Below are 417038 nucleotides of genomic sequence, written 5' to 3'. Positions count from 1 at the left end.
CTGATCCACCCCGAAGGGCTTCACCGTTCGACTTGCATGTGTTAAGCACGCCGCCAGCGTTCGTCCTGAGCCAGGATCAAACTCTCCGTGAATGTATACTCGGCCCCACAATCAAGCAGAGCCGGTCCACACCCGCGTTGAGCGGCACGGCAACCACCGGAATAGGGTGATCCCGCGCACTGCGTCCTCGCTAGTGTTTGTTTCAAAAGGAATCTCCAACCCCGATCAGACGATCGAGGCCGGGGATGTCAACATATCTGGCGTTGACTTTTGGCACGCTGTTGAGTTCTCAAGGAACGGACGCTTCCTTCGGACCGCCTTCCAGCGGGCCCTCCGGGCGCTTCGTTCTTTCGTGTTTCAAGCTTATCAGATGTTTTCCGCTCCGTTTTCCGGAGTTTCATTCATCGGATTCGCTTTCCGCTTTGTCGCCCCGGTCTCCCGCGGCGACTCCGGAACTGTACGGGGACCGGCCCACCACATGCAAATCGCCTCCGCCCGGGGCTCCGGGCGGAGGCGATCCACTGTCAGGTACGCCGTCAGGCGCGGCCCATCTCCTCGGCTATCGCCGCCGCGAAGGCGTCGATGTCGGCCTCCGTGGTGTCGAAGGAGCACATCCAGCGCACCTCGCCGGTGTGCTCGTTCCAGAAGTAGAAGCGGTAACGCTTCTGCAGCCGCTCGCTGACCTCGCGCGGGAGGATCGCGAACACCGCGTTGGCCTGGGCCGGGCGCACGACCTCGATGCCGTCGATCTTCCGGACCGCCGCCTCCAGCCGGCTGGCCATCGCATTGGCGTGGCCGGCGTTGCGCAGGTAGAGGTCGCCCGAAAGCAGTGCCTCGAACTGAACGGAGACGAAGCGCATCTTCGAAGCGAGCTGCATCGAGGTCTTGCGCAGGTACTTGATGTTGCGCACCCGCTCCGGGTTGAGCACCACCACGACCTCGCCGAGCAGCAGGCCGTTCTTCGTACCGCCGTAGGACAGGACGTCCACGCCCGCGTCGGTGGTGAACTCCCGCATCGGGCGGCCGAGCGCCGCGGCGGCGTTCGCCAGGCGGGAGCCGTCCATGTGGACGAGCATGCCGAGCTGGTGGGCGTGCTCGGTGATCGCGCGGATCTCGTCGACCGTGTAGAGGGTGCCGAGCTCGGTGCTCTGGGTGATGGAGACCGCGAGCGGCTGCGCGCGGTGCTCGTCGCCGAAGCCCCAGGCCTGCTGGTCGAGCAGCTCGGGGGTGAGCTTGCCGTCCGGGGTGGAGACGGTGTGCAGCTTGATGCCGCCCATCTTCTCCGGGGCGCCGCCCTCGTCCACGTGGATGTGGGCGGTGTCGGCGCAGACCACGGCGCCCCAGCGCGGCAGCAGCGACTGGAGGGCGACCACGTTGGCGCCGGTGCCGTTGAAGACGGGGTAGGCCTCGGCCTTGTCGCCGAAGTGGCGACGGAAGACGTCCTGGAGGTGCGCGGTGTAGTCGTCCTCGCCGTAGGCGACCTGGTGGCCCCCGTTGGCGAGGGCGATCGCGGCGAGGACCTCGGGGTGCACGCCGGCGTAGTTGTCGCTGGCGAAGCCGCGGACGGCGGGGTCGTGCCGCCGTACCGCGTCCGTACGGGTGAGGTCGGTCATCGGGCTGTCAGCCACAGGTGCTGTCCGTTCAGTTCTGCTGCGGGGCGGTCCCAGAGGTCCGCCAGGTGTCCGGCGAGGTCGGCGGTGTCGGTGAAGCCCGCGAACTTGGCCTCCGGCTTCTCGGCCCGCATCTCGGGGCTGACCAGCGCCTTGATGACCAGGATCGCAGCCGCGGCGGTGGGCTCGCCGTCCGGGGAGGTGGTCTCCTTCTTGAAGGAGTCGGCCATGGCGAGGGTCCAGGCCTCGGTGGCGGCCTTGGCGGCCGCGTAGGCGGCGCCGCCCGCGGTGGGCTTGTGGGCGGCCGCGGCGGAGACCATGGCGTAGCGGCCGGCCGGGCTGCGGACCAGCGCGGGCTGGAAGGCCAGCGAGGTGTGCTGGAGGGTGCGCACGACGGTGTCGTGCAGGAAGTCCCAGTCGTCCAGGCGGCTGTCGAAGAAGGTCTTGCTGCCGCGCCAGCCGCCGACCAGGTGGAACAGGCCGTCGACGTGGCCGTGCTCGGCCTCCAGGTGGTCGGCCCAGTCGTGGACCTCCTGCGGGTCGAGCAGGTCGATCACCTGGCCGCTCACCTTCGCTCCGCGCACCGCGACCCGGGTGGCGTCCAGGGCGGACTCGAGGCGCCGGGGGTCGATGTCGGCGCCGATCACGGTGGCGCCCTCGGCGGCGAGGCGGCGCAGCACGGCCTGGCCCGCCGGGCCGCTGGCTCCGGCGACGGCGATGACCTTGCCGGCCAGCTTGGTGGTGGGGTTGGTGGTCACGCGGCGACTCCCTGGATACCGGTGCCGGTGATGCCGGCGGTGGCGGCAATGACGCCGCGGAGCTTCTTGGACAGGGCCTCGTAGAACATGCTCAGCGGGAACTCGTCCGGGAGCACGGCGTCGCACAGCGCCTTGTTCAGGGCCTTGCCGTCGGTGATGTCGAGCGGGAGGGCCTCCGGGCCCTTGGCCCAGGTGGAGGCCGGGTGCGGGGTGAGGTAGCGGGAGACCAGCTCGTAGGCGGCGATCCAGTGGGCCGGCTTGGGCCGGTCGATGCCGTCGCGGTAGAGGGTCTCGATGTCGGCGCAGAGGGCGTTGGTGACCTGCGGGGCGCGCTCCCAGTCGATGGTGAGGCGGTTGTCGCGCCAGCGCAGCGCGTCGTGCTTGTGCAGGTACGCGAAGAGCAGCTGGCCGCCCATGCCGTCGTAGTTGCGGACGCGGTCGCCGCTGACCGGGAAGCGGAACAGCCGGTCGAAGAGGATCGCGTACTGGACGTCGCGGGCGTGCGGGTTGCCCTCGGTCTCCAGCTGCACCGCCTCCTTGAAGGTGGTGAGGTCGCAGCGGAGCTCCTCCAGGCCGTACATCCAGAACGGGCTGCGCTGCTTGATCATGAAGGGGTCGAACGGCAGGTCGCCGTGGCTGTGGGTGCGGTCGTGGACGAGGTCCCACAGCACGAAGGTCTCCTGCGCGCGCTGCTGGTCCTCGAGCAGGCCCTCGGCGTCGGCCGGGATCTCGAGGCCGAGCTGCTGGACGGCGCTGGTGGTGACGGCGCGGAAGCGGGCGGCCTCGCGGTCGCAGAAGATGCCGCCCCAGGTGAAACGATCCGGCGCCTTGCGCACGGCGACCGTCTCGGGGAAGAGGACGGCGGAGTTGGTGTCGTAGCCGGCCGTGAAGTCCGTGAAGGTGATCGGCACGAACATCGGGTTGTCGAAGCGGGTGCGCTCCAGCTCGTCCAGCCACTCGGGCCACACCACGCGCAGCAGGACGGCTTCCAGGTTGCGGTCCGGGTTGCCGTTCTGGGTGTACATCGGGAAGACGACCAGGTGCTCCAGGCCGTCCTCGCGCTGGTCGGCGGGCTGGAAGGCGAGCAGCGAGTCCAGGAAGTCGGGCTCCCGGTAGCCGGTGTCGGCCCACTTGGCGAGGTCCGCGTCGACGGCGGCCAGGTAGGCGGCGTCGTGCGGGAAGTGCGGGGCGAGCTCCTCGATGGCCGACCGGACGGTGGCGACCAGCGGGTCGACGGTGTGGCGCTGGACCGCGGACAGGTCGATGGAGCCGTCCTTGGACTGCAGCGGGCGCAGGGTCTCGACGGCCTCCTTCAGGCGCAGCCACGCCGGCTGGGCGGCGAGGGTCGAGACCGGGGCGTCGGCCGCCGCAGCGAGCCTTGGCGAAAGATTCTGCATCGTGGACTCACTTCGACAGGAGTTATTTCAACGAGGACACCATAAGTACGAGAGGTTCTCCCGTTCAAGGGGGGTCCGACCGGCAAAACTTCCGTGCGGTGCCGTCCCGGCGCCAAAAGCTCCGTCGGCAGGCCCTGTTGTCCGGCATGTGGACGGTTTCCTGGATGTTCTGGACAGGTGCGCCGTTCTGATGCGAATCTCCCCGCATGCTCGCGGAGGTGATCACGGTGGCCGAGCGCCACGACGGCCCGTTCCGGGCGCCCTCCCGTCAGCAGGCCTGTTGTCGCCGCCGCTGTCGCCCGCAGGGCCGCTGTCGCCGCTGTCGCTGATCCGGCCGCAGCGGTCGCCCCGGCCGCGGCCGGCCCGCCGCCGCTGACCGGCTCGGGGCGCCGCGGACGCGGGCCCGTACGCCGACCATGCCGTGTGTGTTCCGGCGCCGCCACCGGGGGGAAGTGACCCGCCGGGAAGCGGCCCGCCCGGCTCGGCTCCCCCAGCGCCGCGCCCGATCCCGCCCCTCCCCCGTCCCGCCCGGTCCCTCGCCCCCTGGAGCCCTGCCATGAGCCTCCGCAAGCCGTCCGCCGTCCTGCCCTTCGCCGCGCTGGCCGTCGTCGCCGCCGCGCTCTCCGGGTGCGCCCCGCAGGACGCCAAGTCCGACGGGGCCGCCACCGGCACCTCGGCCACCGCCGGGTCGCCGGCGAGCTGCGCGCCCGGGGCGCTGGCGACGCGGACCGCCGGAAAGCTGACCATAGGCACCGACAAGCCGGCCTACGACCCGTGGTTCTCCGAGGACAAGCCGGAGAACGGCAAGGGCTTCGAGTCGGCCGTGGCGTACGCGGTGGCCGGGAAGCTGGGCTACCCCCAGGACAAGGTCGGCTGGGTGGTCGCGCCGTTCGGCAAGGCGACGGCGCCGGGCGCCAAAGACTTCGACTTCGACATCAACCAGGTGTCCATCAGCGACGAGCGCAAGCAGGCGGTGGACTTCTCCTCCGGCTACTACGACGTGCGCCAGGCGGTCATCGCGCTCAAGGGCTCCAAGGCCGCGGGCGCGAAGAGCATCGCCGACCTCAAGGGCGCCAAGCTGGGCGCCCAGATCGGCACCACGAGCCTGGACACCATCACCGGCACCATCAAGCCGAGCAGCCAGCCGGCCGTGTTCGACTCCAACGACCTGGCGAAGGCCGCGTTGAAGAACGGTCAGGTCGAGGCGCTGGTGGTGGACCTGCCGACGGCCTTCTACATCACCGGTGCCGAGGTGCCGGAGGCCCAGGTGGTGGGGCAGTTCGAATCGGCCTCCCAGGGCGAGCAGTTCGGCCTGGTGCTGGACAAGGGCTCCAAGCTGACGCCGTGCGTGTCGCAGGCGGTGGACGCGCTGCGCGCGGACGGGACGCTGGCCAAGCTGGAGAAGCAGTGGCTGTCCGACGCCGTCTCGGCGCCGGTGCTGAAGTGAGCGCGGAGGGGGGCCCGGCCGGGCCGGTCGACACGGTGAACGGCCCGGCGGGCCCGGCCGGTGCGGCTTCCCCGGCCGGGGACGACGGGTACCGCCCGTCCGAGCGGCGGCTGGCGCACGAGGCGTACCGGCGGGCCCGGGCCCGCCGCTCGGCGCTGGTCGCCACCGCCTCGACCACGGCGACGGCCGTCGTGCTCTACCTACTGGTCGTCAACTCCCCCGGCTGGGAGGTGACCCGGCGGACCTTCTTCAACCTGGACTACGCCCGCCAGGCGCTGCCCGACGTGCTGCGCGGGCTGCGGCTCAACCTGGAGCTGATGCTCGGCTGCGGCGTGCTGATCCTGGTGTTCGGGCTGCTGCTCGCGGTGCTGCGGACGCTGCGCGGGCCGGTCTTCCTGCCGGTGCGGCTGCTGGCCACCGCGTACGTGGACTTCTTCCTCGGGCTGCCGATGATCATCTGCCTGCTGGTGATGATCACCGGGGTGCCGGCGCTGCGGCTCACCGGGGTGACCACCGATCCACTGCTGCTGGGCGGGGCCGCGCTGGTGCTGACGTACTCGGCGTACGTGTCGGAGGTGTTCCGCTCCGGCATCGAGTCGGTGCACCCGAGCCAGCGGGCTGCCGCGCGCTCGCTGGGGCTGACCAATGCGCAGGCCATGCGGTACGTGGTGCTGCCGCAGGCGGTGCGCCGGGTGGTCCCGCCACTGATCAACAACCTGGTCAGCCTGCAGAAGGACACCGGGCTGGTCTCGATCGGCGGCGCGATCGACGCGGTGTACGCGGCGAAGATCCTCGCGGCGCACTCCTTCAACTTCACGCCGTACCTGGTGGCGGGGCTGGTGTTCATCGTGCTGACCGTTCCGCTGACCCGGGTCGCCGACTGGCTGACCGGGCGGATGAACCGTCGGCAGCTGCAGGGAGGTGCGGTGTGAGCGGGACGCAGGTGCTCCGGCTGGAGTCGGTGCGCAAGAGCTTCGGCGGCCAGGTGGTGCTGCGCGACGTGGACCTCGCCGTGCCCGAGCACTCGGTGACGGCGCTGATCGGGGCGTCCGGCTCCGGGAAGTCCACCCTGATGCGGTGCGTCAACCTGCTGGAGGGGATCGACGACGGCGCGATCTTCCTGGACGACGAGGAGATCACCGACCCGCGGGCGGACCAGGACGCCGTGCGGCGCCGGATCGGGGTGGTGTTCCAGTCGTACAACCTGTTCCCGCACATGACGGTGCTGGAGAACATCACGCTCGCCCCGCGCCGGGTGCACCGGGTCGGACGGGCGGAGGCGGAGGCGAAGGCGCTGGCCCTGCTGGACCGGCTCGGGCTGGCCGCCAAGGCCGGGGAGTACCCGGACCGGCTCTCCGGCGGACAGCAGCAGCGGGTCGCCATCGTGCGGGCGCTGGCGGCCGGACCCCGGCTGCTGCTGCTCGACGAGATCACCGCGGCGCTCGACCCGGTGCTGGTCGGCGAGGTGCTGTCGGTGGTGCGGGACCTCAAGGAGCAGGGGATGACGATGGTCCTCTCCACCCATGAGATGGGGTTCGCCCGCGAGGTCGCCGACCAGGTCTGCTTCCTGGACGGCGGGGTGGTGCTCGAACAGGGGCCGCCGGAGCAGGTGTTCGGCGATCCGCAGGAGGAGCGGACCCGGCAGTTCCTGAGCCGGATCGTCGCCTCGGGGCGGCTCCAGGGCTGAGGAACCGCCGGCCCGGCGGGCGCCCGGCGGGCGCTCGGCGGGGGCGCGGGTCTCCCGGGGTGGAACGCACAACGGCGGTCACCACAGTGCGCCCCCGTACGCGCCCTGGCCGCGCCGGGGGCGGAGCGGTGATCGTGGACGGGACGATCGTCCGCGCCCCGGGAGGCCGCCGTTGCACGGTCCCACCCTGGTCAACTGGCTCCTCGCCCTCCTCACCGCCACCGCCGGCGCCTACTGCCTGACCCGCCTGCGGCAGTCCCCCTGTGCCCCCGCGGCCCCCGGGCCGCACCGCCCCCACCCGGCGCTGGCCCGGGAGTCCGACGCCGCCGAGGCGCTGATGGGGCTCGGCATGGCGGCGATGGCCGTCACCGGGGCCACCGTCCCGGCGGCCGTGTGGGCCTGCCTGTTCGGCCTCCCGGCGGCCGTCTTCCTGCTGGCCGCCCTGCACACCCCCAGCGGCCGGGCGCACCGGCTGCACCACGCGGTCGGCGCGCTCGCCATGACGTACCTGGCCCTCGCGATGACCGCCTCCCCGGCCGGGCACCACCACGCCGCCGCCCTCGGCGCGCCCCTGTTGACCGGCGCGCTGCTGCTCTACTTCGGGGGCTACGCGCTCTGGACCGGCGCCCGGCTGCTGCGCACCCCGGCCGGCACCCTCGCCCTCGGCACCACCGGCCTGCCGCGGGCCTGCCGGCTGGCCATGGGGATCGGCATGTTCGCGATGCTCCTGACCATGTGACGCGCCCGGCCGCGGCCGACCCCCCAGCCGCCCCCGCCGCCCGTACCGGACCCGCGCGTGGCGTTGGTCACTGGCCCGTCGAAAGCCGTTCCACCGGGCGTTGGCAGCGCATAGGTTGGCGGGGAGCGCGTTGTCGCGTTCCGTGCGTACTCGGGGAGCCCATGCGATGACTGCCCTGATCGGCCTGCTGCTGCTCGGCCTGCTGCTCGCCACCGTCGTGCCCCGGCTGCTGGCCCGGGCCCGCTGGGTGGAGCGCGAACCGGTGCTGGCGCTGCTGGTGTGGCAGTGCGTCGTGGTGGCCGTCCTGCTGTGCTGCGCCCTGGGCCTGGTCCTCGCCGCCTCCGCCGCCGAGCCCGCACTGCGCGCCTGGGTGTTCGCCGGCGCCCCGCACGGCGTGGAGGCCGCGTACGGCCTGCAGGACGCCGAGGGCTGGGGCCGGCTGTGCGCCGCGGTGTTGGCCGCGGGTGCGCTGCAGACGGTGCTGGCGCTCACCCGCGAGGTCCGGACGGCCAAGGCCCTGCGCGACCGCAGGCACGCCCAACTGGCGACCCGGGCACCCGAGTTGCCCGAGGCCATCGAGGCCGCCCGGAGCCGCCGGGAACGGCTGGTGGTGCTGGAGAACGTCCGCCCCGAGGCCTGGTCGCTGCCCGGCCCGGACTCCCGCCTGGTGGTCACCACCGGCGCCCTCCAACAGCTCACCGACCGGGAGTTGGCGGCCGTGCTGAGCCACGAGCGCGGTCACGTCCGGGCCCGGCACCACTGGCTGCAGCAGTTCGCCCAGGCGCTCGCCTCCGGCTTCCCCGGCATCGGGGTGTTCCGCGCCTTCCGGGACCAGGTCGCGGAGCTGGTCGAGCTGGCCGCCGACGACCGGGCGGCCCGGCGGCACGGTCGGCACACCACCGCCCTCGCGCTGGCCGAACTCAACCTGGACCGCGGGGTGTTCGGCTCCTGCCCGCCCGGCCTGGCGCAGTCCCCGAAGCGGGTGGACCGGCTGCTCGCGGGCCGCCCCCGGCTCTCCGTGCCGCACCGGCTGCGGCTGACCGCCGTCGCCCTGGCCGCACCCGCCGCGGCCGTCCTGCTGGCCGTCGCCCCGGGGCTCCACTCGCTGCTCTGACCGCACCCGTCCGTGAGCTACCCGCCGTACCGAGCACGGAAGTTGACTAGGCGTCAGACAGAAGCGGAGGACTCTCCGCAGAGCGGGGCGAACCGGCCGCCGAGCGTCAGTCCGAGCACCTCACGGTGGAGCGGCCGGGCCTGATCGTAGCGCTCCCGCCCGGCCGGGGTGAGGGCGATCATGATGCCCCGCCGGTCGCTCGGGCACATCTCCCGGGTCACCAGCCCGCCCTTCTCCAGGCGGGCGATCAGCCGGGAGAGCGCGCTCTGACTCAGATGGACGGTGGGCGCCAGCTCGCTCGACCGCAGGGCCGCCCGGCCCTCGGCCTCGCAGCCCTCCACCAGGCGTTCCAGCACCTCGAACTCGCTCATGCCCAGCCCGTACTTCTCGCCGAGCTCGCGGTCGAGCGCGCAGACGGCAGCGGCGTGGCGGGCCAGCAGCTCGCGCCATTCCGCGATGAGACCGGCCTCCGCCGAGGCTTCGTGGGGGTCGGGTTCAGCCACGCCGCCAGATTAGCACGTGCATCGTAAATTTATGCGTTCACATCTTATTCATTTGCATTGGATGCATGTGCATGTACTGTCCTCCCCATGACCACCGCGACCGCCACGTCTCCCGACGCTCCGTCAACCAGCGGGCTGAACTGGACACCCCGCCTCTGGGGCACCCTGATCGTGCTCTGCGCCGCCATGTTCCTGGACGCCCTGGACGTCTCGATGGTGGGCGTCGCCCTCCCCTCGATCGGCTCCGAACTGCACCTCTCGACCTCCACCCTGCAGTGGGTGGTCTCCGGCTACGTGCTCGGCTACGGCGGCCTGCTGCTGCTCGGCGGCCGCGCCGCCGACCTGCTCGGGCGCCGCCGGGTCTTCCTGGTCGCCCTCGGCGCCTTCGCCGCCGCCTCGCTGGTCGGCGGGCTGGTCGACGACGGCGGCCTGCTGATCGCGGCCCGCTTCCTCAAGGGCGTCAGCGCCGCCTTCACCGCCCCCGCCGGACTGTCGATCATCACCACGACCTTCGCCGAGGGCCCCGCCCGCAACCGGGCGCTGTCGATCTACACCACCTGCGGCGCCAGCGGCTTCTCGCTCGGCCTGGTGCTGAGCGGACTGCTCACCTCGGTCGGCTGGCGCTGGACCTTCCTGATGCCCGTCCCGGTCGCGCTGCTCGCCCTGGTGTTCGCCGTCCGTCTGCTCCCCCGCCCGACCGAGGAGCCCGCCAAGGGCGGGTACGACGTGCTGGGCGCGATCACCGGCACCACGACCGTGCTGCTGCTGGTGTTCACCGTGACCGAGGCCCAGGGCGCCGGCTGGCTGAGCCTGCGCACCCTCGGCTCGCTGCTCGTGGTCGCCGCGCTGGCCGCCGCCTTCCTGCTGGTCGAGAGCCGCGCCGCCCATCCGCTGGTCCGGCTCGGCATCTTCCGCAACGGCTCGGTGGCCCGGGCCAACATCGTCGCCTTCGCGATGACCGGCGCGTACGGCGGCTTCCAGTTCGTCGTCACGCTCTACCTCCAGCACCTGCTCGGCTGGTCGGCCCTGCAGATGGCCCTGGGCCTGCTGCCGGCCGGCGCGTTCATCGCGCTCTCGGCCCCGTTCATGGGCCCGATCGTGGACCGCTTCGGCACCGGCCGGCTGCTGCCGATCGGCCTGCTGGCCCTGGCCGCAGCCTTCGCCCTGTTCCTGCGACTGGACGAGCACAGCTCGTACCCGGTCCTGGTGCTGCCCTCGATGCTGCTGCTCGGTGTGGGCTTCGCGCTGGCCTTCCCCTCCGTGAACATCGCCGCCACCGACGGGGTGGCCGACGAGGAGCAGGGGCTGGCCTCGGGCCTGGTGAACACCGCGATCCAGGTCGGCACCGCGGTGGTGCTGGCCGGGGCGACCGCGATGATCACGGCCGGGAGCGCGGGCGGCGACAGCCCGCAGGCCCAAATGGACGGCTACCGGCCGGCGCTGGTCCTGGTCACCGCGGTCGCCGTGGTCGGACTGGCCGTGGCCGCGATCGGCGCCCTGGTGGACCGGCGCCGGACGGCAACTCCCGTATCGGTGCCGGATTATGATTATCCGTCTGCCGGGCCGTCCGTCGCCCGGACCGAAGTCCTGAGCGAGCGCTGACCCACTGGCCCCCGCCCCGGCCGACCCCGGCCGTCGGGCACTGGCGCCGGCTCCACCAAACCCCCGTGTTGGTGGAGCCGGCCGTCTTTTGTACCGGCTGGCCCGGACGGCGCCCGCCAGGGCACGGTTCCACGGCGCGGCTGCCGGCTCCGCAAGTATATTGGCCCGGAGTCAACGAACGTTCGGAGCAGACACGATGGCACCTCGCGGGGATTCGGTCAACGAGGAGATGCGGCAACGCTCCCGCCGACGCATCATGCGGGCCACCGTCGAACTGGTTGACCAGCGCGGTTACGCCGGCACCACGCTGACCGACATCGCCGAGCGGGCCGGCCTCGCCCGCGGCCTGCTCTCCTACTACTTCGACGGCAAACGGCTGCTGATGCAGGCCGCCACGCACCGGCTGATGCACCAGGCGCTGTCCGGCGCCCTGGCCGAGCTGCCGCCGGACGCCACCCCGGAGTGCCGGCTGGCCCGCGCGATCGACGCCGTCCTCGGCCTGGCCATGGACCACCCCCGGGTGATGCGCTCGCACCTGGCGCTGATCCTCGACCCGGACACCGGCGCCTTCGTCCAGGAACCCGAGCAGCAGCAGCTCGGCGCGATCCTCCAGGGCCTGCTCGTCGACTGGGGCGCGACGGACCCGGTCGCCGAACACGCGGTGCTGCGCAGCGCGCTGATGGGCGGCTGCATCGGGGTGCTGCTGCCGGGGGCGGAGATCCCGCTGGCGCCGATCCGGGCCGACCTGTTCCGCCGCTACGACCTGGCCTGGGAACTGGGCCGCCCGCCGCAGCCGCTGCCGCCGGAACGCGAACGGCCGCGGGCCCGCGGTTGACGGGGCCTGCGGCCGAACGGTCTCTCGAGCGCTCCCCGGAACACGGGGACCGGGGAGATCCCCCGCTCCCCGCCCGGGAGTTGGTCAGCGCTCCTTCAGGATCGAGGACAGCAGGTCTATGGTGCGCTCCGGCGTGAGGCTGTCCACGCAGAGCCGCTCCATGACCTGGATGTACGCGTCGACGTCGTCCCGCTTGTCCAGGTACAGCGCACTGGTGAGCTGCTCCAGGTAGACCACGTCCGCGAGGTCCTGCTCCGGGAAGCGCAGGATCGTGAACGCACCGGACTCGCCCGCGTGCGCGCCGAAGCGGAACGGCATGACCTGGATCACCACGTTGGCCTGTTCGGCGACGTCGATCAGGTACTGCACCTGACCGCGCATCACCTTGGGCCCGCCGACCGGCCGGCGCAGCGCCGCCTCGTCGATGACCGCCCACAGGCGCGGGCTGGTGCCCTCGGTCAGCAGCTTCTGGCGGCGCAGCCGCAGGCTGACCCGCCGCTCGACCTCCTCCTCGCTGATGACCGGTCGACTCTGGCCGAAAACCGCCCGTGCGTACTCCTCGGACTGCAGCAGTCCGGGGATGAACTGCACCTCGTAGGTGCGGATCAGCTGGGCGGCCTCCTCCAGGCCGACGTAGGTCTGGAACCAGCCCGGCAGCACGTCGTTGAAGCTGTGCCACCAACCGGACTTGTTGGCCTCGCGGACGAGGCCGAGCAGGGCCTCCCGCTCCAGGCCGTCGTCGACGCCGTAGAGACTCAGCAGGTCGGCGACGTCACGCTCCTTGAAGCTGACCCGGCCGAGCTCCATGCGACTGATCTTGGACTCGGACGCGCGGATCGCGTAGCCCGCGTCCTCTCGGGTGATGCCGCGTGCCTCGCGAAGGCGTCGCAGCTGCGAGCCGAGGAGGATCCGGCGGACCATCGAGCCGCCGCCCGGCTGAACTGTGGTCATGCGGTCGAAACCTCCACCTAGGGCAAACAGCGCACAGTCTGCCATCAGTTGAGCGCTCACGGTGCCGATACTGACGGATGTTCCTATCAGTTCCGCACTCCGCACACCAGGATGCACGTGCATCCGGCGCTTGCATATGCCAATAGTGCGACTGCACGTGAATCGACTCTTGCATCTGCAGTGAGCGCACACCACCATGGTGCACGTGCACCTGCACATCCCTGGCAATCCCGCGGGCTCCGCGTCGACCCCACGCGCGACTCCGTGCACCGGCCCGACGGCGTCCCCCGCGCCATCGGGCGTTCGAGTGCGCGCGCGCCTGGTCGAGGGGGCGGCCGAGCGGCCGAGCGAGTCGGAGGTGACCGGCATGACCCCGGCGGGTCCAGCCGTGTCCGCCCCCTTATGGGAGGAGCTCTTCATGAGCACCGGTACGGCTTTGGCGGTTGACCCCCATGTGGTCACCTGTACGCTCGCTCCTCGCTTCGAAGCCGTGAGAACCGCGCGCGACTTCGCCCGGACCGCTCTCCAGCGCTGGGGCCTGATGGAGCTGTTCGACGACGTCGCACTGGTGGCCTCGGAACTCGTGACCAACGCGCTCCGGCATGCGATCGGCGCACGGCCCGACCCGTCGGGCGGCGCCCTGGGCGAGTACGACTTTCCCACACAGCCGACCCCGGAGGGGCGGCTGCCGATCCGAATAAGCCTGGTGCACCGCGCACCCCAGGTGGTCTGCGCGGTGAGCGACCCGAGCAGCATCGGCCCGGTGGCCCGGGAGGCGGACTTCGTCGCCGAATCCGGCCGCGGACTGCACCTGGTGGAGTCGTTCAGCCGCTCCTGGGGCTGGCACCCGCTGGGCAGCGGCAAGGTGGTCTGGGCCATGTTCGAGGCGGAGCCCGGCCACGGAAACGGACTCGACGGCGGTCGGCTGGACGCCAGCGGGCTCAACGCCAGTGGGCTCAACAGCAGCGGGCTCGACGGTCACGCCCTGGACGGTCGGGTCGAAATCGGTGGACGACACCGGCGCTCGGCCTAGCGCCGCACGGCGCACGGCCGGCCGAGGGACGACCCGGGAGGACCACACCCCGGGCCCTTCAGCCCGCCCCGGCTCCGGAGGGCCGGCCGGATCTCCGCGCCCGCCCGACCCGTGCCCCACCGGCCCGCACCCGACCGGCCAGCGGCCCCGGCACCCCGGCAGGCCCCGCCGGACGGTCCGCCGTGGGACCGGTCACGAGCGTGACGGGCCGCCGGACCGCACGAAAGACAAAGGCCGTCGTGGTGTCAGCACCCACGACGGCCCCCCGATGGTGAAGCTGCGGCCGGTCAGACCGCCAGGTGGTCGAACTCCCCGTCCTTGGCCCCCAGCAGCAGGGCGGCGATCTCGGCCCGGGTGTAGATGAGCGCCGGGCCGTCCGGGAAGCGCGAGTTGCGCATCGCGACGTCGCCGCCCGGCAGGGCCGCGAACTCGACGCAGTTGCCCTGGGAGTTGCTGTGCCGGCTCTTCTGCCAGACCACCCCCGTGAGCTCGGCGGCGGCCATCCCGTTGTAGGTGTGGTTGGAGCCGTGCGTGTCCTGCGAGTCGTGCATAGAAGTCTCCCGAAGAGCTCCGGAGTTGTCGTCCAGCGCGGCGCCCCGGCACCCGCCGAACGAACGGACCGGCCCCGTACCGGCCCGGCACAACGCCTCACTTGACGCGATGATAGCCGCAGTGCACGTGCATCAGCACGGGACATTGCAGGTGCATAAGGCCTTTTACCCGCCGCCGCGAACTCTTCACGGACCCTTCTCCTGACGGTACGTAAACGGACATAGCCGACTGAATCGACGGCCCGTCCATAACCGGCCGTGAGCGGCCCCCCGCTGAATGTTGATCTTCGAATGCCGGGAGTCGCACCACTGTGACGCTCCGTCAGACCGTCCTCGGCCTGTGAGACATCTCACGCACTTCTCATGCAACGGCCCGCCCCTCGGGACACGTCTGGGCAACTGCGCGGGTTCGTCCGGGGCTTGGGCGAAGAATGTCCGGATTGTAGGCAATCGGCCCGGACCGGCACGACGGGGACACGGCCTCCGCACCACGGCCGCCCGAAACCCGTACGGCAGCCGACTGCAGGCCTGACGGGCAGATGTCCTACGATCTCCGGCATGAGCACCGCAGCCATCCCGGGCGCGCCACTGCCCGTCCGCACTCCAGGCTCCCGTGCGCGGGGGCGCCACCGCCGCCCCGAGCGCCCCGAGATCCGCACCGGCTCGCCGGCCCTGGTGCTCGCCGTTCCGGCGTCCGCGGGGCCCGAGTCCCGTTCGGTCGTCGAGGAGCTGCTGTCGATCGTCCGCAGCGAGCACACCGGCGTCCAGGCCGCGGTCGGCTACCTCCCGACCGCCGGCACCGAGGCCTCGGAGGAGCGCACCGTCGCGGAGCTGCTGGCGACGGCCGCCGAGGCCGGACTGCCGACGCCCGTCGTGGTGCCGCTGGTCCCGGGCCCGCACGACTTCCTGACCGGACTTCACGCCCTCGCCGCCGAGTACGGCGCGACCGTCACCGACGCCCTGGGCCCGCACCCGCTGCTCGCCGAGGCCGTCCACGTCCGGCTGTCCGAGGCCGGGCTGGCCCGGGCCGACCGGGCCCGGCTGTTCGCCATCGCGACCGCCGCGGACGGCGTGGTCCTGACCACCGTCGGCGGCGAGGACGCGGCCGCCGCGGCCGGGATCACCGGCGTACTGCTGGCCGCCCGGCTGGCCGTCCCGGTCGTCGCCGCCGCGCTCGACGTGCCCGGCTCGGTCGCCGCGGCCGTCAACCACCTCAAGGAGACCGGCTCCGAGCGCCCGGCACTGGCCCCGCTCGTCATCGGCCCTGAGGCGGACTCCGAACTGCTCGCCACGGCCGCCGAGGAGACCGGCTGCCCGTCGGCGGCGCCGCTCGGCGCCTACCCGACCGTCGGCCAGCTGATCGCCTCCACCTACCTGGCCGCGCTGCCGACGCCGACGGCGGAGGAGCTCGCCGAGGCCGAGGCGGAGGCCGCCGCCACCGGCGGGGCCGGGGAGGGCTCCCGCCGCGCCCACGCGGCCGCCGAAGGGCCCGTGGAGGGCTGACACAGGCCGGTCGTACCCCCGCCGGCCACCGCCGGCGGACCCGCACCACCCAAGGGCCCGGAACGACTTCGTTCCGGGCCCTTTCGACGTGTTCTGATTCGCCCCACTGCAGAACTAAAGGGAGCTAAGCGGGCAATGCCATGCAATGTCCGTTTCCGGCACATTTGTCGATGAAGGGCCGGCGCATTGCCCGGCGCTCGATTCACTGCCGCTCCCCCCGGCTCACCGGCGCACCCCTGTTGCACTCCAACGCTCCGTCATCTCGTTTCTGAGGCGGAGCCAGTTGCAAGAATCCGCCGCGATATTGCTGGAAAACGATCATTTCCGATCATGAATTTCGCGCCATTTGGAGTTTCTCACTAAACCGTGATGTGCATCACAGGTATTTGCAGTTTGAACTTAAGTCTGCTTAACGTGCTCCCCGTTCGTGACCACACGGACCCAGTTCATCCGCGACGCCGAGTCCTGCCGTCGGATGTCCTGGCAAGCGCGAAAACGCATCACGGCAGGAGCGGGGGAACCACAGGTAAGCCGCCCCGGACCGATTTCCGAAACGGTCCAGGGCTAGGGGTGAAGCCGCGCCCACAGCGCGGCCGGGCAACTCCAGCCCGAATCCGACAGCTCACCTCGCAGGCGTGGGAGAGGACCGCGTCTTCATGCTGCCTTCCAACGGCAACCGCCTGTCCAGCCGCACCCGTCGCGTGATCGCCGCCCTCGGCGTCGCGGGCGTCGGCCTCACCATCCCCTGCCTGACCACCGGCACCGCGAACGCCGCCCCCGTCTCCACCTGGGACAAGGTCGCCCAGTGCGAGAGCAGCGGCGACTGGAGCATCAACACCGGCAACGGCTTCTACGGCGGCCTCCAGTTCACCTCCAGCACCTGGGCGGCCTTCGGCGGCAACGCCTACGCCCCGCAGGCCAACCAGGCCACCAAGGACCAGCAGATCGCCGTCGCCGAGAAGGTCCTCGCCTCGCAGGGCCCCGGCGCCTGGCCGGTCTGCTCCGTCCAGGCCGGGCTGACCAAGGGCGGCGCCGCCGCCTCCGTCGACACCTCGGCCGGCTCCGCGGCCGCCAAGCCCGCCGCCAAGCCCGCCCAGACCGGCACCCCGGCCGCGAAGCCCGCCAAGCCGGCCGCGCCCGCGCAGGACCAGGCGCAGGCCTCCGGCGACTCCGCCAACAGCACCTGGGCCAAGAAGCAGCAGGCCCAGGCCCAGGCCGCCGGCTACACCGTGGTCGACGGCGACTGGCTGTCCTCGATCGCCGACAAGCACAACGTCCAGGGCGGCTGGCAGCGGCTGTACGAGCTCAACCGCAGCACCCTCACCGAGGGCCCGGACACCATCTACCCGGGCGAGCAGCTGACCTTCGGTGACGACGCCTCGGCCCAGGCCGACCAGTCCGCCACCAAGTCCGGCTCGGACTTCACCTGGTTCAACCGCTCGCAGAAGGCCGGTCAGGCCTCGAACGGCGGTGCCGTGAACGCCAAGCCGGCCGCCCAGAAGCCCGCGTCGAAGCCGGCCGCCCAGGCGCAGACCCCGGCCGCGGCCCCGGCCGCCTCCGGCAGCATGGCCGCCGCGGTCTCCTTCGCCGAGTCGAAGGTCGGCCAGGCGTACGTCTACGGCGGCACCGGCAACGGCGGTTGGGACTGCTCCGGCCTGACCCAGGCCGCGCTGCGCGCCGCGGGCATCAACATCCCGCGCGTCGCCGCCGACCAGGCCGCCGCCAGCACCCACGTGTCGCTGGACAGCCTGCAGCCGGGCGACCTGCTGTTCTGGTCGAACAACGGCCAGGACTCCGGCGTCTACCACGTCGGCATCTACGTCGGCAACGGCCAGTACGTCGAGGCCGCCAACCCGAGCGTGGGCGTCCGCCTGCAGACCGTCGCCAACTGGGCCCCGGACTTCGCCGGCCGGGTCTGACGTATCTGAGTAACCGCGAACAGCTGACGCCGAAGCCCCGGGAAGAGCTCGCTCGCTCCTCCCGGGGCTCCGGCGTACCCGCGGGAAGTACCCACGCGACGCACCCGCGCGACGCGCCGCCGCCGGAAGCCGAACGCCCGGATTCCGCATGGTCAAACTCCGGCCCGCGGGGCATGCTGCTGCTCTGCACCCGAGGAGGAGTCACCATGGCCCAGGTCACCATCACCCTCGACGCGAACCTCGCGATCGACGCGATGCTGCTCTCCGGCACCAAGAACCCGCAGGACGCCGTCGAACTGGTCGTGCGCGACTACCTGGCCCGCGGCCGCCGCACCGAGACCCGGACCGGCGAAGCGGCCGACGGCCACCGGGTCTCCACCGACCGCCCGGCCGCCCAGGAGGGCTGACCGCCCGCCGGCCGCGCGACCGCCCGAGAAGGCCGAGCCGGCCGCGGGAGCCGAAGGGCCACCACACGCCGACGGGCCCCGGAGAGCAACCGCCCTCCGGGGCCCGTCAGTTGGCCCGGTCCGCCCGGCCTCAGCGCGCGCAGGCCCCGGTGGAGCCCCGCATCACCAGCTCCGGCTGGAACATGAACTCCCCGCGCTGGGCGGAGTTCCCGCCGACCTCCTCCAGCAGCGCGTCCACCGCCGCCGTCGCCATCGCCTCGACCGGCTGGCGGATCGTGGTCAACGGCGGCTCGGTGAAGGCGATCAGCGGCGAGTCGTCGAAGCCGACCACCGACACGTCGTGCGGCACCGACAGCCCGCGCTGGCGCACCGCCCGGATCGCCCCGAGCGCCATCATGTCGCTGCCGCAGACGATCGCCGTGCAGCCCTTGTCGAGCAGCGCGCCGGCCGCCGCGTGCCCGCCCTCCACGCTGAACAGCGTGTGGTGGACGAGCTCCTCGGCCTCCTCCCGGCTGCGCCCGAGCACCTCCCGCATCGCCGCGGTGAAGCCCTCGATCTTGCGCAGCACCGGCACGTACCGCCGCTGCCCGACCGCCAGGCCGATCCGCTCGTGCCCGAGCTCGGCCAGGTGCTGGACGGCCATCCACATCGCGGACCGGTCGTCCGGCGAGATGAACGGCGCGTCGATCTTCTCGCTGTAGCCGTTGATCAGCACGAACGGCACCCCGCGCCCGGACAGCCGGGCGTAGCGGTCGTGGTCCGCCGTGGAGTCGGCGTGCAGCCCGGAGACGAAGACGATGCCCGCCACGCCCCGGTCGACCAGCATCTCGACCAGTTCGTCCTCGGTGGACCCGCCGGGCGTCTGGGTGCACAGCACCGGGGTGTACCCGTGCCGGCTGAGCACCTGCTCGATCACCTGCGCCAGGGCGGGGAAGATCGGGTTGCTCAACTCCGGTGTGATCAGCCCGATCAGGCCCGCACTGCGCTGGCGCAGCCGGGTCGGCCGCTCGTAGCCGAGCACGTCGAGCGCGGCCAGCACGGTCTGCCGGGTCGCGGCGGAGACGTTCGCCTTGCCGTTGAGTACGCGGGAGACGGTGGCTTCGCTGACCCCCGCCTGCGCCGCGATGTCTGAGAGTCGCGCCGTAGTCACGGGCCCAGAGCCTATTGCACCCACGTCAGACCGCCCACCAGCCGGTGCTGTCCGGTGCGAGCACGGTCTCGCCGCCGTCCACCACGAGTTCGGTCGAGGCGAGCAGCAGTCGGCCGGGGGCGGGGATCCGCACCGGTTCGCCGGTGGTGTTCACCGTGCAGACGAAGTCGCCGCGCCGGAAGGCCAGGGTGCCCTCGGGGCCGTCCAGCCACTCGACCTCCGTGCCGGCGCCGAGGTCGGACTGCGCCCGCCGGACGGCCAGCGCGCTGCGGTAGAGCTCCAGGGTGGAGGAGGGGTCGCCGGTCTGCGCCTCGACGCTCAGCTCGGCCCACTCGGCCGGCTGCGGCAGCCAGGACGGCCCGCCCGCGACCGGTCCGAAGCCGTACGGGGCCTCGGTGCCGGACCACGGGATCGGCACCCGGCAGCCGTCGCGGTAGCCGTCCTGGCCGGCCTGGCGGAAGAAGGACGGGTCCTGGCGGACCTCGTCGGGCAGGTCGGTGACGTCCGGCAGGCCGAGCTCCTCGCCCTGGTAGACGTACGCGGAGCCGGGCAGCGCGAGCATCAGCAGGGTGGCGGCGCGGGCCCGGCGCAGGCCGAGCGCGCGGTCGCCGGGGGTGCGGATCTGGGTGCCGAGGCCGGGCTCGTTGGCGAAGCGGGTGGCGTGCCGGGTGACGTCGTGGTTGGACAGCACCCAGGTGGTGGGGGCGTCCACCGGGCGCATCGAGTCGAGCGAGAGGTCGATCACCGAGCGCAGCGCGGCGGCCTCCCAATCGGTGCCCAGGTACTGGAAGTTGAAGGCCTGGTGCAGCTCGTCGGGGCGGACGTAGTTGGCGGTGCGCTGGACGGTCGGGGTCCAGGCCTCGGCGACGCCGATCCGCTGCCCCGGGTACTCGTCGAGGATCTTGCGCCAGCTGCGGTAGATCTCGTGCACGCCGTCCTGGTCGAAGAACGGCATGACGTCGTTGCCGAGCAGCTTGAGCTGGTCGCCGCCGCCGAGGTCGGGCAGGCCGGGGGCCTTGACCAGGCCGTGGGCGACGTCGATCCGGAAGCCGTCCACGCCCATGTCCAGCCAGAACCGCAGGATCGAGCGGAACTCGTCGGCGACGGCCCGGTTCTCCCAGTTGAAGTCGGGCTGCTCGGGGGCGAACAGGTGCAGGTACCAGTCGCCGGGGGTGCCGTCCGGGTCCTCGGTGCGGGTCCAGGCCGGGCCGCCGAAGATGGACTCCCAGTCGTTGGGCGGCAGTTCGCCGTTCCCGCCCTTGCCGGGACGGAAGTGGTAGCGGTCGCGCAGCGGGGAGCCGGGGCCCTCGCGCAGGGCGCGCTGGAACCACTCGTGCTGGTCCGAGGAGTGGTTGGGGACGAGGTCGACGATGATCCGCAGCCCCAGCCCGTGGGCGTCGCGGATCAGCGCGTCGGCGTCCAGCAGGGTGCCGAACATCGGGTCCACGGCGCGGTAGTCGGCGACGTCGTAGCCGGCGTCGGCCTGCGGCGAGGCGTAGAAGGGGGAGAGCCAGACGGCGTCCACGCCGAGGTCCCGCAGGTAGGGCAGGCGGCTGCGGATGCCGGGCAGGTCGCCCATGCCGTCCCCGTTGGAGTCGGCGAAGCTGCGCGGGTACACCTGGTAGATGACCGCGTCCCGCCACCAGTCTCTGGACGCGCCGACGTTCGCCTCGTGAGCGGCGTCGGCGGCAGGCCGGGAGGTGTCGGCCAGGTTCTGGGTCATGGACGGTATCCCTTGGGGACTAGAGGAGCGGGCAGCGCCGGTTCGTCGGGCGGCGCTGGAACGGCGGTGGGCCTCAGGACTTGGAGGCACCGGCGGTCAGGCCGGTGACCAGGTGGCGCTGCACCAGGTAGAAGAAGGCCGCGGACGGGATCGCGATCAGCACGGCGGTGGCGGCCATCAGGTTCCACTGGGCGTCGTGCTCGCTGACGAAGCTCTGCAGGCCGACGGCGAGCGTGTACTTGTCGGAGCTGAGCATGAAGGTGGAGGCGAACGGCACCTCGGCCCAGTAGGTGAGGAAGGAGTAGAACGCGGCCACCGCCAGGCCCGGGCGGGCGAGCGGCAGCACCAGCCGCCAGAAGGTGCCGAACGGGCTGAGCCCGTCGACCCGGCCGGCCTCGTCGATCTCCACCGGGATGGTGTCGAAGTAGCCCTTCATCAGCCAGGCGCAGTACGGCACGGTGGTGGTGGAGTAGACCAGGATCAGCCCGGCGTAGCTGTCCAGCAGGTCGAGCGCGGAGAGCATCGTGTACATCGGCACGATCAGCACCGCGATCGGGAACATCTGGGTGACCAGCAGCGACCACATCAGCGGCTTGTGCCCGGGGAACCTCATCCGGGAGACGGCGTACCCGGCGGTCGCGGCGAGCAGCACGCCGAACACGGTGGTGACGCCGGCGACCAGCAGGGAGTTGCCGAACCAGGTGAAGAAGTCGGTGTCGCCCAGCACGTGCTGGTAGTTCGACAGCGTGAGCTTGCCGAAGATGTCGCCGGGGTGGAGGTAGTCGTTCTTGTCCGGCCCGAGCGAGACGAAGAGGATCCAGCCGATCGGGAACAGCGCGATCAGGCTGGCGAGGATCAGGACGCCGTGGGACAGCGCCTTGGACAGCGGGCTGCTCTCGCCGCGCGGCCGGTGCTTGGCCGGCCGGGCGGCCGGGGCCGCGGCCGCCGCGGGGGCGGGGCGTTCGGTGGTGGTGCTCATCGGGTTACCTGCCTTCGTGGGTCAACTGGGTCCGGGGCCTGGGGCGAGACGGGCCCCTAGGGCGTGTCAGACACGCCTTAGCCGTTGGCCTGCTCGTTGCGGGCGAGCCAGCGCCGGTAGAAGGCGGTGAAGACGATCAGGATGGACAGCAGGATCACGCCGTACGCGGCGGACCCGGCGTAGTCCCGGGGGATCTGGCCGAAGCCCAGGCGGTAGGCCCAGGTGACCAGCAGCTGGGCGTCCGGGGCGCCCTTGCCGAACAGCAGGAAGATGACGTTGAACTGGTTGAACGTCCAGATCACGCCGAGCAGCACGACGGTCGAGGAGACGCTGCGCAGCCCGGGCAGGGTGATGTGGCGGAACTGCTGCCAGCGGGTGGCGCCGTCCATCTCGGCGGCCTCGTACAGCTCGGCCGGGATCGACTGGAGGCCGCCGAGCAGCGAGATCATCATGAACGGCACGCCGGCCCAGGTGTTGACCAGGATCGCGGCCGCCTTCTGCGCCCACGGGTCGGTGAGCCAGCCGGGCTCGGGCAGGTGCAGCGCGGAGAGCACGGTGTTGACGACGCCGCCGTCGGAGAGCATCAGGCGCCAGGAGAAGACGGTCACGAAGGTCGGGACGGCCCACGGGAGGATGAGCAGCATCCGGTAGGCGGCGCGCCCGCGCAGCTTCTTGTTGAGCAGCACGGCCAGGCCGAGGCCGAGGGTGTAGTGCAGGCTGACGCAGATGACCGTCCAGGCGATGGTCCACACGAAGTGGGACCAGAAGCGGTCGTACGAGCCGGGGCCCCAGAGGATGTCGGCGTAGTTGTGGAAGCCGATGTACTGGTAGCTCGCCGGGATCTCGTTGACGCCGATCTTGCGGGCGACGTTGAGGCTGTTGGCGTCCGTGAGGGTGAGCCAGATGCCTTCGACGAGCGGGTAGAACACCAGCGCGCCGAGCACCACCACGACCGGGGCGATCATCGCGTAGGCGTACCAGTGCTTGGCGTAGGAGCGCTTGAGGCGTTCCAGCGGACCGGGACGCTGATCGCGCTCCTGGCTGCCCTTGCCGGTGGCGCCCTGCACGGCGACTGACATCGTTTGCACCTTCTCGGGATCTCTCGGGGAGGCCGGCGGCCTCCGGAAGCCGACGGCCTCGGGGGAGCCGACGGCCCGGCCCGCCGGGGTCGGCGGGCCGGGCTGCGGGGACTACTTGGCGAAGCCCGGCAGGAGCTTGGCGTAGTCCGTGGCCACGGTGTTCAGCGCGTCCTGGGTGCTGGTGCCCTGGACGGCCTTGCCCAGGTTGGTGCCGAGCGAGTCGAACAGCGAGCTGTACTCGGGCAGTTCGGGGCGCGGCTTGGCGCTGCCGAGGATGGCCTGGAAGCCGGCGATGCCCGGGTCGGCCTTGACGTCGGCGGTGAAGGCGTCGGTGCGGGTCGGCAGGGTGGAGTTCTTCTGCGCGATGAAGGCCTGGCTCTCGGCCGAGGTCATGAAGGCGGCGAACTTCTCGGCGGCGGCCTTGTGGGCCGCGTCGGCGCCGGCGTAGACGGCGATGTTGTGGCCGCCGGTGGGGGCGCCGGCCTTGCCGCTGGAGCCGCCCGGGACGGGGGCGATGCCGAGGTTCTTCTTGTCGGCGAAGGCGGAGCCCTTGTAGATGTTGGTGATCTCCCAGGGGCCCTGGATGATCGCCGCGACCTTGCCGCTGTTGAAGGCGTCCATCATGTGGGCGTAGGCGTCGGTGGTGACGTCCGCCTTGACGGTGCCGGGCGAGGTGAACATCGACTTGTAGGTCTCGATGCCCTTGACGGCCTCGGGCGAGGTGACGGTGATCTTCTTGCCGGCGGCGTCGACGGTGTCGGTGCCCTCGCCGAACAGGAACGGCATCGCGTAGTAGCCGTCGGCGGCCTTCATCCAGAAGCCGTCCACGCCCGCCTTGTCCTTGACGGCGGCGGCGTCGGTCTTCAGCTCGTCCCAGGTCTTGGGGGCGTCGGTGATGCCGGCCTTGGCGAAGAGGTCCTTGTTGTACAGGAGGCCGAGGGTGTCGGTGACCAGCGGGACGCCGTACAGCTTGCCCTCGTACTTGGCCTGCTGGATCAGGCTGGGCTGGAAGGCCGAGGTGTCGGCGGCGGCGGGGGTGCCGTCCAGCGGCTCCAGGAAGCCGGCCTTGGCGAAGGCGGCGGTCCAGCCGACCTCGGAGCGGAAGACGTCGGGCGCGCCCTTGGCCCCCATGGCGGTCTGCAGCTTGTTCTGCGCCTGGTCGAACGGCACGTTGACGAAGTTGACCTTGATGTCCGGGTTGGCCGCCGTGAACTTCTTGGCCAGTTCCTCGTAGTTCGGAGCCTCGTTGGTGGCGTTCGACGTGTCCCAGTAAGTGAGGGTGACCGGGCCGCCGGCCTTTCCGTCGGAGCCGGAGCCGCCACTGCTGCCACAGGCAGCCATCGAGACCGCGAGGGCCACAACGAGGGCAGAGGCCGCGATGCCACGCCGCATGAGAACTCCTTGGGAGGGTGGGGGTGCCCGAGATGTTCCGAGACAGGCGCATAATGGCTGCCTCGTGCCGACCGCACCGTTGCTGCCGTCGGGCTCGGGAAGGAAGTTAACAGCGGCGCGAGATCGACGGAAAGGTCTTGCAGCAAGTTTCTGCAAGAAACCGCGATCGTTACACCCGCGTGTCCGGGACGTGGCCGCACGGTAGTGGACAGTGCGGCGCAGTGTTCATCTTTGTCCGTTTCGCCCCGCCCCGGGGTGGCCGGCGGAACCACCGTCCGTGACTGAAAGCCGCTTGCAGCAGACTGGGCGCATGCGCATCAGAGCCGTCACGAAGGACGAACTGCCCCTGCTGACCGAACTGGAGCGGGCCGCCGGAGCCCCGTTCGCGGAGATCGGGATGCCGGAGGTCGCCGAGGACGAGCCCCCGGCGCCGGAGCAGCTGGCCGGCTACCTGGAGCACGGCACCGCCCTGGTCGCCGAGGCCCCCGACGGGACGATCGCCGGCTACCTGCTGGCCGAACCGGTGGACGGCGCCCTGCACGTCGAACAGGTGTCGGTCCACCCCGACCACGCCCGCCGGGGCATCGGCCGGGCCCTGATCGAGCACCTCGCCGCGGGCACCGACGCCCCCGCGCTCACCCTGACCACCTTCGCGGACGTCCCCTGGAACGCCCCCTACTACGCCCGCTGCGGCTTCCGCCCGCTCACCGACGCCGAGCTCACCCCCGGCCTGCGCCGGATCCGCCGCCAGGAGGCCGAGCACGGCCTCGACCGCTGGCCCCGGCTCTGCATGCGCCGGGACCTGGACCCGCACGTCCCCTAGTTGACCCCGAGCCGCAGCACCGTGGTCGAGCGGAACTCCTCCCCCGGCCGCAGCACGGTGCTCGGGAACGCCGGGTGGTGCGGGGAGTCCGGGAAGTGCTGGGTCTCCAGCGCGATCCCGGCGAACGGGCCGTACGGCACCCCGCGCGCGCCGGTGACCGCGCCCTGGAACTTGTTCGCGGTGTAGACCTGGACGCCCGGCTCGGTGGTCAGCACCTCCAGGGTGCGGCCGCTGACCGGGTCCTCCAGCAGCGCCGCCCGCGCCGGGCCGCCGTCCGCCGGGCGGGCGCGCAGCACCCAGTTGTGGTCGTAGCCGCCCGGACCGGCCAGCTGCGGGTGCTCGTCGTGCACCGACTTGCCGATCGGGGTGGCCACGGTGAAGTCGAACGGCGTGCCGGCCACCGGCTCGGTCCGCCCGTACGGGATCTGCCGCTCGTCGGCCGGGGTGTACTCGTCGGCGTCCAGGGTGAGCAGGTGGCCCAGGACGTCGCCGCTGCCCTCACCCGAGAGGTTGAAGTACGCGTGGTTGGTCAGGTTGACGACCGTCGGCCTGGTGGTGACGGCGCGGTAGTCGATCACCAGCTCGCCGCCCGCTCCCGGGGTGTGCGACAGGGTGTAGGCGACCGTGACGTCCAGCGCGCCCGGGAAGCCCTGGTCGCCGTCCGGGCTGTGCAGCCGCAGCAGCACACCGCCCTCGACCGGCTCCGCCGCCCACATCCGCTGGGCGAAGCCGTCCGGCCCGCCGTGGAGGGTGACCCCGCCGCCGGTCGGGGCGAGCGGGTGGTCCTCGCCGTCGATGGTGACGACGGAGCCGTCGATCCGGTTGGCGTACCGGCCCACCACCGTGCCGTAGTGCCGCGCCGGGCCCAGGATCTGCGCCAGCTCGTCGGTGGAGAGCAGCAGTTGGGCCGGGCGGCCGGCCCGGTCCGGGGCGCTGAGGGTGTGCAGGGTGGCGCCGAGGCTCAGCACACTCGCCTCGTACGGGCCGGAGTTCAGCGTCCAGCGCTGGATCGCCGCGCCCGCGCCCGAGGGGTCGAGGGGTTCGCGGCGCACAGTGGTGGCCTCGCTCGCCATGGCCTGCTCCTCACTGGCGGCGGCGGTACCGCCCCGCCCGGTGTCCCGATCCGTCCGGGGCGGCGTCGCGGCGGCCCCCCGTGGTGTCCGTCAGCCTAGCGAGGGCGGCCGTGGCGGGGGCGCTCCCACGCCACCGCGCGCCGCCCCGGCGCCCCCGTCCGCCGGGGGCGGCCGTGGGCCGCTACTCCCCCGGAATCACGCCCGGCTCCTCGCCCGGCTCCTCCCCCGGCTCCAGGCCCGAGACCTCGTCCGGCCCCGCTCCCGGCTCCGGCCGCAGCCCCAGCGCCGACGCCAACCCGTCCGGCCCGGTGCCCGCCTTGCGGTAGACCGCCGCCAGCCGCCGGTTGACCAGGCTCAGGTGCACCCCGAGCCGCTCCGCGATCCGCTGCGGCGGCACGCCCTTGACCGCCAGGTCGGCGACGTCCCGCTCCGGCCCGCTGAGCGCCTCCAGCGTCTCCCGGAAGTCGTGCACCCCCAGCCGGTTGGGCCGCAGGCCGTAGTTGGCCAGTTCCCGCCGGGCCCGGTCGACCAGCTTCTCCGCCGAGCAGTGCTGGGCCAGTTCGATGCCCTGGTACAGGTGCTCCTGGGCGTCCTCCAGCCGCCCGACCCGGCGCAGCGCCGCGCCCAGGTCGACCAGCGCGACGGCGTGCTCGTACCCGGCCGGGGACTGGCCGAGGTGCTCCACGGCCTGCTCCAGCAGCTCGACCGCCTGCTGGCCGTCCTCGATCCGGGCCTGCAGCCGCAGCGCGCTGCCGATCGCCGAGGCGGTGCCGAAGGTGCGGGCGTCCCGGACGGCCTTCTGGGCGTAGTCGCGGGAGCGCTCGGGCTCGTCGGCCGAGATCGCGATGGCGAGGTGCCCGGCCCAGGGCGCCCAGACCGTGTTGTGCCAGCCGCGGACCTCCAGTTGGGCCCCGGCCTCGGTGAGCGCGGCTGCCGCACCGGCGTACCGCTTCTTGGCGACCAGCAGCTTGCCGTACAGCGAGGCCGCGTCCGGCAGCACCATGACCGTCGCGTGGTACGGCGGGTGGAAGCCGAACTCGTTGGCCAGCTCCCAGGCCTCGTCGACCCGGCCGCGGGCGATCAGGGTGTCCACCAGCACGCCGACGGCGTCCCAGGCCAGCGGCAGCTTGGCGCCGATCCGCTCGGAGATGCGGTACGCCCGGCGCAGGAAGTCCTCCGCCTCGGCGAGCAGCCCGCGGCGGAACCGGGCGAGCCCCATCAGGAAGTACGCGAAGCCCCGGTGGGCGCCGCTCCAACCGGCCAGCTCGAACTGGATGATGGCGTCCGCGGCCAGCCGCTCGGCCTGGGCGATGCGGTCGTTGTAGATGTACGTGAGGCAGAGCATCGAGGGCAGTTCGAAGCCCCAGGTGGTGTCGGTCCAGCCGAGGCCCTTGGGCAGCCGGCCGCCGTCCAGGACTTCGTCGGCGAGCGCGAGCGCGTCGGTGGAGGGCTCGCCGCGCAGGGTCAGGTCCCAGGCGCGCATCACCAGCACGGCCCGGTCGGCGGCCTCCCGGCCGGCCAGGTTGCGGTACAGCTCCTCGAGCCGGGCGGAGCGGCCGGGCCCGTTCTCCTCGGACTTGCGGAAGGCGTGCCACATGAAGGACGCCGCCTGGAGCCGCTGGCGCCGGACCGGGTCGGTGGTCTGCTCGGCCTCCTCCTGGCAGACCAGCGCGGCCTGGCCCAGCTCGCCGCTGTGGGCGAGCACCTCGGAGAGCCGGAAGGTGGCGTCCACCCGCAGTTCGGGGCGCAGCGGCCCCTCGTCGGGGTCGAGGGCGAGCCTGAGCTGGTTGACGGTGGCGCCGGGGTCGGTGAGCAGGGCGGAGCAGCCGAGTTCGTACAGCACCTCGGCCTTGATGTCGTCGGCGGGCGGCTCGTTGAGTGCGCGGTGCAGGCAGCGCTGGGCGGCCTCGGGGGCGCCGATCAGCTGGTGTTCGACGGCGGCGCGGCGCAGCTTCCGGACGATCCGGTCGTCGCCCTCGCCGGAGTGGGTCTCGACCAGGTGGCGGGAGGCGGCGAGCAGCCCGAGTCCGGCGTTCTCGATCTCCACGGCGGCGATGCCGTGCATGCCGAGGCGGGTGGCCTCCGGCATGGTGTTGTAGATGGAGCTGGCGATCAGCGGGTGGACGAACTCGAGGTTGCCGTTGGGGGCCTGGGTGAGCACGCGCTGCTTGCGCAGCTGCTTGATGGACTCACGGGCGCCCTCGCCGCTCTGGGTGGAGATCCGGGTGGCCAGGTCGATCCGGATGTCGGTGCCGAGCATGGCGCAGGCCCAGGCGAAGCGCAGGGTGGCCGGGCCGAGCCGGTCCAGCCAGCTCTTGAGGGTCATCCCGGTGGCGTCGACGGCGAGTTCGCGCAGCTGCCGGGAGTTCTCCTCCACGGGTTCGAGTTCCTGCTCGCGGACCTGGTCGAGCAGGCGACCGGCCTCGAAGGGGTTGCCGTTGACGACGTTCCAGAACTCGTAGCAGAAGGCGTCCTCGGCCCGGTCGCCGAGTTCGGCGCGGATCATGTCGGAGACGGAGTTCAGGGTGAGCCGGCTGAGTTCGTGCTTGCGGCGGGCGAAGTCGAGGACGCCGCGGCGCAGTTCGTGGGTCTCGCCGGGCCAGTCGTTCTCGTCCTCGCGGAAGGCGAAGACCAGCAGGACGGGCAGTTCGCCGGAGCGGACGGCGAACTTGGCGAGCCAGGACAGGGATTCGGCGTCCGCCCAGTGCAGGTCGTCGACGATCATCACCATCGGCGCGCGGCGCGGTGCGAGCTGGGTGAGGACGTAGTCGAGGCCGTCGCGGACGCCCTGGGGGTCGAGGCGGCGGGCGCCGGCCTTGGGCTGCTTGAGACCCATGGCCGGTCCGACGACCTCCTCCCAGGTGCCCATGACCTGGGCGAACTCGTCGGCCTCCAGCCTGGTCAGGACGGGTTGGAGGAGCTGGCGCAGCACGTGGTACGGCTCCTTGAACTGCCGTTCGCCACCGCGGGCGAACAGCACGGTGGCCCCTTCGCGCATGCTGGCGATCCGTCGGACCTCGTGCAGCAGGCTGGTCTTGCCGATGCCGGGGCGGCCGGAGAAGGCGAGGAGTTCGCCGATCTCGGTGCCGCCGGCGGCGAATTCGCGGCAGAGCCGGTCGACGGCGGCTTCCACGGAACGCAGTTCGTTGTCGCGGTCGCGCAGCCTGACCCGGGGCGCGGGGCCGTCGTCGTCCCGGTCGGAACCGCTCCCCGTCCGAAGTTCGTTGCCCTGATCGGTCACCGTCGCGCCTCCGCCTCACCCGCTCGCCGACTCGACTCCGCACCGCGCGCGGGGAGCCGGCCCATCACAGTCCGTGGAGCCGAGGTTAGCGCCGTGTACGGCTCGCCGTGCGGCATTCGCGCAGGCTGGGACGGACGGCGAGGGTTTGGATAGCTTGCCAAGGGCAATTGCCCTATATCCCTAACGTCCGATCATTACATCAGATACCCTACGGCCCGCGAGGCGCTGATGATCTTGCGCAACCACCCTCACCCCCAGCGCCCCGCCGCGTCAACTCCCCCCACACTCAGTGCTCGAACCACAAGCGCCCCCACTCACCGCTGCACCGGGAGTCCGATGTCTGACGACAACTCACTTCAGATTCCGTTCCCGCACCGCCGCAGTCCGCACGGCCCCTACGCCACCGCGGTGCACCGCGACTGGCTGACCCGCCACCCGCTGCTCCCCGACGCCGACCACCCCGGGTACGCCCACTGGGAGGTGGTCGACCTCGCCGCGCTCGGCTACCCGGACGCCGGACCGGAGGAACTCGCCCTGGCGGCCGACCTGATGGGCTTCTACTTCCTCTTCGACGACCAGTTCGACGGCCCGCTCGGCCGCCGTCCGACCGAGGTCGCCCCGATCTGCGAACGGCTCATCGCCGTCCTGCACGGCGCCCGCCCCGACCAGCGCTCCCCGGTCGAGACCGCCTTCGCCGATCTGTGGAGCCGCAGCGTGCGCGGCATGCCCGCGCGCTGGCAGGCGCGCGCCGCCTACAACTGGGAGTACTACTTCGCCAGCCACCCGGCCGAGGCGGCCGGCCGGATCTCCGCCCGGCCGCCCGACCGGGACGGCTACCTGGAGCTCAGACGGGGCACCGCGGCGATGGAGACCATCTTCGACATGGTCGAACGGCTCGGCCAGTTCGAGGTCCCCGCCTCCGTGCTGCACCACCCGGTGCTGCGGCAACTGCGCCAGCTGGCGGCCGACATACCGTCACTCAGCAACGACGTGCGCTCGTTCCCGCTCGAAGCCCCGCGCGGCGACGTGAACAACCTGGTCATGATCGTCCAGCGCGAGCGCCACTGCTCGGCCGAGGAGGCCTGCTCCGCGGTCATGGCGGAGGCCCAGCTGATGGTCGAGCGCTGCGCCGAGCTGCACGGCCGACTGCCCGACGTGTACCGGGAGTTGGGCCTGTCCCGGATCGAGAGCACGATCGCCCAGCGGTACGCCGACGGGCTGCTCACCTGGCTGGCCGGCTACCTGAGCTGGGAGGCCCGCACCGGCCGGTACCACGCGGTCTGACGGTCCCCGCCCCGGCCGGCGCCATCCGGGGCGCGCCCGGGACCGCGCGCCGTCGAACGCGCCCGCGCGCCGGGGCGGTGAACGTCCGGAACGCACACCGTCCGTACGAGCCGGTCGTACGGACCGTAGCCGCATCGCGCGCCCGGCGTTATCGTGCTCGTCGGCGGGCGCCCCGGCGGGGCGCCGGCCCGACTGCGTGTCCGCACCCTCCCGCCGGACCGCCCCCACCGGGCGGCGGTCCGGCGTGCCGCCCCCGGCCCGATCGGCGCCGGGGGCGCCCGACGTCGCGAGGAGACACTGAGCATGACGGTCTACCAGCCCCCCGGCGCGCCCGGCAGCATCGTCGCCTACCGCTCCCGGTACGACCACTGGATCGGCGGCGGTTGGACGCCCCCGGCGCGCGGCGAGTACTTCGGCGACCCGACCCCGGTCACCGGCGAGGTCTTCACCGAGGTCGCCCGCGGCACCGCCGAGGACATCGAGGCCGCCCTGGACGCGGCCCACGCCGCCGCCCCGGCCTGGGGCCGCACCTCCGCCGCCGAGCGCGCCCAGGTGCTGCTGCGGATGGCCGACCGGATGGAGGCCAACCTCGAGCAACTGGCGGTCGCCGAGAGCTGGGAGAACGGCAAGCCGGTGCGCGAGACGCTCGCCGCCGACCTCCCGCTGGCCGTCGACCACCTGCGCTACTTCGCCGGCGCGCTGCGGGCCCAGGAGGGCAGCCTCTCCCAGCTGGACGAGGACACCGTGGCGTACCACTTCCACGAGCCGCTCGGCGTGGTCGGCCAGATCATCCCGTGGAACTTCCCGATCCTGATGGCGATCTGGAAGCTCGCCCCGGCGCTCGCGGCCGGCAACGCGGTGGTGCTCAAGCCCGCCGAGCAGACCCCGGCCTCGGTGCTGCTGCTCGCCGAGCTGACCGCCGACCTGGTGCCGCCGGGCGTGCTCAACATCGTCACCGGCTTCGGCGAGGAGGCCGGCGCCCCGCTGGCCGCCAGCACCCGGGTCCGCAAGCTCGCCTTCACCGGCGAGACCAGCACCGGCCGGCTGATCGCCCGCGCCGCCGCCGACAACCTGATCCCGGCCACCCTGGAGCTCGGCGGCAAGAGCCCCAACCTGTTCTTCGCCGACGTCGCCACCGCCGACGACGCGTTCTACGACAAGGCCGTCGAGGGCTTCGCGATGTTCGCCCTCAACCAGGGCGAGGTCTGCACCTGCCCCAGCCGCGCGCTGATCGAGACCCCGGTCTACGAGCGGCTGCTCGGCGACGGCCTGGCCCGGGTGCGCGCCATGCGCCAGGGCAACCCGCTCGACACCGAGACCCAGGTCGGCGCCCAGGCCAGCGCCGAACAGCTGAAGAAGATCCTGTCCTACTTCGAGATCGGCCAGGCCGAGGGCGCCAAGGTCCTGGTCGGCGGCGAACGCGCCGACCTCGGCGGCTCGCTGGCCGGCGGGTACTACGTGACGCCGACGGTCTTCGAGGGCGTCAACAGCATGCGGGTCTTCCAGGAGGAGATCTTCGGCCCGGTCGTCTCGGTCACCCGCTTCGACGGCTTCGACGAGGCGGTCGCGCTCGCCAACGACACCCAGTACGGGCTCGGCGCGGGCGTCTGGACCCGCAACATCAACACCGCCCACCGGGCCGGCCGCGCCATCCAGGCGGGCCGGGTCTGGACGAACTGCTACCACGCCTACCCGGCGCACGCCGCCTTCGGCGGCTACAAGAACTCCGGCATCGGGCGGGAGAACCACAAGGCGCTGCTGGAGCACTACCAGCAGACCAAGAACCTGCTGGTCAGCTACTCCCCCGACGCGGTCGGCTTCTTCTAGGCCGATCCGCCGTGAACAGAAGTGGAGCGGGAGACCTCATCCGGTCTCCCGCTCCACCGCCACTCCCCGCGGCGGGTCTACTGGGCAAATCGCCTGTTTCGGGATCTAAGCACATGAATCAGCCGATTTTGCCGACGCGCCGCCGACATGCCCGGACGGCCCGCGCGAACCCCCTAAACAAGGACTCCCGTCCCTTCTCCACTCCGGGAGTCTTCGATGACCATCGCCACCAGCAAGCTCTCCGACCCCGCCGTCCGCGCCTTCGTCACCGCGGTCAACTCGGGCGACCGCGGCGCCTTCGCGGCCGCCCTCACCCCCGACGCGACCATGTCCGACGACGGCTCCGAGCGCGACCTCGCCGACTGGACCGAGCGGGAGATCTTCTCCTCGAACGGCCACATGGACGTCCAGACCGAGGCGAACGACGGCCGCGCGCTGGTCGCCAACTTCACCAACGAGACCTGGGGCGAGATGCGCACCGCCTGGCGCTTCACCGTCAACGGCGGGAAGATCAGCCGCTTCGACACCGGCCAGGCGTAGGCCGCGCCGCTCAGGACAGCCCCAGGCACCCCCGCACCGCGCGGATCAGGTTGCGCGAGCGCACGTCCCCGGTGACGCCCGGCTGCATGCCGTTGGTGACGTACCCGAAGCCGAGCCCGAGCTCCGGGTCGGCGAAGCCCAGCGAGCCGCCCCGGCCCGGGTGGCCGAAGCTCGCCGGGGAGGCCATCGGCGCGGTCGGGCCGTGCCGCCAGAAGCCCAGGCCGAAGGTGGAGTTGACGATCAGCACCCGGTCCGGGCCGTTCACCACCGGCCCGACCGCGCGGGCCAGCACCTCCGGGCCGAACAGCGGCGGCAGCAGCACTCCGGAGCCGTCCGGGCGGTCGGCCTCGCCGATCAGCGCCGCGTAGAACCGGGCCACCGAACGCGCCGTGCCGATGCCGTTGGCACCGGGGATCTCGGCGGCCTGCACCGCCGGGTCGTTCATGTCCACCCCGGGCAGCACCGAGGCGAAGGCGCGGGCGGTCAGCGAGGTCGGGTCCTGGTAGGCGTCCCGGACGGACTGCTTGGGCCGCAGCCGCAGCCCGCTCGGGCCGGTCCGGGCCGCCTCCGGGGCGGGCAGGTCGACCAGCTTGCCGACCCTGGGCGCGGCACCGGCCGGCAGCCCGATCCACAGGTCCAGCCCGAGCGGCCGGGCGATCTCCTCGGCGAAGTACTGGCCGATCGTCCGACCGCTCACCCGGCGCACCACCTCGCCGACCAGCCAGCCGAAGGTGTACGGGTGGTAGCCGTGCGCCGTCCCCGGCTCCCAGGCCGGTTCCTGCGCGGCCACCGCGGCGGCGGCTCGCTCCCAGGTCAGCACATCCTCCAGGCGCAGCGGCACGTCCAGTGCCGGCACCCCGGCCTGGTGCGACAGCAGCCAGCGCACCGGCACCTCGCCCTTGCCGGCCGCCTTGAACTCCGGCCAGTACGAGGCGACAGGCGCGTCCAGGTCGAGCAGCCCGCGCTCGGCCAGCAGCAGCGCGGTCGCCGCGCTCAGGCCCTTGGTGACCGAGCGCAGCACCTGGGCGGTGTCCGCCGTCCACGGCACCGCGGGCGCGGGCCGGCCGCCGACCTCGGGCCGGGCGTCGCCGCCCCACAGGTCGACCACCTTGCGGCCGCGCAGGTACAGCGCGAAGGCCGCGCCCAGCTCGCCGTTCCCGGTGAAATTCCGCGCGAAGGCCTCCCGTACGGGCTCGAACCCCTCGGCCGTCTCGCCCCAGATCTCCACCACCGCGTGCCTGCCCTCAGGTCGTTCGTCGCCGTCCGATTCATCGATCCCGCGTTCGAAGCGGGCCCCGAAACCCTAACCTGTCGCTCATGACCGAACCTGTGACCAACCCCGCCGAAGAGCTGCTGGACATCGTCGACGAGCACGACCGGGTGATCGGGACGGCGCTGCGCGGAGAGGTGTACCGCCGGGGGCTGACCCACCGCTGCGTCTTCATCATGGTCCGCGACCCGGCCGGCCGGATCTTCGTCCACCGCCGCACCGACACCAAGCTGTTCTCCCCCGGCGCGTACGACATGTGGGTCGGCGGTGTGGTCGGCTCCGGCGAGAGCTACGCCGAGGCGGCCGTCCGCGAGGCCGAGGAGGAGCTCGGGGTGCAGGGCATCGCCCCGCGCCCGCTCTTCAAGTTCCTGTTCCGGGAGCCCGACGGCGGCAGGTTCTCCTGGTGGTGCGACATGTACGAGGCGGAGTGGGACGGCCCGGTCTCCCCCCAGGTGTCCGAGGTCGCCTGGCACGCCTGGCTCACCCCGGCCGAGCTCGCCGAGCGCCTCGCCCGCGACACCTTCGTCGTCGACGGCCTGGAGGCCTACCGCCGCTACCTGGAGCTCCGCGCCGGGTAGCACCGCGTCGGGTAGCACCGCGCCGGGCCCGTCCCGGGCGGAACGCCGCAGGACAGGCCGCATGGGCCCGCCGACGGCCGCCGGATAGGCTGACGAGCATGGCCTCCCGTACGCCGTCCCCGACGGCCGACCGCGCAGCCCGTACCGCCGCCGCACCCGAGCGGGGGGCCGCGGGCGAGCGGCCGCGCCGACGGCTGAGCGTGGACGAGCGGCGGGAACAGCTGATCGCCGTGGCGCTGGAGCTGTTCAGCCGGCGCCCGCCGGAGGAGGTGTCGATCGACGACATCGCCGCCGCCGCGGGCGCCTCCCGGCCGCTGGTGTACCACTACTTCCCGGGCAAGCAGGCGCTGTACGAGGCCTCGCTGCGGCGCGCCGGCCGGGAGCTCTCGGCGCGCTTCGAGGAGCCGATGGAGGGCCCGCTGTCGGAGCGGCTGTTCCGGGTGATGGGCCGCTACCTGGACTTCGTGCAGAGCCACGGGCCGGGCTTCGCCGCGCTGCTGCGGGGCGGCTCGGTGGCGGCCAGCCCGGGCACCTCGGCGGTGATCGACGAGGTGCGCCGGGCCGCGCACGACCAGATCCTCGCCCACCTGGCGGTCCCGGCGCCGAGCCCCGGGCTGCGGCTGACCGTCCGGGCCTGGATCGCCAACGCCGAGATCACCTCGCTGGAGTGGCTGGGCGAGCGGTCCGTCCCGCTGGAGGAGCTCCAGCTGCACCTGGTGCAGGAGTTCGTCGCCTCGCTGACCCTCACCGCCGCCCGGGAGCCCGCGCTGGCCGCCGAGCTGGCCTCCTTCTTCGCCGACGAGCGGCCCGACGGGCCGTCCGGGCGGCTGGTCCGGGACCTCGCCGGGCTGTTCGCCGTGCCCGGCATCCTCGACGCGGTCACCGCGCTCGCCTCGGGTCGGGCCCCGGCGGCCGGAGCGGCGGCCGCGGAACCCGTGGACGAACCGTCCGCGCAGCCCACGGAGGGTCCCGCCGGGACCTCCCCGGCGTGATCATCGGGTGATCCTGCGGTTCGGTGACGACGGTGGGCTCTGATAGGAATGGGCGGGGACCTGACGACCCGCCGTCCGGGCGGGTCCGGTCCGTCCGAACCACCGACGGCAGACGGAGCAGAGCGGGGGGCTCACCAGTTGACCCAGGACGTCCAGTTCAGTGCGGAGGCCAACCCCTTCGCGGCAGCCGAGCAGGTCAGCGCGACCCTCGGCACGCTCACCGACGCCCTCTTCGACGAGCACACCTCACGCCACCCGGCGGCCGCGCTCAGCACCCTGAAACCGGCTGAACACCCCGCCGCCGAGGCGCTGTTCGGCCTGCCGCTGGCACCCAACGGCCCGGTGCACGAGGCCCTCGACCGGCTCGGCACGGTGCTCACCGCCGGAACGGCCCGGCCCGGCACCGGCGCACCGGTCGCCGACCGGGTGACGACCGCGCTGCACCACCGCTACGGCGGCGGAGCGGTGCGCGGCGCCATCGCCGACCGGGGCACCACCTCGGCCGCGCTGTTCCAGCTGCCGGTCACCGGCGAGTTCGCCGACGCCAAGCTGCGCCCGCCGTTCGCCCCGGCCCTGGCCGCACTGGCGGCCGGCCAGCAGACCCGGCAGCCGGTCGAGCTCGCCACCGGCGCGGGCGCCGAGGTCCGCCTGGTCGTCCCGCCGGGCTTCCACCCGCTGACCTCCCCCGGCGGGCCCGCCGGGGTCTCCGCCCGGACGGTGCCCGCGCTCGCGCCGGACGCCACCGGGGACGCCGACGGCACCGAGGGCACCGCCGGCGCCGACCGGGCCACCGTGGCGGCGGCCGCCGAACTGACCGGGCACCTCGCCGAGGTCGCCGAGGAGCTGTTCAGCGCCACCGGCCCGGAGCCCCGCCGCGACTTCGCGGTGATCACCGCGACCCTGACCGACCTGATCCAGGACGCGGGCGTCCGCTACGCGGGCGTGTGCGCGCTGGAGCGGGACGGGCGCGCCTCGGAGGCCACCCTGGTCATCTCGCTCGCCCGGCACCCGCTGCCGATCACCGCCCTCGCCACCGAGCTGGCCACCGTACGACGGCACGCCGAGGTCTGGACGGTGCTGCTGCCCGCCGGGCCGGCCGCCGTCCTGGTCGAGGGCCGGACCGTCCCGGTGCCCGGGGCGCTGGCGGCCGACGGGCAGCGTCGCTGGGTGGTCACCTCGGCCGTCCAGGCCTTCGTACCGCTGCCGGACGGCGGGACGGTGCTGTGCGCCCAGCTGTCCACGGCCCGGCCGGAGGACTGGGAGCTGTACACCGAGGCGTTCGCGGAGCTGTTGAAGAGCATCCAGTTCGGCTGGGACGGCGAAACGCTCCGGGCACCGGTCGCACCCGCGCCGGTGGCCGCTCCGCCGGTCCCGGTGCCCGCGCCCTCAGCCCCCTCAGCCCCCGCCGCGACGGAGCCGGAGGAGCGGCCGGTGCACCTGCGCGGCACCCCGGTGCGCATCCCGCCCGCCGACTTCAACCCCTTCGCCCCGGTCGCGGAGGAGCCGGCCGCGACCGCCCCCGCGGCGGAAGCGACAGAACCCGCGCCCCGCAAGGGCACCCCGGTGATGATCCCGCCGCCGGACTTCGACCCCTTCGGCATCTCCGGCACCACCGCTGGCACCACCGCTGGCACGGACGCACCCGCCGCACAGCCCGCCGGGGGCGCCCCGGCCCCGGACCCGTTCGGGACGACGGTCGCCGCCGAGCAGAAGCCCGACCCCTTCGGCACCACCGTCGCCGCCCAGGGCCCCGCCGTGCCGCCCCCGCCCTCGACCCCGCCGCTGATCCCGGCCCAGACCGCCCCGGTCGCGGCCCCGACGGCAGCCCCTACGGCGGCATCGGCGGAGCCGGCCCCGCGCAAGGGCACCCCGGTGATGATCCCGCCGCCGGACTTCGACCCCTTCGGCATCTCCGGCACCGCCGCGGCCACGGACGGACCGGAGGCAGCGGCCGAGCCCGAGGCGGACGCGGCACCGGAGCACCGGCCGTTCGGCTGACCGGCAGCCACCGACGGATGCACCTCACGGCTGACGGATGTCAGATTTCGTTCGCTGAAATCTGACATCCGTCAGCCGTCCGTCGGGTCAGCCGCCGCCCGTCCCCCGCGCCGCGATCAGCGCCCCGACCCCGTCCAGCATCCGTGCCAGCCCGAACTCGAACAGCGCGTCCAGGCTCATGTCGATCTCCGGCCCCCGGTTCAGCGCGTCGAACATCGGGAACCGCTCCGGGTCCGTCATCAGCCGGTCGTGGTCCTGGTCGTCCAGCCGGTCCATCCACTCGTCCGCGGACATCCCGCTGTCCTGCTCGGCCTGCGCCTCCCGCTCGAAGTGGACCGCCAGCCCGCAGGTGAAGGCCGCCAGGCTGACCGAGGCCTGGGCCATCTCCGCCATGCTCAGCCCCGTCCCGGCCAGCGCCGCTATCGACCGCTCGGTGTGCAGCGCCGCGTCGGGCGCCAGCACCGGCCGGGTGAAGGACATCGTGGAGGCCAGCCACGGGTGGCTCCGGTAGATCCGCCACTGCAGCCGCGCGATCCCGTCCAGCCCCGTCCGCCAGTCCGGCGCCGGAGCCTCGGGGGGCGGCTGCTCGCCGAAGGCCTTGTCCAACATCAGCCGCAACAGCTCGTCCTTGCCGGGCACGTGGCGGTAGAGCGACATGGTCGCCACGCCCAGCTCGGTCGCGACCCGACGCATCGACAGCGCCGCCAGGCCCTCGGTGTCGGCCACCCGGACCGCCACCGCGACGATCCGCTCCCGGCCGAGCTCCCGTTCCCCGCCCTTCCCCCGCCGCCCGCCCGCCGCGGCCGGAGCCGCCGCCGGAGCCGTCGGAGCAGCCGCCGCTGCCGGAGCGGTCACGGGCGGCCGGGCCGCCGGACCGCCGGCGGCCGTCGGCCCCTCCGCCACCACCGTCCCCACCCCCGGGAGGGCCCGCACCAGCCCGTCCTCCCGCAGCCGGTTCAGCACCTTGGTCGCGGTGGCCATCGCCACGCCCCACTCCTGCATGATCCGCCGCGTCGAGGGTACCCGGGCGCCCGGCTCCAACTCCCCCGCCACGATCCGTCGCCGCAGCTCGTCCGTGATCCGCTCCGAAGGCGACCCGCTCCCCACCACAACCACCACCGCCCGCTCGACCGCACTAGTGCACCGTGGCCGCCCACGCTAGCAGCGCCGGGCGCCGGCCCCGACCGTCCTCAACCGGCGTGCGCGGCGCCCCGGTTCAGCCGGCCCGCCGCGCCAGGTGCACCACGTCCGGGACGCCCCGGCTGACCGGGATCTCCTCGGTGGCGACGTCCGAGAACCCCGCGACCCGCAGCGCCTCCTCGAAGGCCGCCGACGGCTGGGCGCTCCACACCGCCAGCACCCCGCCGGGCCGCAGCCGGTGCCACAGCACCGCGAGCCCGTCCGCCCCGTAGAGCCCGGCGTTGGAGTCGGTGACGGTCCAGTCCGGCCCGTTGTCGATGTCCAGGCACAGCGCGTCGTAGCGCTCACCGTCGGCCGCGGCCAGGTGGTCCAGCAGGTCGGTGTGGATCACCGAGACCCGCTCGTCGTCCAGCGCACCGTCGGAGAAGCCGCCCAGCGGGCCGGAGCGGTGCCAGTCGATGATCGCGCTCTCCCGCTCGACGACGGCGATCCGCCCCCAGCGCGGCTCGGCCGCCGCGTACGCGAGCGAGAAGCCGACCCCGAGCCCGCCGATCAGCACGGACGGCGCGGGCACGTCGGCGCCGGTGCGGTCCAGCTCGTCCAGGGCCGCCTGGATCAGCAGGCGCTCGGAGCGCCCGTCGGCGGTGTCCATCAGGAAGCAGCCGTTGGCGATGATCTCGTAGTGCCGTCCGCGCCGCCGCAGTACCACCTCGCCGAACGGGCCCTCCCGCCGGTCGAGCGTGACGACGGCCTCGTGGCCGTCCCGTTCGGGCAGTGCGGTGGTCATGGTTCCTCCTCAGTGGGCTCGGCGGCAGCTTCGCCCCCGTGAGGGCGATCACCCGCCCGACAATAACCGAGTCCCCCCGTGAACCGGGCCGGTGAACGAGCCGGGCCGGACCCCGAAGGAGCCCGGCCCGCCCACGCGATCACGCCGGCCGCACCGCTCACGTCGTGAGCAGCACCCCCGCGTACGACACGCCCGCGACCACCACCCACGACCCGAGTCCGAGCAGCGCGATCCGCCCGCCGGTCTTCGCCATGGTCGGCAGGTGCACCGCGCTGCCGAGCCCGAACAGCGCGGCGGCCAGCAGCAGTTCCTGCGCGTCCCCGGCCAGGGCGAGGGCCCGCTCGGGGAGCACCCCGGTGGTCCGCAGCACGATCATCGCCAGGAACCCGGCCACGAACAGCGGCACGATCGGCGGCCGGCTGCCGCTCTTCGCCGCGCCCTCCGCTCCCGCCCGGCGCGCGCTGCGCAGGTTGCGCCGCGCCACCACGGCCACGCCGGCGACCAGCGGCGCCAGCAGCACCACCCGCATCAGCTTGACCAGCACGGCCTCGCGCAGCGCGCCGGGCCCACCGGTCTGCGCGGTGGCGACCACCTGCCCGACGTCGTGCACGCTCGCCCCGACCCAGCGCCCGAACTCGAGCTCGCCGAGCCCCAACGGGTGCTGCAGCAAAGGGAGTACGGCGATCGCCAGGGTCCCGCACAGGGTGACCAGCGCGACCGAGGAGGCGACGTCCTCCTCCTCGCTGCCCGCCGCCTGGCTGACCGCGCCGATCGCCGAGGCCCCGCAGATCGAGTACCCGGTGGCGACCAGCAGCGGCTGGTCACCGGGCAGTCCGAGCCGTCGGCCCAGCCAGAGCGTGCCGGCGAAGGTGGCCGCGACCACGATGAGCACCATGGCGACGGTGGCCCAGCCGAGGCCGAGCACGTCGTCCAGGCTGAGCTTGAGCCCGAGCAGGACGATCCCGAGCCGCATCAGCCGCTTCCCGGCCGTGGACAGCCCGGGCCGGGCGACCCCGCGGACCACCGGGCGCAGCCCGGGCAGGTGGGCCGCCGCCATGCCGAGCACGACGGCGGCGGTGAGCTTGGGCACGGCGGGGACGGCCGCGTGGACGGCGATCGCGGCGGCCACCCCGACCACCGCGAGCAGCAGGCCGGGGGCGTCCCCGCCGAGCGGGGGGAGGGAGCGGGTGCGGGTGGCCCGCTCCCGGAGGGTCAGTGCCACGCCGCCGCTCACCGCTCCTGGTCGGCGGGGAGCCGGTAGACCCGCCGGATGCTGGTGCCGAGCCGGGAGACGTCCGCGCCGTACACGTGGATGGAGATGGCGGTGGTGCTGCAGGCGTTGCGCACCAGGTGGATGTCGCCGGGCGGGGCGAAGGCGGCGACCGTCCCGGCCGGGCCGGCCACGTGCTCGGTCTCGACCAGTCGGGAGCTGCGCCCGTCGGAGATCAGCCGGTAGCGGGTCTCGCTCTCCTGGCCGCGGTGGACTCCGGCCACGCACCAGGAGACGTGGTCGTGGATCGGGGTCTGCTGTCCGGGCAGCCAGACCAGGGCGACGACGGAGAAGCTGCCGTCGGCCTCGGCGTGCAGGACGTGCTGGCGGTAGCGCTGCGGGTCGCCCTCGCACTGGGCGGGGGTGAGCAGCGCGTCGGGCCCGTCGGGGGCGGCGAGCAGGTGCGGGGCGAGGCGTTCGCCGACCAGGTACGCGGTGAGTTCGGGTGGCAGTCCGCGGTCCACGACCGCGCGGATGCCACTGACCAGGGCGGTCATCCGCTCGGTGAGCCGGTCGCTGCCGACCGTGGCTGGGGGTGTCATGCCAGCAGGTTCGGACCAAGCGACCTATCACGTCCAACGAGGGTTTCTAAGCATCACCCCCACTGGTGCTTATGGATCGCGCCCCGGGATCAGCACCCGACCCGGCTCGCCGCCGCCTGCCGCAGGTGGTCCAGCACCAGCGCGGTGGCCGGGATCCGCCGGTGCTCGCGCAGCACGTACGCGCTCACCTGCCGCCGCAGGTGCGGCTCGACGGCCCGCCCGGTGACCTTGCGGTGGCACATGAAGGAGAGCACCAGCGCGGGCATCAGCGCGATCCCGACCCCGGCGGCGACCAGGCTCTGCACCGCGAGGTTGTCGTCGGTGGAGAACACGATGTCGGGCGCGAAGCCCTCCTCCGCGCAGACGTGCAGCAGGTTGGCCCGGCAGCGCGGGCAGCCGGCGATCCAGCGCTCGCCGTCGAGGTCGGCCAGCCGGACGGCGTGCCGACGGCCGAGCGGGTGCCCGACCGGCAGCAGCACCGTGAGCAGGTCCTCCATCAACGGGATCTCGTCCAGCCCGTCCGGCACCTCGGTCGCCGCGCCCGGATAGCGGAAGGCCAGCGCGATGTCGCACTCCCCGCGCAGCAGCCGCTGGACGGAGTCCGGCGGCTCGGCCTCCAGCAGTTCGACCCGGACGCCGGGGTGCTCCGCGAGCAGCCGGGCCATCGCCTCGGGTATCAGGGTGGCGTTGGCGCTGGGGAAGGCGCAGACCCGGACCCGCCCGGCGCGCAGCCGGGCGAGCGCGGCGAGCTGCTGCTGGGCGGCGGAGAGGCTGCCGAGGATCAGCTCGGCGTGCCGGGAGAGCGCCTCGCCGGCCTCGGTGAGCCGCAGGCCGCGCCCGGCGCGGGTGAACAGCGGGACGCCGACGGTGCGTTCGAGGGCCTTCATCTGCTGGGTGATCGCCGGCTGGGTGTAGCCGAGTTCCCGGGCGGCGGCCGAATAGGACCCGGCCCGGACGACCTCGTGGAACGTCCTGATGTGCCGCGAGTCGAACACCGGCTCCATGGCCCCTCCGCCCGGTCGTCTGCCGCCTGCCCTCGCAATCATAAGAGGAATTTGGAGGTCCCGACCTCGACCCCATCCGTACCTATGGTTCAGTCCCGAACCACCCGTCCCAGCGCTGCGGGCGCCCGCGCCTCACTGCGCCGACGGCGGCAGCCCCAGTGCCACCCCCGCCTTGGCCACCGGCGCCCCGCCCCGCACGCTCGGACTGCGCCGGCTGCGCCGCTCGACCCAGCGGGCGAGCCAGGACAGCAGCAGACACATCCCGATGTAGATCGGCGCGATCACGATCACCACCGGGATGAACGGCAGGTCGTAGTCCAGGTTGGTGGCGATCAGCTTCCCCGCGTGCAGGAACTCCTCGAAGGTGATCAGGAAGCCCAGCGAGGTGTCCTTGAGCGCGACCACCAGCTGGCTGATGATGGCCGGCAGCATCGCCCGGTTGGCCTGCGGCACCAGGACGTAGGTCATCACCTGGGTCTTGCGCATGCCCAGCGCGTACGCCGCCTCCCGCTGCCCCTTGGGCACCGCGAGCACGCCGGCCCGGAACACCTCCGCCAGCACCGAGCCGTTGTAGAGCACCAATCCGGCCACCAGCGCCCACAGCGGCTGCACCTTGAGGGCGACGAACACGAAGAAGATCATCACCAGCACCGGCATGGCCCGGAAGAACTCCACCACCAGCGTGGAGAACCAGCGCACCACCCGGTGGTCGGACAGCCGCCCGGCCGCGAACAGCGCGCCGAACGGCAGCGCGAACAGCGCCGTCCAGCCGAAGGCCTGGAGGGTGTTGCCCAGCCCGCGCAGCAGCAGGTCCTGCACGCCCCGGTACTCGAAGGGCTCCCACTTGGCGTAGGTGAACTGGTGGGTGTGGAACAGCATGTAGACGACCCAGCCGATCAGCGCCGCGATCAGCACCAGCGCGATCCCGCCGTACAGCCGGTGCCGGGCCAGCGCCTTGGGGCCGGGGATGTCGTACAGCGCCGAGGATTCGACCGTCATCGGGACACCGCCACTCGTCGTTCCAGCAGGTTGAAGACGGCGCTGATGGCCAGGGTGATGATCAGGTAGCCGACGGCGATCCAGACGAAGGTCCAGATGATGCTGTAGCCCAGCTCGTTGATGGTCCGGTAGGTGCCCAGCAGTTCGGTGACGCTGAACGAACCGGCGATCGCCGTGTTCTTCGCCAGCGCGATCATCACACTGCCCAGCGGCGCCACCACCGAGCGGTACGCCTGCGGCAGCACCACCAGGCCCATCGTCTGCCCGAAGCTCATCCCCAGGCTGCGGGCCGCCTCACCCTGCCCGGACGGCACCGTGTTGATGCCCGAGCGCATCGCCTCGCAGACGAAGGCCGAGGTGTAGCAGCCGAGCGCCAGCACGGCGAAGGTGTAGAAGGGCAGCGTGATGTCGAACCGGGGCAGCCCCAGCACCACGATGAAGAACAGCAGGGTCAGCGGCGTGTTGCGCAGCAGCGTCACCCACACCGTCCCGAACACCCGCAGCGGCCGGACCGGCGAGACCCGGAAGCCCGCGATCAGCACGCCCAGCAGCAGCGACAGCACGGCGCTCACCGCGAACAGCGAGAGCGTGCCGAGGAAGCCGTCCCAGTAGGTCGACCAGTTGTCGGTCAGCGTTTTCACGGCGCGGCCCTCTCAGTACCGGTTGATCGGCGGCGGGGTGGGCGCGGCTTCCCCGGACAGGCCGAGGGTCGCGTCGAAGGCCTTCTTCCAGTCGCCGTTCTGCTCGTGGTGCGCCAGCGCGTCGTTCAGCGCCCCGCGCAGCACGGTGTCGTTCTTCGGCGTGCCGATCCCGTACGGCTCGGTGGAGAACAGCGGTCCCACCACCTTGAGCTCGTCCGGGACCTTGGCCGCGTAGCCCAGCAGGATCGCGTTGTCCGTGGTGACGGTGTCGACCTGGCCGGTGATCAGGTTGTCCACGCAGGCCGAGTAGGTGTCGTAGCCGATCAGGTGCGCCTTGGGGTACTGCGACTGGATGCGCTGGTACGGCGTCGAGCCGGCCGCCGAGCAGACCTTCTTGCCGTTCAGGTCCTGCGGACCGTGGATGCTGTTGTCGTTCTTGCGCACCAGCAGCGACTGCCCGGCGATGAAGTACGGACCGGCGAAGCCGACCAGCTTCTTGCGGTTGTCGTTGATCGTGTAGGTGCCGACGTAGTAGTCCACCTGGCCGTTCTGCAGCGCGGTCTCGCGGTTGGCCGAGGCGATGGTCTTGAACTGGATCTTCTCCGGCGGGAAGCCCAGCGAGGCACCGACCATCTTGGCGATCTCGATGTCGAAGCCGGAGTACACGCCGGTGGCCGGGTTCTTCTGACCCAGGTACGGCTGGTCCTCCTTGGCACCGACCACCAGGTGGCCGCGGCCGCGGGCCGCGTCCAGGGTCGACGAGCCGGTGATCGAGGAGGCGTCCTGCACCTGGTAGCTGGGCAGCGCGCTGGGCTGGGGGCCCTTGGGCGGCGGGGTGCCGGCCTTGCCGCAGCCGGTCGCCAGCACGGCGAGCAGCAGGGCGGCGGCGGTCAGGCGTCCGCGCGCCCGCGCGGCGGGCGTCGTCATACGGTTCACGGCGCCGCCCTCAGTGCTTCAGGATCTTGGACAGGAAGTCCCGGGCGCGCTCGCTCTCGGGGGCGCTGAAGAAGTCCTCCGGGGCGCGGTCCTCGACGATCCGGCCGTCGGCCATGAACACCACCCGGTTCGCCGAGGCCCGGGCGAAGCCCATCTCGTGGGTGACCACGACCATCGTCATGCCCTCGCTGGCGAGCTGGCGCATCACGTCCAGCACCTCGTTGATCATCTCGGGGTCGAGGGCCGAGGTCGGCTCGTCGAACAGCAGCGCCTTGGGGTCCATCGCCAGGGCGCGGGCGATCGCGACCCGCTGCTGCTGGCCGCCGGAGAGCTGGGCCGGGTACTTGTCGGCCTGGGACGCCAGGCCGACCCGCTCCAGCAGCGCGCGGGACTTGGCCTCCGCCTCGGCCTTGGCACGGCCGCGGACCTTGATCTGGGCCAGCGAGACGTTCTGCAGCACGGTCTTGTGCGCGAACAGGTTGAAGGACTGGAACACCATGCCGACCTCGGCACGCAGCATGGCCAGCCCCTTGCCCTCCTCGGGCAGCGGCTGGCCGTCGATCAGGATGGTGCCGCGCTCGATCGGCTCCAGCCGGTTGATCGCCCGGCAGAGCGTGGACTTCCCCGAGCCGGACGGGCCGATCACCACGACGACCTCGCCGCGGCCGACCGTCAGCTCGATGTCCTGCAGCACGTGCAGCTCGCCGAAGTGCTTGTTGACCCCGCGCATCTCGATCAGCGGGGTGAAGGCCGGGGAACCGGTCGAGGCCGGTTCGGGGGCGGTGGTCACCGGCCGCGCCGTCCCTTCAGCAGCCAGCCCAGCACGCCGCCGGCGACCAGCGTCGCCAGCAGCGCGATCCAGAGCGGCGCGGTCACGGTGAACACCCAGAACTGGATCTTGACCTTGTCGAGGTTGGCGAACAGGAACCACACCGCGAGGATCACGATGACGCCGATCCCGATGTACCGCGTGGGGATCCCGCCGATCTCGCTGCGCTGCGCCCGGGATGAGCCGTCTGAAGTCTTGGTCACCGGAGCAGTCTGCTGGCCGGGCCGGCGATTTGCCCGGTTACGCGCCCTTGCGGGCAAGGGAGTAACCCGCACGGGGCAATCCGGCCCCGTACGGGTTTCGAACCCGCGTTACACTCCCGCGCCCGAAGCCGACCGCCCGCCCAGGGCCGCCCGACGCCGCCCGACGCCGCCCGCTAGCGTTCGTCCCGCCAGGAGCGCCAGAGCGCCGCGTACGGGCCGCCGGCCGCGACCAGCTCCGGGTGGCTGCCGTACTCGCTGATCCGCCCGCCCTCGACCACCGCGATCACGTCCGCGTCGTGCGCGGTGTGCAGCCGGTGGGCGATCGCGATGACCGTGCGGCCCTCCAGCACCCGGGACAGCGAGCGCTCCAGGTGCCGGGCGGCCCGCGGGTCCAGCAGCGAGGTGGCCTCGTCCAGCACCAGGGTGTGCGGATCGGCCAGCACCAGCCGGGCCAGGGCGAGTTGCTGCGCCTGCGGCGGGGTCAGCGCGGTGCCGCCGGAGCCGACCTCGGTGTCCAGCCCCTCCGGGAGGGCGTCCACCCAGGCCCCGGCGTCCACCGCGTCCAGCGCGGAGCGCAGTTCGGTGTCGTCCGCTTCCGGCGCGGCGAGCCGCAGGTTGTCCCGCAGGGTGCCGACGAACACGTGGTGCTCCTGGTTGACCAGGGCGACCTCCGCCCGCACCCGCTCGGCCGGCATCCGGGACAGCGCCGCCCCGCCGAGGGTGACGCTGCCCCGGCCGGGGGCGTAGATCCCGGCCAGCAGCCGCCCGAGGGTGGACTTGCCCGCCCCGGACGGGCCGACCAGCGCGACCCGGCTGCCCGGGGCGACGTCCAGGCTGATCCCGTGCAGGACGTCCGCGCCCTCGCGGTAGCCGAAGCGGACGTCCCGGGCCTCGACCCGACGGCCGTCCGGGCGGGCCGACTCGTCCCCCTCGTGCTCCGGCACCTCGTGCACGCCGACCAGCCGGGCCAGCGAGGCCTGCCCGATCTGCAGCTCGTCGTACCAGCGCAGGATCAGGTCCACCGGGCCGGTGAGCATCTGCGCGTAGAGCACGCCGGTGGTCAACTGGCCGACGGAGAGCCAACCTTTGAGGGTGAACAGCCCGCCGACCACCAGGGTGACCAGCACCGCCGAGGTGTACACGGCGTCGACGGTCGGGAACCAGACCGAGCGCAGCCACAGGGTGTAGCGCTCCCAGGCCAGCCACTCGCGCAGCTTGCGCTCCGTCAGCCGGACCCGCTGCTCGCCCAGGCGCAGCGCCTCGACCGTCCGCCCGGCGTCCACCGTCTCGGCCAGCACGTTGCTGACCGCCGCGTACCCGGCCGCCTCGTTGCGGTAGGACTGCGGCGCGCGCCGGAAGTACCAGCGGGAGCTGGCCAGCAGCAGCGGCAGCCCGACCAGCGAGGTCAGCGCGAGCAGCGGCGAGGTGACCAGCAGGGCGCCGAGCACCAGCAGCAAGGAGACGACCGCGACGGCGAGTTCGGGCACCGCCTCACGCACCGACTTGTCCAGCCGGTCGATGTCGGTGGTGCCGCGGGAGACCAGGTCCCCGGTGCCGGCGCGTTCCAGCACGCCGGTCGGCAGCGCGACCGAGCGGACCAGGAAGTCCTCGCGCAGGTCGGCCAGCACCCGCTCGCCGAGCACCGCCCCGCGCATCCGCGACCAGCCGGTGAAGGCGGACTGCACCGCCAGCGCCAGCAGGTACCAGCCGACCGCCACCGCGATGGTGGCGCCGGCGGTGCCGGTGGCCAGGGACTCGACCAGGCTGCCGAGCACCCAGGGCCCGACCAGCCCGGCCAGGGTGGCCGTCGAGTGCAGCGACACCACCGCGGCGAACCCGCCCCGGTGCCGCCTCGCCAGCACCCCCAGGTACCCGCGCACGGCGGCCGGGGTGCCGACCGGCAGGGTGGTGGTCGGCCCCTGCTCCTGATGGACGGGGGGCTTCATGACGTACTCCTCGCGTGCGGGGCCCGACGGTTGACGGTGGTGCTCCCACCGGTGGTGCTGACGGCGCCGCCGCTCACGGCGACGCCTCTCGTACCGACACCGCTCATACCGGCGCCGCCTCCTCGTCCCGGGTGACCACGGCCCGGTAGGCCGGTTCGGTGCGCATCAGCTCGCGGTGCCGCCCGGCCGCGACCGCCCGGCCCCCGCGCAGCAGCACCACCCGGTCGGCCTGGTCGAGCAGCAGCGGGCTGGTGGCGAACACCACCGTGGTGCGCCCGGCCCGGGTGTCCCGCAGGCCGGCGGCGATCCGGGACTCGGTGTGGGCGTCCACCGCGCTGGTGGGCTCGTCCAGCACCAGGACGGGCGGGTCGGCCAGCAGGGCGCGGGCCAGCGCGAGCCGCTGGCGCTGCCCGCCGGAGAGCGAGCGCCCGCGTTCGGTGATCCGGGCGAGCATCGGGTCGCCCGCGCAGTCCGGCGAGCCGTCCACCAGCGCCTCCAGCACGTCCTCGGAGCGGGCCGCGGCGAGCGCCTCGGCGACCGGGACCCGGCCGGAGGACGGGACGTCCAGCAGCTCGGCCAGCGTGCCGGAGAGCAGCACCGGCTCCTTGTCGTGCACCAGCACCGCCGCCCTGGCCTCGGCCAACGGCACGGTGTCCAGCTCCGTGCCGCCGAGCCGCACCGAGGGCTGGGCCTGCTCGCCCTCGGCCAGCGGGACGTGTCCGCCGAGCCGCTCGGCGAGCGCCCCGGCGAAGTCCGGGTCCCCGCAGACCACCGCGGTCAGTTCGCCGGCCCGGGCGGTCAGCCCGGTGGCCGGGTCGTGCAGGTCGGACCGGCCCGGCCGGGTCAGCACGCCGTCCGCCTCGCCGCTGGTCCGGCTGAGCGAGAGCACCCGCACGGCCCGCCCGGCGGAGACCCGGGCGACGCTCCAGGCGTGCGCCGCCTCGCCCAGGATCCGCAGCGGCGCGGCCAGGAAGGCGGTCGCGCCGTACACCGCGATCAGGGTGCCCACGCCGAGCTCGCCGGAGGCCGCCAGCCGGGCGCCGTACCACGTCACCCCGACCACGAACAGCCCGGGCAGCAGCACCTGTTGGGCCTGCATCAGCGACCACAGCCGGGCCGAGCGGACCGCCGCCGCACGGACCTTCTGGGAGGCCGCCCGGTACCGCTCCAGGAACAGTTCCTCGCCGCCGATGCCGCGCAGCACCCGCAGCCCGGCCACCGTGTCGGCGGCCAGCTCGGTCGCCTTGCCGCCGAGCTCGCGCTGTTTCTCGTAGCGCCGCTCGAACGGCCCGATCAGCGGCCAGACCGAGGCGGCCAGCACCGGGACGCCGAGCAGCACCCCGATCCCGAGCACCGGCTGGACCACCAGCACCACCGCGCTGACGGCCAGCCAGACGATCACCGCGGCCCGCACCCGGGCGACCAGCTCGACGTACCAGCCGATCCGTTCGACGTCCCCGCTGCCGACCGCGACCACCTCACCGGTGGCGATCCGCCGGGACAGCCCGGCGCCGAGGTGCGAGGCCTGACCGGCCACCAACTGCCGCACGTGGCAGGCGGCGTGGATCCAGTTCCAGACCGCCTGACGGTGCAGCAGCACGGTGCCGAGCGAGGCGGTGGCGGCCAGCAGCAGCGCGACCGCGCCGGCCCGCCAGATCCCGCCGGCGTCACCGTCGACGGCGGCCTGCACGCCGCGCCCGAGGGGCACCGGCAGCGCGGCCTGGGCGCCCATCTCGAGCAGCGCCCAACAGGTGGCGCGGACCTGCCCGCGCCGCTGGGCGCGCTGCAGCCAGCGCAGGAAGGCCAGCGGTGAGGAGAGGTCGGGACTGCCGGGGTCGGCCAGCGGCAGTGGGGTGAGCGGCATGACACTCCGATGCGGGGGGTGCGAAGGGTGCGGGAGCTGCGAGGTGTGCAGGAGGTGCGAGCGGAGGGGGAGATCCGGGCGGTCCGAAGTCGCGGGGGAACGGACACCCGGAGGCGCGGCGCAGCGGCGCGGCGACGGCGACGCGTCCGGCGGGGAGGCCGGACGGGCGGTGGAGGGGTACGAAGGACCCAGGTCTCAGGAGGTCATGTCCGCGAGCCTGCCAAGCCCGGTGTGATCCACGCAACAGGTTTTCCGCCGACCCCGTCGCACTCCCGTCGCGCTCCCGCCCCGCTCCCCGGCGCACCACCCCGGAGCCCGGCCCCGGCGCACGCCACGCCGTCGTAAAGCTTCGCCAAAGATTCGCCCGAACGGCGGGAACAATCGTGCCGGGGCACCAGTTGCCCCCTCTGGAACCAACGGACAACCAGGAAGGCACCCCTTCCCGTGAGCAACATCCCCAGCGTCACCCTGAACGACGGCGCTCAGATCCCGCAGCTCGGCTTCGGCGTGTGGCAGGTGCCGGACGCCGAGGCGACCCCCGCCGTCCGCACGGCGCTCGAGGCGGGCTACCGCTCCATCGACACCGCCGCGGTGTACGAGAACGAGGCCGGCACCGGAGCGGCCGTCACCGAGGCACTGGCGGGCGGCCTCGCCCGCGAGGACCTCTACGTCACCACCAAGCTGTGGAACTCGGGCACCCGCGACTGGTCGGGCGAGCAGGGCCGCGACGCGGTGCTGCGCGAGTTCGACGCCTCCCTGGAGAAGCTCGGCCTCGACTACCTCGACCTGTACCTGATCCACTGGCCGCGCCCGATGCACGGCACCTTCCTGAACGTCTGGAAGGCCCTGGAGCAGCTGAAGGAGGGCGGCCGGGTCAAGTCGATCGGCGTGTCCAACTTCGGCCCGGAGCAGCTGACCCGCCTGCTGGACGAGGCCTCGGTCGTCCCGGTGCTGAACCAGGTCGAGCTGCACCCGTACTTCCCGCAGGAGGAGCTGCGCGCCTTCCACGCCGAGCACGGCATCGCCACCGAGGCGTGGAGCCCGCTGGGCCAGGGCGGCGAGCTGCTGGCCGAGCCGGCGCTGGCGAAGATCGCCGGGAAGCACGGCCGCACGGTCGCCCAGGTGGTGCTGCGCTGGCACCTGCAGAACGGCGTGATCGCCATCCCGAAGTCGGTCACCCCGTCCCGCATCCGGGAGAACCTGGACGTCACCGGCTTCGAGCTGGACGCCGAGGACGTCGCGGCGATCGCCGGTATCGCCACCGGCAAGCGGATCGGCCCGGACCCGCAGGGGTTCGACTGGAACTGATGACCGCCGCGGGGGCGCGGGCCGACCTGGCCCGGCGCCCCCGGGAACGGCAATGACACCGACGCAATCCTGAGCGCCGGTCATATCGAAGTACCGCTCGTTCCGGTCAGGGACGAGCGGCACTTCGGCGTGCCCGGATTCACCGGCCCCGACGGTCAGCAGCTGCCGACGGCCGTGGGCTTCAGGAGACTTGGTGAATCGTTTTGGCTGTTGTTACCAAAGCTTGGGCTAGAGCCTGCCCGCCTTGGCGATGAGCGCGAGTGCCACCTCGTGCTCCTCCTCCGCGAGCGGAGCGAGCAGCAGCCGCTGGACTTCGGCCACTCCGGCGGCCGAGCGGTGCAGCAGGTCCTGACCCGCCGGAGAGAGCGAGAGCAGGTTGCGCCGCCCGTCCGAGGGGTCGCGCCGACGCTGCACCAGACCGCGGCGCACCAGCCGGCTGACCATCTCGGCCATCGTGGCCTTGTCCAGCGAGGCCAGCTCGCCGACCGTGCGCTGGTCCGCGCCCGGCTCCAGCTCCAGGGCGTCCAGCACGGCGTACTGCGGAGCCGTCAGCTCCGCACCGACGTGCTCGGACCAGAGCTTGGTGTGCACCTGCTGGCCGACCCTGATCAGGTAGCCGATCGCCCGCTGGGCGTCCAGTATCGGCCGCGCGTCGGTGAAGACGGCCACCGCCGCGGGTTCCAGCCTGGCTATCTTGGCCATCACCCGGACGATTTCGACCTGCTCGTCCGGCGTGAGCGGCTCGAACAGCACCCGCTGGACGCGGACCACACCACCGGTGGCCTCGCGCACCGCCTGGGCGCCGCTCTGCGAGAGGGCGAGCAGTTTGCGCCGGCCGTCGGCCGGGTCGCGCCGTCGCAGCACGAGGCCGCGGCGGACCAGCCGCGCGACCATCTCCGCCATCGTGGCCTTGTCGAGCGAGGCCCGCTCGCCGACGGTCCGCTGGTCCGCGCCCGGTTCGAGGGCGAGCACCAGCAGGACCGCGAACTGCGGAGCCGTGAGATCGGCTCCGACGTGCTCGGACCACAGACGGGTGTGAACCTGCTGTGCAACGCGAATGAGGTGTCCGGGCGACTGCTGCAGTCGCGCGGACACGCGGGTTGTCGGGATCTCCCCCAGCACCATGTATCCGTCCCGATGTCACACCCGGTGTGTGTGGGACACCCGGGTGGGGCAGTAACGGCGAGTGGGCGTCCAGCTATGAGGGAGGGCGCTCCAGCCGTGCAGCCGGTGGCTGCTGGCGGACACTATACAAACGGCGGGCCCTTGCTGGCAGGCAGGGGCGGATAGTAGACGCAGGTTCGGCAACATTGGCATATTTACGCGCTGCCACACCCTTGCAGTAACCCGTTCTCAGCAGAAAGCCGACCGGTCGGTCCTTACCGACCGTCACCTGGGCCTCTCCACCCTGGCCGCCGCCCCTACCCGCCGGTAGGGTGTGGGCTCCCTCCCCGGGGGCACTCCCCCGGAGGCACCCCCGAGAGAGACGAGAGCGAGCATGACCGAGCAGAGCACCGCCACCCGGGTAGCGGTCGTCACCGGCGCCGCCCGCGGCCTCGGCGCCGCCACCGCCGTCCGACTGGCCGCGGACGGCTACGCGGTGGCCGTCCTGGACCTGGACGAGGCCGCCGGCAAGGACACCGTCGACCGGATCACGGCCGCCGGCGGCCGGGCGCTGGCCGTCGGTGCCGACGTCTCGGACGCCGAGCAGGTCCAGGCCGCCGTCGACCGCGTGGCCGCCGAGCTCGGCGCCCCGGTCGTGCTGGTCAACAACGCCGGCGTGCTCCGCGACAACCTGCTCTTCAAGATGTCCGAGTCCGACTGGGACACGGTCATGAACGTGCACCTGCGCGGCGCCTTCCTGATGACCCGCGCGGTGCAGAAGCACATGGTGGACGCCGGCTTCGGCCGCATCGTCAACCTGTCGTCCTCGTCCGCCCAGGGCAACCGCGGCCAGGCCAACTACTCGACCGCCAAGGCCGGCCTGCAGGGCTTCACCAAGACTTTGGCCATCGAGCTGGGCAAGTTCGGCATCACGGCCAACGCCGTGGCCCCCGGCTTCATCGCCACGGACATGACGGCGGCCACCGCCGCCCGGGTCGGCATGGACTTCGAGGACTTCAAGCGGGCCGCGGCCTCCCAGATCCCGGTCCAGCGGGTCGGCGAGCCCGAGGACGTGGCCAACACGATCTCGTTCCTCGCCGGTGAGGCCGCCGGCTTCGTCTCCGGCCAGGTGATCTACGTCGCGGGCGGCCCCCTGGACTGAGCACTGAACCTACACAGGGTTACCACGGGGTGGGAAGCCGGGCGGACCGGCCTCCCGCTCCGTTTTCTTTACCGGGGCTTTTGCAGAATCATTCGAAGACCACACTGGCATTCGATCCGAGAATCGTGGAAATCACTCCCCGGGTCACCCGGGGCGGACGCAATTGTCGATTTCCCGGGAAAATGACAATTCCCTCCGGAATGGCCCCGGCGGGATGGGTATGGTCACCCCGTGCAATCCAGAAGTACCGCCGCTCGCATTCCGCGACAGGAGCCGGATCGACGCACCGCCGACCGCCGGGAACTCCCCGGCCCCGACCGCGCTCCCGCCCGCACCGCCCACCGCGCTCCCGACCGCCGGGAGCTCCCCGGCCCCGACCGCGGGGAGCTCGGCTGGCCCCCGATGAGCCGCCGCCGGGCCGCCCTGTTCGCCGCCACCTTCACCGCCTACCTGCTGGTGCTGGCCGGCGTCCTGCTCAACACCGACCTGGTCGACCTCGACTGGTCGGTCCGGCTGCTGCGCCCGTACGAGCGGTGGCCGAGCCTGGAGCCGCTGCTCGACAGCTGGGTGGTGGCCGGGCAGCGCGGACCGAGCGCGATCGCCGCCTTCGCCTGGCTGTTCTGGCGCGCCCACCGCCTCGGCCGGCTGCGCCCGCTGCTGGTGATGGGGGTCGCCCTGCTGCTGCTCAACATCACGGTCGGCGCCGTCAAGATCGTCACCGGCCGGCTCGGCCCGCACTACGCCCAGTACGTCGGCTCCCCCGAGCTGTTCTCCGGCGGCACCATCTTCCCCTCCGGCCACACCGCCAACGCCGTGGTGACCTGGGGCGTGCTCGCCTACCTCGCCGTCCGCTGGCGGCGCACCGGCGCGGTGATCGCCGCCGCCACCGCCTGCTCGATCGGCCTCACCACGGTCTACCTGGGCACCCACTGGGTCTCCGACGTGCTGGCCGGCTGGGCCGCCGGGCTGCTGGTGCTGCTCTCGCTGCCCCTGCTGGAGCCCCTGGTCGCGGTCGCCGAACAGCGGCTGCACCGACGGCTCGCGCGCTGAGCCCCACCGCCCGACCCCGCAGCCCGGCCGCGCCGCCCGACACCGACCTGGCCCCGACCGCTCCCGCCCCCACGAGCGGCCCTACCCCTCCCAGCTGCGCTCGACCAGGCCGTCCCGCACCGCGAGGTTCAGCCGCCCCTCCCGGTACTCCATGGTGATCATCTGCCCGGGCTCCAGCACCCGGACCGAGGCCCAGCCGTGCCGCCGGGCCAGCTCCCGGGCCCGCTCGGTCCGCAGCCCCGCGTAGCCCTCGGCGTCCTCCCCCGTCGTGCCCGCTCCCACGGCGTCCGACCCCGTCATCGTGCCTCCCCGGCTCTCCCCCTCGGACGTACGCTGGAATCGTAGCCCCCACCCGCGCGGCCCGGAGGTGAACGCGGATGCGCACCACGACCCCGCGGCGGTGGCGCAGCGGCACCGAGCCGGCCACCGCCCGCAGCGACCTCAAGCTCCGCTACCTGCTCTCGCTGACCTTCACCCCGCTGTTCGCGCTGGGCACGGCCGGTTTCGCGTTCTGGGCGGCCTCCTCCCCGGTCGACGGCGCCCCCAGCCGGGGCACCCTCACCGGCTTCGCGATCGCCCTCGGGCTGCTCACCCTGTTCGCCGTCGTCGATCTCGTGGTGGTCGTCCGGCGCCGCCGGACCGAGCTCTGACGCGGTGTCTCCCACGGAGTGGGAAGCCGGCCCGCCCGGCTCCCCACTCCGCCGCGCGCTACCTGCTGCCGACCGCCTGCTTCACCAGCGTCCGGCCGAAGTCCCACATCAGGCCGTTGCCCCGGTGGGCCTCGTCCATGATCTCGGTGAACGCGTCGACGAACCGGTCCACGTCCTGATCGGTGATGATCAGCGGCGGGATCAGCTTGATCACTTCCAGGTGGTCCCCGGACACCTGGGTCAGGATCCGGTGCCGCTGCAGCAGCGGGACGACCACCATCTGCGCGAACAGCCCCTTGCGCGCCGCCTGGAGGGCCGTCCAACCGGTGCGCAGCTTCAGCGACTTGGGCCGGCCGAACTCGATGCCGATCATCAGCCCGCGGCCGCGCACCTCGGCGAGCAGCTCGTACCGGTCGACCAGCGCCGTCAGCCGCTCGCGGAACCGGTCGCCGACCTGCCGGGCGTTCTCCACCACCTTCTCGTCGCGCATCACCTCCAGGGTCGCCAGCCCGGCCGCCATCGCCTGGGCGTTGGACCCGAAGCTGGCCGAGTGCACCAGCACCCGGTCCATCGAGGAGTACACCTTCTCGAAGATCCAGCTCTTGCCGAGCGTCGCCCCGACCGGCACGTACCCGCCGGAGAGCGCCTTGGCGGCGCACACCAGGTCGGGCAGCACGCCCTCCTCGTGCTGGTAGGCGAAGAACTCGCCGGTGCGGCCGATCCCGGTCTGCACCTCGTCGCAGATCAGCAGCGCCTTGTGCTCGTGCAGCAGCGCCTGGGCGGCCCGCAGCCAGCCGGGCGGCGGCGCCTGGACGCCCTTGCCCTGGATCGGCTCGACGATCAGCGCCGCGACGTCCCCGCGCTTCAACTCCTTGGCCAGCGCCCCGATGTCGCCGAGCGGGATGGCGGTGTCCGGCAGCAGCGGGTCGAAGCCCTTGCGGAAGCCGCTCTCCCCGTTGACGGACAGCGAGCCGGTGGTCAGCCCGTGGAAGGCGTGGTCGGCGTAGAGGACGCGCCTGCGGCCGGTGGCGTAGCGGGCGAACTTCAGCGCGGTCTCCACCGCCTCGGTGCCGCTGTTGCCGAAGAACACCCGGTCCAGCCCGGGCGCGTACGACAGCAGCCGCTCGGCCAGCAGCCCGGGCAGCGGCGAGCAGTCGAAGCGGACCAGGTCCGGCAGGTCCAGGTCCATCACCTGCTGGATCGCCGAGCGCACCGCCGGGTGGTGCCGGCCGAGCGCGAAGATGCCGAAGCCGGCCAGCATGTCGAGGTACTCGTTGCCTTCGGCGTCGTAGAAGTACTGGCCCCGCGCGCGCTCGTAGTACTTGTCGAAGCCGATGGTGTGGAGCATCCGCGGCAGCTGCGGGTTGAGGTGGCGGCTGTGCAACTCGTAGCGCTCGCCGCCGCGTTCGGCGAGGAGGGCGGCGAGGTCGAAGGCGGGGCGGTCGGGGTCAGCCGGCATGGCGCGGGTTCGCTCCTCGGGTCGGTAGCAGGTTCTTGGCGAAGACGGCGGTCTGGGCCGCGACCCCGGTGCCGGTGAGGCCGGTCTCCTCCAGGATCTCGCCGCGCGCGGCGTGGCCGAGGAACTCCTGCGGCAGGCCGAGCACCCGTACCGGGACGTCCACGTCGGCGTCGCGCAGCGCCTGGGCGACGGCCCAACCGACGCCGCCGGTACGGCCGTTGTCCTCGACGGTGACCACCAGCCGGTGGCCGGCGGCGAGTTCGACCAGCGCCGGATCGACCGGCTTGACCCAGCGCGGGTCGACCACGGTCGCGGTGAAGCCCTCGGCCAGCAGCAGCCGGGCCGCGTCCAGGCAGGCGGAGGCGGTGGCGCCGACGGCGACCAGCAGGATCTCCGGCGCCGGCCCGGTGCGCAGCAGCACGTCCGTCCCGCCGATCCGTTCGACCGCCTGGACGACCGGCCCGACGTTGCCCTTGGGGAACCGGACCACGGTCGGCGCGTCCTCGACCTCGACGGCCTCCCGCAGCTGGGCCCGCAGCTGCTCGGCGTCGCGCGGCGCGGCGAGCCGCAGTCCGGGGACGACCTGGAGGATCGACAGGTCCCACATGCCGTTGTGCGAGGCGCCGTCCGAGCCGGTGACCCCGGAGCGGTCGAGCACGAAGGTGACGCCCAGCCGGTGCAGGGCGACGTCCATCAGGACCTGGTCGAAGGCCCGGTTCAGGAAGGTCGCGTAGACCGCCACCACGGGGTGCAGCCCGCCGGTGGCCAGGCCCGCCGCGCTGGTGACGGCGTGCTGCTCGGCGATCCCGACGTCGAAGGTCCGGGCCGGGTACGCCTTGGCGAACGGCGCCAGCCCGACCGGCTGGAGCATCGCCGCGGTGATCGCCACCAGGTCGGGCCGCTCGGCGCCGAGCGCGAGCAGTTCCTCGCCGAACACCGAGGTCCAGGAGACCCCGGCGCTGGGCGAGATCGGCAGGCAGGTGTACGGGTCGATCGGGTTGACGGCGTGGAAGCGGTCCGCCTCGTCCTGTTCGGCGGGCCGGTAGCCGCGCCCCTTGACGGTCAGGCAGTGCACGATGACCGGGCCGCCGAAGTTCCTGGCCTGCCGCAGCGCCTGCTCGACCGCGCCCAGGTCGTGGCCGTCGATCGGCCCGAGGTACTTGAGCCCGAGGTCCTCGAACATGCCCTGCGGGGCGAAGGCGTCCTTGAAGCCCTTCTTGGCGCCGTGCAGCGCGTCGAAGATCGGCTGGCCGACCAGCGGGGTGCGCTGCAGCGCCTCCTTGCCGAGCGCGAGGAAGCGCTCGTAGCCCTGGGTGGTGCGCAGGGTGGCCAGGTGGTTGGCGAGGCCGCCGATGGTCTTGGCGTAGGAGCGCTCGTTGTCGTTGACGACGATGACCAGCGGCCGGTCCCGGGCCTCGGCGATGTTGTTGAGCGCCTCCCAGGCGAGCCCGCCGGTGAGCGCGCCGTCGCCGATCACCGCGACGGTGTGCCGGTCGTGCTGGCCGAGCAGCTGGGCGGCCTTGGCGAGCCCGTCGGCGTAGGAGAGCGCGGTGGAGGCGTGCGAGTTCTCGACCAGGTCGTGCTCGGACTCGGCCCGCGAGGGGTAGCCGGACAGCCCGCCCCTCATCCGCAGCCGGGAGAAGTCCTGGCGGCCGGTGAGCAGCTTGTGGACGTAGCTCTGGTGGCCGGTGTCGAAGACGATCCGGTCGTACGGGGAGTCGAAGACCCGGTGCAGCGCGATGGTCAGCTCCACCACGCCGAGGTTGGGTCCGAGGTGGCCGCCGGTGCGGGTGACGGCGTCGATCAGGAAGTCGCGGATCTCGTCGGCGAGCAGCGGCAGTTCGGCGGCGGGGAGCTTGCGCAGCTCGGCCGGGGACGTGACGCGGGAGAGCAGTGACACGGGTACACCTCACGACTCGGAGCGGTGGTGCCTCCGCCCGGCGAGGGGGCGGGGCCGGCCCGGGCACGACGGCCCGGGCCGGACGGGAGCTCAGGACGGAGCGGCTGCGGTACCGGGCGGCGCCGGCCCGGCTCAGCGCCCGCGGTTGGAGCTGACGGTCTCGGTGATGGCGCGCAGCGACTGCTGGAGCGAGCCGATGGTCGCGAGGACGGCGGTCGGCTCGTAGCCGCAGTGGGCCATGCAGTTCTCGCAGCGCGGGTCCTTGCCGCGCCCGTACTTGCTCCAGTCGGTCTTCTCGACCAGCTCGCGGTAGGTCGGCACGTAGCCGTCCGCCATCAGGTAGCAGGGCCGCTGCCAGCCGAACAACGAGTAGTTGGGGATGCCCCAGGGGGTGCACTCGAAGTCGGCCTTGCCCTCCAGGAAGTCCAGGAAGAGCGGGCTGTGGTTGAGGCGCCAGCGCTTGCGGTTGCCGCCGGCGAAGGCTTTGCGGAAGAGCTCCCGGGTCTGCTCGACGCCGAGGAAGTGCTCCTGGTCGGGGGCCTTCTCGTAGGCGTAGGCCGGGGAGATCATCATCTCGTCGACCTTCAGCTCGTCGTTGAGGAAGTCCAGGACGTCGATGACGGTCTGCGCGGTGTCGGTGTTGAAGAAGGTGCTGTTTGTGGTGACCCGGAAGCCGCGCCGCTTGGCCTCCTTGATCGCCGCCACCGCCTCGTCGAAGGTGCCCTCCTTGGCCACCGACTCGTCGTGCCGCTCGCGCAGGCCGTCGATGTGCACCGCGAAGGTGAAGTACGGCGAGGGCTTGAACTTGTCCATCTTCTTGCGCATCAGCAGCGCGTTGGTGCAGAGGAAGACGTACTTGCGGCGCTCCACCAGCTGCCGGACGATCTCGTCGATCTGCGGGTGCATCAGCGGCTCGCCGCCGGCGATCGAGACCATCGGGGCACCCGACTCCAGGACCGCGCCGACCGCCTGGGCGACGGGCATCCGCTGCTTGAGCACGCCCGCCGGGTGCTGGATCTTGCCGCAGCCCTCGCAGGCGAGGTTGCAGGCGAACAGCGGCTCCAGCTCGACGATCAGCGGGAACTTGTCCCTTCGCTTGAGCAGCTTCTGCTGCATCAGGTAGGTGCCGACCCGCACGGTCTGGCGCAACGGCATGGCCATGGCTAGCTCGCCTCCTGGGGGAGCGTCGAGGATGTGGGGTGGTTCAGGACTGCGGAGCGGGTGTCGAGCTCCTGTCGGTACCAGTCGACCAGGGCGGGTACCGTCGCCCGCAGGGTGCGCCAGGCGCGCACCCCGGCCGGCAGCGTGCCCGGCCGGAGCAGCTCGTGGTCGGGGGTGTCCACCACCACCCGCAGCACGGCCACGGGCAGTGCCGGGCGCATCTCCCGCAGCGCGGCCAGGACGGCGGCGGCCTCCATGTCGACGGCCAGCGCCCCCTGGAGGTGCAGGGCCCGCCGCTCGATGCCGCGCACCACGTGGTCGGCGGTGTGGTGCACCCCGGTGTGCGCGGTCAGACCGTGCTCCTTGAGCGCCCGGGCCAGTTCCGGCCCGGAGTCGACCGGGTAGAGGTGGCCCTCGGCGTCGCGCACGCCGTCGGCGGCCACCACCTCGCCCGGCGCCACGCCCGGTCCGACGGCGGCGCCGAAGCCGGCCACCACCACCGCGCCGTAGCCGCCCGGGGCGGAGCCGAGCACGCGCCGCACGGCCGTCCCGGCGCGCCGCCGGCCGACGCCGGTGCGCACCAGGACCGGGGAGCCGCCGGCCGCGCCGCGCCAGTCACCGCCGCGCAGGGCCCACACCTCGGGGCCCAGGGCGCAGAGCACCAGCAGCGGGGCGGTGGTCACCGCCCCGCCCCGATCGACGGGGTGCCGCCCGGCTGCACCATCCCGGGGCTGCCGTTGAGGTAGCGGCCGAGCGCGGTGACCGGGAAGACCAGCCGGTACAGGTGGTAGTTGATGGAGAAGTCCCACGGGAAGCCGGTGCCGGTGAACTGCGGCTCGTCCCAGGTGCCCTCGGGCAGCTGGGTGCGCACCAGCCACTCGACCCCGCGCTCCACCGCCGGGTTGGCCCGGCCGTCCGGGCCCTCGCCCGCCGCGAGCAGCGCCATCAGCGCCCACGCGGTCTGCGAGGCGGTGGAGTCGCCGCGGCCGGCCCAGCGCGCCGGGTCGTCGTAGGAGCGCATGTCCTCGCCCCAGCCGCCGTCGGCGTTCTGCCGGTCCTCCAGCCAGCGCACCGCCCGGCGGATCGCCGGGTGCTCGTCCGGGACGCCGGCCGCGACCAGGGCGGGCAGCACCGAGCCGGTGCCGTAGATGTAGTTGGTGCCCCAGCGGCCGAACCAGGAGCCGTCCGCCTCCTGGTCGCGCAGCAGCCACTCGATGCCGCGCCGGGTGCGCGGGTCCCGGGCCCGGCCGGTCTCGGCGAGCATCTCGACCACGTGGGCGGTGACGTCCGCGGACGGCGGGTCGACCACCTCGCCGAAGTCGCAGAACGGCAGCTTGTTCGGCAGCAGGCTGGTGTTGTCGACGTCGAAGGCGCCCCAGGCGCCGTTCTTGGACTGCATGCCGAGGTTCCACAGCACGCCCCGGTCCACCGCGGCGTCGACCCTGGGCTGGTCCGGATGGGCGACCCGGCGCAGCGCCAGCACCACCTCGGCGGTGTCGTCGATGTCGGGGTAGGTGTCGTTCTCGAACTCGAAGGCCCAGCCGCCGGCCGGCAGGGCGGGCCGCTGGACGGACCAGTCGCCGCGCTTGCGGATCTCCTCGCCGAGCATCCAGTCGACAGCGGAGACCAGCGCCGGGTGGTCGGCCGGCACCCCGGCGTCGACCAGCGCGATGGTGGCCAGGCAGGTGTCCCAGACCGGGGACTGGCAGGCCTCCATCCAGCGCATGCCGTCCTCGGTGTGCACGGTGAAGCGGTCGAAGGAGGAGAGCCCGGCCTTCATCACCGGGTGCTCCAGCTCGTAGCCCTCCAGGTGCAGGGCGATCAGCGAGTAGACGGCGGGCGGCTGGATCCCGCCCCAGCAGCCGTCGGCCTCCTGCCGCTCGACGATCCAGCGGCAGGCCTGCGCGACGGCGAGTCGGCGCAGCGGCCGGAAGGCCCGGTGGTGGTAGGCGTGCAGCGCCTTGTCCAGGCGCTCGAACAGGCCGTCCCAGCTGGTGGCGGGGGCGAGCGGCCGGTCGGGGTACGGGTGGTCCGGGTCGGTGTGCAGTTCGGTGAGCGCGAAGGGGGCCGGACGGACCGGGCGGTGGGACGAGACGATGGTCAGCGGGACGATGGTCTGCCGGGCCCAGCAGCCGAAGGCGTAGATGTTCAGCGGCAGCCACTTGGGCAGGAAGATGATCTCGGGCGGCATCTCGGGCAGCCGGTCCCAGGGCCACCAGCCGAAGAGCGCGAGCCAGATCCGGGTGAACACCCGGGCGGCCGCGATGCCCCCGGCGGAGCGGACGTAGCGCGCGGCGGCCAGCATGTGCGGGGCGTCCGGGTCGTCGCCGGCGAGCTTGAGGGCGACGTAGGCCTCGACGGTGGTGGAGAGTTCGGCCGGTCCGCCGTGGAAGGTGGCCCAGGTGCCGTCCTCCCGCTGCTGGGAGCGGATCCACTCGGCGGCGGCCCGGGTCAGCTCCTCCGTCCTGATGCCCAGGAACTGGCGGAGCAGTAAGTCCTCGGCGTCCATGGTGACGTTGGTCTCCAGGTCGCCCTTCCACCAGCCCTCGGAGGACTGCAGCGAGAGCAGGTGGGTGGTGGCGCGCGCGAGGGCCTCGCGCGCGTCGCCGGGCTGCCGGTCCGCCTCACCGGCCGGCCGCGGCCGGTCGGTGTCCTCGGGCTGCCACCGCCCCGCACCCAGCAGGGTCGGGGGGCGGTCGCCCACCGCGACCGGCTCGGGATCGTACTCAGGGTCGAGCCGGCCGTCCGCGGTTGCTGTCAACGTAACGTCACCTCTCTCGTACCACCACGAATTCGGCGAGTGCGACGAAGTGCTCGCGCACCCCGTCGGACATGGGCACCTCGTCCAGGGCGGCGAGGGCAGTCGTGTGCTGGCGGCGGGCCTCCTCCTGAGTCCAGGCGCGGCCGCCGGCCTCCTCGATCAGCCCGGCTCGGGCGGCGAGCTCGGGCTCGCCCTCCTCGCCCCGGCCCTTCGGGTCCGCGAGCTGTTCGGCCAGCCGGCGCGAGGCGGCACCGCCCTCGGCGAGCGCGGCCGCGACCGGCAGGGACTTCTTGCGCTGGCGCAGGTCGCCGAAGTGCGGCTTGCCGGTGACCTCGGTCGCGCCCCAGATGCCGAGCAGGTCGTCCACCGCCTGGAAGGCCAGGCCCAGGTGGTGGCCGTAGCGCTGGAGCGCGTCGGAGACCTTGTCGTCGGCCCCGGCCAGGACGGCGCCGATCGCCGAGGCGGCGGCCAGCAGGGCCGCCGTCTTTCCGCCCTCCATCTCCAGGCATTCGGCGACGGTGACGCTGTCGCGCTGTTCGAAGGCGACGTCCATGGCCTGGCCGTCGATCAGTCTGCGGGTCGCGGTGGTGAGCAGCCGGACGGCGCGCGCGGCGTCGGTGGGGCTCGCCCCGCCGGTCTCCCCGGCGTCGAGCAGCACCTCCGTGCCGAGCGTCGCCAGGGCGTCGCCGACCAGGATCGCCTGGGCCGGACCGAAGACCGTCCAGGCGGTGGCCCGGTGCCGGCGGGTCTCGTCACCGTCCATCAGATCATCATGGAGCAGGGAGAAGTTGTGCACCAGTTCAACGGCCACCCCGCCGGGCACCCCCACCTCGGGCGCCGCACCGGCCGCCTGGGCGGACAGCAGGGCCAGCGCGGGGCGCACGGCCTTTCCGCCGTCGCCCTCCACCGGGGTGCCGTCCCGGTCGATCCAGCCGAAGTGGTAGGCGGCGACGGTGTCCATCGGTGCGGCCAGACGGGCGACGGTGGCCCGTAGCGGCGGGGCGCAGAGCGTCCGGCTGCGGGCCAGCAGCTCCGGCACCGAGACCGGTTCGGCGTGCGCCGTGCCTCCGACGGCGAAGCCGGTGCGTGACTCCACGTGCGTTCCCTCTCCCTCGTGCTGCCGGACCGCACGGGGCGGCCGGGTGCTGTCGGTGCGGCTGGTGTCGACCCGGACCGGGTCGACGCGGGTGGTGCCGCAGCGATCGGTGTCGGTACGGCCGATGGGGCCGACGGTACGCCCGTCGGCTCTGGCGGGCTCTCCGGCGGCGGGCCCCGCCGTCACCGGGGCCACCGTCCGTCGCCCCGGTCCACCGGCACCCTGGCGCCGGCCGCGGCCAGCGCGGCGTCGGCGGCGGCGTGGCCGCTGCGCACCGCGCCCTCCATGGTCGCGGGCCAGCCGGTGGCGGTCCACGCCCCGGCCAGCAGCAGGCCGGGGACCCCGGTCGCGGCCGCGGGGCGCAGCGCGGCACTGCCGGGCGCCCCGTCGAAGGTGGCGGTGCGCTCCCGGGTGACGAAGAAGTCCAGCACCTCCGCGCCCGCGGCGGCCGGGAGCAGCCGGGCCAGCTCGGGCAGGTAGCGGTCGCGCAGTTCGGCGACCGGCAGGTCGATCTCGTCCTGGACGGCGGACTGGGACAGCGCCAGGTACTGGGCGCCGGGGTGGGCTCGGCCGATCGGGGTACCGGCCAGGCCGGAGTGGGTGGTGCGGTCGAAGACCCACTGGACCGGGCTGCCGAGCGCGGCGAAGAACGGCCGGCGCAGCACCTTGCGGTCGTAGACCACGTGCACGTTGAGGATCGGCGTGGTGCCGAAGTCCTCCAGGCGGTGGGGGACGGCCCCCGGCGGCAGCAGGGCGGCCGCGGTGTCCTGGGCGCCGGCCAGCACGACGGTGTCGGCGGTGAGCAGCTCGCCGCTCTCCAGCCGGACGGCGTGCTGGGGCGCGGCCGGCTTGAGCTCCGCGACCCGGGCGCGCAGCAGGACCCGCACGCCGGCGCGTTCCAGCTCGGCGAGCGCCCGGTCGTGGTGGATCACGCCCAGCGGGACGGCGGCGATGCCGATGTCGGAGGCTCCCGGGTCGGAGAGCAGTCCGGTCTTGAACACCATCGCGGCGAGCGCCAGGGACACCTGGTCGGCCCGGGCGTTCAGGGTGGCGACGCCGACCAGGTCCCAGAGCGCGGCCGTGGTGGCGTCGTTCTGCCCGTTGCGGCGCAGCCACTCGCCGAAGGAGAGCCCGTCCAGCGCCGGGTCGGCGAGGTCCAGGCCCTTGAGGGCGAGCGCGCCGCGGACCACCCGGGCGCGGTCGGCCGGGGACAGGTGCGGGTAGCGGGCGAGGCTGCCGACCAGGTGCAGCGGGACGGGCAGACCGGCGCGGCGCAGTCGGCCGAGGGTGCGCACCGGGGCCTCGTCGGGGCCGGTGACGGAGAGCACCGGGACGTCCAGCCGGTCCTGGAGGTGGGTCATCCGGGTGGCGCCCAGCCGCTCCAGCAGGCCGCGGTAGGCGGTGCAGCAGCGCAGGAAGACGTGCTGGCCGTTGTCCACGGTCAGGTCGCCGCGCTGGAACGAGAAGGCCAGGCCGCCGAGCCGGGGGCGCCCCTCGGCGAGGGTGACCCGGTGACCGGCCTCGGCCAGTCGCAGGGCCGTGGTGATCCCGGCCAGGCCGCCGCCGACCACGACGGCGGCCGGGCGCGCGGCATCGGCTCGCCCGGTCATCGGCTCTCCCCCTCGCAGTCGCCGGACCGCCCGGCGACGATCGCTGTGGCCGGCCCGCTCGCGGCCGGCACCGTCGTGGACGGCACCGTGGTCAACACGGCTCCACCCGGATGTGATTCCCCGCTGACACAGCGTGACAGAACCGTGGCGAGAATCAAGAACGCCCCCCGGCGAGCCCGGAAAGCGCCACGTACGCCTTCTCCCAGCCCGGGAGCGACACCCGACCGCGCAGCACCGACTCCGGATCGGCGGCGATCCGGCCGAGCAGCCGGTGGTAGATCCCGGCCATCGCGGCGGTGCAGGCGCGGCTGCGGCGGTCGAGCAGGGGCAGCAGGCGCAGGCCCTCCTCGAAGGCGGCCTGGGCGCGGGCGGCCTCGAACGCCACCAGTCCGGTGAAGTCGGCGCCGACCGGCGGCTTGGGCAGGGCGAAGCCCTGCTCGCAGCCGAACCGGACCAGGTCCTCGGTGGGCAGGTAGGTGCGGCCGGTCAGGGCGTCCTCGCGCAGGTCGCGCAGGATGTTGGTGAGCTGCAGGGCCAGGCCCAGGGTGTCCGCGTACTGCGCCCCGCGCTCCGGGTCCTCGCAGCCGTAGACGCCCAGCGAGAGCCGGCCGATGGCGCCCGCCACGCAGCGGCAGTAGACCTTGAGCTCCTCGTACGTCTGGTACTCGGCGCCCTTGAGGTCCATCTCCACGCCGTCGATCAGCTCGTCGAAGCCGCCGAGCGGGATCGGGAAGCGCCTGGCCGCGTCGGCCAGGGCGACCTTGATGGGGTCGGTGTCGTCCTCGGCGACCGCCCCGGAGCGGACCTCGTCCACCAGTTCCCGGGTGCGCACCAGGGCCTCGGCCTTGCGGTCGGCCGGGAGGTCGCCGTCGCCGATGTCGTCCACCCGGCGGGCCAGGGCGTACAGGGCCGACATGGCCAGCCGCTTGGGTTCGGGCAGCAGGCGGATGCCGTAGCTGAAGTTGCGTGCCTGCAGTCCGGTGACTGCCTCGCAGTACCGGTACGCCGCCATGACCGGGGCCGACGCCAGTGGTGATGCCGCCACTCGGGCGTTCACCTTCCCTTCGCGAAGATGGCCGCCGCCTTCGCTGCGAGGCGGCGCTTGTCCGGCTTCGCCTGCCGGGCGAGCACGTCGTACCCGGCGTCCTCGACGGCAGCCAGGGCCGCGTAGCCGCCTGCGGTGAATCCCGCCAGGAGCAGTCGAAGCCTTCCCCGAACCGTACCTACCAATGGTGCGCCGCGGTCGAGCAGGGTGCGGGCCCGTTCGGCCTCGAAGGCGATCAGTTCCCGCACCGCACCGGTCGCGGTGGGCTCGGCGAGCTCCTCCTCGGAGACGCCGAAGCGTTCGAGGTCCTCGGCGGGGAGGTAGATCCGGCCGCGGGAGAGGTCCTCGGCCACGTCCTGGAGGTGTTCGACCAGCTGGAGGGCGGTGCAGATGGCGTCCGAGAGGGCGATCCGCTCGGGGGTGGAGACGCCCGCGATGGCCAGCACCAGGCGGCCGACCGGGTCCGCGGAGAGCGTGCAGTAGCCGACCAGGTCGTCGTAGCTGGCGTAGCGGACGGTGGTCTGGTCCACCCGGTTGGCCTCGATCAGACGGCGGAACGGCTCGGGCGTCAGGCCGTGCCGGTCGACCAGCGGGACGAGGGCGCCCAGCAGCGGGTGCCGGGGCGGCTCGGCGTCGCCGGGGTGCAGGGCCGTCTCGAACACCCGGTCGAGGTCGTGCTCCAGTCCGTCGAGCAGCGCGAGCCGGAAGGAGACCTCCGCCGGGCTCGGCGGGCCGGACTGGGCCGAAGGGGTGGCGGGGGGCCGCCGCTCGACCCCGAGCAGGGCGGCGGTGGCGGCCGGGTCGGCGAGGTCGCCGTCACCGGAGTCGTCGACCAGCCGGGCGAAGCCGTAGACGGCCATCAGGTCGTCGCGCCAGGCCGCGGGCAGGAAGAAGGGGGCGACCGGGAAGTTCTCCGCCCCCGCCTTGTCCAGGGTCTGTCCCGCGGAAGGGTTCACCGGCGTATCTCTGGGCTGGGCCGAAGCCGACACTGCAGTCACTCCCCCGTTCTACACCGCTCGGTACCACCGGTCCGACTCGGACACGCGTCCGAGCGCGGGCGTCACGTCCGGCACACCGCCCCCGCGCCCCCAGCCTGACACCACGCGGCGCGCCCGAGAAGAGCGCCCCGCCCGGCGCACGGTGGCGCTCACCCCCGCGGCGGCGGGCCACCCGGGCTAGGACCCGGCTCCGGGGCGTACGACGAAGGGCCGGCTCCGGAGTGTTCCGGGGCCGGCCCTTCGGTGCCAGGGGTTCGCTACGGGCGCTCGCCGCGCTCGTAGCGGCCGACGACCTCGTCGGTCGGGCCGTCCATGACCAGCTCGCCGGCCTCGATCCAGATGGTCCGCTCGCAGACCTCGCGGATCGAGTTGTTGTCGTGGCTGACCAGGAAGACCGTACCGGCCGAGCCGCGCAGCTCGTCGATGCGCTTCTTGCTGCGCTGCTGGAAGGCCTGGTCACCGGTGGCGAGGGCCTCGTCGATCAGCAGCACGTCGTGGGTCTTGGCGGCGGCGATCGAGAAGCGCAGCCGGGCGCCCATGCCGGAGGAGTAGGTGCGCATCGGCAGGGAGATGAAGTCCCCCTTGTCGTTGATCCCCGAGAAGTCGACGATGTCCTGGTAGCGCTCCTTCACCTGGGCCGGGCTCATGCCCATCGCCAGGCAGCCCAGGATGACGTTGCGCTCACCGGTGAGCTCGTTCATCAGGGCCGCGTTGACGCCCAGCAGCGAGGGCTGGCCGTTGGTGTAGATGCCGCCCTTCTCGGTCGGCAGCAGGCCCGCGATGGCGGCCAGCATGGTCGACTTGCCGGATCCGTTGGAGCCGATCAGGCCGACCGCCTCGCCCTTGTACGCGGTGAAGCTGATGCCCTTGACCGCGTGCACCTCGCGCACGCCGGAGCCGCGCTTGCGGCTGAGGATCCGGCTCATCGCCGAGGTGGCGCTGCCCTTGCCGGAACCGGCGCCGTGCACCCGGTAGACGATGTGCACGTCGTCGACGACGACGGTGGGCTCGCGGGCCACGCTCGTGGCCGGGACGGCGTCGCGCTTGCTCAGGTCGGTGTCAGCCACGGCCGTACTCCTCCTCGGCCTTCCAGAAGAAGACGTATCCGATGACGAACATGCCGACCGCCCAGCCGATGCCGTACGCCCACTGGTGCGGCGGCAGGGTCTGGTGGACGGGCTGGTGCTTGTTGTAGATGATCGGCGCGAAGGCGTGGCGCACCAGGTCCATGTAGACCGAGGCCGGGTTGAGGGCCATGATCTTCTGGATGACGGGCGACCAGCTCTGGATCTTGTCCTGGATGCTGAACATCACGCCGGACAGGAACATCCAGGCCCGCATCACGAACGGGATCAGCTGGGAGATGTCACTGGTCTTGGACCCGATCCGGGCGAAGATCAGCGAGATGCCGGTGTTGAACAGCGTCTGCAGGAGCAGCGCCGGGATGACCAGCAGCCAGGTCTTGCCCGGCTTGATGCCGCCCGCGAGCACGGTGACGATCAGGACCACCATCGAGATCAGCAGCTGCTGGAGCTGGATCACGGTGAAGGCGATCGGCAGGCTCGCGCGCGGGAAGTGCAGCGCGCGGATCAGGCCGAGGTTGTCGGAGATCGCCCGGGTGCCGGACTGCACCGCGTTCTGGGTGAACTGGAAGACGAAGACGCCGATGCACAGCCAGGAGATGTAGGTGTGCCCGGGGAAGCCCTGCTTGCTCGCCAGGATCACGCCGAAGACCAGGTAGAACACGCCGCAGTTGAGCAGCGGGGTCACGACCTGCCAGAGCTGGCCCAGCTTGGCGTCGGTGTACTGGGCCACCAGACGGGCGGTGGCGAAGGCCCAGATGAAGTGGCGCCGGGCCCAGAGCTGCTTGGTGTAGGCGAACAGTCCGGGTCGGGCGCCGCTCACCGACAGACCGTACTTGTCCGCAAGCTGCTTGGGGGTCAGGCCCGCGTCCGCCCCCGTGGGGGCGGAGAGGCTGACGGGTTCACTCACTGTCGACACATTCGTCCTTCGCGCGGGATCGGTCGGGGCGGCCGGTCGGCGGGGGTCCGCCGGCCTTGCGCCGATGGGGATCCTGGGATCACGGGGGGTTCCGGCCGGTGTGTGGTCACCGGCCACGGCGATCGATCATCTGATCCAATCAGATGATCGGAGGTCGGCCCATCCTGGTCAGTCGCCAGACGGTCCGCCATCGCATGGGCCGCCGCGCACCGCACGGTTCGCGGAAGCCCGCCCGGAATCCGCCGAGCCAGGCCTTCATCCCCTCCGCGGAGGGACGTCGGGCCATGGTCAGCAGAAACCAGGTTCCCAGATAGAGAGGCACCAACGGGGCCGGAAGGTTCCGCCTCGCGAGCCAGACCCTGTTTCGGGCCACGTTGTGGAAGTAGGCGGCGTGCCGGGCCGGCGAGGTGGCGGGGTGGTGCAGCACCACGTCCGCCCGGTAGTCGATGGCCCAGCCCGCGTCCAGGGCGCGCCACGCGAGGTCGGTCTCCTCGTGGGCGTAGAAGAACTCGGCCGGCAGCTGCCCGGCCTGCTCGAACACCTTGCAGCGCACGGCGCTCGCGCCGCCCAGGAAGGTGGTCACCCGGGAGGAGCGCAGCGGGTCGCTGGCGCGCAGCCGGGGGACGTGCCGGCGCTGGGTGACCCCGGTGTCCGGGTCCTCGATCCGGAAGGACACGATGCCCAGCTCCGGGTCGGCGGTGAAGGCCTCGCGCAGCAGCCGGGCCGAGTCGGTGCGCGGCAGCAGGCCGTCGTCGTCCAGGAAGAGCACGGCGTCCACGTCCCGGCCGTCCGGACCGAACAGTTCGATGCCGACGTTGCGGCCGCCCGGGATGCCGACGTTCTCCGGCAGCTCGACGGTGCGCACGCCCGCCGGCAGCGGGGGCAGCTTGGCGCCCTGGGCGACCACGGCGAACTGGACCTCCGGGCCCTCCTGGGCGCGGACGGACTCGATCAGGGCGTTGAGCTCGGCGGGCCGGTTGCCCATCGTGATGATGACGACGCCGAGGCGGAAGTTCTCCGCGGTCGCCGCGTTCATCGGAGCCTGCTCGAGAGGACGATGCTCAGCAGGTGCAGCACGGTCTGCAGCATGGCGATCGCCGCCAGCACCACCACCGCGAGCCGGGTGAAGAACAGCCCGCCGTGCACGGCGTCGGCGATCCCGGCCGCCAGGATGAACAGCGAGGCCTCGACCGCGCCGACCAGGCGGTGGAACTTCAGCAGCGAGGCCGCCCGGCGGGCCTTGGCCACCGAGGCGGAGCGCGGCACCGAGGCGCTGTCCTCGACGGCCGTCAGGCCGCTGCGGGCGCGGGCCACGTCCACCAGGTCCGTCTCGGACTTGATCAGGATCGCGCCGAGCGCGGCCAGCGTGCCCAGGAACGCCCACTCCCAGTGCGAGCCGCCGCCCTCGCGGTGCAGCAGGTCGGTGGCGCGCAGGCCGAGGCCGGTCAGCAGGGCCGCCTCGGACATGTAGTGGCCGACCCGGTCCAGGTAGACGCCGGTGAGCGAGGTCTGCCGGCGCCAGCGGGCGACCTCGCCGTCCACGCAGTCCAGCAGCAGGTAGACCTGGATCAGCAGGGCGCCCAGGACGGCGCCGGTGATGCCCGGCACGACCAGCGCGCCGCCGGCCAGGATGCCGGTGAACATCATCAGGTAGGTCAGGCCGTTGGGCGTGATCGCCGTCATGGTGGACAGCACGCGGGTGATCCGCAGCGAGATCTTCCGCATGTACAGGCGCCCGGCCCAGTGCTCGGCGCTGCGGCGCTGGAGCATGCCCTCCGGGTGGATCACCGCGCGCAGTTCCTCGATCGAGGGCCGGCGGGTCAGGTCCACCGGGGGCCGCTCGGCGCCCGCGGTGGAGGGGTCAGCTGTTGACGGCTTGGACATAGTCGGCGTACGCGTCCCTGATTGCGGAAGGGGAGAGGTCGAGGTGTTCCAGGATCGTGAAGCGCCCCGGGCGGGTGTTCGGAGCGTAGTGCACCGCTTCGGTGAACTCCGCCTCGGTGAAACCCATTTGAGCGGCGGTCACCGGTAGGCCGTGGCTCCTCAGGCGCTCCACGATCAGACCGGTCAGCTCGCGCTCGCCCCGCAGGAAGCTGGCGAACGCGGCGCCGAGGCCGACCTGTTCGCCGTGCTGGGCGGAACGCTTGGGGTACAGCACGTCCAGGGCATGCGAGATCTCGTGGCAGGCGCCCGACGAGGGTCGGGTGCTGCCCGCGATGTTCATCGCGATGCCGGACAGTACCAGGGCTTCCGCGAGGGCCGTCAGGAGGTCCTGGTCCTGAATGTTGCCCGGGTGCCGGAGCAGGTTCTCGCCGGCCGAGCGGGCCATCGCCACGGCCAGTCCGTCCACCGGCTCGCCGGTGACGGCGTGTGACAACTCCCAGTCCGCGCAGGCCGAGATGTTGGAGACCACGTCGCCTATCCCGGCCGCCACGAAGCGCTGCGGGGCCTGCCGGATCACGTCCAGGTCGACGATGATGCCGATCGGACCGGGCACCCCGTAGGAGCCCCGGCCGGCGTCGTTGTCGAGGGTGGACACCGGCGAGCAGATGCCGTCGTGGGCCAGGTTGGTGGCGACCGCGACCACCGGCAGGCCGACCCGGGCGGCGGCGTACTTGGCGGCGTCGATGATCTTGCCGCCGCCGAGGCCGACGACCGCGTCGTAGTGCTTGCCGCGCATCTCCTCGGCGAAGCGCACCGCGCTGTCGAGGCTGCCGTCGTCCACGTTGTACCAGTCGGCGCCGGGCAGGGCCGGCTCCAGGCGCTCGCGCATCGCGGCGCCGGAGCCGTTGCTGATCGCCACCGCGATCCGGCCCGAGGCCGACAGCCGCTGGTCCGCCAGGATGCCGCCGAGCGAGTCCAGCGCGCCCGGGCGGATCTCGGCGAACAGCGGCGACGGGACCAGCCGGGTCAGTACTGGCACGCGATCTCCCGCGCCTTCGCCAGGTCGTCGTGGTTGTCGACCTCGACCCAGGAGACCTCGCCGATCGGCTGCACGTCGATCCGCAGGCCGCGGTCGACCATCTCCTGGTAGCCGTCCTCGTAGTACAGCTGGGGGTCGCGCTCGTAGGTGGTGCGCAGCGCGTCGGTGAGGTCGGCGGCGGCGGCCGGGTTGATCACCGTGACGCCGATGTACTCGCCGCTCGCGTCGGCCGGGTCCATCAGCTTGGTGATGCGGCGCATGCCGGCGGCCGGGTCGACGACGACCTTCATCTCCTCGTCGGCGAGCTTCTTCACCGTGTCGAGGGCGAGCAGGATGCCGGGGGCGGCGCCGGCCTCGGTCAGCCGCCGGTTGCCCTCCAGCATGGTGCGCTGCACCGAGGCGGGGTGGACGGTGTCGCCGTTGGCCAGCAGCAGACCCTCGGCGAACAGCTCACGGGCGCACCAGAGCGAGTACGCGTTGTTCCACTCCTCGGCCTTGTCGTTCTCGACCAGGTGGAGCTTGACGCCGTACTTGCCCTCCAGGGCGTCCTTGCGGTCGTACACCGCCTCCTTGCGGTAGCCGACCACGATCGCCGCGTCGCTCAGTCCGACCTCGGCGAAGTTGCGGAGGGTGAGGTCCAGGACGGTCCGCTCGCCGTCGACCGGTACCAGCGCCTTCGGCAGGGTGTCGGTGTACGGGCGCAGCCGGCGGCCGGCGCCGGCTGCCAGAACGAGGCCGATCATGCGGGGTCTCCTGATCCGTCGTGCGTGGTGCGGTTCGCGCGGGGATGTGCCGACGGGCCCGGCCGCGCTGTTGCCCTTCGGACCGGCGTACGGCCGGGTCCGGAGGCGGCGCGCCGGACCGGCACAGATCCGGGCAGCGTGTCCTAAGCGATGGTAGGCGACCGGGGCGACCCGCCCGAACGCGGCCGGAGACGCCGGGGTGACGGCTCGGTGGAGGAGAAGTGATCGAACGGGATGGGAACGGATACCGAACTGGTCTTCGGGGCGGATGACCCTTCCGGGGGTGTCCCGGACCGTTCTTTACCAGGATCCGGACGCCCCCGCGTCATGATCCGCCCGGTTGTGCGTGGGACCCGTCCGGACCGCCACCCATACGGCAGACTGGAGCGCGGCGCCGGTGCCCGCGATGCGTCCCGCGCACCCCGACGGGTTCCCACGACGCACTCGTTGCTCCCGTTGCTCCCCCTCCCGAAAGAGGCCCCATGCCCCAGAGTCCGCCGACCGACCCGACCCACTTCGCCGCCGAGATCGACAGCGGCCTGGACGTGGAGACAGACGTGCCGGTCGACCCCCGGGCCACCGCCGCCTCGGGCTCCGAGATCCTGCTGGAACTGGTCGACGACGAGGGCGGCACGATCGGCACCGCCGAGAAGCTCTGGGCCCACCAGCAGCCGGGCCGGCTGCACCGGGCCTTCTCGGTGTTCCTCTTCGACCGCCAGGGCCGGCTGCTGCTGCAGCGCCGGGCGCTCGGCAAGTACCACTCCCCCGGCGTCTGGTCGAACACCTGCTGCGGGCACCCGTACCCGGACGAGCCGCCGTTCGTCGCCGCCGCCCGGCGCACCGCCGAGGAGCTGGGCATCGCGCCCGCGCTGCTCTGCGAGGCCGGGACGGTCCGCTACGACCTGCCGGACGAGGCGTCCGGGCTGATCGAGCGGGAGTGGAACCACCTGTTCGTCGGGCTGGTCACCGCGCCGGTCCAGCCGGACCCGGAGGAGGTCGACGACTTCGCCTTCGTGACCGCGCAGGAGCTGCGCGAGCTGCGGGCCGAGCGGCCGTTCTCGGTCTGGTTCGAGACGGTCTTCGAGGCCGCGCTGCCGGGGATCCGGGAGATCGCCGGGCGGGACTGGTAGCGGACGCGTGTCCGTGCGGGTGGCCGTCCCCGTCCCGGGGGCGGCCGTCCTTGTTGGGGCAGCCGTGCTGATGGAGGCACCCGTCCTCGTGGGGACGCCCCTCAGGGCCCGGGCTCCGGGGGGACGGGCAGCGAGGCCCAGATGACCTTGCCGCCCTCCCCCGTGCGCTCGACGTCGCACACCCCGCCGGCCTGGAGGGTGACGCTCTTCACCAGCAGCAGACCGCGCCCGCCGGTGCGGCCGGTGTCGCTCTCCAGGGCCTTCGGCCGGTACGGATCGCCGTCCTCGACCGAGACCCGCACCCAGCCCCGGCGCACCGAGAGCTCGGTGGTCACCTCGGGCGACAGCTCGGCCGCGTGCCTCACCGCGTTGCCGACCAGCTCGGAGACGATCAGCAGCACGTCGTCCACCAGCTCCTGGTAGCGCACCCCGGTCATGCCCTGGGCCAGCAGGCGGTCCCGCACCGCGTGGCGGGTGCGCGGCACGGAGGCCTCGACGGCGGGCACCCGGAAGCGCCACACGCCCTCGACCGGACCGCCGCCGGTCGGTCGGACGCCCGACCGGGCGCCGCGTCTCGGCTCGGCCTTCGCCGCCCCGCTGATCTGCTCCACGTCCAGCCGCCCTTCGTCCGCGACCCGGGAATCAGGCGATCCGCATCATGGCGCCCTCGGTCCACAGAGGCTAGGAGAGCGGTCGGTGCGGCCGTGGCACCGTCGACAAGTTGCCCGTGTCGGATCGGTTCCGATCGGGATCGATCGCGGGTGGGGGCGAATCCGATCGTTTGCTTCGCGCTCATCACCGCTTCGCCCGGCGTTCGAGCGCCCTCGCGAGCCGTCCCAGCCAGTCCGGAGGGGCCGGGCGTCCCACCGGACCGGCGCCGTCCCGGCGGCCTCACGGCCGGGCGCCGACGCCGTCCCGGCCCGGGTCCGCGCCCGGGTCCGCGCTCGGGCCGAGGAAACGCAGGTGAGAAGCACTCCGGAAGCCTGGTAATGTTCTCTCTGTCGCCGAGGGGGCGAGAGAAAAACCCCCGAAGCACACACCCTGTCCGGGTGGCGGAATGGCAGACGCGCTAGCTTGAGGTGCTAGTGCCCTTTATCGGGCGTGGGGGTTCAAGTCCCCCCTCGGACACAGCAGAAATTCCCCGTGGAATCCGAAAGGATCCCACGGGGAATTTCTTTTTTCCGGCCCGGAGCCGGCCCTCCCCCCTGATCCACCGCCGGTGGCGGTGTGGCGCCGGTCTCGTTGAGCGGTCCCGTCCGTCCGAAAACCGGACACGAGATGGCAACGATCGAGCGGTTTGAGCTTCCTCTGAGGTATTCGCCCCATTTGGAACCATAGGCTGCTGGGGTTTGTCCGGAATACCGACTCAAAACCGTAAAAGCGCCGACACCATCCGCTGAACCCCGAGCGAGAGGACCGATACGTTGAGTGAGCCAGCTTCGTCGACGGCATCACACCAGAACTACCGCCGATCGCTCGGGACGATCAGCCTGACCGCGGTCGGGCTCGGCTCGATCATCGGGTCCGGCTGGCTGTTCGGGGCCGAGCGGGCGGCCAAGCTGGCCGGCCCCGCCTCGATCCTCGCCTGGGTGATCGGCGCCGCCGTGGCGCTCACCATCGCCCTCACCTACAGCGAGCTCGGCTCGATGTTCCCCAAGGCCGGCGGCATGGTCCGGTACGGCCAGTACTCGCACGGCTCGCTGGCCGGCTACCTGGCCGCCTGGGCCAACTGGATCGCCATCGTCTCGGTCATCCCGGGTGAGGCCACCGCCTCCGTCCAGTACATGAGCTCCTGGCACTTCGGCTGGGCCAAGGGCCTGTACGACGGCAAGGAACTCACCCTCAGCGGGGTGGCACTCGCCAGCGTGCTGCTACTGGTGTACTTCGCCCTCAACTGGTTCGCGATCACCCTGTTCGCCAAGACCAACACGGCGATCACCGTGTTCAAGGTCGTCGTGCCGACGCTGACCGCCGGCGCGCTGCTCCTCGCGCACTTCGACACCTCGCACTTCACCCAGCCGGGCGGCTTCGCGCCGAACGGCTGGAGCGCGGTGTTCACCGCCGTCGCCGTCTCCGGCATCGTCTGGGCCTTCAACGGCTTCCAGTCCCCGCTGAACCTGGCCGGCGAGGCCCGCAACCCCGGCAAGTCGCTGCCGAAGGCCGTCATCGGCTCGATCCTGATCGCCCTGGTGATCTACGTCGCGCTGCAGATCGCGTTCATCGGCGCCATCCCGGCCGCCGACCTGTCGCAGGGCTGGAGCAGCCTCTCCTACACCTCGCCGCTCGCGGACCTCGCGATCGCCTGGGGCATCAACTGGCTCGCGCTGCTGCTCTACGCGGACGCCTTCGTCTCGCCGTCCGGCACCGGCATGATCTACGCCGCCACCACCTCGCGCATGATCCACGGCGTGCAGGAGAACGGCCACCTGCCGAAGCTCTTCGGCAAGGTCGACGCCAAGACCGGCATCCCGCGCCCGGCGCTGCTGCTGAACCTGCTGGTCGCCTTCCTGTTCCTCGCGGTCTTCCGCGGCTGGGGCTCGCTGGCCGAGATCGTCTCGGTCGCCACCGTGATCTCGTACATCACCGGCCCGGTCGCCGTGATGGCGCTGCGCCGCCTCGCGCCGGACCTCCAGCGGCCGGTGAAGCTCAAGGCCATGCCGGTGATCGCGCCGATCGCCATGGTCTTCGGCTCGCTGGTCCTGTACTGGGCCCGCTGGCCGCTCACCGGCAAGGTCATCCTGCTGATGGCCGCCGGTCTGCCGATCTGGGCCTGGTACGAGCTGCGCAAGCCGTTCGGCGAGCTGAAGCCGCACCTCAAGGCGGGCGCCTGGATGGTCGCCTACCTGTTCGTGATGGCCGGGATCTCCTGGGCCGGCAGCTCCGACTTCGGCGGGCACGGCTACCTGCCGGAGGGCTGGGACCTGCTGATCGTGGCCGCGATCGGGCTGGTGTTCTACTACTGGGGCGTCGCCAGCGCCTGGGCCAACCCCTCGCTGGCCGAGGTGCGCCGGGAGCTGGCGGCGGAGGCAGCGGCTGAGGCCTCTGCCGAGGCTGCCGGGACCGCGGAGCCTTCGCGGGTCTGAGCGGGTACGTGCTTCGAAGGGCCGGTCGGGTTTCCGACCGGCCCTTCGGCGTCTGTGGGACCGGTGCCGGGGCGGGGTGCCGGGGCGGTTCCGGTCAGGCGTAGCTGTTCCGGTCAGCCCCGGCGGGCGCGGCGGATGGCCGAGGTGACGACCGGGGGCAGCAGGTCCTTGGCCGCGCGCTTGGCGACGTTGACCGGGCGGCGCGCCTCGGCGGCGCGGGTGCGGCGGGCGGCGAGCTCCAGCGCGGCCTCGTCCATGGCCGTCCGGGACAGGCTCTCGGGCTCCGGCGCCTCGACGGCCCGCGGCTCGTGGCGGGAGGGGCGGAACGGGTGGATGCCCTCCGAGCCGCCGGCCATCCGCAGCACCTGCCGGCGGTTCAGCGTCTCGGTGGCCAGCTCGCAGCCGACGGCGAGGTCCACCCGGTCGAGCAGGTCGCGCTGGAACGGCTCCGGGTCGCCCCAGGTGCCGTAGAACTTGCACTCGGTGAGCATGATCGGCTTGAGGCCGTGGTTGAACACCGCCTCCCAGGTCGCGGCCGCGACGCCGGGGGTGTGCTGGGCCCGGTAGTCGTCCAGGACCACGACGCCCTGGTCCTGCAGCGCCACCCGGGCCACCTGGAGGTCGCCCACCACGTGCTCGTAGAGGTGCGAGGCGTCGATGTGGATGAAGCGGTACGCCCCGGCCGGGACCCGTCCGCCCGCGAGCACCGAGGTCGGGGCCTGAATGATGTCCGGCAGCTCGTCGTGGAAGGACAGGTAGTTGGCCTCGAAGGCGGAGCGGGTCAGCGTCTTCCGGTAGGAGAGGTCCATCTCGTCGGAGTTCTCCTCGTCCGGTGCGTCCGAGTCGAACAGGTCACAGACGGTGAAGGCCTCACCCGGCTGGAGGTGTTCGCCGATCACGATCGCACTGCGGCCGAGGTAGGCGCCCATCTCCATGAGGTCGCCGGTGACGCCCTGCTTCGCCTGGCGCCCGAGGAACCACTCGAAGGAGTGCCGGTCGTGGTCCCAGAACCATCCGGGGACGTCCTCCAACACGGCGGGTTCGACGGGCTGCTGCGGTTCGCCCTTCAACGCGGTGTCGGTCACGGCATGCTCCTTAGCGGTACGGATGACCTGCGGGTTCTGAGCCACACCTCGGCGTGGTGGCGGCCTACCCGGCCCCCGGGACGCGCCGGATCACCGGCCGTACACGAGTCGACCCTCCACCGACAGTAGGCCCCACCACGGAGTTCGCTGCAATCTACAGCGGGTGCCCGGGGGATGAGGAGGGCTTTCGGGTCTCGAATTGTGGAACCGCCGGTGGTAGCGGCCCCCGCGGCCGGAGGTGAACACGGCCCGGCGGGTGGCGTACGTCCATTCTGTCCCGAAAGGCCACCCCGTGTCACCGGTCTTGCGGATGATCTTGGTCGCATCCGCCGCGCCTAGCGTTGTCACGGGCGGCCCGGACGGCGGGCCCGTACGCAGGGAGCGGATCGACATGACGACGACGCAGGCCGGCCGGATGGACCTTCAAGACCCTTCACTGTCCGCCGAGTTGGTCGCCATGATGACCGAGGACAACGCGGCCGCCCGGCTGGCGCACAGCCCCGACCTGGCCGAACAGGCCGTCTGGCGGCGGCTCACCGCCCGGCACGGGGACCGGCTCGCGGAGATCATGGCGGCGCACGGCTGGCCCACCGAACGGGCCGTCGGCGCCGAGGGCGCCCGGGCCGCCTGGCTGATCGCCCAGCACGCGGACCGCCAACTGGACGTCCAGCGGCGCGCGGTGGAGCTGATGGCCGGGGCCGTCGAGGAGGGCGCCGCGAGCGCCCGTGACCTGGCCTTCCTCCAGGACCGGCTGGCCGTCAACGAGGGGCGCGAGCAGTGCTACGGGACGCAGATCGGCGCGGTGGCGGACGGCCGGCCGGTGCCCTGGCCGTGCGAGGACCCGGAGCGGCTGGACGAGCGCCGGGCCCGGGTCGGGATCGAAGCGTTCGACGCGTACACCGCGCGGTTCGCCCCACGATGACCGGACCCACGCAACCGGCCGGTCACCTCGGCGGGATTGGCTCTTGCGCGGGGCTGTCCGGCCGCCTTGACTGACCCTCCGACGAGCGCGACCGGCCGAAGAGCGGCTGACCGGCTGAGAGGAAGACCCGTGCAGCAGCAGGAGTACCCGGAGTACGGCGACCAGTACATCGACGGCGCCTGGCGGCCCTCCGGGGACTCCGGAACGATCACCGTGCTCAACCCGGCGACGGAACAGGTGCTCGCCACCGTACCGGCGGGCGGGGCGGCCGACGTCGACGCCGCGGTCGCGGCGGCCCGCCGGGCGGCCCGGGACTGGGCCGCCGCCACCCGCGAGGACCGGCTCGCGCTGCTGACCCGGCTGCGGGACGGACTGGCCGCCGCCCAGGCCGAGATCACCTCGACCGTGGTCGCCGAACTGGGCGCCCCGGTCGGCTTCGCCGGGGCCGTGCACGCCGGACTGCCGCTGACCGTGGCGAGCTCGTACCTGACGCTGCTCGCCGGGCACCCCTTCGAGGAGCGGATCGGCAACTCGGTGGTGCTCGCCGAGCCGGCCGGGGTAGTCGCGGCGATCACGCCGTGGAACTACCCGCTGCACCAGATCGTGGCCAAGGTCGTCCCGGCGCTGGCGGCCGGCTGCCCGGTGGTCCTCAAGCCGGCCGAGGACACCCCGCTGGTGGCCCGGCTGTTCGCCCGGCTGGTGGACGAAGCCGGCTTCCCCGCCGGGGTGTTCAACCTGGTGACCGGCACCGGGGCGGTCGCGGGCGCGGCGCTCGCCGCCCACCCGGAGGTGGACGTGGTGTCCTTCACCGGCTCCACCGCGGTCGGCCGGCAGGTCGCCGAGACAGCAGGGCGCGGGCTCAAGCGGGTCGCCCTGGAGCTGGGCGGCAAGTCCGCCAACGTGGTGCTGCCGGGCGCCGACCTGGCCCGGGCGGTGAACGTCAACGTCGCCAACGTCTTCGCCAACTCCGGCCAGACGTGCAGCGCCTGGACGCGCCTGCTGGTGCACCGGGACCAGTACGAGGAGGCGGTCGCGCTCGCCGCCAAGGCCGCCGAGAAGTACGTCCCGGGCGACCCGACCGACCCACAGACCCGGATCGGCCCGCTGGTCAACGCCAAGCAGCTGGCGCGGGTCCGGGGCTACCTGGAGGGCGCGCTCGCCCAGGGCGCCCGGCTGGTGGCCGGCGGCCCGGAACCGCTGGCCGGACTCCCCACCGGCTACTACGTCCGCCCGACCGTCCTCGCCGACGTCACCCCGGAGATGACGGTGGCCCAGGAGGAGGTCTTCGGGCCCGTCCTGGCGATCCTCCCCTACCGCGACGAGGACCACGCGGTCGAGATCGCCAACGGCACGGCCTACGGGCTGTCGGGCGGCGTCTGGGCGGCGAACACCGACACCGCCGCCGCCTTCGCCCGCCGGCTCGACACCGGCCAGGTCGACCTCAACGGCGGCCGCTTCAACCCGCTGGCCCCGTTCGGCGGTTACAAGGACTCCGGGCTCGGCCGCGAACTGGGGCGGCACGGGCTGGAGGAGTTCCTGCAGTACAAGTCGCTTCAGTACTAGTGGGGTTGGGATCCGGAGTAGTGGGGTTGGGCTCCGGGCCGCCGAACTTCCGTTCGGCGGCCCGGAGTCACGGCCGGCGCTTCCGGTCCGGTCAGACCAGGTCGACGCCCGGGTAGAGCGGGAACGGCGCCAGGAGGTCGGCGGCGCGCTTGGCGATGCCGTCGCGGAGGGCCTCGTCGAGGGCGTAGTTCGCCTTGGACGGGGCACCGTTGGCGGTGGTGGCGGGGGTGGTGGCGCGCAGGACGGTGTCGATCAGGGCGGCGATCTCGTCCATCTCGACGGCGCCCAGGCCGCGGGTGGTGAGCGCCGGGGTACCCAGTCGCACACCCGAGGTGTACCAGGCGCCGTTCGGGTCCTGCGGGACGGAGTTGCGGTTGGTGACGATGCCCGAGTCGAGCAGCGCTGCCTCGGCCTGACGGCCCGTCAGGCCGTAGCCGGAGACGTCGGCGAGCACCAGGTGGTTGTCGGTGCCGCCGGTGACCAGCTTGCCGCCGCGGCGCAGCAGGCCCTCGGCGAGCGCCTGGGCGTTGTCGACCACCGCGCGGGCGTAGGCCCGGAACTCGGGGCGACGGGCCTCGGCGAGGGCGACGGCCTTGGCGGCCATCACGTGCGAGAGCGGGCCGCCGAGCACCAACGGGCAGCCACGGTCGACGTGTTCGGCGAGCTCGGCGGTGCTGAGCACCATGCCGCCGCGCGGGCCGCGCAGGGACTTGTGGGTGGTCGTGGTGACGATGTGGGCGTGCGGCACCGGGTCGTGGTCGCCGGTCAGCACCTTGCCCGCGACCAGGCCGGCGAAGTGCGCCATGTCGACCATGAGGGTCGCGCCGACCTCGTCCGCGATCTCCCGCATCTTGCGGAAGTTCACCAGTCGCGGGTAGGCGGAGTAGCCGGCCACCAGGATCAGCGGGCGGAACTCGCGGGCGGTCTCGCGCAGCGCGTCGTAGTCGATCAGGCCGGTGACCGGGTCGGTGCCGTAGCTGCGCTGCTCGAACATCTTGCCCGAGATGTTGGGCCGGAAGCCGTGGGTGAGGTGGCCGCCGGTGTCCAGGGACATGCCGAGCATCCGCTGGTTGCCGAGCTCCTGGCGCAGCCGGGCCCAGTCCTCCTCGGTGAGGTCGTTGACGTTGCGCACGGCGGCGCGCTCCAGGGCCGGGCTCTCTACCCGCTGGGAGAGGACGGCCCAGAAGGCGGTGAGGTTGGCGTCGATGCCCGAGTGCGGCTGGACGTAGGCGTGTTCGGCGCCGAACAGCTCGCGGGCGTGCTCGGCGGCGATCGCCTCGACGGTGTCGACGTTGCGGCAGCCGGCGTAGAAGCGGCGGCCGACGGTGCCCTCGGCGTACTTGTCGCTGAGCCAGTTGCCCATGGCGAGCAGGACGGCCGGGGAAGCGTAGTTCTCGCTGGCGATCAGCTTGAGCGAGGCGCGCTGGTCCTCCAGCTCCCGGCCGATGGCGGCGGCGATCCGCGGTTCCACGCCGGCCACGACGTCGAGGGCGCTGCGGAAGGCGGTGTCGGCCGCCGGGCTCGCGGTGGTGTGCGGCTGCTGCGCGGGACTCTGGTCGAGTGCGGGGGTCTGGGCCATGGCGGTCTCCTGGTGGGGATGCGGGCGGCCCAGGCGCTCGGCAACGACGTGAGGATTCACGGGACCGCTTCCCGATGGTCGATTCCATCCCTACGCGCCAGTCGCGGTCCACCGGGATCGTACCAACACCCCGGGGACTGTGGCGGAGGTCTCAGAATGCGGAACGGCCGGTCCGGTTCGGCGGGTTATGTCCGTTCTCCTGCAACGGCCGTGTTGCGGGGAAATGAAGCCGCCACAATTCCCGAAACAGTCCGGAAGGAATTCCCGCGGAGCGCCTTCCGGTGATTTGCGGAACGTCGGACGCATCCGATCTGATGTCGCCAGAACGGCTCCCGGGAAACCCCCTGGCGCCGATCGGTAAATGCCCACCAACGCACCCTCACCCACGGGGCGGCGGAGAATTCGGGGAGTACGCCTCTCATGGCAGCGGTCGACACAGTCGCAGTTACCGGCCCGGCCCCCGGGCCCGCCGCACCGGGCCTGCTGCGCCGGGTGCTGCGCGACCGGGTCGGCGCCGCCGCCTCCGCCGTCGTCCTGCTGTTCCTGCTGCTCGCCCTGGCCGCGCCGCTGGTCGCCGCCCTGTACGGGAAGAACCCGGTCGAGCACTACGGCCAGAACACTCCGGGCCTGCTCAGCGACGGCGGCCTGCCGATGCTGCCGAACGGCGGGATCTCCGGCGAGTTCTGGTTCGGCCTGGAGCCCGGCCTCGGCCGGGACGTGCTGACCCAGCTGCTGTACGGCATCCGCACCTCACTGCTGATCGCCTTCGCCGCGGCCGCCGTGACCACCACGCTCGGCGTGCTGGCCGGGGTCGCGGTCGGATACCTCGGCGGGATCGCGGACCGGCTGTTCGGCTTCCTCGCCAATGTGCTGCTGGCCTTTCCGACGCTGCTCCTGCTGCTCGCGCTCAGCCCGGTGATCCAGTCCCGACTGGTCGATCCGGGCGCCGCGGAACCGGAGTGGATGCAGTTCCTGGTGCTGATCCTGGTCTTCTCCGCGTTCGGCTGGATTCCGCTCGCGCTTTCCCTCCGGGCCACCGTCCGATCGCTCCGGGAAAGGGATTTCGTGCAGTCCGCCCGGGCGCAGGGAGCGGGCCGGTTCCACATCGTCGTCCACGAACTGCTGCCGAACGTCCGCTCCCAGCTGATCGTGCACGCCACCATGGCCGTGCCGACCTTCGTCGCCTCCGAGGCCGCGCTGTCCTTCCTCGGCGTCGGCATCACCGAGCCCGTCCCCGACTGGGGGCGGATGATCGCGCGCGGCTCGGAGGTCTTCCAGGCCGACCCCACCTACCTGGTCTTCCCCGGCGTGGCCCTGCTGGTGTTCGTGCTCGCCTTCAACCTGCTCGGCGACGCCGTCCGGGACGCGCTGGACCCGCGCCGCGGCCGCTGAGCCTGCTTCCGTTCCGTCCGATTCCATCGGATTCCATCGGACTCCGTCCACTTCCGTCCACTTCCGTCCGATCGACCCGATCAACCTTCCGAGCCCGCCCCGGCCCGAACGCGCCGGGGCAAGGAGAGATTCGCCATGCGCTGGACCAAACCGTCGCTCGCCGTCATCGCCACCGCCCTGCTGGCGACCTCCTGCTCGGCCGGCGCGGGCAGCACCGGCTCCGCCGCCGGCCCGGCCCCGGCCAAGGAGACCTCGCCGCTGACCGCCGCGCTCGGCACCGAGAAGGACAGCGCCGGCCCCGCCCCGGCCGTCCCCGGCGCCCGCCCGGGCGGCACGGTGAACGTGTACAACAGCGTCGAGTTCCGACACCTGGACCCGCAGAAGGTCTACGCGGGCGCCTCCTACAACGCCTCGCTGCTCTGGGGCCGCCAGCTGACGCAGTACCAGATTGTCGACGGGAAGGCCAAGTTGGTCGGCGACCTGGCCACCGACACCGGCACCTCGACCGACGGCGGGCGCACCTGGACGTACCGGCTCAAGGAGGGCGTGGCCTGGGAGGACGGCAAGCCGATCACCGCCCAGGACGTCAAGTACGGCATCGAGCGCACCTTCGGCAAGGGCTACGAGGTCGGCCCGCCGTACTGGCCGCAGTGGCTCACCGGCGAGCCCAGTTACGAGGCGGCCCGCGCCAAGTACGCCGGCCCGCAGGACGGCGACCTCGCCGCGATCGAGACCCCGGACGAGCGCACCCTCGTCCTCCACTTCCCGCAGCCGCAGGCCGACGTGCCGTACATGGCCGCGCAGTCCTCCTCCTCGCCGGTGCGCCGGGACAAGGACACCGGCACCGACTACGACCGGCTGCCGTTCGCCAGCGGCCCGTACCGGATCGCCGAGCACGTCCAGAACACCCGCATGGTGCTGGAGCGCAACCCGGCCTGGAAGGCAGAGACCGACCCGATCCGCAACCAGTACCCGGACAAGTTCGTCTTCACGTACGGCAAGGAGGCGCTCAACGGCAACCAGGAGATCCTCTCCGGGCGGGACGGCGGCGCCAACGCCACCACCGCCTCCGACGAGCTCTCCCCCGAGCTGTACCAGGCCGCCGACACCGACCCCAAGGCCAAGGACCTGGTCGTCTCCGGCCGCCGGGGCGCCTTCGTCAGCCAGCTGGTGATCAACAACGAGCGGGTGCCGGACGTCGAGGTGCGCCGCGCGCTGAACCTCGCCTACCCGCGCCAGCAGGCCCGGCAGGTCCAGGGCGGCTCCCGGACCGGCGAGCTCGCCACCACGCTCAGCTCGCCCGCGCTGATCGACTGGCAGAAGTACGACCTGAACCCGGCCAAGCCCGAGGGCGACCCGGAGGCCGCCAAGGCCGCGCTCGCCAAGGCCGAGCAGGCGCCGGCGAGCCTGACCTACGGGTACAAGAACACCCCGGACGGGCAGCGCGTCGCCCAGGTGCTGGTGGACGGCTTCGGCAAGGCGGGCATCACCGTGGTGCCCAAGCCGATCGACCCCAAGGCCTTCCTGGACGAGGTGCACCGGGCCGACTCGCCGTACGACCTGTTCGAGGAGACCAGCTCCGTCGACTGGCCGACCCCGTCCACGCTGATCCCGTTCTCCTTCGACGGCCGGGCGGGCGGCGACATCAACGCGGCGCGCTACCGCAACCCGGCGGTCGACAAGGAGATCGACCGGATCAACCAGATCGGCGAGCCGCGTGCCAAGGCCAAGGAGCTGTACGCGCTGGAGCAGACCGTGATGAAGGACCTGCCGGTGCTGCCGCTCACCTACCCGACCGTCAACCAGCTGCGCGGCAGCAACGTCGGCGGGGCGTTCATCCACCCGATCTACGGGGCGGTCGGGCTGACCTGGCTGTACCTGAAGTCGTGACGGCTCGGGGGCCTCTGACCCTGACACTCCGAGGCCCCCGGCTCCCGCCCCCGCTCCGTCCCCGTCCCCGTTCCGCCCCCGCCCCGTCCCCGTCCCCGTCCCGTCGACCCCGGATCGGCCATGCTCTCCTTCGCCCTGCGGCGGACCCTCCAGGCGCTCGGCGTCCTGGTCGCGGTCTCCGCCGCCGCCTTCGCCCTCTTCTACGCCGCGCCCGCCGACCCGGCCCGGGCCGCCTGCGGCCCGCGCTGCGACAGCGGGCAGATCGCGGCGGTGCGCCAGAGCATGGGCCTGGACCAGCCGCTGCTCACCCAGTACACCGACTACCTGGTCGGCGTCGTCGCCGGGCGGGACATCAACGACGTGGACGGCTCGGTCATCCACTGCGCGGCCCCCTGCCTCGGCTACTCCTACCGGCTGCACCAGCCCGTCACCGAGGCGCTGGCCGAGCACCTGCCGGTCACCTTCTCACTGACCGCCGGGGCGCTCGCCGTGCTGCTGGTCCTCGGCCTCGGCACCGGATTCGTCTCCGCGCTGCGGCACGGCCGACGCACCGACCGGCTGCTGTCCGGCTTCACCCTGGTCGGCGCGAGCGTGCAGATCTACTTCCTCGGCTACCTCGCGCAGTGGGCGCTGGTGTACTCGACGGGCCTGCTGCCGCTGCCCTCCTACACCCCGCCGGGCGAGGACCCGGCCGCCTGGGCGGGCGGGATGCTGCTCCCCTGGCTCGTCCTCGGCTTCGTCAACTCGGCCGTCTTCGCCCGGCTTTCACGCTCCCAGCTGCTGGAGACGATGAACGAGGAGTACGTCCGCACGGCCCGCGGCAAGGGGCTGGGGCGGCTGCGCGCCCACCTGAAGTACACCTCGCGCGGGGCCGCCGGTCCGCTGGTGCAGTTGCTCGGGCTGGAGGCCGGGGTGCTGCTCGGCGGGGCGGTGATCACCGAGACGGTGTTCGGCCTGAACGGGGTCGGGCGGTTCGCCGCCCAGGCGGTGTCCGGGCAGGACCTGCCGGCCGTGGTCGGCGCGGTGCTGCTCGCCGCCTGCTTCGTGGTGTTGTTCGTCGCGCTGGCGGACCTGGCGGTGGCCTGGCTCGACCCGCGCATCAGGCTGGGCTGAGAGGAGCCGGAACGATGAAGTCTCTTGATCCCCGGGGAGGTCGTGCGGTGGATGCCCAGACGGCGGATGCCCGGGCGGTGGCCGCCGAGCCGCTGGCTGCCGATCTGGTGCTCAGTGTGCGGGACCTGACGGTCGAGTTCGCCGACCCGCGCGGCGGCGCTCCGGTGACCGCCGTCCGCGGCCTGTCCTTCGACCTCGCGGCGGGTGAAGTCCTCGGCCTGGTCGGCGAGTCCGGCTCCGGGAAGTCCACCGTCGGACTGGCCGTGCTCGGCCTGCACGACCCGCGGACCACCACCGTCAGCGGCTCGATCCGGCTGGGCGGACGGGAGTTGGTGGGCGCCGAGGAGTCCGTGCTGCGCGGGGTGCGGGGCGGCCGGGCCGCCCTCGTCTTCCAGGACGCGCTCACCTCGCTCAGCCCCTTCCACGGCGTCGGCGCCCAACTCGCCGAGATGTACCGGCTGCACCACCCGGAGGCCGGGCGCGCCGAGGCCCGTCGGCGGGCGGCGGCGATGCTCGACCGGGTCGGCATCCCGGCCACCCGACTGCGCGACTACCCGCACCGGTTCTCCGGCGGGATGCGGCAGCGGGTGATGATCGCGATGGCGCTGATGAACGACCCGCAGTTGCTGATCGCGGACGAGCCGACCACCGCGCTGGACGCCCGGGTCCAGCGCCAGGTCCTCGACCTGCTGGGCGAGTTGCAGCGCGAGCACGGCACGGCGGTGCTGCTGGTCAGCCACGACCTCGGCGTGGTCGCGGGGACGACGGACCGCACGCTGGTGCTGCGTGACGGGGCCGAGGTCGAGTCCGCGCCGACCGCCGAGCTGCTGGCCGCCCCGCGCCGGCCGTACACCCGCGCCCTGGTGGGCGCGGCGCTGCGACTGGACTCGGTACCGGGCAGTGCCCTGCCGACAGTTGACGATCCGTCACCGACGCGGAGGTTCGCACCCCGGCCGGCGGCGGTCGGACACCCCGAGCGGTGGCTGGTCGAGGTGGCGGACCTCTCCGTGCACTTCCCCGGGCGGCGGCGCCTCCCCTCGCTGCGGGCCGAGCCGGTCCGGGCGGTGGAGGGGTTGAGCCTGCGGATCGCACCGGGCGAGACGGTCGGACTGGTCGGCGAGTCCGGCTCCGGCAAGTCCACCACCTCCCGGGTGCTGGCCGGACTGCAGCGCCCCACCGGCGGGCGGGTGCGGTACGACGGCCAGGACGTCACCCGCCCGGACCGGGAGCTGCGGCGCCGGCTCAGCCGGGAGATCCAGCTGGTGTTCCAGGACCCGTACGCCTCGCTCAACCCGCGCCGCACCGTCGCCCAGACCCTCGACACCCCGCTGCGGCTGCACACCGCCCTGGACGCGGCGCGGCGGCGGGAGCGCGCGGCCGAACTGCTGGAGCAGGTCGGGCTGCCCGCCGGGTACCTGGACCGCTACCCGCACGAGTTCTCCGGCGGGCAGCGGCAGCGGATCGGCATCGCCCGGGCGCTGGCGCCCGAGCCGCGCCTGATCATCGCGGACGAGCCGGTCTCGGCGCTCGACGTGTCGGTGCAGGCGCAGGTGCTCAACCTGCTGATGGAGCTGCGCGAACGGCTCGGCGTCGCCTTCCTGTTCGTCTCGCACGACCTCGCGGTGGTCCGGCACTTCTGCGACCGGGTGGCGGTGATGCACCGGGGGCGGCTGGTCGAGTCGACCGACCGGGAGCGGCTGTTCGCGGCGCCGCACACCGAGTACACCCGGGAGCTGCTGGCTGCGGCGCACTGAGGGCCGGCGGGGGTGGTGGACCTGCCGCCGGAGACGTACGTCCGGGCCGACCAGCAGGAGGACTGAGCCGGGCGGCGGCGGGCGCCGGCGTTCGGCTGTCGTTCGGCTGCGCGAGCGCGGTTCCAGGCGTTAGCGTGCTGGCGACGTGCCGTCACTCGACGTGCCGCACGGATGCCACCGGAGGGGGCACATTGTCGGACGACCTGCTCATCGCGAAGATCAATCACGGTTTCGACCACCTCGACGCCGACGGGGACGGGCTGCTCACCGAGCGGGACCACGTGCTGATGGGCCACTCGGTGGCCCGCTCGCTCGGCCACCAGGAGGGCTCGGAGGCGGAGGCCGTCATCGTCCGCGCCTACCTGACGGTCTGGCACGACCTGCACCTCGCCGGAAAACCCGCCGGGACGGAGGCGATCACCCGCGAGCAGTTCGTCGCCGCGACCGCCACCCTCGCCGACGACGCGGAGGCCGCCCGGGAGATCTTCGGCGCCCTGGCCGGGTCCTTCCTCGCCGTCGCCGACGCCGACCGCAGCGGGACGGTGGACGCCGGCGAGTTCTTCGTCTTCCAGCGCGGCCACTTCGCCGGACTCTGCCGCGACGACGCCGAGGAGGCCTTCCGCCACCTCGACCTCGACGGGGACGGCACGCTGTCCGCCGAGGAGTTCACCGGCGCCATCATCGAGTACTGGACCAGCCGCGACCCGGAGGCGCCGGGGAACTGGTGGACGGGGAAGCCGCCGCACACGCTCTGACCGGCAGCCGGGTCCGCCCCGGCCGACCGGGGCGGCGAGCCCGTCGCGCCGACCGGCTCAGCCGCGCCCGGACCGCTCCTTCACGGGACGCTCCGGGCGCTCCGGGCGCTCCGGGCGCTGCCCGGCCGGACGCCGGCTGACGCTCACCACCAGGCAGACCCCGACCACCACGATCGCCCCGCCCGCCAGGGTCGAGCCGGTCAGCGGCTCGGCCAGGACCAGCCAGCCCAGCAGCACCGCGACCACCGGATTCACGTACGCGTAGGTGCCGACCAGGGTCAGCGGGGCCGAGCGCAGCAGCCAGGCGTACGCGGTGAAGGCGAGCAGCGAGCCGAACAGCACCAGGTAGGCGAGCGCCAGCCAGGACCGGCCGGAGACGGCCGCCGGGTCGAAGCCGTGCTGCTCACCACGCGCGAGCCCGACCAGCAGGTCGCACAGGCCGCCGACCAGCATCTGGTACGCGCTCGCGGCGAGCACGTTGCCCGGCATCGGGATCTTCTTGCTCGCGAACGAGCCGAGCGCCCAGCTCAGCGTGGCGCCGATGATCAGGACCACGCCGAGCGGCGCGATCGACCCGCCGATCGCCGGGGCGGACAGCACGCCCAGGCCCACCAGGCCGAGCAGCACCCCGGCAAGCTCGGCGCGCTTCGGGCGTTCCCCGCCGCCGAAGGCCGTCAGCACGACCATCCAGAGCGGCACGGCGGCCACCAGCAGGGCGGTCAGTCCGGAGGGGACGGAGGTCTCGCCGAGCACCACCAGGCCGTTACCGCCGGTCAGCAGCAGCAGGCCGACCAGGCCCGCGGAGGCCAGCTGGCGGCGGCTCACCCGCAGACCGGCCGGGCCCTGGCGGATCAGCAGGTAGCCGACCAGCAGCAGACCGGCGGTGAGGAAGCGGGCGGCGGCGGAGAAGAAGGAGGGCATCGTCTCGACCACGATCCGGATCGCGAGGTAGGTCGAGCCCCAGACCACGTAGACCACCGCGAGGGCCGCCCAGACGGCGCCGGAGAGCCGGGCGGTGGCGGGCCCGGGAGTGGGGGTGCCGGGCGCGGGAGTGGCGGGAGCCGCGCCGGTGGGGCCGGCCGGGGTGCTGCCGGGGGTCGTTGCCGGTGACGGGGAGGCGGGCGATGTCATCTGTGTCCCCCTAGGACGGTGCTGGCCGAACATCCGATATGACAGCGCATCGACGGCCTGTCGCGCCAGTCGGTTCCACGGACCGGTCGGCGCGACGTACCGTGGGCGCTCCCCGCAGCCAGGAGGTCGAACCCGTGTCCGCGCCCGAGCAGGCCCCGCCGGTGGAGCCGGCGCTGCCGTTCTTCGTGTACGGCACCCTGCGCAGCGGCGGCCGCAACCACGCCGTCCACCTGGCCGGACGCTGCGCCGGAATCCGTCCGGCGGTGCTGGAGGGCGCCGCCCTGCACGACGGACCGGGGTACCCGTACGCGGTGCCGGACCCGGCGCCCGGGCGCCGGATCGTGGGCGAGCTCGTCACCGTCCGCCCCGGCGCGTACCCCGGGGCGCTGGCGGCACTGGACCGGCTGGAGGACTGCCGGGCGGACGGGACGGGGCTGTACGTACGCCACCGGCTGACGGTCCGGACGGCGGCAGGCGAACCGTGCGAGGCCTGGGTCTACCTCGCCGGACCGGCGGCAGAGGCGCGGCTGCGGGCCCAGCCCGCGCTGATCCCCTCGGGGGACTGGGCCGACCGGAGCGGGCTGACAACTGACAGCTGACAACTTTCAGATTTCAGATATTGAAAGTTGAAAGATGAAATCTGAAAGTTGAAACCTGTCAGCCGGCCGGCGGCCCGCCGCCCAGAACCCGTCACCTCGCCGGATCCCGCCCGGATACCGCCAGGTAGGCTGCCCCGGCCAGCAGGAACGAACGACGAGGAGCCACCCGGTGCCCGAGCTGCCCCCTCCGATCACCGTCGTCGGGATCGGGGCCGACGGCTGGCCCGGACTCGCCGCCGCCTCCCGGGCCGCGCTGCAGTCCGCCGAGGTCGTCATCGGTGGCCCCCGGCAGCTGGAACTGCTCCCCCGGGACGCCGTCCCCGCCGAGCGCCTCCCCTGGCCGTCCCCGCTGCGCCCGGCCGTCCCCGGGCTGCTCGCCGAGCACGCCGGGCGCCGCATCGCCGTGCTGGCCAGCGGCGACCCGATGTTCTTCGGCATCGGCCGCACCCTCGCCGAGGTCGTCGGCGCCGAACGGCTGCGCGTCCTGCCGCACCCCTCCTCCGTCTCCTACGCCTGCGCCCGGCTCGGCTGGCCGCTGGAGGCCACCGAGGTGGTCAGCCTGGTCGGCCGGCCGCCGGCCACCCTCGCGCTCGCCCTCCACCCCGGCCGCCGCCTGCTGGTGCTCAGCGCCGACGCCGCCACCCCGGCCACCGTCGCCGCGCTGCTCACCGAGCGCGGCTTCGGCACCGCCCGGCTGCGCGTGCTGGAGCAGCTCGGCGACGACGCCCGCGAGCGGGAGCTCGACGGCCGCGCCGACGACTGGCCGCACCCGCCCGGCGACCCGCTGAACCTCATCGCCGTCGAACTCGGCGACGGTCCGCGCAGCTCGCTCGTCCCCGGCCTGCCCGACACCGCGTACGCGAGCGACGGCCAGCTCACCAAGCGGCACGTCCGCGCCGCCACCCTGGCCGCCCTCGCCCCCTCCCCCGGCGAACTGCTCTGGGACGTCGGCGGCGGCTCCGGCTCGATCGCCATCGAGTGGCTGCGCGCCCACCGCGACTGCCGGGCCGTCAGCATCGAGCGCGACCCGGTCCGGGCCGAGCGGATCGAGCACAACGCCGCCGCGCTGGGTGTGCCCCGGCTCCGGGTGGTGACCGGCCGCGCCCCCGCGGCACTCGCCGAACTCCCCGTCCCCGACGCCGTGTTCATCGGCGGCGGCCTCACCGCCCCCGGCCTGCTGGACAGTTGCTGGGCCGCCCTGCGCCCCGGTGGCCGGCTGGTCGCCAACACCGTGACGCTGGAGTCCGAGGCGCTGCTCACCGAGTGGTACCGGCGCCACGGCGGCGAGTTGGTCAAACTGGCCGTCGCCCACGCCGTCCCGGTCGGCGGCTTCACCGGGTGGCGGCAGGCCATGCCGGTCACCCAGTGGTCCGCCGTCAAGCCCGAAACCCCCCAGGAGGACGCCTCGTGACCGTCTACTTCATCGGAGCCGGCCCGGGCGCCGCCGACCTGATCACCCTGCGCGGCCAGCGCGTCCTGGCCCGCGCCGAGGTCTGCCTCTACGCCGGCAGCCTCGTCCCGCGCGAGCTGCTGGACGAGTGCCCGCCCGGCGCCCGCCTGGTCGACACCGCCCAGCTCAACCTGGACCAGATCATCGCCGAGCTGGTCGCCGCGCACGAGGCGGGCCGGGACGTGGCCCGGCTGCACTCCGGCGACCCGTCCGTCTTCTCCGCCGTCGCCGAGCAGATGCGCCGACTGGACGCGGCCGGCGTGCCGTACGAGGTGGTCCCCGGGGTGCCGGCCTTCGCCGCCGCCGCGGCCGCGCTCAAGCGGGAGTTGACGGTGCCGACCGTCGGCCAGACCGTCATCCTCACCCGGATCGCCAAGCGCGCCACCCCGATGCCGGAGGGCGAGGACCTCGCCACCCTCGGCCGCAGCGGCGCCCTGCTGGTGCTGCACCTGGCCGCCGGCTACGTGGACGACGTGGTCGAGCAGCTGCTCCCGCACTACGGCGCCGACTGCCCGACCGCCGTGGTCGCGATGGCCAGCCGCCCCGACGAGCTGGTGCTGCGCGGCACGCTGGCCGACATCGCCGGGCAGGTCAAGGAGGCGGGCGTGGTGCGCACCGCCGTCATCCTCGTCGGCCGCACGCTCGCCGCCGAGCAGTTCCGCGACAGCCACCTCTACTCGGCGGACCGCGAGCGGCCGCACGAGCCCTGCGGCGCATGACCCCCGACGGCCGTACTCGCACCCCCGCCCACGTGCTGATCCTCGGCGGGACGACCGAGGGGCGGACGCTGGCCGCCGCGCTGGACGGCCGGCCGGGCCTGCGGGTCACCAGCTCGCTGGCCGGGCGGGTCGCGCAACCCCGGCTGCCCGTCGGGGAGGTGCGGATCGGCGGCTTCGGCGGACCGGACGGGCTGGCCGACTGGCTGCGCGCCGAAGCGGTGGACGCCGTGGTCGACGCAACCCACCCCTTCGCCGCCGGGATGTCGCACAACGCCGCCCTCGCGGCCGCCGCCACCGGTGTGCCGCTGCTGGTGCTGCGCCGCCCCGGCTTCGCGCCCATCCCCGGGGACCGTTGGCACCCCGTCCCCTCGCTGGCGGCCGCCGCCGAGCTGCTGCCGGGGCTCGGCCGGCGGGTCTTCCTCAGCTCCGGCCGGCAGGGCATCGCCGCCTTCGCCCACCTGGACGGGCTGCACTTCCTGGCCCGCTCGGTGGACCCGCCGGAGCCGCCGCTGCCGCCCTCGCTCGAAGTCCTGCTGGACCGCGGCCCGTTCACCCTCGACGGCGAGCGGGCGCTGCTGCGCGAGCACCGGATCGACGTGGTCGTCACCAAGGACAGCGGTGGCGCCGCGACCGCGCCCAAGCTCACCGCCGCCCGTGAACTCGGGCTGCCGGTGGTCGTGGTGGAGCGCCCGCCGGTACCGGAGGGCCTGCCGGTCGCACCGGACGTGGCGGGCGCGGTGCGCTGGCTGGAGCAGTTGCCGTAGCCGCGTCCACCCAGTGGAATTGCGGGCCGGCCGCGCCGAGCGCCCGGCACGATGGCCCGATGACCGATGATCAGCGCACCGAAACGCTACGAACCGCCGACGAGCGGGCCAGCCTGGCCAGCTTCCTGGACCACCAGCGCGACACCCTGGCGCTGAAGTGTGCCGGCCTCAGCGCCGAACAGCTGCGCACCCGGGTGCTGGAGCCCTCCGGACTCTCCCTGCTCGGGCTGGTCCGCCACCTCGCCGAGGTGGAGCGCAGCTGGTTCCGCAACGTCCTCGCCGGCGAGGCCAGGCCCGGCTTCTGGAAGCACCCCGACGGCTCCCTCGCCGAGTTCGACGTCGAGACCGCCGACCCGGAGGAGGCCTTCGCGGTCTGGCGCCGCGAGTGCGACCACGCCCGGGAACTCGTCGCCGCCGCACCGTCGTTGGACGTCCTGGGCCACTACGGCGAGGAGGTCTTCTCGCTGCGCTGGATCCTCACCCACATGATCGAGGAGTACGCCCGCCACAACGGCCACGCCGACCTCCTGCGCGAGCACCTCGACGGCACCACCGGCGAGTAGCCGCGCGGCGGCGGGCCGGCGGAACCGGACAGACGGAACCGGATGGACGGAACCGGACGGGCCAGGGCTACAGGGAGCCGCAATGCGAACCCGCCAGAAGGAACGCGACACCCCCGGGCCCTCCGAGCCCTGGAACGAGGTCTTCCCCGGGCTCTGGATGGGCGGGCACTACTACACCCCGCCCGGCGGGGAGCTGGAACCCGCCGTCGTCCGGGGCGAGTTCGACCTGGTGGTGAGCCTGTTCACGCTCCCCGGGCACGGCCCGGAGCCGCGGGTGGAGCACCTCGTGCGGGAGGTGCCGGACGACCGGCTCTCCGCCGCTCAGCTGCTCGCCGTCCAGGAGGCGGCCGAGCTCACCACATCCGCCGTGCGCCGGGGCCGCCGGACGCTGGTGCGCTGCCACTCGGGCTACAACCGCTCGGGCCTGGTGGCCGCGCAGGCGCTGGTCGGCCTCGGGCACGACCCGGCCGGGGCGATCCGGGTGGTCCGGGAGCGGCGGTCGCCCTGGGCACTGAACAACCCGGTGTTCGTGGAGTACCTGAACACCGGGTTGGACGTGGCGATCCTGCTGACCGGTCTCAACGAGCCGGACCGGTCAGCAGGGTGACTGGCCGTCAGATCTGACCGTCAGATGTCGCGGAAGGTCTCGATCTGGGCGCCGATCGAGTTGAGGCGCTCGGCGAGGTCCTCGTAACCGCGGTTGATGACGTAGACGTTGCGCAGGACGGAGGTGCCCTGGGCGGCGAGCATCGCGAGCAGGATGACCACGGCCGGGCGCAGCGCGGGCGGACACATCATCTCGGCGGCGCGCCAGCGGGTCGGGCCCTGGACCAGCACGCGGTGCGGGTCGAGCAGCTTGACGTCCGCGCCGAGCCGGGTCAGCTCGGTGAGGTAGATCGCGCGGTTGTCGTAGACCCAGTCGTGGATCATCGTGGTGCCGTGCGCGGCCGCGGCGATGGCGGCGAAGAACGGCACGTTGTCGATGTTGATGCCGGGGAACGGCATCGGGTGGATGGTGTCGATCGGCGCGGTCAGCTTGGAGGGGCGCACAGTGAGGTCGACCAGCCGGGTGTGGCCGTTGTGGGCCCGGTACTCCGGGGTCCGGTCGTAGTCGAGGCCCATGCCCTCCAGCACCGCGAGCTCGATCTCCAGGAACTCGATCGGCACCCGGCGGATCGTCAGCTCGGAGGAGGTGACGACGGCGGCGGCGAGCAGGCTCATCGCCTCCACCGGGTCCTCGGCGGGGGTGTAGTCGACGTCGCAGGTGATCTGCGGGACGCCGTGGACGGTGAGGGTGGTGGTGCCGATGCCCTCGATCCGGACGCCCAGCTTCTCCAGGAAGAAGCAGAGGTCCTGGACCATGTAGTTGGGCGAGGCGTTGCGGATGACACTGACGCCGTCGTGCCGCGCGGCGGCCAGCAGGGCGTTCTCGGTGACGGTGTCCCCGCGCTCGGTCAGCACGATCGGACGGTCCAGCGGGGTGCCCGGCTCGACCGAGGCGTGGTAGGCGCCGCCGGTGGTGGCGACCTCCAGGCCGAAGCGGCGCAGCGCGGTCAGGTGCGGCTGGACGGTGCGGGTGCCGAGGTCGCAGCCGCCGGCGTACGGGATGGCGAAGCGCTGGGCGCGGTGCATCAGCGGGCCGAGGAACATCAGCACGCTGCGGGTGCGGCGGGCGGCCTCGACGTCCATCGCGGCGAGGTCGAGCTCGGCCGGCGGGGTGAGTTCGAGGTCGCGACCGTCGTTCAGCCAGCGGCTCTTGACGCCGATGCTGGTGAGCACCTCGAGGATCCGGTAGACCTCCTCGATCCGGGCGACGCTGCGGATCGTGGTGCGGCCGGTGGTCAGCAGCGAGGCGCAGAGGATCGCGACGCAGGCGTTCTTGCTGCTGCGGACCTCGATGGCGCCGGAGAGGCGGGTGCCGCCGGTGACCCGCAGGTGCATCGGGCCGGAGTAGCCGAGGGAGACGATCTCGCTGTTGAGGGCGTCGCCGATGCGCGCGATCATCTCAAGGCTGACGTTCTGCTTGCCCTGCTCGATGCGGTTGACCGCGCTCTGGCTGGTGCCGAGCGCCTCGCCGAGCTGCGCCTGGGACCAGCCGCGGTGCTGGCGCGCGGTACGGATGAGGGTGCCGATACGGGTGAGGTAGTCGCCTGTCACTCGGCAGACCATATCTCATGGTTGAGATGGCACCAGAACCAAGAGCGGGCGCGGCGTCACTTTTGTCCGTTTCCCTCCCCGTATGAGTCGCGGATCTTCACATCACCGCACGATAGTTCTGAGCTTCCGCTGGTTCCGCTGCACGGGTGAGCCAACGGATGAGCCAACCGGTGAGCCGGTCGAGTTGACGCCGCTCAGGCCCCGAGCGGTTCCGCCCGGCCGACGACGGTGCCCGCGCGGTCGATGCAGATGACGTCCACCGCGACCGGCGAGCCGCGCAGCACCCCGAGCGCCGTCGCCCGGGCCGCCTCGGCGACCAGGTCCCCCAGCGGCACCCCGGCCGCCCGGCACAACTGCACCGCCTCCAGGCCGGTGTTGGCCGCCGCCACCGCCGCGGCCAGCCCCTCGTCCGCCCCGCCCCGCCGGGCCAGTTCGGCCAGGTAGCCCTTGTCCACCTGGGAGCGCGCCGAGTGCAGGTCGAGGTGCCCGTGGGCGAGCTTGGACAGCTTGGCGAAGCCGCCCGCGATGGTCAGCCGCGGCACCGGGTGGCGCTTGAGGTACTTGAGGACGGCCCCGGCGAAGTCGCCCATGTCGAGCAGCGCGTCCTCGGGCAGTCCATGCACCGCGACCGCGACCTTCTCCGAGGTCGAACCCGTGCAGCCCGCCACATGGGTGCGCCCGGCCGCCCGCGCCACGTCCACGCCGCGGCGGATCGAGTCGATCCAGGCCGAGCAGGAGTAGGGGACGACGATCCCGGTGGTGCCGAGGATGGACAGCCCGCCGAGGATGCCGAGCCGGGGGTTCCAGGTCGAGCGGGCGATCTCCGCGCCGTGGTCGACCGAGACCTCGACCACCACGTCCCCGCCGCCGCCGTGCGCCGCCGCCACCTCGGCCACGGCGTCGCGGATCATCTGCCGGGGCACCGGGTTGATCGCGGGCTCGCCGACCGCCAGCGGCAGGCCGGCCTTGGTGACCGTGCCGACCCCGGGGCCGGCCCGGAACACCACGCCGGCACCCGGTTCGCCGAGCCGCACGGTCGCGCGGATCAGGGCGCCGTGGGTCACGTCGGGGTCGTCCCCGGCATCCTTGACCACCCCGGCCATGGCGGCGGCCGGCTTCTCGGCAATCGACTCCCCGGGCTTCCCGGCGACGGTCGACTCCGCGGCGGTCGACTCCCCGGTGACGATCAGCTCCTCGGCAGCGATCAGCTCCTCGGCGGCGAGGGCGAAGGCGGGCTGCTGGCCCTTGGGGAGGGTGACGGTCACCGGGTCCGGGAACTCGCCGGTGAGCAGCGCCGTGTACGCGGCCTTGGTGGCGGCGGTGGCGCAGGCGCCCGTCGTCCAACCGTGCCGCAGGCCGCTGCTCCTCAGCTGGCCGGCCCGGCCTCCCGCCCCGGCTCCCGCTGCGGCCACCTGCGCCTCGCTTCCGCACTTCCGATCACGCCCGCCCCGGCCACCCCGGCCGGACCAGCCGATTCTCCCCCATCGACCCGGCCGCGCGGCGGCCGGGGCGGGGGCGCGCGGCTGGCCTCGGCGGGAGCGGGGAGCCTCCCGGCGTTCTCGAACTGTTCTTCGCACGGGTCTCGCTCCGTGCGACTACCAGCGAGTAATCTGTCGCTCCGTTATTTAGCGGGTTCATGACGCGACCCGGCGACCGGGGCATCCGGCCGGGGCGCCAGTATGTGGGGGTTTCTGTGGCAGGCATGAGACGTCGCACGTTCCTGACCGGCACCTCGGTGGCCGCCGCCTGGTCGGCGCTGTCCCTGGGCGGCGCGCAGTTCGCCTCGGCCGCCGGCCGGGAGCAGGCCCTGGCGACCACGGCCGCGCGGGCCGTCAACGTCGCCGGGACCACCTTGGAGCAGGTGGCCACGCCGACCGGCACCGGTTCCTACAAGCGCCTGGCGGCCGGGCCGGGATGGCCGCTGGTGGTGCGCGGGGACCTCGCGGCGCCGGGCTCCGGCCGGGACGACCGCCGGACCGGGCTGGCCAGCTTCGTCCAGTTCAGCGACCTGCACCTGGTGGACACCGAGTCCCCGGTGCGCTTCGAGTTCCTGGCGAAGTTCAACGACAGCGCCTACCGGCCGCAGGAGGCCCTGAACGCCCGCGGCGTGTCGGCCCTCGTCGAGCGGGTCAACTCGCTCGACGGCGGCCCCTACACCGGGATGCCGTTCAGCCTGGTGATGGCCACCGGTGACAACACCGACAACCACGAGCTGGCCGAACTCGACTGGTACCTCACCGTCATGGGCGGTGGCCGGATGGCCCAGAACACCGGTGACCTGACCCGCTACGAGGGTGTGCAGAACTCCGGCAACTCGGCCTTCTGGAACCCCGAACTCGCCTACGACGACGTCTACAAGGCGAAGGGCTTCCCGCAGGTGCCCGGCTTCCTGTCCGCGGCCGGCCGGCCCTTCGACGCCCCGGGCCTGAACACCCCCTGGTACACCACGGTCGGCAACCACGACGACAGCATCGAGGGCTCGCTGCCGGACTTCGGGCTGCTCAACGAGCTCTACACGGGCGGGCTCAAGCTGGAGGGCTGCGACGACGCGACCGCCGCCCAGCTGATGGACTCGCTGCGGCGCGACCCGGCGGGCGCCGTCCTGCTGCTCGGCAAGCTGCTCGCGAGCGGCGACGCGGTGCGCCGGATCACCCCGGACGAGCGCCGGCATCCGTTCACGCTCAAGCAGTTCGCCAAGGCCCACCTGGACCCGGCCGTCACCGGCGCCGGTCCGTACGGGCACGGCTTCACCTCGGACATGGTGAGCAGCGGCAAGCTCTACTACACCTTCCGGATCTCGGAGAAGGTCCTCGGCATCAGCCTGGACACCACCAACCAGGCCGGGTTCGCCGACGGTTCGCTGGGTACCGCTCAACTGCGCTGGCTGGAGCAGCAGTTGAAGAACCACAGTGGGCACTGGTACGACACCAACGGGAGCCGGGTCAACGGCGGCAGCACCGACGAGCTGATCCTGGTGTTCAGCCACCACACCAGCGGCTCGATGGGCAACCTGCTGCCCGACCCGCGCAACATCTTCGAGAAGCGGCACGACGGCAACGAGCTGGTCGCCCTGCTGCAGCGCTACCCGAACGTGGTCGGCTGGGTGAACGGACACACCCACATGAACAAGATCACGGCGCACGGCCACGCGGTGCCGGAGCGGGCGTTCTGGGAGATCAACACCGCCTCGCACATCGACTACCCGCAGCACGGGCGGATCATCGAGATCGCGGACAACGGGGACGGCACGCTGTCGCTGTTCACCACGCTGATCGAGTCCTCCGCGCCGTACGCGACGGACTTCGGCAGCACCTCGGACACCAACCTGGCCTCGCTGTACCGCGAGTTGGCGTACAACGATCCCAACGGCCGGGTCTCGGCCCTGCTGGGCGCCGGGGAGGACCACAACACCGAGCTGCTCATCACCAAGCCGACCCGGTGACGGTCGGCGGGCGGGGCGACGGATGACGGATGACAGCTGACGAATGACAGATAACAGCTGACAGATTTCATCATCTGTCAGCTGTTATCTGTTATCTGCTCGCTGTCATCTGTTCGCCGACACCTGTCGGCGGTCAGCCGTCGACCGTCACGCCTCCGGGTACCGCCGGGGCGTCCAGACGACCTCCACCTCGCCGCCCCGCTCGACCGCCTGGGTCTGCGAGGAGCCGATCAGCAGGATGGTCCGCATGTCGACCAGCGCCGGGTCCAGCTCGCCCAGCCGGACGATCCGGATCCGCTCGGTCGGCCCGCCGACGTCGCGGGCCATCACCACCGGGGTCTCCGGCGCCCGGTACTCCAGCAGCAGGTCCCGGGTCAGGCCGACCTGGGTGGTGCGGGACTTCGAGCCCGGGTTGTACAGCGCGAGCACCAGGTCCGCCTCGGCCGCGGCGCGCAGCCGCTTCGCCACCACGTCCCAGGGCTTGAGCCGGTCCGACAGCGAGACCACCGCGTAGTCGTGCCCGAGCGGGGCGCCGGCCCGGGAGGCGGCCGCGTGCGCGGCGGTCATCCCGGGGACGATCCGCACCGGCACGTCCCGGTAGTCCGCTTCGCAGGCGACCTCCAGCACGGCGGTGGCCATCGCGAACACGCCCGGGTCGCCCGAGGAGACCACGCAGACCCGGTGCCCGCGCCGGGCGAGGTCCAGGGCGTACTCGGCGCGCTCCGACTCGACCTTGTTGTCCGAGCCGTGCCGCCGCTGCCCCGGCCGCTCGGGCACCCGGTCCAGGTAGGTGGTGTAGCCGACCAGGTCAGTGGCCTCGGCCAGGGCGCCGCGCGCCTCGGGGGTGAGCCAGAGCGGACCGGCCGGCCCGGTGCCGACCACGGTCACGCTGCCCACGCCGTCCGAGAGCCGTACGGTCGGCTCCAGCGGCGCGACCTTGCTCGGCAGCACCGCGACGGAGAAGTAGGGGACGCTCTCCCCGTCGATCTCGGCGAGCGGGGCGATCCGCTCCCCCTCCATGAAGGCGCGCTCGACGTACTGGGCGTCCTCCAGCCGGCCCGCCCGCTCCAGCGCCCGCCGGACGGTCGGGAAGGTGCGGCCCAGCTTCATGATCACCGCGGAGTCGGCGGAGGCGATCCGCGCCGTGAGCTCCTCCTCGGGCAGCGTGCCCGGGATGACGGTGAGGGTCTCCTCGGCCTCGGTCAGCGGCTGCCCGAGCCGGGCGGCGGCCGCGCTGACCGAGGTCACGCCGGGCACCACCTCGGTCGGGTAGCGGTGCGCGAGGCGCTTGTGCATGTGCTGGTAGGAGCCGTAGAACAGCGGGTCGCCCTCGGCCAGGACGACGACGTCGCGCCCGGCGTCCAGGTGGGCGGCCAGCCGGGCGGCGGCCTCCTCGTAGAACTCGTCCAGCGCGCCCCGGTAGCCGCCGGGGTGGTCGGTGGTCTCGACGGTGAGCGGGTAGACCAGCTTCTCCTCGATCTGACCACCCGTCAGGTAGCGCTCCGCGATCGAGCGCGCGATGGAGCGGCCGTGCCGGGCGCTGTGGTAGGCCACCACGTCGGCCTTGCCGATGAGTTCGGCCGCGCGGACGGTCACCAGCGAGGGGTCGCCCGGGCCGAGCCCGACGCCGTACAGTCGGCCGGTCCCCTCGGGTCCGGCGGAAGCGATCTGACGGTCCGTCACTCTTCTTCGCTCGCAATCGCGTTGATGGCGGCGGCGGCCATCGCGCTGCCGCCGCGTCGGCCGCGCACCACCAAGTGCTCCAGACCGGAGGGGTGTTCGGCCAGCGCCTGCTTGGACTCGGCGGCGCCGATGAAGCCGACCGGCACGCCGATCACCGCGGCCGGGCGCGGTGCGCCCGCCTCGATCATCTCCAGCAGCCGGAACAGCGAGGTCGGCGCGTTGCCGACGGCCACCACCGCACCCTCCAGCCGGGGCAGCCACAGCTCCATGGCCGCCGCGCTGCGGGTGTTGCCCATGGCGCGGGCCAGCTCGGGCACCGAGGGGTCGGTGAGGGTGCAGACCACCTCGTTGTCGGCGGGCAGCCGCTTGCGGGTGACCCCGCTCGCCACCATGTTGACGTCGCACAGGATCGGCGCACCGGCGCGCAGCGCAGCGCGCGCCGAGGCGACCACGCCGGGCGAGTACACCAGGTCCTCGACCAGATCGGTCATCCCGCAGGCGTGGATCATCCGCACCGCGACCTGGGAGACGTCCGCCGGCAGGGCCGCCAGATCGGCCTCCGCGCGGATGGTGGCAAAGGACTGGCGGTAGATGGACGCGCCGTCCTTCTCGTACTCGATCACTTCGTGGTCCTCCTGGCCTCGACGACCGCCGCGGCCATCTCCTCGTTCGTCACGTCCACCGGAACGCCCGCGGGGGTGCCCGCGGTCGTGGCCGGCCCGTTCACCGTCACCCGGTAGCCCTGCCCCGTGGCGAGCACGTCCACCCACTGCCCGGCCGGGTGGCCGCAGCGGCGTTCGCAACCCGACCAGTGGACGGGCAGTCCGCCGCCCCACGCCCCGCCGTCCAGCGCCACGGCATCCAACGCCACGGCATCCAACGCCCGGGCCGCGTCGGCCCGTACGTCGGCCAGCGACTTGGCGCAGCCCGGCAGCCCGGTGCAGGCGGTGGCCCGCTCCCAGGCCGAGCCGGGCTCGGTCCGGAACCCGGCCGCCGCCAGCGCGGGCAGCCGGTCGGCCGGCGCACCGGGCAGCACCGCGCCCCGCCAGGGGGTCAGCCGCAGCTCGCCGGCCGAGGCGGCGACCAGCGCGCGCCACTGCGCGGCGCTCGCCCGCCCGAACCGCAGGCCCACCGAGAGCCCGCCGGGCAGCGCCCCGACCGGGGCGGCGACGGCGGTCCCGGCGAACCCGGGCAGCGGTACGGTGCCGGCCGGCAGCAGTTCGGGCACCTCGCGCAGGTGCCAGGCCGCGCGGCCGGCGCCGCGCAGCGCGTCCAGGAAGGCGCGGGCCGCGTCCAGCACGGCCGTCACCTCCCGCCCGGCCTCGACCGGATGCCCGTGGTCGGCCCGGCCGAGCCGCAGCAGGGCGGGGCCGCGCGAGGCTGCGATCAATGTCACATCGGCGTCGAGCGCGGCGACGTCGCCCCGCCCGTCGTCCAGCGCGAACAGGAACTTGCCGGAGAGCCCGGCCGCCCAGTCGCTCGCGCACAGCCGTGCGTCCAGCTCCCGTACCCAGGCCTGCACATCGGCGGTCCCGGCCGCGTCCAGCCCGGCCAGCGGCGAGGCGACGATGTTGCGCACCCGCTCGTGGGTGTCCGAGGGCAGCAGTCCGACGGCGCGCAGCCGGTCGGCGAGTTCGGCCCCGCAGTCCGGCGCCAGGCCGCGGAGTTGGACGTTGCCGCGCGAGGTGGTCTCCAACTCCCCGTCGCCCAGGGCTTCTGCGGCCTCGACCAGGGCCAGCGCCTGACGGTCCGTCAGCAGTCCGCCGGGCAGCCGGACCCGGGCGAGCCCGCCGTCGTCGGCGGTGTGCAGGCGGAGCGCGCCGGGGCAGGCGTCGGCGCGCCCCCGGTCGGGCACGGCGGCGCCCGGCGCGGTGGCGTCGGGTGTCGGTGGCATGGCGGCGAGCATACAGATGATCCGATCGCTTGCCTCCGTCCGTTGCATCACACCCCGCAGCACGTCCGGCAGCACGGCGGCGGCCCGCCCGGGCCCCCGTCCGGCACCCGTGAGCACCGTGCGCCCGCCCGTGCGCCGGGCGTCAGCCCGTCCGTGCGCCGGGCGACAGCCTGCCCGTGCGCCGGGCGACAGCCTGCCCGTGCGCCGGGCTGGGCGGAGCTGGCCCTCCCCCAGGTCAGCCGTACCCCGTACGATGCAGGCGGACGGTCCCCAGCGGGCCGTCCGACGCCAGCGACGGCGCAGGGGAGGAAACCGGTGCGAACCCGGTGCGGTCCCGCCACTGTGACCGCGGCTCACCGGGAAACCGGTCGGCCGCGGGAGCCAGGAACTCCCGCCGTCCTCCACCGGCCCGGGGCGCGGACCCCGAGGAAGGCAGAAATGCACCAGCGCTGTCGCATGCCCGCGCCCGTTCCACCGGCCACCACCGCGGCCGACCCGGCCACCACCGCGGCCATCCTGGCCACCGAAGAGGCCGGGAGGGCCTTCGCATGATCCTGCTGCTGTCGACGTCAGACACCGACCTGCTCAGCGCCCGCGCCGCGACCGGACCGGTCCCGTACCGGCTCGGCAACCCGGCCCGGCTGACCCCCGAGGACCTGCCCGCACTGCTGGAGGGCACCGAACTGGTCGTGGTCCGGCTGCTCGGCGGTCGCCGCGCCTGGCAGGAGGGCCTGGACGCACTGCTGGCCGGCCCCCGCCCGGTGATCGTGCTGACCGGTGAACAGGCCCCCGACGCCCAGTTGATGGAGCTGTCCACCGTCCCGGCCGGCATCGCCGCCGAGGCGCACGCCTACCTCGCCCACGGCGGCGCGGCCAACCTGGCCGAGCTGGGCGCCTTCCTCTCCGACACCGTGCTGCTCACCGGCCACGGCTTCGCCCCGCCCGCCTCCGCCCCGGCCTGGGGCCCGCTGGAGCGCGAAGCCCGTACGGGTGACGGCCCCACCGTCGCGGTGCTCTACTACCGCGCCCACCACATGAGCGGCAACACCGCCTTCGTGGAGACGCTCTGCCGGGCCGTCGAGGACCAGGGCGCCCGGGCGAAGGCCTACTACTGCGCCTCGCTGCGCGGCGCCGAGCCCGAGCTGCTGGCCGCGCTCGGCGAGGCCGACGCGATCGTCACCACGGTGCTCGCCGCCGGCGGCACCCGCCCGGCCGACGCCCAGGCCGGCGGCGACGAGGAGGCCTGGGACGCCGGTGCGCTCGCCGCCCTCGACCGCCCGATCCTCCAGGCGCTCTGCCTGACCTGGTCGCGCGCCCAGTGGGAGGCCAGCGACGACGGCCTGTCCCCGCTGGACACCGCCACCCAGATCGCGGTGCCCGAGTTCGACGGCCGCCTGATCAGCGTCCCGTTCTCCTTCAAGGAGCTGGACGAGGACGGCCTGACCGTCTACGCCGCCGACCCGGAGCGCGCCGCCCGCGTCGCCGGCACCGCCGTCCGCCACGCCCGGCTGCGGCACGTCCCGGCCGCCGAGCGCCGCCTCGCCCTGGTGCTGTCCGCCTACCCGACCAAGCACTCCCGGGTCGGCAACGCCGTCGGCCTGGACACCCCGGCCAGCGCGATGCGCCTGCTGGAGCGGCTGCGCGCGGAGGGCATGGACCTCGGCTCCGAGCTGCCCGGCTTCAACGCCGCCACCGACGGCGGCGAGGACACCTCCCACGAGGGCGACGCGCTGATCCACGCCCTGATCGCGGCCGGCGGCTACGACCAGGACTGGCTGACCGAGGACCAGTTGGCCCGCAACCCGGTCCGCATCCCCGCCGCCGACTACCGCCGCTGGTACGCCACCCTCCCGCAGGGCCTGCGCGAGCAGGTCGAGCAGCACTGGGGCCCGGCCCCCGGCGAGCTGTACGTGGACCGCTCGCAGAACCCGGACGGCGACATCGTGCTCGCCGCGATCCGCTCCGGGAACCTGCTGGTGCTCATCCAGCCGCCGCGCGGCTTCGGCGAGAACCCGGTCGCGATCTACCACGACCCGGACCTGCCGCCGAGCCACCACTACCTGGCCGCCTACCGCTGGATCCAGGCCACCCAGGAGGACGGCGGCTTCGGCGCCCACGCCGTCATCCACCTCGGCAAGCACGGCAACCTGGAGTGGCTGCCCGGCAAGACCGCCGCGCTGTCCGCCGAGTGCGGCCCGGACGCCGTCCTCGGCGACCTCCCGCTGATCTACCCCTTCCTGGTCAACGACCCGGGCGAGGGCACCCAGGCCAAGCGCCGCGCCCACGCCACCCTCGTCGACCACCTCGTCCCGCCGATGGCCCGCGCCGACTCCTACGGCGACATCGCGCGCCTGGAGCAGCTGCTCGACGAGCACTCCAACATCGCCGCGATGGACCCGGCCAAGCTGCCCGCGATCCGCGCCCAGATCTGGACCCTGATCCAGGCCGCCAAGCTGGACCACGACCTCGGCCTGGACGAGCGCCCCGAGGACGACGGCTTCGACGACTTCCTGCTGCACGTCGACGGCTGGCTGTGCGAGGTCAAGGACGCCCAGATCCGGGACGGCCTGCACGTCCTCGGCCAGGCCCCGGCCGGCACCGACCGGGTCAACATCGTGCTCGCCATCCTGCGCGCCCGGCAGATCTGGGGCGGCGTCAGCGCGCTGCCCGGCCTGCGCGAGGCGCTCGGCCTGGACGAGGCGGCCCTCACCCTCGGCGCCACCGACGCGGCCGAGGCGCAGGCCCGCGCCCTGGTCGAGGCCATGGAGGCGCAGGACTGGGCCCCCGAGGCGGTGGAGAAGGTCGCCGCCGAACTGCCCGAGGCCGTCCAGGAGGACGTCCGCGCGGTGCTGACCTTCGCCGCCACCCAGGTGGTGCCGCGACTGGGCGCCACCACCGACGAGCTGGACGCCGTACTGCACGCGCTCCAGGGCGGCTTCGTCCCGGCCGGCCCCTCCGGCTCGCCGCTGCGCGGCCTGGTCAACGTGCTGCCGACCGGCCGCAACTTCTACTCCGTCGACCCGAAGGCCGTCCCCAGCAAGCTCGCCTGGGAGACCGGCCAGGCGCTCGCGAGCTCGCTGGTCGAGCGCTACCGGGCCGACAACGACGGCGCTTTCCCGCCCTCGGTCGGGCTCTCGCTCTGGGGCACCAGCGCGATGCGCACCGCCGGTGACGACATCGCCGAGGCCTTCGCCCTGCTCGGCGTCCGCCCGGTCTGGGACGACGCCTCCCGCCGGGTCACCGGCCTGGAGCCGATCCCGCTCGACGAGCTCGGCCGCCCGCGCATCGACGTCACGCTGCGCATCTCCGGCTTCTTCCGGGACGCCTTCCCGCACGTGGTCGCCCTGCTGGACGACGCGGTGCGCCTGGCCGCCGCCCAGGAGGAGCCGGCGGCGGACAACTTCGTCCGCGCCCACGTCCAGGCCGACCTCGCGGTGCACGGCGACGAGCGCAAGGCCACCGTCCGCGTCTTCGGCTCCCGCCCGGGCACGTACGGCGCGGGCCTGCTCCAGCTGATCGACAGCCGGGACTGGCGCACCGACGCCGACCTCGCCGAGGTCTACACCGTCTGGGGCGGCTACGCGTACGGCCGCGGCCTGGACGGGCGCCCGGCGCGCGAGGAGATGGAGACCGCGTACAAGCGGATCACCGTCGCCGCGAAGAACACCGACACCCGCGAGCACGACATCGCCGACTCGGACGACTACTTCCAGTACCACGGCGGCATGGTGGCCACCGTGCGCGCCCTCACCGGCAAGGCCCCGACCGCCTACATCGGCGACTCGACCCGCCCGGAGACGGTCCGCACCCGCACCCTGACCGAGGAGGCCGCCCGCGTCTTCCGCGCCCGGGTGGTCAACCCGCGCTGGATCGAGGCCATGCGCCGCCACGGCTACAAGGGCGCCTTCGAGATGGCCGCGACGGTCGACTACCTGTTCGGCTACGACGCCACGACGGGCGTGGTCGCGGACTGGATGTACGAGAAGCTGACCCAGGAGTACGTCCTCGACCCGGTCAACCGCGAGTTCCTGGCGGGCGCCAACCCGTGGGCGCTGCACGGGATCAGCGAGCGCCTGCTGGAGGCGGCGAGCCGCGGGCTGTGGGAGCAGCCGGACCCGCAGCTGATCGAGCAGCTGCAGGCCGCGTTCCTGGAGACCGAGGGCGACCTGGAGGGTGACGAGGGCTGACGCCCTCCGCCCGGTCGACGGCCGGCCGCGCTCCTCCGGGGGCGCGGCCGGCCGTTGTCGTGTCGGGGGCAACCCGCCGCAGTTGAGTGCGGGATCAGCCCATTTGTTCCAGTGACCGGCACCGTTCCGAGGACCGGCGTCAACCGCGTGTGCCGCCATCTGGCACCGGCCGTCGCCCGAGCGGACAATACGGGGCATGTCGCGCCGCACCGCTCCCGCCAGACCAGCCCTGAGCACGGCCCCGACGGACGAACGGGAGCCGCACGCACCGCACCGGTACCGGGCGCGGCTCGCCGCGCTGGCGGCCGGGGCCGTACCGGTGCTGGCGTTCCCGGCGCCGGGGCAGGCGTGGCTCGCCTGGGTCGCGCTCGTCCCCGGACTGGCGCTCGCCCAGCGGGCACCGTCGGGGCGGGAGGCGGCGGTGCGCGGGTGGTGGTTCGGGGCGGGGTTCATCCTCACCGCGATGTACTGGCTGGTCCCCTCCGTCGGACCGGCGCTGCCGGTACTCGCCGTGCTGTTCGGGGCGCTGCAGGCACCGGTCGGGTACGCGGTGCACCGCCTGCTGCGCCCACCGCTGACCACCCGTCGGGCCCTGCTCGCCCTGCTGGTCGTCCCCGCGGTGTGGGTGAGCACCGAGTACGCGCGCTCCTGGCACGCGCTCGGCGGGCCGTGGGCGCTGCTCGGCGCCACCCAGTGGCAGCACCCGGCGATCCTCGGACTCGCCTCGGCGGGCGGGATCTGGCTGGTCAGCGCCGCGGTGGCGGCCGTCAACACCGGGGTGCTGATCATCCTCACGGCGGTGCCCCGGCGGCCCCGGGCGGTCGCGGCGCTGGTGACCGTCCTGGTGCTGGCCGCCGGTCCGCTGCTGTTCGCGCTGCGCCCGGCACCGGTCGGGGCCGGGGCGGTCACGGTGGCGCTCGTCCAGCCCGGCATCGTCGAGGACCCGCAGGCCCGCTTCGACGCGAGCGCCCGGGCCACCGCCGGCCTGGTCGGCCAGCCGGTCGACCTGGTGGTCTGGGGCGAGAGCAGCACCACCGCCGACCTCGACCGCGACCCGGCCGCCCTGGACGCGCTGCGCCGGCTCGCCGTCACCACCGGCGCCGAGCTGATGGCCGGGGAGGACGCCCGCAAGGCGGACGGGCGGATCTCCAAGGACGCGGTGCTGGTCTCCCCGGCGGGGGTGGTGGACCGCTACCGCAAGATCCGGCTGGTGCCCTTCGGCGAGTACATCCCGCTGCGGCCCGTCCTCGGCTGGATCGCCGGGGTCAGCCGGGCCGCGGGCGAGAACCGGGCCCCCGGCACCGCCTTCCACGTGCTGCCGGCCACCGACCGCTCGGGCCGGCCGCTGCCGGTCGGCGCCCTGATCTGCTTCGAGTCGGCCTTCCCGGACATGGCGCGCACCGCCGCCCGGGACGGCGCCCGGGTGCTGGTCTACCAGTCCTCCACCTCGACCTTCCAGCACACCTGGGCACCCGAGCAGCACGTCTCGCTGGCCGCGATCCGGGCCGCCGAGACCGGGCGCCCGGCCGTCCAGGCCTCGCTGACCGGGGTCTCCGCCGCCTTCGACGCCCAGGGCCGGCAGCTCGCCCGGCTCGGCACCGACTCCACCGGCGCGCTGACCGTACGGCTGCCGCTCACCGCGCCGGGGACGCTGACCTGGTACGACCGGATCGGCGACGTGGTGCCGCTGGGCGCGCTGCTGGTCACGGCCGGCGCGGGGGCCGCGGCCTGGCGCTCGCGCTCCGCCCGGCGGCGCGCGGGTGGGCCGGACGCTCAGACCTCCGCGCCGTCGCGGTAGATCCCGAACGCGGCGCCCTGGGCGTCGCGCAGGACGGCGATCCGGCGGCCGCCCGGCATCGAGTAGGCCGGCATCAGCACCTCCGCGCCCATCAGGACCGCCCGGCCGACCGTGTTGTCGACGTCGCCGACCGCGAAGTACGGCAGCCAGTGCGGCGGCACCTGGGGCGGGAAGCGGTCGCCCATCACCAGCATCCCGCCGAAGTCCCGGCCGTCCAGGCCCCACTGGGTGTAGTGCTCGGACGGCGCGACGGACCAGCCGAAGACCGCCGGGTAGAAGGCCGTCGCCCCGGAGGCGTCCCGGGTGGCCAGTTCCACCCAGCCCAGTGAGCCGGGCTCGTTGAACACCCCGGCGCCCGCGAAGGCCCGGGCCTGCCAGAGGATGAAGACCGCGCCGGACGGGTCGGCGGCCACCGAGAAGCGGCCGAGGTCGGACACGTCGGTGGGCTCCTTGCGGACCGCTCCGCCGGCCGCCTCGATCCTCGCCACGGTGGCGTCGGCGTCCGCGACCGCGAAGGCGACCGTCCAGGCCGTCGGCTGCTGCGGGGCGTACCGCGGGGTGACGGCGGCGGCCGGGGCCGTGCCGAGGAACATCTGGGTGTAACCGGCGTCCTCGGGGCGGACGTCGCTGTCGGGGCGCCAGCCGAACAGTTCGGCGTAGAACGTCCGCGCGGCGGCCGGGTCGTCGGTGCCCAGCTCGACCCAGCAGGGGGCGTTGGTGGTGACGGAGGTCTGCTTCATGGCTCTCGGCTCTTGACTCTCAGGGGCGGGCTCGCGGGGGCCGGGCTTTCGGACTGGGCTCTCGGGCGGTGCTGCGGCACGGACTTGACGAAGCATCAGATTGCTTGCATCTCACGAGACTTCGAGGACGACCTTGCCGCGGGCGTGCCCGGACTCGACCTCGGCGAGCGCCTCGCCGGCGCGGCCGAGCGGGTAGCGGGCGGTGACCTGGGGGTCGAGGTCGCCGGCGGCGACCAGGGCGGCGAGGGCGGCCAGGGTCTCGGAGGTGGTCGAGCGGGTGACGTAGCGGCCGCCGAGCTCGGCGGCGGTGGCCGGGTCCGCGGCGCTGACCAGCTCGGTACGGTCGGCGCGGACACCGGCCACCGCCCGCAGGGCGTCGCCGCCGACCAGGTCGAGGATGCCGTCGACGCCGTCGGGGGTGGCTTGGGCGATCCGCTCGGCCACGCCGTCGCCGTAGCGGATCTGCGTCGCGCCGAGGGACTCCACGTACGACCGGTTGGTGTCGCTCGCGGTGCCGAGCACGATCAGGCCCTGGCTGCGGGCGATCTGGGCGGCCGCGCTGCCGACACCGCCGGCGATGCCGAGGATCAGCAGCGTACGCCCGGCGCCGAGGGCGAGTTGGCGCAGCGCGTCGTCGGCGGTGGCGACCGAGACGCAGAGCGCGGCGGCCAGGTCGAAGCCCACGGCCTCTGGCTTGAGGGCACTCAATTCGGCACGCAGCAGCGTCTGTTCGGCGAAGGCCCCGGCGGCGACGAGGCCGAACACCTCGTCGCCCGGGGTGAAACCGGTGACCCCGGGACCGATCCGCTGCACCACGCCGGCGGCCTCCTGGCCCATGACGGCCGGGAGTTGGCGTTCGCGGCCGAGGAGGCCCCGGCGGATCTTCCAGTCCACGGGGTTGACCCCGGCGGCCCGGACAGTGATCGCCAGCTGGCCCGGACCGGGGTCGAGCACCGGACGGTCGAGGAACTCCTGCGTCTCCGGTCCGCCGTAGTCGACGAAGCCGAATGCCTTGGCCATCGGTGATCCCACTCCTCGGGTAGCGGCCTGCGGCCCCTGCCCCCCGCCCCAGCATGCGGGGCACGGCGGGGCGGGGCGGGCGCTGGTGGGCCGAACGGGGGTGGGCGAACAAAAGACAGCTGACAGATAACAGATTTCAAATTTCGAAATCTGTTATCTGTCAGCTGTTATCTGTCAGCTGTTATCTGTTCGCTGTCAGCCGTCAGCTGTCACCCGTCAGTCCCGCGCGGCCCGCGCCACCGGGAGCCAGAGCTCCGCCTCCGCGTCACCCGTCCCCGGGATGAACCGGGTCTTCAGGATCTCCGGGCCCCGCCGGGTCTCGTACGGGTTGGACGGGAACCACTGGCTGTAGGTGTCCCCCCACATCTCCTGGAGCGCCTGCGGGAACGGACCGGTGTTGGTGAACACCGCCCACGTCCCGGCCGGGACGTGCAGGACGTCCAGGTCGTCCGGAACGACGGCGTCCTCCCGTGCCACCACCGCGTGCCAGTAGTCGACCTCGGACCCCTCCTCCCGGTTGGGCGAGAAGTCGTCCGTCACCGACACGATGCCGAGCGGGTCCTTCACCGTCAGGGCGTTGATCCGCTCGACGGTCTCCGTGCCGATGCCCCGGATGAACTCGGCGATGTGCGGGTTGACCCCCTGGAAGATCAGGGGAACCCGCGCCTTCTTGCCGACGATCCGGAAGTCCGGCTTCTCGATGATCCGGTACTGCATGCTGCTGCTTCCCTCCACGATGAGTCGGAAGGACATCCGGGGCTGGGAGATGAGCGTCGCACCCTCGCGCCGGGCCTCGCCGGGCCCGACCCCGTGCATCGCCCGGAACGCCCGGGCGAACGCCTCCCCCGAGGTGTAGCCGTAGCTGACCGCGATGTCGAGCAACGTCCGCCCGCCGTCGAGGACTTCGGCCCCGGCGACGGTCAGCCGCCGACGCCGGACGTAGTCCGACAGCGGCATCCCGGCGAGCATCGAGAACAGCCGCCGGAAGTGGTACTCCGACGTCATCGCGATCCGCGCCAGCTCGGCCACGTCGATCTCCTGGTCCAGGCTCCGTTCGATGTGGTCCATCGCCCGGTTCAGGTGCTCCAGCACTTCAACCCCGTCCTTCCCTTGCTGATCACCACCGTAGGAAGGACCCACCCTGCCGTACCCGACGATCGGTGCCCGCTCCGGTCGGGTACCGATCGCCGGATGACCGGCCTCAGCCAGCCGTGACCAGGCCTCAGACCAGGCCCTGGGCCAGCATCGCGTCCGCGACCAGTTCGAAGCCCGCGATGTTCGCGCCCACCACGTAGTCGCCCGGGTGCCCGTAGCGCTCGGCGGTGGTGAAGCAGGAGTCGTGGATGTGCTTCATGATCCCGGCCAGCCGCTCCTCGGTGCGCTCGAAGGTCCAGGAGTCGCGCGAGGCGTTCTGCTGCATCTCCAGCGCGCTGGTCGCGACGCCGCCAGCGTTGGCCGCCTTGCCCGGGCCGAAGGCCACCCGGGCCTCCTGGAGGACCCGCACCGCCTCGGGGGTGGTGGGCATGTTGGCGCCCTCGGCGACGGCGAGCACCCCGTTGCGGACCAGGGCGAGCGCGTCGGCCTCGGTCAGCTCGTTCTGGGTGGCACAGGGCAGCGCGACCTCGCCGGGCACGCTCCACACGCCCGGCCCCTCGACGAACCGCACGTGGCTGCCGCGCAGTTCGGCGTAGTCGGAGACCCGGCCGCGCCGCACCTCCTTGACCTCCTTGAGCAGGTCGAGGTCGATGCCCTTCTCGTCCACCACGTAGCCGGAGGAGTCGGAGCAGGTCAGCACGGTCGCGCCGAGCTGCTGGGCCTTCTCGATCGCGTACACGGCCACGTTGCCGGAGCCGGAGACGACCACCCGGCGCCCGTCCAGGCCCTCGCCGCGGCTGGCCAGCATCTCGGCGGTGAACAGCACGCAGCCGTAGCCGGTGGCCTCGGTGCGGACCTGCGCGCCGCCCCAGCCGAGGCCCTTGCCGGTGAGCACGCCCGCCTCGTAGCGGTTGGTGATCCGCTTGTACTGGCCGAACAGGTAGCCGATCTCCCGGCCGCCGACGCCGATGTCACCGGCCGGCACGTCGGTGTGCTCGCCGAGGTGGCGGTGCAGCTCGGTCATGAAGGACTGGCAGAACCGCATGATCTCGGCGTCCGACCGGCCCTTGGGGTCGAAGTCGGAGCCGCCCTTGCCGCCGCCGATCGCCAGCCCGGTGAGCGCGTTCTTGAAGATCTGCTCGAAGCCGAGGAACTTGACGATGCCGAGGTTCACCGAGGGGTGGAAGCGCAGGCCCCCCTTGTACGGGCCGAGGGCGCTGCTGAACTCCACCCGGAAGCCCCGGTTGACGTGGATGTCGCCGGAGTCGTCCGTCCACGGCACCCGGAACATCAGCTGCCGCTCGGGCTCGCAGATCCGCTCGATGATGCGGGCGTCGAGGAGTTCGGGGCGGTGGGCGAGCACCGGGGCGAGGGTCTCCAGCACCTCGTGGACGGCCTGGTGGAACTCCGTCTCGCCCTTGTTGCGGCGGACCACGTCCGCGTAGAGCGACTCGATCGCGCGCTGTTCGGCGTCGAGGCGGGACCGGTCGGCGAAGGGGGTGACGGGAGTGGGGGCGGAGGGGGTGGTGGCGCGGCTCGTGGGCATCTGATCAGGACCTTCCGTGGTCGTCGGTGGTCGTGCGCGAGGCGTTCCCGTGCCCAGGAAACGGGAGGAAGTGTCGCAGTGTCCACACCTCGGGTCCGGTCCGTTCCACATGTTGGAACGCCGTACGGGAACAGTAGGGGCGGGTGGGGTGTTGTTCGCCTCCGTAGTCAAGGAGGTCACCGAAAGTAGGCAGTTGTTCAAATTGGAACAACCGAGTACGGTCGACATCCGACCCGACCGGATCCCTCCGGATCCGGAGCGATCAACCCGGTCCACCCCCGATCGACGGAGGCCCAACCATGCCTCAGCCCGGCTCCGCCACGGTGCGCTCACGTGTGCGCATCCCGCTGACCTTCCCCGACGGCTACCGCGCCGACGCCGAGGTCTCCACCTTCCACGGCCTCGCCGACGGCGCCGAGCACCTCGCGCTCGCCCTCGGCACCGTCCCGGACGGCGGGACCCCGCTGGTGCGCCTGCACTCCGAGTGCCTGACCGGCGACGTCTTCGGCTCGGACCGCTGCGACTGCGGCCCGCAGCTGCGCGAATCGGTGGAACGGATCAGCGAGGCCGGCGGCTACCTGCTCTACCTCCGCCAGGAGGGCCGGGGCATCGGCCTGTACAACAAGCTCGACGCCTACGCCCTCCAGGACTCCGGCCTGGACACCTACGACGCCAACACCGCGCTGGGCCTGCCCGAGGACGGCCGGGACTACACCGCGGCCGCCCAGATGCTCGCCACCCTCGGCGTGGAGGGCATCGACCTGCTGAGCAACAACCCGGACAAGGCCGCCCAGTTGGCCGGGCTCGGGATCACCGTGCGCCGGCGGGTGCCGACCGGCGTCCACCTGTCCGCGAGCAACGTCCGCTACCTGACCGCGAAGGTGGAACGGACCGGGCACTCGATCGAGCTCTCCCGACTGGTCGGCTGAGCACGGCGGGTGGCCGACCACGGCCGCCCGCCGTCACCCCGCCCCGTCACCCCCCGCCCCGTCACCCCAGCGCCGCCCGCCCCCGCACCGCCCGCAGCACCCCGTACGCCGCCAGCGGCAGCGCCACCAGCAGCGCGGCCCAGAAGGCGCCGTGGCCCCACCAGCCGGCGACGGTGCCGAACAGCCCCTCGAACACCGGGATCCGCAGCGCCTCGACCGGCCCCAGGACGCCGGGCCAGGCGCCCAGGAACAGGGTGCCGAGGATCCAGCCGACGAACAGGACGCGGGCGGTGACCAGCGTCCCCAGGGTGCTCAGCAGCGACACCGCCGCCAGCAGGACGACGAATCCCGCCTGGTAGGCCGCACCGGTCTGGCCCGTCCCCCAGGACTCCGGCGTCCGGTGCACCCCGGTGGCCGCGAGCCGCACCTCCACCGCCGCCCACAGCAGCAGGACCAGCACCCCGGTGCTGGTGAGCGCGAACCGCAGCCGGTCCCGGGTACCCGCCCGGCCCGTCCGCCACGCCCCGGCGACCTCCGTGCCCGACCCCGTGCCCGCCTTCGAGCTCGTCTTCGAACCCGAACCCGCGCCCTGCCTCGCGCCCGAGCCCGCGCCCGCGCCGCCCCCCGCGACCCGGGCGGCCCGCGCGGCCCGCCGGTCGAGGTCCCGCCAGGCCTCCCGGACCCGCCGCCGGGCCTGCTGGGCCGGCTTGAGCAGCCGGTTGGCCCCCCGCTCGATCAGCACCACGGCGACCACGACCGCGACCACCGCCGCTATCCCGGCCCAACTCCCCATCCCGCCCTCGAACATGACCACCCGGTCGGCCACCGGCTGCGGCGCCTCCACCGCCGTCATCGGCGGCCCGAGCCGCAGGTAGCCGATCGCGAACGCGCCCGCCCCGGTCAGCAGCGCCGTGCCGAAGCCGACCGGGGCCGGGAAGAAGGCGAGCACGGCCGCCGCGGTGAAGGCCGCGCCCAGCTTCCCGGCCGCCTGCTCGGCGGCGTGCCGCCCGGCGAGGCGCAGCGGCCCGCCGAACAGGTCCGGCGAGAGGTCGAGCTGGTGCCCGGCCTCGACCGGGAAGCGCACCACCGCCCCCGCCCACAGCAGCAGCCCGAGGCCCACCACCAGCAGCGCGACCGCCGCCGCCCGCCGCGGCAGCATGGTGCGGGCGTACGGCCACCAGAGCCGCAGCCGGGCCGGCCAGTCCACCGGCGGGCGGCGGCGCCGTTCCGCCCACAACCGGGCCACCCGGCCGGCCCGCGCCCGGCCCTCCCGCAGCACGCCCGGCTCCTGCTCGGGCCGCTCCGCCCGGCCCCGGCCGCGCCGCCGCACCGCCTCCGCGGCCACCAGCGCCGCCCGCCCCGCGACCTGCCCCGGATCGGCGCCCACCGCCTGCCGCCGCAGCGCCGACCAGCGCCGCCGCACCACGTCCCGCGGGGTGGCCGCCGCCGGGTCGGGCGCCGGTCGCCGGGCCGCCGAGCGCACCGCCGTACGCACCCCGGCACCGGCCGTCAGCGCCCCGTCCACCACCGCCGAGGCGACCACCGCGGCCAGTTCCGACACCCGGACGGGCAGCGGCAGCCGGTGCAGCGCGGCGGGCAGCGGGGAGAGCCGGCCGAGCAGCCGGTACCGCTCCTCCGGGCGGATGCTCAGCCAGACCGCCAGCCGGTGCGCCTCCTCCCGCTCCTCCGGGCTGAGTCCGCCGTCACCGCGCCGGCCGCCGCCGACGGTACGGGCGGTGCGCTCCACCTCGGCGAGCACCTCCGGGAGCGCCGCGAGGGCGAGCAGCCGCGAGCAGTGCTCGCCGGAGCACTCGGGGTGGAAGCAGTCGTAGCGCGCGGCGACGGCCGGAGCCCCGCCGCGGACCAGTTCGTCGATGAACGCGGCGCCGTCCGGCTCGGTGGCGACCCGCTCCAGCCCGACCGGGTCGACCGGGCGGTCACGGTAGTGCGGGACGGCCGACGGCGCGTACGCGGCGCCGAGGGCGAGCACGGCGACGCCGGCCACCGCCTCGCGCCGGGAGCCGGGGGTGCGGACCACGTCGGTGAGGTAGTGGAGGTCGAACACGGGGTCCTTGACCTCGTCGCGCAGCCAGTCGCGCAGTCGCTCCGCCCCGACCGCCGCCAGCCAGCGCGCCGCGGCACCGGAGTTGCGCAGCAGCACCTCGGTGAGCCGGACCGGGTCGGTGAACGGGTCGCCGAGGAAGGTGATCGGCCGACGGGCCTGCGGCCGACGCCGGATCACCTCCGGGCTGCCGCCGGCCAGCCAGCTGCGGACCTCCGCCGCCGTCCAGCGGTCCTCCGGCTTCTTGGTGAACAGGCCCTGGAGCAGCAGCAGTTGGCGCTGGTCGGTGACGGCGGCGAGGTCCACCTCCTCGCCCATGACCAGTTCCAGCTCCAGGTCGTGGTCGGCGGCCCGCTCGCCGTCCGCGCCGACGAACCGGGGCCGGCCGACGAACAGTTCGTACAGCACGTTGCCGAGGCCCCACCAGGGCCCGGCCTCGTGGTTCTTGCCGGCCAGCTGCTCGGGGGCCATGTAGGCGACGGTGACCATCATCGTGGAGGTGAAGCGGCGGCTGTCGGTGAGCCGGTCGACGCCGCCGAAGTCGGCGATCACGAACTCCCCGGGCCCGCGGCCGGGGCGCACCAGGATGTTGGCCGGCTTGAAGTCCAGCGGGTTGCGCTGGATCCGCCGCTGCCAGAACTCCAGCAGCGAGACCAGCTCGTAGACGATCTGCTCGGTGGTCCGCGGGTCGGCGTGGGCGCCGGACCGGCGCAGCGCGGCGACGTGCGCGGAGAGGGTGACCGGCAGGTACTCCATCGCCACCCAGTCGACCAGCGCGCCGTGGTGGCGGACCCGCCCGTAGTCGATCAGGTGCGGGACGTGCCGGCGGAAGCCGTCGTTGCGCAGGTGGGCGAGCAGGTCGTGGTCCATCGGCTGGCCGACCGCGGACACCTTGACCGCGGCGTCGGCACCGCCGTCGGTGCGCCGGACGTACCAGACGGTGCCCTCGGCGCCGGCGCCCGCCCTGCCCAGCGGGGTGAAGCGGTCGCGCAGGGCGTCGGGGAAGTCGTCCTCGACGGGGCCGCCGCGGGTGGCGGGCCCCGGCCCGCCGTCCGGCGCGGGTCCACCCTCCGGCGCGGGTCCGCCACCGGGGACGGGTCGGCCGCTCGGGCTGGGCCCGGGGCCGATGTTGTCCTGCCAGGACGGGCCGTCCGAGGAGCGCGGCCGGACCACCTCGGTGTCGGCCTCCGGGTCGAACCGCCCCGCGCCGCCGCCGGGCCGGACCTTCGTCGCGGCCTCCGGGTCGTGGCGGGGCCCGGGCACGCGGCGGGTCTCCGCCTCCGGGTCGTGGCGGGGCGGGGGCATCCGGCGGGTCGCGGCCTCCGGGTCCACCCCGCCGGACCGCCGGGCACCGAGCCGGGACGGCCGGTCCGTACCGGAGCCCGCACCGGAGCCCGCACCGGAACCCGCACCGCCCCCGGCCCCGCCCTGGTCACCGCGCCGCGGCTCCCACGCCCCCCGGAACCGCGATCCCCGCTCCCGCGACCCCCAGTCGACCCTGGTCCGCGGCGACTCCCCGGTCCACCCCCGGCCCCGGTCCCCCTCGGCCGGACCGGAGCCCTCCGTTGCGCCCATCGCGGCGTTCCCCTCCCCGCTCCCCGGGGCCGGTGCGAAGGCCGTGACCACGGGCGCACCGGTGCCGGGTGGTGATTTTGACGCGCCATCATCCCGCATACCGGGCAGGGCCGCAGGGCGCTTTCCGGAACGGTTCCGCAACCCTTGCCCCAACCCGTGCCGCAGCCGTTGACGGAACCGTTGCCGGGACCCCTGCCGGGGCGGGGACCGGGGCGGGGACGGGAGCGGGGCCGGGGCGGGGGTCACCCCTCCTCGACCGGGCGCCCCTCCGGCTCCTCGACGATCCGGCGGTCGATCTCGGCGGGCCGCACCGGGCGGCCGAAGTGCCAGCCCTGCGCCCAGTCGCAGCCCATCTCGCGCAGCCGCTCGGCGTCCTTGCGGGTCTCCACGCCCTCGGCGGTGACGTTCAGGCCGAGCGCGTGCGACATCGACACCAGGCCGCTGACGATCCGCCACCCGGTGGCGCCGTCCTTCGCCGGGTCGTGCAGGTCGCCGACGAAGGAGCCGGCGATCTTGAGCCCGGAGACCGGCAGGTCGCGCAGGTAGGCGAGGTTGGACCAGCCGGTGCCGAAGTCGTCCACCGCCAGCGACACACCGAGGTCGACCAGCCCGTGCAGGGTACGCAGCGCCTCGTCCTCGGGGCCGACCACGGTCGACTCGGTGATCTCCAACTGCAGCCGGGCCGGGTCCAGTCCGGTGTTGTCCAGGATCCGGCTGAGGTCGGTGACCAGCGCGGCGCTGCGCGCCTGCCGCACCGCCAGGTTGACGTTCAGCTGCGGCGCGGCGTCGCCGTAGTGCTTGATCCAGTCCGCGGCCTGGCCGCAGGCCTGCTCCAGCACCCAGCGGCCGAGCGGCATGATCAGCCCGGTCTCCTCGGCGGTGGTGACGAACTCGTCCGGGCCGAGCACGCCGAGCTGCGGGTGGCGCCAGCGCACCAGCGCCTCCACGGCGGCCATCCGGCCGTCGGCGAGGCGGTAGAGCGGCTGGTAGTCGATGAAGAACTCGCCGCGGTCCAGGGCGGCCGGCATCCGGACCGAGACCGCGTAGCGGCTGACCGCGCGGGCGTTCTCCTTGGGGTCGAACAGCGTCCAGCGGCCGCGGCCGGCCTCCTTGGCGCGGTACAGCGTCAGGTCGGCGGCCCGGACGGCGGCGCCGGGGGTGGTGGTGGACACCCGCCGCTCCAGCACGCCGACGCTGGCGCCGACGGCGAGCTTGTGGTCGCCGATCAGCACCGGCCCGGCCAGCGCCCCCAGCACGGTCTTGGCGGCGGCCACCGCCTCCTGCTCGCCGCGGCAGTGCTCCAGCAGCACGACGAACTCGTCACCGCCGAGCCGGGCGACCAGGTGGCCGAGCGGGGTGAGGGCGGCCTTCAGCCGGGCGGCGACGGCGGACAGCAGCTGGTCGCCCATGTCGTGCCCGAGGCTGTCGTTGACCACCTTGAAGCCGTCGAGGTCGACGTAGCAGAGGCCGAAGCGGGCGCCGGGCTCCGGATCCTCGAAGAGCTTCTCCAGCCGCTCGAAGAAGGCCGCGCGGTTGGGCAGGCCGGTCAGCGGGTCGTGGGTGGCCTGGTGGCGCAGCCGCTCCTGGAGCCGGTAGCGGTCGGTGACGTCCTCCAGCATCGCGACCTGGTACTGCGGGGTGCCGTCGTCGTCGCGGATCAGCGAGACGGTCAGGTGGGTCCAGACCACCTCGCCGTCCTGGCGGTAGTACGGCTTGTCGAACTGGAAGTACTCCCGCTTGCCGCTGATCAGCTCCTCGTACGCCTCCCAGACGCCGGGGGTGTCCTCGGGGTGGACGAGGTCGTCGACCCGGCGCCCGACCATGTCCTCCGGCCCCGCCCCGAACAGTTCCTGCACGGCCTTGTTGACCGCCAGGATGTTGCCGTCGGTGTCGCCGATGGCGATGCCGATCGCGGCGCTCTCGAACAGGGCGCGGAACCGGGCCTCGGAGGCGCGCAGGGCGCGTTCGGCCTCCAGGCGGGCGGCGTCGGCGGCGGTGCGGATGGCCTCCTGCTCGCGCAGCGTGCGCTCGCGCAGGGCGTTCGCCCAGCCGGCCGCGAAGGCGCCGGTGAGGGCGGGGCCGCGGCCGTCGTGGACCGGCTGGGCCTGGAGCAGCTCGACGGCGCGAGCGAGCAGGACGGGGTCGGTGAAGTGCCCGTCGACCAGTTCGGCGCCGGCCTGGGCGGCCAGCCGGGGCTCGAAGGGGTCGTCCTGCTGGGCCCGGTGCAGCAGCGCGGCGGTGCGCGCGGCCAGTCGGCCGAGCAGGCCGGGGTGGACGGCGATGCCGTGGTCGGCGGACAGCAGCCGGGACCAGTCCTCGTGGAACCGCTCGGCGGCGCCGCCCGCCGGGGTGGGGCCGTCGGCCGGGGTGGGACCGTCCGCCGGGGTGGGACCGTCGGCCGGGATCCCGCCGTCCGCCGGGGCCGCGCCGCTCATCGGACCACCCCGGTCCCGGCCGCCCCGGTCCCGGCCGCCGCGCGGGGCGTGCGGCCGTCGGTTGCTCTCGCGTCGCGACCGCTCAAGGGCGGAACCCCACGCCCGCCACCCCGGCGATCCGCTCGGGGTGCTCGCCGACCGTGCCCGGCTGGTCGGGGCGCCACTGCGGCAGGTGGACCACGCCCGGCTCGACCAGCTCGAAGCCGTCGAACATCGCGGTGACCTGCTCACGGGTGCGCATGGTCAGCGGGGTCGGGGTCATCCGGTAGAGCTCCTGGTGGTTCTCGGCCTGGTCCGGACGGGCCTCCAGGGAGGCGTGCGAGAGGACCAGCGCGCTGCCGGCCGGGAGGCGGTCGCGGACCGTGGCGATCAGCTTCCAGGGGTCCTCGTCGTCGCTGACGAAGTGGGCGACGGCCACCAGCAGGACGGCCACCGGCTCGCCCCCGGCCAGCAGTGCGGCCACCTCGGGGCGGTCCAGCAGGTCCTCGCCGTCGCGCAGGTCGGCCTGGACGACGGCGCTGCGCGGGTCGTCCTGGAGCAGCAGGCGGCTGTGCGCGACGGCGACCGGGTCGCGGTCGACGTAGACGACCTCGGTCCCGGGGCGGATGGCCCGGGCGATCTCGTGCACGGCGCCGAAGGTCGGGATGCCGGAGCCGATGTCCAGGAAGCGGGTGACGCCCTGCTCGGCGAGGTAGGTCACGGCGCGGCGCAGGAAGGCCCGGTTGGAGCGCATGATCTGGGGCAGCTCGGGCCACATGGCCATCGCCCTGCGGGCCATCTCCCGGTCGACCTCGAAGTTGTGGGAGCCCCCGAGGTAGTAGTCGTAGACCCGTGCGGCGTTCGGTTTGTCCAGGTCCGTACCTTCCGGTACCCAGCTCGGTCGCCGCATGCCTGTGACTCCTTCACTCCGGTTCCGGGGGCGCAGCGCCTGGGGCGACTGCTGTGACTGATGAGACTACAAGCACACAAGATCCTCCCCCGCACCCCGAACGGGTGCAAGCGGAGTGCTCCCCTCCTCACGAATGGCACTCTTTGCCCGGTATTTGCCGGGCGTTCGATCCCGAGCGGGGTCGACCGGGCGGCGGGATCCGGACGGCTGCCGCCAACTCGACGGCGAGCCAGTCCCGTTCACCCCTCGGGCGACGGGCGCCCCACTAGGGTGGACGCGTGGATCCCAACCACTACCGCTTCCGGGGCGTGTGGCGGCTCGCGGCACCCGCCCCGGCGGTGTACGCGGCCCTGGAGGACGTCCGGAGCTACCCGCTGTGGTGGCCGGAGGTCCTCGAGGTCCGGGAGACCGGCGCACGGAGCGGCCAGGCGGTGGTCCGGGCACTGCTGCCGTACCGGCTGGTGATCGACCTGGAGGCGCGACGGCAGGACCCGGCGGCCGGAGTGCTGGAGGCGACGATGCGGGGCGACCTCGACGGGTGGTCGCGGTTCACCGTCACGGCGGACGGCCCGGGCGGCACGCGGTGCCGGGTGCTCTTCGAGGAGGACGCCCGGCCCGGCAAGCCCCTGCTGCGGCGCCTGGCCCTGCCGCTGCACCTGCTGTTCCGGGCGAACCACGCGGTGATGATGCACCGGGGACGCCGTGGGCTGGCGGCGTACCTGACGGGCGGAGGCGGCGAAGACGGCGGCGACGACGACGACGAACGAGGAACGGCGAACAGATGACAGAAAACAGATTTCAGCGAACAGATAACAACTTTCGAAATCTGTCAGCTGTCAGTTGTTCGCCGGGCTCCGGCCCGGGCTCCAGCCCGGCCCCGGCCCCGGACCCCGCCCCCGCCCCGGACTTCGGCTTCGACGCCCCCTTCGACCGCACCGGCACCGGCAGCAGCAAGTGGGCCCGAGCCACCGCCCCCGGGGTCATCCCGATGGGCCTGGCGGACATGGACCTCCCCGGCCCGCCCGCCGTCGCCGAGGCCCTGGAGCGGCGCGCCCGCCACCGGGCCTACGGGTACACCGTCTGCGACCCGGCCGGGCGGACCCTGGTCGCCGACTGGTACCGCGCCCGGCACGGCGCCGAGGTGGACCCGGACTGGGTCCTGCTGCTCCCCTGCGGCCCCCGCACCGCCCTGCGCCTGCTCCTGGAGACCGTACGGCCGCAGGCCCCCGTCCTCTTCCCCACCCCCGAGTGGGGCGGCTTCGCCCAGCTCTGCCGCGCCATGCGCCTCGCCCACCACGAGCTGCCGCTGCACCTCGCCCCGGGCGGCTACCGACTGCCGCGCGGCCCGCTCCCCCGCCCGGCCTCCGCCGTACTGCTGAGCAACCCGCACAACCCCTCCGGCCGGGTCTGGCCGACCGGCACCGTGCGCGGTCTCGCCTCCTGGGCGGCGGAGAGCGGTGCGCTGCTGGTCTCCGACGAGGTGCACGGCGACCTCACCCACCCCGGCCGGGCCCACCCCGTCGCCGTGACCACCGCCGATCCGGCGGACCGCCCCTCCGTCGTCACCCTGAACTCCGTCGGCAAGACCTTCAACTGCTCCGGCATTCCCAGCAGTTTCGCCCTCGTCCCGGACCCCGGGCTGCGCGCCCGGCTCACCGACACCCTGGCCGGCTACGGCCTCTGGGAGGGCGGCCTGCTGGAGCAGACCGTGCAGCGGGCCGCGCTGGGCGAGGGCGGCCTGTGGCTGGACGCGCTGCTCGCCCACCTCGCCGCCGCCCGCACCCGGCTCACCGACCGGCTCGGCCCCGCCGTCCGCTCCGCCCCGCAGGCCTCGTACCTGCTCTGGCTGGACGCCGCCGCCCTCGGCCTGCCGCCGGAGGACGCCCGCGCGGCGCTGCTGGAGCGCTGCGGCCTGGAGGCCTCCGACGGCGCCGACTTCGGTCCGGGCGGCGCCGGTTCGCTGCGCCTCAACTACGCCCTGCCGGGCCCGCTGCTGGACACCGTCCTGGCGCGACTGGACCGCCTGGACCGCCCGTGACCGGGGCACGTGCCCGGGTCGGCCGCCGTGTGCCGAACCGCCCCGCAAAGCCCGCATTCACCCTTTCGCCACGCCCCTGACCTGCGGAAACGAACATTCACGCGATATTTGCGAAGCGCCTCCGCATGCTCCGTAGCAGACTGGGCAAAGTAGACCGGGCCGCAATCGTGATCCCGAGGATGGTGAGTCCGGTGATACCGATATCCCGCACCACTCCGCCCGACCGGCAGAGCGCAGCACCGCCCCCGACGGGGGTGACCCCGTTGACCGAATCGGGGGCGCGCAGCCACGTGTCGGGCGTCTGTTTCAAGATCGGACCGCCCCGCCTGGTGGGGGTCGAGGTCGAGTGGTTCGTCCACGACGACCGATGTCCCGGTCGGCCGGTCGCCCCGGAACTGCTCCACGCCGCACTGCGATCGCTGCCCCTGGGCGGCGCCGACGGCACCTCGCTCCCCTCCGGTTCGCGCCTCACGCTCGAACCCGGCGGACAGGTAGAGCTCAGCTCCCCGCCCGCCACCGGCCTAGTGGCCTGCGTCGAGGACACCCGACGCGATCTGACCGCCCTGCGGGCCGCCTTCGCGGCACAGGGCCTGCGCCTCACCGGCACCGGGACGGACCCGCTCGCCCGCCCCCGGCAGATGGTGCTGGACCACCCCCGTTACCTCGCGATGGAGCGCTTCTTCGACTCGGCCGGGCCCTGGGGCCGGGTCATGATGACCGGCACCGCCTCGGTCCAGGTGTGCCTGGACGCCGGTGACGCGGCCGGTCCGCACGCGGTCGAGCGGCGCTGGCAGCTGGTCCACCGGCTGGGCCCGGTGCTGGTCGCCGCCTTCGCCAACTCCCCGCTCCTGGACGGGAAGCCGACCGGCCACCGGTCCACCCGGCAGACCGTGTGGTCCCGGATGGACCCGACCCGCACCCTCGCCCCCGAGCCGGACCACGGCGACCCGCGCGAGGCCTGGGCCCAGTACGTGCTGGATGCCCAAGTCCTGTGCGTGCAGAGACCGGAAGGGCTGCCCTGGACGGCCCCGGCCGGCCTGACCTTCCGGGACTGGACCCGCGGCGCGGGTGAACGCCCGCCCACGCTGGCTGACTTGGACTACCACTGCACCACCCTGTTCCCCCCGGTGCGCCCGCGCGGCCACCTGGAGCTGCGGATGATCGACGCCCAGCCCGGCGACGGCTGGGTGGTGCCCACCGCCCTGGTCACCGCACTGCTGGACGACCCGGTGGCCGCCGACACCGCGCTGGCCGCGCTGGAGCCGCTCGACTGCGCCTCGGGCCCGCGCCCGCCGCGCAGCGGGGTCTGGCGCCGCGCCGCCACCCTGGGCGTCGCCGATCCCGAGCTGCGCCGCGCCGCCCTCACCTGCTTCGCCGTCGCCGACGCCGCGCTGGGCCGCCTGCCCGGCGCCGGGCGACTGCGCGCCGCCGTCGCCGAGTTCGCCGAGCGCTACCCCGCGCGCGGCCGCTGCCCGGCCGACGACCAGCTGGACGCCCTGCGCTCCGGCACCCGACGCACTCCCCCGGAGGAGGCATCATGACCGACGTCCGACCGCCCACCCACCCCGGACCGGGCACCGCCGCCCCCGGAACCGGCACCGCCACCCTCGGAACGGGCACCGCCGCCCCGGCGGCCGGGACCGAGGCGCTGCGCGAGAGCATCGCCGCCGAGCTGCTGGCCGCCCGCGCCCGGACCGCCGCGCTGACCGACTGCGTCGAGGACGCCGACCTCACCGCCCAGCACTCCCCGCTGATGTCGCCCCTGGTCTGGGACCTCGCGCACATCGGCAACCAGGAGGAGCTCTGGCTGCTGCGCAACGTCGGCGGCCGGGACCCGATGCACCCCGAGATCGACCCGCTGTACGACGCGTTCCAGCACCCCCGGGCGGAGCGCCCCGGCCTGCCGCTGCTGCCGCCCGCCGAGGCCCGCGCGTACGCCCACGAGGTGCGCGGCCGGGTGCTGGACCTGCTGGCCGCCAGCCCGTTGGAGGGCGCTCCGCTGCTGGACGCCGGGTTCGCCTTCGGGATGATCGCCCAGCACGAACAGCAGCACGACGAAACGATGCTGATCACCCATCAGCTCCGCCGGGGCGAGCCCGCCCTGGCCGCTCCCCCACCGCCGCCCGCACCCGCCGACGCGGCCGCCCTGCCCGCCGAAGTCCTCGTCCCCGCGGGCCCGTTCACCATGGGCACGGACACCGAGCCGTGGGCGCTGGACAACGAGCGCCCGGCGCACCGGGTCGATCTGCCGGCCTACTTCCTGGACACCACCCCGGTCACCAACGCCGCCTACCAGCGCTTCATCGCGGACGGCGGCTACGACGAACCGCACTGGTGGACCCCGGAGGGCTGGGCGCACCGCCTGCGCGCGGGCCTGACCGCCCCGCTGTTCTGGGAGCGGCAGGACGGCCAGTGGCTGCGCCGCCGCTTCGGCGCGGTCGAGCCCGTCCCACCGGACGAGCCGGTGCTGCACGTCAGTTGGTACGAGGCGGACGCGTACGCCCGCTGGGCCGGGCGGCGGCTGCCGACCGAGGCCGAGTGGGAGAAGGCGGCCCGGCACGACCCGGCCACCGGCCGCTCGCGCCGCTACCCCTGGGGCGACGGCCCGCCCGGCCCCGAACACGCCAACCTCGGCCAGCGGCACCTGCGCCCGGCCGCCGCCGGCAGCTACCCGGAGGGCCAGTCCCCGTACGGCGTCCGCCAGTTGATGGGCGATGTGTGGGAGTGGACGGCCAGCGACTTCCACTCCTACCCGGGGTTCCGGGCCTGGCCGTACCGGGAGTACTCGGAGGTGTTCTTCGGGCCCGAGTACAAGGTGCTGCGCGGCGGCTGCTTCGCGGTGGCGCCGGTCGCCTGCCGGGGCACCTTCCGCAACTGGGACTACCCCGTGCGGCGGCAGATCTTCTCCGGCTTCCGCACCGCCCGCAGCCCGGAACTCGACGCCCGCGACCCGCAGCACGACGCCCGCGGCCCGGAGCGCGATCGGGAGGGGCTCTGATGTGCCGTCATATCGCCTATCTCGGTGAGCCGGTGGCGCCGCAGGAGCTGCTGGTGCACCCGCCGTACGCGCTGCACCGGCAGTCCTGGGCGCCCCGCACCCAGCGGCACGGGACGGTCAACGTGGACGGCTTCGGCCTCGGCTGGTACGCGGACGGCGACGAGCTGCCCGCCCGCTACCGCCGGGCCGGGCCGATCTGGGCGGACGCGACCTTCGCCGACCTCGCCCGGGTGATCCGCACCCGGGCACTGCTGGCGGCGGTCCGCTCCGCCACCGAGGGCTGCGCGGCGGGCGCGGCCGCGGCCGCGCCGTTCGCCGCCGGGCGCTGGCTGTTCAGCCACAACGGCGCGGTGGCCGGCTGGCCCGGCAAGCTGGACGCGCTCGCCGCCCTGCTGCCGCCCGCCGAGCTGCTGGAGCTGGAGGCGCGGACCGACTCGGCCCTGCTGTGGGCCCTCACCCTGCACCGGCTGCGCCGCGGCGAGGGCCTCGGCGAGGCGCTCGCGGGCACGGTGGCGGACGTCGCCGCGCACACCACCGGGCGGCTCAACCTGCTGCTCACCGACGGCACCGCGATCGCCGCGACCGCCTGGGGCGACACCCTGCACCACCGGAGCCTGCCCGACCTCGGCACGGTGGTGGCCTCCGAGCCGTACGACGACGGTCCGGGCTGGACTCCCGTCCCGGAGGGCTCCCTGCTGCTGGCCGACGCCGGGGGCGTCGCCGTCCGGCAGCTCCCCAGCCACTACTGACCCTCCACCCTCCCTTCATCTTCTGAACAGAGGAACCACCCTGTCATGGACACATTCGATCTCACCCGACTGCTGCCCGCCGACCACTTCAGCACCGCGCTGCACCACGACGTGCGGCACGGACTGACCGCCGACCCGAAGTGGCTGCCGCCGAAGTGGTTCTACGACGCACGGGGCAGCGAGCTGTTCGAGGAGATCACCCGGCTGCCCGAGTACTACCCGACCCGCGCCGAACGGGCCATCCTCGCCGCCCGGGCCGGCGACATCGCCGCCGCCACCCGCGCCCGCACCCTGGTCGAGCTGGGCTCCGGCTCCTCCGAGAAGACCCGGCTGCTGCTGGACGCGCTGCGCTCGACCGGCGACCTGGAGACGTACGTCCCGGTGGACGTCAGCGAGAGCGCGCTGGTCGCGGCCGGCACCGCGCTCGCCGCCGAGTACCCCGGACTGGCCGTGCACGGCGTGCTGGCCGACTTCACCGCCCGCCTCGGCCTGCCCCCGGACGGCGGCCCCCGCCTGGTCGCCTTCCTCGGCGGCACCCTCGGCAACCTGCTGCCGAAGGAGCGCGCCGCCTTCCTGCGCGGCCTGCGCGCCGCCCTCGACCCGGGCGACTTCCTGCTGCTCGGCACCGACCTGGTCAAGGACCCGGCGGTGCTGGTCGCCGCGTACGACGACGGCGCCGGGGTGACCGCCGAGTTCAACCGCAACGTGCTCAACGTGCTCAACCGCGAGCTGGGCGCCGACTTCGACCCGGAGGCCTTCGAGCACGTCGCGCTCTGGGACCCGGAGCAGGAGTGGATCGAGATGCGGCTGCGCTCGCTGCGGACCCAGACCGTGAAGATCCCGGCCCTGGACCTGCCGGTGCACTTCGACCGGGGCGAGGAGCTGCGCACCGAGGTGTCGGCCAAGTTCCGCCGGGAGCGGGTGACCGGGGAGCTGGCCGCGGCCGGGCTGCGGCTGACCCACTGGTGGACGGACCCCGAGGGCCGGTTCGGGCTCTCGCTGTCCGCCCCGGCCTGAGCCGGGCGCCCACAGCGGAACGGGCGGAGCGCCGGGAAGGCCCAATTTGCTTGTTCACCTTACGAATTCTCAGAGCAAGGCTTGGGCCTCCCCGCTTACAAGGCTTGAATGAATAAGGGTTACGATCTCGGCTACCGAGCTCAGCGTTGAGTACCAGGAGTCAAGATCGTGAGCGTCACCCAGAAGCCCTCCGGGGCGGCCGAGGCCACCGCGCCCGGCCGCCTCGGCTTCGTCGTCTTCATCACCGCCGCCGCTGCTCTCGGCGGCTTCCTGTTCGGCTACGACAGCTCCGTGATCAACGGCGCCGTCTCCGGCATCCAGGGGAAGTTCGGGGTCGGCAGCGGCGAGACGGGCCTGATCGTCTCCTCCGCGCTGCTGGGCTCGGCGGTCGGCGCCGCGCTGGCCGGCCGGTTCGCCGACCGGTACGGCCGGATCAAGGTGATGAAGGCGGGCGCGCTGCTGTTCGCGGTCAGCGCGGTCGGCTCGATGCTGCCGTTCTCCCCCTGGGACCTCGCCGCGTGGCGCGTCCTCGGCGGCGCCGCCATCGGCATCGCCTCGGTGATCGCCCCGACCTACATCGCCGAGGTCGCGCCGACCAAGTACCGCGGCCGACTGGCCTCCTTCCAGCAGGCCGCGATCGTGCTCGGCATCGCGATATCCCAGCTGGTCAACTGGGTGCTGGCGGACGCCGCCGGCGGCGACACCCGCGGTCGGCTGCTCGGCCTGGAGGCCTGGCAGTGGATGCTCGGCATCTGCGTCGTCCCGGCCGCGGTCTACTTCGTGCTCGCCTCGGTGATCCCCGAGTCCCCGCGCTACCTGATCCAGGCCGAGCGCCTGGACGACGCCCGCAAGGTGCTGGCCGAGGTCGAGGGCGAGGGCATCGACACCGACGCCCGGATCGCCGAGGTCCAGTCGCTGATCGCCTCCGACCACCGCCCGCGCTTCCGCGACCTGCTCGGCGGCCGCTTCGGCCTGCTCCCGATCGTCTGGGTCGGCATCGGGCTGTCGGTCTTCCAGCAGCTGGTCGGCATCAACGTGATCTTCTACTACTCGTCGATCCTGTGGCAGTCGGTCGGCATCGACCAGAGCAACTCGCTGCTGATCAGCTTCATCGGCTCGGTCATCAACATCCTCGGCACCGTGATCGCGATCCTGCTGGTCGACCGGATCGGCCGCAAGCCGCTCGCCCTGATCGGCTCGGCCGGCATGGCCGTCACCCTCGCCGCCGCCGGCTGGGCGTTCTCCTCCGCGACCGGTTCCGGCGACAACGTCACGCTGCCCGACCTCCAGGGCACCGTCGCGCTGATCTCCGCCAACGCCTTCGTGCTGTTCTTCGCGATGTCCTGGGGCGTGGTCGTCTGGGTGATGCTCGGCGAGATGTTCCCGAACCGGATCCGCGCCGCCGCGCTCTCCGTCGCCGCCTCCGCGCAGTGGGTCGCCAACTGGGTGATCACCGTGTCGTTCCCGTCGCTCTCGCGCTGGAACCTCTCCGCGACCTACCTGGTGTACGCGGCCTTCGCGGCCCTGTCGCTGGTCTTCGTGGCGAAGTACATGAAGGAGACCAAGGGCGTCCGCCTGGAGGACATGGGCTGACCGAGGCCCGCGCCCACCGGTCGTACAGTCCGACCTTCGGCCCCCGCACCCTAGCGCGCTGAGCGCGGGTGCGGGGGCCGAATCGTTCACTCTCTGCGCCGAACCGGGCACCTCCGGTACTCCTGTTCGCCAGGAGGGATGTGTCCTTGATCTTCAACCGGCTCCGTACCCGCAGAACCGCCACCGCCCCGAGCGGCGGCTGTCCGTACGCCCACGCCCACACCCATGCCCAGGCACCGGGCGCGTTCCCGCAGACCGTTCCGGCGTCCGCGCAGACCGTTCCGGCCTCGGTGCAGACCGTTCCGACGTCCGCGCAGACCGTTGCGACGCCCACCGCACGGCAACCGGCGGACCTTCAACTGCCCCCCGCACCACCGCCGTTCACCGATCCCGAGCAGGCCGTCGAGTTCATCCGCCAGTTCCACCGCGAGCAGCCCGCCGCCGGTGACCCGGAGCCGAGGCTGCGCGCAGTCCGGGAGGAGATCGACCGCACCGGCAGCTACCACCACACCCCCGCCGAACTCGCCCACGGCGCCAAGCTCGCCTGGCGCAACGCCGCCCGCTGCATCGGCCGGCTGTACTGGCGCAGCCTGGTGGTCCGCGACCTGCGCCACCTGTCCGCCCCCGACGACATCGCCGCCGAGTGCTTCGAGCACCTGCGACTGGCGGGCAACGGCGGCCGGATCCGCCCGGTGGTCTCGGTGTTCGCCCCCGACCGCCCGGGCCGCCCGGCCCCGCGGATCCTCAACCAGCAGCTGGTCCGCTACGCCGGGCACCGGGTCGACGGCGCCGTGGTCGGCGACCCGGCCGGCACGGTGCTCACCGACCGGGCCCGCGAGCTCGGCTGGAAGTGCGCCGAGGACCGCTTCGAGGTGCTGCCGCTGCTGATCCAGGAGCGCCCGGACGAGCGTCCGCACTGGTACGGGCTGCCGGACGACACCACCCTGGAGGTGCCGCTGAGCCACCCCGAGCACGCCTGGTTCGCCGAACTCGGGCTGCGCTGGTACGCGGTGCCCGCGATCAGCGACATGACCCTGGAGATCGGCGGGGTCCGCTACCCCACCGCGCCGTTCAACGGCTGGTACATGGGCACCGAGATCGGCGCCCGCAACCTCGCCGACGCCGACCGCTACGACATGCTCGGGACGGTCGCCGAGCGGCTGGGCCTGGACACCTCCAGCGACCGCACGCTCTGGCGCGACCGCGCCCTGGTCGAGCTCAACCTCGCGGTGCTGCACTCCTTCCAGGAGGCCGGGGTGACGATCGCCGACCACCACACCGAGTCGGAGCGCTTCCTCAAGCACGTGGCCCAGGAGAAGCGGCTCGGCCGCCCGACCCCGGCGGACTGGAGCTGGATCGTGCCGCCGGTCTCCGGCGGGCTGACGCCGGTCTACCACCGGTACTACGACCCGGTGGACCCGGAGCAGCGGCCGGCCTTCCTGGCCCGCGAGCCCTGGCGAGCCCGGTCGGCCCGGGGCGGGCCCGGTGGGCCGCCGGGGCTACGACGACGGCACGGCGAGGCGCTCGAAGCGCAGCGCGAGCCCGTCCAGCAGCGCCTCCAGCCCGGTCTCGAAGGCCCCCTCGTCGACCGCCCCCCGGTGCCCGGCGAGCCGGTGCGCCTCGCCGAGGTGCGGGTAGTCCGCCGCGTCGTAGACCTCGGCGTCCGCCGGGAAGCCGGCCGCGAAGGAGGCCAGCGCGGAGCCGGTGACGAAGTAGCGCATCAGCGCGCCGATCCGGGTGGCCTGGCCGCGCGGCCAGCCGGCTCCGACCAGGTGCCCGAAGACGGCGTCGGCCAGGCGCAGCGCGTTCGGCCGCCGCCCCGGCCCCTGGGCGAGCACGGGGACGATGTTGGGGTGGGCGGCCAGGGCGGCGCGGTAGGAGCGCGCCCAGTCGCGCAGCGCCCGGGTCCAGGGGGTGTCCTGAGATTCGAACATCGATAGGTCGACTTCGCCGATGACGCTGTCCACCACCGCGTCCAGCAGCTCGTCCTTGGTGGCGAAGTGGTTGTAGAGCGAGGGCCCGCTGACCGACAGCTCGGCGGCGAGGCGGCGGGTGGAGAGTGCCTCCAGCCCCTCGTCGTCGATCAGCCGCAGGGCAGCCGTGACGATGCGCTCACGGCTGAGCAGCGGGGTGCGCGGGCGAGCCATCGGGTCGCTACCTCCGGTCGGGTGGGGTGGGGACCGATTCTGGCAGGTGCCCCTTCCCAGCGCGGGCTGGTGGGGTCTACAGTCCCCTCGTAAAACTTGCAGCGCTAGTTTAACGAGGTGGGCACCGTCGTGAACCTGGAGTTGTCCGAGGAGCAGGCCGCCGTCCGGGAGCTCGCCGCCTCCTTCACCGACCGCGAGATCGTGCCGTACGCCGCCGAGTGGGACCGCGCCGAGCAGGTGGACCGCGCGATCATCGGCAAACTCGGCAAGGTCGGCTTCCTCGGCCTGACCATCCCCGAGGAGTACGGCGGCAGTGGCGGCGACCACCTCGCCTACTGCCTGGTGCTGGAGGAGCTCGGACGCGGCGACTCCGCCGTGCGCGGGATCGTCTCGGTCTCGCTCGGCCTGGTCGGCAAGTCGATCAACGCCTACGGCACCGAGCAGCAGAAGCGGCACTGGCTGCCCCGGCTCACCTCGGGCGAGGCCCTGGCCTGCTTCGCCCTCACCGAACCCGGCACCGGCTCGGACGCCGCCAACCTCACCACCCGGGCGGTGCGCGACGGCGACAACTGGCTGATCAGCGGCGCCAAGACCTTCATCACCAACGGCACCTGGGCCGACGTCGCCCTGGTCTTCGCCCGCACCGGCGGCGACCGGCCCGAGCAGCGGGGCCACCGGGGCATCACCGCCTTCCTCGTCCCCACCGACCTGCCCGGCTTCGGCCGCACCGAGATCCACGGCAAGCTCGGCCTGCGCGGCCAGGCCACCGCCGGACTCGCCCTGGACGGCGTCCGGGTGCCCGACAGCGCCCGGCTCGGCGAGGTCGGCAAGGGCTTCACGGTGGCGATGGCGGCCCTGGCCAAGGGCCGGATGTCGGTCGCGGCCGGCTGCGTCGGCATCGCCCGGGCCTGCCTGGAGGCCGCCGTCCGCTACGCCGGCGAGCGCGAGCAGTTCGGCAAGCCGATCGCCTCGCACCAGCTCGTCCAGCAGCTGCTGGCCGGCATCGCGGTCGACGTCGAGGCGGCCCGGCTGCTCACCTGGAAGGTCGCCGACCACATCGAACGCGGCCTCCCGTTCGCCACCGAGTCCTCCGTCGCCAAGCTCTACGCGAGCGAGGCCGCCGTCCGGGCCGCCAACAACGCGCTCCAGGTGTTCGGCGGCTACGGCTTCATCGACGAGTACCCGGTCGGCAAGTACCTGCGCGACGCGCGGGTCATGACCCTCTACGAGGGCACCAGCCAGATCCACCAACTGCTCATCGGACGCGCCCTGACCGGCGTCAACGCCTTCTGACCCACCACCCCGAACACCCGATAAGGAGCACGACGTGCGCCCTGTCTACTTCGCCGCAGCCCGTCGCACACCCATCGGCCGACTGCGCGGATCGCTCGCCACGGTCCGGCCGGACGACCTCTCGGGCACCGTGCTGCGCGCCCTGCTCGCCGACGTACCCGCCCTCGACCCGGCCCGGATCGACGACGTCTACTGGGGCGCCGCCAACCAGGCCGGCGAGGACAACCGCAACGCCGCCCGGATGGCCGTCCTGCTGGCCGGCCTGCCGGAGAGCGTCCCCGGCGCCACCGTCAACCGGCTCTGCGCCTCCGGCCTGGAGGCCGTCACCCTCGCCGCCCGGGCCATCGGCTCCGGCGAGGCCGACGTGGTGCTGGCCGGCGGCTGCGAGTCGATGACCCGCGCGCCCTTCATCCTGCCCCGCCCCGACGAGGCGCTGCCGCACCGGATCGAGACCTACGACACCCGGCTCGGCTGGCGGCTCACCAACCCGCGGATGGCCGAACTGCACGGCGTGCTCAGCATGGGCGAGACCGCCGAGGAGGTGGCGGGCCGGTACGGCATCGGGCGCGAGCGCCAGGACGCCTTCGCGCTGCGCAGCCACCAGCGGGCCGCCGCCGCCCGCAAGGACGGGCACTTCGACGCCGAGCTGATCCCGGTCGAGCGGCCGGACGGGGTGACGGTGAGCCAGGACGAGGGCATCCGCGAGGACACCAGCCTCGAGAAGCTCGCCCGCCTCAAGCCGGCCTTCCGCCCGGGCGGCACCGTCACGGCCGGGAACGCCTCGCCGATGAACGACGGCGCGGCCGGGCTCGTCCTGGTCGGCGAGGAGGCGCTGCGCGACCTCGGGCTGCAGCCGCTCGGCCGCTACGTGGCCGGGGCCTCGGCCGGGGTGCACCCGGACGTCATGGGCATCGGCCCGGTGCCGGCCACCGCCAAGGTGCTCGGCCGGGCCGGGTGGAACCTCGCCGACCTGGACACCGCCGAGCTGAACGAGGCCTTCGCCGCCCAGGCGCTGGCCTCCGCCGACGGCATCGGGTTCAGCCCGGAGCGGGCCGACGAGGTGGTCAACCCCAGCGGCGGGGCGATCGCCCTCGGCCATCCGCTGGGCGGTTCCGGCGCCCGCATCCTCACCACCCTGCTGCACCGCATGCGCCGCACCGGCGCCCGGCGCGGCCTGGCCACGATGTGCGTGGGCGTGGGGCAGGGTACGGCCGTGCTGGTCGAGAACGTCTGACGGAAGCATCAAGTGAGCGGAGGAACGGACATGACGCGGTTCGCAGGGAAGGTCGCCGTGGTGACCGGCGCGGCGCAGGGCATCGGCGCGGCCACCGCCCGCCGGCTGGCGGAGGAGGGCGCGGCCGTCGCGGTGCTCGACCTGACCGCCGAGCGGGCGGCCGGGACGGTCGCCGAGATCACCGCCAAGGGCGGCACCGCCCGGGCCTACGGCTGCGACGTGGCCGACTACGACGCCGTCGAGGAGGTGTTCGCGCGGGTCGCCGAGGAGCTCGGCGGGCTGCACATCCTGGTCAACAACGCCGGGATCACCCGGGACAACCTGTTCTTCAAGATGGCCAAGGCCGACTGGGACACCGTCCTGACGGTCAACCTGACCAGCGCGTACAACTGCAGCCACGTGGCGCAGAAGTACATGGTGGCGCAGAAGTACGGGAAGATCGTCTCGCTCAGCTCGCGCTCCGCGCTCGGCAACCGGGGCCAGGCCAACTACGCGGCCGCCAAGGCCGGCATCCAGGGGCTCACCGCGACCCTGGCGATCGAGCTCGGGCCGTTCAACATCAACGTCAACGCCGTCGCCCCCGGCTACATCGCCACCCCGATGACCGCGGCCACCGCCGAGCGGGTCGGCGCCAGCACCGAGGACCACCAGACCGAGGTGGCGGCCCGCACGCCGCTGCGCCGGGTCGGGCAGCCGGAGGAGATCGCCTCGGTGGTGGCCTTCCTGGCGAGCGAGGAGGCCTCGTACGTGAGCGGGCAGACACTCTACGTCAACGGCGGGGCCCGGTAGTTCCGCTCGAGGTGGCATTTCCGGCATCCTCGATTGAAATGCGTGGGCGCCGGGTAGATACGGTTAATATTCATTGAATATTACTGACGCGTCATCACAAGGCCGTCCCAGGTGCATGGTTACTTTTCCCTGGGACGGCCTTTACCTTTTCGCGTGGCCGATCATGACCATGCGCCTGGTCAAGTGACCCCACCAAATGACTATGGCATGATCATGCGGCACTCGATGGGATGTCCGAACCGACCCGACCGGACCTGGTCGGGCCCTCTGCGTCCCAAGGAGTCCCATGGGCAGCCCCGCCTCCCTCCGCCGTGCCCTGGCTCTGCTCGCCGTGGGGGCCACCGCCCTCACCGCCGGCACCGTTGCCGTACCGGCCGTCGGCGCCGCGACCGCAGCCCCCGCGCACGACCTCTCGGGCGTCCACGTCCGCCCGGCCTCCTTCGGCCACCACCTCGCCACCACCCGCCCGGCGCCGCTGACCACCACCCAGTGCGTCAGCCAGATCGGCATCCACTGCTACTCGCCGGTCCAGTACCAGGCCGCCTACAACCTGGCGCCGCTGTACAAGGAGGGCATCACCGGCAAGGGCCGGACGATCGTCATCGTCGACTCCTTCGGCTCGCCGACCATCCAGCACGACCTGGAGGTCTTCGACAAGCAGTGGGGCCTGAAGGACACCCAGGTCGAGGTGCGGAAGTGGGGCAACGTCCCCGCCTTCGACCCGAAGAACCCCGACCACACCGGCTGGGCCGGCGAGACCACCCTGGACGTCGAGTACGCCCACGCCATCGCCCCGGACGCCCACATCGTCCTGGTCGAGACCGGTGTCGCCGAGACCGAGGGCACCACCGGCCTGCCCGAGATGATGGACGCCGAGAAGGACCTGATCAAGAAGGGCGTCGGCGACGTCATCTCGCAGAGCTTCGGCGCCACCGAGAACACCTTCCCGGGTTACGACAAGGGCGACTTCAAGTCGCTGACCGACCTGCGCTACGCCTTCAAGGCCGCCGCCGACCGCAACGTCACCGTGCTCGCCGCCTCCGGCGACAACGGCGCCACCGACTCGCAGTCCAACGGCACCGACCTGTACAACTTCAAGGTCAACTCCTGGCCGTCCTCGGACCCGCTGGTCACCTCCATCGGCGGCACCCAGCTGACCCTGGACGACAACGGCAAGCGCACCGCGGCCGACAAGGTGTGGCACGACAAGTCCGGCGCCGGCGGCGGCGGCGTGTCCGGCATCTTCTCCCGCCCGTGGTACCAGGCCGGCGTCTCCGACGTCACCGGCGAGCACCGCGGCACCCCGGACATCAGCATGAGCGCCGCCGTCGACGGCGCCGCCTGGACCTACGAGTCCTACGACCCGACCGCGGTCGGCTGGCACCTCACCGGCGGCACCAGCGAGGCGACCCCGCTGTTCTCGGGCATCGTCGCGCTCGCCGACCAGCTCGCCGGCCACCGCCTCGGCCAGCTCAACCCGAGCCTGTACGGCCTGAGCCTGCTCCCGAGCAAGTGGAGCGGCATCGTGGACGTCAAGGAGGGCGACAACGGCTGGGGCGGCGTCACCGGCTACAACGCCACCGAGGGCTACGACCTCGCGAGCGGCCTCGGCACCATCGACGGCGCCAAGTTCGTCCACGCGATCGCCGGCGACGTGCAGTTCGACGACAACAGCCAGGGCGACGAGCAGTAACAACGAGCGGTGCGCGGCGAACGAGTCGCGACTGCTGGTTGACGGCTGACAGCTGACGGCTGACGGCTGACAAGTAACAGCGAACGGATAACAGATTTCATCATCTGTTATCCGTTCGCTGTTTTCTGTTATCTGTTTTCTGTGATCTGTTCGCCGTCGGCTGTGCGCTGTCAGCTGCTTTAGCCGTTTCGGCTGCTTCCGCTGTTTCAGCTGTCTCAGCTGTGCGCCGTGCCGCGTCGGCTGCCGACCGGCGGTCGGCAGCCGTGCAGGCGTGACGTCAGGCCTGGTCGGCCACCGCCGGTGCGGCGGCGGCCAGTTGGGCGAGGTAGCGCTCGGCGGCCCGGAGCTTGCGGTTGTCCGTGCCCGGGAGGAAGGCGCGCAGTTCGATGATCTCCGGGGCGATCCGGATGGCCTCCGCCCGGTCGGCGATCGAACGCCAGCAGGCCTCGGCGTTGGTGGCCGCCCGCTGGGTCTCCGGGTGGTCCGCGCCCTGCGAGCGCAGCAGCGTCATCGCCACCTCGCGGTAGATGGCGGCCGCCTCGGCGGGTCGGCCCGCGAGCCGGCACACGTGGGCGCGCACCTGGCGCACCTGGAGAACCGGCTCCGAGACGGCCCCGTGCTCGGCGATCGCCTCCAGTTCGAGGGCGAAGGCGAGATCGGTGGCGGCGGCGTGGTCCCCGGCGTCGGCGCTGCGGACGATCCGTCCGATGACCTCGCGATAGTCCTCACGCGGCGCGTTGGCGGCCGGGGTCTCGGCCTGCTCGGCGGGCACCGCGTCGGCCGGCACCGCGTCCTGGGGCGCCTCCTCCGTCGTCCGGGCCTCGGCCGGAACGGCGTCCCGGGGCTCCTCGGCCGGCTCGGCGACCTCGGTGACGTCAGTGTCCTCGGCGACCTCGACAGTGGCCTGGAGGACCGCCTCGACCGCCTCGACGGCCTCCACCGGCTCCGGACGGGCCTTGCGCAGCGTGACGCCCGCCGCGGGCACCGCCTCCGCCGACACCGCGGCATCGGCCTCGACGGCGGTCGCCTTGCGCAGGCTCACGCTGGACGGTTCCTCAAAGGACGGCTCGACGGGCGCCTCAACAGGCTGCTCCACGGGCTGCTCTCCGGCCTTGCGCAGGCTGACCGGGCGGGCCGCTCGGGGCGGCGTGGGCGGCACGCCGGGCTTGACCAGGTTCACCGGCCCGCCGACGGGTGTGACCGGCGCCGGGGCGACAGCCGCCGACGCCCGCTCGACCACAGCGTCCTGCGGCTCCGCCAGAGGCGGCAGCGGCGGCACGGTCGGCAGCGGCAGCTCGGACGGCACCGCGTCCGAGACGGGCACCGCGTCCGCGAGGGACGGCGCCTCCGGCACCGGCAGCACGACGTCCGCCACCGGGGCCTCGCCCCGGCGGGCGGTGTTGCGGAAGACCGGGCGGTCCGGGGTGTGGGTGGCCAGGATGACCACGTCCGGCCGCAGTACCGAGTACACCTGCTGGCGCAGCTGCTCGGGGGCGAGCACCTCGCCCGCGCCCGGGCGGCCGCCGTGCAGCGCCTCGATCAGGGCGCGGGTGAAGGTGCCGATCTGCTCCGGGTCCGGGCTGACCACCGCCCACAGCGGGATGCCCTCGCTGAGCGGCGAGACGGTGCCCTGGAGGTAGGGCCAGGCGTTCTGGTCGGCGCTCAGGTCGGCGATGACCAGGGTCTGCCACTCGGCCGGCCGGTGGCTCAGCTCGGCGGCGATGGCCTGCCAGGGCAGGCCGTCCTGCTTGGCGTCGCGCAGGGTCAGCTGCAGCTGCCCGCCGCGCTTGTCGGCGACGACGTGCCCGCCCAGGTGGACCAGCAGCGGGCCCGGGTGCCGGGAGGCGGCGCGCAGGTGGGCGAGGACGGTGTGCGGGTCGCTGGCGCCGGGGAGGTGGACGGCGTCCACCCCGTCCGCGGCGAGCAGCACCTGCGGCGACACGGCCGCCAGCATGGCGGACAGCACCGGCGCCTGGGCCGCGCCGCCCCGACCCCAGGTGCGGCGGCCGGAGTTGCCGTAGCCGCCCTCGACCACCAGGATCCGGCCGCGCGGTGTCGCACCGAGCCCGCCCTGACCCGCCGCAGCTGCAGCCGCCGGAACCGGAGCCGGAGCGGCGGACGGAACCGCCGCCGGAGCCGGGGCGCCCGCGCCCGCGGCGGGCAGGCCGGTGAGGGTCCATCCGGTGGGCGCGACCGGCGGCGCGGGCGGCACCACGGCGGCGAAGGCCGCGGGCGGTACCGGAGGCACGGGCGGCGGCTCGTACAGCGCGGCGGGCCCGGGCGGGTGCTCCTCGGCGGGCCGGTCCGCGGGCGGCGGCGGTACGGCGTCCCAGGGGCCCGAGTCCGCTGTCGGCTCGGGACCTCCGGAAACAGCTGTCGTCTCCGCCATCTTCTGGTCACCGCCCCGCCCCGCCGCGTCCACGGCGTCTGATGCCCTTGCCTTCGTGGTGCCTGCCACCACGTCCCGTGCGCGCCACCCTACGAGATCCCGGCACGCCCGAGCCAGGCCGGGTGGCCGATCGGCGTGCCAGGCCCCGGGCACCGGCCGCTATCGTGCCGTCATGACCGGCCCCGGACTGCCTTTGCTGTTCCTCGACGTCGACGGACCCCTGATCCCCTTCGGTGCCCCGCCCCCCGGCGGCTACCCCGCCTACCCCGGCCCGGGCGCGGGCCCGTCCGGCAATCCGCTGGTGGCCCGGGTCGACCCGGGGCTCGGGCCGCGGCTGCTCGACCTGCCCTGTCAACTGGTGTGGGCCACCACCTGGTTGGCGGACGCGAACGACTGCCTCGCGCCCCGGCTGGGCCTGCCCCGACTCCCCTACGTGGACTGGCCGGTCTCCGAGGAACCGGGCGACGGCACCGGCACGGACGCCCAACTGCACTGGAAGACCCGAACCTTGGTCGCCTGGGCGGCCGGACGCCGGTTCGCCTGGGTGGACGACGAGCTCACCCGGGCCGACCGCCACTGGGTCGCGGCCCACTCCCCCGCCGCCACGCTGCTGCACCGCGTCGATCACCAAGTGGGCCTCACCGACGCCGACTTCGCGGCCCTCGAGGCCTGGCTGCGCACCGCCTGACCCACCCGCCCCCGCTACACTCCCCCGCCATGGAGTACGAGGCCGGACCGCCCACCCGCTGGCACCTGACCCTGCGGGACGGGGCCCTGCTCGAACTGTGGGCGGACGGCTACCGCGTCGAGGACGGGGCGTACGAGTTCAGCGTGCTGGTCCGGGCCACGGCGGAGGAGCAGGCGGGCGCCGAGGTGCTCGCGCGGACCCCGGCGGACCCCCGACGGGTCATGGTGGCCGTGGCCAGGCTGGCGACGGCATCCGTGCAGGACGTCCACACGGCCTCCGCACCCGCGCGGGACGGCGCCTGCGCCTGCCGCCCGTTCTCCTGGGAGGAATGACCACCGCCCGGCGGCCTACGGGAGGTCTCGCGCGGGACACCGGTCCGGCTGGGCAGCAGGGGCGAAACCGTCAAAGGCCCCGCCGTACATCCAGTGCACATCGAGACTGGGCGTGTAGAACCTGCCGGCCGGGCCCGGCCGCACATACACCTCTCCCTGCAGCAGCTGGAGGGCCTGCCGGATGATCGCGCCCTTGGCCTCGAAGCGGATCGAGAGCTCGCGCACCGTCGGGAGCGCCTCGCCGGCGCCGATCCGGCCGTCGAGGATCTCGGCACGCAGTGCGTCCGCGATCCGACGGGCTGCCGAGGGCTCCTTGGCAGCGGCACGCTTGGCCATTTCGTCAACTCCCCTCCGAGGAACCCTGCTCACGACCCGGCGAGCAGGTCGCGCAGCAGGGCGACCGTGTCGGCGTCCAGGTCCCGGCCGGTCCGGCGGCTGAGCGCGTCGAGGCGGTTGACGGCGCGCAGCAGCTGGTCGCGCGCGCCGGCCGAGGCGTAGGCGTAGAAGAGGTCCCGGTGCAGGAGTTCGACGTCCGGGGCGACGGCGAGGCCGCGGAAGACGGCGGCCTCGGCGCTGCGGTGGTCGCCGTACTGGAGCCGGCGGGCGGCGAGTTCGTGGGCGGTGTCCACGATCGCGGCGATCATGTCCTGGCGCTCGGCCTCGGCCCAGCCGTAGGAGGCGGGCGGGGCCTCGGCGAACGGGGCGCCGCGGACCAGGGCCAGGGCGTGGGCGAGGGCGGCGTCCGCGGTGGCGCTGGTGCTGCGCATGCCGCGCCGGTAGAGGCTGCGGAACTCGTCCCAGTCGCAGGTGACGGCGGGGGCGAAGGCGTAGCCCTCGGTGGTGTCGGTGGGCAGGTAGGCGCGGCCGTCGGGGGTGCTGCCGAACCAGGCCGACAGGTCGGCGAGTTTGGCCGGCAGCGGGCTCCCGGCGTCGGACGCGGTGGGGTGCGGGTCGAGGTGGGCGGCGCCCGGGTGCAGGTCGTGGTCGAGCGCGTGGTGGTCGGCGCCGGGGCGCAGTGCGAGGTAGACGGCGAGTTCGGTGAGGCGGGGCAGCGCCCCGGGTTCGACGGTGCCGGGGGTACCGGCCACGTCGACCGGGCCGAGCAGCCGGATCCGGGGGGCGTTGCGCGGGGTGTGCGCCTCCGGGGAGCGCAGGATGGCGAGCAGGTCGTCGCTGTCGCTGCGGCCGGGGGTGGTCCGGGCCACGGGTGCGACGGCGGCCGGGCCGGGCTCGACCACGGCCGTTCCCGTCGTCGGCGCCGTACCGCCGGAGGTGCCCTCGGGGCCGGGTCCGGAACCGACGCCGGGCTCCGGCCGGGCCGGGACGCGCGGGTCGGCACCGGTGGGCGCGGGCGCGCTCTGGTGCGTCGGCACGGGCTCGGCGGGTACGGCGGGCACCACAGGCACCACGGGCCGCACCGGCTGGACGGGGAGCACCGGCGCCGAGGCCTCCGCCGGCGCCGACACCGTACCGGTGGCCTCCGGATCGGCGGCCTCCGCCTCACCGGGCTCGACCGGCTCGGCCGGTTCCGCCGACTCGACCGACTCGACCGGCTCCGCGGGCCCGCCCGGCAGCCGCAGGTCGCGGGTGGCCTCGTCGGCGGGCTGCTCCGTACCGGTGGCCGCCTGCCGCCCCTGGCCGTTGACGGCGAAGCGCGCGGGACCGGCCGGCGTGGGCACGGGTACGGGCGCGGGAGCGGGCGTGACCGGGTCGGTGCCCGCGAAGGGGCTGGCGCCGGTCCCGATGACCCGGGCCAGCAGCCGGGGCCCGGCAGCCGTCCCCGCCTCCTCCTCGGCCGTCCCGCCCGGAGCGCCGACGGCGGCCAGCACCGGTACGGCGAGCGGGAGTTCGGTGGTGTCGGGGTCCTCGTCCGGATCCGGGTCGAGGCCCGGCCCGTCCAGCGTCCAGGCGGGCGCCGGGTGCTGGGTGGTGTCGTCGGCGGCCCGGAGCAGCTCGGCGACCTGGTCGTACCGGTGGTCGTCCAGCCGCTGGAGTTCGACGGTCAGGTGCAGTCCGGGGATGGCGGCCTGGCCGGTGGTCGGCAGGGTCCAGCGGGCGACCGGCCCGGTGCCGCGCTCGGGGGCCCGGGTGATGACGGCGACGCAGGTGCGCGGGCGGGCGTCCAGCAGGCGGCCGAGCTCGGCGGGGGTGTCGCCGCCGGGCTGCTGGGCGCAGAGCACGATCTCGGGCACCCAGGACTCGTCCGCCTGGCCCCGGCTGCGGGCCTCGCGCGGGCTGGTGGCCTCGGCCGCGACCAGGGTGGCGCGGGCCTTGGCGGTGCGCGGGCCGAGGGCGGCGAGCGCGGCCTCCAGGGTGGGGTGGCGGTGGACCCGCTCGGCGGCCGGTCCGGTGATCGACACCTCCTCGGCGAGGTCCACCAGGTGCAGGTGGAGCCGGTCGGCCAGCGGGCTGTGGGCGAGCTCGATGGCGAGGGTGCGCAGCACGTCGCGGGCGTCGTCGGGGTGCCCGGACAGGTGCAGCAGCCGGACGGCCTCCAGGTCGGCGAGGACCACCGAGCCGTCCGGCGAGGTGCCCAGGGTGACCAGCGCGGGGTAGGGCGCGGGGGTCTTGCGGGCCTGGGCGGGGCTCAGCAGGTCGCCGGACTCCTCGCTGCACCACCAGACGTTGGCGGCGTGCGCGGCGCGGAACGGCGCGATCGGGGTGGCCGGGCCGGACAGGTGCAGCTCGATGGTGTGGTCGGGGGTGATCCGGGTCGCGACGATCGCGGGCAGCCGCTTGCCGCCCCGGGTGGTGTTGCGGGCCAGGGTGCGCAGGGCGCGGTCCAGCAGTTCCAGGCCGGCCTGGTCCTGGCGGACCATCAGCTCGTTCTCGAAGGCGGCGGCCTCGGCCTCGGGCATCGCGATGCGGTGGCCGGGGCGGCGGCCGCGCTGCTGGGTGCCGCGCTTGTAGGCGACGGTGCCGACCATCACGGCGGCGAGCAGCACGCCCACGGTGGAGGCGGTGAGGGCGACGCCGTAGTCGCCGCTGGGTGCCGGGGCGGCGTGCGCGGCGGGGGCGGGCGCGGGCGTGTGGGCGGGCGCGTGGGTCGGCGCCGGGGCCGGCTGCGACGCGCCCTGGGAGGGGGCGGGAGCCGGGGCCTGGGTGGCCGGGGCGGGCTCGGGCGTGGTCGCCGGACCGGCGCCGGTGCCGGAACCGGAACCGGCGGCCGGGGCCGGGGCAGGCGCGGGGGCCGGATCGGCCGGGGCGGCCGTTCCGGGGACGGTGAGCACCATCCCCGGCTCCACCACGTCGGGGTCGGTCAGCCGCTCCCCGTCCGGCGCCTGGACGCCCTTGTTCGCCTCGAAGAGCTTCGGCCAGGCCTCGGCGTCCCCCAACTCCCGCTGGGCGATGGCCGACAGGCTGTCCCCGGAACGGACGGTCACCGTCTTCGGTCCGCCCGCCCCCGGCTCCGTCCCGGCCTGCGGCACCTGCGCCGAGGGCGACGGGGCCTGGGCCTGTCCGGGCGTCTGGGCCTGTCCGGGCGTCTGGGCCTGTCCGGGCGTCTGGGTCTGAGCAGGCGCGGGGGCGGGCGCCGGAGCCGGGGCCTTCGCCTCGTCCGGCTTGGCGTCCGCCGGCATCAGCAGCTCCCAGCCGGGCTGGATCGGCCGTTCCGCGTCGAAGCGGATGCCCGAATCGTCCATCGCCCGGCCGTCGTTGAGCTTGGCGATCTCCACCCAGCGTTCCCCGGAGCCCAGTTGGCGCTCCGCGATGGACCACAGGCTGTCCGCCGGCCGGCTGTCCCGCACCGTGTACGTGGGGTGCTGGTCCGCCGCCTGGACCGGTGCGGCCGCGGGCTGGGCGGCGGGCAGCGCGGCCCGCTGCACGCCCGGGGTCAACTGCGCCTGGACGGACGGGCCGTGGGCCGTCTCGGGCACCGCGGCGAAGGCCGAACCGGCCACCGGCAGCAGCGCCAGCACCGAGCCGACCAGCCCCGCCGCCATCCGCTGGCTCCAGCCGAAGGCCGGGATCCGGCGGGCGATCCGGCCGCGCAGCTGGGCGGGGACCTCCAGCAGGACGGAGAGCGCGAAGCACGCCCAGGCCAGCCAGCCGACCACCACCAGCAGCCAGAGGAACAGCCGCCCGTCGTCCGGACTGGTGAGCGCCTCGCCCACCCCGCCGGAGGCGACCTCGCCCATCGAGGCGACCGCCTGGGTGCCGTACAGCAGCAGGGCGGGGACGCCGAACAGCAGGGCGAGCAGGGTGACCAGGGCGGCGAGCGCGCCGAGCAGCGCGCCGCCGCGACCGCGGCCGGGTCGGCGGCGCCCGGACCGGGCATGCCCCCGCACGGTCGGCTTGCCGGCCTTCCCGGCTCGGCCGTTCCCGGCTCCACCCTTCCCGGTTCCGCCGTTCCGGTTTCCGCCCGGGCCGGTACCGGCCCCGCCCGTACGGGCCTGGGCGGTACCGGCCTGGTCCTTGGCACGTGGCGCGGCCATCAGTGGTTCTCCGCTTTCTCGACTCCGTGGACGAGGGTCGCACTGCCCCTGCCCGTTACCTTCCGCTGCCCGAGGGCGCCCAGCAGGACCGGCCGGTAGTCGGCCTGCACGGTGACGGTGACGACCTTGTCGTCATCGGAGAAGACGACGTCGTCGACCTGGAGCCCGTACCGGCCGAGGTAGCTGCCGGCGGCCTGCCGGACGTAGTCCTGGCGGACCTTGAAGCCCGCCCCCTGCAGCACGGCCGCCTGGTCGAGCTGCTGTCCGCCGACCCGCGCGGCCTCCTGGGCGTACGCGTCGGTGCGCTCGGCCACCCGCAGCCGGCCGCCCGCGTCGATCACCAGCGCGATGACGAGCACCAGGTAGGCGGCGCAGATCGCCACGAAGAGGGCGACCGCGCCCCGGTCGGACCGTCGCCCGGCCGTACGCCGACGGCGGTCCCTCAGCCCGCTCAGCCCGCTCAGCACCCGCACCCCCTCCCCCTGATCCGCACGATGTCTCCCCACCGGCTCCCCACCGGACGCCCCTCGGTGCCGTTGCGTCATCCCCCGAGCGCTCTCCGCTTGCGTCTCCCCCGCGCGGGCCGTCCCCAATCCCCCTGCCGCGCCCGTTGCGGCCCGCGCGCCGCCCCGTGCCGCCGTCATGTGCCGCGGTAGCGGTCCATCACCGAGGTGAACTCCCCGACGAGGTGCTTCGTCACGGGCAGCCCGGACGGTCCGCCGAGCAGGTCGGCGAGTTCGACGTCGCAGGTCACCCTGACCGTCACGGTCGCCACCGGGCCGCCCGGCAGGTCCAGGGTGCCCTCGTCGACGTGGACGTCCGCGGTGCGGCAGGACACGCCCTGCTGGCGCAGCGCCGCCAGCGCGGACTCCTTGGCGGGCCCGTCCGCCCCCGCGACGCTGCGCTGGAGCGAGCCGGTCCGGGCCCCGGTGCGGGCCGCGGCCTCGACCGTGCCGGCCGCGGTCTGCACCCGTCCGGCGGCGATCGCCAGCAGCACCAGCCCCACCACGCCGGGGACGACGATCGCCGCCTCGATGGCGATCCCGCCCCGGTCCGGGCGCCGGAGCCGCTGGGGCCGCCGGGGTCTCCCGAGCCGTCGTCTCACGGCTTCACCTCCGGGGGGATGAAGCGCTCGCGCGGCGCCTCGGCGAACTGGCGGATGCTGGGCCCGGTGAGGCCGGGTATCAGCAGCGGCGGCGTCAGTTCCACGGTGACCTTGATCGTCTTGTCGGTGCTGTCGCCCGTCCCCACCTGGTACGCGTGCACGCCCTGCCGGTCCAGGAAGTCCCGGGCCTGGCGCGCGGCGGCCTCGTCCGCCGCCTGCTTCGTCGCGTTCCCCTGCACCCGGCCGGCGTCCACGCCCTCGCGGGCGGCGGTGAGCGCGACCTGCCGGTCGTACCAGATCAACGCGGCCTGGACGACCAGCAGCAGGAGCAGCAGGACGACCGGGAAGACGATGGCCAGACTGATGCTCATCGATCCCCGGTCGCCCCGGCGGCGGAGCGGACGACGACGGGCCCGGATCACTTGGAGGCGCCGCCCGCGCCGCCCGCGCCACCCGCGGCGCCGCCGCCGGGCAGGTTCGGGTCCTGCTCGACCTTGGTGACCACCTTGTCCTTCAACAGGTACAGCGCGGTCGCGACGGCCCCCGCGACGAACACCAACGCGATGATGGCGAGGGCGAGTTCGATGCTGATGGCACCCCGGTCGCCGCGCGCCCGGGCGGCCCGCAGCCGGCCCAGCCGGAGCGTGAACAACAGCAGGGCGAACTGCACGGGCAGCAGGACGGGCCGCAGCACCCGGCCTGCCAGCTGGGCGAGTCGTACGGTCATCGGGGTCTCCCGGGGGTGTGGTGTGTGGTGTCGGCTGCTGGGGACAGCTCATCGGGCACGGTTTCGAGCACGGTCTCGGGCACGTCGTCGGGCACGGTCTCGGGCACGTCGTCGGACCCGTCAGTCGAGCATCTGGTGGAGCGCGGGGAACACGATCAGGACGGTCATCAGCAGGGTCAGAGCGGCGCCCGGCGCGACCATCCGTTCGCTGTCGGCGTTGGCGCGGGCGAGGTCCTCGGCGAGCAGCTCGCCGCGCAGGCCCTTGGCGCGGGCCCGCAGGGTGTCGTACACGGCGGCGCCGTCGGTGCCGGACAGCCGCATGATGTCGGCCACGTCCTGCAGCGGGCTGAGGCCCAACTCCTCGGCCAGCGCGTCGAGTCCGGCCCAGGGCGGGAGCCGGTCGGTGGCGGCGCGCTCCAGCGCGTCGCGGATCCGCCCGAACACCACGCCCTGCCCGACCGAGGCCGCCCGGCGCAGCGCCTCGGCGGGCCCGCAGTCGGCGGCGCGCTCCATGGCGACGAGTTCCAGGTAGGCGGCGATGCCGTGCAGGTACTCGGTGCGCGCCTCCTTGGCCTCGCCGCGCACCACGGCGTCCGGGACGAACCAGAGCAGTCCGGCCAGCAGCGGCCCGACGACCAGCGGCAGCGCGAACGGCAGGCCGACGTCCACCAGTACGGCCATCGCGCCCAGGTAGGCGGGCAGCAGCAGGCCGAGCGCGGCGAACAGCAGCTTGTGCACCATGAACCGGGCCGGGGTGCGGCCGATCAGGGCGAGTTCGCGGCGCGGGATCGTCACCCCGCGCAGGGTGAGCGAGCGCTCGCCGATCCGGTCGTACCAGCTCGGCCGCTCGTCCGGGTCCTGCTCGCGGTCGGCCGGGGTGCGGTGCAGCCGGTCCAGCGCCTGGCGCAGGTCCGGTGGCGCGGGCCGCAGTTCGGCGACCAGCAGGGCGAGGCCGCCGGCCGCGACGGCGCCGGCCAGCACGGACCAGGGGGAGATCACCGGACCTCCCCGAGCTGCTCGACCGGCTCAGGACCGGCACCGCGCAGCCGGCGCCCGCCCTTGCTGCGCCGGTCCGGGGCGAGCAGCCGGGGCACCGGCGGGTGCGAGGCCAGGGCCCGCATCCAGGCGATGATCGCGACGAACAGGGCGGCGACCACGGCCAGCACGATCTGGCCGAGGAAGGTCCCGTACGGGCGGGTGTACTCGGTGTTGAAGGAGCCGACCGTGACGACCAGCACGATGATGCCGACCAGCCAGCGGATGGTGGTGCGGTGCTTGGCCCGGTCGGCCTCGATGGCGCGGCGCTGGCGGACCTCCTCGCGCACCGAGTCGGCCATGTCGGAGAGCGTCCGGGCCAGGCCCGGGCCGCTGTCCCCGGCCCGCAGCACCAGGGCGGCGAGCACCTTGTCGGCGGTGGCGTCGGCCAGGCTGTCGGCGAAGGCGTGCAGCGCCTCCTCGGGCCGCCAGCGGGCCTGCAGCCGGGCGGCCAGTTCGGCGATCTCGTCCTCCAGGGCGGCGGGGGCGGTGCGGCGGCTGGTGACGATGGCCTGGTTGAGGCCGACGCCGAGCAGCAGCACGTCGGCGATCCGCTGGGTCCACTCGGAGAGCGCCTCCAGCCGCTCGATCCGGTGGGTGTCCGGGCGGGTGGTGTCGAACAGCCAGGGCAGGCCGAAGACGGCCAGCGGCACCAGCAGCGCGGTCAGCGGGATGCCGGTGAACAGCCAGGCCAGCGGGGCGCCGACGAGTGCCAGCGGCAGCTGGATCCGGCGCAGCCGCACCATCCGCAGCGAGGCGCTGCCGGGGGCGCCGTACCAGAACACGTGGGCGCGGCCGGCCAGCGGGTTGGCCGGGGCGGCGGGCTCGTCCTGGTCGGCGGGCTCGCTGCCGCGCACCCAGACCACCAGGGCGACCAGGCCGCCCGTGAGCGCCAGCCCGCACAGGGCGAAGAGCAGCATCACCGCGCGCCACCGCCGATCCGCAGCTGCAGCGGGGCGGCCCAACTGCCGTACCGGGAACCGAGCAGCGCGGCGTCGAAGCCGGCCCGGCGCAGGTCGTCCAGGCACTGCGGCGGGGTGTGCGGGACGGCGCGCGGCTCGCCCAGCTCCGGCCGGGGGCCGAAGACGGTGTTCAGCGCGGGCCGGCCGCTCTCGCCGAGGCCGGTGACCTCCAGGACGTGGGAGACGAAGCGGTGCCGGCGGCCGCCGACGGCGGTCTCGTCGACCATGGAGACGTGCACGATGAGGTCCAGGGCGTTGGCGGTCAGCCGGTAGGCGAGCGCGTCGGTCATGTGCGAGCCGTACTCCAGGCAGAGTTCGGCGATGCGGTCGACCACCATGTGCGGGCCGCGGGCGTGCAGGGTGCACATCGAGCCGCCCTCGCCGTTGGTCATGACCCGCAGCATCGGGACGACCTCGCCGGAGCGGACCTCGCCGACGATGATCCGCGAGAGGGTCATCCGCAGCGCGGCCGGGATGAGGTCGCCGATCGACAACTCCCCGGCCAGACGGCCCTCGACGCGCTCGCCGTTGCCCTCCCGGGCCTCCATCGGGACGACCTGGCGCAGGTGGCCGAGGGTGTGCAGCCAGAGCTCGAACTCCGACTCCAGGGTGCCGATCCGCTCGTCCGGCGGGATCTCGGCGGCCATCGCGCGCAGCAGGCTGGTCTTGCCGACGCCCTGGGTGCCGGTGATCATCACGTTCTTCCTGGCCCGGATCGCGGCGGCCAGGAAGGCCGCCAAGGTCCCGTCCAGGGTGCCGAGTTCGACCATCTCGGGCAGCGTCGCCGAGGCCACCCGGTGGCGGCGGATCGCCACGTACGGGCGCGGCGTCACCTCGGTCAGCGCCTGGAGGCGCATGCCGCCCTCCAGCCGCAGGGCGAGGGTCGGGCTGGCGGTGGACAGGCTGCGCTCGCCGCCGCCGTGCTGCCGGGCCAGGTCCTGGAGCAGTTCGACGAGTTCGGCGTCGCTGTCGGCCACCGGCGGTACCTGGCGCAGGGGTTGGTGCACCTTGGAGACCCAGACGTCGTCGCAGCCGTTGACCAGGATGTTCTCGATCTCCGGGTCGTCCAGGTAGGGCTGCAGCCGGCCGGCCCGGAACAGCAGGTCGAAGACGGCCTCGGCGAGGGCGCGGTCCTGGTCCCGGGTGGGCGGGATGCCGTGAGTCTGGGCGTAGGCGTCGGACCAGCGGGCGACCGCCTCCTCGATCAGCGCGCGGCCGCGCTGACGGCGGGTGGCCCGGTCCGGCTCGGCGCCCGAGGTGGTGGTCAACCGGGTGATCTGCTGGTGCAGTTCGGCCGCGACCTGGCGCTTGAGCTCGCGCGCGACCTGCGGGTCGACGGCCGGCCGGGTGGCGGTCCCGCGCACGTCCAGCGAGGGCAGCTGGGCGGGCACGGCGGTGGGCCCGGCGGCGGGGGCGACGGGCTGCGGGGCCACGGGCTGGGGCGCGACCGGGCCGGGCCGGTACGCCTGCGGCTGTGGTTGGGCCTGCGACTGGGGCTGCGACTGGGGCTGGGCGGCGGACGGTACCGGTGCGGCCCAGGGCAGGGCGGCCGGGTCGGCCGTCGGATGCTGGTGCAGGGGGCTACCGCGCACGGAGCACCTCCCCGGGGTTGTACGGGTACTGGTCGTCGTCCTGACGATCCGTCACCGTGGGCTGCTGGAGCTGGTACGGGCCGTCCTCGTCGGCCCGCCCGGCCCCCTGGACGTGCGCCGGGAACGGCGCCGGGGCGGCGGGCTGCGGCGCCAGTCCGGCGAGCGGCGCGACCGGACCGGTGGTGATCACCGGCGGGGCGTACGAGGGCGGCTCGGCCGCGCCGGGGCCGGGGGCCGCCTGGCCGTACGCGGGCTGGGCGTAGCCGGGCTGGCCCTGGGGCTGCGCCCGGTGTCCCTGGTGCGCCTGGTACGCCTGATGCCCCTGGTACGTCTGGTCCGGGTAGGTCGGCTGCCCGTACGGGGTCGGCACGGGCACCGCCGGCGTCGGCGGCACCGGGGCGACGGGCCCGACCGGCACCGGCCCGGCGGGTACAGCCGCAGGCGCGACCGCGGCGACCGCGTTCGGTGCGAGCCGCTGCCGCCGTCGGCGGACCAGCGCTTGCACCTCGTCCGCCGCCGACCGCGCCGTGCGCATCAGCTCCGAGCGGATGAACCGCCGGTCGGTGGTGTCCCCGCCGTCGGAGAGCACCCGGGCGGTGCGGGTGGCGTACGGCAGTTCCCCGAGCACCGGCAGGCCGAACTCGCGGGAGACCTCCGCCCCCGAGTACGGCCCCTCGGCGATCAGCAGCAGTCCGAGCGCGTCCGTCCCGGTCCCGGCGGCGGCGAGGTCCTCGCCGAGCGCGGCGAGCCGGGGGCGGGCCGCGCTCAGTCCGCGCAGCGTGCTGCGGACCGTCACCGCCACCACGTCGGCGCGGCGGGCCAGCACCGCGCTGGTCCCGGTGGCGCCGGAGCGGCCGAGGTCGACGATGACGTCGTAGCCCTGCTGCTCGATGCCGTGCAGCAGTTCGGCGAGCGGCTCCCAGGTGTAGGCGAGACCGGAGGCCTGGGCCGGGTCGGTGAGCCCGGGCAGCAGCAGCCGCTCGGCGTTGCCCTCGGGCGAGAGGTCGATCAGCTGCTCCCAGATGGTCTGGGCGAGCAGTCCGCGCCGGTCGGCGACGGCCAGGTTGCGCAGCCCGTACACCGCCTCGACCCGGCCCTCGAGGGCTCCGGCGAGCACGGCGCCGCCGTCCGGGTCGGCCTCGACCAGCAGGATCCGCCGGCCGGGCTGGAGCGGCCAGGCCAGCAGCAGCGCCAGGGCGGTCGTGGTCGCACCGGGCGCGCCCGGGCCGCCGACGACCGCGATCACCGCCATCAGGCGCCACCCGTTCCGGCCTGGGTCGAGGGCGCGCCGGCCCCTCCGGAGGACGCACCGCCGGAGGGCGTCGTACCCGAGGGCGCCGTGCCGGAGGGGGCCGCCGACGGGGAGGCCGGGGCGCCGCCGGCCTGGCCGCTCCCGCCCGCGGCGGCGCGCGGCGCCAGCAGCACCTGGATCCGGCCGCCGGCCACCCACTGCGCCAGCCGCGGCCCGTCCGCCGAGCCGACCGCCACGTCGACCACCTGACTGCCGTCGGTGTCCACCCGGCCGACGGTGATGACCGTCGCGGCGAGCGAGTCCGGCCGGCCGTTGTCGGGGGTGTTGACCACCACGATCTGCACCCCGGGCTGGAGCCGGCTGGCGGGCAGCTGGGTGCGCTTGGCCGACACCCCGACCACGATCTGCCCCGGCAGCACCGACAGGCCCTGCGCCAGGTCCGAACCCGTCAGCATGGCACCGCGCTTGAGGTCGGTGGCGGCCCGCAGGCCGACCGCCCTGCTCCGGTCCTGGGCGGCCACCGGATGCAGCGCCGGGTCGCCCGCGATCCGGGCCACCACCAGGTCGTCGTCGGTGATCACCTGCCCCCAGGGCACGTCCCGGGCCAGCGCCAGCACCGCGACCCGCTGGCCGGTGCTGTTGTAGAGGACGGCGCCGCCCAGCCCGCCGGCCGCGATCAGCGCGACCGCCATCGCGAGCACCGCGGGGCGCCGGCGCCGGGCCCGCAGGGTGCGGCCGGGCGCGTGCGGGGTGGCCCGGCCGCGGCCCTGGTCCTGCTGCTCCGGTACCGTCACGGACACCGCGGCGCCCGCCGGTGTGCCGGTCCCCGGCGTCGCGAATGTACGGTTCTCCACCGGGTTCCGCCCTTCCTCTTTCGCTTTCCGGATCGTCAGTGGCCGAACGGCCGGTGTGGCACGGTCAGTTGAGGACCTGGACCTCGGCGACCTTGAGCGCGAGGTCCGATCCGCGCGGCATGTCGATGTCGAAGGTCTTGGCCTGCGGCCCGGTGATCACCACATGGGCCCGCCAGTGCGCGGTCACGGTGCCGGTGAAGACACCGCCCTTCCGGGTGCCCGAGCCGGACGCGAACTCGTAGCCGCAGTCGGGGGACTTCGCGTCCTTGTACACGGGGTCGTACGGCGTCCCGGCCGTGGCGCAGTCCACCGTCATCCCTTGGCCGAAGTCCCAGGTCATGCCGTCCAGTTGCGCGGTGACGGTGACGGAGGCGCCCGGCACCGTGAGCGAACTCGGCTTGGGCGCCACCATGCCCTCGGCCCAGAGCCAGACCGGCGCCTTCACCACCGCGGTCTCCTTGGGCGCGAGGCCCGCCTTCGGGGCCGGGAAGACCATCCGGTCGGCGAGCAGCTTCGCCTGGACGGTCAGGTTGATCACCGGGGTCGCGCCCGCCGCGTTGCTCACGAACTGGGTCTGCAGACCGTCCTGCCCGCCGGCGGTCTGCGGGCAGACCTTGGAGTAGACCGTGCCCTCCGACGGCTTGTGCCCCTCCCAGGCCTTGTCGCCCTCGGCCGGCTGCTGGTCCAGGGGCCGGAAGTAGCACCCGACGTCGCTGTTGAAGTAGCCGCGCTCCGGGTCGTAGCAGGCCCACTGGGTGTCGTGGTAGCTGCACAACTGCGGCCCGCTGCCCCCGGTGTCGCCCCCGCCCTGCGAGGTGCCGGGCGTGCTGGTGCTGCTGCCGCCGGTGCCGGTGTGCGAGCAGATCACGTTCAGGGAACACGTCTCCGCCCCGGTGCCCGGTGGTTCGTCCGCCGCCGCCGTCAACGCCGAGGACAACAACAGCCCGGCGGACAACGAAGCGACGACCGCGAACCGCCGGGCCGGTTTCCGTGAGTTCAGCATGTCCGGTCCACCTCCCGCTTGAAGTCGTAGATCAGCCAGTGCGCTTGGAACCATCGCAGGGACGCGGTCGCGGCATAACGGTTCAGTCGGCCGACCGGATCCTTCGCGGTGCGGGTGACGGCATCGACGCTGTGCCAGTCCGAGAGGTCGACGCAGTCCTCGATCACGGCGGTCTGCGGATCGGCATTCAGGTCGACGGCCTTCACCACGGCCGAATTCCGCGGCATTCCGGTCATCACCAGTTTGGCGTCGTGGAGTTGGCGGAGGTCGACCAGGGCATCGGACAGGGCCCGTCCGGAGGAGTACGCCTCGAGCGCGGAACCGTCCGAGTCCGTACGCCCGTAGGCCGTGGCCTGGGCCTGCCACCAGTCCTGATACGTCCTCAGGGCCAGCCGCCCCCGGGCCCCTTCCGGCCCGTCGGTCGGCGCGATCGAGCCGTTTGCCGAACCACCCGAAGGAGTTAACGGATCCACTCCCGCAACCGTGGGCACGGGCGACCCCAGATGATCGACGGAACCGCCGCCACCACCACTCGCACAAGCGCCGAGCAGCAGCATCAGAACCGCCCCGCCAGTCCCAACCGCCCCAGGGCGCAACACATTTCCGCGCTGCCGCATCGCCCCACCTCGTCGCGACCGAGCCGATCCGTGATCAACGGCCGCCAGGAGAATTCCGAAGTCCCGCCGATGTTTCCGCTGGGGATCGATTCTTCGCCAACCCACCCCATCACGGCAACACCTCAGGCCCCCTGACCTTACGCGGAAGGCGGTTCCGTCGGGGCGTTTTCCCGCCACAGAACGGCCAACAGTTCTTCGGAAAGCGACAATCCGGCCAATGCGCCCCGGACGGCGGCCCGATTGCGCATCAACAGGCGCCCACCGTGCGGCGGAACGAGCAGGCGCGCGCCCGGCGCACCCGAACTACCGGGCGGATCACCCCCGTCCAGCAACCCGGCGACGGCGGGCTGGAGGTCCAGCGGGGAGACCGCCGCCGGGGCCCCAGGGACGCCCTGCCGCAGGACGGCGGTGAGCGCCCGGCTGAACGAGCCCTCCTCGCCCGGCAGTACGGCGTCCCGGCCGCGTCTGCCCGGGGCGTAGCGGCCGATCCGGCCCCACAGCGGGACCCTGGAGTAGCTGAGCAGCTCGCCCGCGCTGTCCTCGCCGGAGCGCTCCAGCGCCGTCCAGGTGTCCCGGTCGGCCACCGCGTCGACCAGCAGCAGCGCCTCCTCCTGGTCCCCGTGCACCATCGCGCTGACCACCCAGTCCCAGGCCAGGCCGCGGCGGTAGGCGTTGCCGGGGGTGCTGCCCCGGGTGACCAGGGCGAGCCGGCGCCCGCGCGGGTCGGCCACCAACTGGCCGACCAGGCAGACCACCAGCCAGCGGCCGGGGTGCTGGGCGGCGTCCCGCACGGCCGTCAGCATCGCGTTGGCGTCCGCGTCCGGCGCGACGGACGTCACCCGGCAGCCCGCGGCACCGGTGTCGAAGCACATCCCGGGCAGCACCTCGGCCAACAGCCGGGCGCCCGCCGGGGCGTGCGCCGACCCGCCGTAGGCCCGGTCGGGCCCGCCGTCCGCCCCGAGCACCACCAGATCGACTCCGCCGGCCATCCGTCCGCCCCCTCCTGCGCCCGCCCCTCCACCGATCCCGCCGCGGGGCAGGCTACCGCTCCGGGCGGGCGCCGACGGGGCTCCCGGCCCGTCCGCCCAGGGACCATGGGCCCTATCGACGCCCGCGCCGACCGAGGACGATCGGACGCATGGAGCGTGAGGACCGTGTGGAGACCCTGAGCGAGGCCGAGTGCCTGCGGCTGCTCAGCACCGTGCCCGTCGGGCGCGTGGTGTACACCGAGCACGCGCTGCCGGCCGTCCTGCCGGTCTCCTTCGAGGTCCTGGACGGGCGGCTGGTGCTCGCCGTGCGCCGGGGAAGTGCCACCGCGCGCGGGCTTGACGGCACGGTGGTGGCCTTCCAGGCGGACCAGCTGGACCCGGTCACCCGCACCGGGTGGAGCGTGCTGGTGCACGGGCGGGCGGACGCGGTCAGCGAGCCCGCGCAGGTACGGCGGGTGCTGCGCTCCGGGCTGCGGCCGTGGGTGGGGGATCCCGAACCGCTGTTCATCGCCCTGGTGCCGGAACTGGTGAGCGGCCGTCGGCTGTTCCCGGCCGGACAGGGCTCGCTCGGCCGACCGCTGCTGCGGCCCTGAGCTCGGCTTTCGCACTCCGCTCCTGACAGGTACCGGCGGGTAGGCATACGCTTCCGGCGTCCTGCCCCCGTGACCCCTCCCCGGGGCCGTCCCCACCAGGAGCGCACCGTGACGACCTTCGCCTCCCTCGCCGAGCTGACCGCCGCCGTCGGCACCGAGCTGGGCACCAGCGAGTGGCACACCATCGACCAGCGGAGGATCGACCTGTTCGCCGAGGCGACCGGGGACCACCAGTGGATCCACGTCGACCCGGAGCGGGCCAAGGAGAGCCAGTTCGGCTCGACCATCGCGCACGGCTACCTGACCCAGTCGATGATCCCGGTGCTGGCCAAGGAGTGCTACGGCGTCGAGGGCGTGCGGATGGCGCTCAACTACGGCTCGGACAAGGTGCGCTTCCCGGCCCCGGTGCCGGTGGGCACGGCGATCCGGGCCACCGCCGAACTGCTCTCGGCCACCGAGGTGCCGGGCGGGGTCCAGGCGGTGGTCCGCTTCACCATCACCAGCGAGCGGAGCAGCAAGCCGCACTGCGTCGCGGAGGCGATCACCCGCTTCTACGCGTAGCGGCGGGAGCGCGGGGCACGGGCCCGGCGGCGGGCCCCGGGTACGCCGATTGGACCGTGCCGGGCTCTTCACCGGGTCCGAACGGCCCACGGCGAGTAACGTCCGACGAGATGGTTGTCGTACCCCAGTGACCCCACGGTCCCCGGGGTACGCGCCCCGGCCTGCCCGGTAGCCGTGACCGTCCCAGGAGGAGCCGTGCCCCGCCCCGTTCCGTGGTTCTCCCGCCTCGCCGGTCTGACCTCACAGTTCGCACCGCCCCCCACCGCACCGGACGCCGACCGTGCCGCGCTCGGCCGCGGCACCCCGGACCGCACCGTCCCCGGCCTGGCCGGGCTGCCGCGCGCCGCCTGGCACCGGGTCCGCACCGACGCCTTCGGGGCCGACCCCCGGGGCGAGCGGCTGGCCCGGATCCGCCGCTCGCCCCAGTTCGCCGACGGCGCCTTCCGCAACCCGGTGCCGACCCGCCGCCTGGTCTACGAGCGGAGCCCGCTGGAGATCACCCTCGCCCAGCTGAGCGGGGACAAGACCCGCCGCGCGCCCGCCGCCGCCGTACCGGTGCACCGGCTGCTCCCGGTCGACCTCGCCGCCCCGCCGACCTCCGGACTGCGGCTCACCTGGCTGGGGCACGCCACCGTGCTCGCCGAGATCGGCGGACGGCGCGTCCTGATCGACCCGGTCTGGGGCGAGCGCTGCTCCCCGTTCGGCTGGACCGGCCCCAAGCGGCTGCACCCGGTGCCGCTGCCGCTGTCCGAACTCGGGCCGGTGGACGTGGTGGTGATCTCGCACGACCACTACGACCACCTCGACATGCGCACCGTGCGGGCCCTGGCCGGCGGCGACGCGGTGTTCGCCGTACCGCTCGGGGTCGGGGCGCACCTGGAGCACTGGGGCGTGCCGACCGGGCGGATCGTCGAGCTGGACTGGTGGGAGTCGGCCGAGGTCGCCGGGCTGACCCTGACCGCCACGCCCGCCCGGCACTACTGCAGCCGCGGCCCGCGCACCAGCGCGCTGTTCCTCTGGGCGTCCTGGGTGATCGCGGGCGGCGGTCACCGGATCTTCCACAGCGGGGACACCGGCTACTTCCCCGGCTTCGCGGAGATCGGCCGCCGGCTCGGCCCGTTCGACGCGACGATGATGCAGGTCGGCGCGTACAGCGAGTTCTGGCCCGAGGTGCACATGACCCCCGAGGAGGGCGTCCGGGCGCACCTGGACCTGGGCGGCGAACTGCTGCTGCCGATCCACTGGTGCACCTTCAACCTCGCGATCCACCCCTGGGAGGAACCCGCCGAACGCGTCGTCACCGCCGCCCAGGCGCTCGGCGCCCACCTGGCGGTCCCCCGCCCCGGCAAGCCCTTCGAACCCGCCGACCCACCGGCGCTGCGGCTGTGGTGGCGCGCCGTCGCGGCCAGGCCGCGCGGCATCGAGCCGCTGGTCGCGGAGTGGACGGAAGTGCGGGAACAGGCGACGGGTTTCAGCGAACAGATTTCAAACTCTGTTCGCTGAAATCTGTTATCTGTTTTCTGTCATCTGTTCGCCGTCATCTCTTCGCCCCCGGCCCCCGCCGACGACGGATCACCGCCCCCGCTCAGCCCGCGAGGACGTCCCGCAGCGCCCGGGCCTCCTTCACCACCCGGCCCGACCCGCCCCTCCCCGCCGCCGCCGTCACCTCGGCCACCGGCCCGCGGGCCCGGGTGCGCCGCGCGCAGTCCGTGGCGAGGGCGAGCAGGTCCCCCAGCCCGCGGACGGACGGCTCGGCCGGGCCGAGCAGCCCGGGCAGCGCCGCCCGCAGCACCGTCCAAGCCGTCCGGTAGGCGCCGGTCTCCGCCGCCAGGCCGAGCGCCGCCACCAGCCGGGTCGGCTTGACCGTGCCGCGCGCCACCAGTTCGCCCAGTTCGCGCCCGAGCAGCCCGCCGTCGAGTTCCCCGCGCGCGGCGAGCACCAGCAGGGCGTCGACGGCGCCGGTCCGGTCCTCGGTGTGCCGGGCGCCCAGCCCGTACGCGAGCGCCAGGTGCAGCGCCAGTCCGGCGGGGCCGCCGGCTTCGGCGAGCAGCGGGAGGTGGCGCCCGGCCCCGCGCTCGTTCCGGTCGGCGCCCATCGCGAAGTGGTCGAGCCAGCGGGCGGCCAGCTCCTCACGGTGGTGGGGCAGGACGGCCGCCCAGTGCGGGACGGGCCGCCAGACCCACTCCTCGACGGCGCGGGCCCGGGAGACACTGGGCTCGGTCGGGCTGAGCAGCCTGCGGAACTCCGGGGCGAGCCGCTCGCCGGCCGGACCCGTCGGCCCGGCGCCGATGCCCGGTTGGGCGACGACGGTCCGCTGGACGTCCTCCCACCAGCGGTCCGGGTAGGTCCGACGGCTCTTCAGGCCCTGGCCGGGCGCGAACAGCACCCGTTCGGAGGGCTGTCCGGGCAGGCCGCCGGTGCGCAGCCAGTGCGCCAGCCACCGCCCGGCGGGCGAGCCGAGCGCCTCGGCGGCGGAAAGCACCGCCGGTTCCGCCTCCGGCCGGACCCGGAGCAGGGCCGCGCTCAGGTCGGCCTGGCCCGGGGTGATGCCCGCCGCCTGGTACCCGGCGAGGCGTTCGACCAGCACCGCCGCCTCGATCGCCCCGGTGGCGTCGGTCGGGACGGCGAGCAGGTAGGGCGGCCGGTGGGCGGTCACCTGCCAGGCGGCCTCCTCCAGCCGGGCGGCGAGGACGGCGCCGTGCAGGGTGGTGCGGGAGCCGCGCAGCGGCGTGCGGCCGCTGCGGCTGAGCGCGTCCCAGAGCCGGCGCGGCGGTGTCAGGCCCGCCACCGCGGCCACCACGTAGGTGATGTCCCGGGGCGTGCAGTCGCTCCAGTGGCCGCTGCCCTGCCAGGGGTGGGTGCGCCGGACCGGTTCCAGTGCCGCGAGCAGCGCGGCCCGGTCCAGGTGGGCGTGGCGGACCAGCCCGTCCAACACCCTTTCGAAGGAGGCGACTTCGGGTTCCCGGGCCGCGAGCAGCGCGGAGAGCTCCTCGGCCAGTTCGGCCGCCGAGCCGATCGGTGCCCCGAGCGGGCGCGGCGGGGCGACCGGCGGCAGGACTTCGTCCCACCCGGTGTCCGGCTCGTCGCCCTCGCCGCCGCCGACCGGCGCGCCGAACAGCTCGCCGGCCCGGGCGTGGTGGGCGGGGTTCAGCAGTTCGGCGGCGGTGCGCAGCTCGGGCAGCACGGCCTCGCCCGCCGCGACGAGGTGACGGGCCACCACGTTCAGCGCCCGCTCCTGGACGCCGGGGTCGGCGTGGCCGAAGGCCTCGGCCGCCGCGAGCACCACCGGTCCGGAGCGTTCGGGCGCGCGCCGGGCGCCTTCTCCAGCCAGGCCAGTTGGGCCCGGACCAGCTTCTTCTCGGTCCGGAACAGCACCACCGCGGAGGCCTCGGTGAGCGTCTCCGGCTCGATCAGCCCGGCCTCGTCCAGTCCGGCGAGCACCTGCTGGGCGTGGCCGGCGAGCACCGACAGCCCGTCCAGCAGCGCCAGGACGTCCCGCACCCGGGCCGCGTACTCCTCGGGTGTCGGGTCGAGCGCGCGCAGCAGTTCCAGGAAGGCCCGCTGGTCGGCGGGCTTGCCGCCGCGGAGCAGCCGGGCCAGGCAGCGGTCGAGCAGTTCGACCCGGTCCACCGCCCCGGCCGCGGCCAGGTCGGCGATCGCCTCGGTCCAGACGTCCCCGCGGCGGGGGCTGTACCGCCAGGTCAACGAGCCGCCGATGTCGGCGAGTTCGAGGAGCCGGGGCAGCAGCACGGGTGCGAGGGCGTCGACCCGCAGCCGCTCGACCAGCGGCGGCCGGGGGCCGGACTCGCCGGGCAGGCCGTCGAACCAGCCCCGGACGAAGGGCTCGCCCACCGGCACGGCGCAGCCGGTGCGCCGGACGATCGCCTCGACCAGCGGGTGCATCGACCAGCCCCAGGAGCGTACGGGCCGCTCGGCGAGACGGGTGGCCACCGCGATCTGCCACTCCCGCGGCTGGGCCTCGACGACCGCGTGCAGGGCCGGGTGCCGGGCCCAGTCGCGGCCGCCGAAGTCGGTGCCGGCGAGCCAGGTGGCGGCGCCCGCCGGGCCGGGGTGGCAGCCGGCCCCGGCGACCAGCAGCGCGCCCTTGGTGTCCGTCGCGTTCGGCGACCAGTCGACGCGCAGTTCCTTGCGCCACCGCCTGAGTTCGGCCAGGCAGTCCCGCCGTTGGGCGCGGTCCAGCCGGGCCAGCAGCTCCGGCACCGCCCCGACGAACCCGCCCCGGACGGCCTCGAACAGCTCCGCGACCGGCCCGAGCTCCCCGAGCTCCCCGACCGGCCCGACCTCCCCGAGCTCCCCGAGCTCCCCGACCGCTCCCGTCATCTCCCCCACGACCTTCTCCCGCTCGCTCACGCCCCCGCCTCCCGTACCATGCCGACCGCCAGCGCGTGCTTGCAGGGCCCGCGCCCGCCCCGGTACTTGGCCCACCACAGGCAGGTGCAGCTCACCCGCCCCGCCTCGTCCGTCCGCACCCGCTGGATGTGGTCGTCCACCGTGACGACGGCCGTCGCGCCGTCGCCCTCCAGCCGTACCGCGCCCGCCGCGACCAGCTCCCGGGCGGCCCGCAGCCGGGGGTTGGCCGCCTCGGCGCGCCCGGCGTCGTACGGGAGCCGGCGGTGGAAGTGGGCGGCCTCGGCGGTGTCGTAGCCGATCTGCCCGGCGGTGCCGAGCCGGGTGAGCGCGGCGCGGACCCGTTCGGCGCTCAGCCCGGACTGCTCGGCCAGCTCGCCGACTTCGATCCGGGGCTCCCAGGCGAGCAGCACCGCGATCAGTTCGGCGTCCTGCTCGGCGGTCGCGGTGGCGAGCGCGCCGAGCACGCCGCCCTCGCCGGAGAAGCCGCGTGAGGCGTCGGGCGAGAGGGTGAGGGTCAGCCGCATGCCGGGCAGCACGACCTCCCAGGCGGAGGCGGTCGGGGCCGGGCCCGCGACCGGCCCGTACACCCGCAGGGCGAGCGCGTGCCGCAGCACGCGCTGCAGGGCGACCAGCCGTTCGGGCCCGGGCAGGCAGACCGCGCCGGGCACCGGGCGGGTGGTGGGCCGCAGCGTGCGCCCGGCCGGGAGGACCCAGCCGACGCCGCCGCGGCCGCCGCGCGGCAGTGCGCGCAGGAAGCGCACGGCCTCGGCGGCGCCGAGCTCGGCGCGCAGGTCGAAGCCGGCGGCGACCACCTGGGTCTCGGCGAAGCCGCGCAGCCAGCGTTCCGGCAGCGGCACCTTCTTCTCCACCAGCGGGCCGTCGAAGCCGGTGACCTCCAGGGCGTCCGGCCCGACCGCGAGGTGGAGGGGGTCGGCCGGGCGGATCCTGCTCAGCGCCTCCCGCAGCGGGTTGTTGACGTCCACATTGGTGGTGCCGCGGCCGATGTCGTCGCCGTCCAGCCCGGCCCGGAGCACGTCGAGCCGGGCGTAGACGCCGCAGCAGCCGGAGAAGGACTCGAAGCGCAGCCGGTCCCCGTTCGCGGTGACCACCGGGTCGAGCGAGGCGCGCAGCTGCGGCTGGTGGTAGCGGGCGGCGGCGACGTCCGCGACGGCGAGCAGCGCGGCGGCGGCCGGGGCCGGGTCGGCCAGGAAGCCGGCGAAGAAGCGCGGGTTGGCGGCTGCGCCGAGCGGGGTGGCGCCGCCGGAGGTGGCCAGGTCGAGGCTCCGGCCGGCGGCGGTGTCCAGGACGGCCGACGGCCGCAGATAGGCGTACGCCTGTGCGGATCGCATCATGCGCAGCACGCTAGGTGACGGGTCCGACAGTCCCCCGACCGCGCACCGTAATGAAACACGTTCTACCTGAGCCGGGCGTTGCCCAGGTCACACCGCCGCACGGTTGGCTTCTGCCACTATGGGCCGGTGACCGACCTGAGAGAAGAGCAGATCGCGGCCGAGCAGGCCCCCGGCCCGGCCGCCCCGTTCGCCGAACTGCTGGAGATCGAGCAGCTGGACGAGAACACGTTTCGGGGCCATTGCCACGCCGGGGCCCCGATGCGCGCCTTCGGCGGCCACGTCGCCGCCCAGGCCCTCGTCGCCGCCGGACGCACCAGTGCCGCCGAGCGCGCGGTGCACTCGCTGCACGGCTACTTCCTGCTGCCCGGCGACCCGACCCGGCCGATCGAGTACCACGTCGACCGGCTGCGCGAGGGCTTCACCTACGCCACCCGCCGGGTCCGGGCGGTGCAGGACCGGAAGGAGATCTTCAACCTCAGCGCCTCTTTCAAGCGCCCCGAACCGGCCTCCGGCGGCGAGCGCCAGCGCGAGGTGCCGCCACTGCCCGCCCCGGAGACCCTGCCCGACGCCTTCTCCCACTCGGACGAGGGGCTGCGCACCTCGGTCAAGGCCTCCAACGGCTTCCGCGGCCTCGAACTGCGCTTCGTGCCGCCGGACGCCCCCGACCTGCCGCCGGCCGTCCCCGGGATGCCGCAGCAGTTCGTCTGGATGCGCGTCACCGGCCGGCTGCCGGACACCGACCCGCTGCTGCACACCTGCGCGCTCACCTACCTGTCCGACCTCACGCTGGCCTCCACCGCCGGGCTGCACGAGCAGCCGAACTTCTTCCAGCGCACCGGGCCGTCCCGGCTGCTGATGACCTCGCTGGACCACGCGATGTGGTTCCACCGCCCGTTCCGGGCCGACGACTGGCTGCTGTTCGCCCAGCGCAGCCCCTCCGCCTCGGACGGCCGCGGCCTGTCGCTCGGCGAGTTCTACGACCGGGACGGCCTGCTGGTGGCCTCGGCCGTCCAGGAGGCGCTGATCCGCAGGATGCCCTGAGCCGGACCCGTCCCCGGACCCGCCCCCCGGCGCTCCGACGGCCGCCGGGAGCCGCCGGGAGCCGCCCGGAGGTCCGCCGGGCGCCCCGGCACGCGCTCCGGAGGACCGCGGTGACCGCCGGGCGAACGGAAGGGGGCCGGTCGGCGTCATACTCCTGAGCGGTCCCGGCCCGTATCATGGTGCGGGTGACCAAGGTTGACCTGTCACCACGGCCGGTGGAGGCGATGTCTCCGCGTCAGCTCGAACGCCGCGAAAGCCTGATCGCGGCCGCCCTCGCCCTGGTGAACGAGATCGGCGTCGAGCGGCTGCAGATGAAGCAGGTCTGCGAGCGGTCCGGAGTCGCCCTGGGGACGGCGTACCGCTACTTCTCCTCCAAGGACCACCTCCTGGCGGCGGCGATCGCCGAGTGGCACCGCCTGCTGCTGGCGGACCTGGTGGCCGAGCTGCGGGGACCGCGCGCCGGACTGGGAGCCACCGACCGGGCCGTCCGGTACGTCCGCGGCGGGATGCGGGCCTACCAGCGCCAACCCGAGCTGGCCCGGCTACGGGTCGCCGTCGCCGCCTCCACCGACCCCTTCGCCAGCGAGGCCCTGCAAGGCATGGCCCGGGCCGACAGCGCCGCCCTCCAGGCGGTGACGGCCGAGGTGCCGGCGGCGGCCAGCGACCTGGTGCGGCACATCGTGGCGCACGCCTGGCAGGGGGAGCTGACGGCCTGGGTGACCGGCCGCACCACCCTCGGGGACGCCCGACGGCGACTGGAGGACGTGGTGCGGCTGGTGCTGACCCCGTACGAGACCCACTACCCGGCCCCGTACGAGGTCCAGTCCACCGGCTGAGCCGGGGCGGCCGGACGGCTGCCCGGACGGCTGCCGGTGCGGCCCGGACCCGCCTCAGACGACCGTCACCGGGTGCGCCACCACCGCGCCGAACAGGTAGCCCTCGCGGTTGAACGCCGCCCGCTCCGGCTGGGTCGCGCCCCCGCGGTCGGTCGCGCGGGCGCGCAGCTCGTACCGGCCGGGCCGCGGGGGGCGCCAGTCGACGCTCCAGCGCGTCCAGTCACCGGCGGGCGGCTCCTCGTCCAGCTCTGCGGGCCGCCAGCTGCGGCCACCGTCCGTGCTCACCTCGACCAGCCGCACCGGGGCGGTGCCGGACCAGGACCGCCCGTGCAGCCGGTGCGCGCGCCCGGCCTCCAGCCGCGCGCCCTCGGCCAGTTCGAAGGCGGACTTGACCACCTGGGTGGTGAGCGCGGCGCCGCCGCCCGGCGGGTGGCCCGGGCCGAACATCCGGTAGAAGACGGTGTTCCAGGGCGAGTGGAGCGGGTGGTCGGCCACCTCGATGCTGCCGACCCACTTGATCGAGGCGATGCCGACCCAGCCGGGCACCACCAGCCGCACCGGCGCGCCGTGGTCGGGGGTCAGCGGATCCCCGTTCATCTCGTACGCGAGCAGCGCGTCGTCCAGCGCCTTGGCGATCGGCAGCGGGCGGCGCACCGGGCCGTGGTTGGTGCCGTCGAGGACGTAGTCCGGGTCCAGGCCGGTCGGCAGCACGTCGACGGCGGCGTCGGTCAGCCCGGCCGCCCGCAGCACCTCGGCCAGCCGCACGCCCCGCCAGGCCGCCGAGCCGATGCTGCCCAGCGTCCACGGCGTGCCGGGGACGCGCTGACCCTGCTGGCGGTGGAAGTAGCTGCGGCCGTTGCCGGCGCACTCGATCAGCGCGTCGGTCCGGGTGGCGGGCAGCGCCCGCAGGTCGTCCAGGCCGAACTCGACCGCCCGCTCCGGCGCCGGGGCGCCGCGCAGGCCGCTGCCGAACAGCCTCAGCCGCCAGTCGGCCGGGTCGATCAGCGGGGTGCCGGTGTGGTTGCGGACGAAGAACCGTTCCACCGGGACGTGCCGGCCGACGGCGGCCCCGCCGTCGGCGTCGCGCAGCGCGTCCCAGCGCATCTCGGCGTTGGTGCCGCGCCGGACGAACCACCGGGCCGGCAACGGCTTGACGATTCCGGGCAGTTCGATGGCCTCCGGCATCTCGATGCGCACCGGCGGATCGATGCGCACCGGCGGGTCGACGCTTCCGGGCACGGGCCTGGCACCTCCTCGGCGGCCGCCCGGCCCGGGGCGAACACCGGCGCGGCCAACGCGGGCACGCGGGCGCCCCGGCGGAGCGCGGCGGCATCCGGACGGCACTGTCCGGATGGCGCTCCGTCTCCCAGCGTAGGGGCTCCGGCGCGTTCCGTGACCACGGCGGCGGGCGGGAGTTTCCGCGGGCCCCGGCCTTGACCTTCCCACCGGTGTGAACTCCTAGCGTTCCCGGCGTCGGAACAAGCCCCGCCGCACCGAACCCGAGGAGCCCCCGTGCCGTCCGCCACCCCCGCCTTCGCCCCGCTCGCCCGGATCGTCCAGGGCTCCGGCCCCGGCCTGCTGCTCGCGCACGGCGCCGCCGGGAGCGCCCGGGACAACTGGGGCCCGCTGCTGCCCGACCTCGCCGCGCACCGCACCGTCGTCGCCCCCGACTACCCGGGCTCCGGCGACAGCCCGTACGAACCGGGTGAGCCCACCCTGGACGAGTACGCCGACCGGCTGGTCGCCGCCGCCGACGAGGAGGGCCTCGACACCTTCGACCTGGCCGGCTTCTCGCTGGGCGCCGCCGTCGCCGTCCGGATCGCCACCCGCCACCCCGGGCGGGTCCGCTCGCTGCTGCTGATCGCGGGCCTGGCGGGCGGCTCGGCGCGGCAGAGCGCGCTGTCCGAACTGATGGTCCGGCTGCGCGACCGGCCGGCCGAGCTCGCCGACCTGATGCTCACCGTCGTCCTCGGCCACAGCTGGGTGGACGCGCTGCCCGCCGACCGGCTCGCGGCGCTGCGGAAGGGGCTGGAGTCCCCGCTGCCGGCCGGGTTCCCGCAGCAGTTCCGGCTCGCCGCCCGCACCGACGTGCGCGCCGAACTGGCCTCGATCACCGTGCCCACCCTGGTCGTCGGGGCCGCCGAGGACATGCTCGTCCAGCCGGCCCAGCACCGCCTGCTGGCCGAGGGCATCCCCGGCGCGCGCTACGTCGAACTGCCCAGCGGGCACCTGCCGATGGCCGAGGCGCTGCCCCAACTGCGCGAAGCCGTGCTCGAGTTCGTGACGAGCTGAGCCACGCGACCGCGACGAGCCCCGGGAACACCCCCGCCCCGGCCCGCGTTGGCCCGGTCATGCGCATCGGAGAACTCGCCCGCCTGACCGGGGTGTCCGCCCGGCTGCTCCGCTACTACGAGGAGCAGGGGCTGCTCCAGCCCGCCCGCACCACGGCCGGCTACCGCGAGTACCAGGAGGAGGACACCGTCCGGGTGTGGCAGATCCGCAGCCTGCTCGCGGCCGGCCTGCCCACCCGGGTCATCGCCGGGATCCTGCCCTGCGCCACCGGCCCCACCCCCGCCCTGACGGCCTGCCCGAACCTGCTCGCCACCCTGCGCGGCGAACTCGCCGACCTGGACGCCCGGATCGACGACCTCAGCCGCAGCCGCCGGGTGCTCTCCCACTACCTCGCGACCGCGCACGCGCCGGGCGAGGAGGAGCAGGCGGCCTGACGGGGCGTAGGTCCGCACGCCTCCCCGGGACGCAGGCCCGCATGCGCCCCGGGGGCGTAGGTCCCCACGCCTCCCCGGGACGTAGGTCCCCACCCTCCGCCTGCCCGGCGCGCCCTCCCGCCACTCGCGCCACCGACTGGACATAGTGCGACATACATCTTGAATCCCCGTATTCCGAGTATGTCGAGAGGTCCGCCCGATGAGCAGCCAGCCGCCGCAGCCCTCCCCTCGTGTGAAGGAGCCCGACGAGCCCGGCGAACCCGCCGCCACCCTCCCCACCGACCGGGCGGTGTTCGGCATCAGCGCCGTCCTGGTGCTGGCGGTGGTGGCCTGGGGCGTGTTCGCCGACGACTCGCTCGGCCGCACCTCCAGCACCGCGCTCGGCTGGGTCCTGCACAACTTCGGCTGGCTGTTCGTGGTGGCCGCCGACGTGTTCCTCGCCCTCACCGTGCTGCTCGCGTTCAGCCGCTTCGGCCGGATCCGGCTCGGCCGCGACGACGACGAACCCGAGTTCTCCACCCTCGCCTGGGTCGCCATGATGTTCAGCGCCGGCATGGGCATCGGCCTGATGTTCTACGGCGTCGGCGAGCCCCTGCAGCTGTTCGCCGCCCCGCAGCCCGGCTCCGGCCTCGAACCGCAGAGCGCGGCCGCCGCCCAGCAGGCACTGGAGTTCTCGCTCTTCCACTGGACCCTCCACCCCTGGGCGATCTACGCGGTCGGCGGCCTCGCGCTCGCCTACACCACCTTCCGCAAGGGCCGGGGCAACCGGATCTCCGCCGCCTTCGTCCCGCTGATCGGGCAGCGCGGCGCGGACGGCTGGGCCGGGCGCACCATCGACCTGCTGGCCGTCTTCGCCACCGTCTTCGGCTCCGCGACCAGCCTCGGGCTCGGCGCCCTCCAGGTCGCCGACGGCCTCGGGTACATCACCTCCGTCCGCAACACCCAGAACGCCCAGCTCGTCATCATCGGCTCGCTGACCGCCGCCTTCGTGCTCTCCGCCTTCTCCGGCGTCCACAAGGGCGTCAAGTGGCTCTCCACCGCGAACGTGGTGCTGGCCTCGCTGATCATGGCCTTCGTCTTCGTGTTCGGGCCGACGGTCTTCGCGCTGGACTCGATCCCGGCCACCGTCGGCGGCTACCTCTCCGACCTGCTCGCCATGTCCACCCAGACCGGCGCCTTCACCGACGAGAGCTGGCTCGGCTCGTGGACGATCTTCTACTGGGCCTGGTGGCTCTCCTGGGCGCCCTTCGTCGGCACCTTCATCGCCCGCATCTCGCGCGGCCGCACCATCCGGCAGTTCCTGCTCGGCGTGCTGCTGGTGCCCAGCGGGGCGACGGTGATCTGGTTCTGCGTCATGGGCGGCACCGCGATCCGCCTGGTCGGCACGGGTGCCGCCGACCTGGTCGCGACCATCCCGCGCGGCGCCGAGGCCTCGCTGTTCGAGATGCTGCGCTCGCTGCCGCTCGGCTCGGTCACCAGCGTGATCGCGGTGCTGCTGGTGATGACCTTCTTCATCACCAGCGCCGACTCCGCCTCCCTGGTGCTCGGCTCGCTCTCCAGCCGCGGCTCGCTGCACCCCCGCACCCCGCTGGTGGTGGTCTGGGGCGTGCTGATGGGCGGGGTCGCCGCCGCCCTGCTGCTGGCCGGCGGGCTCACCGCGCTGCAGAACGCCACCATCCTGGTCGCCCTGCCCTTCGTCGTGGTGATGCTGCTGCTGTGCGTCTCCCTGGTGAAGGAGCTCCGCGAGGACCCGGCCGCCGGACCCTCCCGCTTCCACCCCGCCCACGGCCTGCGGGACGCCGTCCGGGTCGCGGTGGGCGAGGCGCTCGCGGAGCGCGGCCGGGGCCGCTGAGCCCGCTGAGCCCCGCGCTGACCAGCGCATACGCCCCACCCGGCCGTCCGGTGGGGCGTATGCGGCCAACCGACGCCCGATCCCCGTCCGGACTTCACCCGCGCGTACCGACCGTTCACACCGCACTGGGAGCCTCCCTGTCATGAACGCCAGCCCTCAGGCGCCCTACCAGGAACCGCGCTTCCCGCTCCCCCAGCGCCACCGCCGCCTCCTCGCCTGCATCGCCGTCCTCGCCTCCATCGCCCTCGGCACCCTCGGCGTCGGCGCCACCGTGGAGACCGTCCAGCACGGCCCGCTCGCCACCGCCAGCGCGAGCAAGTAACCGACCGACCCCGCCCCACCCCAGCACCGCCGTCCGGCTCCGGACGCGGTGCTTTCGCCTTTTCCGGCGCCGTACCGGAGTGGAGTGGGGGGGCATGTCAAAGCGAAGATCGGCAAGCCCTATGATCGTTCCGCAACACGACGCAAAGGGGATGCAGTGGCGCGGGTTGCAATCATCGGTGGCGGGATCAGCGGGCTGGGAACGGCCCTCATGCTCGGCCGAAGGGGACATGCTGTCACCCTGTTCGAACAGGACACCCGGCAGGCCGGAACCGACCCGGACCAGGACTTCTTCCGCTGGAAGCGCCCCCGCGTCCCCCAGGCCGACCAGCCCCACTCCTTCCTCGCCCCGGTCCGCACGGTGCTGCGCGCCGAGGCCCCCGACGTCTACGCCGACCTGCTGGCGCGCGGCGCCCGGGAGTACCACGACTTCGACTGGTTCGACCGGCACCCGCCGCACCGCGACGGCGACGAGGAACTGATCACCCTGCGCACCCGCCGCATCGTGCTGGAAGCCGCCCTGACCGAGGCCGTACGGCGGGAACCCGGCGTCGAGGTACGGCTGGGCCGGCGGGTCAGCGCCCTCACCCTCGAGGACGGCCGACCGCCCCGGGTCACCGGCCTGCGGGTCGACACCGAGACCCACCCGGCCGACCTCGTCGTCGACGCCGCCGGCCGCCGCTCACCGGTACCCGGCTGGCTGGCCGCCGCCGGCTGCCGCCCGCCCGTCGTCGAGAGCCACCGCACCGGCATCACCTACCTGTGCCGCTGGTACCGCCTGCGCGCCGACGGCCCGCGCGACCCCGGACGGGTGAAGACCGGCTCGGCCGCCGGGTTCGCCCTCGCCGGCGTCTTCCCCTCCGACAACGACACCTTCGCGCTGAGCATGGTGCTCTCCACCGGCGACCCGACCCGCAGCGCACTCCTCGACCCCGAGGTGTTCGAGGCCGTACTGCGCCGATTCCCCGCCTGCGCCGCCTGGCTCGACCTCGACCCCGAACCCCGCTCGCCCGTCCTGGCGATGGCCGGCCTGGACAACCGCTGGACCTCCCTCACCGACGACGCCGGCCCCGTCGTCACCGGCCTGGTCAACGCCGGCGACAGCCTCGTCCACACCAACCCCACCCTCGGCCACGGCGTCGCCCTCGGCCTGCTCGCCGCCCAGCACCTCGCCGGCCACGCCGACCGGGTCGCCGCCGACCCCACCGGCTACCACGCCTGGGCGACCCGCACCCTGCGCCCCTGGTTCGACGCCCAGGTGACCGCCGACCGCGCCAACGAACAGCGCCTCCTGGACACTTCGGCCCTCCCCGACCGCCGCGCCGCCGCCCTCGCCGCCTGCGCCTTCGACGACCCGGTCGTCATGCGCGCCCGCGCCCACGTGCGCCACCTCGTCCGCACCCCCGACGACGCCTACGGAAGCGAGGAGGTCGACCGCCACCTCACCGCCTGGCTGGCCGCCCGCCCCGACTTCACCCCCGCCCACGACGGCCCCACCCGCGCCCAGTGGACCGCCCTCATCCCGGCCTGACCTTCCCCGGCCCGCCGCCCAGGTGTCGCCCGACACCTGGGCAGCGGGGAGCAAGGCAGACCCAAGGCCACTGGCACGCCGGAGAGTTGTCGACCGGACGCACCCGACGGCGAGCACCACCAGCCGGCAGACGAGGGCCCACCCCCTCCCTGCCGTGCGGCATAGCGATCAGGGGCCGGGACGCCACGAACGGGGCCTCGCCTCACGGGCCACGCCGCCCCATCCGCCGACACCAAGCGAAGGCCGGCGGCCAACGGGGTCGGCGGAGCCGGGCTCGCGGTCCGCGCATCGGGTCAGGACCAGCCTCCCCGGGTCCGTCATCGAACTCCCGGCCACGGGGGGGTGCCCCCTACGCCCGGGTGCCCTCGCGGGGTGGGGTGGTGGGGCGGGAGTGGCGGCCGGTGCCGGGGGTGGGGTGGAGGTCGGGGGCCGGGGCGTAGCGGGCGGCCGGGGGGCGGAGGAGCCAGGTGGTGCGGGGGGTGGGGGTGATCAGGCCGAGGCGGTGGAGCAGGTCGAGGGCGTCGCGGCGCAGGGCGGTGCGGTCGGCGAGGTAGCGGGCGGGGAGGTCGTGGTCGTCGGCGATGTCGCCGAGCAGGCCGTCTATCAGCGCGTCGGCGATCGGGACGTCGCCGTCGGCGGCCTCGCCGGGCAGCGGCCGGACCTCCTCGACCAGGCGTTCGACCAGCAGCAGGGTGGCCTGGGCGAGGGTGCCGGTGCCGGGGAGGGCGAGGTCGGTGAGTTCGGCGGCCGGGTCGAGCAGGGCGACGCCCTCGGCCCGCAGTTCGGCCTCCAGTCCGAGGAACTCCGCGAGGGCGGCCGGGCCGCTGAGCCGGTGCTCGTGCAGCCAGGCGCGCCGGTCCTCGGGGAGGTCGGCGGCGAGGACGGCGGGCGTCTCGGCGAGGAGGCGCCGCACGGCGGTGGCGGGTTCGGCCTCGGCGGCGCGGCGGATGAGGTCGGCGGCGTCGTCGGCGAGCGCGGGCGGGCCGGCCGGGACGGCGCGGGCGAGTTCGCGGTCGACGGTCAGCACGAAGGCGGTGTCGGCGGGGTCGGCCGGCAGGTCGCCGAGGACCTGCCACTCGGCCAGCGCGGCGAGCGCCATCCCGAGGGCCGCGCGGTCCGGGGGCGTCGCGGCCCCGGCCGCGAGCTCGGGTGCGAGCTCGGGTGCGAGCTCGGGTGCGAGCTCGGGTGCGGCGGCCCGCATCGCGTCGAGCAGCTGCCCGTACGGGAGTTGTTCGGGCGCGTCGACGAGCAGGGCCAGGGCGAGGGTGAGCTGGGCGTAGTCGGCCGGGGTGAACGGGGCGCCGGTGGCGGGGTGTTCGAGGCGGCGGGCGGCGCCGGGCCCGAGGCCGGCCTTGCAGAGCCGGGCGTGCCAGGGGCCGACGACCAGGCGGTAGCCGAGCAGGGTGTCGAAGCGTTCGGTGAGCCAGTCGCGGTGACGGCGGATCAGCGGGAAGCCGTCGGCGTGCGGGCCGGAGGCGGTGACCAGCGGGTGGGCGAGCAACAGCCGGGCGGCGATGCGGCGTTCGGCGTCCGGGAGTTCCACGGCCACCGGGTCGGGGAGGTCGCAGGGCAGCTCCGGGAGGGCCCGGGTGCGTTCCGGCCTGCGGTGCCGGCCGGGCCTGCCGGGCTTGGCGCCCGACCGGACGACGGGCAGGGCGGCGGCGTCGCGCCGGGCGCGCCGCAGACCGCCGTCGGCACGGTCCTCGCGGGCGCGCGGGGCGGAGGCGGCGTGGGCGGTCGGGCCGTGCCACCAGCTGACGGCGGGGTCGCCGGGCTCGGCGGCGGCGCCGAGGTGGCGGGCGGGGTAGAGGCCGAAGGAGGCGGTGCAGAGGTCGTCGGCGTCGGCGGGGGCGGCGGCGGCGAACCAGTGGGCGAGCCGCAGCAGGCCCGGGTCGGGCGAGAGCCCTTCGGCGGGTTCCTGCGGGCCGTCAGCACGGCTCCCGCCCACGGCATCGGCCGGGTCGGCGAGCCCGGTGGGGTCGGCGCCGACAGCGGTCCCGGCGGCACTCTCGGCGACGCTCTCGGTGTCGGCGGCGGCGGCGAGTTCAGCAGCGGTCCCGGCTGCGCCGGCGGCTTCGGGTCCGCGTACGGCGAGGACGGCGGCGGCGGTTCCCCGCCCTGCCCCGCCCGTGCGTCCGTCCGGCCTGCCGGCGGCCACCCGGGTGGCGCCGACCGCGTACTCCTGCTGCTCCATGTCGGGGTCCAGCGTAGACGGTGACCGCTCACCCGGTGGCAGCAACCGTCCTCCTGAGGAAGTCTCCGCAGGAGCCCTGGAAGCGGCCGCCGGCGCTCCGCTCTCCCGGCCGCGCCGTCAGCCGCCGCGCCCGGACCGGGTTACGCACCGGTAACCTGCTCTTCCCCGGCTTCACCCGGTCCTCTAGGGTCGGTGAACACCGCCCAGGGTCCCTGAACACCGCCACCCCCGGAGGAACGCGCCGAATGAGCGAGCGCAGCGAGCGAATCATCAAGAGGTGCGCATGGGCGAATGCCCCTGCCGAGCGCAGCGAGGCGGGCGCATGAGTATCAGCACGACCATCACCCGCGCCACCGGCCTCGGTGGGCGCCTGCGTTCGGCCACCGGCCTGCTCGGCGGCTTCGCGGCCACCTCGGCGGTGCACCTGGGCTCGATCCTGTCCGGGTCCTCGGTGCTGCGGAACGCCACCAAGCCGGCCCTGATGCCGCTGCTGGCGGCGCACAGCGTGGCGGCGGCGGCCCGGGCCGAGCGCGAGGCCCCGAAGCTGCTGGCCCCGGCGCTGCTGGCGAGCGCGGGCGGGGACGTGCTGCTGCAGTTGAACGACGACACCGCGTTCCTGGCCGGGATGGGCTCGTTCGCGGCCGCGCACGTCTGCTACGTCACGATGTTCGTCCAGCGCGGGGCGTTCACGGACCGCCGGCGCGCCCTGGTGGTCGCGGCCGCGTACGCGACGGCGTGGGCGGGCATGATCGGTCAGCTCTGGCCGGACCTCGGGGACCTCAAGGCCCCGGTGGCCGGCTACAGCCTGCTGCTCGCCTCGACGGCGGTCACCGCGGCCGGGCTGGGCTGGCGGACCGGGTTGGGCGGGGCGCTGTTCCTGCTCTCCGACACGCTGATCGCCACCCAGCTGGCGAAGTGGCGCGAGCTGCCGGGGCATCAGTTCTGGATCATGGCGACGTACGTGCTGGCCCAGTACCTGCTGGCCACCGGCCTCCTCCAGCACGAGGAGCGGCAGGAGCGCGCGGCCCTCTGACGCACCGCCGCACCGCCCGTCCACCGCCGCACCGCCCGTCCGCCGACACACCGCCGCGCCGCCGACCCGCTCAGGGTCCGGCGGCGCGCGCGTGCGGGGCGGGTGGGCCTTCAGGCACTGCGCCTCCGGAGCAGCCAGAAGCCGCCGACGCCGCCCGCGACCAGGGCCAGCCCTCCGGCCAGCTCCGCCGGGTTCGCCGCGACCGAGCCGCCGAGGCCGGTCTTCACCGCTCCGTGCGGGGCCACCTGCTGACTGCCGGCGCCGGACTGGCCGAGCGAGCCGGCCCACTCCCCCGCCGCTTTGCCCCAGTCGCCGAGGCCCTTGTCCGGGCCGCTCGCGGTCACCGTGGAGACCGTGACGGTGGTGGAGAAGGCGCCGCCGTCCGGACAGGTGCCGTCGACCTTGCTGTCCCCGTTGTGCTGGGAGGCCAGCCGGGCGGATCCGCTGTGCTTGCCGTCGGCACCCAGGGTGAGGGTCGCGGGGCCGCCCTCGAAGGCGGCGGAGTGGGCGGTGATGGTCTTGCCGTCGGGCTTGTCCGACTTCTCGCAGGAGACCGTGACCGTCACGGTCTGGCCCGGTGCGGCCTGGGACGGGCTGACCGAGGCCGCGCCGTCCCTGGCTGCTGCGAGGGGGGCCGTCAGACCGGTCAGCACCGTCGCGCCGATCAGGGCGGCGGCGGCCGTACGCGTGGAGCGCATGCCGGAACCTCCGGGATTCTCGGGCGCGGCCGGGGACTCCCATGTCCACGTGGTGTGTCAACCGCACCCGGTCATTCACCGACGGTAGGGAGGCCCGTCGGGCCCGGCCACCGCTCAGGACCGTTCGGGCGACGGCCCGTCACTCGGCGTAACCGTCACCTAGTGTCACCACCGCCGGTTCCGCCGCCGCTGTCGCCACCGCGCGGGGCCGCCGCCCGGGGCCGCTCAGAGCTCCAGGTCGACCACGACCGGGGCGTGGTCCGAGGTCCCCTTGCCCTTGCGGGCCTCGCGGTCCACGTAGCTGTCGGTGACGGCGTCGGCGAAGGGCTTGTTGGCGTAGGTGAGGTCGATCCGCATGCCGCGGTTCTTCGGGAACGCCAGCTGGCGGTAGTCCCAGTAGGTGTACGGGTGGTCGTACTTCAGCGGGCGCGGCACCACGTCGTGCAGGCCGATCTCACCGAGGGAGTCCAGCGCGGCGCGCTCGACCGGGGTGACGTGGGTGAGGCCCTCGAAGGCGGCGACGTCGTAGACGTCCGCGTCGGTGGGGGCGATGTTGAAGTCCCCGAGGACGGCGAAGGGGCGGGGGCCGGCCGCGTCCTCGGCGGAGGCCTTGCGCAGGGCCTCCAGCCACTCCAGCTTGTAGTGGTAGTGCGGGTGGTCGACCTCGCGGCCGTTGGGCACGTAGACGGACCAGACCCGGACCGGGCCGCAGGTGGCGGCGATGGCGCGCGGCTCGACGTCGGGCAGCAGGGCGCCGTCGGCCAGGTACCCGGGCTGGCCGGGCAGGTCGCGCACGACGTCGTCCAGGCCGAGCCGGGAGACGATGGCGACGCCGTTCCACCGGCCGTTGCCGTGCGCGGCCGTCTCGTAGCCGAGCTCGCGGACCTCCTCGTACGGGAAGGCGTCGGCCGCGCACTTGAGCTCCTGGAGGCAGAGCACGTCGGGCTTGGCGCTCTCCAGCCACTCCAGGAGCTTGGGCAGCCGGGCGGTGACGGAGTTGATGTTCCAGGTGGCGATGCGGACGGTCACGGCGGGCGGCCTTCCCGGTGGTTCGGTCGTACGGACGGGGGTGGGCCCCCGAGGGAGGCCCACCCCGAACATACCGCCCGGCACCGACAACCCGGCCCGACCGGCGCCCCGGCCGGGCGGCCGGCACTCCGGTCCGCGGGGCGTACGGCCGCGGCGCTCCGGCCCGCAGGGTGTCAGCCCGCGGGGCGTACCACCGCGGCCGAGCCGCCGCCGCGCCGCACCGGTTCGGCGGCGGCCACCCAGCGGCCGTCCGGCAGGCGTTCCACGCCGGTGGCGGCGCCGATCTCGCCGCCGTCGGCGAACCGGTGCCCGAGGGCCTCCAGGGCGCTGCGCTCCGGCAGCGCCAGGAAGCCCGGCTCAGCCTGGGTGACGGCACTGTTGCGCTGGCTGGCGCGCGGCGCGGCGATGGCCTGCTCCAGGCTCAGCCCCCGGTCGAGGCGGCCGAGCAGCACCTGGAGGGTGGTGGTGATGATGGTCGCGCCGCCGGGGCTGCCGGTGCCCAGCAGCGGCTCGCCGTCGCGCAGCACGATGGTCGGGGACATCGAGGAGCGCGGCCGCTTGCCCGGACCGGGCAGGTTGGGGTCGGGGACGCCGGCGGCGAGCGGGGAGAAGTCGAAGTCGGTCAGCTCGTTGTTGAGCAGGAAGCCCCGGCCGGGGACGGTGATGCCGCTGCCGCCGGTCTGCTCGATGGTGAGGGTGTAGGAGACGATGTTGCCCCAGCGGTCCGCCACCGTCAGGTGGGTGGTGTTGGGGCCCTCGTACGGCTCCGGGAGGGCCTGGCCGGTGTCGGCGCAGTCGGCCGGGTGGCGCGGGTCGCCGGGGGCGAGCGGGCTGGTGAGCGCGTGGTCGGGGCTGATCAGGCAGGCCCGGGAGGCGGCGTAGCGCTCGGACAGCAGCTGCTTGGTCGGGACGTCGCTGAAGGCCGGGTCGCCGACCCAGCGGTTGCGGTCGGCGAAGGAGATCCGGGAGGCCTCCAGGAAGTGGTGGTAGTACTGCGTGCTGCTGTAGCCGGAGAGGTCGCCGTCCTCCAGGATGTGCAGGGCCTCGCCGACGGTGGTGCCGCCGGAGCTGGACGGGGCCATCGAGTAGACGTCGTAGTCGCGGTAGGCGACGTGGGTGGGCGCCTGGCGGCGGACCTGGTAGGCGGCCAGGTCGGCGGTGTCGACCTTCCCTGGGCGGGCGTTGCGGCCGGAGGCCGGGTCAACTGGCGGCCGCTGCACGGTGTTGGCGATGTCCTTGGCCAACTCGCCCTGGTAGAAGGCCTTCACGCCGTCCTTGGCGAGCAGCTTGTAGGTCGCGGCGAGGTCGGGGTTGCGCAGGACGGAGCCGACCTCGGGGAGCTTGCCGTTCGGCAGGAAGATCTTGGCGGTGGCCGGGAAGTCCTTGAACCGGCTGTAGTTGTCGGAGGTCTGGCCGCGGAAGGTGCCGTCGACGACGAAGCCGTCCTCGGCGATCCGCTCGGCGGGTTCGAGGTTCTGCGCGAGCGAGCGGGTGCCCCACTGGCGCAGTGCGGAGTCCCAGGTGGCGGGGGTGCCGGGGACGCCGACGGACAGTCCGCTGGTGACGGCGTCGGCGAAGGCGAGCGGCTTGCCGCCCTCCAGGAACAGTCCGCTGTCGGCGGTGCGGCCGGCCGTCTCGCGGCCGTCGATGGTGTGCACCCGGCCGGTGGCGTGGTCGTAGTAGACGAAGTACCCGCCGCCGCCGATCCCGGAGGAGTAGGGCTCGGTCACGCCGAGCGCCGCAGCGGCGGCCACGGCCGCGTCCACGGCGTTCCCGCCCTTGCGCAGCACCTCGATCCCGGCGGCGGTGGCATCGGCGTCCACGGAGGCCACCGCCCCGCCCCAGCCCACCGCCTCCGGCGCCTTGGGCGGCGGTGCCGCGGCCCCGGCAGGCCCGGTGGTGGCCCAGACCAGTGCGGTGGCGAGCAGCAGTGGTGGTGCTAAACGGGTCAGAGCCCTCATCCGAGTCCTCCTGAGTCGACGTCATCCCAGTTGTTCCACAGGAGGCATGACTCCGACAACCACAACGCACAGCTACCAACGGGTAGTTGACGTGACGGAGGGGGCGGACGAGGCGAGTGCGACGGATGACGGCCGACGGGTGACAGCTGACAGATTTCAACTTTCAGATTTCAGCGAACAGATAACGTTATCTGTTATCTGTTCGCTGAAACCCGTTCGCCGAAGGCCGTCACCCGCCCCACCCCTACAGCGCGCGCTCCACCCGCCGCCGCTTGATGGTGCGGAACCGCCGCGCGACCTGGCGCGCCAGGTCCGCGGCACCGACCAGCCCCGCCTCGTTGCCGAGGGCCGCGTGGACGATGCTGGCCTCGGGCCGGAAGCCGCGGCCGGTCAGGGTGCGGCGGAAGGTGTCCCGGGCCGGGCCGAGCAGCAGGTCGCCGGCCTCGGAGACGCCGCCGCCGATGACGAAGCGCCCCGGGTCGAGGCCGGCGGCCAGGTTGGCGATGCCGACCCCGAGCCAGGTGCCGACCTCGTAGAGCAGCTCGGTGGCGGTCGGGTCGCCCTCCCGGGCGGCCTCGGTGACCAGCGGCCCGGTGATGCCCTCGACCGTGCCGCCCGCCCGGGCGAGCAGCGACTGCACCACCGGGGACTCCTCGGCGACCAGCTCCCGCGCGTCCCGCACCAGGGCGTTGCCGGAGGAGTACTGCTCCCAGCAGCCGCGGTTGCCGCACGGGCAGCGGTGGCCGCCGGGCACCACCTGCATGTGCCCGAACTCGCCCGCCAGGCCGTACTTGCCGCGGTCGACGTAGCCGTCCCGGACGACCGCGCCGCCGATGCCGGTGCCCAGGGTGAGCATCACCATGTGGTCCTCGCCGCGCCCGGCGCCGAAGCGCCACTCGGCCCAGGCCGCCGCGTTGGCGTCGTTCTCCACGATCACCGGGAACCGCAGCCGCTCGCTGAGCACCTGCTGGAGCGGCTCGTTGCGCCAGTTGAGGTGCGGGGCGAAGAGCACCCGGGAGCGGTCGGCGTCGACCCAGCCGGCCGCGCCGATGCCGACCGCGTGGACGTCGTGCCGGTCGGCGAGCTGGAGCACCAGCTCGACGATCACGTCCTCGACGACCTTGGCGCTCTTGCTCTTGTGCGGGGTGTCGGTGCGGAGCTTCTCCAGCACCTTCCCCTCGCCGTCGACGACCCCGGCGACCACCTTGGTGCCGCCGATGTCGACGCCGATGGTGGGCAGCCGCAGTATGCCCGCGGGCAGGGCGCGGCGGCGGCGCTCGGCGCGCGGGCCGAGGCCGAGCAGGGTCGGCAGGACGGCCGGCCGAGTGCTGCCTTGGGGGCTGTTCACGGCTTCGGACGCTCCTCACGAGAGTCGGGTTCGGTGATGCCGGGTTCAGTATTGCCGGGTCCGGTATCACCGGTTTCGGTGGTACCGGGTACGGACGGACGGGCCAGCTCGTGCGAGAGTTCGGCGAGGTCGGAGCCGCCGGCCATCTCGGTGGTCAGCTGTTCGAGGCTGATCTCGGCGCGCGGGTGGCTGCCGGCCATCCGCCCCCGCTTCAGCAGGGTGAAGTGGTCGCCGACCAGGTAGGCGTGGTGCGGGTTGTGGGTGATCAGGACGACCCCGAGCCCGGCGTCGCGGGCCGCGGTGACGTACTTGAGCACCACCCCGGACTGCTTGACGCCGAGCGCCGCGGTCGGCTCGTCCAGGATGAGCACCTTGGCCCCGAAGTGCACGGCGCGGGCGATGGCCACGCACTGGCGCTGTCCGCCGGAGAGGGTGCCGATCGGCCGGTCGACGTCGTGCAGGTCGATGCCCATCCGCGCGAGCGCCTCGCGGGTGGTGGCGCGCATGCCCTCGGCGTCCAGCCGCAGGCCGCCCCAGCGGCGGGTGCCCCGCTCGGAGCCGAGGAAGAAGTTGCGCCACACGGGCATCAGCGGGACGACGGCGAGGTCCTGGTAGACGGTGGCGATGCCGCGGTCCAGGGCCTGGCGCGGGGAGTCGAGCCGGACCTCCTCGCCGCCGACGGTGTAGACGCCCTCGTCGTGCCGGTGCAGCCCGGCGATGATCTTGATCAGGGTGGACTTGCCGGCCCCGTTGTCGCCCAGGACGCAGCTGATCTCGCCGGCCCGCAGGGTCAGCGAGACGTCCTGCAGCGCGCGGACCGTCCCGTAGGTCTTGCCCACGCCCTCCAGCGCCAACAGCTCCGTACCGGAGCGGAGTTCGTCGTTCAGGAGTTCGTCGTTCATCGCGGACCCCGTTCCGCCCGGCGCTTGACGTAGGCGTTGAGCAGCGCGGCCAGCAGCAGCATCGCGCCGAGGAAGAACTTGAACCAGTCCGGGTTCCACTGGGCGTAGATGATCCCCTTGCTGGCCATGCCGAAGATCAGCGCGCCGAGCGCGGAGCCGGCCACCGAGCCGTAGCCGCCGGTGATCAGGCAGCCGCCGATCACGGCCGCGACGATGTAGATCAGCTCGTTGCCGACGCCCTCGCCGGACTGCACGGTGTCGAAGGAGAACAGCAGGTGCTGGCCGAGCACCCAGGCGCCGAAGCCGACGCCCAGGTAGAGCACCGTCTTGGTCCGGGCGACCGGCACGCCGACCGCGCGGGCGGCGGCCGCGTCGCCGCCGACGGCGAAGACCCAGTTGCCGAAGCGGGTGCGCAGCAGCACCCAGCTGCCGATCACCAGCAGGCCGAGCCACCACCAGACGGTGGCCTTGACCGTCAGCCCGCCGATGTTCACCTCGGAGGCGAACAGCCACCGGCAGGTCTGGTAACCCTGCATGTCCGAGATCGACTTGGTGGAGACCGTCCCGGAGACCGCCTTGGTGACGCCCAGGTTGGCGCCGGTCAGCATCAGGAAGGTGCCCAGGGTGACGATGAAGCTGGGCAGCCTGGTGCGGCCGAGCATCCAGCCGTTGAACCCGCCGATCGCCAGCGTGGTGGCCAGCGAGACCAGGACGCCGACCCAGGTGACGGCGGTGAACTGGTACGAGACCATCGAGGAGGTCAGCGCGGCGGTGGTGACCAGCACGCCGGCCGACAGGTCGAACTCGCCGCCGATCATCAGCAGCGAGACCGGCACGGCCATGATCCCGATGGTGGACGCCGCGTAGAGCACGGTGCCCAGCGAGGAGACCCGCAGGAAGGGTTCGGCGGCGGCGGCGAAGACCGCGAACACCGCGACGGCGGCGATCAGCGAGCCGAGCTCCGGGCGGGCGAGCAGGCGCCGCAGGGCGGCCGGGCGGTCCTGGACGAGCAGGTCCGGGGTGGTCGAGCCGCTCACCTGGTCCCCCTCGCCACGTACTCGGCGAGCGCGTCGGCGTTGTCCTTGGTCAGGATCTGCGGGCCGGTCGCGACGGGCTTGCCGCCGCCGAGCATGTCCAGGTTGGACTTGTACAGCCAGAGCAGGTCGACGCCCTCGTAGCCCTGGAGGTAGGGCTGCTGGTCGACGGCGAAGCCGACGCTGCCGGACTTGAGCCCGGCGACCACCTGCGGTCCCAGGTCGAAGGTGTCCAGCTCCACGCCGCGGTGCGCGTCCTGGACGGCCTGCAGTCCGGTGGCGGCCATCGGGCCGGAGAGGGTGAGCACGGTGTCGATGGAGGGGTCGGCCTGGAGCTTGGCGGAGATCGACGCCCGGGCGTCGGGCATGTCGACGCCGTTGACGTAGAGCACCTGGAAGCCGCCGCCCGCCTTGGACTGGGCGCCCGAACAGCGCTGCTCCTGGCCGACGTTGCCCTGCTCGTGGATCACGCACAGCACGTTCTTGCGGCCGCGCGAGGCCAGCTCGGCGCCGGCCGCCTGACCGGCCGAGGACTCGTCCTGGCCGATGTGGGTCAGCGCGCCGAACTTCGCCGAGAACTCCTGACCGGAGTTGATCGTGATCACCGGGATGCCGGCGGCCTTGGCCTTGCCGAGGACGTCGGCCATCGCGTCGCCCTTGGCGAGGGTGACCAGCAGGCCGTCGACCTTCTGGTCGATGGCGGCCTGGACGAGCTGGACCTGGTTCTGGGTCTGCGCGTCGTTGGAGTACAGGAAGGTGATGTTGTCCTTGGCGGCGGCCTGCTCGGCACCCTTGCGCACGCTGTCCCAGAAGGCGTCGCCGGCGCCGGCGTGGGTCACCATGGCGACCTTCCAGCGCGGGGTGGTCACGGCGCTGCCGCCGGCGGCCGCGGCCTTGGCGCGGGCCTCCTCGGCGCGTCTGCCTCCGGTACTGCTGCAACCGGCCGCGGTGACCGCGAGGGCCAGGACGGCGCACACGGGCCAGAAGCGGCGGGACGGGCGAAAGCGGGTAGTGCTCATCCCCATAGTCTCTCTGGCCCGGCCGCGCGGGATCGCACCGCCTCGCCCGGCAGTGCGATCGGCGCGGCAGGTAAGGTGCCCCGGGGGACCTTCCTGGAAGTTCGCTGAACATCTGGTCCGGACCACGACCGTCCGGGTGACAGACTAGGCGCCGACCCGAAGCGGGAACAGCTCGGAAACGTGATGTTCCTCTCAGGTTCCGCACAGATTCGGACGGCAACCGATCATCCGTCGACTGCCGTCTGATGCCATTGACGTGCGTTCGGGCGAGTGGGGCCCGGGCGGCGAGCGACCCGGATACGAGAACTTGATGGAACTGACAGGTACGCCATTCTTCATCCTCACCGTCATCCTGGTGCCGGTGTCCATCACAGTGGCGCTGCTCTTCTGGGGGAAGGTGCGCGGCCCCCAGCCGGTGCGCACCCTGTCCCGGATCGTCATGATCATGTTCTGCCAGGTCACCGCCGTCCTGATGGTCTTCGTGATGGTCAACAACGCGAACCTGATCTACGGCAACTGGGACGACCTGCTCGGCACCGGTGACCACGTCCGGGCCGTGCCCTCGGTCCCGCCGGTGGACCCGGCCGGCAACGGCCAGAACGGCCAGTCCGGCGACGCCGCCAAGCAGCCGCCGAAGGTGCTGCAGAAGTTCGGCGGCGTGAACGACCCGGCGGTGCCCGGCGACGTCCAGAAGACCGACCTCAAGGGCCAGGTGTCCGGGGTCGACGGCGAGGTGCTGGTCTGGCTGCCGCCGCAGTACAACGACCCGGCGTTCAAGGACAAGAAGTTCCCGGTGGTCGAGCTGATCCCGGGCTACCCGGGCTCCTCCTCCACCTGGTACGGCACCCTGAAGGTCTCCGAGCAGCTCAAGCCGCTGATGCAGCAGGGCAAGGTCGCGCCCTTCATCCTGGTCTCGCCGCGCACCCTGCTGCTGGGCAGCCACCAGGACGCCGGCTGCACCGACATCCCCGGCAAGATCAACGCGGACGCCTGGATCACCCGCGACGTCCCGCAGATGGTGATGGACAACTTCCGCGCCGACCCGTCCGCGGACCGCTGGGCGATCGCGGGCTACTCGGCCGGCGCCCACTGCGCGGCCAAGCTGTCGGTCGCCCACCCCAACCGCTACCGCGCCGCCATCGCGATGTCCGGCTACAACGACCCGGCCACCGAGGGCGACTCGCTGGTCGGCAAGGACCCGAAGCTGCGCGAGGCGAACAACCCGGTCAACATCCTCAAGTCCGCCCAGCAGCCGCCGAAGGTCGCCCTGCTGGTCAGCGGCGCCAAGGGCGACGGCTACGAGGACGGCCAGGCGATCGCCGCCGCCGCCAAGGAGCCGACCAAGGTCCAGGTCGAGGAGAGCACCGGCCCGCACACCACCGACATGTGGAAGCGGATGGTCCCGAGCGCCTTCGAGTGGCTGACCACGATCATCCCCGTGCAGTGACCGACCGCCACCGCCGAGGGCCCGCCGCGAACGTTCGCGGCGGGCCCTCGGCCGTTCTGTCGGTTCTGTCGGCTCTGTCGGCGACTTCCCAGGAGAAGCCCCGAAACGGTCGGGAAACGACCAGGAACGGGTCAGGAACCGGTCAGGTCCGTACCGGCCCGAGGAACGGTCAGGCCAGCTCCAGCGCCAGGTAGAAGTCCACCCGGTCCTCCAGGCGGGAGAGGTCCCGCCCGGTCAGCTCCTCGATACGGCCGATCCGGTAGCGCAGGGTGTTGACGTGGACGTGCAGCTGCCCGGCGCAGCGGGTCCAGGAGCCGTCCGAGCGCAGGAAGGCCTCCAGGGTGCGGACCAGGTCCGCCTGGTGCTCGATGTCGTACGCGATCACCTTGTCCAGCAGCCGGCTGCGGAACGCCCGGCGGACCTCGTCCGGGACGGCGGCCAGCAGCAGCACGTGCGAGGCCAGCTCCTCCGGGCCCGCCACGCAGACCCGGCCGACCCGGGCGGCGGCGATCCGGCGGGCGTGCCGGGCCTCCTCCAGGGCGCCGCGCAGGCCGCCCGCCTCGGAGGCGGGGGCGGAGACGCCCAGGGTGATCCGGCCCTCCGAGCCCAGCCCGGCCTCCAGCGGGGCGAGCAGCTCGCGCAGGGTGTCGGCGGGCACCGGGCTGTCCAGTACGGGCAGCACCACCACGGCGCCGTTGCCCGCCCCGGCGACCAGGGCGCGGTCCGTGGTGCCGCCGAGCGCCTCCTCCAGCACGGCCCGCACCGTGCCCTCCGGCAGGCCGGTGCCCTCGGCGCTGAGCACCAGCCAGGAGGCCTCCTGGGAAGGGGACTTGGGCTCGGGGCTCTCGTAGCGGGCGGCCATCGCCGAGGACGCGTACAGGGTGCGGCTGATCTCGGCCGGGTCGGCGTCGCGGCGCAGCAGGGCGAGCAGCTCGTCGGCCAGTCGGCGGCGCAGCCGGCGGCCCTCGTCCCGGCGCTGGCGCTCGGCGGCGACCAGGCGGGCCAGGTTCTCGGCGAGCTGCTGGCGCTTGGTGGTCCACTCGGTGACGTCGCCGGCCACCGCGAGCACCCAGTCGACCAGCGGCGCCTCGTGCTCGGCGGAGGCCGCGGCGGGCAGCAGCGAGTAGGCGCCGGCGGCCAGTCGGGCCCGGTGCGGGGGGCGGCGGCGCTGGCGCTGGGCCGCCAGGTGGGCGCGGACCAGCTGGTCGCGGTCCTCGGCGGTGAGCCGGTCGGCCGGGCCGGCGATCACCGCGCCGGTCGGGGTGAGCACCCAGCAGTCCAGGTCGAGGTCGCCGCCGAGCAGGTCCAGCACGGCGTCCAGGCCGCCGCCGCCGGCCGCCGAGACCAGCAGCCGGTGCCGGTCGACCAGGGCGGCCAGGTCGGCGGCGCGGTCGGCGGAGACCTGGCGGCCGATGAACTCGGTGACGGTGCCGAAGGCGATGTCGTCGGGGACGGCCAGCAGTGGCATCCGGTGCCGGCGGCAGGCCTCGACCAGGTCCTCGGGCACCGGGCCGACCTCGGCCTCGCCGGCCGCCAGGGCGACCGCGCCGCCGGCCGCGATGGTCCGCACGAAGCGCTCGGAGTCGGCGGGGCCGCCGCGCCAGAGCATCCCGGTGAGCACCAGCTCGCCGCCGTGCAGGTAGCGGCCGGGGTCGTGCAGGTCCGTGGTCATCACGCCGCTGACCTGCCGGTCCAGCTCCTCCTCCGCCGCGAGCAGGCGCAGTCGGGGGGCGCCGGGGGCGAGCAGGTCACGGACACGCATCCGCGGACTCCTAACGGGGGCTGGAACAGGGGGTGGGACGAGCGGGTGGGGCTCGGGGCCGGTGGGCGGGGTGGGGGCCGGATCGGGGGGTGGAGGCGGCCGGGCACGCGGTCCGGGGGTGACAGTGTGCCCGAACATACGTGCTCGGCGTTACGTACCAGCGAGCGGTCGGGTTACGGGCCCGTAGCCCGCGAATCACGGCCGGATTACGGTCGTAGGTAGCACTCGGCGAACACCTGGGCTGCGGATTCTCCTGCTTAGAGGAACGTACAGGATGCCGGGCGGGCTCACAGCCGGGGCTTCATGCCATCGGTGACTGCCAGTGGGCCGCGTCACAGGAGTTCACTGGGCGAAACGCCACCGGACACCCGGCCGGCGAAGACTTGAGGAGAAACCCGCATGGAGTTCCTTCGGCCCGCCACCTGGGACGAGGCTCTCGCGGCGAAGGCTGAGTACCCGACCGCGCTGCCCATCGCGGGCGGCACGGACGTCATGGTCGAGCTGAACTTCGACGTGCACCGGCCATCCGCGATTCTCGACCTGAACCGCGTCACCGAGCTCACCGAATGGACGAACGACGGCAGCGTCGTCCGACTCGGCGCCTCCGTCCCGTACGCCCGGATCATCTCGGAGCTCGCCGGGCCGCTGCCCGGGCTCGCCCTGGCGGCCCACACCGTCGGCTCGCCGCAGATCCGCAACCGCGGCGGCGTCGGCGGCAACCTCGGCGGCGCCTCCCCGGCCGGTGACGCGCACCCCGCGCTGCTGGCGGCCGGCCGCGACGTGTTCGTCGAGGCGGCCTCGGTGCGCGGCACCCGGCTGATCCCGATCGACGAGTTCTACGTCGGGGTGAAGCGCAACAGCCTGGAGGCGGACGAGCTGATCCGCGCCGTACGCATCCCGGTCGCGGACGGCCCGCAGCAGTTCTCGAAGATCGGCACCCGCAACGCCATGGTGATCGCGGTCTGCGCCTTCGGTTTCGCCCTTCACCCGAAGAACGGCACCGTCGGCACCGGTATCGGTTCGGCTGCCCCCACGCCGCGCCGCGCCGTCGAGGCCGAGGAGTACCTCCAGGGGGTGCTCGCCGAGCGCGGGCTCTGGGAGTCCGGGGAGCTGCTGGGCACGGAGGTCATCCAGCGCTTCGGCGAGCTGGTGAAGGCCGCCGCCTCCCCGATCGACGACGTCCGGGGCACCGCCGACTACCGGCGCCACTCCCTGGCCGTGATGGCCCGCCGCACCCTCACCTGGTGTTGGAACGACTACAGCAAGCAGATCAGGAGCGCGGCATGAGGGTCACGTTCACCGCCAACGGCAAGCCGGTCGAGGCCGACGACGTGTGGGAGGGCGAGAGCCTGCTCTACGTGTTGCGCGAGCGCGTCGGCCTGCCCGGCTCGAAGAACGCCTGCGAGCAGGGCGAGTGCGGTTCCTGCACCGTCTACCTGGACGGCGTGCCGGTCTGCTCCTGCCTGGTCGCGGCCGGCCAGGTGCAGGACCGCGAGGTGCGCACGGTCGAGGGCCTGGCCGACGAGAACGGCGAACTGGGCCTGGTCCAGCAGGCGTTCATCGACGCCGGGGCCGTCCAGTGCGGCTTCTGCACCCCCGGGCTGCTGGTGCAGACCGACGCCCTGCTGGAGCAGGACTCCCAGCCGAGCGACAACGACATCCGCGAGGCGCTGTCGGGCAACCTGTGCCGCTGCACCGGCTACGAGAAGATCATGGACGCGGTGCGGCTCGCCTCCGCCCGCAAGTGCTCGGGCAAGGGGGCTACGGCATGAGTACCCGGACGATCCAGGGCCAGAAGAACCTGCAGAACATCAACCAGGCCTCCAAGGACGGCATCGGCGGCTCGCCGCTGCGCCCGGACGGCAACCTGAAGGTCAAGGGCGAGTTCGCCTACTCCTCGGACATGTGGCACGAGGACATGCTCTGGGGCATGGCGCTGCGCTCGCCGCACCCCCGGGCGAACATCCTCTCGGTGGACATCTCCGAGGCGCTCAAGGTGCCCGGCGTCTACGCGGTGCTCACCCACGAGGACATCCCCGGCGCCAAGTACTACGGCCTGGAGATCCAGGACCAGCCCGCCCTGGCGATCGACAGGATCCGCTACCACGGCGAGGCGATCGCCCTGGTCGCGGCCGACCACCCGGAGACCGCCCGGCGCGCGGTGAAGAAGATCAAGGTCGAGTACGAGGTGCTCACCCCGATCGTCACCGAGGAGCAGTGCCTGGACCCGGAGACCCACGGGTACGTGCACGAGCCGCACGAGTACAAGTCCCACGCGTACGGCAACATCTGCCACGAGCAGCGGCTGGTCTCCGGCCTCGGCGTGACCGACGAGGTGCGGGCGCTGGCGGACGTCATCGTCAGCGGCGACTACGAGGTCGGCATGCAGGACCAGGCCTTCCTCGGCCCCGAGTCCGGCCTGGCCGTGCCCGCCGAGGACGGCGGCATCGACCTCTACATCGCCACCCAGTGGCTGCACGTGGACCGGGAGCAGATGGCCCCGGTGCTGGACCTGCCCGAGGAGAAGGTCCGGCTCACCCTGGCCGGCGTCGGCGGCGCCTTCGGCGGCCGCGAGGACATCTCGATGCAGATCCACGCCTGCCTGCTGGCCCTGCACACCGGCAAGCCGGTCAAGATCGTGTACTCCCGGGACGAGTCCTTCTACGGGCACGTCCACCGCCACCCGGCGCGGATGCACTACGAGCACGGCGCCACCCGCGACGGCAAGCTGGTCTTCGCCGACTGCCGGATCGTGCTGGACGGCGGCGCGTACGCCTCCGCCTCCCCCGCCGTCGTCGGCAACGCGGCCTCGCTCGGACACGGCCCGTACGTGATCCCGAACGTGAAGATGCACGCCATCGCGCTCTACAGCAACAACCCGTCCTGCGGGGCGATGCGCGGCTTCGGGGCGGTCCAGGCGGCCTTCGGCTACGAGACCCAGATGGACAAGCTGGCCGCCGAACTCGGCATGGACCCGGTCGAGTTGCGGCAGCTGAACGCGATGTCGGAGGGCGACTTCATGCCCACCGGCCAGCAGATCGACTCCCCCGCCCCGGTGGCCGAACTGCTGCAGCGGGCCAAGGACATGCCGCTGCCGCCGCCGCTGGACACCGAGCACCTGGACGTGCGCGCGCTGCCCGGCGCACTCTCCAACACCTCGCACGGCGAGGGCATCGTGCGCGGGGTCGGCTACTCGGTCGGCATCAAGAACGTCGGCTTCTCCGAGGGCTTCGACGACTACTCCACCGCCCGGGTGCGCCTGGAGGTGATCGGCGGCGAGCCGGTCGCCATGGTGCACACCGCGATGGCGGAGGTCGGCCAGGGCGGCGTCACCGTGCACGCCCAGATCGCCCGCACCGAGCTGGGCGTCGAGCAGGTCACCATCCACCCGGCCAACACCGAAGTGGGATCGGCCGGTTCGACCTCCGCCTCGCGCCAGACGTACATGACCGGCGGCGCCGTGAAGCTCGCCGCCGAGGCCGTCCGGCGGGAGCTGATCGAGAAGGGCCGGCGCCGCTACGGCTGGACCCACAAGGACATCACGCTGACCGGCGGCAAGGTCGTCTCGGAGAGCGCCGGCGTGCTCGTCCCCATGGTGGACCTGCTCGGCGACGAGGCCATCGACCTCACCCGCGAGCACCACCACCGGCCCACCCAGGCCTTCGACAAGGAGACCGGCCAGGGCTTCGGCCACGTCCAGTACACCTTCTGCGCCAACCGCGCCGTGGTGGACGTCGACGTGGAGCTGGGCCTGGTCAAGGTGGTCGAGCTGACCGCCGTCCAGGACGTCGGCAAGGCGCTCAACCCGCTCTCCGTGGTCGGCCAGATCCAGGGCGGCTGCACCCAGGCGCTCGGGCTCGCCGTGATGGAGGAGATCATCGTCCGGGACGGGAAGGTGCGCAACGCCTCCTTCACCGACTACCTGATCCCCACCATCCTGGACACCCCGCCGATCCCGGTGGACGTCCTCGAACTGCCCGACCCGCACGCCCCGTACGGGCTGCGCGGCGTCGGTGAGGCGCCGACCGTGTCGGCGACCCCCTCGATCGTGGCGGCGATCCGCAACGCGACCGGGCTCGCGCTCAACCGGATCCCGGTCCGGCCGGAGCACCTGACCACCGAACAGCCCGGCTGATCCCGGGAGTTCGACCAGCCAGGCTCCACAGGCCCCACCACGGCCGTACTTCCCGGGGCGGCGACACGTCTTCCCCGCCGCCCCGGGACCCCCCACATCCGCTGCCCTGCCCACGCCGGGGTTCCGCAGTGGTGCGCACCACCCGCACCTGCACCACCCGTACGTGCACCACCCGTACGTGCACCTGCACCTGCCGTACCGCAGCACCCCACCCGCACCGCAGGCACTCTCCGACGAGTGCCTCCAGTGAGTCGATACCGTCCCCCTGTGCCAACTTCGTTGACTGGCAGTCAGGTCGGCTCGCCCACCCCAACCCCCTTTGACACTTGGGAGTGGACATGACCAGGATCCCCACGGAGCCCGGCACCACTGAAGCAGACAGACCCGCCGAGGACGAGACCCACCCCTCTCCCCCGGCAGCGGAGCCCAAGGGCGCGCTCGACGCGTACTTCAAGATCTCGGCCCGCGGCTCGACCCTCGCCAACGAACTGCGTGGTGGCCTCACCACCTTCATGGCGATGGCGTACATCATCCTGCTCAACCCGCTGATCCTCGGCGGCGCGGACGTCAACGGCGTCAAGCTCGACCACGCCGCGCTGACCACCGCCACCGCCCTCGCGGCCGCCGTCACCACCATCCTGATGGGCGTGGTCGGCAACGTGCCGCTCGCCCTGGCGGCCGGGCTCTCGGTCTCGGGCGCGGTCTCCGCGCTCGTCGTACCCCACACCACCTGGTCCCAGGCCATGGGCCTGTGCGTGATCTACGGCCTGCTGATCGTGCTGCTGGTGGTCTCCGGACTGCGCGAGAAGATCATGAACGGCATCCCACTGCCGCTCAAGCACGCGATCACCATCGGCATCGGCCTGTTCGTCACCATCATCGGGCTCTACAAGGCCGGCTTCGTGCACACCGGCGGCCCCACCCCGCTGTCGCTCGGCCCCTTCGGCGAACTCTCCGGCTGGCCCGTCCTGATCTTCTGCCTCACCGTGCTCACGATCTTCGTGCTGATGGCGCGCGGCGTGCGCGGCGCGATCCTGATCGGCATCGCCGGCGGCACCGTGGTCGCCGTCGTCGTCAACAAGCTCGCCGACGTACCCGCCAAGGCCTGGGCGAACTCCGTCCCGGTGTGGCCCGGCAGCCCCGTCGCCGCCCCCGACTTCAGCCTCTTCGGCCACGTCGACCTGTTCGGCGCCTTCGGCGGCAAGGGCCTGGGCGCGATCAGCGCCTCCGTGGCCGTGTTCACCCTGGTGCTGGCCGGCTTCTTCGACGCGATGGCCACCATCATCGGCGTCGGCACCGAGGCCGGGCTCGCCGACAAGCAGGGCCGGATGCCCGGCCTGTCCAAGGCCCTGTTCATCGACGGCGCCGGCGGCGCGGTCGGCGGCCTGGCCGGCGCCTCCGGGCAGACCGTCTTCGTCGAGTCCGCGACCGGCGTCGGCGACGGCGCCCGCACCGGCCTCGCCTCCACCGTCACCGGCGGCCTGTTCGCCCTGATGCTGTTCTTCTCGCCGCTGGCCGGCATCGTCCCGGTCGAGGTCGCCTCCGCCGCCCTGGTGGTGATCGGCTCGATGATGATGAGCCAGGCCCGGCACATCGACTGGTCCGACCGCGAGGTCGCCATCCCGGCCTTCCTGACCTGCGTGCTGATGCCGTTCACCTACAGCATCACCGCGGGCGTCGCCGCCGGCGTCGTCTCCTACACGGTGATCAAGGCCGGCCAGGGCAAGTGGCGCGAGCCCGGAGTGCTGATGTGGATCCTCACCGGCGTGTTCGTCCTGTACTTCGCACTCAGCCCGGTCAAGTCCTGGCTGGGCGTGCACTGACCGCTCCCCGGGCGTCACCGTCCTCGGCCGTCACCGGCCTTTGACCATCACCGGCCTTTGATCACCACCGCCGCCGTACGGGATCGTTTCCCGTACGGCGGCGTCCCCCGCTACTGTCGAAACCGTGTAAGGAGCATCCGACATGCAGGACATCGCCGAGCAGCTGCAGACCTGGCACGCGTCCGGGCGCTCCTTCGCCGTGGCCACCGTCGTCGGCGTCTCCGGCAGCGCCCCGCGCGACCCCGGCGCGGCCCTGGCCGTCGACGCCGCCGGGGAGGCCGTCGGCAGCGTCTCCGGCGGATGCGTCGAAGGCGCCGTCTACGAGCTCTGCCAGGCCGCCCTCGAATCCGGCGAACCCGTCCTGGAACGCTTCGGCTACAGCGACGAGGACGCCTTCGCCGTCGGCCTGACCTGCGGCGGAGTCCTCGACGTGTTCGTCCAGCCGGTCGTGCCCGGGACCGACCCGGGGATGGACGCCGGCCTCGCCCACATCGCCGACGGGACGCCCGTCGCCCTCGCCCGGGTGATCGCCGGACCGGCCGGACTCCTCGGCGCCACCCTCGCCGTCACCGCCGACGGCGCCGTCGGGGCGCTCTCGGTCGGACCGTCCACCGTCGGCGCGCTGGAGCGGGCACTCATCGCCGAGGCCCGGGCCATGCTGGACGCCGGGCACACCGGGCGGATCGTCCTCGGACTCGACGGCCGGCCCTGCGACGAGGAGGACCGCGGCACGGTCACCTGCTTCGTCGAGTCCTACGTGCCCGCGCCCCGGATGCTCGTCTTCGGCGCGATCGACTTCGCCGCCGCCGTGGTGCGGATCGGCAAGTTCCTCGGCTACCACGTCACCGTCTGCGACGCCCGACCCGTCTTCGCCACCACCCGGCGCTTCCCCGAGGCCGACGAGGTCGTCGTCGACTGGCCGCACCGCTACCTGGACTCCCAGCTCGGCCGGCTCGACGGCCGCACCGTGCTCTGCGTGCTCACCCACGACGCCAAGTTCGACGTCCCGCTGCTCGAACGCGCCCTGCGTCTCCCGGTCGGCTACGTCGGCGCCATGGGCTCCCGGCGCACCCACCGCGACCGGCAGGCCAAGCTCCGCGAAGCCGGACTGACCGACACCGAACTCGCCCGGCTGCGCTCCCCCATCGGCCTCGACCTCGGCTCCCGCACCCCCGAGGAGACCGCCGTCTCCGTCGCCGCCGAGATCATCGCCCACCGCCGCGGCGGCAGCTGCCTGCCGCTGAGCGCCGGCGACGGACCGATCCACCACGACACCGCCGCACCGGAGTCGCAGGAGTCCCAGGAGCCCGCCGACCGGCGCTCACCGCACGCGGCGTGACGCCCTCGCTCGTCCTAGTGCACGTACTTGTGGGCCTCGAAGACCTTCGGCGGGACGGCCGGGATGCCGACTCCCGCCAGGATCGGCATCAGCACGGCCGTGAAGGCGTTGAAGGCCGCCTGGGACTCCCAGACGTCGGTGACGTGCCAGCCGCCGGGGCGCGGGCCGGCCACGTGCGAGATCAGGCCGGGCACCGGCAGGTCGGACGGCACGTTGAAACTCTTGCCGGGGCCGACCAGTGCGGCGATCGCCGCGTCGTACTGGGCCTGGGTCGCACCGGGGATGTCGAAGACCACGACGATCGCCATCAGAGGCTCCTTCGGTTGGGAAACGGCGTACCCAGTGCAGCCCGGACCGTCCGCACCGGCCACTCGCTGCGACCGCCCGGGTGACGTTGCGGACGGTAGTCGGCAGCGGGAGTCTGGAGGTGCGGACTCACCCCGAGCCCGGGGAAGGAGCAGCGGCCATGCGTGTGCTGCTCGACATCGAGATCGACACCCCGACCACCAACCGGCAGATCGCCGACGGGACGGTGGGCGAGAAGTTCGAACGGATCATGGCCGACCTCAAACCCGAGGCGGCCTACTTCTTCAACCGCAACGGCCGCCGCGCCCAGATCATCGTGATCGACGTTGCGGACGAGGCCGCCCTGCCGTCCATCTGCGAGCCGTTCTGGCTGGAGTTCAACGCGACCGTCCAGACCCACATCTGCATGAACGCCGAGGACCTGCGCGAAGGCCTGTCCCGGCTGGGCCGCTAGTCGGCCAGGGCGAGCTTCACGCCGAAGCCCACCACCACCACGCCGGTCACCCGGTCCATCAGGCGCCGGGCGGCCGGACGGCGCAGCCAGCCCCGCAGCACCTGGGCGAAGGCCAGCAGGACCGTCGACCAGAGCAGGCCCTCCACGACGTGCACGCAGGTCAGCGCCACCCCGGCGGCGAAGTGCGGGGCCCCGGCCGGGATGAACTGCGGCAGCACGGCCACGTAGAAGACGCCTACCTTGGGGTTCAGCAGATTGGTGAACGCGCCACGGCGCCAGCCCTGCACGAACCCGCCGGCGGCCGCGTCCTCGCTCGCCGCCGTCTCCTCGCCCCGGCTCCGGAGCAGCTTCACGCCGAGCCACAGCAGGTACCCGATGCCGACCCAGCGGACCACCTGGTAGGCCACCTGGGAGGCCGTCAGCAGCGCCGTCACCCCGGCCGCCGACGCCGTCCCCCAGATCAACGTCCCGGTCTGCACCCCGAGCACCACCCCCCACGCCTCACTCCGCCGCCCGAGCGCGGAAGTCCGCAGGATCACCGCGGTATCGGGCCCGGGCGCGAGCGTGAGCAGCCCCACGACGAGGGCGAAGGACCACAGGGCAGTCGTCATCTCCATGGACCGCGATGCTCTCACAGCCCCGCGCGGCCGCTGCGGGCCGCCCGAGTCCGGGCCGGGGTACGGACCTGGGTACGGACCGGATACCGGGCCGGGTACCGGCGGAGTTGCGGGGCAGCGGAGTTGCGGGGCAGCGGAGCCTCGGGCGGCGGCTCAGGTGACGTTGAGGCGGGCGGCGAGGCGGAGGAGGCCGGGGCTGAGGCGGGAGAGGAGGCGGGCGGCCTTGGCCTCGGGGGTGACCGGGACGACGGGCTTGCCGGTGCGGACGGCGGTGACGATGGCGGTGGCCACCTTCTCCGGCGGGAAGCCGCGGCGGGCGTAGAGCTTGGCCGCGCGGGCCTGCTTGGCGGACTGCTCGGCGGCGGTGGTCGCGGAGAAGGTGGAGGTGCGGGTGATGTTGGTGTTCACGATGCCCGGGCAGATGGTGGAGACGCCGATGCCGTGGTCGACGAACTCGGCGCGCAGGCAGTCGGAGAGCATGAACACGGCGGCCTTGCTGGTGGCGTAGGCGGTGAGCGCCTTGGCGGGCAGGTAGGCGGCGGCCGAGGAGACGTTGACGATGTGGCCGCCCTGGCCGCGGTCGGCCATCAGGGTGCCGAAGGCGCGGCAGCCGTGGATCACGCCCCAGAGGTTGACGTCCAGGACGCGCTGCCACTCCTTCTCGGTGGTCTGCAGGAACGTCCCGGAGTGGCCGATGCCGGCGTTGTTGACCATCACGTCGGGCACGCCGTGCTCGGCGGCGACGCGCTGGGCGAAGGCGTCCATCGCGGCGCCGTCGGAGACGTCCACCTGGTGGGCGTGCGCCTGCGGGCCGATCAGCGAGGCGAGTTCGGCGGTGCGCTCGGCGGCCGCGAGGTCGAGGTCGCAGACCACCACCCGGGCGCCGTCCTCGGCGAAGGCCAGCGCGGTGGCCCGTCCGATGCCGCTGCCGCCGCCGGTGACCACCACCAACCGGCCGTCCCCGTCCGGCTCTTGGGCCCCTCCGGCGCTCCCGGTCTCGATCCGGGCGGTGAACTCGCGGACCATTCCGGCCACGGTGGCTCCCTTCTCCAGCAGCGCCGACCAGTGGCCGGCGTGCAGCGTACGGCGGGTCAGGTGGGGCACCCAGCGCTCCAGGCCCTCGGAGAGGTAGGTGCCGACGTAGCGGTCCCGGGTGAGGGTGACCAGCTGGACCGGCACCTCGGTCCGCCGCTCGCGCGGACTGCCCAGCGTGGGGCGGAAGTTGGCCCGGTACAGCTCGATGCCGCGGACCGCGTCGCGGCGCAGGGTGCGCTGCGGGTGGTCGGCGCGCGGGGTGACGTGCTCCAGGTCGCGCAGCACCCGCGGCCAGGCCCGGGCGAGGCCGAGGCGCCAGACCGCCGGGGCGAGGAAGGGCAGGTGGAAGGCGGTGATGTACCAGGAGTGCAGGCCCTGGTGCAGCAGTTGGCCGAGGTGGCGCGGGGTGGGGCGGCGCATCCGGTGGCGCAGCCAGTGGCCCATGTGGTCCAGGCTGGGGCCGGACAGGGTGGTGTAGGAGGCGATCCGGCGCTCGGCGCCGGGGGCGGTGACGGCCTCCCAGGACTGGATCGAGCCCCAGTCGTGGGCGACCAGGTGCACCGGGCGGTTCGGGCTGACGGCGTCCGCGACGGCGAACAGGTCGTCGGCGAGCCGCTCGAGGCGGTAGTCCTCGCGGCGCGCCGGGGCGCCCGACTCGCCGGCGCCGCGCACGTCGTAGCGGACCACGTGGTGGTCGCGGGCGAGGTCGGCGGCGATGTCGTCCCAGACGGTGTGGGTGTCCGGGTAGCCGTGCACCAGGAGGACGGTGGGGGCCTCGGGGTCGCCCTGCTCGAAGACGGCGAGCGGGAGGCCGCCGGAGTGGACGGTCCGGCGGCGGGTCGGGGTCGTCATCGGGTGGCCTCCTGGGCGGTGGGCTCGGCGGCGGACGGCTCGGGGGCGGGCTCGGGGGTGGCGGACGGCTCGGCGGCGGGCTCGGCCACCGCGGCGGGCTCGGCGGGCGCGGTCCAGCGGCGGACGTGCGGGAGGTCGTCGTCGAGCCAGTAGGCGTCGTCCTCGGTGACCACCAGCAGTTCCTCGAACTTGATGCCCACGCCGCGGAATCCGATGTGCGGCTCGACCGCCCACAGCCCCGGGGTGGGCGCGTGCCGGGACGCCCGACCGTCCGCCCACAGCGGCGAACGGCCGTGCAGGCGCTCGGAGATGAGCTCGCGGCCGAGGGTCTGCAGGGTGCGCACGCCGAAGCCGAAGACGTTCACCCCGGCCGGGCCGCGCGCGGTGTTGCGGGTGACCTGGTGGCCGATCACCCGGCCCGGGTAGACCTGGTGCCGGTTGTCGTAGCCGTGCGCGGCGATCTGCGCGTCCACCGCCGCGTACACCTCGTTGAGCGGCTTGCGGGCGCGCACCTCGGCGAGGATCAGCGCGCGGTAGACCTCGAGGTCGGCGGCCAGCCGGTCCCAGACCTTGTTCTCGCCGACCTTGCCGCCGTAGCCGATGTCGGCGGTGTAGCCGTCCACGACGGGCGCGCAGTCCAGCACGTACGGCATGCCCTCCTCCAGGCGGCGGTTGCCGGCGAAGAACTGCAGCGGGGTGTGGAAGTGCCGGAAGGCCGTGCGGTCGCCGAACCAGGCGAAGGGGACGTGGAAGAAGTCCTGCACCCCGGCGGCGACCAGGCGGCGGCGCAGCTCGGCGGTGGCCTGGCGCTCGGTGACGCCGGGTTCGATCCAGGCCGCGACCTGTTCGGCGCAGTCGTAGGCGAGTTGCTGGGTCTCGCGGAAGCGGGCGAGGTCGCGCTCGGTGTAGCGGAACGTCGGCATCGCGTGCGCCGTCGGGGGCATCGGGGGCTCCTTCTAGACGTCGAGGTCGAGCACGAGGGTCTCACCCTCGGCGGCGCGGGAGACGCAGGGCAGCAGGGCGCCGGCGGCGCGCTGCTCGGGGGTGAGGCGGCGGTCCCGGTGCTCGGGCGTGCCGGCCAGGAGGCGGACCTCGCAGGTGCCGCAGAAGCCCTGGTGGCAGGAGTACGGGAGGTCGGGGCGGGCCTCGCGCAGCACGTCCAGGGCGGAGCGGTCGGCGGGGACGTCCAGGGTCGGGCCGTCGGCGCCGAGCCGGACGGCGAAGGGCTCGCCGTCGGCGATCGGGGCGGCGCCGAAGCGCTCGAAGTGCAGGGCGGTGGCGTGGGATTCGTCCAGTGCCGCCTGGACGGCGGCGAGCATCGGGGCCGGGCCGCAGCAGTAGACGGCGGCTCCGCGCGGGGCGTGGGCGAGCAGTTCGGCGCCGGTGGGGACGCCGCCGTGCTCGTCGTCGGTGCGCAGCACGACCCGGTGCGGGTCGAGGGCGCGCAGCTCGTCCGCGTACGGGAGGGTGTCGGCGCTGCGGCCGACGAGGACCAACCGCCAGTCGAGGCCGTGCCGTTGGGCCTCGCGGGCCATCGGGAGGAGCGGGGTGACGCCGATGCCGCCGGCCAGCAGCAGGACGGCGGGCTCGGCGCAGAAGGCGAAGCCGTTGCGCGGGCGGCGGGCGGTGAGGCGGGTGCCCGGGTGCAGGGTGTCGTGGACTTCGACGGACCCGCCACCGCCTCCGGGCAGCCGGCGGACGGCGATCCGGTAGTGCCGGCGGTCGGCGGGGTCGCCGCTGAGCGAGTAGTGGCGCTCGCGGCCGGAGGGCAGGGCGAGGCGCAGGTGGGCGCCGGGCTGCCAGGGCGGCAGGTGGCCACCGGAGGGGTCGGCGAAGGTCAACTCGATGACGGCCGCGGCTAGTTGGCGGCGCTCGGCGACGACCAGCCGGAGCGGCGGGGTGGGGCGGCTGAGCGGGCGGCGGGGGTTGCGGCGCAGCAGGGGGCCGCCGAGGGCCTGTACGTAGCGGTCCTGCATCGCGGTGAGGCCGTGCAGGAAGCGGTCCGCGCGGGGGCGGCCGTAGAGGTCGGGGGGCGGGGTGAGCTGGTCCATCCGGCGGGTCCTTGGCGTGGGAGGGGGTGCGGGTGACAACTGACAGAGTTCAGATTTCAGAATTCAGATTTCAGCGAACAGATAACGTTATCTGTTATCTGTTCGCTGTCATCTGTCATCTGTTCGCTGAAACCCATCAGCCGTCAGTGGCCCGCGGTCGCCGCGGCCCGGGCGGCCGGGGAGGTGGCCAGGTAGCCGAGCGCCTGGCTGGAGGAGCCCTCCTGGGTGGGGTGGTAGCCGGGGCGCAGGTAGCGCAGGCCGGAACGGATCGACTTGACCGGATCGGGCAGCAGCCCGCGCCGGGTGATCCGGTACGCCTCGCGCCAGCTCGGGCGCAGCCGCCCGTCCAGCGTGGGGTCGGCGGCCAGCAGGAAGCGCACCCCGCGGACCCAGAGGTGGACCAGCAGCGGGCCGGCCATCGCCATGGTGCGCACCCGGCGCACGTACCCGGGGTCCAGGTGGACGAGCAGGTCGAAGGCGACGCTGCGGTGCTCGACCTCCTCGGCGCCGTGCCACCGCAGCAGGTCGAGCATCGTCGGGTCGGCCTCGGCCCGGTCCAGCCCCGGGGAGTTGAGGATCCAGTTCCCGAGGAAGGCGGTGTAGTGCTCGATCGCCGCGATGGCGGCGATCCGCTCGATGAGGGCCTCGCGGCGCTTCGCCGGGCTCAGTCCGGGCCGGTCCCCGAGCACGCGCTGGAAGACCCAGGCGACCTGGCGCACATACGGCCTCGGGTCGAGCCCCTGGCCGAGCAAGTGATCCAGGACCTCCTGGTGGGCCTCGGCATGAATGGCCTCCTGGCCGATGAACCCGAGTACCTCCTCCCGGAGTTGCTCGTCCCGGACGAGCGGCAGCGCCTCCTTGAACACCTTGACGAACCAGCGCTCACCCTCGGGGAGGAGGAGGTGGAGGACGTTGAGGATGTGGGTGGCCATCGGCTCGTCGGGCACCCAGTGCAGCGGCAGCCGGGCCCAGTCGAAGCGGACGTCCCGGGGCTCCAGGACGAGGCTCTCGTGCACCCGCGCGGCGGGGGCGGCGACGGCGGGGACGGGGGTGGGGCGGGGCATGGCAGGCCCTCCTGACCTGGGGGCGGCGGCTCGACCCTGCGAAACGTACTCGCCGGTAGCCACCGCGACAAGGGTTTGGACAACTCCTATCGACATCGAGTCTAATAAGTGACGTGCACCGGCGGAGGCCCCCGGAAACCCCTCCCCGGAAAACGGCCGGGCCCCGCCGGACGTGACACGTCCGGCGGGGCCCGTCAGGGGCGGCCACCCGCCCCGGCTGTCAGGTGCGGTGGCGTCAGACCGCCATCGCCAGCATCAGCGGCGCCGCCCGGGCGGCCAGCAGCTCCGCGGCGGCCTTGAGCTTGTGGATGTTGTCCACCGGCATCGAGGTCGCCAGGCAGCCGACCGTGCTGCCCGCCGTGATCGGCACCGCCGCGCAGACCGTGCCGAGCGCGTACTCCTGGATGTCCAGCACCGGCACCGTGGCGGGCTGGCGCTCCAGCCGGTGCATCAACTGGTCGGCGTCGGTGACCGTCCGGGAGGTGAGCCGGGCGACCGGGTGCCGGGAGAGGTGGTCCCGCCGGCCGTCCGCGTCGAGCTGGCTGAGCAGGCACTTGCCGATCGCACTGGCGTGCGCGGTGGCGCGGAAGTCCACCCACTCCTGCACGGCGGGCGCGTAGTCGGCGGCCGAGACCGCCTCGACCGACAACTCCCCGTCGTGGTACCGGCTGAAGTACACCGCGGCGCCCAACTCGTCCCGGAGTTCGGCGAGTTTGCGGTTCAGCCGGGCCTTGACGAGCTGTTCCCGGTTCTGCTGCCCGAGCAGGGCGAAGGTGCCGCCGAGCACCCAACCGCCGTCCTGGCACTGGAGATAGCCCTCGATCTCGAGGATCTCGGCGAGCCGGCGCACGGTCGGCAGGCCCAGCGAGGTCTCCCGCGCGAGGCCGACCAGGGTGGCTCCGTCGGGGTGCCGGTCGACGGCCTCCAGCAGTCTGAGGGCGTGCTGCAGGGAGGTGAACGGGCCCGTCGGGCCCTGGTCCAGCGCGGCGTGACGACCCGGGGCTGGTGTCGACATGTCGTCCCCTTCCGATGTCCCCCCACGGAGCGACCGCGGGCGGTCTCCAGCCTATCCACCCCGGGGCTCGGGCGGCTGCTGTCCGTGAATATCCGTGAACATTCCGTGGAGCACGGCCGGTCGGCTGGTACAAGGGGCCCCGCGCACACGCACGAACGGAACCCGCACCCGGCACCCCGTCCGCCGCAGCGCCCCCACGAAGCCCGACGGGCCCCTCCCCCACTGCCCAGGGGGAGAGGCCCGTCACGGGGCCGCCGGGGTGCGGGCCCCGGCGGTCCTGAGGGTGCGGAAGGTACGGAGTGCGTCGACCCTGCGGTGGATCAGCCCTCGTCGCCCGCGCGGAGCTTGGCGACGGCGGCCTCCAGGCGGGCCCCGTACTCCTCGTCGGCGGCGTGGAAGTGGGCGAGGTTCTTCTCGACCACGTCGTCCCGGGTGACCTGCGACAGGAAGCCCGCGATGTTGCCGATCAGCCGGGTCCGCTCGCCCTCCGACATCAGCCGGTACAGCTCACCGGCCTGGAAGAAGTCGTCGTCCTTGGTGTGGGCCGGCGTGGTGTAGGTGCCGGTGTAGCCGTCGACCTTGACCGGCGCGGCGAGCGCGGCGTCGCTCTGGGCCGGGCCGTCGTACGAGTTGGGCTCGTAGTTCTTGCCGCGGCCGGCGCTGTTGGCGGCCATGAAGCCGTCCCGGCCGTAGTTGTTCGCCTCGGTGGCGTGCGGGGCGTTCACCGGCAGCAGGGTGTGGTTGACGCCGAGGCGGTAGCGCTGGGCGTCGGCGTAGGCGAACAGCCGGCCCTGGAGCATCTTGTCCGGGGACGGGCCGATGCCGGGCACGAAGTTGTTCGGCGAGAACGCGGACTGCTCGACCTCGGCGAAGACGTTCTCCGGGTTCTTGTTGAGCACCAGGCGGCCGACCTTGACCAGCGGGTAGTCGGCGTGCGGCCACACCTTGGTGAGGTCGAAGGGGTTGAAGCGGTAGTCCGCGGCCTCGGCGACCGGCATCAGCTGGACGTAGAGGGTCCAGGACGGGAACACCCCGCGCTCGATGGCCTGGTGGAGGTCGCGCTGGTGCGAGTCGGCGTCGGCGCCGACCACCTCTGCGGCCTGGTCGCCGTCCAGGCTGCGGATGCCCTGGTTGGTCTTGAAGTGGTACTTCACCCAGTAGGCCTCGCCCTCGGCGTTGACCCACTGGTAGGTGTGCGAGCCGTAGCCGTTCATGTGGCGGTACGAGGCGGGGATGCCGCGGTCGCCGAACAGCCAGGTGATCTGGTGGGTCGAGGCCGGCGAGTGGGCCCAGAAGTCCCAGACGTTGTCCGCCTCCTGCACGCCGGTGTACGGGTCGCGCTTCTGCGAGTGGATGAAGTCGGGGAACTTGACCGGGTCCTTGATGAAGAACACCGGGGTGTTGTTGCCGACCAGGTCGTAGTTGCCCTGCTCGGTGTAGAACTTCAGCGCGAAGCCGCGCGGGTCGCGCACCGCGTCGCTGGCGCCGAGGTTGCCGGCCACCGTGGAGAAGCGCAGGAAGACCTCGGTGCGCTTGCCGACCTCGGACAGGAACGCCGCCCGGGTGTACTTCGAGACCTCGTCGGTCACCTCGAAGTAGCCGTACGCGCCGGAGCCGCGGGCGTGCACGACGCGCTCCGGGATGCGCTCGCGGTTGAACCGGGCCAGCTTCTCCAGCAGCTGCTGGTCCTGGATCAGCAGCGGGCCGTACTCGCCGGCCGAGGCCGAGTTCTGGTTGTCGGCGACCGGGGCGCCGGACTCCGTGGTCAGGATCTTGGACATGGAGGGTCCTTCAGGTGTCGATAAGGCGGTGCGTGGAGAGGTGGAGCGGGCGAGCGGGCGGGCGGGCGGACCGCTCAGACGCCCAGCAGGCGCCACAGCGCCGAGCGGCGGCGGGCGGAGTGCTCGCCGTCCGGGCCGTCGGTCGGCTGGAGGGCGGCGACCGCCGCGGTGGCCGCGGCCGGGTCCGCCAGCGGGCGGGCGGCGGCCAGGGCGGCGGACTCCTCCGCGCTGAGGCCGGCGTCGACGAGGGCGGCGGCGGCCTCGGCGGCCGGGACGGCGTTGAACCAGCGCAGCGCGAGGGCCGCGCGGCCGGCCTCGGTGAGGCGGCCGGTGAGCCGGAGGCGGGCGAGGCCGCCGTCCGGGTAGACGTTGATCCGCACGTGGGTCACCGGGCGGCCGACGTCGAGCCGGAAGCGGTGCCGGGTGTCGGGCTGCAGGCGGGTGCGGGGCAGGATCTCGAACCACTCGCCGTCGGCCGGGTCGTGCCCGGTCGAGGCGTCGAAGCCGATCAGGTCGGCCCAGCCGGGGGCATTGGCGACGAAGTGGGTGGTGTCCACCTCGGCGGCCAGGACCTCACCGCCCCCGGCCAGGGCGATCTGAACCCAGTCGTTGGCCTTGTCGCGCCGACGCCGGGTCTCCCAGCCCTCGCCCATGACGGAGGCGCGACCGGGAGCGTTCAGGTTGTGCGGGGAGGAGAAGTAGCGGTCGGACGCCGCCTCGGCCACGCCGCCGTACTCCTGGGCGGCCAGGTCGAAGGTGAGGCCGTCCAGTTCGCGCGGGTCGGGCAGCACCTCGCCGTGCACCCGGAGCCGGGCGACGCCGCCGTCCGGGAAGATGGCGAGCCGCACGTGGGTGTAGCGGGTGTCGTCCTGGACGGCGAACTCGTGGGCGGTGTCGCCCCGCAGCGGGGTGCGCGGTACCAGGACGGTCCAGTCGGCGGCCTGCAGCTCCTCGGGCGAGGGGTGCCCGGGTACGGAGGCGGCCTCGACCACGGCGCTCTCCGGGTAGTTGCCGGTGAAGTGGGCGGTGTCGACGATCACGCCGCGGACCGCGCCGCCGACGCCGAGCCGGACGATCGCCCAGTCGTGGTCCTGGTCGGTGGGGTGCGGCTGGTCGGCGGAGACGCCGCGGCGGCGCTTGGACTCCCAGCCGTCCATGATCTGGCCCTTGTGGCCGAAGGTGTGCGGGCGGAACTCGGCGGGCTTGGCCACCAGCAGGTTCTCGGCGTCCGCGAAGGTGTCCTCATTGGTGGCGACGACGCCCGCGCCGAGCAGCCGGGAAGCCAGGTTGACCAGCTCGGTGAAGGGAGCGCTCGGGGTGTCGGCAGTGGTCACTGACTCTCCTCGGAAGACGGTGGCGGTTCGGTAAGCCCAGGGGGACGGGAGGCCCGGTGGTACGGGAAACCCGGTGGTTCGGGAGGCGGGGGCGGCTCAGGAAGCACCGGTGGAACGGGAGTCGGCGGGGCGCACCAGCTGGCGGCCGAAGGGCTCGGCACCGGTGTCCACCGCCCGGCCGCGCAGCCAGGTGGTGCGGACGGCGCCGCTCAAGGTCCGCCCGGCGTACGGGGTCACCGGGTTGCGGTGGTGCAACTCGCCCGCGTGGACGGCGAATTCGCCGTCCGGGTCGAAGGCGACCAGGTCCGCGTCGCAGCCCGCCGCGATGGCGCCCTTGGTGCCGGTGAGGCCGACCAGTTCGGCCGGTCCGGCGGACATCCAGCGCACCACGTCGGCCAGGGTGTGACCGCGGCGCCGGGCCTCGGTCCAGACGGCGGGCAGGCCCAGCTGCAGCGAGGCGATGCCGCCCCAGGCCGCCGCGAAGTCGCCGCTGCCGCCGAACTCGGGCAGCAGCTTGAGGTCGGGGGTGGACGGCGAGTGGTCGGAGACGACGGCGGTGAACTCGCCGTTCGCCAGGGCCTCCCAGAGCGCGTCCCGGTTGGCCTCGTCGCGGATCGGCGGGCAGCACTTGAAGGCGGTGTCGCCGTCCGGCACCTGCTCGGCCGCGAGGGTCAGGTAGTGCGGGCAGGTCTCGGCGGTGACCGTCACGCCGTCCTCGCGGGCCTGGCGCAGCAGCGGCAGCACGGCCGCCGAGGAGACGTGCAGGATGTGCACCCGGGCGCCGGTGCGCCGGGCGGTGTCGAGCAGCCGGGCGACCGCCGCGGTCTCCGCGCCGGCCGGCCGGGAGGCGAGGAAGTCCCGGTAGTGGACGCCGGGTTGCTGCGGCGCCGCGGCCAGCACGGCCGGGTCCTCGGCGTGGATGATCGCCAGGGCCCCGATCCGGGCCTGCTCGGCCAGCGCGGCCTCCAGGTCGGCGGCCTCGACGTGCGGGAACTCGTCGACGCCGGACGGGGCGAGGAAGCTCTTGAAGCCGAACACACCAGCCCGGTGCAGGGGTTCGAGGTCCGCGACGTTGCCGGGGATCGCCCCGCCCCAGAAGCCGAGGTCGACCCAGGCCTGGCCCTCGGCGGTCTTCCGCTTGACCTCCAGCCCCGCCACCGTGGTGGTGGGCGGGACGGAGTTGAGCGGCATGTCGATGATCGTGGTGACGCCGCCGGCCGCGGCGGCCCGGGTGGCGGTGGCGAAGCCCTCCCACTCGGTCCGGCCGGGCTCGTTGACGTGCACGTGGGTGTCGACCAGGCCGGGCAGCAGGGCGGTGTCGCCGAGGTCGACGAGCTCGCTGTCGCCGACCACCAGCGATCCGTGGGCGGCGACCTGCTCGATCCTGCCGTCCCGGATCAGCACGTCCGCGGGGCGCTCCCCGTCGGGCAGCACCGCCCGGCGGGAGCGGATCACCGCTGGCTGGCTGAACGGCATGGGAACCTCCGAAACCTGGGAGTTGGGGGTGGCGGAACACGGGTGGAACCGAAGGATTGCCGGGAGCCTAGGCTCGCCTTCAACAAAACGTCAATGGAGGAACGTACGGAGGAACGTCCAGCGGAAGGCCCGAGGGCTCAGCCCGGCAGCAGCTCTTCGGCCAGCCACTCCCCCGCCACCTCGGCCAGCTCACCGGCCTTGGTCATGCTGTCCCCCGGCTGCTCGGCCAGGTCGGTGAGCGCTATCGCGGCGGTGAAGCCGGCCGCCCGCCACTCGGGCTCGGACAGCTCCAGCCGACCCGCCACAGCGGCCACCCGAACCCCCGCCCGGGCAGCCGCCGCGGCGACTCCGGCGGGGGCCTTGCCATGGAGCGTCTGAGCGTCCAGGCAGCCCTCACCGGTGACGACGAGGCGTGCCCCACGCACGGCCTCGTCGAAACCCAGCAGTTCGAGCAGCAGCTCGATACCGGGTCGCATGGTGGCGCCGAGCAGGGCGAGGGCGCCGAAGCCCACCCCGCCCGCGGCCCCGGCGCCGGGGGCCTCCCGCACGTCCCGTCCGGTCGCCGCGGCGACCTGGTCGGCGAAGCGGGTCAGACCCTGCTCCAGGACCACCAGGTCGTCCCCGTCGGCGCCCTTCTGCGGGCCGTAGACGGCGGTGGCGCCGCGCGGGCCCAGCAGCGGGTTGTCCACGTCGCAGGCGACCACGACGTCCACGCCGGTCAGCAGCTCGGCCAGCGGGCCGAGTTCGATCCGCTCCAGCCGGCGCAACGCGGCGCCGCCGGGCGGGAGTTCGACGCCGTCGCCGTCCAGCAGCCGGACCCCGAGCGCCTGCACCATGCCGGCCCCGCCGTCGGTGCCGGCGCTGCCGCCGAGGCCGAGCACGATCCGCTTGGCGCCCATCGACACCGCGCGGCCGATCAGCTGGCCGACACCGTAGGAGCCGGCCGCGAGCGGGGCGGTCCGGCCGCCGGGCAGCCGGGCGAGGCCGGAGGCCTGGGCCAGCTCGACCACGGCGGTGTCGCCGCGGACGGCGATCGCGGCGTCCACCGGCAGGCCGGTCGGGCCGGCCACCTTGGCCGGGACGCGGCTGAATCCGGCCGCGAGCGCCGCGGCCAGGGTGCCCTCGCCGCCGTCGGCGACGGGCAGTTCGCGCACCTCGGCGCCGGGCGCCGCGCGCCGGATGCCGGCGGCGATCCGGGCGGCGACCTCGGCACCCTCCAGGGTGCCCTTGAACTTGTCCGGCGCTACGACCACGTGGCCCTGGAGGGGGGTGGGGGGCATCGGTGGTCCTCACTTCCGTGCGGGTCGGGCAGTGTTCGACGAACATGTGTCCGGACCAGCATGGGTCCGGTGGTGCCGGGGATGCGACCCCCCGGCCGGGTGGTGCGACCCGGCCCGGGACGCGGCCCCCGGAGGAGCCACGTTCCGAAGAGGGGTGCGCCCCCTCCCCGCCGTTCCCCTCGACCCGCTTCCGACGTTCGAGGGGCTCCCCTCGGCGAGGGAGGGGGCCAGGCGACACGCAGCGGGCACGACCGAAGTGCCCCCGTGGGAGGGAGTGCGCGTCACCGGCTTGGATCGACCGGCGGGCGGGCGGATGAGCCCCTGCCCGCACGCCGGTCGGGTCTGGCCTCCTGGTGGCGCGGGCACGACCGGATCAGGTACACGCCACCAGGAGGAGTCTGTCGGGGCCCGGGGCCCCTTCGGTCGGCCGACCGCAGATCAGGCGACCCGCGGAGCAGCCGACCGCGGGTCAGGCGACCTCGCGGCCCGAGAGCCGCTCGACGCCGCGCAGCAGCGCCGAGTGGTCGAGCGAGCCGTCGCCGTTGGCCCGGGCGGAGGCGACCAGCTGGGCCACCACGGCGCCGACCGGCAGCGCGGCACCCACGGCGCGGGCGGCGTCGGTGACGATGCCCATGTCCTTGTGGTGGAGGTCGATCCGGAAGCCGGGGGCGAACTCGCGGTTGAGCATGTTCCCCTTCTTGCGGTTGAGCACCGTGGAGCCGGCCAGGCCGCCGCCGAGCACGTCCAGTGCGGCGGCGAGGTCGACGCCGGCGTTCTCCAGGAACACCACGGCCTCGGCGAGCACCTGGATGTTGACCGCGACGATCAGCTGGTTGGCGGCCTTGACGGTCTGGCCGGCGCCGTCGGGGCCGACGTGGATGACCGTGGTGCCCAGCGCGTCGAACAGCGGCTTGGCCTCGGCGAAGTCCGCCGCCTCGCCGCCGACCATGATCGACAGCACCGCCTCGACCGCACCGGCCTCGCCGCCGGAGACCGGGGCGTCCAGGGTGCGCACGCCCTTCTCCCGGGCGGCCTTGCCGACCTTGATGGAGGTCTGCGGGGTGATCGAGGACATGTCGATCACCAGGGTGCCCGGCCGGACGCTCGCCAGGACGCCGCCCTCGCCGAGGATGACCGCCTCGACGTGCGGGTCGGCCGGGACCATGGTGATGACGACCTCGGCGTCCTTCACCGCGTCGGCGATGCTGGCGGCGCCGTGGCCGCCGGCCTCGACCACGGTGTCGATCGAGGCCTGGGAGAGGTCGAAGCCGGTCACGTGGTGGCCGGCCTTGACCAGGTTGACGGCCATGGGCTTGCCCATGATGCCGAGGCCGACGAAGGCAATCTTGCGGGAGGCGCTCATCGCGTCGGGTTCCTTACGTGTGCGGGTGGGGAGGGGTGGCGGGCCGGACGTTGCCGTCAGCGAGCGGCGAACCGGTCAGCGGGCCGCGCGCAGCTCGCGCGGCAGCCAGCCGAAGCTGTCGGCGCTGACGCCCGTGGAGGGGCGGTACTCCAGGCCGATCGAGCCGGTGTAGCCGGCGGCGCTGAGCCGGGCGAACAGGTCCTCGAAGTCCAGCTCGCCGGTGCCGGGCTCGTTGCGGCCCGGGTTGTCGGCGATCTGCACGTGGCCGATCCGGTCGGCGTAGGTGTCGATGACCGCCGCCAGGTCCTCGCCGTTCTTGGCCAGGTGGTACAGGTCGCAGAGGAACTTGGCGTTCCCCAGGCCGGTCGCGGCGTTGACCTTGTCGACCACCTCGACCGCGGCGGCGGCGGAGACCAGCGGGTAGTCCGGGGACTCGGCCGCGTTGAGGGCCTCGATCAGCAGGACGGCACCGATCTCGTGCGCCGCCCCGGCCGCGAGCACCAGGTTCTCCAGCGCGACCGCGTCCTGCTCGGCCGGCTCCACGCCCTCGACCCGGTTGCCGTACAGCGCGTTGAGCGCGGTGGCGCCGAGCGAGGCGGCGAGTTCGGCCGCGACCGGGACGTTGGCCCGGAAGCGGTCCCGCTCGGAGGGGAGCGAGACGGTGCCCCGGGCGCCCTGGCTGAGGTCGTCCAGGAAGTTGAGGCCGGTGAGCCGGACGCCCGCGTCGCTGAACGCCTTGCGCAGCGCGTCGAGTTCGGCCCGGCTCGGGCTGTGTTCGGTGCCGAAGGGCCACCAGAGCTCGGCGGCCGTGAAGCCCGCCGCGGCCGCGGCCGCGGGGCGCTCCAGCAGCGGGAGTTCGCCGAACAGGATCGACAGGTTGACCGTGAAGCCGTGCTTGGCAGCCGCCGTCACGTCCATCACCTCTCACTCTCTCTTCCTTCATCCGCAACTTCCACGATCCGGAAGAGGGATTCTGTGTGGTGGAAGCATCTCCGGCCCGCCGAGTGGGTGTCAAGGCTGCCGCAACATTTTGTTGAAGCGACCCCGGGGGGCCCGCCGACCGGACCGGCGACTGTTCGATCACCCAGGTCCGACCGGTTCGGATCCGGCCCCTGCCCCCGCCGACCCCCGCTCGATACAGTGAGCACGTGCGATTGATGGTGGAGTTCACGACAGAACCGTTCGAATTGGACACGTTCCCCGAGCACGCCTCGGCGGCCCGCAAGGTCGTCGACGAGGCCGGCCTGGACGTGTCGGTCGGCCCCTTCGGGACCGGCGCCGAGGGCGAGGCCGACCAGGTCCTCGCCGCGGTGACCCGACTGCTCAGGGAGACCCTGGACGCCGGGGCGACCCGCATCTCCGTCCAGGTGAGCGTGCTGGGCGAGGAGGGCGGTACGCCGTGACCGAGCACGTGGAGCACCCGCTCGCCGCGGCGGTCAAGCCGCTGCTGGACGCGGTCGGCGCGACGCCCGTCCCGCTGGACGAGGCGAAGGCCGAGGACGTCGTCCTGGAGTGGGAGGGCACCCCGGCCCTGGCCGTCCGGCTGCCGCACCTGAGCAGTGCGCTGGACCGGCTGCTGACCGAGATGACCCGACAGTTCGACGGCCGCCCACTGGCCGAGCTGGACCGCTGGGAGAAGCAGCGGGTCGTCGCCCTCCTGGAGGAGCGCGGCGCCTTCACCGTCCGCCACGGGGTCGAGACGGTCGCCTCGGCCCTGGGCGTCAGCCGCTTCACCGTGTACAACTACCTGAACCGCCAGGACGGCTCCAAGCCGTCCTGAGCGCGACTCGGAGCCGTACCGGGGCGACTCGGACCCGCACCGGGGGCGACTGGAAGCCGTCCCCGGGGGCGGCTCGCGAGGAGCCGCCGACCGGGTGACCCCGCCGCTGTGGACAGTCTTGATCGGCCCGCGGCGGGGCACACTTGGCGAATCGCACACGAAAGGGCCCCGCAGCGCGGGTCGGTTCAAAACGTAACCACCAACCGTTCAACAAACTGTTGACGGCAGGGTGGGGTCGATCTAGCTTTTCCGGGTGGCACCACTCTTCAGGAGGTCCACCCGTGACCAACCACCCCCACGCCCTTGACACCCTGGCCGCGGCCGATGCCGCGGAGCTGGAAGAGATCCTGCTGGAGGTATGCTCCAGCCCCCGTTGGGCCGCCGCCGTCGCGCAGGCCAAGCCCTGGTCCAGCCGTGAGGCCCTGCTCGCCGCCAACGCGGCGGCGATGGCCGGGCTGACCGCCGCGGACCTGCGCGACGCGATGGCCGGACACGCCCGGATCGGACAGCCCAAGACGGGCGACGCCACCTCCGAGCGCGAGCAGGCCGGCATCCAGGGCGTGGACCGAGCGGTCCTCGACGAGCTGCGCGAGGCCAACACCGCCTACGAGGCCAAGTTCGGCCACGTGTTCCTGATCTGCGCGACCGGCCGCACCGCGGTCACCATGCTCGCGGCCCTGCGCGAGCGCCACCCCAACGACCCCGCCACCGAGGCGGAGATCGTCCGGGGCGAGCTGCGCAAGATCAACGACATCCGGCTGAACCGCCTCCTCGACGCATCCTGACGCATCGTCAAGAATGCTTCGTGGACGGGCCGTCCCCGACCCCGACCCCGGGCCAGGCCGTCCGGGCCGGGTCGCCCCGCGCGACCTGACGCACCATCACCTCTGCCATCAGTAAGGTCACTTCACCCATGACTGGCATCTCCACCCACGTGCTCGACACCAGCCTCGGCCGCCCGGCCGAGGGCGTCCCGGTCGAGCTCGCACTGCACACCGAGGGTGGCTGGAAGGTGCTCGGCACCTCCGCCACGGACTCCGACGGCCGGGTCAAGGACCTCCCGGCCGTGGAGGCGGGCTCGGTCGTCCGGCTGCTCTTCGACACCGGCGCGTACTACGCGGCGAAGTCGGCGGAGCCGCCGTTCTTCCCCGAGGTCTCGATCGTCTTCACGGTCGCGCCCGAGCAGCACCACTACCACGTGCCGCTGCTGCTGAACCCGTTCGGATACTCGGTCTACCGCGGAAGCTAGTAGACCGACCTGGAAGCTTAGGAGCCTGTCATGGCCCACGTGCTCGGTCAGAACCAGTACGGCAAGGCGGAGAACCGCATCGTCCGGGTCTACCGCGACTCCACCCGGCACGAGATCAAGGACCTGAACGTCTCGGTCTCCCTCCAGGGCGAGTTCGAGGACGTCCACCTCACCGGGTCGAACGCCAACTGCCTTCCCACCGACACCACCAAGAACACCGTCTACGCCTTCGCCAAGGAGTACGGCATCGACTCGGCCGAGGCCTTCGGCATCCTGCTGGCCCGGCACTTCGTCGACGACACCGAGCGCGGCGTCGTGCACAGCGCCCGGATCCGGATCGAGGAGTACACCTGGGACCGGATCCGCACGCCGGACAGCTCGGCCCGCTTCATCGGCTCGGAGGAGGTCGGCCACTCCTTCGTCCGCAACGGCCAGGAGACCCGCACCACCGAGGTCGTCTACGACGGTGAGAAGGTCCAGGTCATCTCCGGCCTCAAGGACCTCGTCGTCATGAACTCCACCAACTCGGAGTTCTGGGGCTACATCAAGGACAAGTACACCACCCTCCAGGAGGCGTACGACCGCATCCTCGCCACCCAGGTCACCGCCCGCTGGAAGTACGGCTACAGCGGTCGCGACGGCGAGGCCCAGCCCAACTGGAACCGCTCCTACACCCACGTGAAGCGGCACCTGCTGGAGGCGTTCGCCGAGACCTACTCCTACTCGCTGCAGCAGACCCTGCACTCGATGGGCACCCGGGTCCTCAACAACCGCGCCGAGGTGGACGAGGTACGCCTCGAACTGCCCAACAAGCACCACTTCCTCGTCGACCTGGAGCCGTTCGGCCTCAAGAACGAGAACGAGGTCTACTACGCCGCGGACCGCATGTACGGCCTGATCGAGGGCACCGTGCACCGCGAGGGCGTCGTCCCGGTCATCCCGGTCGTCTGACCGCCCCCACCCCGCCCATCCAGCGCACCCCATGGACTCCGCCCGGGATCGCCGCACCCTCCGGCCCGTACGGGCCGGTCGAGTTCGGGCGGACCGCAGCACCCGTACTGCCCGTAGCACCCGTACACGTTCCACCTGCTCCACCCGTTCCACCTGTTTCTCCACCCCCACCAACCGGAGTTCGTGCTCGCCTCGCGGCGGCCGGCCCGGGGCACTGGAGAAGCGTCCCGAGGGATCCTTGCTCCGCCGTCCCGCCCTCGGGGGATCTCCAGCGCCACGGGCGCGCCGGGAGCCACGGGCACAAGAGGGGCTCGACATGGCACCCAGCAACACCAGCAGTAACGACGGCGGTTCCACCCCTGCAAGAACCCCAGGCCCGGACGGCACGTCGGCCCGCCTCCCCGGCGGGCCGTCCGGGTCAGGGTCCGGTACCCACCCCGTGGACGAGGTGCTGCCCCCGGTGAAGCTGATCTCCACCGGGCTCCAGCACGTCGCCGCGATGTACGCGGGAGTCGTCGCACCCCCGCTCATCGTCGGCGCCGGCGTCGGGCTCTCCGCCACCGACCTCGCCCTGCTCATCTCGGCCAGCCTGTTCACCGCCGGACTGGCCACCCTGCTCCAGACCCTCGGCATCTGGAAGATCGGCGCGCGACTGCCGTTCGTGAACGGCGTGTCGTTCGCGGGCGTCGCGCCCATGATCGCCATAGCCAAGGAACACGGACCGAAGAACGCCCTCCCGGTGATCTTCGGAGCGGTGATCGTCGCGGGGCTCCTGTGCTTCCTCGCGGCGCCGTACTTCTGCAAGCTCATCCGGTTCTTCCCCCCGGTCGTCCAGGGCACCGTGATCACCCTCATCGGGGTGTCCCTGCTCCCGGTGGCGGTGAACTGGGCGCGCGGCGGCTCGCCGGGCGCCCCCGGGTACGGGTCCGTACGGGCCATCGGCCTCGCCGCGATCACCCTCGTCGCGGTGGTGCTCTGCAACCGGCTGCTGCGCGGTTTCTGGCAGCAGCTGTCCCTGCTCGTCGGCCTGGCGTTCGGCACCCTGATCGCCTTCCCGCTGGGGCTGGCCGACTTCGGCGCGGTCCAGGACGCGAAGGTCTTCGCGCTCCCCTCCCCGTTCCACTTCGGCGCGCCCGCGTTCGACGCGGCCGCGATCGTCTCGATGTGCATCGTCATGGTGGTCTCGATGACCGAGTCCACCGCCGACATGCTCGCCCTCGGCAAGATCGTCGAGCGCGAGGCCGACGAACCCACGCTCGCCGCCGGCCTCCGGGCCGACGGACTGGCCACCGCGCTCAGCCCCGTCTTCAACGGCTTCGCCGCCAGCGCCTTCGCCCAGAACATCGGGCTGGTGGCGCTGACCAAGATCCGCAGCCGCTTCGTGGTCGCGGCCGGCGGAGGCATCCTGATCGTGTTGGGGCTCTTCCCCGTACTCGGTTCGGTCGTCTCGCTGGTGCCGCAGCCCGTCCTCGGCGGTGCCGGGATCGTCCTCTTCGGCACGGTCGCGGCGAGCGGGATCCGCACCCTCGCGGAGGCCGGCATGGAGTCCAGCGCCAACACCATCCTGGTGTCGGTCTCACTCGGTGTCGGCATCGTCCCGATCGCCGTACCGACCTTCTACGACGCCTTCCCGGAGGCGGTCCGGACCCTGATGCACTCGGGGATCTCGGCCGGCTGCGTGATGGCCGTCCTGCTCAACCTGCTGTTCCACCACGTCGGAGCCACCCGCCGGTCCGGATCGGAGTCGGGGTCGGGGTCTGGGTCGCAGTCCGGGTCCCACCCCGGGACCCACCCCGGATCCGGCCAGGCCTCCGGCGCGACGGTGCCGACGGCGACACCGTCCTGACCGGTCCGGCGGGGCGCGCACCACTCGGTGCGCGCCTCCCGGCCCTCCCCCATAGGAGTCACACCATGGCAGTCCAGCCCCCGCCCGCCGACCAGCGGACCGTGATCGAGAACGTCGCGATCGCCACCGTCGACGCCGTCGACACCGAGTACTCCCGCGGCCACGTGGTCATCCTCGGCAACCGGATCGAATCCGTCGGCAACGGCCCCGCCCCGGCGTGGCTGGACAACGTGGTGCGCCGGATCAACGGCGAGGGCCACCTGCTCACCCCGGGCCTGGTCAACACCCACCACCACTTCTACCAGTGGATCACCCGCGGCCTCGCCCAGGACAACATCCTCTTCGACTGGCTGGTCGCCCTCTACCCGACCTGGGCCCGGATCGACGAGAAGCTCGTGCACGCCGCCAGCCAGGGCTCGGCCGCCGCCCTGCTCAAGTCCGGCTGCACCACCGCCTCCGACCACCACTACGTCTTCCCCAAGGACGGCGGCGACGTCCTCGGCGCCTCGATCGAGGCCGTCCAGGAGCTCGGGCTGCGCTTCACCGCGCTGCGCGGCTCGATGGACCGCAGCAAGAAGGACGGCGGCCTGCCGCCGGACCACGCCGTCGAGGAGCTGGACGACATCCTGGCCGCCTCCGAGGCCGCCGTGGACCGCTACCACGACTCCTCCTTCGGCTCGATGCTGCACGTCGCGCTGGCGCCCTGTTCGCCGTTCTCGGTCTCCACCGACCTGCTCCGCCAGTCCGCCGAACTCGCCCGCCGCAAGGGCGTCCGGCTGCACACCCACGGCTCCGAGACGGCCGAGGAGGAGCAGTTCTGCAAGGAGCTGTTCGGCATGGGGCCGACCGACTACTTCGAGTCCGTCGGCTGGCTCGGCGAGGACGTCTGGATGGCGCACTGCGTCCACATGAACGACTCCGACATCGCCAAGTTCGCCGAGACCGGCACCGGCGTGGCGCACTGCCCCTCCTCCAACGCCCGGCTGGCCGCCGGGATCGCCCGGGTGCCCGACATGCTCAAGGCCGGTGTACCGGTCGGGCTCGGCGTCGACGGCACCGCCTCCAACGAGTCCGGCGAGCTGGGCACCGAGCTGCGCAACGCGCTGCTGATCAACCGGCTGCACGGCTACCCGACCGCGCTGACCGGGCGCCAGGCGCTGCGGCTGGGCACCATGGGCGGCGCCCGGGTGCTCGGGCGGCAGAACGAGATCGGCTCGATCGAGGCCGGCAAGCTGGCCGACCTGGCGCTGTGGAAGATCGACGGGGTCATGCACTCCTCGATCGCCGACCCGGTCGCGGCCCTCACCTTCGGCGCGCTGCCGCCGCTGGCGACGCTGTTCGTCAACGGCAACGCCGTGGTCGAGAAGGGCGAGCTGACCACCGTCAACGAGGACCGGATCGCGCGCGCCTGCGCCCGCGCGGCCAAGGAGCTCGCCTCCCGACCGGTCTGACGGTCCGCCGGTCGGGCCGGAGCTGCCCTCCGGCCCGACCGGCCCACCGACTCCGGGGCGCGCCCAGGGACGGTGCGTGACCCGGACTCCGTACACCCGCCAGGGCGTACGGACCGCGGCCCCGAACCCACGGCGAGGGTTCGGGGCCGCGGCGTGTGGTGGGGGCGGGGGGGGGTGGGGGCGGGGAGCAACGCACAGCGAACAGATAACAGCTGACAACTTTCGTCATCTGTTATCTGTTCGCTGTTATCTGTTTTCTGTTAGTTGTCAGCTGTCATCTGTTACCCGCTCGCCGCCGTCGGCCCGCACCTCAGGCCGTGCGCCCCAGCGTCGCCAGGTAGGCGCGCCAGCCGCCGTGGTGGGTGATCTCGCGGTGCACGCCGCGCTCGACCTCGCCGCGGGCGAGCAGCATCGAGAAGCACGCGGAGCCGTCCTCCAGCGCGATCACGCCGAGCTCCAACTCCCTGGGCTCGCCGGGCAGGATGACGTCCCGCAGGCGCTCCAGGCTGATCTCGTACAGCTCGCCCTCGATCGCGCTGTCGACGGTCGGATCGGCCAGCAGCCCCGGGCAGACGTCCGTCCCGCCGCTGTGGTCGATGGAGAAGAAGCGGTAGCCGGGGGCGGTGCGGGCTGGGCCGATCAGGGCGTCGGCGACCTTGTCGTGGAACGGTCCGCCGACCATCGCCTGGCCGTTGAAGAAGATGCGTGCCATCAGTGAACTCCTCACGAGGAAAAGGCCGTACAAGGCCATACATGGCCGTACAAAGAAAAGACCGTTCCGTACGGCGACGAGAGGACAGGTGGATTCGTCGCCGTACGGAACGGAGCAAAGGGCGGCACGACTGCTACGGCCCGGCAGGCGGCAGCGGTGGCGCCGGCGGATAGATTGGTGCTCAGCCCAGCAGGGGAAGCGCGGGGAGGGTCAGGAAGTCCGCGAACTCCTCGGCCAGGGCGACCTGTTCGAAGAGCTGGGCGGCCTCGCGCCAGCGGCCGGCCTGGTAGGCCTCGTCGCCGAACTCGGCGCGGAGCTCGGCCAGTTCGGTGGCGACCAGGGTGCGGACCAGCTCGGCGGTGGCCTTCTCGCCGGTGTCGGACAGCACGACCCCGTTGTGGATCCACTGCCAGATCTGCGAGCGCGAGATCTCGGCGGTGGCGGCGTCCTCCATCATGTTGAAGATGCCGACCGCGCCGAGCCCGCGCAGCCACGCCTCGATGTAGCGGACGCCGACCTGGACGGCGTTGTGCAGCCCGGCGCGGGTGCAGGTGCCGCCGGCGCCGGCGATGTCGAGCAGTTCGGCGGCGGTGACCGGCTCGGCCGGGCCCGGGTTGTCCTTCTGATTGGGGCGCTCGCCGAGCACCGCGTCGAAGGAGGCCCGGGCGACCGGGACGAGGTCCGGGTGGGCGACCCAGGAGCCGTCGAAGCCGTTGCCGGCCTCGCGGTCCTTGTCCGCCTTGACCTTCTCCAGCGCGGCCGCGTTGACCTCCGGGTCCCTGCGACTGGGGATGAACGCGGCCATGCCGCCGATCGCGTGGGCGCCGCGCTTGTGGCAGGTCCGCACCAGCAGCCGGGTGTAGGCGGCCATGAACGGCGAGGCCATGGTGACGCTGTTGCGGTCCGGGAGGATGTAGTGCTCGCCGGCGTCGCGGAAGTTCTTGACGATCGAGAACAGGTAGTCCCAGCGCCCGGCGTTGAGCCCGGCCGCGTGGTCGCGCAGCTCGTAGAGGATCTCGTCCATCTCGAAGGCCGCGGTGATGGTCTCGATCAGCACGGTGGCCCGGACGGTGCCGTGCGGGATGCCCAACGCGGCCTGGGCGTGGGTGAACACGTCGTTCCAGAGCCTGGCTTCGAGGTGGCTCTCGGTCTTCGGCAGGTAGAAGTACGGGCCGGAGTTGGGGTCCTCGGCGCCCTTGGCGATCAGCCGGGCGGCGTTGTGGAAGAAGTACAGGCCGAAGTCGACGAAGGCGCCGGCCACCGGGACGCCGTCGACCAGCAGGTGGTTCTCGTCCAGGTGCCAGCCGCGGGGCCGGACCACGACGGTGGCGAGTTCGGCGGCGGGCTTGAGGGTGTAGGCCTTGCCGGCCGAGCTGGTGAAGTCGATCCGGCCCTCGAAGGCGTCGATCAGGTTGACCTGGCCGCTGACCACGTTCTCCCAGGTCGGGGAGGTGGCGTCCTCAAAATCGGCGAGCCAGATCTTCGCCCCGGAGTTGAGCGCGTTGATGACCATCTTGCGGTCGGTGGGGCCGGTGATCTCGACCCGGCGGTCCTGGAGGGCGCGCGGCGCCTCGGCGACCTTCCAGTCGCCGGCCCGGACGTCGGCGGTCTCGGGGAGGAAGTCCAGCGTGCCGGTGCGGGCGATCTCCGCCCGTCGGCCCTTCCGCCTCGCCAGGAGCTCCTGTCGGCGGCCCTCGAAGGCACGATGCAGGCCCACCACGAAGGCGACCGCCTCCGGGGTGAGCACCTCCTCGGCCCGATGGACGCGCGGTCCGGCGACAGTGACGACCGGAGCGGCGGGGGAGGCGCCGACGGGCCCCTGAGCTGCAGCCATGAGCAGGACACTCCTAAGACGGTTGAGCCTGGCGAAGGGAGCTCCGGTGGGAACTTCCTCGGGAACTTCCTCGATCGTTACCCACCTGTCGGCGGGTTCGATTCTGTAAGGTGGAGACTAGTTTCCGCGATACAGAATTTCAACGGTTTGTTGAAGAGGTCGCCGGGACTCTACTCCTCCCCGACAGCGAAGGGAACGCCGGTGGTTGCGACCCCCGACACAGCATCGACGACAGGCGCCGACCGCGCGAGCGGCGGCGTGCAGTCCGTCGAGCGCGCCTTCCAACTCCTGGAGGCACTGGCCGACTCGGGCGGCGTGGCCACTCTCAGTGAGCTCTCCACCAGCTCCGGCCTCCCGATGCCGACCATCCACCGACTGGTTCGTACCCTCGTCCAGCAGGGCTATGTCCGCCAGGACACCGCGCGCCGCTACACCCTCGGCCCCCGGCTGATCCGGCTCGGCGAGACGTCCGGCCGCCTGCTCGGCAGCTGGGCCCGCCCGTACCTGGCCGAGCTCATGGAGGCCACCGGCGAGACCGCCAACCTGGCGGTACTGGAGGGCGGCGAGGTGGTGTACGTCGGACAGGTGCAGTCCCGGCGCTCGATGCGGATGTTCACCGAGGTCGGACGGCGGGTCCAGCCGCACTGCACGGGCGTCGGCAAGGCGCTGCTCGCCCAGCTCCCCGAGGACGAGGCACGCGCGGTCCTGGGCCCCAACCCGCTGCCCGCGCACACCGAGTACACCCTCACCGACCCGCAGGAGCTGATGGACCAGCTCGCCGAGGCGCGCGAGCGCGGGTACGTGGTCGACGACCAGGAGCAGGAGATCGGCGTCCGCTGCATCGCCCTCGCCGTCCCGGGCGCGCCCACCCCCACCGCGCTCTCGGTATCCGGCCCGGAGGCCCGGATCCGGGCACTGGAGGAGCAGGCGGGGGCGTCCGCGCTGGTGCCGGTGATGCACCAGATCGCGGCCCGGCTCGGACAGGTCCTGGCGCCCTGACGTTACGTCAACCCCCTTCAGGTGAACGGTAGATCCGGCGAGGGCCGGTGCCCGCCGTTCGAGTGGCGGCGGGCGAGTTGTGCCGCTCTCGCGGCCACGGCTCGGACACCCTGGTGCGGGCGCGGCCCGCGACGGCGCGGGCCGCCGGAGCACGGGAGCAGGGTGGACGGCGTGGAGCAGCACGGAGTACGGGGCGGCGCGGGGCGCAGGAGGTTCGGCCGGGCCGGATTGCTGGCGGCGGTGACGGCGGGCTGCGCGGTGGCCGCGCTGGCCGTCGGCCCGTCCTGGGCGGTGCGGCATCCGGTGGCGCGTCCGGAGTTGGGGGGCGTCGCGCCGGGGGCGCCCATGGCATCCACGCTGCCTGCCGTGGTCGCCGCGACGTCCCGCTCCCACCTGGAGGTCGTCCGGATCGACCCGGATCCGGCGCCACCCGGCGGCGCCACCACCATCCACGCCTTCGTGGCCAATCTGGGCCCGGACACCACCGCCTCGCCGCTCACGATCACGGTCACCCTGCCGCACGGGGTGATCCCGGAGGGCCCGTACTTCCCCGAGGACTGTGCGGTCGTCTCGCGCGGCAGGCAGGTGCGCTGCGTGTTCGGTCCCGGGCTGCCGGACGGGCGCAGCGTGACCGCCCTCGTCCCGGTCCGACTCTCCGACGACCTGCCGTTCGGGGTCCTGGAGGGCGGCTCGGTCGAGGTGCGCAGCGCGGACGACCCCGGTGGCAGGGGCCACCGGGAGGAGTTCGACATCAGGGTCATCGAGACGCCGGGCGACTGACGGACCGGAACGCCCCACCGGTCACCGGGCGCCGGCGAGCGGCTGCCGGGCTTCCGGTGACCGGTGGGGCGGGTTCGTGGCTACCGGTGGAGGCGCTCACCGGTGGACGTGGCTACCGGTAGACGCGGACGTAGTCGGCGGCCATGGTGATCGGGGTGTTCCCCTGCGGGGCCGGGTGGTACTTGCCGGCGCTCACCGAGAGGTTGAGGATCAGGTACGCCGAGAAGTTGGCGCCCACGCCCTTGCCGTCCGAGAACACCTTGACGCCGTTGACGTACCAGTCCACCGAGTTGGCGCCGTAGTAGGTGCCGATGGTCACCCACTGGTCGGCGGCGACGGCGCTCGGGTCGGTGTAGTAGTCGGGGTTGCCGGGGTTGACGTGGTTGGTCAGCTCCAGCAGGTTCGGGTTGTCGGGGTGGTACTCGAAGGAGTCGATCTCCCCGTTGCCGTTCTTCCAGGTCCACAGGGCGGGCCAGGCGCCGGTGCCGGCGGGCAGCTTGACCCGGGTCTCGGCGTAGTCGCCGGTCTTGACCTGGAAGCCCTCGGCGGAGCCCTCGGTGGTCAGGAAGCCGGTGTTCCAGGACTGCTGGCCGTTCTCCAGGGTGGGCCCGCCCGGGGTGGCGGTGAAGGTGGCGACGCCGTTCGCGACGGTGACGTTGTTCTTGTTCAGCCAGTCGAGCTTGTTGTCGTCCGGGTTGTGGTTCCCGTACTTGTACGCGCTGCTCTTGTCGCCGACCCAGCGCTGGCCCCAGTCGATCGGGCTGTTGAACTCGTCGGACCAGGTCAGCGACTTGCCGGCGATCGGGGAGGACGGCGCCGGGGTGCTCGGGGTCGCGGTGGCGCTCGGGCTCGCGGTCGGGCTCGGGGCCGTGGTCGGCGCGGTGGTCGGCGCCGTCGTCGGGGTCGGCTTGGCGGTCGGCGTCGCGGTGGCGGTGGGAGTGGGAGTGGGGGTGACGGTGGCCGTCGGGGACGGCTTGGCGCTCGGGGTCGCGGTGGCCGTGGGCGTCGCGGTGGCGCTCGGCGTCGGAGTCGCGGTCGGAGTCGCGGTCGGCGTCGGCGCACCGGTGCGGGAGACCACCAGCTGCTGCGAGGGCAGGTTGTGCCAGCTGCCGCCGAGGTCCTGCCAGAAGCCGAACTGGGTGTACGTCCCGGCGGGCAGGGTGCGCGCGCCGCTGGTGAAGCTGAGCCCGCTCGGGCAGAGCTGCACGTTGGTGGCGTTGCCCGGGAAGTCCAGGTTGGTGCCGCGCGCGTCGCGCACGCCGACGCCGACGGTCCTGGCGGTGAAGCAGGACGAGGAGTGCAGGCTCAGCGAGGCGGTGGTGGCCCGGCCGGCGACCATGGTGGCGGGCCCGAGCCGGTCCTGGGTGACGGTCGGCCCGGTGGCGGCCTGGGCGCCGGAGACGGACGGCAGTCCGAACAGCCCGGCGCCGGCGATGGCGAGCGCCCCGGTGGCCGCGAGGGCGGCGTTGCGGCTGCGGTGTGACGGAAGGGCGTGGCGGGGCGCGCGACGGCGCCGGGCAGGCTGGTGCATGGGGTGTCCTCTGCCACGCCTGCGAGGTGAGCTGTCGGATTCGGGCTGCAGTTGCCCGGCCGCCTGTGGAGCGGCTTCACCCCTAGCCTCGGCCCGCACGACGATGCGTACGGGCCGGGCGCTGACCTTGGTTCCCCCGCTCCCGTCCGCTGTGGTGCTCGGGTGCCCGCCGGCGGGTGGACGGGACTCGGCGTCCCGGCGGCGGGGTCCGCGACAGCGGACGACGGTTGCAGGCTAGGCAGGCCGTCCGTGAACGGACAACCCGATCAAGCCGGTTGTCGCACAGCTCACAGTGGTGTCGATCAACGACACTGCGTGGCGGCCGAGTTGATCAAACGCGTCGCCCCCTGGTCCGCCGCCGCGGCGGTGGGGGTTCAGCCGAGCCAGGCCGCCACCTGGGCTTCGGCGTCCGGCGACCAGGCCAGCTCCAGGTGGTTGAGCCCGGTGAGCAGCCGGGTGCCGCCGACCGTGCCGATGCCGGTGGTGTCCAGGGCGCTCGCGGTGAACACGATGCCGTCGCTGGGCCCGCGGTTCTCGTCGAGCACGCCCGGGATGTCCGCGGCGCCACCCGCGAGCAGGTAGGTGGGCACCGAGGCGGGGATCCCGGCCCGCTGGAGCGGGGCGATCAGCGAGCCGGCGTCGATGGCCGCATGGATGCCCTGCCCGGAGGTGTAGAAGCCCTGGCCGCCGTAGTAGGTGGTCCACCAGTCCTGGGCGGTGGTGTCCACCCCGTAGACGGCGTCCCAGCGGGCGAGCAGCTGGCGCTGGCCCGGGTAGCAGTCGCTGCCGCCGGTCGGCAGCACCCCGAGGCAGGGCTGCGCGGTGTACGTGCCGTAGCAGGTCATGGTCAGGTGCGGGGACGGCGCGTTTGCCGTGCCGCCGCAGGCCGGCCAGATCGCCGGGTCGAAGTCCCAGCCGTGCGCGTACACGTAGTCGAGCCCGCCGTGCGGCCCGCCGAGGGTGACCAGTCGGCGCACGTCGCCCGCGTACGCCCGCCCCCAGGACGGGCGCACCGAGGACACGTACGCCCGGGCGGCCACCTCGCCCTTGCTCCAGGCCACCACGTCGACCTGGGGCACCCCGAGCCGGGCCCGGATCAGCGCGATCGCGTCCCCGACGGCCTGGGCCTGGAGCAGGTTGTCGCCGTGCTTGTGGGCGAACCCGATGGCGAACACCCGGTGCCCGCCGCCCGCCAGGTACTGGGCGAGACCGGTGGACGGGCAGGCGGACGCCCCGCAGGTGCCGCCCTCCCCCGGGTTCGCCCAGGCGCGGTCGGCGTTGTCGTTGGCGCCGTGGACCAGCAGGACGGGGGTACCGGTGCCGCCGGCGTCCCATCCGGCGGCGGAGTACAGCAGGAAGCGGCCGGAGGAGGGCTCGCCGGTGCCGAAGTAGGTGCGGCGGGCGCCGTCCTGGTCGCCCCGGCCATCGGCGGGGAACTGCTCGGTGCGGAAGCCCGGGGTGGGGTCGAGGTAGCGCTCGACCCTGGCCCAGCCGTTGCCGGGGGTGGGGAAGGTCGCTTCGAGGGTGAGGGGGGCGGCGGGGACGGCGGGGACGGCTGCGGTAGCGGGGGTGGCCGCTGCTCCGGCGGTGGGGGCGCCGAGGAGCAGGGCGGTGAGGGTCAGGAGCAGCGCGGCGAGCGCGGCGGGGACGCGGCTACGGGTGGGGGTACGTCTCATGGGCGTGGACGGTAGGACCGGCGCCCGGTCCGCGCCCATGTGCCGGTCGCACACGGTGAGCAGTACGGCGGTGGCGGACCGTACCGTGGCCGCCGTGGCGCGGGGCCGCCCGAAGTCCGCCCGGTCGGATAAATTGGAACCCTGGGATTTTCCGCGGTGCACAAGAGCACCGGGGCCCGCACTGTACGACCTGTCCCACCCGCAGTACCCGCACCACCCGCACGGTCCGCACCACCCGTCCCCCGCTCCAGAAAAGAGGTCCCGCCCCACCATGACCGCGTCCCTGCCCGCCTTCGCCGGCCGTACCTACGTCTTCCGGGCCGACAACGGCGCAGCCTTCCGCAACTCCTACTCGGCCGACGGCACCCGGCTGCGCTGGGAGGGTCTCGGCGAGTCGGCGGGCCAGTGGGAGGACGTGCGGCTGCACGTGGCCGAAGTCGCACCGGAGATCTACTTCATCAGCTGGACGGAGCAGAGCGGGATCACCGTGAGCCACGTGATGGACCTCAACGCACTGACCGTACGGGCCTTCTGGACCTTCGAGGGCGAGGGCGGCCGGGTCGGCCAGCTGCACACCGGGACGCTGGAGCGGGTCGCCTGACCGGCGCCGGAACGGACTGAACCCCCGGGAGCCGCGGCTCCCGGGGGTTCGGTGTCGTGCGCGCTGTCGTGTGCCAGCCGTGGTGTGCCCCGCCGGCGTGGGCGCCGTGGACGGCTCAGACGGCCTGGCCCGGCTGGTTCGGCTGATTCGCCTGACCCGGGTGGCCCGGCTGGTTCGGGACCTTGAGGTGCTGGGACAGCCACTCCAGCGAGGACGGCAGCAGGGCACTCCAGGTCTCGAAGTTGTGGCCGCCGTTCTCGAGCATGCTGTAGGAGACCTTCATCGGGCTCTGCACCGCGTCGATGAACGCCTCGGTGTCCTGCTTGTAGTTGCCGTCGCCCTTCTTGGTGCCGGCCAGCAGCACGGAGATGTTCGGCTGCGGCATGTTCTTCAGCCGCCACATCAGGTTGGCCTCGTTGCGGCGCTGCTTGCTGCCGCCGAAGAGGTCACCGGTGGTCGGGTCGTCGGCGGCGTCGTAGTAGCCGGACAGGGCGACCGCGGTCGGGAAGACGTCCGGGTGCCGCATGGCCATCTTGACCGCGCAGTAGCCGCCGGTCGAGTTGCCCATGAACGCCCAGGCCTGCGGATCGGTCGAGACCCGGTAGCTCGCCTGGATCGCCGAGGTGACGTCCTTGGTGAAGTAGGTGTCGGACTGGGCCCCGCCCGGGATGTCCTCACACTCGGTGTCCTGCGGCAGAGCGGGTGAGGGCTGCAACATCACCATGACGGTCGGCTGCATCCGGCCCTCCTGCAGCAACTTGAGCGCTGCGCCGGGGTAGTTGAAGCGGGTGATCAGGTTCTCGGCGATTCCTGGGAACCCGGTGCTGACGATCACGGCCGGGAACTGCTTCTGCGCGTACTCGGGCTGGAAGTACTGCGGCGGCAAGTAGACGTAGCCCTCGGTCGAGAGCCGGCTCTCCTTGCCGTCGATCCGGACCTTGCGGATCTCGCCGGACTGGCCGGGCTCACGGCCCATCGCGCCGCCGCCCTTGACCGAGGCCTGGCCTATGGTCTCGACCAGCAGTCGGCCGGAGGCGTCGGCCTTGTTGTGGATGACCACCGGGCCGGTGCTGCCGGTTCCCAGCAGATCGTCCCAACTGCTGTAGAAGGCGAAGTAGTTGTTCGCCACCAGCCCGAGCGCGGCGAGCACCGCCAGCTGGGTGGCGAGCAGCGTGCCGATCCGGCCGAGCACCGCCTGCCAGCTCTTCCGGGCGAGTCTGGGCCACAGCCAGACCGTGCCGACCATCATCACGACCGCTATCAGTACGGCCAGTGCCAGCACCTTGTGGCTCGTCAGACCCATGTCCCAGTTGCTCCCACGCTTCGAACTCCACGCCCCCTCCGCTCAGGGACATCCGAGGAGGTCACCCCGGTTCCCCCACCGGGGCGCGAGCACCAACCCTAGCGGGAGCTGGGAGGAAGCTGATGGGGGGCTGCGGGGGGCGGGGACGGGGGGACGGGCGACAGGGGCCAGCGAACAAATGACAGAGTTCAGATTTCAGATAACAGATTTCGAAAGTTGTTATCTGTTAGCTGTTATCTGAAATCTGTCAGCTGTCAGCTGCCACTCCCCTGCCGGCGCCCCTCCCAGAGCCGCAGCCCCGCCGTGAGCTCGCGCATGCAGCGGGCACCGAGGTCCTGCGGGGAGCCCGGGCCGGTGACCGCGGCGTCGGAGCCGGCCCACTGCTCCAGCGCGACCCTGATCGCCGCCGTGGCCGCGGCGGCGGCCAGCCGGATCTCCAGCGGGTCGGCGCCCTCCGGACAGCGGGCGGCCAGCACCTCCCGCAACCGCGCCTCCGACCCCGCGTGGACCCGCTGCCAGGTGCCCTCCAGCCGTGGGTCGCGCAGCAGACTGCGGGTCCAGTGCATCGCCTCGACGGCCCCGTCGTCGGCCGGGGTCAGCGATTCGACGGCCGAGCGCTCCAGCGCCTCGCGCGGCGGGAGGTCGGTCGGGCTCTCGGCCAGCAGGTCCACCCAGCGCTGTCCGCCAGCGGCCAGGAGCGGGGCGACGGCGTCCTCCTTGACGGAGAAGTACCGGTAGAAGGTGCGCAGCGAGATGCCCGCCGCGGCGGCGATCTCCTCGGCGGTGGTCGCCTCGGCGCCCTGCTCGGCGAAGAGCGCGGCGGCGGTGCGGGCGATCTCCAGCCGGGTGGCGTCACGGCGGCGCTGGGTCAGGGTCGGGCGTCCGGTCACAGGGGTCAGCGTACGCAGCCGATCACCCACCTGACACACCGCGCCGCAATGTCCCATTGAGACTTATTGGCACAACGTGCCATCCAGGCGTACCGTGTCTCTTGAGGTCGAGAGACCACGAACGAAGGAGTACCACCATGGAGCGCTTCAGCGGACGGAACGTCCTGATCACCGGCGGCGGCTCTGGCATCGGCCAGGCGACCGTGCACCGGATCCTCGCCGAGGGCGGCACGGTCGTCGCCGTCGACGTCAACGAGGACGGCCTGAAGAAGACCCTGGACCGCGCGACCGCCGAGGGCACCGCCGACCGTCTGACGATCCAGGTCCTGGACATCTCGGACGAGGCCGCCGTGGTGGCGGGCGTCGCCGAGGCCGTCGCGGGCCTGGGCGGTCTGGACGTCCTGGTCAACGCGGCCGGCATCCTCCGCTCCTCGCACACCCACGAGACCACCCTGGAGTTCTGGAACAAGCTCCTCGCGGTGAACCTGACCGGCACCTTCCTGATGACCCGCGAGGCGCTACCCGCGCTGCTCGCGACCGGCAAGGGCGTGGTGGTCAACTTCAGCTCCACCTCGGCGAGCTTCGCCCACCCGTACATGGCCGCCTACGCCGCGACCAAGGGCGGCATCCAATCCTTCACCCACGCGATCGCCTCGGAGTACTCGAAGCAGGGCCTGCGCGCGGTCTGCGTCGCGCCGGGCAGCATCGACAGCGGCATGACCAACAACCCGGGCCTGCCCGCCGACGCCGACTTCAGCCTGCTCGCCAAGCTCGCCCCCGCCCTCGGCCACGGCTTCGCGGGCCCGGAGACGGTGGCCGGCGTGATCGCGATGCTGGCCTCCGACGACGGCGCCTTCGTCACCGGCACCGAGCTCCGGATCGACGGCGGCACCCACATGTGAGCCGCCGGTCCGGTCGACGGCGGGGCCTGTGCCATCCCCCATCTGGCACAGGCCCCGTCGGCGGCCTCAGCGTTCGTCGGCGGCCTGAAGGCCTCAGCCGGTGGTCCGGGCCCGGGCGTGGCGACCGTTCGGCGCCGCGCCCCGCCGGGCGGCGCGATGCGCGGCGAGGGCGTTGCCGACCGCGGCGACCGCGGCCCCGACCAGCAGGAACGCCACCGCCAGCAGGAAGCTCGCCCCGGCGATCCGGCGGTAACCGCCGTGCCGGGCGGGGTCGAGGAACGGGTACGGGTACCAGTCGGCGGCGCGGCCTCGGAGCAGCGCGTACGCCAGGTAGACCAGCGGGAACGCCAGCCAGCCGAGCACGACCCGGGGGCGGACGGGCCGCGCGGGCGGGTCGATCAGCCAGTCGGCGAGCACGAGCAGCGGCATCACCCGGTGGAGCACGTCGTCCACCCACGGGATCACCAGCGGCGCCGGGTACGTCGCCAGCAGCGTCCCGTAGGCCAGACCGGTGACCGCCAGGTAGAGCACCACCGCCCCGCGCACCGCGTCCGGTACGGGCCGGCGGCCGGTCAGCCCGGCCCAGCCGCCGTAGCCCAGGACGGCCAGCCCCGCGAGGTTGGCGAGGTTGGTGAAGTAGCTGAGGAAGTTCACCACCCCGGAGCCGTCGGTCGCCGCGTGGTAGCCGGAGAAGCAGAGGGCGACGGCGAGGAAGGCCGCGACGGCGAGCCTGGCGGGAGCGAGCCACGAGTGCATCGTCGGAACCGCCTCTCTGGGGCGTGGTCCGGGCAGGGGCTCTTCGGATTCAAACCCCGACGGGCGGACTCGGCCACAGGAGGCGCGGGGGTGCGCGCCGGTCGACGTTCCCCGGTCGGCGCTCTCCGGTCGGCGTACCTCAGCCGGCGTTCCTCAGGGGGTGCGCCAGTCCGCGGCCAGGGCGGCCGCCGGGTTGGCGACCAGCAGCCGGTCGCACAGCTCGGGTCCGAAGGCGCGGGCCAGTCGCGGGACGAGGTCGGTGAGCAGCCGGGCGGGGCCGCCGACCTCGCGGGCCGTCCGGGTGGTGGTGTCGGCGCCGAGCAGCAGTCGGTCGGCGTGGCCCGCCTCGACCAGGTCGGCGATCACCTCGAAGGCCTGGAGGTCCGCGGGATGGCCGATCCGGGAGGGGCTGTCCAGGGCGAGGAACACGCCCTCGGCGGCGAGGCTGCGGTGCAGCGACCGGTCGGTGAAGCGGGTGAGGTGGCCGAGGACGATCCGGTCGGGGCTGACGCCGTGCCGCCCGTGGAGCCGGTCCAGGACGCCGTGCGCGTCGCCGTCGGGTTCGAGGTGGACGGCGATCGGGGCGCCGGTGACGTGGTGGGCCTCGGCCGCGGCGGCCATCGTGCGGCGGGTGTGCCCGGTCAGCGGGCCCGCGTCGTCGGCGATCTTGATCAGGCCCGGCCGGACGCCCTCGGGGGCGCCGGGGAGCCCGGTGCTGAGCTCGGTGACGAAGCGCGCGGCGAGGTCGGCGTACGGGGCGCGGGCCGGTGCGGCTTCAGCGGAGGAGCCGTCGGGGGCCCCGGCGACGGCGGGGGCGGCGGCGGAGAAGTGACCCGGGGCGTAGTGGGCCTTCTGGTGCGCGCCGGTGGCGGCGACGATGTGGACGCCGGTCGCGCGGGACAGCGCGGCGAGGGCGTCCGCGCCGCGGCCCATGCCCCACGGGGTCCACTGGACGAGGGTGCGGCCACCGGCGGCGGCGTAGGCGCGCAGCACCTCCTCGGCGGCGGCCGGGTCGTCCAGCTCCTGACCGGGGAGGAGGAGGCTGCGGATGAAGAGGTGGTCGTGGGAGTCGGTGACGCCCAGCTCGGCGGGAGCGAGGTCGCCGAGGACGGTGCGTACGGTGCGGGTGCCGGCGGCGGCGCTCATGCCCGGGCCTCCTTCGGGGCGTCGTCCGCTGCGGGGGTCCCGGTTGCCGGGGATTCGGTCGACGGGGTTCCGGCCGACGCGGATTCGGTCGACGGGGCGTCCGCGGCGGCGAAGGTGGCGGTGGCGGCCCGGAGGCCGGCCAGGGTCTTGGGGACGCCGACGTACGGGGCCAGGTGGACGATCACCTCGATGATCTCCTCACGGCTCATCCCGATCCGCAGGCTGTTGCGCACGTGGTCGCCGAGCTGGGGCTCGACGCCGCCGAGGGCGGTGAGCGCGGCCAGGTTGGCGATCTGGCGGTCGCGCAGGGCGAGCCCGGGGCGCTGGTAGGTGCCGCCGAACAGGCTGGTGACGATCCAGTCGGCGAAGCCGGGGGCGAGCGAGTCCAGGCCGCCGAGGGTCGCCGCGGCGGCCGGGCCGGCGAGTTCGGCGAGCAGGGCGTAGCCGGCCTCGCGGTCGAGCGGGGCGCGGGTGAGGTCGGCGGGGACCAGGGACGGAGTCGCGGGCGGGGTCGCGGGCTGGGCCGCGGGCGGGGCCGTCGGGGGGATCACGGCGGGGGTTGCGGAGGGGATCACGGCGGACATCGCGGCGGGGAAACCTTTCACCAGTGGCGGCCGGCGGGCAGCCGGTCGAGTTCGGGGCGGGACAGGTGCAGCACTTGGTAGCGGGTGCCGGGCGCGTCCTCCGGCGCCGGACCGTGCCAGAGGGCGAGACTGAGCAGCTCCCAGCGGCTCGGGTCGACGGCGACGGCGGCGGTGTGCAGGGCGGGGTGCGCGGGCAGGGCTGGGCGAGTGGGGAGGCCGGGGCGCGCGAGGAGACCGGGGAATCCGGGGAGTTCGGCGAGGGCACGTTCGACGGCCTCGGCGGGGTCGGCGGTCTCCGGGAGCGGGACGGTCGTGCGGGTCGCGGTCGTCGGGGCGTCGGTGCGGGCGCCCTCGACCAGGCCCGCGCCGAGCCAGTGGCGGACGACCGGGCGGCCGAAGTCGGCGCTCAGGCCGCGGAAGCCAGGGCCCCAGAGGAAGCCGTTCATGCCTTCGGCGGTGCGCCAGAGGTAGAACGGCGCGTACTGGTTGACCGGCGAGCCGTCCCGGCCGCGCTCGCGGACCAGGTACGCCTTGAGGCCGAGGCCGGGGTGGTCGTCCATCAGGTGGCCCTTGTCGGCCACCCGCCGGCGGATGACGGCCATGTCGTAGTCGGCGGGGAGGGTGATCTCGTACTGCATCGCGTGCACGGCGGGGCTCCCGGGGGTCGGGGCGTCGGCGGTCTTCCTCGGTCGCGCTTCCTCACCCGGGCTTCCGCGCTCGGGCTTCGTCGCTCAGGGCCGACGGTGGTGAACGGGCGCGGTGAACAGGCGCGGCGGGTTGCCCCTCGTCAGGCCCGGCGGTGGACGGCGAGCAGGCCGAGGGCACCGCGGACGGCCTGCTCGAAGGGGGCGGCGCTGACCGCGGCGCGGGCCAGGACGTAGCCGCCCTGGACGACGGCCACCACGGCGGCCGCGGTGTCCGCCGGGTCGAGGTCGGCGGCGAACTCACCGTCCGTCTGGCCCTCGGCGACCAGTTCGGCGATCCGGCCGCGCAGCCAGTCGAAGGTCTCCTCGACCGGGGCGCGCAGCTGCGGGTCGGCGACCACGTCCGGGTCCTGGGCCATCCGGCCGATCCGGCAGCCGCGCAGCACCTCGCGGTCGCGGCGCAGGTAGGCGGCGATCCGGTCGTACGCGGTGCCGGGCGCCGCCAGGTCGGCCTCGGCCATGCCCCGCAGCTGCTCGGCGCTGCGGCGCAGGGCGGCGGCGGCGAGGCCGGGCTTGCCGTCGAAGTGGTGGTACATGCTGCCCTGGCCGACGCCGGAGCGCTGCTGGATGGCCTTCGGGCTGGTGCCGACGTAGCCACGCTCCCAGAGGAGGGCCTGGGTGCTCTCGATGAGGCGGTCCTGGGTGGTCATGGGACCACTGTACATACCAGTAGGTACAGAGGGAAGGGGTTGCGCCGGACCGGGGGCGAGGTCGGCAGATCGGGTCCGCGGATCAGGCCGGCGGATCAGGGGCGACGGGCCGGGGCGGGGCGGGGGGTGCGGCGGGGACCCGGCAATGCGGACTCGGCGGTGCGGACTCGGCGGCTGGTCGCCGGAAAGACCGAGGGCCGTGCGCCGCCCCCCGGCGGCCACGGCCCCTCGACCGTTCGTCATCCCCCGTGCCGCCGACGCCCATTCGGCCTCAGCCGGTGGCGCACGTCACGTTACGCACGGTGGCGGGCGTCACGCCGCGTACAGGGCGCGCGGCGCATTGCGCGGGCGGGCGCTCAGGGCAGTTCGCGCCGGACCACCGGTGCCACCTCGGCCGCGAACAACTCCAGTTGCTCCCGCTGCGCATCCTCGGTCAGTGCGTCCACGCCGATGCCGACCACCTCGTTGCCGAAGGCCTCGTGGTAGCGGTGGATCTTCTCGATCACCTGCTGCGGGCTGCCGACCAGGGCTGAACCCTGCTCCAGCGCGTCCTCCAGCGAGCGGAACGGCGAGTTGTTGTGCTTGCCAGCCGCCGAGTTGACCATCGCGTCCCAGTACGGGCGGAAACCCTCCACGGCGTCCTGCGAACGCTTGGCGACGTACAGTCCGCCGAAGCCAGCGCCCACCCGGGCCTCCTTCGGGTCACGGCCGTAGTGCTCCCAGCGCTCGCGGTAGTGCTCCACCAGGGCACGGTACTTGGCCAGCGGATGGAAGGAGTTGGCGGAGAACAGCGGATCGCCGTAGCGGGCGGCGAGGTCGGTCGAGCTGGTGCTGGTCGCACTGCCGTGCCAGACCGGGATCGGGTCCTGGAGCGGGCGCGGCGAGACGGTGGCCTCCGTGAGCGGCGGGCGGGTCGTGCCCTGCCACGTCACCTCCTCCTCCCGCCAAAGCCGGTGCAGCAGACCGTAGTTCTCGGCGAGCGCCGCCCACTGGCGCTCCTCGGGGAGGCCGAACAGGCCGAAGTGGCGCGGGTCGTTGCCCTTGCCGATGATCAACTCGATCCGCCCGCCGGAGAGTTGGTCGAGCATCGCGTAGTCCTCGGCGACCCGGACCGGGTCCAGGATGCTGAGCACCGTCACCGTGGTGAACAGCCGGATGGTGGTGGTGCGGGCGGCGATCGCGCTCAGCAGCACGGGCGGCGCCGGGGAGAGGAACGGTTCGCCGTGCCGCTCCCCCACCCCGTAGCCGTCGTAGCCGAGTTGTTCGGCGAGGACGGCCTGGTCGATCACGTTCCACAGCTTCTGCTGCGGGGTGCGGTGGATGCCGGTGACGGGGTCGGGGGCATTGGCGACGAGGGACGAGACGGTGAACCGCACGGCGGTCTCCTTGGGCGCTCGATGATCGGACGACGGGAGGCGCTGGGCCGCCCGGAGCGCTGCGGGTGCGGGACACCCGGTACGGGGCTGACGCGCCGAACTCGCGGTGCGGGATTCGCGGTGCGGGATTCGCGGTGCGGAGTTCGTGGCGCGGGGGTCGTGGTACCGGAGACGCGGGTACGGCGGCGCTGCGCTCGGGCGGGCAGCACCGGGGGGACGGACCGGGGCGGGCGTGGCGGCTCGGAGGCGGCGTCAGCGCACGGTGCTGCGGCGGTGACGGCGACAACAGCGGGGCGGGGCGGTCACGACGGCCTCAGCGGCCTCGGAGGTCACGGCGGCGGCCACCGCGGTCACAGTTCGGACTGCCATCGTGCTCCCCCTCCGCCTCGTCAGCGCGGGCCGCACCCGGCCCCTCGCCGTCCCACCTGGTCCTCCGCGAGGATAAGCAGCCATGGGAGGCAGGGCAAGGGCTTGATCGGGCGGGGCCGGCTGGCAAGATGTCCGCCATGAGCTACCTCGCCGCGGATGACCGCTATGCCTCGATGACCTACCGGAAGGCCGGCCGCAGTGGCGTGCAGCTGCCCGCCGTCTCGCTGGGGCTCTGGCACAACTTCGGTGACGCCCAGCCGCTGGAGGTGCAGCGGGCGGTGCTGCGCCGGGCCTTCGACCGGGGCGTCACCCACTTCGACCTGGCGAACAACTACGGCCCGCCGTACGGCAGCGCGGAGCGCAACTTCGGCTACCTGTTCGCGCAGGACTTCCGGCCGTACCGCGACGAGATGTTCATCGCGACCAAGGCCGGCTGGGACATGTGGCCCGGCCCGTACGGGAACGGCGGCAGCCGCAAGTACCTGCTGGCCAGCCTGGACCAGTCGCTGGGGCGGATGGGGCTGGACTACGTCGACGTCTTCTACTCCCACCGCTACGACCCGGACACCCCGATCGAGGAGACGATGGGGGCACTGGACAGCGCGGTGCGCTCGGGCAAGGCGTTGTACGCGGCGATCTCCAACTACCCGGCGGAGCAGCACCGGGAGGCGGTGGCGATCCTGCGCGAGCTGGGGACGCCGGTGCTGATGAACCAGTCGGCGTACTCGATCCTCAACCGGAACGTGGAGGAGGGCGGCGTACTGGAGGCGGTGGGCGACACCCAGACCAGCCTGATCGCCTACTCGCCGCTCGCCCAGGGACTGCTGACGGACCGCTACCTCTCCGGACAGGTGCCGGCCGGTTCGCGGATGTCGGTCGGGAAGTTCCTCACCGAGGAGGTGCTGACCGGGCCGAAGCTGGAGCAGCTGCGGGCGCTGAACAAGGTCGCCGAGGAGCGCGGGCAGACCCTGGCGCAGCTGGCACTGTGCTGGGTGCTGCGGGACCCGCGAGTGGTCTCGGTGATCATCGGGGCGAGCAGCGTGGCCCAGTTGGACCAGAACCTCGAGGCTCTGGCCGGTGGCCCGCTGACGGAGGAGCAGCTCGCGGAGATCGACCGGCTGAGTGTGTGAGGGGAGCGGGTGACGAATGACGGATAACAGCTGACAGATTTCGAAATCTGTCAGCTGTTATCCGTTATCTGTTACTTGTTATCTGTTCGTCAACATCTGTCAGCCGCCAGTCGCCAACCGTCAGCGCTCAGCGGCGGATGCCCAGCGCGGGCAGGACCGTCTCCGCGACCCGGTGGGCCTCCTCCAGCAGCGGGTTCCCGGAGAGGATGAAGGTGTCGACGCCCAACGCCTCGAACTCCTGCAGCCGTTCGACCACCTGGGCGGTCGAGCCGACCACCGCCGTCCCCGGACCGGGCCGGAACAGGCTCATGCCCGGCCAGAGGTTGGGATAGGCCTCCAGCTCCCGGGCGCTCGCCGGGACCTTGCCGCCGTGCTGGCGGAACTGGCGCTGCCAGCCCACACCGTCCTCCCCCACGGCCGAGCCCAGCTGCCGGGCGTAGGTCGCCTCACTGGTCACGTCCAGCAACCGGTCGGCGGCGGCCCAGGCCTCCGCCTCCGTGTCCCGGACGATCAGGTGCAGCCGCAGCCCGATCCGCAGGCTCCTCCCGTACGCGGCGGCGCGGTCGCGGACCAGGTCCAGCTTCTCCTTGAGCAGGTGCGGCGGCTCGCCCCAGGTCAGGTAGACGTCCACGTGTTGGGCGGCCATCTCGATGCCGGCCGGCGAGCTGCCGCCGAACCAGAGCGGAACGCCGCCGGGTTGCACCGGGGTGAGCTCGCGCAGGCTCGCGCCCGCGTTCTTCAATCGGTAGAACTCGCCCTCGTGGTCGAATACTTCACCGGCCGTGAGGCGCTTGACGATCGACCAGTACTCGGCGCTGAGCCGGTAGCGGTCGTCGTGCTCGACGTCCAGGCCGTACTCGCGCAGCTGCGCGGTGGAACCGTTGACCACGTTGAAGCGCAGCCGTCCGCCGTGCAGGTGGTCGAAGCTGAGCGCCATCTTGGCCAGCAGGGTGGGCGAGACCAGCCCGGGGTGGACGGCCAGCAGCGGCTTGAAGGCCGGCCCGGTGGCGGCGGCGAGCGCGCTGCCGAGCGTCCAGACGTCGTGCAGGTCGGTGGCGAGCAGTGCGCCGGTGTAGCCCAAACGCTCGACGCTGCCCGCCAGTTGCTGGAGGTACCGCAGGTCCACCGGGCGGCGGCCGGACGGCTCCCAGGGGTAGTGGCCCTCGCGCGGGATGATGTACCAGAGGACTTCGGAGGCCATGGCTCAGCTGTCCTTTCCGAGCGCGGCGGCCACCGGGGCCTCCAGGGCGGACAGGTGGGCGTCCGCGACGGTCACCACGCGGTCGATGAAGCCGACCCGGTGGAAGATGTCCGCCGCCTCCTGCTGCTCGGCCACGAACTCCGCGGTGGCGGGCTCGAGTTGCCAGGGAAGCGCGGCGAGCGCGGTGCGCCAGTCGGCGCTCATGCCGCCCAGCTCCCCGGCCGCGATCGCGGCGGCCTCGGCCGGGTGGGCGGCCACCCAGGCGTCCGCCCGCCGCAGTGCGGTGGCGATCGCGGCGACCACCTCGGGGCGTCCGGTGGCGAAGTCCCGGCGGGTGAAGAAGACCGAGCGGTCGGTGATGACGTCCCCGGTGCGGATCAGCTCGCGGAACTCCCCGCTGCGACAGGCCGCGGCGAGTTCGGCGCCCTGGGCGATCCAGCCCGCGATCTCGCCCTCGCGCAGCCGCCGCGCCTGGTCCTCCCCCGCCGCCGGACGCGCCGGGGTGACGTCCTCACCGTACGAAAGCCCCTGTGCGTCCAGGGCCTTGGCGAGCAGATGGGTCTGCCAGGAGCCGACGCCGAGGACGACGGTGCCACCCTTGAGGTCGGTGACCGTACGGACCGGTCCGGCGTCCAGGACCAACAGGGCGCCATGGTCGGGGCGGGGCGCGGATACCACCGCGTACACCAGGTCGTGGCCTGCCGCCTGGGCGGTGATCGGCGGGGTGGAGCCGGTGCCGCCGAAGTCGATGGTGCCGTCGGCGAGCAGCTCTCCGGTGCGGGTGCCGTCGGTGTAGTGGTGGAACGCGCCGCTCTCGCCGAGCGGCGCCAACTCCTCCTCCAGGTAGGGCAGTCGGGCGAGATAGTAGAGCGAGGGGTTGCTGGCGTGGACGCCGAGGGTGACGGTCATTGGGTCAACTCCGGTGGTGCGTACGGGATCTTGCGAGTGATGTGCGGGGCCCTGCGGGGCTGCGCGGGGTTACGTGGCGCCGTTCAGTGGACGCCGAGGTCGGCGAGCAGTCGGTGGCGCAGTTCGGCGAAGGCCGGGTCGGCGGGGTCGCGCGGGCGATCGACGCCGACGACCTCGTCCCGGACCAGCAGGCCGTCGCGCAGCACGGCGACGCGGTCGGCGAGCCGCACCGCCTCGTCCACGTCATGGGTGACCAGCAGCACGGCCGGGCGGTGGCGGCGGACCAGGTCGCCGACCAGGTCCTGCATCCGCAATCGGGTCAGGGCGTCCAGGGCGGCGAACGGTTCGTCCAGGAGGAGGAGTTGGGGCTCGCGGACGAGCGCCCTGGCGAGCGCGACGCGCTGCGCCTCGCCGCCGGAGAGGGTGGCCGGCCAGGCCTCGGCATGCCGCTCCAGGCCCACTTCGGCGAGCGCCTTCAGTCCGGTCTCCCGGGTCGCCGCGCCGCGCGGCAGGCCGACCGTGACATTGGCCAACACTCGCTTGGACGGGACGAGTCGGGGCTCCTGGAAGACCACCGTACGGACCGGCGGCACGAGCACGGTGCCCCCGTCGGCCTGGTCCAGCGCCCCGAGGATGCGCAGCAGGGTCGTCTTGCCGGTGCCGCTGGCGCCGAGCAGGGCGACGAACTCGCCCCGGGCGATGGAGAGGTCGACGCCGTCGAGGACGGCCCGGGTACCGAACACCCGGCGCAGACCGCGCAGATGGACGGCGGGGGTCGCCGCTTCGGAGGCCTCGGCGCCGACGGGGACGGCGGCCGCGGTGGCGTTCACGGTGGGGGCCAGGGTGGTGGGGACCGGGGTGGTGGGGACCGGGGTGGTGGAGACGGTCATCGGGCGACTCCTCGGACGGCCGGGCGCCAGGGCATCAGCAGTCGTTCCAGGATCCGGACGATGCCGTCGGCGGCGAGGCCGAGCAGCCCGTAGATCAGGATGCAGACGGCGAGGACGTCCGTGCGCGAGTAGTTCTGCGCCTGGGCCATCAAGTATCCGATGCCTTCGGTGGAGTTGATCTCCTCGGCGGCGATCAGGGCGATCACGCTGAGCGTCATGGAGAGCCGCAACCCGGAGAGCAGCGAGGGCAGCGCCCCGGGCAGGACGACCGTCCGTACGATCGCCCAGCGGCCCAGGCCGAAGCTGCGCATCGCCTCGACCAGCTTGCGGTCGGTGTTGCGGACCCCGCCGGAGGCCGAGACGTACATCGGGAAGCTGGTCGCCACTCCGATCAGGGCGACCTTGGCCGTCTCGGTGATGCCAAACCAGACCATGAAGAGCGGGACGAGCGCCAGGAACGGTACGGTGCGGAGGACTTGGATCGCGGAGTCGAGCAACTCCTCGCCGAGCCGGGTGAACCCGGTGACCACACCGAGCACCAGGCCCGTGGTGGCGCCGAGGAGCAGTCCGAGCCCGGCCCGGGTGAGCGAGACGGTGAGGGCGTCGTCCAGCTGGCCGTTGCCCCACAACTCACCGACCGCTTCGGCGACCTGGGCAGGCGAGGCAAGCACGTCCTGGGTGAGGGCGCCGGTGGCGGAGGCGAGCGCCCAGGCGCCGAGCAGGGCCAGCGGACCGAGCGTGCGCAGCAGCACGGCGAGCAGGCGGGGGCGGGGCCGCCGAAGCTGGGCGCGCGGGGTCACCAGGCCTGCGGCCAGGGCGGCCCGGGTCTCCTCGGGGGCCTGTTCCGTTGCGAGGGAGGTCACTTGGCGCCGCCCCCGAACGCGTCGATGTCGATCAGGTACGGCTTGACGTCGACCAGCTGCTTGGTGACCTTCTGGTCGGCGAAGAACCGGGCGACGGTGCCGAAGCGCGCTGTGTCGGCCTCCGAGATGCCGCCGGCCGTGGCCGCCTGCCGACTGACGTTCACCGCGACGTCCTTCTCGGCCGGGGTGACGGCGGTCGGGCCGGAGTCGGTGAAGACGTTGAGGTAGGCGGCCGGATCGGCCTTCTCCTTCGCACCGCTGTCGCGCAGGTAGGCGTAGAAGGCCTTGACCACCTCGGGGTGCTTGTCGGCGAAGCCGTTGCGCACCGCCCAGACCGCGTAGTTGTCGGAGCCGATCGCCCTGCCGTCGACCAGGAAGTGCGCGCCCGCGTTGGCGATCGTGGGTGTGGAGAAGGTGTTCCAGGTGGCCCAGGCGTCCACCTGACCGGAGTTGAAGACCCCGGAGGTCTGGTCGGCGCGCAGGTAGACCCGCTGGACCTGTTCGGCCGGGACGCCGTTCTTCTCCAGTGCCTTGAGCAGGAGGTACTCGCTGGTGCCGCCCTGGGAGACGGCGACCTTCTTGCCGACCAGGTCCTGCACGGTCTTGATGGGAGAGTCGTTCTTGACCAGGATCCCCTCGCCGACGCCGTCGGGGGCGGTCTGGGCGAACAGCTTGAAGCCGGGCTTCTGGGCGAGCGCGGCGACGGCCGAGGTGATCGAGCCCTGGGCGACATCGAGTTGGTCGGCGGAGAGGGCCTGCGCGGCGGGGGCGAAGGGGCCGGCGCTACCGGTCCAGGCGACCTTGGCGTGGACGGCCGACAGGGCCTGGTCCAGCGAGCCGTCCTTCTTTCCGCGGGCGAGGAACCCGTTGTTCCCCGGGTCGGGCAGGCGAAGCACGATGTCGGCCTTGCCACCGGCCCCGCCGGCGGCGGAGGTGCTGCCTCCGTCGGCGGACGAGCCGCAGGCGGCCAGGGCGGTGGAGGCGAGCAGCGCGGTGGCGGCGAGGGCGAGGCGGGCGGTGTTCACGGGGTCTCCAAAACGGGTGACAGATGACAACTGACAACTTTCGAAAGTTGTTCGCTGAAATCTGTTTGCTGAAATCTGTTCGTTGAAAGTTGTTCGCCGGGCGCCGGGCGCCGGGACCGGCGGCCTGCCGTGCGGGACAGCCGGACGAACGACGGGAGGAACGACCGGTTGGTCAGCCGGTCACGCCCGTCCGCCCCTCACCGCCGCCCCTCACCGCCGCCGCTCGCGCAGCAGCTCCCGGGCGGCGCGGAGCGGCTCCGGGTCGGCCCACGCGTGGACGTCCACCGGCGCGGCGAGGAAGCCCTGCCCAGCGAGGAAACGTTCCTGCTGGGCGAGCAGCTCCAGACGCTCCTCCGACAGGTCCAGCTGCAGGGTCCGATGACTGCCCGCCGCATAGGCCCCCGCGACACCCTCGGCACCCGCTCCGGTCTCGGCCCGGAGGATCCGGGCCACCTCCTCCGGACGCCCAGCGGCCCAGTCGGCGGCCTCCAGCAGGACCGCCAGGAAGCGGGCCACCAGCTCCGGATGCTCGTCGAGCAGCCGCTGATGGACGGTGACCGGCCGGGGCGTCCCGTTGTTGACCCGCACCCGGCGGTCCGGCGCGTCGTCCAGCTCCACCGCCACCTCCGCGCCGAACCGGCGGGCCGCCTCGACGGCCAACGCCCCCTTCACGTACACCGCGTCCACCACCCCGTCCCGCAATGCGGACAGTTCGGCGGACCACTGCCCGCCCCCCGGGATGGCCGGAACGTCGACCAGCTCGGCGTCGTCCAGCCCGAGACCGGCGAGCGCCAGGGCACCCCGGAAGCCGGCCAGGGCCATAGCCCGCCAGAAGTCGATGCCGATCCCATGATGTGGAATCGCCAGCCTCAGCCCGCGCAGCTGCCCGGGCTCACAGACGCCGCTCCCGGCCCGGACGAGGACGACCTGGCGCTCCTCGATCCAGGTCAGCCCGATCAGCCGGGTCGCCTCACCCCGCGAACGGGCCCACAGCGCGGGGACGTTGCCGCCCTCACGGAAGAGCCCGGTGAGCGCGTGGGTGTAGTGGTGGTCGGCGGCCACCTCCGGCGGGGCGTCCTGGAGCGAGCGGACGGCGATCCCGTCGGCGGCGAACTCGCGGGCGAGCCAGCCCTGGTCGGCGGCGATCCCGGTCGCGGTGGGCACCGGGCAGCGGGTGAACCAGAGGGTGTCGGGGACTGCGGGGGAACTCGGCGAACGACTGGGCACGAGACGGGGTCCTCTTCGGGGGCTCCGACGGTGGTCGGAGGCATCGGGGATCGAGTACGCCGGCATCCCACGACGGGATGCGGCGCTCGGGGCGCTGGACTCAGGTCACGGAGCGCGAAGAAACAGTGAGCAAGTGAGCGGGAAGGCAGGGAAGTTGCGCAGCCTCAGCGACAACAGAGACGAGGAGGGAGACACCGGTGGGACGGCACGGCGCTGCTCCTTCCTGTTCCGGCGCACGGGGATCCACGCGTCGCAGCGCACGAGCGCGCCGCGAGTGGCGTGGCGGGATGGCGCGCCGCCCGTACCGAGGAGCCGGGCGGCGCGATGCGAGGAGCGTTCCACGGCGGCCGAGCCGGAAGCAAGCCTTTGCCACATGGTGGGATCAGCTGTTCATCAACGCCATTCCATTGCAACGTCGTTGACACATGGCCGCAGCACTGGCTGCCCTACGCTGAGACTCCCTCCGGCGGTCCGCCCGGAGTCACGAACCGAACGCGAGGTGTCATGCCCGAGGCCGCCACCGCCGTCCAGAGCCCCCCGGCCGGTGCGCAGGCCGTTCAGCGCGCACTCGGGCTGCTGCACTGCTTCCACGACAACGGCCCCGATCTCAGCGCCTCGGACCTGGCCCGCCGGATGGACCTCTCGGTCTCCACGGCGCACCGGCTGGCCCGCACGCTGGTCAGCGCCGGGTTCCTGGAACAGGACGAGCAGACGGCCCGCTACCGGCTCGGTCCGGCGGTCGCCGAGCTCGGCCAACTCACCTTCCACCAGCGCGGACTGCACCTGGCCGGGCCCGAGTTGGAGCTGCTGTCCCGGCGCACCGGGACGACCGCCGACCTGGCGATCCGCAGCGGCCAGCACGCGGTGATCCTGGTCGGCGGCTCGGTCCGCCCGGACACCGGTCTCGGCCTGCGCCGGCCGCTGCACTCCACGGCGCTCGGCAAGGTGCTGCTCGCCTGGCCGCGCGCGGGCGAGTCGGCGGTGTCCGCACTCGGCCCGCTGACCTCCTTCACCGACCGTACGATCACCGAACCGGCCCTCCTGGAGGAGGAGTTGGCGAGGGTGCGAGCCGCCGGTCACGCGCTCAACGACGGCGAGTCGGCCGCCGGGGTGCGGACGGTCGCGGTGCCCGTCCTGGACGCCGCGGGCCAGGCCAGGTTCGCGCTCGCGGTCCGCTCGACCCCGGCGCACCTCACCGACGACCGGCTGGACCGTTTCCTGGCCCATGCCCGGACCTGCGCCGACGCCCTCTCCGTCCTCCTGCTGCCGCCCGACCAACGGGCCTGACCGAAGCACCCGTACGGTCGGTGCGACGCCAAAGCGCCGCAGCGGGCCGCCCGTTCACTAGAGGAACGGACAACCCGCTGCGGTGAAGGCCGACTTGGCGTCGGCCCCTCGCTCCTACGGTCAGCCGGTCAGCCGGCCGACCAGTCGGCCGGTTGCTCAGCTGACCGGCGTGTACTTGTACCCGACCCGGCGCACCGTCACGATCGAGTCCCGGTAGGCGGGGCCGAGCTTGCGGCGCAGTCGGGCGACGTGCACGTCGACCGTGCGGCCGTCCCCGACGTGGCCGTAGCCCCAGACCGCCGAGACCAGGTGGTCCCGGGTGTGCACCCGCTGCGGGTGCTCGGTGAGGTGGGCCAGCAGCTCGAACTCCAGGTACGTGAGGTCGAGCAGCCGCCCGTCGACGTAGGCGTTGCGCCGCTCGGCGTCGACCGCGATGCCGCGCCCGGCGGGCCGGACCGGCCGGACGGCGGCCGGTGCGGCGCCCGGCAGTGCTCCCGGCACCGCACCGGGTGCGGCGTGCCCGGGCAGGCCGACCGGCGCGGCGGCCGGGTTCTCGGCCGGCACCAGCACCAGGTACCCGACCATCGGGTGGCCCGCGGCCGCGCCGGTCTGCGCGCTGTACTGGGCGAGCAGCCCCTGCGGCAGCACGCCCTGCGGCAGGGCGGCGACGACGGCAGCCCCCTCCGGCAGTGCGGCGAGCAGCGAGGCGGGCGCCGCCGGTGCGACCACACCGGACTGCGGGCCGATGACCGGGCCCACGCCCGGCCGGAGCGACCCGATCGACCCGACCGGGCCGTTCGCGCCGGCCCCCGGGGAAGTCGGCTGGACGAAGGGAACTCCGGAGACGGGCGGGATGCCGGCCGGAATGGTCGAGGGGACGGCGGAGACGGGAGGAACGGAGCGGACCGCGCGCAGGTGCGGGGTCGCGGTGGGCAGGGGCAGGGTGGCCGTGGAGGAGGAAGACATGGTGTGCCGCTCATTTCGCGCGTGACGGACGGGGTGGAGTCGTCTGCGCGTCGACCGGGCGTACTGCCGGGGCTGGACCGGGTGGACCGGGTTCAGCGGGCGGAGCGCCGGGACGCGCTGGGCGAGCCCGGACACGTCTGATCGAACAGGTACGGCTGCCGCGACGGCCAGAACGGTTCGAGGTCGAAACGACCCCGTCGCCCGTCCGTGGTGCGGTCGGCGCGGTCGGCACGGCCGTTCCACCGTCCGGTCCGCGGACCCGCGCACATCGCGGGAGCCGGCCCGGGCGGACGGGAACGGCCGGCGATGCCGGGGGGATTGCTGGGGCAGACGATGTTCACTGGTGGTCTCTCCGCGAGGCGGGGCCGGATCGGTCGGCCGCGGGCGCTCCTGACGGGCGGTCCGCTACGGCCTGGTCGACGGGGTCGGTGGTGCGTCGGACGGCGGCCGGGTGCGGGCCTGGGGTGCCGGGGACGTACCGGGGTGGGACGAGGCGGTCAGCGACAACAGGCGCTGCAGATCAGCGCGTGGTCGATGTAGCGGCGAACGGTGAGCACCGGCATGACGGGGCCGGGCACGGCGGTGATGCGTCGCTGGCCGACGGTCATCCCTGCTGCCCTCCCCCTTCGTCCTGCCTCGTCGCGCTCCGTTGCCCGCGCGGCCACGCACCCGTGGTTCGGTGCGCGCCGGGACGGCTTTCGTCCACAGAGCCTTCCACGCCGGAGCCTGTCTAGGCAACCTTCCGCACACCGCCTGTCCGGCATGTGGACCGCCGAATGAGACGTCGGGTGTACGAAGCGCCCCTGACCAGGAGCGATCCCACGGAGCCTCAGGTCCGGGCGGCGGCCCGGTGGCGGAGCGCGGCGGCGTGCTCGACCAGGGCCACGAGCAGCTCCCTGCCGTCCTCCCGCAGCCGGGCGTCGCACAGCACCACCGGGATCCCCGGGTCGAGGTCCAGCGCGTCCCGGACCTCCTCCGGGGCGAAGCGCTCGGTGCCGTCGAAGCAGTTGACCGCGACCAGGAACGGGATGCCGCGCTGCTCGAAGAAGTCCACCGAGGGGAAGCAGTCGGCCAGCCGCCGGGTGTCCGCGAGCACCACGGCGCCGAGCGCGCCGCGCGCCAACTCGTCCCAGACGAACCAGAAACGGTCCTGCCCGGGCGTCCCGAACAGGTAGAGCGCGAGGCCGGGCCGCAGGTCGATCCGGCCGAAGTCCATCGCGACCGTGGTGGTCCGCTTGGCCTCCACGCCCGAGGTGTCGTCCACCGGGCGGCCCAGTTCGCTGAGCTCCTCCTCGGTGCGCAGCGGCCGGATCTCGCTGACCGAGCCGACCAGGGTGGTCTTTCCCGCGCCGAACCCACCCGCCACCAGGATCTTCACCGCGACGGCCGGACCGCCGCGCCAGTGCGGGTCGTTGGCGCCCCCGCCCTGCCCCGCCGGATCGCTCGACGTCGGAGGACCGCTCGGAGCAGCGCTCGGCGGGGTGCCCTGCGGAGTGCTCGGCTGGGTGGGGTCAGAGCGCACGGAGTCCATTGATCACGTCTCGCAGCAGGCGCTCGTCCGGGAGCTCGGCGAGCGGAACGGGTCGGGTGACGCTGATCAGGTCGGCGTCGTAGAGGTCGCCGAGCAGGACGCGCACCACGCTGACCGGCAGGTCGGTGTAGGAGCCGAGCTCGGCGACGGACAGCGGCTCGTGGCGGCACCAGGCCAGCAGGGTCTGGTGCTCCGGGTCGAGGACGTGCGCGGGCACGGCCCCCGCGTCCGGGCCGGGCTCCTTGGCGGTGACCAGCGAGATCAGGTCGAACAGCCCCTCCTCGACCGGCCGGGTGCGGCCCCGGGTCATCGAGTAGAGCCGCACCACCGGCCCGGCCTCGTCGTCGAACCACCGGTCGTCGACCGGGGTACGCGGTCGGAACAGGTCGACCTCGGGTCCGTCCGGGGCGTCCTGCTCCGGTGCCGCGCCGTCCAACCCCGCGCCGTCCAACCCCGCGCCGTTTGACACGGCGCCGCCCGGCTCCGCGCCGTTCGACTCCGCGCCGTCCGGTGCCGTCTGGCCTTCCGATGCCGTCGAGCCGTCCGCCTTCGGATCCGCCATCGACCCGCTCAGCCCCTCGGCGCGGCGGTTTCGGTGCGCGGCTCGGCAGCCATGTGCTCGCCGACCCGCTTGACCAGCAGGGCCATCTCGTAGGCGATCTGGCCGATGTCCGCCTCGGCCTCGCTCAGCACGGCCAGACAACTGCCGTCGCCCGCGGCCGTGATGAACAGGAACGCCTCGTCCAGCTCCACCATGGTCTGCCGGACCCCGCCGACCTTGAAGTGTCCGCCGGCGCCCTTGGCCAGGCTGTGGAACCCGGCCGCGACGGCGGCGAGGTGCTCGGCGTCCTCACGCTCGAGGTCGCGCGAGGCACCGGTGGCCAGCCCGTCGCTGGAGAGGATCACCGCGTGTCGCAGGGCCGCGACCCGGCCCACCAGGTCGTCCAGGAGCCAGTTGAGGTCCCCGGACGGCTGCGTCGAAGTGGTCATGAATCAGTTCCTTCCGCTGGAGCGGGTGATGCGGGCACTGCGGATGCTGCGGGTCCTGCGTGTGTAGCGGGTGCTACTGGTCCTACGGGCCCTGCGGGTGTTGCGGGTCCTGCCGGTGCTACGGGTGCTGAGGGTTCCACTGGTGGTACGGCCGGGACGGCCGCAGGGTTCCGCCGCACCGGCTGGCCCGGCGGGATCCGGCGGGCGAGCGGCGCCCGGGCGGCGTCCCCGGGCGCGGGTGCGGGCAGCGCCGCGGGGGCGGGCGCCGGGGCGATCGCCCGCCGGGACGGGTCCGGCGGCTGCCAGAGCGGTACAGCGACGGGCCGGTCGCCCGGCTGGGCCGTACGGTCCGTACGGTCCGTACGGTCTGTCGGGACGGTCGCCCCGCGGCCGCGGGTGAAGCCGCGCTGGAACGAGGCGAAGGTGGCCCTGGCCTCCTCCGGCGAACGCTCCCGGACCTCCGCGGCCTCGCCGGCCTCCCGCGCCCCGGTGCCCTCCACCGCTGACTGCCCGGTCCACATCCCGGCCCCAGCCCCGACCCCGGACTCCCCGCGGAGCCGGTCCTTCGCCTGCTCCTTGAGCTGCGGCGCGAGGTTCGCCTGCCGGACCCGTCGGGGCAGCCCGCCCGGCGTCCGGGGCGCGGTGTCCGCCGGAACGGCGTCCACAGGAATGGCGTCTGCCGGACCGGCGTCCACGAGGGTGCCGTCCACCGCGGCGCCGGCCGCCCCGGCCGCTGCCGCGTCCGCCGCGTCCCGCCGGTGCCGTCCCGTCCCCGGCCCGCCCTCGACGTCCGGCCCCGGCGCGGGCACCAGCACCGGCCCGCTCTTGGTCCGCGCCGCCCGGCGCGGCAGCCCGTTGGCGGTGCGCCCCACCTCAGGCACGGACGGCCGCGGACCGCCGGTCCCCCGGTGCCGCCCGCCCGTACCCTCGGCAGGCGCCGAGCCGGCGGACGTGCCCGAGGACGTACCGGAGGACGTGCCCGAAGACAGACCCGAAGCCGTTGTCGAAGCAGTGCCCGTGAACCGGCCCGCGGCGCCGTCGGACGCGTTGTCGGGCACCGCGACCAGGTCGCGCCGCCCGGCCGAACGCCCGGCTGCCCGGCCCACCGGCCGTCGTCCTCCGCCGGCCCCGGCGGCCCCACCGGCCCCGGCGGCGGGCGGTTCGGGCAGCCCGTCCGGCGCCTCCGCCAGCAGTTCGCGCGGGATCAGCACCACCGCCGTCGTCCCCCCGTACGGGGACGGCCGCAGGTGGACCCGGATGCCGTGCCGCCGGGCGAGCCGGCTGACCACGAACAGCCCCAGCCGGTCGGTATCGGCGAGGTCGAACTCCTGCTCCACGGTGATGCGTTCGTTGATCTCGGCGAGCAGCTGTTCGCTCAGCCCGAGTCCGCGGTCGTCGATCTCCAGCGCGAAGCCGTGTGCCACCACCTCGCCCTGGACGGTGACTTGGGTGGTCGGCGGGGAGAACACCGCGGCGTTCTCGACCAGTTCGGCGAGGAGGTGGGTCACGTCGGCGACGGCGCTGCCCAGCAGGCCGGTGCCGGGGAAGGGCCGGACGATGACCCGGGCGTAGTCCTCGACCTCGCCGACCGCCGCGCGGACCACGTCCACCATCCGCACCGGCTTGCGCCAGGCGCGTCCGGGTGAACCCCCGGCCAGGATGATCAGGCCTTCGGCGTGCCGGCGCATGCGGGTGGTGAGGTGGTCGACCTTGAAGAGGTCCGCCAGCTCCGCCGGGTCCTCGGTGCGGCGCTCCATGGTGTCGAGCAGGGTGAGCTGGCGGTGCAGCAGCACCTGGCTGCGCCGGGCCAGGTTGACGAAGACCGCCGCGACGCCGCGGCGCAGCTCGGCCTGTTCGACGGCGGCCTCGACGGCGGCCCGCTGGACCGCGTTGATGGCCTGGCCGACCTGCCCGATCTCGGCCTGGCCGAAGCGCAGTTCGGGCGCTTCGACGGCGACGTCCACCGGCTCGCCGCGGCGCAGCCGCAGCATGACGGACGGCAGCCGGGTGCTGGCGAGTTCGTTGGCCGCGTTGCGCAGGTTGATCAGCTCGCGGGCCAGCCCGCGCCCGATCCGGAACGAGATCAGCACCGACAGCACGACGGCGACCAGGCCGATGGCGCCGGCGATGCCGCCGCGCCACAGCGCCGCGATCGCGGCGGAGCGTCCTCGGTCGTCCAGCCCGGCGGCGATCCGGGAGTTGATCGAGGAGAGGTCGCCGAGCGAGCGGTCGGCGGTCTCCCGCCAGTTGTCGCCGTTGAGCGCCTGGACCACCCGGTCGGGGCCGCCGGCGCCGACGAAGTCCGCCTCGGCGCGGGCCAGCGCTCCCCAGGCCTCGCCGCCGCGCAGCGCGATGTAGTCGGCCTGGTCGGCGGGTTCGAGCTCGGCGATGTAGACGGTGAACAGGGCCTGCTGGTTGTGCAGGGCGTCCAGCGCGGTCTGGTACTGCTCGGCGGTGGGCCGGGCCGCGCCGGTGCGCAGGCCCTCCATCGCCGCGTCCTCCTGCGTCAGGTACTCGCGGGCGCGTACCAGCTCGATCAGGATGGTCCCCTGGCGCGGGAGTTGGCCGCTCTGCCGGGCGACGTAGGCGGACCGGAAGCCGAACACCGGCCGGACCAGGTCGCTGTACTGGCCGAGTGCGAACTCCCAGTTGAGCGCCAGCCGGCCGACCTGGGCGCGGAGCGGGCCGAGTTGGTCGGCGGCGGCGATGATCTGCACCAGGCGGGCGCGCTGGGCGGCGGAGAGCCGGTCCCCGGCGCTGTCCTTCTTCTGCCGGAGCACGGCGAGGCTGCGGTCGGTGGCCGCCTTCGCGTGCTCGAAGCCGTCCCGGGCGACCGGCGAGTTCGGGTCGGCCAGGTGCTGGACCGCGGCGCGGCGCTCGTTCTGCAGATCGCTCGTGTACTGGTCCACCGCCGTCCCGTAGTCCTTGTACGTACGGCTGATCGCCAACTGACTCCAGGCATCCCCGGTGGCGGCGAGCGTCGCGTACGCCCACAGGGCGATGAGCGCGACGATGGGCACCAGGAGCAGCGCGATGATCTTCGCGCGGATCGAGCTGCTGCGCAGACGCATGGAGTCCTCGGTCGGGAAGTGCCAGGCGCGGACGGGGAGCGGTTCGGGGGGCTTTCGAGGTACTGGGGACAGGGGCGGGACGGCGGATCGGGCGGTATGCGGGGAGGCCCGGGAAGGGAGCAGCGGAAGGCTCCCGGTCACAGGTCTGCGAGACTCTACTACGCCCTGACCACACGTTCGAGGGTCGAACCATTCCGCTTCTCCACCTTGCCCCGGACACGTCAGAGCGCAGCCCTGATCCGCCCCGTCCCGAGCCGTCGGCAGGCACTGCGCCGGGCACTCCGGAGGCATTCCGCGGGCGCTCTCCGGAGGCGTTCCGCAGGCGCCTCGCGGAGGCACTCCACGGGCACCATCCGGAAGCGCCCCGCACGCGCCTTCCGGAGGCCTCCCGGACACCTCCGACCGGCTCCCGGCCGGCCCGGGGCGCCTCCCCGAATCCTCCTCAACTGCGACACCATTCGTGCGGAACGGTGCCGATCTCGTCGCGTCACCGTCACAACCCTGGGCAGTGACAGGCCGATCCGATAGTTTCGCTCCACCCCGCGCGACCGGGCGCCGCCACCCCGGCATCCGTGCGCCGGGGCCGGCGGACAGCGCCGCGAGACGCGAACTGGGGAGGACTGTGCGCGAGTTCACCACCCCCGCCCCGGCCGGGCCCGAGGCGACCGGAGGACTCGCCGACTCCTTGTACGACACCGCCGACCGCCTCCCCGACCTGGTGCAGCTCTCCCGGCGGACCCGCGACGGAGGCTGGCAGGACGTCACCGCACGGGAGTTCCGGGACGAGGTCCTCGCCCTCGCCAAGGGCCTGCTGACCCACGGCGTGCGCTACGGCGACCGGGTGGCGCTGATGTCCCGCACCCGTTACGAGTGGACGCTGTTCGACTACGCGCTCTGGTCGATCGGCGCGATCACCGTCCCGGTCTACCCCACCGCCGCGCCCGAGCAGGTCCGCTGGATCCTCGCCGAGACCCAGGCGGTGGCCTGCCTGGTCGAGGACGAGGACGCCGCGATGACCGTCGGCGCGGTCTGCGACGCCCTGCCCGACCTGGCCGGGATCTGGCAACTCGACCGCGACTGCGCCACCGCGATCGCCGAGGACGGCCGGGACGTCCCCGACGCCCTGGTGCACCGCCAACGGCTCGGCGTCACCGCCGGCAACATCGCCACCGTCGTCTACACCTCGGGCACCACCGGACGCCCCAAGGGCTGCCTGATCAGCCACGCCAACCTGGCCGCCGAGGCCGACTCGCTGCTCGCCGGCTGGGGCGAGGTGCTCCGCGACACCGGCGGTGGCGGCCAGCCCGCCACCCTGCTGTTCCTGCCGCTGGCGCACGTGTACGGACGGGCGGTGCAGATCGCGGCGATCCGCGGCGGCTTCCGGATCGGCCACATCCCCGAAGTCTCCACCGACGCCCTGCTGCCCGCCCTGGAGAGCTTCCGTCCGAGCTTCCTGCACGCCGTCCCGTACGTCTTCGAGAAGATCTTCCAACGGGCCCGGCGCGCCGCCGAGGAGGCCGGACGCGGCGAACTCTTCGAGCAGGCCCGGCAGGTGGCCGTCGACTGGGCGGCCGCCCGGGAGCAGAAGGCCTTCGGCCGCGGCCCCGGCCCCGGCGCGGCCCTGCGGCTGCGCCACCTCGCCTACGAACGGGCGGTCTACCCGAGGCTCCGCGCCGTGCTCGGCGGCCGGGTGCGCACCGTGATGTGCGGAGGCTCCACGCTGCGAAGGGAGTTGGGCCTCTTCTTCACCGGCGCCGGGCTCCAGCTCTACGAGGGCTACGGCCTCACCGAGACCAGCGCCGCGATCACCGCCAACCCGGCCGGTCGACAGAAGCTCGGCACCGTCGGGCAGCCGGTGCCGGGCGCCTCGGTGGCCATCGCCGACGACGGCGAGGTCTGGGTGCGCGGCGGCTCGGTCTTCGGCGGTTACCTCAACCACCCGCAGTGCACGGCGGAATCACTGGTCGAGGGCTGGTTCGGGACGGGCGACCTGGGCCGGCTGGACGAGGACGGCTACCTCACCATCACCGGCCGCAAGAAGGACCTGATCGTCACCAGCAGCGGCAAGAACCTCGCCCCGGCGGCACTGGAGGAGCGGGTCGAGGCGCACCCGCTGGTCTCCCAGTGCCTGGTGGTGGGCGACGACCGACCGTACGTGGCCGCGCTGATCACGCTCGACCCGGCCGCACTGGCGCACTGGTTGAAGAGCCACGGACGGGAACAGCTGGACGCCTGGGCGGTGCTCGCGGACGAGCAGCTGCACACCGAGATCCAGCGCGCGGTGGCGGCCGCGAACACGGCGGTCTCGCGGGCCGAGTCGATCCGTGCGTTCCGTCTGCTGCCGCGGGAGTTCAGCCTGGAGCAGGGGCTGCTGACGCCGTCGCTCAAACTGCGCCGGACGGCGATCGCGGAGTACTACTCGACGGACATCGAGGAGCTGTACCTCTCCTGACCTGCCGCGACGAGTGCGTGAACCACCGTTCTCCAGAAGCTTCCTGACTATCCGTCTTGCCCCGTTCAGAGATGGATTGTTCGACGTGCGGTTCACCTGCCGTTCCCTTGACGGGCTGATTGGTCCAGTCCATTGTTGCTCTTCGGTCCGAGTGCGGCGCACCAGCACCACCCGCTCCCGCCCCTCCGGGAGCGCCCTGGTTCCACGGTCCAGATCCGCGTTCACGCCCTCCCCACGGGCGTGCCCCCACCTGCTGGAGTCCTCACGTGTCGATGTCCACGCGCCTGTCCGCGCTGGCCGCTTCCGTCGCCCTGCTCACCGCGTTCACCGTCCCGGCGGCCTCCGCCTCCACGGGCACCTCCGGCGTCCCGACCGTCAACCTGGTCACCAACCCCGGGTTCGAACTGCCCTCCCCCAACCTCGCCGACTGGGGCAGCATCCCCGGCTGGAGCTGCACCGGCGGCCCGGCCGAGGCGGCCGTCACCACCACCGCCGCACACTCCGGCACCTCGGCGCTCACCGTCACCCCCGCGAACGACGACTCCACCGGCGAGTGCGCGCAGACCGTCGCCGTCCAGCCCGACACCACCTACACCGCCTCGGCCTGGGTACGCGGCACGTTCGTCCACCTGGGCGCCACCGGCACCGGCCGGGACGTCGCCCCCGCCTGGACCGAGACCACCTCCGGCGGCTGGCAGCAGCTGACCACCCGCTTCACCACCGGCCCGAACGCCCACAGCATCCGGCTGTACGTGCACGGCTGGTACCAGCAGGGCCCGTTCTCGGTGGACGACGTGCGGGTCGACGGCCCGGCACCCGCCCCGGCGGTGGCAGCCGGCTCGATCCCGACCACCGACAAGGTCGTGTTCTTCACCGTGGACGACGGCTGGCAGCGCACCCCCGAGGCGGAGCGCTTCATCGCCGACCACCACCTGCCGATCACGGCCTTCCCGCTGCCGATGCCGGCCGGCATGGACCCGGACTTCTTCAAGCGGGTCACCGCCGTACCCGGCTCCTCCGTGCAGGACCACAGCGTCTCGCACTCCGACCTGAGCAAGCTGCCGCTGGAGCAGCAGCAGGTCGAGATCTGCGACGCGCGCGACGCCCTGACCCGGCTGTTCGGCACCGCGCCCGTGGTGTTCCGCCCGCCGTCCTTCTCCTGGAACGCCGACACCCTGCAGGCCGCCGCGAACTGCGGCATCCGCACCGTGCTGACCGCCGACGCCGACTTCAGCTGGGGCGCCTCCAACATCTGGCACCCGGGGCTGCTCCAGCCGGGCGACGTGATCCTGATGCACTGGACCGACACCCTCGCCACCGACCTGCCGCGCGCCCTCGCCGCCGCCGACGCCGCCGGCCTCAAGCCGGCCGGGCTGGTCGACTACCTGCGCTGACCCGACAGCAGGCCCGGCAGCGAACAAATGACAGATGACAGCTAACAGATTTCAGATGATGAAATCTGTTAGCTGTCATCTGTTCGCGGTTATCCGTTCGCCGTTATCCGTCCGCACCGCGCTCAGCCCCCGAACACCTCGCCCGTCCAGCCGACCAGGCGAGCCTCGAAGTCGTCGGCCGACGTGATGTCCTGCGCCGGGAACGTTCCCACGCCCCCGTCGTCGTCCCGGTCCGCCCAGCCCGCGACCAGATAGTCCACGTCCGCCCACCCGCCGCAGAAGAGAACCACGTGCAGTTCGGCGCCGGTGCGCGGGTCCGAGAGCTGGAGCCCGACCGACGCCGGGATCTCGACCCGCGTCCGATCCGTCTCCAACGGCTGGGACCAGGGGGCGAGTTGGTCCCACCAGGTGAGCGGGGCAACCATCAAGCCGGCGTCGCGCCAGCGCGGGATCCGGGCGGTGATCCGAGCGGCCGCCCGGTCGAGGTCGACGACGTGCTCCACCGCTGGGTCCGCTCCCGTCCGTGCGCTTCATAGTGATCATGCTCGTTGACAGGACGCCCGCGCCCTGGCTCTAATGGGGCCGTGCAGCGCGGCGTCGGCCACAGAGTAGTGGGCCGGCCGACAGCCGAGCCAGCACCTTATGTGCAAAGGGACGATGCGCGATGAGTACCTTCTCCGCTGCCCTGATCTGACGCAGGCGGTCACCACGGTGTCCGCCCGTTGTCGCGCGATGCCGTGTGTGGCCGCGATTCCCCTCACTCGCAGGAGACTTCACCACACACCCATGCCCATGTCCTTCAATCTGAATGTCATCGATGAGTTCCGCGCCAACAGCGGCCGGGTCGGCGGCCCGTTCGAGGGCGGCGACCTGCTGTTGCTGACCACCACCGGGGCGTCCTCCGGCCGACCGCACACCGTGCCGCTCGGGTACGTCCGGTCCGAGGGGCTGCTCCTGGTCGTCGCCTCGGCGGCCGGCGCGCCGGAACACCCGCAGTGGTACCGCAACCTGCTGGCCCGTCCTGTGGTCCGGGTCGAGCTCGGCACCGAGACCTTCGACGCCATCGCCGTACCCGCCGAAGGCCCCCGCCGGGAGCGGCTGTTCGCCGCCGCCGTCCGCAAGGCGCCCGGGTACGGCGACTACCAGGCCCACACCAAGCGGGAGTTGCCGGTGGTCGCCCTGGAACGGCCCGAGGCGCCGCCGGGCCACCCCCGCGAGGTGCGCAGCCTGGCCGACAAGCTGCTGGAGGCGCACAGCTGGCTGCGGGCCCAGCTGCGCCACGTCCGCGAGGAGGCCCACGCCCACACCCCCGGCCGCCCACCCGGGCTCGGGCTGCAACTGCGCCAGCACTGCCTGGCATTCTGCGAGGGGCTGACGCACCACCACACCGGCGAGGACTCCGCGGTCTTCCCCGCCCTCGCGCGCAGCCACCCCGAGCTCGCCGGGGTGCTGCGGCGACTCGGTGAGCAGCACCGGGCGATCGGACGGATCAAGGAGGAGCTGACGGCACTGCTGGCCGGAATCGAGGTCGCCGATCCGGAGCGGCTCAGGTCCGAACTGGACCGCATGTCCGTCGAGTTGGAGGCCCACCTCGACTTCGAGGAGGCGGAGCTGCTGCCCGCGCTCGCCGGGATCCCCTTCCCGCCGACGCGGCCGGCCCGGACACCGGACACCAACTCCGGACACCGACGCGCAGAGCACTGACGCGAAGCGCTGACGCCGGAAGCCGACGCGGCGGTGCCGCCGTCCCCTCCCGAACCATGGGAGGGGACGGCGGCACCGGTGTCACGCCAGGAGCCCGACGGGACGGTGGAGCGGTGAACCTCAGGACTGGCTGAAGACCGGGAGGTAGCCGTTGGCCTGGCCCGAGTCGTTCGGGTGGTAGCTCTCGTCGATCGGCAGGGTCGTGCTGTGCAGCCAGGTGTCCTGCGAGCCGCAGATCTCGTGCCCGGCGAAGATGTCACGCACGTCGCCGAAGGTGAAGCCGGCGTTGGCGACCTCCTTGGCGATGACGCCGTCGAGCGTGTCGGCGGCCTCGTTGATGGCGGCACGCTTGGTGTCACCGATGCCGAAGAGGCAGAAGCCGCCGATCTGGTACAGGTGCGGGTAGCCCATCACCACGACGTGGGCGTTCGGGGCCTTGGCGCGGATGGCGTTGTACACCTGGTCCAGCTGGCCGGGCAGGGTGTTGGTCGCGTAGCTCTCGGCCGTGTTGACGGCGTTGAGGCAGTCGCTGTCGGAGCCCAGCACGCAGGTCTTCATGGTGCTGGAGAAGCCGGCGTCGTTGCCGCCGACCGAGAGGCTGACCAGGGTGGTGTCGGAGCTCAGCGCGGAGATCTGGCTGTTGAGGATGTCACCGGTTCTCGCCCCCGAACAGGCGACGAAGGTGAAGGAGGCGGGGGAGTTCGCGTTCGTCCAGAGCGAGGCGTACGCGTTGGCGCTGCGCTTGCAGCTACCGCTGTCGCCAAGGTAGTTGCCGGCGCCGACACCGGCCGAGTACGAGTCGCCCAGGGCGACGTAGTTGACGCCGGCCGCGTTGGCGGCGGAGGCCGCGAAGAGCGTCGTCATGGTGAGGACGGCCGCTATCGCGGCGACGGAGAGGGCACGGGCAGGGCGGAGCATTGCACCTCCAGGTATGACGCGGGTCACAGAAAGGGATACCAAGCGGTAATCGAACACGGAAGCGTTCATGCCAAAGACATTGACGGACCGTCTGATAGCGAAGAAGTGAACTTCCCAGGCAGCGCCGTGAGTTCACACCGACCGTCACGGACGGGCGCCGGTGCGCACGCCGGTGCGCACCGCCACACCCGGGGCCGCCGACTCAGGAGCGACTGAAGACCGGGAGGTAGCCGCCGGCCTGGCCGGCCGAGTTCGGGTGGTAGCTCTCGTCGATCGGCAAGGTGGTGCTGTGCAGCCAGGTGCTCTGCGAACCGCAGATCTCGTGCTCGGCGAAGGCGCTGCGCACGTCGCCGAAGGTGAAGCCCGCGTTGGCGACCCGCTTGGCGATCACACCGTCCAGCGCGTCCGCCGCGCCGTTGATGGCGGCCCGCTTGGTGTCGCCGATGCCGAAGAGGCAGTCGCCGCCGACCTTGTACAGGTGCGGGTAGCCCATCACCACGACGTGGGCCTTCGGCGCCTTGGCCCGGATGGCGGAGTACACCCGGTCCAGCTGGCCGGGCAGGGTGTTGGTCGCGTAGCTCTTCGCCGTGTTGACGGCGTTGAGGCAGTCGCTGTCGGAGCCCAGCACACAGGTCTTCATGGTGTCGGCGAAGCCCGCGTCATTGCCGCCGATCGACAGGCTGACCAGCGTGGTGCCGCTGTTCAGCGCGGAGATCTGACTGTTGAGCACATCGCCGGTTCTCGCCCCCGAACAGGCCACGAAGGAGAAGGACGAGGGCTTGTTCGCGTTCTTCCACAGGTACGCGTAGGCATTGGTGCTGCGCTTGCAGCTACCGCTGTCGCTCAGATAGCCGCCGGCACCGACACCGGCCGAGTACGAGTCACCGAGGGCGACGTAGTTGACTCCCGCCGCGTTGGCGGCTGACGCCGTGAAGAGCGTCGTCATGGCGAGACCGGCCGCCATGGCGGCGACGGACAGAGCACGTGCAGGGCGGAGCATGGCACCTCCTGATATGACGTGGGTCACAGAAGGGATACCAGGCAGTAGCCCGACGCGGAAGCGCTCATGCCAAGGACATTGACGGGCAGTCTGATAGCGCAGAAGTGAACTGGCCCCGACAGAGCGTGAGTTAGCCCAGGTGGGTGCGGGTGTATGTCGACGCGCGTCGGTCATCGCGTGTAGACAAAAAACTTCCGAGAAGTCAGCTCGGCGTCAGCCACAGGTCAGCGTGCGGCCGCCGGTGCGTCAGTTCTGCGGCGGCTGCCAGCCGCTGCCACCCCCGCCGCCGCCACCCCGACAGCAGCCTCCCGGTGATGACGCCCCCGCGAGGGCCTTCGAGGGCGCGGCTGAGCACCCCGAGGGCGCGGCTCAGTACCCCGGGGCGCGTCCGCCGCCCGGGTACACGGGGCCGGGGAAGACCGTGCAGCCCTCGACCGGAAGCTCCTCGATCGCCTCGTTCGCGGCGGCCGGCACGCCGAGCCAGTGGGTGGCCATGGCGACCGCCGCCCGGGCCTGGCGCAGCCCGGGCTCGCCCCAGCCCAGCAGCTCGACCGCGAGCCCCGGCGCGACCAGCAGTCGCCGGTAGTGCCGGCCCGAGGCCGGATCGGCCGCGCTCGGACCGACCGCCCGCAGCGCCGCCGCCATCCGGACCCGGGCGCACTCGTGCCCGCCGTTCGCGGAGCCGACCCGGTCGTACAGGTAGCCGAGGTAGTACGGCCGGCCGATCACGGCCTGGGCCTCCTCCCCCGCCTCCCGGGCCAGGGCGGCCGCCGGGTCGCCGTCGTCCTCCGGCTCCAGCGAACCGCCGGGCAGCGAGCAGATGCCGTCCTTGGGGTTCACCAGGGTCAGCACCCGTCCGTCCGGGGCGAACAGCCACCCCCAGGACTGCTTCACCGGCAGTCCGTCCGGCACCTGCTCACCCGGCCGCCACGGCCAGCCCGCCGTGGGACGCCGGCGCACCTTCCCGAGCAGCTCGGCGATCTCCGCCGTGAACTCGATCCGGCCCATGCCGCGCGCCCCCCTCTCGCTGTCGGGCTCGCCGGACCTGCGGAGCACGGTTCGGAGCGGAGCGACCGGAGCGGCGGCGTGGGGTACCGCGCGCTCCTGCTGTTGATCTTCTCCGATCTTCCCCGAACAGGCGGTCGATGAACAGTCCCCAGCGCCGCATGGTGGATGCGTCGGCCACGAACGCCCTGATCACCCCAGCGGCCCACCCCCGCCCCCGGCCTCCGGGAAGCCCGGCAGCGGGAACCCCGGCTGCGGGACCACGCCGGGCGGGAAGGCCAGCCCGCGCGCCGCGTCGTCGGCCAGCTCGTCGAACACCTCGTGCGCGGTCATCGGCCGCAGCCGCCCGCCGGCCAGCGCCCAGCCCCGCACCCGCGGTCCGGACCCCTCCCCGCCCGCGGACGTGCCCCGGAGGGCGCCCGCGGGCCACGCCGACTCGCCCGGCGACCTGCCCGGCACCCGGCCCGGGAACCTGTCCTCCGGCCGGCCCGGCGGCGCGGAGGGATCGCCGTGCAGCAGCAGCGCCCCCTCCCCGCCGGAGGCCACCCCGGCCGCGAGCGTGACGCAGAACGCCTCCACGTCCCGCCCGGCGGGCAGCAGGCGCCCCGCCTCCACGCAGACGTCCACCGCCGAGGTGAGCTGCTCGCCGTCCTCCGGCCCGTGGCAACGCAGCGTCAGCAGGTGGCAGCCCTCGCCCGCGCCCTCGGCCAGCGCCAGGTAGACCGAGGTCACGTACCGCATCACCGCCGCCATCCGCCGCTGGCCCGCCAGGTCGTCGCCGACCGCGTGGAGCAGCGACGCGCAGGCGAGGGACATCCGCACCCGCGCCCGGTGGTCGTCCAGCAGCACCGGGAGCAGGTCCCCGATCGGCTCCCCCGCGTAGACGAAGGGCTCCCCGGCCAGCTCGGGATCCCCCGCGTACGCGACCCGGGCGGCCGGCGCCCGGGGGTCGAGCCCGAGCGCGGCGCAGTAGTCCTCGAAGTCACCCGCCTCCAGCACCCTCAGGTGCACCTCCAGCCCCTGCTCGTACAGGCCCCTGAGCTGCTCCTCCGCCCGCACCAGGTACTCCTGGTGCCCGAGCGCCCCGAACAGCCCGTACTCCGCCAGCCCGGCGAAGTCCTCCGCCTCGACGGCCAGTGCCACCGCCACCGGCTGCGGCGGCGCTCCTCGGGCCCGGCCGCCGCGCCGCCCGCGCGCACCGGAGCCGCCCGACCCGACGGCCCGCGCGCCCGGCGGCCGACCTCCTCCCGGCGGCACCGCCCCGCCGGGACCGCCGACCGGCCCCCGTCCGAACCCGGACCAGGCCCCCGGACCGGGCCCGCTTCCCGCCCCGGCGCCCGACCCGGGCCTGCGCCCGCCGAACAGCAGCGCCCCCGGCTCCCGCAGCGGCCGCTTCCGCACCACCACGACGCCCAGCACCTCGTACACCGACTCCCGCACAGCCATGGGTTTCCTCCCGTCCGTTCGGCCTCCGACCTCCGGAGTCGCCGACGCCACGGAACATACACAGAGCCACTGACAATCCACCCCGAGTAATCGAACACCAGCGTCCGCGACCCTATCGAGGAGCAATATTTGCCCCTACCGAGCGGCATCACAGCAGGCCAAGGGGCAAAAATGCGCCCTCCCTCCACGCCCCGATCCACGCCCCGATCCACCCTCCATCCACCCCCCGGTCCACCCTCCGCCCGCTTCCACCCGCCCCTCCGCCCGCCCCCTTCGGCCCGGCAACCCCCGTGGCCACCGAGCACACCGGGATTGTCGGTGCCGGGCGTTAGGGTCGGGGACCATGCGACTGCTGCATACCTCCGACTGGCATCTCGGGCGCTCGTTCCACCGGGAGAGCCTGCACGACGCCCAGCGCGCCTTCCTGGACCACCTCGTGGACGTGGTCCGGTCCGAGGGCGTGGACGCCGTGCTGGTCGCCGGGGACGTGTACGACCGGGCGCTGCCGAGCCTGGACGCGGTCGCGCTGTTCGACGACGTGCTGCACCGGCTGGCGGACCTCGAGGTCCCCACGGTCTTCATCAGCGGCAACCACGACTCGGCCCGCCGCCTCGGGGTCGGCGCCGGCCTGATCGGGCGGGCCGGGATCCACCTCCGGACGGATCCCGACGGGTGCGCCGAGCCCGTGCTGCTGGCGGACGAGCACGGACCGGTGGCCGTGTACGGGCTGCCGTACCTGGAGCCGACCCTGGTCCGCGAGCGGTTCGGGCTGGCCAGGGGCGGGCACGCGGCGGTGCTCGGCGCGGCGATGGAGCAGGTCCGGGCCGACCTGGCGGCCCGCCCGGAGGGGACCAGGGCGGTGGTGCTGGCGCACGCCTTCGTCACCGGGGGCAAGGAGACCGACAGCGAGCGGGACATCGCCGTCGGCGGGGTGGCCTCCGTCCCGGCCTCGGTGTTCGACGGGGTGCACTACGCCGCGCTCGGCCACCTGCACGGCTGCCAGACGCTCGCCCCGCACCTGCGCTACAGCGGCTCCCCGCTCGCCTACTCCTTCTCCGAGGTGCGCCAGCGCAAGACCATGTGGCTGGTCGACCTCGCCGCCGACGGCTCGGTGGCGGCCGAGCGGGTCGACTGCCCGCAGCCGCGCCCCCTCGCCACCCTGCGCGACACGCTGGAGGCGCTGCTCACCGACGAGAAGTACACCGAGGACGAGCAGTCCTGGGTACAGGCCACGCTCACCGACGCGGCCCGCCCGAGCGAGCCGATGGAGAAGCTGCGCCGCCGCTTCCCGCACACCCTCCAGCTGCTGTTCGACCCCGAGGACGGCGGGGCCGAGCCGTCCCGGTCGTACGCCTCCCGGGTCAGCGGCCGGGAGGACCTGGAGATCGCCGAGGGCTTCCTGCGGCACGTCCGCCCCGGGGCCGAGCCGGAGCCGGACGAGCTCGGCTGGCTGCGCGAGGGCTTCGAGCAGGTCCGCGAGGACGCCGACCGGAAGGCGGACCTGCCCCGATGAGGCTGCACCGGCTCACCGTCACCGCCTTCGGCCCGTTCGCGGGCAGCGAGACGGTGGACTTCGACGCGCTCGCCGCCGGCGGGCTGTTCCTGCTGCGCGGGGCGACCGGCGCGGGCAAGAGCAGCGTGCTGGACGCGGTCTGCTTCGCGCTGTACGGCGAGACGCCGAACGCCCGCCGGGCCAACCGGCTGCGCAGCGACCACGCCGACCCCAAGCGGCTGACCCAGGTCGAGCTGGAGCTGACGCTGGGCGGGCGGCGGCTGCAGATCACCCGGCTGCCCGAGCAGCGCCGGCCGAAGAAGGTCGGCACCGGCACCACCGTCGAGCGGCCGCAGACCCTGCTGCGCGAGTGGGCCGCCGACGCGGGCGACGGCGCGCCCGGCTGGCGGCCGGTCAGCAAGTCGCACCAGGAGGCCGGGGAGGAGATCCACCGGCTGATCGGCATGAGCCGCGAGCAGTTCTGCCAGGTGGTGCTGCTGCCGCAGGGCGACTTCGCCCGGTTCCTCAAGGGGGACTCCGAGGAGCGCGGCAAGCTGCTGCGCCGGCTGTTCGACACCGAGCGCTACGGGCACGTCGAGGCCTGGCTCGCCGACCGGCGCCGCACCCAGGAGACGGCCGTCCAGGCCGGGCGGCGGCGCCTGCGCGACCTCGCCAGCAAGGCCGAGCAGGCCGCCGGCCCCGGAGCCGAGCCCGCCGGGGCGTGGGTGCCGGCCGAGGACGGCGACGCCGACCTGGCCGCCGGGCTGCTCGGCTGGGCGGCGATCCTGCGCAGCGGTGCGGCCGAACAGCTCGCCGTCGCCGAGGCCGCCCTCGCGGGTGCCGAGGCGGCCCAGCGGGCGGCCCAGCGCGAACGTGAGGGCGCCGAGGAGCTGGCCGGTCGGCAGCGCCGGCACCGCGAGGCACTGGCCGAGGCCGAACGGCTGGCCGGCTTCGAACCGGCCGCGGCACGGGACCGGCAGCGGCTCGCCGCCGCCCAGGAGGCGGTCGGCGTGGAGTCCGCGCTGCGCCTGCGGGAGAACGCCGCCGAGGCGCTCGGGCGGGCACGGGAGACGGAGCAGCGGCGCCGGGAGGCGCTCGCCCGTGCGGACCTCGGGGAGCACCTCCCGGCCGGTGCCGAGGCCGGGGCCGGGGCCGCCGAGCTGGCCGAGGCCGAGCTGCGGCTGCGCGCCGAGGTGGTCCGGCTGGAGGCGGCCCGGGCGGAGGAGCGTCGCTGCGCCGAACTCGCCCGCGAGCAGCTCTCCTTGACCGGGGAGCGGCGCGGCGCGGAGGAGCGGGCCGAGGAGGCCGAGGACTGGCTGGCCGAGTTCGACGGCGAGCTGGCCCGCCTGGAGGAGCGGCAGGAGCTGGCCCGGACGGCGAGCGCCCGGGTCGAGCAACTGGACGGGCAGCGGGCCGAATTGACCATGCGTCTGGGCGCGGCCCGGGAGCGGGACGGCCTGCGGGCCGAGATCGCGGCCGCCGAGCCGAGGGTCGCCGAGCTGCGCACGGCCGCGCTGGACGCCCGCGAGTTCAGCCTGGACCTGCGGGACCGCCGGCTGGCGGGCATGGCCGCCGAGCTGGCCCGGCAGCTGCGCTCGGGCGAGGCCTGCCGGGTCTGCGGCTCGGCCGAGCACCCGGCGCCCGCCGAGGCCGCCGACGGCGCCCGGGTGAGCGCCGAGGACGAGGAGCGGGCCGGCCGGGCCCAGGCCGCCGCCGAGAAGCTCTGGGGCGAGGCCGACCGGTCGCTGACCGCGCTGCGGGTGCGCGAGGCCACCGCCACCGGTGCGGCCGGCCCGGAGGGTACGGACGTGCTCGCGCGCTCCCTCGCCGAGCTGGAGCAGGAGCACCGCACCACCCTGCAGCAGGCGGAGGCGCTCGGCCGGGTCGGCCGGGAGATCGCCCGGCTGTCGCAGGACCGCGCCCGCCGGCTGGACGAGCTGAACGAGGCCAAGGAGCGCGCCGCCGTCCTCACCGACCGGCTGCAGAGCCTGGACGACGAGCAGCGCACGCTGACCGCCAAGGTGGCGGCGGCGCGCGGCACGGCGGCCTCGGTCGCCGACCGGGCCGGGACGCTGGGCCGGCTCGCCGAGGCCGTCGCCGCCGTGGCCGCGTCCGCGCGGGCGACGGCGGAGGCGCGGGGCCGGCTCGGCGAGGCCGAGGAGGAACTCGGCAAGGCCGCCGCCGCGGCCGGGTTCCCGGACGCCGGCGCGGCGCTCGCCGTCCTGCTGCCGCGCGAGGAGCGGGACCGGCTGGAGGCCCGGCTGGAGCGGCACCGCGCGGAGTCGGCCGCCGTCCGGCACGAGCTGGCGCTGCCCGAACTGGCCGAGGCCGCGGCCCGTCCGCCGGTCGACCTGCCCGCCGCCGCGGCCGCGCTCACCGCCGCCACCGACCGGCTCGGCCGGGCGCACGCGGCCCGGTCGGCGGCCCAGGAGCGCTGTGCGGCGCTGGCCGCGATCGGGCGCGGGCTGGGCGAGCTGGCCGCCGAGCTGGCCCCGGCGCTGGAGCGGTACGGCCGGATCAACCGGCTCGCCGCCCTGGCCGCCGGCACCTCCACCGAGAACCGGCTGCGGATGCGGCTGGAGTCGTACGTGCTCGCGGCCCGGCTGGAGCAGGTCGCGGCGGCGGCCAGTGACCGGCTGGTCCGGATGTCGGGCGGCCGCTACACGCTGATCCACAGCGACGACCGCGGCACCGGCAACAAGCGGTCCGGCCTGGCGCTGCGCGTCGTGGACGCCTGGACGGGCACCGAGCGGGACACCGCCACCCTGTCCGGCGGCGAGAGCTTCTTCGCCTCGCTCTCCCTCGCCCTCGGCCTGGCCGACGTGGTCACCGACGAGGCGGGCGGCATGCCGCTGGACACCCTCTTCATCGACGAGGGCTTCGGCACCCTGGACGAGCAGTCCCTCGAGGAGGTGATGGACGTCCTCGACGGCCTGCGCGAACGGGACCGCGCCGTCGGCATCGTCAGCCACGTCGCCGACCTCCGCAGCCGCATCCCCGCCCAGCTCCTGGTCCGCAAGGGCCGCCACGGCTCCACCCTCGCCCTGGCCGGCCGGGAGGACGCCTGACGCCCGCCCCCGCCAAGTCCGCCCAGTCCGCTCAGCCCGAGCAGGCGATCCGCTGGGCCTGCTGCCAGGCGCAGGTCGGGCACAGGGTGCTGCCCGGCTGGTTCGCGGGCAGCACCGTCGGCTCACCGCACAGCACGCAGTCGGCCCGCGGCCCCTCCGCCGCCGGATCCTCCCGCAGCGCCGCCTCCGCCGCCCCCACCGACGCCGGCCCGCACACCGCCGCCTCCTCACCCACCACGGCACCGCCCGTCCCGGTCTCACTCATGCCGCCTTCCTACTCCCCACCCCCACCCCGCCGCAAGGCGGGCCCGTGGGCGGGGGCTAGCGTGGCCGGCATGGTTGGCACGGATGGCGGGGTCGGGGATCTTCAGCGGCGGTTGCGGGCTGCTCAGGCGGGCGCGCCCACGTACCGGGAGGTGGGGGCGACCCGGGGTGGGCGGTTGCCGGAGGGGTACGGGCACCTGCGGCGGCGGGTGCACCTCGGGCGGGGGCCGGAGGTGCTGGAGCGGGCCGGGCGGTACGTGCTCGGGTGGGGCAGCCAGTTGGGGACCGGGTTCGCGGTGTACCCCGGCGGGCCGGTCCGGGACGGGGCCACCGTGCTGCTGCGGCTGAGCCTGCCGGGCAGCCGGTGGCCGGGGCTGGTGATCCCCTGCCGGGTGGTGTGGACGGTGTCGGAGCCGGACCGGATCGGGTTCGCGTACGGGACGCTGCCGGGGCATCCGGAGTGCGGGGAGGAGTCGTTCCTGGTGTCGATGGACGCCGAGGGCGAGGTGTGGTTCGAGGTGGCCGCGTTCTCCCGGCTGTCCGCCTGGTACGCCCGGCTGGGCCGGCCGGTCGCGCTGCTCTGCCAGTACCTGGCGATCGAGCGCTACCTCGCGGCCGTGGCCGGCCACGTGGCCTAGGCGCGCCAGGGCGGCCGGCCCCGACCCGGCCCCGCCCTGACCCGCCGCCGGGCCGCGGCTCAGCCGAGGAAGGACAGCCGGACGGTGCGGCGCGGGTTGTCCCCGTTGGTGTCGATCAGCACCACCGACTGCCAGACGCCCAGGGCCAGTTGGCCGCCGAGCACGGGCAGGGTGGCGTGCGGGGCGACCAGGCCGGGCACCACGTGGTCCCGTCCGTGGCCGGGGCTGCCGTGCCGGTGGCGCCAGCGGTCGTCGGCCGGGAGCAGTTCGCGCAGCGTGGCGAGGAAGTCGTCGTCGCTGCCCGATCCGGTCTCCAGGACGGCGATCCCCGCGGTGGCGTGCGGGACGAAGATGTTGAGCAGTCCGTCCCGCCCGGGGGCCCGTTCGTCGAGGAAGGCCGCGCAGCGGTCGGTGATGTCCAGCGCGACCTCGCGACTGCCGGTGGTGATCTCCAGGGTGGTGGTCTGGAACGGCCCGGTCGACCCGGCTGACGTGGAGTGGTTGTGGTCCGCCATGGCGCCATCCTGACCCAGGTCAGCGGGTCGGGCGTACTGCCTCGCCGACTGCCCGCGCCGGGGCGGCGGCCTCGCGTAGGGTGAAAGGTTCAGACCAAAACGGCGGTTCCGGGCGCCGGATACGCCGACGACCCGACGGACCGGTGGTCCGTCGGGTCGTTCGGGAACCGAACCCGGGCCGAGGCCCGCGGTCCTGGTCCCAGGGCCTTAGCCGCGCCCGCCGAAGAGGCTCCGGCGCAGCCGGCGCAGCGGCGCCAGCAGCGAGACCCGGGTGTGGCGACGACGGGCCGCCGCCGGGGCGTCGGCGCCGCGCGGCGTCAGTTCCCTTATCAACCCGAGCGCCTCGGCGGTGTCCACCGCCGAGAGCGCGGGTGCGCCGAGCACGGCCAGGTGTCGCTCGATCCGGCGGCCGGTCGCGCCGACACCGCACTGGATCGCCGGCACACGGGGCCGAGTCCGCACTTGCATGTGTTCCATCAGTTTCCCACCCCTACGAGGCGCCAGGGCCGTGAGGCGAAGACTATCCGTGTGGGACGGCCTCCGCGCAACCGTCCTCGGTGTTGTGCCACCGTACCGTGCGGCGTCAACTGACGATGCACCAGGGGCAGCTCGGGCGGTCACGACTAGGCATCAATGATGGTGCACGACCCGCCATCCGTCACCAGGGCCAGGAGGCGCGGACCCGGCGCCCGTTCGCGCCGTGTGCGCCGGGCGCAGGGGGCGTCCGGCGGGCGTCCAGCGGCTCTTCCGGCGGGACTTCCGGCGGTGTCGACGAATCGCCCCCATATAGGGGACAGTCGCAAGGTCGACAAAACGATCACCGACCGGTGGCCGAACCGCGGGCGGCCGGGTTCATGAAGTGAACACATACGAGGGATTGACTCCCGCCAATCCTCCAAGCAATATCTGAGGCAACACGAAGGTGCCTGCACCGCACCCACTCGTGTGTTCGAGTCATGAATGGCTCGGACTCGAAGGAACTCCGGCTCCTGCGGGCCACTGCCCGGCCACCTCGACGCTGCGGTGGCCAGGCCCGCCCGGTGCCCGGACCGGCGGCCGGCCGTAGAGGGTCGGCCCGGCCGCCACCCAACTGCCGGTGCCGCCCCGCTCGGGCCCGGCACCGGCGGTTCCGGGCCCGCCCGGACCGTTACCGCCGCACCGCCCGGCCAGGTCCCACCACACCCCCCGGGCCGCCCCCTCCGCACCGCCCGAACCACCCGTCCCACCGCCCGGACCGCCCGCCGTCCCGGCCCGCTGCGCCCGGCCGGACGTCCCCGCAGGTCGCACCGTGTGGATCGGTAGACTCGGCCAGCGTGTCCCTCCTCCTCAGCATCGTGCTCCCGGTCCACGGCGTGGAGCGGTACCTGCCGCGCTGCCTCGACTCGATCCTCGGCGAGACCCCCGCCGCCGAGACCCGCTTCGAGGTGATCGCGGTCGACGACCTCTCCCCCGACGGCTCCGGCGCGATCCTGGACGCCTACGCCGCCCGCGACCCCCGGCTGCACGTGATGCACCTCACCGAGAACCAGGGCCTCGGCGGCGCCCGGGCCGCCGCCCTGCCGCGGGTGCGCGGCGAGTACGTCTGGTTCGTGGACAGCGACGACTGGCTGCCCGAGCGCACGGTCGGCGTGATCCTGGACGAGCTGGCGCAGGAGCGCCGCCGCGAACTGCCCGCCGACGTGCTGCTCACCGACTTCACCCACGTCTACCCGGACGGCGGGAGCGAGCCCAACCCCTGGCGGCACGTGCTGGTCGGCTCCCCGCTCGCCGAGGGCTGCACGGTGGCCGAGCACCCGGCGCTGTTCCAGACCGTGATGTCGGTCTGGAACAAGGTGTTCCGCCGCGCCTACCTGGAGGGCCTCGGCGTCGCCTTCGGCCGCGGCTACTACGAGGACATCTCGGTCACCTACCCCGCGCTGCTCGCCGCCCGGCGGCTGCGCTACCTCGACCGCCCCTGCTACAACTACCGGCGCGGCCGGGACGGCGCGATCACCGCCACCGCCTCCCCCAAGCACGCCGACGTGTTCGCCCAGTACGACGCGATCTTCGCCTTCCTGGACCGGTGCGAGCGCCCGGACGGCCCCGGCCGGCCCGTCCCGCCGTCGCTGCGCACCCTGGTCTTCGACCGGACCGTCCGCCAGGCACTGAACGTCTACGACACCCCCGGGCTGGTCCCCGTCGACCGGCGCAGGGACTACTTCCACCGGCTCGCCCTGCACTTCGAGCGACACCGCCCGGCCGACTACCGCTTCCCCGGCGGGGTGCGCGGCGTGCAGTACCGGCTGGCCGCGCGCGGCGCCCGGATCGCCTACGCCGAGCTGCGCCGCACCGGCCGGCTGCCGCGCGAACTCAAGCGCGGGGCACGGGCGGTGGCCCCCGCGGTGAAGAAGGGCGTGCGCAGCGGCGCCCGGTTCACGGCGTACAACGCGTTCCGCCGCCTGCCGCTGGACGAGCACCTGGCGGTCTACGCCGCGTACTGGCACCGGGGTTACGCGTGCAGCCCGGCGGCGATCTACGAGAAGGCGAGGGAACTCGCCCCGCAGATCCGGGGCGTGTGGGTGGTGGAGAACCGCCGGCAGGCCGACGCGATGCCGCCCGGCGTCCCGTACGTGATCGTCAACACCCCGGCCTACCTCAAGGCGATGGCGACCGCGAAGTACTTCGTGAACAACGTCAACTTCCCGCGCACGATGGCGAAGCGGCCGGGCACGGTGCACGTCCAGACCCAGCACGGCACCCCGCTCAAGGCGATGGGCATGGACCTGCGGGGCCGCCCCGAGGCCGCCGAGGGGATGGACTTCGACCGGCTGCAGGAGGCCGTCGACCGCTGGGACTTCCTGGTCTCCTCCAACCCGCACACCAGCGAGCACTTCACCCGGGCCTTCCCCGGCCGCTACGAGATGCTGGACACCGGCTACCCGCGCAACGACCGGCTGGCCACCACCACCCCGACGGAAGTCCGGGCCATGCGCGAGCGGTTGGGGCTGCGGCCCGGCACCACGTCGGTGCTGTACGCGCCGACCCACCGCGGCGGCAAGGGCGGCTACGTGCCGCTGCTGGACGTCGCGGAGCTGGCCCGGCGACTGGGCCCGCGGTTCACGCTGCTGGTGCGCACCCACTACTTCCACACCGACGGCCCGGGCGACCTGACGGCCGGTGAGGACGCGGCGGAGATCGTGGACGTGTCGGCGCACCCGGTGGTCGAGGACCTCTACCTGGCGGCGGACGCGCTGGTGACGGACTACTCGTCGATGATGTTCGACTACGCGGTGCTGGACCGGCCGGTGGTCGTCTTCGCCCCGGACTGGGAGGAGTACCGGCGCGAACGCGGCGTCTACTTCGACCTGTTCGCGGAGCCGCCGGGCGCGGTCACGGTCGACGCGGCCGGGCTGGCGCGGGCGCTGCGCGCGGGCGATCCGGAGCCGGAGGCGCGGAAGCGGTTCCGGGAGAAGTTCTGCGTCTGGGACGACGGCGGGGCAGCGGAGCGGGTGGTGCGCCGGGTGTTCCCGGTGGCACCGGACGACCGCACGGACAACTAGGCCCGCATGGGCCCCAGCCGCCCCGGGCGGACCCGCGAGGGCCTCCGGACGGGGCCGGTGCCGCCGGTACGGCGACCGGCCCCGTCCGGCCGGGCTCAGCGCTGGCGGGCGGCCAGGAACTCCTCGAAGTCCAGGTAGCCCTGGTGGCGGGTGTCCATCGAGTGGACCAGCGCCTCGGCCATCGAGAGGGTGACGCTGTGGTCGCCCATCTCGTTGGCGGCCAGCGCGTACTCGGCCGGGGTGATCTTGCCGTCGCCGTTCTTGTCGATACGGTCGAACATCTCCTTGATGGCCTCGACGCTCTCCATCGTTCCTCCTGGGTACTGCAATGCGGTGCTCGGTTCGGACGGCCGTACCCTACCCGGCCGTGGTGTTCGCCACGGTCGGCGGGAGTGGACGGGCGCCCGGGTGGGTGTCGTAGTCTGCGGGTCTGATTGCTGACCCGGACGCCTCCGGGGCGGTCGTTCGTCCAGGGAGGGAACCCGTGCTCGACCTCGCCACCAGGCTGGTGCTGAAACCCGTTTCACGGGGGATCTGGCGTCCGGCCATCGAGGGCATCGAGAACGTGCCGCGCAAGGGCGGGGTGATCCTGGCCAGCAACCACCTGTCGTTCATCGACAGCGTGGTGATCCCGCTCACCGCTCCGCGCCGGGTCCACTTCCTGGCCAAGGCCGAGTACTTCACCGGCACCGGGCTCAAGGGGCGGCTCTCCAAGGGCTTCTTCGAGTCGATCGGCGCCGTTCCGGTCGAGCGCGGCACCTACCGTTCCGCTCAGGCCTCGCTGGAGTCGGCGCTGGAGATCCTGGAGGACGGCAAGGCCTTCGGCATCTACCCCGAGGGCACCCGGTCGCTGGACGGCCGGCTCTACCGGGGCAAGACGGGCGTCGCCTGGCTCGCGCTGACCGCGGGCGTCCCGGTGGTCCCGGTGGCCCTGGAGGGCCCGGAGCAGATCCTGCCGGTGGGCAAGCGCCTCCCGCGGATCAAGAAGGTCACCGTCCGCTTCGGCGAGCCGCTGCACTTCGACGAGCTGCACGGGCAGGCCCGTTCGCTGAAGGCCCGTCGGCAGGTGACCGACGAGGTGATGGCGGCGATCCAGCGGCTCTCCGGCCAGGAGGTCGCGGAGAACTACAACGAGGTCCCGAAGGCGGCCTGAGCGCCGCGTCCACCCGGCGCGGACTGCGAGGCCAGCGGGGACGCGCTACGCGTGACCGAGGGCGGCGTCCGACAGCGACGCCGCCTCCGGCGTCTCCCGGCGCAGCAGCGCCGCGTAGCGCCCGTCCAGTTCCACCAGCTCCTCGTGGGTGCCGAGTTCGACCACCCGGCCGCGGTCGAGCACCGCGATCTGGTCGGCGGCGCGGACGGTGGAGAGCCGGTGCGCGATGGTGATGGTGGTCCGGCCGGCGGCCAGGGTGTCCACGGCCTGCTGGACGGCGCGTTCGGTGCGGTTGTCGAGCGCGCTGGTGGCCTCGTCCAGGATCAGCACCGGCGGGTTGCGCAGGATGGTGCGGGCGAGTGCGAGGCGCTGCTTCTCGCCGCCGGAGAAGCGGTAGCCGCGTTCGCCGACCAGGGTGTCGTAGCCGTCCGGCAGGGCCGAGATGGTGTCGTGGATCTGCGCGGCCCGGGCGGCCTCGACCAGTTCGGCGTCGCTGGCACCCGGCTTGGCGAAGCGCAGGTTGTCGGCGACCGAGGCGTGGAAGAGGTAGGTCTCCTGGGAGACCACGCCGACCGCGCGGGCCAGGGTGTCGAAGGACAGCTCGCGCACGTCCACCCCGTCCAGGGTGACCCGGCCGCCGGTGACGTCGTACAGCCGCGGCACCAGGTAGCTGAGGGTGGTCTTGCCGGAGCCGGTCTCGCCGACGACGGCCAGTGACGTCCCGGCCGGGACCTTGAGTTCGACGCCGTCCAGGGTCGGGCGCTCCTGCTCGGGGTCGTACCGGAAGTCGACCGCCTCGAAGCGGACCTCGCCGCGGATGTCGGCCAGGGTGACGGGGTTCGGCGGTTCGGCGATCTCCACCGGCAGGTCGAGGTACTCGAAGATGCGCTGGAACAGCGCGAGCGAGGTCTGCACGTCCACGCCGGTGGAGAGCAGGCTGACGGTCGGGCGGAACAGGCCCTGCTGGAGGGTGACGAAGGCGACCAGGGTGCCGACCGAGACGATCGGCGCACCGGCGGCGGAGGTCAGTCCGGCCGCCCAGTAGATCAGCGCGGGCATCGCGGCCATCACGATCATGATGGTGTTCATCCGCCACCGCCCGGCCATGCTGGACCGCACCTCGAGGTCGGCGAGCTGGTCGGACTGCTCGGTGAACTCCCGGGCCAGCGAGTCGGAACGGCCCATGGTGCGGCCGAGCAGGATGCCGCTGACCGACAGCGACTCCTGGACCGCCGAACTCATCGCAGCCAGCTGCTTCTGCCGCTCGGTGGTGATCTTCTTGCGCTCCTGGCCGACCCGGCGGCTGATCCAGACGAACAGCGGGAGCAGGACCAGCGAGATCACGGTCAGCCGCCAGTCGAGGGCGACCATGGCGACGATCGAGGCGACCACGGCGGTGAGGTTGGAGACCAGGCTGGTCGCAGTGGAGGTCACCGTGGACTGCATGCCGCCGATGTCGTTGGCGATCCGGGACTGCACCTCGCCGGTACGGGTGCGGGTGAAGAAGGCCAGCGACTGCCGTTGCAGGTGGCCGTAGACGGAGGTGCGCAGGTCGTGCATGACGCGCTGGCCGACCGTGGTGGAGATCAGCGTCTGCAGCACGTTGAAGACGCTGTTCACGACGGCGGTGAGGATCATGCCGAGCACGAGCAGGCTGAGCAGCCCGGTGCGGCCCTGCGGGATGGCGGTGTCCAGCACGGCCTTGAGCAGGAACGGCGAGACGACGGACACCACGGCGGAGGCGGCGACCAGCAGCCCGACCGTGGTCAGTCGGCCCCGGTACGGGCGGAACAGTGCGAGGATGCGGCGCCACTGGGCCGGCGGGCGGGGATCGCCCTCGGCGCGTTCGGGCGGGGTCCAGTTGATGGCGGGCCTCAAGTACGGGCCTCCCTGGGTCGGGCGCGCCGGGGTACGGGCGCGGACGGGGGTGTAGCGGCCGGGCGGACGCCAGCATAGCGAGAGTAGCTCATAGTTAGGCAAGCTAATAGTGAGGGTGGCTCTATTCCCTCGTATCCGTTCCCTCGCGCTGGAGCCGGCTCCGCCCGACCGACCGACGCCCGACCCGATCCGACCGACGCCCGACCTGATCCGACCGACGCCCGACCTGATCCGACCGACCGCCGCCCGTCCGCCTCAGTTCGTGCGGTAGGTGCGCGCCGCCTTGGAGGACAGGCCGCCGAGCTTGCCGGACGGCAGCACCCGGGCGACCGCCACGGCCAGCTTGTAGCGCTTGCCCGGCACGGACACCGAGCGACCGCGGGCGAGGTCACGCATCGCCTCGTTCACCACCCGCTCGGCCGAGAGCCAGGACCAGGAGGGGATGTTGCCGGTACCCATGCCCGCCCGCTGGTGGAACTCGGTCCGAGTGAAGCCCGGACACAGCGCCATCATCCGCACGCCCGTCCCGCCGAGGTCGCGCAGCACGCCCTGGGTGAAGCTCACCACCCACGCCTTGCTCGCCCCGTACGTACCACGCGGCAGGAAGGCCGCCACCGAGGCGACGTTCACGATCGCGCCCCGGCCGCGCTCGCGCATCCCCGGCAGGGCCGCCGTGGTCAGTCGCAGGACGGCCTCGATGTGCACCTTCAGCATGTCCAGCTCGTCCTGGAGCGGGACGGTCCCGAAAGCGCCCTTGTTGCCGAAGCCGGCGTTGTTGACCAGGAGGTCCACCGGGCGGGCGGTGTCGGCAAGCCGGGCCTCGACGGCGGCGATGCCCTCCTCGGTGGCGAGGTCGGCGGTCAGCACCTCGGCCTCCGTGCCGTACTCGAGCTGCAGGTCGGCGCTCGCGCGCTCCAGGCGTTCGGTGTCGCGGGCCACCAGGACGAGCCGGTAGCCGCTGCGGGCGAGCCGGCGGGCGAAGGCGGCTCCGATGCCGGCGGTCGCGCCGGTGATCAAGGCTGTGGTCATGCCCAGACCGTACCGACTCACCGCAGCCGAGCCCACACCCAGGGCAACGTCCCAGCTCAGCGGGCTGCGGATGCAGGCACCGGTTCGTGCTCGTAGTGTCGGACAGGGGCATCGCCCGACCGGGTGATGAAATCCAGGCGAGGAGGCACATCTGATGCTTACTCAGTTCCGGACCGAAACCGCTTCGGCGTCACGCAGCGCGACGCTCGCCGAGGCCGAGACACTCGCGAGCCTGATGGTGGAGGACGAGGCCGTCGTGTCCGACGCGCCCACGTACCTGCCCGAAGCCGGCGGCGCCGTCCTGCTGGCGGGCCTGCTGCTGGCTTCGCCGAAGCCGCCGAAGGAGAAGCCGACCCGGTAGTCGGATACTCCGCCCCGGCGCGTAGCACCCCGCCCAGGACTCCGCGGGACTCCGCGCCGGAGACCAACCTCCCGAAGGAGGACCACCCCACCATGCCGTTCGCCGAGACCACGCTTCGCGACGAGTACGCCGCGGCGGTCGAGCGAGTGGCGGGCCGCACCCTCGACGCCCTTCGAGACGGCGGGGGTACGGCCGCGCTCGCCGACCCCGCGAACCCGGACACCACCACACGCCGTCCGCTGCTGGCCGCCGCACGAGTGCTCGGCGTGAACCTCTTCGCGCCGCAGCTGCTCGCCGGATCCGGTCCCGACGACGCCACTGCCGCCCTGCTCGCCGAAGCCCGACGGGCGCTGCCCGCACCGGCCCCCGCCACCGAGGAGGCCGCGCTGGTGATCGGCTGGCAGGACTGGGCGACCGTCCGGATCCTCGCCGCCACACCCCACGGGGGCACCGCCGCGGTCACCGCCCCGCCGCCGGCACCGCCCGGCCCGGCGACCGCCGGCTGGCAGACCTGGTCCGTACGGATGGCCCAGCTGTCCGCGCTCGCCCTGCCCGGACTGGACGGACCGGTGCACGACGCGGCCCGCGCGAACACCCTCGACCTCGCCCGCGGCACGGTCCGCGCCATGCTGCGACGCGACCCCACCACCGCCGTCCGGCTCGCCCGCTGGCTCGGCTGGGCCCGCGCCGACGGCCGGCCGGTCCGGCTGGAGATCGAACCCGTCCTGGACCGGATCGGCTTCATCGGCGACGGGACCGCCCGCTCCGAACTCGAACTCGCCATCGCCCGGCGCCTGCTGAACGGGGCCTCGAGATGACCGACACCCAGGTGCTCGCCACCGCCCAGCAGCTCGGCTCCCGGGCGCTGGCCTGGCTGCACGCCGGTCACCTGGGCGGCTTCGACCGGCTCGAGGACAACACCATCATCGACCTCGCCGACCCGAACGACATCTACAAGCCGCTCTGCGAGGCCGCGCTCGCCTCCTCCCTGGTCCTGCGCGACGGCGTCGCCGGCCCGCACGACGCCCGGCTCGCACGCGAGCTGCTGGAAGCCTCCTGGTCCCAGCTCCGCGACGGCGACCTCCTCTACGAGCGGCAGCTGCGGCACGTCACCGTGATCGACCCGCTGGAGACCTACGCCCACTTCGCCCGGGCCGGCTACCGCCACGCCGCCATGGAGGACCTGCTCGACTCGCTCGGCCGACTCCGCTCCGTGCACGCCGTCGAGATACCGGGCAACCGGCAGCTCGCCCTCGCCAACGCCCGGCGGATCGCCGGGCTCCAACCCCAGCCGGACTGGCCCGCGCTGGCCCGGGCCACCTGGCTCGGCGCCCTCTCCGAGCCGTGGACCATCGCCTGGGTCATCGGCTACTACGTCACCCACACCGTCTTCCACCTCACCGACTGGGGCGCCCGGCCCGAGTGCCTGCCCGAACCGATGCGCGACTACCTGCGGGACTGGCTGCCGGTCTGGCTCGACATCTGGCTGGAGATCGAGCAGTGGGACCTCGCCGGCGAACTGCTCATCGTCGACTCCTGCATCGGGGAACCGGTCACCGGACGGTCCGGCTGGGAGGCACTGGCCGCGGTCCAGCAGCCGGACGGGCTGATTCCGCGGGACGGCTCGACCCCCGTCTACGACGATCCCGAGGACACCTTCCGCGAGCACGAACACACCGCCGTGGTCGGCGTGGTGGCCGCCACGACCGCCCTGTCGCGCGCCCTCGGCGGCACACCGGCCAGCGCGTGAACGAGCTCGACCGCGCGGTCGGGGCGGCGGTGCGGGCCGCCGGACCGTACGCCAGCGCGGTCACCGTGGCCGTGACGCTCGGGGGCGAGGAGGACATCCGCTGCCACGGACGCGCCGAGCGCCGACCGGGCGCGCCGCCGTGCACCCCCGACACCGTCTTCGAACTCGGCTCGGTGACCAAGACCTTCACCGCGCTCCTGCTGGCCGACATGGCCGCGCGCGGTGAACTCGCCCTGGACGAGCCGGTGGAGAACCGGCTTCCGCGCAACTGGCGCCCGGTGCACGTCCGTTCGACCGAGCCGATCCGCCTGGTACACCTGGCCACCCACACCTCGGGCCTGCCCCGCCTGCCGCCGGGGCTGCTAGCCAGCGCCGTACCGGCCTGGTTCAGCAACCCGTACGCCGCGTACGGCGACGAGCGGTTGCGGGCGGCCCTGGCCCGAACCACCGTGCGGGACAGGCCCGGGACCCGGTTCGGCTACTCCAACTACGGGGTCGCACTCCTCGGCCGGTCGCTCGCCGAGACCGCGGGGCTCCCGTACGAACAGCTGCTCACCGAACGGGTCTGCCGACCGCTGGGGCTGCACTCGACAGGCTGCGCACCCGACTCCCCCGGGCGGGCGACCGGGTACCGGCGCGGACGGGCACTGCCGCCCTGGCTCATTCCCGGGCTCCCGGGAGCGGGTGCGATACGGGCGAGCGGGGCCGACCTGATGCGCTATCTGCGGTTCCACCTCAACGGGGAGGAAGGCGAGTTGGGGGCGGCGGTGCGGGACGTCCAGCGCCTGAGGCTGCGGCTGCCGCGTTCGACCGACCGGATCGGCCTGGTCTGGATGCACCGCCGCTCGGGCGGGCGGGACCTCTACTTCCACTCCGGCGGCACCCGGGGGTTCACCGCCTTCGTCGGCTTCTCGCCGGAGGGCGCGGCCGCCGTCGCCGCGCTGGCCAACACCGGGCCGGCGCTGAACGGCCGGTTCGTGCAGGCGGGGTACGAGGTGCTGCGGGCCGTCAGCCGCGCCGGCTAGACGGCGACCGCCTTGGCCCGGTCGGCGGCGATGTGCACCGCGAGACCGGCGAGGACGGTGCCCATCACGTAGCGCTGGACGCGCAGCCAGGCCGGGCGGCGGTTGAGGAAGCTCGCGATGCCGCCGGCGGTCATCGCGATCAGGCCGTTCACGGTGACCGCGATCACGATCTGGACCAGGCCCAGCACCAGGCTCTGCAAGGCGACGTGGCCGCGCTCGGGCGCCACGAACTGGGGCAGCAGCGAGATGTACATGATGGCGATCTTGGGGTTGAGCAGGCAGGTCAGGAAGCCCATCGCGAACAGGCGGCGCGGCGGGTCCGGCGGCAGCTGCTGCGGGGCGAAGACCGCCGTTCCGCCGGGCTTGACCGCCTTCCAGGCCAGCCAGAGCAGGTACCCGGCGCCGGCCAGCTTGATCGCGGTGTAGAGCACCGGGACCACCGAGAACACGGCGGCCACCCCGGCCGTCACCGCGACCAGGTAGACCAGGAAGCCGGTCGCGACGCCCGTCAGCGAGACCAGTCCGGCCCGGCGGCCCTGGGATATCGAGCGCGACACCAGGTAGATCATATTCGGTCCCGGCGACAGCACCATGCCCAGCGCCACGGCGGCGATGCCGAGCACGGCGTGGCCGTCCACGGCGGATGTCAACGTGTCCCACGCATCCAGCTCGTCCATGCGAGGAGGCTAGAACGCGCGGCCTGCTCGATGCAATGATGGCTTTGCGCTCGGTGCAATGCTCTCTCGGGGCGCGAAGGGGTGGAAGACCGATGGACGACTACCGGCTGATCGCGGACGAGATCGCCGCCGACATCATGGCCGGGCGCCTGCGACCCGGCGGGCAGCTGCCCACCCAGCGCGCCTTCGCCCGCAGCCGGGGCATCGCCGGCTCGACGGCGACCCGGGTCTACCGCGAACTGGCCCGGCGCGGGCTCACCGTCGGCGAGGTCGGGCGGGGCACCTTCGTCCGGGCCGGGCGCGGTACGGCGGCCGACGACCGACGGATCGCGCTCGCCGAACCGGCCGGCGCGCCGATCGACCTGGAGCTCAACTACCCCACCGTGCCCGGGCAGGCCGAACTGCTGGCCGCCGGGCTGGCACCGCTGCTGCGGGCGGACGCGCTCGGCGAGGCGCTGCGGCCGGTCGGGGCGGCCGGGACGGATCCGGCGCGGCGGGCCTTCGCGCAGCTGCTGTCGACGGACGCCGAGGGCTGGGACGTCGACCCGCGGGAGCTGCTGTTCGCGGGCAACGGGCGGCAGGCCGTCGCGGGGGCGCTCGCCGCGCTGGTGCCGCCCGGGCAGCGGCTGGGGGTGGAGGCGCTGACCTACCCGGTGGTCAAGGCGGTGGCCGGGCAGCTGGGCATCCGGCTGGTGCCGCTCGCGGTCGACGAGCACGGGCCGCTGCCCGAGACCCTGGCGGCGGCCCACCGGGCGGCGCCGCTGAGCGCGGTGTACCTCCAGCCCCGGCTGCACAACCCGCTCGGCACGACCCTGCCGCCCGAGCGGGCGGCGGCGCTGGCCGGGGAGCTGCGCCGACTGGACCTGGCGGTGGTCGAGGACGCGATCTGGTCCTTCCTGCGGCCCGGGTCGGCGCCGCTCGCGGCGCTCGTACCCGAGCGGACGGTGCTGGTCGACAGCCTCTCCAAGCGGCTCGCCCCCGGACTGACCACCGGGTTCGCGGTCGTCCCGGACGGGCTGCGCGAGCGGGTCGGGGGTGCGCTGCGGGCCGGCGGGTGGACGCCGAACGGCTTCGCGCTGGAGGCGGCGGTGCGCTGGATCGGGGACGGGACGCCGGCCGCGGTGGCGGCGGCGAAGCGGGCGGACGCGGCGGCCCGGCAGGCGCTGGCCCGGGAGGTGCTCGCCGGTCAGCGGCTGCGGGCGGACCCGTGCTCGTACTACCTGTGGTGGGAACTGCCGGGGGCCTGGCGGGCGGAGACCTTCGTCGCCGCGGCGGCCCAGGCGGGGATCTCGGTCACGCCCGCGGCGGCCTTCGCGGTGGATCCGCGGAGCACGCCGTCCGCGGTGCGGGTGGGGCTGGCCTCGCCGCCGCTACCGGTGCTCGGGTGGGCGCTGCGGGTGCTGGCGGGGATCGCGGGGGCGGGTGACAACTGACAGATAACAGATAACGGATAACAGATTTCGAAAGCTGTCATCTGTTATCTGTCAGTTGTCATCTGTCAGCCGTCTGCCGCCACCCGCCGGTCGCCGCCCGCCAGCCGCCTGCCGCCTGCCGCCTGCCGCCTGCCGCCTGCCGCCTGCCGCCTGCCGCCAGCCACCGGGTTGTCAGCCGTCCTCCGTCAGTCCCCCGCCCCCGTCCGCTCCCCGCGCGCCGCCGTGTCGGCGGCGCCACCGGCCCCGACGGCGCGCAGCCGGGAGGCGGCGGTGGCCGCGAGCTGCGGGGCGAGCTTGGCGACGTCACGGGAGCCGACCACCGCGATCAGGCTCGGCAGCAGCCAGCGCACCGGCTGCATCCCCCGCAGCCAGGCCTGGGCGTACACATGGGCGGAGCGCCGGGCGATTCCGGCGACGATCCGGTCCACGGCGGGCTCCAGCGGATACGTCTTGTTGGCCGGCCACGGCAGCCGGCTGCGCATCTGCTTCAGCACGGCATCCTCGTCGGCACCGCGCACCATGTCGGTGTCGGTCCAACTCAGGTACCCCACACCGACCTTGACCCCCTGGTAGGCGACCTCGGCGCGGATCGAGTGGGCGAAGGCCTCCACCCCGGACTTGCTGGCGCAGTAGGCGCTCATCAGCGGGGCCGGGGTCAGCGCGGCGAGCGAGGCGATCTGCAGCAGGTAGCCGCGGCTCTCGGTGAGGGCCGGCAGGAAGGCCCGCGCGGTGGCGACGCTGCCCAGCAGGTTGACCTCGATCACCCGGCTGAACGCCCGGTGGTCGCTGTCGGCCAGCGGTCCGCCGATCGCGATCCCGGCGTTGGCCACCACGGTGTCGATCCGCCCGTAGTGCTCCTTGATCCGCTCGGCGGTGTCGCCGAGCGCCTCCAGGTCGGTGACGTCCACCTCCCAGGCGGTGGCGGCGGCGCCGCACTGCGCCGCGACGGCCTTCAACTCCTCGGGTTCCAGGCCCAGTAGCGCGACCTTGGCCCCGCGCCGGGCCAGCTTGCGGGCCAGCGAGGCGCCGACCCCGCGGGCGGCCCCGGTGACCACCACGACCTGCGCGGACAGCGGCGGGATGGTGTTCATGCGACGGTGGTCCTCTCGACGGCGGGCACGGGAACGGGAGCAGGAACGGGAACGGCCACAGCGGGCGCGCTCGCCAGGTGGGCGACGGCCATCCGGTGGATCTCGGCGGCGACCTCCGCCGGGCGCTCCAGCGGCGCCATGTGCCCGACCCCGGGAAGGAGCAACAGCCCCTGCGGGTCGGCGAGTTCGGCGACCATCCGGTGGGCGTGCACCGGCGGGGTCAGCCGGTCCTCGGTGCCCACCACCACGGCGGTGGGGGCGGTGATCCGGCCGAGTCCGGCGCGGACGTCCAGCCGTTCGAGCACCCCGGCCCAGTGGAAGCGGACCGCGGTCGGGCAGGCGTGCACGATCCGGGCCGTCGCCTCGACCTGCCCGGCGGGCGAACTCGGCCCCATGGTCGCGTACTTGAGCGCGGCCCGGCTCACTGCCGAGACCGGTCCGAGCGGCATCCGGGAGCGCAGCAGTCGCCGGTTCAGGAAGCGCCGCAGCCCCGGGACCCGGACGCCGGCCGGCAGGACGGTGAGCTCGGCGACCAGGTCGGCGGGGCCGGTGGAGATCAGCACGTTCGCGGCGGTGCGCTCGGCGACCTCGGGGCGGCCGCCGGCGGCCATGATGGTCATCCCGCCCATGCTGTGTCCGGCCAGTACCGCCCGCTCCCCGGCCGGCACGGCCCACTTGAGCACGGCGGCCAGGTCCTCGGCGAGCGCCCGGGTGGAGTAGCGGGCCTTGCTGGGCGGGATCTCGCTCCGGCCGTGGCCGCGCTGGTCGTAGGCCACCACCCGGTAGCGGTCGGAGAGTTCGTGGATCACCGGGGCCCAGAACGCGGTCGAGCAGGTCCAGCCGTGGGAGAGCACCACGGTGGGCGCGCCGGGCTGGCCGTGCACCTCGACGTGCAGCCGGATGCCGTCCGCCGAGCGGATGCCCAACTCCTCGACGGGCGTGGGCGGAACGTACTCGGCGGGCAGCTGGACGGCACTCATGCGGTGGCCTCCTGGGCGGCGGTGGAAGCGACGGGACGGGCGGCGCTCGGCTTGGTGCGCATGATCAGCTCGTACTCGCCGAGGTCGACCTTGCGGGTCGCCCGGCGGAAGGAGGTCGTGGAGCCGGGCCAGAGCACGGTGTTCTTGCCGTTCGGGTCCAGGTACCAGCTGCGGCAGCCGCCGGTGGTCCAGACGGTGCGGTCCATCCGGTGCTGGAGTTCCAGGTTCCACTGCCGCTGGGCCCGGGCGGTGGGCTGCATGGCGGCGGCGCCGACCGTGTCGAGCGTCGTCAACGCGTCGATCATGTAGTTCAGTTGGGACTCGATCATGAGGATCATCGAGCTGTTGCCGAGACCGGTGTTGGGGCCGATCACGAAGAAGAGGTTCGGGAAGCCGCGCACGGTCGAGCCGCGCAGCGCCTCCATGCCGCCCTTCCACTCCTCGGCCAGGCTCGTCCCGTCCGCTCCGAACACCCGGGCGCCGATGGGCATGTCGGTGACGTGGAAGCCGGTGCCGAAGACGATGGCGTCGACCTCGTGCTCGCTGCCGTCGGCGGCCACCAGGGTGGAGCCGCGCAGTTCGCGCAGGCCGGCGGAGACGACCTCGGTGTTGGCGGCGGCGAGCGCCAGGTAGTAGGTGTTGCTGAGCAGGATGCGCTTGCAGCCGATCCGGTAGTCCGGGGTGAGCCTGGCGCGCAGCGCCGGGTCGGCGACGCCCTGGGCGATGTGGCGTTCGGCGAGCCGCTGGACGATGCGCAGCAGGCCGGGGCGGCGCACGAAGGCGTCGACCTGGATCTCGCGGAGCGCGAACAGGGTGCCGCGGCGGAGCTTGGCGGTGGCCGGCAGCCGGCCGTGCAGCCACTTCTCCAGCTGGGTGATCTCGCGGTCGCGGCGCGGCAGGACCCAGGCGGGGGTGCGCTGGAAGACGGTCAGCTGGCCGACCTTCGGCTGGATCGCCGGGATGATCTGGGCGGCGGAGGCGCCGGTGCCGACCATCGCCACGCGCTTGCCGGTGAGGTCGAAGTCGTGGTCCCAGCGGGAGGAGTGGAACACCTTGCCGGGGAAGGTGCTCAGGCCGGGCAGGTCGGGGATCTGCGGGTCGGCGAGCGGTCCGGCGGCGGAGACGACGGCGTCGGCGGTCCACTGGCCGGCCGCGGTGGTGATCCGCCAGCGGGTCTGCTCGGCCTCCCAACGCGCCTCCAGCACCTCGGCGTTGAAGCGCAGGTGCGGGCGGAGGCCGAAGACGGTGGCGACCTTCTCCAGGTAGGCGCGGATGTCGGGCTGGCCGGAGAAGCTGCGCGGCCAGTCGGGGTTGGGCGCGAAGGAGAAGGAGTAGAGGTGCGAGGGCACGTCGCAGGCGCAGCCGGGGTAGCTGTTGTCGCGCCAGGTGCCGCCGACCGAGTCCGCGCGCTCCAGGACGACGAAGTCGGTGATGCCGGCGCGGCGCAGCCGGACGGCCACGCCGAGACCGCCGAAGCCGGAGCCGATCACCGCGACCCGCACGTGCGGTACGGCCTCCGCCGCGGCGCCGGGGTCGGGTGCCGCGGACGCGCCGGGGCGGGGGCGCTTGCTGCTGGATGCCATGCGGCCTCCTCCTGAGGGTGGGGCGGTGGTCTGCACGCTCTTCCGGGGGCGGTGCCCCCGGAAACCCGGGGACCGCGCCCCGGGACCCTGCCGATCGCGCCAGTAATCACTGGCACGGTTGGCAGGGTAGCCCTTGCCGACACCGGATGGAAGAAGCACGACAGCCCGGATTCACCCGAAGTTCCCCGGCTTCCCGCAGGCCCCGCCGCCGACGTCACGGACCTATGCTGATCGCCGTGGACAAGGTCAGAGCTGTCGCGGACGACAGAAAACGCGAGTACCGGGTGGAGGAACTGGCCGAGGCGGCCGGGATCACCACCCGCACCCTGCGCTTCTACCGCGAGCGCAAACTGCTCCAGCCGCCCCGCAAGGAGGGCCGGATCGCCTGGTACGGCCAGGAGCACCTGGCCCGGCTGCGGATGATCGGCGAGCTGCTCGACCGCGGCCACACCCTGGGCGGGATCGCCGAACTGATCGGCGCCGGGGAGAGCGGCCGGGACGTCGCCGAACTGATCGGGCTCGAGGCCGCGATCGTCGCCCCCTGGTCGGACGAGACGCCGGTGCGCCTGGAGTGGGAGGAGCTGAAGTCCGCCTTCGGGGACCAGCTCACCGAGGAGAACACCGCCGAGTCGATCGCCCAGGGCTACATCACGGTCGAGGATGACGGGATCACCCACGTCAGCCGCCGGCTGATGGACGCCACCACCGAACTGGTCGCCGAGGGCGTGCCGCTCTCCGCCGTGCTGGACGCCAGCCGGCGTACCAGGGAGCACGTCGACGCCATCGCCGAGATCTTCATCGAGGTGGTCAGCGACCACCTGCTCAGCGCGCTCTCCGGCGACACCCCGCTGGCGTCCGGCGAGGCGGCCCGGCTCACCGAACGCATCCTGCGGGTACGGCCGCTCGCCCGCACCGTCGCCGACGCCCAGTTCACCCTCGCGATGGACCGCCGGGTGCGCGCCGAGTACGCCGAACTGCTGCGCCAGCGGCGGGAGTACGGCTCCGAGGCGTAGCGGGACCGCCGGGCGGGCAGGGATTCCCGCGCCCCGCCAGTCCGTCGAGGAGCCGCCGATGCCCCGCACCCTCAGCCGCCGCGCCGCGCTCGGCCTCGCCGCCGGACTCGCCCCGGGCCTGGCACTCGCCGCCTGCGGCTCCGACTCCCCCGCGCCGGGCGGTGGTTCGACCGGCAGCGGCGGCACCCGGACGGTCCGGCACGCGCGTGGCACGAGCACCGTACCGGCCCGGGCGAGCCGGGTGGTGGCACTGGACACCGACGCCCTGGACTCGGTGGTCACCCTCGGGCTGACCCCGGTCGGCGCCAGCACCGTCAGCGAGGGCGCGCCCTTCCCCGCGTACCTGCCGGCCGAACGGCTGGCCGGGACGAAGGCGGTCGGCACGATCGGCCAGCCCGACCTGGAGGCGATCGCGGCGCTGCGGCCGGACCTCATCCTGAGCAACCAGGTCCGCGACGACAAGCGCTACGACCAGCTGTCCAAGATCGCGCCGACCGTGCTGTCCGGGACCACCGGGCCGGCCTGGAAGGAGAACGTCCGGCTGCACGCCGAGGCGACGGGCCGACAGAGCGAGGCCGAGGCCGCGGACGCGGCGTACCGGACCAAGCTGCGGGACCTCGTCACCGCGCTCGGCGGGCCGGCCAAGGCAGCGGCCACCCGGGTCGAGATGGCCCGCTTCCTGGCCGGCGCGCCCACCCGGCTCTACCTGGACGACACTTTCGTCGGCTCGCTGTTCAAGGACCTCGGGCTCGGCCGCCCGGCCAACCAGGACAAGCCCGGGTTCTCGCTGGAGATCAGCCCCGAGCAGGTGGACCAGGCGGCAGCCGACGTCATCTTCTACTCGGTGTACGGGGACCCGGCGAAGTCCGACCACACCCGGATCACCGAGGGGGCGCTGTGGAAGAACCTGGACGCCGTCCGCAACGGCCGGGTGTTCCAGGTGGACGACAACCTGTGGATGCTCGGCATCGGCTACACCGGGGCCGGGCTGGTCCTGGACCAGATCCGCAAGGACCTGGCGTGAGGGCCGGCGAACGGCGGCCTTCGCCGATCCGGCGGGGCACGTGCGGGAGGTCGCCCAGGACCTCAGCTGACCCCCGCCCGTCCGCGTGGGCACGCACGAAGGCGGGGGCGACGGCGGTCCGCACACCGTCACCCCCGCCGTCCGGCCCGGTCGTTCGGCACCCACGGTCCGACCGGGCCCTGCTCGGGACACACCTCCGGGCCGGGCCTGCCCAACTCAGGCCCGACCCGGTTCAGGCCCGAGTCAGTTGACGTTGACCGCGGTCCAGGTGGCCGCGACCGCGTTGTACTCGGCGCTGTTCGCGCCGTACAGGTCCGACGCCGCACTGAGGGTGGCCGCACGGGCGCCCGCGTAGTCGGTCGTCGAGGTGAAGTACGCGGTCAGTGCCTTGTACCAGATCTGCGCGGCCTTGTCCCGGCCGATGCCGGCGAGGGTGGAGCCGTCGGCCGTCGGGCTGTTGTAGCTGAACCCGTTGATCGTCTTCGCGCCGCTGCCCTCGGACAGCAGGTAGAAGAAGTGGTTGGCCACGCCGGACGAGTAGTGGACGTCCAGGTTGCCGACGTTGGCGTCCCAGTAGTCGGCCGAGGAGCCGTCCTTGCTGGGCTGGTCCATGTAGCGCAGCGGGCTGCCGTCGCCACGCAGGTTGATCAGCTCGCCGATCTGGTAGTTCGGCGGGTTGGAGGGCAGGTTGGCGTACCACTCCACCATGGTGCCCATGATGTCCGAGGTGGCCTCGTTGAGGCCGCCGGACTCGCCCGAGTAGTTGAGCGCGGCGGTCGCGGCGGTGACGCCGTGGGTCATCTCGTGGCCGGCCACGTCGATCTCGGTGAGCGGGGCGCTGTTGTTGGCACCGTCGCCGTACGACATGCAGAAGCAGTCGTCGCTCCAGAACGCGTTGACGTAGTTGGAGCCGTAGTGCACCCGGCTGAGGGCGCCGACGCCGTCGTTGCGGATGCCGTTGCGGTTGAAGGTGTTCTTGTAGAAGTCCCAGGTGGTGGCGGCACCGAACTGGGCGTCCACGGCGGCGGATTCGCGGCTGTTGTTGGTGCCGTCGCCGAAGCTGTTGCTCGGGTTGGCGAACAGCGAGCCGCTGCCCGACTCGCTGTTGCTCATGTCGGTGGTGGACTGGCCGCCGCGGCTGGTGTCCTTGAGCTCGAACTGCGAGCCGTTCTGGTTGGTGTTGAGGGAGACCTGGCCGACGAAGATGCCGTTGCCGGTGCCGGCGGCGGTCTCGATCTTCTCGTGGGTGGAGAGGACCTTGCCGTCGGCCGCGTCGGTGACCAGGATCTGGGCGCTCGGGGTGCCGTCGGCGCGCACGCCCTCGACGGTGGTCCGGTAGGCCAGGCGCGGGTTGCCGTCGGTGGCCCACACGACCAGCTCGGCCTTGCCGACCTGGTGGACGTCGGCGATCGGGGACTCGTCCGCGTCGATGGTCTGCCCGACGGTGGCCTTGACCGTGCCGGAGGCCTGGGCGGCGGCCTTGTCCGCGGGGATCTTCGGGGTCAGACTCGGCAGCGCGATCTGGGCGGCGACGGCCTTGTCGACCGACTTCACGGCGCCGTCGGCCTTCTGGTGGACGACCAGGTCGCCACCGATCACCGGCAGGCCGGCGTAGGTGCGCTCGAAGCGCAGGTGCTTGGTGCCGTCCTGGTCGACGACCGCGTCCTTGGCCACCAGCTTCTCCTGGCCGCCGAGGCCGAGCACCTGGGCGAGCGGGGCGGACTGGCCGTTGGCCACCGCGAGCACGGCCGCGTGCTGCGAGGCGGCCTGCGCCTGCAGCGAGGGGGCCGCGGGGGCGGCCTGGGCGGCGGTGGTGGCCACCTGGACGACACCGGTCAACATGGCCGTGGCCGAGAGTACGGCGACAGCAGCGAGCTTACGCTTCAACGTGCGAGTCCTTCCGGGAAACCGCGTGTGGGCGCGGTCGCACCACGTCCCGGGGGCCGGGGTCGGCACCTGTGGGGCGGAACGGGCGCTGACGTGCAGGAACCCCGTGCGGTCGAGCGGCTTGCCACCGAGGGGTGGGGGTGGGGGGCTACCGCTGGGGGGTGACCAGAAGCATGACAATCCAGCAGGTGAATTGACAGGTCTGCCTCAGTTGTTGGCCAGGTCCCGCCAGTTGGTAAAGGAATTCAAAGGTCGGTCAAATCAGGGCAATCCACAGCGCCTTGCAGGGAGTTCCGATTCGAACCAGGGCCAATCGCCTGCGTCGACGGCGGGTCGGTCACCGATCGCCGGATCGAGTGTCAAGACCGATCATCGGCCGATCGACTTTTACATCTCTGTAGAACTTTCCATACACACCCTTGACACCCGAGTGGCGAGGTCCCGCCACCGGGCCCCCTTGCCCACCCGAGCGCCGGTCTGCTAGCGACCGCCACCCGGTGAGCGGCCGCCTACGCGCCGCATTCCCTTGCGGCGTCCAGCAGTTGGCGCAACGAGGGGTTCACCATCGGACGGCCGGCCACGGTGACCGTCGGAACGGTCTCGTTGCCGTCCGCGACCGAGCGCACGAAGGCGGCCGCGTCCGGGTCCTTCCAGATGTTGACCCGGGTGAAGCGGCGGCTGTAGCGCAGGCGGGTGAAGAGCAACCCGAGGCGCAGCTTCATGCAATAGGCGCACAGGGGGCGCCAGTAGAGCACCACCCGGTCGGTCTCGGCCACCGCGTCCGCCCCTGCGCCCGTCACTGCAGCCGCCATTCCTGTGCCGTGTTCCCGGGTGTGCACGTCACCATGGTGAGCTCGTTGCCGGGGCCGTTGTCCGTCATGCACGACTGGTTCTGGTAGTCGGCCAGCGTGTACGAGCCCGCGGTGCTGCCGTTGCGGACCGTCCACCTGGTGAGGAAGCTGTACCCGTTGCTCAGCACCACCTTGCCGTCCATGGTCTGGACCAGCTGCGGGCCGCCGTTGTTGCAGGCGTTGAACAGGATCCAGCTGCCCGGGTCGGTGGAGCGCACCCAGCCGTACTGCGAGGCGCCGCCGAGGAGGATCGGGTTGTCGCCGTTCAGGTTGTCGTTGCGCATCCCGATCGGGCGGCCGTCCTTGACGCTGACGATGCCGCTCCAGCTGTTGCCGCCGCAGGACGCGGGACGGCCGGAGGTCGGCGGAGCGGGCGGATTGCCGCCGGCCGACGAACCGCCCGGGCTGCCCGAACCGGCCGCGCCGCCCGAGCCGGCCGAAGCGCCTGAACCGCCGCCCTGCGAGGCCGGGTTGGCGGGCTTGGCCGGCGGCTGGTCGGCCGCCGTACCCCCGCCGGCGGGCTGGCCGCCCGAGGCGCCGCCGGCGGCCGCGCCGCCACCGGGGTTCGAGCCGCCGCGCCCCTGGGTGCCACCGTTGCCGCCCTGGACCGGGACCGGTACGGGCAGTTGGGTGCCGGGTGGCAGTTGTCCTGCGGTGGCCTGCTGGCTCGCGGCCGGGTCGGCCGACGGGGTGTCGGTGGGCGCCGGGGTGCCGGGTGCGGAGGTGGTCGCGGCCGGGGTGGTGGCGGTCGGAACCGCCGGGACCGTCACCACCACGGTCGGCTGGGCGGCGGGCGGCACGGCCGCGTCGGACCTGCCGGGGCCGCGGTCGACCAGCAGCACGGTCGCCGTGCCCATCGAGATGACGATCGGGACCACGACCGGTATCAACAGGGTGCGGCGCGGGCGGCGTCGGCCCGGCTCGGTCTCCGCCCGCGGGTCCACCTTCACGACCTGCTCCGGCCCGGCCGGGACCACGGCGGCACCGGGAGCGGCACCAGCTGCAGCACCGGTGGCGGCGTCCCCTGGGGGAGCCGCCGCGGGAACGGCAGCGGCCCCGGCTGCCGGGGCCGCACCGCCGGCCGCGCCGCCGTCCGCCCGCAGGTCGATCGTCCCGCTGTCCGCCGCTCTCCGCGCGGCCCCGGGCAGGCCGACCGCCACCCTGGCCGCCGCCGCCATCCCGGCCGCACTCTCGAAGCGGTCCTCGGGCTGCTTGGCCAGCGCGGTGGCGATCAGCGCCCGGACCGCCGCCGGGAAGGTCTCCGGCAGTTCCGGCACCGGCTGGTTGACGTGCTTGAGCGCGACCTGCAGCGGTCCCTCGCCCTGGTACGGCACCTGCCCCACCAGCAGTTCGTAGCCGACCACGCCGATCGAGTACAGGTCGGAGGCCGGGCCGGTGCTCTCCCCCGAGGCCTGCTCGGGGGACATGTAGGCCGCGGTGCCGATGACCGCGTACGGCGCGGTGAGCTTGGTGCTGGCGACGGCCCGGGCGATGCCGAAGTCGGTGATCACCACCCCGCCGTCCTCGCGCACCATCAGGTTGGAGGGCTTGAGGTCGCGGTGCACGATGCCCCGCCGGTGGGCGGCGTGCAGCGCGTCCAGGGCGTCGGCGAGCAGGCGCAGGGCGCGCTCGGCGCTCATCGGACCGTCGTCCCGGAGCACCCGGTCGAGCGGCCGGCCCTCGATCAGGTCCATCACGATGTACGCGCAGCGGGCGTCGCCGTCCCCGCCGCTCTCCCCGTAGTCGTGCACGCCCACGATCCCGGGGTGGTCGATCGCGGCGACCAGCTGGGCCTCGCGGCGGAACCGCTGGAGGCCGGTGCCGTCCTCGAACAGGTCCGCGCGGAGGATCTTCACGGCGACCGGCCGCGCCAGCACCCCGTCATCGGCCCGCCAGACCGACCCCATCCCCCCGCCGCCGACCTTCTCGACCAGCGTGTACCGCCCGCCGAGCACGGTGCCAGCGCTACTCATCTCCCCTGCCCCCAAGGTGTCATGACCCTCCCCGCCGGGTCGTCGGCACACAGTGTGCCAGAGCGTGCCCCGGGCCCGACCGCCGCTGTACGGCCGGGGATCGACTGCCAGGGACCGGCTCCTGGAGGGTCAGGGCTTGCGCGCGGTCCGGACCCGTCCGGACACCTCCCGGACGGCCGCCGCGACCACCTCCGGCCGGTCCGCGTGCACGGCGTGCCCGGCACCGGGCACCAGCAGGTGGACGCCCCGGTCGGTACCGGCCGTGATCCCCGCCTGCGCGGCGGTGAAGCGGGCGCGCAGCCCGCGGGGCAGCCCCGTGGTCGCGCTCAGCACGGTGACCGGCACCCGGAGCGGCGGCCCGGCGGCCCGGCGACGGCGCAGCTGTCCGGTGGCCCGGTTCGTCAGCCGGTTCTCGGCCAGCACGGCCCGCCGTTGGTGGGGGTGGGCGAGGACGGCCGCCTCGGCCCGGGCGAGCGCCTCGCCCGCGACCGGTGCGGCGGGTGCCGGCGCCGTCCGGAGCATTCCGGCCCGGAGCAGCAGCGACTCGAGCGCACTGATCGCCCGCGGCCGGAACTCCTCGTGCGCCGGATCCACCAGGACCAGGCCGGCCACCAGCTCCGGCCGCTCCCGGGCCAGGAGTTGGGCCAGTTGGCCGCCCCAGCTGTGTCCGACCAGGACGGCCGGCCCGGCGTCCAGGTGCCGGACCAGCGCGGCCAGGTCCGCGACCTGCGCGTCCAGGGTCAGGACCGGGGCCCGGTCGGGTTCGCTGGCGCCGAGTCCGGCCCGGTCGTACGCCACGACCCGTACCGGACGGGCGAGTTCGGGCAGCAGCGGGGCCCAGGTGAGCGAGGAGGCGCCCATGCCCGCGATCAGGACGACCGGCGTGCCCTCGCCCTCGCCCGGGTCCGACTCCGGCTTCACACCCGGCCCCGGCCCCGCTTCCAGCCAGCGCAACGCCCGTCCGTCACGGTCGAGTTCACCCGGCCGCACTCCACCGGGCACCCCCTCGGCCAGTGCCTCGGCGATGGCCTCCCGGACTCCGGTCAGCACCGGAGCCCGGCCGGTTCGCGCACTCCACCTGCTGGTCACTTCCGTCCCCCCGTCAGCCGTCACGGCGGGGCCCACTCTACGACCGCCGGGCGCGCCGGCCACTGGGGCAGCGAACCCGGCGGCCAGCGAACCCGCGGACTACGCAGGCAGGTTGCGCTTCAGCAGGTCGAACAGCGCCGACCAGTGCCGGGCGTCGCCGACCGCGTCGTAGCGGGTGGTGTCGGCCTGGGTGAAGCCGTGCCCGGCGCCCTCGTACAGCTCCGCCCGGTAGCGGACCCCGGCGGCGGTGAGGGCCTCGTCGAGCCGGGCGATCTGCTCGGGCGGCATCGACTCGTCCTGGTCGGCGTGACCGAAGTAGAGCTCGGCGGTGACGCGTCCGGCTCCCAGGTGCGGGCTGTCCGGACGGTCGGTGGCGAGATGGCCGCCGTGGAAGGCCCCTACGGCGGCGATCCGGTCCGGGTGGGCGGCGGCGGTGCTCAGGGCCAGGTAGGCGCCGAGGCAGTAGCCGGTCGCGCCGATCGGACCGTCCTGGACCAGCGGGGACCCGGCGAACCAGGCCAGGAAGGCGCCCGCGTCCCGGGCGGCGATCTGCGGGTCCCTGGCGGGCCCCAGCAGCGGACCGAGCTGGGCGAAGATCTCGCCGCACTGCTCGATGTCGATCAGCTCGGGCAGTTCCACCAGCGGGGCACGGCCGCTTCGGTAGTACAGGTTGGGGACGAGGACGGTGTACCCGGCCTCGGCGATCCGGTCGGCCATGGACTTCAGGTGGGGCCGGAGCCCGAAGGCGTCCTGGTAGAGCAGTACGCCGGGGTGGGGCCGGTCGTCGTCGGGGTGGGCGAGGTAGGCGTCGGCGGTGCCGTCCGCCGTCGGAATGTCCACGAGGGTTCCGAGCACGGTCATGGGTGAGAGCTCTCCTTAGGGTCCGCGGGCAGCGTATCCGGTGCGGGACCGGAGCCGGGAACGCCGCTGTGGGGGTGAGGCGTTGGACCGGGCATGGGGCTGATCGTGGGAGTGGCGTGCGTGGTCGCGGCGGCGGTCGGGCTGGTGATACTGGCGGGCTTGCAGGTCCGGGCCGAGGCCTCACCGCGCCGTCGGGAGCGCGAACCGGGGGTCGGGGTCGGCGGCGGTGGCGGCATCCTGGACGAGATGCACGCGATGTTCAGCCCGGGCAAGCGGATCCAGGTCGAGCAGAAGCGGGAGCAGGCGTCACGCCGGGACGACACCCAGGCCGGGGCGCCGCCGCACTTCGGGGTGGACCTGGACCGGGGCGTGGCGGTGCTGCGACGGCCGGATAGCGACGGCGCGGAGCGGTAGACGGGCCTGCGGAGCGGTAGACGGGCTTGCGGACCGTCCGTCAGAACCGACGCAGCCGCTCCTCGTCGGAGGTGCGCGGGCAGGTCAGACAGGCGAGGGCCTCGGGCTTGACGGCGTAGTAGAGGCAACAGCCGAGCCGGGTGCGGGTGTGGTGGTCGCGGCCGTCCGGGGTGCGCAGCCGGCGGAAGTCGGCGGCTCCGGGCAGCGGCAGGGTGCCACCGGGCAGCAGGGCCCCGGCGGCGGCGACGGCGGCGTCCTCCGCCTCGGCTCCGCCGAACTCGCCCTCGGCGGTGGCGTCCTGGGCGTCGAGCATCCGGCCCAGGTACCAGACGGCGGAGGCGAGGTCGTCGGTCACCATGCCCCAGAGCGCGCGGTCGCGGCGCCGGGTCGGCCCGGCGAACACGGCGAGCACCGGTTCGAGGTGGGCGACCACGGCGGCCCGCAGTTCGGCGCGCAGTTCGTCGTCGCCGGGGAGGGTGACGTACCCGCGCGGGCGCAGCGCGAGGTCGCCGGTGGGGGCGTGCAGCCAGAGGTCGACCGGGTCGACGGCGGGGACCCGCCGGGCGAGGTGCCAGGGGCCGGCGATGAGCAGGCAGACGGACCAGGCGTAGTGGTGGAGCAGCCGGGAGGCGGTGACGTGCGGGCGGGGTGCGCGGCCGTGCTCGGCGGCGATGCGGGCCTCCGCGCCGGCCAGGACGGCGGCCAGCGCCCGTTCGTCGGTGGCGAGTCGGGCGCCCGAGTACCACTCGTCGGCGGCCGGGGGGTCGGGTTCGGCGGGGTCGAGCAGGTGCAGCCGGAGCGCGGGGCAGAGGTCGCGCAGCCGCTCGTAGTCACCGGTCAGGGCCACCGGCCGCTCCTCGGGACGAGCGGAGAAGGGCGGGCCGCAGTCCGGCGGGGCACAGTCCGGCGCGACGGGCAGGGGTGTTCCGGGGACCATCGGCACTCCCGAGATCGACTCCGAGTGATCGTTAAGGTGAGGCTCACCTTACAATGCCTCAGGGAGTACACCGACCACCCGGCCGCGAAGCCGGGTGTGACGTACGACCAATGGCACGATCTTGACGAATTTAGGCAAACCTAACCTAAGATGTCGACTCGTGCTGAGAACCGACCCGCCTGCCACCACAACCCCGGCGACGCCCCGTCCCGCGGCGCTCCAGCGGCCGCTGCTGCTGGTCGCCGGTGCGGGCGCGCTCGTGCTGTGCGCCGCGCTGAGCCTGGCGCTGGGCTCCCGCTCCATCCCGCTGTCCACCGTCCTCGACGCCCTCACCGGCGCCGCCCACGGCGGGGACGCCGATGTGGTGACGGGCCTTCGGGTCCCGCGCACCCTCATCGGACTGGCCGTCGGGGCCGCGCTCGGCGTCGCCGGGGCGGTCGCCCAGGGCGTCACCCGCAACCCGCTGGCCTCCCCGGTCACCCTCGGCATCAACGCCGGCGCGAGCCTCGCCGTGGTCGCCGCGATCTACGCGCTGGACCTCTCCCGCCCCTCCCAGTACGTCTGGTTCGCCTTCGCCGGCGCGGCCGTCGCCGCCGTCGCCGCGTACGCCATGTCCCGGCGCGGCGGGGACCTCGACCCCGTCCGGCTCGCGCTCGGCGGCACCGTGCTCACCGTGGTGCTCACCTCCTGGACCTCGGCGCTGATGCTGGCCAGTCACCGCACCCTGGACGAGGCCCGGTTCTGGCTGGCCGGCTCGATCGCCGGCCGGCACCTGGACACCCTCACCCCGGTGCTGCCGTTCCTGGCGATCGGCCTGGTGGCCGCCTTCGCGATCTCCCCCGCGCTCAACGCGCTGGCCCTGGGCGACGAGACCGCCCAGGCGCTGGGCGTGCCGGTGGCCCGGATCCGGGTGGTCGGCGGACTGGCCGTGGTGCTGCTCGCGGGCAGTGCGGTCGCCGTCTCCGGACCGGTGGCGTTCATCGGACTGGCCGCGCCGCACCTGGTCCGCACCGTGCTCGGCAACGACCACCGCTGGCTGCTGCCCGGCTGCCTGATCACCGGCCCGCTGCTGCTGCTCGCCGCCGACGTGCTCGGCCGGCTCGTGGTGCAGCCCTCCGAGATCGAGGTCGGGATCGTCACCGCCTTCCTCGGCGCGCCGCTGCTCGCGGTGCTGGCCCGGAAGGTGGCCAAGTGAGCGCGCGCAACGGGCGAACCGCCGCGATGGGCACCATCGGCCGCCGCCGGGCCCGTACCGCCGCCTGGTCGCTGCTGGCCCTCGCCCTGCTGGTGGTGCTGACCGGCATCGCGCTCGGCACCGGCCAGGTGAGCATCTCCGCCTGGGACGCGCTGCGCGCCCTGTTCGGCCAGGGCCAGCCCGGCGACGTCCTGGTGGTGCAGCAGTTCCGGGCGCCGCGCGTGGTGTCCGCGCTGATCGCGGGCGCCGGGCTGGCGATGGCCGGCTCGATGCTGCAGCGGCTGTTCCGCAACCCGCTGGCCGCCCCCGACACCATCGGCATCACCGGCGGCGCCTCCTTCGGCGCGGTCCTGATGCTCGCCACCGGGGCCTCGCAGCAGCTGATCCCGGTGGCCGCGGTCGGCGGCGGGCTGCTCGCCGCGCTGCTGCTCGGCGGCTTCGCCTGGCGCTCCAGGATGGCCGTCACCCGGCTGGTGCTGGTCGGCCTGGCGGTCCAGCAGGGGCTGGCCGCCGCCGTGAACCTGATGATCGTACGGTTCCCGGCCGAACTGGCCTCCTCCGCGATGCAGTGGACCACCGGCTCGCTGTACGGGCGCAACTGGACCGAGGTGTGGATCGGCGGCACCGCCATCGCCCTCACCGCCGGCGCCGTCCTGCTCTGCCAGCGGCGGGTCGCCGTCCTCGACCTCGGCGACGAATCGGCCGGCGGCCTCGGCCTCAACCCCGCCCGGGACCGGCTCTGGCTGCTGCTGCTCACCATCACCCTCGCCTCGCTGGCCGCCGCCCTCACCGGTCCGGTCGCCTTCGTCGCCCTCGCCGTCCCCCACCTGGTCCGGCTGCTCGCCGGGCCGCCGACCGTCGGCACCCTCGGCCTCACCGCGCTCACCGGCGCCGTGCTGCTGCTCGCGGCCGACCTCCTCGTGCTGCACGTGATCCCCGTCCACGGTCTGCCGGTCGGTGCCGTCACCGCCACCCTCGGCGCGCCCTGGCTCCTGGTGCTGATGATCCGCCAGGGCCGGCTTCCCCAGAGGAGCAGCTGATGACCAGCGCCACCGACACGTCCGCCGGCACCCGCACCGGCACCGCCCCCCGTACGGACGCCCACCGGCTCGCCGCCCACGGCCTCGGGCTGCGCTACGGCGACCGGACCATCGTCGACGGGCTCGACCTCGAACTGCCCGGCGGCGCCGTCACCGCGATCGTCGGACCGAACGCCTGCGGCAAGTCGACCCTGCTGCGCGGCCTGGTCCGCCTGCTCGGCCCGGCGGCCGGCACCGTCACCCTGGACGGCGCCGACATCCACCGGATGCCCGCCCGCACCCTCGCCAAGCGGATGGGCCTGCTCCCGCAGCAGCCCGTCACGCCGGAGGCGGTCACCGTCGAGGCACTGGTCCGGCTCGGACGCTACCCGCACCAGCGGATGCTCAGCCCGTGGTCCAAGGCCGACCAGGCCGCGGTCGAGGAGGCCCTGCGGCGCACCGGCACCGCCGACCTGCGCGACCGGCAGGTCGACCGGCTCTCCGGCGGACAGCGCCAGCGGGTCTGGATCGCACTCGCGCTCGCCCAGGAGACCGACCTGCTGCTGCTCGACGAGCCGACCACCTTCCTCGACCTGCGGCACCAGCTCGACGTGCTGGACCTGGTCGCCGACCTGCACGCCGAGGCCGGCCGCACCGTGGTCATGGTGCTGCACGACCTCGGGCAGGCCGCGCGGTACGCCGACCACCTGGTGGTACTCAAGGACGGGCGGCTCGCCGCGGCCGGTCCGCCCGCCGAGGTGCTGACGGCCGAGCTGGTGGAGGCCGTGTTCGGCGTGCCCTGCCGGGTGGTGCCCGACCCCGAGACCGGCACTCCGCTGGTCGTGCCGCGGGCCCGGGTGCGCGGCGGTGCCGCCGCTGCCGCGGCTGCCACTGCCACCGATGCTGCCGCCGTCCCCGGGGCCTGAGGCCCTACCCCCCTGTCCCGTATCCCCGTTCGCCCCGATCCAAGGAACTCCGATGAACCGCCGACTCCCCGTCGCCGTCCTCGCCGTCACGCTGTCCGCCACGCTCCTCGCCGCCTGCGGCAGCACCGGTGACGGCGCCAAGTCCGGTGGTGACTCCGGCTCCTCCACCGCCTCGGCCGGCACCGCCGCCGGGTTCCCGCGCAGCGTCAAGCACGCCGCCGGGACCGCCCAGATCAAGTCCCAGCCCAAGCGCGTCGTGGTACTGGACAGCGGCGAGCTGGACGACGTCACGCTGCTCGGCATCACCCCGGTCGGCGCGGTGTCCCCGCACATGAAGACCGAGGGCGGGTTCCCGAACTACCTCAAGGACAAGATCAAGGACACCAAGGACGTCGGCCCGATGAACGAGCCGAACCTGGAGCTGATCGCCTCCCTCAAGCCCGACCTGATCCTCTCCTCGAAGGTCCGGCACGCCAAGGTGTACGACCAGCTGAACGCGATCGCGCCGACCGTGCTGGCCGAGACCACCGGCTTCCCGTGGAAGGACAACCTGGCGCTGTACGCCCAGGCGCTCGGCAAGGAGGACGAGGCGAAGAAGGCCCTGGCCGACTACGAGGACCGGGCGCACAAGCTGGGCGAGGCGATCAAGGCCAAGTACAACGGGACGATGCCGACCGCCTCGGTGGTCCGCTTCGTGGCCGGCCCGACCCGCCTGTACGCCAAGGCCTCCTACAGCGGCGTGGTGCTCAAGGACGTCGGCCTGACCCGCCCGGCCTCGCAGGACGTGGACAAGAACATCATCGAGGTCAGCGCCGAGCAGGTCAGCCAGGCGGACGCCGACCTGGTGTTCGTCACCACCGCCGACGACCCGTCCAAGACCAAGGAGAGCGAGGTCCAGCAGACCCCGGTCTGGCAGGGCCTGAACGCCGTCAAGAACAACAAGGTCTTCACCGTGCCGGACGAGACCTGGATGTCCGGCATCGGCGTCCAGGCCGCGGACGCGATGCTCGTCGACATCGCGAAGGCGGCGGGCGTGGACGCGCCCAAGTAGCCGTCGGCCGCCGCCCGTCGCTGCCCGCCGCCGCCCGGTGCGCGGGGCGGCGGACCGCGGACCACGAACAGCCGACGGCGAACAGATTTCAGAATTCAGATTTCAGCGTTCAACTTTCAGATAACAGATAACAGATTTCGAACTCTGTCATCTGTTCGCCGTCCTTCGTCCGTCACCACGCCTCCGAGGACACTCCCCATGCGGCTCTACCTGCTCGCCCTCAACCCCACCGACTCGGTCACCCGCGGCTTCCTGCCCGCCGCCGCCCGGCTCGGACTCGACGTCACCGTCCTCACCGACCACGTCGAAGCCCACCAACGCGCCTACGCCGGAGCGGAGTTCACGTGCGAGGTGGTGGAGTGCGACGTCCAGGACTTCCGCGAGGTGATCGGGCTGATATCCCAGCACCACGCGCCGGCCGCGGTGTTCAGCAACAGCGACCACCTGCAGACCCAGACCGCCCTGGTCGCCGAGTACTTCGGCCTGGCCGGCAAGGACTGGAAGGCCGCTCTCCGGGCGAAGAACAAGGGTGAGCTGCGCCGCCACCTCGCCGAGTGCGGACTGGACGCGGTCGAGTCCGCCGAACTGGCGCCCGGGCAGGACCCGAGCGGCCTCACCCCGTCGTTCCCGTGCATCGTCAAGCCGCGCGAGGGCGTCGCCAGCGAGGACGTCACGCTGGTCGCCGACGCCGCCGAACTCGCCCAGCGGGTCAAGGAGATCCAGCAGCGCCGCCCCAACGCCACCCTGGTGGTCGAGGAGTTCCTGGCCGGCGAGCTGTGCACCCTGGAGACCCTCGGCGACGGCCGGACCCGGCACGTCCTCGGCGGCTTCCGCACCCGCCTCTCCCCGCCGCCGGACTTCATCGAGGAGGTGCTGACCTTCACCCCGGAGCACCCCCGGCCGGTGGTCGACCAGGTGCTCGCCCAGCTCGACGCCCTCGGGGTCGGACTCGGCGCCTGCCACACCGAGTTCGTCCTCCAGGCGGACGGCCGTGCCCGCATCATCGAGGTCAACTACCGTGCCATCGGGGACCAGTGCGACCTGATGCTCGCCGAGATCCTCGGCATCCCCTACTTCGAGCTGGTGCTCCGCGCCCACCTCGGCGAGGAGCTCCCCGCCGACCTGGGTGCCCGCCGCGACCAGCGCGCCCGCCACGAGCGCGTCTGCGCGGAGCGGGCCGGCACCCTGACCGCGGCCCCCGAGCCGTACTTCGAGCGACGGGCCGACGGCGTCACGCTCTCCTACCTGCCGGTGCGCGAAGTCGGCGCCCGGCACGAGCTCTACCGCACCAACCGCGACTACCTGGGCATCGTCTGGGCGGTCGGCCCGGACCAGGACGCGGTGGACGGCGCCGTGGCGGCGTTCATCGCCGCCAACCGCTGGGAGATCACCTCATGACCCCGGCCGCGCCTTCCCCCGCCTCCTGCGCCCTCACTTCCCGCGCCCCCTCCCCCGGCACCCCCGCCGAGCAGCTCACCCTGCGCGTGCTGTCCGCGCTGCTGCGCGAGGACGTGCTCGGCCTGCGCACCCGCGGCGCCCTGGAGCAGCGCCCCGACGGCCCCTGGCTGAGCGACGGCTCGCTCGCCCTCCCGGTCACCCCGGACGGCTTCCAGGCCGACCACGCCGCCCGGCTGCCGGAGCTGGAGGTGGACGGCGTCCGCCTCACCGACCTGCCCACCGTCCTCGCCCGGCTGGCGGAGCGCGCCGATCCCCTGGACCGCCCCGGCCACCTGGCCTTCGCCGAGGAGTGCCGGCAGACCCTCGCCACCATGGAGCTGCACGACCGGGTGCTGCCCGAGGTGCACGCCGAACTCGCCGAGCGCTACGGCAAGGACGTGGCCGACTGGACCGGCCCGCGCGCCTCACTCGGATTCGAGGCCCTCGCCGCCTTCCTCGACCACCCGGTCTACCCGACCGCGCGCGGCCGCTCCGGCCTCACCGAGGAGCAACTGCGCTCCTACGCGCCGGAGTTCCACCCGAGCTTCGAACTACGCTGGCTCGCCGTCCCGACCGGCCTGCTGACCGTACGCGGCGACGGCCCGCTGCCCGCCTGGTGGCCGAGCGCCGAACAGCTTGGCGTACCGGGCGAGTTCCTGACCGTCCCGGTCCATCCGCTCACCGCCGACGAGGACTTCGCGAAGATCGCGCCGGGCGCGGTGCTCGCCCCGGAGCCGTACCTCACGGTGCTGCCGACGCTGTCCATGCGCACCGTCGCCGTGGCCGAGGACCCGTCCTGCCACCTCAAACTGCCGCTCGCCACCGCGACCCTGGGCCTGCGCAACCGGCGCACCATCAAGCCAGTCACCCTGGTGAACGGCGCGGTCGGGCAGCGCCTGGTGGAGACCGTCGCCGCCCGTGAACCGCGCTTCGCCGGGCGGGTACTGCACGCCGACGAGCAGCACTACGCCCACGCCGAGGACGAACTGCTCGCCGTACTCCTGCGCCGCTACCCGGACGGCCTGGACGGGGCCGTCACCGTCCCGCTGGCCGCCCTGCTCGCCGAGGCGCCCGACGGCAGGCTGGTGATCGACCACCTGGCCGACCGCTTCCACCGCGGCTGCGTCCCCGCGCTGTACGAGGAGCTGCTGCGGCTGCTGATCGACTGGCAGACCACCCTGTTCGGCCACGGCATCGCCCTGGAGTCGCACCAGCAGAACACCTCGCTCGTCCTCGACGACACCGGCCTGCGGCTGCTCTACAAGGACAACGACGGCCCCCGGATCAACACCGCCCGGGTGGGCGCCTCCCGGATCGCCGAACTGGCCGCACTGGTCGATGAGTTCCGCGACCCGCGGATCCTCGCCGAGCAGGACCGCGCGCTCACCGACCTGTTCACCACCATCACCGGCCACCTGTGCACCGCCTCGCTCGCCTTCGGCCTGGCCGCGCACGGCCGGGTGCCGCTGGAGCGGAGCCTGGAGCTGCTGCGCACCGTGCTCACCGAGGCGGTCGACCGGCTCGGCCCGGCCGGACAGCCGCTGCGCACCGACCTGTTGGACGCCGAACGCCTGCCGGTCAAGGCGATGGTGAGCGCCGGGAGCCTGCTCAGCAAGGAGCGCAGCGGCGCCGCCGACATCAACAAGCACTACACCGACGGCCCCAACTACCTGCTGCCGAAGGACCGTTCGTGATGACCACCGTCGACGCCGAGCCGCGGCCGCGGCCGGTCGGCGCCGTCGGACTGGACCGGCGCCAGGTGCACGCGGTCGCGGCCTGCTACTTCGTCGCCTCCTTCGCCGCCCTCGGCCTGCCGCCCTACCTCACCGAGATCCTCCCCGGCCTCGGGGACCACAGCGGCCACTGGGCCGGTCTGCTCTACGTCGTGCCGACCGTCTTCACTGCCCTCGGGGCCCCGCTCTGGGGCCGGCTGGCCGACCGCTTCGGGCAGAAGCGGCTGCTGCTGCGCGCCCAACTCGGCCTCGCCGTCTCCTTCCTGCTGGCCGGAGCCGCCGACAGCCTGCCCGCGTTCACCGCCGCGTTGGTCCTCCAGGGCTTCCTCGGCGGCACCTTCTCCGCCACCAACGGCTACCTGGCCGCGGCCCTGGACGGCTCCCAGCTGTCCAAGGCGCTCACCCTGATGCAGGGCAGCGCCCGGGCCGCGCTGGTCGCGGCGCCGATCCTGGTCGGCGCGCTGTCGCCGTGGATCGACCCGCACCGGCAGTACCTGGTGATGGCGGCGCTGCCGCTGACCGCCGCGCTGCTGCTCAACTCCCTGCCGGAGCCGGTCCGTCCGGCCGTCACCCCGGTGGGCCGCGAGGCCGCCCCGGCCGACCCGCCGGGCTCGCTCAGGCTGCTCTACACCTTCGAGTTCGCCTTCGTCTTCGCCACCATCATCTCCTTCCCGTACCTGATCACCCTGGTCCAGCAGCGGCTGCCGGGCGCCGGCGGTACTGTCGCGGGCCTGCTGTTCGCGCTGCCGCACCTGGTCTACCTGGTCGGCGCCGGCCGGGTGCACGCCGCCGTCGAGGCGCGCCCCCGCAGCGGGCTGGCCCTCGGCTTCACCCTGGTCGCCCTCGGACTGGCCGGCCACGCCCCCGCCCATTCACTGCTCACCTTCGCCCTCACCCGGGCGGTGCTCGGACTCGGCATGACCATCGGCCTGGTCTGCCTCGCCGTCCTCGCCGCCGAAGCCGCCCGCGGCCGCGCCCCGGGCCGGATGTTCGGCACCCGCGAAACCGTCTCCAAGTGCGGTGCCGTCGCCGCCGGTCTGGCCGCCGCGCTCGCCAACGGCAGTGGCGGACCGGCCGCCCCGGTCGTCACCGGCACCGTCGCCGCACTGGCCGCCGCCCTGCTCGCCCTCCTGACCCGTAGGAGTCCCCGATGACCGCCCGGCCCACCACCCTCCCCGCCGCCCTCGCTGCCACGCTCGCCGGCACGCCGTCGACCACGGACCCCGCCGAACTGCCCGGTGCCGACGAGGCGGTGGCGCACACCCTGCTCAACTGCCTGCTGCGCGAGGTGTCGGCCCCCGAGCACCAGACCGCCGTCGACGACGGTCACCTGCTGCTGCGCCTGCCCCGCCGCGGCACCCTGCTGCGGGTCGCCCTGCGCCGCACCTCGCTGCTCGGCGCGCACCGGTTCACCGGCCCGGCGCACGAGGAAACCCCGGACGGCTGGCGGGAGTTGGGCTGGCGCGAGCTCGCCGGGTACGCCCAGGACGAGCTGGAACTGCGCACCGGCACGGTGAACGAGGAGTTCCTCGACCAGGTGGCGTCCAGCCACCAGGGCGTCGGCGCGGGCCTGGCCGACCGCCCGGCCGCCGGGGCGGACCGCTACCTGGAGTCGGAACAGGCCCTGCTGTTCGGCCACCGCTTCCACCCGGCCCCCAAGTCCCGCTCCGCCGCCCGGGGCGACTGGCGCCACTACGCGCCCGAGTCCCGCGCGGCCTTCCCGCTGCGCCACCTGGCCGTGCGCGCCGAGCTGCTGGCCGAGGAGTCCACGGACCAGGGGGCGAGCGCCGTACTGGACGGCCTCGGCGAGGTGCCGGACGGCTACCGGCTGCTGCCCGCCCACCCCTGGCAGTACCAACTCATCGGCGACCACCCGCTGTTGCGCGCGGCCATGGCCCGCGGCGACGTCCTCGACCTCGGCCCGCGCGGCGAGCGCTTCGCCGCCACCGCCTCGGTGCGCACCCTGTACGGCGCGGACGCCTTCCTCAAGTTCAGCCTCAACGTCCGCATCACCAACTGCCTGCGCAAGAACGCCGCCTACGAGCTCACCGGCGCCGTCCGGCTCACCCGCCTGCTGGACCCGGTGCTGACCGACCTCGCCCGGCGCTTCCCGGACGCCGCGATGCTGCGCGAGCCCGCCTTCCGCACCCTCGCCCTGCCCGGCGCCGACGGCCACCCCGACCGGGCGCTGTTCGAGGGCTTCGGCCTGATCGTGCGCGAGGGCTTCGGCGGTCTGCTGCGGCCCGGCGTCACCCCGCTGCTGGCCGGCGCCGTCGCCGACGAGCACCCGACCAGCTCGGCCCACATCTCCCGCCTGCTGGAGGGGAGTTCGGACGGCGCGGCGGCCCTCGACTGGTGGCGCGCGTACCTGCGACTGCTCCTCCCGCCGGTCCTGGCGGCCTACTTCGACCACGGCGTGGTGCTGGAACCGCACCTGCAGAACGTGCTGATCGGCGTCGACGCCGCCGGCCTTCCGGCCCAGGTGCTCTTCCGCGACCTGGAGGGCACCAAGCTCGTCCCCGAGCAGAACGCCGGACTGCTGGCCGCCCTGCCGCCCGAGGTGGCCGGCCCGATGACCTACGACGCCGAACGCGGCTGGGACCGGGTGGTCTACTGCCTGCTGGTCAACCACGTCGCCGAGCTGCTCGCCGCCCTGGCCGACCGCCACCCGGAGCTGGAGGGCGCGCTCTGGCAGGCCGTCCGGGACTCCCTGGAGGAGTACGCCGCCGCGCACGGCCGCCCGCCCCGACTGCGGGCGCTGCTGGCTGGCGTCCCGCTGCCCGCCAAGGCAAACCTGCTGACCCGCTGGGAGCGCAAGGCCGACCGCGAGGCCGGATACGTCCGGCTGCCCTCCCCGCTGGCCGGCTCGGTGCTCGCCGAGGCCGCCCGCATGACCGCCCACCTTCCGACCGGGAGCGCCGTCCGATGAGCAACACCCCGACCACCGACATCCCGGTGAACGGCACCGTCCGGCACCACGTCGCCTCCCTCGCACCCGAGCAACTGCCCGCCTACGTCTACGATCTGGCCGCACTGCGCGAGCACGCCGCCGCCGTCCGGGCCGCGCTGCCGGAGCGGGTCGAGCTGTACTACGCCGCCAAGGCCAACCCGGAGGCGCCGCTGCTGACCGCGCTGCGCGCGGCCGTCGACGGCTACGAGGTGTCCAGCGGCGGGGAGTTGGCGCACGTACGGGCCGCCGTGCCGGACGCTCCGCTGGCCTTCGGCGGTCCGGGCAAGACCCCCGCCGAGATCCTCGGCGCCGTGGACGCCGGGGTGCACCGCTGGCACGTCGAGAGCGAGCAGGAGCTGCACCGGCTCGCCGCCGTCCTGGCGGAGCGCCCGGCGGCGGTCGTGGACGTCCTGCTGCGGGTGAACCTGCCGGTGGTCACCGACGCCCTGGACGCCGTACCGCTGGCCATGGGCGGGCGGCCGACCCCCTTCGGGCTCGACCCGGACCGCGCCGAGGAGTGCGCCCGGCTGCTCACCGACGGTGGTCCGCTCGGGCGCCGGCTTCGCCTGCGCGGGGTGCACGCCCACCTGGCCAGCGGGCTGGCGGCCGAGGAGCAGCTGGCCGTCGCCGAGCAGATCGTCACCTGGTCGGCAGAACTGGCCGAGCGGCACGGCTTCCCGCTGACCGAGGTCAACATCGGCGGCGGGATGGCGGTGGACTACGACGACCCGGCGCACCGCTTCGACTGGACGGCCTTCGGCAAGGGACTGGCCGAGCTGCTCGACAGCCACCCCGGACTGACCCTGCGGATCGAGCCCGGGCGGGCGCTCACCGCCTACTGCGGCTGGTACGCGACCGAGGTGCTGGACGTGAAGCGCAGCCACGGCGAGGACTTCGCGGTGGTCCGCGGCGGCACCCACCACCTGCGCACCCCGGCCACCCGCGGGCACTCCCAGCCCTTCGCGGTGCTCCCGGTGGACGCCTGGCCGCACCCGTGGCCGCGTCCCGCGGTCACCACCGGACGGGCCACCCTGGCCGGGCAGTTGTGCACCCCCAAGGACGTCCTGGCCCGGGCGGCGGACGGCGCGGCGGGCCTGCGGACGGCGGACCGGGTGCTGTTCGCGATGGCGGGCGCGTACGGGTGGAACATCTCGCACCACGAGTTCCTGATGCACCCGCGCCCCGGGTTCCACTACCTGGGTGGCTGACGGGCGGCAGCCGGGCGGCTGAGGAACGGCCGACGGCGAGCAACCGGACAGTCGACAGCCGAACAACCGACGGAGAACAGATGACAGATTTCGAAATCTGTCATCTGTTCTCTGTTATCTGTTAGCTGTCATTCGTCAGCGGTCCGCGGTCAGCCGTCAGCGCCCCCGTCCGCCGACACCCCCTCCGCGCACTCGTGCGAGAGTGGTAACCGGCGAAGGGAGCGCGAACGTGCTGATGGACAAGGTGGCGGAGATACTCGCCGAGGCCTCGGCCGAGGCGGTGGAACCGCGCTTCCGGGCGCTGACCGCCGGCGAGGTGATGGAGAAGGCGCCCGGCGAGATCGTGACGATCGCCGACCGCGAGGCCGAGGCGATCATCGCCCGCCGCCTGCACGAGCTGCTGCCCGTCCCGGTGGTCGGCGAGGAGGCCGTGGCCGCCGACCCGGCGCTCGCCCTGGCCATCCACGACGAGCCCGCCGTCTGGCTGGTCGACCCGGTGGACGGCACCTCCAACTTCGTCGCGGGCCGCCCCGACTACGCCGTGATGTGCTCCCTGGTCCGCAACGGCCTGACCGTCGCCTCGTGGATCTGGCAGCCCGCCACCGCGACCGCCTACCGGGCCGAACTGGGCTCCGGCGCCTGGCGCGACGGCGAACGCCTCACCCGCCCGCCGGCACCCGCCTCCGCCGCGAAGCTGACCGGCATCCTGAAGAGCCGCTTCCTCGCCCCGGAGGAACGCCGCCGTCTGGAGTCCCACTGCTCGGCGTTCGGCGAGATCTCCCCCGGCCGCAGCGCCGCCGGGATCGAGTACCCGGACCTCGTCGAGGGCCGGACCGACTTCATCTTCTACTGGCGCACCCTCCCCTGGGACCACGCCCCGGGTTCGCTGCTGCTCTCCGAGGCCGGCGGCGTCGCGGCCCGCCTGGACGGCTCCCCCTACCGCCCCGAGGCCCCCGGCTGCGAGGACGGCCTCCTGGTCGCCGCCGACCCCGACACCTGGGAACTCACCCGCGGCATCCTGCTGGACGACTGACCGCACCCGCACGACCGGCCGCACCGCACGACCGGCCGCGCCCACCCCACCCCCCGTCGGGGCCGGGCGCACCGCTACCCCGCCCGCTCCCCCGCCACCTTGCGCCCCGCACCGACCACCTCGCGCAGCAGCGCCCCGACCTCCCCCGCCGTCGTGTGCGGGTTGAGCAGCGTGAGCTTCAGCCGCACCCGCCCCGGCCCCTCCCCCGGCAGCTCGGTGCGCCCGACCACCGCACGCCCGGTGCGCAGCAGCAGCCGGCGCAGCTGCCCGTTCAGCTCGTCCACGGCGGCCTCGTCCGTCAGTCCGGGCGGCCGGTAGCGGAACAGCAGTGCGGTGAGGACGGGTTCGGCGTGCAGTTCGAGCGAGGGTTCGGCCCGGACGACGTCCGCGGCGGCCAGCGCCAGGTCGTGGCAGGCGTCCACGAGCCGGCCGAGCCCTTCGCGGCCGAGGGTGCGCAGCGTGACGGCGAGCTTGAAGGCGTCGGCCCGCCGGGTGGTGCGCAGCGAGCGGCCGAGCAGGCTGGGGTAGCCGGCCCGCTCGTCGTCGACGGGGTTGAGGTACTCGGCACGCCGGGCCAGCGACACGTACGTCTCGGCCCGTCGGACCAGGAAGACCCCGGCGGCCGCGGGCTGCCAGCCGAGCTTGTGCCAGTCGAGGGAGACGGAGTCGGCGCGGGCGATGCCGTCGAGCAGTGGGGCGAGCCGGTCGGAGAGCAGCGCGCCGCCCCCGTACGCGGCGTCGACGTGCAGCCAGGCGCCGTAGCGGCCGGCCAGGTCGGCGGCGGCGTGCAGCGGGTCGACGGCACCGGTGTCGGTGGTGCCGGCGGTGGCGACGACGGCGATCGGGGTGCGTCCGGCCCAGCTGGCCTCGGCCAGGGAGCGCTCCAACTCCTCCGGGGGCATGCGCAGTCGGCGGTCGACGGGGACGGCGAGGACGGACCGCTCGCCGAGTCCGAGCAGGGCGGCCGCGCGCTGGACGGAGAAGTGGGCGGCCTCGGAGGCGAGGATGCAGGGCCGGGCGCCGGCCGGGATGCCGTCCAACTCGACGATGCCGTCGAGCTTCTGGTCGCGCGCCAGCATCAGGCCCATGAGGTTGGACTCGGTGCCGCCGGAGGTGAGCACCCCAGCGGCGCGCGCCGGGTCGTAGCCGACCAGGGTGGCGAGTTCGGCGAGCAGCGCGGTTTCCAGGGCGGTCGCGGCGGGGGCCTGGTCCCAGGAGTCCTGGGAGGGGTTGAGCGCACTGACCGCGAGGTCGGCGGCGGCCGCGACGGCGAGCGGCGGGCAGTGCAGGTGGGCGGCGCAGGCCGGGTCGGCGGGGTCGGCGGCGCCGTAGGCGAGCAGTTCGGTGAGCCGGGCGAGCGCGCCGCGTCCTCCGGCGCCGGCGAGTCCGTCCGCGACCAGGGCGGCGATCTCGGCCGGGCTGCCGGCGGGCAGCGGTCCGGAGCGCAGGGCGGTGCCGGTGTCGAGGGCGTCGAGGACGGTGGCCAGCAGCGGGCCGAGTGCCCCGGGCCCACCGGCGCCGCCCGCGAGGGCGTCCAGGGCGCCGCCCTCGCCGGGCAGTTCGGGCGCCGCCCCGGAGCCGCCGGTCACGCCCCACCCCGCGCCGTCGAAGCCGGGACCGACCCCGGGACCGAAGCCGGACCCGACCCCGGGCCCGCCGACGACGCCGCAGCCGAGGCCGGAACCGCCCCCCGCCCCGGGTCGGAGGCCGCCGCGATCGCCTCCGCCAGCCGCTCCAGCACCGCCGCGACCTGCTCGTCGGTGATGGTCAGCGGCGGCAGCAGCCGCAGCACCGCGTCGTGCCGCCCGCCGAGTTCGACGATCAGCCCGCGCGCCAGGCAGGCCTCGCGGACCCGTACGGCGAGCGCGGGATCGGCCGGCCGGGCACCGCAGGCGTCGGGTTCGGCGTTCGGGTCGACCAGTTCGACCCCGATCATCAGCCCGCGCCCGCGCACGTCGCCGATCGCGGGCAGTTCGGCGGCGAGTTCGCGTAGCCGGGCGGTGATCCGCGCGCCCGCCACGGCCGCCCGCTCGGCCAGTCCGTGCGCGGCGACGTACCGCAGGGTGGCGGCCCCGGCGGCCATCGCGAGGGTGTTGCCGCGGAAGGTCCCGGTGTGAGCGCCGGGCCGCCAGCCGTCGTAGTCCTCGCGGTAGACGACGACGGCGAGCGGCAGGCTGCCGCCGATGGCCTTGGAGAGCACCATCGCGTCCGGGACGATGCCGCTGTGCTCGACGGCCCACATCGCGCCGGTGCGCCCGACGCCGGTCTGCACCTCGTCCACGATCAGCGGGATGCCGCGCTCGGCGGTGATCCGGCGCATCTCGCGCAGCCAGCCGTCGGGGGCGGGCACGACCCCGCCCTCGCCCTGGACGGCCTCCAGGATCATCGCGGCGGGCGGCACCACGCCGCCGGAGGGGTCGTCCAGCAGCCGTTCGACGTAGGTCGCGCCGAGTTCGGCGCCCGCCTCGCCGCCGACCCCGAACGGGCAGCGGTAGCCGTACGGGTAGGGCAGCCGGACGACTTCGCCGCCGCCGGGCAGCGGCTCCTTGACGGCGACGTTGCCGGTGAGCGCGAGGGCGCCGGCCGTCATGCCGTGGTAGGCGCCGGTGAAGGCGAGCGCGCCGGAGCGCCCGGTGGCGGTCTGCATCAGTTTGAGGGCGGCCTCGACGGCGTCCGTGCCGGCCGGTCCGCAGAAGTGCACCCGGGCGCTGGAGGCGAACCCGGGGGGCAGGCTCTCGAACAGCGCGCTGGTGAAGTCGTCCTTCTCGGCGGTGGCGAGGTCGAGCAGGTGCAGCGGGGCGCCGCTGTCGAGGGTGCGGCGGATCGCCTCCAACACGACGGGGTGGTTGTGGCCGAGGGCGAGCGTCCCGGCGCCGGAGAGGCAGTCCAGGTAGCGGCGCCCGTCGGCGCCCTCGACGGTCATGCCGTGGGCCCGGACCGGGACGATCGGGAAGGAGCGGGCGTACGTCCGGGCGGCGGACTCGCGGACGCGCTGGCGGCGCAGGATGGCCTCACCGGCGGGCGGGGCTCCGGCGGCGGTGGCCCCGGAGGCGGCCTGGGCGGGTACGGCGGCGAGCGACAAGGCGAACCCCCAGAAGAAGTTAGGTAAGCCTAACTTTATCGCCCTTGACCTGCCGGAATGCCTCGGGGGCACCCAGAACCACCCGAGTGAGTGAACCTCCCCCGGTACCACCCGCGCCGCCCCCGCGTGGTCCAACGAGCGGGGGCGCCGGAAGGTTACGGGCGACGAGCGCCGAAGGTCGCCGGGCGACGCCCCCTGAAGGTCGCGCCGACACCCGAAGGTCGCGCCGGAACCCGAACCGGCGTCAGCGCCCCTTCCACCGGTAGCAGAGCTCCGGCCGCCCGACGCTCCCGTACTGCGGCTCGCGCACCGCCCGCCTGGTGTCCACCAGGTGCTCCAGGTAGCGCCGCGCGGTGATCCGGGACACCCCGGCGGCCGCGCCGGCGGCCGCCGCCGACAGCCCGGTCGAGGCCTCCCGCAGCACCGAGGCCACGGCGTCCAGGGTCGGCGCGCTCAGCCCCTTCGGCAGCGAGTTGCGCTCGGGCGTGCGGAGCAGGGCGAACGCCTGGTCGACCTCGTCCTGGCCGGTCGCCTCGCCGGTGCGCCCGAGGCTGTCGCGGTAGCGGGCGTAGCGCACCAGCCGGTCGTGCAGGGCGGCCGCGCTGAACGGTTTCAGCAAGTACTGCACGACCCCCGCCGACACCGCCTGCCGCACCATCGCGAGGTCACGGGCCGAGGTGACGGCGATGACGTCGGTGGCGTGCCCGGCCGCGCGCAGCGTGCGGCACAGCTGGAGGCCGTGGCCGTCCGGCAGGTAGAGGTCGAGCAGAGTGAGGTCGACGGGCGTCCCGGCGGCGCGGGCGCGCTCAAGGAAGCGCAACGCGTCGGCGCAGCTGTGCACCGTACCGACGGCGCGGAAGCCCGGCTCGCGCTCGACGTACAGGGTGTGGGCGGCGGCGGCCACCGGGTCGTCCTCCACGACCAGGACGGCGATCCCGCTCCGGGCGGCCTCCGCCGCGGTGTCGCTCACGCCGGAGCCCCTTCCTGCTCCTGGGCCCGCTCCTGGGCCTGCTCAGGCCCCCCGGCCCACTCGGGCCCGCCGACCCGTTCAGGCTCCCCTGCCTGTTCCTGCCCCCGCGCCCGGCCGCCGGTCAGCGGCAGCCGCACGGTGAGCACCGCACCGCGGTCGCGCCCGACCTCGACGGTGCCGCCGTTGCGCCGGGCGGCCTGGGCGACCAGCGCCAGGCCCAGCCCGTGCCCGCGGCCGTCCTGCTTGGTGCTCCAGCCGCGCCGGAACACGTCCTCGACGGCGGCCGGGTCGATGCCCGCGCCGGTGTCGGCGACCCGCAGCAGCAGACAGGCGCCCCCTCCACCAGCGCCGCCCCGACCATCCTGACCGCCCTCGCCGCCGTCGATCCGTGCGGTGACGGTGACCTCCGGCGCACCCGGGCTCTGCGCGGCCCCGGCGATCGCGGCGTCCACCGCGTTGTCGATCAGGTTGCCGAGGACGGTGATCAGGTCCCGTGCGGAGAGCCCGGGCGGCAGCAGCCCGTCGTCGATCCGGCTGTCCTCGGTGAGGGTCAACTCCACGCCCCGCTCGGCCGCCTGGGCCGCCTTGCCGAGCAGCAGCGCGGCCAGCACCGGCTCGCCGACCGCGGCGACCACCCGGTCGGTGAGCTGCTGGGCGAGGGCGAGTTCGGCGGTGGCGAACTCCACCGCCTGTTCGTGGCGGCCGAGTTCGATCAGCGAGACGACGGCGTGCAGCCGGTTGGCGGCCTCGTGCGCCTGCGCCCCGAGCGCCTCGGTGAAGCCGCGCACGGAGTCCAACTCACCGCTCAGCGACTGCAGTTCGGTGTGGTCGCGGAGGGTCACCACCCGGCCGAGGCCGGTACCGATGGTGGAGGTGTTGAGCACCACGACCCGTTCGGCGGTCAGGTGTACCTCGTCCCGGACCGGCTCCTCGCCGAGCACGGCCGCCACCAGCGCCTCCGGCAGCCCCAGTTCCGCCACCGGGCGACCGTCCACCTCGCCCTCCAGTCCGAGCAGTTCGCGGGCCGCGTCGTTGCACAGCACGACCCGGTGCGCCCGGTCCAGCAGGACCAGCCCCTCGCGCACCGAGCGCAGGGTCGCCTGGTGGTACTCGTAGAGGTGGCTGAGCTCGGCCGGCCCCATGCCGTGGGTGTGCCGGCGCAGCCGGGAGTTGGCGAGGTAGGTGCCCACCCCGCCGACCGCGAGCGCGGCCACCGCGACCCCGACCAGGGCGAGCAGCGGTCCGCTCAGCTGCTCGGAGATCGAGTCCAGCGTCAGCCCCACGCTGACCAGCGCGACCACCCGGTGCTGGTCGTCCCACACCGGGGTGACCACCCGCACGGAAGGGCCGAGCGTGCCGGTGTAGGTCTCGCTGCGGGTCTGGCCGGCCAGCGCCCAGTCGATGTGCCCGAGGTAGCGCTTGCCGATCTGCTCGGGCAACGGGTGGGTCCAGCGCACCCCGTCGGTGTCCATGACGGTGATGAAGGAGACCTTGACCTCCTGGCGCACCTGCTCGACGTACGGCTGGAGCACCGCGGTCGGATCGGGCCCGGCGACCGCGGAGCGGACGGACGGGGAGTCGGCGACGGCGTGGGCGACCGAGGTGACCTCGCGGCGGGCCGCGTCCTCGGTCCGCTCGGCGGTGAACAGGTACGCGAGCACCGCGCCGCCCGCGACCACTGCGGCGACGATGACCACCTGGACGACGAACAGCTGCCCGGCCAGGCTGCGGACCAGCCGGCGCGGCAGGGGGAACCACCGGCGACGCGAGCGGGTGGGGGCGGTGCTCACGGACATGCCTGCCAGTGTGCACCACCGCCCCGGGCGCTCCGGGGCCGCCGGACCACCCCCGACCCCGCTCTCATTCCCGCTCCCCCGTGAACTCTATGAACGCAAACGTGACCTCCGTCACTCCCGGAGCCCATAGTTCGGAGCGGCCCACCACCCGGGGCCACCAGGACTGCACGGCGAAGGAGCCGCAGATGTCGATCACCGAGACCGCCACGGCGGGGGGACCCAGACGCAAGGACCGGACCCACTACCTCTACCTCGCGGTGATCGCCGCGGTGATCGCGGGCGTGGTGGTCGGACTGGCCGCCCCAGGCTTCGCCGTGGAGTTGAAGCCGATCGGCACCGGGTTCGTCAACCTGATCAAGATGATGATCAGCCCCGTGATCTTCTGCACCATCGTGCTGGGCATCGGCTCGGTCACCAAGGCGGCGAAGGTCGGCAAGGTCGGCGGCCTCGCCATCGGCTACTTCCTCGTCATGTCGACCATCGCGCTGGCCATCGGCATGGTCGTCGGCAACCTGCTGGAGCCCGGCGGCGGCCTGCACCTGACCGCCGCGCTCGCCAAATCCGGCCACGCCCAGGCGGCCGCCGGCGGCGCCCAGTCGACCACCGACTTCCTGCTCGGGATGATCCCCGACACCCTGTTCTCGGCCCTCACCCAGGGCAAGGTGCTGCAGACCCTGCTGATCGCGCTGCTGACGGGCTTCGCCCTCCAGGCGATGGGCCCGGTCGGTGCCCCGGTGCTGCGCGGCGTCGAGCACCTGCAGCGACTGGTCTTCCGGATCATGTCGATGATCATGTGGGTCGCGCCGATCGGCGCCTTCGGGGCGATGGCGGCGGTGGTCGGCGCGACCGGCGTCGACGCGCTGAAGAGCCTCGCCGTGATCATGATCGGCTTCTACGTCACCTGCGCGCTGTTCGTCGTCGTGGTGCTCGGCGCGCTGCTGCGCCTGGTCGCCGGGGTGAACGTGTTCGCGCTGCTCAAGTACCTCGGGCGCGAGTTCCTGCTGATCCTCTCGACCTCCTCCTCCGAGAGCGCGCTGCCCCGCCTGATCGCCAAGATGGAGCACCTCGGCGTCAGCCGCCCCGTCGTCGGCATCACCGTGCCGACCGGCTACAGCTTCAACCTCGACGGCACCGCGATCTACCTCACCATGTCCTCGATCTTCATCTCCGAGGCGATGGACAAGCCGATGTCGATCGGCGAGCAGATCTCGCTGCTGGTCTTCATGGTGATCGCCAGCAAGGGCGCGGCCGGGGTCACCGGCGCCGGGCTGGCCACCCTCGCGGGCGGACTGCAGTCGCACAAGCCCGCACTGGTGGACGGCGTCGGCCTGATCGTCGGCATCGACCGGTTCATGTCCGAGGCCCGCGCCCTCACCAACTTCGCGGGCAACGCCGTCGCGACCGTGCTGATCGGGCACTGGACCGGCGAACTGGACGCCGAGCGCGCCCGCCGGGTGCTGGACGGCGAGCTGCCGTTCGACGAGCTGACCCTGGTCGACAGCCACGGCGGCGCCCCCGCACCGGAGGCCATCCCCGCCCGGGACGCCGCCCCCGCCGCGGCCGCCACCGTCTGAGCGGCCCCACGATTCCCCCGGTCCGGCGCCAACCACCTTCCCCCGGAAACGGCGCCGGGCCGGGGGCTCCGCGTTCCCGCTCCACCGGACCCGACGACACTCACCCCCCGGTCAGAACTCCCGGGAGCCGCTGACCGCCCAGGCCACCCCACTGGCCGGGTCCTCCAGCGCCACGTGCAGATGACGCAGCCCGGCGGTCGGCTCCTGCCAGGTGAAGCAGCGCATCCGGGCCACCAGGGCGTCCACCTCGGGGCGGTTCGGCCCCTCCGCCCCGGCCATCGCGCCCAGCGCCCGCCAGAGCCGCAACCGCCCGTGCGCGCAGCCGTGCGTCCGGCCCACCGCGGCGGCCTGCACCAGCGCCGGATAGGCGAGCGCGAACGGCAGGAACCCGCCAACCACCCGCCGGGCCCGGGACAGCACGGCGGCCGCCAGCGGAGCCGGACCGCGAACACAGACCACCTCCGCCCAGGGCGCCAGCGCGGCCAGCTCCGCCAGTCCCCGGGTCACTCGCTGACCGCCCGGCCGGGCCGCCGACCGCGGCAGGTCGACCCCACCGAGGCCCTCCCGACTGGCCGGCAGGGTCAGCACCGCGCTGCGCGCTCCCCCGCCGGGCAGGTACTCGCGCACCCGCGCGGCCTCGTCCCAGCCCGCCTTCTCCCAGGACTCCAGGCGCAGCGGCACGCCCTCCGGATCGGGCTCGGCCCCGTAGGAGAGGTCCTCGCCGAGCAGCACCCGGGTGTGCGCGACCAGCCGGCGCACCGGGGCCGGACCGAGCAGCGGGGCCAGCCGCAGCCAGGAGTGGCGGGTCGCCAGCACCTCCCAGAGCGGGCCGGCGTCGTGGTCCCCCGCTCCGGCGAAGGTCCCCGCGCCACCGTCCGCGTCGAACAGTCGGACGGCCAGCTCGGGCGGCGCCGCGTAGGCGATCAGGTGGCCGAGCGGCGCGGTCAGGGCCACCGCGGCCTGCTCCCCGGCCTGCACGACGGCGGCCGCCCGGCCCTGCCGGTAGGCGGCGAGCAGCTCGGGCCAGCGGCCGTCCTCGGCCAGGGCGCGGACGCTGTGGTCCTCGTACGTGATCACGATTTTCAGCGTACGGGCCGGGGTGGCGCATCAGCCGACTTGCCGTCGGCTCGGTGCGTCGGGCCCGGCGGCCCGCCCGTACCGGGAGGGCCGGACCGGCGAGGATCGGCGCGGGCGGACCGGCGCGGACCAGCTCGGGCGGACCGGCGCGGACCGGGGCGGGGCCGTGCGGGCCGTCAGGGGTCGTGGCGGCGCTCGCGCTCCAGGACGGCGCGCAGCCGGCCGTGGGCGCGGCGACGGGTGACGGCCAGGGTGCTGCGGTGCAGGCCGAGCAGCTCGGCGGCCTCGTCGACGGAGTAGCCGTCGAGGTCCACCAGCACCACGGCGCGAGCCTGCTTGACGGTCAGGAAGCCGAGCAGGCGGACCACCTCCCAGCGCGCCTGGAGCTCGGCCATTCCACCGGGCGACGGATCGAACGCCGGCCGGCCGCCGCCCGCGGCCTCGGCCGACTCGGGCAGCTCGCGCAGCGCCGCCCGGCGGCGCTCCCGGCGCCACTGGTCGCGCAGGATGTTCGTCATCGTGGTGAACACGTAGGCGTACGGCTGCGGATGGCCGAGGAAGCGCTCCGGGCGGCGGGCGATCCGCAGGTACGCGTCGTGGACGACGTCACCGGCGGCGAGCGGGCTCCCGGTGAGCATCGCGGCCGCCTGCTGGAGTCTGGGCAGGAGTTCGGTGAACACCCGGTTGAAGTCCGCGGATTGGTGTTCCGTCGGCCCCGGACAGAAGTCCTTGTGCCGCCCTTCCGTGTACCGCCCGCTGCATTCCGCCATGCCGTTCTCCCCGGAAATCGGCATCCTGAACACCCAGTTGGGGCCTGTCGCGACCCCAATCGGACATGTTGTGACACAGGTCACATCATAGGCCGCCCTTTCGTTCCGCGCAGTCATTCGTGTGCAATTCGTCATCAGCCGGACGGAGCGGTGGAGTTCACCCACTCCGCCGCCGCGCCACCCCGGTCACCGGGCCGGTCACCGGGCCGAGGTGACCTCCGCCAGCAACCGGGCGGCGTGCACCCGGCCGGCGTGCTCCACCAGGTTGATCAGCACCTCCTTGCCGGAGGCGCGCTGCCGGGCGTCGCAGAGCACCACCGGCGTGCCGGAGTCCAGGTCCAGCGCGCGGGCGACCTCCTCCGGGCGGTACTCGCGCGCCCCGGAGAAACGGTTCACCGCGACGACGAACGGGATGCCGCGGTGCTCGAAGAAGTCCACGGCCGGGAAGCAGTCGGTCAGCCGACGGGTGTCGGCGAGCACCACCGCACCGAGCGCCCCCTGCGCCAGCTCGTCCCAGAGGAACCAGAACCGGTCCTGCCCCGGGGTGCCGAACAGGTAGACGGCCAGCCCCTCGCGGATGGTGATCCGGCCGAAGTCCATCGCCACCGTGGTGGCGGACTTGCGCTCCACCCCGTCCAGGTCGTCCACCCCGCGCCCGGCCTCGGTCAGCCGTTCCTCGGTGCGCAGCGGGCGGATCTCGCTGACCGCGCCGACCAGCGTCGTCTTGCCGACCCCGAACCCGCCCGCCACCAGGATCTTGAGCGCGAGCACCGAGTCGGACGGGTCCACCGGATCGGACGGCCACCGGCTGAGCGGCTGCCGCCGGTCGGACGGCTGCGTCCGGTCGGACGGGTGCCCCTGGTCGGACAGGTACCTCTGGTCGGACGGGTGGTCAGAGTGCGCGGAGCCCATGGATGACCTCCTGGAGGATGCGCTCGTCGGGGAGCAGGGCGGGCGGGACGGGGCGGTTGACCCGGACGAGCCCGGCCGCCAGCAGATCGCCGAGCAGCACCCGCACGACGCCCACCGGCAGGTCGAGGTCGGCGGCGAGCTCGGCCACGGACAGCGGCGTGCCCAGGCACAGGCGGAGGATCCGCGCCTGCTCCGGACCGACCGGCGGCTCGGGCCCGTCCGGCGCGAGCGCCGGGTCGGGCAGGTCGGACACGACCACGGCGATCAGGTCGAACTGCTGCTCACCGGCGCCGGTCCGGCCCCCGGTCATGGCGTACGGGCGGACCAACGGCCCGGCCTCGTCGTCGTACCAGCGGGCCCGATGGGCGGCGGCGAGCGGGTTCCGGGGCGGCCCGTCGGGGTCGGCCCGCGGGTGCTCCGGATGCCGCTGGTGGTACGGGTGGAAGGCGTGCTCCGCCCGGTGGTACGGGCGGTCCGGCCGGGGCACCGGGCTCACCCGCCGTACACCGCGCGGGGCGGGGCGCCGAGGTGCTCGCCGACCCGGCGGACCAGTCTGGCCATCTCGTAGGCGACCAGCCCGAGATCGGCCCGGGCGGTGGCGAACACGGCCAGGCAGGCACCCTCCCCGGCTGCCGCGACCAGCAGGTAGCCGCCCTCCAACTCGACCATGGTCTGGCGGACTTCGCCCGCGCCGAAGTGCCGTCCGGCGCCCTTGGCGAGGCTGTGGAACCCGGCGGCGACGGCCGCCAGGTGTTCGCCGTCCTCGCGGGCCAGACCGGCCGAGCTGCCCATGGCCAGGCCGTCGGCGGAGAGCATCACGGTGAAGCGGATCTCGGGGGCGCGCTGGACCAACTCGTCCAGGAGCCAGTTCAGTTCTCCCGTGCGGTGGGTGGTGCCGATCACGGCCGGTCTCCTTCGGGTCGGGTGTCGGGTCGCGCTTCGCTGCGGGCGCCGGGCCGGGCTCGGGGCCTGGTGTCGGGCCTGGTGTCGGACTGGGCTTCGGGCCGGGGTTCGGGCCGCAGGCCGCGGGCCCAGCCGCGCTGGAAGGCCGCCATCGCCGCCCTCGCCTCCTCCGGACTGCGGGTGCCCGGCCCCGTACCGGCCCCGGCTCTGGCTCCGACTCCGGCGATTCCGGCTCCGGCGGTGGCCCGGCGGCCGCCAGGTGGGGCGGCGGCATGCGTCTCCCGCAGCTGCGGTGCCAGGCTCGCCTGGCGCACCCGGCGCGGCAACTCGCCCGCTTCATCGGTTGGTTGACGCACGCCGGGCAAGGTCTCGGCCACCGCGCCGTAGAGCTGCGACGGACCGGGCTGCGGCGGACCGGGCTGCGGACGGGAGGCCGCACCCGGGCCCCCGTCCGCAGCCGGCCCGGCCGTCCGGGCGCCGGAGGCCCGGAGCGGGGTGCGGCGCGCCGGCCCGGGGTCGACGCCCCGGACGCCGAACGGCAGCAACGCCCCGCCTTCCGGCGGCGGCCCACCCGCCGCCGGAAGCTCTGTCCCCGCCACCCCGCCGCCCGGCAGGACGGGCTCCACGGGCTCCACGGGCTTCACGGGCTCCACCCCGGCCCAGACGGGGGCCGGTCCGTCCTGCGGCCACCACACGGGACCGGAGCCGACGTCCGGAGCGGCGGGGGCCACCGGCCACAGGGCCTCGACCGGCTCCTCCCCCGGACCGGGCAGCACATCCAACTCCGGTACCGGCTCGGGCTCTTGCCCCTGCCCCTCCCGCCCGTCGGCCAGCAGCCCGGTGGGCAGCAGCACCACGGCGGTGGTGCCGCCGTACGCGGAGGTCACCAGGGAGACCCGGACGTCGTGCCGCCGGGCCAGCCGGCTGACCACGAACAGGCCGAGCCGGTCACTGTCGAACAGGTCGGCCTGTTCGGCGGCGGCGATCCGCCGGTTGGCGGCGGCCAGTGCGGCGGGGCCCATGCCGAGGCCGCGGTCCTCGATCTCCAACGCGTAGCCGTTGCCGACCTGTTCACCGCGGATGTGCACCCTGGTGTGCGGCGGGGAGAACCCGGTGGCGTTCTCGACCAGTTCGGCCACCAGGTGGGTGAGGTCGGCGACGGCGTGGCCGACGGCGGCGGCGCGCGGCAGCGGGTGCACCTCGACCCGGGCGTACTCCTCCACCTCCGAGACCGCCGCCCGCACCACGTCCACCAGCGGGACGGGCCGGCGCCAGGCCCGGCCGGGGGCGGCGCCGGAGAGGATGATCAGACCCTCGGCGTGGCGGCGCATCCGGGTGGTGAGGTGGTCCAGCCGGAACAGGTCGGCCAGCTCGGAGGGGTCCTCGGTGCGCCGCTCCATGCTGTCCAGCAGGGTGAGTTGGCGGTGCACCAGGACCTGGCTGCGACGCGCGAGGTTGACGAACACCCCGGACACCCCGGACAGCACCTCGGCCCGTTCCACCGCCGCCGTGACGGCGGCCCGCTGCACGGTGCCGAGCGCCCGGTGCACCTGGCCGATCTCGTCGCCGCGGCCCGCCGGCCGGGGCGCCTCGGCCTCGATGTCCACCTCCTCACCCGCGCGCAACCTCCGCATCGTGGCGGGGAGTTTGCGCCCGGCCAGGTCAAGTGCCGAGTTGCGCAGGCCGGTCAGCTCGGTGACCAGGCCCCGGCCGATCTGCACCGAGACCACCAGCGAGGCGACCACGCCCAGCAGCCCGAGCAGTACGGCGATCCCGGCCGGGGTGAACAGGCCCAGTGCGTAAGGGTTCTGGCGCTCGGCGGCGAGCCGTCCGGCGCTGTCGCCGACGCCGCGCAGCCCGTCGGCGACGCTCCCGGCCACCGCCGCCCACCGGTCCGCCGGCACCGCGGAGACGGCGGAGCGGCCGTCGGCGGCGGTGCGGACCTTCTCCTCGTAGCCGACCAGCTCGCGGTGGTCCGGGCCGCCGGTGACGGCGAGCAGCGCGTCCCGGTCGGCGGAGCCCAGGCCGGCGGCCGCGCCCTGCTCGAACGCGCGGCGGGCGAAGGCCGTACCGGAGAACTCGCGCAGCTGCTCGTCGCCGAGCCCGCCGGAGAGCTCCGCGGAGCGCAGCAACGCGTCCTCGCGGGACAGGAGTTCACGGGCGCGGTCCAACTCCGGGAGCACCCGCGCGTCGGCCCCGGAGCGCCCGTCCCGCGACGCGGCGACCGCGCCGGAGACGGCCAGCGCCCGGTCCACGGCCGCGCCGTACGCCGCGTACGCCTCCGGCCAGCCCACGCTCCGGGTGAGCACCCTGCCGCGCAGCGCGGGCAGGTCGGCCAGCGCGGCGCCGAGGTCGTCCAGGCGGGCGGCGGCCTCGGTGCCCAGGCCCTGGGCGTCGGCCCGGTTGTAGCCCTGGCCGGGGTGGCGGGGATCGGGGAACAGCGGGGTGAGCGCCCGGTCGGTGGCGGCCGCGGCCTCGCGCAGGGCGCCCTCCCGGCCCGCGGCCGGCACCGTCCCCGGGACGAGCCCCGGGCCGGCCAACAGCTGCCCGGCGGCGGCCCGTTCGGCCTGCAGACCGGCGACCGTGTCGGCGACCGGGGTGAGCAGGCCGCGCTGGGCGTCGCGCAGGCGCAGCAGGTCCCAGACGCCCTGGGCGGTGGTCACGGTGGCGAAGCCCCAGAGGGCGAGGACGGAGACGACCGGCACCATCAGCAGGGCGATGATCCGGGCGCGGACGGTCCGGGGGCGCAGCCCGCGCAGCCAGGGGCCGGGGCGCGGCGAGCGGGCGGGCGGCCCGGCGTGGGCACCCCGGCGGGCGCCGGGGGTGGTACCGCGGTCTTCGCGCATGGTCGGGGGCCTTTCGGGCGGGGGCGGCGGGGCTCGGACGCGGCGGGGCTCAGGCAGCGCGGTCCTGGCCGTACGGGTCGGGGCCGTCGGGGTCGGGGCCGTACCGCCCGGAGAGCGCGGGGCCGGCGGACGCGGGGCCGGGCCGGGCTTCGACGTCGGGGAACTCCTCGATCGCCAGCTCCCCCGCCGCCAGGTACCCGGCCCGCTCCTGGGCGGTCGGGGAGAGCGCGACGAAGGCGGAGGCCAGGAAGAGGAACGAGCCGAGGCCCACGGCGAGCGGGAAGACGAACTCCATCGGACTGACCCCGCCCAGGCCGGTACGGGCGGGGTCCAGCTGGACGTGGACGGCGGCCATCCCGGTGTAGTGCATGCAGCTGACCGCGAGGCCCATGCCGAGCGAGGCGGCGGCCGCCGCGTACACGTTGCGGATGGTGACGGCGGCCCAGAGCGCGGCGGTGGCGGCGCCGACCGCGACCAGGACGGAGAGGGCGACCGTCCCGGCGTCGTAGCGCAGCCCGCCGTGCATCCGGACGGCGGCCATGCCGAGGTAGTGCATCGCGGCGACGCCGACGCCGGTGGTGCAGCCGCCGCCCAGCAGGGCGAGGCCGCGGTGCCGGCCGTAGCAGACCACGGTCAGGCCGAGGCCGGTGACCAGCACGGCGACCAGCAGGCTGAGCACCGTCAGCGGCACGCTGTAGCGCAGCTCGGTGCCGTCGACGGCGAAGCCGAACATGGCGACGAAGTGCATGGTCCAGATGCCGGAGCCGATCGCGGCCGCGGCGGTGAGCAGCCAGTTGCGGCGGGCGGCGCCCGTGGCGGCCAGGCCGCGAAGGGTGCAGCGCAGCCCGAGCGCGGCACCGGTGCAGGCCATCGCGTACGACAGGACGGGGGTCAGCCAGCCGAGGCTGAACTGGTTGAGGGCGCCCATGGGACCTCCGGTCGACCGGTCGGGCCCGGGGCGGCAGGCGGAGCCCCCGGGCACCCCCGGCCGGGCGGACTGCATCCGAGCGGCATATGCCGCTCGCATGTGCGCTTCCGGCCTGGGGTGCGTGGGACGCTATCGAGCGGCTGGAATAGGTCAGACGAAGATCTGAAAAGCTGCACACGCGGTGGGGGCGGTGTGTTCGAATGACCCGGTCCTGTGCCCAGTGGCGTCCGGGCGGCTGACAACGAACAGCTAACAGATAACGGATAACAGATGTTGAAATCTGTTATCCGTCATCTGTTAGCTGTCATCTGTTACCCGTCAGCCGTGGGCCGTCACCCGCACCCGCATCGCGCTCGCCGCCCGCAGCGTGATCCCCTGCGCCAGCGCCACCCGCTGGTCCACCGCCTCCAGGTCGAAGTCCCGCAGCAGCACCCCGAGGGTCAGCACCGACTCCAGCATCGAGAAGTGCTGCCCGATGCAGGCCCGCGGCCCGCCGCCGAACGGGAACCACGCGTACCGGTGCCGGGCCTTCTCCTCCTCCGGCAGGAACCGGTCCGGGTCGAAGCGCTCGGGCTCGACCCAGTGGTCCGGGTGCCGCTGGGTGACCAGCGGCGCGATCACGACCTGGGCCCCCGCCGGGATGACGTACCCGTCGATGACCGTCTCCTCGACCGCCCGCCGCCCTATCAGCGCCGCCGCCGGGAAGAGCCGCATCGCCTCCTTGAGCACCCGGGTGAGGTACGGCAGCCGCTCCAGGTCCGCCGCCGTCGGCGCCCGCCCGGCCAGGACGGTCCGCGCCTCCTCCTGTGCGAGCTTGCGCTGCTCCGGGTGCTTGGCCAGCAGGTGCAGCGCGAAGGCCAGCGAGGTGGCCGTGGTCTCGTGCCCGGCGAGCAGGAACACCAGGACCTGGTCCCGGAGTTCGGCCGGATCCAGGCGCTCGCCGTCCTCACCGCGGGCCCGCCCGAGCAGCGTCAGCAGGTCGTCCGCCTCCTCGTCGCCGCCCCCGCGCGCGGCCCGCTCGGCGATGATCCGGTCACACACCTCGTAGAGCGCCCGCTGCGCCGCCAGGCCGCGCCGGTTGCCCGGCGTCGGCCAGCCGCGCGGGAGCCGGACCGGCGCGAAGCCGCGCTCCTTGACGTACTCGCCGAGCACCGGGAAGCTGCGGTTCACCACCTCCACCGCCTCCTCCACGTCGGCGCCGAAGAGGATCCGCGCGACGGCCCGCAGCGCGAACCGGGACATCTCCTCCGCCGCGTCCACCACCCCGCCCGGCACCGCCCGCCAGCGCTCGCCGAGCGCCTGCGCCTCCTGCGCGAGCGCCTCCGCGTAGCCGTCGACCCGGCGCCGGGTGAACAGCGGCTGGATCAGCCGGCGTTGGCGCTGGTAGACCTCGTCCTGGCTGGTCAGCAGCCCGTTGCCGACGCTGGTCCGCAGTTCGTCGTAGAAGTTGTTCTCCTTGCGGAAGTTCGCCGCCTCACTGCCCAGCACCTGGTGGACGCCCTCGGGCGAGAACACCCCGTAGAAGTCGACGCTCAGACCGGGCGGACCGGCCACGATGCGCACCACGTCGCCGTGGTCGCGCCGGGCCGCCAGGTAGGTGCGCAGCGGGCGGCGGGTGAGGTCGAAGAGCGATCCGACCAGGGGGTTCCCGGCCGGTCCGGGTATGGCGGCTGCGGTGGCCATCGGCACTCCTTCTGGACTTCCTCGGCGCTGGCTGCGCTTGGTGACCTTTCAACCTTACTGACGGGTATTCAGCCGAGGAAGCCTTGCGGGAGGAAGGGGGGCGCGACGGAGCCGCGGGCCGGCTCACTCGTACTCGGTGCCGCCCTTGCGGGTCAGGTACGCGTCGCTGACCACCTTGGCGATCGCCCGCCCGCCGAGCACCGGACTCCAGCGCTCGACCACCGGCCGGACCACCACGCCCTCGCGCAGGTGGAGTTCACGCCCGGAGTGGGCCTCCCGGCCCTGCGCGTGGGCCAGCACCGTCGCGGTGTCGAACGGGCCGCGCCACAGCTCGGTCACCAACGGCAGTTCGCCGTCCAGGAGTTCGGCGGCCGACAGCCACTTCAGCTGTCCGTCCAGCACGGCCGACACGTCGAACGCGGCGTACCCGGGGCGCTCGGTGCGCGCGGAGGCCCCGTACGTCAGGTCCTGCACGCCCTCGCCGAACACCTCGCCGAAGACGCCGATCCGCTCGGCGCCCAGCCGTTCGGCCAACCGGGCCGCCACCGCCGGGATGTCGTACGCGCGCACCGCCCGCCAGTACAGGTTGCGCTCGTCCTCGACGAGCGCCAGCCCCTGCGCGCCGATCCCCTTGGACGAGACCCGCACCTCGCCGGTGGCGGCGGTGTACGTGACCAGGCAGCAGCTGCCGTGCAGCTTCTCGGTCACCACCACGGGCTCACCGGGCTCGAAGACGTCGGGGTGGCGCTTGAGGTTCTCGATGTCCACCCAGGGCAGCAGGTCGGGCGCGCTGAGGACGTCACCGCTCATCGACGTCGGCACCGGGGGCTGCCACTTGACGATCCCGAGCAGCTCGGCGAAGTCCTCGCCCCGCTCCGCGGCCGCGGCCAGGTCGGTGCCGGCCAGCGCGCCGGGCCGGCAGACGATGCCCTGCGACAGCTCCCCGCGCAGCCGTACCGCCTTCACCCGGTTCGCCGCACCGCCGGCCAGCTTGCCGGTCAGGCCCAGCTCGTCGACCAACTCCTCGGGCAGGACGGCCTGTTCGGGGATGTAGACGGCGTGGTCGCCGGTCCGGTAGGCACCCTTGGCGACCACCGCCCGGTAGAGGCCGACCTGCGCCAACTCCAGGGCGTCGGCATTCGGGTGCTCCAGGATGACCAGCTTCTCGGCGGTGACGCGCAGCGTGGACATGGGCGGACTCCTCCCCGTGGATCCGTTCGGATCGACCGTCGGGCCCGGGCGGCCGACGGTCGGCCGCACGTACGGGCTGCGCCCACTCTGACCGTTCCGTCCACCCGGGCGCGACGGGTTTTCCACCGGCCGTACGCCGGCGCTCCCCCGCGCCGCCACGCTTCACCCGCGCCGCGCGGCCGCACCGTACCCGCGCCGCGCGACCGCCCCGAACCGTCCGTGCACGTTTGAGCCTTCGCACAGCAGCCCCGAGACCCTCGACCCGCCCCCGCTGTGCGATGTGACAGAGGATTTATCGCTCGCATCTGCGGCACTATGATCGCCGTACTGGCCGCACCTGCGGTCACACCTCCGCGCCCCTTCCGGCGCGAACCCTGGAGGGGAAGCACCGATGAGCACCCGCAGCACCGCCACCCGCAGACTCGCCGTCGCCGCCGCGGCGGCCCTCGCCCTCAGCCTCGGGGCCACCGCCTGCGGCAGCGACGGCGGCACGTCCTCCGGCTCCGCCTCCTCGGCCGCGACCACCGCCCCCGCGGGCGCCGCCGGCACCGACGGCGCCACCGCCCCGAAGGCCAAGGGCACCATCACCGTGTTCGCCGCCGCCTCCCTCAAGGAGACCTTCACCGAGCTCGGCAAGAAGTTCGAGGCCGCCAACCCGGGCGCCAAGGTCACGTTCAACTTCGGCGGCAGCTCCGCCCTCGCGACCAGCATCAACTCCGGTGCCCCGGCCGACGTCTTCGCCGCCGCCAGCCCGGCCACCATGAAGACGGTCACCGACGCGGGCGGCGCGAGCGGCCAGCCGACGACCTTCGTCAAGAACACCCTCGCCATCGCCGTGCCCAAGGGCAACCCCAAGCACCTCGCGGGCCTCAAGGACCTCACCGGCTCCGGCGTGAAGGTCGCGCTCTGCGCGAAGGAGGTGCCCTGCGGCGCCGCCGCCCTCACCGCGCTGAAGGCCGCCGGCGTCGACCTCACCCCGGTCACCCTGGAGCAGGACGTCAAGGGCGCGCTGACCAAGGTCGAGCTCGGCGAGGTCGACGCCTCCCTGGTGTACAAGACCGATGTGCAGGCCGATGCTGCGAAGATCGACGGCGTGGACTTCCCCGAGGCCGCCAAGGCCATGAACGACTACCCGATCGCCGCGCTGGCCAAGGCGCCGAACAAGGACGGCGCGGCCGCCTTCGTCGCCTACGTCCAGTCGCCCGAGGCCAAGCAGGTGCTGACCGCGGCGGGCTTCCAGGCACCGTGAAGGACCGCACCACCGACCCCGACCAGGGGCGCGGCCGCGACCACGACCGCGGCACCGACCCGGGCCGGCGTCCCGGCACCGGCCCCGGCCCCGGCCCCGGCGAGGACCACGTCGCCCCGGCACCGGCAGGACCCGCGCGGGCCCTGCCGGGCCGCCGCCGTGGCGCGCGCCGCCCGGGCGCGCAGCGCGTCCCGGTCACGCTGCTGCTCCCGGCGCTGCTCGGCCTGGCGTTCCTGATCCTGCCGCTGGTCGGACTGCTCGTCCGGGCGCCGTGGAGCGGCCTGTCCGAGCAGCTCACCAGCGCCGCCGTCTGGGACGCCCTGCGGCTGTCGCTGATCTGCGCGACGGCCGCCACCGCGGTGTCGCTGCTCCTCGGCGTCCCGCTGGCCTGGCTGCTGGCCCGCACCGAGCTGCCCGGCCGGCGGGTGATCCGGGCGCTGGTCACCCTGCCGCTGGTGCTGCCGCCGGTGGTCGGCGGTGTGGCGCTGCTGCTGGTGCTCGGGCGGCGCGGCATCGTCGGGTCCTGGCTCGACTCCGCGTTCGGCATCACCCTGCCCTTCACCACCACCGGGGTGGTGATCGCCGAAGCCTTCGTGGCAATGCCCTTCCTGGTGATCAGCGTGGAGGGCGCGCTGCGGGCGGCCGATCCCCGCTTCGAGGAGGCGGCCGCGACCCTGGGCGCCTCCCGGCTGACCGCGTTCCGCCGGGTCACCCTGCCGATGATCGCCCCGGGGATCGCCGCCGGGGCCGTCCTGGCCTGGGCCCGGGCGCTCGGCGAGTTCGGCGCGACGATCACCTTCGCGGGCAACTTCCCGGGCCGCACCCAGACCATGCCGCTGGCCGTCTACCTGGCCATGGAGTCCGACCCGGAGGCGGCGATCGCGCTGTCGCTGGTACTGCTGGTGGTCTCCGTCGCCGTCCTGGTCGGCCTGCGCGACCGCTGGATGTCGACCCCGTGACCCCGGAACCGGACGCCGACCCCGTCACCCGGGACGCCGACAGGACGGTCGAACCGATGAACACCCCGACGCCGAACGGTGCCGCAGCCGCCGCACCGTCCGCTGCCTCAGCCCCCTCCATCCCCGCCGCTCCTGCCGCTCCTGCCGCCCTGGACGCCCACCTGCGGGTCGACCGCGCCGCGTTCGCCCTCGACCTGGCGCTCAGTGCCGCCCCGGGCGAGGTGATCGCGCTGCTCGGCCCGAACGGCGCCGGCAAGTCCACCGCGCTGCGCGCCCTCGCCGGACTGCTCCCGCTCACCGGCGGCCACCTGCGGCTGGACGGCCAGGTCCTGGAGGACCCGGCCCGGCGCCTGCACACCCCCGCCGAACAGCGGCCGGTCGGCGTGGTGTTCCAGGACTACCTGCTGTTCCCGCACCTCAGCGCGCTCGACAACGTCGCCTTCGGCCCGCGCTGCCAGGGCCGCCTCAAGCGCGAGGCCCGGGCCGAGGCCGCGGCCTGGCTGGAGCGGATGGGCCTGACCGGGCACGCCGCGGTGCGCCCCGGCCGGCTCTCCGGCGGCCAGGCCCAGCGGGTGGCACTCGCCCGGGCCCTGGCCGTCCGCCCCCGACTGCTCCTGCTGGACGAGCCGCTGGCCGCCCTGGACGCCCGTACCAGGCTCGACGTACGGTCCCAACTGCGGCGCCACCTGGCCGAGTTCGAGGCCGTGGCGGTACTCGTGACGCACGACCCGCTGGACGCGATGGTGCTGGCCGACCGGCTGGTGGTGATCGAGGACGGCCGCGAGGTGCAGTCCGGCAGCCCGGCGGAGGTCGCCCGCCGGCCGCGCACCGACTACATCGCCCGTCTGGTCGGCCTCAACCTGTACCAGGGCCGGGCCGAGGGCACCCGGGTCACCCTCCCGGACGGCACCGTCCTGACCACCGCCGAGGAGCTGTCCGGACCGGCGTTCGTGGCCTTCCCGCCCTCCGCCGTCACCCTCTACCGGGAGCGGCCGCAGTCCAGCGCCCGCAACCTGTGGCAGGCCGAGGTCACCGGCCTGGACCTGCACGGCGACCAGGTGCGCGCCGAACTCGCCGGCGACCTGCCGATGGCCGCCGACCTCACCCCGGCCGCCGTCGCCGAACTGGGGCTGGCGCCGGGGGCGGCGGTCTGGGCCTCGGTCAAGGCCACCCAGACCCACGCCTACCCGGCCTGACCACGCCCGGGCCCGGCCCGGGCCCGCCGACCCCGCTGACCCCGGCGACGCGCAGCCCCCGCAACCCAAGCAGCCCCCACAACCCCCGCCGGAAGCGTTCCGGCGGGGGCTACTCCGACGGCTCGACGAACCCCGACTCGTACGCGGCGATCACCGCCTGGGTGCGGTCCCGCGCACCGAGCTTCGCCAGCACACCGCTGACGTGCGTCTTCACCGTCTGCACCCCGAGCACCAGCCGCTCGGCGATCTCCCCGTTGCTGAGCCCGCGCGCCATCAGCCGCAGCACCTCGGCCTCGCGCCCGGTCAGCGCCGCCCGGTCCATCGCCGCGCGGGCGGCGGGGTTGCCGTGCCCGGCGGCCAGTCGGCGGATGGCGGCCGGGAACAGCAGCGACTCGCCGGCCGCCGCCAGCCGTACCGCGTGGACGATCTCGGCCGGGCGGCTGCGCTTGAGCAGGAAGCCGTCGGCGCCCGCGCGCAGCGCCTGGTAGACGTAGTCGTCGTTCTCGAAGGTGGTGACGACCAGGATCCGCGGCGGCAACTCCCCCGGGGCGCCGGGGCGCAGCAGTTCGCGGGTGGCCGCCAGGCCGTCCAGGACGGGCATCCGGACGTCCATCAGCACCACCTGCGGGCGCAGCGCGCGGGCCAGGGCCACCGCCTCCGCGCCGTCGGCCGCCTCGCCGACCACCCGCAGGTCGCCCTGGGCCTCCAGCACGGCCCGCAGCCCGGCCCGGACCAGTTCCTCGTCGTCGGCGAGCAGGACGTCGGTCATGCCGGTGCCGCCTCCGCTCCCGTTCCCGCCCCTGCTCCCGCCTGCAAGATCATTCGTCACGCGCCCAAGCGTAGGGGCAGCCGGACGTCGAGCACCCACTCCGCGCCCCCGTCACCGGCCTCCCCGGGTACGGACACCCCGGCGGACACCCCGGCCGTCGCCTCGCCACCGAGCAGCACGGCCCGCTCCCGGATGCCGCGCAGCCCCTTGCCGCCCTTGCGTGAGCCAGCCCGGCCGGGACCGCCCCGGCCCGGCAGCGCCACCAGCCGGTTGGCACAGCGCAGTTCCAACCGGCCGTCCCGGACGGCGATCCGGACGGCGACCGGCTCGCCGGGCGCGTACTTGAGCGCGTTGGTGACGCCCTCCTGGACGATCCGGTAGGACTCGCGCGAGAGCACCCCGGGCAGCACCCCCGGCGGCACCTCGATCCACGCCTCGACCGGGCTGCCCGCCGCGCGGGCCGTGTCGAACAACGCGGGCAGCTGGTCGATGCCGGGCTGTTCGGTGGCCGCCCCGTTCCCTGCCGTCCCGTTGCCGCCCGCGCCGCCCGCCGGGGTCTCGCGCAGCAGCACCAGGGTGCGCTCGAGGTCCTCCATCGCCCGCCGCCCGGTCTCCTCGATGACTTCGAGCGCCTTCGCCACGAAGGCCGGGTCCCCGACCTCGCGCGCCGCGCCGGCCTGGAGGACGGTCACCGTCAGGGCGTGGCCGATCGAGTCGTGCAGCTCACGCGCCAGCCGGTTGCGCTCCAGCAGCCGTTCGGCCCGCAGCTCGGCCTCCGCCAGCCGCTCCGCCGGGGACGGACCCAACAGCCGTTCAGCCATGGAGAGTTGGAGGCGACCGGCACCGATCACCAGCCAGCCGTAGCCGAGCACCACCAGCGGCGCGGGCAGCAGGTACCGGACGGCGTCCGGCCCGGTGAGCAGGTCGTAGGCCCGGGTGAGCCCGACGACCGTCGCGAAGCCGACCGCCGCACCGAGCGCCACCCGCCCGATCAGCCAGCCGGCCATCCGCCGCCGGTCCGCCACGGTACGGGAGGGCTCGACGCCGATGTCCTCCTCGCGGTCGGGCACCAGCAGCAGCCTGGCCTGCACACCCTCGGCCCGCCGCGCCGCCGGGACGAGCGCGATGAGCGCCAGCAGCACGGCGTCCAGCACGACGGCCTTCAGCACGATCTCACCGAGGCTCTTGTGGTACGTCCCCGGATAGACCAGCAGGACGACGCCCGCGAAGATCCACCCGACCAGCAGGTGCAGCATCCGGGCGTACGTGGCCCCGGCCACCAGCGGGGCGAGGATCCTGGTCGCTCCGTCCCTCAACCGGGACGCGGTCATTCCTGGCACCCGGCCATCCTGCCAGCTCAGCGGCCACCCGGACTCCCCCGCGGGACCGCCGCGACCTCCCTCCCGGGAGGGAGGCGGATCCCCGCTGCGGCGGGATCCGCCCGACCGGCCCGTTCCGGTCGAATGGAACCACCGTCCGGAGCAAGGACGGTGACCACCTGCGAGGAGGGAGGACGGCCGTGATCGAGATCCAGGGCCTGACCAAGGAGTACGACGGCCGACGGGTCGTCGACGAGCTGTCCTTCGACGTCCGGCCCGGTGTGGTGACCGGTTTCCTCGGCCCGAACGGCGCCGGGAAGAGCACCACCATGCGGCTGATCCTCGGCCTGGACCGCCCCACCGCCGGGCGCGCCCTGGTCGGCGGCCGCCCGTACGCCGAACTCGCCCAGCCGCTGCGGCAGGTGGGCGCGCTGCTGGACGCCCAGGCCGTGCACGGCGGCCGCACGGCGCGGGGCCACCTGCGCTGGATCGCCGCGAGCAACGGCCTGCCGGAGCGGCGGATCGGCGAGGTGCTCGCCCAGGTCGGGCTGGCCGAGGCGGCGGGACGGCGGATCCGGGGCTTCTCGCTCGGGATGCGCCAGCGCCTCGGAGTGGCCGCCGCCCTGCTCGGCGACCCGCCGGTGCTGCTGCTGGACGAACCGGTCAACGGCCTGGACCCGGAAGGCATCCGCTGGATCCGCACCCTGCTGCGTGACCTCGCCGCCGAGGGCCGGGCGGTGCTGGTCTCCTCCCACCTGATGACCGAAATGGCGCTCACCGCCGACCACTTGGTGGTGATCGGCCGCGGCCGGCTGCTCGCCGACGCGGCCACCGCCGAGTTCATCGACCGCCACGGCCGGCCCCGGATCCGGGTGCGGGCCGTCGACCCCGCCAAGCTGGCCGCCCTGCTCGGCGCCGGCGACCACGGCCTCGACGCGACCGAAGTCGACGGCGGGGCCTGGGAGGTGACCGGCGCGGAGCCCGAGCGGATCGCCGCGCTGGCCGCCGCCGACGGCGTGGTGCTGTACGAGATCGCGGTCCAACATGACTCGCTGGAGGAGGCGTTCATGCGGATGACCGCCGACAGCGTCGAGTACCGCGCCGAGGCCGCCGCGTGAACCTCAACGCCCTTCGCGCCGAACGGATCAAGCTCACCACCCTGCGCTCGCTCTGGATCCCGCCGCTGCTGGCCGTCCTGCTCACCGCCGGTGTCACCACCGCCGTCGGAGCGGTGCTCCGCGACGCCGACCACCACCTCACCGACGACCCGGGCGTCGGCGTCTTCTACGGGCTCAACTTCGGCCAGGCCGCGCTGGTCTCCTTCGGAGTCCTGCTGATCGGCCAGGAGTTCAACACCCGGATGCTCGACGTCTCGCTCACCGCCGTCCCCCGGCGCCGCCGACTGTACGGCGCCAAGCTGGCGTTGGGCGCCCTGGTCGGCCTCGGCGCGGGCGTGCTCGGCACGGCGGGCGCGTTCGCCGGGTACGCGGCCACCGTCCCCGCCGGCTGGCACGGCCCCGCCTTCGTCCGCGCGGCCACGGCCGGGGTGCTCTACCCGGCCCTGCTGGTGGTGTTCTGCCTCGGCGTGACCGCCCGACTCGGCAATCTCACCGCCGCCATGGGCCTGTTGACCCCGACCGTCTTCCTGCTCTCCCCCCTGCTCGCCGGCGTACCCGGTGCGCGGGACGCCGTCCAGTTCCTGCCCGACCGGGCCGGCCAGTACGCGATGCGCTACACCGACGACCCGCGGACCACGTACGGGCACTGGACCGGACTGCTGATCATGGCGCTCTGGACGGCCCTGGCGGCGTACGGCGGCCTGCGCGCCCTGCAGCGCACCGGCCGGTGAACCGGAATCGCCCCGAGTACCCCTGGACGAAAGAGAGATGGCGATGGCCTTCGGCAACGCCCTGCGCGCCGAGCGGATCAAGTTCACCACCCTGCCCTCGCAGTGGGCGGCCCCGCTGGCCGGCCTGGCGCTGACCGTCGGCATCACGGCGGCCGTCGGCGCCAGCGAGGGACCACCGGCACCGGGCTCCGGCAAGGACCCGGCCGACATGATCTACTTCGGGCTGCTGTTCGGCCACGTCGCCGTGGCCTGCCTCGGAATCCTGCTGGTCGGGCAGGAGTTCAACACCCGGATGCTCGGCACCTCGCTCACCGCCGTCCCCCGGCGCGGCCGACTGTACGGCGCCAAGCTCGCCCTCGGCGCCGCGCTGGGCCTGCTGCTGGGCCTGGTCTCGACCGCGGGCTGCTTCCTCGCCGTCTACGCGACCGCCGGCCTCGACTTCTCCACCCCCGGCCTGGCGCGCAGCTTCCTGGCGGGGGTGCTCTACCACCCGCTGATGGTGCTGCTCTGCCTCGGACTGACCGCGATGCTGGGCAACTTCAGCGCGGCCCTCGGCCTGCTCACACCGATGGTGTTCCTCGGCACCACCTGGCTGGCCGCGATCCCCGGCGTCCGCGAGGCCGGCCAGTTCCTGCCCGACCGGGGCGGCCTGTACGCGATGCGCACCCGGACCGAGCCGGGCATCCACTACGGGCACTGGACCGGGCTGCTGATCATGGTGCTCTGGACGGCGGCGGCCGTCTACGGCGGGCTGCAGGCGATGCGCCGCCGCCAGGCCTCGGACGGGTAGCGGGCGACGGGCAACGAGTGACAGATGACAGATGACAACAAACAGGTAACAGCGAACAGATTTTGAAATCTGTTCGCTGTTACCTGTTATCTGTTACCCGTTCGCTGTCAACTCGCCTCCAGCGGACCTCACTCGATCGAGCTGGGGAGTCATGGAGGTCCGGGGCTTGCGTGAGATCCTTCGCCCATGAGCACACCGCCTGATGGATTGCCTGTCTACCGGGTCTTGACCGGCCCGGACGACGCCGCGTTCTGCCACCGTGTGAGCGAGGCGCTGGGCCTCGGCTACGAGCTGCACGAAGGTCCCGTCGTCACGTTCAACGGGGAGAACGTCATCGTCGCCCAGGCGCTGGTCTGGCCGAGCCGGTCGTAGGAAACCGGGCGGTCTGCGTCATCGAGTGGTCTGCGTCATCGGGTGGTCTGCGTCATCGGGTGGTCTGGGCCACCGGTGCCGGCTCGAGGTCGAGGGTGATCGGCCGGGCGAAGGTGACGACCGCCGCGACCGCGAGCATGGCGACGGAGGTGACGAAGACTCCGCGCATGCCGATGAGCGGGCTGAGCGCGCCGGCACTGAGCGCGCCGACTGCGGGAGCGCCCATGGAGAACCAGCGGAACGCCGCGTTCACCCGTCCGAACTCGCCCTGCGGGATCGCCGCCTGGCGGAACGACACGATCCGGACGTTCCAGATCATGATCGCGAAGCCGTAGACCGCGAGGCCCACCACGAGCAGGGGCAGCCGCGCCGGGAGTACGGCCGCGAAGCCGATCGCGATGACCGTGAAGCTCCACCGCGTGACGCGGGCGTCGGTCAGCACGTCGCGCAGCCGTGACCCGAGGTAGCCGCCGGTGAGGCTGCCGACCGCCATCGCGGCCACGACCCACCCGTAGGCGCCCGGCGACGCGCCGATCGGCCCGGGCGTGATCACCCAGGCGGGCAGGAACGTGAAGATCATCGCGTAGCAGAGGTTGTTCAGGGCGGCGAGCAGCGCGAGTCCGAGCAGCGCCGGATGCGCGGCGAGGTACCGGAACCCGTACAGGAATCCCGGCCGGCCGGCCGGTTTCCGATCGGACTCGGTACGGGGCACGGCCACGAGCAGCGAGACGAACACCGCTGCGGACAGCGCGAAGAACACCGCGATGATGCCCAGTGCGGCCGCCGAGCTCGCCCGGCCCAGCAGGACGCCGATCGCGCCCGGACCGACCATCTGGACGAGGAGTGTCTGCGCGGAGTAGATCCACGAGTTCGCGGCCGGGAGCTGCTCCTTCGTGACGTACCCCGACAGGCTCGACTGGACCGCGAGGTCGTTGACGTTCGAGGCCGCGATCGCCACGAACGACAACGCGCACAGGGCGGGGATCGACTGCAGGTCGGCCGCCATCATCGCGCACAACCCGGCGGTGCAGGCCATGCGGATCACCGACGATCCCATGGAGAACAGCGGCTCACGCCTGGTGCGGTCGAGGAGGTGGCCGGTCGGCACCGCGACGATCAGGCCGGGCAGGCGGACCGAGAGGCTGACCAGCGTGATGGCCAGTGTGCTCCGGTCGATCGCCAGGCCGAGGATCGGGATCAGCACGCGGAACATGCCGTCGGAGAGATCCGCCGTGCCGACGGCGAGCTGCAGGAGCCGGAAGAGGCGATTCATGCGCACGCCTCAATCCACCGTCAGGACGGTGTTCCAGCACGCACCGCGCTGGATGTTGATGACTCCCGACCGGGGCTCGCTCCCGTGCCGCACCAGCACGCCACCGGCCTTCGAACCGAACACGAACGGGCCGTACACCACCGGCACCCGCACGGTCGTGACCTGCGACGACCGGTCGGTGAACGTCATCGTCAGGCCGTCGTCGACCACCCGGCGCTGCAGGATCCAGCTGTGCCCGTCGCCCGGTTCGAGGCGGGCGCGGACGGCCCGCTGCCACTCGCCGGCTCCGGTGTCGGCGCCGACGACCACCCCCTGGCCGCCGTAACCGTCGGCCGGCTTGAGCACCCACGAGTCCTGCTCCGCGCAGACCCGATCGAGCAGGTCGGATACGCCGTCGACCGCCGGATCGAGGTCGATCGACTCGGGGACGTGCTTCCTGAGCACCTCACCCCAGGCCGGGTCCTCCTTCCGCACGGCGTCCCACATCCAGGCCAACAACCGCTTGTTGCTCACCAGTTCGCCGATCTCGCTGGTGTGCAGCAGGACTCGGCGCCCGAGGACCGCCGACCTCAGCGCGTCCAGACCGGGGCTCGCCGGCTGGTCCGCGGTCGAGAACAGCCGGACGACGGCGTCGACCTCGCGGCCACCCGCCATGAGTCGGCCGGTGCTGCCGAGCGTGAGTTCGGAGAGGGGGAAGGCCGCACACGTGAGACCGAGCTCTTCGGCCTGTGGGGCCATGGCGCCGGTCCAGGCCTCGAAGCCCTCCCACGGCTGCAGGTGCGGCACGAGGCCGACCGGGAAGTGGGGGAAGACGACGTGCCCGCGGCCGGTGCCGGAAGCCTTGAGAGTCTCGCTGATGAGCGCGAACCGCGCCGACACGTTGTTCGGCGCCTCGCGCAGCCCGACACCCAGTCGGGAAGCGGCCGCGCTGAACTCGGCACCGAGCTGGTCGACCTGGCGCGTCCCGCCGACCGAACCGTCGATGTTCAGCTCGAGCAGCTGGGCCGTGCCGCGCTCGAGGATGACGTCGGGTCGCAGCACGTCGAACGCGGCGGCCGTGATCGGCTCGTCCGGGTCGGTGAGCGGAAAGGTGCTGGAATCGGCGCCCAGGGCGTCGGCCAGCTGTCCGGCCGTCGACCAGCGGTCCATGACGAAGGACCGGATGGCCGCACGGATGTCGAGCGCGACCTGCGCGAGCTCCTGCTGGCCCCGCTCCGTGAAGACCACCGGCCGGGCCGGAACGACCTCGGCGCCCGGCATCAAGTGCTGGTAGACGTCGACGGCGTCCCGGCAGAAGGCCGCGCGCCACCGCTCATCCGCCACGGACTCCCATTGATCAACGATCACAACTGTCTCCGGACGTAGTCGAGAGCGGAGGAGCGGGCGGGGGCGAAACCGGCCGGCGCACCTCGATGCGTCCGTCCCGCGTCTGCATCTCCAGCATCATCAGGCCTGGGGGCGGGTAGGAGAGCCGCCCCAGGTCGACGGGTTCGCCCGTGGCCAGGTCGTAGCGGACCCCGTGGCGCCGGCAGGTCACCGCGCTGTCGCGCACCTCCGCCGCCACGAGGGGGGCCGTCTTGTGCGGGCACGCGGCGATGATCGCGCCCTTCGGTTCGTCCGGGGTGCCCCAGACCAGCACCGGTCCCAGCGGCGAGGTCACCGCCAGGAGACCGTCCGCGGCCGGCCAGCCCTCCGATGTGCCGACGGCCGTCCACCCGTCGTTGCCCTCGGTCACTGCGCGCGCACCTGTGCTGCGGTGGCCGGGAGCCACAACTCGGCCCCGAGCAGGGAACCGAGCGCGTTCACGGCCGCGTCACACCGGGCCTCCGCGGCCGCGACACTCCGGTCGGCGAAACGAACCACGCCGAACGACGTGTAGTTGCCGGCCATCGCGTCGACGTGCTGGCCGGGGACCACCGCGCAGTAACCGGAGTGCAGGTCCGGCACGGCCTGCTCGAACCAGTCGCCGGAGAGCTCCGCCGGAACGGTGAAGTCGGCTTCCGCGGCCAGGAACGAGTGGCTCATCGCGGTCACCTCCGCGTCGGCCGAGGGCTTCTGGACGGCGCCGCCGAGCGCGACGTCGGCCAGCAGCGACCACAGGTCGATGCCGGTCGAGTTCGCGACCAGGTCGGGGATGGCGCCACCGGAGATCCGCGGATTGACCTCGACCAGGCACGGCCCGTCCGCACTCGCGATGATCTCGACGTGGCACAGGCAGTTGCGCAGCCCCAGGGCGTTCACGACCTCCTCGGCGTACGAGGTGAGTTCGGCGGAGAGCCGTTCGTCCTGCGTCCCCGGGATGCTCGAGCCCAGCTCCAGGAGCGGGTCGCGCGGATTGGTCTTGCGTCGGACGGCCACCAGGCCCACGGCCCCGTCGCCGTCGGCCGCGCACTCGACGCTGAACAACGGGCCGGCGACGAACTCCTCGATGAGCAGCGCCGGACCGACCAGGGACTCCATCCCGCTGTCCGCGCGCCACCCAGCCTGGTCGGCCAGGAACGCCCTGGTGCACTCCTCGAGCTCTGCCGGGCCGGCCGCGACGGCGGCGCCGATCTTCGCGAATCCGTTCACCGGCTTGGCGATGACGGGGAACGACATCCGGTCGAGTTCCTCCGCGGGCAGCCGGCCGTCGACCACCTCGAGGAACCCGACGGTGTTCAGCCCGCGGTCCGCCAGCACCCGCCGCACCTGTGCCTTGTCCAGGGCGGCACTGATCGCCTCCGGACGCGGACCGGGCAGGCCGAAGTGGTCGGCGAGCTCGGCCGCGGTGAGCGCCATGATGTGCAGGGTCGGCGCGATGCCCTGGAGCTCGCCGTCGGCCGTCAACTCGGTCAGTCGACGGGCGTAGCCGGGAGCGTCCAGCGCCTCGGTGACGACAGCGGCGCAGTTCTCCTCGATCGTCGCGTAGGTCTGGTCATCGAGGAGGCCGCGGTTGGCGGGGTTGATCAGGGCGATGACGGCCAGCCCCCGCTTGCGCAGGTGGTCGACGAATGTCAGGGCCGGCCTCGAAACGCCGACCAACACAAAGTACTTCGTCACGTGTTCGCGTGCCTTCCAGCCTCGAGGGCGGCGAGTACCGCACTGCCGCGGTCGATGTATTGGACAGTTGGGTCGGTGAAGCGGCTCTTGTACGGATAGGGATCGCAACCCATGAGGTACACGTCCTCGACCCGTCGGCCGTCCGCATCCAGGAGCACGCCGTCGCCGTCGCACAGCGCGACCGGCGCCGTCACGACGCGCCGGCCGGTCCGCTCGATCCCGGGGAGGTCGCTGACGTAGCCGGTCGCCTGGATGACGACGTCGGCGGCCTCGATCTCCCGCCGCGTCGACTCGCCGCTCGGGTCGATCACCAGTCGGACCGGGAGCCGACCCTGCGAGACATCGCCGAAGAGCGCGCGGGACCGGTTGCGCAGGCCGTGGTACCGGAAGACCTGGCCGGTCCGGGGACAGACGTCCTCCGTGGGGTCGGGGACCGCTTCGGCGACCGGATGCCCGTCCCGGCGGTAGGCGTCGTAGCTCGGATAGTGCAGGCGCACCGGAGAACGCCCGGTCATCGTGACGGCTTCCGCCTCCACGCCGAGGGCGGAGAGTTTCGCCAGAGCCGAGAACGCGCTGTGCGCCGTCCCGACGATGGTGAAACGCCGGGCTCCCGGGAAGAGCTCCTCCGCTCGAGCCTCGTCGGGGACGGCCAGCAGCGTCGACGAGAGCACGGCCTCGTACGCCGACGCCCGCCGCTCCCGTACACCGCAGGCGAGGACGGCCCTGTCCGCCCGTACCGTCCGGCCGTGGGCGAACCGCAGGGTGGTGCCCCCGTCCGTCGGCAGGTCGACCGCGGCCACCGCGTCGCGCGCGATCGACCAGTGCGACGGAGCCGTCGCGCGCACGAACTCCGCCGCGTCGGCGAGCGCCTGCGCGAGCAGCTGGAGGTCGAAGCAGTCGGCGCGGGAGCGCAGGTCCCGGACGGAGGCCAGGTCGAGGATCGGGCCGTACGGGCCGTCACCGTCCACCCAGTTGAAGAAGTCCGAACCGTTCGAGTTCGACTCCGACAGGATGCGGACGAACGCTCCGGCGCCGAACCTGCGCCCCGAATCCACGATGAGCACCCGGTGTCCGCGTAGCTCCGGGTTCGCCGTGATCAGCCCGAGACCTCGGATCCCGAAGCCGATCACGGCGATGTCGAAATGGTCCACTGTCGAGGACTCAGGCGACCGAGGTGAGCGTCTTCAGCGCGACATCGCAGACGCGCAGCGATCCCGCGAGGCGCCGTTCGACACCCGCGACGATGTCCGGGAGGCACTCCGGGTGGGCGGCGAGCGTGGGCTTGATGACCTCGTTCAGCCAGCCGGCCGCGTGCGCCACGTCGACGGTGACGTGCTCGGTGAGGTACTCGAGCTGCTCGAGGCCGTAGCCGACGCGCAGCCAGCCCTTGATCTGGCGGTCGATCCGCCCGGGGACGACGTGCTCGGTCGCCAGCAGCATGCCGAGCCCCTGCGCCATGAGCGTGCGGTCGGTGCTCGAGCCGAGGTACATGTTGGCCAGCTCCAGCTCCTCGACCCAGAACCGGTCGAGGCCGCTCACGTGGGCGTCGGTGTCGATCCCGACCGCGCTCATCATGTCCAGCCGCAGCTGACGGTGGGTCCGCGCGATGTCGCCGTTGCCCATCTCGTCCCAGAAGTTGTGCGCCAGCTCCAACTTCGCGGCGCCGTAGACGCCGGGGATCAGCGCGGCGACCAGGTCGCCGAAGTGGACGTCGAACGGGGTCTCCTGGAAGACGAACTCGCGCAGCTGCTCCTCGGTGGCCTGGTTCTCGAGGAAGTCGAACAGCGGGTGCTGCGGTCCGGAGGCGTGCGCGCGACATCGGTCGTCGAGCCATTCGCCGAACTCGCCGATGCTCGGCAGTTCCATCGCGCCGAGCACCCGGTCCGTCTCGGCCTGGTGCCAGGAGCGGCTCAGGCGCAGCGACGCCACGACGACGTCGGTCTCGTCGGCGGACGGGACTATCGACTCCCAGGCCGGCTGCCACCGCGCGACCGAAAGGAGGTAGAGGGCGCGCTGCGCGTCGAGGTAACCGCTGCCGTCGCGGTCGTCCCGAGCCGACACGGCGAACTCGTCGAGCCGGGCCGCCAGCTCGGCGGGGGCGAGCTCAGTGAGCTGGTTTAGAAAGGTCATGACATCCTCATTGACGTAGGGATCTGATGGCTGAAGTGACGTGCGGGGGGGGGTTACGGGCGCGAAGCGGCGCTGCGGACCCACTCGATGACGGCCTCCTCGGTGAAGATGGCCTTGAACAGGGCCTCGCGATAGCCGCCGATGGCGTCGAGGAGCTCCGAGCGAGCGCTGTCGCTGCGCTCCTCCCACTCGGCGACGAGCTTGTCGTAGAGGCGGGTCGCGCCCTCCTCGGAGATCTCCACGCCGGTGTCGGCGAGCTCCGCCCGGTGCTCGCGCAGGATGCGCAGCAGGCCGTCCTGTCCGCTGCGGACACCGAACATGCGGATCTCCCGCGACCCGATCTCGGCCGGGTCGACGTCGTCGAAGATGCGCGGGGACTTGTTCAGCAGCTCGGTGCGGATTCCGCTCTGCACCGAGTAGGTGACCACTCCGGTCAACGGGGCGGCGGGGTTCTCCAGCAGGCCGTACGTCCGCTCGATGAGCCTGCTGAGCTCGTAGAGGCCCGAGAAGTCGAAGCCGGGCAGCTCGACATCGTGCAGGTGTCGAAGCGCCATGACCACCTCGGCCATCGCGGGGTGCCCCGCCCGGTTGGCGAACCCGCCGACCGACACGTCCGCGCCGCGCAGCCCCGCGCTCAGGGCCACCACGGCATTCGCGGTGGCCATGCCGAAGTCGTCGTGGAAGTGGCCGAAGAAGTCGATTCCGGGGAAGTGCTCGACAAGGTCGCCGACGAAGGTCTGCGCCTGCTGCGGGACGCAGGTGCCGGCGGTGTCCACCAGCCGCACCTGGCTGATGCCCGCGCGCCGGACGACGTCCACCGCGTTGCGCACGTGCAGCGGGTCGGCGCGGAAGGCGTCCAGCAGGCCGGCGATGAAGCCTCCCAACCCGCCGACCTTCTCCAGTGCCGCGAGCTGGTCGGAGTACCACGCGAGGTTGCCGGCGCGGCGCTCGACGTCGGTGAGGGACTCCCATGCCGCCTGGTCGAAGGCTTCGCCGGCCTTCTCGCGGATCGTCGGGTAGAGGTGACGGATCTGCTCGTCCGACACCGAATGGATGGCCAGCACCCAGACACGGGACAGATCGCGGTCCATGCCCTCGAGGGACTTGAGGGTCTTCGCCATCCGGTCACCCAGATGCGATATGACCACGAACCGTACGGAGTCCGGGATGCCGCCCTTCTCCTGCTCGTTCAGCAGCTCGTTCAACAGGGCAATGTTGTGCGGCACGTCCGGGAGCATGCCGACGACGAGAGTCCTGATGCCGATGCGCGAAATGGCCTTCGCCATTTCGCATTTCTGCTCCAGCGACGCCGCTACCGGAGCTCGTTCCGATCCCTCTCGCAGGGTCTCGTCGAAAAGGTCGATCGAAGGGTGGAACGCGGAATGCACTGCACCTCCCAGGGGATGGCCTCGGTCACGGGGGCATGGTCGATCCACCCGTACTCCGAGACGATTTCAGATATGGCAGACCGCGAGGGCCTGAGGACTTACCCACAGGACTTCCCGCAGGACTTCCCCGCAGCCGACGGACCACCTGGCCGGCCGCGCTCACGCGACCGTCAGACCGGTGCAGCCGACACGGGGCCCACCCGGCCGTCGCTCCGCGGCTCGCGACCTGCTCAGATGCTCAGATCGATGGAGCGTCAGTTGTGGCACATCCAGGCTCGCTTGGAGGTGCCGATGGGAGAACGTGTCCGACTCGGCCTCAGTACCGGAGGCGCCGACCGTGACGATCCGGGTCGGCCGGAAGGCGGCCAGGCCCGCCGGCAACGGCGAGGGCGCGTTTTGAGGACCGCTGCGACACAGAACTCTCCCTGGGTGCGGGATCAGCAAGAATGCAGCCGGGGCGCAACAGCGGCAACCGACGCGCATAGGTGTACCGCGCATGGTGGTTGGCGGTTTCCGCACACTAACACCAACGCGCTCCACTGGTCGATGCCCTTGACGAGGTGCTCTGCACATCCCCCACCGCTCGGCTACGGCGCGCACGGCCCGGAGCGACAAACTGTGCTCAAGCTCACCGCCACCATCGCCGGTGGTTTCACCTCCGGTGTGCTCAACGTCCGTGACACCGACTGTTTCTGACTGCCGCTTGCTTCTGGCGGAGGGCATTGGCGCGCCCGATCGTCAGTGACGGCACCCCGGGCGGCCCCGATATACGCGCGTTCACGAGGTCCGACACCGGCTCCGAACCCGTTCCGCGGGTGCCTGCACCCTTCCCGCTCGGCACGCCTGGGACGGGGAGTGACGGATCCCCATGCCAGGACGGGTCTTGACTGTCAGACAGCTATAGGGGATCTTCGCCAACGCACAGTTCATCGGGTTCGGATGTTCGATGGACAGCAGTGCCCCGGACACACCGGAAGGAATCTGACTTGACGGAACTGCTGTTGGTGGGTGTGGGCCAGATGGGACGCCCCTATCTCGAGGCGGCACTGCGGATCGGCTGCACCGTCCGGGCGGTGGAGAGTCGGGCCGCCTTCCCGGGACTGCCGGTCGGCACCGGGGCCGACTTCTACCAGGTCGACAACGGACTGGACGAGTCCTGGCTGCTCGGTGCCCTGCAGGCGGCCGAGCAGGGCCCGCCGCAGGGGGTGGTCGCCTTCGCCGAGGCGCACGTCACCGCAGCCGCTCTGCTCCAGGACCGCCTCGGCGTGCCCGGTCCCTCGCTGCACGCCGCGACCATCTCCCGGAACAAGGGACTGCAGCGGATGAGCTGTGCGGCCAGGGGGGTGAGCCAGCCCGAGTTCCTGCTGGTCCCCTCGATCGCCGATGCCCGGGAGTGGATGGCGGAGCGGCTGCCCGTGGTGGTCAAGCCGCTCACCTTCGGCGGCAGTGTCGGTGTTGAACAGGTATCCACCATCGAGGAGTTGGACTCGGCGATCGAACGCCGGGGCGAGGGGAAGCTGCTCGTCGAAGGTGCGGTCTCCGGCCCTGAGTTCAGCTGGGAGGCGCTGGTCAGGGATGGCTCCGTGCTCTTCGAGAACGTCACCGCGAAGGAGACCACCGAACCTCCCTACTTCGTCGAACTGACCCACCGCTGCGGCCACCGCTTCGAGGACCCGAAGGTGGCGCAGCAGGTCCAGGAGTTCACTCGGCTGGTTCTCGACGCCATCGGCATGCGGACCGGCCTCGCCCACCTGGAGTTCCGGCTGGGCCCGGACGGTCCGGTCCTGATGGAGGTGGCCGTGCGGACCCCCGGCGACCACATCGCGGAGGCGGTCTGCCTGACCTACGGTTTCGACCTCTACGAGGGCGTCGTCCGGCTGGCCCTCGGCCTACCGCTCGACGACCTGATCCAGCGGGAGCCGGTCCAGTTCGCGGCCGTGCACCACCCCGACTGCCCGCCGGGCCGGATCACCGGGATCGAGGGGCTCTCCGAGATCGAGGCCCACCCCTTCGTGCAGCGGGTCTCCCTCAACCGGGGCATCGGCGACCTGGTGAAGCCGTTGAGCTCGTCCTCCGAGCGGATCGGCTACGCCCTGGTCGTGGCCCCCACCCCGGAGGCACGCGAGGAGACGCTGGCGTTCATCCAGGCACGGCTGCGGATAACCACGGTTCTGGACGGGTAGCGGGCGACGGGCCATGGGTGACAGATGACAGGTGACAGAAAACAGATAACAGCGAACAGATTTCATAATCTGTTCGCTGTTATCTGTTATCCGTTCGCTGTCATCTGTCTTCTGTCATCTGTTCGCCGCCCGGGGCGCTCTCCCCGCCGACGCGTCAGCCGCCCCGCAGCCCCACCGCCAAGGTCAGTTCGAGGACCCGGTCCGGCGAAGCGAGATCCGGAAACAGCTCCCGCAGCTGCGACATCCGGTACCGGACCGTCTGGGGATGGACGAACAACGCCGCCGCCACCTCGTCCCGCCTGCCCTGGTGCAACAGCCACGCCCGCAACGTCTCCTCCAGCCGCCGTGCGGTGGCGACCGGCACGGTCCGCAACGGCGCGAGGGCTCGGGCACGCAGGTCGGCGAAGGCGTCCACGTCGGCGCTCAGCACCAGCTCGGGCAGGTGGTCCTCGGTGTCGCGGATCTCAGCGGAGAGGGAGCGCGCACGTACGGCTCGTGCGTACGAGGCGGACGCACGGGTCCACGGCCGGGCCGGGCCGACCACGGCGGTGCGGTCGGTCAGCTGCCGCAAGAGGTGTGCCCGGTCGGCATCGGGGACGAGCAGCACACCGGTGGCGTCCGGCAGGTCGTCGAGGACGAGAGTGCTCGGGTCGAGCACGCGGTAGGCAGGCCGGGCCTGGGCGGCGGGCAGCAGGACCGCGGTCAGCGAAACCGGGGCCTGCCACCCGGCCCGTTGGACAGCGGCCAGCAGCACGTCCGGGCTCGCGCCGGCGAGGAGGTCGCGGGCCAGGTGTTCCAGGTGGCGCTCGTGGGCCCTGCCCCGGGCGGCCAGTTCGTCGGCATGGCCCGCGGCGCTCGCGGCGGAGAGCTCGTCGATGTAGGCGAAGGTCAGCTCGGCGAACTTGGCGACCTCGGCGGCGGGCAGACCCGCGGGTACGGCACCCGCCGCCAGGCATCGCCAGGCCACCCGGGCGCCGACGCGGTAGGCGCTGAGCAGGGCATCCATCGAACGGCCGTCGCGCACCTCGCCGCGGCCCAGCTCGTACGCCGCGTCACCGGCGTCGCCACCCGTGGCGTTCCCGCTCGCGCGGTCCAGGTAGTGCCCCAGGGCGGTGCGGACGGCCCGGCGGATGGTGGCGCCCATGCGCCCCGAGAGGGCGTTGGCGTAGGGAGGGACCTCGTCGATGATCGCCTCGACGACCTCGTCGGCGGTCGCCGTCAGCGCGGCCCGAAGCGCGGTGACCGTCGTCTCGTCCAGGACCAGCTCGCTGGCCCTCCGGGTTGCATGGCTCACGTTCCTGTTCCCTGCGAACAATTCAGCCGACCAGATTTACGTCCTACGGTCAGGACTTTACGCCGTGAGGCGCAGCAAGCTGGAGTCATGACGAGTGCAGCCCTCCGCAGCAGGGCGTGGAAACTGCTGGAGATGGTCACGACGCCGCTGCTGCCGTCGGACTACCTCGACCTGGTCAGCCCGCTGCGTGCGGGCGCCGAGCTGCGTGGGCGCATCGAGGCCGTGCACCCCGAGACAGGTGACGCCGCGACCGTCGTGATCAGGCCGGGACGGGGCTGGCGCGGCCACGCGGCCGGTCAGTACGTGCGGATCGGGGTCGACGTCGACGGGAGGCGCCTGTGGCGTGCCTACTCCATCACCTCACCGACAGGCCGCCGGGACGGCCGCATCACGATCACCGTGAAGGCGATCCCGGACGGCAAGGTCAGCAACCACCTCGTCCACAGGGCGGCACCGGGCACGCTGATCCAGCTCGAGCAGCCGACCGGTGACTTCGTGCTGCCGCACGCCAAGCCCGCCAAGGTGCTCTACCTGACCGCCGGCAGCGGCATCACGCCCGTGATGGGCATGCTGCGCGACACCGAGTTCGCCGACGTCGTCCTGGTCCACTGCGCGCCGCAGCCGCAGGACGTGATCTTCCGCAACGAACTGCACGGCCTGGTCGCGGACAGGAAGCTGCGCCTCACCGAGGTGCACACTGCCACGGACGGCAGGCTCGACCTCGCCCGTCTCGGCGAACTCGTGCCCGACTGGGCCGAGCGCGAGACCTGGGCCTGCGGGCCCGCGGGCCTGCTCGACGCCGCGGAGGAGCACTGGACCGGACACGGCCTCCAGGAGCGCCTGCACACCGAACGGTTCCGCCCCCGCATCGTCGTCGCCGGCAACGGCGACGGCGGCGAGGTCACCTTCAGCGCCACCGGCAAGACCGTCGACGCGGACGGCACCACGCCGTTGCTGGACGTCGGCGAGGAAGCGGGCGTACTCATGCCCTCCGGCTGCCGCATCGGCATCTGCTTCGGCTGCGTCACGCCGCTCAAGGCGGGCGCCGTCCGCGACCTGCGCACCGGCGAGATCACCGAGGCCGAGCCGGGTGTCCTCATCCAGACCTGCGTGTCCGCCGCGGCGGGCCCCTGCGACATCGAACGGTAGACGCACCTTGACCGCCATCGACCCCACCGCCCATCTGACCGCGGAGCAGATCGAGGAGCTCGGCCGCGAGCTGGACGCGATCCGCGACGAGGTGCTCGCCGACCGCGGCGAGAAGGACGCCGCCTACATCCGCAAGGTCATCTCGGCGCAGCGCAAGCTCGAGCTGGCCAGCCGGGGCGTGCTGCTGTTCTCGATCTTCCCGCCCGCGTGGCTGCTCGGCACCGCCGGCCTGTCCGTGGCGAAGATCATGGACAACATGGAGATCGGCCACAACGTCCTGCACGGCCAGTGGGACTGGATGCGGGACCCGAAGATCCACTCCACCACCTGGGAGTGGGACCACGTCTCGCCGGCCGAGCAGTGGAAGCACTCGCACAACGAGCTGCACCACACGTACACCAACGTGATCGGCAAGGACAACGACCTCGGCTACGGCATCATGCGCGTCGACGAGGACCAGAAGTGGCATCCGTTCCACCTCGGCCAGCCGCTGTGGAACTTCGTCAACGCCTGCTTCTTCGAGTACGGCATCGCGGCATACGACCTCGAACTCGGCAAGAACCTGCAGAAGCACCGCCGCAGGAGCCCGGAGTTCCGCGCCCGGGCCAAGGCCGTGGGCCGCAAGATCCGCAAGCAGGTGCTCAAGGACTACGTGATCCACCCGCTGCTGTCGGGCCCGTCGTTCCTCACCACGCTGGCCGCCACCTTCACCGCGAACCTGGTCCGCAACATCTGGACCCACTCGGTGATCATGTGCGGGCACTTCCCGGAGGGCGTACAGGTCTTCGAGCGCCAGTCGGTCAAGGGCGAGACGCGCGGCCAGTGGTACCTGCGCCAGATGATGGGCTCGGCGAACATCAGCGGCAGCAGGGCCATGCACTTCATGACGGGCAACCTGTCCCACCAGATCGAGCACCACCTGTTCCCGGACCTGCCGAGCAACCGGTACGCCGAAGTCGCGGTGAAGGTACGCGCGCTGTTCGAGAAGTACGAGCTGGAGTACGTCACCGGGCCACTCCCCAAGCAGGTGTTCTCCGCCTGGCGCAAGGTCTTCCGACTCTCCCTGCCGAACAAGAACCCCAAGGTCAAGACCCCGGCCCGCGAGAAGGGACTCATCGCGGCCTGATCCCCGGTATTGGCCCAACAAACAGATAACAGCGAACAGATTTTGAAATCTGTTCGCTGTTATCTGTTTTCTGTCATCTGTTCGCCGACACCCTCACCGCAGTGCCGGGTGCTCCGCGATCACCGTGCAGCTGCCCGGGGCGATCTCCGTGAAGCCCGCGTCCTGGACCACCGGCAGCCCGCTGCGGACCAGTTCCTCCCACACCCCCGGCGCCGCCGTGCGGACCGCGAGCGCGAAGCCCGACTCAGCCCACTCCTTGCGCTGCGCCTCGTCCAGCCGCCACCAGGCGAGCTGCGCCGCGTGCCCGGTCTGGGCCATGGTCTTGCCCGCGCTCATCTCCAGCTCCGGGTTGAGCCACAGCACCGGCAGCCCGGGCTCGGGGGCACCGACCTCGGCGGTCTCCTCCAGGTCCGTGCCGGAGACCTGGAGCTTGGCGAGGTCCTTCGGCCAGCCGTCCAGCGGGATCGGCGGGAACACCCGGACCTCCGCCTCCCGCCCCCGCACCGTGATGCCGGGCAGCTCCCCGGCCCGGCGCCACTCCCCGCCCCGGGCCCGCCGGACCACCTTGCGGATCCGGGCGTCCTCCCAGGCCGCGACCCGCTCCGTCCACTCCCCGTCCACCTCGGTCACCCGGGGGTCGGCGAGCAGCGTCAGCACCGCCCGCGCCGAGGTCTCCAGCGCGTCCGTCCGCCCCGGCGGCGTGGCCTTCTCCAGCCGGACGACCAGCGGCAGCACGTACTGCGGCCGCCCGTCGCGGTCCTCGGGGTCGGGAACGTCGTCGGGGGCGGGGACGGGGGCCGGGGCGTCGAACGGAGAAGTCACCCGTCCAGCATGCCAGCCCGGCCACCACCACCCCCGGGCCACCCCCAACCCGCCCCGCGCCGCACAGCGCAACCGCACAGCGCAGCCGCACCGCACAACCGCTCAGCGCAGCCGCTGCCGCAATTCGTCCACCGCCGCTCGGATCCCCGCGCTGTACGCGTCCTCCGGCAGCGCGTCCAGGCTCCGCACCGCCCGTTCCAGCTGTTCGCGCGCGAGGTCCGGCTCCCCGAGCTTGAGGTGGTCGGAGGCCAGGTTGAGGTGCAACGAGGGGTAGAAGGCCCGCACCTGGAGCGCCGGCTCGTAGGTCCGGGCGCGCTCGGCGGTCAGCGAGTCGGCGGCCGCGAGGGCCCGCCGGTCCCACTCCAACTCGGCCCGGGGGTCGTCCTGGAGGTCGGCCAGGTAGTGCGCCAGAACGCACCGGTGGAAGACGTCCCGATCCCCCAACTCGTCCCACAGGGCTTCGAGGCTGGCCCGCGCCTCGGCGGTCCGCCCGCGCTGCGCCGCCCGCACACCGTCCAGCCCGAGCGCGATCCGGCCCAGCGCCGACTCGTCCGCGCCCGACTCCCCCACGGGCACACCGCCCACACCGAACGCACCGGACGAACCAGATGAAAGAGACACATCGGACATGCCCGCAGCCTAGCCGCCCGCCCACCGCCGTGCCCGGACGGCGGGCCACCCGACCACCCGGACGCCCGGACGCCGCACCCGACGTCCGTTCAGCGGCGGTAGCCGCGCTGCGGGTCCCGTTCCTCCGCGTCCTCGTACATCAGGAACCAGCCCTCGGGGTGCGTCGCGGCCAGCAGCAGCTCGGTGCGCTGCTCGGCGCCGAGCTCCGGGTCCCCGTCGTCCGGCCCGAAGACGCCGAACAGTTCGTCGTGGCAGCCGTCCCAGTCGTAGTCGTACAGGTCGGCGGGCAGGTCGCCCATCATGTCGGCGACCGACTCGGGCTGGGAGCCCAGCAGCGTCCGGGCGTCCACCAGCGCCATCCGCAGCGCGAGTTCCTCGGCGAGGCAGCGCGGCAGCGGCCATTCACCGAGCGCGAGGTCGTCGGCCAGGTCGTCGAAGGTGCGGGCCATGGTGCGCCGCCAGCCCCGGTGGAGCCGCCAAGTGCGTTGGGGCAGCCGGGCGTAGACCGTCCAGTCGACGTCCTCGCCGTCGACCACCGGGTCGTCGCCGTGCTCGTCGAGGTCGTCGTAGGCGGCGTCGGCCAGGCCGAGCAGTTGGGCGTGCAGCAGGCAGGCGGTGCGCGGGGTGAGGGTCCAGTCGGCGCCCGCGCCGCCGTCCTCGTCCTCGCCGTCCAGCGGGAACAGTTCGGCGAAGTCCGGGGTGAAGTCCTCGGTGACGCTGATCTCCAGCGTGCCGCCGATCGCCTCGACCCCGGGGATGGCGGCCACCAGCCGGTCGGGGTGGAGCAGCGCGCCGAGCGCCGCGTTGGCGTCCTCGGCCACCTCGCGCAGCAGTTCGCGGCGCTGGCCGGCCGGGTCGATGCCGTCGAAGTCCAGTTCCTCGACGGCCCTGATCGCGGCCGCGCGCAGCGCCGGCCAGTCGTTGATCCGCAGGCCCAGCACCACGGTCGCCTCGATCTCCGGCGCGCCGGAGTACTCTGCCGCGCCCGGCCCCTGCGGATGATCGCTTCGCTCGCCCATGGGGCTACGGTACGGCTTTTCCGCCGCCCGATCACCGGTCCGAACCAGCTTCCGGAGACCTTCTCGGCCACGGCCCGGCCGCGCCTCTGTCACTCGGACGCACGACACGGGCAGGATGGGCCCCATGGCTGACATCAACGAGTACGGCGGCGGGCAGGGCCCGAACGCCGACGTCATGGTCGTGACCACCAACGACATCCCCGGCTTCCGGGTCGACCACGTGATCGGCGAGGTCTTCGGACTGACCGTGCGCAGCCGCCACATCGGCAGCCAGATCGGCGCCGGCCTCAAGTCGCTGATCGGCGGCGAGCTGAGGGGTCTGACGAAGACCCTGGTCGAGAGCCGCAACGAGGCGATGCAGCGACTGATCGAGCAGACCAAGGCGCGCGGCGGCAACGCGGTGCTGATGATGCGCTTCGACGTGACGGAGGCGGCGGACGTCGGCACCGAGGTCTGCGCGTACGGCACCGCCGCGGTGATCTCGCCGATCGGCTGAGGCCCCGGCCCGCACCCGAAGGCCGGTCGCGCCCGCCCCTGGCCCCGCCCGTCGTCATCGAGCGGGAACAGTCACCGACCCCCCGATGTTTCACGTGCGTGACTGTTTACGGTGCAACCAAGGCAAGCAACGAGGCCGCCCGGCGGCGCGTGGACGTCCTGGTGGTGGGCGCCGGACAGGCGGGGCTGTCCGCCGCCTACCACCTCGGCCGCCGCGGCTTCGCCCCCTACCGGGAGGGCGTCGACGGCGGCTTCGTCGTGCTCGACGCCAACGCCACCCCCGGCGGCGCCTGGGCGCACCGCTCGCCGTCCCTGCGGATGGCCACCGTGCACGGCTTCCACGACCTCCCGGACGCCGAACTCCCGGCGCCCGACCCGGCGGCCCGCGCGCGCGAGGTGGTGCCGGGGTACTTCACGGCGTACGAGGCCAGGCACACGCTCCCGGTCGTACGCCCGGTCGCGGTGCGCACCGTACGCGCCGAGTCCGAGCGCCCCGACTCCCGGCTGCTGGTCGAGACCGACCGTGGCACCTGGTCCACCCGTGCGCTGATCAATGCCACCGGCACCTGGACCCGCCCCTTCCTCCCGCACTACCCGGGCCGCTTCGCGGGGCGCCAGCTGCACTACGCCGAGTACCGCGGCCCCGAGGAGTTCGCGGGCCGGCGGGTCCTGGTGGTGGGCGGCGGCGCCTCGGCGATCCACGTGCTGTCGGAGGTGGCCGCGGTCGGCGAGACGGTCTGGGTCACCCGCTCCGAACCGGTGTACCACGAGGGCCCGTTCACCCCTGAGTACGGGCGCGCGGTGGTCGCCAAGGTCGAGGAGCGGGTCCGCCAGGGCCTGCCGGTGCGCAGCGTGGTGAGTGTGACCGGCCTCGGCCCGTCCGTCGCCTACCGCCGCGCCGAGGAACTGGGCGCGCTGCACCGCCGACCGATGTTCGACCGGCTCACCGAACACGGAGTCGCCTGGGGCGAGCAGGAGTTGGCGGTCGACGCGATCATCTGGGCGACCGGCTTCCGCCCCGAGGTCGGCCACCTCGCCCCACTCGGCCTGCGCTCCCCCGGCGGCGGCATCGCGCTCACCGGCACCCGCGCCACCGCCGACCCGCGCGTCCACCTGGTCGGCTACGGCCCGTCCGCCAGCACCATCGGCGCCAACCGGGCGGGCCGCGCCGCCGTCAACGACCTGGTCAAGTTGCTCGGGGAGCCGGAGCCGACCAAGGAGGCCACGCACGAGGCCGCGAAGCAGACCACGTGGGAGGTCGCGCGGGTCCCCGCCCCGGCCGCAGTGTGACCCGAAGCCCGACTCGTCGGCGTCCGGCTCGTCAGCTCCCAGCTCATCGGCGTCCGATCCATCAGCCCTCGTCCGGCACCCGGCCGCCGAGCCGGTCGCGCTCGGCCTCGGCCCACCCGCCCAGCAGCACCAGCACCTCGTGCAACGACCGCCCGAGACCGGTGAGCGCGTACTCGACGCGATACAGCGGCTCGAGCCTGGCGGTACGGCGGACGTACCCCTCGTGCTCCAGCGTGCGCAGCGCGCGGGTCAGCACCCGGCGACTGAGGTCCGCCACGGCCCGGTCCAACTCGTTGTAACCGTACGGGCGTTCCGCCAGCAGGCTGATCAGGACGACGCTCCAGCGGTCCCCGATCCGATGCAGCACCGAGGTCGCGGGGCAACCCGCCCGGTCCTCCGCGGACACCGGCCCGGCGACTCCCGCAGCCCCAGCACCGCCTCCAGGGGCAACCGGAGACGCAGTGGACACGGATGTTCCCTCTTTCGGCGAACCGTTCACCCGACCCATGATCGCTCCAACAGGACCACAGAGCCGAGGAGTTCACATGTTCGCCATCACCGGGGCATCCGGCCGGCTGGGTCGGCTGACGCTCGACGCCCTGCTCGACCGGGTCGACCCGGCCGAGGTGGTGGCCGTCACCCGCACTCCGGGGGCGGTCGCCCGGGCGGGCCGGATCCGCATCCGTGCGGCCGACTTCGCCGCCCCGGCCACGCTGGCCACCGCCTTCAAGGGCGTCCGGCGACTCCTGCTGATCAGCGCCGACCGGACACCGGAACGGCTCGCGCTGCACCGGGCCGCGGTCGGGGCGGCGGTGACGGCCGGTGTGGAGCACGTCATCTACACCTCGGTGGTCCGGGCCGCCGATCCGGGCAATCCCGTCCCCGAGGCCCGGGACCACGGCCGGACCGAGGCCCTGCTCGCCGCCTCCGGCCTCGCCCACACCGTGCTGCGGGTCAACGTCTGGCCGGACATGTTCCTGCTCTCCGGCCTGGCCCGACTGGCCGTCGCCGGCGGCGAGTTGCCGAGCAGCGCGGGCGGCGGCCGGGTCGGCTACGTCTCCCGCGCGGACACCGGATGGGCCTGCGCCGCCCTGCTCGCCGGGGCCGACGCACCGACCGGCCGGGTCCTGGACCTCACCGGCCCCGGACTGACGGACGACGACGTGGCCGCCGCCCTCACCGAGGCCACCGGCCGTACGGTCCGGCACCGGCCGGTGGCCGACCACGAGGTGGCCGGTGCCCTGACAGCCCTCGGGGTGCCGCCCGCGCTCGCGGCCGGCTGGGGCGAGAACGACCCGTTCCGGCGTGCGGGGTGGTTCGACGTCCCGGACGACGGCACCACCCGCCGCCTTCTCGGGCGCGAGCCGGTGGCGCTCGCGGACTTCTTCACCGCCCACCGCGCCGAGCTGCTCACCGGGTGAGCGCGGTCGACGGTCGACGGACGAGCACGACCGGCCGTCGTCGGCCGACCATCGAAGTGGTCAGGAGCCTCAGGAGTCAGCGGTCGTAGTCGACGGTGACCCGGTCGGTGACCGGACGGGCCTGGCAGGTGAGGACGTAACCGGCCGCCAGCTCCTTCTCCTCCAGGGCGAAGTTGCGGCGCATCTCCACCTCGCCCTCGGTGACCAGGGCCCGGCAGGTGCCGCAGACCCCGCCCTTGCAGGCGAACGGCAGGTCGGGGCGGGAGCGCTGGGCGCCGTCCAGGATCGAGCGGTCGCGCGGGAGGGTGAGGGTGCTGCCGCGACCGTCGAGGACGACGGTGACCTCGCTGCGCTCGCCCGTCGCGGCCCCGGCCTCGCCGTCGGCGCCGTCCCAGTCCTCGTCGCGCTCGGCGAGCGGCTCGTCCTCGGCGTGGAACAGCTCCTGGTGCACCCGCTCGCCGGGCACTGCGAGTTCGGCGAGCAGCTCCTTCGCCCCCGCGACCATGCCGAACGGGCCGCACAGCCACCAGTGCCCGACGCCGCCGACGTCCACCAGCGCCGCCAGCAGCGCCCGGACCCGCTCCGGGTCCAGCCGCCCGCTGAGCAGTTCGGCGTCCCTGGTCTCCCGGGACAGCACGTGGACCAGCTGGAACCGGCCGAGGTAGCGGTCCTTCAGGTCGGCCAGCTCGTCCGCGAACATCACGGTGTCGCTGCGCCGGTTGCCGTAGAGCAGGGTGACGGTGGAGCGGCGGTCGGCGGCCAGCACGGAGGCGGCGATGGACAGCATCGGGGTGATGCCGGAGCCCGCCGCGAGCAGCACGTGGTCGGCGGGGACGCCGAGTTCGGGAGTGAACAGGCCGGACGGGGTCAGGACCTCGACCTCCTCGCCGGGCCGGGCCTCGCGCACCAGCCAGCGCGAGAACAGCCCGCCGGGCACCTCCCGGACGGCGATCCGCAGCGGCCCGCCCACCGGGGCGCAGATCGAGTACGAGCGGCGCTCGTCGACTCCGTCCACCAGCCTGCGCAGGGTCAGGGTCTGCCCGGGCCGGAACGCGTACTCGGCCGCCAGGGCGTCCGGCACCGCGAAGGTCACCGCGACGGCGTCCTCGCAGAGCCGCTCCACCCGGTCGATCCGCAGCCGGTGGAAGCTCGGACGGCGGGCCGGGCGGACGGCCCCGCCAGAGCTCGCGGTGGAGGTCGTGGCGGAGGTCGTGGCGGGGACGGAGGAGCCGGCCGGGGCGGCGGCGGACGAGGCGGCGGGCATTCTCAGATCTCCTTGACGCGTTCGAACGGCTCGCGGCAGGCGCGGCAGCGCCAGAGCGCCTTGCAGGCGGTGGAGCCGAAGCGGGACAGCTCCTCCGTGTCGGCGCCGCCGCACTGCGGGCAGGGCACGGGGGCCGCGGCTCCCGCGCGGGTGGGGCCGAGGGTGAGCGGGACCGGCCCGGACCCGGCCCCGGGCGCGAACGCCGAGGTCGGACGCGGCGGGGCGATGCCCGCCTCGGCGAGCTTGCGGCGGCCCTCGGCGGTGATCAGGTCGGTGGACCACGGCGGGTCCAGCCGCAGCCGCACCCGGACGTCCGGGTACCCGGCGGCGCGCAGCCGGCGGTCGACGTCGGCGGCCATCTCGGCCACGGCCGGGCAGCCCGAGTAGGTCGGGGTCAGCCAGGCGGTGACCGTACCGCTGCCGTCGCCCACCTCCACCTCGGCCAGCACCCCCAGGTCGGCCAGGGTGAGCATGGGCAGCTCCGGGTCGGGGACGCCCGCGGCGACCGACCAGGCCGCCTCGCGGACGGTGTCCGCGAGGCCCGTCACTCCTGCGGTGCCCGACGCGTCCACCGTGCCCGTCACGTCCGCGGTGCCCGTCACCACGTCGCCCCCGGGTGGGCGCGGGCCACCACCTGCAGTTCGGCGAGCAGCGGACCGAGCTCCTCGGTGTGCACCCCGTCCCGGCCGGCCCGGCCCAGCACGGTGGCCAGCGGCGGGACGTCCGGCACGGTCAGCCCGGCCTCGGCGAGGACGGCGGCGAGCTCCCGCAGCACCGGTTCGCGCAGCACCGCCGGGTCGACGCCGGCCCGCAGCTCCACCGGGTGGGCGGTGAACAGCTCCTCCAGCAGCGGCCAGACCGCGTCCAGCCCGGCCTGCATCCGCTCCGCCGAGTACGGCGTGCCGTCGCCGAGCCGCAGCGTCCAGGCGGTGGCGTACTCGCGGTGGTACGCCAGTTCCTTGACGCCCCGGGCCGCGACCGCGGCCAGCACCGGGTCCGGGTGGGCGCTCAGCGCCTCGTACAGCGCGCCGCGGGCGGTGGCGAACAGCAGCAGCCGGGCGATCGAGTACGCGAAGTCGCCGTTCGGGGTCTCCACCAGGCGGACGTTGCGGAACTCGTGCTCCTCCCGCCAGTACGCCAGGTCGTCCTCGGTGCGGCCGGAGCCGTCCGCCTGGCCGGCCCGGGTGAGCAGCAGCCGGGCCTGGCCGAGCAGGTCGAGGCCCAGGTTGGCGAGCGCGACCTCCTCCTCCAGCTCGGGCGCCCGGGTGCACCACTCGATCAGCCGCTGGGAGAGCACCAGGGCGTCGTCGCCGAGCATCTGGCAGTAGGCGGCGAGGTCGGCACCGGCCAGGCCGGCGGGCAGGGCGGTGTCCACGCCGAGCAGCGGGTCGGCGAAGCCCGTCCCGTACGCCCAGCGGCCCTCGCCCTCGGGGCCGGGGGTGGCCCCGGCGAGGCTGAGGTAGACGTGGTCGTCCTCGGTGGCGGACGTGGTGTGGTCGTGCACGGTGGCTCCCCCGTCAGATGTGCGGGACATCCTCGGGGATGTCGTAGAAGGTCGGGTGGCGGTAGACCTTGTCGCCGCTGGGCTCGAAGAACGGGTCGCGCTCGTCCGGGGTGGAGGCGGTGATCGCGTCCGAGCGGACCACCCAGAGGCTGACGCCCTCGTTGCGGCGGGTATAGAGGTCGCGCGCGGCGAGCAGCGCCATCCGGTCGTCGGAGGCGTGCAGCGAGCCGACGTGGACGTGGTTCAGGCCGCGCCGGGGGCGCACGAACACCTCGTACAGCGGCCAGCCCGCCTTGGACTGGGGCTGGGGCTGGGGCTGGGCTTGTTGCTGTGCCGCGGGCTCGGCCTGGGGCTCGGTCACTTTCCGTTCTCCTGTTCGGGGGTGTGCCGCTCGACGGCTGCGGCGTGTTCGGCGGCACGCTTGGCGGCGTAGGCGACAGCCGCCTCACGCACCCAGGCGCCGTCCTCGTGCGCGGCCCGGCGGCGGTCGACCCGCTGGGCGTTGCACGGGCCCTGGCCCTGGATGACCCTGGTCAGCTCGGACCAGTCCGGCTCACCGAAGTCCCAGCCGCCGCGCCCCTCGTTCCAGCGCAGCTCGGGGTCGGGGAGGGTGACGCCCAGGTGCTCGGCCTGCGGGACGGTCATGTCGACGAAGCGCTGCCGGAGCTCGTCGTTGGTGTGGCGCTTGATCCGCCAGGCCATCGAGCGGGCGGTGTTCGGCGAGTCGGCGTCCGGCGGGCCGAACATCATCAGCGACGGCCACCACCAGCGGTCGACCGCGTCCTGGACCATCCGGCGCTGGCCCTCGGTGCCGCGCATCAGGGTCATCAGGAGCTCGTAGCCCTGGCGCTGGTGGAAGGACTCCTCCTTGCAGACCCGCACCATGGCGCGGGCGTACGGACCGTAGCTGCAACGGCAGAGCGGGACCTGGTTGCAGATCGCGGCACCGTCCACCAGCCAGCCGATCACGCCGACGTCGGCGAAGGTGAGGGTGGGGTAGTTGAAGATCGAGGAGTACTTCTGTCGGCCGCTGATCAGTTTCTCGGTGAGCTCGGCGCGGTCGACGCCGAGGGTCTCGGCGGCGGCGTAGAGGTAGAGGCCGTGGCCCGCCTCGTCCTGGGCCTTGGCGAGCAGGATCGCCTTGCGGCGCAGCGAGGGGGCCCGGGTGAGCCAGTTGCCCTCCGGCTGCATGCCGATGATCTCGGAGTGGGCGTGCTGGGCGATCTGGCGGATCAGGGTGGCCCGGTAGGCGTCGGGCATCCAGTCCCGGGGCTCGATCCGCTGCTCGGCGGCGATCACCGCGTCGAACCGGTCCTCCGGCGTCTGCGCGGGGACCGCCTCTGCCACCTCTGTTGTCACCACGGTCCCCTCTCGTGTTCCCGCTCCGGCGCCCGGGGCGCCAACCGACTGACCGTTCGGTCGGTACCATTCTGCGCGGCGGGGCGGAGGGATGGCAAGGGAGTGGTGCGGCGAACAGGGAACAGCGAACAGAAAACAGATAACAGCTGACATAATCTGAAATCTGTCAGCTGTTATCTGTTCGCTGTCACCTGTTCACTGTCGCCTGTCAGCCTCAGCCGTCAGCCGTCAGCCGTCAGCCGCCGATGCTCCTCACCCCTCCGCGCGGTCCCGCAGCCGCGGCAGCGGCACCGCGAGCAGCGCCGCCAGCAGGGCGATCCGCGGCGCGAGCTGGTCCAGCCGGATGTACTCGTGCCGGGCGTGGGCACCCGCGCCCACCGCGCCGAAGCCGTCCAGCGTCGGCAGCCCGCGCGAGCCGGGCAGATTGGTGTCCCCGGCACCGCCCGCCGGGGCGCCGTCGAGCTGCTGCCCGAGCACCGCGGCGAGCGAACGCACGTGCCTGAGCAGCGGGTTGCCGGTCCGCTCGGGCCAGGCCGGCCGACTGGACAGCACCTCCGTCCGCACCCTCGCCCCCGGCCGCAGCGCGGTCAGCCGGGCGAGGTTGTCGAGCGTGCGGCGCTGCGCCTCGGTGGTGGAGAATCGCAGGCCGAGCTCCGCCTCGGCCCGTCCGGCGATCACGTTCGCCCGTGAACCCCCGCTGATCCGACCGGTGTTGAGCTCCGTACCGGGCTGGCCGGCCAGGCCGCGGACGAGGACCAGCTGGTCGACCAGCTCGTCCACCGCCGAGACCCCGTCGTGGGCGTCGTTGCCCGCGTGGGCCTCCCGACCGGTGACGGTGACCCGCACCCGGGTGCTGCCACGCCGCGCGGTCTTCAACCGCCCGTCCGGATGCGGCGGCTCCAGCCCCAGGACGGCTGCCGCGCCACGCAGTTGGCGTTCGACGAGGCGCCGCCCGTCCGGACTGCCGACCTCCTCGTCGGACACCACGACCAGCCGTACGCTGCGGTGCGGCCGCTGCCCCAGGTCCGCGAGCAGCGCCAACGCGCCCTCCAGGATGGCGAGTCCACCCTTCATGTCGACCACACCGGGCCCGGTGAGCCGCCCGTCCTGCTCGGTCACCGGCCAGTCCGCCAGGGTGCCGACGGGCCAGACGGTGTCGTGGTGGCCGACGATCAGCAAGTGCGGCAGGGTCTCGTCCCGGCCCTCCCACTCCAGCACCAGGTGGTCACCGGCCGGCCCGGGTTCACGGCGGGCAATGGCCCCGGTGGCCCGGAATCCCGCCTCCAACTCCTCGGCGAGCGCGTCGAGTCGGGGAGCGTCACCGCTCGGCGATTCGATTCCGGCCAGGTCCGCGCAACGGCGCCGGACGGCACCGGCGAGGGTACGGGCCCGGGCGCTGAGCGCCTGCGGCAGTCCGGGCAGGGCCGCGGTGCCGCTCGTGGCGGCGGTGCCGGCGGCGCCGACGGCAGTCGCACCGACGGCGGCGGACCCGGCCGCCGTGGCACCGGAGTTGACCGGAGCGGCAACGGAGGCGTCAACGACGGACGGACCGGTGCCGGAAGGACTGACGACGGAAGGACCGGTGGTGGACGAACCGGCCACAGCAGGTCCGACCACCACGGGTCCGGCCACGACGGCCACGGCCTCACCATCGGCCGCAGCGGGAACGGTCACGGTCACGGGAACGACCACGGGAACGGTCACGGGAACGGCCACGGCCGTGGGTACGCGGTCGGGTTCCGCGGCACCCGGCGCGGTCGGCGACCCGACGATCTGGGGACTCAACGCTCGCCTCCGCGACCGCAGCCGGTATTCAGCGGCCGTACCGGCCGACCGCTCCCGCCCGGGTGCCAGGCCCGGCCGGACCGCACCGGTCGGCCGGGATGCTGGACGGCCCGTCGGAACGGCCCGTCTGGCTCAAGTGCGGTGGAACGGTTGGGCGGCGTGCTTGGCATTGCGTCCTCCTCGCTCGATCCGGTGGCCCCGGTTCCGCCCGGAGCCCCGTGGACGGCGGCTTCCTGGTGGCGGGCGCAAGGGCCGGACCGCTGCAGGGAAGCCGAGATGTGAGCCTAGAAGAACCGTTCGGTTTCCTGCGAGGTGGCCCTGCTCCCAGCGTGCCGGTACGGGCCCCGCTTTCGGGCACCCGTCGGAGGAAGCGGCGGGTGCCCGGGGGTCGGGCCCGGATCGACGCGCGGGCGCGGTCGCCGGATCGCGCCCATCTCCACCATGGACCCGCCGCCCGGGTTCGGCAGCGCAAACCGCCAAGGCACGGCATTTCCACGCCGGATGGGTGACAACGGCTCAGCGGGCGGTACCAACCGGAGGCACGCGGCGGCTCAGGGAAGCCCGCGGCGAAGCCCGGACCGACGGCCGGGGAACATTCGCGTGAACACCGTCCGACGCTGCGCCCCGCCCTGCCCTCACGAGCGCCCACCCTCAGGCGCCGTCCCCGACCAGCCCCGCATCCCGTGCGAGCAGCGCCGCCTGGACCCGGTTGGCCACGCCGAGCGCGGTCAGGATCCGACTGACGTGCGCCTTGACGGTGCTCTCCCGCATCCCCAGCACGCCCGCGATCTCGGCGTTGGACAGCCCATCGGCGAGTTCCCGCAGTACGTCGGTCTCGCGCGGGGTGAGCCCGGCGATCCGGCTGCGGGCGGCGACGGAGCGGGGCGCGCCGACCCGGTGGTACCGGTCGATCAGCCGTCGCGCGGCGGCGGGGTGCAGCATCCCCTGACCGGCCGCGACCACGTGGACGGCCCGGGCGATCTCGGCGGGCGGGGTGTCCTTGAGCAGGAAGCCGTCGGCTCCGGCGGCGAGCGCTTGGTACACGTGCTCGTCCAGGTCGAAGGTGGTGAGGGCGATGACCCGCGGGGCGTCCGGGAGTTGGCGCAGTCGCCGGGTGGCGGCGATCCCGTCCAGCCGGGGCATCCGGATGTCCATCAGCGCGACGTCGATCCGGCGGTCGCGGGCGAACTCGACGGCCTGCAACCCGTCGGCGGCCTCGGCGACCACAGTCAGGTCCGGGTCCTGGGCGAGGAGGTCGACCAGGCCGAGGCGCACCAGCGCGTCGTCGTCGACCACCATCGTGCGGATCATGCGACGTCCTTCGGCTGCGGGGATTTCGACGGCAAGGACTTCGGGCGCGGGGACTTCGAGACCGGGGACTCCGACGGCGGGGGCGCCCCCCGCGGAGGCCCCGACGTCGGCACCGCCTGCGGCGGCCGGTCCGGGGCGGGCAGCCGGGCGGAGAGCCGGAAGCCACCGGCGCCGTCCGGGCCCGCGTCCAGGTGACCGCCCAGGGCGCCGACCCGTTCGCCGAGCCCGACGAGCCCGTACCCGCCCCCGGTGACCGGCCCGTTCGGCGTGGTCCCGCCCGGACCGTTGCGGACCTCGACGGTGGTCGCCGGTTCGCCGTAGCCGACCCGGACGGTGACGGGCGCGGCGTGGGCGTGCTTGCGGGCGTTGGTGAGCGCCTCCTGGACCACCCGGTGCACGGCGAGCCGGTGGGTGGTGGGCACGGCCTCCGGGTCCCCGGAGAGCGCGAGTTCGACCTGCTGCCCGGCCTGGTTCGCCTCGTCGACCAGGTCGGTGAGGTCGCGCAGGGCGGGTGCCGGGACGCGCGGCGACCCGGTCGGCGCGGGCGGTTCTGCCTCGCCGGCGGGGCGCTCCGGCGGGTCGGCGCGCAGGGCGCCCAGGACGTCGCGCAGGTCGTCGAGCGAGCGGGCCGCGGTGGTGCGCAGGAGTTCGAGGCGATGGGTGAGCCGGTCCTGGTCGGCGGCGACGGTACCGGCCCGGGCCTGGTCGCGCAGCACTCCGGCGTGCAGCACCAGCAGGCTCAGCCGGTGGGCCAGCACGTCGTGCATCTCCCGGGCGATCCGGGCGCGTTCGGCGGACCGGGCCTGCTCCGCGCGCAACTCCCGTTCCCGACGCAGGGTTTCGACCTGGGCGTGCAACGTGCGGATCAGCACGCGGCGGCCGTGCAGCCACAGCCCGAAGGACAGGGTGGCGGCCTGGACGAGGAGTTGGGAGCCGGTGGTGCCGGCCCAGCCGACCAGAGAGTCCGCCCTGGTGGCACTGACCACGGCGATCACCGCGCCGCCGACAGCAGCCGGGCCGACCCGGCCGAGGGAGGCCAGGTGGTAGATGCTGATCAGGCCGGGGAAGGCCCGGTTGAACAGGCCACCGGTGAGCACCGGCAGGACGGCCGAGGCGACGGGGTGGCGGCGGGCGAGGAGCAGCGAGAGCGCGGCGAGCGCGGCCACCGCCGTCCGGGGCACCCGCAGCGGGCCGTCGGTGTGCAGCCACTGGGAGGCACCCTCCTCGACGGCGAGGCCGAGGATGCCGAGCAGCAACGAGGTGTCGGCCCAGGGCCGGTGGTCCGGGCCGTACCAGCCGAGCAGGCCTGTGCGCATAAGACTCCTCCCGCCCGGTGCCGTCCGCTCGCCCACTCGTCCACTTGTCCGTTCGTCCACGAGTCCGCTCGTCCGTGGATTCGCGCCCCACATCCGTTCGCATCGGTTCGCATCCGCTCGCTCGATGCTACGGGCGGGCGGGAGCGCGGCACCCCCTTCTCCCGGACGGCGGCACCCTCGACTTTCGTCGGGGGTGAGCGCCGCTCACCGGCCGATCCGAGGCGCCTCCGGCCTGCCTAGCGTCGGTGACATGACGACCGAACAGCTCCACGCGAGCCCCGATTCCCTTCCACAGCAGCACAGTTCGTATGACCCGCACCCTCCGCACGACCGGCACGGTTCGCCGCACGGCGGGGACCACCTGCTGTTCCTCGCCGAGGCGCTGCGCACCTTCCACGACACCGGCGCACTCGCGCCGAGCGGGCCGGCGCTGGTGAACGCGCTGGTGGTGCCGGCCACCAGCCGCCCGAACCGTCCGATCTCGGTGCTGGAGGTCGGCGCCGGCACGGGCGTGGTGACCCGCCGACTGGCCCAGGTGCTGCGCCCGGGCGACCGCTTGCACGTGGTCGAGGCGAACCCGCGGTTCGCCGACCGGCTGCGGGAGGACCCGGTCCTGGCCGCACGCCGGCCGGGGGTGGGCCTGCGGTTGTCGACCTGCCGGGTGGAGGAGCTGCCGGAGGCAGCAGCCGGGCCCGAGGACGGGGGCGGGAACGAGCGGTACGACGTGATCGTGTCCGGGCTGCCGTTCACCAACTTCGAGCCGGCCCTGGTTCGGGACATCCTCGACCTCTACCTGCGGCTGCTGACCCCGGGGGGCGAGCTGACCTACTTCGGCTACCTCGGCACCACCACGGCCCGCACCCTCACCTCGGGCCCCCGCCGGGGCGCCCGCCACCGCGCGGTGGTGCGGCTGCTCCGGCGCTTCGAGGCGACGTACGGGCTGGGCGAGCGCACGGTGTGGCGCAACCTGCCGCCCGCCCGCGCCCACCTGCTGCGCGCACCGGGGCCGTACGCGTAGCGGGGCCGTACGCAGCAGGGCCGTACGCGTGGCGGAGTGCGGCGCTACGAACAAATGACAAAAGACAGCGAACAGATTTTGAAATCTGTTCGCTGTCGTGTCATAGTGAGATCCGGGTCACACTGCCCCCGCCGTCCGGCGCCGCACCTGCCCCTGGAGTACCCATGGCCTCGACCGCCCGCCCCGCCCAGCGTCCCCTCGGCGCCTCCGGCCCCGTCACCTCCGCCCTCGGCCTCGGCTGCATGGGCATGTCCGACCTCTACGGGCCGGCCGACGAGGCCGAGAGCATCGCCACCATCCACGCCGCCCTGGACGCCGGGGTCACCCTCCTCGACACCGGCGACTTCTACGGCATGGGCCACAACGAGCTGCTGATCCACGAAGCCCTGCGCGGCCGCGACCGCGACGGCGTCCAGATCAGCGTGAAGTTCGGCGCCCAACGCGGGCCGGACGGCCAGTGGCTCGGCTACGACACCAGCCCGGCCGCCACCAAGACCGCCCTGACGTACACCCTGCGCCGCCTGCGCACCGACCACATCGACGTCTACCGCCCGGCCCGCCTCGACCCGAAGGTCCCGATCGAGGAGACCGTCGGCGCCATCGCGGACCTCGTGAAGGACGGCTACGTCCGCCACATCGGCCTCTCCGAGGTCGGCGCCGACACCCTGCGCCGGGCCGCCGCCGTCCACCCGATCAGCGACCTGCAGATCGAGTACTCGCTGCTCAGCCGCTCCATCGAGGCGGCCGTCCTGCCCACCGCCCGCGAACTCGGCATCGGCATCACCGCCTACGGGGTGCTCTCCCGCGGCCTGCTCAGCGGCCACTGGAACCCGGACCGCCCGCTCGCCGGCGCGGACTTCCGCACCCACAGCCCGCGCTTCCAGGGCGACAACCTGGCCCACAACCTCGCGCTGGTCGAGGCACTGCGCGCGGTCGCCGACACCAAGGGCGCCAGCGTCGCGCAGATCGCCATCGCCTGGGTGGCCTCGCGCGGCGAGGACGTCGTCACGCTGGTCGGCGCCCGCCGCCGGGACCGGCTGGCCGAGGCGCTCGGCTCACTGGACGTCACCCTGACCCCGGACGACCTCGCCGCCATCGAGGCCGCCGTCCCGGCCGGGGCAGCAGCCGGCGACCGGTACGCTGCCGCGCAGATGGCGCGCCTGGACAGCGAGCGCTGACCGGGCCGACGCTGACCAGCGAGAACCCTCCGCACCACCCTGACCGCACGACCCTAAGGACGGCCCCGTGACCACGGACACCGCACTCACCGCCGAGCAGATCCTGATCGCGGCGGAGGAAGCCCTCCGGCGGTTCGGCCCGGCCAAGGCCACCGTCGTGGACGTCGCCCGGGAGCTGGGCGTCAGCCACAGCAGCGTCTACCGGCACTTCGCCAGCAAGGCGGCCCTGCGCGAGGCGGTCACCCAGCGCTGGCTGAACCAGGCGCACTACGACCTGGAGATGGTCGCGAACGACACCGGCGGCGCCGTCGACCGCCTCCACCGCTGGCTGACCACGCTGTTCGAGGCCAAGCGCAAGAAGGCGCTGGACGACCCGCAGCTGTTCGCCACGTACCTGGTGCTGGCCGAGGAGAACAGCACTGTGGTCGACGCGCACGTCGAGACGTTGGTCAAGCAGATCGCCCAGATCGTCCACGACGGCATGGACGAGAAGGAGTTCCGGCTCGCCCACGTCCCCTCGACCGCCCGCGCCGTGTTCGACGCCACGGCCCCCTTCCACAACCCGGTCTTCGCCTCCACCTGGTCCGAGCCGACCGCCGACGAGCGCTTCGCGGCGGTGTGGAAGCTCGTACTCGGCGGGTTGAAGGGCAAGCCCTCGAAGCCGAGCCCCGACCCGACCGGGTACGAGCCGACCGCGCCCTGAAACAACGCGCGCGACGAGGCGCCGACGACCGGAAGGAAATCCGGTCGTCGGCGCCTCGTCGCGTCGGGCAGACTGTCGCACACAGTTGATCTCACTTGGAGGATGACATGCGTGCGGCCGGTGCGGTCCTTGACAGTCTTCGCGGGCTCGCGCTCGGCGACGCCTTCGGCGACCGGTGGTTCTCCGTCCCGGTGGACGAGGCGCCCGCCGCCCTGGCGGCCCGACTGGTCCGCCCGGCGCCCTGGCACTGGACCGACGACACCGCCATGACCCTCGTCCTGGTCCGCCACCTCACCGCCCACGGCGAGGTCCGGCAGGACGCGCTGGCCGGGGAGTTCGCGGCCGAGTACGCCCGCGAGTACCAGCGAAAGTACGGCCCGTCGATGCACCGGGTGCTGCGCGGGATCGGCGCCGGCGGGGACTGGCACGCCATCACCTCGGGCCAGTTCGAGGGCCAGGGCTCGTACGGGAACGGCGCCGCGATGCGGGTCGCCCCGCTGGGCGCCTGGTTCGCCGAGGACCTCGACGCGGTGGCCCGGCAGGCCGAACTCCAGGCGCTCACCACCCACTTCCACCCCGAGGCGGTCGCCGGGGCGGTGGCGGTGGCGCTCGCTGCGGCGCTCGCCGTCCGCAGCCGGGGCGGGCAGGCGCCGGGCCGGGCCGAGCTGCTCACCGAGGTCGCCGACCGGCTGCCGGACAGCGACGTCCGCTCCGGCCTGCGGATCGCCGCCCGGATGCCGGGGCACACCAGCATCCGGCACGCCGCCAATGTGCTCGGCTCGGGGCTGATGATCTCCGCGCCGGACACCGTCCCGTTCGCCCTCTGGTCCGCCGCCGGGCACCTGGACTCGCTGCCCGCCGCGATCTGGCACACCCTGGAGGGCTGGGGCGACACGGACACCACCTGCGCCATCGCCGCCGGTGTGGTCGCCGCCCGCACCGGGTTGGCGGACGTGCCGGCCGACTGGCTCGCGGCCTGCGAGGAGCTGCCGGACTGGGCCGCCGCGCGGTAGCCGGAGCACCGGAAGCGCCGGGACAGGCCCGGCGCCCGGGCTCCTCGCCCCGCGGTCAGCGCCGGACGGTCAACGCCGGGAGATGAAGCGGAACACCTTGTAACCGAGGAGCAGAACCATCGCACCGCCGATCGCCGACACCCAGGTCGTGACGTCGAGCAGGCTCAGCTTCACCGTCCCGTGCATCCAGTGCAGGACGATCCAGGTGCCGATGTAGGAGCCGGTGATCCCGATCAGGGTGCTGCCGATCAGACCGCGCTCCCCCCTCGACATCGCCATCCTGGCCAGCGTCCCCGACACCAGGCCCAGCACGATCCACGCCATCCAGCTCATCCGCCACCCCTTGCGTCATCGGTGTGCCGACCCCGTCGAGCCCCCGGGTCCGTTCGGAAGGACGTACGAGGACCTCGCACCGTTCCAGCGCCGGGAAGGACCGGCTCGCCCCGGGCATCCCGGGCATCCCGGGCACCATCGCTCCGGCCGGCGGATCTCCTCGCGGCCCCGCCCCGCCCCCTCCCGGGCGCGGGGGCCGGACCGGAACTCGTCCGTCAGCGGCGCGAGTTGCCGAACAGCAGTCGGTAGACGATCAGCAGCACCAGGGCACCGCCGATCGCGGCCACCCAGGTCGGCCCGTCGAAGAAGCGCGCCGTGATCGACCGGTGCAGGAAGTGCGAGGCGATCCAGCCGCCGACGAAGGAGCCGGCGATCCCGATCAGGGTGGTCACGATCAGGCCGCCCGGGTCCCTCCCCGGCAGCAGCAGCTTGGCCAGGGCTCCGGCCACCAGGCCCAGCACGATCCACGCGATGATGCTCATTCGACCCGTCCCTCCCGTCCGTGGCGCGACGGCCCCGTCCCGCGCGCTCTGCTCCGGGAGACGCCATCGCCCGCCGAGCCGGTTCCGGCCGGTCCGGCCGGACGGCGCGATCCGGCCACCCGGAACCGAGCGGTCCGCGCGTGGCGTCCTTCCCGGCGGTCGCACCCGCCGAAATACTGCGGCCATGCGCATCCTGATCGCCACCGCCGGCTCGCGGGGCGACGTCGCCCCCTTCACCGGACTCGGCGTCCGCCTTCGGGCGGCCGGACATCAGGTGGCCGTCGCCACCCACACCACCTTCGCCGACTCGGTACGGGCCGCCGGGCTGGAGTTCCGCGCCCTGCCCGTCGACCCGCGCGCCGAACTCGCCTCCGCCGAGGGCCGACGACTGCTGCGGGCCGGCGGCGGACCCGGCGCCGTCCTGCAACTCCTGCGCCTGGGACGGAGGTTCATGCCCGCCCTCGGCGAGGGCATCGTGGACGCGACGGCGCTCGGCACCGACCTGCTGCTCACCACCAGCACCACCAGCGCACTCGGGCAGGTCGCAGCCGAGGCGGCCGACATCCCCACCATCGGGCTGTACCTCCAACCACTCTCCCCCACTCGCGAGTTCGCGCCCGCCGTGACCGGCGCCCGCTCGCTCGGACGGCCCGGCAACCTGCTCGCCGGGCACGCCGTCCAGGCGGCCACCGACCAGCTGTTCGTCCCGGCCGTCCACGGGCTGCGCCGACGGCTCGGCCTGCCGCCACTCGGGATCGCCCGGGCCCGGCGCGACCACCGCGTCCTGCACGGCTTCTCACCACGGGTCGTCCCCCGGCCGACGGACTGGCACCCCCGGCTGGACGTGGCCGGGTACTGGTGGCCCGCCGAGCGCGCCGACTGGCAGGCCCCGCAGCGACTGCTGGACTTCCTGGCCGCCGGACCGCCCCCGGTCTTCGTCGGCTTCGGCAGCCTGGTCGTGCCCGAGCCCGAGCGGCTCACCGCGACCGTCCTCGCCGCCGCCCGCGCCGCCCGGGTCCGCCTCCTGCTGCAGTCCGGCTGGAGCGGGCTGGCCGCCGAGGACTCGGAGACCGTGCTGACCATCGACGACACCCCCCACGGCTGGCTGTTCCCGCGCACCGCGGCCGTCGTCCACCACGCGGGCGCGGGCACCACGGCGGCCACGCTGCGCTCCGGCACCCCCACCGTTCCGGTGCCCGGCCAGCTGGACGCCCCCTTCTGGTCCGCCCGCCTGACCGCGCTCGGCGTCTCCCCCGGCCCGGTGCCCCTGCGCGCCCTGACCGCCACCCGCCTCGCCGCCTCCATCCGCCAGGCCCTGGACGACCCCCGCTACCGCACCCGCGCCCGGTCCGTCGCCGCCGCCCTCGCCACCGAGGACGGCGCCGCCAAGGTCCTGGCGGAGGTGGCGGTGACGGCGACCGGATGACGACGAAAGGATGACAGCGAACAGGTAACAGATGACAGATGACAGATAACAGCTTTCGAAATCTGTTCGCTGTTATCTGTCATCTGTTACCTGTCATTCGTTACCCGTCACCCGTCACCCGTCACCCGTCACCCGTCACCCGCCGCCCCACGCCGCCCCCCGACCCCGCTCAGCACCAGGTACAGCACCGCCGACGAGGTGAGCCCCACCGCCCACCCGTAATCCGCCAACGGCTTGAGGAGCGGCACCAGACCGTCCACCGGGAACGGCCCCTGCTTCACCCCGTGCTCATCCGTGGTGGAGTACGAGCCACCGACCGCCAGCAGGCCGCCGACCAGCAGCGCGGTGACCGCCCGCCAGTTCCACCCGCCCGCGTACCAGTAGGCGCCGAACGGCCGGTAGAGCTCGGCGAGTTGGAGCCCGGTGCGGCGCAGTACCCAGTAGTCGGCGATCAGCACCCCGGCGACCGTCCCGAGCAGTCCGCCGACCACGCCCAGCCAGACGTAGATGTAGACGTGCGGGTCGGCGGTCAGCCTCCACGGGAAGATGGCGATCCCGACCACACCGGTGATCAGCGCCCCGGTACGGAAGTTGATGAACCGGGGCACCAGGTTGGCCAGGTCGTAGGCCGGGGACACGACGTTGGCCGCGATGTTCACCGACAGCGTCGCCACCAGGACGGTCAGCAGCGCGAAGAGGAGGGCCACCGGGCTCTCCATCTTCGCGGCGAGCTTGATCGGGTCCCACACCGGCTCGCCGTACACCGCCGCGGAGCCCGAGGTGACCAGCACCGAGAGCAGCGCGAAGAGCGTCATCGTCGTCGGCAGGCCGAGCGCCTGGCCGCGGATCTGGGCCCGCTGGCTGCCGCCGAAGCGGGTGAAGTCGGGGATGTTGAGCGCCAGCGTGGACCAGAACCCGATCATCCCCATCAGCGACGGGAAGAAGACCTTCCAGAACCCGCCGCCCCAGCCCAGCTTCGACGGCTGGTCGAGCAGCGGCCCCAGTCCGCCCGCCTTGATGCCGATCCACACCAGCAGGGCGAGCGCCCCGACGATGACGAAGGGCGCCGCCCAGTTCTCGAAGCGCCGCAGCGCCTCCATACCCCGGGCGATGATGACCATCTCGACCAGCCAGAAGAGCAGGAAGGAGGCCCACTGGGTCCACGGGTAGCCGCCGAACTCCGTTGCGGTCCGCCAGGATTCGCCGAGCAGTCGGCCCGCCAGCAGGAAGATCCCCTCACCCCCGATCCAGGTCTGGATGCCGAACCACGCACAGGCCACGGCCGCCCGGATGAGCGCGGGCAGGTTGGCGCCGCGCAGTCCGAACGAGGCCCGGGCGAAGACCGGGAAGGGGATGCCGTACTTCGTCCCGGCGTGCCCGGTGAGGAGCATCGGCGCGAGCACGATCAGGTTGGCGAGCGCGATGGTCAGCACCGCCTGTTTCCAGTCCATGCCGATCGCGACCAGGCCCGAAGCCAGCGTCCAGGACGGGATGTTGTGGGCCATGCCGACCCAGAGCGCGAGGAAGTTGTAGGTGGTCCAGGTGCGCCGCTGCACCGGGACCGGCCGGAGGTCGTCACTGGTGAAGCCGTTGGGCGGCAACACCCCCTCGGCCGGGTCGAGTTCGACCCGGCCGTCGGGGTGCTGCCGCTGTCCGCCGCCGCCTGTCGCGGTGTCGGCCATGGGCAACTCCCGTCTGCCGCAAGCGGGATCAGGGGAACGGGGGATCAAGGGATCACAAACTCAGGGACCCCGGATTCAGAGGTGCGGGATGACGTCCGCCCCGTAGGCGTCGATGGTCGCCTCGACCGCGTCGTGCATGGCATAGACGGCGAACTGGTCGACGCCGAGCGAGCGGAGCTCGGCGAGCCGGGCGCGCTGGGTGTCCGCCGGCCCGATCAGGCAGAAGCGGTCGACGATCTCGTCCGGGACGAAGGCGGTGTCGGGGTTCCCGGCCCGGCCGTGGTGGCTGTAGTCGTAGCCCTGGCGGTTCTTGATGTAGTCGGTGAGGGCGTCCGGCACCAGGTCGGAGTGCTCGCCGTAGTGGCTGACCAGGTCGGCGACGTGGTTGCCGACCATCCCGCCGAACCAGCGGCACTGCTCCCGGGCGTGGGCGAGCGCGGCGGGCGAGTCGTCGGCGGTGACGTACGCGGGCGCGGCGACGCAGATGGTGACGTCGGCCGGGTCCCGCCCGGCCTCGACGGCTGCCGACCGGACGGCCTTGACCATGAACTCGGTGAGGTACGGGTCGGCCAACTGCAGGATGAAACCGTCCGCCTGACGGCCGGTCAGGGCGAGTGCCTTGGGGCCGTACGCGCCCATCCAGATCGGCAGCGAGGCACCGGCGCCGACCCACGGCAGGTGCATCTCGGTGCCGTCCACCTCGACGGTGCGTCCCTCGGCCAACTCCTTGATGGCGTGCATGGCTTGGGAGAGCCGGTCGAGGGTGGCCGGGCGGCGTCCGGCGACCCGCATCGCGGAGTCGCCGCGGCCGATGCCGCACACGGTGCGGCTGCCGTACATGTCGTTGAGGGTGGCGAACAGGGAGGCGGTGACCTCCCAGGTGCGGGTGGAGGGGTTGGTGACCATCGGGCCGACGGTGAGGCGCTCGGTCTCGGCGAGGATCCGGCTGTAGATGACGAACGGTTCCTGCCACAGCACGCAGGAGTCGAAGGTCCAACCGTGGCTGAACCCGGCCTGTTCGGCGCGGATCATCCGGTCGATGAGCAGGCGGGCGGGCGGGTCGGTCTGCAGGACGAGGCCGATGTCCATGGGGTGCTCCGGGAGGGGTGGGAGGGCGACCCGGGGCCGGCACGCGCCACGCCGCGCCACGCCGCGCCGCTCAGCGCAACACAGCGCCAGCAACACAGCGCCACGCAACGCAGCACAGCGCGCGGCCCCGGACGGGAGAGGGGTCAGGTCAGGTACTGGCAGGTGTCGCGGCGCAGGAAGGTGCCGTGCCCGGCCCGGCCGAGCCAACGGCCGTCGTCCAGCACCACGGTGCCGCGCGAGAGCACCGTGCGGGCCCGCCCGGTGAGCCGGCGGCCCTCGTAGGCCGAGTAGTCCACGTTCATGTGATGGGTGGCGGCGGAGACGGTCTGCACGGCGGTGGGGTCGTAGACCACCAGGTCGGCGTCGGCGCCCGGCGCGATGGTGCCCTTGCGCGGGTGCAGCCCGAACATCCGGGCCGGGGTGGTGCAGGCGATCTCGACCCAGCGGCGCCGGCTGATCCGCCCGTCCACCACGGCCTGGTGCAGCAGGTCCATCCGGTTCTCCACGCCCGGAAGGCCGTTGGGGATCTTCGAGAAGTCGCCGCGGCCGAGTTCCTTCTGCCCGACGTAGCAGAACGGGCAGTGGTCGGTGGAGACCACCTGGAGGTCGTTGGTGCGCAGCCCGCGCCAGAGCGCCTCCTGGTGCTCGCGCGGCCGAAGCGGCGTGCTGCACACGTACTTGGCGCCCTCGAAGCCGTCCGCGCCCTCCTCGGCGAGGTTGTCCGTGGAGAGGAAGAGGTACTGGGGGCAGGTCTCGCCGAAGACGGGGAGCCCGGAGTCGCGGGCCCGGGCGATCTCGTCGAGCGCGGCGGCGGCGGAGACGTGCACCACGTAGAGCGGGCTGCCGGCGACCTGGGCGAGCTTGACGGCCCGGTGGGTGGCCTCGGCCTCCAGCAGTTCGCGCCGGACCTCGCCGTGGTAGCGCGGGGCGGTGTGGCCGGCGGCGAGGGCCTGTTCGACCAGGACGTCGATGGCGATGCCGTTCTCGGCGTGCATCATGATCAGCCCGCCGTTGGCCGCCCCGCGCTGCATGGCGCGCAGGATGCGTCCGTCGTCGCTGTAGAAGACGCCGGGGTAGGCCATGAAGAGCTTGAAGGAGGTGGACTCGCCGGAGTCGACCAGCGCGTCCATCTCCTTGAGGACGGCCTCGTTGACGTCCGAGACGATGGTGTGGAAGGCGTAGTCGACGGCGCAGTTGCCCTCGGCCTTGGTGTGCCAGGCGTCCAGGCCCTCGCGCAGCGCCCCGCCGACGGGCTGGACGGCGAAGTCGACGATGGTGGTGGTGCCGCCCCAGGCGGCGGCGCGGGTGCCGGTCTCGAAGGTGTCGGAGGCGGCGGTGCCGCCGAACGGCAGCTCCATGTGGGTGTGGGCGTCGACGCCGCCCGGGATGACGTAGTGGCCGGTGGCGTCGATGACGGTCCCGGCGGTCCAGGCCTCGGCGGCGGCGCTGCCGGTGAGGGCGAGCGCGGCGACGCGTTCGCCCTCGATCAGGACGTCGGCGTGGAGTTCCTCGGTGGCGGTGATGACGAGGCCGCCGCGGACGACGGTGCGCTGCTGGGGGTCACGGGTGGTCATCGCGGTGCTCCTCAGGCCTCGGCGAGCGGTCCGTAGGCGTCGGGCCGGCGGTCGCGGTAGAACGCCCACTGCTGGCGGACCTGTTCGATCAGGCCGAGGTCGAGGTCGCGGACGACCAGCTCCTCCTCCTTGTCGGAGGCGACGTCGCCGACGAACTGGCCGCGCGGGTCGACGAAGTAGGAGGTGCCGTAGAAGTCGTTGTCGCCGTACTCCTCGGTGCCGACCCGGTTGATGGCGGCGACGAAGTACTCGTTGGCGACGGCGGCGGCGGGCTGTTCGAGCTGCCACAGGTAGGCGGACAGGCCGCGGCTGGTGGCCGAGGGGTTGTAGACGATCTGCGCGCCGGCCAGGCCCAGGGCGCGCCAGCCCTCGGGGAAGTGCCGGTCGTAGCAGATGTAGACGCCGACCTTGCCGACGGCGGTGTCGAAGACGGGCCAGCCGAGGTTGCCGGGCTTGAAGTAGTACTTCTCCCAGAAGCCCTTGACCTGCGGGATGTGGTGCTTGCGGTACTTGCCGAGGTAGCTGCCGTCCGCGTCGATCACCGCGGCGGTGTTGTAGTACACGCCGGCCTGTTCCTCCTCGTAGACCGGTACGACGATCACCATGCCCAGCTCGCGGGCGAGGTCCCGCATCCGGCGCACGGTCGGCCCGTCCGGGACGGCCTCGGCCCAGCGGTAGTGCTCGGGCTCCTGGACCTGACAGAAGTAGGGGGAGTTGAAGACCTCCTGGAAGCCGATGATCTGCGCGCCCTGGGCGGCGGCCTCGCGGGCGTACCGCTCGTGGAGCGCGATCATGCTCTCCTGGTCGCCGGTCCAGCGGGTCTGGACGAGCGCGGCACGGACGATCTGCGACATGGTTACCTCCGCAACTCCGCGTCCCGGCCGTGCGGTCGGGCCCGCGGTCTGAGGGTTGACGGGGCGGGTCTCACCCGCGGCTCCGCTCGGGGGCCGCAGGGGTCTACGGGAAGGGTCTACGTGCGTAGAAAGCGATCTGTAGACGGTAGGCCGGGCTTTGGTCGCCTGACAATACGTCGGCGGTAACGCCTATGGGGCGATCTTGTTACGCGGACACGCGGGTGGCCCCGGGTGGGATGAATGGCTCATCTACCCCGTTGGTGACCTCCTTACCCATTCGAGTGAAAGCGGGCACCGGGGGTGCGGAATCGGCCACGACGGGGTAGAACGCGCCTGAACGGTGCGACAGATCGTCATCTGACGCCCGTACGGGGCGACTTCGGTGATCATGCGTTGATCATGCGGCTGGCCGTGCAGCCGGTCACGCACTGATCATCCGGGGTCGGACGCGGGGATCGACGGTCGGCCGGGGGCCGAACGGGGGGTGGTACTGATGACAACAGCGACGGACGAGCGCGCGGAGCGCACGGCGGGTGCGTCGGCACCGGCGGAGCGGTCGCCGGCCCTGCCCGCCTGGGCGGGCCTGCTGCTCGCCCTGGGGGCCCTGCTGCCACTCGCCCTCGGCCTCCTCCTGTCCTCGGGGCGGGCCCCGGGGGCGCGGCTGACCGCCCTGCAGCTGGCCGGCTCCCGGGCGGCCGCCGAGGCCGTGGTCGGCGAGCACTCCGCGGCGTACCGGGCCGCCCTGCGCGCCGAGCTCTGGCTGATCGGCGGCTACGGGCTGACACTGCCAGCCGCGGCGCTGCTGGGCGGGTACGTCCTCGGCCGGCGCCACCGGCTGGGCCCGGCCCTGGTGGCCGGGGCCGGCGGACTGCTCGCCGCGGGCTGCGACCTCGGCGCGAACCTCCTGCTGCGCCCGGGGCTCGAGCACGCCGGCTCCGACACCCCCTTCGCGGTGGCGGCGGCGCTCACCACCGTCAGCCGGCTGCTGATCCTGCCCGCCGGGGTGACGGCGGCGGGCCTGCTCGCGGTGACGGCCGCCCGCGCCGTCCGCGGGCTGCGGCCCGCCACGGCGAAACCCGGGGGCGACGCCGACCCCGACCGCCCGGCACTGATACCGCCCTGGCCCGTCCTCACCCGGCACGGCCGCACGCCGCACGGGTCACGGCACGAGCCACCGCAGCGGGAGGCGCCGGTCGCCGACGCCCCCGGCACCCCCGACGCCCCTGACACCCCCGGTGCCCCCGGTGCCCCCGGTGCCCCCGGTGCCCACGCCCACTGGCGGGACGCCGGCCGGGTGCCGCCCGGCCGCGAGCCCGCCGAACTGGGCTTCTGCGCCTCGGGCGGCGGCATCCGCTCGGCCTGCGTCACGCTCGGCGCGCTCCAGGCGCTGCGCCCGTGGCTGAAACGGGCGCGCTACCTGGTCTCCGTCTCCGGCGGCGGCTACACCGTGGGCGCGCTGCAGCTCGCGCTCAGCGACTCCGCGCCCGGCAGCCCGGTGCACGCCGTCTCGGGGCTGACGGCCGACACGGTGATGGAGCCCGGTTCCCCCGAGGAGGACCACCTCCGCCGCCACAGCAAGTACATCGCCGACGGCACCGGCGAGTGGCTGGTCGCCCTCGGGACGCTGCTGCGCGGCGTGCTCTCGGCGCTCACCCTGCTGCTGGCCGCCGTCCTGGTGCTCGGCCTCGGCCTCAGCCGCTTCTACCACGCCGTCCCGCTCACCGACCTGGACGCGCTGGCCGCCGCCGGACTGCGCCACCCGGGCGCCGTGCCGGGCGGGTTGGAGTTCCACGCACCCGCACTGGCCGCCCTCGGCGTCCTGCTGGCCGCAGCGGCCTGCTGCTGGCTGCTGTGGCTGCTGGCCTTCCCGCCGCTCGGCTGGCACGCGCTGCTGCCGCGCACGCTGCGCCGGCTCAACTACGCCGCGCTCGCGCTGGCCGGGCTGCTGGCCCTCGGGGTGCTGGCGGTGCCGGGGCTGGCCTGGGGCGCGGTCCGGCTCCAGCAGGCCCTGGCGGCCGGCCCGCAGCTGACCGGCGCCGGGCTCAGCCTGACCGTGGTACTCAGCTACCTCGCCCTGCTGCTCGGCATACTCTGGCGCGACCGCCGGACGATCGGCCGCGGCGTGCGCGCGGCCGCCGGGGCACTGCGCGGCGCGGGCCGGATCGGCGGCGGGCTGACCGCCAACCTCCCGCAGTACCTGGTGGTCTGGGCCGCCCTCGGCACCCTGACGGCGGGCGCGCTGCTGGCCCTCGGCTGGGCGGTCGCCACCGGGTACGCCTGGCCGACGGCCGTCCAGGTGCTGCTGCCGCTGGTGCTCGGCGCGGTCGGGCTCAACCTCGACCAGACCTGGATGAGCCTGCACCCGTTCTACCGGCTGCGCCTGGCCTCGGCGTTCGCCGTCCGCCGGGTCACCGAGGGCGGCCGCTCGCTCGCCCGCCGGTACGACTTCTACCGGGAGCAGACCTGGCTGAGCCACTACGCCGCCCGGCACCCCGACTTCCCCCAGGTGATCTTCTCGGCGGCGGCCAACCTCTCCGGCAACTCCCGTACGCCGCCCGGCCGTCGGGCGGTCTCCTTCTCGCTCTCGTACGACTACGTGGGCGGCCCGGACGTCGGCTACGCGCGCACCGACCTGCTGGAGCGGCGCACCCGGCGGCACATCGCCCGGGACCTCACCGTGCAGTCCGCGATGGCCGTGTCCGGCGCCGCCTTCTCCTCCGCGATGGGCCGCCAATCCCGGGTCTACCAGGGGCTGTTCGCGGTGACCAACGCCCGGCTCGGGACCTGGCTGCCCAACCCCGCCGAGCTCGGCCCGGCCTGGTCCGGCGCACCGGACTGGCGCCGTCCCGGGCAGCCCGCCGTCCGCCGCCTCCCGTACCAACTCCGGGAGCTCACCGGCCGGTTCCCGGCGGACGACCGCTTCCTGCTCACCACCGACGGCGGGCACTACGAGAACCTCGGGCTGGTCGAGCTGTTGCGCCACCGGGTCCGGACGGCGGTGTGCATCGACGCCAGCGGGGACTCCGGCTACGCCGCCAACCTGGCCGCAGCGATCACCCTGGCCCGCGAGGAGCTCGGCATCGTCATCACCCTGCACCAGCCGGAGCTGCTGATCCCGGGCAGCGCCACCACCGACCGCGACGGCGACACGCCCCTGCACGGGCTGGCGGCCCAGCTCTCCGACCGGCTCTCGGCCCGGGGCGTGATCACCGGGGACGTCCGCTACCCGGCCGTCGAGGGCGAGCCCGGTTCCGAGCGGCACGGCACGCTGATCGTCCTCCAGGCGGTGCTGACCGCCGACATGCCGTACGAGCTGCAGTCCTACGCGGTGGCCAACCGGGCCTTCCCGAACGACGAGACCAGCGACCAGTGGTTCGACCACCAGCAGTTCGACGCCTACCAGACGCTCGGCCGCTACCTGGGCGAGCAGGCCGGGCCGGTGATCGAACAGGCGCTGTCGGCCGCCACCCCACCTGCGGTGGTCCCCGCGCAACCGCAGGGCAGCTCTCCCACCGAGGACCGAGTCGGGGAACCGGCCGAGGGCTGAGCCGGGAAGCCGAACCGGGGCGTCGCGCCGTCCGTTCACCTGGTGAAACAGGCCGCAACAAGCGGGCGCCCCGGCTTGACTTCGTCCGACCCGCTCGGAAAGGATCCGGTGCATGGACTCCGGCACCACTCTGGTTTGCCGCCTGCACGTCGATCTGCGGCGCCAGGCGAGTTCCATCTGTGCCTGTTGACCTTGCTCCGCTCCGCCGGTTCCGCCCTGTGACCACTGCCAGGGCCCGCACCGCGCACCCGTACCCGCAGTCCTGAATCCGCCCGTCCGGCGGCACCCGCGTGTGCCGTGCCCGGTCGGGCCGGGCCGCTCCGTCGGCCCGCGCCCGTCACCGCCACGCCACAGCAGTCGCAGCCGCAGCCGCAGCCGCAGCCGCAGCCGCAGCCCGCCGGACCCGAGCGCACCCTCCCGACGTTCCCGCCGCACCCGAGGACGCCCCATGAGCCTGGACCTCGCAGCCGAGACCCCGCCCCACGCCCCCGACAAGCCCCCCGCCGACGGACCCGCCCGGGCCCCGCTCACCCCGAACACCCTGCGGACGGTGGTCCGCGAGCTGGCCGAGCGGCCCGAGCAGTGGATCCACCTGGTCCGGCTCTCCACCGAGGAGCGCTGGTACCAGCGCCTGGTCGCCGATGACGACCATGAGGTCTGGCTGATCAGCTGGCTGCCCGGCCAGTCGACCGGCTTCCACGACCACGGCGGCTCGCGCGGCGCGTTCGCCGTCGCGCTCGGCGAGCTGGAGGAGCTGTCCCTCGGCGGCCCGGAGCAGGGCCTGCTGATCCGCAGGATCCCGGCCGGCACCGCCCGCGCCTTCGGCCCGGAGTACGTGCACGACGTGCGCAACACCGCCTCCGGTCCGGCCGTCACCCTGCACGCCTATTCGCCCCCGCTCAGCTCGATGGCGCACTACGACCTGCGGGCCGGCGGGCTCGTCCGCACCTCGGAGGAAGGACCGGAACAATGGTGACCACGATCGACGACCTGGTGGAGCGGGCCCGCGAGGGCGTCCACCGGCCGCGCGCCCGGGAGGCGTACCAGGCCCAGCTGGAGGGCGCGCTGCTGGTGGACATCCGTCCGGCGGCGCAGCGCGCCGCCGAGGGCGGGATCCCCGGCTCGCTGATCATCGAACGCAACGTCCTGGAGTGGCGGCTCGACCCGACGGGCAGTCACCGCATCCCCGAGGCCTCGGGCTACGACGTCGAGGTGATCGTGGTGTGCTCCGAGGGCTACGCCTCCAGCCTGGCCGCGGCCTCGCTGCGTGAGCTCGGGCTGCACCGGGCGACCGATCTGGACGGCGGCTTCGTCGGCTGGGCGGCGGCCGGACTGCCGACCCGCCCGGGCGGCGACTGAACCGAGGTCACGCGGGGTGTCCCCGGCCGACTGAGCCGGGGTCACCCCGCGTTTCCCCGAGCAGCCGAGCCGGGAGTCACACCGCGTGTGCCCGGCGGCTGAGCCGGGAGTCACACCGCGTGCCGGGCCGTAAATCAGGGACAGGAGATGACGCAGGTCATAGGCTGATCAGAGTTTCCGCCGGTCCGAAGCTGGGCAGCCAGGCGGGCGGAAGAACGCCCGGGCGGTGAAACCGCCGCCAACCGACCGACCCGAAAGACCGACCGACACAGGCGCCGCCTCCCCGGGACGCCCTGACGAGGAAACACTCCGTGATCAGATTCGAGGGCGCCGGCAAGCGCCACCCCGACGGCACCATCGCGGTCGAGGGACTGGACCTGGAGGTCCCGACCGGTCGGATAACCGTCCTGGTCGGACCGTCCGGCTGCGGCAAGACCACCCTGCTGCGCATGGTCAACCGGATGGTCGAGCCCACCTCGGGCCGGGTGCTGCTGGACGGCGCCGACGTCGCGAAACTGGAACCCGCCAAGCTGCGCCGCGGCATCGGGTACGTGATCCAGCAGGCGGGGCTGTTCCCGCACCGCAAGGTGATCGACAACATCGCCACCGTCCCCTACCTGCTCGGCTGGGACCGCAAGAAGGCCCGGGCCCGGGCCGCGGAACTGCTCGAGCTGGTCGGCCTCGCCCCCGAGACCGCCAAGCGCTACCCGTTCCAGCTCTCCGGCGGCCAGCAGCAGCGCGTCGGCGTGGCCCGGGCGCTGGCCGCCGACCCGCCGGTACTGCTGATGGACGAACCGTTCAGCGCCGTCGACCCGGTGGTGCGGGCCGGGCTCCAGGAGGAGCTGCTGCGGCTGCAGTCCGAGCTGCACAAGACCGTGCTGTTCGTCACCCACGACATCGAGGAGGCCGTCCGGCTCGGCGACCAGGTCGTGGTGCTGCGCGAGCACGGCCGGATCGCCCAGCTGGCGGACCCGCACACCCTGCTGACCTCCCCCGCCGACGACGGCGTGGCCGCCTTCCTCGGCCGCGACCGGGGCCTGCGCGGCCTCGGCCTGCGGCCCGCGAAGGCCGTCCGGCTGCGCCCGGTCGACGAAGGACTCCGCCACGGGGGCTGGGAGTTGGCCCTGGACGACGACCGTCGCCCGATCGGCTGGATCGACCGCGCCGCCGGCGCCACCGAACTGCAGCCCGCCGCCGGCTACCGGCCGGACGCCGACACCCTGCGCGCCGCCCTGGACGCCGCCGTGCTCTCCCCCGCCGGGGTCGCGGTCGCGCTGGACGCCGACGGCCGGGCGATCGGCACCGCGAGCCGGGAGGCCGTCCTCGCCGCGCTCACGCCCGTCACCATCACCAAAGCGGGGCCGTCAGCCTCGGCGGGTCCTGCGGGCTCCGCAGACCCAACGGCCCCGGCGGACGGAGCCGACGGTGGACGATGAACCGATCGTCCGCTGGTACTGGATCGGCGACCACCTCGGCTACCTCGGCAACCTGCTCGCCGACCACGCCGTGATCGCCCTGGTCCCGGTGCTCATCGGCCTGCTGCTGGCCGTCCCGCTCGGCCTGGCCTGCGCCCGCTTCCCCCGGCTGTACCAGCCGCTGTCCGCCGTCTTCAACATCGTCTACGCGCTGCCCTCGCTGGCCGTCTTCGTGGTCCTGATCCCGTACACCGGGCTCGCCACCCAGGCGACCGTGATGATCCCGCTCACCTTCTACGCCCTCGCCGTCCTGCTGCCGACCACCGTGGACGGGCTGCGCGCCGTACCGGACTCGGTCCGGCAGGCCGCCACCGCGATGGGGTACGGGCCGTGGCACCGGCTGACCGCCGTCGAACTGCCCGCCGCCGTGCCGTACCTGATCGCCGGACTGCGGGTCGCCGCGGTGTCCAGCATCTCGCTGGCCAGCGTCGGCGCGCTGATCGGGCGCGGCGGGCTGGGCTACCTGTTCATCGACGGCTTCCAGCGCACCTTCCCGACCCCGATCGTGGCCGGGATCGTGCTGATCGCCGTCCTGGCACTGGCCGTCGACCTGCTGCTGGTGGCCGCCCGCCGGCTGCTCGCGCCGTGGGCCGTCCGGGAGCAGGGGGCGGGCTCGTGAACTGGCTGAACTGGCTGAGCGACTTCTTCTCCGACCCGGACCGCCGCAGCGGCCCGGACTCGATCGTGCACCGGGTCTCCGAGCACCTGCTGCTCTCCGGCGAGGCCCTGCTCTTCGCGGCGCTGCTCGCCGTCCCGCTCGGGCTGCTGATCGGCTACACCGGGCGCGGCGTGACCGTGGTCACCGCGCTCGCCGGGGCCGCCCGCGCCCTGCCCACCCTGGGCCTGGTCACGCTCGCGGTGCTGCTCGCCGGGGTCGGCGACACCGCCGTGCTGTTCCCGCTGGTCGCCCTGGCCGCGCCGCCGCTGCTGGTGGCGGCCGTCGAGGGGGTGCGCGGCACCGACCCGGACGTCCGGGACGCCGCGCGCGGCATCGGGCTGACCCACCCGCAGGTGCTGTTCCAGGTCTGCCTGCCGTCCGCCGCGCCGACCCTGCTGGCGGGCTTCCGCACCGCGACCGTCCAGGTGATCGCGACCGCCACGGTGGCCGCCTACGTCGGACTGGGCGGCCTCGGCCGCTACGTCATCGACGGACTGGCCACCCGGCAGTACGCGGTGACCGTGGGTGGCGCGCTGCTGGTCGTCCTGCTCGCGGTCGGCGCCCAACTGTTCTTCGCCCTGCTCGCCCGGTTCGCGCTCCCGCCCGGGGTGCGCGCCCAGCGCCGGACCCGCTGAGGCCCTCCTCTCCCATCCGCTCCGGAAGGACAACTGTCACCATGTCGACAATGAAGAGAAGCCGCCGCGTCGCGCTCCTCGGCACGCTCGCCGCGCTCGCCCTGGGCGCCACCGCCTGCGGCTCCTCGGGCAGCAGCAGCAACCCGCTCGGGGGCGGGCCGAGCGCCTCCTCCGGCGCCACGGCCGCCGGCGGCGGCGCCACGGGCGGCTCGGGCGGCTCGGGCGGCTCCGGCGGGACGGTGGTCGTCGGCTCGGCGAACTTCCCGGAGAACGTCCTGCTCGGCTCGATCTACTCGCAGGCCCTCAAGGCCAAGGGCGTCAAGGTCGAGGAGAAGTTCAACATCGGCAGCCGCGAGGTGCTCTACGGGCAGCTGCAGAGCGGCAACCTGACCGTCCTGCCCGAGTACAACGGCGCGCTGCTCGCCTACCTGGACGCCAAGAACACCGCCGTCACCACCCAGGACGTGAACGCGGCGCTGGCCAAGGCCCTGCCGGCCTCGCTGGCGGTCCTCGACTCCTCCCCCGCGGAGGACAAGGACTCGCTCAGCGTCACCCAGGACACCGCCGACAAGTACAACCTCAAGAGCATCGCGGACCTGGCCGCCAAGGCCGGCGAGTTCACCATCGGCGGCCCGCCGGAGTTCAAGACCCGCCGCGAGCAGCAGTTCAAGGACGTCTACGGGCTGACCTTCAAGGAGTGGAAGCCCACCGCCGACACCACCGCGAACGCGCTCAAGGACGGCAGCATCCAGGTCGGCAACGTGTTCACCACCGACCCGAAGATCGTCCAGTACAAGCTCGTCCCGCTGAGCGACCCGAAGAACGTCTTCGGCGCGCAGAACGTCACCCCGCTGATCAACAAGGCGGGCGTGGACGCCAACGCGACGGCGGCGCTCAACGCGGTGTCGGCCAAGCTCGACACCGCCGGGCTGACGGCGCTGATGAAGCGCGTCTCGGTCGACAAGGAGGACCCGTCGGCGGTGGCCAAGGACTGGCTGAAGGCCAACGGGCTCGGCTGACGGCTGATGGCTGACGGCGGCACGGAGGGGTTCCCTCCGGGGCCGCCGTCCGCCGTGCCGGGGCCCCTCCCGGGCGCCCGACGGGACCTTCCCTTCCGCGCCGCGGACATGACAGTGTTGCGCCATGCGCACTCGTCTCCTCGCCGCCTCCCTCACGGCACTCGCCGCGGTGAGCCTCGCTGCCTGCTCCAGCTCGGGTTCCGGCTCCAGCCCGGGCTCGGACAAGGCCACCGTCGCGGCCGGCTCCCCCACCGTCGCCGCCACCGCCACCGCCGGTGCCACCGCAGAGGCGACCGCCCCAGCGCCCACGACGGCCGCACCGTCCGCGCCCTCCGCCCCGGCCTCCGCACCCGGCTCGGACGGATCGGCCCCGGCCAAGCCCGCGCCGCCCGCCGACGCCGGACTGCCCGCCAAGCCGGACGCCGACCTGACCGGCAAGGTGGTCGCCGCACTGAACGCGATCGACCCGGCGCTCGTCGGCGGCAAGCCCGACCAGGTGGTGGAACAGGCCCGCAAGCAGTGCCAGGCGCTGTACCAGTTCCCCAAGGACAAAGCGAAGCTGGCCGAACTGGCGAGTCAGCACTTCACCTCGCCCGAGCATCCGCAGGGCTTCGGACCGGACACCGCCGCGAAGATCGACGACGCGCTGCGCGCCACCCTCTGCCCGGCGCCGCGCTGACGCCGCCCGCACCGCCCCCGAACCGCCCGGTGTCCTGAGCTCCGGGCAGCCGTGGCCGCGCCCCGCCCGCCGGGTGCGCGGCCATCGGCGTCCTCGCCCCCCGCGACGTCCGCACCGTCCTCGGAGAGCGGACTGGTTGCACCTACCGAACTCCCCTACGAGCAAGGGCGGGAGTCAGGTAGGGTCACCGCCCTGCGCAAGGTCGAGGAGGCGCTCGGCGATCTGCGGCACACCTCCCGCCGCAGCGTCCGACCCCCCTCCCCGCGAAGCCCGCAGCACTTCGCCGCACCCGGCCGCCGAACACGCCCCTTCGGCGGCCGGTGCCGTCTGCTGACGAACTATCAGGTCTCTTGACAGACCAGTGGTCTAGTCCAAACATAAGCATGTCGATCCGACCGGGATGCACTGTGGGGGTGTGACCACCGGCGGCTGAGGCACTGCCCTGCCCTGCTCCGCTCCACCCCCGCTCCGTACGGCATGCGCACCTTCGCACCGTCGCCCGCCTCCACGCGAGTCGGTGGGTTCCGCACGCCCCCGTGTCCGCATCGAATGCCCCCAGCACCGAACGCCCCGGACCAGGCGCCCGCGCGGCCGACCCCACACGGCCGTCGACGTCGGCACCCCGTGGCACGAACATCCCCAACGTCCTGCCCCACCAAGTCTGTTGGAGAATCCATGCGTCTTCGCAGAACCCTCCAGGCCGCGCTGACGGCCTGCGCCACCCTGGCCGCCTCGGCCGGCCTGGTCGCCGCCGGAACGGGCTCCGCCCAGGCCGCCACCCCGCTCCCCACCCGGGTCTTCGCGCCCTACTTCGAGTCCTGGACCGGCCAGAGCCCCGCCACCCTGGCCGCCCAGTCCGGCGCCAAGTACCTGACGATGGCCTTCCTCCAGGCCGCCACCAAGGGCTCCTGCACCCCGTACTGGAACGGCGACACCTCAAAGCCGGTGTCCTCCGCCACCTTCGGCGCCGACATCGCCACCATCCGCGCCAACGGCGGGGACGTGATCCCCTCCTTCGGCGGCTACACCGCCGACAACACCGGCACCGAACTGGCCGACAGCTGCACCGATGTCAACCAGATCGCGGCCGCCTACGAGAACCTGATCACCACCTACGACATCAGCCGGATCGACCTCGACATCGAGGACAACTCGCTGACCAACACGGCCGGCATCGACCGCCGCAACAAGGCGATCAAGCTCGTGGAGGACTGGGCCGCCGGCAACGGGCGCAACGTCCAGTTCTCCTACACGCTGCCGACCACCACCAGCGGGCTGGCCGACAACGGTCTCGCGGTGCTGCGCAACGCCGTCAGCAACAAGGCGCGGATCGACGTCGTCAACATGATGACCTTCGACTACTACGACAACGCCGCCCACGACATGGCGGCCGACACCCAGACCTCGGCACAGGGCCTCTACAACCAGCTGGCCGACCTCTACCCGGCCAAGTCCCCGTCCCAGCTGTGGGGTTCGATCGGGATCACCGAGATGCCCGGCATCGACGACTTCGGCGCGGCCGAGACCTTCACGGTGGCCAACGCGACCACCGTGTACAACTGGGCGGTGTCCAAGGGCATCAACACGCTGTCCTTCTGGGCGCTCCAGCGCGACAACGGCGGCTGCCCGGGCAAGGGCGGGGACGACTCCTGCTCCGGCCTCACCCAGAACACCTGGGACTTCACCCACACCTTCGCGCCGTTCACCAGCGGCTCGACGGTGACCAACGACTTCTCGGTCGCGGTGAACCCGAACTCCGGTACGGTGGCGGCCGGTTCGTCCGCCTCGGCGGCCATTTCGACGGCGGTCACGGCGGGGTCGGCGCAGAGCGTCAACCTCTCGGTCGGCGGCGCCCCGGCCGGCGTCACCGCCACCGTCACCCCCGGCAGCGTCACCGCCGGCAACGGCGCCACCCTGAACGTCACCACCACCTCCTCGGTGGCGCCTGGGAGTTACCCGCTGACGGTCACCGGCAGCGCGACCTCCGGGACCCACACGGCGACCTACACGCTGACCGTCACCGGCACGGCCCCGTCGACCGGCCTGGTCAACGGCGATCTGGAGACCGGCAAGCCGGCCCCGTGGACCTGCCAGAGCGGCGGCGGCATCACGACCACGCCGGTCCACTCCGGCTCGTACGCGCTCCAGGCCGCGACCTCCGCGAGCCAGACCGGCGACTGCACCCAGACCGTGACGCTCAAGCCCAACACCGGCTACACGCTCAGTGGTTGGGTCCAGGGCAACTACGCCTACCTGGGCGTCAGCGGCGGTGCCAACGCCAGCACCTGGACCATCTCCTCGGGCTGGACCAAGCTCTCCGTCCCCTTCACCACCGATGCCTCCGGCAGCGTCACGGTGTACCTGCACGGGTGGTACGGGCAGGGCAGCGTGTACGGGGACGACTTCTCGATCGCCTGACGGCGGCGACGGGGTTCCCCAGGACGGGCGACAGCTGACAGCGGGACAGCTGACGACGAACAGATGACAGAAAACAGATAACGGATAACAGCTGACAGATTTCATCATCTGTCAGCTGTTATCCGTCAGCTGTCACCCGTCACCCGGTCGCCTCCCCCGGCCGCCCCGGCCGGCACAGCGTCGCGTACGCCGCCAGCGCCAGCGCCCCGCAGCCCAGGACCACCACCGCCAGCAGCGCCGCCGACGGCCGTCCGCCCACGCTGCTCAGCGGCGCGACCACCGCACCGGCCAGGAAGTTGCCCGTCCCCAGCAGCGCCGAGGCTGTCCCCGCCGTCTGCGGCTCGACCAGGCTCAGCGCCTGCGCCGCCGTGTTCGGCAGCACCACCCCGAGGCTGCCCATCAGCACGAACAGCGGCGGGCAGAACCCGGCCAGCCCGAAGTCCCACACCGTCGTCAGCAGCACCAGCGCCACCCCGGCCGCGACCGCTGCCCCGAGCCCGGCCAGCATCAGCGACCGCGCCGTGAAGCGCGGCGCCAGCACCCGCCCGTTCACCTGGGTCATCACCACGATGGCGAGCGAGTTCAGCCCGAACAGCATGCTGTAGGTCTGCGGCGACACCTGGTAGACGTGCTGCAGCACCGTCGACGACCCGCTGATGTACCCGAACAGCGCGCCGAACGCCAGCGAGCTGGTCAACGCCAGCCCCAGGAAGGGCCGGTGGCGCAGCAGCCGCCCCATCGCACGCAACGTCGCGCCCACCCCGCCACTGCTCCGGGCCTGCGGCGGCAGGGTCTCGCGCAGCGCGCCGAACGCGGCCAGGGTGAGCAGCAGTCCGAGCGCCGTCAGGGCCCCGAAGGTGCCGCGCCAGGAGGTGAACCGCATCAGCTGCGCCCCGATGATCGGGGCGAGGATCGGCGCCAGCCCGGATATCAGCGCGATCGAGGCGAGGAAGCGCAGCATCGCCACGCCCTGGAAGCGGTCCCGGGCGACGGCCCGCCCGATGACCAGTCCCGCCGATCCGGCCGCGCCCTGGACGAAGCGGGCCGCGATCAGCACCGCCAGGTTCGGCGCGAAGACGCAGAGCACGCTGGACAGGGTGTAGACCACCAGCCCGGCGAGCAGCGGCGGGCGGCGCCCGAAGCGGTCGCTGAGCGGCCCGAAGAGCAGCTGTCCGGCCGCGACCCCGAGCATCGAGAAGGTCAGGGTGAGCTGGACGGCGGCCGGCTCGGCGGCCAGGTCGTCGGCGATCGCGGGCAGGCCGGGCAGGTAGAGGTCGGTGGTGAGCGGGCCGAGCGCGGTGAGGCCGCCGAGGACGACGACGGTGGCCCGGCCGGCGGCCGCCGACCTGCCGGTCACCGGGGCTGGGGTCGGGGCTGGGGCTGGTACGTGAGCGGTCGACGTGTCGTCGGTGGGACCGACGGTCGGGCCGGGCATGGTTCTCCTAACGGACGCGGTCAACGGACGCGGTGACGTGGGGTCGTTCGCGATCCGTCCTATCGCAGCCCGGCGGGCGCGACGACGGCAGGGGTACACCGGGACGGATCCGCCCACCGGCCGATCCACAGCACGCGCACGACGAAGGCCCGCCCGCACCTTCCGGTGCCCGGCGGGCCGTTCGTTCCCTGGTCAGGACGGCTGATCGGCGATCAGCGCCCGGTCAGCACCCTCAGTGCTTGGCGACGTGCTCGGCGCGAAGGGCCGCCTGCAGCGTCGCGCCGTCCTGCCACGCGTAGAGCTGGTTGCCGGTGAGCGTCACATTGTAGTGCCCGCAGGTGCCGCTGGCCTTGGCCGCGACGCCGTCCGGGAACCAGCCCGCCTTGAGCGAGACCGGCACCGGGTGCGGGCCCTTGCCCGGCACCCCGGTGTTGCAGCCGGCGGGCAGCCTGCCCTCGGGGAGGGTGGCCCGCAGCAGCCGGTCGTCGCCCGTGGTGGACATCAGGTACCTGACCGAGGAGGCGTTGTCGGGCAGCCAGGCCGGCATCGAGCGGCGTTCGGCCTTGGCCTGCGAGCCGCTCTCGTACGCGGCCTGCTCCTGGTGGCGCCCGTCGTACCACTCGGACACCCGCGGGCCGATTGCCACCGCTGCCACGGCGACGGCCATGCCGGTGCCCGCGACTCCCAGCGCGACCTTGCTCACGATGCCCTTCATGCCTGGCTGCCCTCTCCGTGTGCGGTGCCGATGCGTCCGGTGCGTCCGGTACGTCCGATGCTTCAGGTACTTCAGGTACTTCAGGTACTTCCGGGTACTTCAGGTGCTTCCGGTGCGGGCGGGGCCGTCGCCGGTCCGTCCGCTCCCCGTCCGGGCTGAACGGTGCGCCGTCCGGGTGTATCCATGGTGGCCCGGGCCGACCTTCCGGAGCGTCACCACCAGGTCGCGATCTTGCACCCAACCCACGGGGTACCGTCTCCACCTTCAGGCGTATGTCCGTGGGCCCGGTCCCGGAGGTACGTGCCGCTCCGGCGCTCAGGCTGCCACGCCGGGTTCGGGTACGTCCCGAGCCCCGATCGAGCCTGACTCAAGCGGGGCTCCGCCGCAGCCCGGCCTGCTGCACCCGGGGCACCGGCCCGCGGCGGGCGGGGGACGTCCGCCGCCCGGGGCGGGTCAGACGGTCGCGGGGACGGGCCGGGCGACGGGGAAGGGGCGGCCGTCGAGGGTCCAGTGCGGGTCGATCGGGCGCAGCAGCGAAGCGTACACCTGGGCGGCCACGTCGGGGTGGCGGATCTCGCCGGCGGGCGGGCCGGCCGGGATGTCGTGCCCGGCGCAGGCGACCCAGGCGGTCCGCTCCTCGACGGTGCGGCCGCCGTGGCCGCCGGCGTCGACGTGCCCGTGGTCGGTGACGACGATGACGGTCCACTGCTCCTCGGCGTAGTCCTCCCGGCCGCGGACGGCGTCGAGCAGGCGGCCGAGGCGCTCGTCGGCAGTGCGCATCGAGGCGCGGTACTCCTCGCCGCAGCCGAGGAAGTGGGCGGTCTCGTCCACGGCGCCGAGGTAGACGAAGGAGGCCTCGGGGTCGGCGGTGCCGAGGACGTGGACGGCCTCCCGGGTGACCTCCTCGTCGACGGCCTCCCAGGCCTCGGGGGTGTCCTCGGCGGGGGCCACGTAGGAGAGCCGGCCGGGGGCGCGGAACAGCGGGCCGCCGGACTCGTTGATCATCAGCGGGTCCCAGCCGGCCGCGACGAAGGTGCGGCGGCGGTCGCCGCGGTTGAGGCGGGTGGCGAAGTCGGGGAAGACGTCCAGCCGGTTGCCGCCCAGGTGGTTTCCCCACACGCCGTGCTTGGCGGGCTCGACGCCGGTCACGATGGTGGCCCAGCACGGTCCGGACATGGTGGGCGTGGAGTCCGCGACGGTGACCGGCACCAGGAACCCTGCCTCGGCGACCTCCTGGAGGTGCGGCATCGGCACCTGCTCGAGGTAGTCGTGGCGGACTCCGTCGATCCCGACCACGAGGACGCGGGGGCGGGGCCACTGGGCTGCGGACATGGTGGAGCTTCCTTTCGGTCGTGCACACCCGGCCGCGCCCGCCGAGGGCGCCGCCGACCGCGCCATGCTTCACGGCCAGCCGTACCGGGCGGCGACGGGGTGCCGAACGGCGGGTGGCCGCGGGGTGTCGGGAGGTGTCGGGAGGTGTCGGGAGGTCGACCTTCCGCGGGCGCCCGGGCGTTCGTCAACCCGTCGTCCGGGCGGAGCCCGTAGCCGTACGGAGCCCGTGGCCGTACGGAGCCCGTGGCCGTCAGCCGGGCGGAGCCCGCGGCAGTCAGCTGGCCGACCGGACGGAGCTCGCAGCCGTCAGCCGGACAACCGGACGGGGCTCGCGGCCGTCAGCCGGTCGCCGCGCGGACGAAGCGGCGGTCAGACTCCGCGAGGTCGGCGGCCGGCCCTGCCGCCCTCAGGACGACGTCCAGGGCGCGGTCCGGGTCGGCGGCGTAGCAGTTCGCGAACCAGGGCAGGTTGGCCTCGACCACGGCCCAGTGCTCGGCCGGGTCGTACGGGTCGGCGATCGGGCCGACGTCCAGCGCGACGGCGCTGGGCAGGGTGTCCCCGACGGCGTCGAGCAGGCGGCGGGCGAAGGCGGTGGCCGCGTCGGTGAGCGGCGCCGGGTCGAGTCGGCCGAAGCGGGCGTAGCGGCTGCCGGTGAGCACCTCGCCGTCGCGCAGGAACAGCCGGTACTCGGCGGCGAAGGTCACCGGCTCGCTGACCAGGACGGGGGTGTCCGGGCCGATCCGCTCGCCGGTGCGGGGCAGCCGGGAGCCGTCCGGGTAGACCGCGGGCGGGAGGGACTTGTCGGCGGGCGGCTTGACGAAGGCCGGGTGGCGCAGCGTCCAGGCCTCGGCGAGGGTGGTCAGTTCGATCCGGCGGCGGGTGAACTCCTCGGGGAGGCGGGCGAGCCAGTCGTCCTCGGGTTCGAGCAGGGCGAGCCCGAGCGGCGCCGCGATCCGGGCGGCGGCGAGCGGCCCGCCGTACCAGTGGACGGGCCGCCCGGTGAGCCGCCCGATCGTGTCCGGCCCGGCCAGTACGGCGGTGGCCAGGCCTCGGCGGGCGGCGGCCTCGGTGAGCAGGGTGGTGGTGCCGGTCGGCTGGGCGGAGGTGAGCAGGACGGGCGCGCCCATGGCCGTCAGGGCTCCGGCCGGAACTCGTGGACGACCTCGATCCGGCCGACGATGTGCCGGTTGAACTCCGCCAGTTCCTCGGCCGGGACCCAGAGTTCGAGGATCGTCCGGCCGCCGGCCTGCTGCACCGGGTAGCGGGCGAGGAAGTCCGTCTCCACCTCGAAGCGGGTGACGTAGCCGACGCCGGAGGCGGGCACGTTCCAGTCGCGGGCGATCCTGACCGCGTAGTCCTCGTTCAGCACGGGGTAGAAGATCGGCTGCTCGGGCAGCCGGGGCGGCCAGGCGCGCCGGTCGGCGGCCTCGACCAGGGCCAGCTCCTGCGGGCCGGTGGGGCGCCACAGGGTGGTGGTCGGGGGCTGCTGCCGGACGGGCTGACTGGTCATGGTGGGGACGGTAGCCGGGCCGCGAGGGGCCCGGCCACCGGTTTTTCGCTGCTCAGGGCGGGGGGGGACGGCCCGTCAGCGGTAGGCGGACTCGCCGGTGATGGCCTCGCCGAGGACCAGGGTGTGGATCTCGCTGGTGCCCTCGTAGGTGAGCACCGACTCCAGGTTGTTGGCGTGCCGCAGCACCGGGTACTCGGTGGTGATGCCGTTGGCGCCGAGGACCGTCCGGGCGCTGCGGGCGACCTCCAGCGCGGCGCGCACGTTGTTGAGCTTGCCGAAGCTGACGTGCGGCGCGCGGGCCGCGCCCTCCTCCTTGAGCCGGCCGATCCGCAGCGCCACCAGGTACGCCTTCTCGACCTCCAGCATCATCTCGACCAGCTTCTGCTGGGTCAGCTGGAAGCCGGCGATCGGACGGTCGAACTGGATCCGGCTCTTCGCGTAGTCCAGGGCGGCGGTGTAGCAGTCGCGGGCGGCGCCGACGGTGCCCCAGAGGATGCCGTAGCGGGCCTCGTTGAGGGAGGAGAGCGGCCCGCGCAGGCCGGTGACGCCGGGCAGTACGGCGTCAGCGGGCAGCACCACCTCGTCGAAGGCCAGCTCGCTGGTGACGGAGGCGCGCAGCGAGAGCTTGCCGTGCACGTCGGTCGCGGTCAGGCCGCGGGTGCCTTGCTCGACCAGGAAGCCGCGCACCCCCTCCTCGGTCTGCGCCCAGACCACGGCGACGTCGGAGATGCTGCCGTTGGTGATCCACATCTTGCTGCCGGACAGCACCCAGTCGCCGCCCGCGCCGCCCTTGCGGACCGCCCGGGTGCGCATGTTCGCCGGGTCCGAGCCGAAGTCGGGCTCGGTGAGGCCGAAGCAGCCGATCAGCTCACCGGCCGCCATCCCGGGCAGCCAGCGCTGCTTCTGCTCCTCGGAGCCGAAGGCGTGGATCGAGCGCATCGCCAGCGAGCCCTGGACGGAGACGAAGCTGCGCAGCCCCGAGTCGGCCGCCTCCAGCTCCATGCAGGCGACCCCGTACGCCACGGCGCCGGCACCCGCACAGCCGTAGCCGTCCAGGTGCATGCCGAGCACGCCCAGGGCGCCCAGTTCGGGGGCGAGTTCGCGGGCCGGGAAGACGCCGCGCTCGAACCAGTCGCCGATGTGCGGGCGGATCCGCTCCTCGGTGAACCGGCGGACGGTGTCGCGGATCAGCCGCTCCTCGTCGGTGAGGAGGTCGCCGACCGCGAGCAGGTCGGACGGGTCGATCCGGGTCGGCTTCGGCATTGAAGCTCCTTGTAGTCTCGGCGGGACATCGGCGAGTATTCCGCAACCCGTCCGGCCGGGGGCCGACGGGAGCGAGTGAGGAAGGCGACATGTCCGGCACGGTGTACGTGGTCGACGAGGTGACGGCCGAGGAACTGGACGGCTCGGTGGGCGAGTTCGCCGGGCTGCTGACGGAGACCGTCGACGGCGGCGCCTCGGTCGGGTTCCTCGCCCCGCTGGACCCGGACGAGTCCGCGGTGTGGTGGCGGGCGCTCGTCCCGGAGGTCGCGGCCGGACGGCTGGTGCTGTGGACGGCCCGGGCGGCGGCCGACGGGCGGCTCGCCGGGACGGTGCAGCTGCGGCCGGCCACGCCGGCGAACGGGCGGCACCGGGGCGAGGTGGCCAAGCTGATGGTGCACCCGGCGGACCGCGGTCACCGGCTGGCCGGACGGCTGCTGGCGGCGCTGGAGGAGCGGGCGGCCGAGTCTGGGATCCGGCTGCTGGTGCTGGACACCGAGACGGGCAGCCCGGCCGAGCGGATGTACGAGGCGGAGGGCTGGACCCGGGTCGGCTCGGTGCCTGACTACGCGGCCGATACGACCGGCGTGCTGCACCCGACCACGATCTTCTTCAAGTCGCTGGTGCGCTGAGGAGATCTGCCGGGCCGAACGGGCCGTACGGGCGGAATGGGCCGAACGGGCACAGTCGATACGGAACACGGAAGGGGAGGCGGGGCATGGCTCGTTGGGCGCTGGTCGTCGAGGAGACGGTGGGCATCGGCAAGGACCGGACCTGGGGCAACAAGGTGCTGGCCGAGGTCGAGGGCACCCGGGAGGAGGCCGTCGCGGAGCTGCGGCGGATCGTCCCCACCTACACCCCGGAGCACCCGATGGGCAGCCGGCAGCAGACGCTGCTGCGGGACGGGGACACCTATCTGCTGATCTCGCGGGGAAGCATGCGGGACTACCACTGCGTGTTCAAGGTGTGGGAGATGCTGTGGGACAGCAAGCGGCCCGAGGTGCAGGCGGAGCGGTTGACGGGTGAGGGTGACGAGTGACCGGTGACGGGTGACGCCTGACGGGTGACAGATGTCAGCGAACAGATTTCAGATAACAGATGACAGATTTCGAAATCTGTCATCTGTTATCTGTTAGCTGAATGTTGTTCGCCATTTCGCCGTCCGCGACCCAAGGCTTGAGGCCCGCGGCCCGCCGTCACCCCACCCCGCACAGCCGCAGCACCGCCGCCGTCGCCGCGCCGGCCACGACCACCGCCGGGAACGGTGCCCGGCGCCACGCGAGCACGCCCGCGACCAGCACTCCCGCCGGACGGGCCCACCCGGCGAAGCCGTGCCCCTGGGTCAGCGCACCGGTCGCCACCAGCGCGACCAGCAGCACCGCCGCCGCGACGGCCAGCAGGTGCCGCAGCCGGTCGGAGAGTGCGAGCCGGTGCCCGAGCAGCGGACCGGCCACGCGGTAGGCGTACGTCCCCGCGGCCAGCAGCAGGACGGCGTACCAGGGCATCATCGGACGTCCTCCTTCACGGCCCCCACGGCAACTCCCGGCTCCGCCACCGGCCGTGCCACCGGCGCCTCCCCCTGCGACTCCTGCGACTCCTGCACTTCCTGTGCCTCCGCCGGCTGCGGCCGTCCGGCGAACAGCAGCCCGACCAGGGCCAGCAGCACGGGCAGTCCGCCCGGCACGAACGGCGCGACCGCGACGGCCACCACCGCGCCCGTGGCCGCCGCCGTACGGGTCCCGCGGTCCTTGAGCGAGGGCAGCACCAGGGCCAGCAGTACGGCCGGGAAGGCCGCGTCCAGGCCGAGCGCGTCGGTGTCCCCGATCAGCCCGCCCGCGAGCCCTCCGAGCAGCACCGAGACGTTCCACACCACGAACAGCGATACCCCGCAGAGCCAGAACGCCGCCCGGCGGCGCTGCGGATCGCGCTGTTGCAACGCGAAGGCCGCGCTCTCGTCGGTGAGCATCTGCGCGCCGAACATCCGTCGCCACCAAGGACCTTGGAGGACGTCGGCGACGGCGAAGCCGAAGGGCAGCAGGCGGGCGTTGAGCACCAGCCCGGTGGCGACGGCCGCGAGCGCGCCGCCGCCGGACAGCACCACGCCGACGGCCGCGAACTGCGAGCCGCCCGCGAAGACGAGGACGGAGAGGGCGACCGGCACCCAGAGCGGCAGGCCGCCGGACACGCTGATGGCACCGAAGGAGGCACCGACCAGCCCGTCGGCCAGGCAGACCAGGGCGATGTCGCGCAGGGTGGCGTGTTCCAGTGTTCGAAGTAGCGAACGCATGTCCATCAGAGTGAACCCGACGGGCCCGGTTCGTCAAGGCGAACAGAAAGACCGGCAGAGCGAACGAACCTTGTGGACGACACCCCGGGGGGCGACCGTGGCAGCATGAACGCCAACCAGCCGGAACCCGTCGACACCAGCCGACACCGGCACCAGCAGCGGGAAGCCGACCGAAGGGGCCTGGAGAAAGCGTGAGTGGCGAGCATGAGTGACCGGACCACCCGGCCCGAGGGCGCCAACGGCTCCGGTACGGAGCTGATCGGCCAGATCGCCGCGTCCATCCGGCGCGAACGCGAGCGCAGCGGACTGTCGATGACCGAGCTGGCCCGCCGGGCCGGCATCGCCAAGTCGACGCTCTCCCAGCTGGAGTCGGGCGCAGGCAACCCCAGCGTGGAGACGCTCTGGGCCCTCGGAGTCGCGCTGAACGTACCGTTCAGCCGACTGGTCGACCCGCCGCGCCCGACCGTCAAGGTGCTGCGGGCCGGCGAGGGCCCGGTGACCCACTCCGAGCAGGCCAACTACGCGGCCACCGTGCTCTCCTCCTGCCCGCCGAACGCCCGGCGCGACATCTACCGGATCGAGGCCCAGCCGGGCGAGACCCGGGCCTCCGACCCGCACATGCCCGGCACCGTCGAGCACGTCATGATCGGCTCGGGCCGGGCCCTGGTCGGTCCGACCGAGGCACCGGTCGAGCTGGGCCCGGGCGACTACGTCAGCTACCCCGGGGACGCCCCGCACGTCTTCCGCGCCCTGGCTCCGGACACCCTCGCCGTGATCGTGATGGAGCACATCTGACGCACCGCCGCCGAGCCCCGGAAGCAGACGGCGCGTAACGGATGACAGAAAACAGCTGACAGATAACAGATTTCGAAATCTGTTATCTGTCAGCTGTTAGTTGTTAGTTGTTCGCCGTCAGTCGTTCGCCGTCACACCTCGAACCGGGCCTCCGGGGTCACCGCGCCCCCGGGGCCCTCGCGGCTACTTCAACAGCCCGTCCAGGAACGGGTTCCCGAACACCCGGTGCGGGTCGTACCGGTCGAGCGTGGCGACCGCCTCATCCCAGCCGGGCCCGCCCCCGGCGCGCAGGCTGTCGGGGATGACCCGGCCGATCAGGTCCTGGTCGGCCCAGGCGGCGTCCGCCGTGTACGCCCAGCCCTTGGACCACTCGACCCGCATCCCGGCCCGGGTGCCGTCGAAGGTGCGCAGCAGCCACTGCTCCAAGTCCCGGGCGAAGCGCTCCAGTCCGGGCGTGCCGGGGAAGGCGAGGACGTCGAGCCAGACGGCGGTGTCCCACTCCGGACGGTCCGCCCGCGGGCGCAGCGCGGACAGCAGCGGGGGCCGGGCGCCGGGGACGCCCGAGTAGGACGGGTCGTCCAGGCCGGTGACCCGGATCTCCACCGCGCCGTTCACCGGGAACTCGCCCCGGGCCTGGTACTCGGCGAGCAACTGCCGGTAGTAGGCGGCGAATTCGCTGACCACCCACTGCAGGTCGGCGCGCTTGCTGAGGATCGTGTAGCCGTTGGCGGTGACCCGCAGCGTGGTGGGCCGGACGTACTGCAGCAGGGCGCGCGAAGGGCCCCAGAGGTCGGAGCGCAGGCCGCCGGCGAGCAGGTGGGTGATCAGGTCGCCGGTGAGCAGGTCGCGCAGCAGGCTGCCGGAGAGCAGGACGTCGGTGAGGTCGCCGGTGAGCGCCACCTTGGCCACGAGGTACTGGAGTTGGCCGAACAGCGGGGCCGATCCCCAGGCGCCGGAGACGATTTGGCCGGCCAGCCGGGCGACCGGTTCCGGAATGCTGTCCGAGAAGGGGTAGTTGTAGGGCTGGTCGACGGCGCGGGAGGCGAGCGGCTTGCTCGGGGCGACGGTCCAGGTCTTGAGCCACGGGTACTCGGTGTAGGCGAACCAGATCGCCTCGACCCGGCCGTCGCGCTCGACGAAGTCGGCGAGGGTGCGCGGGCCACCGCCGCCGCCCAGCAGTCCACCGAGCACACCGCCGAGCAGTCCCCCGCCGCCGGTGGCGGTCCCGGGGCGGGCGAACAGGTCGTTCGCCGGGATGTCCAGCCGGCTGACGCAGCGCAGCGGGCGGTCGGCTCCGGCGCGCAGCACGACCTCGGTGAGGAAGGCGCGGCCCAGGTGCACCAGGAAGGCGGCGCTGTCGGCCTCGGAGCGGTCGAAGGTGCGCAGCGCGTAGCGGCCGGTGGCCGGGTCGAGGACGACGGCGGTGAGCTTGACGACCTGGTTGCTGACCGAGCCGTAGCCGTGCCCGTCCGGGCGCAGTTCGCCGCCGGCGGTGGTGGCGGTGCCGTGGCCGCCGATGGCGAGCACTCCGCCGACGGTGAGGTCCCCCGGCGCCGGGCAGGCCGTCAGGCCGAGGCCCCGGTCGGCGAGGTGGGCGAGCAGCGCCTCCATGCTCGCGCCGGTCTGCACCCGGACGGTGGTGGGCGAGTCGGCGGTGATGGCGGTGAGGTACCGGTTGGTGTCCACGAGCAGGACCCGGGCGTCGGCCGGGGTCCCGTTGGCGACGGTGAGCGGCGCCCAGGTGTGCCGGTAGCCGGTGGCGCGCAGGCGCCACCCGTTGGCGTGTGCCCAGTCGGCGAGCGCCGGGACCTCCCCGGGGGTGCGCGGAGCGCAGGTCCACAGCTGGTCGGTGCGGATCTCACCGGACCAGTTCTGGAACACCCGCTGGTACAGCTCGGTGCCGGTCGGCAGGCTGGGCGGTACGGGTGTGGCCGCCTCGGCGCTGTCCGGGCCGATGGTGCCGCGCAGCAGCCAGGCCGCGCCACCGAGCGCCGCCGAGGCGCCGAGCAGTCGGCGCCTGGTCAGGCCGCGGTGAGTGTCGTTGCCGTCGTGCTCTGTGGTCATCCGGTCCGCCCCCTGTGTCGGTTCCCCGGGCCGGGTCGCGGCGCTCCGGGGCGGTCGGCGTCCGTCCGACCCGACCAGGAGCGTACGAAGTGCCGTACGACCGTTTGAAGCGATCCGGCCGGGATCTCACTCGTTCGAGTGATCATGGCGCGAACGGCTGAGAACCGTCCGATCCCGCTCCCTGATCGGCTCGGAAACGCCGCAACGGCCGGGAGCGCCCACGGCCGTGACCGACCCCCCGAGCGGGCGTGCGGTCGGTCGGCCGGGAACGGCTCAGCGCGGCGCGGCGAGGGCGGACTCCGCGTAGTGCTGCCACCGGTCGGCCGCCGTACCGGGCAGGCAGACCCAGTCCTTCATCGGCCGACCGCCCGCCGGGTCGAACAGGTGCGCCCCCGCCAAGGCGAGCGCCTCGGCGTGCTCCGCGGACTCCCGGCCGAGCCGGCACACCAGCTCGTCCCCGCGCAGCCCGGCGAAGGCCTTGCCGTTGACGTCCTTCAGGCAGGGCATGCCGAACATCTGCGAGCGGTGGGCGCCGCGGGGCGCCAGTTCGTCGGCGATCGCGTCGTAGCGGGCGGCCGCGGCCTCGTTGCTGGTCATGCCGCCATGGTGGGGCCCAGCCGGAGCGGTCGTCCAGCGTGGCTTCGGCGGACGTCGAACCGTTGCCCAGCCGATCGGCGGAGCCGTAGGTTGATCTTGACCGCCCCCACCCCCGCCCGGAGGCCCCGCCATGCCCTCGTCCGCGCCGCCCACCGACGCCGTCGCCGCCCCCGTCACCACCCCAGCCTCCGTCGCCGCCCCGGCCGCCGTCACGGCCCCAGCCCCCGTCACGGCCACCGTGACGGTCGCCGTCGCCCAACCCGTCTGCGCCGCCCCCGGCCGGCCGGACACCCTGGCCGTCAACGCCGCACGGCACGCCGAGGCCGTCCGGGAGGCGGGGACCCGCCTGGTGGTGTTCCCCGAGCTGTCCCTGACCGGCTACGACCTGGCCGCCCCCGCCGTGGACCCGGCGGACGCCCGGCTGGCCCCGCTGGTCGAGGCCTGCGCCGCCACCGGTGCCCTGGCGCTGGTCGGCGCGCCGGTCGCGGAGGCCGACGGGCGCGAGTCCATCGCCACCCTGGCGGTCACCGGCGAGGGCGCCGCCGTCGTCTACCGCAAGATGCGCCTGCACGGCCCGGAGCTCGACCGGTTCAGCCCGGGCGGGGAGCCCGTCGTACTGGAGCTGGACGGCCTGCGGCTGGGCCTGGCGGTCTGCGCCGACGCCGCCGACCCGACCCACGCCGAGGAGACCGCCGCGCTCGGCATCGACGCCTACGTCGCGTCCACCCTGTACGGCCCCGGCCCCGCCCAGGCCGCGCGGCTCGCCGGGCACCTGCGGGAGCGGACCACCGCGCACGGGGTCTGGGGCGTGCTGTCCACCAGCGCCGGAGCCAGCGGCGAGTTCCCGGAGACCTCCGGCCGCTCCGGCGTGTGGGCGCCGGACGGCACGGTGGTCGGGCAGCTCGGCGCCGAACCGGGCGGGCTGCTCCGCGCCGAGTTGCCGCGCCGGTAGCCTGGGCGCGCATCACCCGCGACGGACCGGCCGCCCCGGACGGAAATACCCGGGGCCCGCGCGCGGCTGTCGTGACCGGAAGACCCGTGACCGGGCCGGACGGGCCCGTACAGGAGGTACAGCGCGCGATGGGTGACGAGCGGGAGAAGCCGCAGGAGTACCGGATCGAGCACGACTCGATGGGCGAGGTGCGGGTGCCGGCCGCCGCGAAGTGGCAGGCGCAGACACAGCGGGCGGTGGAGAACTTCCCGGTGTCCGGCCAGCGGCTGGAGCGCGCGCACATCGCCGCGCTGGCCCGGGTCAAGGCGGCCGCGGCGCGGGTGAACGCCCGCCTCGGGGTGCTGGACGAGGAGACGGCCGGGGCGATCGCGGCGGCGGCCGAGGAGGTCGCGGAGGGGCGCTGGGACGACGAGTTCCCGGTGGACGTGTTCCAGACCGGCTCGGGCACCTCGTCCAACATGAACGCCAACGAGGTGATCGCCACCCTGGCCGGCGAGCGGCTGGGGCGGCCGGTCCACCCGAACGACCAGGTGAACGCGAGCCAGTCGTCCAACGACGTGTTCCCGTCCTCGATCCACATCGCCGCCACCGCCGCCGTCACCCACGACCTGATCCCGGCGCTGGAGCACCTGGCGGAGGCGCTGGAGCGCAAGTCGGTCGAGTTCGCCCAGGTGGTCAAGTCCGGCCGCACGCACCTGATGGACGCCACGCCCGTGACCCTCGGCCAGGAGTTCGGCGGCTACGCGGCCCAGGTGCGGCACGGGCGGGAACGGCTGCTGGCGACCCTCCCCCGGGTCGCCGAACTGCCGCTCGGCGGAACGGCGGTGGGCACCGGCATCAACACCCCGCCCGGTTTCCCGGCGGCCGTCATCGAGGAGGTGGCGCGTGCCACCGGGCTGCCGCTGACCGAGGCCCGCGACCACTTCGAGGCGCAGGGCGCCCGGGACGCGCTGGTCGAGCTGAGCGGCCAACTGCGCACGGTAGCGGTCGGGTTCACGAAGATCGCGAACGACCTGCGGTGGATGGGCTCCGGTCCGCGCACCGGCCTGGGCGAGATCAACCTGCCCGATCTGCAGCCCGGCTCGTCCATCATGCCGGGCAAGGTGAACCCGGTGCTGCCGGAGGTCGTACTGATGGTCGCCGCCCAGGTGGTGGGCAACGACGCGACGGTGACGCTGGCCGGCGCGAGCGGCAACTTCGAGCTGAACGTGATGCTCCCGGTGATCGCCCGCAATGTGCTGGAGTCGGTGCGGCTGCTGGCCAACAGCGCCCGGCTGCTGGCGGACCGGACGGTGGACGGCATCACCGCGAACGTCGAACGGGCCCGCGAGTACGCGGAGTCCTCGCCGTCGGTGGTGACGCCGCTGAACCGGTACATCGGGTACGAGGAGGCGGCGAAGGTCGCCAAGCAGGCGCTGGCCGAGCGGAAGACCATCCGTCAGGTGGTGCTGGAGCGCGGCTACGTCGAGCGGGGCGCGCTCACCGAGAAGGAGCTGGACCGGGCGCTGGACGTGCTGCGGATGACGCGTCCCTGACCGGCGCCGGACCGGGACCCGGATCGAACCGGTCGGACGGGCGCCGGGGCGCGGCGGGCACTCGTGCCCTCCGTGCCCCGGCGCGGGCTGCGGGGAAGGTCAGCCCTTGGCGCGGCCGGCCCGGCCGAGCCGCATCGCTGCTCCGTTCGACGTGATCGTGGCCATCGAGAGCGCCGCGAGGCCGAGCAGGAACATCACGGCACCGACGATGACGCAGGTGACGATGTTCTTGCCGTGCGCGACGGACCCGGAGACGGCCCAGGGAGAGATGATCGTCCAGATGCCGAGCGCCGCGGCGGCCCAAGCCCTCGCGTGGGTGCGCTCGTAGGCCGAGCCGTAGCCGGCCATCAGTACCGTGTAGGCCAGCCCGACGATCAGGCAGGTCACGGTCAGGGTGCTGAACGCGGTGAAGCCGACGATCCACGGCGATGCCGCGAGGAAGAGGCCGGCGAGTACGGCCAGGGCTTCCACACCCTGGGCGCGGGGGGTCGAGGTGACCCGTTCGTAGTGTTCCCGGAGTTCGACGATGTCCGGGTGGTGCTCCATGCCCGTGGGCATGTGGGTTGCCACCGTTACCACCTCCTGTGGTTCGGACCAGGAAAGGGGCAAGCCCCGTACCTATTTTGGCGCTTCTCCAAGGTTTTGCACCTGATAGTCCGGAATGACCGATAACCATCCGATCACGCCGGTGACCTGCGTCTCAACACTCCGAGGGTCCATTGCCTATGCAACTCGTTGCATAGCAGGATGCGGGCATGGCACTGGAGCACGCGATCCTCGTCTCGCTGCTGGAGCAGCCCGGCTCCGGGTACGAACTGGCCCGGCGCTTCGACCGCTCCATCGGACGCTTCTGGACCGCCACCCACCAGCAGATCTACCGGGTGCTGCGGCGGATGGAGGCGGACGGCTGGGTCGCCGCCGAGGAGGTCGCGCAGGACGGCCGACCGGACAAGAAGGTCTACTCGGCGGCCGGGCCCGGACGGGCCGCGCTGTCCGACTGGCTGCGCGAACCGGTCGAACCGGAGACGGTGCGGCACGAGCTCGCGGTCAAGATCCGGGCCGCCGCCTTCGACGACCCGGCCGCGCTGATCTCCGAGGTCGAACGGCACCGCGAGAGCCACGCCGCCCTCCTCGCCCGCTACCTCCACGGCGAGCAGCGGGACTTCCCCGACCTCACCGCACTGGACACCCGCCAGGAGCTCCAGCACGTGGTGCTGCGCGGCGGGATCGAGTTTGAGCGGATGACCCTCGCCTGGCTGGACGACGTGCTCGCCACTCTGCGCCGGCTCGCGGCGGACGGACGGGGAACAGCGAACAGATGACAGACAACAGATAACAGAGTTTGAAATCTGAAATCTGTTCGCTGAAATCTGTCATCTGAATTCTGTTCGCCCCCTCCGCCCGCCGCGTCCCGCCCCGCTCCACCGAGCCCTCTCACCCTCGACCCCTGGGAGCCCCCGATGCTCTTCAACCCGCGCACCTACGACCCCGCGCAGTTCGACGAGCCGACCCGTCGGCTGCTGCGCGCGACCGTCGACTGGTTCGAGACCCGCGGCAAGAAGGCGCTCATCGACACCTACATCGACCGCGCCTGGTACGGCGACTTCCTCGAATTCGCCGCGCGGGAAGGCCTGTTCGCGGAGTTCCTGACCCCGTCCGCGGCCGACCCCGACAAGCGCTGGGACACCGCGCGGATCGCCGAGCTGAACGAGATCCTCGGCTTCTACGGCCTCGGCTACTGGTACACCTGGCAGGTCACCATCCTGGGCCTCGGCCCGGTCTGGCAGAGCGAGAACGAGGCCGTCCGGGCCCGCGCCGCCAAGCTCCTCGCCGAGGGCCACGTGATGGCCTTCGGCCTGTCCGAGCGCACCCACGGCGCCGACATCTACTCCACCGACATGATCCTCACCCCGGACGGCGAGGGCGGCTTCACCGCGACCGGCCCCAAGTACTACATCGGCAACGGCAACGTGGCCGGCCTGGTCTCGGTGTTCGGCCGCCGCTCGGACGTCGAGGGCCCGGAGGGCTACGTCTTCTTCGCCGCCGACAGCCGCCACGAGGCGTACCACCTGGTCAAGAACGTGGTGAACGCCCAGATGTACGTCAGCGAGTTCCGCCTGGAGGACTACCCGGTGCGGGCCGAGGACGTGCTGCACACCGGGCAGGCCGCCTTCGACGCCGCGCTGAACACCGTCAACGTCGGCAAGTTCAACCTCTGCACCGCCTCGGTCGGCATCTGCGAGCACGCGATGTACGAGGCCGTCACGCACGCCCACAACCGGGTCCTGTACGGCCGCAAGGTCACCGACTTCCCGCACGTGCGACGGGAGTTGACCGACGCGTACGCCCGCCTGGCGGCGATGAAGCTGTTCAGCGCGCGGGCCGTGGACTACTTCCGCACCGCCTCCGCCGAGGACCGCCGCTACCTGCTCTTCAACCCGATGACCAAGATGAAGGTCACCACCGAGGGCGAGAAGGTCATCGACCTGATGTGGGACGTCATCGCGGCCAAGGGCTTCGAGGCGGACACCTACTTCGACAAGGCCGCCAAGGACATCCGCGGCCTGCCGAAGCTCGAGGGCACCGTGCACGTCAACCTGGCGCTGATCCTCAAGTTCATGGGCAACTACCTGTTCGCGCCCGCCGACTACGAGCCGGTGCCGACCCGACTGGACGCCGCCGACGACGCCTTCCTGTTCCGCCAGGGCCCGGCCCGCGGCCTCGGCGCGATCCGCTTCCACGACTGGCGCGCCGCCTACGACCGGAACGCCCAGCTGCCGAACGTCGCCCGCTTCCGCGAGCAGGCCGACGGCTTCTGCGAGCTGCTGCTCAAGCACGCGCCGAGCAAGGAGCAGCAGGCCGACCTGGACTTCCTGCTGGAGATCGGCCAGCTGTTCGCGCTGATCGTCTACGGCCAGCTGGTGCTGGAGCAGGCCGAGCTGACCGGCCTCACGGCGTCCGACGAGGGTGGCGCCGTGCTGGACCAGGTCTTCGACGCGCTGGTCCGCGACTTCTCCGCGCACGCGACCGAGCTGCACGGCAAGGCCTCCGCCACCGAGGAGCAGGCCGCCTGGGCGCTGGCCAACGTGCGCCGCCCGGTCGCGGACGCCGAGCGCGCCGCGAAAGTGTGGGCCCGGGTCGAGGCGCTCTCGGGCGCGTACGAGATGCAGCCGTAGGTCCGGAAGGGCCAGGAGGACCCCGGGGGTGCCGGTCGGCGGACCGGCACCCCCGGACTGTTCCCGCCGCCGTCCGGCCTGGCCCGGCGGTGGCCCGACCGTCATTCAGCCGTGGTTCAGGCGTGCTCAGCCGTCGCCGAGGCCCATGTCGCGGGCCCGGGCGACCGCCTCCGCGCGGGTGGCCACGTGCAGCTTCTCGAAGATGTGGGTGACGTGGTTGCGGACGGTCTTCTCCGCGACCACCAGCTCCCGGGCGATCCGCCGGTTGTCGTGGCCGCGCGCGACCAGGTCCAGCACCTCGGCCTCGCGGGCGGTGAGGTCGGGGAAGAGCTGTCCCGCCTCGCGCATCTTCGCGCCGGCCAGCAGGGCGGTGATCCGCCCGGCGACCTCGCCGCCGAACACCGCGCCGCCCGCGGCGACCGTCCGGACGGCGTGCAGCACCTCCTCCCGCCCGGCGCCCTTGACCAGGTAGCCGCGGGCGCCCGCCTGGAGTGCGGCGAGCAGGTTGCCGTCGTCGTCCGACATGGTCAGCATCAGCACCGGCGGGGACTGCTCCTGGGTGGAGAGCCGGCGGACGGCCTCGAGCCCGGAGCCGTCGGGCAGGGAGAGGTCCATGATCACCACGTTCGGCCGGTGCCGGGCGACCGCCTCCGGGACGTCGGCGACCCGCTCGGCCTCGGCCACCACGGTGACGCCCTCGGCGCTCTCCAGCGCCGCCTTGAGCCCCTCGCGGAAGAGGGGGTGATCGTCGACGATCAGTACCCGAACGGGCGTTGCCCCGCCCACCGGGCCCGACGGTGCGGCCAGCTGCTGTTCATCCACCCGGCCGACACTAGCAGCGGCGATCACGTGACTCTCCGTGACATGCCCGGAGGTCGTCCGCACGGCGGGGGTGCCGCCCGGCGCAGCCCTGTCTTCCGCCGTTCCGCCCGCCGCAACCCAGCCCGTCGCCGTCCCGCCCGCCGCGGTCCCGCCCGGGATGCGTGACCGCTGCCTCAGGCGTCCGGGACACCGAGCCGACCACACTGGGACCGAACCCCTGGGGACGAGGCGCCGGCGGACCACGTCGCGGCCGGCGGAACACCCGCTGTCCAGAACGAGGTGGTGCCATGATCACGGTGTCCTCTCCCCCGCACCGCACCCGGGCCGAGCGGCAACTGACCGCCGCCGCCGTCGTCACCGCGCTCTGCTTCGTCGCCGCGACGGTGTGGATCTGCTACGTCCTCGTCCACCTCGGCGAACCGGGCGTCTCCCACCCCCGCGACCAACTCGCCATCCTGGTCTACGCCTTGCCGACCGCCGGGGCGGGCATGCTGCTGCACGCGCACCGCCCGGGCAGTCCGCTGGGCTGGGTGATGCTCGTCTACGCGGCCACCGACATCCTCCCCAGCGTGGCGGCCGCACCGCTCTGGGTCGAGGTCCGCGCCCCGGACATCGCCGGCGCCGTGCTGGCCTTCGACACGCTGTTCAGCGCGGCCAACGTGACGCTCATCTACGCGCTGCCGCTCTGGCTGCCGGGCGGCCGGCTGACGACCCGGCGCTGGTGGTGGTTCATCGGGGCCGTCTTCCTGTGGGTGACCGCCGAGGTGGCCCAGAGCCTCGCCGACCCGACGACCTACGGGCGCACCAACCCGCTGGCCGACAGCCCGCCCGCGCACCTCGCCACGACCGTGGTCGACGGCCTGGGCGGCCACGACCTGCTGATCAGCGAGTGCGTGCTCGGGTTCGTCGCACTGGTCCTGCTGTCGCGGCTGCTGCGGCCGGCCGTCCCGGGCCGCGACGGGAGGGAGGCCCGTCGGCACCGGCTGCGGGTGGCGGGGATGCTCGGGGCGTACCTGCTCTGGGTCGGCCTGCAGGACTTCTACCAGCGCAACCGCGCCGAGCACTACTGGCTCAGCTACTGGCTGTTCACCGGGGCGGGAGCGGTCTGGGCGGTCGCGGTCGGCTTCCTGGTGATCCGGGACCACGGCTGGCGGCTCGACCGGGCGGCCCGCAGCGTCCTGATCGGGCTGTTGCTGGGCACCGGAGTCACCGGGCTGTTCGTGGTGGCCGCCGCCGTACTGTCCAACTCGCTGCTGCCGGGGCGCGGCGGGGCCGCCCTGCTGCTGATCGCCCTGGTGTACGCGCTCGGCGCCACCCTGCCCCGGGCCGCGCGGCGGGCCGTGGCCGTGGTGGACCGGCTGTACTACGGCGAACGGGCGCAGCCCTACCAGGTGCTGCGGACGCTCGCGGGGCGGGTGCGGCAGGTCGTCGACCCGGAGCAGCTGCCGGCGGCGCTGTGCGCGACGGTCGCCGAGGAACTCAGGCTGCCCGGGGTCGCCCTGGCCGTCACCACCCGGGCCGGACGGCGCACGCTGGCCACCGCCGGTCGGCTGGACGGCCGCAGCCAGGGCTTCACCCTCGTCCACAACGGGCTGCCGATCGGCGAGTTGACCGTCGGCCTGCGGGCGGGCGAGGAACGGCTGGCGGCCACCGACGTCGACATCCTGCGCTCGCTGGCCGACCAGGCCTCGCCCGCCGTCGCCTCCCTCCAGCTCCAGGAGGACCTGCTGGCCAGCCGGGAGCAGATCATCGCCGCACGGGAGGAGGAACGGCGGTGGCTGCGGCGGGACATCCACGACGGGCTCGGTCCGGCCCTGGCGGGCCTGCGGCTGCGGGTGGACAACGCGGCCTCGGCGGCAGACGCCGGGCTCGCGGATCCGCTGCACACGGTCTCGGAGGGCCTGGGGATGGCGATCCGGGAGGTCCGCCGGATCACCGACCGGCTCGGGCCGGCGCCGCTGGGCGAGCTCGGACTCGCCCGGGCGGTCGGGCAGTTGGCGGACAACTTCAGCGGGGCGGGGCTGACCGTGACGACGGAGGTCTCGCCGGAGCCGCTGCCGGAACTGCCGGCGGCGGTGGAGGTCGCGGCCTACCGCATCACCGCGGAGGCGCTCAACAACGTGCTGCGGCACGCCCGGGCCCGGACCGCGCGGGTGACGCTCCGGGTGGACGACGAGGCACTGACCCTGACCGTGCAGGACGACGGGGTGGGGTACCAGGAGACGGGGAGCACCGACGGGCAGCCGGGCGGCGGGGTCGGGCTGCGGTCGATGGCGGACCGGGCGGCAGAGATCGGCGGGCGCTGCACCATCGGGCCGCTGCCGCAGGAGCACGGCACCCAGGTGCTGGCGGTGCTGCCGCGCTCGGCGGCGGCCGACCGGTAGGGGCAGCGGGGGGCGGGACTCGGTCGACGGCTGGGAGCTGACAGATGACAACTAACAGATAACAGATAACAGATAACAGATTTCGAAATCTGTCAGCTGTTATCTGTTGGCTGTCAGTCGTCGGTTGTCATCCGTCAGTCGGGCCGGGGCAGCGGCGCCGAGCGTGGACTACTTGCCGGGCCCGCATCCGAAGTGGCAGTCGTTCGACGTGATCGTGCCGGACGCGGACTCCGGCCCGGACCCAGACCCGGACTCGGACCCGGGGCGCCCGGTCGACCCGGAGGCGGAGGCGGCGACGGAGCAGGCGTTGCGCAGGGCCAGGGCTGCCGCGATCACACCCGCCAGTGCGCCGGCCACACAGATCACCTTGGTCGCAGTAGTCGCGGCAGTCGCGGTGTTCGTAGACATGAGGTGGTACTCCTGATTCTTCCGAGCGGCCGATCCGACCGATCAATCGCTCTGCCCACCACTGTGCGGACCGACCTGCCCCGATTGCATGGGTTCGAGGTCCTGTTCCGGTCCCAGAACGGCGCCGACCCGACCGCGCACAAGGGTCGGCGCCCCGCCCGCACCGGCCCGCAGGCCGTACCGCTCGCCCGCCCGGAGGTACACCAAGTCGCCTGGGAACAGCGGCACTTCACCGCCACCCGCCAGATCGAGGCGGACTCCGGTGCCGGAGAGCAGCACCAGAAACGCGTCGGCCGCGGTCTCGGCGTACGGCCCGTGGTCCTGCCCCGGGGTGAGGACCACGGTGTCGACGACGATCCGCCCGGCGGACCGGGTGAACCCGACGGAGCCCGAACCGGCACGCTGGGCCGGGATGTCGGCGGCGGGCAGGACGGCACGGACGGTCAGCACGGCGGTCGGCGCGCCGCGCACGGCGGTGAGCCGGTGGCTGCTGCCGGGCGGGTGGTGCAGCACCTCGCCCGGGGCGAGGATCCGACCCGCTGCGGACAGCCGGCCGGCCAGCACCACGGTGACCGACTCCACTGATTCGCGCGACAGTTGCTCGACCCGGACGCCGGGCGGCAGGGTCTCCACGGTCAGCGCGGCGCGGACGGACGGCTGCCGCCCGGGGTCGATCAGCCGCTGGAAGGCGGGCGCGGTGCGCGGCACGGCGGCGGGGACGAGGATCACGGGTGACTCCTGGAGACGGTGGGCGGTCAGGGCCGGTCGGAGCGTTCGGCGCGGCGGCGGGCCAGGGCGGCCCCGGCCCGGGTACCGGCCCGGGTGCCGGCCCGGTGGCGCGGCACGGCGAGGGTGAGGCAGAGCAGTTCCGCGCCGAGCGGGCCGGCCTCGATCCGCAGGGTGCGGCCCCTACGGGCCAGCAGCAGGTCGCCGTCCGATGCCAAGTGGTCCGGCTGGTCGGCGAGTTGTCCGATGACGGCGGCGCCGCGCAGCACGTGCAGCACGGTCTCGGCGTCGGGCCGCCCGGGCAGGACGTGGTGGGCGCCCGGGCTCAGCCGCAGGTGGTCGAAGGCCTCGCAGGCGCTGCTGAGCATGGTGCGGCGGGCCAGCGAGCGGATCCGGACCCGCTCGCCGTTCGGGCCGAGCAGGACCATGGCGGAGCCGGTGTCAGTGGTGACGATCACCTCGGGTCGCCTCCTTCGGGGAACGGTTCGGTTTCTTCGGCGGAGGACTCGGCCGCCGTGGGGACGGCCAGGACGGCGTGGAAGTACTCCAGTCCGGCCGTCCCGGCGGTCAGGACGGTCCGCGCGCCGAGCGGCAGTACGACGGCGGTGCCCTCGATCAGCGGCAGGCCGGTGTCGGCGCGCTCCGGGTGGTCGGGGTGCTGGACGTCCTCCGGCAGTGCGGCGAGGCCGGAGCCCGCGGTGACGTACAGCGCGTGCTCGAGGCCCTCGGCGGTCACCTCGGCGCTGCGCCCGGGGTCGAGCCACTGCAGGCCGACGGCGCGCAGCGGTCCCGCGAGCAGGCGGCCGGGGTCGACGGCGGCGCCGCGTCGGCGCAGGTCGGTGATGACGGTGCCCGGCATGTCGGGTGCTCCTTCGGTGGTGGGCGGGCCCTGCGGACCGCCGCTGCGCACCACGTTCCGCCGCCCGCCGTCCCGGCCGCACGGGTGTGTCGTCCCGTCCCGCTCCCGGCCCGAACCCGGCCGCGCCAGCGCATCGTCCCGGGCCGGAACCCGTACCGTCCCGGGCCCCGGGCCGGACCGTCCCGGGCCCGAACCCGCGAAGTCCCGGGCCCGTACCCACCCCGGCCCCACCCCGGTCCCACCCACGTCCCACCGGCTCCCGACCGGCTCCCGACCGGCTCCCGACCAGCTCCCCCACCCGGGCCCCCAGGGCCCCCGCCGGTCAGCACCAGAGGCTCCAGGGGACGCCCCGGAGGGACGCCCCGGACCGGCGTACGGTGGAACTCGGAGGCCGTGGAATGCACGTCACCGGAACCCATTTCACCGACCGCACCGAGGCGGGCCGCCGCCTGGCCGGCCTGCTCGCCCACCTCGCCGGCCCCGACACCGTGGTGGTCGCCCTGCCGCGGGGCGGGGTGCCGGTGGCGGCCGAGGTGGCGGCGGCGCTCGGCGCGCCGCTGGACATCTGCGTGATCCGCAAGCTGGGCGTGCCGTACCAACCCGAGCTGGGCATGGGGGCGATCGGCGAGGACGGCGTCCGGGTGCTGAATGAGCAGGTCATCCGGCTCGCCGGGGTCGGCGACGGGCAGCTGGCGCAGGTGGAGCGGCGCGAGCGGGCCGAGTTGGAGCGCCGGGCGCTGCGCTACCGGGGCGACCGCCCGGCGGCCGACCTGCGCGGGCGCACCGTGGTCGTGGTGGACGACGGGATCGCCACCGGCTCGACCGCCCGGGCCGCCTGCCGGATCGTCCGGGCGCGCGGCGCGGCCCGGGTGGTGCTCGCCGTCCCGGTGGCGCCCCGGGACTGGACGGAGCGGCTGTCCGAGGTCGCCGACGAGCTGGTCTGCGTCGACACGCCGTCGCCGTTCTTCGCGATCGGCGAGTTCTACGCCGACTTCTCGCAGACCGGCGACGAGGAGGTGCTGCGGCTGCTGGCCGAGGCCCGGGGCGAGCGGCCCGACGGGGAGCCGGCCGGCGTCGACCGCGAGCTGGCGCTGGCCGTCGCCGGGGTCCGGCTGGCCGGGCGGCTGACCGTGCCGGCCGGGGCGCGCGGGATGGTGGTGTTCGCGCACGGCAGCGGGAGCGGCCGGCACAGTCCGCGAAACCGGCACGTCGCCCGCCACCTGAACCGTTCCGGGCTGGGCACCCTGCTGTTCGACCTGCTCACCGAGGCCGAGGAGCCGGACCGACGGAACGTGTTCGACGTCGCCCTGCTCGGCTCGCGGCTGAGCGCCGTCGCCGCGGAGCTGGGGCGCACCGAGGGGGCGCGCGGGCTGCCGCTGGGGCTGTTCGGCGCCAGCACCGGCGCGGCCGCCGCGCTGTACACGGCCGCCGAGCTGGGCCCGGCGGTGCGCGCCGTGGTCTCCCGGGGCGGGCGGCCCGACCTCGCCGGGCCGGAGGTCCTGGGCCGGGTGGTCGCGCCTACGCTGCTCGTGGTGGGCGCGCTGGACGCCACCGTGCTCGACCTCAACCGGCGGGCCCGGGCCCGGCTCGGCGGCGCGAGCGAACTGGCGGTGGTGCCGCACGCGAGCCACCTGTTCGAGGAGCCGGGCACCCTCGACCGGGCCGCTGAGCTGGCCGGGGACTGGTTCCTGCGCCACCTCCCGCCCGCCGACGGACCGGCTCCCGGGGGCCGGTAGGTGCGGTTGCGCAGAATTCGTGCGATGACCGCGCCGGGGCAGCGCATTTTGCGCAGCCGACGCCGGGATTTCCTGTTCAGCTTGTACACATTGAGCAGTGAAAAATCGACCTGTTGCCCAACCCCCACGACAGGAGCAAGCTCTGCGCAACCGCACCGCCCACCCGTTCGCCGTGCGGCCGCGATCCACGCGATCCGACCGGAGGGCCGCAAGCCCCCGGAAACCCCCGGAAGCCTCAACGCCGAGGCCCTGAGTGGAGGAACGAGCGATGACCCCGCAGTCCCACGCCCTTGAGCTGACCCCCGAGGAGCGCGAGGCCGGTCTCGACGCCGACCAGCTGCGCCGCCTCGTCGGCCTCGTCGAGCACGACCAGGCCTCCGACCCGTTCCCGGTCACCGCGCAGGACGCGGTCGTCTTCGTGGTCGGCAACGCCACCCAGACGGCCCAGTTCTACCAGGTCGTGTTCGGCATGGAGCTGGTCGCCTACTCCGGCCCGGAGACCGGCCGCCGCGACCGCAAGGCCTACGTGCTGCGCTCCGGCTCCTGCCGCTTCGTGATCAAGGGCGGCGTCCAGCCGGACAGCGCGCTGCTGGACCACCACCGCCGCCACGGCGACGGCGTGGTCGACCTCGCCCTGGAGGTCCCGGACGTCGACAAGTGCATCGAGCACGCCCGGGCCACCGGCGCCACCGTCCTGGAGGAGCCGAACGACGTCTCGGACGAGAACGGCACCGTGCGCCGCGCGGCCATCGCCACCTACGGCGAGACCCGCCACACCCTGATCGACCGCTCCCGCTACCACGGCCCCTACCTGCCGGGCTACGTCGTCGCGCAGAGCAGCGTCACCCGCCCGGAGGGCACGCCCAAGCGCCTGTTCCAGGCCCTCGACCACGCCGTGGGCAACGTCGAGCTGGGCCGGATGGACGAGTGGGTCCAGTTCTACAACCGGGTCATGGGCTTCGTGAACATGGCCGAGTTCGTCGGCGACGACATCGCCACCGAGTACTCCGCCCTGATGTCCAAGGTCGTCGCCAGCGGCAACCACCGGGTGAAGTTCCCGCTCAACGAGCCGGCCATCGCCAAGAAGAAGTCCCAGATCGACGAGTACCTGGAGTTCTACACCGGCCCCGGCTGCCAGCACATGGCGCTCGCCACCAACGACATCCTCACCACCGTCGACGTGCTGCGCTCGCGCGGCGTCGAGTTCCTCAACACCCCGGACGCCTACTACGACGACCCGGAGCTGCGGGAGCGGATCGGCAAGGTCCGGGTGCCGATCGAGGAGCTGAAGAAGCGCGGCATCCTGGTCGACCGCGACGAGGACGGCTACCTGCTGCAGATCTTCACCAAGCCGATCGGCGACCGCCCGACCGTCTTCTACGAGTTCATCGAGCGGCACGGTTCGCTGGGCTTCGGCAAGGGCAACTTCAAGGCGCTGTTCGAGTCCATCGAGCGCGAGCAGGACCGTCGCGGCAACCTGTGAAGCGTCGGACCGACCTGATCGGTCGACCTACCCTGATTGACGGCAGCACGGCGGCCTGACGGACGGTCGAGGAGGAGCACGGAGATGGCGTACTACCGGCAGCTGGGCAACATCCCGCCCAAGCGGCACACCCAGCACCGCACACCCGAAGGCGGGCTGTACTACGAGGAGTTGATGGGCGAGGAGGGGTTCTCCTCCGACTCGTCGCTGCTCTACCACCGGGGCATCCCCTCGGCGGTGGTCAACGCGGTGCCGTGGGAGCTGCCCGACCAGTCCACGGTGCCCAACCATCCCCTGCTCCCCCGCCACCTCAAGCTGCACGAGCTGTTCGCGGACCAGGAGTGGAAGTCCGCGGACGTGGTCGGCAGCCGCCGGCTCGTCCTCGGCAACGGCGACGTGCGGATCTCGTACGTCGCCGCCGGGGCCCCGAGCGAGCTGTACCGCAACGGGCTCGGCGACGAGTGCGTGTACGTGGAGTCCGGCGCGGGCACGGTCGAGACGGTCTTCGGCTCGATCGAGGTCGGCCAGGGCGACTACGTGATCATCCCGCGCGCCACCACCCACCGCTGGGTGCCGACCGGCGACGAACCGCTGCGCGCCTACTGCATCGAGGCGAACAGCCACATCACCCCGGTCAAGCGCTACCTGTCCAAGTACGGGCAGCTGCTGGAGCACGCGCCGTACTGCGAGCGGGACTTCCGCGGACCGGTCGGGCCGCTCGTCGTCGACACCCCCGGCGACGTCGACGTACTGGTCAAGCACCGTGGCGCGAACGGGGTTTCGGGCACCCGCTACACCGTGCCGCACCACCCCTTCGACGTGGTCGGCTGGGACGGCTGCCTGTACCCGTACGCCTTCAACATCCGGGACTTCGAGCCGATCACCGGGCGGATCCACCAGCCGCCGCCGGCCCACCAGGTGTTCGAGGGCAACAACTTCGTGATCTGCAACTTCGTTCCCCGCAAGGTGGATTACCACCCGCTGTCGGTCCCGGTGCCGTACTACCACGCCAACGTGGACAGCGACGAGGTCATGTTCTACTGCGGCGGCGACTACGCGGCCCGCAAGGGCTCCGGCATCGCCCAGGGCTCGATCTCGCTGCACCCGGGCGGGCACACCCACGGGCCGCAGCCGGGCGCCTACGAGCGCAGCATCGGCGTGGAGTTCTTCGACGAGCTGGCGGTCATGGTGGACACCTTCCGCCCGCTGGAACTCGGCGAGGGCGGTCGGGCCAGTGAGGACGCCAACTACGCCTGGACGTGGGCGGGTCGGGGGCCCGGGCGATGAGCGCCGAGGGTTCGCCGATCCCGTCCGAGATCCTGTCCGAGATCCTGTCCGCGGTCCCGTCCGCGGTCCCGTCCGCGGTCCCGTCCGAGATCCTGTCCGCAGCCCCGTCCGCGATCCCGGAGCTGTTCCGCGGACTCTTCGACGACGCGGCGGTGTTCCCCCCGGGGAACCTGCCGGTCGCCGAGGCGGTGCCCGCGCACCGCGCCCACCGCACGGCCTGGTACGCCGACGCGGTCGGCCCGTTCCTCTGCGGGGCGGGCCGGTTGGGCGAACTGGCCGCGGCGGTGGCGGGCACCGGGCCGCTCAGGGTCGGGCTGGTGCTGCCGGGGGGCAGCGCCGAGCTCGGGCCGGCGCTCACCGCCGCCGCACCGTTCGAGGTCGCGGGCGTCGAACTCGCCACCCGGGACGTGCAGGAGGCCGTGGCCGAACTGGACCGGCTGCTGCCGCCGGACGTGCCCGCCGCCGTCGAGCTGCCGCGCGAACTCCTGCGCGGGGACGGCCTGGACGAGACCCTGGACGCCCTGGTCGACAGCGCCTACCGGGCGAAGTTCCGCACCGGCGGGGTCGTCGCGGAGGCGTTCCCGGACGAGGCCGAACTGGCCGCCTTCCTCACCGGCTGCGCCCGGCGCGGCCTGCCGTACAAGTGCACGGCCGGACTGCACAACGCCGTCCGGCACACCGACCCGGTGACCGGCTTCGAGCACCACGGCTTCCTCAACGTGCTGCTGGCCGCGCAGGAGACCGGCCGCGCGGCGGCCGCCGAGGTGCTGGCCGAACGCGACGGCGAGGTGCTGGCCAAGGCCGTCCGCGCCCTGAGCGGGCACCAGGTTACGGTGATCCGCAACTCGTTCACCGCGTTCGGCACCTGCAGCATCGCCGAGCCCCTGGACGACCTGGCCGCGCTCGGCCTGCTGTCGCCCAGTCCACTCCTCCAGGAGGACCGTTGAGCACCCCCCGCAGCTGGCTGGCCAGCGCCCAGGACTCGCCGTTCGGCGTGCACAACCTGCCGTACGGCGTCTTCACCGCGGCCGACCGGCCCGGGCGGCGCCGGATCGGCGTGCGCGTCGGGGACTTCGTGCTGGACGCCGGGGCCGCCGCCCGCGCGGCCGGGGCGCCGTCGGTCCTCCTGGACGCGGACTCGCTCAACCCGCTGATGGCGGCCGGGCGTTCGGCCTGGACCCAGGTCCGCGCCGACCTCACATCCTGGCTGACCGACGAGTCCTTCCGCGAGGCGCTGTCGCCGGCGCTGCTGCCCGCCGACGAGGTCGAACTGCACCTGCCGTTCGAGGTCGCGGACTACGTCGACTTCTACGCCTCCGAGCACCACGCCACCAACCTGGGCCGGATCTTCCGCCCGGGCTCGGAGCCGCTCACGCCCAACTGGAAGCACCTGCCCATCGGTTACCACGGGCGGGCGGGCACGGTCGTGGTCTCCGGCACGCCGGTGGTGCGTCCGCACGGGCAGCGCAAGGCGCCCGCCGACGCCGCGCCGACCTTCGGGCCGACCCGTCGGCTGGACATCGAGGCCGAGGTCGGCTTCGTCGTCGGCACGCCGTCCGAGCTGGGCCGACCGGTCGTGCTGGACGACTTCCGCGAGCACGTCTTCGGCGTCTGCCTGCTCAACGACTGGTCGGCGCGCGACATCCAGGCCTGGGAGTACGTGCCGCTCGGCCCCTTCCTGGGCAAGTCGTTCGCGACCTCGGTCTCGCCGTGGATCGTGCCGCTGGACGCCCTCCAGCACGCCCGGGTCACGCCGCCGGAGCGCGACGTCGAGCCGCTGGCGTACCTGGACGACCGCGGCGGCGAGCCGTGGGGCCTGGACCTGGCCATGGAGGTCCGGCTGAACGGGCACCTGGTCTCGCGCCCGCCGTTCGCCGCCATGTACTGGACGGCGCAGCAGCAGCTGACCCACATGACCGTCAACGGCGCCTCGCTGCGCACCGGCGACCTGTTCGCCTCGGGGACGGTCAGCGGGCCGGAGCCGGACACCCGCGGCGCGCTGATCGAGCTGACCTGGAACGGCGAGGAGCCGCTCAAGCTGCCGGACGGCACGACCCGGACCTTCCTGGAGGACGGCGACGAGGTGGTCATCACGGCGACGGCCCCGGGGCCGGACGGCGTGGTGGTCGGCTTCGGCGAGGTCTCGGGGCGGGTGCGGGGCTGACGGCGGACGGTCGGCGGTCGACGGCCGCGGCCGACAGGTGACAGCTGACAAGTAACAGATAACGGATAACAGCTGACAGATTTCATCATCTGAAATCTGTCAGCTGTTTTTTGTTCGCCCGCCCCTCCTACAACCCCGCGCCGCCCGTGGCGTCGACGACCCGCCCGGTCACCCAGCGCGCCTCGTCCGAAGCCAGGAAGGCGACGATGTCGGCGATGTCCTCCGGCTGCCCGACCCGGCCGAGCGCGGCGAGCGAGGCCGCGTGCGCCTCCGCCTCCGGATTGCCGCGCAGCCAGCCCGCGTTGACGTCGGTGTCCACCACGCCGGGCGCGACCGAGTTGGCCGTGATCCCGCGCGGGCCCAACTGCTTGGCCAGGTTGAGCGTGAAGGTGTCGAGCGCACCCTTGGTCGCGCCGTAGGCGATGATCTCCGGCATCGCGAGCCGGGCGGCCCCGCTGGAGATGTTGATGATCCGCCCGCCGTCCCGCATCCGCTCCAGCCCGTGCCGCACGACGAAGAACGGCGCCCGGACGTTCACCGCGAACACCTCGTCGAAGCCCTCCTCGGTCAGCGTCGCGAGGTCCGAACTGCGGCCGATCCCGGCGTTGTTGACGATGATGTCGACCCCGCCGCCGGGCGCGTGCGCCTCGACCTCCGCGTCGAAGGCGGCCCACAGCGCGGCCGCGTCCCCGTGCCGCCCGAGTTCGGTGCGCAGCGCGAAGGCCCGCCCGCCGTCGGCCCGGATCCCGTCCACCACCTCCCGCGCCGCCGCCTCGTCCCTGGCGTAGCCGACCGCGACGACGGCGCCGTCCCGCCCGAGCCGGCGGGCGATCGCCCGGCCGATCCCCCTGCTGCCACCGGTGACCAGTGCGACCTTGCCCCGAAGTCCGTACGCGCCCATGACCGTGCCCCCTCCTGTTGCATCCCCAATTATTCTTGAGCGATCGCTCAAGAAAAACGCTAGCACATACTTCTTGAGCGACTGCTCTAAAATCCGTTCCATGACCGAGGCAGCCACACCCGACAGCGCGCCGGCAGCCCGCCCGGCCACCGACCCGGCGGCAGGCCAGGCAGCAGGCCAGGCCCCCCGCCCCCGGCGCGGACGCCCGCCCGCCTTCGACCGGGACGAGGCCCTGGGCGCGGCGACCCGGCTGTTCTGGGAGCGCGGCTACGAGGCCACCTCCGTCACCGACCTGACCACCGCCATGGGCATCCGCCCCGGCAGCCTCTACGCCGCGTTCGGCGACAAGCGCACGCTCTTCGAGGAGGTCGTCCGCCAGTACGGACACTCCCCCGTCGGGGCGTTCGTGGGTATCGCCCTGGCCGAGGAGACCGGCGCCCGCGCGGCCTTCGCCCGGATCCTGCGCGAGGCCGCGGTGATCTATCCGGACCCGTCCCACCCGGCCGGCTGCCTGGTGATCAGCGCCGCCACCAACGTCACCCCGCAGGACGCCGGGGTCCAGACCCTCCTGCGCGACCTGCGCAACCGGAACCGGCAGGTCTTCGAGGACCGGCTGCTCGCCGCCCGGCAGGACGGCGAACTGCCCGCCGAGGCCGACCCGAAGGCGCTGGCCGGGTACCTCGCCACCGTCATCCAGGGCATGTCCCAGCAGGCCCGCGACGGCGCCACCGCCGAGGAGCTGACCCGCGTCGCCGAACTCGCCCTGCGCGCCTGGCCGTGACCGTCGGCGCCGACCCTCAGCCGCGAGGGCCCGCCGGGAACACCCGCCGCGGCCACCGACCGAGGCCACCGACCGAACCCGTCGCCCGGCCCCGCGATCGCGGGGGCCGCGTGATCACAACGGCCCAGCCGCCCCGGTACGGTGGACCGCGGAAGGCCAGATCACCGAGGGGACGGGAGCGGTTCCGATGAGCGCAGAGGTGGCGGAGGTCCAGGCGGTCCTGGACGGCGACGGCGGCCTCGGGCGGCTCGTGCTGAACCGGCCGCGGGCCCTCAACTCGCTGACCCACGGCATGATCACCACCATCCGCGCGACGCTGGACGCCTGGGCCGCCGATCACCGGGTGCGCGCCGTCGTCCTGACCGGCGCCGGCGAGCGCGGCCTGTGCGCGGGTGCGGACCTGCGCGCGATGCACGCCGACGTCACCGCCGGCGGGGCCGGCACCCGCGCCTTCTTCCGTGACGAGTACCGGGTGAACGCGCTGATCGCCCGCTACCCGAAGCCGTTCGTCGCCGTCATGGACGGCATCACGATGGGCGGCGGCATCGGCCTGTCCGCCCACGCCGCCGTGCGGATCGTCACCGAGCGCTCCGTGATCGCGATGCCCGAGACCCGGATCGGGCTCACCCCGGACGTCGGCGGCAGCCGCCTGCTCGCCCTCGCCCCGGGCGAGTCGGGCACCCACCTCGGGCTCACCTCCGCCTCGATCGGCCCCGCCGACGCCCTGCTGTGCGGCTTCGCGGACCACTACGTCCCGTCCGCCCGCCTCCCCGAGCTGCTCGACGCCCTCGCGCACGGCGCCGCCGGCGCCACCGGCGCCGACCCGGCCGCGACCGTCGCCGCCCACGCCGAGCCCGCGCCGTCCGCCGGCCCCGCCGGACTGGCCGCCCAGCGCGAGTGGATCGACGCCTGCTACGCGGCCGACACCGTCGAGGAGATCCTCCGGCGCCTGCTCGACTCCGGCGTACCGGAGGCGAAGGAGGCCGCCGAGCTGCTGCTCGGGAACTCCCCCACCGCCGTCAAGGTCACCCTGGCCGCGCTGCGCCGGGCCCGTACGCTGCCCTCGCTGGAAGCGGTGCTCGACCAGGAGTACCGCATCTCCTGCGCCGCACTGGACGGTCCGGACCTGGCCGAGGGCATCCGCGCCCAGGTGATCGACAAGGACCGCGACCCGCAGTGGTCGCCGCGCACGCTCGCCGAGGTGACGGAGGCCGAGGTCGCCCGCTTCCTCGCCCCGCGCGAGGGCGACGAGTTGGGCCTGGCCTGACCGGCCCCGCGGCCGACCCCCCGGCCCCGGAACGCCTGGAGATCGCCATGACCCACCCGATGCCGACGCGGGCGGTGACGCCGACCCCGGCGCCGACGCCGGCCGGGGACGCCGACCCGCTGTCCCGGGTGCCGCTCGGCGAGCAGGTGCACGGACTACTGCTGGAGGGCCTGCTCGGCGGCCGCTGGCAGCCCGGGGACCGGATCGTCGAGCGGCGCCTGGCGGCCGAGTTGAACGTCAGCCAGGCGCCGGTACGGGAGGCGCTGCGCTCGCTGCAGACCCTGGGAGTGCTCGACGCGGAACCCAACCGGGGCGTCCGGGTGCGCGAGATCGGCCCGGCGGAACTGCGCGAGGTCTACCAGGTACGGGCGGCACTGGAGCGCCCGGCCGCCGAGGCGGCGGCGGTCCGACTGGCCGGGGAGACCGGCGCGTTGGAGCTGCACGCCGCACGGATGGCGGCGTCCGGCCCGAGCTGCACGAGAACGCCGCCGACCACCTGCCGCTGATCGAGGCCTTCCGGCGGCAGGACCCCGAGGTCGGGCGGCTGCTCGCGGAACACGTCCTGGAGTACGCCGACCGCTCCGGCTGAGGGCCGGCCCGGACAGCCTGTCCACGGCCCACTCTTCCCGACCGCCGGGATCTACTCCCCGCTCGGACAGACCTACGACCCGGTCGACCGGGATCAACTCCTCCGCTACAAGGAGTCGGTGAGCGGCCAGATCCTCAACGAGGGCATCACCGAAGCCGGTTCGATGGCCTCACTGACCGCCGCCGCGACCGCGTACGCCCCCCACGGCGAGCCGGTCATCCCGTTCTACATCTTCTACTCGATGTTCGGCTGGCAGCGCACCGCCGACCAGATGTGGGCCCTGGCCGACCAGTTGGGCCGCGGCTTCCTGATCGGCGCCACCGCCGGGCGCACCACCATGACCGGCGAAGGCCTGCAACACGCCGACGGCCACTCCCAGTTGATCGCCTCCACCAACCCCGCCGCGCTCTCCTACGACCCCGCCTTCGGCTACGGGGTCGCCGTGATCGTCCGCGAGGGGCTGCGCCGGATGTACGGCAGCAGCGAGCAACACCCGCACGGCGAGGACGTGTTCTGCTACCTGACCGTCTACAACGAGCCGCTTCCGCAGCCCGCCCTGCCCGGCGGCCCGTCGGCCGGGGACGCGGTGGTCGACGGCATCCTGCGCGGGCTCTACCGCTACCGCGCGGCGGACACCGACGCCCTGCCCGCCGCCACCCTGCCCGCCGGCGCCCGACTCGCCGACGCCCTGCGGCTCCAACTGCTCGCCTCCGGGACCGCCGTGCACTGGGCGCTCGCCGCGCAGCGGCTGCTCGGCGGGGAGTGGGGCGTGGCGGCCGACGTCTGGTCCGCGCCGTCCTGGACCGAACTGCGCCGGGAGGCGCTCGACTGCGACGCCGCCAACCTGGCCCAGGCGGCGGCCGGTACCGGCGCGGCGGCCCGCGTCCCGTACGTGACCCGGGCGCTGGCCGGGGCCCCGGGGCCGGTGCTCGCGGTCAGCGACTGGATGCGCGCGGTGCCGGACCAGATCCGGCCCTGGGTCGAGCAGGACTGGACGTCCCTGGGCACCGACGGCTTCGGCCTCTCCGACAGCCGGACGGCCACCCGACGGCACTTCGGGGTGGACGCCGAGTCGGTGACGGTCGCCGCACTGGCCGCCCCGGCCCGCCGGGGCGAGGTCAAGGCCGAGACCGTACGCCAGGCGGCGGAACGTTACGGCGTCCGGTTCTGACCGCTCCACTGCTCTGGTGACCGGCGTCTCGCATACCAAGACTGGCGCGAGGCGGGGCGCGTCGTAGATCGTTGGGTGGTCAGGGCGCGCCCGCGCGGCGCCGAGCAGTGGAATGGCCAGGCAGCGCAATGGCCAAGCAGCGGAATGGAAGTTACGGCGATGACCGAGACCGAGACCTACGAGACGATCCTGGTCGAGCGCAAGGGCCGGGTCGGGCTGATCACCCTCAACCGGCCCAAGGCGCTCAACGCGCTGAACACCCAGCTGATGAACGAGGTCGTGGCGGCGGCCACGGCCTTCGACCGGGACCCGGAGATCGGCTGTCTGGTGATCACCGGTTCGGAGAAGGCCTTCGCGGCCGGCGCCGACATCAAGGAGATGCAGGGCAACCGGTTCCCGGACGTCTACCTGGACGACTGGCTGGGCCCGTGGGACCGGTTCGGCGCACTGCGCAAGCCGGTGGTGGCGGCGGTCGCCGGGTTCGCGCTGGGCGGCGGCTGCGAGCTGGCGATGATGTGCGACGTCCTGCTGGCGGCGGACACCGCGAAGTTCGGCCAGCCGGAGATCAAGCTCGGCGTGCTCCCCGGCATCGGCGGCTCGCAGCGCCTCACCCGCGCCATCGGCAAGGCGAAGGCGATGGACCTGTGCCTGACCGGCCGGATGATGGGCGCCGAGGAGGCCGAGCGGGCCGGCCTGGTCGCCCGGATCGTCCCGGCCGACCAGCTGCTCACCGAGGCGCTGGCCACCGCCGACACCATCGCGGCGATGTCCACCCCGGCGGCGGTGATGCTCAAGGAGAGCGTCAACCGGGCCTTCGAGACGACGCTCGCCGAGGGCGTGCGCTTCGAGCGCCGGCTGTTCCACTCTGTGTTCGCCACGGCGGACCAGAAGGAGGGCATGGCCGCCTTCGCCGAGAAGCGGGCGCCGAAGTTCGAGAACCGCTGACGGCCGGTGGTGGGCGACGCGCGGCAGGCGTGCGCGACGGCTGACGAATGACAGCTGACGCATGACGGCTAACAGATGACAGCGAACAGATTTCAGATGATGAAATCTGTTCGCTGTCATCTGAAATCTGTCAGCTGTTCGCCGTCCACTGTCCGCGGTCAGCCGCCCTCCTCCACCAACACCGTGTTCAGCCGCGCCAGCCCGCTGCGGGTGGCGGCGACCACGATGCGGTCGCCCGGGGTCAGCCGCCGGGTGCGGTCGGCGAAGCCCCAGTGCAGCTGGTTGCTGCGGGCGAAACGGACCGCGATCACCCGGACACCGCCCGGGTCCTCCAGGTCGTGCCGGTTCAGGCCGATCAGTCCGCTGCCGTCCTCCACCGTCAGCTCCGCGATCAGCAGCGCGTGCCGGAACACCGACAGCGTCCCGCGCACCTCACTGCCCATCAGGGCGGCCGCGAAGGCGGGCGCGGCCAGGTAGGAGACTGAGCGGGACGCCGCGTTGTCCAGCGTCTTGTAGAAGTGGCCGGCGAAGTTGTCGTCGAACAGCCGGACCACCACCCGGACGTCGGGGTTGCCGTGCCGCGCCTCCAGCGCCGCCTCCAGGTTGGTGGCGTCGTCCCCGCTGACCGCGACCACCGCCCGGCTGTGCTTCAACCGGGCCCGGCGCAGCTGCTCCTCGAACGGCCCGTCACCCAGCACCACCGGGATGCCGAGCGCCCGGGCGGCGGCGATTCCGCGGGCCTGCGGATCGCGCTCCATGCAGACCACCGGCACCCCCATCTCGTGCAGCTGGGTCGCGACCCGGGTGCCGACGTTGCCGAGCCCGACGACGATCACGTGGTCCCGGGTACCGGCGCTCGGGTTGCGCGGCAGCCCGCGCCGTCCGGAGCCGAGCACCTCGACCACGATGGCGGTGGCGACCGGCGCGAAGGTGATGCCGCAGAGGGTGATCACCACCTGGGCGGCCCGCTGCCACGCCCCGCCCGTCCCCGTCCCGGCGGCGATGTCGGCCGGCTGATCGGGCTGGGCGGCGCCGGCCAGGTCGAGCAGGGAGATGTAGACGGTCCAGCCGAAGTCCCGGCTGAGGTACCAGAGCACGCTGAACGCCAGCAGCACGGCGGCGAGCGCGGTGAGCAGCGTCAGCCGCATCCGGGCGCTGGTGAAGAACCGCATGGTGTCGAGCACCCGCCAGCGCAGCCGCCGCGCCCAGCTGATCGGCTCCCCGGGCTCCATCCGCAGCGCCTGCAGCGCGGCGACCCCGCCCGGCGACTCCTCGGGCTCGAGCTCAGTCCCTGGCTCGGTGTCGGGCTCGGGCTCCGACGCCGGCTCAGAGACCTGCTCCGGCGCCCGCTCCGGCACCCGCTCCGGCCCCGGTTCACGGCGGGCCCCGCCCGGCCGGACCGGCCCGTCGCCGCCGAACTCGGTGGCGAGCCGGACGAATTCGGCCGAGTCGCCCTCTTGCTCCGGCAGCAGACGGATCTTGCTGAGGTCCTGCCGGTCGATGTGGTCGGCGACCACGCAGATCCGGTCCGGGGTGATGGCGTCGTCGAACGCGATGTGCAGGTAACGGCCGCCGATCTCCACCGAGTTGGGCCGGCCGAGCGCGGCGGCTGCGAAGGCCGGGGCGGCGGTGGCGGAGCCGGAGAGCGCGGCGCCGTTCCTGAGCAGTCGTTCGATGTTCTCGCCGAGGCGCTGGTTGAACATCCGGAAGACGATCCGGATGTTCGGGTTGTGGCCCTGGGCGCTGAGCGCGGCGTGGATGTTCTCCTGGTCGCTGCCCTCGACCAGGGCGAGGCCGCGGGCGGTGTCGATGGACACCGCGCGCAGTGCTTCCTCGGTGATGTTCGGGTATTCGACGACGGCCGCGACGCCGGTGAGCTGCTCGATCCGCGGCGCGTGGTCGCGGGTGCGGTCCGCGACCAGGACAACGACCGGGACTTCGTAGTGCTCGACGAGTTCCAGGACCAGCCGGTGGGCCAGGGCGTTGCCCCCGCACACGATGTAGTGCTGGCTGATCGGCTCGACCGGAGGGGTCCCCCACCCTTCAGAAGTCATACCGCCGGATGATATCGACGGCATGCGACTGGACGATGTCATTCCGGCAGCCGCGGGACATCCCTCGAACGGACGTACCCGGCGGGCGGTCCGCTGACGGCGCCCGAAGGCTGGGGTTCGTTCTCCGCCCCCGACCACGAGGAGTACGCCGCCGTGGCCCCTCCGATCATCACACCCGACGGAACCCCGGTCCAGGGGCCGCTCGGCATGCTCGCCAAGGCCGCCTGGCAGGTGCTGCTGGCCGCCGGCGTGGCCTCGCTCGCCCTGGGGATCGTCGTCTTCGCCTGGCCGCGGGAGACGCTGCTGGTGGTGGGCGTGCTGTTCGGGCTCTACCTGCTGGTCATCGGCATCGTGCAGCTGGTCGCCGCGTTCGGCACCCACGCCACCACCGCCCTGCGGGTACTGGCCTTCATCAGCGGAGCGATCAGCGTCCTGCTCGGGCTGCTCTGCTTCCGCAGTGCGGTGCAGTCGCTGCTGCTGCTCGCCCTCTGGATCGGGATCGGCTGGCTGTTCCGCGGCATCACCCAGCTCGCCGCCGCGATCTCCGACCCGCTGATGCCCGCCCGCGGCTGGCAGGCCTTCGCGGGCGTGGCCAACGCCCTGGCCGGCGTGCTGCTGATGGTCTGGCCGGTCGGCTCGATCGCCGCGCTCACCGTGCTGGCCGGGTGCTGGCTGGTGGTCCTGGGCGTGGTCGAGATCGCGACCGCCGTCCAGGTGCGCGGCCGGGCCAAGCGGATCCCCTCCGGGGTCTGACCCGCCGCCACCCCTACGGAGACCGCGGCCCTTACGGTCGGGGCGCGTAGCCGAGCCGGAAGGTAGCGGCCTCCAGCCGTTCCGGGGTCAGCCGCACGTCGGTCAGCCGCTCGGCGAGCGCGAACGCGGCCTCGGTGTGCAGCTCGCCCCGTTCCCCGTCCAGACGGAAGCCACAGGCCATCAGCAGCTCGGGGATGCCGGGGGCGTCGGCGTCGTTGCCGTGCCGCTGATCGGGGAAGAGCGGTTCGAACTGCAGGCGACAGCTATCGCGCTCCCACCAGTTGAAGTGGTCCACCGCATTGACGTTCCGGAAGTGCGAGACCAGCCGGGTGCCCTCGGAGAGACGGGAGATGACCTCGGACAGGCTGCCGAGGTAGCCGTACGGCTCGACCGCGATGGCCCAGCCGTCGAGCTCGGTGACGGCGACGAGCACCCGGTCCTCGTCCAGGTCGGAGACCTTCTCGGCCTCCTCCTCGGCCTCGTCCTCCCAGTCGTCGTCCTCCTCGTCGCCGTCCTCCCCGTCGTCGAAGGCCTCCCAGGCGGCGACCACCGC

361 protein-coding genes, 1 tRNA gene, 1 rRNA gene, 4 pseudogenes and 4 riboswitches (1 of these 371 cut by a window edge) are annotated in these 417038 nt (G+C 73.5%); of the genes and pseudogenes, 161 read left to right on the top strand and 206 right to left on the bottom strand.

Features of this window, described 5'->3' with window-relative positions:
* The 4 genes from ACFVXG_RS06405 to ACFVXG_RS06390 all read right to left on the bottom strand — a co-directional run.
* Positions 1–92 (bottom strand): 16S ribosomal RNA (locus ACFVXG_RS06405); the annotation flags it as partial.
* 444 nt (positions 93–536) lie between these two features.
* Entirely contained in the window at positions 537–1613 is a 1077-nt protein-coding gene (locus ACFVXG_RS06400) for a threonine aldolase family protein (protein ID WP_387924903.1), read from the bottom strand.
* On the bottom strand, positions 1610–2368 hold the full coding sequence (locus ACFVXG_RS06395; protein ID WP_350505995.1) for an SDR family NAD(P)-dependent oxidoreductase: 759 nt from the start codon (positions 2366–2368) through the stop codon (positions 1610–1612). Before ACFVXG_RS06395 ends, ACFVXG_RS06400 begins: the two co-directional genes overlap by 4 nt.
* The gene (locus tag ACFVXG_RS06390; RefSeq protein WP_387924850.1) at positions 2365–3765 is read right to left on the bottom strand and encodes a DUF6421 family protein; all 1401 of its coding nucleotides are present in this window, start codon (positions 3763–3765) and stop codon (positions 2365–2367) included. The genes ACFVXG_RS06395 and ACFVXG_RS06390 overlap by 4 nt, the downstream gene beginning before the upstream one ends.
* Positions 3766–4321: 556 nt before the next feature.
* On the opposite strand from ACFVXG_RS06390, the gene ACFVXG_RS06385 reads away from it, so the two are divergent.
* The 5 genes from ACFVXG_RS06385 (at position 4322) to ACFVXG_RS06365 (ending at position 8752) form a co-directional block, all read left to right on the top strand.
* Entirely contained in the window at positions 4322–5212 is an 891-nt protein-coding gene (locus tag ACFVXG_RS06385; RefSeq protein ID WP_387924848.1) for an ABC transporter substrate-binding protein, read from the top strand.
* Between the two features lie 35 nt (positions 5213–5247).
* Complete coding sequence (locus ACFVXG_RS06380) at positions 5248–6144, top strand: amino acid ABC transporter permease (protein ID WP_387924902.1); 897 nt, start codon at positions 5248–5250, stop codon at positions 6142–6144.
* Positions 6141–6899: an amino acid ABC transporter ATP-binding protein gene (locus tag ACFVXG_RS06375; protein ID WP_387924847.1), complete on the top strand. Its 759-nt coding sequence runs from the start codon at positions 6141–6143 to the stop codon at positions 6897–6899. Before ACFVXG_RS06380 ends, ACFVXG_RS06375 begins: the two co-directional genes overlap by 4 nt.
* Before the next feature lie 172 nt (positions 6900–7071).
* On the top strand, positions 7072–7638 hold the full coding sequence (locus ACFVXG_RS06370; RefSeq protein ID WP_387924845.1) for a DUF5134 domain-containing protein: 567 nt from the start codon (positions 7072–7074) through the stop codon (positions 7636–7638).
* Between the two features lie 166 nt (positions 7639–7804).
* A complete protein-coding gene (locus ACFVXG_RS06365; RefSeq protein WP_387924843.1) occupies positions 7805–8752 on the top strand; it encodes a M56 family metallopeptidase in 948 nt (315 codons plus the stop codon).
* A 53-nt stretch (positions 8753–8805) separates the two neighbouring features.
* Here ACFVXG_RS06365 and ACFVXG_RS06360 read toward each other — a convergent pair whose 3' ends face one another.
* Positions 8806–9255, bottom strand: coding sequence for a MarR family winged helix-turn-helix transcriptional regulator (locus ACFVXG_RS06360; protein ID WP_387924841.1), 450 nt, complete (start codon positions 9253–9255; stop codon positions 8806–8808).
* A gap of 87 nt (positions 9256–9342) precedes the next feature.
* On the opposite strand from ACFVXG_RS06360, the gene ACFVXG_RS06355 reads away from it, so the two are divergent.
* Entirely contained in the window at positions 9343–10857 is a 1515-nt protein-coding gene (locus tag ACFVXG_RS06355) for an MFS transporter (RefSeq protein WP_387924839.1), read from the top strand.
* A gap of 229 nt (positions 10858–11086) precedes the next feature.
* Complete coding sequence (locus ACFVXG_RS06350) at positions 11087–11692, top strand: TetR/AcrR family transcriptional regulator (protein ID WP_387924837.1); 606 nt, start codon at positions 11087–11089, stop codon at positions 11690–11692.
* An 84-nt stretch (positions 11693–11776) separates the two neighbouring features.
* Here the strand turns inward: ACFVXG_RS06350 and ACFVXG_RS06345 are convergent, their stop codons facing one another.
* A complete protein-coding gene (locus tag ACFVXG_RS06345) occupies positions 11777–12643 on the bottom strand; it encodes a helix-turn-helix transcriptional regulator (protein WP_350505985.1) in 867 nt (288 codons plus the stop codon).
* A gap of 418 nt (positions 12644–13061) precedes the next feature.
* Here ACFVXG_RS06345 and ACFVXG_RS06340 point away from each other — a divergent pair.
* Positions 13062–13532, top strand: a pseudogene (locus ACFVXG_RS06340) (ATP-binding protein); the annotation flags it as partial.
* Between the two features lie 431 nt (positions 13533–13963).
* Here the strand turns inward: ACFVXG_RS06340 and ACFVXG_RS06335 are convergent.
* Positions 13964–14227 (bottom strand): DUF397 domain-containing protein, encoded by a 264-nt coding sequence (locus ACFVXG_RS06335; RefSeq protein WP_350505984.1) that lies wholly within the window; start codon positions 14225–14227, stop codon positions 13964–13966.
* 558 nt (positions 14228–14785) lie between these two features.
* Here ACFVXG_RS06335 and ACFVXG_RS06330 point away from each other — a divergent pair.
* From ACFVXG_RS06330 to ACFVXG_RS06320, 3 genes are all read left to right on the top strand, one after another.
* Complete coding sequence (locus ACFVXG_RS06330; RefSeq protein ID WP_387924835.1) at positions 14786–15730, top strand: hypothetical protein; 945 nt, start codon at positions 14786–14788, stop codon at positions 15728–15730.
* 478 nt (positions 15731–16208) lie between these two features.
* Positions 16209–16379: riboswitch (cyclic di-AMP (ydaO/yuaA leader) on the top strand.
* Positions 16380–16386: 7 nt separating this feature from the next.
* On the top strand, positions 16387–17649 hold the full coding sequence (locus ACFVXG_RS06325) for a transglycosylase family protein (RefSeq protein ID WP_387924833.1): 1263 nt from the start codon (positions 16387–16389) through the stop codon (positions 17647–17649).
* Positions 17650–17855: 206 nt separating this feature from the next.
* Positions 17856–18056, top strand: coding sequence for a hypothetical protein (locus ACFVXG_RS06320; RefSeq protein WP_387924831.1), 201 nt, complete (start codon positions 17856–17858; stop codon positions 18054–18056).
* 130 nt (positions 18057–18186) lie between these two features.
* Here ACFVXG_RS06320 and ACFVXG_RS06315 read toward each other — a convergent pair whose 3' ends face one another.
* From ACFVXG_RS06315 to ACFVXG_RS06295, 5 genes are all read right to left on the bottom strand, one after another.
* On the bottom strand, positions 18187–19206 hold the full coding sequence (locus ACFVXG_RS06315; RefSeq protein WP_387924829.1) for a LacI family DNA-binding transcriptional regulator: 1020 nt from the start codon (positions 19204–19206) through the stop codon (positions 18187–18189).
* A gap of 25 nt (positions 19207–19231) precedes the next feature.
* Positions 19232–20929: a glycoside hydrolase family 13 protein gene (locus ACFVXG_RS06310; RefSeq protein ID WP_387924827.1), complete on the bottom strand. Its 1698-nt coding sequence runs from the start codon at positions 20927–20929 to the stop codon at positions 19232–19234.
* Positions 20930–21002: 73 nt separating this feature from the next.
* Positions 21003–21908, bottom strand: a complete 906-nt coding sequence (locus ACFVXG_RS06305) for a sugar ABC transporter permease (RefSeq protein WP_387924825.1) — start codon at positions 21906–21908, stop codon at positions 21003–21005.
* A 77-nt stretch (positions 21909–21985) separates the two neighbouring features.
* Positions 21986–22987 carry a carbohydrate ABC transporter permease gene (locus ACFVXG_RS06300; RefSeq protein ID WP_387924823.1) on the bottom strand — a complete coding sequence of 334 codons (1002 nt, stop codon included), beginning with the start codon at positions 22985–22987 and terminating at the stop codon, positions 21986–21988.
* Between the two features lie 111 nt (positions 22988–23098).
* A complete protein-coding gene (locus ACFVXG_RS06295) occupies positions 23099–24379 on the bottom strand; it encodes an extracellular solute-binding protein (RefSeq protein WP_387924821.1) in 1281 nt (426 codons plus the stop codon).
* Between the two features lie 310 nt (positions 24380–24689).
* Between ACFVXG_RS06295 and ACFVXG_RS06290 the strand changes: the two genes are divergently transcribed.
* Positions 24690–25202, top strand: coding sequence for a GNAT family N-acetyltransferase (locus ACFVXG_RS06290; protein ID WP_387924819.1), 513 nt, complete (start codon positions 24690–24692; stop codon positions 25200–25202).
* On the opposite strand, the gene ACFVXG_RS06285 is transcribed toward ACFVXG_RS06290, so the two are convergent.
* Both ACFVXG_RS06285 and ACFVXG_RS06280 read right to left on the bottom strand, forming a co-directional pair.
* Positions 25199–26275, bottom strand: coding sequence for an aldose epimerase family protein (locus tag ACFVXG_RS06285; protein ID WP_387924817.1), 1077 nt, complete (start codon positions 26273–26275; stop codon positions 25199–25201). The genes ACFVXG_RS06290 and ACFVXG_RS06285 overlap by 4 nt on opposite strands.
* A 181-nt stretch (positions 26276–26456) precedes the next feature.
* Positions 26457–29516 (bottom strand): ATP-binding protein, encoded by a 3060-nt coding sequence (locus tag ACFVXG_RS06280; protein WP_387924815.1) that lies wholly within the window; start codon positions 29514–29516, stop codon positions 26457–26459.
* A gap of 336 nt (positions 29517–29852) precedes the next feature.
* Here ACFVXG_RS06280 and ACFVXG_RS06275 point away from each other — a divergent pair, with 336 nt between their 5' ends.
* The 3 genes from ACFVXG_RS06275 (at position 29853) to ACFVXG_RS06265 (ending at position 33167) form a co-directional block, all read left to right on the top strand.
* Entirely contained in the window at positions 29853–30800 is a 948-nt protein-coding gene (locus ACFVXG_RS06275; RefSeq protein WP_387924813.1) for a terpene cyclase, read from the top strand.
* Positions 30801–31103: 303 nt separating this feature from the next.
* Positions 31104–32627 carry an aldehyde dehydrogenase family protein gene (locus ACFVXG_RS06270; RefSeq protein ID WP_387924811.1) on the top strand — a complete coding sequence of 508 codons (1524 nt, stop codon included), beginning with the start codon at positions 31104–31106 and terminating at the stop codon, positions 32625–32627.
* A 216-nt stretch (positions 32628–32843) separates the two neighbouring features.
* Positions 32844–33167 (top strand): nuclear transport factor 2 family protein, encoded by a 324-nt coding sequence (locus ACFVXG_RS06265; RefSeq protein WP_387924809.1) that lies wholly within the window; start codon positions 32844–32846, stop codon positions 33165–33167.
* Between the two features lie 10 nt (positions 33168–33177).
* Here ACFVXG_RS06265 and ACFVXG_RS06260 read toward each other — a convergent pair whose 3' ends face one another.
* The gene (locus ACFVXG_RS06260; protein WP_387924807.1) at positions 33178–34398 is read right to left on the bottom strand and encodes a serine hydrolase domain-containing protein; all 1221 of its coding nucleotides are present in this window, start codon (positions 34396–34398) and stop codon (positions 33178–33180) included.
* An 86-nt stretch (positions 34399–34484) separates the two neighbouring features.
* On the opposite strand from ACFVXG_RS06260, the gene ACFVXG_RS06255 reads away from it, so the two are divergent.
* The 3 genes from ACFVXG_RS06255 to ACFVXG_RS06245 all read left to right on the top strand — a co-directional run bounded on the left by ACFVXG_RS06255 (position 34485) and on the right by ACFVXG_RS06245 (position 38005).
* Positions 34485–35015: an NUDIX hydrolase gene (locus tag ACFVXG_RS06255; protein WP_387924805.1), complete on the top strand. Its 531-nt coding sequence runs from the start codon at positions 34485–34487 to the stop codon at positions 35013–35015.
* Positions 35016–35113: 98 nt separating this feature from the next.
* Positions 35114–36007: a TetR/AcrR family transcriptional regulator gene (locus ACFVXG_RS06250; protein WP_387924803.1), complete on the top strand. Its 894-nt coding sequence runs from the start codon at positions 35114–35116 to the stop codon at positions 36005–36007.
* A gap of 138 nt (positions 36008–36145) precedes the next feature.
* Positions 36146–38005 carry a hypothetical protein gene (locus ACFVXG_RS06245; RefSeq protein WP_387924802.1) on the top strand — a complete coding sequence of 620 codons (1860 nt, stop codon included), beginning with the start codon at positions 36146–36148 and terminating at the stop codon, positions 38003–38005.
* Between the two features lie 87 nt (positions 38006–38092).
* Here the strand turns inward: ACFVXG_RS06245 and ACFVXG_RS06240 are convergent, their stop codons facing one another.
* The 12 genes from ACFVXG_RS06240 to ACFVXG_RS06185 form a co-directional block, all read right to left on the bottom strand.
* Positions 38093–39112 (bottom strand): TetR/AcrR family transcriptional regulator C-terminal domain-containing protein, encoded by a 1020-nt coding sequence (locus tag ACFVXG_RS06240; protein WP_387924800.1) that lies wholly within the window; start codon positions 39110–39112, stop codon positions 38093–38095.
* Between the two features lie 109 nt (positions 39113–39221).
* Positions 39222–39932: a spermidine synthase gene (locus ACFVXG_RS06235; protein ID WP_387924799.1), complete on the bottom strand. Its 711-nt coding sequence runs from the start codon at positions 39930–39932 to the stop codon at positions 39222–39224.
* A gap of 157 nt (positions 39933–40089) precedes the next feature.
* On the bottom strand, positions 40090–41148 hold the full coding sequence (locus ACFVXG_RS06230; RefSeq protein ID WP_387924900.1) for a YeiH family protein: 1059 nt from the start codon (positions 41146–41148) through the stop codon (positions 40090–40092).
* Between the two features lie 14 nt (positions 41149–41162).
* Positions 41163–41744: a cysteine dioxygenase gene (locus tag ACFVXG_RS06225; RefSeq protein ID WP_387924797.1), complete on the bottom strand. Its 582-nt coding sequence runs from the start codon at positions 41742–41744 to the stop codon at positions 41163–41165.
* A gap of 89 nt (positions 41745–41833) precedes the next feature.
* Positions 41834–42739: a LysR family transcriptional regulator gene (locus ACFVXG_RS06220; RefSeq protein WP_387924898.1), complete on the bottom strand. Its 906-nt coding sequence runs from the start codon at positions 42737–42739 to the stop codon at positions 41834–41836.
* A gap of 141 nt (positions 42740–42880) precedes the next feature.
* On the bottom strand, positions 42881–43747 hold the full coding sequence (locus ACFVXG_RS06215; RefSeq protein ID WP_387924795.1) for an amino acid ABC transporter permease: 867 nt from the start codon (positions 43745–43747) through the stop codon (positions 42881–42883).
* Positions 43744–44388, bottom strand: a complete 645-nt coding sequence (locus ACFVXG_RS06210; protein WP_387924793.1) for an amino acid ABC transporter permease — start codon at positions 44386–44388, stop codon at positions 43744–43746. Before ACFVXG_RS06210 ends, ACFVXG_RS06215 begins: the two co-directional genes overlap by 4 nt.
* 12 nt (positions 44389–44400) lie before the next feature.
* Positions 44401–45315, bottom strand: coding sequence for a glutamate ABC transporter substrate-binding protein (locus ACFVXG_RS06205; protein ID WP_387924897.1), 915 nt, complete (start codon positions 45313–45315; stop codon positions 44401–44403).
* A 19-nt stretch (positions 45316–45334) separates the two neighbouring features.
* The gene (locus tag ACFVXG_RS06200; RefSeq protein ID WP_387924895.1) at positions 45335–46063 is read right to left on the bottom strand and encodes an amino acid ABC transporter ATP-binding protein; all 729 of its coding nucleotides are present in this window, start codon (positions 46061–46063) and stop codon (positions 45335–45337) included.
* Positions 46064–46110: 47 nt separating this feature from the next.
* On the bottom strand, positions 46111–46356 hold the full coding sequence (locus ACFVXG_RS06195) for a lipopolysaccharide assembly protein LapA domain-containing protein (RefSeq protein WP_188305686.1): 246 nt from the start codon (positions 46354–46356) through the stop codon (positions 46111–46113).
* 173 nt (positions 46357–46529) lie between these two features.
* Positions 46530–48302, bottom strand: a complete 1773-nt coding sequence (locus tag ACFVXG_RS06190; RefSeq protein WP_387924791.1) for an ABC transporter ATP-binding protein — start codon at positions 48300–48302, stop codon at positions 46530–46532.
* 103 nt (positions 48303–48405) lie between these two features.
* The gene (locus ACFVXG_RS06185) at positions 48406–50166 is read right to left on the bottom strand and encodes an ABC transporter transmembrane domain-containing protein (protein WP_387924789.1); all 1761 of its coding nucleotides are present in this window, start codon (positions 50164–50166) and stop codon (positions 48406–48408) included.
* 444 nt (positions 50167–50610) lie between these two features.
* Between ACFVXG_RS06185 and ACFVXG_RS06180 the strand changes: the two genes are divergently transcribed.
* The gene (locus tag ACFVXG_RS06180; protein WP_387924787.1) at positions 50611–51474 is read left to right on the top strand and encodes an aldo/keto reductase; all 864 of its coding nucleotides are present in this window, start codon (positions 50611–50613) and stop codon (positions 51472–51474) included.
* A gap of 228 nt (positions 51475–51702) precedes the next feature.
* On the opposite strand, the gene ACFVXG_RS06175 is transcribed toward ACFVXG_RS06180, so the two are convergent.
* Positions 51703–52599, bottom strand: coding sequence for a MarR family winged helix-turn-helix transcriptional regulator (locus ACFVXG_RS06175; RefSeq protein WP_387924785.1), 897 nt, complete (start codon positions 52597–52599; stop codon positions 51703–51705).
* 373 nt (positions 52600–52972) lie between these two features.
* Here ACFVXG_RS06175 and fabG (ACFVXG_RS06170) point away from each other — a divergent pair, with 373 nt between their 5' ends.
* Positions 52973–53740: a 3-oxoacyl-ACP reductase FabG gene (fabG, locus tag ACFVXG_RS06170; RefSeq protein ID WP_387924783.1), complete on the top strand. Its 768-nt coding sequence runs from the start codon at positions 52973–52975 to the stop codon at positions 53738–53740.
* A gap of 231 nt (positions 53741–53971) precedes the next feature.
* Positions 53972–54790, top strand: coding sequence for a phosphatase PAP2 family protein (locus ACFVXG_RS06165; protein ID WP_387924781.1), 819 nt, complete (start codon positions 53972–53974; stop codon positions 54788–54790).
* 81 nt (positions 54791–54871) lie between these two features.
* Here ACFVXG_RS06165 and ACFVXG_RS06160 read toward each other — a convergent pair whose 3' ends face one another.
* Positions 54872–55090, bottom strand: coding sequence for an I78 family peptidase inhibitor (locus tag ACFVXG_RS06160; protein ID WP_387924779.1), 219 nt, complete (start codon positions 55088–55090; stop codon positions 54872–54874).
* 77 nt (positions 55091–55167) lie between these two features.
* Here ACFVXG_RS06160 and ACFVXG_RS06155 point away from each other — a divergent pair, with 77 nt between their 5' ends.
* Positions 55168–55440: a DUF6343 family protein gene (locus ACFVXG_RS06155; protein ID WP_350505953.1), complete on the top strand. Its 273-nt coding sequence runs from the start codon at positions 55168–55170 to the stop codon at positions 55438–55440.
* 58 nt (positions 55441–55498) lie between these two features.
* Here ACFVXG_RS06155 and ACFVXG_RS06150 read toward each other — a convergent pair whose 3' ends face one another.
* The 15 genes from ACFVXG_RS06150 to ACFVXG_RS06080 form a co-directional block, all read right to left on the bottom strand.
* Positions 55499–56899: an aspartate aminotransferase family protein gene (locus ACFVXG_RS06150; RefSeq protein WP_387924777.1), complete on the bottom strand. Its 1401-nt coding sequence runs from the start codon at positions 56897–56899 to the stop codon at positions 55499–55501.
* On the bottom strand, positions 56889–58799 hold the full coding sequence (dxs, locus tag ACFVXG_RS06145) for a 1-deoxy-D-xylulose-5-phosphate synthase (protein WP_387924775.1): 1911 nt from the start codon (positions 58797–58799) through the stop codon (positions 56889–56891). The genes ACFVXG_RS06150 and dxs overlap by 11 nt, the downstream gene beginning before the upstream one ends.
* 132 nt (positions 58800–58931) lie before the next feature.
* Positions 58932–59960, bottom strand: a complete 1029-nt coding sequence (gene hpnH, locus ACFVXG_RS06140) for an adenosyl-hopene transferase HpnH (RefSeq protein ID WP_350505950.1) — start codon at positions 59958–59960, stop codon at positions 58932–58934.
* Between the two features lie 2 nt (positions 59961–59962).
* Complete coding sequence (locus tag ACFVXG_RS06135) at positions 59963–60643, bottom strand: 1-hydroxy-2-methyl-2-butenyl 4-diphosphate reductase (protein ID WP_387924774.1); 681 nt, start codon at positions 60641–60643, stop codon at positions 59963–59965.
* Positions 60640–62721: a squalene--hopene cyclase gene (gene shc / locus ACFVXG_RS06130; protein ID WP_387924772.1), complete on the bottom strand. Its 2082-nt coding sequence runs from the start codon at positions 62719–62721 to the stop codon at positions 60640–60642. The genes ACFVXG_RS06135 and shc overlap by 4 nt, the downstream gene beginning before the upstream one ends.
* 7 nt (positions 62722–62728) lie before the next feature.
* Positions 62729–63817: a polyprenyl synthetase family protein gene (locus ACFVXG_RS06125; RefSeq protein ID WP_387924770.1), complete on the bottom strand. Its 1089-nt coding sequence runs from the start codon at positions 63815–63817 to the stop codon at positions 62729–62731.
* A 182-nt stretch (positions 63818–63999) separates the two neighbouring features.
* Positions 64000–65427: a hydroxysqualene dehydroxylase HpnE gene (gene hpnE / locus ACFVXG_RS06120; RefSeq protein ID WP_387924768.1), complete on the bottom strand. Its 1428-nt coding sequence runs from the start codon at positions 65425–65427 to the stop codon at positions 64000–64002.
* 154 nt (positions 65428–65581) lie between these two features.
* The gene (gene hpnD, locus ACFVXG_RS06115) at positions 65582–66439 is read right to left on the bottom strand and encodes a presqualene diphosphate synthase HpnD (protein ID WP_350506002.1); all 858 of its coding nucleotides are present in this window, start codon (positions 66437–66439) and stop codon (positions 65582–65584) included.
* 41 nt (positions 66440–66480) lie between these two features.
* The gene (hpnC, locus tag ACFVXG_RS06110) at positions 66481–67428 is read right to left on the bottom strand and encodes a squalene synthase HpnC (protein ID WP_387924766.1); all 948 of its coding nucleotides are present in this window, start codon (positions 67426–67428) and stop codon (positions 66481–66483) included.
* Positions 67429–67727: 299 nt separating this feature from the next.
* Positions 67728–68537, bottom strand: coding sequence for an ABC transporter ATP-binding protein (locus ACFVXG_RS06105; RefSeq protein ID WP_387924764.1), 810 nt, complete (start codon positions 68535–68537; stop codon positions 67728–67730).
* The gene (locus ACFVXG_RS06100) at positions 68530–69471 is read right to left on the bottom strand and encodes an ABC transporter permease (RefSeq protein ID WP_387924763.1); all 942 of its coding nucleotides are present in this window, start codon (positions 69469–69471) and stop codon (positions 68530–68532) included. The genes ACFVXG_RS06105 and ACFVXG_RS06100 overlap by 8 nt, the downstream gene beginning before the upstream one ends.
* A 139-nt stretch (positions 69472–69610) precedes the next feature.
* A complete protein-coding gene (locus tag ACFVXG_RS06095) occupies positions 69611–70507 on the bottom strand; it encodes a glycosyltransferase family 2 protein (protein ID WP_387924761.1) in 897 nt (298 codons plus the stop codon).
* Complete coding sequence (locus tag ACFVXG_RS06090) at positions 70504–71241, bottom strand: CDP-alcohol phosphatidyltransferase family protein (protein WP_387924893.1); 738 nt, start codon at positions 71239–71241, stop codon at positions 70504–70506. Before ACFVXG_RS06090 ends, ACFVXG_RS06095 begins: the two co-directional genes overlap by 4 nt.
* 91 nt (positions 71242–71332) lie before the next feature.
* Positions 71333–72394, bottom strand: coding sequence for an iron-containing alcohol dehydrogenase family protein (locus ACFVXG_RS06085; protein ID WP_387924759.1), 1062 nt, complete (start codon positions 72392–72394; stop codon positions 71333–71335).
* Complete coding sequence (locus tag ACFVXG_RS06080; RefSeq protein WP_387924757.1) at positions 72382–73137, bottom strand: sugar phosphate nucleotidyltransferase; 756 nt, start codon at positions 73135–73137, stop codon at positions 72382–72384. The genes ACFVXG_RS06085 and ACFVXG_RS06080 overlap by 13 nt, the downstream gene beginning before the upstream one ends.
* 482 nt (positions 73138–73619) lie before the next feature.
* On the opposite strand from ACFVXG_RS06080, the gene idi reads away from it, so the two are divergent.
* Positions 73620–74267, top strand: a complete 648-nt coding sequence (gene idi, locus ACFVXG_RS06075) for an isopentenyl-diphosphate Delta-isomerase (RefSeq protein WP_387924755.1) — start codon at positions 73620–73622, stop codon at positions 74265–74267.
* A 101-nt stretch (positions 74268–74368) separates the two neighbouring features.
* Here the strand turns inward: idi and ACFVXG_RS06070 are convergent, their stop codons facing one another.
* Positions 74369–74878, bottom strand: a complete 510-nt coding sequence (locus tag ACFVXG_RS06070) for an ATP-binding protein (protein WP_387924753.1) — start codon at positions 74876–74878, stop codon at positions 74369–74371.
* A 432-nt stretch (positions 74879–75310) separates the two neighbouring features.
* Between ACFVXG_RS06070 and ACFVXG_RS06065 the strand changes: the two genes are divergently transcribed.
* A tRNA-Leu gene (locus ACFVXG_RS06065) sits at positions 75311–75395 on the top strand.
* Between the two features lie 296 nt (positions 75396–75691).
* Positions 75692–77350 carry an APC family permease gene (locus ACFVXG_RS06060; RefSeq protein WP_387924751.1) on the top strand — a complete coding sequence of 553 codons (1659 nt, stop codon included), beginning with the start codon at positions 75692–75694 and terminating at the stop codon, positions 77348–77350.
* 113 nt (positions 77351–77463) lie between these two features.
* Here the strand turns inward: ACFVXG_RS06060 and ACFVXG_RS06055 are convergent, their stop codons facing one another.
* Positions 77464–78435 carry a class I SAM-dependent methyltransferase gene (locus tag ACFVXG_RS06055; protein WP_387924749.1) on the bottom strand — a complete coding sequence of 324 codons (972 nt, stop codon included), beginning with the start codon at positions 78433–78435 and terminating at the stop codon, positions 77464–77466.
* 391 nt (positions 78436–78826) lie between these two features.
* Here ACFVXG_RS06055 and ACFVXG_RS06050 point away from each other — a divergent pair, with 391 nt between their 5' ends.
* A complete protein-coding gene (locus ACFVXG_RS06050) occupies positions 78827–79357 on the top strand; it encodes a DUF6624 domain-containing protein (RefSeq protein ID WP_387924748.1) in 531 nt (176 codons plus the stop codon).
* Positions 79358–79486: 129 nt separating this feature from the next.
* The gene (locus ACFVXG_RS06045; RefSeq protein ID WP_387924746.1) at positions 79487–80920 is read left to right on the top strand and encodes an aldehyde dehydrogenase family protein; all 1434 of its coding nucleotides are present in this window, start codon (positions 79487–79489) and stop codon (positions 80918–80920) included.
* 91 nt (positions 80921–81011) lie between these two features.
* Here the strand turns inward: ACFVXG_RS06045 and ACFVXG_RS06040 are convergent, their stop codons facing one another.
* Entirely contained in the window at positions 81012–82499 is a 1488-nt protein-coding gene (locus ACFVXG_RS06040; protein ID WP_387924744.1) for a glycine hydroxymethyltransferase, read from the bottom strand.
* A 20-nt stretch (positions 82500–82519) separates the two neighbouring features.
* Positions 82520–82614: riboswitch (ZMP/ZTP riboswitch) on the bottom strand.
* Between the two features lie 305 nt (positions 82615–82919).
* Here ACFVXG_RS06040 and ACFVXG_RS06035 point away from each other — a divergent pair.
* The 5 genes from ACFVXG_RS06035 (at position 82920) to ACFVXG_RS06015 (ending at position 89403) form a co-directional block, all read left to right on the top strand.
* Complete coding sequence (locus ACFVXG_RS06035) at positions 82920–83891, top strand: ABC transporter permease (protein WP_387924742.1); 972 nt, start codon at positions 82920–82922, stop codon at positions 83889–83891.
* Between the two features lie 135 nt (positions 83892–84026).
* The gene (locus ACFVXG_RS06030) at positions 84027–85781 is read left to right on the top strand and encodes an ABC transporter substrate-binding protein (protein ID WP_387924741.1); all 1755 of its coding nucleotides are present in this window, start codon (positions 84027–84029) and stop codon (positions 85779–85781) included.
* 120 nt (positions 85782–85901) lie between these two features.
* Entirely contained in the window at positions 85902–86894 is a 993-nt protein-coding gene (locus tag ACFVXG_RS06025) for an ABC transporter permease (protein ID WP_387924739.1), read from the top strand.
* A 47-nt stretch (positions 86895–86941) separates the two neighbouring features.
* On the top strand, positions 86942–88648 hold the full coding sequence (locus ACFVXG_RS06020) for a dipeptide ABC transporter ATP-binding protein (RefSeq protein WP_387924737.1): 1707 nt from the start codon (positions 86942–86944) through the stop codon (positions 88646–88648).
* 191 nt (positions 88649–88839) lie between these two features.
* Entirely contained in the window at positions 88840–89403 is a 564-nt protein-coding gene (locus ACFVXG_RS06015) for an EF-hand domain-containing protein (protein ID WP_387924735.1), read from the top strand.
* A 57-nt stretch (positions 89404–89460) separates the two neighbouring features.
* Here the strand turns inward: ACFVXG_RS06015 and ACFVXG_RS06010 are convergent, their stop codons facing one another.
* Positions 89461–90534, bottom strand: coding sequence for an EamA family transporter (locus ACFVXG_RS06010; protein WP_387924733.1), 1074 nt, complete (start codon positions 90532–90534; stop codon positions 89461–89463).
* 134 nt (positions 90535–90668) lie between these two features.
* On the opposite strand from ACFVXG_RS06010, the gene ACFVXG_RS06005 reads away from it, so the two are divergent.
* The 6 genes from ACFVXG_RS06005 to ACFVXG_RS05980 all read left to right on the top strand — a co-directional run bounded on the left by ACFVXG_RS06005 (position 90669) and on the right by ACFVXG_RS05980 (position 95236).
* Positions 90669–91133 carry a gamma-glutamylcyclotransferase family protein gene (locus ACFVXG_RS06005; RefSeq protein ID WP_387924731.1) on the top strand — a complete coding sequence of 155 codons (465 nt, stop codon included), beginning with the start codon at positions 90669–90671 and terminating at the stop codon, positions 91131–91133.
* 169 nt (positions 91134–91302) lie between these two features.
* The gene (cbiE, locus tag ACFVXG_RS06000) at positions 91303–92544 is read left to right on the top strand and encodes a precorrin-6y C5,15-methyltransferase (decarboxylating) subunit CbiE (RefSeq protein WP_387924729.1); all 1242 of its coding nucleotides are present in this window, start codon (positions 91303–91305) and stop codon (positions 92542–92544) included.
* Positions 92541–93302: a precorrin-4 C(11)-methyltransferase gene (gene cobM / locus ACFVXG_RS05995; RefSeq protein WP_387924727.1), complete on the top strand. Its 762-nt coding sequence runs from the start codon at positions 92541–92543 to the stop codon at positions 93300–93302. Before cbiE ends, cobM begins: the two co-directional genes overlap by 4 nt.
* Positions 93299–94066, top strand: coding sequence for a cobalt-precorrin-6A reductase (locus ACFVXG_RS05990; RefSeq protein ID WP_387924725.1), 768 nt, complete (start codon positions 93299–93301; stop codon positions 94064–94066). The genes cobM and ACFVXG_RS05990 overlap by 4 nt, the downstream gene beginning before the upstream one ends.
* Before the next feature lie 59 nt (positions 94067–94125).
* The gene (locus tag ACFVXG_RS05985) at positions 94126–94629 is read left to right on the top strand and encodes a DinB family protein (RefSeq protein ID WP_387924723.1); all 504 of its coding nucleotides are present in this window, start codon (positions 94126–94128) and stop codon (positions 94627–94629) included.
* Positions 94630–94711: 82 nt separating this feature from the next.
* Positions 94712–95236 carry a protein phosphatase gene (locus ACFVXG_RS05980; protein ID WP_387924721.1) on the top strand — a complete coding sequence of 175 codons (525 nt, stop codon included), beginning with the start codon at positions 94712–94714 and terminating at the stop codon, positions 95234–95236.
* A 20-nt stretch (positions 95237–95256) separates the two neighbouring features.
* Here ACFVXG_RS05980 and ACFVXG_RS05975 read toward each other — a convergent pair whose 3' ends face one another.
* Together ACFVXG_RS05975 and ACFVXG_RS05970 are read right to left on the bottom strand one after the other, a co-directional pair.
* Positions 95257–96786: a UDP-N-acetylglucosamine 1-carboxyvinyltransferase gene (locus ACFVXG_RS05975; protein ID WP_387924719.1), complete on the bottom strand. Its 1530-nt coding sequence runs from the start codon at positions 96784–96786 to the stop codon at positions 95257–95259.
* A 194-nt stretch (positions 96787–96980) separates the two neighbouring features.
* Positions 96981–98198 (bottom strand): cobalt-precorrin-5B (C(1))-methyltransferase, encoded by a 1218-nt coding sequence (locus ACFVXG_RS05970; protein ID WP_387924717.1) that lies wholly within the window; start codon positions 98196–98198, stop codon positions 96981–96983.
* Between the two features lie 290 nt (positions 98199–98488).
* Between ACFVXG_RS05970 and ACFVXG_RS05965 the strand changes: the two genes are divergently transcribed.
* Entirely contained in the window at positions 98489–100228 is a 1740-nt protein-coding gene (locus ACFVXG_RS05965) for a TIGR03767 family metallophosphoesterase (protein WP_387924716.1), read from the top strand.
* A gap of 147 nt (positions 100229–100375) precedes the next feature.
* Here ACFVXG_RS05965 and ACFVXG_RS05960 read toward each other — a convergent pair whose 3' ends face one another.
* From ACFVXG_RS05960 to ACFVXG_RS05950, 3 genes are read right to left on the bottom strand one after another with little or no spacing between them, the layout of a single operon-like run.
* Positions 100376–101911 carry a precorrin-2 C(20)-methyltransferase gene (locus ACFVXG_RS05960; RefSeq protein ID WP_387924714.1) on the bottom strand — a complete coding sequence of 512 codons (1536 nt, stop codon included), beginning with the start codon at positions 101909–101911 and terminating at the stop codon, positions 100376–100378.
* The gene (locus ACFVXG_RS05955) at positions 101908–102534 is read right to left on the bottom strand and encodes a precorrin-8X methylmutase (RefSeq protein WP_387924712.1); all 627 of its coding nucleotides are present in this window, start codon (positions 102532–102534) and stop codon (positions 101908–101910) included. Before ACFVXG_RS05955 ends, ACFVXG_RS05960 begins: the two co-directional genes overlap by 4 nt.
* Positions 102531–103817 carry a cobalamin biosynthesis protein CobG gene (locus ACFVXG_RS05950; protein WP_387924711.1) on the bottom strand — a complete coding sequence of 429 codons (1287 nt, stop codon included), beginning with the start codon at positions 103815–103817 and terminating at the stop codon, positions 102531–102533. Before ACFVXG_RS05950 ends, ACFVXG_RS05955 begins: the two co-directional genes overlap by 4 nt.
* A 293-nt stretch (positions 103818–104110) precedes the next feature.
* Positions 104111–104196, top strand: a riboswitch (cobalamin riboswitch).
* A 157-nt stretch (positions 104197–104353) separates the two neighbouring features.
* On the opposite strand from ACFVXG_RS05950, the gene cobN reads away from it, so the two are divergent.
* Positions 104354–107992 carry a cobaltochelatase subunit CobN gene (cobN, locus tag ACFVXG_RS05945; RefSeq protein ID WP_387924709.1) on the top strand — a complete coding sequence of 1213 codons (3639 nt, stop codon included), beginning with the start codon at positions 104354–104356 and terminating at the stop codon, positions 107990–107992.
* A gap of 196 nt (positions 107993–108188) precedes the next feature.
* Positions 108189–109790, top strand: coding sequence for an apolipoprotein N-acyltransferase (gene lnt / locus ACFVXG_RS05940; protein WP_387924707.1), 1602 nt, complete (start codon positions 108189–108191; stop codon positions 109788–109790).
* Here lnt and ACFVXG_RS05935 read toward each other — a convergent pair.
* The 4 genes from ACFVXG_RS05935 to gdhA form a co-directional block, all read right to left on the bottom strand.
* Positions 109766–110530 carry a VOC family protein gene (locus ACFVXG_RS05935; RefSeq protein WP_387924705.1) on the bottom strand — a complete coding sequence of 255 codons (765 nt, stop codon included), beginning with the start codon at positions 110528–110530 and terminating at the stop codon, positions 109766–109768. The genes lnt and ACFVXG_RS05935 overlap by 25 nt on opposite strands.
* 111 nt (positions 110531–110641) lie before the next feature.
* Positions 110642–111550 carry an NADP-dependent oxidoreductase gene (locus ACFVXG_RS05930; RefSeq protein ID WP_387924704.1) on the bottom strand — a complete coding sequence of 303 codons (909 nt, stop codon included), beginning with the start codon at positions 111548–111550 and terminating at the stop codon, positions 110642–110644.
* A 216-nt stretch (positions 111551–111766) separates the two neighbouring features.
* Positions 111767–112642: a GyrI-like domain-containing protein gene (locus tag ACFVXG_RS05925; protein ID WP_387924703.1), complete on the bottom strand. Its 876-nt coding sequence runs from the start codon at positions 112640–112642 to the stop codon at positions 111767–111769.
* A 130-nt stretch (positions 112643–112772) separates the two neighbouring features.
* Positions 112773–114191 carry an NADP-specific glutamate dehydrogenase gene (gdhA, locus tag ACFVXG_RS05920; RefSeq protein ID WP_387924701.1) on the bottom strand — a complete coding sequence of 473 codons (1419 nt, stop codon included), beginning with the start codon at positions 114189–114191 and terminating at the stop codon, positions 112773–112775.
* 299 nt (positions 114192–114490) lie between these two features.
* Between gdhA and ribA the strand changes: the two genes are divergently transcribed.
* Positions 114491–115120 carry a GTP cyclohydrolase II gene (gene ribA / locus ACFVXG_RS05915; RefSeq protein WP_350505914.1) on the top strand — a complete coding sequence of 210 codons (630 nt, stop codon included), beginning with the start codon at positions 114491–114493 and terminating at the stop codon, positions 115118–115120.
* A 61-nt stretch (positions 115121–115181) separates the two neighbouring features.
* Here ribA and ACFVXG_RS05910 read toward each other — a convergent pair whose 3' ends face one another.
* The 3 genes from ACFVXG_RS05910 to ACFVXG_RS05900 form a co-directional block, all read right to left on the bottom strand.
* Positions 115182–118445 carry a hypothetical protein gene (locus ACFVXG_RS05910; RefSeq protein WP_387924699.1) on the bottom strand — a complete coding sequence of 1088 codons (3264 nt, stop codon included), beginning with the start codon at positions 118443–118445 and terminating at the stop codon, positions 115182–115184.
* Between the two features lie 554 nt (positions 118446–118999).
* Positions 119000–121192 carry a putative bifunctional diguanylate cyclase/phosphodiesterase gene (locus ACFVXG_RS05905; RefSeq protein WP_387924698.1) on the bottom strand — a complete coding sequence of 731 codons (2193 nt, stop codon included), beginning with the start codon at positions 121190–121192 and terminating at the stop codon, positions 119000–119002.
* A gap of 82 nt (positions 121193–121274) precedes the next feature.
* On the bottom strand, positions 121275–122081 hold the full coding sequence (locus tag ACFVXG_RS05900; RefSeq protein WP_387924696.1) for an SAM-dependent methyltransferase: 807 nt from the start codon (positions 122079–122081) through the stop codon (positions 121275–121277).
* Between the two features lie 278 nt (positions 122082–122359).
* Here ACFVXG_RS05900 and ACFVXG_RS05895 point away from each other — a divergent pair, with 278 nt between their 5' ends.
* From ACFVXG_RS05895 to ACFVXG_RS05860, 8 genes and pseudogenes are all read left to right on the top strand, one after another.
* Positions 122360–122866: an SRPBCC family protein gene (locus ACFVXG_RS05895; protein WP_387924694.1), complete on the top strand. Its 507-nt coding sequence runs from the start codon at positions 122360–122362 to the stop codon at positions 122864–122866.
* Positions 122863–124119 carry an aminotransferase class I/II-fold pyridoxal phosphate-dependent enzyme gene (locus ACFVXG_RS05890; RefSeq protein WP_387924692.1) on the top strand — a complete coding sequence of 419 codons (1257 nt, stop codon included), beginning with the start codon at positions 122863–122865 and terminating at the stop codon, positions 124117–124119. The genes ACFVXG_RS05895 and ACFVXG_RS05890 overlap by 4 nt, the downstream gene beginning before the upstream one ends.
* 254 nt (positions 124120–124373) lie before the next feature.
* Positions 124374–125660, top strand: coding sequence for an ergothioneine biosynthesis glutamate--cysteine ligase EgtA (gene egtA / locus ACFVXG_RS05885; protein WP_387924891.1), 1287 nt, complete (start codon positions 124374–124376; stop codon positions 125658–125660).
* On the top strand, positions 125657–127117 hold the full coding sequence (egtB, locus tag ACFVXG_RS05880; RefSeq protein ID WP_387924691.1) for an ergothioneine biosynthesis protein EgtB: 1461 nt from the start codon (positions 125657–125659) through the stop codon (positions 127115–127117). Before egtA ends, egtB begins: the two co-directional genes overlap by 4 nt.
* Complete coding sequence (gene egtC, locus ACFVXG_RS05875) at positions 127117–127866, top strand: ergothioneine biosynthesis protein EgtC (RefSeq protein WP_387924689.1); 750 nt, start codon at positions 127117–127119, stop codon at positions 127864–127866. Before egtB ends, egtC begins: the two co-directional genes overlap by 1 nt.
* Positions 127867–127911: 45 nt before the next feature.
* Positions 127912–128883, top strand: a complete 972-nt coding sequence (egtD, locus tag ACFVXG_RS05870) for an L-histidine N(alpha)-methyltransferase (RefSeq protein WP_387924687.1) — start codon at positions 127912–127914, stop codon at positions 128881–128883.
* Positions 128884–129051: 168 nt separating this feature from the next.
* Complete coding sequence (locus tag ACFVXG_RS05865; RefSeq protein ID WP_387924686.1) at positions 129052–130476, top strand: sugar porter family MFS transporter; 1425 nt, start codon at positions 129052–129054, stop codon at positions 130474–130476.
* A 359-nt stretch (positions 130477–130835) separates the two neighbouring features.
* A pseudogene (locus ACFVXG_RS05860) lies at positions 130836–131924 on the top strand (nitric oxide synthase oxygenase); the annotation flags it as partial.
* A gap of 51 nt (positions 131925–131975) precedes the next feature.
* On the opposite strand, the gene ACFVXG_RS05855 reads toward ACFVXG_RS05860, so the two are convergent.
* Positions 131976–132623, bottom strand: coding sequence for a TetR/AcrR family transcriptional regulator (locus ACFVXG_RS05855; RefSeq protein WP_387924684.1), 648 nt, complete (start codon positions 132621–132623; stop codon positions 131976–131978).
* 129 nt (positions 132624–132752) lie between these two features.
* Between ACFVXG_RS05855 and ACFVXG_RS05850 the strand changes: the two genes are divergently transcribed.
* The 4 genes from ACFVXG_RS05850 to ACFVXG_RS05835 all read left to right on the top strand — a co-directional run bounded on the left by ACFVXG_RS05850 (position 132753) and on the right by ACFVXG_RS05835 (position 137632).
* Positions 132753–133916, top strand: coding sequence for an acyl-CoA dehydrogenase family protein (locus tag ACFVXG_RS05850; protein WP_387924889.1), 1164 nt, complete (start codon positions 132753–132755; stop codon positions 133914–133916).
* A gap of 34 nt (positions 133917–133950) precedes the next feature.
* Positions 133951–135150, top strand: coding sequence for a thiolase family protein (locus ACFVXG_RS05845; protein WP_387924683.1), 1200 nt, complete (start codon positions 133951–133953; stop codon positions 135148–135150).
* 30 nt (positions 135151–135180) lie between these two features.
* The gene (gene fabG / locus ACFVXG_RS05840) at positions 135181–135939 is read left to right on the top strand and encodes a 3-oxoacyl-ACP reductase FabG (RefSeq protein ID WP_387924681.1); all 759 of its coding nucleotides are present in this window, start codon (positions 135181–135183) and stop codon (positions 135937–135939) included.
* Between the two features lie 286 nt (positions 135940–136225).
* Entirely contained in the window at positions 136226–137632 is a 1407-nt protein-coding gene (locus tag ACFVXG_RS05835) for a S8 family serine peptidase (protein WP_387924679.1), read from the top strand.
* Between the two features lie 277 nt (positions 137633–137909).
* On the opposite strand, the gene ACFVXG_RS05830 is transcribed toward ACFVXG_RS05835, so the two are convergent.
* Positions 137910–140021, bottom strand: coding sequence for a hypothetical protein (locus tag ACFVXG_RS05830; protein ID WP_387924678.1), 2112 nt, complete (start codon positions 140019–140021; stop codon positions 137910–137912).
* A 172-nt stretch (positions 140022–140193) separates the two neighbouring features.
* Between ACFVXG_RS05830 and ACFVXG_RS05825 the strand changes: the two genes are divergently transcribed.
* Positions 140194–140709: an HAD domain-containing protein gene (locus ACFVXG_RS05825; RefSeq protein WP_387924677.1), complete on the top strand. Its 516-nt coding sequence runs from the start codon at positions 140194–140196 to the stop codon at positions 140707–140709.
* A gap of 29 nt (positions 140710–140738) precedes the next feature.
* Entirely contained in the window at positions 140739–141041 is a 303-nt protein-coding gene (locus tag ACFVXG_RS05820; RefSeq protein ID WP_387924675.1) for a hypothetical protein, read from the top strand.
* 15 nt (positions 141042–141056) lie between these two features.
* Here ACFVXG_RS05820 and ACFVXG_RS05815 read toward each other — a convergent pair whose 3' ends face one another.
* From ACFVXG_RS05815 to ACFVXG_RS05750, 14 genes are all read right to left on the bottom strand, one after another.
* A complete protein-coding gene (locus ACFVXG_RS05815) occupies positions 141057–141377 on the bottom strand; it encodes a GntR family transcriptional regulator (RefSeq protein ID WP_387924673.1) in 321 nt (106 codons plus the stop codon).
* Positions 141378–141406: 29 nt separating this feature from the next.
* Positions 141407–145474, bottom strand: a complete 4068-nt coding sequence (locus tag ACFVXG_RS05810) for a LysM peptidoglycan-binding domain-containing protein (protein ID WP_387924671.1) — start codon at positions 145472–145474, stop codon at positions 141407–141409.
* Complete coding sequence (locus ACFVXG_RS05805) at positions 145474–145941, bottom strand: hypothetical protein (protein WP_387924669.1); 468 nt, start codon at positions 145939–145941, stop codon at positions 145474–145476. Before ACFVXG_RS05805 ends, ACFVXG_RS05810 begins: the two co-directional genes overlap by 1 nt.
* A gap of 173 nt (positions 145942–146114) precedes the next feature.
* Entirely contained in the window at positions 146115–146579 is a 465-nt protein-coding gene (locus tag ACFVXG_RS05800) for a TadE/TadG family type IV pilus assembly protein (protein WP_387924668.1), read from the bottom strand.
* The gene (locus ACFVXG_RS05795) at positions 146576–146950 is read right to left on the bottom strand and encodes a TadE/TadG family type IV pilus assembly protein (protein WP_387924666.1); all 375 of its coding nucleotides are present in this window, start codon (positions 146948–146950) and stop codon (positions 146576–146578) included. The genes ACFVXG_RS05800 and ACFVXG_RS05795 overlap by 4 nt, the downstream gene beginning before the upstream one ends.
* A gap of 47 nt (positions 146951–146997) precedes the next feature.
* Positions 146998–147306 carry a hypothetical protein gene (locus ACFVXG_RS05790; protein WP_387924664.1) on the bottom strand — a complete coding sequence of 103 codons (309 nt, stop codon included), beginning with the start codon at positions 147304–147306 and terminating at the stop codon, positions 146998–147000.
* A 120-nt stretch (positions 147307–147426) separates the two neighbouring features.
* Positions 147427–148305, bottom strand: coding sequence for a hypothetical protein (locus tag ACFVXG_RS05785; RefSeq protein WP_350505890.1), 879 nt, complete (start codon positions 148303–148305; stop codon positions 147427–147429).
* On the bottom strand, positions 148302–149261 hold the full coding sequence (locus tag ACFVXG_RS05780) for a type II secretion system F family protein (protein WP_387924662.1): 960 nt from the start codon (positions 149259–149261) through the stop codon (positions 148302–148304). The genes ACFVXG_RS05785 and ACFVXG_RS05780 overlap by 4 nt, the downstream gene beginning before the upstream one ends.
* Positions 149261–150895, bottom strand: coding sequence for an ATPase, T2SS/T4P/T4SS family (locus ACFVXG_RS05775; protein WP_387924660.1), 1635 nt, complete (start codon positions 150893–150895; stop codon positions 149261–149263). Before ACFVXG_RS05775 ends, ACFVXG_RS05780 begins: the two co-directional genes overlap by 1 nt.
* On the bottom strand, positions 150885–152147 hold the full coding sequence (locus ACFVXG_RS05770; RefSeq protein ID WP_387924658.1) for a hypothetical protein: 1263 nt from the start codon (positions 152145–152147) through the stop codon (positions 150885–150887). The genes ACFVXG_RS05775 and ACFVXG_RS05770 overlap by 11 nt, the downstream gene beginning before the upstream one ends.
* Entirely contained in the window at positions 152147–153001 is an 855-nt protein-coding gene (locus ACFVXG_RS05765) for an SAF domain-containing protein (protein WP_387924656.1), read from the bottom strand. The genes ACFVXG_RS05770 and ACFVXG_RS05765 overlap by 1 nt, the downstream gene beginning before the upstream one ends.
* Positions 153002–153065: 64 nt before the next feature.
* Positions 153066–154004: a hypothetical protein gene (locus ACFVXG_RS05760; protein ID WP_387924654.1), complete on the bottom strand. Its 939-nt coding sequence runs from the start codon at positions 154002–154004 to the stop codon at positions 153066–153068.
* Positions 153998–154561, bottom strand: a complete 564-nt coding sequence (locus tag ACFVXG_RS05755; protein WP_387924652.1) for a hypothetical protein — start codon at positions 154559–154561, stop codon at positions 153998–154000. Before ACFVXG_RS05755 ends, ACFVXG_RS05760 begins: the two co-directional genes overlap by 7 nt.
* Positions 154562–154758: 197 nt before the next feature.
* The gene (locus tag ACFVXG_RS05750; protein ID WP_387924651.1) at positions 154759–155610 is read right to left on the bottom strand and encodes a hypothetical protein; all 852 of its coding nucleotides are present in this window, start codon (positions 155608–155610) and stop codon (positions 154759–154761) included.
* 149 nt (positions 155611–155759) lie between these two features.
* Between ACFVXG_RS05750 and ACFVXG_RS05745 the strand changes: the two genes are divergently transcribed.
* From ACFVXG_RS05745 to ACFVXG_RS05735, 3 genes are all read left to right on the top strand, one after another.
* Positions 155760–156203 (top strand): pyridoxamine 5'-phosphate oxidase family protein, encoded by a 444-nt coding sequence (locus ACFVXG_RS05745; protein ID WP_387924650.1) that lies wholly within the window; start codon positions 155760–155762, stop codon positions 156201–156203.
* Positions 156204–156311: 108 nt separating this feature from the next.
* Positions 156312–156764, top strand: coding sequence for a MaoC family dehydratase (locus tag ACFVXG_RS05740; RefSeq protein ID WP_387924648.1), 453 nt, complete (start codon positions 156312–156314; stop codon positions 156762–156764).
* A gap of 324 nt (positions 156765–157088) precedes the next feature.
* Positions 157089–158267 carry an MBL fold metallo-hydrolase gene (locus ACFVXG_RS05735; RefSeq protein WP_387924888.1) on the top strand — a complete coding sequence of 393 codons (1179 nt, stop codon included), beginning with the start codon at positions 157089–157091 and terminating at the stop codon, positions 158265–158267.
* Positions 158268–158349: 82 nt separating this feature from the next.
* Here the strand turns inward: ACFVXG_RS05735 and ACFVXG_RS05730 are convergent, their stop codons facing one another.
* The 3 genes from ACFVXG_RS05730 to ACFVXG_RS05720 are packed head-to-tail and all read right to left on the bottom strand — an operon-like array spanning position 158350 to position 162487.
* Entirely contained in the window at positions 158350–160050 is a 1701-nt protein-coding gene (locus ACFVXG_RS05730; RefSeq protein WP_387924646.1) for a DUF6493 family protein, read from the bottom strand.
* Entirely contained in the window at positions 159987–161135 is a 1149-nt protein-coding gene (locus ACFVXG_RS05725) for a hypothetical protein (protein ID WP_387924644.1), read from the bottom strand. The genes ACFVXG_RS05730 and ACFVXG_RS05725 overlap by 64 nt, the downstream gene beginning before the upstream one ends.
* The gene (locus ACFVXG_RS05720) at positions 161132–162487 is read right to left on the bottom strand and encodes an SWIM zinc finger family protein (RefSeq protein ID WP_387924642.1); all 1356 of its coding nucleotides are present in this window, start codon (positions 162485–162487) and stop codon (positions 161132–161134) included. Before ACFVXG_RS05720 ends, ACFVXG_RS05725 begins: the two co-directional genes overlap by 4 nt.
* Before the next feature lie 126 nt (positions 162488–162613).
* Here ACFVXG_RS05720 and ACFVXG_RS05715 point away from each other — a divergent pair, with 126 nt between their 5' ends.
* Together ACFVXG_RS05715 and ACFVXG_RS05710 are read left to right on the top strand one after the other, a co-directional pair.
* Positions 162614–163528, top strand: a complete 915-nt coding sequence (locus ACFVXG_RS05715; protein ID WP_387924640.1) for an acyl-CoA thioesterase — start codon at positions 162614–162616, stop codon at positions 163526–163528.
* Between the two features lie 185 nt (positions 163529–163713).
* Entirely contained in the window at positions 163714–164364 is a 651-nt protein-coding gene (locus ACFVXG_RS05710; protein WP_355670643.1) for a TetR/AcrR family transcriptional regulator, read from the top strand.
* 54 nt (positions 164365–164418) lie between these two features.
* Here the strand turns inward: ACFVXG_RS05710 and ACFVXG_RS05705 are convergent, their stop codons facing one another.
* Positions 164419–165708: a sulfite oxidase gene (locus ACFVXG_RS05705; RefSeq protein ID WP_387924638.1), complete on the bottom strand. Its 1290-nt coding sequence runs from the start codon at positions 165706–165708 to the stop codon at positions 164419–164421.
* A gap of 168 nt (positions 165709–165876) precedes the next feature.
* Here ACFVXG_RS05705 and ACFVXG_RS05700 point away from each other — a divergent pair, with 168 nt between their 5' ends.
* The 5 genes from ACFVXG_RS05700 to ACFVXG_RS05680 all read left to right on the top strand — a co-directional run bounded on the left by ACFVXG_RS05700 (position 165877) and on the right by ACFVXG_RS05680 (position 170794).
* The gene (locus tag ACFVXG_RS05700) at positions 165877–166656 is read left to right on the top strand and encodes an alpha/beta fold hydrolase (RefSeq protein ID WP_387924636.1); all 780 of its coding nucleotides are present in this window, start codon (positions 165877–165879) and stop codon (positions 166654–166656) included.
* A gap of 59 nt (positions 166657–166715) precedes the next feature.
* Positions 166716–167090 carry a MerR family transcriptional regulator gene (locus ACFVXG_RS05695; protein ID WP_387924634.1) on the top strand — a complete coding sequence of 125 codons (375 nt, stop codon included), beginning with the start codon at positions 166716–166718 and terminating at the stop codon, positions 167088–167090.
* A gap of 199 nt (positions 167091–167289) precedes the next feature.
* Complete coding sequence (locus ACFVXG_RS05690) at positions 167290–168942, top strand: BCCT family transporter (RefSeq protein ID WP_387924633.1); 1653 nt, start codon at positions 167290–167292, stop codon at positions 168940–168942.
* 142 nt (positions 168943–169084) lie between these two features.
* Positions 169085–169264, top strand: coding sequence for a hypothetical protein (locus ACFVXG_RS05685; RefSeq protein ID WP_350505874.1), 180 nt, complete (start codon positions 169085–169087; stop codon positions 169262–169264).
* Between the two features lie 156 nt (positions 169265–169420).
* Positions 169421–170794 carry an NAD(P)/FAD-dependent oxidoreductase gene (locus tag ACFVXG_RS05680; protein WP_387924631.1) on the top strand — a complete coding sequence of 458 codons (1374 nt, stop codon included), beginning with the start codon at positions 169421–169423 and terminating at the stop codon, positions 170792–170794.
* A 349-nt stretch (positions 170795–171143) separates the two neighbouring features.
* Here the strand turns inward: ACFVXG_RS05680 and ACFVXG_RS05675 are convergent, their stop codons facing one another.
* On the bottom strand, positions 171144–172988 hold the full coding sequence (locus ACFVXG_RS05675; protein WP_387924629.1) for a DUF2398 family protein: 1845 nt from the start codon (positions 172986–172988) through the stop codon (positions 171144–171146).
* A 322-nt stretch (positions 172989–173310) separates the two neighbouring features.
* Here ACFVXG_RS05675 and ACFVXG_RS05670 point away from each other — a divergent pair, with 322 nt between their 5' ends.
* Complete coding sequence (locus tag ACFVXG_RS05670) at positions 173311–174021, top strand: lysoplasmalogenase (RefSeq protein ID WP_387924627.1); 711 nt, start codon at positions 173311–173313, stop codon at positions 174019–174021.
* 110 nt (positions 174022–174131) lie between these two features.
* On the opposite strand, the gene ACFVXG_RS05665 is transcribed toward ACFVXG_RS05670, so the two are convergent.
* From ACFVXG_RS05665 to ACFVXG_RS05635, 7 genes are all read right to left on the bottom strand, one after another.
* Positions 174132–174719 carry a hypothetical protein gene (locus ACFVXG_RS05665; RefSeq protein ID WP_387924625.1) on the bottom strand — a complete coding sequence of 196 codons (588 nt, stop codon included), beginning with the start codon at positions 174717–174719 and terminating at the stop codon, positions 174132–174134.
* 225 nt (positions 174720–174944) lie between these two features.
* Positions 174945–175748: an exodeoxyribonuclease III gene (locus ACFVXG_RS05660; RefSeq protein WP_387924623.1), complete on the bottom strand. Its 804-nt coding sequence runs from the start codon at positions 175746–175748 to the stop codon at positions 174945–174947.
* A gap of 173 nt (positions 175749–175921) precedes the next feature.
* Entirely contained in the window at positions 175922–177709 is a 1788-nt protein-coding gene (gene ggt / locus ACFVXG_RS05655; RefSeq protein ID WP_387924621.1) for a gamma-glutamyltransferase, read from the bottom strand.
* A 244-nt stretch (positions 177710–177953) separates the two neighbouring features.
* Positions 177954–179057 carry an ROK family glucokinase gene (locus ACFVXG_RS05650; RefSeq protein ID WP_387924620.1) on the bottom strand — a complete coding sequence of 368 codons (1104 nt, stop codon included), beginning with the start codon at positions 179055–179057 and terminating at the stop codon, positions 177954–177956.
* Positions 179054–179959, bottom strand: a complete 906-nt coding sequence (locus ACFVXG_RS05645) for an ATP-binding cassette domain-containing protein (protein ID WP_387924618.1) — start codon at positions 179957–179959, stop codon at positions 179054–179056. Before ACFVXG_RS05645 ends, ACFVXG_RS05650 begins: the two co-directional genes overlap by 4 nt.
* Positions 179956–180996 (bottom strand): ABC transporter permease, encoded by a 1041-nt coding sequence (locus tag ACFVXG_RS05640; RefSeq protein WP_387924616.1) that lies wholly within the window; start codon positions 180994–180996, stop codon positions 179956–179958. The genes ACFVXG_RS05645 and ACFVXG_RS05640 overlap by 4 nt, the downstream gene beginning before the upstream one ends.
* On the bottom strand, positions 180993–182012 hold the full coding sequence (locus tag ACFVXG_RS05635; RefSeq protein ID WP_387924614.1) for a sugar ABC transporter substrate-binding protein: 1020 nt from the start codon (positions 182010–182012) through the stop codon (positions 180993–180995). The genes ACFVXG_RS05640 and ACFVXG_RS05635 overlap by 4 nt, the downstream gene beginning before the upstream one ends.
* A gap of 310 nt (positions 182013–182322) precedes the next feature.
* Between ACFVXG_RS05635 and ACFVXG_RS05630 the strand changes: the two genes are divergently transcribed.
* Positions 182323–183459, top strand: a complete 1137-nt coding sequence (locus ACFVXG_RS05630) for an alpha/beta hydrolase (RefSeq protein ID WP_387924613.1) — start codon at positions 182323–182325, stop codon at positions 183457–183459.
* Between the two features lie 169 nt (positions 183460–183628).
* Here the strand turns inward: ACFVXG_RS05630 and ACFVXG_RS05625 are convergent, their stop codons facing one another.
* Positions 183629–185221 carry a PucR family transcriptional regulator gene (locus ACFVXG_RS05625; RefSeq protein WP_387924611.1) on the bottom strand — a complete coding sequence of 531 codons (1593 nt, stop codon included), beginning with the start codon at positions 185219–185221 and terminating at the stop codon, positions 183629–183631.
* Between the two features lie 399 nt (positions 185222–185620).
* On the opposite strand from ACFVXG_RS05625, the gene ACFVXG_RS05620 reads away from it, so the two are divergent.
* From ACFVXG_RS05620 to ACFVXG_RS05600, 5 genes are all read left to right on the top strand, one after another.
* Complete coding sequence (locus tag ACFVXG_RS05620) at positions 185621–186508, top strand: FAD binding domain-containing protein (protein WP_387924609.1); 888 nt, start codon at positions 185621–185623, stop codon at positions 186506–186508.
* On the top strand, positions 186505–186993 hold the full coding sequence (locus ACFVXG_RS05615; protein ID WP_350505861.1) for a (2Fe-2S)-binding protein: 489 nt from the start codon (positions 186505–186507) through the stop codon (positions 186991–186993). The genes ACFVXG_RS05620 and ACFVXG_RS05615 overlap by 4 nt, the downstream gene beginning before the upstream one ends.
* Complete coding sequence (gene pucD / locus ACFVXG_RS05610; protein ID WP_387924607.1) at positions 186990–189356, top strand: xanthine dehydrogenase subunit D; 2367 nt, start codon at positions 186990–186992, stop codon at positions 189354–189356. The genes ACFVXG_RS05615 and pucD overlap by 4 nt, the downstream gene beginning before the upstream one ends.
* Positions 189357–189694: 338 nt before the next feature.
* Positions 189695–191179 (top strand): NCS2 family permease, encoded by a 1485-nt coding sequence (locus ACFVXG_RS05605; RefSeq protein ID WP_387924605.1) that lies wholly within the window; start codon positions 189695–189697, stop codon positions 191177–191179.
* A 142-nt stretch (positions 191180–191321) separates the two neighbouring features.
* Positions 191322–192518, top strand: coding sequence for an XdhC family protein (locus tag ACFVXG_RS05600; RefSeq protein WP_387924603.1), 1197 nt, complete (start codon positions 191322–191324; stop codon positions 192516–192518).
* A 14-nt stretch (positions 192519–192532) separates the two neighbouring features.
* Here the strand turns inward: ACFVXG_RS05600 and ACFVXG_RS05595 are convergent, their stop codons facing one another.
* Entirely contained in the window at positions 192533–192826 is a 294-nt protein-coding gene (locus ACFVXG_RS05595) for a hypothetical protein (RefSeq protein ID WP_387924601.1), read from the bottom strand.
* 158 nt (positions 192827–192984) lie between these two features.
* On the opposite strand from ACFVXG_RS05595, the gene ACFVXG_RS05590 reads away from it, so the two are divergent.
* Positions 192985–193278, top strand: coding sequence for a hypothetical protein (locus tag ACFVXG_RS05590; protein WP_387924599.1), 294 nt, complete (start codon positions 192985–192987; stop codon positions 193276–193278).
* Here ACFVXG_RS05590 and ACFVXG_RS05585 read toward each other — a convergent pair.
* The 12 genes and pseudogenes from ACFVXG_RS05585 to ACFVXG_RS05530 all read right to left on the bottom strand — a co-directional run bounded on the left by ACFVXG_RS05585 (position 193275) and on the right by ACFVXG_RS05530 (position 208064).
* Complete coding sequence (locus ACFVXG_RS05585) at positions 193275–193895, bottom strand: LysE family translocator (RefSeq protein ID WP_387924597.1); 621 nt, start codon at positions 193893–193895, stop codon at positions 193275–193277. The genes ACFVXG_RS05590 and ACFVXG_RS05585 overlap by 4 nt on opposite strands.
* Positions 193896–194048: 153 nt before the next feature.
* Positions 194049–195782 carry an SDR family oxidoreductase gene (locus ACFVXG_RS05580; protein ID WP_387924595.1) on the bottom strand — a complete coding sequence of 578 codons (1734 nt, stop codon included), beginning with the start codon at positions 195780–195782 and terminating at the stop codon, positions 194049–194051.
* Positions 195779–196726: a M24 family metallopeptidase gene (locus tag ACFVXG_RS05575; RefSeq protein WP_387924593.1), complete on the bottom strand. Its 948-nt coding sequence runs from the start codon at positions 196724–196726 to the stop codon at positions 195779–195781. The genes ACFVXG_RS05580 and ACFVXG_RS05575 overlap by 4 nt, the downstream gene beginning before the upstream one ends.
* Positions 196727–196738: 12 nt before the next feature.
* Positions 196739–197833 carry a PDR/VanB family oxidoreductase gene (locus ACFVXG_RS05570; RefSeq protein ID WP_387924592.1) on the bottom strand — a complete coding sequence of 365 codons (1095 nt, stop codon included), beginning with the start codon at positions 197831–197833 and terminating at the stop codon, positions 196739–196741.
* A gap of 143 nt (positions 197834–197976) precedes the next feature.
* Positions 197977–198897: a metal-dependent hydrolase gene (locus ACFVXG_RS05565; protein ID WP_387924590.1), complete on the bottom strand. Its 921-nt coding sequence runs from the start codon at positions 198895–198897 to the stop codon at positions 197977–197979.
* Positions 198898–199132: 235 nt separating this feature from the next.
* Positions 199133–199912: an IclR family transcriptional regulator gene (locus ACFVXG_RS05560; protein WP_387924588.1), complete on the bottom strand. Its 780-nt coding sequence runs from the start codon at positions 199910–199912 to the stop codon at positions 199133–199135.
* A 320-nt stretch (positions 199913–200232) separates the two neighbouring features.
* The gene (locus ACFVXG_RS05555; protein ID WP_387924586.1) at positions 200233–201693 is read right to left on the bottom strand and encodes a catalase; all 1461 of its coding nucleotides are present in this window, start codon (positions 201691–201693) and stop codon (positions 200233–200235) included.
* Positions 201694–201980: 287 nt separating this feature from the next.
* Positions 201981–203027: pseudogene (alc, locus tag ACFVXG_RS05550) on the bottom strand (allantoicase); the annotation flags it as partial.
* 96 nt (positions 203028–203123) lie between these two features.
* Entirely contained in the window at positions 203124–204503 is a 1380-nt protein-coding gene (gene allB, locus ACFVXG_RS05545) for an allantoinase AllB (RefSeq protein WP_387924584.1), read from the bottom strand.
* A gap of 137 nt (positions 204504–204640) precedes the next feature.
* Positions 204641–205783, bottom strand: a complete 1143-nt coding sequence (locus tag ACFVXG_RS05540) for a glycerate kinase (RefSeq protein ID WP_387924582.1) — start codon at positions 205781–205783, stop codon at positions 204641–204643.
* A gap of 469 nt (positions 205784–206252) precedes the next feature.
* Entirely contained in the window at positions 206253–207146 is an 894-nt protein-coding gene (locus ACFVXG_RS05535; protein ID WP_387924580.1) for a 2-hydroxy-3-oxopropionate reductase, read from the bottom strand.
* Positions 207147–207221: 75 nt separating this feature from the next.
* The gene (locus tag ACFVXG_RS05530; RefSeq protein WP_387924578.1) at positions 207222–208064 is read right to left on the bottom strand and encodes a TIM barrel protein; all 843 of its coding nucleotides are present in this window, start codon (positions 208062–208064) and stop codon (positions 207222–207224) included.
* Positions 208065–208303: 239 nt separating this feature from the next.
* Here ACFVXG_RS05530 and ACFVXG_RS05525 point away from each other — a divergent pair, with 239 nt between their 5' ends.
* The 7 genes from ACFVXG_RS05525 (at position 208304) to ACFVXG_RS05495 (ending at position 214423) form a co-directional block, all read left to right on the top strand.
* Positions 208304–208549, top strand: a complete 246-nt coding sequence (locus ACFVXG_RS05525; RefSeq protein WP_387924886.1) for a thiamine-binding protein — start codon at positions 208304–208306, stop codon at positions 208547–208549.
* A complete protein-coding gene (locus tag ACFVXG_RS05520) occupies positions 208546–208926 on the top strand; it encodes a helix-turn-helix domain-containing protein (RefSeq protein WP_188309323.1) in 381 nt (126 codons plus the stop codon). Before ACFVXG_RS05525 ends, ACFVXG_RS05520 begins: the two co-directional genes overlap by 4 nt.
* 281 nt (positions 208927–209207) lie before the next feature.
* Positions 209208–209711, top strand: a complete 504-nt coding sequence (uraD, locus tag ACFVXG_RS05515) for a 2-oxo-4-hydroxy-4-carboxy-5-ureidoimidazoline decarboxylase (RefSeq protein WP_387924576.1) — start codon at positions 209208–209210, stop codon at positions 209709–209711.
* 128 nt (positions 209712–209839) lie between these two features.
* On the top strand, positions 209840–210175 hold the full coding sequence (gene uraH, locus ACFVXG_RS05510) for a hydroxyisourate hydrolase (protein WP_350505840.1): 336 nt from the start codon (positions 209840–209842) through the stop codon (positions 210173–210175).
* Between the two features lie 30 nt (positions 210176–210205).
* The gene (gene pucL / locus ACFVXG_RS05505; RefSeq protein WP_387924574.1) at positions 210206–211126 is read left to right on the top strand and encodes a factor-independent urate hydroxylase; all 921 of its coding nucleotides are present in this window, start codon (positions 210206–210208) and stop codon (positions 211124–211126) included.
* 316 nt (positions 211127–211442) lie between these two features.
* Positions 211443–212972 carry a nucleobase:cation symporter-2 family protein gene (locus ACFVXG_RS05500; protein WP_387924572.1) on the top strand — a complete coding sequence of 510 codons (1530 nt, stop codon included), beginning with the start codon at positions 211443–211445 and terminating at the stop codon, positions 212970–212972.
* A 65-nt stretch (positions 212973–213037) separates the two neighbouring features.
* Positions 213038–214423 carry an 8-oxoguanine deaminase gene (locus tag ACFVXG_RS05495; protein ID WP_387924570.1) on the top strand — a complete coding sequence of 462 codons (1386 nt, stop codon included), beginning with the start codon at positions 213038–213040 and terminating at the stop codon, positions 214421–214423.
* A gap of 310 nt (positions 214424–214733) precedes the next feature.
* Here the strand turns inward: ACFVXG_RS05495 and ACFVXG_RS05490 are convergent, their stop codons facing one another.
* Positions 214734–215135 (bottom strand): gamma-glutamylcyclotransferase, encoded by a 402-nt coding sequence (locus ACFVXG_RS05490; RefSeq protein ID WP_387924568.1) that lies wholly within the window; start codon positions 215133–215135, stop codon positions 214734–214736.
* Between the two features lie 181 nt (positions 215136–215316).
* Positions 215317–216969, bottom strand: a complete 1653-nt coding sequence (gene aceB, locus ACFVXG_RS05485) for a malate synthase A (protein ID WP_387924566.1) — start codon at positions 216967–216969, stop codon at positions 215317–215319.
* Between the two features lie 201 nt (positions 216970–217170).
* Between aceB and ACFVXG_RS05480 the strand changes: the two genes are divergently transcribed.
* Together ACFVXG_RS05480 and ACFVXG_RS05475 are read left to right on the top strand one after the other, a co-directional pair.
* On the top strand, positions 217171–217968 hold the full coding sequence (locus tag ACFVXG_RS05480; protein ID WP_380521128.1) for an IclR family transcriptional regulator: 798 nt from the start codon (positions 217171–217173) through the stop codon (positions 217966–217968).
* Positions 217969–218139: 171 nt separating this feature from the next.
* On the top strand, positions 218140–218748 hold the full coding sequence (locus ACFVXG_RS05475) for a hypothetical protein (RefSeq protein WP_387924564.1): 609 nt from the start codon (positions 218140–218142) through the stop codon (positions 218746–218748).
* Between the two features lie 112 nt (positions 218749–218860).
* Here the strand turns inward: ACFVXG_RS05475 and ACFVXG_RS05470 are convergent, their stop codons facing one another.
* Both ACFVXG_RS05470 and ACFVXG_RS05465 read right to left on the bottom strand, forming a co-directional pair.
* Positions 218861–220279 (bottom strand): hypothetical protein, encoded by a 1419-nt coding sequence (locus ACFVXG_RS05470; protein WP_387924562.1) that lies wholly within the window; start codon positions 220277–220279, stop codon positions 218861–218863.
* 1 nt (position 220280) lies between these two features.
* Positions 220281–220405, bottom strand: a riboswitch (cyclic di-AMP (ydaO/yuaA leader).
* 248 nt (positions 220406–220653) lie between these two features.
* Positions 220654–221955, bottom strand: a complete 1302-nt coding sequence (locus ACFVXG_RS05465; protein WP_387924560.1) for an esterase/lipase family protein — start codon at positions 221953–221955, stop codon at positions 220654–220656.
* Positions 221956–222226: 271 nt separating this feature from the next.
* Between ACFVXG_RS05465 and ACFVXG_RS05460 the strand changes: the two genes are divergently transcribed.
* Positions 222227–222556 carry a MoaF N-terminal domain-containing protein gene (locus ACFVXG_RS05460; protein WP_223243450.1) on the top strand — a complete coding sequence of 110 codons (330 nt, stop codon included), beginning with the start codon at positions 222227–222229 and terminating at the stop codon, positions 222554–222556.
* 115 nt (positions 222557–222671) lie between these two features.
* On the opposite strand, the gene ACFVXG_RS05455 is transcribed toward ACFVXG_RS05460, so the two are convergent.
* Both ACFVXG_RS05455 and ACFVXG_RS05450 read right to left on the bottom strand, forming a co-directional pair.
* Positions 222672–223859, bottom strand: a complete 1188-nt coding sequence (locus ACFVXG_RS05455) for an alpha/beta hydrolase-fold protein (RefSeq protein ID WP_387924558.1) — start codon at positions 223857–223859, stop codon at positions 222672–222674.
* A gap of 254 nt (positions 223860–224113) precedes the next feature.
* Entirely contained in the window at positions 224114–224749 is a 636-nt protein-coding gene (locus ACFVXG_RS05450; protein WP_387924556.1) for a TetR/AcrR family transcriptional regulator, read from the bottom strand.
* Positions 224750–224886: 137 nt separating this feature from the next.
* On the opposite strand from ACFVXG_RS05450, the gene ACFVXG_RS05445 reads away from it, so the two are divergent.
* Entirely contained in the window at positions 224887–225651 is a 765-nt protein-coding gene (locus tag ACFVXG_RS05445; RefSeq protein ID WP_387924554.1) for an SDR family NAD(P)-dependent oxidoreductase, read from the top strand.
* A 93-nt stretch (positions 225652–225744) separates the two neighbouring features.
* On the opposite strand, the gene ACFVXG_RS05440 is transcribed toward ACFVXG_RS05445, so the two are convergent.
* The 6 genes from ACFVXG_RS05440 to ACFVXG_RS05415 form a co-directional block, all read right to left on the bottom strand.
* Positions 225745–226407, bottom strand: coding sequence for a Pr6Pr family membrane protein (locus tag ACFVXG_RS05440; protein WP_387924552.1), 663 nt, complete (start codon positions 226405–226407; stop codon positions 225745–225747).
* A 153-nt stretch (positions 226408–226560) separates the two neighbouring features.
* Positions 226561–227553, bottom strand: a complete 993-nt coding sequence (locus ACFVXG_RS05435; RefSeq protein WP_387924550.1) for a phosphotriesterase — start codon at positions 227551–227553, stop codon at positions 226561–226563.
* Positions 227550–228137 (bottom strand): carboxymuconolactone decarboxylase family protein, encoded by a 588-nt coding sequence (locus ACFVXG_RS05430; RefSeq protein WP_387924549.1) that lies wholly within the window; start codon positions 228135–228137, stop codon positions 227550–227552. The genes ACFVXG_RS05435 and ACFVXG_RS05430 overlap by 4 nt, the downstream gene beginning before the upstream one ends.
* 17 nt (positions 228138–228154) lie before the next feature.
* On the bottom strand, positions 228155–228784 hold the full coding sequence (locus ACFVXG_RS05425) for a DUF4865 family protein (RefSeq protein ID WP_387924547.1): 630 nt from the start codon (positions 228782–228784) through the stop codon (positions 228155–228157).
* Positions 228785–228924: 140 nt separating this feature from the next.
* Positions 228925–229491 (bottom strand): TetR/AcrR family transcriptional regulator, encoded by a 567-nt coding sequence (locus tag ACFVXG_RS05420; protein ID WP_387924546.1) that lies wholly within the window; start codon positions 229489–229491, stop codon positions 228925–228927.
* 356 nt (positions 229492–229847) lie between these two features.
* A complete protein-coding gene (locus ACFVXG_RS05415) occupies positions 229848–230867 on the bottom strand; it encodes an LLM class flavin-dependent oxidoreductase (protein WP_387924545.1) in 1020 nt (339 codons plus the stop codon).
* Positions 230868–231373: 506 nt separating this feature from the next.
* On the opposite strand from ACFVXG_RS05415, the gene ACFVXG_RS05410 reads away from it, so the two are divergent.
* A complete protein-coding gene (locus ACFVXG_RS05410) occupies positions 231374–232366 on the top strand; it encodes an aldo/keto reductase (RefSeq protein ID WP_387924543.1) in 993 nt (330 codons plus the stop codon).
* 127 nt (positions 232367–232493) lie between these two features.
* On the opposite strand, the gene ACFVXG_RS05405 is transcribed toward ACFVXG_RS05410, so the two are convergent.
* From ACFVXG_RS05405 to ACFVXG_RS05380, 6 genes are all read right to left on the bottom strand, one after another.
* Positions 232494–233567: an LLM class flavin-dependent oxidoreductase gene (locus ACFVXG_RS05405; protein WP_387924542.1), complete on the bottom strand. Its 1074-nt coding sequence runs from the start codon at positions 233565–233567 to the stop codon at positions 232494–232496.
* A 3-nt stretch (positions 233568–233570) separates the two neighbouring features.
* On the bottom strand, positions 233571–234476 hold the full coding sequence (locus tag ACFVXG_RS05400) for an ABC transporter substrate-binding protein (RefSeq protein ID WP_387924540.1): 906 nt from the start codon (positions 234474–234476) through the stop codon (positions 233571–233573).
* An 83-nt stretch (positions 234477–234559) separates the two neighbouring features.
* Complete coding sequence (locus tag ACFVXG_RS05395) at positions 234560–235366, bottom strand: ABC transporter ATP-binding protein (RefSeq protein ID WP_387924538.1); 807 nt, start codon at positions 235364–235366, stop codon at positions 234560–234562.
* Positions 235363–236229, bottom strand: coding sequence for an ABC transporter permease (locus tag ACFVXG_RS05390; RefSeq protein ID WP_387924536.1), 867 nt, complete (start codon positions 236227–236229; stop codon positions 235363–235365). The genes ACFVXG_RS05395 and ACFVXG_RS05390 overlap by 4 nt, the downstream gene beginning before the upstream one ends.
* Entirely contained in the window at positions 236226–237254 is a 1029-nt protein-coding gene (locus tag ACFVXG_RS05385; protein ID WP_387924534.1) for an NrtA/SsuA/CpmA family ABC transporter substrate-binding protein, read from the bottom strand. Before ACFVXG_RS05385 ends, ACFVXG_RS05390 begins: the two co-directional genes overlap by 4 nt.
* 210 nt (positions 237255–237464) lie before the next feature.
* Positions 237465–238481 carry an ABC transporter substrate-binding protein gene (locus tag ACFVXG_RS05380; protein WP_387924532.1) on the bottom strand — a complete coding sequence of 339 codons (1017 nt, stop codon included), beginning with the start codon at positions 238479–238481 and terminating at the stop codon, positions 237465–237467.
* A 504-nt stretch (positions 238482–238985) separates the two neighbouring features.
* Here ACFVXG_RS05380 and ACFVXG_RS05375 point away from each other — a divergent pair.
* A complete protein-coding gene (locus ACFVXG_RS05375) occupies positions 238986–239768 on the top strand; it encodes an IclR family transcriptional regulator (RefSeq protein ID WP_387924530.1) in 783 nt (260 codons plus the stop codon).
* Positions 239769–239924: 156 nt separating this feature from the next.
* On the opposite strand, the gene ACFVXG_RS05370 is transcribed toward ACFVXG_RS05375, so the two are convergent.
* The 5 genes from ACFVXG_RS05370 to ACFVXG_RS05350 all read right to left on the bottom strand — a co-directional run bounded on the left by ACFVXG_RS05370 (position 239925) and on the right by ACFVXG_RS05350 (position 246326).
* Entirely contained in the window at positions 239925–240527 is a 603-nt protein-coding gene (locus tag ACFVXG_RS05370) for a winged helix-turn-helix domain-containing protein (RefSeq protein ID WP_387924884.1), read from the bottom strand.
* 1036 nt (positions 240528–241563) lie between these two features.
* Positions 241564–242112: an ATP/GTP-binding protein gene (locus ACFVXG_RS05365; protein ID WP_387924882.1), complete on the bottom strand. Its 549-nt coding sequence runs from the start codon at positions 242110–242112 to the stop codon at positions 241564–241566.
* A gap of 133 nt (positions 242113–242245) precedes the next feature.
* Positions 242246–242701, bottom strand: a complete 456-nt coding sequence (locus tag ACFVXG_RS05360) for a DUF742 domain-containing protein (protein ID WP_387924880.1) — start codon at positions 242699–242701, stop codon at positions 242246–242248.
* Positions 242702–242835: 134 nt separating this feature from the next.
* Complete coding sequence (locus ACFVXG_RS05355) at positions 242836–243255, bottom strand: roadblock/LC7 domain-containing protein (protein ID WP_350504225.1); 420 nt, start codon at positions 243253–243255, stop codon at positions 242836–242838.
* Entirely contained in the window at positions 243252–246326 is a 3075-nt protein-coding gene (locus tag ACFVXG_RS05350) for a nitrate- and nitrite sensing domain-containing protein (RefSeq protein ID WP_387924528.1), read from the bottom strand. Before ACFVXG_RS05350 ends, ACFVXG_RS05355 begins: the two co-directional genes overlap by 4 nt.
* A 622-nt stretch (positions 246327–246948) precedes the next feature.
* Here ACFVXG_RS05350 and ACFVXG_RS05345 point away from each other — a divergent pair.
* Positions 246949–248778: an AMP-dependent synthetase/ligase gene (locus tag ACFVXG_RS05345; RefSeq protein ID WP_387924527.1), complete on the top strand. Its 1830-nt coding sequence runs from the start codon at positions 246949–246951 to the stop codon at positions 248776–248778.
* A gap of 272 nt (positions 248779–249050) precedes the next feature.
* Complete coding sequence (locus ACFVXG_RS05340) at positions 249051–250172, top strand: polysaccharide deacetylase family protein (protein WP_387924878.1); 1122 nt, start codon at positions 249051–249053, stop codon at positions 250170–250172.
* Positions 250173–250294: 122 nt separating this feature from the next.
* Here the strand turns inward: ACFVXG_RS05340 and ACFVXG_RS05335 are convergent, their stop codons facing one another.
* On the bottom strand, positions 250295–250675 hold the full coding sequence (locus ACFVXG_RS05335; protein WP_387924525.1) for a hypothetical protein: 381 nt from the start codon (positions 250673–250675) through the stop codon (positions 250295–250297).
* A gap of 283 nt (positions 250676–250958) precedes the next feature.
* Between ACFVXG_RS05335 and ACFVXG_RS05330 the strand changes: the two genes are divergently transcribed.
* Positions 250959–251876 carry a nitroreductase/quinone reductase family protein gene (locus tag ACFVXG_RS05330; protein WP_387924523.1) on the top strand — a complete coding sequence of 306 codons (918 nt, stop codon included), beginning with the start codon at positions 250959–250961 and terminating at the stop codon, positions 251874–251876.
* Positions 251877–251996: 120 nt separating this feature from the next.
* On the opposite strand, the gene ACFVXG_RS05325 is transcribed toward ACFVXG_RS05330, so the two are convergent.
* The 4 genes from ACFVXG_RS05325 to ACFVXG_RS05310 form a co-directional block, all read right to left on the bottom strand.
* Positions 251997–252794, bottom strand: coding sequence for an SGNH/GDSL hydrolase family protein (locus ACFVXG_RS05325; RefSeq protein ID WP_387924521.1), 798 nt, complete (start codon positions 252792–252794; stop codon positions 251997–251999).
* 202 nt (positions 252795–252996) lie between these two features.
* Positions 252997–253794 carry an SGNH/GDSL hydrolase family protein gene (locus tag ACFVXG_RS05320; RefSeq protein WP_387924519.1) on the bottom strand — a complete coding sequence of 266 codons (798 nt, stop codon included), beginning with the start codon at positions 253792–253794 and terminating at the stop codon, positions 252997–252999.
* Between the two features lie 369 nt (positions 253795–254163).
* Positions 254164–254850: a hypothetical protein gene (locus ACFVXG_RS05315; RefSeq protein WP_387924517.1), complete on the bottom strand. Its 687-nt coding sequence runs from the start codon at positions 254848–254850 to the stop codon at positions 254164–254166.
* 141 nt (positions 254851–254991) lie between these two features.
* Positions 254992–256245, bottom strand: a complete 1254-nt coding sequence (locus ACFVXG_RS05310; protein ID WP_387924516.1) for a hypothetical protein — start codon at positions 256243–256245, stop codon at positions 254992–254994.
* A gap of 343 nt (positions 256246–256588) precedes the next feature.
* Here ACFVXG_RS05310 and ACFVXG_RS05305 point away from each other — a divergent pair, with 343 nt between their 5' ends.
* Together ACFVXG_RS05305 and ACFVXG_RS05300 are read left to right on the top strand one after the other, a co-directional pair.
* A complete protein-coding gene (locus tag ACFVXG_RS05305) occupies positions 256589–257758 on the top strand; it encodes an exonuclease SbcCD subunit D (protein WP_387924514.1) in 1170 nt (389 codons plus the stop codon).
* On the top strand, positions 257755–260805 hold the full coding sequence (locus ACFVXG_RS05300; protein ID WP_387924512.1) for an AAA family ATPase: 3051 nt from the start codon (positions 257755–257757) through the stop codon (positions 260803–260805). Before ACFVXG_RS05305 ends, ACFVXG_RS05300 begins: the two co-directional genes overlap by 4 nt.
* Before the next feature lie 31 nt (positions 260806–260836).
* On the opposite strand, the gene ACFVXG_RS05295 is transcribed toward ACFVXG_RS05300, so the two are convergent.
* On the bottom strand, positions 260837–261070 hold the full coding sequence (locus ACFVXG_RS05295) for a hypothetical protein (RefSeq protein WP_387924510.1): 234 nt from the start codon (positions 261068–261070) through the stop codon (positions 260837–260839).
* A gap of 70 nt (positions 261071–261140) precedes the next feature.
* Here ACFVXG_RS05295 and ACFVXG_RS05290 point away from each other — a divergent pair, with 70 nt between their 5' ends.
* Positions 261141–261707, top strand: a complete 567-nt coding sequence (locus ACFVXG_RS05290) for a DUF1990 family protein (RefSeq protein WP_387924509.1) — start codon at positions 261141–261143, stop codon at positions 261705–261707.
* 59 nt (positions 261708–261766) lie between these two features.
* On the opposite strand, the gene ACFVXG_RS05285 is transcribed toward ACFVXG_RS05290, so the two are convergent.
* Positions 261767–262222 (bottom strand): YjbQ family protein, encoded by a 456-nt coding sequence (locus tag ACFVXG_RS05285; RefSeq protein ID WP_387924507.1) that lies wholly within the window; start codon positions 262220–262222, stop codon positions 261767–261769.
* 207 nt (positions 262223–262429) lie between these two features.
* Positions 262430–262699 carry a hypothetical protein gene (locus ACFVXG_RS05280; RefSeq protein ID WP_387924505.1) on the bottom strand — a complete coding sequence of 90 codons (270 nt, stop codon included), beginning with the start codon at positions 262697–262699 and terminating at the stop codon, positions 262430–262432.
* A gap of 836 nt (positions 262700–263535) precedes the next feature.
* Here ACFVXG_RS05280 and ACFVXG_RS05275 point away from each other — a divergent pair.
* Positions 263536–265761 carry a CDP-glycerol glycerophosphotransferase family protein gene (locus ACFVXG_RS05275; protein ID WP_387924504.1) on the top strand — a complete coding sequence of 742 codons (2226 nt, stop codon included), beginning with the start codon at positions 263536–263538 and terminating at the stop codon, positions 265759–265761.
* Between the two features lie 95 nt (positions 265762–265856).
* On the opposite strand, the gene ACFVXG_RS05270 is transcribed toward ACFVXG_RS05275, so the two are convergent.
* Positions 265857–266069: an EF-hand domain-containing protein gene (locus ACFVXG_RS05270; protein WP_387924502.1), complete on the bottom strand. Its 213-nt coding sequence runs from the start codon at positions 266067–266069 to the stop codon at positions 265857–265859.
* Between the two features lie 176 nt (positions 266070–266245).
* On the opposite strand from ACFVXG_RS05270, the gene ACFVXG_RS05265 reads away from it, so the two are divergent.
* Positions 266246–266914 carry a lysophospholipid acyltransferase family protein gene (locus ACFVXG_RS05265; RefSeq protein ID WP_387924501.1) on the top strand — a complete coding sequence of 223 codons (669 nt, stop codon included), beginning with the start codon at positions 266246–266248 and terminating at the stop codon, positions 266912–266914.
* 45 nt (positions 266915–266959) lie between these two features.
* Here ACFVXG_RS05265 and ACFVXG_RS05260 read toward each other — a convergent pair whose 3' ends face one another.
* Both ACFVXG_RS05260 and ACFVXG_RS05255 read right to left on the bottom strand, forming a co-directional pair.
* A complete protein-coding gene (locus ACFVXG_RS05260) occupies positions 266960–268792 on the bottom strand; it encodes an ABC transporter ATP-binding protein (RefSeq protein ID WP_387924500.1) in 1833 nt (610 codons plus the stop codon).
* Positions 268793–269047: 255 nt separating this feature from the next.
* On the bottom strand, positions 269048–269821 hold the full coding sequence (locus tag ACFVXG_RS05255; protein WP_387924498.1) for an SDR family NAD(P)-dependent oxidoreductase: 774 nt from the start codon (positions 269819–269821) through the stop codon (positions 269048–269050).
* Positions 269822–269975: 154 nt separating this feature from the next.
* Here ACFVXG_RS05255 and ACFVXG_RS05250 point away from each other — a divergent pair, with 154 nt between their 5' ends.
* From ACFVXG_RS05250 to ACFVXG_RS05235, 4 genes are all read left to right on the top strand, one after another.
* A complete protein-coding gene (locus ACFVXG_RS05250; RefSeq protein ID WP_387924496.1) occupies positions 269976–270182 on the top strand; it encodes a hypothetical protein in 207 nt (68 codons plus the stop codon).
* Positions 270183–270274: 92 nt separating this feature from the next.
* A complete protein-coding gene (locus ACFVXG_RS05245; RefSeq protein WP_387924494.1) occupies positions 270275–271000 on the top strand; it encodes a hypothetical protein in 726 nt (241 codons plus the stop codon).
* Positions 270997–271932 carry a DUF6895 family protein gene (locus tag ACFVXG_RS05240; RefSeq protein WP_387924492.1) on the top strand — a complete coding sequence of 312 codons (936 nt, stop codon included), beginning with the start codon at positions 270997–270999 and terminating at the stop codon, positions 271930–271932. Before ACFVXG_RS05245 ends, ACFVXG_RS05240 begins: the two co-directional genes overlap by 4 nt.
* Positions 271929–272957, top strand: a complete 1029-nt coding sequence (locus tag ACFVXG_RS05235) for a serine hydrolase domain-containing protein (RefSeq protein WP_387924490.1) — start codon at positions 271929–271931, stop codon at positions 272955–272957. The genes ACFVXG_RS05240 and ACFVXG_RS05235 overlap by 4 nt, the downstream gene beginning before the upstream one ends.
* Here ACFVXG_RS05235 and ACFVXG_RS05230 read toward each other — a convergent pair.
* Positions 272954–273634: a LysE family translocator gene (locus tag ACFVXG_RS05230; protein ID WP_387924489.1), complete on the bottom strand. Its 681-nt coding sequence runs from the start codon at positions 273632–273634 to the stop codon at positions 272954–272956. The two genes, ACFVXG_RS05235 and ACFVXG_RS05230, sit on opposite strands and share 4 nt — an antisense overlap.
* Before the next feature lie 92 nt (positions 273635–273726).
* Here ACFVXG_RS05230 and ACFVXG_RS05225 point away from each other — a divergent pair, with 92 nt between their 5' ends.
* Complete coding sequence (locus ACFVXG_RS05225) at positions 273727–275067, top strand: PLP-dependent aminotransferase family protein (RefSeq protein WP_387924488.1); 1341 nt, start codon at positions 273727–273729, stop codon at positions 275065–275067.
* 185 nt (positions 275068–275252) lie between these two features.
* Here ACFVXG_RS05225 and ACFVXG_RS05220 read toward each other — a convergent pair whose 3' ends face one another.
* The 3 genes from ACFVXG_RS05220 to ACFVXG_RS05210 are packed head-to-tail and all read right to left on the bottom strand — an operon-like array spanning position 275253 to position 278721.
* Positions 275253–276158: an SDR family oxidoreductase gene (locus ACFVXG_RS05220; RefSeq protein WP_387924487.1), complete on the bottom strand. Its 906-nt coding sequence runs from the start codon at positions 276156–276158 to the stop codon at positions 275253–275255.
* Entirely contained in the window at positions 276155–277138 is a 984-nt protein-coding gene (locus ACFVXG_RS05215; RefSeq protein WP_387924486.1) for an alpha/beta fold hydrolase, read from the bottom strand. Before ACFVXG_RS05215 ends, ACFVXG_RS05220 begins: the two co-directional genes overlap by 4 nt.
* Positions 277135–278721 carry a flavin-containing monooxygenase gene (locus ACFVXG_RS05210; RefSeq protein ID WP_387924484.1) on the bottom strand — a complete coding sequence of 529 codons (1587 nt, stop codon included), beginning with the start codon at positions 278719–278721 and terminating at the stop codon, positions 277135–277137. Before ACFVXG_RS05210 ends, ACFVXG_RS05215 begins: the two co-directional genes overlap by 4 nt.
* Positions 278722–278945: 224 nt before the next feature.
* On the opposite strand from ACFVXG_RS05210, the gene ACFVXG_RS05205 reads away from it, so the two are divergent.
* Both ACFVXG_RS05205 and ACFVXG_RS05200 read left to right on the top strand, forming a co-directional pair.
* On the top strand, positions 278946–279734 hold the full coding sequence (locus tag ACFVXG_RS05205) for a MerR family transcriptional regulator (protein WP_387924482.1): 789 nt from the start codon (positions 278946–278948) through the stop codon (positions 279732–279734).
* 58 nt (positions 279735–279792) lie between these two features.
* Positions 279793–280758, top strand: a complete 966-nt coding sequence (locus ACFVXG_RS05200) for an ABC transporter substrate-binding protein (protein WP_387924480.1) — start codon at positions 279793–279795, stop codon at positions 280756–280758.
* Between the two features lie 243 nt (positions 280759–281001).
* Here ACFVXG_RS05200 and ACFVXG_RS05195 read toward each other — a convergent pair whose 3' ends face one another.
* The 5 genes from ACFVXG_RS05195 to ACFVXG_RS05175 form a co-directional block, all read right to left on the bottom strand.
* Positions 281002–282600, bottom strand: a complete 1599-nt coding sequence (locus ACFVXG_RS05195; RefSeq protein ID WP_387924876.1) for a M4 family metallopeptidase — start codon at positions 282598–282600, stop codon at positions 281002–281004.
* Between the two features lie 554 nt (positions 282601–283154).
* Positions 283155–283445 carry a glutaredoxin domain-containing protein gene (locus ACFVXG_RS05190; RefSeq protein ID WP_387924478.1) on the bottom strand — a complete coding sequence of 97 codons (291 nt, stop codon included), beginning with the start codon at positions 283443–283445 and terminating at the stop codon, positions 283155–283157.
* Complete coding sequence (locus ACFVXG_RS05185) at positions 283442–285469, bottom strand: serine/threonine-protein kinase (protein ID WP_387924476.1); 2028 nt, start codon at positions 285467–285469, stop codon at positions 283442–283444. The genes ACFVXG_RS05190 and ACFVXG_RS05185 overlap by 4 nt, the downstream gene beginning before the upstream one ends.
* Positions 285470–285598: 129 nt before the next feature.
* Positions 285599–286558: an alpha/beta fold hydrolase gene (locus ACFVXG_RS05180; RefSeq protein WP_387924474.1), complete on the bottom strand. Its 960-nt coding sequence runs from the start codon at positions 286556–286558 to the stop codon at positions 285599–285601.
* A 99-nt stretch (positions 286559–286657) separates the two neighbouring features.
* Positions 286658–287419: a dienelactone hydrolase family protein gene (locus tag ACFVXG_RS05175; RefSeq protein ID WP_387924473.1), complete on the bottom strand. Its 762-nt coding sequence runs from the start codon at positions 287417–287419 to the stop codon at positions 286658–286660.
* 93 nt (positions 287420–287512) lie between these two features.
* Between ACFVXG_RS05175 and ACFVXG_RS05170 the strand changes: the two genes are divergently transcribed.
* The gene (locus ACFVXG_RS05170) at positions 287513–287833 is read left to right on the top strand and encodes a DUF6191 domain-containing protein (RefSeq protein ID WP_387924471.1); all 321 of its coding nucleotides are present in this window, start codon (positions 287513–287515) and stop codon (positions 287831–287833) included.
* Positions 287834–287873: 40 nt separating this feature from the next.
* Here ACFVXG_RS05170 and ACFVXG_RS05165 read toward each other — a convergent pair whose 3' ends face one another.
* Entirely contained in the window at positions 287874–288680 is an 807-nt protein-coding gene (locus tag ACFVXG_RS05165) for an iron-sulfur protein (protein ID WP_387924469.1), read from the bottom strand.
* A gap of 319 nt (positions 288681–288999) precedes the next feature.
* Here ACFVXG_RS05165 and ACFVXG_RS05160 point away from each other — a divergent pair, with 319 nt between their 5' ends.
* The 10 genes from ACFVXG_RS05160 (at position 289000) to ACFVXG_RS05115 (ending at position 301322) form a co-directional block, all read left to right on the top strand.
* Positions 289000–289965 carry an iron ABC transporter permease gene (locus ACFVXG_RS05160; protein ID WP_350504262.1) on the top strand — a complete coding sequence of 322 codons (966 nt, stop codon included), beginning with the start codon at positions 289000–289002 and terminating at the stop codon, positions 289963–289965.
* A gap of 26 nt (positions 289966–289991) precedes the next feature.
* Positions 289992–291005, top strand: coding sequence for a FecCD family ABC transporter permease (locus ACFVXG_RS05155; protein ID WP_387924875.1), 1014 nt, complete (start codon positions 289992–289994; stop codon positions 291003–291005).
* Positions 291005–291910 (top strand): ABC transporter ATP-binding protein, encoded by a 906-nt coding sequence (locus tag ACFVXG_RS05150; RefSeq protein WP_387924467.1) that lies wholly within the window; start codon positions 291005–291007, stop codon positions 291908–291910. The genes ACFVXG_RS05155 and ACFVXG_RS05150 overlap by 1 nt, the downstream gene beginning before the upstream one ends.
* Before the next feature lie 52 nt (positions 291911–291962).
* Positions 291963–292961 (top strand): ABC transporter substrate-binding protein, encoded by a 999-nt coding sequence (locus ACFVXG_RS05145; protein WP_387924465.1) that lies wholly within the window; start codon positions 291963–291965, stop codon positions 292959–292961.
* A 198-nt stretch (positions 292962–293159) separates the two neighbouring features.
* Positions 293160–294359 carry an acetyl-CoA carboxylase biotin carboxylase subunit family protein gene (locus ACFVXG_RS05140; protein ID WP_387924463.1) on the top strand — a complete coding sequence of 400 codons (1200 nt, stop codon included), beginning with the start codon at positions 293160–293162 and terminating at the stop codon, positions 294357–294359.
* On the top strand, positions 294356–296092 hold the full coding sequence (locus ACFVXG_RS05135; RefSeq protein WP_387924461.1) for an IucA/IucC family protein: 1737 nt from the start codon (positions 294356–294358) through the stop codon (positions 296090–296092). Before ACFVXG_RS05140 ends, ACFVXG_RS05135 begins: the two co-directional genes overlap by 4 nt.
* Entirely contained in the window at positions 296092–297285 is a 1194-nt protein-coding gene (locus ACFVXG_RS05130; protein WP_387924459.1) for an MFS transporter, read from the top strand. The genes ACFVXG_RS05135 and ACFVXG_RS05130 overlap by 1 nt, the downstream gene beginning before the upstream one ends.
* Complete coding sequence (locus ACFVXG_RS05125; RefSeq protein ID WP_387924457.1) at positions 297282–299060, top strand: IucA/IucC family protein; 1779 nt, start codon at positions 297282–297284, stop codon at positions 299058–299060. Before ACFVXG_RS05130 ends, ACFVXG_RS05125 begins: the two co-directional genes overlap by 4 nt.
* Positions 299057–300289: a type III PLP-dependent enzyme gene (locus ACFVXG_RS05120; RefSeq protein ID WP_387924455.1), complete on the top strand. Its 1233-nt coding sequence runs from the start codon at positions 299057–299059 to the stop codon at positions 300287–300289. Before ACFVXG_RS05125 ends, ACFVXG_RS05120 begins: the two co-directional genes overlap by 4 nt.
* Before the next feature lie 235 nt (positions 300290–300524).
* On the top strand, positions 300525–301322 hold the full coding sequence (locus ACFVXG_RS05115; RefSeq protein ID WP_387924873.1) for an inositol monophosphatase family protein: 798 nt from the start codon (positions 300525–300527) through the stop codon (positions 301320–301322).
* Positions 301323–301396: 74 nt separating this feature from the next.
* Here the strand turns inward: ACFVXG_RS05115 and ACFVXG_RS05110 are convergent, their stop codons facing one another.
* The 4 genes from ACFVXG_RS05110 to ACFVXG_RS05095 form a co-directional block, all read right to left on the bottom strand.
* On the bottom strand, positions 301397–302911 hold the full coding sequence (locus ACFVXG_RS05110) for a pyridoxal phosphate-dependent decarboxylase family protein (RefSeq protein WP_387924453.1): 1515 nt from the start codon (positions 302909–302911) through the stop codon (positions 301397–301399).
* Positions 302908–304404, bottom strand: a complete 1497-nt coding sequence (locus ACFVXG_RS05105; RefSeq protein WP_387924452.1) for a diaminobutyrate--2-oxoglutarate transaminase — start codon at positions 304402–304404, stop codon at positions 302908–302910. The genes ACFVXG_RS05110 and ACFVXG_RS05105 overlap by 4 nt, the downstream gene beginning before the upstream one ends.
* A gap of 244 nt (positions 304405–304648) precedes the next feature.
* Complete coding sequence (locus ACFVXG_RS05100; protein WP_387924450.1) at positions 304649–305374, bottom strand: response regulator; 726 nt, start codon at positions 305372–305374, stop codon at positions 304649–304651.
* The gene (locus tag ACFVXG_RS05095) at positions 305371–307170 is read right to left on the bottom strand and encodes an ATP-binding protein (RefSeq protein ID WP_387924448.1); all 1800 of its coding nucleotides are present in this window, start codon (positions 307168–307170) and stop codon (positions 305371–305373) included. The genes ACFVXG_RS05100 and ACFVXG_RS05095 overlap by 4 nt, the downstream gene beginning before the upstream one ends.
* Positions 307171–307355: 185 nt before the next feature.
* Here ACFVXG_RS05095 and ACFVXG_RS05090 point away from each other — a divergent pair, with 185 nt between their 5' ends.
* Positions 307356–308744 (top strand): cation:dicarboxylate symporter family transporter, encoded by a 1389-nt coding sequence (locus tag ACFVXG_RS05090; protein ID WP_387924446.1) that lies wholly within the window; start codon positions 307356–307358, stop codon positions 308742–308744.
* Positions 308745–308855: 111 nt separating this feature from the next.
* Here ACFVXG_RS05090 and ACFVXG_RS05085 read toward each other — a convergent pair whose 3' ends face one another.
* The 9 genes from ACFVXG_RS05085 to ACFVXG_RS05045 form a co-directional block, all read right to left on the bottom strand.
* The gene (locus ACFVXG_RS05085) at positions 308856–309821 is read right to left on the bottom strand and encodes a hypothetical protein (RefSeq protein ID WP_387924444.1); all 966 of its coding nucleotides are present in this window, start codon (positions 309819–309821) and stop codon (positions 308856–308858) included.
* A 176-nt stretch (positions 309822–309997) separates the two neighbouring features.
* The gene (locus tag ACFVXG_RS05080; RefSeq protein WP_387924442.1) at positions 309998–310591 is read right to left on the bottom strand and encodes an RNA polymerase sigma factor; all 594 of its coding nucleotides are present in this window, start codon (positions 310589–310591) and stop codon (positions 309998–310000) included.
* Positions 310592–310789: 198 nt separating this feature from the next.
* Positions 310790–311503 (bottom strand): ATP/GTP-binding protein, encoded by a 714-nt coding sequence (locus tag ACFVXG_RS05075; protein ID WP_387924440.1) that lies wholly within the window; start codon positions 311501–311503, stop codon positions 310790–310792.
* Positions 311484–311831: a DUF742 domain-containing protein gene (locus ACFVXG_RS05070; protein WP_387924872.1), complete on the bottom strand. Its 348-nt coding sequence runs from the start codon at positions 311829–311831 to the stop codon at positions 311484–311486. Before ACFVXG_RS05070 ends, ACFVXG_RS05075 begins: the two co-directional genes overlap by 20 nt.
* Positions 311832–311995: 164 nt before the next feature.
* Complete coding sequence (locus ACFVXG_RS05065) at positions 311996–312406, bottom strand: roadblock/LC7 domain-containing protein (RefSeq protein WP_387924438.1); 411 nt, start codon at positions 312404–312406, stop codon at positions 311996–311998.
* The gene (locus ACFVXG_RS05060; protein WP_387924436.1) at positions 312403–315252 is read right to left on the bottom strand and encodes a nitrate- and nitrite sensing domain-containing protein; all 2850 of its coding nucleotides are present in this window, start codon (positions 315250–315252) and stop codon (positions 312403–312405) included. The genes ACFVXG_RS05065 and ACFVXG_RS05060 overlap by 4 nt, the downstream gene beginning before the upstream one ends.
* A gap of 49 nt (positions 315253–315301) precedes the next feature.
* Positions 315302–316180 carry an MHYT domain-containing protein gene (locus tag ACFVXG_RS05055; protein ID WP_387924434.1) on the bottom strand — a complete coding sequence of 293 codons (879 nt, stop codon included), beginning with the start codon at positions 316178–316180 and terminating at the stop codon, positions 315302–315304.
* A 318-nt stretch (positions 316181–316498) separates the two neighbouring features.
* Positions 316499–317863: a cytochrome P450 gene (locus tag ACFVXG_RS05050; protein ID WP_387924433.1), complete on the bottom strand. Its 1365-nt coding sequence runs from the start codon at positions 317861–317863 to the stop codon at positions 316499–316501.
* A 123-nt stretch (positions 317864–317986) separates the two neighbouring features.
* The gene (locus tag ACFVXG_RS05045; RefSeq protein WP_387924431.1) at positions 317987–319054 is read right to left on the bottom strand and encodes an RNA ligase (ATP); all 1068 of its coding nucleotides are present in this window, start codon (positions 319052–319054) and stop codon (positions 317987–317989) included.
* Positions 319055–319445: 391 nt separating this feature from the next.
* Here ACFVXG_RS05045 and modA point away from each other — a divergent pair, with 391 nt between their 5' ends.
* The 3 genes from modA to ACFVXG_RS05030 all read left to right on the top strand — a co-directional run bounded on the left by modA (position 319446) and on the right by ACFVXG_RS05030 (position 322458).
* Positions 319446–320303, top strand: coding sequence for a molybdate ABC transporter substrate-binding protein (gene modA, locus ACFVXG_RS05040; protein WP_387924429.1), 858 nt, complete (start codon positions 319446–319448; stop codon positions 320301–320303).
* 143 nt (positions 320304–320446) lie between these two features.
* Complete coding sequence (locus tag ACFVXG_RS05035) at positions 320447–321262, top strand: ABC transporter permease (protein ID WP_387924870.1); 816 nt, start codon at positions 320447–320449, stop codon at positions 321260–321262.
* Positions 321259–322458: an ABC transporter ATP-binding protein gene (locus ACFVXG_RS05030; RefSeq protein ID WP_387924427.1), complete on the top strand. Its 1200-nt coding sequence runs from the start codon at positions 321259–321261 to the stop codon at positions 322456–322458. Before ACFVXG_RS05035 ends, ACFVXG_RS05030 begins: the two co-directional genes overlap by 4 nt.
* Positions 322459–322567: 109 nt before the next feature.
* Here the strand turns inward: ACFVXG_RS05030 and ACFVXG_RS05025 are convergent, their stop codons facing one another.
* Together ACFVXG_RS05025 and ACFVXG_RS05020 are read right to left on the bottom strand one after the other, a co-directional pair.
* Positions 322568–323227, bottom strand: a complete 660-nt coding sequence (locus tag ACFVXG_RS05025; RefSeq protein WP_387924425.1) for a response regulator — start codon at positions 323225–323227, stop codon at positions 322568–322570.
* A 56-nt stretch (positions 323228–323283) separates the two neighbouring features.
* Entirely contained in the window at positions 323284–324558 is a 1275-nt protein-coding gene (locus ACFVXG_RS05020; protein ID WP_387924423.1) for a sensor histidine kinase, read from the bottom strand.
* A 188-nt stretch (positions 324559–324746) separates the two neighbouring features.
* Between ACFVXG_RS05020 and ACFVXG_RS05015 the strand changes: the two genes are divergently transcribed.
* The 4 genes from ACFVXG_RS05015 to ACFVXG_RS05000 all read left to right on the top strand — a co-directional run bounded on the left by ACFVXG_RS05015 (position 324747) and on the right by ACFVXG_RS05000 (position 327557).
* On the top strand, positions 324747–325664 hold the full coding sequence (locus tag ACFVXG_RS05015; RefSeq protein WP_387924421.1) for an ABC transporter ATP-binding protein: 918 nt from the start codon (positions 324747–324749) through the stop codon (positions 325662–325664).
* Positions 325661–326395, top strand: a complete 735-nt coding sequence (locus ACFVXG_RS05010) for a hypothetical protein (RefSeq protein WP_387924419.1) — start codon at positions 325661–325663, stop codon at positions 326393–326395. Before ACFVXG_RS05015 ends, ACFVXG_RS05010 begins: the two co-directional genes overlap by 4 nt.
* Before the next feature lie 37 nt (positions 326396–326432).
* Entirely contained in the window at positions 326433–327185 is a 753-nt protein-coding gene (locus ACFVXG_RS05005; RefSeq protein ID WP_387924417.1) for a hypothetical protein, read from the top strand.
* A 186-nt stretch (positions 327186–327371) separates the two neighbouring features.
* Positions 327372–327557 carry a DUF1737 domain-containing protein gene (locus ACFVXG_RS05000; RefSeq protein WP_387924415.1) on the top strand — a complete coding sequence of 62 codons (186 nt, stop codon included), beginning with the start codon at positions 327372–327374 and terminating at the stop codon, positions 327555–327557.
* A gap of 52 nt (positions 327558–327609) precedes the next feature.
* Here the strand turns inward: ACFVXG_RS05000 and ACFVXG_RS04995 are convergent, their stop codons facing one another.
* Genes ACFVXG_RS04995 through ACFVXG_RS04965 form a run of 7 tightly spaced genes read right to left on the bottom strand, consistent with a single transcriptional unit; the run spans position 327610 to position 335285 of the window.
* Positions 327610–328830 (bottom strand): MFS transporter, encoded by a 1221-nt coding sequence (locus tag ACFVXG_RS04995; RefSeq protein ID WP_387924413.1) that lies wholly within the window; start codon positions 328828–328830, stop codon positions 327610–327612.
* A gap of 9 nt (positions 328831–328839) precedes the next feature.
* On the bottom strand, positions 328840–330153 hold the full coding sequence (locus ACFVXG_RS04990) for a hypothetical protein (RefSeq protein WP_387924412.1): 1314 nt from the start codon (positions 330151–330153) through the stop codon (positions 328840–328842).
* Between the two features lie 13 nt (positions 330154–330166).
* Complete coding sequence (locus ACFVXG_RS04985; protein WP_387924410.1) at positions 330167–330565, bottom strand: Rieske (2Fe-2S) protein; 399 nt, start codon at positions 330563–330565, stop codon at positions 330167–330169.
* The gene (locus ACFVXG_RS04980) at positions 330562–331869 is read right to left on the bottom strand and encodes an acetyl-CoA carboxylase biotin carboxylase subunit family protein (RefSeq protein ID WP_387924408.1); all 1308 of its coding nucleotides are present in this window, start codon (positions 331867–331869) and stop codon (positions 330562–330564) included. Before ACFVXG_RS04980 ends, ACFVXG_RS04985 begins: the two co-directional genes overlap by 4 nt.
* Positions 331866–333020, bottom strand: coding sequence for a hypothetical protein (locus tag ACFVXG_RS04975; protein ID WP_387924406.1), 1155 nt, complete (start codon positions 333018–333020; stop codon positions 331866–331868). Before ACFVXG_RS04975 ends, ACFVXG_RS04980 begins: the two co-directional genes overlap by 4 nt.
* A gap of 10 nt (positions 333021–333030) precedes the next feature.
* Positions 333031–333999 carry an iron-containing redox enzyme family protein gene (locus ACFVXG_RS04970; protein ID WP_387924404.1) on the bottom strand — a complete coding sequence of 323 codons (969 nt, stop codon included), beginning with the start codon at positions 333997–333999 and terminating at the stop codon, positions 333031–333033.
* A 53-nt stretch (positions 334000–334052) separates the two neighbouring features.
* A complete protein-coding gene (locus ACFVXG_RS04965) occupies positions 334053–335285 on the bottom strand; it encodes a hypothetical protein (protein ID WP_387924402.1) in 1233 nt (410 codons plus the stop codon).
* A 1088-nt stretch (positions 335286–336373) separates the two neighbouring features.
* Between ACFVXG_RS04965 and ACFVXG_RS04960 the strand changes: the two genes are divergently transcribed.
* The gene (locus tag ACFVXG_RS04960) at positions 336374–337570 is read left to right on the top strand and encodes an ATP-grasp domain-containing protein (RefSeq protein WP_387924401.1); all 1197 of its coding nucleotides are present in this window, start codon (positions 336374–336376) and stop codon (positions 337568–337570) included.
* Between the two features lie 154 nt (positions 337571–337724).
* Here the strand turns inward: ACFVXG_RS04960 and ACFVXG_RS04955 are convergent, their stop codons facing one another.
* Positions 337725–338864, bottom strand: coding sequence for a PucR family transcriptional regulator (locus tag ACFVXG_RS04955; RefSeq protein ID WP_387924399.1), 1140 nt, complete (start codon positions 338862–338864; stop codon positions 337725–337727).
* Positions 338865–338951: 87 nt separating this feature from the next.
* On the opposite strand from ACFVXG_RS04955, the gene ACFVXG_RS04950 reads away from it, so the two are divergent.
* Entirely contained in the window at positions 338952–340013 is a 1062-nt protein-coding gene (locus ACFVXG_RS04950) for a ferredoxin reductase (protein WP_387924397.1), read from the top strand.
* A gap of 7 nt (positions 340014–340020) precedes the next feature.
* Positions 340021–341139, top strand: a complete 1119-nt coding sequence (locus tag ACFVXG_RS04945) for a fatty acid desaturase family protein (protein ID WP_387924395.1) — start codon at positions 340021–340023, stop codon at positions 341137–341139.
* Positions 341140–341232: 93 nt separating this feature from the next.
* Here ACFVXG_RS04945 and ACFVXG_RS04940 read toward each other — a convergent pair whose 3' ends face one another.
* The 3 genes from ACFVXG_RS04940 to ACFVXG_RS04930 all read right to left on the bottom strand — a co-directional run bounded on the left by ACFVXG_RS04940 (position 341233) and on the right by ACFVXG_RS04930 (position 343610).
* Positions 341233–341961: an aminoacyl-tRNA hydrolase gene (locus ACFVXG_RS04940; protein WP_387924393.1), complete on the bottom strand. Its 729-nt coding sequence runs from the start codon at positions 341959–341961 to the stop codon at positions 341233–341235.
* Between the two features lie 102 nt (positions 341962–342063).
* Positions 342064–342531, bottom strand: coding sequence for a hypothetical protein (locus ACFVXG_RS04935; protein WP_387924391.1), 468 nt, complete (start codon positions 342529–342531; stop codon positions 342064–342066).
* A 149-nt stretch (positions 342532–342680) separates the two neighbouring features.
* Positions 342681–343610 (bottom strand): hypothetical protein, encoded by a 930-nt coding sequence (locus ACFVXG_RS04930; RefSeq protein ID WP_387924389.1) that lies wholly within the window; start codon positions 343608–343610, stop codon positions 342681–342683.
* Positions 343611–343734: 124 nt separating this feature from the next.
* On the opposite strand from ACFVXG_RS04930, the gene ACFVXG_RS04925 reads away from it, so the two are divergent.
* Together ACFVXG_RS04925 and ACFVXG_RS04920 are read left to right on the top strand one after the other, a co-directional pair.
* Complete coding sequence (locus tag ACFVXG_RS04925; RefSeq protein ID WP_375890615.1) at positions 343735–344106, top strand: YbjQ family protein; 372 nt, start codon at positions 343735–343737, stop codon at positions 344104–344106.
* Between the two features lie 98 nt (positions 344107–344204).
* A complete protein-coding gene (locus ACFVXG_RS04920; protein WP_387924387.1) occupies positions 344205–345395 on the top strand; it encodes an NAD(P)-binding domain-containing protein in 1191 nt (396 codons plus the stop codon).
* Positions 345396–345456: 61 nt separating this feature from the next.
* On the opposite strand, the gene ACFVXG_RS04915 is transcribed toward ACFVXG_RS04920, so the two are convergent.
* Entirely contained in the window at positions 345457–345801 is a 345-nt protein-coding gene (locus ACFVXG_RS04915) for a winged helix-turn-helix transcriptional regulator (protein ID WP_387924385.1), read from the bottom strand.
* Positions 345802–345940: 139 nt separating this feature from the next.
* Between ACFVXG_RS04915 and ACFVXG_RS04910 the strand changes: the two genes are divergently transcribed.
* Positions 345941–346816, top strand: coding sequence for an NAD(P)H-binding protein (locus tag ACFVXG_RS04910; RefSeq protein ID WP_387924383.1), 876 nt, complete (start codon positions 345941–345943; stop codon positions 346814–346816).
* 76 nt (positions 346817–346892) lie between these two features.
* Here ACFVXG_RS04910 and paaE read toward each other — a convergent pair whose 3' ends face one another.
* From paaE to ACFVXG_RS04870, 8 genes are all read right to left on the bottom strand, one after another.
* Positions 346893–348080: a 1,2-phenylacetyl-CoA epoxidase subunit PaaE gene (gene paaE / locus ACFVXG_RS04905; protein ID WP_387924381.1), complete on the bottom strand. Its 1188-nt coding sequence runs from the start codon at positions 348078–348080 to the stop codon at positions 346893–346895.
* 2 nt (positions 348081–348082) lie between these two features.
* Positions 348083–348685: a 1,2-phenylacetyl-CoA epoxidase subunit PaaD gene (gene paaD / locus ACFVXG_RS04900; RefSeq protein WP_387924379.1), complete on the bottom strand. Its 603-nt coding sequence runs from the start codon at positions 348683–348685 to the stop codon at positions 348083–348085.
* Positions 348679–349614, bottom strand: coding sequence for a 1,2-phenylacetyl-CoA epoxidase subunit PaaC (gene paaC, locus ACFVXG_RS04895; protein ID WP_387924377.1), 936 nt, complete (start codon positions 349612–349614; stop codon positions 348679–348681). The genes paaD and paaC overlap by 7 nt, the downstream gene beginning before the upstream one ends.
* Entirely contained in the window at positions 349598–349864 is a 267-nt protein-coding gene (gene paaB, locus ACFVXG_RS04890; protein ID WP_217680971.1) for a 1,2-phenylacetyl-CoA epoxidase subunit PaaB, read from the bottom strand. Before paaB ends, paaC begins: the two co-directional genes overlap by 17 nt.
* A gap of 77 nt (positions 349865–349941) precedes the next feature.
* On the bottom strand, positions 349942–350931 hold the full coding sequence (paaA, locus tag ACFVXG_RS04885; protein WP_387924375.1) for a 1,2-phenylacetyl-CoA epoxidase subunit PaaA: 990 nt from the start codon (positions 350929–350931) through the stop codon (positions 349942–349944).
* A 264-nt stretch (positions 350932–351195) separates the two neighbouring features.
* Positions 351196–352623 (bottom strand): M20 family metallopeptidase, encoded by a 1428-nt coding sequence (locus ACFVXG_RS04880; protein ID WP_387924373.1) that lies wholly within the window; start codon positions 352621–352623, stop codon positions 351196–351198.
* Between the two features lie 756 nt (positions 352624–353379).
* Positions 353380–354039 carry a response regulator gene (locus tag ACFVXG_RS04875; protein WP_387924372.1) on the bottom strand — a complete coding sequence of 220 codons (660 nt, stop codon included), beginning with the start codon at positions 354037–354039 and terminating at the stop codon, positions 353380–353382.
* The gene (locus tag ACFVXG_RS04870; RefSeq protein ID WP_387924370.1) at positions 354036–355355 is read right to left on the bottom strand and encodes a sensor histidine kinase; all 1320 of its coding nucleotides are present in this window, start codon (positions 355353–355355) and stop codon (positions 354036–354038) included. Before ACFVXG_RS04870 ends, ACFVXG_RS04875 begins: the two co-directional genes overlap by 4 nt.
* 250 nt (positions 355356–355605) lie before the next feature.
* Here ACFVXG_RS04870 and ACFVXG_RS04865 point away from each other — a divergent pair, with 250 nt between their 5' ends.
* The 4 genes from ACFVXG_RS04865 (at position 355606) to ACFVXG_RS04850 (ending at position 359267) form a co-directional block, all read left to right on the top strand.
* Entirely contained in the window at positions 355606–356373 is a 768-nt protein-coding gene (locus ACFVXG_RS04865; protein ID WP_387924368.1) for a class I SAM-dependent methyltransferase, read from the top strand.
* Between the two features lie 164 nt (positions 356374–356537).
* Entirely contained in the window at positions 356538–357551 is a 1014-nt protein-coding gene (locus ACFVXG_RS04860; RefSeq protein ID WP_387924367.1) for an aldo/keto reductase, read from the top strand.
* Positions 357552–357618: 67 nt separating this feature from the next.
* A complete protein-coding gene (locus ACFVXG_RS04855; RefSeq protein WP_387924365.1) occupies positions 357619–358254 on the top strand; it encodes a TetR family transcriptional regulator in 636 nt (211 codons plus the stop codon).
* Positions 358255–358361: 107 nt separating this feature from the next.
* On the top strand, positions 358362–359267 hold the full coding sequence (locus tag ACFVXG_RS04850; protein WP_387924363.1) for an ADP-ribosylglycohydrolase family protein: 906 nt from the start codon (positions 358362–358364) through the stop codon (positions 359265–359267).
* Positions 359268–359336: 69 nt separating this feature from the next.
* On the opposite strand, the gene ACFVXG_RS04845 is transcribed toward ACFVXG_RS04850, so the two are convergent.
* Both ACFVXG_RS04845 and ACFVXG_RS04840 read right to left on the bottom strand, forming a co-directional pair.
* Positions 359337–359600 (bottom strand): GlsB/YeaQ/YmgE family stress response membrane protein, encoded by a 264-nt coding sequence (locus ACFVXG_RS04845; RefSeq protein ID WP_387924361.1) that lies wholly within the window; start codon positions 359598–359600, stop codon positions 359337–359339.
* 215 nt (positions 359601–359815) lie between these two features.
* Positions 359816–360082, bottom strand: a complete 267-nt coding sequence (locus ACFVXG_RS04840) for a GlsB/YeaQ/YmgE family stress response membrane protein (protein WP_387924360.1) — start codon at positions 360080–360082, stop codon at positions 359816–359818.
* 184 nt (positions 360083–360266) lie between these two features.
* Between ACFVXG_RS04840 and ACFVXG_RS04835 the strand changes: the two genes are divergently transcribed.
* Positions 360267–361508 carry a glycosyltransferase gene (locus ACFVXG_RS04835; RefSeq protein ID WP_387924358.1) on the top strand — a complete coding sequence of 414 codons (1242 nt, stop codon included), beginning with the start codon at positions 360267–360269 and terminating at the stop codon, positions 361506–361508.
* A gap of 128 nt (positions 361509–361636) precedes the next feature.
* Here ACFVXG_RS04835 and ACFVXG_RS04830 read toward each other — a convergent pair whose 3' ends face one another.
* The 4 genes from ACFVXG_RS04830 to ACFVXG_RS04815 all read right to left on the bottom strand — a co-directional run bounded on the left by ACFVXG_RS04830 (position 361637) and on the right by ACFVXG_RS04815 (position 366707).
* Complete coding sequence (locus tag ACFVXG_RS04830) at positions 361637–363190, bottom strand: NCS1 family nucleobase:cation symporter-1 (RefSeq protein WP_387924356.1); 1554 nt, start codon at positions 363188–363190, stop codon at positions 361637–361639.
* Positions 363191–363265: 75 nt separating this feature from the next.
* Positions 363266–364279, bottom strand: a complete 1014-nt coding sequence (locus ACFVXG_RS04825; RefSeq protein WP_387924354.1) for a TIGR03842 family LLM class F420-dependent oxidoreductase — start codon at positions 364277–364279, stop codon at positions 363266–363268.
* Between the two features lie 143 nt (positions 364280–364422).
* Entirely contained in the window at positions 364423–365853 is a 1431-nt protein-coding gene (gene hydA, locus ACFVXG_RS04820; protein WP_387924353.1) for a dihydropyrimidinase, read from the bottom strand.
* Positions 365854–365864: 11 nt separating this feature from the next.
* Positions 365865–366707 (bottom strand): nitrilase-related carbon-nitrogen hydrolase, encoded by an 843-nt coding sequence (locus ACFVXG_RS04815; protein ID WP_387924351.1) that lies wholly within the window; start codon positions 366705–366707, stop codon positions 365865–365867.
* Positions 366708–367200: 493 nt separating this feature from the next.
* Between ACFVXG_RS04815 and ACFVXG_RS04810 the strand changes: the two genes are divergently transcribed.
* The 10 genes from ACFVXG_RS04810 (at position 367201) to ACFVXG_RS04765 (ending at position 378497) form a co-directional block, all read left to right on the top strand.
* The gene (locus tag ACFVXG_RS04810; protein WP_387924349.1) at positions 367201–370254 is read left to right on the top strand and encodes a hypothetical protein; all 3054 of its coding nucleotides are present in this window, start codon (positions 367201–367203) and stop codon (positions 370252–370254) included.
* Positions 370255–370366: 112 nt separating this feature from the next.
* Entirely contained in the window at positions 370367–370444 is a 78-nt protein-coding gene (locus ACFVXG_RS04805) for a putative leader peptide (protein WP_101948289.1), read from the top strand.
* Positions 370445–370702: 258 nt separating this feature from the next.
* Positions 370703–371230, top strand: a complete 528-nt coding sequence (locus ACFVXG_RS04800) for a cysteine dioxygenase (RefSeq protein ID WP_387924347.1) — start codon at positions 370703–370705, stop codon at positions 371228–371230.
* Positions 371224–371613, top strand: coding sequence for a rhodanese-like domain-containing protein (locus ACFVXG_RS04795; RefSeq protein WP_387924345.1), 390 nt, complete (start codon positions 371224–371226; stop codon positions 371611–371613). The genes ACFVXG_RS04800 and ACFVXG_RS04795 overlap by 7 nt, the downstream gene beginning before the upstream one ends.
* Positions 371614–371924: 311 nt before the next feature.
* A complete protein-coding gene (locus ACFVXG_RS04790) occupies positions 371925–373049 on the top strand; it encodes an ABC transporter ATP-binding protein (protein WP_387924343.1) in 1125 nt (374 codons plus the stop codon).
* On the top strand, positions 373039–373707 hold the full coding sequence (locus tag ACFVXG_RS04785; protein WP_188303439.1) for an ABC transporter permease: 669 nt from the start codon (positions 373039–373041) through the stop codon (positions 373705–373707). Before ACFVXG_RS04790 ends, ACFVXG_RS04785 begins: the two co-directional genes overlap by 11 nt.
* On the top strand, positions 373704–374381 hold the full coding sequence (locus ACFVXG_RS04780; RefSeq protein WP_387924341.1) for an ABC transporter permease: 678 nt from the start codon (positions 373704–373706) through the stop codon (positions 374379–374381). The genes ACFVXG_RS04785 and ACFVXG_RS04780 overlap by 4 nt, the downstream gene beginning before the upstream one ends.
* A 50-nt stretch (positions 374382–374431) precedes the next feature.
* The gene (locus ACFVXG_RS04775) at positions 374432–375400 is read left to right on the top strand and encodes an ABC transporter substrate-binding protein (RefSeq protein ID WP_387924339.1); all 969 of its coding nucleotides are present in this window, start codon (positions 374432–374434) and stop codon (positions 375398–375400) included.
* 124 nt (positions 375401–375524) lie between these two features.
* The gene (locus ACFVXG_RS04770; RefSeq protein WP_387924337.1) at positions 375525–376079 is read left to right on the top strand and encodes a hypothetical protein; all 555 of its coding nucleotides are present in this window, start codon (positions 375525–375527) and stop codon (positions 376077–376079) included.
* Between the two features lie 675 nt (positions 376080–376754).
* Positions 376755–378497 carry a glycosyl hydrolase family 18 protein gene (locus ACFVXG_RS04765; RefSeq protein ID WP_387924336.1) on the top strand — a complete coding sequence of 581 codons (1743 nt, stop codon included), beginning with the start codon at positions 376755–376757 and terminating at the stop codon, positions 378495–378497.
* Positions 378498–378636: 139 nt separating this feature from the next.
* Here the strand turns inward: ACFVXG_RS04765 and ACFVXG_RS04760 are convergent, their stop codons facing one another.
* The 6 genes from ACFVXG_RS04760 to ACFVXG_RS04735 form a co-directional block, all read right to left on the bottom strand.
* Positions 378637–379854, bottom strand: a complete 1218-nt coding sequence (locus tag ACFVXG_RS04760; RefSeq protein ID WP_387924335.1) for a multidrug effflux MFS transporter — start codon at positions 379852–379854, stop codon at positions 378637–378639.
* A gap of 310 nt (positions 379855–380164) precedes the next feature.
* Positions 380165–380647 (bottom strand): hypothetical protein, encoded by a 483-nt coding sequence (locus ACFVXG_RS04755; RefSeq protein WP_387924332.1) that lies wholly within the window; start codon positions 380645–380647, stop codon positions 380165–380167.
* A gap of 453 nt (positions 380648–381100) precedes the next feature.
* Positions 381101–381979, bottom strand: coding sequence for an alkaline phosphatase family protein (locus ACFVXG_RS04750; RefSeq protein ID WP_387924330.1), 879 nt, complete (start codon positions 381977–381979; stop codon positions 381101–381103).
* 338 nt (positions 381980–382317) lie between these two features.
* A complete protein-coding gene (locus ACFVXG_RS04745; RefSeq protein ID WP_387924328.1) occupies positions 382318–383106 on the bottom strand; it encodes an ATP-grasp domain-containing protein in 789 nt (262 codons plus the stop codon).
* A gap of 5 nt (positions 383107–383111) precedes the next feature.
* On the bottom strand, positions 383112–383489 hold the full coding sequence (locus ACFVXG_RS04740) for a hypothetical protein (RefSeq protein WP_387924326.1): 378 nt from the start codon (positions 383487–383489) through the stop codon (positions 383112–383114).
* 75 nt (positions 383490–383564) lie between these two features.
* Complete coding sequence (locus ACFVXG_RS04735) at positions 383565–384752, bottom strand: acyl-CoA dehydrogenase family protein (RefSeq protein ID WP_387924324.1); 1188 nt, start codon at positions 384750–384752, stop codon at positions 383565–383567.
* Between the two features lie 89 nt (positions 384753–384841).
* On the opposite strand from ACFVXG_RS04735, the gene ACFVXG_RS04730 reads away from it, so the two are divergent.
* Entirely contained in the window at positions 384842–385381 is a 540-nt protein-coding gene (locus ACFVXG_RS04730) for a GNAT family N-acetyltransferase (RefSeq protein ID WP_387924322.1), read from the top strand.
* A gap of 86 nt (positions 385382–385467) precedes the next feature.
* Positions 385468–385788, top strand: coding sequence for a hypothetical protein (locus tag ACFVXG_RS04725; RefSeq protein WP_387924320.1), 321 nt, complete (start codon positions 385468–385470; stop codon positions 385786–385788).
* A gap of 157 nt (positions 385789–385945) precedes the next feature.
* Here ACFVXG_RS04725 and ACFVXG_RS04720 read toward each other — a convergent pair whose 3' ends face one another.
* The gene (locus ACFVXG_RS04720; RefSeq protein WP_387924869.1) at positions 385946–386254 is read right to left on the bottom strand and encodes an AzlD domain-containing protein; all 309 of its coding nucleotides are present in this window, start codon (positions 386252–386254) and stop codon (positions 385946–385948) included.
* Positions 386254–387036: an AzlC family ABC transporter permease gene (locus tag ACFVXG_RS04715; protein ID WP_387924318.1), complete on the bottom strand. Its 783-nt coding sequence runs from the start codon at positions 387034–387036 to the stop codon at positions 386254–386256. The genes ACFVXG_RS04720 and ACFVXG_RS04715 overlap by 1 nt, the downstream gene beginning before the upstream one ends.
* 204 nt (positions 387037–387240) lie before the next feature.
* Here ACFVXG_RS04715 and ACFVXG_RS04710 point away from each other — a divergent pair, with 204 nt between their 5' ends.
* On the top strand, positions 387241–387831 hold the full coding sequence (locus ACFVXG_RS04710; protein ID WP_387924316.1) for a helix-turn-helix domain-containing protein: 591 nt from the start codon (positions 387241–387243) through the stop codon (positions 387829–387831).
* Between the two features lie 183 nt (positions 387832–388014).
* On the opposite strand, the gene ACFVXG_RS04705 is transcribed toward ACFVXG_RS04710, so the two are convergent.
* Both ACFVXG_RS04705 and ACFVXG_RS04700 read right to left on the bottom strand, forming a co-directional pair.
* Complete coding sequence (locus tag ACFVXG_RS04705; protein ID WP_387924314.1) at positions 388015–389895, bottom strand: cholesterol oxidase substrate-binding domain-containing protein; 1881 nt, start codon at positions 389893–389895, stop codon at positions 388015–388017.
* A 273-nt stretch (positions 389896–390168) separates the two neighbouring features.
* The gene (locus tag ACFVXG_RS04700; RefSeq protein ID WP_387924312.1) at positions 390169–390492 is read right to left on the bottom strand and encodes a hypothetical protein; all 324 of its coding nucleotides are present in this window, start codon (positions 390490–390492) and stop codon (positions 390169–390171) included.
* 130 nt (positions 390493–390622) lie between these two features.
* Between ACFVXG_RS04700 and ACFVXG_RS04695 the strand changes: the two genes are divergently transcribed.
* On the top strand, positions 390623–391444 hold the full coding sequence (locus ACFVXG_RS04695; protein WP_387924310.1) for a carbon-nitrogen hydrolase family protein: 822 nt from the start codon (positions 390623–390625) through the stop codon (positions 391442–391444).
* A gap of 128 nt (positions 391445–391572) precedes the next feature.
* Positions 391573–392979 carry a class II fumarate hydratase gene (locus tag ACFVXG_RS04690; protein ID WP_387924308.1) on the top strand — a complete coding sequence of 469 codons (1407 nt, stop codon included), beginning with the start codon at positions 391573–391575 and terminating at the stop codon, positions 392977–392979.
* A 99-nt stretch (positions 392980–393078) separates the two neighbouring features.
* Here the strand turns inward: ACFVXG_RS04690 and ACFVXG_RS04685 are convergent, their stop codons facing one another.
* Positions 393079–393549 carry an SPW repeat protein gene (locus ACFVXG_RS04685; RefSeq protein WP_387924306.1) on the bottom strand — a complete coding sequence of 157 codons (471 nt, stop codon included), beginning with the start codon at positions 393547–393549 and terminating at the stop codon, positions 393079–393081.
* 185 nt (positions 393550–393734) lie between these two features.
* On the opposite strand from ACFVXG_RS04685, the gene ACFVXG_RS04680 reads away from it, so the two are divergent.
* Both ACFVXG_RS04680 and ACFVXG_RS04675 read left to right on the top strand, forming a co-directional pair.
* The gene (locus ACFVXG_RS04680; protein WP_387924304.1) at positions 393735–394301 is read left to right on the top strand and encodes a PadR family transcriptional regulator; all 567 of its coding nucleotides are present in this window, start codon (positions 393735–393737) and stop codon (positions 394299–394301) included.
* A gap of 138 nt (positions 394302–394439) precedes the next feature.
* Entirely contained in the window at positions 394440–396155 is a 1716-nt protein-coding gene (locus ACFVXG_RS04675; protein WP_387924302.1) for an acyl-CoA dehydrogenase family protein, read from the top strand.
* A 126-nt stretch (positions 396156–396281) separates the two neighbouring features.
* Here the strand turns inward: ACFVXG_RS04675 and ACFVXG_RS04670 are convergent, their stop codons facing one another.
* Positions 396282–396977 carry a response regulator gene (locus ACFVXG_RS04670; protein ID WP_387924300.1) on the bottom strand — a complete coding sequence of 232 codons (696 nt, stop codon included), beginning with the start codon at positions 396975–396977 and terminating at the stop codon, positions 396282–396284.
* A 287-nt stretch (positions 396978–397264) separates the two neighbouring features.
* On the opposite strand from ACFVXG_RS04670, the gene ACFVXG_RS04665 reads away from it, so the two are divergent.
* Positions 397265–399361, top strand: a complete 2097-nt coding sequence (locus ACFVXG_RS04665) for an ATP-binding protein (protein WP_387924298.1) — start codon at positions 397265–397267, stop codon at positions 399359–399361.
* Positions 399362–399529: 168 nt separating this feature from the next.
* Here ACFVXG_RS04665 and ACFVXG_RS04660 read toward each other — a convergent pair whose 3' ends face one another.
* The 4 genes from ACFVXG_RS04660 to ACFVXG_RS04645 are packed head-to-tail and all read right to left on the bottom strand — an operon-like array spanning position 399530 to position 401354.
* The gene (locus ACFVXG_RS04660; protein WP_387924296.1) at positions 399530–399769 is read right to left on the bottom strand and encodes a hypothetical protein; all 240 of its coding nucleotides are present in this window, start codon (positions 399767–399769) and stop codon (positions 399530–399532) included.
* 42 nt (positions 399770–399811) lie between these two features.
* The gene (locus ACFVXG_RS04655) at positions 399812–400498 is read right to left on the bottom strand and encodes a hypothetical protein (RefSeq protein WP_387924294.1); all 687 of its coding nucleotides are present in this window, start codon (positions 400496–400498) and stop codon (positions 399812–399814) included.
* A 26-nt stretch (positions 400499–400524) separates the two neighbouring features.
* Positions 400525–400953: a hypothetical protein gene (locus ACFVXG_RS04650; protein ID WP_387924292.1), complete on the bottom strand. Its 429-nt coding sequence runs from the start codon at positions 400951–400953 to the stop codon at positions 400525–400527.
* Complete coding sequence (locus ACFVXG_RS04645; RefSeq protein WP_387924290.1) at positions 400950–401354, bottom strand: hypothetical protein; 405 nt, start codon at positions 401352–401354, stop codon at positions 400950–400952. Before ACFVXG_RS04645 ends, ACFVXG_RS04650 begins: the two co-directional genes overlap by 4 nt.
* A gap of 398 nt (positions 401355–401752) precedes the next feature.
* Between ACFVXG_RS04645 and ACFVXG_RS04640 the strand changes: the two genes are divergently transcribed.
* From ACFVXG_RS04640 to fahA, 5 genes are all read left to right on the top strand, one after another.
* Entirely contained in the window at positions 401753–403090 is a 1338-nt protein-coding gene (locus ACFVXG_RS04640; protein WP_387924288.1) for a phosphoribosyltransferase family protein, read from the top strand.
* A 268-nt stretch (positions 403091–403358) separates the two neighbouring features.
* Entirely contained in the window at positions 403359–404573 is a 1215-nt protein-coding gene (gene hppD / locus ACFVXG_RS04635; protein ID WP_350504108.1) for a 4-hydroxyphenylpyruvate dioxygenase, read from the top strand.
* 84 nt (positions 404574–404657) lie between these two features.
* Positions 404658–405860, top strand: coding sequence for a homogentisate 1,2-dioxygenase (locus tag ACFVXG_RS04630; protein WP_387924286.1), 1203 nt, complete (start codon positions 404658–404660; stop codon positions 405858–405860).
* A complete protein-coding gene (locus ACFVXG_RS04625) occupies positions 405857–406807 on the top strand; it encodes a hypothetical protein (RefSeq protein ID WP_387924284.1) in 951 nt (316 codons plus the stop codon). Before ACFVXG_RS04630 ends, ACFVXG_RS04625 begins: the two co-directional genes overlap by 4 nt.
* Complete coding sequence (gene fahA / locus ACFVXG_RS04620) at positions 406804–408024, top strand: fumarylacetoacetase (RefSeq protein ID WP_387924283.1); 1221 nt, start codon at positions 406804–406806, stop codon at positions 408022–408024. The genes ACFVXG_RS04625 and fahA overlap by 4 nt, the downstream gene beginning before the upstream one ends.
* A gap of 127 nt (positions 408025–408151) precedes the next feature.
* Here fahA and ACFVXG_RS04615 read toward each other — a convergent pair whose 3' ends face one another.
* Positions 408152–408925 carry an SDR family oxidoreductase gene (locus tag ACFVXG_RS04615; protein WP_387924281.1) on the bottom strand — a complete coding sequence of 258 codons (774 nt, stop codon included), beginning with the start codon at positions 408923–408925 and terminating at the stop codon, positions 408152–408154.
* A gap of 100 nt (positions 408926–409025) precedes the next feature.
* On the opposite strand from ACFVXG_RS04615, the gene ACFVXG_RS04610 reads away from it, so the two are divergent.
* The 5 genes and pseudogenes from ACFVXG_RS04610 to ACFVXG_RS04590 all read left to right on the top strand — a co-directional run bounded on the left by ACFVXG_RS04610 (position 409026) and on the right by ACFVXG_RS04590 (position 413678).
* On the top strand, positions 409026–409706 hold the full coding sequence (locus tag ACFVXG_RS04610; RefSeq protein ID WP_387924279.1) for a TetR/AcrR family transcriptional regulator: 681 nt from the start codon (positions 409026–409028) through the stop codon (positions 409704–409706).
* Positions 409707–409893: 187 nt separating this feature from the next.
* Positions 409894–410973: an enoyl-CoA hydratase/isomerase family protein gene (locus ACFVXG_RS04605; RefSeq protein ID WP_387924278.1), complete on the top strand. Its 1080-nt coding sequence runs from the start codon at positions 409894–409896 to the stop codon at positions 410971–410973.
* Between the two features lie 47 nt (positions 410974–411020).
* Positions 411021–411479, top strand: a complete 459-nt coding sequence (locus tag ACFVXG_RS04600) for a GntR family transcriptional regulator (protein WP_387924276.1) — start codon at positions 411021–411023, stop codon at positions 411477–411479.
* Between the two features lie 114 nt (positions 411480–411593).
* A pseudogene (locus tag ACFVXG_RS04595) lies at positions 411594–412733 on the top strand (pyruvate dehydrogenase (acetyl-transferring), homodimeric type); the annotation flags it as partial.
* A 159-nt stretch (positions 412734–412892) separates the two neighbouring features.
* Entirely contained in the window at positions 412893–413678 is a 786-nt protein-coding gene (locus ACFVXG_RS04590) for an enoyl-CoA hydratase (RefSeq protein WP_387924274.1), read from the top strand.
* Between the two features lie 158 nt (positions 413679–413836).
* Here ACFVXG_RS04590 and ACFVXG_RS04585 read toward each other — a convergent pair whose 3' ends face one another.
* Complete coding sequence (locus ACFVXG_RS04585) at positions 413837–415732, bottom strand: NAD-binding protein (protein WP_387924272.1); 1896 nt, start codon at positions 415730–415732, stop codon at positions 413837–413839.
* Positions 415733–415885: 153 nt separating this feature from the next.
* Here ACFVXG_RS04585 and ACFVXG_RS04580 point away from each other — a divergent pair, with 153 nt between their 5' ends.
* Complete coding sequence (locus ACFVXG_RS04580) at positions 415886–416485, top strand: HdeD family acid-resistance protein (protein ID WP_387924270.1); 600 nt, start codon at positions 415886–415888, stop codon at positions 416483–416485.
* Between the two features lie 31 nt (positions 416486–416516).
* On the opposite strand, the gene ACFVXG_RS04575 is transcribed toward ACFVXG_RS04580, so the two are convergent.
* On the bottom strand, positions 416517–417038 hold the 3' portion of the coding sequence (locus tag ACFVXG_RS04575; RefSeq protein ID WP_387924268.1) for a DUF6461 domain-containing protein. The gene runs 156 nt beyond the window's last position; 522 of the gene's 678 nt are visible here — the last part of the coding sequence; its start codon lies beyond the right edge, outside the window; its stop codon occupies positions 416517–416519.

It is taken from the genome of Kitasatospora sp. NPDC058162 (assembly GCF_042884005.1).
Classification (GTDB): Bacteria; Actinomycetota; Actinomycetes; order Streptomycetales; family Streptomycetaceae; genus Kitasatospora.
The sequence above is the reverse complement of the archived record's forward strand: the minus strand, read 5'-3'. Positions and strand labels throughout refer to the sequence as shown.

Coding starts and splice junctions, on each gene's coding strand:
- ACFVXG_RS06290 (WP_387924819.1), top strand. CDS start 24,690: ATGCGCATCAGAGCCGTCACGAAGGACGAACTGCCCCTGCTGACCGAA.
- ACFVXG_RS05580 (WP_387924595.1), bottom strand. CDS start 195,782: ATGACGACCCCGACCCGCCGCCGGACCGTCCACTCCGGCGGCCTCCCG.
- ACFVXG_RS04875 (WP_387924372.1), bottom strand. CDS start 354,039: ATGATCCGCACGATGGTGGTCGACGACGACGCGCTGGTGCGCCTCGGC.
- ACFVXG_RS05635 (WP_387924614.1), bottom strand. CDS start 182,012: ATGAGCACTACCCGCTTTCGCCCGTCCCGCCGCTTCTGGCCCGTGTGC.
- ACFVXG_RS05530 (WP_387924578.1), bottom strand. CDS start 208,064: ATGGACGTGACGGCGGCTGCCAAGCACGGCTTCACGGTCAACCTGTCG.
- modA (WP_387924429.1), top strand. CDS start 319,446: ATGAGCACCCGCAGCACCGCCACCCGCAGACTCGCCGTCGCCGCCGCG.
- ACFVXG_RS05410 (WP_387924543.1), top strand. CDS start 231,374: ATGAGCTACCTCGCCGCGGATGACCGCTATGCCTCGATGACCTACCGG.
- ACFVXG_RS05075 (WP_387924440.1), bottom strand. CDS start 311,503: ATGGGCTCCGCGCACTCTGACCACCCGTCCGACCAGAGGTACCTGTCC.
- ACFVXG_RS05565 (WP_387924590.1), bottom strand. CDS start 198,897: ATGCCCCGCCCCACCCCCGTCCCCGCCGTCGCCGCCCCCGCCGCGCGG.
- ACFVXG_RS05130 (WP_387924459.1), top strand. CDS start 296,092: ATGACCACCGTCGACGCCGAGCCGCGGCCGCGGCCGGTCGGCGCCGTC.
- ACFVXG_RS05220 (WP_387924487.1), bottom strand. CDS start 276,158: ATGAACACCATCCCGCCGCTGTCCGCGCAGGTCGTGGTGGTCACCGGG.
- ribA (WP_350505914.1), top strand. CDS start 114,491: ATGCCTCAGCCCGGCTCCGCCACGGTGCGCTCACGTGTGCGCATCCCG.
- ACFVXG_RS05240 (WP_387924492.1), top strand. CDS start 270,997: ATGACCGACACCCAGGTGCTCGCCACCGCCCAGCAGCTCGGCTCCCGG.
- ACFVXG_RS04585 (WP_387924272.1), bottom strand. CDS start 415,732: ATGACTTCTGAAGGGTGGGGGACCCCTCCGGTCGAGCCGATCAGCCAG.
- ACFVXG_RS05255 (WP_387924498.1), bottom strand. CDS start 269,821: ATGACCACAGCCTTGATCACCGGCGCGACCGCCGGCATCGGAGCCGCC.
- ACFVXG_RS05560 (WP_387924588.1), bottom strand. CDS start 199,912: ATGTCGACACCAGCCCCGGGTCGTCACGCCGCGCTGGACCAGGGCCCG.
- ACFVXG_RS04925 (WP_375890615.1), top strand. CDS start 343,735: ATGGCTGACATCAACGAGTACGGCGGCGGGCAGGGCCCGAACGCCGAC.
- ACFVXG_RS04765 (WP_387924336.1), top strand. CDS start 376,755: ATGCGTCTTCGCAGAACCCTCCAGGCCGCGCTGACGGCCTGCGCCACC.
- ACFVXG_RS04810 (WP_387924349.1), top strand. CDS start 367,201: ATGACAACAGCGACGGACGAGCGCGCGGAGCGCACGGCGGGTGCGTCG.
- ACFVXG_RS04590 (WP_387924274.1), top strand. CDS start 412,893: ATGACCGAGACCGAGACCTACGAGACGATCCTGGTCGAGCGCAAGGGC.
- ACFVXG_RS05670 (WP_387924627.1), top strand. CDS start 173,311: ATGAGTATCAGCACGACCATCACCCGCGCCACCGGCCTCGGTGGGCGC.
- ACFVXG_RS05305 (WP_387924514.1), top strand. CDS start 256,589: ATGCGACTGCTGCATACCTCCGACTGGCATCTCGGGCGCTCGTTCCAC.
- ACFVXG_RS05460 (WP_223243450.1), top strand. CDS start 222,227: ATGACCGCGTCCCTGCCCGCCTTCGCCGGCCGTACCTACGTCTTCCGG.
- ACFVXG_RS05300 (WP_387924512.1), top strand. CDS start 257,755: ATGAGGCTGCACCGGCTCACCGTCACCGCCTTCGGCCCGTTCGCGGGC.
- ACFVXG_RS05145 (WP_387924465.1), top strand. CDS start 291,963: ATGAACCGCCGACTCCCCGTCGCCGTCCTCGCCGTCACGCTGTCCGCC.
- ACFVXG_RS05950 (WP_387924711.1), bottom strand. CDS start 103,817: ATGCTCGCCGCCATGCCACCGACACCCGACGCCACCGCGCCGGGCGCC.
- ACFVXG_RS04615 (WP_387924281.1), bottom strand. CDS start 408,925: ATGGGCGCGTACGGACTTCGGGGCAAGGTCGCACTGGTCACCGGTGGC.
- egtB (WP_387924691.1), top strand. CDS start 125,657: ATGACCGACGTCCGACCGCCCACCCACCCCGGACCGGGCACCGCCGCC.
- ACFVXG_RS05980 (WP_387924721.1), top strand. CDS start 94,712: ATGCGAACCCGCCAGAAGGAACGCGACACCCCCGGGCCCTCCGAGCCC.
- ACFVXG_RS06010 (WP_387924733.1), bottom strand. CDS start 90,534: ATGACATCGCCCGCCTCCCCGTCACCGGCAACGACCCCCGGCAGCACC.
- ACFVXG_RS05795 (WP_387924666.1), bottom strand. CDS start 146,950: ATGAGCATCAGTCTGGCCATCGTCTTCCCGGTCGTCCTGCTGCTCCTG.
- ACFVXG_RS06330 (WP_387924835.1), top strand. CDS start 14,786: ATGAGCACCGCAGCCATCCCGGGCGCGCCACTGCCCGTCCGCACTCCA.
- ACFVXG_RS04630 (WP_387924286.1), top strand. CDS start 404,658: ATGGCGTACTACCGGCAGCTGGGCAACATCCCGCCCAAGCGGCACACC.
- ACFVXG_RS05245 (WP_387924494.1), top strand. CDS start 270,275: ATGCCGTTCGCCGAGACCACGCTTCGCGACGAGTACGCCGCGGCGGTC.
- ACFVXG_RS04770 (WP_387924337.1), top strand. CDS start 375,525: ATGCGCACTCGTCTCCTCGCCGCCTCCCTCACGGCACTCGCCGCGGTG.
- hydA (WP_387924353.1), bottom strand. CDS start 365,853: ATGACCACCCGTGACCCCCAGCAGCGCACCGTCGTCCGCGGCGGCCTC.
- ACFVXG_RS05005 (WP_387924417.1), top strand. CDS start 326,433: ATGGCGATGGCCTTCGGCAACGCCCTGCGCGCCGAGCGGATCAAGTTC.
- ACFVXG_RS05025 (WP_387924425.1), bottom strand. CDS start 323,227: ATGACCGACGTCCTGCTCGCCGACGACGAGGAACTGGTCCGGGCCGGG.
- ACFVXG_RS06050 (WP_387924748.1), top strand. CDS start 78,827: ATGACGACGACGCAGGCCGGCCGGATGGACCTTCAAGACCCTTCACTG.
- ACFVXG_RS04725 (WP_387924320.1), top strand. CDS start 385,468: ATGGCTCGTTGGGCGCTGGTCGTCGAGGAGACGGTGGGCATCGGCAAG.
- ACFVXG_RS05000 (WP_387924415.1), top strand. CDS start 327,372: ATGAGCACACCGCCTGATGGATTGCCTGTCTACCGGGTCTTGACCGGC.
- ACFVXG_RS04830 (WP_387924356.1), bottom strand. CDS start 363,190: ATGGCCGACACCGCGACAGGCGGCGGCGGACAGCGGCAGCACCCCGAC.
- ACFVXG_RS06325 (WP_387924833.1), top strand. CDS start 16,387: ATGCTGCCTTCCAACGGCAACCGCCTGTCCAGCCGCACCCGTCGCGTG.
- ACFVXG_RS04840 (WP_387924360.1), bottom strand. CDS start 360,082: ATGAGCATCATCGCGTGGATCGTGCTGGGCCTGGTGGCCGGAGCCCTG.
- ACFVXG_RS05755 (WP_387924652.1), bottom strand. CDS start 154,561: ATGCTGCTGCTCGGCGCTTGTGCGAGTGGTGGTGGCGGCGGTTCCGTC.
- ACFVXG_RS04775 (WP_387924339.1), top strand. CDS start 374,432: ATGAAGAGAAGCCGCCGCGTCGCGCTCCTCGGCACGCTCGCCGCGCTC.
- ACFVXG_RS06265 (WP_387924809.1), top strand. CDS start 32,844: ATGACCATCGCCACCAGCAAGCTCTCCGACCCCGCCGTCCGCGCCTTC.
- ACFVXG_RS04800 (WP_387924347.1), top strand. CDS start 370,703: ATGAGCCTGGACCTCGCAGCCGAGACCCCGCCCCACGCCCCCGACAAG.
- ACFVXG_RS06225 (WP_387924797.1), bottom strand. CDS start 41,744: ATGACACCCCCAGCCACGGTCGGCAGCGACCGGCTCACCGAGCGGATG.
- ACFVXG_RS05825 (WP_387924677.1), top strand. CDS start 140,194: ATGACCGGCCCCGGACTGCCTTTGCTGTTCCTCGACGTCGACGGACCC.
- ACFVXG_RS05495 (WP_387924570.1), top strand. CDS start 213,038: ATGGCAGTCCAGCCCCCGCCCGCCGACCAGCGGACCGTGATCGAGAAC.
- ACFVXG_RS06205 (WP_387924897.1), bottom strand. CDS start 45,315: ATGACGACGCCCGCCGCGCGGGCGCGCGGACGCCTGACCGCCGCCGCC.
- ACFVXG_RS04755 (WP_387924332.1), bottom strand. CDS start 380,647: ATGAAGGGCATCGTGAGCAAGGTCGCGCTGGGAGTCGCGGGCACCGGC.
- ACFVXG_RS06345 (WP_350505985.1), bottom strand. CDS start 12,643: ATGACCACAGTTCAGCCGGGCGGCGGCTCGATGGTCCGCCGGATCCTC.
- ACFVXG_RS04705 (WP_387924314.1), bottom strand. CDS start 389,895: ATGACCACAGAGCACGACGGCAACGACACTCACCGCGGCCTGACCAGG.
- ggt (WP_387924621.1), bottom strand. CDS start 177,709: ATGAGGGCTCTGACCCGTTTAGCACCACCACTGCTGCTCGCCACCGCA.
- ACFVXG_RS05215 (WP_387924486.1), bottom strand. CDS start 277,138: ATGAGTGCCGTCCAGCTGCCCGCCGAGTACGTTCCGCCCACGCCCGTC.
- ACFVXG_RS04600 (WP_387924276.1), top strand. CDS start 411,021: ATGACCCACCCGATGCCGACGCGGGCGGTGACGCCGACCCCGGCGCCG.
- ACFVXG_RS06160 (WP_387924779.1), bottom strand. CDS start 55,090: ATGACGGGGTCGGACGCCGTGGGAGCGGGCACGACGGGGGAGGACGCC.
- ACFVXG_RS05630 (WP_387924613.1), top strand. CDS start 182,323: ATGGAACTGACAGGTACGCCATTCTTCATCCTCACCGTCATCCTGGTG.
- ACFVXG_RS06215 (WP_387924795.1), bottom strand. CDS start 43,747: ATGACGGTCGAATCCTCGGCGCTGTACGACATCCCCGGCCCCAAGGCG.
- ACFVXG_RS05930 (WP_387924704.1), bottom strand. CDS start 111,550: ATGGCCAAGGCATTCGGCTTCGTCGACTACGGCGGACCGGAGACGCAG.
- hpnD (WP_350506002.1), bottom strand. CDS start 66,439: ATGGCGGCGTACCGGTACTGCGAGGCAGTCACCGGACTGCAGGCACGC.
- ACFVXG_RS05760 (WP_387924654.1), bottom strand. CDS start 154,004: ATGCTGAACTCACGGAAACCGGCCCGGCGGTTCGCGGTCGTCGCTTCG.
- pucL (WP_387924574.1), top strand. CDS start 210,206: ATGGCCCACGTGCTCGGTCAGAACCAGTACGGCAAGGCGGAGAACCGC.
- ACFVXG_RS05570 (WP_387924592.1), bottom strand. CDS start 197,833: ATGGACCAGCTCACCCCGCCCCCCGACCTCTACGGCCGCCCCCGCGCG.
- ACFVXG_RS05285 (WP_387924507.1), bottom strand. CDS start 262,222: ATGGCGGACCACAACCACTCCACGTCAGCCGGGTCGACCGGGCCGTTC.
- ACFVXG_RS04605 (WP_387924278.1), top strand. CDS start 409,894: ATGAGCGCAGAGGTGGCGGAGGTCCAGGCGGTCCTGGACGGCGACGGC.
- ACFVXG_RS05320 (WP_387924519.1), bottom strand. CDS start 253,794: ATGCTCCGCCCTGCACGTGCTCTGTCCGTCGCCGCCATGGCGGCCGGT.
- ACFVXG_RS05990 (WP_387924725.1), top strand. CDS start 93,299: ATGACCCCCGACGGCCGTACTCGCACCCCCGCCCACGTGCTGATCCTC.
- ACFVXG_RS05325 (WP_387924521.1), bottom strand. CDS start 252,794: ATGCTCCGCCCTGCCCGTGCCCTCTCCGTCGCCGCGATAGCGGCCGTC.
- ACFVXG_RS04825 (WP_387924354.1), bottom strand. CDS start 364,279: ATGGACATCGGCCTCGTCCTGCAGACCGACCCGCCCGCCCGCCTGCTC.
- ACFVXG_RS06155 (WP_350505953.1), top strand. CDS start 55,168: ATGCGCACCACGACCCCGCGGCGGTGGCGCAGCGGCACCGAGCCGGCC.
- ACFVXG_RS05535 (WP_387924580.1), bottom strand. CDS start 207,146: ATGAGCGCCTCCCGCAAGATTGCCTTCGTCGGCCTCGGCATCATGGGC.
- fabG (WP_387924783.1), top strand. CDS start 52,973: ATGACCGAGCAGAGCACCGCCACCCGGGTAGCGGTCGTCACCGGCGCC.
- hppD (WP_350504108.1), top strand. CDS start 403,359: ATGACCCCGCAGTCCCACGCCCTTGAGCTGACCCCCGAGGAGCGCGAG.
- ACFVXG_RS04735 (WP_387924324.1), bottom strand. CDS start 384,752: ATGCCGAAGCCGACCCGGATCGACCCGTCCGACCTGCTCGCGGTCGGC.
- ACFVXG_RS05420 (WP_387924546.1), bottom strand. CDS start 229,491: ATGACCACCCAGGACCGCCTCATCGAGAGCACCCAGGCCCTCCTCTGG.
- ACFVXG_RS04860 (WP_387924367.1), top strand. CDS start 356,538: ATGGCCTCGACCGCCCGCCCCGCCCAGCGTCCCCTCGGCGCCTCCGGC.
- ACFVXG_RS04795 (WP_387924345.1), top strand. CDS start 371,224: ATGGTGACCACGATCGACGACCTGGTGGAGCGGGCCCGCGAGGGCGTC.
- ACFVXG_RS05690 (WP_387924633.1), top strand. CDS start 167,290: ATGAGCAGCCAGCCGCCGCAGCCCTCCCCTCGTGTGAAGGAGCCCGAC.
- ACFVXG_RS05330 (WP_387924523.1), top strand. CDS start 250,959: ATGCCCATGTCCTTCAATCTGAATGTCATCGATGAGTTCCGCGCCAAC.
- ACFVXG_RS04815 (WP_387924351.1), bottom strand. CDS start 366,707: ATGTCGCAGATCGTCCGTGCCGCGCTCGTCCAGACCCGCTGGACCGGC.
- ACFVXG_RS04715 (WP_387924318.1), bottom strand. CDS start 387,036: ATGCGTTCGCTACTTCGAACACTGGAACACGCCACCCTGCGCGACATC.
- ACFVXG_RS04995 (WP_387924413.1), bottom strand. CDS start 328,830: ATGAATCGCCTCTTCCGGCTCCTGCAGCTCGCCGTCGGCACGGCGGAT.
- lnt (WP_387924707.1), top strand. CDS start 108,189: ATGTCGCGCCGCACCGCTCCCGCCAGACCAGCCCTGAGCACGGCCCCG.
- ACFVXG_RS05270 (WP_387924502.1), bottom strand. CDS start 266,069: ATGGAGAGCGTCGAGGCCATCAAGGAGATGTTCGACCGTATCGACAAG.
- ACFVXG_RS05820 (WP_387924675.1), top strand. CDS start 140,739: ATGGAGTACGAGGCCGGACCGCCCACCCGCTGGCACCTGACCCTGCGG.
- ACFVXG_RS06250 (WP_387924803.1), top strand. CDS start 35,114: ATGGCCTCCCGTACGCCGTCCCCGACGGCCGACCGCGCAGCCCGTACC.
- ACFVXG_RS05830 (WP_387924678.1), bottom strand. CDS start 140,021: ATGGCGGAGACGACAGCTGTTTCCGGAGGTCCCGAGCCGACAGCGGAC.
- ACFVXG_RS05250 (WP_387924496.1), top strand. CDS start 269,976: ATGCTTACTCAGTTCCGGACCGAAACCGCTTCGGCGTCACGCAGCGCG.
- ACFVXG_RS05585 (WP_387924597.1), bottom strand. CDS start 193,895: ATGGAGATGACGACTGCCCTGTGGTCCTTCGCCCTCGTCGTGGGGCTG.
- ACFVXG_RS05620 (WP_387924609.1), top strand. CDS start 185,621: ATGGAGTTCCTTCGGCCCGCCACCTGGGACGAGGCTCTCGCGGCGAAG.
- ACFVXG_RS05185 (WP_387924476.1), bottom strand. CDS start 285,469: ATGAGTAGCGCTGGCACCGTGCTCGGCGGGCGGTACACGCTGGTCGAG.
- ACFVXG_RS05645 (WP_387924618.1), bottom strand. CDS start 179,959: ATGAACGACGAACTCCTGAACGACGAACTCCGCTCCGGTACGGAGCTG.
- ACFVXG_RS05150 (WP_387924467.1), top strand. CDS start 291,005: ATGACCAGCGCCACCGACACGTCCGCCGGCACCCGCACCGGCACCGCC.
- ACFVXG_RS05790 (WP_387924664.1), bottom strand. CDS start 147,306: ATGACCGTACGACTCGCCCAGCTGGCAGGCCGGGTGCTGCGGCCCGTC.
- ACFVXG_RS05395 (WP_387924538.1), bottom strand. CDS start 235,366: ATGACCGTCTCCACCACCCCGGTCCCCACCACCCCGGTCCCCACCACC.
- ACFVXG_RS06385 (WP_387924848.1), top strand. CDS start 4,322: ATGAGCCTCCGCAAGCCGTCCGCCGTCCTGCCCTTCGCCGCGCTGGCC.
- ACFVXG_RS04690 (WP_387924308.1), top strand. CDS start 391,573: ATGGGTGACGAGCGGGAGAAGCCGCAGGAGTACCGGATCGAGCACGAC.
- ACFVXG_RS05615 (WP_350505861.1), top strand. CDS start 186,505: ATGAGGGTCACGTTCACCGCCAACGGCAAGCCGGTCGAGGCCGACGAC.
- ACFVXG_RS06285 (WP_387924817.1), bottom strand. CDS start 26,275: ATGGCGAGCGAGGCCACCACTGTGCGCCGCGAACCCCTCGACCCCTCG.
- ACFVXG_RS04625 (WP_387924284.1), top strand. CDS start 405,857: ATGAGCGCCGAGGGTTCGCCGATCCCGTCCGAGATCCTGTCCGAGATC.
- ACFVXG_RS05020 (WP_387924423.1), bottom strand. CDS start 324,558: ATGACCGCGTCCCGGTTGAGGGACGGAGCGACCAGGATCCTCGCCCCG.
- ACFVXG_RS05835 (WP_387924679.1), top strand. CDS start 136,226: ATGGGCAGCCCCGCCTCCCTCCGCCGTGCCCTGGCTCTGCTCGCCGTG.
- cobN (WP_387924709.1), top strand. CDS start 104,354: ATGATCCTGCTGCTGTCGACGTCAGACACCGACCTGCTCAGCGCCCGC.
- ACFVXG_RS06190 (WP_387924791.1), bottom strand. CDS start 48,302: ATGAAGCCCCCCGTCCATCAGGAGCAGGGGCCGACCACCACCCTGCCG.
- ACFVXG_RS06035 (WP_387924742.1), top strand. CDS start 82,920: ATGGCAGCGGTCGACACAGTCGCAGTTACCGGCCCGGCCCCCGGGCCC.
- ACFVXG_RS05405 (WP_387924542.1), bottom strand. CDS start 233,567: ATGGCCTCCGAAGTCCTCTGGTACATCATCCCGCGCGAGGGCCACTAC.
- ACFVXG_RS06350 (WP_387924837.1), top strand. CDS start 11,087: ATGCGGCAACGCTCCCGCCGACGCATCATGCGGGCCACCGTCGAACTG.
- ACFVXG_RS05050 (WP_387924433.1), bottom strand. CDS start 317,863: ATGGCCACCGCAGCCGCCATACCCGGACCGGCCGGGAACCCCCTGGTC.
- ACFVXG_RS04700 (WP_387924312.1), bottom strand. CDS start 390,492: ATGACCAGCAACGAGGCCGCGGCCGCCCGCTACGACGCGATCGCCGAC.
- ACFVXG_RS05540 (WP_387924582.1), bottom strand. CDS start 205,783: ATGCCCCCCACCCCCCTCCAGGGCCACGTGGTCGTAGCGCCGGACAAG.
- ACFVXG_RS05500 (WP_387924572.1), top strand. CDS start 211,443: ATGGCACCCAGCAACACCAGCAGTAACGACGGCGGTTCCACCCCTGCA.
- allB (WP_387924584.1), bottom strand. CDS start 204,503: ATGCCGTTCAGCCAGCCAGCGGTGATCCGCTCCCGCCGGGCGGTGCTG.
- ACFVXG_RS05815 (WP_387924673.1), bottom strand. CDS start 141,377: ATGGCCAAGCGTGCCGCTGCCAAGGAGCCCTCGGCAGCCCGTCGGATC.
- ACFVXG_RS05555 (WP_387924586.1), bottom strand. CDS start 201,693: ATGTCCAAGATCCTGACCACGGAGTCCGGCGCCCCGGTCGCCGACAAC.
- ACFVXG_RS05900 (WP_387924696.1), bottom strand. CDS start 122,081: ATGCGGCGACCGAGCTGGGTACCGGAAGGTACGGACCTGGACAAACCG.
- ACFVXG_RS05045 (WP_387924431.1), bottom strand. CDS start 319,054: ATGTCCACGCTGCGCGTCACCGCCGAGAAGCTGGTCATCCTGGAGCAC.
- ACFVXG_RS05340 (WP_387924878.1), top strand. CDS start 249,051: ATGTCCACGCGCCTGTCCGCGCTGGCCGCTTCCGTCGCCCTGCTCACC.
- ACFVXG_RS06300 (WP_387924823.1), bottom strand. CDS start 22,987: ATGTCAGTCGCCGTGCAGGGCGCCACCGGCAAGGGCAGCCAGGAGCGC.
- ACFVXG_RS04660 (WP_387924296.1), bottom strand. CDS start 399,769: ATGTCTACGAACACCGCGACTGCCGCGACTACTGCGACCAAGGTGATC.
- ACFVXG_RS05375 (WP_387924530.1), top strand. CDS start 238,986: ATGCCCGAGGCCGCCACCGCCGTCCAGAGCCCCCCGGCCGGTGCGCAG.
- ACFVXG_RS04850 (WP_387924363.1), top strand. CDS start 358,362: ATGCGTGCGGCCGGTGCGGTCCTTGACAGTCTTCGCGGGCTCGCGCTC.
- ACFVXG_RS06275 (WP_387924813.1), top strand. CDS start 29,853: ATGTCTGACGACAACTCACTTCAGATTCCGTTCCCGCACCGCCGCAGT.
- ACFVXG_RS05400 (WP_387924540.1), bottom strand. CDS start 234,476: ATGACCGTCACCCTCGGCGTCCACGCCAGCAACCCCTCGCTCTACTAT.
- ACFVXG_RS05200 (WP_387924480.1), top strand. CDS start 279,793: ATGCCCCGCACCCTCAGCCGCCGCGCCGCGCTCGGCCTCGCCGCCGGA.
- hpnH (WP_350505950.1), bottom strand. CDS start 59,960: ATGGCCATGCCGTTGCGCCAGACCGTGCGGGTCGGCACCTACCTGATG.
- ACFVXG_RS05310 (WP_387924516.1), bottom strand. CDS start 256,245: ATGGCTGTGCGGGAGTCGGTGTACGAGGTGCTGGGCGTCGTGGTGGTG.
- ACFVXG_RS05350 (WP_387924528.1), bottom strand. CDS start 246,326: ATGCGTCTGCGCAGCAGCTCGATCCGCGCGAAGATCATCGCGCTGCTC.
- egtD (WP_387924687.1), top strand. CDS start 127,912: ATGGACACATTCGATCTCACCCGACTGCTGCCCGCCGACCACTTCAGC.
- ACFVXG_RS04710 (WP_387924316.1), top strand. CDS start 387,241: ATGAGTGACCGGACCACCCGGCCCGAGGGCGCCAACGGCTCCGGTACG.
- ACFVXG_RS06320 (WP_387924831.1), top strand. CDS start 17,856: ATGGCCCAGGTCACCATCACCCTCGACGCGAACCTCGCGATCGACGCG.
- ACFVXG_RS06080 (WP_387924757.1), bottom strand. CDS start 73,137: ATGATCGGCCTCGTTCTGGCAGCCGGCGCCGGCCGCCGGCTGCGCCCG.
- ACFVXG_RS05115 (WP_387924873.1), top strand. CDS start 300,525: ATGGACAAGGTGGCGGAGATACTCGCCGAGGCCTCGGCCGAGGCGGTG.
- ACFVXG_RS04845 (WP_387924361.1), bottom strand. CDS start 359,600: ATGAGCTGGATGGCGTGGATCGTGCTGGGCCTGGTGTCGGGGACGCTG.
- ACFVXG_RS06390 (WP_387924850.1), bottom strand. CDS start 3,765: ATGCAGAATCTTTCGCCAAGGCTCGCTGCGGCGGCCGACGCCCCGGTC.
- ACFVXG_RS06185 (WP_387924789.1), bottom strand. CDS start 50,166: ATGCCGCTCACCCCACTGCCGCTGGCCGACCCCGGCAGTCCCGACCTC.
- ACFVXG_RS06150 (WP_387924777.1), bottom strand. CDS start 56,899: ATGCCGGCTGACCCCGACCGCCCCGCCTTCGACCTCGCCGCCCTCCTC.
- ACFVXG_RS05770 (WP_387924658.1), bottom strand. CDS start 152,147: ATGGCGGTGATCGCGGTCGTCGGCGGCCCGGGCGCGCCCGGTGCGACC.
- ACFVXG_RS05290 (WP_387924509.1), top strand. CDS start 261,141: ATGGTTGGCACGGATGGCGGGGTCGGGGATCTTCAGCGGCGGTTGCGG.
- ACFVXG_RS04930 (WP_387924389.1), bottom strand. CDS start 343,610: ATGGGCGAGCGAAGCGATCATCCGCAGGGGCCGGGCGCGGCAGAGTAC.
- gdhA (WP_387924701.1), bottom strand. CDS start 114,191: ATGCCCACGAGCCGCGCCACCACCCCCTCCGCCCCCACTCCCGTCACC.
- ACFVXG_RS05295 (WP_387924510.1), bottom strand. CDS start 261,070: ATGAGTGAGACCGGGACGGGCGGTGCCGTGGTGGGTGAGGAGGCGGCG.
- ACFVXG_RS05355 (WP_350504225.1), bottom strand. CDS start 243,255: ATGACCACTTCGACGCAGCCGTCCGGGGACCTCAACTGGCTCCTGGAC.
- ACFVXG_RS06175 (WP_387924785.1), bottom strand. CDS start 52,599: ATGGTGCTGGGGGAGATCCCGACAACCCGCGTGTCCGCGCGACTGCAG.
- ACFVXG_RS05230 (WP_387924489.1), bottom strand. CDS start 273,634: ATGGACGAGCTGGATGCGTGGGACACGTTGACATCCGCCGTGGACGGC.
- ACFVXG_RS06400 (WP_387924903.1), bottom strand. CDS start 1,613: ATGACCGACCTCACCCGTACGGACGCGGTACGGCGGCACGACCCCGCC.
- ACFVXG_RS04665 (WP_387924298.1), top strand. CDS start 397,265: ATGATCACGGTGTCCTCTCCCCCGCACCGCACCCGGGCCGAGCGGCAA.
- paaE (WP_387924381.1), bottom strand. CDS start 348,080: ATGCCCGCCGCCTCGTCCGCCGCCGCCCCGGCCGGCTCCTCCGTCCCC.
- ACFVXG_RS05055 (WP_387924434.1), bottom strand. CDS start 316,180: ATGGGCGCCCTCAACCAGTTCAGCCTCGGCTGGCTGACCCCCGTCCTG.
- ACFVXG_RS05430 (WP_387924549.1), bottom strand. CDS start 228,137: ATGTCCGCCGTGATCCCCTCCGCAACCCCCGCCGTGATCCCCCCGACG.
- aceB (WP_387924566.1), bottom strand. CDS start 216,969: ATGGCTGCAGCTCAGGGGCCCGTCGGCGCCTCCCCCGCCGCTCCGGTC.
- paaC (WP_387924377.1), bottom strand. CDS start 349,614: ATGTCCCGCACATCTGACGGGGGAGCCACCGTGCACGACCACACCACG.
- ACFVXG_RS06270 (WP_387924811.1), top strand. CDS start 31,104: ATGACGGTCTACCAGCCCCCCGGCGCGCCCGGCAGCATCGTCGCCTAC.
- ACFVXG_RS06365 (WP_387924843.1), top strand. CDS start 7,805: ATGACTGCCCTGATCGGCCTGCTGCTGCTCGGCCTGCTGCTCGCCACC.
- ACFVXG_RS05905 (WP_387924698.1), bottom strand. CDS start 121,192: ATGAGCGGCGCGGCCCCGGCGGACGGCGGGATCCCGGCCGACGGTCCC.
- ACFVXG_RS04730 (WP_387924322.1), top strand. CDS start 384,842: ATGTCCGGCACGGTGTACGTGGTCGACGAGGTGACGGCCGAGGAACTG.
- ACFVXG_RS06235 (WP_387924799.1), bottom strand. CDS start 39,932: ATGACCACCGCACTGCCCGAACGGGACGGCCACGAGGCCGTCGTCACG.
- ACFVXG_RS05595 (WP_387924601.1), bottom strand. CDS start 192,826: ATGGCGATCGTCGTGGTCTTCGACATCCCCGGTGCGACCCAGGCCCAG.
- ACFVXG_RS04675 (WP_387924302.1), top strand. CDS start 394,440: ATGCTCTTCAACCCGCGCACCTACGACCCCGCGCAGTTCGACGAGCCG.
- ACFVXG_RS05490 (WP_387924568.1), bottom strand. CDS start 215,135: ATGGCACGCATCTTCTTCAACGGCCAGGCGATGGTCGGCGGACCGTTC.
- ACFVXG_RS05445 (WP_387924554.1), top strand. CDS start 224,887: ATGGAGCGCTTCAGCGGACGGAACGTCCTGATCACCGGCGGCGGCTCT.
- ACFVXG_RS05170 (WP_387924471.1), top strand. CDS start 287,513: ATGGGGCTGATCGTGGGAGTGGCGTGCGTGGTCGCGGCGGCGGTCGGG.
- ACFVXG_RS05470 (WP_387924562.1), bottom strand. CDS start 220,279: ATGCACCAGCCTGCCCGGCGCCGTCGCGCGCCCCGCCACGCCCTTCCG.
- ACFVXG_RS05135 (WP_387924461.1), top strand. CDS start 294,356: ATGACCCCGGCCGCGCCTTCCCCCGCCTCCTGCGCCCTCACTTCCCGC.
- ACFVXG_RS04645 (WP_387924290.1), bottom strand. CDS start 401,354: ATGCCGGGCACCGTCATCACCGACCTGCGCCGACGCGGCGCCGCCGTC.
- ACFVXG_RS05435 (WP_387924550.1), bottom strand. CDS start 227,553: ATGAGCGCCGCCGCCGGCACCCGCACCGTACGCACCGTCCTCGGCGAC.
- ACFVXG_RS05600 (WP_387924603.1), top strand. CDS start 191,322: ATGCAGGACATCGCCGAGCAGCTGCAGACCTGGCACGCGTCCGGGCGC.
- ACFVXG_RS06335 (WP_350505984.1), bottom strand. CDS start 14,227: ATGCACGACTCGCAGGACACGCACGGCTCCAACCACACCTACAACGGG.
- ACFVXG_RS05095 (WP_387924448.1), bottom strand. CDS start 307,170: ATGTCCGTGAGCACCGCCCCCACCCGCTCGCGTCGCCGGTGGTTCCCC.
- ACFVXG_RS05125 (WP_387924457.1), top strand. CDS start 297,282: ATGACCGCCCGGCCCACCACCCTCCCCGCCGCCCTCGCTGCCACGCTC.
- ACFVXG_RS06295 (WP_387924821.1), bottom strand. CDS start 24,379: ATGCGGCGTGGCATCGCGGCCTCTGCCCTCGTTGTGGCCCTCGCGGTC.
- ACFVXG_RS04750 (WP_387924330.1), bottom strand. CDS start 381,979: ATGTCCGCAGCCCAGTGGCCCCGCCCCCGCGTCCTCGTGGTCGGGATC.
- ACFVXG_RS05455 (WP_387924558.1), bottom strand. CDS start 223,859: ATGGGTCTGACGAGCCACAAGGTGCTGGCACTGGCCGTACTGATAGCG.
- ACFVXG_RS05750 (WP_387924651.1), bottom strand. CDS start 155,610: ATGGCCGGCGGAGTCGATCTGGTGGTGCTCGGGGCGGACGGCGGGCCC.
- ACFVXG_RS05060 (WP_387924436.1), bottom strand. CDS start 315,252: ATGCGCGAAGACCGCGGTACCACCCCCGGCGCCCGCCGGGGTGCCCAC.
- ACFVXG_RS05935 (WP_387924705.1), bottom strand. CDS start 110,530: ATGAAGCAGACCTCCGTCACCACCAACGCCCCCTGCTGGGTCGAGCTG.
- ACFVXG_RS05140 (WP_387924463.1), top strand. CDS start 293,160: ATGCGGCTCTACCTGCTCGCCCTCAACCCCACCGACTCGGTCACCCGC.
- hpnE (WP_387924768.1), bottom strand. CDS start 65,427: ATGACCGGGCGAGCCGATGCCGCGCGCCCGGCCGCCGTCGTGGTCGGC.
- ACFVXG_RS04910 (WP_387924383.1), top strand. CDS start 345,941: ATGTTCGCCATCACCGGGGCATCCGGCCGGCTGGGTCGGCTGACGCTC.
- ACFVXG_RS04805 (WP_101948289.1), top strand. CDS start 370,367: ATGGACTCCGGCACCACTCTGGTTTGCCGCCTGCACGTCGATCTGCGG.
- ACFVXG_RS05810 (WP_387924671.1), bottom strand. CDS start 145,474: ATGGCCGCGCCACGTGCCAAGGACCAGGCCGGTACCGCCCAGGCCCGT.
- ACFVXG_RS05890 (WP_387924692.1), top strand. CDS start 122,863: ATGACAGAAAACAGATTTCAGCGAACAGATAACAACTTTCGAAATCTG.
- ACFVXG_RS05205 (WP_387924482.1), top strand. CDS start 278,946: ATGCTGATCGCCGTGGACAAGGTCAGAGCTGTCGCGGACGACAGAAAA.
- ACFVXG_RS05625 (WP_387924611.1), bottom strand. CDS start 185,221: ATGCGTGTCCGTGACCTGCTCGCCCCCGGCGCCCCCCGACTGCGCCTG.
- idi (WP_387924755.1), top strand. CDS start 73,620: ATGCCCCAGAGTCCGCCGACCGACCCGACCCACTTCGCCGCCGAGATC.
- ACFVXG_RS06040 (WP_387924744.1), bottom strand. CDS start 82,499: ATGGCCCAGACCCCCGCACTCGACCAGAGTCCCGCGCAGCAGCCGCAC.
- ACFVXG_RS04695 (WP_387924310.1), top strand. CDS start 390,623: ATGCCCTCGTCCGCGCCGCCCACCGACGCCGTCGCCGCCCCCGTCACC.
- uraH (WP_350505840.1), top strand. CDS start 209,840: ATGACTGGCATCTCCACCCACGTGCTCGACACCAGCCTCGGCCGCCCG.
- ACFVXG_RS05985 (WP_387924723.1), top strand. CDS start 94,126: ATGACCGATGATCAGCGCACCGAAACGCTACGAACCGCCGACGAGCGG.
- ACFVXG_RS05720 (WP_387924642.1), bottom strand. CDS start 162,487: ATGATGCGATCCGCACAGGCGTACGCCTATCTGCGGCCGTCGGCCGTC.
- ACFVXG_RS06305 (WP_387924825.1), bottom strand. CDS start 21,908: ATGAGCACCACCACCGAACGCCCCGCCCCCGCGGCGGCCGCGGCCCCG.
- ACFVXG_RS06030 (WP_387924741.1), top strand. CDS start 84,027: ATGCGCTGGACCAAACCGTCGCTCGCCGTCATCGCCACCGCCCTGCTG.
- ACFVXG_RS04870 (WP_387924370.1), bottom strand. CDS start 355,355: ATGCGCACAGGCCTGCTCGGCTGGTACGGCCCGGACCACCGGCCCTGG.
- ACFVXG_RS05175 (WP_387924473.1), bottom strand. CDS start 287,419: ATGACCGTGCTCGGAACCCTCGTGGACATTCCGACGGCGGACGGCACC.
- ACFVXG_RS06255 (WP_387924805.1), top strand. CDS start 34,485: ATGACCGAACCTGTGACCAACCCCGCCGAAGAGCTGCTGGACATCGTC.
- egtC (WP_387924689.1), top strand. CDS start 127,117: ATGTGCCGTCATATCGCCTATCTCGGTGAGCCGGTGGCGCCGCAGGAG.
- ACFVXG_RS06310 (WP_387924827.1), bottom strand. CDS start 20,929: ATGACCCAGAACCTGGCCGACACCTCCCGGCCTGCCGCCGACGCCGCT.
- ACFVXG_RS06025 (WP_387924739.1), top strand. CDS start 85,902: ATGCTCTCCTTCGCCCTGCGGCGGACCCTCCAGGCGCTCGGCGTCCTG.
- ACFVXG_RS05675 (WP_387924629.1), bottom strand. CDS start 172,988: ATGGAGCAGCAGGAGTACGCGGTCGGCGCCACCCGGGTGGCCGCCGGC.
- ACFVXG_RS05695 (WP_387924634.1), top strand. CDS start 166,716: ATGCGCATCGGAGAACTCGCCCGCCTGACCGGGGTGTCCGCCCGGCTG.
- ACFVXG_RS04745 (WP_387924328.1), bottom strand. CDS start 383,106: ATGGGCGCGCCCGTCCTGCTCACCTCCGCCCAGCCGACCGGCACCACC.
- ACFVXG_RS04970 (WP_387924404.1), bottom strand. CDS start 333,999: ATGACCTTTCTAAACCAGCTCACTGAGCTCGCCCCCGCCGAGCTGGCG.
- ACFVXG_RS05080 (WP_387924442.1), bottom strand. CDS start 310,591: ATGGCGGAATGCAGCGGGCGGTACACGGAAGGGCGGCACAAGGACTTC.
- ACFVXG_RS04680 (WP_387924304.1), top strand. CDS start 393,735: ATGGCACTGGAGCACGCGATCCTCGTCTCGCTGCTGGAGCAGCCCGGC.
- ACFVXG_RS06355 (WP_387924839.1), top strand. CDS start 9,343: ATGACCACCGCGACCGCCACGTCTCCCGACGCTCCGTCAACCAGCGGG.
- ACFVXG_RS05280 (WP_387924505.1), bottom strand. CDS start 262,699: ATGGAACACATGCAAGTGCGGACTCGGCCCCGTGTGCCGGCGATCCAG.
- ACFVXG_RS05745 (WP_387924650.1), top strand. CDS start 155,760: ATGGAGCGTGAGGACCGTGTGGAGACCCTGAGCGAGGCCGAGTGCCTG.
- ACFVXG_RS05225 (WP_387924488.1), top strand. CDS start 273,727: ATGGACGACTACCGGCTGATCGCGGACGAGATCGCCGCCGACATCATG.
- ACFVXG_RS04835 (WP_387924358.1), top strand. CDS start 360,267: ATGCGCATCCTGATCGCCACCGCCGGCTCGCGGGGCGACGTCGCCCCC.
- ACFVXG_RS04610 (WP_387924279.1), top strand. CDS start 409,026: ATGACCGAGGCAGCCACACCCGACAGCGCGCCGGCAGCCCGCCCGGCC.
- pucD (WP_387924607.1), top strand. CDS start 186,990: ATGAGTACCCGGACGATCCAGGGCCAGAAGAACCTGCAGAACATCAAC.
- ACFVXG_RS05155 (WP_387924875.1), top strand. CDS start 289,992: ATGGGCACCATCGGCCGCCGCCGGGCCCGTACCGCCGCCTGGTCGCTG.
- ACFVXG_RS04950 (WP_387924397.1), top strand. CDS start 338,952: ATGACGAGTGCAGCCCTCCGCAGCAGGGCGTGGAAACTGCTGGAGATG.
- ACFVXG_RS04865 (WP_387924368.1), top strand. CDS start 355,606: ATGACGACCGAACAGCTCCACGCGAGCCCCGATTCCCTTCCACAGCAG.
- ACFVXG_RS04640 (WP_387924288.1), top strand. CDS start 401,753: ATGCACGTCACCGGAACCCATTTCACCGACCGCACCGAGGCGGGCCGC.
- ACFVXG_RS04740 (WP_387924326.1), bottom strand. CDS start 383,489: ATGACCAGTCAGCCCGTCCGGCAGCAGCCCCCGACCACCACCCTGTGG.
- ACFVXG_RS05525 (WP_387924886.1), top strand. CDS start 208,304: ATGGTGGAGTTCACGACAGAACCGTTCGAATTGGACACGTTCCCCGAG.
- ACFVXG_RS05855 (WP_387924684.1), bottom strand. CDS start 132,623: ATGGCTCGCCCGCGCACCCCGCTGCTCAGCCGTGAGCGCATCGTCACG.
- ACFVXG_RS05090 (WP_387924446.1), top strand. CDS start 307,356: ATGTCGATCACCGAGACCGCCACGGCGGGGGGACCCAGACGCAAGGAC.
- ACFVXG_RS05120 (WP_387924455.1), top strand. CDS start 299,057: ATGAGCAACACCCCGACCACCGACATCCCGGTGAACGGCACCGTCCGG.
- ACFVXG_RS05575 (WP_387924593.1), bottom strand. CDS start 196,726: ATGCCCCCGACGGCGCACGCGATGCCGACGTTCCGCTACACCGAGCGC.
- ACFVXG_RS04965 (WP_387924402.1), bottom strand. CDS start 335,285: ATGGCGAAGGCCATTTCGCGCATCGGCATCAGGACTCTCGTCGTCGGC.
- ACFVXG_RS04720 (WP_387924869.1), bottom strand. CDS start 386,254: ATGCCCTGGTACGCCGTCCTGCTGCTGGCCGCGGGGACGTACGCCTAC.
- ACFVXG_RS05195 (WP_387924876.1), bottom strand. CDS start 282,600: ATGTTGACCGGTGTCGTCCAGGTGGCCACCACCGCCGCCCAGGCCGCC.
- ACFVXG_RS05605 (WP_387924605.1), top strand. CDS start 189,695: ATGACCAGGATCCCCACGGAGCCCGGCACCACTGAAGCAGACAGACCC.
- ACFVXG_RS05465 (WP_387924560.1), bottom strand. CDS start 221,955: ATGAGACGTACCCCCACCCGTAGCCGCGTCCCCGCCGCGCTCGCCGCG.
- ACFVXG_RS05685 (WP_350505874.1), top strand. CDS start 169,085: ATGAACGCCAGCCCTCAGGCGCCCTACCAGGAACCGCGCTTCCCGCTC.
- ACFVXG_RS05210 (WP_387924484.1), bottom strand. CDS start 278,721: ATGGCATCCAGCAGCAAGCGCCCCCGCCCCGGCGCGTCCGCGGCACCC.
- ACFVXG_RS05440 (WP_387924552.1), bottom strand. CDS start 226,407: ATGCACTCGTGGCTCGCTCCCGCCAGGCTCGCCGTCGCGGCCTTCCTC.
- ACFVXG_RS05665 (WP_387924625.1), bottom strand. CDS start 174,719: ATGCGCTCCACGCGTACGGCCGCCGCCGCCCTGATCGGCGCGACGGTG.
- fabG (WP_387924681.1), top strand. CDS start 135,181: ATGACGCGGTTCGCAGGGAAGGTCGCCGTGGTGACCGGCGCGGCGCAG.
- ACFVXG_RS06090 (WP_387924893.1), bottom strand. CDS start 71,241: ATGCTCCAGCGCCGCAGCGCCGAGCACTGGGCCGGGCGCCTGTACATG.
- ACFVXG_RS05780 (WP_387924662.1), bottom strand. CDS start 149,261: ATGCTGCTCTTCGCCCTGTGCGGGCTGGCGCTCACGGGCGGCCTGGTC.
- ACFVXG_RS05965 (WP_387924716.1), top strand. CDS start 98,489: ATGAGACGTCGCACGTTCCTGACCGGCACCTCGGTGGCCGCCGCCTGG.
- ACFVXG_RS05590 (WP_387924599.1), top strand. CDS start 192,985: ATGCGTGTGCTGCTCGACATCGAGATCGACACCCCGACCACCAACCGG.
- ACFVXG_RS06095 (WP_387924761.1), bottom strand. CDS start 70,507: ATGAACGCGGCGACCGCGGAGAACTTCCGCCTCGGCGTCGTCATCATC.